The sequence below is a fragment of the Serratia sp. 22278 genome, from assembly GCF_052045405.1.
Lineage (GTDB): Bacteria > Pseudomonadota > Gammaproteobacteria > Enterobacterales > Enterobacteriaceae > Serratia > Serratia marcescens.
Genome location: NZ_JBQEOW010000003.1, coordinates 1 through 450,792 on the forward strand (window position 1 = coordinate 1; position 450,792 = coordinate 450,792).

The following is a 450,792-nucleotide window of genomic DNA, read 5'->3' on the forward strand; positions in this document are numbered from 1 at the left end:
GTCGAGAAAATAAAGCCCCCGCATTAGACGGGGGCGATCAATAAATCAACTCAGTGTTTGATGATATACATCGTTTGGATGAACCGCCGAACAGCGCCAGCGGATCCAACTCCTGCTCCGGTTGCTGCGCATTCCGGGCCGGAGTTGCCGGACGCGGCGGCGCAGCCTGCTCCGCCAGCAGCGCGCTGGGGGTGGTATCGGCCAGAATGTGTTCGCGTTCAAAAGTGGTGTCGGTGTTGAACAGCGCCGCCGGATCGGTTTGTTGCTGTTGCAGCTGGCGCAGATCGACCTCGCCCGCCAGCTGCGCCAGCGGATCGGCCGGGTTCAGCTCGCGAGCGGGGGTGTCCAACAGCGGATGGCTGTCTGGATTGGCGGCCGGCGGCGGCGTGACGGCGGCCGGCGCATTCGGCGTAAATTCTTCCACCAGGCTGTCCCAGATTTCGTTGGGGATTGGCGCGGCGGATTTTTCTTTGGCGGTGGCAGCAGGGGTCGCAGCAGCGGCAACAGCCTTGGCCACCGGTTGAGCCTGCGGCGCGGCGTGCTGTTGCAGCGCGCTGACTTCAATCTGGTAATCGTCGATACCGAGCACGTCGCCATCCTGCAGTTCAACCTGGCGGCCACGTTCCAGCGGAATGTCATTCAGCAGCACGCGGGTAACGTTGCCGCGGTTGGTGATGCGGCATTCGCCGTCAGCGGAAATATGCACAATCGCCTGCAGGCGGGAAATGGCGCGCTCTTCGTCCGGCAGCACCAGGTTGTTGTCCACGCTGCGGCCGATGGTGCCGCCCGGCGGCAGAAAATCGCAACTGCTCTGCGGCGGAACCTGGCCGCTTTTGTTTTTTACAATGGAAAATCGCATAAGGCATTCCTGCTGATGGGGATTGTAGACTGCTTTGGGCGTATGTTGATTTAGTCATCTAATCTGATGGCTAACTTCTATTCTTTTCTTTTTTGTAATAGGTGTTTTTTGGTAGTTGAGTTAAGTAGATAAAGGTAAATATCAAACTGCCATAATGTATAGAGTCATAGTCATTGTTGCCTAGTGGGTAGAAGAGATTAAGGAAATCATTCCCGTATGCAAAAATTGAGAGCTGTATGACACCCATAAAAACCACAATGAGACAGTTGAAAACAAAAAATGGATAATTGTGTTTGCGAGCCGATAATTTTTTTAAGTAATATAATGCCACTAACGTGATGAGTGACAATGAAAAATAGGAAAGTAAGAATCCATATGAGTAAGTTGATAGCGTGACGTCTGGAGTCATGTTAATAATCAATAAGTTTTAATTCTCTTGAGTTGATAACTTTATGAAATTGGATTCAACAATCCTGACTATTACTTAGAGTAACGTTCAAAAATGGTTTCAGCTTCACTGGCGTTCTGCAGTGAAAGACAATCTAAAGTATGGTAAGTCCCTTGAACTGAGCCTTGGCTATTTTTATTTGCGTACTGTTCAGCCAGTTTTTCACCTTGTTCAAATGCATCCATCGGCAGTTTACTCAATTCTAAATAGGCGGAAGCGGAACGGAAGGCGTCTTGCTTGGTTCTTTCTGAGTCAGTGGACTTCCCAATGCAGCGGCTGGTTAACCAATTTTTATAAAGTGCCTCTTGCGATAAAGCATTGAGCGAGTTTTCAGCAAGGACTACATGGCTTCCGAGCAGCAGAGACATTAAAAAGTACGTGTATCTTCTCATCCGAGATAACCTTTGATATGAGCCGTCGTTTGAGCAACTCTGATATCAGTTGTCGTCTTTTCCTTGGTATTTCTTGATGATGGCTTGCAGCTCTTGGCTGTGTACAAGATCGATGCACTTGGCCATCGTCATCGGCTCCCCTGACATACTGTCATAGGGCTTTGCCAGAAATTCTTTTGCCAGCGCCCTGACGGCGGTATGCGCTTCCAGAGAATAATCGCCGAATTCCGTGTAACCCCGAGCGGCGGCGGCGGCATCGTTTTTGACTTCTTTTGCTGAGTACCCCTCGGCGATGCAAACGCTAAGCGCGTAGTTTTTTAGGTACTCTTCGGGGGTATAGGTTTCTTTGGCTTGAGCCGATTGAATACATCCCAAAAATATCATGCTTGCAACACACAGGGATTTTATTTTAGTAACCATATAGATGCCTCGCTGGATTTTGGAAAGTAACAATGATCTGAGCAGGTTGTACCGTTCCATAATGTTGCGTGTCCGCTGGCATCATTCCATCCTGGAACAGTGAAAACCAATATCCCTTTGTCTTTTGAAAAATCACTAGGGGTAGGGTTTTTAATCGTTTTATCAGGTTTGCCGAACTTATAATTCAAAAAGTTAATAATATCTCTGACGCGATAAATGTACCAATTTTTATCTTTGCCTGAAACGGTCTTCCACGCTCCTCGTTCAACTTTAAAACCAGAATAATTGAGCGTGTAACTCATGCGTATTGCGCAGGCATTGGTGAATCCTTGCAATGGGTCATTGACGCCAAGCTCAATGTTAAGACCTACATTTCCACCTATCTTTTTGCCAACGTCAGTAATATCTACGTTGATTTCGCTAAATCGTTGCCACGCTTGCTGGAATGAAGGGCGACTCATTATAACGTCCTCTGTTGATAGATGCCCCTAATCAGGGGCATCTGTGCGGGAAGATTAAGCTTCGCGGTTTTCCTTGATGTTCCAACCTGCGCTGCTTTCGGCGCCTTTGCCGCCTTTGTCGCTCTGCTCCCAGTATTGCTGTTTCACTTTCGCCGCCTGGAAGGAGTAGGTGACGCCCACGGTGTCTTCGCCGCCTGCACCAGTGTACTGCACGGCGGTGACCAGCACGTCGTCCAGGGTGATTTTAACGTACTCAACCTGAGTACCGCCCGCCTTGCAGACAGACAACTCAACCTTGGTCAGGTGCTTACCGCTGGAGCAGTGCTTCAGCAGCGCCGGGGTTGACTTGTCGACCAGCGCGTTGACGTGCAGATCGTTGAAGCACACTTTACCGGCGCCGCCGCCGCCGCCAACGCCCATATTGCCCGGTTGAGAAGCGCCCCAGGAGAAAGAAGTAATGTCGGTCCAGCCTTTGTGATTCGAATCTTTAGATTCGCCGCTGGCACCTTCAACTTTCAGGAACATATCAATAGCCATAGTTTCTTCACTCTTTATTAAGGGTTAACAGTAGTATTAACGTTACGTTGAAAAACTCAGGTAATAGCAGCAGGAATTGCAAGTGTGGTAATGCATTACCAATTTATATCCTTGTGCCATGCACCTTCTTAAATACCGAAAACTATCGGTACGGGTTACCGAGCCACTATTAAGTGCTAATGGCTCAATGCTTAATTATTTCGCGTTATCTTGATTCCACGTGCGATCCGGGTTTTCTGCGATAGGCTGACGATGAGGTTGATGTATCAGCCAGGCCGCACTACCGCGGCCTGACTTCAGCCCATCAGGACGCGTCGTTTTGTTTCAGCGAAGGCAGCTTCGACACCAGGCGCAGGGAGACGGTCAGACCTTCCAGCTGGTAGTGCGGGCGCAGGAAGAACTTGGCGCTGTAATAGCCTGGGTTGTCTTCGATCTCTTCCACCTGCACTTCCGCCGCGGCCAGCGGTTTGCGCGACTTGGTTTCCTGCGAGGAGTTGGCCGGATCGCCGTCCACGTAGTTCATGATCCAGTCGTTCAGCCAGCGCTCCATGTCGTCGCGCTCGCGGAAGGAACCAATTTTGTCGCGCACGATGCACTTCAGGTAATGAGCAAAGCGGCAGCAGGCGAACAGATACGGCAGGCGCGCGGAAAGCTGGGCGTTGGCGGAGGCGTCGGCGTCGTAGTATTCCGCCGGCTTCTGCAGCGACTGCGCGCCGATAAAGGCGGCGAAGTCGGAGTTTTTGCGGTGCACCAGCGGCATAAAGCCGTTTTTGGCCAGCTCGGCTTCGCGGCGGTCGCTGATGGCGATCTCGGTCGGGCACTTCATGTCCACGCCGCCGTCGTCGCTCGGGAAGGTGTGGCACGGCAGGTTTTCCACCGCGCCGCCGGACTCCACCCCGCGAATGGCGGTGCACCAGCCGAACTCTTTGAACGAACGGTTGATGTTGGCGGCCATGGCGTAGGCGGCGTTGGTCCAGGTGTAGTTGCCGTGGGTCGCGCCGTCGGTGTCTTCTTCGAAGTCAAACTCGTCCACCGGGTTGGTGCGGATGCCGTACGGCAGGCGCGCCAGGAAGCGCGGCATCACCAGCCCCAGGTAGCGCGCGTCTTCCGACTCACGCAGGCTGCGCCAGGCGGCGTACTCGGTGTTCTGGAAAATCTTGGTCAGATCGCGCGGGTTGGAGAGCTCCTGCCAGGACTCCATCTGCATCACGCTCGGCGCGGTGCCGGCGATGAACGGGCAGTGCGAGGCGGCGCCGATCTTGGCCATTTCGCCCAGCAGCTCCACGTCCTGCGGGCTGTGATCGAAGTAGTAGTCGCCCACCAGGCAGCCGAACGGTTCGCCGCCGAACTGGCCATACTCTTCTTCGTAGACTTTCTTGAAGATCGGGCTCTGATCCCAGCCCACACCTTTATAGCGCTTCAGCGTGCGGCCCAGCTCCTGCTTGGAAATGCTCATGAAGCGGATCTTCAGCATCTCGTCGGTTTCAGAGTTGTTGACCAGGTAGTGCAGGCCGTGCCACGCGCCTTCCAGCTTCTGGAAATCGTCGTGGTGAATGATCTGGTTGATCTGCTGCGACAGCTTTTCGTCGATTTCCGCGATCAGCGCCTGGATGGTGCGGTAGGCGTCGGAAGAAACGGTGACGGTATTTTCCAGCGCCTGCTGCGCCAGGGTTTTCACCGCGTTCTCAACTGCTTCTTTGGCCTGATCGGTCTTTGGCCGGAACTCTTTGTTCAACAGCGCGCTGAATTCATCGCTGGAAAAAGTCTCGGTGGTTTGCAACGCATTCTGTTGCTGAGGCGAGTTGCTCATCGATTAATCCTCACGCTCGTTGTTGTCATCGTTAACCGCCGGCTTCGGCGCGTCGGTCAGGGATTGCAGCAGCGCCGGGTTTTGCAGGATCTTGGAGATCAGCTCTTCGGCGCCGTTCTTGCCGTCCATGTAGGACAGCAGGTTGGAAAGCTGGGTGCGCGCATCCAGCAGATTGTCCAGCGCGTCGACCTTGCGGGCGATAGCGGCGGGGGAGAAGTCTTCCATGCTTTCGAAGGTCAGATCGATGTTCAGCTTGCCTTCGCCGGTCAGGGTGTTGTCAACCTGGTAAGCGACGCGCGGTTTCAGCGACTTCATACGCTCGTCGAAGTTGTCGACGTCGATTTCCATGAATTTGCGTTCTTCCACGCTGGCTTGCGGATCGACCGCTTTCCCCACCAGATCCGCCATCACGCCCATTACGAACGGCAGCTGGATTTTGCGCTCTGCGCCATAAATTTCGACATCGTATTCAATCTGTACGCGCGGCGCGCGGTTGCGGGCGATGAATTTCTGCCCGCTGCGGGATTTCGAGTTTGACATGATTTACTCCATCTAATGGCGATTGGGAACGCGCCTCGTCCGGCTGGGAGAGTCAGGTTCTGATTCGGGTCTGCGCAGGGGCAGACGGTATCGGATGCGTCAAGAGAACAAAGGTCGGCGGCTAGCTGTTCTCCTCGTTGTCGGGGCGACCGAGAATGGTCTCCAGTTGGTTAAGCCCATCGGGCGCCAAATCGCGGACGATTTGCATAAAGTCCAGCGTAATCAACCGCTGGACCCGATCGATCATCAGCGGCGCCGGGTGGCTCGGCTCATGAAGACGAAAATAATTTTTCACCTTATCCAGCATCAACTGGGCATCGTCGCGCGACTGGATCTGCGCGCTGCGCCAGTTGAGCGGGGCAGTGGCGCTCTGTACGGCGGCAGGTTGCTGCATGGCCGCCGTTTCAGGCGTCGCGTCCGCTTCGGCGGCGGCGGGCACCTCGCTCTGGCCGGCGAGCGCCACCAGAGAAAACACCTTGGTCAGCGCGCTCATTTCCGGCAGCGCGCTTTCCCCCAGATGGCGGGTGACTTCGCTGCGGATGGCGGCCAGGGTGTTGGCGATGTGCATCACCAGCGCGCCTTCGGGGCGATCCTGCTGCGCCAGTTCATCCTGCAGCCGCGCGCGGCCGCCGGGAAAGTTGGGGCACTCCTGCTTGCTGCCGTCGAGCAGGGCGCCGGCATCGCGCAGCGAGATTTCTCCGGCGGCGCTTTTCAGCAGCGGGGCGGCGCGCACGCTGGCGGCCAGCGCGGCCTTGTCGCCAAGGTCGGCCAGCGCGTTGATGCGAAACAGCGGGTCGGCTTCCCCATCGAACTCCAGCGGCGGCTGCAGGGTGTCCCAGTAACGGGTCATCGACTGATGGACCAGCGTCAGCCCGTCGGCGTAGCCCGGCAACCCGCGCAGCTGGGTCCAGGCGCGGGTGAGATACAGCATGACGCGCAGGTCTTTGGTGCGCGTCAGCAGCGAGGTCGCGAGGCGCTCGACCTGCACCCAGTCCGGCGCTTCTTCCGGAATGATGGTGCTGCCGAACTGTTGTTCGGCCTTGCCGGTGGCGGCTTGTTCCATCGCCAGAAAGTCGGCGTCGTATTCCAGGTTGTCGCCGCAGGGATTGTCCGCGTCAACCGGGGCCAGCAGGGTATCGGTATCGATAGCCATAAAATTTCCTTCAACGAACGATGTTAATCAAACATTTGCGGGTACTGGCCGCCGCGGCCGGGGCGCGCCCAGCCGTTGGGCTCGAACAGCAGTGAAAACAGCTGCACGGTGAGGTTGCCGCTGTGCACGTGGGTGTAGAGCGGGTGTCCGTCTGCCTGATTGGTCCACCAGAAGCTGGTGTACTGCGCCGGATCGAAGCAGTCGGCGGCCTGTTGCCAGCCGAGGCCCGGCACGTCCGGATGCTGGAAACCGATAATCGACAATATTTCGGAATCCGCTTCCGCCGGCGGGCTGGGTAGCGCCGGGATCGCCTGCAACGCGCGGTCAATTTGCTCGGCGGAGAAACCGTTGCGCACGCCGTTCAGCAGGGTATGACCGAGCTGTTGGTACCAACTCGCCGCCATGTTCAACTGTTGCGATCGCCAATCCTGCTGGCTGAACAGGCGCAGCGCGCAGATCGGGTAGCGCCGCCCGACGCGGTCGCGCGCCGGCAGCAGGCAGCCCATCTGCACGTACTGGCTGCCGAGCGTGGCGGGGATCACGAAGTTCCACACCGGCGCGTTGCTGAATGGGTGATCGTTAGGCCCTTGCGCATCGCGCTGCAAATTCACCAGCCCGTTATGGAACCAGTGGGCCCAGTTGTTGACCACCGGATCGGGCAAGCGGCGTTGCAGGAAATCGCCGGCGGAGGGGAGTTTGCCGTACCAGCCAATGCTCGTCGGGGCGCTTGAATCAGTGCTCATGGTCATGTCCTTTCGGGGCTACGGGCACGAGAAGGCCGGCAGTTGGAACGGATTGCGGATGCTGTTGGGCGTAAACTCCAGCGTGACGCGGTGGCCGTCGAGATTGAAGGTCGCCTGACGGCCGAGGCCGGCGGTGCCCGACGATTGCGCCATGTCCACCAGACGGTTCAGCGCCCACGGCCCGCTGGTCACCAGACTGGCCGTGGTGCCGTTGGCCAGCGCCAGCTGCAGATGCACCTGGTTGGTATTGCGGGTGCCCGGCCAACTGACCACCAGCGGCACCTGCGGGCCGTGGCTGTATTTGAACAGCTGCCCGTCGATATCCAGCGTCAGGTTGAGGATGTCGTTATCCATCCGCACCGGCCGCACGGTCACGCGGTAAGAGGGCGTCGCGGTGCCGTTGGCGAAAAAGGCGTCGCGGATGCGCTGCGCCTGCTGGAACGAGCGCAGGATGCCTTCGCCGCCGGGCAGTGTCTTGCCGTCCACGCCGGGGGTGAAACGCCAGTTGGCGCGGGTGGTGTCGACCTTGCCCTGCAGGTTGTCGCGGAAGAAGCTGTCCATCAGCCCGCTGTTCGGCGCGAACATGCGCGCCAAATCGTCCGGCGTCACTTCCTGGCGCGCCCGGGCCACCAGCGGATAACGCCCGGCGATCGCCTGGCGACAGAAGCTGCCGACCTCGAAGCTGATGCGTTTTTTCACGTTCTCCATCTCTTTGCGCTGGGTGTCGCTGCTGGCGCCGATCGCCAGCGACAGCAGCATCTGTTTGAACGGCACCGGCAAGCGGCCGGACTCGGCCTGCAGGCGTGGGATGATGTCGCTCGGCGGCGCCGACATGCCGCTGTTGGCCGCGCCTTGCACCGCCGTCAGGTAGCTGTACAGCTCATCGACCTGTTTCAGCACGCTGTCGAAAGGGATCGCCTTATTGCCTTCGCCCTGGCTTTGCGCCAGCTCCAGCAGCGGCGCGAAGTGCGCCATCACCAGCTGTTCCGGTTGGGCCGACACGTCGCCGTCGGCGTTGGCCGGCCGGTTGGTGAACAGCGCCTCCAGCGTGCGGTTGGCGTTTTGATTCAGCCTGTCTTCGGTTTTGGCCAGCAGCGAGCGGGAATCGGCGTCGCTTTTCTCGTCGCGCAGGGTGACGTTTTTGCTGACGTTGACCAGCAGGTTGCGCATCGGCGACGGATTGCCGGACAACAGGCGCGCGCTGCTGATGCGCTGGGTCAGGTTGCCGATGTTGGCCAGTTGGATATCCCCCAGCAGCTCATCCCAGGCGCTGATGAAATCCTGCATGTACAGCTGGCGGATGGTCTTGGTCAAATCGGCGCTCTTCTGCTCCGGCGTCTGGCTGTTCAACACCCAGACGTCTTCCTTGCGCAGGGTGTCGGTCACCGGGTCGATGTTGTCGTTGAACGCTTTCCAGTACCCTTGTGAGGTGAACAGGCCCGGCACGCCGTCGGTGACCGGTTTGCCGCTTTTGCGGCTGAACGCCAGCTCGGTTTGCGGGCCGGCCAAATCGACCAGGCTGACCGGCTTGATGTCGGTCTGTTTCAGCAGCAGGCGCTTGAGGCGGCCATAGACGCGCTGCGACAGCGGCGCCCGGTTGATGGCGGCCTGCGCCTGCGCCACCAGCTGTTCGTCTTTGGCGTAGGGCGAGGCCTGGATCTGCGCATCCAGCAGTTGGCTCAGGTGCCATTCGATCTGTTGCAGCTGTTTTTGGGTGCTGCCCTGCGGCAGGTTGCGCTGCAGGTTGAGCATCACCCAGGCGCGCAGGAATTTGCCGTCGTACTGCTTCGGCAGATACAGCATCTGGTAGGCCTTCAATGCTTCATAGCTGAAGTCCGCGTCGCCGTGGTTATCGTTGCGCAGCGTGGTGGCGATCTGTTGCGCCACCTGCGGCAGCAGCAGCTCTTTCAGCGCTTTTTGGTACAGGGCATTGCCGGCGTCACCGACCTGATCGCCGCGGAACAGCCCCATGCGGTAGGTGAACGGCGGATCGTCCAGCGAAAAGTTCTGGCTGTCCGGCAGGTGCAGCAGGCTGTTGAGGAACGGCAGCAGCGAGAACATGTCGCCGTTGCCCACCTGCGTCAGGTTTTGTCCCTGGCGCTCGACGCCGGGCACCTTGGCGGCCACTTCCGCCAGATAGGCCTTGTTGTTGCCATAGCTGGTGAACCAGAGCATCGCCAGCACCGCCAGGACCACCGCCAGCGCGATGTAACCCGCCCAGTGCAGGGCGCGGTTGCGGTATTCCCACCAGCGGTTGCTGCCCGCCAGCCCGGACTCCTGGAAGACCACCGATTCCAGCGTCTCTTTCAGGAAGAAGCTCTGGCCCTTGGCCGCCGGGATTGGCGTTTCTTGGCCCACGCTGTCCCAGGCGGTGTTGGCCTGCGCCCCTGAGTTTGCCGTTGGCAGCTGCAGGTAGCGGTTCAGCTCGCCCATCACTCGGTCGAACGGCAGGCCTTCCTGGGTGCCGCTGGTGAAATAGATGCCGCGCGGGGTAAAGCGGGTTTCAAAACTGGAGGTAACGAACACCTGATCCAGATAGTGGCTCAGCAGCGGGCGCAGCGCGGCGAATTCTTGCGGGAACAGGTAGCTTTCGGCGCGCTGGCGCGCGTCGTGTTCCATCAGCAGCGTATCCGGCAGCGCCGCGTCCAACCGCTGTTGCAACAGGGCGTAGTGCTGTTCGAAGGCGGCGTTCAGGTTGAAGTCCGGCTGCCGCGAGCGCTCGTAAGGGAAGGTGAACCCCCAGATCTGGTCGCGCTGCGCTTTGTCGAAGCTGCCGAAATAGGCCATAAAGCCGTTGAGCAGGTCGGTTTTGGTCACCAGCACATAGACCGGGAAGTGAATGCCCAGCTGTTCATGCAGTTCGATCAGGCGTTTGCGCAGCGCGCTGGCCTGGGCGGCGCGCGCTTCGGCGCTGTCGCTCAGCAGATCGGCGACGCTGATGGTGACCATCACGCCGTTGATTGGCTGGCGGGTGCGATATTTTTTCAGCAGCGCGACGAAGCTTTGCCATTCGCCGGCGTCTTCTTCGCGCTGGCTTTCCTGGGTGGTGTAGCGGCCAGCGGTGTCGAGCAGCACGGCGTCGTTGGTAAACCACCAGTCGCAGTTGCGGGTGCCGCCCACGCCGCGCAGCGCGGATTTGCCGAAGCGATCCGCCAGCGGGAAGTGCAGGCCGGAATTGACCAGCGCGGTGGTTTTGCCGGCGCCGGGCGCGCCGATGATCACATACCACGGCAGCTGGTAGAGGTATTGGCGGCTAAAGCGGGTCATCCAGCGGTGTTTGCCGTCGCCCTGGCCCGGTGCGAAGCGCGCCTTTTTCAGCAGCTGCGCCGCTTCGTCGAAGCGCTGCGCTAGCTGATCGTCTTGTTTAACCTCGGGCTTGCCGTCTTCCGCCGGCACCGTTTCGGCGGCGCGCAGGTTGCTCAGCAGGCGGCTGTTGAACCAGGCGCTGTAGAGGCGCGGGATCAGGCGGCACAGGAACCAGATCAGGTAGATGACGCCAATGGCGATCTGGCGGTTGAGTTCCGGCTCCAGCGGGCGATAGTCGCCGATGGCCACCAGCGGGCCGATCATCCAGATGATGAACGCCAGCGCGGTAATGCCGACAAAGCCCCACAGCAGGCGGCTGGTGATGATGGAGAATAACGTACTGAGCATTACTTTCCGGTTCCTTGCGGCAAGCCGTTGATTTCCGCCTGGGTGTTTTCCGGGGCGACCAACAGCGTAATTTCTACCCGGCGGTTCAACGCGCGGTTCACTTTGTTATCGTTCGGCGCGACGGGGTTGCTCTCGCCGCGGCCCTCGGCCTTGACCCGCTGCGGGTTGGCGAGGTGTTTTTGCAAGCGGGCGCTGACCGCTTCGGCGCGCGCCAGCGACAGCTCCCAGTTGGAGGCGAAACGGGCGCTGCGGATCGGCACGTTGTCGCTGTAGCCGGTGACCAGGATCTTGCCGCTGACGCCGTTCATGGCGGCGGCGATGCGGTCGATGACCGGGATATAGTTGGCGCGCACCGTGGTGGCGGCGGAGTCGAACAGCCCGTCGCCTTTCAGGATCACCACGCTTTGCTGCGCTTCGTCGCGCACCACCACCAACCCTTCGGCGATCTCTTTGCGCAGGAAGCTTTTCAGGCTCAGCGTCGGCGGCGCGGCCGGCGCCGGGTTACCGATCGCCACCTGCGGCAGATTGGTTTGGTAAATCGCCGCCAGCACCGGGCTGGTGTTGTCGCCCAGCCGCCAGTTGAGGGCGATAAACAGCAGCGAAGCCAGGAAGCCGGTCAGCGCCACGCAGGCCCACAGCGGCACCAGCGGGCGCCACAGTTTTTGCTGTACCGGCAGATCCAGTGCATGAGGCGACAGGGGAGGGGCGTAGCCGCCGCGCACCGTCCGGATCAGCTGCAGCAGACGCTGTTTCATGGTTTCCAGCTGAGAACGGCCGTTTTCCATGACCCGATAGCGGCCTTCAAAGCCCAGCAGCAGGCAATAATTGATCAGCTCCAGCAGGTTGATGTGCTCACGCGGGCTCTGCGACAGCTTGGCCAGCAGCTGGAAAAACTTTTCGCCGCCCCAGGTTTCGTTATGGAAGGTCACCAGCAGCCCGCTGCCGGACCACACGCTGTTGCTGCCCCACGGGGTCAGCGCCGCCGCTTCATCCAGCGCGGTGCACAGGCAATAACGCGCGCCGATGATCACTTCGTACGGCAGATTGGCGCGTTGGCCGCGGATCTCGAAGCGGCGCATTTCGTCGATCAGCTGTTGGCGCAGCTGCGCCGGGTTGGCGTGCGTAGCCGACTGGCGGATCTGCGAAATGGCGTTCAGCAGCGGGTTGGCGGCGTCCACCAGCGGATTGGCCGCCGGCGCCATGCTATTTTCCTGAGTCATAGGTTACCGGTCCGTATGGCTGCGAATCGCCCAAAATTCCATGTCCAGCCCCGGGAACTCGCCGGCCAGGTGCAGGGCGAAGGCGCTGGATTTTTCCATCTGTTTCCACAGGTCGCCGCCTTTTTCCAGCTCGAAATAGGTGTAGCCGGCGTGATAGGGGATCTGACGCGGCGCGGCGGGCATGGTGCGCAGGCCGATGCCCGGCAGCTGCAGCTGCACCAGATCGCGGATGCGCGTGACCGGGGCGATCTTCATCTGCGCCGGGAAGTGGGTCAGCAACACCTCGGCGGCAACGTCGGCGCGCACCGCCAACACGAAGCCGAAGTCGCGCATCATTTTGGCGTCCTGCACGGTGGCGACGTTCAGCCCGTGGGATCGTTCGACCAGGGTCAGCTGAATGGCGTTGTCTTCCAGCACCACCGACAATCCTTGACGCAGCAACAGCATCAGCTTGCCGAAGCACAGCGCCAGGTTGTCGTGGTCGTACACCGGCAGGCGGCCTTCCGGGGTGCGCTGCGCCGAGAAGCTGGCGAGCTCGGTGGCGAACTGCAGCCAATCGGCGAACAGGCGCTCCGGGTGCAGATGGTCGAGGTGATAGGCGTGACTCACCTGGCCGAGATGGCGGTTGATCAGCTGCAGCAGCATGAAATCGACCATTTCGGAACTGCCGCCGCGCCCCGGCTGCAGCAGGCGCTGGCTCATCTGCTGGCTGCGCTGTTGCAGCAGGCCCTGCAGATCGTTGATGAAGGTCTTCAGTACCGGGTTGCCCTGGCAGTTCAGCATCGGCGGGATCTGTGCGGTATCGAGACGCAGGCTGTTGTCGCCGCGCTTTTCCAGCACGCGGGTAACGCCGAGCGCCGTCCATTCGGCGTTGAGTTCACTCTCCAGCATCAGCCGCAGGCGCAGGCGGCCAAATTGCAGCGCCGCGCTGCCCACCGAGACGGCATTAAGATCGTCGACTTCGTTCTCGTAAGCCAGATAGCGCGCCAGCGCCTCCGGGCTTTCCTGAAAGATCACGTCTTCACGCCCTGCGCGGTAAGTCGGCAGGGCCAGCACCACGTTTTCACCGGTCTTGTTTTCGGCGATGCTCAGCGGCGCGGGCGCCTGCTGGGCGCCGGCAAAGCGAAACGGCGTGCCGTCCGGCATGATGCCGCTGGCGGCGTTGAGCGCAATCTTGCCCTGGCGCAGCAGCGTTTGGTCCAGATCCAGGGTGAGGAACCCCCAGAAACAGCCGCTGTGGGCCTGACCCCAGTTGCGCATATAGCCTTCGAGATAGTTTTCCGCCTGCTGGAAATGGTGAGGGCGCAAAAACATCCCCTCAGTCCAGACAACCTTATGAGCATCTTTCATCATCACACCTATAGTTACTTCGCTTCAGCGCAGCGGTAGGTCAGTCGACCTTTTTTACGGGACGCAGGCCATTCACGCCCGCGACGATATGCGCTTCCAGCTCATCCGGCGAGAATTGCCATACCTTGTAGAAATTGGTTTCGGTGGGCTCCGGCAGCGGCAGCGAAATGCGCCAGGTCTTGCCGTCCAGGTTTTGATACTCGGCGATTACGCCGATGTAACGTGCGTCCAACGCGCTTTGCCCGCCGAGCGTCTTGCCGGTCTGGCCCGGCGTCAGGAAGAACTGATCGCTGTCCAGCAGGCTATTGCCGAGCACGCTTTTGGCGTCGTTTTGCAGACTGAAGAAGTCGGCATCCATGAATTCCGCATCCGAACGCAGCAGCAGCACGCGAATTTTTATCGGCGCCGGTTGCGCGCCGGCGGCGGCGTTGACCTGGCGATCGGCATCGAACACCAGGCTGTAGCGCGACGGCACGCTTTTGGCGGAAGACATGCAGCCGCCGAGCGCCAACGCGCCCAGCAGCAGAAACAGCATCCCGCACCAGCGGGAAGCGATAGGGGTCGTCATCATGGGAATCTCGTCGCCCGCAGGCGTACTGACTACTGGAGGATCCAGGTGGCTGAGCCGGCGTTTTTACACGCCTTGCTGTCGCCGCCGACTTTGACGCAGTCCTGTTTGGCGGCGCGCGCGCGGCGCGGCAGATCTTTGCGCAGCGTCGATTTGTAGCGCGCTTCCGGCACGCCGGCGTTGGCCTGGATATAACCCACCAGATCGCCGCCGCGGATGGCGGAGATCGCCAGCCAATTGTTTTCCACTTCGCCCAGCGCGTAGAACGCGGCGGCGTTGTCCAGGCTGCCGACGGCGGTGCCGGTATAATCGGGGCTGCTCATGATGCTGGCGGCGTACAGACTGCGGTATTCCTCACCGATCGGTTTGAACTGTTTCGGCGCGCTCACCGCGGCGCGGTGCTTTAGCGTGACGCCATTGACTTCACTGCTGACGATGGCGTCGTTATTGAGCGCCGGCGGCGGTGGCGGCGGGGTGGAGCAACCGGCAAGCGTCAGGGCGGTCAGCAGCGTCAGGGTAATCCGTGTTTTCACAATGTCCTCTTCTTCTTGATTGAATGGCTGTGTAATAAGGCGCCGTCATCAGGGCGCAAGCAGCAACACTTTTAATTGGCTCGGCACGATGCGCATGCCGAGCGCGTTGGTGGAATTCTGCAGGCTGAGGCTGGTCAGCCGGGTGGCCGGGGTGCCTTTGAGCAGCACGGTAAAGGCGCCGGTCAGGTGGCGGGACGGCCCCATCACCGTCCCGGAAGCGACCCCGGTGGCCACGCCGGGGTTGTCGCCGTTGGTCAGCGGCGTCACCGTCGCCATGTTGTGCGCCGGGGTGCCGACGAACAGAATATTGAATGCGTTCGGGATGGCGGTCGGCGCGAGGGCGATATCCGGGTAGGGCACGGGCACCGGCGCCGGGCTTGGCGTCAGACAGACGTCGGGAAACGCCAGGTCCACGCCGATCATTTGGCTGTTGGCAAACATAAAAGGCCTCCGCAGGTTATCCGACGTGGATTTGTTCCGAATCCAGCTTGGTGATGTCTTTCGAGGTAATCAGCGTGTTGCGGGCATGAATGCGGGCGTAATCTTCCGCCTGGTAATCCAGCTGCCCGGCGCGCACGTGCTCGGTTTGGCGCACTTTGCGGAACAGCGAATGGCTGATCTGGCTGACTGAATGCCACAGCGACTCGCAGCGTTTGCCGACCAGGCGGCTGAGGCTGACGAAGGCCGACAGCTCTTCGCCGCTGTATTTCATCTTGTCGACGTGGCAGTCGCCGCTGTTCGCCTGCAGCGTCATGGCGTCGCCGCTCAGGTTCAGCGCCTGCGCGCCGTGCAGCGACAGCGAACCGTTCGGCGTTTCAATCTGCAGATCGCCTGCGACGCAGAGCCGCGCCGCGTTTTGCGGTTCCGCACGTTCGAGGACGGCGATCGCCCACAGCTGGTGGCCGCAGCCGGCGACCAGCACGTTATCGCCGAGGGCCGGCGTCAGCAGGCAGCTCGCCGCCCGGCGGCAATGCCAGCCGCGGCCTTCGCACTCCACCACCAGGCTGCCGTCCGGCAATAGATTGACGATCTGGCCGGCGGCCTGCTGGGGCGGTGCGATGTTGACGGCGCGAGTTGTGTTGGCAACGCTCATGGTGATCCCCTCGTGAAGTGGTCAATGCATTCAGATTCGGCTCTGGCGCTGTGCGCTCCAGGTTTCAGCGGCGTACAGCTCTTCGTCGCTCTCGAGGATCCCGCTGCGATCGCCCCAGCGTGTTTGCTGCTGGTGGGCGCGGTGCATGCGGGTGCGCATAAAACGCGCGCGCCGGAAATCGGCGGCGCCGATGTCGGCGTAACAGAAGTCGGCGTAGGTCAGGTCGCTGTCGCTGAAATCACAGCGCGCCGCGCGGCTGCGCTGGAACACGCATTGATACAGGCGCGCCTGGCTAAAGTTGGCGGCGTCCAGTGTCGCTTCGCTGAAGATCGCCTGATCGAACTGCCCGCTGCGGCACTGCGCGTGGGTCAGATTGGCCTCCAGCCACAGTGACTGCTGCGCTTGCACACCCGTCAGGTTGGCGCGCCGCAGTGAAGCGCCCTTGAAATTGCTCTGGCGCAACGTCGCCTGGCTGAAATCGACGTCGTCCAGTTGGTTATCGGTAAACTGGCAGGCGATGAGGCGCTGCCCGGCGTAACTTTTGCCACGGTGGTCACATTCGAAAAACGTGACGCGGTCGAAATCAACCCCTTCAAACCTTGTTTCACAGAGATTTAATCGAAAGAATGTGACAAGTGACAGCCTCGTATGGCTTAAATCTGCGCCGTCGAGCGGGCTTTCGTAAAAGGTGGTGCGATCGTGCTGAGTGGCGGAAAAATTCGCGCCGGCCAATTGGCATGACATCCAGTGGCTTTGGTTGAGCGACAGCCGGCTAAAGTCGCTCTGTTCAAGCCGGCAGTCGTTGAACATCGTCAGTTCGATATGGCTCTCGCTGAAGCGGCCGCCCGCCATGGCGCACTGATTGAAGGCCGTTTGCTTCAGGTTCGCCCGCGCAAATTGAGCGTGTTCGAGCCGGCAATCGCTGAAGACGCTGTCGCGCAGATCGCAATCGGAGAAGTTCACGCCGTTCAGGTTCAGTTCGTTGAACATGCCGCCGGCCAAATCCATACCGGCGAATGACAGGCCGTGCAAATCCTCACCGGCAATCAGCTCGCCGCGTTTCACGCGCTGGCGTATCTGCTCAGGTTTTGACGTCATACTTCCTTCCCGTTGTGGCGAGGCAATGTTTTCACCCTGGCGGTATAGGCACCGTCGAGTCGGGTCGCCTGATCCACTTGCGACTGCGACAAATCGGCCCGGAACAGATTGGTGCCCTGCAGGTCGGCGCCTGACAGCACGCATTTTTGCAGGATCGCCGCGATGAAATTGGCGTCGCGCAGGTTGGCCTGGGACAGATCGCAGCGAATGAACAGGCTGCCGCTGCCGTTGGCCTGACGGAAATCGGCCTCGTTCAGCCGGGCTTCCGACAGGTCGCAGTTGTCGAGGCGCGCGCGGTTGAAATTCGCCCGCTGCAACGGCATCTGGCGCAAATTGCACTGGTTCAGCGTCGCGTCGCTGAAATCCGCCTGCGGCAACAGCGTCTTGGCCGCGAAGGCGCAGGCGGTGAGGCGTGCGGCGCGGAAGCTGAGGCTTTGCGTCTCGGTATCAACCCAGGCGCAGCTCTCTAGCCGCGCCCGATCGAAGTTCACCGCCAGCAGCCGGCATTTGACGAAGCTGACTTTGTCGAGCCGGGCGTGGCTGAATGTCAGCTGCTCCAGTTGCAGCTCCATCAGCGTAATGTTGGCCAGCGTGGCGCGGTTGAAGTCACACTGCCCGAGCAGGGTTTCGTATCCCAGCAAGTCGCGTAACGACGCCATCGTGAAATCGCAGCGTTGAAACAACGTTTGCTGAATGTTGGTTTCGTGCAACCGCGCGCCGCCGAAATCCGTCGCTTCGCATTTCGCCAGGGCCAAGGAGGCGTGGCTCAAATCGGCCTGCTGTAAGACGGCGCCGCTGAGATCGGCGCGCGCCAACATCGCCTCGCGAAGATCGCAACCCACCAATTGGGTTTGGCGCAGATCGGCGTTTTCCAGCAAAGCGCCGCGCAAGTTAGCCTGGCAGAGCTCCATGCCGGACAGATCGGCGCCGGTGAGATCAAGACCGCTGAGATCTTTATCGCGCAGCATGGCGGCGGCGACGCGTTGGCGAATGATTTGCGCCAGATCGCCACGCAAACGCAGTGCAGGGCTTTGCGCCTGCGCCGACATTAAATACATTTGATGCAGCGCGCGCTCGCTTTCCCCACGCTGTTTAGCGCTAAACGCGTCGGGATGGCGGCGCGCCTCCTGGAACAGCAGATCGCGTTGCTGCTGGTAGCTTTCCGCACCGGATGGCGGCACGTGATCCCCACCGGGGTTGAGCGGGTCGATGCCCTCGGCTTGCGTCAGCTTGAGCATGTCCTGATACTGCGCCTCGGCCTGGTTTTCCAGACGCTCGACGAATTCGGCGAGCTGGTCAAGCTTCGGCGGCGCCTCTTGCGACGGGCGCGGGAAAAGTTCATCGATGTCTTGCCCCTCGCGCAGCAGACGCTGGCGATGCTCTTCGCGTTGCTGGTGCTCGTAGGCGGCGATATTTTCCGCCATCGGGCTTTGCTGCGTCGGCGTTTCCGTATCCAGCCAGGCGCCGATGCACGCCTCCGGCAGCAACTCTTGTTCACGAAAAGCGTGCAGAGCACCCCGTTCTTTATCCAGCCGCTGGGCCAACACCTGCCGATAATGCGCGGCGGAGCGGGGCTCGCCTTCGGTTTCCAGGGCCGGCATCAGCTGCATCACGTCGGCGGCATCGTCTTCATTGATGCGTGTGCTGCCCTGATAAATCAGCAGCATCTGTTCCCGATGTGGGAAGAACCAGACGGTGGTGTGGCGCATCGCGATCTCTTCGAAATGCGTTTCGCCGCCGCGCAGCCGGTTGATGAAGCAGCGCGCGCGCCACGGCGGCAAATGCCCTTGCTGCACCGGTTCTGAAGGGTGCATGTTCCAAATCCGATAGGCGGCCCGGGGCGGCAAGCTGTCGCGTTGAGGAAACTGCTGATCGCTTTCCGCCATGTTGAACAGGCGCCAGTCGATATCGTTGGCGAAGCCGGGAAAGCCGTTTTTCAACCAGTCGGCGTCGTAGTTTTTGCCGATGCGGGAGAAGCGGCGCGGCCAGGTGATATCCAACGCGTCAAAGCTTGCCGGTTGCGCGCTTTGCCGAGAAGACGCAAGGCGCCCCTGCAGGGGTTCAACATTGGGTAGGCGATGGATGCGGCCTTGCGGAAATGTTTCTGGGGTGGCGCCGATGCCGTGCGGATTATCGGCGAACTGTGCGCCGCCGTAAGCCCGGCGCCAGTCCAGACGCATCTCTGCAAAAGGGAGGGGAGTAGAGGGGCGATCGTTGATCCAATGGCGATCGCCGAAAACCACCAGCGTTTTTTCCAGCGAATCAAGCTGGATCTTCACGGCGCAAGCGGTTTTGTCTTGTTGATGATGGGTGTAGGCGTTGCCGGTGGCGAGAAACTCCGCGCAGGCTTTTGGGATAGCCAAATCGAGCACGCCGCCGCTCAACGTGAGTTCGTCGGCGGCCAACTGCCACAACTCCGGTTCGGGACGCAGGCGCGGGGCTGCCCCCATGTCGGCCAAGGCCAAAACGGAAACGCCCAGATGGTTTTGCCCTTGCCAAGAGAAGGGTCGATGAAGCGCGCTGAGGCGCAGAGGTTTTACGACTTTCATTGTGTGTGTAAAGCTTCCTGTGGATATCAGCCGGCAGCCAGGCTGCTTGCTCAAAAACAATCCGTTTTTCGGTTTAATAGATATCAGGCTATGTCACAACAGATGAAGAAAACGATACGGCGTTCAGAGCCGATCGCCAATGCGGGGAGCGCCCCGCTTCGAAATGGATGATCAAGAGGACAGTGCGTTGTCCTTTCCGCTTATTCCACGAGCCAGCAGCACGGCCGCCACGGACAACGCCGCGGCGATCGCCTTGGCGATCAATTGGCCGGCGCTCTCCAGGTGATAGGGCGCAAAGAAGCCGACGTCGGCGGTGCCCAGGATCAGCAGCGCGGCGAGCGCCGCAAAACAGGGCAGCTCTATCGCCAGCGCCAGGCGGCCGGTGGGCGCCGCACCCAGGTAACTCATCAAAAAGCCGGGAAAAATCAGCAATCCGATCAGTTCTGCGGGGGCATTCACCGCAGACATCACCTGCTGGTTGTATTTCAGGAGCGCCAGCATCAGCGCGACAAAGATCAGCAGCCGCAAAGGCAACGTGACCGCTCGGTTGGCCGACAAGAAGGTTTTGCCGATCGCAGCGAGCAATACGCAGCCAACCAGGATGCCAAAGAAGGTAAACAGGATTTGTCCCCAGAGGCTGTCCTGCGTCGAAAAGGCAATGAACGTGCCCATCGTGACACTTCCTTATGCAAGGTGATTTCGCGAACTGATGAACGATAAGCCGTTTCGGATCGCGTGATTGAAGGGATGCTTTTCGCTCAAAGCCGGGAAAGCTCTTCGATCACCGCTTTTTTGGGATTCTTCGGATCGTACTTTATCGCGATGAAATGGCCCGGCTGATAACGCGGCAGATCCACGACGCTGATCGGGCCTTTCGCCACGGCCGTACGGTTTTTCCCGTCTTGGGCGATGTACTTGACTTCGACTTCGCAGACCGGCCGATTCCCGTCCCACAGGTTGGTCTGGCGAATGCTGACGATTTGCCCTGAGGCGGAAATACCGTTCTCCATCACGCTGAGGGAAGAACCGATATGTTTGAAATAACCCCAGATATCGACCGTGATGAATTTGAAAAAGCCCACCAGGCTGAGAATGGGAGCCAATAAAATCAAACCGATAACGGTGAAAACATTTTTGGCCTTCGACATGGGTGTCCCTTTACAAGAAGATCGCCAGCGCCTTGGTGCTCAATCGTAAGGCACCGTTGGTCACCAGCGCGCCAAGCTGTGTGAACGTCATGGGATCATTACTGAGCTTGAAATTGGTTTTGCTGATCGACAGCGGGTTGTGCGAAATATCGAGCATCGTGTGTTTCAGGCTGGCCCCTGTCAACGCAAGATTTGAACCGTAAAAGGCGAAGTTGGCCCCGGTCGCCACCCATTTCAAGCCGTGGCAGTTGTCTTTCCAGCTCGGTGTTTGCACCGATACGCCGTCGCTGCTGGTGATATTGATCGTTTTCGCTTTGATGGTCAGCGTGCCGGTGATCGTTGTGCTCTGATCGTTTTTGTAGGTCTCGGTGACATTCCCGGTTACGGTGGCGGTTTGGCCGCCGCCTTTAATCGTCAATTCCTGCCCGCCGGCGGAGATGGTGGTGTGCTGCCCGCCGGAAGTGATGTTGACCGTTTGCCCTTGTTTGATGGTGCTGGTTTGTTGCCCCTCGGTAATGTCGAGGGTCTGGTTGCCTTTGACCGTGACATGCTGGGTTTGCGTAATGTTTTGCGTCTGCGCGCCGTCGAGCTTGAAGGACTGATTGCCGGTGATGTCGATTTTATCGCCGCCGTCGATAATCGTCAGGTCGCGGCCGCCTTTGATGTTCACCGTCTGATGAGCGTTCAGGTTAGCGGTTTCCAGCCCATTGACCGTCGTGGTGCGTTTCGCTTTGTACAGGAACGTGGCGTCGCCGGTGACGGTGTCGTCCTGCTGGCGACCGATGATGGTGGTGCGACTGCCGTCAATATTGACGTTCTTGTCGTTTTCCACCGTCATGTTCATGTTGCGTTCGGCGTGCATGTCGAAAGATTCGTTGCCGGGCGCATCTTCCAGGAACAGGAAGCTGGCATTGTCGGCGCCGCCGCCTTTACTGCGGCTCATAAAGCCCATTTTGGTGGCGTCGCCGGGCAGATCCCACGGCGGCATGCTGTCTTCGTTGTAAACGCGGCCGGTGATGATGGGGCGATCCGGATCGCCGTTGATAAAGTCGACCACCACTTCTTCACCGACGCGCGGGATCTGGATCCCGCCGTATTTCCAGCCGGCCCAGGCGCTGGAGACGCGCACCCAGCAGGAGCTGGTTTCGTTGCCGCTGCCGTGGCGATCCCAACGGAACTTGAGTTTCACCCGGCCATATTTATCGGTCCAGATGCTTTCGCCTTCCGGGCCCACCACTTCGGCAGTTTGCGGGCCATGGGTTTTCGGCCAGGGCGTGGTGCGCGCCGGGCGCCAATTGATGTCCGCCGGAACGACCTGAAATTCGGTTCGCTGCTCGCCGACGTCGTTATCGTTGCTGGCGTAGCTGTTTTCCTGCATGAAGTAATGCGCGCTGACCACCAGGTAGGCGCGGTTGTCTTCCATACGCGGCGCCTGGGTCAGTTGAAAACGGTAGCCGGGCGCAATGCCCTGCGAATTGCCTTCGCCGCTCATCTGCTCATGCTGCGCTTCGAACTCCTGTTGGCGAACCTTGACGTAAAACTGGCCATGGGCGTGATCGGTATAACGGCCGGGCCAGTCGAACACCTCGGCTTTGTCCTGCGCGAACGAGGCGGGATTTTGCCGGGCTTCCAGCAACCGCGCGCGCGGCTTGCGAAAATCGTAGTCATCCAGGCTATACAGGCTGGGCGTGATGGCGTCAGAAACGCTCCAGCTATTGATGCTGTCTTTGTTTTCCACCAGGCCGCCTTCCGCGAGCTGATAGGGAATGCTGGCGTAGCCGGCGAGTTCCTGATGCGCCGCCGGCGCGTCAGCCAGCACCAGCGTATGGCCGTCTTGCTGGTGCGTGAAATAGTAATAGATGCCTTCGTGTTCCATCAGACGGCTGATGAAATCGAAATCGCTCTCCTGGTACTGCACGCAGTACCCCCAGATGCGGTAGTCGTAACTCAGGCGGTTATCGATTTTCACCTGATACTGCCCCAGCACCTGAGTCAGGATGTCGGGAACGGTCTTTTCCTGGTAGATGCGAAAATCGCGGTTTTGCGTCAGATACCACAGCGTGGGGCGCAGCACGGCGCGGTAGATATAGTAACGGTTGCCGCCGGCTTCTCGTCCAGAGAGGGTCATGCGCGTGATATTGCCGTTGAGATAACGCGGCGCCAACGGATTGCCCCGCAGCTCCAGCGTGATTTTTTGTCCCAGCAGCGCTTTCAGATCGAGCCGATTGTCGGGGCTGAGCAGCTCGACGTCGAATTCGAACAGGCCGGCCAGTTTTTCCTCACCGGAAAGGCTTCTGAACAACAGCTGATGGGCGGGCAAAGGCGTGTGCGCAATGATAAGACGATCCATACTATTCCCCGGTTTAGGCATAGCTACCGCACGAGAATTGACGCGCGATCCCGATGGCGTATCTGTCACGAATGGAGACAGGAACTGACGAAAGATTTAACAAAGTTTACACAAAGGCACGATTTGTGCAGTCTACAATAGAGCACTGCATTTGCAAAATAGCCTTGTGGATCAATGCTCAATTCGTTAACTTGCTCACGATCTTGTTTTTTATCATTTAAAACATATGGATGCGGGTAGATCATTTTTTATCTCAAATTATTGGGTAATTGGTCATACCAAAAAATAAATGTGTAACACATAAGTCAACGTGCTTATAAAACAACTCTTTTTTTACGTAAAAAAAGTCACTGACTGTTTTTTATCCTTACCATTTGCCAGTTAAAGATGATCAAATATATAAATTTGGCGAATGTTAATTCGGATGATTCCTATTTGGTGGGCGTCCCAGGGCCCGCCGACGGGCCTGGGAACATGCGTTTGAACGGTTGAAAATGCAGCGAATGCCGCCGTTAGCGTGGAGAGGAGGCGAAGGAGAGTTGACCGATCAGCTCGCAGAGCCAGATTAAAGCCGGGTCGCGTTGCGCCTGCCGGCCGGCGATCAGCTCAATGGGGAAAGGCGCGATGGCCAACTCGTCAGGCAGCGGGAGAATGCGTACGCGTTGCGGATCGGAAAAATGCCGGGCCGCGCTGGCGGCCAGCGTGGCGATCAGATCGCTGTCGGCGACCACGGCCGGCAGAGCGGCAATGTGTGAAAAGGTCACGGCAACGCGCCGTTGACCGCCGATTTCCGCCAGACGCCGGTCGACCAATCCTCTGGCAGAGCCGTCGTCTGCCGGTGCGTACAGCCCATGCGGCAGGCTGAGGTAGCGCGCCAGATCCCAGCGGCCGTCCGCCAGCTGTGGGTGTGAACGGCTGGCGATACACACCAGATGTTCTTCAAACAACGTGCGCACATAGTGGCTTTCCGCACCGGAAAGGTGCCCTCCCAGCGCGATATCCACCTCGCCGCGATCCAGCTGCCGGTAAATATTGTGGCGATCCAGGCGCGAAACGCGAATATCGATGCCGGGTGCAGTCTGACGCAATCGACTGATGATGGCGGGCAGCAGCAAGATATCGGCATAGTCGCCGGCCGCCAGCGTAAAACGCCGCTGCCCGGCGGTGGCCGGGTCGAAACGGGCAGGGGGCGCCAACGCCAGATGGATCTGTTCAAGCACCCGCTGTATTTGCGGCATCAGCTGGTGGGCGCGCGGCGTGGGCGCCATGGCGCCGCCGCTGCGAATAAACAGCGGATCGTTCAGAAGAATGCGCAGCCGCGCCAATGCATTGCTGACGGAAGGTTGCGCGCGGTTAAGACGCCGGCCTGCGGCGGTGACGTTGCGCGTCTGATACAACGCCTCAAACACCACCAGCAAGTTGAGATCGACGCTGGATAAATTCATTTCATGAATACCATATATAAAGATAATCCATTTCCAGAATCATACTGCGTTCTTTAGGCTGGAAGTACACGAATTTAGCCTTCAATCAGGGGAAATGATGAACAAAGTCTTGATCACCGGCATTGAGCCGTTCGATGGTGATGCGGTGAATCCTTCCTGGCAGATTGCGCAGGCGTTGGCCGGTGAACATATTGCCGGCGCGGAGATCGTGGTGCTCGAGCTGCCCTGCGTATTGGGCGTGGCCAATCAGCAGTTGATCGCGGCGATTGAGGCATTGCAGCCGCTGGCGGTGATTTGTCTGGGGCTGGCCGGCGGCCGGGCCGAGATATCCCTGGAACGGGTGGCCATCAATCTGATCGATGCCCGCATTCCCGACAATGCCGGTAAACAGCCGATTGACGTGCCGGTGGTGGCCGGCGGGCCGGTGGGCTATTTCAGTACGCTGCCCGTCAAGGCCGCGGTGCAGCAACTGCGCCGGCAGGGGATCCCCGCGGCGGTCTCTTATACGGCAGGCACCTACAACTGCAACCATATTTTTTATGGTCTGCGTCACTATCTGGAGACGCATCATTCGCGGGTCAGGGGCGGGTTCGTGCATATTCCGTACAGCCATGAACTGGCGGCAGCGCACCCGGGCAAGCCGAGCATGGCGCTGGCGACGATGGTGGAAGCGGTGCGCACTGTCGTGCAGGTGACGCTGACGGTAGAGGAAGATGTGCGATTCGGCGATGGCGCCGTACATTAGCCGTACATTAAAAGCAGGGCGTGGCGTACCACGCCCTGCTGCGGGTTATTCGTCGGCGACGCGGATCACCAGTTTGCCGAAATTTTTGCCCTGTAGCAGGCCGATAAACGCCTGCGGCGCCTGCTCCAGCCCGTCGACGATGTCTTCGCGGAACTTGATTTTCCCCTGTTCGACCCAACTGCTCATTTGTTGCAAGAACTCGTCAAAGCGAGCGCCGTAGTCGTCAAAGATGATAAAGCCCTGCATGCGGATGCGTTTGCGCAGGATCAGTCCCTCCAGCAGCGGCAAGCGGTCCGGCCCCGCGGGTAATCCGGTGGCATTGTAATGGGCGATGATGCCGCATACCGGAATGCGCGCTTTGGTGTTCAACAGCGGCAGTACGGCGTCGAACACCGCCCCGCCGACATTCTCGTAATAGATGTCGATACCCTGTGGGCAGACAGCGGCCAACCGTTCGGCAAAGTCTGGGGCGCGGTGATCGATACAGGCGTCGAAACCCAACTCTTCCACCACATAGCGGCATTTTTCCGCACCGCCGGCGACGCCGACGACGCGGCAGCCTTTCAGTTTGCCGATTTGGCCGACCACCGAACCAACCGCACCGCTGGCGGCGGCCACCACCAGCGTTTCACCCGACTGCGGTTGGCCGATGTCGAGCAGCCCCATGTATGCGGTAAATCCTGGCATGCCGAGCACGCCCAGCAGGCGGGAAGGGTGCGGCAAATGCGGGCCGAGGTTGCGCAGGCCGCTGCCGTCGGACAGCGCATATTCCTGCCAGCCGTCATATCCCAACACCCAATCGCCGACGTTGAAATCGGGATGCTGTGAGGCCGCCACGCGCGATACCGTACCGCCCACCATCACCTGACCGATCTCCACCGGTGGCGCATAGGAGGGGGCATCGCTCATGCGTCCGCGCATATAAGGATCCAACGACAGATAGACGGTGCGCAGCAGCAGTTGGCCGGCACCGGGTTGCGGTGCGGGGACGGTATCGAGACGGAAGTTCGCCGCCGTCGGTTCGCCGTGCGGACGCGCGGCCAGCAGGAAGCGGCGGTTCTGTTGAGAAGGGGACATCGAAAGCTCCTTTGTGTTGCGGCAAACAAGGTCCGTTAAGCCTAGTCCAGGGGCGCTAAGGGGACGTGACCGAATGTGCTTAGCTCAGAGCGGAACGATCAGCACGTCGATATGACTGATATTGATAAAGCGGGCGGCGGAACAGGAGACTTTGTTCATCATGCTGTCGCGGTGATTGCCGCAGAGCAGCAGGTCGAACGGCTGACGGCGGCTGGCGAATGCCAGGCTGTCACCCAGCTCGCCATGCACGATCAGCGTATCGGCGATAGGGTAGCCGGCGCGTTGGCGCAGTTCTTCCATAAACAGCCGGGTTTCCTCTTCCATCAGCGAGCGCAAATCGCCCAGCATCGGCCCGGCGAAATTATTGTACATTTCCGGATTGGCGAGGGTGCTTAACAGGGTGATGCTGCCGCCGTAAGGGCGAACGATGGAGACGGCCTTTTCCACCAGGCGGTGGCTGTCAGGGGCAACGGCGACGGTGACCAGAACGTTTTGATACCCCATATCCGACTCCTTGTTGTATCCATCGTGTTTCAGGCTGCCGCATCGGCGGCCTTGGTGGAAGCACTGCGTCGGATAAAGGGTAGAACCTGGTGAGCCTAATAAATGTGTTTCATATCACGCGCGGCAATAAAAGCTGAATTTGCCCCGGTTATATAGCAATAAAAGATAAAACCGTTGCCGCACGTAATTTCACTGAATTAAAGCACCTGTGCCCACAGCGTTTTCGGCACCTTGCCCAGATCGAACAATTTACCGGCAACCAGCTCGGCGCGACGGTGGTCGGCGGCACGGTACATATTGCTCATTTCCGTATCGTTTTCAATGGAGTAGTTCAGTTTGTCGTACACCTTCTCCAGGCTGTCCAAAGAGGAGCATTTACGAAATGTCAGCAGATATTCGAGCGTATCGGTCATGATTAAAATATAGCCTGTTAATAGTTAAAGCCGGGTGAATAACACATGGCGACTCACGGCGACGCCGTCGAGGCAGCGATGTACGACCTGACAAAAATCATTTCAATTAGATAAATTGCACTGGGTAATGATGTCACGCCGCCCGTAGCGGCGCTTTGATAAATCATAATATGCCAGTGCGCCGTCAGCAATCTCAGCCTGCTGATTAATGGAGAAATAGGGAAAGTCTCAGGGCGGTTGACGGCCGACGCGTCGTCATTCGTGCTGTGCACCAGCGCGCGGTGCCGTGCCGGCCTCTTTTGCGGTGATTTTTTCACCCGGCCGTGGCGCCGTCGCGGCATTGGGCGGTGTTTGTCGCCGCTGCCTGCGTTGAAAAACCGTTTTTTCGATGACGAAATATCAACAGTAAAACAAAACTGCGTTTTATTTTATGACAATGAAGTGATGAAAGCCAAAGCCATGTAAATAATCTGTGGGGTGAGGGGGAATTATCTCGGCGTCAGAGAAAGAAATAAAAAGCATTAAAGTTTTATGAATCGCCGCCGATATAACGTTTTGGGGAAATTTAACTCAAAAAAAGCATTCTTGCATCGTGCTAATACGGAAACATATCGTTACGTCTGTTAGCTTGTTCACTACGCCTGCGAATCATTGATAAGCCATAATCACCTGATGTTGAAAATTAGAACAGCCTCAGGCGGAGGGCTTAAGTCAAATCCGATAGCTAATAACCTTATAGTTTACATTGGTTATTTTTCAGCTTGGATATTTTTTAGTAACTCAAATGGTTATTTATACTGAGTTTGTTGCCTATATGCAGATTTTTGTTCTGTTATTTTGGTTTGGTGATGCTTTTGTTCGAATTGATCTAAAAAAGATAATTTTTTGGCGGATAAACATTGTTTTTAAGACGTTTTTTTACCTATGGCTGTTTTATGAGCAAATTGGCGGTCAATAAGTGAACGTATTTGGGTGTATTTGGCTTAATTATTTTTTATTTTTGTGATCTATGTCACATTGTATTTAAAATTGCCTCTCACTTACATTGTGTGTGCTAATGGTTCAGGGGTAGAGTTGCGCTGCTTTAGGAATAATCTTATTAAATTTGTAAAAATAGTTTCATGGTGACTAAACACTATCGAAGCAGAATGCTGTACATCCATACACGTTGGTTTACGCTCGTAGCAAATACTGAACAGTGGTCGAATTTAGCGATTGTCGAAAATTATAGCAGTCGTTTTTGAGAGATTAATTTGCCAACTTTGGGAAACAACCCAAGTCACGGGCGATAAAATTTATCACCCAGCGTATGTTTTTAAACATAGTCTGTCGGGATGGGGAATATGGGTACGTCTGAATTACTTAAGCATATTTATGACATCAATCTGTCATATTTACTTTTAGCACAGCGTTTGATCAACGATGAAAAAGCGTCCGCAATGTTTCGCCTGGGTATTGATGAAACCATGGCCGATGCGCTGGCGCAGCTGACTTTGCCGCAAATGGTTAAACTGGCCGAGACCAACCAGCTGGTTTGCCACTTCCGCTTTAACGAAAGCCAGACCATCGAGCGCCTGACCAAAGAGTCGCGCGTCGACGATCTGCAACAAATCCATACCGGCATTTTGCTATCAAGCCATTTACTGCAAGAGCTATCGAGTAAAGACGCTAGCCCGACGAAGAAAAGAGCCTGATGATGGTTGAGAAAAGTATCGTTCAAGAAGCCAAGGACATTCAGCTCGCCATGGAGCTGATTTCGCTGGGAGCCCGATTGCAGATGCTGGAGAGTGAAACCCAGCTTAGCCGCGGGCGCTTGATTAAACTTTACAAGGAGTTACGCGGCAGCCCGCCGCCAAAAGGAATGTTACCGTTCTCAACCGACTGGTTTATGACCTGGGAACAAAATATTCACTCGTCGATGTTTTACAACGCTTACCTGTTTTTGATGAAAAGCGGGCAGTGCAGCGGAGTGGAGGCGGTGATCAAAGCCTATCGCCTCTATCTCGAGCAGTGTCCGCAGCAGGCCGGCGAGGCGCCGTTGCTGGCGCTGACCCGTGCCTGGACGCTGGTGCGCTTCGTCGATAGCGGCATGTTGCAGCTTTCCGCCTGCAGCTGCTGCGGCGGCGCATTTATCACCCACGCGCACCAGCCGCTGAATGGTTTCATCTGCAGTTTATGCCAACCCCCATCCCGCGCCGTAAAAAGACGTAAACTTTCGCCGCAACTGGCCGATATTATTCCTCAACTGCTGGACGAGCAGGTCAAACGCGCCATTTGAGCCGCCACATTGCCGGCTCTCGGCAATGAATACCGACGTGTGATACGCAGGGGCGGCATGCCGCCCCCAGACATGCAGCCTGGTCTGTCGCGCCAGGGCGCGTTTGCCCCACCTTCCATCCACATTGTTAATTTAAGGAATGCGTGTGCTAGTTATTTTGGGTTATCTCGTGGTATTGGGCGCGGTGTTTGGCGGCTACCTGATCGTGGGCGGTCATCTCGGTGCGCTCTATCAGCCGGCGGAGTTTCTGATTATCGGCGGGGCGGGGGTCGGCGCTTTCATCGTCGGCAACAACGGCAAAGCGATCAAAGCCACGCTGCGCGCCCTGCCGCGCCTGATGCGCCGTTCCAAATACAACAAAGATCTGTATATGGATCTGATGGCGTTGCTGTTCCGTCTGCTGGCCAAATCGCGTCAGCAGGGCATGCTGTCACTCGAGTTCGATATCGATAATCCGCAAGAAAGTGAAATTTTCTCTAATTATCCGCGCATCCTTGCCGATAACACCCTGGTGGAGTTCATTACCGACTATTTACGGCTGATGGTGAGCGGCAATATGAATGCGTTCGAGATCGAAGCGCTGATGGACGAAGAGATCGAAACCTACGAGCAGGAAAGCGAAGTGCCCGCCGGCAGTCTGGCGATGGTGGGCGACTCCTTGCCGGCGTTCGGCATCGTCGCGGCGGTGATGGGGGTGGTGCACGCCCTGGCTTCGGCTGACCGTCCGGCCGCTGAACTGGGCGCGCTGATCGCTAACGCCATGGTCGGTACTTTCCTCGGCATTTTGTTGGCCTACGGCTTCATCTCGCCGCTGGCGACGTTGCTGCGCCAGAAGAGCGCCGAAAACGTCAAGATGATGCAATGCATCAAGGTCACGCTGTTGTCGAGTCTGAACGGTTACGCGCCGCAGATCGCAGTCGAGTTTGGCCGCAAAACGCTGTATACCACCGAACGTCCTTCTTTCGTTGAGCTGGAAGAACACGTGCGCCGCGTGAAAGCGCCGGCGCAGCAGGCGACGGAAGAAGAAGAAGCATGAAACAGAATCATCCGGTCGTTCTGGTCAGAAAGCGCAAATCGCATCATGCCGCTCATCACGGCGGCTCCTGGAAGATCGCTTATGCCGACTTTATGACGGCGATGATGGCGTTCTTCCTGGTGATGTGGCTGCTGGCGATCGCCAGCCCGCAGGAGCTGACGCAAATCGCCGAATATTTCCGTACGCCGCTCAAGGTCGCCCTGACCAGCGGCGACAAGAGCAGCTCCGAGAGCAGCCCAATCCCGGGCGGCGGCGACGATCCCACGCAGCAGCACGGCCTGGTGAGAAAACAGGTCGATTCGCCGGACGCGCGCGCCGAAGAGCTGCGCCTGAACAAGCTGCGCGAAAAGCTGGATGAGTTGATTGAGTCCGATCCGCGCCTGAAGGCGCTGCGCCCGCATCTGCTGATCAACATGATGGACGAGGGGTTGCGCATTCAGATTATCGATAGCCAAAACCGGCCGATGTTCAAAACCGGCAGCGCGCAGGTCGAGAGCTATATGCGCGATATTCTGCGGGCGATAGCGCCGATCCTCAACGACTTGCCGAACAAGATCAGCCTGTCCGGCCACACCGATGATATCCCTTACGCCACCGGCGAGCGCGGCTACAGCAACTGGGAACTGTCGGCCGATCGCGCCAACGCCTCCCGACGCGAGCTGATCGCCGGCGGCCTGGCGGAAGGCAAGGTGCTGCGGGTGGTGGGCATGGCGGCCACCATGAGCCTGAAACAGCATGGCGCCGATGACGCGATTAACCGACGCATCACCGTGTTGGTGCTGAACAAGCAAACGCAAGAGGGCATTGAGCACGAAAATGCCGAAAGCAACGCGCTGGATATCGCCCAACCGGACAGTCTGAAGCAGCTGGCGCCGTCGGCGACCGCACCGGCCAGCCAAACGCCGGAACCCTCGGCGACAGCCCCGGAACCGGTGGCGCCAACGCCAAGCGCTCCACCGCAGGCATCCCCGGCGATAGCACCGGCCGATCAGGCGCCGGAACAACCGGCTTCCGCACCCGCACCGACTAACCGCGACTCACAGCCAGAGGTGACCCCGTGAGCATGGACATTAGCGATTTTTATCAGACCTTCTTTGATGAGGCAGACGAGTTGCTGGCCGACATGGAGCAACACCTGCTGGAGCTGGATCCGCTGGCCCCCGATATCGAGCCGTTGAACGCCATCTTCCGCGCGGCGCATTCGATCAAGGGCGGCGCGGCGACCTTTGGTTTTTCGGTGCTGCAGGAAACCACCCACCTGCTGGAGAACCTGCTGGACGGTGCAAGACGCCAGGAAATGAGCCTGAGCACCGAGATTATCAACCTGTTTCTGGAAACCAAAGACATTATGCAGGAGCAACTGGACGCCTATAAAACCTCGCAACAGCCTGACGCTGAAAGCTTTGAATACATTTGTCAGGCGCTGCGCCAGCTGGCGTTGGAAGCGCAACAGCAGCAGGGGGCGCCTGCGGCTCAACCGGCCGTTCAGCAGCCTGTCGTTAAGCCATCGGCCGCGCCGGCGGCGATCGAGGGCGGCATGCGCATCAGCCTGAACGGGCTGAAAGCCAGTGAAATCCCCTTGATGTTGGAAGAGCTGGGCAACCTCGGCGAGGTTAAAGATCCGCATCAAACGGAACACAGTCTGGACGTGACGTTGCTCACCTCCGCCAGCGAAGACGACATCAGCGCCGTGTTGTGCTTCGTGCTGGAACCGGAACAAATCAGCTTCTCGACGCCGCCCCAGAGCGAACCGGCCATCGCAGAAGCGAGCTTACCGGAAGCGGTCGACGTGCCGGAGCCTGCGCCTGCGGCGGTCGCGAACGCCGCGCCGCCTGCCGCCAAACCGGCCGCCGCAGCGGCCGAAGCGCCAAAAGCGCGCGCCAAGGCGAGCGAGTCCACCAGCATTCGCGTGGCGGTGGAAAAGGTGGATCAGCTGATCAACCTGGTGGGCGAGCTGGTGATCACCCAGTCGATGCTGGCGCAACGCTCCGGCACGCTCGATCCGGTGAACCACGGCGATCTGCTGAACAGCATGAGCCAGCTGGAGCGTAACGCGCGCGATCTTCAGGAGTCGGTGATGTCGATCCGCATGATGCCGATGGAATACGTCTTCAGCCGCTATCCGCGCCTGGTGCGCGATCTGGCCGGCAAGCTGAACAAGCAGGTGGAGTTGACGCTGCAAGGCAGTTCCACCGAACTGGACAAGAGCCTGATCGAACGCATTATCGATCCGTTGACCCACCTGGTGCGCAACAGCCTCGATCACGGCATCGAAGAGCCGGCCACCCGCATCGCCGCCGGCAAGTCGGCGGTGGGCAATCTGGTGCTGTCGGCCGAACACCAGGGCGGCAACATTTGTATTGAAGTCATCGACGACGGCGCCGGCCTGAACCGCGAAAAAATTCTCGCCAAGGCGGCTTCGCAAGGGCTGGCGGTCAGCGACAGCATGAGCGACGAAGAGGTCGGCATGCTGATCTTTGCGCCGGGCTTCTCTACCGCCGAACAGGTGACCGACGTTTCCGGCCGCGGCGTCGGCATGGACGTGGTGAAAAGGAATATTCAGGAGATGGGGGGCCACGTCGAGATCCGTTCGCAGGCCGGTAAAGGCACCACCATCCGCATCCTGTTGCCGCTGACGCTGGCGATCCTCGACGGCATGTCGGTCAAGGTGAACGACGAAGTCTTTATCCTGCCGCTGAACGCGGTGATGGAATCGCTGCAGCCGCAGGCGGAAGATCTGCATCCGTTGGCCGGGGGCGAACGCGTGCTGCAGGTGCGCGGCGAATACCTGCCGCTGGTGGAGCTGTATCGGGTATTCGAAGTGGACGGCGCCAAAACCGACGCCACGCAGGGCATCGTGGTGATCCTGCAAAGCGCCGGCCGCCGCTATGCGTTGCTGGTAGATCAACTGATTGGCCAGCATCAGGTGGTGGTGAAGAATCTGGAAAGCAACTACCGCAAAGTGCCGGGCATCTCCGCCGCGACCATTCTGGGCGACGGCAGCGTGGCCTTGATCGTCGATGTCTCGGCGTTGCAAACCTTGAACCGTGAAAAGCGTCTGACGGACGCCGCCGCATAATAATGAGTTTATTGATTTAAAAGGTGAATGATATGGCAGGATTGGCAGCCGTCAGCAAATTGGCTGGCGAAACGGTAGGGCAAGAGTTTCTGATTTTTACCCTGGGCAACGAGGAGTATGGCATCGATATCCTCAAGGTGCAGGAAATTCGCGGCTACGATCAGGTGACCCGCATCGCCAACACCCCGGCGTTCATCAAGGGCGTCACCAACCTGCGCGGCGTGATTGTTCCCATCATCGATCTGCGGGTGAAGTTTTCGCAGCAGAGTGTTTCCTACGATGAGAACACCGTGGTGATCGTGTTGAACTTTGGCCAGCGCGTGGTGGGCATCGTGGTTGACGGCGTCTCCGACGTGCTGTCGCTCACCGCCGATCAGATCCGTCCGGCGCCGGAGTTCGCGGTGACGCTGGCGACCGAATATCTCACCGGCCTCGGTTCGCTGGGCGAGCGCATGCTGATCCTGGTGGATATCGAAAAGCTGCTGAGCAGCGAAGAGATGTCGCTGGTCGACAGCGTGGCGAAAAGCGTCTGATTTCAGACTCAAGGGGCGGGGCGCCGCCCCCTTTAACCTTCACTTTCCCTGATCTGTCGCGATGGCCTCAGCCGCGCCCGGAACCCCCACTAAAAATAGTTACTTTCCCGCATAAAGTTTTGCCGCACGGCGCCGATAACTCTCACATTCAACGTCATCAGAGCCTGTCTGCGCGGGCTTCAACAAGGGAAATCATGTTAAATCGTATGAAGGTGGTCACCAGCCTGTTGCTGGTGTTGGTGCTGTTTGGCGCCTTGCAGTTGATTTCGGGCGGACTCTTTTTCTCCTCGCTGAAAAGCGATAAGGAAAACTTTACCGTCCTGCAAACGATCCGCCAGCAGCAGCTGCAGCTGAGTGAAAGCCGCGTTGACCTGCTGCAGGCGCGTAACTCCCTGAACCGCGCCGGTATTCGCTACATGATGGATACCAACAAGATCGGCAGCGGCGCCACCATTGATGAACTGCTGGCCAAAGCGAAGGAAGAGCTGGGTGAAGCGGAAAGACACTACGCCGCGTACGAGAAAATTCCTCAGGACCCGCGCCAGGATCCTCAGTCGGCGGAACGCCTCAAGCAGCAGTACGATGTGCTGTACGGCGCGCTCTCCGAGCTGATCCAACTGCTGGGCGAAGGCAAAATCAACGCTTTCTTCGATCAGCCTACGCAGAGTTACCAGGACAACTTTGAGCAGAGCTACAACGTTTATCTGGAGCAAAACGGCAAGCTGTACCAAATCGCGGTCGACGGCAGCAACAGCTCCTACAACTCGGCCATTTGGACGCTGATCGTGGTGCTGGTGGTGGTGCTGGCGGTGATCGTACTGGTCTGGACCGGTATCCATCACATCCTGGTGCGCCCGCTGAACCGCATGATCGATCACATCAAACAGATCGCCGCCGGCGACCTGACTCAGCAGATCGTCGTCAACAGCCGCAACGAAATGGGCGTGCTGGCGGCCAGCCTGAAACATATGCAAAGCGAACTGATCGAAACCGTCAGCGGCGTGCGTCAGGGCGCGGACGCCATCTACAGCGGCGCGTCAGAAATCGCCGCGGGCAACAACGATCTCTCCTCCCGCACCGAGCAGCAGGCCGCGTCGTTGGAAGAGACCGCCGCCAGCATGGAACAGCTGACCGCGACGGTGAAACAGAACGCCGAAAACGCCCGTCAGGCTTCACAGCTGGCGCTGAGCGCCTCCGAAACCGCGCAGAAAGGCGGCAAGGTGGTGGCCAACGTGGTGCAGACCATGCACGACATCGCCGGCAGTTCGCAGAAGATCGCCGATATTACCGGCGTGATCGACGGCATCGCCTTCCAGACCAACATCCTGGCGTTGAACGCCGCAGTGGAAGCGGCGCGCGCCGGCGAACAGGGCCGCGGCTTCGCGGTGGTGGCCGGTGAAGTGCGCAACCTGGCGCAGCGCAGCGCACAGGCGGCGAAAGAGATCAAAGGCCTGATCGAAGACTCGGTCAGCCGCGTCGATATGGGCTCCGTGCTGGTGGAAAGCGCCGGGGAAACCATGGGCGACATCGTCAACGCCGTCACCCGCGTGACCGATATCATGGGCGAAATCGCCTCGGCTTCGGACGAGCAGAGCCGCGGCATCGATCAGGTTGGCCAGGCGGTAGCGGAAATGGACCGCGTCACCCAGCAGAACGCCTCGTTGGTGGAAGAATCCGCCTCGGCGGCGGCGGCGCTGGAAGAACAGGCCAGCATGCTGACCCAGTCGGTAGCGGTATTCCGTTTGAGGTCGGAAGGCCAGGAAGAGTTTAAGGCGCCTGTCACCAGCAAGGCGCCGGTAACACCGGTAATCAATCATAAGAAAATGAACGCCAGCGATCTGCAGGATAACTGGGAAACGTTCTGACCGGTATCGGGCCTCTCTCGCAGAGGCCCTTTTCCCTACGTAGGCCGGTCGCCGGCCGGCTGCAAGGAGGTTCACAGTGTTTAACCGAATCCGTATCTCTACCAGCTTGTTCCTGTTGTTGATGACCTTCTGCGTTCTGCAGTTGGCCAGCAGCGGCCTGTCGTATTCCGCGTTTCGCTCCGATAACCACAACCTCGACATCATCACCCTCGGCAGCCAGCAGCGCGATTCGCTCAGCCTGAGCTGGGTGTCGCTGTTGCAGGCCCGCAATACGCTGAACCGCGCCGGCACCCGCGCGGCGCTGAAACTGCCGCAGGAGCAGGTGAACGAATTGATGAGCAGCGCCCGCAGTTCGCTGCAGAAGGCCGACCTCTATTTCAATCAGTTCATGGCGGTTGAACGCAGCAGTGAACAGCAGAACCAGCAGACGGCCACCACCAAGGCCAGCTACGAGCGGCTGCGCGGCGCGCTGCGTGAACTGATCGGTTTCCTGGAAAAGGGCGAGCTGCAGGCGTTTATGGATCAGCCGACGCAGAAAACCCAGGACCTGTTTGAGGCTGACTTCGTGCAGTATTTGCAGTTGGTCAATGGCGACATCAGCGAGGCTCGAGACGCCAACCAATTCTCCTTCACGCTGGCGGGCCTGATGCTGGCGGGGGCGGTCTTGATGCTGATCGTGGTGACCGGTAGCGCCATGTGGTGGTTGCGCACCATGTTGGTACAGCCGCTGAATCAAATCCGCAGCCACTTTGAACGCATCGCCGCCGGCGATTTGGCGACGCCGATTCAAGTGTATGGCCGCAATGAAATCAGCATGTTGTTCGCCAGCCTGCAACGCACGCAGCAGTCGCTGATCGGTACCGTCGGCGCGGTGCGCGACGGTGCGGAGTCGATTCTGATCGGCCTGCAGGAGATCGCCGAAGGCAATAACGATCTCTCTTCCCGTACCGAGCAGCAGGCCGCTTCGCTGGAAGAAACCGCCGCCAGCATGGAACAGCTGACCGCGACGGTGAAGCAGAACGCCGACAATGCGCGGCAGGCCTCTCAGCTGGCGCGCGACGCTTCGGCCACCGCGGCCAAGGGCGGCGAACTGGCCGGGGACGTGGTCACCACCATGCACGATATCGCCAACAGTTCGCAGAAAATCGGCGCCATCACCAGCGTGATCGACGGCATCGCCTTCCAGACCAACATTCTGGCGCTCAATGCGGCGGTGGAAGCGGCGCGCGCCGGCGAACAGGGGCGGGGTTTCGCCGTGGTCGCCGGCGAGGTGCGCAACCTGGCGAGCCGCAGCGCGCAGGCGGCGAAAGAGATCAAGGTGCTGATCGACGAATCGGTCAGCCGCGTCAAACACGGCTCGGTGCTGGTGGAAAATTCCGGCGCCACCATGCAGGACATCGTGCGTTCGGTGACGCGCGTAACCGACATCATGGGCGAGATCGCCTCGGCATCGGATGAACAGAGCCGCGGCATCGAGCAGGTGACGCAGGCGGTGACCCAGATGGATCAGGTCACCCAGCAGAACGCCGCGCTGGTGGAAGAATCCGCTTCTGCCGCCACCGCGCTGGAAGAGCAGGCCATTACCCTGGCCGACGCGGTCGCGGTATTCCGTCTGGCGGACGATAACGTCGTCGCGTCAGGTAACAGCAGCAACGCAGTTTCACCCGTGGTAAAGGAAGCCCAAGATTGTTAAACCGCATAAGCAGCACGTTTTTCTCCGGTGAGGTGGCATGAAACAGGCGCCGTCAACTTCTAACCGGGATACAGCGTCGATGTTGACGCAAATGGTGCAGCGTCTGCCGCTGTCGGACGTGCATTTTCGCCGTATCAGCCAGTTGATTTATCAACGCGCCGGCATCGTGCTGGCGGAGCATAAGCGCGAGATGGTTTACAACCGCCTGGTGCGCCGGCTGCGGCTGTTGGGATTGCACGATTTCGGCGACTACCTGGCGCTGCTGGAAAGCGATCCGAACAGCGCGGAATGGCAGGCGTTCATCAACGCGCTGACCACCAACCTGACGGCATTTTTCCGCGAGGCGCATCACTTCCCGATCCTGGCGGAACATGCGCGCGCGCGGCCGAACGGCTACAGCGTATGGAGCACCGCGGCCTCGACCGGCGAAGAGCCGTATTCGATCGCCATCACGCTGAGCGATGCCCTGGGGCAACGCGCCGGCAGTTGCCAGGTCTGGGCCAGCGACATCGATACGCAGGTGCTGGAAAAAGCGGAGGCGGGCGTTTACCGCCAGGAAGATCTGCGCACCCTGACGCCGACCCAAATGCAGCGCTATTTTCTGCGCGGCACCGGGCCGCATCAGGGGTTGGTGCGCGTGCGGCCGGAGTTGGCGGCGCGAGTGAACTTTCAGCCGCTGAATCTGCTGGCGCCGGAGTGGGCGCTGCCGGGGCAATTCGACGCCATTTTTTGCCGCAACGTCATGATCTATTTCGATAAGGCGACGCAGGAGCGCATCCTGCGCCGCTTCGTTCCCTTGCTTAAGCCGGGGGGGCTGATGTTCGCCGGCCACTCCGAGAATTTCAGCCAGATCAGCCGGGATTTCTACTTGCGTGGGCAGACCGTGTATGGGCTGACCAAGGAGAGGTAATGAGTAAAATCAGAGTGTTATGCGTAGACGATTCGGCACTGATGCGCCAGCTGATGACGGAAATCGTGAACGGCCATGCCGACATGGAAATGGTGGCGACCGCGCCGGATCCGCTGGTGGCGCGCGATCTGATCAAAAAATTTAATCCTCAGGTGCTGACGCTGGACGTCGAGATGCCGCGCATGGATGGGCTGGATTTCCTCGAGAAGCTGATGCGCCTGCGGCCGATGCCGGTGGTGATGGTCTCTTCGCTGACCGGCAAAGGCTCGGAAATCACGCTGCGCGCGCTGGAGCTGGGCGCGGTGGACTTCGTCACCAAACCGCAGCTCGGCATTCGCGAGGGCATGTTGGCCTACAGCGAGCTGATTGCCGAGAAGATCCGCACCGCCGCCAGAGCGCGCCTGCCGCAGCGCTCCAGCAGCCCGGCGCCGGCGATCCTCAGCCATGCGCCGCTGCTGAGCAGTGAAAAACTGATCGCCATCGGCGCTTCCACCGGCGGCACCGAAGCGATTCGCCAAGTGCTGCAGCCGCTGCCGGCCACCAGCCCGGCGCTGTTGATCACTCAACACATGCCGCCGGGATTCACCCGTTCGTTCGCCGAGCGGCTGAACAAGCTGTGCCAGATCACGGTGAAAGAAGCGGAGGACGGCGAGCGCGTGCTGCCGGGCCACGCCTACATCGCACCGGGGGATCGCCACCTGGAGCTGACGCGCAGCGGCGCCAACTATCAGGTGAAGCTGCATGACGGCCCGGCGGTCAACCGTCATCGCCCGTCGGTCGACGTGCTGTTCCGCTCGGTGGCGCAATACGCCGGCCGCAATGCGGTGGGGGTGATCCTCACCGGCATGGGCAACGACGGGGCGGCGGGGATGCTGGAGATGCACCGCGCCGGGGCCTATACCCTGGCGCAGAACGAGGCGAGCTGCGTGGTGTTCGGCATGCCGCGCGAGGCGATCGCCAGCGGCGGCGTCAGCGAAGTGGTCGAGCTGGACAGAATGAGCCAGCGCATGCTGGCGCAGATCGCCGGCGGCCAGGCATTGCGCATTTGATTTTAGTCCGCAGGGTCTACCCGGCGGCGATATGACCCAGGTTCGCCGCGCGGTGGCCTGCGGTGTTGCATCATTAAACGGTTAACTATTTCAGGAGTAATAATGGCAGACAAAAACCTCAGATTTCTGGTTGTGGACGACTTCTCCACCATGCGCCGCATCGTCAGAAATCTGCTCAAAGAGTTGGGCTTCAACAACGTCGAAGAGGCTGAAGACGGCGCGGATGCGCTGAACAAGCTGCGCGCCGGCGGTTTCGACTTCGTGGTGTCCGATTGGAACATGCCGAACATGGACGGACTTGAGCTGTTGCAAACCATCCGCGCCGACAGCGCGCTGGCCGCGATGCCGGTACTGATGGTGACGGCGGAAGCCAAGAAAGAAAATATCATCGCGGCGGCGCAGGCCGGCGCCAGCGGTTATGTAGTGAAACCATTTACGGCGGCGACGCTGGAAGAAAAGCTCAACAAGATTTTTGAAAAATTGGGCATGTAAGGAGAGGGCGATGAGAGACATTCCAATGCCTGCCAGCGATGCAGCGACCGCGGGAGAGATCATCTCCCGCATCGGCCAACTGACCCGAATGCTGCGCGACAGCATGCGCGAACTGGGGCTCGATCAGGCGATCGCCCAGGCGGCAGAGGCGATCCCGGATGCGCGCGACCGTCTTGACTATGTCGTAACCATGACGGCGCAGGCGGCGGAACGGGCGTTGAACTGCGTGGAGGCGGCGCAACCGCGCCAGGCGGAGCTGGAATCCGGCGCCAACGCGTTGAAAGGGCGCTGGGACGAGTGGTTCGCCAATCCCATCGAACTGGACGACGCGCGTTCTCTGGTCAACGACACGCGTCAGTATCTGGATCAGGTGCCGGGCCATACGGCCTTCACCAACGCCCAGCTGCTGGAAATCATGATGGCGCAGGACTTCCAGGATCTGACCGGTCAGGTGATCAAGCGCATGATGGACGTGGTGCAGGAGATCGAAAAGCAGCTGCTGATGGTGCTGATGGAAAACATGCCGGAGCAGCCGGTGAAGGAAAAACGGCCGAACGACAGCCTGCTGAACGGCCCGCAGCTCGACCAGAACGGCGTCGGCGTGATCGCCAACCAGGCGCAGGTCGACGATCTGCTCGACAGCCTCGGTTTCTGAGGCCTTTCGGGGCGCGCGACGGCGCGCCCCGACAACAAGCCACGCAGTTTTCGTCTCATCCCCTAAATAACCCGCCTTTTTCCCCGTTGTTCCGCCAATGACATCGCCAATTTTTTGGCATGCTGACCGCCATTCTTTACCCTCCCGATACAGGAACGGCGTTTCGTGGCTGAAGACAGCGATCTGGAAAAAAGCGAGGCCCCCACGCCCCACAGGCTGGAGAAGGCGCGTGAAGACGGCCAGATCCCGCGCTCCCGCGAGCTGACCTCGGTACTGATGCTGCTCTCGGGCCTTGCGATTATCCTGATGTCCGGCAGCAACATGGCGCAACAGCTGGCGGCGATGCTCACGCAAGGGCTGAACTTTGACCACGGCATGGTCAGTAACGACAAGCAGATGCTTCGCCAGCTCGGCATGCTGTTGCGACAGGCGGTGCTGGCGCTGCTGCCGATCATGGCGGGGCTGGTGCTGGTGGCGCTCGCCGCGCCAATGCTGTTGGGGGGCATTCTGTTCAGCGGCAAGTCGATTAAATTCGACGTGAAGCGGCTGAACCCGCTGTCCGGGTTGAAGCGCATCTTTTCCAGCCAGGTGTTGGCCGAGCTGCTGAAAGGGATCCTGAAAGCGACGTTGGTCGGCTGGGTGACCGGCCTCTATCTGTGGCACAACTGGGCGGTGATGCTGCATCTGATGACCCAGCAGCCGCTCGATGCGTTGGGCAATGCGCTGCAGATGATCCTGTTCTGCGGTTTTCTGGTGGTGCTGGGGCTGACGCCGATGGTGGCGTTCGACGTGTTCTATCAGCTGTGGAGCCACTTCAAAAAGCTGAAGATGACCAAGCAGGATATCCGCGACGAATTCAAGGATCAGGAAGGGGACCCGCACGTCAAGGGACGCATTCGCCAGCAGCAGCGGGCGATCGCCCGGCGCCGCATGATGGCCGACGTGCCCAAGGCGGACGTGATCGTCACCAACCCGACGCACTACGCCGTCGCGTTGCAGTACAACGACAAGAAAATGAGTGCGCCGAAGGTGCTGGCCAAGGGGGCCGGCGAAATCGCCTTGCGCATTCGTGAGCTCGGTGCGGAGCACCGCATCCCGATGCTGGAAGCGCCGCCGCTGGCGCGTGCGCTGTATCGGCACAGCGAGATCGGCCAGCATATTCCGGCCACCCTGTATGCCGCGGTCGCCGAAGTGTTGGCCTGGGTATACCAGCTGCGCCGCTGGCGGCGCGAGGGCGGCCTGATCCCGAAAAAACCTGAACGTTTACCGGTGCCGGAAGCACTGGATTTTGCAAGAGAGAGTGACTCTGATGGCTAATTTGGCCTCCCTGCTTCGTTTGCCGGGCAATTTTAAAGATACGCAGTGGCAGGTGCTGGCCGGCCCGGTGCTGATCCTGCTGATTCTGTCGATGATGGTGTTGCCGTTGCCGGCGTTTATCCTCGACCTGCTGTTTACCTTCAACATTGCGCTGTCGATCATGGTGCTGCTGGTGGCGATGTTCACCCAGCGCACGCTCGAATTCGCCGCTTTCCCGACCATCCTGCTGTTCTCCACGTTGTTGCGTTTGTCGCTCAACGTCGCGTCGACGCGCATCATCTTGCTGGAGGGGCATACCGGTTCCGCCGCCGCCGGCCGCGTGGTGGAAGCCTTCGGCCACTTCCTGGTGGGCGGCAACTTCGCCATCGGCATCGTGGTGTTCATCATCCTGGTGTTAATCAACTTCATGGTGATCACCAAGGGGGCGGGGCGTATCGCCGAAGTGGGCGCGCGCTTCGTGCTGGACGGCATGCCGGGTAAACAGATGGCGATCGACGCCGATTTGAACGCCGGATTGATTGGCGAAGACGAAGCGAAGAAACGCCGCGCCGAAGTGACCCAGGAGGCCGATTTTTACGGCTCGATGGACGGTGCCAGTAAATTCGTGCGCGGCGACGCCATCGCCGGCCTGATGATCATGGTGCTGAACGTGGTCGGCGGCCTGTTGGTCGGCGTGGTGCAACACGGCATGGAACTGGGGGCGGCGGCGGAAAGCTATACGCTGCTGACCATTGGTGACGGCCTGGTGGCGCAGATCCCGGCATTGGTGATCTCCACCGCCGCCGGTGTCATCGTCACCCGCGTCGCGACCGATCAGGATGTCGGCGAGCAGATGGTGGGCCAGCTGTTCAACAATCCGCGCGTGATGCTGCTGAGCGCCGGGGTGCTGGGCCTGCTGGGCCTGGTGCCGGGCATGCCGAACCTGGTGTTCCTGCTGTTTACCGCGGCTCTGCTGGGCCTCGCCTGGTGGCTGCGCGGCCGTGAACAGCAGGCGCCGAAAACGGTGGAGGATCCGGTGATGCCTGAGAATCCGCAGGCCGCCGAGGCCAGCTGGGCCGACGTGCAGTTGGAAGATCCGCTGGGGATGGAAGTGGGCTACCGGTTGATTCCGATGGTCGACTTTCAACAGAACGGCGAGCTGCTGGGGCGTATCCGTGGGATCCGCAAGAAATTCGCCCAGGACATGGGTTATCTGCCGCCGGTGGTGCACATTCGCGACAACCTGGAACTGCCGCCAGCCAGCTATCGCATCCTGATGAAAGGCGTCGAGATCGGCAGCGGTGAAGCGCAGCCGGGCCGCTGGCTGGCGATCAACCCCGGCAATGCCGTTGGGGAGCTGGCGGGAGACAAAACCGTCGATCCGGCCTTTGGGCTCGAGGCGGTGTGGATCGACAGCGCCTTGCGCGAGCAGGCGCAGATCCAGGGCTTTACCGTGGTGGAGGCCAGCACCGTGGTGGCGACGCACCTCAATCACCTGATCGGCCAGTTCGCCAGCGAGCTGTTCGGCCGCCAGGAGACCCAGCAGTTGCTGGATCGCGTGTCGCAGGAGATGCCTAAACTGACCGAAGACTTCGTGCCGGGCGTGGTGTCACTGACGACGCTGCACAAGGTGCTGCAAAATCTGCTCGCCGAGCGCGTGTCCATCCGCGATATGCGCACCATCGTCGAAACGCTGGCGGAACATGCCCCGGCGCAGAGCGATCCTTATGAGCTGACGACCGTGGTGCGGGTGGCGCTGGGCCGGGCGATCACGCAGCAGTGGTTCCCGGGCAACGGCGAGATTCAGGTTATCGGGCTGGATACCCAGTTGGAGCGCTTGTTGTTGCAGGCGTTGCAGGGCGGCGGCGGCCTGGAGCCGGGGCTGGCCGATCGCTTGCTGGATCAGGCGCGCCAGGCGCTGCAGCGGCAAGAGATGCTCAGCGCGCCACCGGTGCTGTTGGTTAACCATGCGTTGCGTCCTTTACTGGCGCGCTTCCTGCGTCGCAGCCTGCCGCAGCTCGTGGTGCTGTCCAACCTGGAGATTAACGACGATCGCCAGATTCGCATGACCTCGACCATTGGAGCCGCCTGATGAAACGCTGTCTGTTCGTATTTTGTTTGCTGGCGCCGCTCGCCGCCTATGCGGTGTCCGGCTCCTGGGTGGCCGAAGGGGCGGGCGTGACGCTGGAACAGGGCGGCATGCGTGATGAATCCGCCGCTTTGCGGCCGCCGAACGCGCTGCCGGATGCCCATGCGCGCATCACCCGCGTCAGCTGGCGCTACCGTTTGCTGGGGCCGGAGCCAGTGGGGCTGCAGGCGCAGCTCTGCACGGTGAACCGCTGCATTCCACTGGGCGGCGGCAGCGGCAGCAGTGACGGTCTGCAGGGCGAGCCGGCCAATGCGGAATTGCGCTTTATCTATTACGTGCAGTCGCAAGGCGGGTTGAACCCGCCGCTGCGGGTGATTGGCAATCAGGTGATCGTCAATTATCAGTAACATCAGGCCAGAATTTGCAGGCCGTTGCGTTCCACCAGCGTCAGCAGTTTCATCGCGGCGGAGTTCGGTTGCGCTTCGCCGCGCTCCCATTTCTGCACCGCCTTTTTGCTGACGTTGAGATACAGCGCAAACACCGGCTGACTGACGTTTTCCCGTTCGCGCAGCGCGCGGATCTCGGCCGGCCCGAACTGCTTCACCGGCCGCAGGCACAGCATGTCGAAGGTGCGCATGGTCACGTCGTCGACGAAACCGGCGCGGTGCAGGCCCTGAACTTCCTGGTGGATCTCGGCAAGAATTTTACTCATCGCTTAGCCTCCGTAACTCCCTGTTGTTGACCAGCTGGTAGAGTCTGAATGGCGAATAATCCAGATACAGCGCAGCCAGATGTTTCAATCCCTGTAACTCATCCGTACTGATGTTTTCTCTCTCACTTTTGGCAAAGTCGCGCATAAAAAACAGGCGTTCTTCATCGCGAAAAACGATCAGTACCCGATAGCCGCCACGTTTGCCCGCACCAGCCCGAGCGATGCGCTTTTTGTATACGCAACCGCCAAGATTGGCGTCGTACAGCTGATGTTGCATCTCTCGCGCCGCTTTCACTATCCTGGCGTCGCTAATGCGCTCGCGTGCGGCAAAACCCTGAAAGGTTTTGGTGAGATAAATGTCGACCATTCGCTCTCCCTGCGAATCTATACCCGTTAAGGGTATATTTCAAGTGGTTTAAAAATAACCACAGGGTGACAAGCGGCCAAAGGGAAAGAAACAGCCAAATTCACGCCATGCGCAGCCTGGCGCAAAGTCTTAAGTGAATTCAAAGAGTGATAGGGAGAAAATGCGACGGGATGCGCAGAAGCCGGTTAACGCATGCCCGGTGATAGGCTCACCGGGCAAATGAGTCAGGTCAGACGCCGATTTTTCTGCCGAGCAGGCTGCCGGCGTGCGACTGGCCATCTGGGCCATACAGCGATTTGTTGTTTTTGCTGAGGATGGCCAGCGCCTGCGCGTTATGGTCGATCTGCTGATTGAGCAGCAGACCGTTGTGCTGGTTCTTTTCGCGCAGCGTTTGGCTCAGCAACTGAACGCGCTGCCAACGATCGGCCAGGGGCGCTTGGCTGGCATAGGGGGCGCGTTGCCCGCAGGTTTTTTCCTGCCCCAGGCGCTGTTGCTCGAGGTAAGCGACCGTCGCCAGCAGTTGGCTTTTGGCATCGGTGACGCGCTGCAAGGCCACGCCCGGCAACTGGCCGGAACACAGCAAGTCGTGCTCTTCCTCCAGCACGCCGTTGAGCGCCTGCAGCGTTTCCAACAGTTTGTCCAGCAGTTGTGCCAGGTTTTCCATAGTAATGACTTATCCTTTACCGCTACTCGCCGCGCGCTGTCAGTCGCGTCCGGCGATCCATTGAACATCGCTCTGCGCGTCTTGCAGCAGCGCATCGGCGATTTTGCCGGCGTCCATCTTCAGTTCGCCGTTGCGGATCGCCTGCTTGATGGCCTCGACCCGACCCATATCGATATCCTGGGTGCCCGGCTGCATCAGGCGCGCCTGCGCCTCGCTCAGTTTGACCTGCGTGCCGCTGACGGCGGTTTCCGCCACGGCGGCCTTGCGCGATTGGAGCGGGTTGTCGGCCGGGGTTTCTCGCGGTTGCACAGTGGAAACCGGCTGTAACCGCTGGGTGCGATCGATACTCATGGTCCATCTCCGTTTACGCCGTGACCGCTCGCGGGCGACGACGCTGCAATGAAAGTTTTGCGGCCCTGGTGGCCAATAAAATGCTGCTTGATTTGTCTTATCGGCAAGGTTTGCGGAACCTTTACTTTTTTATAACGTAATGCGGATCGCGCCGTCGTCCCCGACCACGCCGCTGACGATCTGCCCGGAGGCCATGCGCACCCGCACGCTGTCTTCGGCGGCGGCGTTGTTCATCGCCTTGCCCGCACCGCTGATGCTGAATCCTTCGCCCTGTGCGTTGACCTGCACCGGTTGCCCTGCCTTGATAATCCAGGCGCGGCGCAGCATGGCGAGGGTCAGCGGCTGACCGGGGCTGATGTTGCGCAGGCTGACGGCGCCCACCGCTTTGCCCGCTTCGGTCAGCGCGCGCGGCGGCAGGGTATCGAGCCGGCCTGCTTTCAACGCCAGATCCGCCGCCGTCAACCGGCTGCCGGCGCTGATGCCGCGCGCCGAAACGAGATAGCGGCCGAACACCTGCACCTGCGTCTGGATAAAACGCCGCTCCTGGCCACAGCGCGCCGAAATGCTGACGTTGCCGCCGATCCGCGCGTTGGGTGGCAGCGACAGCTGCGGCAGTTCGCAAGCGGGCCATTGGTTCGGCGGCGTGCGCACCCGCACTTTTACCTGTACCGGTTCACCGCTGAACTTGCCCTGGATGAAGCTTTCGATTTGCGTCGCCAGATCGTCGGCGCGCGCGTTCAGACTGCACAGCAGGCCGATAAGCAGCAGCATTTTACCTTTCATCGTCATCTTCTCAAGCTTCATCGGGATACGCGTAAGTGTACCCGCAGCGCGCGCAGGCTAAGCAGATAAATAGCGCCCCATTTTGCGTTTATTCCCGCGATAGGGTGGCGCAGGGGGCGTTTATGCTGTCGACTCCAAATTCTAACCTCGCGGAGGGAGCATGCTCGACAAACTGGACGCGGCTCTGCGCTTTGGCCAAGAGGCGCTGAACTTGCGCGCCCAGCGGCAGGAAATTCTGGCCGCCAACATCGCCAACGCAGACACGCCGGGTTATCAGGCGCGGGATATCGATTTCGCCAGCCAATTGAACAAGGTGCTGGAGCAGGGGCGCGTCAGCGGCAACGGCATGGCGCTCAACCTGACGGCGGCGCGCCACATCCCGGCGCAGACCCTGCAGCCGCCACAGCTCGATCTGCTGTTCCGAGTGCCGGACCAGCCGTCGATGGACGGCAACACGGTGGACATGGATCGCGAACGCACCAACTTTGCCGATAACAGCCTGAAATATCAGACCGACCTGACGCTGCTCAATGGGCAGATCAAAGGGATGATGTCCGTGCTGCAACAAGGATAAGGCGCATGTCTTTACTGAATATTTTTGATATCTCCGGCTCGGCGTTATCGGCGCAATCCCAGCGCATGAACGTCAGCGCCAGCAACATGGCCAATGCCGACAGCGTGACCGGCCCGGACGGCGAACCTTACCGCGCCAAGCAGGTGGTGTTCCAGGTCGCGGCGGCGCCGGGGCAACCGACCGGCGGCGTGCGCGTCGCCCAAGTGGTGGACGATCCGGCGCCCGAGCGTCTGGTGTATCAGCCGGGCAACCCGCTGGCGGACGCCAAGGGGTATGTGCGCATGCCGAATGTCGACGTGGTAGGGGAAATGGTCAACACCATCTCCGCTTCCCGCAGCTACCAGGCCAACGTCGAGGTGCTCAACACCACCAAGTCGATGATGATGAAGACCCTGACGCTGGGTCAGTAACCGGAGCTTCCCATGGCTATTGCCGCAACCACCAACGAGTCGTTGGATAACACCGTCATCGGTAACAACAGCAAAAATACCAACAGCCAGGATCTGCACAACAGCTTCCTGACGCTGCTGGTGGCGCAGTTGAAAAACCAGGATCCGACCAATCCGATGCAGAACAACGAGCTGACGTCGCAGCTGGCGCAGATCAACACCGTTCAGGGTATCGAAAAGCTTAACACCACGCTGGGGTCGATCTCCGGCCAGATCAACAGCAACCAGTCGCTGCAGGCCACCGCGCTGATCGGTCATGGCGTGATGGTGCCAGGCAACAACATTCTGGTCGGCAGCAAGGATGGCAAGGTCAGCACCACGCCGTTCGGCGTGGAACTGGAGCGCGCCGCCGATCAGGTGACCGCCACCATCACCAACGCCAGCGGGCAGGTGGTGCGCACCATTGAAATCGGCGGCCTGACCGCCGGCGTGCACGCCTTCACCTGGGACGGCTCGCTGGATGACGGCTCCACCGCGCCCGACGGCGCCTACAAAGTGGCGATTAACGCCAAAGGCAACGGCGAGCAACTGGTGGCGCGCAGCCTGCACTTCGGGCTGGTGAACGGCGTGATCCGCGACGGCAACGGCGCCAAGCTGGATCTCGGCCTGGCGGGCAACGCCACCCTGGAAGACGTGCGACAGATCTTATAACCCCAAGCATCAGGCTCAATCGGACGATAGCCTGACCACTATTCGGAGAATAACATGGCCTTTTCTCAGGCAGTCAGCGGCTTGAACGCGGCAGCAACCAACCTGGACGTGATCGGTAACAACATCGCCAACTCCGCGACTGCGGGCTTCAAATCCGGCAGCGTCTCCTTCGCCGACATGTTCGCCGGTTCGCAGGTCGGGCTGGGCGTCAAAGTGTCCGGCATCACCCAGAACTTCAAGGGCGGCACCACCACCGGCACCAGCCGCGCGCTGGATGTGGCCATCAACGGCAACGGCTTTTTCCGCATGCAGGATAAAGATGGCGGCATCTTCTATACCCGCAATGGCCAGTTCAAGCTGGACGAGAACCGCAACCTGACCAACATGCAGGGCCTGCAGCTGACCGGCTACCCGGCGGCCGGTTCCCCGCCGACCATCCAGCAGGGCGCCAACCCGGTGCCGCTGAGCATTCCCGAAGGCATGATGAACGCCAAGGCGTCCACCTCCGGCGAGATGGTGGCCAACCTGAAGTCCACCCATAAGGTGCCGGATGATCATAAGTTCGATCCGGCCAAGCAGGACAGCTACAACTACGTCAACACCATCACCGCTTACGACTCGCTGGGCAACGCGCACAATATCAACGCCTACTTCGTCAAGACAGAAGACAACAAGTGGCAGGTGTACACCCAGGACGGCAGCGCAGCTCCGGTGGATGCCGGCACCATGGAGTTCAGCACCAGCGGCAACCTGGTGAAAACCACCAGCACCAACGGCGCGCCGGGCGAGTTCAGCATGGTGATCCCGATGGCCGCCAAAGACGGCGCGCCGGCGCAAAACTTCACCCTGAGCTTCGCCGGCAGCATGCAGCAGAACGTGGGCAGCGACTCGGTGAGCAAAGTGGCGCAGGACGGCTATGCCGCCGGCGAATACACCAACTTCCAGATCAACAACGACGGCACGGTGGTGGGCATCTACTCCAACCAACAGACCCAGGTGCTGGGCCAGATCGTCATGGCCAACTTCTCCAACCCGGAAGGGCTGGCGTCGCAGGGTGATAACGTGTGGCAGGAAACCGGCGCGTCCGGCCAGCCGCGCGTCGGTCTGTCGGGCGGTGGCGGCTTCGGTAAGCTGACCAGCGGCGCGCTGGAATCTTCCAACGTCGATCTGAGCCAGGAGCTGGTGAACATGATCGTCGCGCAGCGTAACTACCAGTCCAACGCCCAGACCATCAAGACGCAGGACTCCATCCTGCAGACGCTGGTTAGCCTGCGCTGATAGGGCCGAGTTATGGATCACGCGATTTATACCGCGATGGGCGCGGCGCGCCAAACGCTGGAACAGCAATCCATTACCGCCAACAACCTGGCCAACGCGTCGACGCCGGGCTTTCGCGCCCAGCTTGCCGCGTTGCGCGCGGTGCCGGTCGACGGGCCGAGTATGGCGACCCGCACCTTGGTGACTGCCTCGACGCCGGGCGCCGACATGAGCCAGGGGGCGCTGAACTACACGGCGCGCCCGCTGGACGTGGCGCTGCAGCAGGACGGTTTCCTGGCGGTGAGCCTGCCGGGCGGCGGTGAGGCCTATACCCGCAACGGCAACATTCAGATTTCCTCCACCGGGCAGTTGACGGTGCAGGGGATGCCGGTGATGGGCGACGGCGGCCCAATCGAGGTGCCGCCGTCGGCGGAGATCACCATCGCGGCCGACGGCACCATTTCGGCGCTGAACGCCGGCGATCCGCCGAACACCATCGCGCAGATCGGCCGCCTGAAGCTGGTGAAGGCCGATGCACGCGAAGTGATGCGCGGTGACGACGGGCTGTTCCGCCTGACGCCGGAAACCCAACAGCAGCGCGGCAATCAGTTGCAAAACGATCCGCAGGTGCGGGTGATGCCCGGGGTGCTGGAAGGCAGCAACGTCAAGCCGATGGAGACCATGGTCGACATGATCGCCAACGCCCGCCGTTTTGAAATGCAAATGAAGGTCATCCACAGCGTGGATGAAAACGAACAGCGTGCCAACTCACTGCTCTCAGTGAGCTAAGCAGCAAGGAAATAACCGATGATTCCATCCTTATGGATTGCCAAAACCGGTCTGGACGCGCAGCAGACCAACATGGACGTGATCGCCAACAACCTGGCGAACGTCAGCACTAACGGCTTCAAGCGCCAGCGTGCGGTATTTGAAGATCTGCTGTACCAGACCATGCGTCAGCCGGGGGCGCAGTCCTCCGAGCAGACCACGCTGCCTTCCGGTCTGCAGATCGGCACCGGCGTGCGTCCGGTGGCGACCGAGCGGCTGCACAGCCAGGGCAACCTGTCGCAGACCAATAACAGCAAAGACGTCGCCATCAAGGGGCAGGGGTTCTTCCAGGTGATGTTGCCGGACGGCACCCAGGCCTACACGCGCGACGGCTCGTTCCAGATCGATCAGAACGGCCAGTTGGTCACTTCCAGCGGTTTCCAGGTGCAGCCGGCGATCACCATTCCGGCTAACGCGCTGTCCATCACCGTCGGCCGCGACGGCATCGTCAGCGTCACCCAGCAGGGGCAAACCGCCGCCCAGCAGGTGGGTCAACTGACGCTGACGACCTTTGTCAACGACAGCGGTCTGGAGAGCGTGGGCGAGAACCTGTATCAGGAAACCGAAAGCTCGGGCGCGCCGAACGAGAGCACGCCGGGGCTGAACGGCGCCGGTCTGCTGTATCAGGGCTACGTGGAGACCTCCAACGTTAACGTGGCGGAAGAGCTGGTCAACATGATCCAGACTCAGCGCGCTTACGAGATCAACAGCAAAGCGGTATCGACTTCCGATCAGATGCTGCAAAAGCTGACGCAACTGTAATCTGTCATTGACGGGCCCGGCTTGCCGCGCCCGTCATTCTCTTTCGTGAAACAAAGGCGATACCCGTGGTAACCACATATTCGATGGCAATCCTGCCGCGGCAGGGACAACGCTGGCTGGCGGGAATGGTGATGCTGACGCTGAGCGGCTGCGCTTATATTCCGCATAAACCGCTGGTGGACGGTGCGACCACGGCGCAGCCCGCGCCGGCCAGCGCGCCGATGCCGAACGGCTCGATCTTCCAGACGGTGCAGCCGATGAACTACGGCTATCAGCCGCTGTTCGAAGACCGCCGTCCGCGCAACGTCGGCGACACCCTGACCATCGTGCTGCAGGAAAACGTCAGCGCCAGCAAGAGCTCCTCCGCCAATGCCAGCCGCAACGGCGCCAGCAAGTTCGGCGTCGCCACCTCGCCGCGTTACCTTGACGGCCTGTTGGGCAATGCGCGTGCCGATATGGACATTTCCGGCGACAGCACCTTCGGCGGCAAGGGCGGCGCCAACGCCAACAACACCTTCAACGGCACCATCACGGTGACGGTCAACCAGGTGCTGGCCAACGGCAACCTGCACGTGGTGGGGGAAAAGCAGATCGCCATCAACCAGGGCACCGAATTCATCCGCTTCTCCGGCGTCGTCAACCCGCGCACCATCAGCGGCAACAACTCGGTGACCTCGACGCAGGTGGCGGACGCGCGTATCGAATACGTCGGCAATGGCTATATCAACGAAGCGCAGACCATGGGCTGGCTGCAGCGCTTCTTCTTAAATGTTTCACCGTTCTAAGGATTGACTGATGCTGAAAAAATGGTTTATCGCGCTGTGCGTCGGGCTGGTGTGCTTGCCGGCGGCGGCGGAGCGCATCCGCGATCTGGTGACGGTGCAGGGCGTGCGAGACAACGCCCTGATCGGCTACGGCCTGGTGGTGGGGCTGGACGGCTCCGGCGACCAGACCATGCAGACGCCGTTCACCACCCAAAGCTTGAGCAACATGCTGTCGCAGCTGGGCATCACCGTGCCGCCGGGCACCAACATGCAGCTGAAAAACGTGGCGGCGGTGATGGTGACCGCCAAACTGCCGCCGTTCTCACGCGCCGGGCAGAATATCGACGTGGTGGTTTCTTCGATGGGCAACGCCAAGAGCCTGCGCGGCGGCACTTTGCTGATGACGCCGCTCAAAGGCGTGGATAATCAGGTCTATGCCCTGGCGCAGGGCAACGTGCTGGTCGGCGGCGCGGGCGCGGCGGCCGGCGGCAGCAGCGTGCAGGTCAACCAGCTGGCGGGCGGGCGCATCAGCAACGGCGCCACCATCGAACGCGAGCTGCCGACCACCTTCGGCAGCGGCGGCGTTCTCAACCTTCAGCTGAACGACGAGGATTTCACGCTGGCGCAGCAGATCAGCGACGCCATCAACCGCCAACGCGGCGGCGGCACCGCGACGCCGCTCGACGCCCGCACGATCCAGGTGCTGGTGCCGCAGGGCAACAGCTCTCAGGTGCGCTTCCTGGCGGAGATTCAAAACATCACCGTCAACGTCGGGGCGATGGACGCCAAAGTGATCATCAACTCGCGCACCGGGTCGGTCGTGATGAACCGCGATGTGATCCTCGATTCTTGCGCCGTCGCCCAGGGCAACCTGTCGGTGGTGGTCGATCGGCAGAACACCGTCAGCCAACCGACGACGCCGTTCGGCGGCGGCCAGACGGTGGTGACGCCTAACACCCAGATCTCGGTGCAACAGCAGGGCGGATCGCTGCAGAAAGTGAACGCCAGCGCCAACCTGAACAACGTGATCCGGGCGCTGAACGCGCTGGGCGCCACGCCGATCGATCTGATGTCGATCTTGCAGGCGATGCAGAGCGCCGGCTGCCTGCGCGCCAAGCTGGAAATCATCTGATGGCCGGCGATCTGATGGCGATGTCGGGCGCGGCCTATGACGCCCAGGCGCTGAACGGCCTGAAGCGCGACGCGGCGGCCGACCCGCAGGGCAACCTCAAGCAGGTGGCGCAGCAGGTAGAAGGCATGTTCGTGCAGATGATGCTGAAAAGCATGCGTTCCGCCTTGCCGCAGGACGGGGTGTTGAGCAGCGACCAAACGCGGCTGTATACCTCGATGTACGACCAGCAAATCGCCCAGCAGATGTCGCAAAAAGGGCTGGGGCTGGCCGACATGATGGTCAAGCAGATGAGCAACGCCAACGCGGTGCCGAGCGAAACGGCGGGCCTGTCGCCGATGGCGCTGGACAACGAGGTGCTGCAAACGCTGCCGAACCAGGCGCTGGAGCAAATGGTGCGCCGGGCGATGCCGAAGGCCCCGCCGGCCGCCGCGCCGCTGTCGCTCAACAACGGCAACTTCGTCGCTCGCCTGTCGATACCGGCGAAGGTCGCCAGCCAGCAGAGCGGCATTCCGCATCAGCTGATCGTCGCGCAGGCGGCGCTGGAGTCCGGTTGGGGGCAGCGCGAGATCCCGACATCAGACGGCACGCCGAGCTACAACCTGTTCGGCATCAAGGCCGGCGGCAGCTGGAGCGGACCGGTGACGGAGATCACCACCACCGAGTTCGAACAGGGTGCGGCGAAGAAGGTGAAGGCGAAGTTCCGCGTCTACGGTTCCTATGTGGAAGCGATCGCCGATTACGTCAAGCTGTTGACCAACAACCCGCGCTACGCCGATGTGGCCGCTGCGCGCAGCCCGGAGCAGGCGGCGCATGCGCTGCAACGCGCCGGGTACGCCACCGACCCGCAGTACGCCAGCAAACTGGTCAGCGTGATTCAGCAGATGAAGAACGCGGGGGAGCAGGCGGTGAAAGCCTATACCCACGATCTGAACGATTTGTTCTAAATCCCCCGTCATTCTTGATGCTGCAGCGGCGTTGATTGCACAAGCTCGCCCCGGTCACTTGGCTTAATCAAGCTCCCGGGGTCTCCCTTGCTTGTCGTCTTGCTGCGGCGCCAATTATTTAGGGGATAGGCGGTAATGGAGGCTCGCTGGATGCTGACCGCATTGCCGCTTTTTTTCCTCAAGTTCTTCTCATTTTTGCCGATAACCGAAACAGGCTGAGCGAACAGGCTCAGCAGCTCAATTAAGAACCCTGTGGGCCACCGGCGCCGCAGCATAAGGAATTCCGATGTCCAATAGCTTAATCAATACCGCGATGAGCGGGCTGAATGCGGCTCAGGTGGCGCTCAGTACCGTCAGCAACAACATCTCCAACTACAACGTGGCGGGCTACAACCGTCAGACCGCGATCCTGGCGCAGAACGGCGGCATGGCCACCATGAGCGGCTTTATCGGCAACGGCGTGACCGTCACCAGCGTCAACCGCGAATACAACCAGTTCATCACCAACCAGCTGCGCGGCGCGCAAAGCGCGTTCGGGGCGCAAAACGCCTATTACGAGAAGATTTCGCAGATCGACAACCTGTTGGCGAGCAAGACCAACCCGCTGTCGACCAACATGCAGGACTTCTTCACCAACCTGCAGAACCTGGTGAGCAACGCCGGTGACGACGCCGCGCGCCAGACGGTGCTGGGCAAGGCTAACGGCCTGGTGAACCAGTTCAACAACACCGATAAATTCCTGCGCGATATGGATAACGGCGTTAATCAGCAGATCAGCGATACGGCGCAGCAGATCAACAGCTACGGCCAACAGATCGCCAAGCTGAACGACGAGATCACCCGTTTGCGCGGCAGCGCCGCCGGCGAGCCGAATGCGTTGCTGGATCAGCGCGATCAGCTGGTCACAGAATTGAACCAGCTGGTGGGCGTACAGGTCACGCAGCAGGACGGCGACGCTTATACCGTCTCCTTCGCCAACGGCTTGACGCTGGTGCAGGGCAGCAACACCTATCAGGTGGAAGCCGTGCCTTCCAGCAGCGATCCTTCCCGTCTGACCATCGGCTATAACCGCGGCAACGGCGCCAGCGAAGTGCCGGAAGGCCAGATCACCAGCGGCACGCTGAGCGGCGTGCTGAAATTCCGCAGCGAAACGCTGGACGGCGTGCGCAATCAACTGGGCCAGTTGGCGCTGGCGATGGCGGACAGCTTTAACCAACAGCATCGCGCCGGCTTCGATCTGAACGGCGATGCGGGCGGCGACTTCTTCAGCTTCAGCGGCGGCCGGGTGGTGGATAACACCCGCAACACCGGCGACGCGTCGCTGTCGGTCGCTTACACCGATACCGGCAAGGTGAAAGCCAACGATTATCGCGTCGAGTTCGACGGCAGCAACTGGCAGGTCAGCCGCCTGCCGGACAACGTGAAAGTCAACGCGACGCCGGGCACCAGCGCTGACGGCAAACCGACGCTGAACTTCGACGGGTTGGAAGTGAGCATCGACGGCAATGCGCAAGCCAAAGACAGCTTCACCGTGAAGCCGGTCAGCGACGTGGCGGGCAACCTGAAAGTGGCCATCACCGATTCGTCCAAGATCGCCGCCGCCGGTAAAGACGACAGCGGGCGCGGCGATAATGAAAACGCCAAGAAGCTGCTGGATCTGCAGACCAAAAACCTGGTGGACGGCAAGGCGACCCTGAGCGGCGCTTACGCCGGCATCGTCAGCGGCGTCGGCAACCAGACCGCTGCCGCCAAGGCCATCGCCACGTCGCAGGCCAAGATCGTCACGCAACTGGGCGCGCAACAGCAGTCGATGTCCGGCGTCAACCTTGACGAAGAGTATGGCGAGCTGCTGCGTTTCCAGCAGTACTACATGGCCAACGCGCAGGTGATTCAGACCGCCAGCTCGCTGTTCGACGCGCTGCTGAATATTCGTTGATTTCATTGTTAATCGGCGCCGATAACGGCGCCGGTCGCTCAGAGTAAGGAACCCACAGCATGCGCATGAGCACCAGCATGATGTACCAACAGAACATGAACGGCATCACGGGCAACCAGTCGCTGTTCATGAAGGCGGCCGAGCAGCTTTCTTCGGGCAAGCGGGTGATCAACCCGTCCGACGATCCGCTGGCGGCGTCGCGCGCGGTGATGTTGTCGCAATCGCAGGCGGAAAACAGCCAGTACACGCTGGCGCGCACCTTCGCTCGTCAGAACGTGTCGATGGAAGAAACGGTATTGGCCGGCGCGACCTCCACCATCGCGGACATGAAGGCGCTGATCGTCAACGCTGGCGGCACCGAAAGCGATAACGATCGCCAGTCGCTGGCCACCCAGCTGCAGGGGCTGAAAGATCAGCTGCTGAATCAGGCCAACAGCACCGACGGCAACGGCCGCTATATGTTCGGCGGGTATGTGAACGACAAGGCGCCGTTCGTCGATAACGGCGGCACCGTCAGCTATCAGGGCGGCGACAAGACGGTTCAGCAGAAAGTGGACGCCAACCGCACCATGACCATCGGCCATACCGGCAACGCGGTGTTCATGTCGTTGACCAGCAACCCTAAGCCCGAGCCGGACGGCAGCGCGCCGGTCAGCAACGTATTCGAGAGCATCGATATCGCGCTGAACGCGCTGAAAACTCCGCTGCAGGGCGCCGACGAGGCCACCAAGCAGCAGGTGAACGATGCGCTGGCGAAAGCCAACCGCGGCCTGGACAACTCCTACAACAACGTGCTGAGCGTGCGCGCCGAGCTGGGCAGCCAGCTGCAGGAGATGGATCAGCTGGACAGCATCGGTAAAGAGCGTGACATGACCAACCAGATCCAGATGAGCGCGTTGACGGATGCCGACCTGGCCGAGTCTATCTCGTCTTATTTCATGCAGCAGGCGGCGCTGCAGGCGTCGTATAAAACCTTCAGCGATATGCAGGGCATGTCGCTGTTCCAGATGAATCGTTGAGAGCAATACCCCGTTGCCTGACCGCGACGGGTTTCCCTTTAGTGCGCTTAGAAAACGCCTTCTCCGCCCCGCGGGGAGGGAGGCTTCTTGAAACCGGGCGCACTCGTTTGGCGCGTCACTCGTTCTCCCACTACTGACTGAGTGACGCGCCTTTTTTTCATCAGGAAAGTAATAATAAGATTGTCACCCCTGTTTAATGCGTAACGGCATTATTGAAATCAGTGGCGGAAAAATCGCGATAGATATTATTTCCCTGACGATAAATAGCGCTGCTATTTCTTTTTCTTCTCCACTTTCCATTTTCCGCCGTCGGCCGTCTCGGTAAACGAAACTCTAAACTTGTTGCTTTTCCAGTGGGTCAAACCGAATAACCGGCGTGCTTTTCGGTTGCTTTTCGCTTTAATCATGAATTCGCTCCTGTGGTTAGCAAAGGTCGATGCTGCGCCCTGCAGCCGGCGGGCGCCGGACGCATTTATTCAGGGTGTAAGTTATCTGTCGCGCATTTAACCCTGCGTGACTGCGTTATTTTTTATTTTCACTTGGGAGTCAACGTTTTTATCGCCGCTGATGGCTAGCGTGGTACAAGCGATATTTCTGTTGCCGGGTCTATTCTAGGTCGGGGTTTTATTTATTCAAGCCGCCGGAGACATTTGAACCTTAATCCGGATAAAAGCCGTTTCTCAGGCTTTTGTCCCAAGAAAGCGTTTTTATTGCCATTTTGTCTTAGGCGGAAGAGGGGGAAGGAAGGGACCGCCGGATTCAGAAGGTCATGCCGCCGATCACCGCCGCCAATCGATCGAACACTTCGCCGAACAGGTGTTCGCAGAACGGCGCCAGCATCGGCATCATCATGCCCAGCGTCATGATGCCGAAGGTCATGGTGACCGGGAAGCCGATCACGAAGACCGACAGCTGCGGCGTCATGCGGTTGAGCAGGCCGAGCGCCATGTTGAGCGTCAGCAGCAGGCAGATCAGCGGCAGCGCCAGCATCATGCCGTTGATGAAGATCAGCGAGCCGACCTGAGTCAGCACCAGGAAGCCGTTGCCGTTCAGCGGCTGCGTTTGGATAGGTAGGGTGTGGAAGCTGTCCGCCAGCAGCGAAATCAGCCACAGATGGCCGTCAAAGCTGAGGAACAGCAGCATCGCCAGCAGGTTGAGCAGGCGCGCCAGCACCGGCATGTTCGGGCCGCCGCTGGGATCGAAGAAGGTGGCGAACGACAGGCCCATCTGCATGCCGATCACTTCGCCCGCCAGGCGCACCGCCGCGAAGGCGAACTGCATGGTCAATCCCAGCGCCACGCCGATCAGAATCTGTTGGATCGCCAGCCACAGGCCGGCGGCGGAGAAGATAGGGATATTGCTGGCGGGCAGCGTCGGCGCGATCAGGATGACGATCAGCCCGCCAAGGCCGATTTTGACCTTTTTGCTGATCTGCTTTTCGCTGAATATCGGCGCGGTGCCGATCAGCGCCAGAATGCGCAGCAGCGGCCAAAAATAGTGGCTGAGCCAAACGGTGAGTTGGGCGCTGTCGAAGGCGAGCACGGTCAGCCGATCAGGGTTGGCAGGTTGCTGAACAGGGTGCGCATGTAGTCCAGCAGCAGGTTCAACATCCAGGGGCCGGCGATGATGATGGTGGCCACCACCGCCAGAATTTTAGGGATGAACGACAGCGTCATTTCGTTGATCTGGGTGGCGGCCTGCAGCAGGCTGACGACCAGGCCGCTGATCAGCGCCGCCAGCAGCAGCGGGGCGGCCAGCGCCAGCGCGACTTTCATCGCCTCGGTGCCGAGCGCCATAACCGATTCAGGTGTCATCTCGCTTTCTCCGGTCAGGGGTTACGAATAGAAGCTCTGCGCCAGCGAGCCGAGCAGCAGCTGCCAGCCATCGACCAGCACGAACAGCATCAGCTTGAACGGCAGCGAGATGGTGGCGGGCGGCACCATCATCATCCCCAGCGCCATCAGCACGCTGGCGACCACCAGGTCGATGATCAAGAACGGAATAAACACCGTAAAGCCGATCTGGAAGGCGGTTTTCAGTTCACTGGTGACGTAGGCGGGCAGCAGGATGCGCATCGGCACCGCTTCCGGGCCGGCCAGCGGCGGCTGATTGGCCAGTCTGGCGTACAGCGCGAGATCGGTTTCGCGCGTTTGCCGCAACATGAATTCGCGCAGCGGCTGCGCGCCTTTATCCAGTGCGACCTCCAGCCCGATCTTGTCCTGGCTGAACGGCAGATAGGCGTCCTGATAAACCTTGTCGAACACCGGCGACATGATGAAGAAGGTCAGGAACAGCGCCAGCCCCAGCATCACCTGGTTCGGCGGCGCCGAAGGCGTGCCCAGCGCGTTGCGCAGCAGGCCGAGCACGATGATGATGCGGGTGAAGCTGGTCATCATCAGCAGCATGGCCGGCAGGAAGGTCAGTGAAGTCAACAGCACCAGCGTCTGCACCGGCAGCGACCAGCTTTGGCCGCCATTGGCCAGCGGTTGGCTGATCAGCCCCGGCAGTTGTGCAAAAGCCGCCGGGCTGATCAGCAGCAGGGCGGCGGGGAGCCAAACCGCCGGGCGGCGGACGAGGGTATGAAGAGTCGAGGTCATGCCGATTTTTCCGGGCGTTTCATAACTTTTTGCATCAGTTGACGGAAGTCCGCCGGTGTCGCCGCGTCGGCCGCGCCCTCGTCTTTCGGCGGGGCGGGCAGGGTGTGCAGCGGGGTGATCTGCTGGGCGGTGACGCCCAATACCAGCAAGGTGTCGTCGACTTCCACCACCACCACGCGTTCGCGCTGCCCGACCTGGCAACTGGCGCGCAGGTTGAGCAGTTTGTTGTTGCGCGCCTGCGGGGCGAAACCCAGTCGACGGAACAGCCAACCGGCCAGCAGGATCAGCAGCAGAATGCCGCCGAGCGCGCTGCTGACCTGCATCAACACCGAACCGGCCGGCAAGGCCGGCGCGGCGGGGGGTTGGGTGCTTTGGACGGTAACGGGCGCCGCGGCGGTCATCAGCGGCTCAGTCGACGCATGCGTTCGGAGGGGGTGATGATGTCGGTGATGCGCACGCCGAACTTGTCGGCCACCACCACCACTTCACCTTGCGCGATCAGGTAACCGTTGATCAGGATATCCAGCGGTTCGCCGGCCAGGCCGTCCAGCGCCACCACCGAGCCTTGCGACAGGCGCAGCAGCTCTTTGATGGTCATCTTGGTGCGCCCCAGTTCCACGGTCAGCTTGACCGGAATATCCAGGATCAGGTCGATATCCTGCAGGCTGCCGAGCGCATCCTGAGCTTCCAGCGACTTGAACACCCCTTCGGTGCTCGCGCCGGATTTCTCTGAAGACTGCTGCTCGTTAAACGCATCAGCCCACAGATCGTCTACGGATTCCTTTCCTTCGCCAGACGGTTGCTTAGGATCACTCATTGGGCTGTTCCTCACTCAGAGCATTCAAAATAGGGTTAATCAAATGTTCAACACGCAGGGCGTATTGCCCGTTCAACGTGCCGTATTGGCTGGTCAGAACCGGTACGCCGTCCACATGGGCGATCAGGCGTTCCGGCTTGTCTATCGGTAATACATCGCCCGGTTGCAGCTTCAGGACTTTCGACAGCCGCATCGGGATATCGACGAAGTTGGCGATCAGTTCCAGTTCGGAATGCTGCACCTGCTTCACCAGGGTTTCGCGCCAGTGGCTGTCTTCCTGCCGCGAGTTTTCCAGCGGCGGGTTGGTCAACAGCTCGCGCAGCGGTTCGATCATCGCGAACGGAATGCAGATGTTGAACTCGCCGGTCAGCGCGCCGATCTCCACCTGGAACGGCGTGGTGACCACGATGTCGTTCGGCGAGGTGGTGATGTTGGTGAACTTCACCTGCATTTCGGCGCGCACGTATTCCACGTCGATTTTGTAGATGGCGCTCCAGGCGTCGCCATAGGCGTCCAGCGCCAGGCGCAGCATGCGTTTGATCACCCGCTGTTCGGTCGGAGTGAATTCGCGGCCTTCGACCTTGGTCGGGAAGCGGCCGTCGCCGCCGAACAGGTTGTCGACGGCGATGAACACCAGACTCGGCGCGAACACGAACAGGGCAGTGCCGCGCAGCGGATTCAGATGCACCAGGTTCAGGTTGGTCGGCACCGGCAGGTTGCGGGCGAACTCGTGATACGGCTGGATTTTGATCGGGCCGACGGTAATGTCCGGGCTGCGGCGCAGCAGGTTGAACAACCCCATGCGGAACTGCCGGGCAAAACGTTCGTTGATGATTTCCAGCGCGTGCAGACGCTCGCGCACCACGCGGCGCTGGGTGTTCGGATCGTAAGGCTTGACCTCGCTCTCTTTGCCGACCACCGCCTCGGGTTCATCACCCGCGCTGTCGCCGTTGAGCAAGGCGTCGATCTCTGCCTGTGAAAGAATGCTATCGCCCATAGTGATTACCGCAGTATGAAGGCGGTGAACAGCACGTCGCTGACCACCTGCTTCGGTTGTCCCTTAACCAGCGGCGGGCTGAGCACGTCCTTAATCTGCGCCACCAGCTGTTGCTTCCCTTGTTCATTGGCCAACTGGCTCGCTTCCTGGCGGGAGAGCAGCATCAGCAAGCGGCTGCGCACTTCCGGCAGAAAATCGTTCAGCTGACGGCGGGTACTTTCGTCCGGCAGACGCAGCGTGAGGCCGATGTACAGCACGCGATCCGGGTTGTTGTCCGGCGTCACCAGGTTGACGGTAAAGGTGTCGAGCGGCATGAACACCGGCGCGGCCGGCGGTTGCTGTTTGGCGGCGGCCGGTTCGGCGCCGTTTTTATGCTGTTGCAGCAGCCACCAGCTGTAGCCCGCGGCGCCACAGGCGACGACGCTGATCAACACCAGCAGGATGACCAGAAGGGAGCGTTTCGGTGCTGCCGGAAGGGTGTTCTGAGACATAGCCAAATCTAATTCCTGTTGTTCCACCCGCGGCCGGCGAGGCGGCGGGCATGGCGCGCGGCAAAGCCGCACGCATGACATGTAAAGGTATTATCGCGTCTATCGCGGCGTGCAATAGCCTGAATAGACGCGCAAATGGGTGCCAGCTTGGGCGTTTGCGGCGGCTCAGGCGAAAATATCGACGCCGTTGACCGCGCTGGCCATGCGCTGCAGCGCCATCGGCGCGCTGACGCCATCGGCGGCCGCAGCCTCATCGCCAGGGTGTTCAGCATAGCTGGAACGCCCCTGGCTGTTGGAGGCCTGCTGCTGCGCCTGTTGCCATTGTGGCGTGGACTCGCCGCCCACGCTGCTCTGCCCCAGGTTGATGCCGCTCTCCGCCAGCGCGTGGCGCAGCTGCGGCATCGCCGCTTCCACCGCCGCGCGCACCTGGCCGTGAGCGGAGGCGATGTGCAGTTGCGCCTGCTGATCGTCCAGTTTCAACGTGATCTGCAAGGCGCCCAGCTCCTGCGGATGCAGACGCAGCTCGGCGCTTTGCTGGCCGTTGCGATGGAACATCAGCACCTGTTGGTTCAACGCCTGCTGCCATTCCGGGCTACCCAACTGCGCGTTTAACTGCGGCGTAGGCGGCGCCGTCACCAGTGAGCCGGCCGGGGCGGCCGTTTGCGTTGGGCTGGCGGCGGCCAGGGCGACGGCGTGATTGAGCGTCGGCTGCTGCTGGGTATCGCCCGCCGGCAGCGGCTGTGCGGCACTTGCGCGCTCGCCGCTGGTCGATTGCGGGAGCGCCGCCGTGGCATTATCGCCATCGGCTGCAGGCGTTTTCGTGCCTGTTCCTGTCGGAGCAGGGGATGCCGATGAACGCGCGGCGGTGTTATCACCGGCCGCCGCAATGTTCAGCAGGCCATTGCCGGTCTGCAGCGCGGCCGCATCGTCAGCGTTTTCCACCGGCAGCGGCCGTTGGCCATCGGCTGGCTGAGGCTGGGCGACGATCGCGGCCGGCAGCATGGCATACAGCGCCTGCAGCGTCGCGGCATCCAGCTCTTTGGCGGCGGCGATCGGCGGCTGCGCCGGTTTATCGCCGGCCACGAGCGTTTCGCTCTCGGCGCCTTCAGGTGAAAGCGCGTCGGCTGGGGTTGCCAGACCCGGCAGCAGGCCGCCGCGCTCGCCGAAGGTGGCCAGCAGTTGATTGAGCTGATTGCGGCTCAGGGCCGGGGCGCGTTCATCGTCCGCGCTCAGCGCGACCGGCGGCTGTTTGCCGTCGGCGGCGGGCGCAAAACGTGCGCCGAGCAGTTGGGCGAAAGCGGATGACAGCTGGCTCTCATCCAGCGCCGACGTCAGTTCGGCCAGACCGCCGGCATCGCCGGGTAAGGCCAGGCCGGGCAGGGCGTTCAGATTCATGGGTTGATATTCCTTTGTGCACTGCGTTGAGCGAACTCATCCATCAGTTTTTGATCCCGTTTATTCTCCTGCTGCTGCTCCGCATTTATGGCGCGGGTATGCAGAGTCTCGAAAGCATTCAGCCGCTGTTGTTTGTCTTGCCATTGCTTCACCGCATGATCCACTTTCTGCCCCCACTGCAGCAGCTGCTGGCGGTGCTGGTCGATGGCCTGTTCCAGCGTGCCGATAAACTGCTGGTAGTTTTGCCAGCGAGAGCTGTCCATGCCGTCGCAAAGCGTATGATTCAGCTTCTGGCGATATTCGTCCTGATAGTTGAGCAGCATCGACAGCTGTTGCTCCGCCGCCTGCTGCGCCTGCCGCACCTGGCCAAGCTGTTGCGCGGCCTGTTCCACCGCATCCTGCGCCAGATCGCGCAGGGTAATCAGGGGGGATTGTGATTTCATCGCTGTACGCCTCTGGTGACGTTAAACAATCAACTGCTGCAGCTGTTGACAGGCTTCATCGTAGCCGCTGCGTTCAAAGATGCCCTGTTGCAGGTACGCTTCCATCTGCGGGTACAGCGTCATCGCTTTGTCCAGCAACGGATCGCTGCCCGCCGCGTAGGCGCCGACGCTGATCAGATCGCGGTTGCGCTGATAGCTGGCCAGCATCTGCTTGAAGGTGCGTACCCGGCGGTAATGCTCTTCGTCGATCAGCGATGTCATGGCGCGGCTGATTGACGCTTCGATGTCGATCGCCGGGTAGTGGCCGGCCTCCGCCAGCCGCCGCGACAGCACCACGTGGCCGTCGAGGATGGCGCGCGCCGAGTCGGCGATCGGATCTTGCTGATCGTCCCCTTCGGTCAACACGGTGTAGAAGGCGGTGATGGAGCCGCCGCCGCTGATGCCGTTGCCCGCGCGTTCCACCAGCGCAGGCAGCTTGGCGAAGACTGAAGGCGGATAGCCTTTGGTCGCCGGCGGTTCGCCGATGGCCAGGGCGATCTCACGCTGCGCCATGGCGTAGCGGGTAAGGGAGTCCATGATCAGCAACACGTGCTGCCCGCGATCGCGGAAATCTTCGGCGATGCGGGTGGCGTAGGCCGCCCCCTGCATGCGCAGCAGCGGCGACACGTCCGCCGGCGCAGCGATCACCACCGAGCGCGCCCGGCCTTCGGCGCCGAGAATGTTCTCGATAAAGTCTTTGACCTCGCGGCCGCGCTCGCCGATCAGGCCAACGACGATCACATCCGCCTGGGTATAACGGGCCATCATGCCGAGCAACACGCTCTTGCCGACGCCGGAGCCGGCGAACAGGCCCATGCGCTGGCCGCGACCGACGGTCAGCAGACCGTTGATGGTGCGCACCCCCACGTCCAGCACCTGCTCGATCGGCGTGCGCTGCAAGGGGTTGAACGGCGCGGTGATCAGCGGCGCGCGGTAACCGGTTTCCGGCGAAGGCAGGCCGTCGAGCGGTTTGGCGCTGCCGTCCAGCACGCGCCCCAGCAGCGCCGGGCCGAGCGGCAGCTGTTTGCCGGCGCTTTGGCCTTCCGGCGCGATGCGGGCGTAAACCCGCGCGCCCGGCACGATGCCTTCGACTTCTTCCAGCGGCATCAGGAACAGCCGTTGGCCGTTGAAGCCGACTACTTCGCTTTCCACTTCCTGCACCTCACCGGCGTCGTGCCGTTCGATGAGGCAGGTCGCCCCGAGCGGCAGCTGCAGGCCGGTAGCCTCCAGCACCAACCCGGTGGCGCGGGTCAGGCGACCGTAGCGGCGCACCGTCGGCGCGCGGGCGATGCGTTTTTCCAGCGTATCCAGAGAACTCAGCCAGCGGCCGAGACGCGCGGTCATCAGACTTCTCCCGGTGCCGCCAGGCGGCACAGTTCATGCCAGCGCGTCGCCAGGCTGGCGTCGAGATCGCCTTCCTCGGCGCTGACCTTGCAGCCGCCCGGATGCAGTTCGCCGTCCGCCAACAGGCGCCAGCCGTGCAGGCTGAGGGTAACCCCCAACTGCTGCTCGACGCGTGGATAGTCGTCCGGGTGGACCCGCAGCTGCGGCTTGCCGTTGAACATCGGCTCCTGTTGAATCAGCTGTTGGATCTGCGCGAGCAGGGCGGTGCCGTCGCACACCGGCGGCTGGCCCAGCACCTGTTTGGCGGCGGTCAACGCCAGTTGCATCAGCCGCGAAGCGATCACGCTGTCGAGCGCGTCCAGCGTGTGCTGGAATTCGGTAACCAACTGCTGCCAGTGGGCGGTCAGCGGCTGTTGCTGCTGCTGCGCTTCCAGCAGCCCTTGCTGACGGCCTTCTTCCAGACCGGACTGAAAACCGGCTTCATAGCCTTTTTGCTGGCCGTCGGCATAGCCCAACTGCTGGCCCTGTTGCTCGGCCTGCAGCCGCAGCGTCGCCAACTGCTGCTGCAATTCGGCCTGCGCGTCCGGCGACGGATCGCTTTGTTCGAGATCCGGCAGCGGCGGCAGTTCGAACGCCGGTTTCTGTTCGCCCAAATCGTTGAGCGACCAGGGCTGCCAGGGCAGGGTGTTAATGCGATCAGACATAGGTGTCCTCGCCGCCGCCGATGATCATTTCGCCGGTTTCCGCCAGACGTCTTACCACCAACAGGATGGCTTTCTGCTCGTTCTCCACCTGCGACATGCGCACCGGCCCACGGTTGGCCAGATCGTCGCGCAGGATGTCGGCGGCGCGTTGCGACATGTTCTTGAGGAACTTCTCGCGCAGCGGCTGTTCGGCGCCTTTCAACGCGATCAGCAGCGACTCGCCTTCCACTTCCTGCAGCAGGCGCTGGATGCTGCGATCGTCGACTTCCACCAGGTTTTCGAACAGGAACATCTCGTCGATGATCTTCTGCGCCAGCTCGCCGTCGTATTCGCGCATCGCGTCGATGACCGCTTCTTCCTGCTGGGTTTTCATCAGGTTGATGATCTCGGCGGCGGTGCGCACCCCGCCCATTTTGCTGCGCTTGAGGTTCTGGCCGTCGAGCAGGTTGTTCAGCACTTCGGTCAGCTCCGCCAACGCCGCCGGCTGCACGCCGCCGAAGGTGGCGATACGCAGCATCACGTCGTTGCGCAGGCGTTCGTCGAACAGGGCCAGGATGTCCGCCGCCTGGCCGCGTTTGAGGTGCACCAAAATAGTGGCGATGATCTGCGGGTGTTCGTCGCGGATCAGATCGGCGGCGCTCTGCGGCTCCATAAAGTTGAGCGTTTCCATGCCGGTGGTGGTCTCGCGCGATTCGAGAATGTCTTCCAGCAGGCTGGCGGCGCGCTCTTCGCCCAGCGCCTTGACCAGCACCGAGCGCAGGTAGTCGCTGGCGTTGACGCTCAGCGCCGCGTATTGCTCGGCGTCGTCTTCAAACTCGGTCAGTATTTCGCCGAGCTGTTTGTGTGAAACCTGGCTCATGCCGGCCATGGTGCCGCTCAGCAGCTGTACTTCGCGCGAGGAGAGGTGTTTGAACACCTCCGCCGCGCGATCTTCACCCAGCGTCATCAGCAAGATGGCGCTTTTGTCGGTTCCGGTCAGGCTCATATCTCGTTACTCATCCATTGGCGGATTACCAGAGCGACCACGCGCGGGTCTTTGTCAGCCAGATCGCGGATCCGCTGGCTCTGGACTTCTGCGCTGACGCGCTGCTGCGATTTGCGACGCTGCGCCAGCTCCTCGTTGCTCGGTTTGTTGCTGTCGACCGCTTTGGCGGCAGGGGCGTTGGCGGCGGCGATGGCGGCCTGTTGCGCAGCCTGGCGCTGTTGCAGCTGCGGCCGCACCAGTTTGCGCCACAGCAGCCAGGCCACCAGCAGCACCAGCAGATAGCGGCCCGCGTCGATCAGGCGATCGATAAACGACTGGCTTTGCCAGAACGGCAGTTCGCCACCGGTCACCTGAGTGTCGGTAAACGGCGTATTGACCACGTTCAGGGTATCGCCACGGCTGCTGGAGTAGCCCATCGCTTCACGCACCAGCGCTTCGATCTGCGCCAACTGCTCTTTGCCCATCGGCTGCGGTTTGCCGTCTTTACCGGTGCCCAGGTAGTTGACCACCACGGCGACCGACAGACGCTGCACGGTGCCGGCTTTGTGCTGGGTATGGCGGATGGTGCGATCGAGCTCGTAGTTGGTGGTCGCGTCGCGTCGGGTATTTTGCGGCACGCCGCTGGCCGCCGCGCTGCGGGTGGTTGCGGCGTTTTGCGCGGTGGCGTTGGCATTGGCATTGTTGCCTGCCGCGGGCTTGGCGGTTTCAATCGGCGCGGTGGCCGGCGCGCTCGGTTGGTTGGACAGCGCGCCTGGCACGCCACCCACCTGCGGCCCGCCGATCTGTTCGCTCAGGCTGGTTTGCTGGGAGCGGATAGCGGCTTTGTCCGGCTGCTGGTTCGGCTGGTATTGTTCATCGGTTTGCTCGCGCGTGGCGAAGTCGATCTGCGCTGTGACCTGCGCACGCACGTTGGCGCTGCCGACCACCGGAGCGAGGATCGCTTCGATGCGGCGCTGGAAGCCGTTTTCCACTTCGTTGGCGTATTTCAGCTGCGAAGCGTTAAGATCACGCCCGGTGCCGTCGGACTGGGTCAGCAGGCGGCCGGCCTGATCGACCACGGTCACGTTGCCCGGCGGCAGGCCGGCGACGCTGCTCGACACCATATAAACGATGGCGTTGATCTGGCCGTCGTCCAGCGCACGGCCGGGTTGCAGGGTGAGCGTTACCGAGGCGGAAGGGGATTTCTGTTCGCGCACGAACAGCGAAGGTTTAGGCAGCGCCAAGTGAACGCGGGCGTTTTGCACCGGCCCCAGCGATTCGATGGTGCGCGACAGCTCGCCCTCGAGGGCGCGCTGATAGTTAATCTGCTCGCTGAACTGGCTGATGCCGAATTTTTCCTGGTCCAGCAGTTCGAAGCCGACGGCGCCGCCTTTCGGCAGCCCTTGCTGCGCCAGACGCAGACGGGTTTCATGCACCTTTTCCGCCGGGATCAGCAGCGCCGCGCCATTCTCGGCAAAGCGGTAAGGGATGTTCATCTGCGTCAGTTGGGTGACGATGGCGCCGCCGTCGCGGTCGTTCAGATTGCTGTACAGCACGCGGTAGTCGGGGCTTTTCACCCACAACAGCAGCGCGACGACGATCGCGATCGCGGCGGAAGCAGCGACCAGCAACGGAATTTTCGGGTTGGCGCGCAGACGGTTCCAGATGGCTTGCAGGCCGTTGTCGCGGCTTTCGCCGGCGGTTATCGAAGCACTCATTTTAGGTCTCGTCCTTCAATGGCGCTCACGATCCCGTACGGGCCGCTGAGCAGCTCCCTGCCAGGCTGATGAACGGTATGGTTAGCGTTGTGTGACAAAACAGACTCCCTGATACACATATCTTCTAAATAGCGGCGCTCCCATTTCTGGGCAGGCCATTATTCGCCTTATCAGACAATTCCGATTGCCCGATAAGCCGGGTTTTTTGCAGTTAATTAACCGCTTTAGGTCCGAAAACGCTGTGCTAGGGTGTGCATCATTGGAGAAGTGCAGGGTGAAAACGTCACCCGGCGAGACGAGATGATTGAGGACCAGATGGCGATTCAGGGCATTGAAGGGGTGCTGCAGCAGATGCAGACCATGGCGGTTCAGGCCGGCAAGATGGGGCAGAATGCGGCGCCTCAGGGCGTCAGCTTCGCCAGCGAACTGACTGCGGCGCTCGGCAAGATCAGCGAGACCCAGCAAACGGCGCGCAAGCAGGCGCAGGATTTCGAGCTGGGCGCGCCAGGCATCAGCCTGAACGATGTGATGGTCGATCTGCAGAAATCGTCGGTGTCTTTGCAGCTGGGCGTGCAGGTGCGCAACAAGCTGGTGGCGGCCTACCAGGATATTATGAATATGCCGGTGTGATACTACGCGACATCAGCGTGGTTTCACCTGCTGAAAGCGGCCTGCCTGGGAGGTGGTAGGCCGCTTTATGGCTTTAACCCTTTCTTATCTGTGCTTACACCTCTCTGTATATAGCGATATAGCGCTCCCCATTTTTATCGTAAACACCCATTATTCGGTCAATAGCGGATTTCCCCGTTTGGCAGCGGTCCTGTAGTACCTGAAACAGCGGTTATAACTCTGTGACTCTGAGAATTCTTGATACGTTCATAATACGGCACGCTGCCGTAGTCTGCGCTCGTTATTTCCATTCTTCTGAATCTACACCGAGGTGTTAATGAATAATTTAAGTGCCGCTGCCACCGTAATTAATGATACTGATGTAACTTCGCAATTAGGCAGCATTAATAATGGCTATACCAATGTGCATGCGCAACTTGGCGTGACGCTATCGCGATTCGGAGCCGATCCTACGGGCAATACCGATTGTCGTGAAATATTTCAGCAGGCATTGGATTATGCGGCGACAACGCAGCATAAAACCGTCTGGATCGATGGAACCTTTCTTATTACCGGCGATGTTTCGTTAAAAGTGCCTGTTGGGGTCACCGTCAGAGGTTATCGAACTGGGCGAAATCAAAGCATAATGACAGCTGGTTTTAATCCTAAAGATGAACCTTCGGTGTTGTTAGTGCGTACAAAGCCAGCAACACAGGGGGAACCAGGAACTAATCTATTCGAATGTACAATCAGTCCTTCATTTGATGGCTTCGTGATCTATTACGATGAACAGCCAAAGAATATCACCGATCCGGCAATGTTTATTCAGTATGGTTATACTTTTCACACCGTAGGGCGTTCATGTTCAGTTACTAACATTCTATATGCTGGTGCCTGGAATTTTTTCTCGCAGCAAGGTGAGGCGCCGTTCTGCCAAAACATTTATGGTTTTGCTTATGGCATCGATTTTCATGTGGAGAAGTGCGCCGATGTAGGGGTTTTTGATAATATACATTGCAATCCGAATGTTGTTCGGCCTAATTTTAGTACTATCACCGCAGCGGCTAAGCTGGAAACAAGCATTATGTTTGATTTTTCAGAGCATGACGGCATGATGCTGAGCAATATTCATGGTTTTGGTAAAGGAGTTGTGTTCAATAATGATCAAAAAGGGACCACGCGGCTAATGACCCTGTCAGGTAGCAATTTTCTTTTTGATAAATGTGGCACTCTCGTGAATTCGAATGCTTCTGGTGCAAGAATTGTGGACTTCTTTGGCGGAACATTCATTCATGACTATGCACGCTTAAAGGGCATGATGACGCTAAGTAACTCGACCCAAACACAGATAGCGCAATATTATCTCAATGGATGGAAATTCCAACTGGGTTCTCCCTTACTGGGGGAAAGCACTGACACCTTCTTTTACTTTGCTGACCCTGCGGGTTGCAGCTTGATTCTGAACTCAGCGATTTTGCCATCAAAGGGAACATTAGAATTAAATAACCCATTAAAAAGCAATATGATGAATGGTGACATTACCATCGGAAGTCGGCGGATTAACCTTGAAAGAACCTATGGTAATTATATTCCCAACTCCCGCTTGCTGACTGTTGACCAGAATAACGGGATGCCTGTGGGTTTTAATATTTCCGGTAACGGTGTTAAGGTTGTTGCGCAAGAGGTGACAAGCAGTAATACTGCGACGTCCTATTATTCCGGATTATTAAATAGGACCTTTGATGTCAACCAGACCGGTACGATGACCGTTATGGCTTATGCAACTGCTATCGGCGATTCTCCGGGTATCCGGGTGACGGCAACCGATGATAACTATACTGAGGCGACAAAAATAGAGAAGAAAATCCCGTGGACGATTGAAGGTGGCTATTATGTGGCGCGTATTACCATTGAAAGCACCCCTCTTTATTCTATTTGGGATATCTGCTGTGCAGCGCCATCGATATCGGGCGGCGCATTGCGGATGCATAGTGTGTCGTTGATACCTTCACCGGTATTTAACTACTCGTCTGAATTGAGAGAGCCGCCTTTATTAAAGTCACAGGTGGGTAGTATGGCAACAACGATGTTGCTTCAAGCGAACACGCCTACGATGCTTCAACGTTCAGTGTGGGGGAAAACAAGTGGAGTAGCCAGAGTTTATTTAAAAACTGACACCACGGTTGCGATATTTACATTATATAAATTGAAAGATAGTGAACCTGTCACTGTCGTTAAAGATGTTTACTATCAAGATGGTGATGATGTTTTAAATCTTACGTGGCCCACTGGCGGCCGCTTAACACTTTCAAGCAGCGCCGGTGGGAATATACAAATACGCATTGATGGCGCTTAGAAAAATAAATTAGGCAATGGACTGCCTTTCCTTCTATTGATATTTTTGCGTCAGCCCACTAACTCCACGATCCGCTGGTGGGCATTCGCCAGCCCCTGCGCGAGGCCGTGCGGTCTCATATCCAGCCCTTCGGCATAGATAAATTGCACGTCGCCGATCCCCATCAACCCCAGCACCGAACGCAGGTAGGGCGTTACGGCATCGGTCGGATGCCCGGCGTGCATGCCGCCGCGTGAACTGAATACCAGCGCATTGACGCCTTCCACCAGCCCCACCGGGTAGGTGGCGGTATAGTTGAAGGTCATCCGGGCGCGGGCCACCAGATCGAACCAGTTTTTCAGCTGGGTCGGGACGTTGAGGTTGTACATTGGCGCGCCGAGCAGCAGCAGATCGCTCTCTTTCAGTTCGGCAATCAGCCGGTCGGAGAGCGCCACCGCCGCTTTGGCGCGTGGGCTGATGTTTTCCGCGCCGCGCAGCGCACCGAACAGCTCGCCGTCCAATACCGGCAGATCCAACGCCGTCAGATCGTGTTCGACGATCCGATCTTCGTGTCCTTTCGCCTTACGCGCCGCCAGATAGCGGTCAATCAGGTTATTGGTCTGCGAGTCATTTCCCATAATGCTGGATTTGAGTACCAGTATTTTTTTCATGCTGTTGTCCTCTGACGGTCATCTGTGGTTTTCACCGGGGATTCGGAATGACTGCAGGTTATCATTGCTTGATGTTCACCAGTGGTGATAGGTTTTCACTAAATTGATTCCAATTTGGAAGCATTAAGATGAAAAGCGATCTCAGCGCACTGCCGGCGTTTGTCGCCGTGGCGGAAGGCGGCAGTTTCGCCGCCGCCGCAGAGAAACTGCATCTGACGCGCTCTGCGGTCAGCAAAATCGTATCGCGTCTCGAGGCTCGGCTTGGCGTGATGTTGTTTATGCGCACCACGCGCAGCCTGAGCCTGACGGATGAAGGGGCGCTGTACTATGAGCACTGCCGGCAGGCGTTGGCAAACGTTCAGGCGGCGGAAAACCAGCTCGACAGCGGCAAGATGCAGGTCAGCGGCCGGCTCAGAGTCTCGGTGCCGGTGCTGTTCGGCCATTTGTGCATTGCGCCCGTGTTGACGGCGCTGGCGAATGAACATCCCTTGCTGACGCTGGAAATTTCATTCAGCGACCGCAGGATCGATCTGATCGACGAGGGGTTCGATCTGGCGGTTCGCATTGGCGAGCTGGCGGACAGCGGCAGCCTGGTTGCCCGGCGCTTGGGCGAACACGGCATGCTGCTGTGCGCCTCGCCCGATTATCTGCAGCGCTGCGGCGAGCCGAGAACGGTAGAGACGTTAAGCCGACATCAGGCGGTGGGGTATCTGCACGCCGGCGCCGTGCTGCCCTGGCAGCTTCGCGGCGAAAACGGCGAGCTGCAGCCGTTCAGGCCACCGGCCAAGATGATGATGGATGACATGCAGGGGATTGTCGATGCGGTGTCCGCCGGCGCCGGTATTGCCTGGCTGCCAGAGTGGCTGGTGCGCGAGCGCTTGATGGCGGGGACGTTGGTGGAGATCATGCGCGGTGGGTCCAGCCTCAGTTTCCCGGTGAACGTCGTGTGGCCCTATATGCCTTACCAGCCGCTCAAGGTGCGGCTGGCGGTAGACAAACTGGTGGCGGAGCTGCCTGGCAGGCTGACGCGGTTCGCGTCGGCCTGAGCGTGTATGTGGTGGCAAGCGGTCCAAGGGACGCTTGCCGATGTCAGAGCGCGCGCTGTTGCGTTGATCGTGGCAGTGACGGCTGTGTTTTCCCTGTCAACAGGCAACTGAAAATAAGAACCCAAATGAACCCGTAAGAGTAATCGGGGTTGGCGGCGCAGGAGCCCAAAAATGCGGAGAAAAGCATAAATTTAAGCATGGAATGGGCTTCGTTGCCGGCGACGTTATATTGCGAACGAATAAGCTTGGATACGATAAAACCGACTAACAGTATCGTCCCCAATATTCCGAAGTTAGCAAGTAGGGACAGAGGCAGAGAAGATATTCTTGCGCTACCGATACCGACGCCCAAGCCAAAGGTATTATACATAATTTCAAGGGCATTGTAGTTGGAGGCGGAGCGCACGAGGTGAGAGATCGTTTGCGCTTTTTTATCCGCGTAATCGGTTATTTTCTCCAGGAAAAAGATAAATGTGAGCTTTGATACGATGACCAAAGCCAGAGAAAATAGAGCTTTCTGTATCAGGCTAAAACGCGTACTGAAAATGAATGTGCCGCACAGCGACGTAAGCAGGGTGAAATAGCCCGATGTAGAGCCGTTTTTAACCAAGAGCAGCACCATCAATAGGGCCACTAGCTTCAGTCGCAACCCCTTGGCAACCAAAAGAGGCACGATGGTTGCGCCAATAAAGATACCGGCGAATGACGGTTCACCGAAGGTACCGCTCAGTCTGGATTCAAAAATGGCATTGGCGTTATGCATGCTGTTATACATCAAAATCTGAATCGCATTCGCCAGCGGCCTGGCAAGGAGCCAAATCAGACAGTAAGCGGAGAAAACCAGCGTCGTGAAAATGATGGTTTTCAGTGCATATTCAGGCGTGATTTCACGCCGCTTGACGTAAATGACATACAGCGTTATCAGGTTCAGCGTGATTAGAATCAGTTGCTTGATGTTGTTATTGCCCCACACAAGCGAGATACCTTTTTTGGCGTAATTATTTTCAAAGCTATAAGCCGGTGAATAAACTCTTACCCCTTCAAATAGGTGGGTTAACGCATAGGTGAAGAACCAAAAAAGAACAATTATTACCAGCGATTGCAGAAATACCCGGTGTTTTAAGTTCCAGACGGATGTGCTGTTTTTTGAAGTGAAAAAAAACCGGGTTATTAAAACCAGCTCGATAAAGTAAAATATAGGTAGGCTATTACTCCCTGTGTTAATAATAGCGCTTGATTGAAAGATGGATGCGAGAATCAACAGGGCGAAAATGGTTCTGTGGTGTAGGAAAAAAGTGGCGAAAGCGAGAGCTAGCCAAACAAAACTTAATATATTCACATTATATTCCCTAAGTTACTTATCCTATATGGCATCGTCTGGCTTCAGATTAAAGTAGTTATAAAAAACCAGCGCATTTCCGCGCGCTATCATACAATAAGAAGGTGGGATGGTCTAGCTGCAAGGGTAGTATATTCATGGGGTTATAGAATTAGACTGCAAGTATATGCCATTCTTATAATTAACGAGCTAATTAAGTCGCGCGGGTTTTGCGTTTGGGATAGTGACGATTGGCCCTCGGAATTTGCCGTGGCAGCAGGAAACAGGCCACCGGTGCAATTAATTCAGCAATAAAATAAATAAATAAAATTAATTAAAAATCACCGAGGAGCAACGACCATTGCAATGCGTAATAAAGCAGCAACAAGAGACAGCTGGCAAGCACCAGCTTTTCACCAGCTTGCTTAAGCTTGGCTTTAACGTTGTTTCTTTGCCGCATTTTTACGTTCTCGCTTTAGACAGTCAGATAGAAAAGCAGTATAGCAAGCAAATTTTAGGCGTCGGTCAAAATAGGAAAATACTTAATGCTTTGGTGGAGAACCGAGCAGTGGGTTGTGCGGGATAAATAGCCAGCGGCAGGAAGAGAACAACCAGGAAAAGGTGCCAGCGGTCGCTGGCGGATACGTCAAGATAGGTTGCTCGGCACGCCCACATCATTGCGATGCCATCGTTTATCCGGGCTAAATTGCCGTGTTTGCCGCCATTGATTAGCCGGAACCGTAATGCTGTTCAAAGGCAGGTTCCATTATTCTCTGATGACCGCGAATGGCGGTAGGGGCGAAACCGAAGCGTTTGCGAAAACGTTCGGCGAAACGCGAGGCGCTTTCATAACCCACATGTTGCGCGATGGCGGAGATCGGCCAGTCGGTCGACTGCAGCAGGGCCAGCGCGCTGCTCATGCGCACGTCAATCATCAGGTTGCGCAACGCGGTGTTTTCCATCGACAGTTTGCGGCGCAACATCACTTCACTCATCGACAGGCTCTCCGCGACTTTGGCCGCCGTCCAAATGCTGTGCGGATCGGTCGCCAGGCAGCGGCGCACGCGCTGCGTCAGATCCTTGGCTTCGTTGTGAATAAAGCGAATGCCGAATTGGGCCAGCCACAACAGAATTTCCAGCATTTTGTGCCGCACGATGATGGTGGGAAAGCGTTGCCGCAGCGTCAGCGCCAGGCCGGTGGTTTCAAAACTGTGCTTTAGGGCGCAGGGCAGGTTGCGCAGCGCCAGGACGGCATCGAACGGCATCGGCGCCGGCGTTTCCTCGGCCGGAGGTTGGACGGTGAGCAACAGGGGATCGCAGGTTAGCAGCTGGCAACTGAATACGCCGTCTTCGGACGGGCCGTTAATAATGTCCACCGTTTGCCCGCCGTCGATAATCAACAGCTCGCCGGGATGAGCGACCACTTCGTGTTGTTGCCAGCGTACGCGCTTATGGCCTTGTTGTATCAGATACAGATGTGGTTGCTCAAAATAGACTGAAGGGAATAATAATTCAGTATACTGAATGATGTGCGCTGAGGCGCCAATTCCAGGACAGAGATTAATTGTACGTTCCATCGATATTCATTTCGCAGCCATTATCTGGGAATATCTTTACGCTTTGATCCGCGCTGGAGCAACATTTTTCCATGGGCCGTGAAACACAGCGGCGAGTTTTATCTATCAAAAATCAATTTCCTGCTGAACAGAAAACGTCCGTGTCGGGATGATGTTTATCCATTAAAGTGAGAGCCAGGCTCGAAGCGCGCATTTTACCAATTACCCATAAGCTGAATAATTCAAATGCCATAGATTAATATCCTAACGTAACCCGAGAGTAATAGCGCATAGTGCTATTTAATCCATTTTCGTCAGTATTGTCGATCTTATCGGACCTGTGGTTCCCCCAGCAACAGCGCACGATCATGAAACTGGCCGTAGGCATTGTTGACCACGTTCTGGCGCGTGGACTGTTCGATCAACATTTTCAGCTCATCCATACGCTGCTGTAACAGACGTTTGAGTTCGGTTTCGTTGTCGAGGATCTGTTGCAGCTTATTGCGCAACATCTCCTGCAGCGCCATGGACGGGCCGGCTTGCCCGGTAAAGGCGGCGGTTTTTTCCACCGCCGTCACGTAAGCGAATTCGAGCTCGACGAGCTCCTCCCAGCGCCCGGTTTGCGCCAGCGCGATCATCTGGCTGCTCAGGCTGTAAATTTGTTGATAAGCGGCTAACAGCTGCTGTTGACGTTCCATTACACGGCGTCCTGCGAAGGTTGGTAGTTAGGGCCGATCTGGCGCCAGGCGTCGGCGATGTTTTCCAGCAGTTTAACCACTTCGGCGATCGCCGCTTCGTCGTTGTGCAGATTGGCCTGCATCAGCCGACGCTTCATGTAGTCGTACAATGCCGCCAGATTTTCGGCGATCTCGCCGCCCTGTTGAGGGTCGAGGCCGCTTTTCAGGCCGTTGTCGATGATATTGATGGCTTTGGACAGCGCCATGCCTTTGCCGGCGATATCGCCCTGGTTCATCAGGATGCGTGCGCGAAGCAGGGCGCTGAGCGCCCCGTCGAACAACATCACGATTAACTGGTGCGGGCTGGCGCTCATGGCGCCGCTTTCCAGACTGACCTGTGCATAGGCCTGAGTGCCGCTACGGTTATACATGCTGTTTTCTTTACCTTGTTAAAGGGTTACTTGAACTGTTGAGCCAAATAGTTACTGGTGCCGTTCATTTTCGACATCATGGTATCCAGCTGAACGAACTGTTGTTTATAACGATCGATAGTGTTCTGAATGCTGGCGGTGACCGTCGTGATCTGGCTGTTCAGGCGATCGAGGTTGGTGTTGATGCTTTTGGTCGAGTTTTCGATGATGCCGCCGGATTTGATGTAGCTCTGGATCTCGTTGTGGATCTCGGTGGCCATGCCGGTGTCTTTGCCGTTACCGACGAAGAAGTTGCTGACTTGATCTGGCTTCTCATCCATCGCTTTCTTCAGCTTGGCGCTGTCGATTTCCAACTTGCCGGTTTTGGTGTTGGTGGAAATGCCGAGGTTGCCCAGGCCTTTCAACTCCGGGTTGTCCTGGGCTGCGCTCAGCGCGCTTTTGATCGACGACTGAACGCCGCGCAGGGTGTTGTCGCCCAGCAGCGGACCGTTGCTGGGATTTGGCGCTTCGCCGGTTTTAACCGGGGTGAACTTGGACAATGCGTTGAAGGTGTCCAGCAGGGAGTTATAGCTGTCGACCCACTCTTTGATCTTGTCGGTGGTGCCGGCGGTGTTGGTGCTGATTACCAGATGCTGCGGTTCATCGGTTTTGGTTTTGGTTTTCAAATCGATGGTGACGCCCTGCAGGGCATCGCTGATCGAGTTGGTGCTGCGTTTGATAGCGGTGCCGTTCACCATCAGCTCCGCATCCTGCGGCGCGACCGTCTGCTTCATGGCGGTGGAGGTGCCGCGCGTGGCGTTGTAGTTCAGGATATCGCCCAGTTTGTCGTCATTGTCGACCTGGAGGGAAATCTTGTTGTTTTCGCCGGTGGTGGAGGAACTGACCGCCAATTGATAATCGTTGTCGCCAACGCGCATGATGCTGGCGGTGACGCCGGCTTTGGCGCCGTTGATGGCGTCACGCAGCTCAACCAGTGAGGTTTGATCGTCGCTGAGCGGGATTTTGGTTTCTTTCGGCGGGTTGCCGGCGGTGATGGTCAGGGAGCGGTCGGTGACGCCTTCAGCGCCTAATTTAGCGCCTTGATCGCTGACTTTCGCCTGCGTGGTCAGCGTTTGCGCCTGCGCCAGGTTTTTCACTTCCACCACGTAGTTGCCCGGCACCGCCTTGGCGTTGGTGGTGATCTTGAAGGCGTCGTGTTCGGTGGCGGTGGTGGCCTTGAAGAAATCTTCTTTCGCCATCTCTTTGCTGAGATTGTCGAATTTTTCCAGCGCGCCTTTCAACGTGCCGTAACCGGTCAGCTGGGCGTTGTAGCTGGATTGCTTGGTGGTGTAAGGGGTCAGACGCTGTTGTTCCGCTTTGGTCAGCTTATCCAGCAAGCCATTGAGGTCAAGCCCTGAGCCGAGACCTAATGAACTGATCGTTGCCATGAGTAATTCTCCTTGATGATGACTTTATTCGCTTTACGCGTTATCGGCCCAGTGGTGAAAAAGTTTACCGAAAAAAACAAAAAAACGATGGCGCAATAGAGGAGGGAAAAACCGCGTTATTTCCGCCATTGCAGCGGGCGCAAAAAATTTTAAAAAATTGCTAAAGGTTGTTAGGGGAGGGCCGATACCTGAGGGGACGGTGGTTGACGCCGTGGGCAAACAAGCCCGAACCTTTTAACCGTGTTGCGAAGAACGCAACTGACTCGTAAGGAAAGCAAACAATGGCACAAGTAATCAACACTAACAGCCTGTCTCTGATGGCGCAGAACAACCTGAACAAATCTCAGTCTTCTCTGGGCACTGCGATTGAGCGTCTGTCTTCCGGTCTGCGTATCAACAGCGCGAAAGACGATGCTGCGGGTCAGGCGATCTCCAACCGTTTCACCGCTAACATCAAAGGCCTGACTCAGGCTTCCCGCAACGCCAACGACGGTATCTCTCTGGCGCAGACCACTGAAGGCGCACTGAACGAAGTTAACGACAACCTGCAGAACATCCGTCGTCTGACCGTACAGGCGCAGAACGGTTCTAACTCCACCAGCGACCTGAACTCCATCCAGGACGAAATCACTCAGCGCCTGAAAGAGATCAACCGTATCTCCGAACAAACTGACTTCAACGGCGTGAAAGTGCTGAGCAGCGATCAGAAACTGACCATTCAGGTTGGCGCTAACGACGGTGAAACCATCGATATCGACCTGAAAAAAATCGACGCTAAGCAACTGGGTCTGGAAAAATTTGATGTAACTGCAAAACCAGTGGCTATCGCTGACGGCGCTACAATCAATAACGGTACTAAAGACATCACTTACGATTCTAAAACATCGGGTCTGAAAGATGGCGAAGCTTTAGTAACTGCCAAAGATAAAGACGGCAAGGAAGCTTTCTATGTCCAAACCACCGCTTCAGATGGTGCTAAAACTTATAAAGCCGCAACCATCGCTGATGATGGTAAAGTGACTGCTGGTGCAGATGCCGATCTGAAACAAACGCCACTGGACACTCTGGACAAAGCGCTGGCACAGGTTGACGGCCTGCGTTCTTCCCTGGGTGCGGTACAGAACCGTTTCGATTCTGTTATCAACAACCTGAACAGCACCGTGAACAACCTGTCCGCTTCTCAGTCCCGTATCCAGGATGCTGACTACGCGACCGAAGTGTCCAACATGAGCCGTGCCAACATCCTGCAACAGGCTGGCACCTCTGTTCTGGCACAGGCTAACCAGTCTACTCAGAACGTTCTGTCCCTGCTGCGTTAATCGTCTCTCCCGATTAACTGTCGCAAAGAAACCCCGCTTCGGCGGGGTTTTTTTATGCTCGCGCACCGCGCGGTTATTACATGGCGCAAATAAAGCCCGTTTTGTGCGACTGTTCTGCCGATTGGCATTTCGCCCCCTACGCATAATAGCGCTGACTCTCTTATCCGCAGGTTTAAGACATAGTGAGCGATCTGTATACCGCCGAAGGCGTGATGGACAAAAATTCTCTCTGGTTGCGCTACGTGCCGTTAGTGCGCCACGAGGCGTTGCGCCTGCAGGTCAGGCTGCCCGCCAGCGTGGAGCTTGACGACCTGCTGCAGGCCGGGGGAATCGGGCTATTAAACGCCGTTGAGCGTTATGACGCCCTACAGGGAACCGCCTTTACCACCTATGCGGTGCAGCGCATTCGCGGCGCGATGCTCGACGAGTTGCGCAGCCGCGACTGGGTGCCGCGCAGCGTGCGGCGCCACGCGCGCGAGGTCGCGCAGGTGATGCGGCAACTGGAACAGCGTTACGGCCGCCCGGCGAGCGAAACGGAAGTGGCGCAGACGCTGAACATCTCGCTGGATGAGTACCGTCAAATTCTGTTGGACACCAATAACAGCCAGCTTTTCTCCTACGACGAATGGCGCGAGGAGCATGGCGAGAGCGCGGAACCGATGCTGGAAGGGCATGAGGAGGCCAACCCGCTGCATCACCTGTTGGAAGGCAGCCTGCGCCAGCGGGTGATCGACGCCATCGAGGCGTTGCCGGAGCGCGAAAAAATGGTGCTGACGCTGTATTACCAGGAAGAGTTGAATCTCAAAGAGATCGGCGCCGTGCTGGACGTCGGGGAATCCCGCGTCAGCCAACTGCACAGTCAGGCGATCAAACGGCTGCGTGCGCGGCTGGCGAACGATACCTGACGGCGGAGCGCCGCCCCCAACTCGATGACTCATGCGACAATCGGACTGCCCCTTATGCCAGGAATACTGTTGAAGAAACGGCCGCTTAGCCGTTACCTGAAAGATTACAAGCACAGCCAGACCCATTGCTCCCAGTGCGGCAAACTGTTGGACCGCATGGCGCTGGTGTTTCGCGGCAAGATAATCAATAAAGAAGCCATCGCGCGCATGGATCAGCCGATCGACGATGCGGTCTGGCAAAACGTGCAGCACGAACTGACCGCGCTGTGCCGCTTTTGCAGTGAGATTTCCTGCAACAGCCACCCGAGTTATTTCGACATTATGGCGTTCAAGCAGTATCTGTTCGAACAGACCGAGATGAGCCACAGCACCATTCGCGAGTACGTGGTGCGGTTGCGCCGGCTGGATGAAATGCTGGTGGCGCGGAATTACCCGGCGGACAAATTCGCCAACAGCGCCAGTCATCAGCGCATCATCGACGATCTGCCTACCGCGGCGCACAACAACTACCGCATTGCGCTGCGCAAGTACGATCAGTATCTCGCCTGGCAGCGCAGCTACTGAGATTTTCCCCGGCCGCTGGGCCGGGGTCTGCCGTATCCCCCCGTGATAAAGGATGATTATTCAGTTCACATCTGCTAAATCTATCGGTTATCAGATGTTGATATTCGATTCCCTGGGGGGAAGTAGTGAACCTGCAACAACAACTGGCGCAATTTCCGCGTCTGGATCTGGTTGGCGTCGCCACACCGCTGGAAAAACTGTCCCGTCTCTCCGATTACCTCGGCCGTGAAATTTACCTTAAACGTGACGATGTCACGCCTATGGCGATGGGCGGCAACAAGCTGAGAAAGCTTGAGTTTTTGGCCGCCGATGCGCTGCGACAAGGCGCCGATACGCTGGTCACCGCCGGCGCCATTCAATCCAACCACGTGCGCCAGACGGCGGCGGTGGCGGCGAAACTGGGCCTGCACTGCGTCGCGCTGCTGGAAAACCCCATCGATACCCGTGCGGAAAACTACCTGACCAACGGCAACCGCCTGTTGCTCGGCCTGTTCAACGCCGAGGTGGTGATGTGCGAAGCGCTGCACGATCCGCAGCAGCAACTGGCGGAACTGGCGACGCGCCTCGAGGCGCAGGGCTTCCGGCCTTACGTGGTGCCGGTGGGCGGCTCCAATGCCCTGGGCGCGCTGGGATACGTGCAGTGCGCATTGGAAATCGCCGAACAGAGCCGGCGCAGCAACGTGGCGTTCAGTTCGGTGGTGGTGGCGTCCGGCAGCGCCGGCACTCACGCTGGGCTGGCGGTGGGGCTGCAACAGCTGCTGCCGGAAACCGAGCTGATTGGCGTGACGGTCTCGCGCACCGTGATCGATCAACTGCCGAAGGTGGAGCAGATCCAGAAAGCCCTAGCCTGTTCGCTGAATATCGACGAACTGGCGCCGATCGCGCTGTGGGACGATTATTTCGCGCCGCAGTACGGCATGCCGAACGAAGAGGGCATGGCGGCGGTGCAACTGCTGGCGCAGCAGGAGGGCGTGTTGCTGGATCCGGTATACACCGGCAAAGCGATGGCCGGTTTGATCGACGGCATTGCCCAGCGGCGTTTCCGCGACGAAGGGCCCATCCTGTTCGTTCACACCGGCGGTGCGCCGGCGCTGTTCGCCTACCATCCGCAGGTGTAAATACCGCTTGTTATTCCATTTTGAACTATATTTATAAGGTTATATTCCTTTATGCGGGCGGTTGCACTGTTAAAGTGCTGATATCAAAAAAGATAAACAACATACAGGGGTGTTTATGATGTTTGCAAAAGTTCGTCGCCAATGGTTGTTGGGCGTGGTGGGCGTTGCGTTGGCCGCCGGTTTGACGACTCAAACCTACGCCGCCGACAATCTGCTGCAGCAGGTGAAGCAGCGCGGCACGCTGATCGTCGGGCTGGAAGGCACCTATCCGCCGTTCAGTTTCCAGGGGGAAGACGGTAAATTGACCGGTTTCGAAGTGGATTTCGCCAACGCGCTGGCGGAACATCTGGGCGTGAAAGCCAAGCTGAACCCGACCAAGTGGGACGGTATGCTGGCTTCGCTGGATTCGAAGCGCATCGACGTGGTCATCAATCAGGTGACGCTCTCCGATGAGCGCAAGAAGAAATATGACTTCTCCACCCCTTACACCGTTTCCGGTATTCAGGCGCTGGTGAAAAAAGGCAACGAAGGCACCATTACCAAGCCGGAAGACCTGAAGGGCAAAAAGGTCGGCGTTGGCCTGGGCACCAACTATGAGCAATGGCTGCGCGAGAATGTGCAGGGCGTGGACGTGCGTACCTACGACGACGACCCGACAAAGTATCAGGATCTGCGCGTCGGCCGCATCAACGCCATCCTGGTGGATCGCCTGGCGGCGTTGGATCTGGTGAAGAAAACCGGCGATACGCTGGCGGTGGCCGGCCCGGCATTCTCCCGCCAGGAGTCCGGTGTGGCGCTGCGCAAAAATAACCCAGAACTGCTGGCCGCGATTGACCAGGCGATCGCCGAGATGCAAAAAGACGGCACGCTGGCGAAGATCTCCGAAAAATGGTTTGGCGCGGACGTAACTAAATAATGCACGAAAGTATTCAACTGGCGCTGGATTCAGCGCCATTTTTATTGAGGGGCGCCATACTGACGCTGCAGCTTAGCCTGGGCGGTATGGCGCTAGGCTTGTTGCTCGGTTTTCTGTTGGCGCTGATGCGCCTTTCGCCGCTGTGGCCGCTGTCGTGGCTGTCGCGCATTTACGTGTCGCTGTTCCGCGGCACGCCGTTGATCGCCCAGCTGTTTATGATCTACTACGGTCTGCCGCAGTTTGGCGTTGAATTCGATCCCTTCCCGGCGGCGCTGATTGGCCTGTCGCTCAATACCGCCGCCTACACCTCAGAAACGCTGCGCGCGGCGATTTCGTCGATCGACAAAGGGCAGTGGGAAGCCGCCGCCAGCATCGGCATGACCCGTTGGCAAACCCTGCGCCGGGTGATCCTGCCGCAGGCGGCGCGCACCGCCTTGCCGCCGCTGGGCAACAGTTTTATCGGCCTGGTGAAGGACACCTCGCTGGCCGCCACCATTCAGGTGCCGGAACTGTTCCGCCAGGCGCAGCTCATCACCTCGCGCACGCTGGAAGTGTTCACCATGTACCTGGCGGCATCGCTGATTTACTGGGTGATGGCGACCCTGCTTTCCGCACTGCAAAACCGTCTGGAAGCCCACGTTAATCGCCAGGATCAGGAGTAACGCATGAGTGCCATTGAAGTTAAGCAATTGACCAAGCAGTTCAAAGGTCAGACGGTGCTGCATGGGATCGATCTGGCGGTGGACGCCGGTGAAGTGGTGGCGATCATCGGCCCGAGCGGTTCCGGGAAAACCACCTTGTTGCGCTGCATCAACCTGCTGGAGGAGCCGGATTCCGGCACCATTCGCGTTGGCGATATCCTGATCGACGGCAGCAAGCCGCTGAGCAAACAGAAAAGTCAGGTGCGCGCGCTGCGCCAGCAGGTCGGTTTCGTGTTCCAGAACTTCAACCTGTTTCCGCACCGTTCGGTGCTGGAAAACATCATCGAAGGGCCGGTTATCGTTAAAGGCGAGGCGAAAGCCAGCGCCGAACAGCGCGCTCGTGCGTTGCTGGCCAAGGTGGGGCTGAGCGGCAAAGAGGCGGCTTATCCGCGTCGGCTGTCCGGCGGGCAGCAGCAGCGGGTGGCGATCGCGCGCGCGCTGGCGATGCAGCCGGAGGTGATTTTGTTCGATGAGCCGACGTCGGCGCTCGATCCCGAGCTGGTGGGGGAAGTGCTCAATACCATGCGTTCACTGGCGGAAGAGAAACGCACCATGGTGATCGTCACCCATGAGATGAGCTTCGCTCGCGACGTGGCCGATCGGGTTATCTTTATGGATCACGGCCGCATCGTCGAACAGGGCCCGGCCAAAGCGCTGTTCGCCAATCCGCAGCATCAGCGTACCCAGCAATTCCTCGATAAGTTCCGGAATCAATAAGGCGTCGGGGGCGTTTCCCCCGACCGCATTCACTGCGCTTTCAACAATTCATTGCGCGCGGCGGCGGCGAGAAATCCGCTGCGGCTGCCGTATCCCGGATATTACCGAACCCGAAAGTCAATGCGTCTCGTAGCGCTCTGACGCGGCTTTCAAGCAGAGTAATCCGTCTATGATGTCATCGTCCATGAGCGACGCCCCACCCTGTAAGGATAATAAGGCGCTAACGGCAGGTCGGCCTGCGGACAATAAAAAAACCCTGCACTCGTGCAGGGTTTGCGTAGCGGCGAGCAAATCAGGCGGCAATGGATTGCCGCCTTGAGGATGCGTTAACCGATGGTCATCAGGCTGGCGTTACCGCCGGCGGCGGCGGTGTTGACGCTCAGCGAACGTTCGATCAGCAGGCGTTCCAACAGGATGTTGGTTTCACCGTGGGCGAAGCCCTGCACCGAGACGATGGCGCCGCCGCGCTGCGCGATCTGCTCGCACAGGGTGCGCAACTGGTCGGCATCGCCGTGGTAGATGGCGGCGTCGAACTCGACCTTGTCCTGCTGCCAGTCTTTGCTGAAGGCGATGCGCGCCTGCACATCGTTCGGCAAGCGGCGGAACAGATTGCGTTGCAGTTCCGCTTCCGGCCACAGCGCGCAGCTGCCAACCGCCAGCACGGCGGCCAGCTGGATCAGCGCGTCGGTTTCGTTATCCGCCAGGCACAGCACGCGTTCACGCGGCAGCAGGGCATAGGTGTTGCGCTCGCCGGTCGGGCCCGGCAGCGGACGTACGGTGCCGCCCTGGCCCAGTTCCGCATAACGTTGCGCCAATGCCGCCAGTTCGCCGTGCTGGCTGGTGACCGCCCACTTCTCCAGCGATTGCAACGCGCCCAGCAGCTGCGGCCGCGCGGTGGCTTCCATCGGGCGCTCTTCGTCCTGGCGGTGCAGCGTACGTTGCAGCGCGTCGTCCGGACGGTTGGCCAGCAGACGGTACAGGTACAGCGGGCCGCCGGCTTTCGGGCCGGTGCCCGACAGGCCTTCGCCGCCGAACGGCTGCACGCCGACCACTGCGCCGACCATGTTGCGGTTGACGTACAGGTTGCCGACCTTGGCGCGTTCGGTCACCCGGGCGATGGTTTCATCGATACGGGTGTGAATGCCCAGCGTCAGGCCGTAACCGGCGGCGTTGATCTGATCGACCAGCGCGTCCAGATTGTTGCGCTGGAAGCGCACCACGTGCAGCACCGGCCCGAAGATCTCTTTCTGCAGCTCGTCGAAGCTGTCGAGCTCGATCAGCGTCGGCTTGATGAAGGTGCCGCGCGCCCACTCTTTTTCATCCTGCGCGCTGCCTTTGGCGGCCTGGTACACCTTGCGGCCTTTGGCGCGCATTGCCTGGATGTGGCGTTCGATGCCGGTTTTGGCTTCGGCGTCGATCACCGGGCCCACGTCGGTGGACAGGCGCTCCGGGTTGCCCATGCGGCATTCGGCCATCGCGCCGCGCAGCATTTGCAGCGTGTGCTCGGCCACGTCTTCCTGAATGCACAGGATACGCAGCGCGGAGCAACGCTGCCCGGCGCTGTCGAAGGCGGAAGCCACCACATCGGTCACCACCTGTTCGGTCAGGGCGGAAGAGTCGACGATCATGGCGTTCAGGCCGCCGGTTTCGGCGATCAGCGGCGTCGGCCGGCCTTGCGGATCGAGACGACCGGCGATGCTGCGCTGCAGAATGCCGGCGACGTCGGTGGAGCCGGTGAACATCACGCCGCGGACGCGGGCGTCGTTGACCAGCGTCGAGCCGACGGTTTCACCCTGGCCCGGCAGCAGCTGCAGCACGCCTTGCGGAATGCCGGCCTCCAGCAGGATGCGCACCGCCTGCGCGGCCACCAGCGGCGTTTGCTCGGCCGGTTTGGCCAGCACGCTGTTGCCCGCCGCCAGCGCGGCGGCGATTTGGCCGGTGAAGATCGCCAGCGGGAAGTTCCACGGGCTGATGCAGACCACCGGGCCCAGCGGGCGGTGGCTGTCGTTGGCGAAGTCGTCGCGCACCTGGCCGGCGTAGTAGTGCAGGAAGTCGACCGCTTCACGCACTTCGGCGATGGCGTTGTTGAAGGTTTTACCCGCTTCACGCACCAGAATGCCCAGCAGGCTTTGCAGCTGGCTTTCCATCAGTTCGGCGGCGCGTTCGAGGATCGCGGCGCGTTCCGTCGGCGGCGTAGCGAACCAAATTGGGCCGGCGGCCGCGGCGGCGTCGAGCGCGCGGCTGACTTCGCCTTCGGTGGCTTCACGCACGTAGCCGACCACATCGCCCGGCTCGGCCGGGTTGATCACCGGCTGCTCCACGCCCTGATCCAATTCGGCGTCGATAATCGGTTCCGCGCGCCACGGATGGCTGGCGCTGGTGAGCAGGGCGCTGGAGAGCGAGGCCAGACGCTGTTCGTTGGACAGATCCAGACCGCTGGAGTTAACGCGTTTCTCGCCGTACAGCTCGCGCGGCAGCGGGATGCGCGGATGCGGCAGGCCAATCTGGCCTTCGTTGGCCGCCAGCGCTTCCACGGCGCTGACCGGATCGGCCACCAGTTCGTCGAGCGGCAGGGTGGCGTCGGCGATGCGGTTGACGAACGAGGTGTTGGCGCCGTTTTCCAGCAGGCGGCGCACCAGGTAAGCCAGCAGCGTTTCATGGGTGCCGACCGGTGCGTAGATGCGGCAAGGGCGGTTCAGTTTGCCGTCGGCCACTTTACCCACCACCTGTTCGTACAACGGCTCACCCATGCCGTGCAGGCACTGGAATTCATACTGGCCAGGGTAGTAGTTGTTGCCGGCCAGGTGATAGATGGCGCTCAGGGTATGGGCGTTGTGGGTCGCGAACTGCGGATAGATCAGGTTCGGCACCGACAGCAGTTTGCGGGCGCAGGCCAGGTAGGAAACGTCGGTGTACACCTTGCGGGTGTAAACCGGATAACCTTCCAGGCCGTCCATCTGGGCGCGTTTGATTTCGCTGTCCCAGTAGGCGCCTTTCACCAGACGGATCATCAGGCGGCGGCGGCTGCGTTGCGCCATGTCGATCACCGCGTCGATGGCGAACGGGCAACGTTTCTGATAGGCCTGGATCACGAAGCCGATGCCGTTCCAGCCGGCCAACTGCGGCTCGAAGCACAGCTTCTCCAGCAGATCGAGCGAGATTTCCAGGCGGTCGGCCTCTTCGGCGTCGATGTTGATGCCGATATCATACTGGCGTGCTTGCAGGGTCAGCGACAGCAGGCGCGGATAAAGCTCTTCCATCACGCGTTCGTACTGCGCGCGGCTGTAGCGCGGGTGCAGGGCGGACAGCTTGATGGAGATGCCGGGGCCTTCATAGATGCCGCGGCCGTTGGAGGCTTTGCCGATGGCGTGGATCGCCTGCTGGTAGGAAACCAGGTAGGCCTGCGCGTCGGCTTCGGTCAGGGCGGCTTCGCCCAGCATGTCGTAGGAATAGCGGAACCCTTTTTCTTCCAGCTTGCGCGCGTTGGCCAGCGCTTCGGCGATGGTTTCGCCGGTCACGAACTGCTCACCCATCAGGCGCATCGCCATGTCCACGCCTTTGCGGATCAGCGGTTCGCCGCTCTTGCTGATAATGCGGTTCAGCGAACGGGACAGATTGGCTTCGTTATGCGTGGACACCAGCTTGCCGGTAAACAGCAGACCCCAGGTCGCGGCGTTGACGAACAGCGACGGGCTGCGCCCCAGGTGCGAATGCCAGTTGCCGTTGCTGATCTTGTCGCGGATCAGGGCATCGCGGGTCGGTTTGTCCGGAATGCGCAGCAGCGCTTCCGCCAGGCACATCAGCGCCACGCCTTCCTGCGAGGAGAGGGAGAACTCTTGCAGCAGGCCTTGCACCATGCCGGCGCGGCCGTTTGCACTTTTTTGGTTACGCAATTTCTCGGCGATGCCATAGGCCATTTTGTGAGTGGCCTGCGCAAGATCGGCGGGTAATCGCGCCTGTTCGAGCAACATCGGCACCGCTTCGGTCTCTGGGCGGCGATAGGCGGCGGTGATGGCGGCGCGGGTCACCGACTGAGGCAGAATTTGTTCGGCGAAATCGAGGAATGGCTGGTGTGACTCTTCCTGCGCTTGCGGCATAATGTCGTCCGCTTCAGGCTGGCCCGCTGCGGCCAGCGCTGGAATTTCAGGAATATCGGTACCGCTCTCGAGACGCTCGAGGTAATTAAAGATGGCCTGCTTGATGAGCCAGTGCGGCGTGCGATCGATGCGCTGCGCGGCGCTCTTGATCCGGTCGCGTGTTGCCTCGTCGAGTTTCACGCCCATTGTGGTAGTGCCCATGCCTGTCCAACTCCTGTGTTTAGAACCTATCCCATCAGGCTAGACAAACAGCAGGCCGGAAAGCCTGTTGGGATAGGTTCGTGAGATGTGTGGGTTAAGAATGCAGACAATATCCTGCATGTTGCAACTTTGTGCAACCTTGTTAAATCAGGCTGATGAGCGAAGTGTGAGTTTCATCGATTTTTTAACACGGGCAGTTGGCATGAATGTTGCGTTATTGAGCGAATGCGGCGGGGTTTATGATGCCGCAGGCGCTTTACCTTGCGGTATATAAGGGTAATAGCAAGGTGCAACTCATTTTGCTTGTCGTGAGTGCAACCTTTGAGCCCGGTAAATGTGACGCAGGGTAAACTTTGTGTAACTTTGTTGTTAAATATCTTGTTGGTTGATGAAAGGCTCATCTAGGATAACCGACGGTCAACAATTACGGGCAGAAACTATTTTACCTGCACTCGCTAGCAGGCTGCGCCACGTTCCGGCGCGGCGGCCAGTGAAATGCATTGCGCGTGGGTTTACCGGCGCCGGCATGGCCGGAGCGAAACGCGAATAATAATGAAAGTGGAGAATTAAATGACAATGAGCACACCTATGCTGGTGACCTTCCTGGTGTACATTTTCGGGATGGTGCTGATCGGCCTGCTTGCCTACCGGGCAACCAATAACTTTGATGACTATATTCTCGGCGGCCGCAGTTTGGGCAGCGTGGTGACCGCGCTGTCCGCCGGCGCTTCCGACATGAGCGGCTGGTTGCTGATGGGCCTTCCGGGCGCCATCTTCCTCTCCGGCATCTCTGAAAGCTGGATCGCCATCGGCCTGACCATCGGCGCTTACCTGAACTGGAAGCTGGTGGCAGGAAGGCTGCGCGTGCATACCGAAGCCAACAATAACGCCCTGACGCTGCCGGACTATTTCACCAGCCGTTTTGAAGACAACAGCAAGCTGCTGCGGGTGATCTCGGCCATCGTCATTCTGGTGTTCTTCACCATTTACTGCGCCTCCGGCATCGTGGCCGGCGCGCGCCTGTTCGAAAGCACCTTCGGCATGAGCTACGAAACCGCCCTGTGGGCCGGCGCCGCGGCGACCATCCTGTATACCTTTATCGGCGGTTTCCTGGCGGTGAGCTGGACCGACACCGTACAGGCCAGCCTGATGATTTTCGCGCTGATCCTGACGCCGGTGATCGTGATCTTCGCCGTCGGCGGCATCGATACGTCGATGCTGGTGATCCAGGCGAAGAACCCGGCCAACCTCGATATGCTGAAGGGGCTGAACTTCGTCGCCATCCTGTCGCTGCTGGGTTGGGGCCTGGGCTACTTCGGCCAGCCGCACATCCTGGCGCGCTTCATGGCGGCGGATTCTCACCGCACCATCCGCAGCGCGCGCCGCATCAGCATGACCTGGATGATCCTGTGTCTGGCCGGGACCATCGCCGTCGGTTTCTTCGGCATCGCTTACTTCGCCAATAACCCGGATCAGGCCGGCAACGTATCGCAGAACGGCGAGCGCGTGTTCATCGAACTGGCGATGTTGCTGTTCAACCCATGGGTGGCGGGCGTGCTGCTGTCGGCGATTCTGGCGGCGGTCATGAGCACCCTGAGCTGCCAACTGCTGGTGTGCTCCAGCGCGATCACCGAAGACCTGTACAAGGCGTTCCTGCGCAAGGGCGCCAGCCAGCGTGAGCTGGTGTGGGTCGGCCGCGTGATGGTGCTGGTGGTGGCGTTGATCGCCATCGCCTTGGCGGCCAACCCGGAGAACCGCGTACTGGGCCTGGTGAGCTATGCCTGGGCCGGTTTCGGCGCCGCCTTCGGCCCGGTTGTGCTGATCTCGGTAATGTGGTCGCGCATGACCCGCAACGGCGCGTTGGCCGGTATGCTGGTCGGTGCGGTGACGGTGATCGTCTGGAAACAGTACGAATGGTTGGGCCTGTACGAAATCATCCCTGGCTTCATCCTGGGTTGCCTGGCTATCGTGGTGGTGAGCCTGATGGGCCGCCAGCCATCCTCAACCATGACCGAACGTTTCGATCAGGCGGAAGCCGAATACAAAACGGTATAACGCCGTTCGATGTCAGTCGGCAAGGGGCGCGCAGAGCGCCCCTTCTTTTTGCCTGTTTGCCCGTCATTCGGCTGTAACACCTGGCGACATTTGATTAGAAAAAATCACGCTTGCGCCTCTTGTATTTCTTTTTGCCAGAATGATAATCACTCTCGTTGTATTTTACGTTTCTTTACATACTCGCCGCGGCTCATTTCGAGCCGGTTTGCTCTGCCGCCGCGGTCTTTTCAGGGGTGATTAGTTATGTTCGTTCCCTTTCTTATCATGTTCCGTGAGGGGTTGGAGGCCGCGCTGATCGTCAGCCTGATCGCCAGCTACCTGAAGCGCACGCAGCGCAGCCAATGGCTGGGCGCGGTGTGGATCGGCGTAATTGTCGCTGCGGCGCTGTGTCTGGCGCTCGGCATCTTCATCAATGAAACCACCGGCGAGTTCCCGCAGAAGCAGCAGGAGCTGTTCGAAGGCATCGTGGCGGTGGTGGCGGTGCTGATCCTCACCTATATGGTGTTCTGGATGCGTAAGGTGTCCAAATCGGTCAAGGTGCATCTGGAAGGGGCTATCGATCAGGCGCTCAGCGCCGGTAAAGGGCAGGGATGGGCGCTGGTGGCGATGGTGTTCTTCGCCGTGGCGCGCGAAGGGCTGGAGTCGGTGTTCTTCCTGCTGGCGGCGTTTCAGCAAGACGTGGGCGCCGCGGCGCCGATCGGCGCGGTGCTCGGCCTGGTGGCCGCCATCGTGCTGGGCATGATGATTTACTGGGGCGGGGTGAAGCTGCACCTGGCCAAATTCTTCAAATGGACCAGCCTGTTCATTCTGTTCGTCGCCGCCGGCCTGGCCGCCGGGGCGATCCGCGCCTTCCACGAAGCCGGTCTATGGAACCACTTCCAGGACATCGCCTTCGATTTCAGCAGCACCCTGTCGACCCATTCGCTGTTCGGCACCCTGCTGGAAGGCATTCTCGGTTACCAGGAAGCGCCGACGGTCAGCGAAGTGGCGGTCTACTTCCTGTATCTGATCCCGGCGCTGATTTTCTTTTTCCTGCCGCAGCGCGCGGAGCCGGCAGCGGCCCCGGCGCAACGTAAAATCAATCATTAATGTTTAATAGGGAATCTCGTATGTCTACTCCGTTATTTCGCCGCAAGGCGTTGCACGCAGCATTACTGGCTATCCCGGCGTTTGCGCTGAGCCTCGACGCCTTGGCGGCGGACGTGCCGCAGGTCAAGGTTACGGTTAACGACAAGCAGTGCGAACCGATGCACCTGACGGTCCCGGCCGGCAAGACGCAGTTTGTGGTGCACAACACCAGCCAGAAAAACGTCGAATGGGAAATCCTGAAAGGGGTGATGGTGGTGGAAGAGCGCGAGAACATCGCGCCGGGCTTTACCCAGAAAATGACCGCCACGCTGGAAGCGGGCGAATATGACATGACCTGCGGGCTGCTGAGCAATCCGAAAGGCAAACTGATCGTCACCGCAGCGGCCAACGGCGCCACCGACGGCAAGCCGAACGCGCTGGACTTGGTTGGCCCGATCGCCGAATACAAGGTTTACGTCACCAAAGAAGTCGATGGGTTGGTGAAACAGACCAAGCTGTTTACCGACGCGGTGAAGGCCGGCAACGTGGAGCAGGCGCGCAAGCTGTATGCGCCGACCCGCCAGCACTATGAGCGCATCGAGCCGATCGCCGAGCTGTTCTCCGATCTGGACGGCAGCATCGACGCCCGCGAAGACGACTACGAGAAGAAAGCGGCGGACCCGAACTTCACCGGCTTCCACCGTCTGGAGAAGGCGCTGTTTGCCGACAACTCGACCAAAGACATGGGCAAATATGTCGATCGTCTGTATCACGACACCGTTGAGCTGCAAAAACGCGTGAGTGAACTGACCTTCCCGCCGAGCAAGGTGGTGGGCGGCGCAGCCGGGCTGATCGAAGAAGTGGCGGCCAGCAAGATCAGCGGTGAAGAAGACCGTTACAGCCGCACCGATTTGTGGGACTTCCAGGCCAACGTCGACGGCGCGCAAAAGATAATCAATCTGCTGCGCCCGCTGCTGGTTAAGGCCAATAAGCCGCTGCTGGACAAGATCGACGCCAACTTCAAAACCGTGGACACCATTTTGGCGAAGTACCAAACCAAAGAGGGTTATGAGTCCTATGAGAAGCTGACCGATGCCGATCGCAATGCGTTGAAAGGGCCGATCACCACGCTGGCGGAAGATCTTTCCCAGCTGCGCGGCGTATTGGGTCTGGACTGAGGCATACGGTTATGAGCAACAAGGCAGGCCCGCATAACGGGCCGCATCCGCAATCGCAGGGGGCGGCATCGCCTTCGCGACGCCGTTTGCTGCAAGGGCTGGGGCTGGGCGCGCTGGCGCTGGGCGGCAGCCGCCTGGCGCAGGCGGCGGGCAACGCGGCGGAGCCGTTGGCGACGCCGCAGGATGAGCGCTGGCAGAAACAGCCGTTTTATGGCCGCCATCAGGCTGGGGTGCTGACGCCGCAACAGGCGGCGATGATGCTGGTGGCGTTCGATGTGCTGGCGACCGACAAAGCGGGGCTGGAGCGCCTGTTCCGGCTGCTGACCGATCGCATCGCCTTCCTGACTCACGGTGGCAAGGCGCCGGAGGTGGACGCCAAGCTGCCGCCGCTCGATTCCGGCATCATGGGGCCGGAGATTTACCCGGACAACCTGACCATCACCGTCTCGGTCGGCGCATCGCTGTTCGATGAACGCTTTGGTCTGCAGGCGCAAAAACCGCTGCGGTTGCAGAAAATGACCCGCTTCCCCAACGATGCGTTGGACGCCGCGCTTTGCCACGGCGACCTGCTGTTGCAGATCTGCGCCAACACCAACGAAACGGTGATTCACGCGCTGCGCGACATCATTAAGCATTCGCCGGATCTGCTCAGCGTGCGCTGGAAGCGGGAGGGGTTCATCTCCGCGCACGCGGCGCGCAGCAAAGGCAAAGAGACGCCGATCAACCTGTTGGGTTTCAAAGACGGCACCGCCAACCCGAAAACCGACGACAAACCGCTGATGGATAAGGTGGTGTGGGTCGGCGACAACGTCGGCGAGCCGGCGTGGACGGCCGGCGGCAGCTATCAGGCGGCGCGCATTATTCGTTTTCGCGTCGAGTTTTGGGATCGCACGCCGCTGCAGGAGCAGGAAACCATCTTCGGCCGCGAGAAGCACAGCGGGGCGCCGCTGGGCATGAAGCATGAACATGACGAGCCGGACTACGCGAACGATCCCGACGGCAAGGTGATCCCGATGGATGCGCACATCCGGCTGGCTAACCCTCGCACGCCGGAAAGCCAAAGCAACCTGATGCTGCGGCGCGGCTACAGTTATTCCCTTGGCGTCTCCAATGCCGGGCAGCTGGAAATGGGGCTGCTGTTCGTCTGCTATCAGGCCGATCTGGAGAAAGGCTTCCTGACGGTGCAAAAAAGGCTGAACGGCGAAGCGCTGGAGGAATACATCAAGCCGATTGGCGGCGGGTATTTCTTCGTGTTGCCGGGCGTGAAAGAGGGCGGCGATTATCTGGCCAGCGGCCTGCTCAAGGCCTGAAGCAGGAATGACGAGGCGGGATCTTCCGCCTCGTTTTACGTTTGTCTTACCCGCTGCAGGGGGCAGTGAACGATGAAACGCAATTCAATGCTTTGCCGGCAGATTAAAAAACACGCAGTCATGCTGTTTTTGATTGCGCAAAATTTAATCGGGAAACCAAAGTGTCATTCGCGGGTTTTAATTGTAATGCATTGATATTTATTGATTATAATTTTCTATGGAATGACGTCTTGGGCGTGATATAGTGTTTTTGCGTTAACTGAAAACAAAAAATATTAAATTTTTTTACATTTTAGTAACGCCGTGGGATTGAATGTCATTATACTGTAATCATCTGGCGGTAGTTTTCACACGGTGCACAGCTTGAAGCTGTAAATATCACTGCGGGGATCGCTAATGGTAAAGTCCTTGGTTGGGCTGGAAAGAAAAAATAACATATCTCCCCTGATTTCTCGTTGTAACGAGGGTTCTCTCTCCGACTCTCTTTTACCGGCAACTCCGCACTCTTATCGCTACCGAATCTCATCGCTTTTTACTCCACGTTTATTGATGCAGTCCGCGTTGTCCCGTGAAGACACGGCGCTTAAGCGTTGCCGTCGATTCACTTTGTCCCTTGGCTCTTATTGGCTCGGAGGAGGCCAAAACCTAATACGTGTGTGAAACATAATCGCGCGGCCTGGCCGTTGCGGTAGGTGAAACAAACTGTAAGGTGCCACTATGGGTAGACAGAAAGCAGTGATCAAAGCACGTCGTGAAGCGAAACGCGTTATTCGTCGTGACGCTCGTAGTCATCGCCAGCTGGAAGAAGAGTCTGTGACCTCGCTGGTGCAAATGGGGGGAGTCGAGTCTATCGGCATGGCGCGAGACAAGCGCGATAGCTCACCCATCGAGGCTAGAACCGAAGCTCAGGGTCATTACTTATCAGCCATAGAGAATAAGCAGCTGATCTTCGCCACTGGCGAAGCCGGCTGCGGCAAAACATTTATCAGCGCCGCCAAGGCGGCGGAGGCGCTGATCCATAAAGAGGTGGATCGGATTATCGTTACCCGTCCTGTTTTGCAGGCGGATGAAGACCTCGGTTTCTTGCCGGGGGATATCTCCGAGAAGTTCGCGCCTTATTTCCGCCCGGTGTATGACATTCTGGTGCGCCGTTTAGGATCTTCCTTTATGCAGTACTGCCTGCGCCCGGAAATCGGCAAGGTAGAGATTGCGCCGTTCGCTTATATGCGCGGGCGCACCTTCGAAAATGCGGTCGTTATCCTGGATGAAGCCCAGAACGTGACCGCCAGCCAGATGAAAATGTTCCTGACCCGCCTGGGGGAAAACGTGACGGTTATCGTTAACGGCGACGTGACCCAGTGCGACCTGCCGCGCGGCGTGAAATCCGGCCTCAGCGATGCCCTGGAACGCTTCGAAGAGGACGAGATGATCGGCGTTATCCGCTTTGAAAAACAGGACTGCGTGCGTTCCGCTCTGTGCCAGCGCACGCTCAACGCTTACAGTTAACCTATCCGCTAATGGAAAGGCCGCTTCGGCGGCCTTTTTTATCTCCGCAATTTCCCCTCTCGTTTAACCTTTGTGTAAATTATTGTGGTTTTCTGTATAGATTTTCGTTGAGTTAGCGTTAATGATTAATGGGTTCCAGATTGGCGCGCAATTTGCCTGTGCCGCCAAAAGGACATTCTCTGGGGTGTGCGCCGCGCGGCGCATAGCGTGTGGGTTCCTTGATGCGATTCAAACATGAAATACATCATTCTGCTTTTGCTTATTTTATGCGTCGTCTATGTGCATTACCGCGGGCGGGTGCGCTACAACGTGTGGCGTCAGCTGTCTGACCATTCCACCTTTACCGCACCGCTGAACGTCTTCATGTATCTGTTTTCCCGTGTGCCAACCACGCCGTACCTGAAGCCGGAGCAGTTTCCTGAGCTGGCGGTACTGCGGGAGAACTGGGAAACCATCCGCGACGAAGGACAGAAGCTGATGGAGATCCAGCAGATCAAGGCGTCCGATCAATTCAACGACGCCGGCTTCAACTCGTTTTTCAAGACCGGTTGGAAACGCTTTTATCTGAAATGGTATGAGGACAGCCATCCCTCCGCCATGACCCTGTGCCCGCAGACCACGGAACTGCTGCGCAGCTTGCCTTCGGTCAAGGCGGCGATGTTCGCCGAACTGCCGGACGGCAGCCGGTTGCCGCGCCACCGTGACCCTTACGCCGGTTCGCTGCGTTATCACCTGGGGCTGATTACCCCCAATGATGACCGCTGCTTCATTGAGGTGGACGGTGAGCGCTACAGCTGGCGTGATGGTGAAGGCGTGATGTTCGATGAAACCTATCTGCACTACGCGGAAAATCAGAGCGGGCAGAATCGTCTGATCCTGTTCTGCGACATCGAACGGCCGATGCGCTACCGCTGGGCGCAGGCGGTTAACCACTGGCTGGGGCGCAATCTGATGAGCGCCGCCACCGCGCCGAACGAAGAGGGCGATCGCACCGGCGGCGTCAACAAGATGTTCAAATACATCTATGCGATACGCCGGGTGGGGAAACGCCTGAAGGCCTGGAATCGCACCGGCTATTACATCATCAAGTGGATTTTGTTCGGGGGGATCGCCGCGGCGATATTCTTCTCGGTATAACGCAGGCAGGGGCGCACAGAGTGCGCCCCTTTTTGATCAGGCGAAGATCGTCATCATGTAGGCGGCGAACAGCGCCAGGTGAGCGGTGCCGTTCAGCACGTTGGTGCGGCCGGTCGAGAACGACAGCTGGCACAGCAGCAACACCGTCAGCATCACCACGATATGCGGCGTTTGCAGGCCGAAGATCAGCGTCTGCCCGGTCAGGGTAGCGATGATGGTGACCGCCGGCACCGTCAGGGAGATGGTCGCCAGCACCGAACCGAAGAACAGGTTCATGGCGCGTTGCACCTGGTTGTTCAACACGGCGCGCAGCGCGCCCAGGCCTTCCGGCGACAGGATCAGCAGCGCCACCAGGAAGCCGGTGAACTGCGCCGGCGCATTCATCTTGGTCAGCAGGCCTTCCAGCGGATTGGCATTGAACTTGGTGACGGCGATAACCGCGATCAGGTGCACGATGAGCCAGGCGGCGTGCCAGGCGCTGCTGTGCGAAGAAGGCTTGCCGTGGTGCGGGTCGCCATCGTCGTCTTCATGCTCGTACACGAACAGGCTCTGGTGGGTTTTGGTCTGGATCACCAGGAACACGCCATACATGGCGGCGGAAATCAGCGCCACCAGCAGTGCTTGCCCGGTGCTGAAGTTGCCGCCTGGCAGCGCGCTCGGGAACACCAGCACGATCACCGCCAGCGGGAAAATCGCCATCAGATACTGTTTGATGCCGCCCAGGTTGACGTACTGGGTGGCGAACTTGCGCCCGCCGAGCAGCAGCGCGAAGCCGACCAGGCCGGCGGAAACGATCATGATGATGGAGTACAGCGTGTCGCGCATCAGCGCCGGCGCGGCGTCGCCGGTGGCCATCAACGCCGAGATCAGGCTGACTTCGAGGATCACCACCGACAGGCTGAGGATCAGCGAGCCGTAGGGTTCGCCCAATCGGTGGGCCAGCACGTCGGCGTGGCGCACCACGCTGAAGGCGCTGCTGAGGATCCCCACCAGCGCGAGAATATTGATGCCGACAATCAGCGGAAAGTTAGCGGTGCTGCCCCATAAATTCAACACCACCAGCGCGGCGATGGGGAAGATCAGCGAGTATTCGGTGTGGCGAGACTTGGTGGATCGGCCAGGATCGTGTTGCGACTTCATGAGGGTGGCACTCCTTCTCAAACAGCGTAGCCCGTCAGCGCCGGTCGCCGTGATGCGGCAACTCTGCGTTTCCAGTAGGTATTTTATATTAGGATACACCCGCGGCGCCGGTGTGATGTTGTTTTTATCTGAGAAAGCAATTGCTTGCTTTATGTGATCAGGGTAACAAAAAAACCGCACGGGGTGCGGTTTTATTTACTTACTTTTACGCAATAACGCTAATTTTTAACGTTAGGTTTGAGAAAAGTCGTGTTTACTTGTTTACTGCTCGGTTAATCAAGGAGAATGAGACGGTCAGTCGTCAATATTATCCATGATTTCATGCCGTTTATTGTGGTAACCCTCTTCATTTAGCCCCTCACGCCAGTAAGGCACGGCATAAAGACGATTACGATCGCATTGACGTTCGCGCCGCAGGTAACGGCGCAACTCTACTACCAGGCGATCTTCACCGGCGAGCCAGAAATGCGCTTCACCCTGCGGCACGGACTGCGCGCGGAACCGAGCGACCAATTCGTCGGTTTTCTCTGTGCCGCCGACGACCCAATTCACCTCAACGCCGGCAGGCTTTTTCAGGTCAATCACGTCGGCAGTGCTATCGACGCGGACGAAAGCGCGCCCGGCGCCGTGCGGCGGCAGGTTTTCCAGCAGCGCGGCCAACGCCGGCAGCGAAGAAGGATCGCCCGCCAGGCAGTAGAAGTCGGCGGCCGGCAGCATCGGTTTGGGGCCGCCTGGATTGCTGATGCCGATTTTATCGCCGATTTTCGCCTGGCGCGCGAAGTCGACCGCCGGTCCCTGGTGATCGTGAATGGCGAATTCGATGTCCACTTCCGCCTGTTCCGGGCGCACGGCGCGAATGGAATAGGTGCGCACGATCGGGCGCACGGCATCGGCAGCCCAGCGCGGGCCGTTTTCGGTCAGCGTCGGCAGATCCGGCTGCGTTTGGCCGGCGAGCGGCAAAAAGACCTTGATGTGCGCGGCGGCGGCGTTGGCCGGGTAGTAGCGCAGATCGGGCGCGGTAAAGGTGATGCGGCGCAGGTGCGGCGTAATGTCCTGTACGGCGCTGACGGCGATCAGGTAGGGGGCGCGTGAGCGAGGGGCTTCGGTAGTCACGGGGATCTCCTTATAGGTCGTTTGGCGGTGAGTATACCATGCCGTTTGATAATGAGAATTGTTTGCTCATTGAGGCGTAACCGCGTGTGGGCTAGGCTTAAGGTTCACGCAATACGCACGGGAGGATGTGATGCCATACCAAGACACGAACGACTTGCCGGACAATGTGAAGCATGTGCTGCCGGAACATGCGCAGGCGATCTATAAAGAAGCGTTTAACAGCGCCTGGCAACAATACCGGGATCCCGACGATCGGCGTGGTGACGACAGCCGGGAGGAGACGGCGCACAAAGTGGCCTGGGCGGCGGTCAAGCAAAGCTATCGCAAGGGCGACGACGAACGCTGGCATAAAAAGTAACGCCTCTATGCCCCGGTAAGAATCGCGCAGACGTTATGCTGACCTCGGCAATTAATATTGTTGCTGCTCAGTACAAATACTTTTCCACGTTAACGCCGCTTTGCAACTTGATTGCGCGGCGGGAAAAGAATATGGTCATTATTAATCGGCGCGGTTATTGAATTAATAAAATTCCGCACCAAAAAATAAAATTGCAAAGGTTCAGTAGTGGCGAGGGAGGACGAGAAATCGTATTCCCGGGAGGTTGTAACAGTGTTAACGCGAGATTTTCTGCAAAAAGCGGATTGCAAAACCGCCTTTGGCGCTATTGAGGAGTCGCTGTTGCTGACGCCTGAACAGCGCGCAGCCTCGTTGGAATGCACGCTATCGCGCCGGCCGGATCACAGCCCGGTATGGGTATTCGGTTACGGTTCGCTGATGTGGAATCCGGTTTTCGAATCTGAAGAAGTGCGGCCCGCCATGCTGCAGGGCTGGCATCGGGCGTTCTGCATGCGTTTGACCGCCGGGCGCGGCACGCTGCATCAGCCGGGGCGCATGCTGGCGCTGAAAGAGGGCGGCCAGACCACCGGATTGGCGTTTCGTCTGCCGGAAGGCAAGCTGCGAGAAGAGCTGGAGCTGCTTTGGAAGCGCGAAATGGTGACCGATTGCTACGTGCCGACCTGGTGTGAACTGCAGTTGGATGGCGGAGAGACCGTCACGGCGCTGGTGTTCGTGATGAACGCGCAGCACCCGCTGTTTGAAGCAGACACCAGCCACCAGGTGATCGCGCCATTGATCGCCAGCGCCAGCGGCCCGCTGGGCACCAACGCGCAATACCTGTTTGCGCTGGATAACGAGCTGAAGCACCACGGCATGCAGGATGATTGCATCGGCGATCTGGTGCGCTATGTACAGCAATGGTTGCAGCAGAACCGCACCGGCGGCATCGGCAGCGAGGCCACCGCCTGAGGCTGCTGTGGGAATGCGAACGGTGAGGGGCTCAGCATGCTGGGCCCTTTTTTATATCTAATGCCTCTATTTAATAACTTTATTCTGCATGATGACTTAAGTTGCTTTATTTGTGTGGTTATTTATCTCTTTATTTTTAAAGCCATTCATCATTTTCCCCCGTCCTCATCCCCCGAGAGCCACGATAAATAATTCACTTAGTATTAAATTGCATAAGTAAAGGTTATTTCTTATTTGTTCAGCCCCGCAGGACTCCGTATCAATATGGCAGACGCTACTGCAAGAAACAGGGAGACGGGGATGAACTTTCAACAATTAAAAATTATTCGCGAATCGGCGCGCTGCAACTACAACCTGACCGAGGTCGCCAATACCTTATTTACTTCGCAGTCCGGCGTTAGCCGGCATATTCGCGAGCTGGAAGAAGAGCTGGGCATCGAAATATTCATTCGCCGCGGCAAACGGCTGCTGGGCATGACCGAGCCCGGCAAAGAGCTGCTGGTGGTGGCGGAGCGCATTCTTAACGACGCGAACAACATCCGTCGCCTGGCGGATGTCTTCAGCAGCAACGATTCGGGGCAGCTGCATATCGCGACGACGCATACCCAGGCGCGCTATAGCCTGCCGGGGGTGATCAAAGAGTTTCGCGCGCTTTACCCACGGGTGCGGGTGGTGCTCAATCAGGGTAGCCCGGAGGAGATCGTCTCGATGCTGGCCGCCGGTGAAGCCGATATCGGCATTGCCAGCGAACGGCTGATGAGCGACGAGTCGCTGGCGGCGTTCCCTTACTACCGCTGGCATCACACCATTCTGGTGCCGGAAGGGCACGAGTTGACGCGGCAGCCGCAGGTGACGCTGGAGATGCTCAGCACCTTGCCGCTGATCACTTACCGCCAGGGCATTACCGGCCGCGCGAAGCTGGATGCGGCGTTCAAATCGGCGGGCCTGACGCCGGACATCGCGCTCAGCGCGCAAGATTCCGACGTGATTAAAACCTATGTCGAGCTGGGGTTGGGCGTGGGCGTGCTGGCGGACATGTCGTATGAAAAAGAGCGTGATCGCGGGTTGGTCAGCCTCAACGCCGAGCATTTGTTTGAACCCAATACGGTCTGGCTGGGCCTGAAACGCAGCCAGCTGCAGCGCAACTATGCCTGGCGCTTTATTCAGCTGTGCAACCCGACGTTGTCGCTGACCGAAATCAAAGACAAGGTCTTCTCGTCGCAGCTGGATGCGGTGATTGACTACCAGATTTAATCGATAGCGGCAGGCAATGCCTGCCGCACATGCTGCATCGCCTGCCTAATAATCAAAATCCCATCTATATACATAAAAAGAATATCTATAGTGATTTAAGTACCTTCAGCTGCCGATCGTGCTCGCATACACTCGCAAAATTATTATAAATTCCATCCGCTTGGAGAGTTTCAGATGAAAGCGCTCGTTCCTTCTTTGCTGTTTTTGGCCGTGGCGGCCAGCGTAAACGCACAGGCGGCGACGCCGGCCAACACGCTGGTGATCGCGCAATCTATCGATGACGTGGTCAGCTTTGACCCGGCCCAGGGATTTGAGTTAACCACGGTGCAGTCGTTCAACAGCCTGTATCAACGTCTGATCCAGTCAGATCCGCACAATCCCATCGATCTTAAACCAACCCTGGCCAGCAGCTGGCAGGCCGGCGCCGACGACCGCAGCCTGACTTTCAGCCTGCGCCCGGACGCCACGTTCGCCAGCGGCAATCCGCTGCGGCCGGAAGACGTGATCTTCTCGCTTTCACGGGTGGTTAAACTCAATCTCGAACCGTCGTTTATCCTGACGCAGCTGGGCTGGAACGCGAAGAACGTGGAGCAACACCTGAGCAAGGTGGACGAGCACACGGTAAAAATCAGCTGGAGTGAGAACGTCAGCCCGGCCTTCGTGCTCAGCCTGCTGTCGGCGCCGGTATCCTCGATCGTCGACGCCAAAGAGGCGCTGGCGCACCAGCAGGGCGACGATCTGGGGCATCAATGGTTGAACAGCCACTCCGCCGGCAGCGGCCCTTACAAAATCCGCACCTATGTGCCGCATGAAGTGGTGGTGCTGGACGCCAATCCCGGCTCGCCGGAAGGGGCGCCGACGCTGAAAACCATCCTGATCAAAAACGTGCCCGATCCGGCGGCGCGGCGTTTGCTGATCGAGCAGGGCGATGCCGATATCGCCCGCAACCTGGGGGCGGACCAGATGGCGGCCCTGAAGGGCAAGCCGGGCGTCAAACCGTTGGCCATTCCTTACGCCTCGCTTTATTTCCTGCAGTTCAACGCCAAGGCGTCGCCGGCGCTCGGCAATCCGGCGTTCTGGGAGGCGGCGCGCTGGCTGTTCGATTACCAAGGCATCGCCGACGATCTGCTGAAAGGGCAATTCCAGAGCCATCAGGCATTCCTGCCGGACGGTTATCTGGGCGCGCTCAAGGATCAGCCGTACAGCTTCAATCCGCAGAAAGCCAAAGAAATACTGGCCAAAGCGGGGCTGAGCAACGTCAGTTTCCGCCTGGACGTCAACAACCAGCCGCCGTATCTGGATATCGCCCAGGCGCTGCAGGCCAGTTTTGCCCAGGGCGGCGTGAAGGTCGAACTGGTGCCGGGCATCAGTTCGCAGGTCTCCACCAAGGTGAAAGCGCTTAACTACGATGCGACGCTGACCTCCTGGGGGCCGGATTACTTCGACCCTAACACCAACGCCGCCGCCTTCGCCTACAACCCGGAAGACGGCAGCAAGACGCTGGCCTGGCGCGCCAACTGGCAGATCCCGGCGCTGAGCAAGCTGACGCTGGCCGCCACCGCGGAAAATGACACCGCCAAACGGGTGGCAGACTACCAGCAACTGCAAAAACAGGTGCAGCAAAGCTCGCCGTTTGTCATCGGCCTGCAGGCGCGCAGCCTGATTGCGGTGCGTGACAACCTCAAGGGCTATGTGCAGGGCATCAACCCTGACATGGTGTTCTACAGCAAGGTCAGCAAGTAATGGCCGCTGACCTGTCCGCCGGCGCCGGGGCGGCCCGGCGGTATTGGCGCTGGGGCGGGCGGCTGCTCGGCGGCGCGCTGTCTCTGGCGCTGACGTTGCTTGGCTTGCTGCTGTTCACCTTCATGCTGTCGCACCTGGCGCCGATCGATCCGGCGCTGCAGGTGGCGGGCGATCACGCCAGCGAAGCCACCTATGCGCAGGTGCGGCACGAGCTGGGGTTGGATCAGCCGCTGCCGGTGCAATTTTGGCGTTACCTGGTGCACCTGGCGCACGGCGATTTGGGCATTTCGCGTATTACCGCGCAGCCGGTGTTGAGCGATCTGTTGCGCACCTTCCCGGCGACGGTGGAGCTGGCCACCTGCGCCATTATCCTCGGCGCCCTCGGCGGCATTACGCTGGCGTTTCTGGCGGTGCTCAAACCGGGCAGCTGGCTGGATAACGCGGCGCGTCTGCTGTCGCTGATCGGTTATTCGGTGCCGATTTTCTGGCTGAGCCTGCTCGGGCTGTTGCTGTTCTACGCCACGCTGCATTGGTCGGCGGGGCCGGGGCGGCTGGACGACATTTACTTGTACAGCATGGAGCCGCGCAGCGGTTTCGTGTTGATCGACAGCTGGCTGTCCGGCGATCGTGAAATGTTCTACAACGCCATCGGCCACCTGTGGCTGCCGGTGGTGGCGTTGGCGCTGCTGTCGATGGCGGGCATCACCCGGCTGCTGCGGGCGGCGATGCTGGAAGAGTGCAACAAGGAATACGTGACGCTGGCGCGTTCCAAGGGCGCCGGCCGCCTGCGCATTCTGCTGCGCCATGTGTTCCCCAACGTGTTGGGCACGCTGATCACCGTACTGTCTCTCTCCTACGCCAGCCTGCTGGAGGGCGCGGTATTGACCGAAACGGTGTTCGCCTGGCCCGGCGTCGGGCGTTACCTGACCTCGGCGCTGTTTGCCGCCGACACGCCGGCGATCCTCGGCGCCACGCTGCTGATCGGCACCTGTTTCGTGCTGTTGAATGCGCTGGCCGACGCCTTGACCTATTTAGTGGATCCGCGAACCCGATGAGCCAATATCTCTCTGAACACGAACCGCAAAGCGAGCCGGCCGTCGGTTACCGCCGCGGTCGACGTCTGACCACGCTGACGCTGGGCGCGGCGCTGGTGGCGATCCTGATCGTCACCGCGCTGCTGGCTCCGTGGCTGGCGCCTTTCGATCCCAATCTGCAGCATATCGAGCTGCGGTTACTGCCGCCTTCGGCTGCACATTGGCTGGGCACCGACGGCTTTGGCCGCGATTTGCTCTCCCGCGTGATTTACGGCGCGCGGCCGACGCTGATCCTGGTGTCGCTGATTCTGGTGTTGACCATTCCCATCGGCCTGCTGGTCGGCATTTGCGCCGGTTACCTCGGCGGCTGGGTCGAGCGCATTTTGATGCGTCTGACCGACATTTTCCTGTCGCTGCCGAGTCTGGTGATCGCGCTGGCGTTCGTGGCGGTCATGGGACCGGGGCTGATGAACGGCGCGCTGGCGCTGGCATTGACCAGCTGGCCGGCCTTTGCCCGCCAGGCGCGGGCCGAAACCCTGGCGCTGCGCCGCAGTGACTACCTGGCGGCGGCGCGCATGCAGGGCATCAACGGGTTGCGGCTGATGGTCGGCCACATTTTGCCTTTATGCCTGCCGAGCGCGGTGGTGCGTGCGGCGCTGAGCCTGGGCGGCATCATCCTGTCCGCCGCCGGTCTGGGGTTCCTCGGCATGGGCGTCGCGCCGCCGACCGCCGAATGGGGGTCGATGGTGGCCGAAGGCAGTAAAGTGATTTTCGACCAATGGTGGGTCGCCGCCGCACCAGGCGGGGCGATCCTGTTCGCCAGCCTGGCGTTTAACCTGCTGGGCGATGGCCTGCGCGACAAAATGGATCCTCGTCATGGGCACTGATAACACGTTATTGACCGTTGAACGGCTGGCGATCGGCGTGCCGGGGCCGCAGCCGGCGGCGCTGGTGAAGAATATCTCGTTCAGCATGGGGCGGGAGCGGCTGGCGCTGGTCGGCGAGTCCGGCTCCGGCAAATCGTTGACCGCGCGCGCGCTGATGGGGCTATTGCCGCCGCCGTTGCAGCTGCAGGCGCAGCGCCTGACGCTGGGCGACGAAGACTTGACGCGCCTGAGCGAGCGCCAGTGGAGCCGCCTGCGCGGCGACCGGGTGGCGATGGTGATGCAAGATCCCAAGCATGCGTTGAATCCCAATCAGCCGATCGGCCGTCAGGTGGAGGAACCGCTGGTGTTGCATGCCAAGCTGAGCCGCGCCGAGCGGCGTGAAAAAGTGCTGGAGATGCTGGCGGCGGTGGGATTGCCCGATCCGGCGGCGCTGTGCGGCCGTTATCCGCATCAGCTCTCCGGCGGCATGGGGCAGCGGGTGATGCTGGCCATTGCGTTGATCAACGATCCGCAGCTGTTGATTGCCGATGAACCGACTTCGGCGCTGGATCACCAAATGCGCGATCAGGTGCTGCAACTGATAGACAATCTGGTGGCGCAACGCAACATGGGGCTGATCCTGATCAGCCACGATTTGCAGCAGGTGGCGCACCACTGCGAGCGGGTGCTGGTGATGTACAAAGGCGAGCTGTTGGATCAACTGCCGGCAGCAGAGCTGGCGCAGGCCACGCATCCTTATACTCGTACGCTGTGGGCGTGCCGGCCGAGCCGCGAGACGCGCGGCAAACCGCTGCCGGTGCTGGACCGCGCGCTGTTGGAGACGTTGAAATGAGCGTAATTGCACTGGAGAACCTGAGCGTCAGTCACCGCCAGGGCTACGAGCTGCGCACCGTGGTGCATGAGGTTAACCTGCACATCGAACCGGGTGAGTGTTTCGGGCTGGTGGGGCCTTCCGGCTGCGGCAAGTCCTCCTTGCTGTGGGTGCTGGCCGGGCTGAATGGCAGCTGGCAGGGCGGTTTTGAGCTGCTGGGGCGGCGGCTGCAACCGGGGCAGGCATTTACCGGCGAGCTGCGGCGCGAGGTGCAGATGGTGTTTCAGGATCCCTATGCTTCGCTACACCCCAAGCACCGGCTGTTGCGTACGCTGTCGGAACCGCTCAAATTGATGCAGGAAAGCGACATCGAACGCAAGATCAGCGCGGGCTTTCGCCAGGTGGGGTTGGATCCGCGCCTGCTGGATCGCTACCCGCATCAGCTGTCGGGCGGCCAGCGGCAGCGCGTGGCGATCGTGCGCGCATTGTTGCTGCGGCCGAAGTTGCTGCTGCTGGATGAACCGACTTCGGCGTTGGACATGTCGGTGCAGGCGGAGATCCTCAATCTGCTCAACGAGCTGAAACAGGCGGGCGATCTGACTATGGTGCTGGTCAGCCACGATGCGGACGTGATTGACCACATGTGCGATCGTTCGGTGGCAATGGCGCACGGCCGCATCATCGTTTGACCCAATGCCCGTCAATGCGGCGGGCATATCCATCTTGGTAATAAATAAAGCAATTTATCGTCGTTCTTCTGTTAATTCTTACCCCCTACACTCGAAAAACAACGCAACCGCGTGATTGTGGAGAGTGTATCGATGAAACGGTTAATCCCAACCTTATTGTATGGCGCGCTGGCGGCCGCTTTCGGTGCGCAGGCTGCCACCCCGCAGGATACCTTGGTGGTGGTCAGTTCGTTGGAGGGCATTATCAGCCTCGATCCGGCGGAGAGCTTTGAAACCGTCAGCTCGGCCAATCTGGTCAACCTCTATCAGCGCCTGGTGGCGCCGGATCGCGCCGCGCCGCAAAAGCTGGCGCCGGACGCCGCAGGCAGTTGGCAAGCGGGCGCCGATGGCCGCAGCCTGACCTTTACCCTGAAACCGCAGCAACGTTTCGCTTCCGGCAATCCGCTGCGGCCAGAAGATGTGATTTTTTCGCTGGTTCGCGCGGTGAAGCTGAACAAGGCGCCGTCGTTTATTCTCGGCGAGTTTGGCTGGACGCCGGATAACGTTGAGCAGCAGTTGAAGAAGGTGGGAGATAACCAGGTGCAACTCAGTTGGCCCGCCAACATCGGCAGCGAATTGGCGCTGCGGCTGCTGACGGCGAATGTGGCTTCGATCGTGGATGAAAAGCTGTTGAACGAGCACGCGCAGCAGGGGGACTACGGTAACGCCTGGCTGCGCAGCCATTCCGCCGGCGGCGGCCCGTATCGGGTGAATAACTATGTGCCGCATGAAGCGCTGCTGTTTGGCCGCAATGAGTACGCCCCGTCGCCGGCAAGGTTGAAAACGGTGTTGTTCAAGAACGTCAGCGACGCCGGCACCCGCCGTTTGCTGTTGCTGAAAGGCGATGCCGACGTGGCCTACGATCTGGGCGCCGACCAGTTCGACTCACTGCGCAACGCGTCTGGCGTGCGCATCGAGCAGGCCGATGCGCCCCGGATCTATTACCTCGGTTTCAACACCGGCAGCAAAGACAATCCGGCGCTGGGCAATCCGGCGTTGTGGCAGGCGGCGCGCTGGCTGGTCGATTATCAGAGCATCGCCGAGCAACTGCTGAAAGGGCAATATCGCGTGCATCAGGCCTTCTTGCCACAGGGATTGGACGGGGCACTCGACGATCGGCCGTTTAAGCTCGACGTGGACAAAGCCAAACAGATCCTGCGCGATGCCGGCATCGCTGAAGGTACGCGCATCGATCTTATCGTCATCAACCAACCGCCGTATACCGACATCGCGCAGGCGCTGCAGGCCAGTTTTGCGCAGGCCGGGCTGCGGTTGGATATCCATCCGGTGGTAGAAAGCGATCTGTGGGGCAAGATGCGCGGCCGCGATTTTCAGGCGATCTTCACCTACTGGGGCGCCGACTACCTGGATCCGAACACCAACGCCAGCGCCTTTGCCTATAACGTGCCCGGTGGGCCGAAAACCCTGGCCTGGCGCACCCAGTGGGGCATTCCCGCCATCAGCGCGGAAACGCGCGCCGCGGCTGCGGAGGGGAACAGCGCCGCGCGCAGCGCACGTTACGTCACGTTGCAACGGGAATTGCAGGCCAGCTCGCCCTATGTGGTGGCGCTGCAGGGGCAAACGCTGGTGGCATTGCGGGACAACGTCGAAGGTGCCCGGCTGGATATCGCCAACAGCATGCTGTATCTGGATCGGGTCAGCAAGTAGCGGCAACGCCGCGCGCCAGGCCGAGCTTTCTGTCGCACCAAAGGCCAACAGCGAGTGAAATCGCTGGCTGTTGCCACCTCGAATCGCGAGATGTTGTGTCAGGGTGAAATAAAATGAAATTTCATAACGCGCTCATATGACGGTGATAGATTGGCACTGAAAGGCGGCGTTGTTTACGCCTTTCACCGCGGCCGTCCGCAATGATGCGGACACATCACGTCAGGAGATATTATGGACAATAACGAAAACGCTTCAGGAGCGCGCGCAGCAACCTTGCTCGCCACCGGTGAGGTTGTTACGCCGGAACAGTTTTATCAGGACAGCGACGGAAGCAACTGGGGGCCGGCGATCAACAAAGCGGCGGCAGCGGCGCTGCAAGCCGGCGGTACGCTGTCCCTTGGGAAGCGGGTGTATACGGTCGCCGGACACGTAGTCATTCAGACGACAACGGACATCTACGGCGGCATCGGGTTGCGGGTGGTCGGATTGGGACGGGCGACCAAAATTGTCAAGACGACGGACAGCAGTTACACCAACGAACAGGGCGAAACGAAGAAAGCGGTGATCGTGGTGAAAGGCTTCGCCAATCTGACGCTGCACGGCTTGACGTTGCGGGATGATACCGGCGTAGACGACACTCACGGCGTGTGGTTCAGCGATCGCAATATGACGAAGTTTGATATTCGCGACATCTACACCAAGGTCGGCGGTTATTCGCTGTTTGTCTCGGGCGATATGTTCATTAACTGGCTGGTGAATGTGCAGATGGAGGCAAACGCCAATCGGCCGGGCGATGGGGTGCTGTGGATGGACAAGTCCGGCACCACCAATTTTATAGACGGCCTCTACGCCGCTCGCGCCAAGGGGACTGCGTGCAGAATTTCAGGGTTTTACTCTACTATCGGCTCGTTGGCTGCGGATGACTGTATCGGCGATATCTACTCGTTCAAAGATTTTAACGGCACGATCAATTCGTTGGGTTGCGAGAACCGCAATACGCAACGCGCCGCCAATGTCAGCGTGTTGTCCACCAACTTTGCCCAAGGCACGATAGGCAATATCAATATCCAGGACGCGCAGAATGTGGAGAGCGGGGGCGTGTTGTGCCGATTCATCAACGAATCTCGTTGGGACATCGGTCAGTTGACTCTTTACAGCGGTTCTAAGACGCCGTTCCCGGCGGCGATCGCCGCCTGCAGCAACAATACCGAGGTAACCTTCAGTAACGTATACAACGGCGGCGTTCCGGTGGCCGGCAAAAGCACCGTCGACGTTACGTCGTTTTTAAGCGGGGTCGAAGCGATGTACAGTCTGGGCGAGCGGGGAATTGCCCCTTCCGCCACCAGCAACCATTTGCCGCGCAATATCTCGAAACAGCAATCGTGGACTTTTTTAGGCACCCTGACCGCGCCGGATCGGCAACCTACAACGCGCATTACTCTTCAACAGGGCGTAAGCACCAAGGTGCTGGCGTGCGATTTATATATCACGTTCGATCTGTCTTCGCAGGCAACCGCCTTTGTCGTCAATAAAGGCAGCTATAGTGCGAAAGGCGCCTTTATGTTGCGGCGCACCGGGCCGTTAAGCTGCGAAATATATTACCGCGTCGAGAAAGATTTCGGCTTTGGCAGTTATCAGGTGCAGACTACGCGCGGCAGCTACTGGCGGCCGGACGGCGTTTCATTGAGCACGCCACCCGCCGATGCGTTGGAAATCCGCAGCGATGAGGTGTTATCCACCACCAGGCTCGCCGTGATCCAGCCACTGGCCAATCCGACAACGGCCAGCACTGCGGAAGTGGCAGGATTGCTCAATCGGCTGATCGAGACACTGAAGAACTAACCGAATAACGCCGGCGCGTTTTGGCCGGCGTCCATCAAGAGCAACAGCCAGCCGGCGGCCGCCAAGGCGATGCCGAAAGGTTGCCGCGTTCGCCAGGCGCGGCGGTTGCGGCGGCCGCGCGTCAATGCCATGCCTAATCCGAACATGGCCGCCAGACAGACCAGCAGCGGCAGCATCGTCCAACCGAGCCAGGCGCCCAGCGCCGCCAGCAGTTTGAAATCACCCTGGCCGATGCCGTTACGCCGCCGCACCTGCCGATAAAGCGCGTTGAGCAGCCACAACCCCCCGTAGCCGGCGGCGGCGCCGATAACCGCGTCGCCCAGCGTCGCCCAGCGAGCGTCAAGATTGCACAGCATCCCGCCCCACAGCAGCGGCTGGGTTAACCGGTCCGGCAACCACCGGTGGCGCCAGTCTAGCCAGGCCAGGGCGATCAGCAGCGCCGCGGCCGGCGGCAACCACAGCCGGTGTGCTGCCGGCAGGTCGAAGGGTAGCGCCGTCAACGCCAAACCGAAGGCCGTCAGCAGCAGGCTACGGCGGCGCAATTTCGGTGGGCTGGCGCGCACGGCCGCCGTTCGCTCCAATCGGGTGATGAGCGTGAAGGCGACCGCACCTGCCGACAGCAGCGCGGTGAAAAACAGCGCAGGCCACAGTAAGGAAAGAAACATCGGGGCTCCGTCAGTCGTGAAATAGATGTTTAAAATAACGGCAAAATGCGTATTTCATCGGGGTGAAATGCGGTGGGCTGTGAGGAATGCGCAGTTGTACGCATCGCCACTTCACGTATTGCAGAGTGAGGCAATGTCATGCGCGGAGGCGCGCAGCAGTGGGGTGTTGCGCTTTTTATCGGCAAAACCGGTGCTGAAATGGTGTGAATTCACCTGGCGGCCGGAATGGATCGGTAAAGGGCGTAAGTGACGGCGTCACTTGGGAGTGATTGGGGTTTATCCTATTGTTTCTGTTCGTCAAGCCGTTAGACTTTAAGGGAGAGGCGCCCCGGCCTGGACGGGGCGTAGGGTTTCCAGATCTGCCGCGGGAAAGGCGACAGCAAAGCAGTGGGTTGGCCCGCTCCAGGAGGGAGGGGGGCCAACGGTGCCATGAAAGACGAAATTCAGGCGGGACTCATCAAAACCAAAAAACGACGCTGGCACAGCCGCCAGGCGGTGTGGCTGGCCGGGGCGCTGGTGTGGCTGGCCGGCGCGGCGCCCGCCTGCGCCGAATCCCCGCCGGCGCCGGAGAGCGTTGTCTCTTCCGCACAGGCCGTCGCAGATCCGGCCGCGAATTTGCCCGAACTGGGCGGCGCGCCCGATGACGCCGCGCGCGAGAAGCAGTGGGCCGAGATGGCCAAGCAGTTCGGCGAAAAAGATCTGAATAACGTTTCCCGTCAGCAGATGCGCAGCCGCGCCGAGGATTATCTGCTGGGCCAGGCGACCGGCGCGCTGCAACAGCAGGCGCAGGAACTGTTGTCGCCGCTGGGCACCGCCCGATTATCGCTGGAGATGACCGGTGAGGGGGACTTTACCGGCAGCAACGGGCAGTTATTCAGCCCGCTGTACGACGTCGACGGATTGCTGACCTACAGCCAGATCGGCTGGCTACAGCAAAGCGCCGGGGCGCTCGGTAATTTCGCGCTGGGGCAGCGCTGGATCGCCGGTGACTGGCTGCTGGGGTACAACACGGCGCTCGACAGCGATTTCGCCCGGCAGCGCAATCGCGGCAGCGTCGGCGCGGAGGCCTGGGGAGACTACCTGCGTTTCTCCACCAACTATTACTACCCGCTGTCGGCGCTGGCGCAACAGCCTGGCGATGGCGTGTTTTTCAGCCGCCCGGCGCGCGGTTACGACATTACGACGCAAGGCTATCTGCCGTTTTATCGCCAGATCGGCGGTTCGCTCAGCTATGAGCAGTATCTCGGCGATAATGTCGATCTGTTCGGCAGCGGCAAAAAACAAAACGATCCGCGCGCGATGCAGCTGGGGCTCAATTACACCCCGGTGCCGCTGGTGACGATGAAGGCGCTGCATAAGATTGGCGCGGGCGGGCAGAGCCAGGATCAGATCGAGCTGGCGCTGAGCTATCGGCTCGGGGTGCCGTTGGTGAAGCAGATTTCGCCGGAGTATGTGGCGCAGGCCAAGTCGCTGCGCGGCAGCCGCTACGATCCTATCGAACGCAAGAACGTGCCGGTGCTGGAGTTCCGCCAGCGCAAAACGCTGCAGGTGTTCCTGGCCACGCCGCCGTGGAGCCTGCAGGCGGGGGAAACCGTGCCGCTGGTGCTGGAAATCAAGGCGCTCAACGGCATCGCTCACGTCAGTTGGCAGGGGGATACCCAGGCGCTGAGCCTGACGCCGCCGCACAACGCCAACGATCCGCAGGGCTGGACGGCGATCGTGCCGCCGTGGGACGATGCGCCGGGCGCCGCCAACAGCTACCGGCTATCGGTCACGCTGGAGGACGATAAACAGCAGCGCGTGACGTCCAACTGGATAGAGCTGAAAGTGGCGCCGCCGCTGACGGCGACCGCCGGTGATGACGCGGGCCTGCCGCCGATCAAAACCCTGACGCCGCCGCCGATCCCGGCGCAAACCGGGCCGCTGTACGGCGGCGACTAACCGTTTTTACCCTGCAGCACCCACACGGCGGCCTCGACGCGGGATTTTAGCTTCATCTTTTTCAGCAGGTGTTTGACGTGTACCTTGACGGTGCTTTCGGTGATGGTCAGGCGGCGGGCGATCAGCTTGTTCGGCAGCCCCTGGGCGATCAGCTTCAGAATATCCCGTTCGCGCGGCGTCAATTGCTGAATATCGCGATCGGCGCTGGGGCGGTTTTCCCGCAGGCTGGCGGCGAGGATCGGCGTCAGCGTTTCGCTGAGCACCATCTGCCCGGCCGCCGCCTGATGCAGCGCCTTCAGCAGATCCTCCGGCTCCATGTCTTTCAACAAATAACCGTCGGCGCCGCGTTTGAGCGCGCTGACGACGTCGTCTTCATGGTTGGACACGCTGAACACTACAACGCGCCCCGACAGGTCGGTCTGGCGCAGGCGATCCAGCGTTTCCAGCCCGTTGATGCCAGGCATGTTGAGGTCGAGCAGGATCAGATCCGGATCGTGCTGCTCCGCCAGCGCGACCCCTTGTTCTCCGTTGCTGGCTTCGGCGATGACCTGCAGGCGAGCGTCCATGCCAATCAGCTGTTTTACGCCGTTGCGCAGCATCGGGTGGTCGTCGATCAGTAAGATGGTGGCGGCGGTTTCTGTCGTCATGGTGTCTCCGTTAGTCGATGGCGTGGTTATCCGGCGTGAAGCTGACTCGCACCTCGGTGCCGCCGCCGCTGCGCGGTAAAATGTCGCAACAGCCGTGCAGGCTCTTGGCGCGATCGCGCATGATGATCAAGCCGTAATGGTCGGGGCGGGATGTTTCGGCCGGCAGGCCGCGTCCGTTGTCGCATACGCTCAGGGTCACTTCGCCCCGTTTGTTGATGACCTGAATGCTCACCTCGCTGGCGGCGGCATGCTTAAGGATGTTGCTGAGCGCCTCGCGGGCGATCTGCAGCAGATGAATGGCCTGGTAGGCGGGCACCGTGCGCGGCCCCAGTTGGTAATCGAGGCTGATGTTCAGGCCCAGTTTGGGATTGAACTCCGCTACCGTCGATTGCAGCGCCGCCAGCAGGCCCGGTTCGGTCAGCTGCAGGCGGAAGGTGGTCAGCAGCTCGCGCAGCTGGCGATAGGCGCCGTTCAGCTCTTCGCGCATCTGCTGCACCAGCGCCTTGCTGGCGGACGAGAGCGTTTCGCCTTGCATCTGCAGGCAGGCGATCTGCATTTTCAGGCAGGAGAGCGATTGGGCGATGGAGTCGTGCAGCTCGCGGGCGATCGCCGCCCGTTCTTCCATCAGCATCAGCTGCTGCTGGTGGTCTACCTGACGTTCGATGGCCAGCACGCTGGTCAGTTGCTCCACCAGAGTGTTGACCAGCTGGCGGTGCTCATCGTTCAGCGGCTGTTGCGGCGCATGTTGCGCCACGATCACGCCGTAGTCGCCAAGCTTGTCGCTCAGGCTCCAGCTCAGCGACGGGTTGTCAGGATGCTGGCGGTCGCTGTCGTGCAGGCAGGCGCTGCACACCGGATTATGGCAATGCTCCGGCCGCAACGGCTGGTTGCCGCTCAGCTGCAGCAGCGGCTCCCGGCTGTCGTTTTCATACAGCCGCACCTGAATGGCGCGCAGCGGCGTCAGGATTTGCAGTTGGTTGAGCAGCGGCGTCAGGCGGCTGCACAATGGCTCGCTGGCGTGCAGCAGGCGGCTGGCGCGATAGAGGAAGCTCAGCATCTGATTTTTTTGCTGCAGGTCCGCGGTCTTCTCGGCTACGCGCTGCTCCAGCCCGCTGTAGGTGGCCGACAGTTCGTCGGACATGGTGTTCAACGCGCCGCCGAGCGACGCCATTTCATCCTGATGGCCGCGCTGCGCGAAGCGGCGGCTAAAGTCGCCGCGGCCCACCGCCAACGCCATTTCCACCAGCTGCCGCCACGGATGCAGCAACCGGCGGCGCAGGTAGCAGGTGGTGCCGATCAGCAGCAGCAGGGTCAGCGCGATAAAGCCGGCCTGCACCAGCGTCACCATCAGCAGGCGGCGCTCGGTTTGCCTGTCGATATCCGAGACCAGCTTATCCAACAGCTGCACGAAGTGCGCCACCTGCGGCGCGGCGTCGGCCGGGCGCTGCGCGCTACGCAGGCGAGGTTGCAGGGTCTGTTGCCAGTAGTCGCGCAAGGCGTCGAAAGGTTGCGTCAACCCTTCCTGTTCCACCGAACGCTGCAGGTCGGGGCTGTTTTCGTCGCGCTCCAGTTCGCGGATCAACGCTTCATGCCGTTCATCCAGCGGCACCTGCGCCAGCAGACGGTAGCTTTGCATACGCAGCGAGCCGGCCTTGTTGATGGCATGCGCGTTGCCCTGAATGCTTTGCGACATCCAGGCGGAAATCCCCATGCCGGCCACGCCCAGAATGCCCGACAGCAACATCAGCAGGGCGACCTGATTCACGATCGAAAGCGGGGCCAACAGGCGTTTCATAAGCGCGGGTTCCTGGCATTTGGCGCCGCTGAAGCTCAGGGGCGAAGGCGGCGACGGGGTAAACAAGTAACGATTCAGCCGTATTTTTGATTATCCCTGAGCATAACCCCATACCTCGAATGAAGTACCCATTAGTTTCCAAGGGGGCGGCGAAGCGGTGAGGATGACGAAGTGCTTTATTCTAATTCATTGATTGTAAATGATTTAATTTTTATCCAGAACGTACCCCTAAGGGGATGAAGGCGCTATTTGTGCCGCCAACTACTTGCATTCGGGTTGATATACATCAACTTTGCCGCCGGAGCCGCCCCCTAGGGTGTCGGAATAATCCCCCGTGTCTGAGGTTTTTATGTCGCAACTTGCAACGCCTTCATCAAAGAAAACCGGTGCGCTGATTCAGGATTGGCATCCTGAAGACAGCGCCTTTTGGCTGCAGCGTGGCCATCGCATCGCCACCCGCAACCTGTGGATTTCCATTCCCTGTCTGCTGCTGGCCTTCTGCGTCTGGATGCTGTTCAGCGCCGTGGCGGTCAACCTGAACAAGGTTGGCTTCAACTTTTCCACTGACCAATTGTTCCTGTTGACAGCGCTGCCGTCGGTCTCGGGCGCTATTTTACGCGTGCCGTATTCCTTCGTGATCCCGCTGTTTGGCGGCCGCCGCTGGACCGCTATCAGCACCTGCTTCCTGCTGGTGCCGTGCCTGTGGCTGGGATTCGCGGTGCAGGACAGCAGCACGCCGTACAGTGTATTCGTCATCATTTCCCTGCTATGCGGTTTTGCGGGCGCCAACTTTGCCTCCAGCATGGCCAATATCAGCTTCTTCTTCCCGAAAGCGCGTCAGGGTGGCGCGTTGGGTCTCAACGGCGGGTTGGGGAATCTGGGCGTCAGCGTCATGCAACTGGTCGCGCCGTTGGCGATCTCTTTCAGCCTGTTTGGTCTGTTTGGCGGCACGGCGCAAGATCAGGCAGAAGGGGGACAGCTGTGGCTGGAAAATGCCGCCTGGATCTGGGTACCGTTCCTGCTGGTCGCCACCTTGGCGGCCTGGTTCGGCATGAACGATCTGGCGGCGGCCAAGGCATCGCTGCGCCAGCAACTGCCAGTGCTCAAACGTGGGCATTTGTGGATGCTGAGTTTGCTGTACCTCGCGACCTTCGGTTCTTTCATCGGTTTCTCCGCCGGTTTCGCCATGCTGTCGAAGACGCAATTTCCGGAGGTCGTGATCCTGCATTACGCTTTCTTCGGGCCGTTCCTCGGTGCGCTGGCACGGCCGGTCGGCGGCGCGCTGTCTGACCGTTTCGGCGGCGTGCGGGTGACGTTGATCAACTTTGTGGTGATGGCCGTGTTCGCCGCGCTGTTGTTCCTGACCTTGCCGGCAGCGGGCGAGGGCGGTTCGTTTATCGCCTTCTACGGCATCTTTATGGTGTTGTTCCTCACGGCGGGGCTGGGCAGCGGATCGACTTTCCAAATGATCGCCGTCATTTTCCGTAAAATCACTGTCGATCGCGTGAAAGCGGCCGGCGGCAGTGACGAGAGCGCACAGCGTGAAGCGGTGACGGACTCCGCCGCCGCATTGGGCTTTATCTCGGCGATCGGCGCCGCAGGCGGTTTCTTTATTCCCCAGGCATTCGGCACCTCGCTGGCGCTGACCGGTTCGCCGGCGGGGGCAATGAAAGTATTCTTGGTGTTCTATATCTTGTGTGTGGTCATCACCTGGGCGGTGTATGGCCGCAAGAAAAAGGCCTGAGTATCAAACCGCTTTCTCAATCCCTCCCGACAGGGGAGGGATATTTCTCTCATTCCGAGTCATCTCTCCTCGCCTCCTCAGTGAAATTTTCTGCCTTTAGGTAAAATTCTCATCTTCGCTTGCCGTTTTTTTCTTTTTTTATAGCACTATCTCTCAATGTGGGAATATTTTCGCCAAAACGGATTATATTATTTGCACGTTTTTTTCGTTTTATTGAGAGTATTCTTACATTAAGGCGTTAATGTCTTTTCGCAGATTAAATGAAATTTCCGGGAGGGGAAGGCATAATTAGTGCGATTGTTATAAAATCAGTAATAGGGTTTTGTCTTAGATGCTGCACACGCCGAGTGGAATGTGTGACGGGGTTAAATCAGATAACTCTCATTCTGTTTTTTTCGGCTTTTTGTAGTCTATCTGACAATCAGATTAGGTGGGAAAACACAATGAATTCACGGATAGGAATGAAATTTCACAATTTCATTCGATTAACAATCGAACAACATGGTTAGTTTTTCCTTTTTAAATCAATGAGGTGTTCATTTGAATTTTACGGTGACCATGAAAGAAATCCATGTTGCCAGCAGGGAAAAAGAGTCATTTGGATAAACGGAACATCCTTAATATGGCCTAATGTAAAAAATGAAATCAGAAAATTTTTATAAAGGCCAATATCCGATGAATGCAACCTGTTGAGTTTACATTTAATTTCTTGAACATTTTTTGATATTTCTATACAAAGTGTGCAGGACAGGCACGCTAAGGAAATTAAAAGTGAATCTTGATAAAAGAATAAAGATTAGGAATCTCGATGTTCTGACTCCTGCCGGGGAGAAATTTCGTCTGCGTTGGAAGGAGTATCAAATTCTTTCGCTGCTTGTCGCCAGATCACCAGAACTGGTTACCCGAACGGAAATTATAGAAAATATCTGGAAAGGAACCTATTGCTCAGATTCAACGATAAATCAAACAATTAAATCTATTCGCCAAAAGATTAGCGACACGGAACACACGCTTATCAGAACCATTCCTCGTTTGGGTTACAAGGTGGAAAATCAAGCGGCTTTTCACTTTATATCCGAGGATGAAGACTACGCTGATGATGATATATTAAATGGCGGTGAAGATATTGGTGTTGATATTCAAGCGGAACTTTCTGAAAGTGAAAGTGAGTCGTCTGAAACAAACGATGAAAAAATAGATAAGCCGCATAAATCGACGCTGGTTGCTGCGCCTGTTGCAACGGTGGAGTCATCCAAAGAACCGGTGCGTGAAAAAAAGTCGGCGGCGGTGCGTCGCTTTTTCAGCATACCCGCCAGCCGTGTAGTGAAATACCTGACGGTATTCGCCTCTTTGCTGGTTATTTCACATTTTTCATATGTGCTCGGCAACCAAACCCGCCCCCCGGTGATCAATGATATTCAGAACAACACGCGCGTGGTGTTGACGCTGACGCTGAATAACCCCCATACCAACAGCCCGCAAACTCTGCTCTGCCTTTACCAGGGAGAGAACATGGATCAAGCCACCATCGAATGTGTCGATCCTAAGCAAGGGCAGCTTAAATTGCCGGTAAAATATGAGACCTCTTCGACGCCCGGCAAAGGTCGGATTAATCTCATATTGCCGAATAAAACCTTGCAATATCAAGTTGCTTACGATGTTAAAAATTAGCGCTGAATGAGGTTTTATCTTTAGCGATAATTTTACATTTGATGAAATCTTTTATTTCATTATTTGTTATTTGAAAGCCAGGTTCGATTTGTCCAGTCTGGAACTCATTACCTAACGCGTATTAGCGTCCTGTCCCAATGGGGCGACAGGAATAATGAGAACCTGCTGAGTGACAAATTATGGATAAGCGTAAAGTAGCTATTATCGGGGGTTCCGGTTTTATCGGAACACGCCTGGCGAAACGTCTCAGTGCGCGCGATGATCTGACGTTGGTCATCGTGGATAAGCAACCCAGCGCACATTTTCCCGCGCTCTATCAGTATGGCGATGTGACGCAACCTCAGACTTTGCAAGAACCGCTGACGGGCTGCGACGCCATCATTAATCTGGCGGCGGAACATCAGGACAACGTCGATCCCATTTCGCTCTATTATCAGGTCAATGTCGAAGGCGCGCGGCATGTCTGCATGACCGCCTCCGCTCTGAATATCCGCCAAATCATTTTCACCTCCTCCGTCGCTGTTTACGGCTTCGTTAAACAGGAAACCGGCGAAGAAGGAAGTTTCGAGCCTTTCAACCATTACGGCAAGTCCAAGCTCGAGGCGGAATACGTTTATGAAGCCTGGCGCAAGGCCGATGTGGAAAATCGGTTGACTATCATTCGTCCAACGGTGGTATTCGGCGAAGGCAACCGCGGCAACGTGTATAACCTGTTCCGTCAGATCGCCAGCGGACGTTTCGTGATGATTGGCAGCGGCAATAATATGAAGTCGATGGCCTACGTTGAAAATATTGCCGCGCGGCTGGAACATGCGCTGGATCAACAGTCAAGTTATCAGGTCAGCAACTACGTCGATAAACCGGATTTTACGATGAATCAATTGGTCGACGTCATTTCCTCTTCATTGGGGAGAAAAAATAAGACAATTCGCATTCCTTATGCCGTAGGCATATGCGGCGCAACCGCATTGGATGTTGTGAGTAAAATAAGTCGAAAGAAATTCCCAATAAGCCGCGTCAGAGTACAGAAATTCTGCGCCAGAACGCAGTTTAAAAGTAATGTGCAAAATAATTTCGTGGCGCCTGTTGAACTTGATTCGGCAATCGAAAGAACCATTAAACATGAGTTTTCTGATAGATAACTTAACCGCACGCTGACGTTATTTACTTATTTCCGCCGACAAGCGGATAAATCTGTATTTTTCAGGATTAATTCATGCTGACTTATATCCTGGCAGGATCAATTTTGTTTTTGTTAATAGCGCATTGGGAGCTGTAACTCAAGGGCGGTAGCGTGCTTATTCGCTGGAGGAACGATGTTATATCAACTGAGCGTGATATTTGTGCTGGCGGTCGCGTGGATCCTTATTGCCCGCCGGGTCGCCTTGACGGTGGGATTAGTGGATAAGCCCAATGCGCGCAAGCAACATCTGGGACATATTCCGTTGGTCGGCGGCATCGCCGTGTACCTGACGCTGATGCTGATGGCGCTGTGGCAACCCGCCTGGCTGCCCGACAGCACCGTCTATCTGCTGTGCATTACGGCGCTGGTGGTGTTGGGCGTGCTGGATGACCGCTTTGATCTGCCCGTGGCGCCGCGCGTCATGGTGCAGGGAGGGATCGCGCTGGCGATGATGCTGGCGGCAGGGATGCAGCTTTCCTCATTGGGCCATGCCTGGGGCCATCAGGAAGTGATGCTCGGTTATGGCGCGTTGCTGCTCACGCCGCTGGCGGTATGGGGGGCGATCAACGCCTACAACATGGTGGATGGCATCGACGGGCAACTGGGCGCCTTGTCCTGCGTGACCTTCGTTGCGCTGGCCATCGTGTTCGGACTGGGTGGCCGGGGAGATCTGGCGCTGTGGTGCCTGGGCGTGATCGTCGCGCTGGCGGCTTATCTGCTGTTCAACCTGAGCCTGTTCGGCGCGCGTAACAAAATCTTTATGGGGGACGCCGGCAGCATGGTGATCGGCTTCAGCGTGCTGTGGCTGGTGTTACTGGCGACGCAGGGGCAGCAGGCGGTAATGCGCCCGGTCACCGCGCTGTGGCTGATCGCCATTCCGCTGATGGACATGGTGACCGTGATGGTGCGCCGCCTGTTGCGCCGCCAAAGCCCCTTCAAAGCGGGCCGCGATCATTTGCACCATATTCTGATGCGTCGCGGACTCAATGCGCGCCAGGCACTGGCGATGAGCACCATGCTGGCGGTGACGCTGGCCTGCATCGGCATTTGCAGTGAAGTGTTGCAACTGCAGGAAAGCCTGATGCTGGTGGCGTTTCTGTTCTGTTTTTGCGGTTATTTCGCCATGTTGCGCGAACCGCGTCAGGCGACGATGCTCAGCGATAATCCAACCGTCGGGCGTTAATCCTCTCACGGGCTGCGGCAGCAGCCCGTTTATCACGGTACTTCCATGAATTTTCATTTGCCTCTTTTGATGCCGTTGGCCTTCACCTCCGCGTTATTGAGCGGTTGTACGGTGGTTCCCGGCTCACATTTACCGACCAGCGGAAAAGCCATCGTCGTGCAACAAGACGACGATTTCGATTTGAACAGCCAGGTACAGGTCTACCGCATGTCACCGATGCTGCTGCAGAAAATGCGGCGCGTTGAACCGGTCGCCCAGCCGAATCCGGCGCTGGACCAGCGGTTGCAGAGCTACCAATACCGTATCGGCGTCGGCGACGTGTTGAACGTCACCGTCTGGGATCACCCCGAGTTGACCACGCCGGCCGGGCAATATCGCAGCGCCAGCGACACCGGTAACTGGGTGCATGCGGATGGCACGATCTTTTACCCCTATATCGGGCGCGTGGCGGTGGTGGGTAAAACCGTCACCGAAGTGCGCAGCCTGATCGCCGGCCGTCTGGCGCAGTATGTGGAAAGCCCGCAGGTGGATGTCAGCATCGCCGCGTTCCGCTCGCAGAAGGCTTATGTGACCGGTGAGGTGAAAACCTCCGGTCAGCAGGCGATCACCAACGTACCGCTGACCATTCTGGATGCGATCAACGCCGCCGGCGGCCTGACGGACAATGCCGACTGGCGCAACGTGGTGCTGACGCATCAGGGCAAAGAGCGGGCCATCTCGCTGCAGGCGCTGATGCAGCGTGGCGACATCAGCCAGAACGCGCTGCTGCAGCCGGGCGACATCCTCTACATTCCGCGCAATGACAACTTGAAAGTGTTCGTGATGGGCGAGGTGGGCAAGCAAGCGACGCTGAAGATGGATCGCAGCGGCATGACCCTGACCGAAGCCCTCGGATCTTCCGAAGGGATCAGCCAGACGGTGGCGGATGCGACCGGGGTGTTTGTGATCCGGCCGAGCGGCGGCAACCCCCCGCAGCGGCTGGCGACGCTGTATCAGTTCGATCTCTCCGACGCCAGCGCGCTGGCGATGGGCGCTGAATTTCAGCTGCACCCTTACGACGTCGTGTACGTCACCGCGGCGCCTATCGCGCGCTGGAACCGTTTGATCAGCCAGCTGGTGCCGACCATCAGCAGTTTTAACGATCTCAGCGAGGCTACCTTGCGCGTGCGCAACTGGTAACTCCGCAGGGTGAATAAGGAACAGAAGATGAAAAACAATGCGCTGTCCGTGATGGTGGCCGAACAAGATGAAAAGCTGGAGTGGGAGCGTCTGGTAGGGCCGCTGTGGGATAACCGCTGGCGGATCGCCGTCGTGACCGGCGTGGCCGGTGCGCTGGGCGTCGCCTACGCCCTGTTGGCTACCCCGGTGTATCAGGCCACGGCGGTGGTGCAGGTGGAGAATCAGCTGTCCGGCGATTCGCTGCTGCGTGAAACGCTGGACAGTTCGCTGGGGCAAAATTCGACGACGCAGGATGAGGTGACGCTGGTCAAGTCGCGCTACGTGCTCGGCAAAACGGTGGATGCCCTCGGCCTGACGGTGCGCGTCGAACCGGACTATTTCCCGGTGTTCGGTAAAGGTTTCGCCCGACTGAGCGGTGAAAAGACGCCGGTATTGGACATCGGTACGCTGACAACGCCGGCGGACATGCAGGGCGAAGCGCTGACGCTGACGGTGCGCGATGGGCAACATTACGAGCTGAGCCATGACGGCGCCAAATTGTTCAGCGGCGTGGTTGGGCAACCGGTGGCGCAGGGCGAGTGGAGCATGACCGTTTCGGCGCTGGATGCGGCGCCGGGCACCAGTTTCACCGTGGTTAAAGTCGCGCGTCAAGAAGCGGTGGACGATCTGCGTAAATACCTGGGCGTAGTGCCGAGCGGCAAGGACAGCGGCATCATGACGTTTACGCTGCCGAGTGAAGATCCGCAGCGTGCCGAGGCGGTGCTGAAGAACATCACCGATAACTATCTGCAGCAGAACGTGGATCGCAAAACGGAAGAGGCGCAGAGAATGCTGGCCTTCCTGCAGGAGCAGCTGCCGCAAACGCAAACCTCGTTGAACAACGCCGAAAACCAGCTCAACCAGTTCCGCCAGCAAAACGATTCGGTGGATCTGTCGCTGGAAGCCAAGTCGGTGCTGGACACTCAGGTGCAGCTCGAAGCCCAGCTCAACGAGCTGACCTTCAAGGAGGCGGAGATTTCCAAGCTTTATACCCGCGTGCACCCGGCTTACCGGGCGCTGATGGAAAAGCGCGCCACGCTGGAGGCGGAAAAGGCGCGGCTCGGCAAACAGGTACAGACGCTGCCGAAAATGCAGCAGGAGATCCTGCGTCTCACCCGCGACGTGCAGGTGGATCAGCAGGTTTACATGCAACTGATGAACAAACAGCAGGAGCTGAGCATCAGCAAGGCCGGCACGGTGGGCAATATTCGCATCGTCGACGAGGCGGAAACCGCTATCCGACCGATTCAGCCGCAAAAGATGCTAATCGTGTTGTTGGCGTTGATACTGGGCGCTGCGGGCACCGCGGCCGTGGTGCTGCTGCGCACGGCCTTCCATCGCGGCATCAATGATATCGATACGCTGGAGAAGCGAGGCATCAACGTCTACGCCACCGTGCCGCTGTCGCCATGGCAGGCGAAACGCAATCGCGAACAACGCCTGCTGTTGCCCAAATCCGGCGGTCGTCGCCTGCCGATCCTGGCGGTGGTCGAGCCGGCGGATCTGTCGGTGGAGGCCATTCGCAGCCTGCGCACCAGCCTGCATTTCGCCATGCTGGAGGCCAAAAACAACATTTTGATGGTCTCCGGTGCCAGTCCGGAAAGCGGCAAGAGTTTTACCAGCACCAACCTGGCGGTGGTGGTGGCGCAGGCCGGGCAGCGGGTGCTGTTGATCGACGCGGATATGCGTAAAGGATTTTTGCATCGTTGGTTATCGGACGACGCTCATCAAGGGCTGTCCGACATGCTGGTGGGCAAAGTGATGACGGAACAGGCGGTGCGGAAAACCGCCATCGCCAATCTGGACTTCGTGCCACGTGGTCAGGTGCCGCCGAACCCGTCCGAGCTGCTGATGCATCGCCGTTTCGCCGATTTCCTGCGCTGGGCCGGGCAAAACTACGATCTGGTGCTGATCGATACGCCGCCGATTCTGGCGGTGACGGACGCGGCCATCGTCGGCAATCACGCCGGTACGTCACTGTTGGTGGTGCGTTTTGAGGTGAACACCGTCAAGCAGATCGAAACCAGCATGCGCCGTTTCGAACAGAATGGCGTGGCGATCAGAGGCGTAATCCTCAACGGCATCGTGAAAAGGGCGGCGACCGACATGAGCTATTACAACTTCGCCTATCCAAGCCATCGGGAAGATCAGCGGCAGGCAGAGGAATAAGCGGGTGAAGGCCATTATCACCAATGCCCTGTGGCTGATGCTGGAACGCGTTTCGCTTAGCCTGTCCGGCATCTTCGTCTCCATTTACGTTGCGCGCTATCTGGGGCCCGCCCAGTTTGGCGCTCTCAACTATCTGTTGGCGACGATCGCCATCGTGGTGCCGCTGGTGCAGCTGGGCGCCGACAGCATCATTTTCAACCGCGTCGCCCGCCGCCCGCCGAGCGGCATTCGCCTGATGTTGGCTTCGATGCGTTTGCGCCGCCGGCTGTTCCTGGTGGTGGCGCTGCCGATGCTGATATGGAGCTATTTCAGCCAGCCGCCAGCCGGTCAACTGATGACGCTGTTGCTGCTTATCAGCGCCTATTTCTCGATTCAGGACGTGTACAAAATTTATTACGATGCCCGCCTGCAGTCGAAACGCAATACGCTGATCAACAACCTGGCGCTGCTGTTGTCGATCGGACTGCGGCTGGCGCTGGTGAGCGCCGCGCTGCCGCTGGTGTGGTTCGCGGTACCCTACATCCTCAGCAGCGCCGTACCTTATCTGGTGCGCCTCTGGCTATTTTGTGGGGAAGCTGCGGCCTCGCCGCGGGTTACGCCGCGCCAGGCCGGGCGCTATGGCCGTTATTTGCTGAGAGTGGGCCTGCCGTTGGCCATCTCCAGTCTGGCGATAGTGATTTATACCCGCATCGATCAAATCATGCTGGGCAATCTGGTCGGCGAGCAGGCGGTGGGCTGGTTCAGCGCCGCGACCACCCTCAGCCAGGGGTGGGTTTTTGTGCCGATGGCGCTGATCACCTCGTTGATGCCGGGTATTGCCAACTGTCGCGACCCGTTGGAGCAGGAGTACCGCATCCGGGTGCTTTATCTGGTGGTATTGGGCCTGTCGTTGCCGGTGCTGCTGGGTCTGTGGTGGTTCGCCCACCCGGCTATTGCGCTGCTGTATGGCGCCGCTTTTCAACCGGCCGCCGACATCCTGGCTATTTGTACGCTGACCTCGCTGTTCTCAGTGATGGGGACGGTTTCGTATCGCAGCATCGTGCTGTTCGCCGGTTATCGCTTTATCGCCATCAAGATGCCGTTGGTGGCTCTGCTGAACGTGGCGATGAATCTGCTGCTGATCCCGCGTTACGGCCTGACCGGCGCTGCGGTGTCTACGCTACTGGCGGAATTCATTTCGTTCTTCGTTCTGAACAGTTTATTCCGTGGCGGGAAAATTACCCGACTGCAGCTGACCTGTTTTTACTGCCTGCCGCGTCTTGTCAGCAAATTAAGGAGAGAGCATGTTAAACACCCTGGTTAAAAGCATTTCCAAGCGCCTGCCCGATGCCTGGCACCATCAGGTTAAATACGCGCTCTATTTCAAAAAATTGCCGCACCTGTCAAAACCGACCGGCTTCAGCGAAAAGATCATGCGCCGCAAAATTTATCCGCGCAGCATCTACACCACCTTGTCGGACAAATACAAGGTCCGCGAATTTATTGCCGGCCTGTGGGGCGAAGAGTATCTGGTGGAGCTGTATGCGCATGGCACTGAACTCAGCTACGACACGTTCAGGCAGTTGCCAGACGCCTTCGTGCTGAAGGCCAACCATGGCAGCGGCTATAACCGGTTGGTGTTCGACAAGCAACAGGTTAGCTACGCGGAATTGTACGATCTCAGCAGTTCGTGGATGCGCAGCAACTTTTACGAGCAGAGTCGCGAAAAGCATTATCTGGACATCGAACCCTGCATCATGGTGGAACGCATGTTGCTGGATGGTGAGCAGGTGCCGAACGATATCAAATTTCATTGTTTCAACGACAACCATGAAATTCGCATGTTTATCCAGGTGGATTACCAGCGTTTCGGCACCCATCGGCGCGATATTTTTGATCTCGACTGGAACCGCACCGAAATCCGCATCAACTTGCCGAATGCCGACGAACCGATGCCGCGACCTACGCGGCTGGAAGAAATGACGCGTTTGGCTCGCCAGGTTGCGCAGCAGTTCTCTTATGTCCGCGTGGATTTCTACCAGGTCGGTGAGAAGGTCTATTTCGGTGAATTGACGTTTACGCCTGGTGCGGGATTAAGCAAGCTTAAGCCGGAAAACATCGAGCAGGAATGGGGCAGTTATTTTACTGAGTAAACGCTTATGCAGAGAGTCGCCTCCAATTTTCACATGCATGCCAATGTTGGTTATAATCAGTCGCGGGATTTGGTCAATCAATCAATCATATTGACCTTCCTGTTGATCTTTTTCGTGAAAACTTTCCTGACCTCGGGATCGTTCAACAGCGAGCTGATTAATAAAACTGTGATGGGGCTCAATGCCCTGATGTTGCTCTATGTCGGCTATGCATTTTTCATCGCTACGATGGCGGAAAAAGCGGTTGCGGGTTTTTTGGTTCTGCTGTTTCTGGTTAATATCGCCACCGGACATGGCGATTACCTTTTTGGCGCGGTATTCAGCTCTGCGGTGATAATTTTATTCCGCCGCATCGAGATGGTGCGCGGCGCTGAAATGTTCGCTATCGCTTTTGTGGTTGCCGGGCTGTTGATGGTTATCCCTTATACCTTTTACACCAATGGATTTGTTTACCTTGATGAGCGCTATGGCAACAGATTAACGCTGGGTTTCGATAACCCGAATACCTTGGCGTATTATTCTTTTGCCTTGTTCGCTATGCTGCTGTGCCTGATCGACCATGCGAAATTAACGCGTGGAATGAAAAATATCGCCTCACTGGCGGTGTCGGCGTTAATTATCCCGGTGCTGATGTATTCCTATTCCCGCACCTGTTTTATGTTGGCACTGTTGATGTTGTTGCTGTTTTGGCTGGCGCCGCTGTTGCGTTTTACCCCCAATAGAAAAGTCTGCATTGCGCTGACGTTGGCCATCGTAGGCTTCCAGTTCGCCAGCGTTATACGCTGGGGGAGCAATCCGGCATTGGATGCGCTGTTGAACCAAGCGTTGACCGGGCGCATCTGGTTCTCCTGGCAGATGTTTCAGGCGGTGGGGCTACCCAATCCGCTGTTCGGCATGAATATCGAACCCTATAAGCCGGTCGATTTCTTCTTCATCGCCATGTTTTATTCGGCTGGTGGGATCGCCTCTGTTGTCATGCTTTTTTGTTATTTTCACCTGTTGGGTAATATGCGCAGGCTGAGTCGATTCATGCGCTGGGTGGTGGTTGTTTTTCTGCTGACAACTTTTACGGAAACCTATTTTTTGGTCCCGGTATTTAACGTGTCGTTATTGCTGCTTTGCCGTGGAAAAGAAATGATAAATTCTAAGTTGGAGGGTTAAGAAATGGATTTCTCGATCGTGATCCCTATTTATAATAGTGCGCGTTACCTGCCTAAAACTCTGAAGCGGATTTTCAGCGCTTGCCAAGGGTTCGACTATCAGGTGATTTTGGTTGATGATTGCTCTGACGAGGATGATATCAAATATATTCGCCAGATGGCGGCGACTAATAGCAACGTGATGCTACATGAGAAAAAACAGAAGAGCAATGCGGCGGTATCGCGCAACCTGGGCGCCAATTTAGCGCAATCGGAGATCGTGTTTTTTCTCGATTCGGATGATTACTTTACTACCAACTATATTATTCGCCGCATGAAGAAGCATGAAGATCGCCATATTGATATTATCTTCGGTAATTATGCAGAGGTGAGCGGCGATTCGGTACGCGACTTCAACTTTCACTACAAATCCGGTTCTTCCGGCGAGGATTTTCTTTTTCTGGAAATGGGCGATATTCGGTCATCCACCATCAGCATGCGTAAAAAAAGCGATCGCCGCTTTTTATTTCCCGAGTTTCTCAACAAGCATCAGGATTGGGGCTTTCTGGTCAACGCCACCAATTTGGGCGCGCAAGTGGCGTATGACGCCGGTGGCGGGGTGTTTCTCGACGTGGGGCGTTACGGACGCATGACGGCGAAGCTTAATCTGGAGGCCAGCGACCGCTTTATCAATACCTTCCTCAGCCCCAGCGATCGCCATATCAGCGGATTCGCCTGCAAGCACCTGCTGGCCTCGCTGTATTCGGAAAACGCCCAGGCGTTCAATTATTACTCGTCGCGCATCGTGCGGCACAGCCTGAGCGGCAAGTTCAAGATGATTAAATGGTATGGCGATTGTCTGACGCGGCTGGGGTTGTTCTCGGTTGGCGGCCGACTGTTGCGCAATGTGCGCCAGGGATTCAGGAGATGATATGCAAGCACGCAAGGTAATCATCGTCATCGAAAATATGGCGGGCAAGGGCGGCACTGAACGGGTCGCCAGCGGTTTGGCCAATGCGCTGGCGCGTCTGCCGAATTACGAGGTGGCGGTGTTTTCGCTGTGTGGCGAGCGGAGCTTCTTTCCGCTGGCGAGCGACGTCCGGCTACGCTGTGGCGGCGGCGATTCGCTGTTCTGGCCATGGCGGCTGGCGTTCGCACTGCGGCGTGAACGCGCGGACGCGATCATTACCGTTTCCATGGGAAAACTGTCGGTGGTGATGACGCCTTTTCTACGTTTGTTCTGTGCCCGCAGCCGGCTGTTATTGAGCGAGCACGTCAGCTTTCACCAGTATCCGCGCGTATTTAAATGGCTGAAGTTGTTGGTTTACCGGTTGGGCGATCGCGTGATTTTCCTGACGCGGCAAGATCGCGACGCCATCGCTCGCTGGGTGGGCGCCGGGAAATGCCGGGTGATCGAGAACGTTTCGCCGTTCGGCGCACAGGCGCCGACGCCGGCGCTGCAGGAAAAGGTGGCGCTGGCGGTGGGGCGGTTGAGCAATCAGAAAGGCTTCGATCGTCTGATCGCGCTGTGGCGCGGGGTGGCGGCGCAAATGCCGGATTGGCGGCTGTTGATTATTGGCGACGGCCCTGAGCGTGACGCACTGCGGCGGCAGATTAAAGGCGCCGGGCTGGAGCGGCAGGTGAGCCTGCTGCCGGCCACCGCCGACGTGGCGGCCTATTATCGCCAGGCCAGTCTGTATTTGATGACGTCGCGCTATGAGGGGTTGCCGATGGTGCTGATCGAAGCCATGAGTTTCGGCCTGCCGTTGGTGGCCTACGATTGCAAGACCGGCCCGGCCGAGCTGATAGACAACGGCGTCAACGGCTATCTGGTGCCCGATGACGATGCCGCCGCCTTCAGCGAAGGCGTGCTCGAACTGATGCGCGACCCGGACCTGCGCGATCGCTTTTCTGTCGCCGCGCTAGATAAGTCTCGCCGTTTTTCTCCCGAACGTATTTATCCCCAGTGGCAACAGCTCATTGAGTGAGGACAGAATGGAAAAGATATCCGTGATAATGCCCGCCTACAACGCGGCAAACTCTATCAAAGAATCGATCCTTGGCGTGCTGAATCAGCAATTTACCGACTATCACCTGTATGTGATCGATGATGCGTCCACCGACAACACCGCCGAGGTGGTGCGGCCGTTTATCCACGATCGCCTCACCTATATACGCAATGAGCATAACCAGGGCGTGGCGGAAACGCGCAACATCGGCATTGAGGCGGCGAGCGGGGACTATATCGCCTTCTGCGACAGTGATGACGTATGGCTCCCCAACAAGCTGTCGCGCCAGGCGAGCATTTTGCAAACCCGCCGCTATGACGTGGTGTGTTCCCATTATTACACCTTCGAAGACGACCTGAAATTGATCAAAAACACCCGTGGTGCGGATGAGCTTATCGGCTATCAGGACATGTTGAAAAGCAACTGGATCGGCAATCTCACCGGCATCTATAACCAGAAGCGCATCGGTAAGGTATATCAGCAAAAAGTGGGGCATGAGGACTACTTGATGTGGCTGGCGGTGCTGCAGAAGGCGCGTAACGGCCTGGCCTACTGCATTCCCGAACCGCTGGCCTGTTACCGGTTGTCTACCCATTCGCTGTCGGGCAACAAAATCCGCGCTGCGGACTGGCAATGGCGGATTTACCGTCAGCATTTGGGGCTGTCTTACCAGAAATCCTGCTATTTGTTCGCCACCTATCTGTTCAATGCCGTGGTGAAAAGGAAATGACCATAAGGGGGATGTATCAGCGGGCGGCTCTGGGCTGTTGCGCCTTGTGGGGCGCAGCGGCTCTGGCGCAGAACTGCCAACCCAATCTGTTGACCAACCCCGGCTTTGAGCAGGGGCTCAGCGGCTGGCGAGCGCAGGGCGCGCAGGCCGACGGCGATACGCACAGTGGCAGGGGGAGTCTGCGTTATGACAATGCAGATATAGCGCGATACCGTACCTTCAACCAGGCGCTGCAGGTTGAGCCCGGACAGACGATAGATTTCGGCGTCTGGCTCAAGACCCGCGGCGTGCGCGGGCAAAGCCGCGACGGCGGGGCTGGGGTTTATCTGCAGAGCTTTGATGCGCAGGGGCGCTTTCTGGAAGGCAGTTATCCGGCTGGGGTGACCGGCGACAGCGGCTGGCGGCAGGTGAACGCCAGCTATACCGTGCCGCCGCAGGCGGCGCGAATCACTTTTGGCGTTTATCTGCGTAAGGGGAGCACCGGTACCGCCTGGTTTGACGACGCCTATGCGTGTGCTCGCGCGTCTATGCCGGCGTTGTATCAGCTCGGCGCGTCGGCGCAGGGAAAGGTCGACACGTTGGTCGTCACTGCGCAGCCGCAGCATTTGCAGGTCGACAGCGAATTGCTCAATGCCGAGGGGCAGGTTGTTCACCGTAGCCGCGACCGTTATCAGGTTGAAGGGCAGCGCCGTATCGAATACCAACCGCCGGCCGGCCTGGCACAGGGGGAATACCGCCTGCGTCAGCAGGTCACCGGTCAGCAATCCCAGCCGGCACAGGGCAGCGAGCTGTCTTTTCGCGTCGGGCAGCCTGCGGCCAAAGTCGCGATCGACAGCGAAGGCTTTACCCTGCGCGATGGTCAACGGCTTTTCCCGTTGGGCATTTACGCCAACGTGGCTACCGATGAGCATTTGGCGCGCATCGCCTCGGCGGGATTCAACACGGTGCTGAATTATGATTATGGGGAAAAGAAAGATCCTTACGCCTTTTTCCGCAACGCAGGCAAGCGCGGGCTGCTGGTCATTTACTCCGTCAAAGATCAGTACCGCGGCAGCCGCTTCGCGCCGGCCGCGCGCGGTGGCGACTACGCGGCGATGACGGCCTGGTACGTGCAGCGCTTGCGCTCTCAGCCCAACCTGCTCGCCTGGTACATCAACGATGAACTGGGGCCGGAATATCTCGATAAGATCGAGGAAAAAAACCTGCAAATAAAGCGGCTTGACGGCGATCATCCCACCTTCCAGGTGTTGAACAAAACCGGGGAGTTGGACGCCTACTTTAACAGCAGCGACATTTTGGCGACCGACCCTTACCCTGTGGGGAACGATCGCGATCTGACGCGCACGACGCGTTATACCGAACTGACGGTGCAGGCCGCCCGCCAGGCACGCGGAGCCTGGGTGGTGATGCAAATCATGGATCACGCCGCTTATGACGCCAGCCGCAAGCCACATCCGCCGTCAGAGGCGGAAATTCGCAATCAGGCCTGGCAGGCGCTGATCGGCGGCGCCAAGGGGCTGTTGTTTTATTCTTATACCGATCTGTTTTATAAGCGTAAAACCGGCCGCTTCGACCAACGGGAGTTTGACGCCACCTGGCGTGGCGTGGCTGCCGTGTCGCAGCAAATCGCCGCCTTCACCCCTTATCTGCTGACGGGAAAATCGACGCCGCTGGCGGGAAGCGACCCGCAAATGCCGGCGCGGATGTTTATTCTGGGCGATCGCGCCTTGCTGTTGGTAGCCAATCCTTACTATCGAGAGGGAAGCACCCGCTTGCGCCTTCCGGCGGGTTGGCGGCAGCAGGGAGAGGGCACGGAGGTCAAGCTGACGTTGCCCGCCGTGGGTACCGCGACGCTGTGGCTTCAACGCTGAAAGCGACGAGTCAGCATCACGCGGGAGGTTTCTCCCGCGTCCTACCCCCAAATACCCCGCCTTGCCTCCCAGCTGTCCGCCTTCATCTTGATATTCTCCTTTATTCATTTTAATTCAATTAATTAACCTAATTTATCGCACCTATACTTTGGTGGTATTTCACCCCCGACGCGCGCGTCGCCTCCCGCTTTCTCTTGATCGCAATCAATTTGCCGCCGGTTGGCCGTCAGTAGGCTGGCGGCAGATTGAGCATGTCTTCTTATAACGACAAGAGCCTTCAGGAGCATTCCGGATGAGCAAATTTTTAGACCGTTTCCGCTATTTCAAGCAGTTGGCGGAGCCTTTTTCTGGCGAGCACGGCCAGACCTTGAACACTAACCGCGACTGGGAAGACGGCTACCGCAGCCGTTGGCAGCACGACAAAGTGGTGCGTTCCACCCACGGCGTGAACTGCACCGGTTCCTGCAGTTGGAAAATCTACGTGAAGAATGGTCTGGTGACCTGGGAAACCCAGCAAACCGACTATCCGCGCACCCGTCCCGATCTGCCCAACCATGAACCGCGCGGCTGCCCGCGCGGCGCCAGTTACTCCTGGTACCTGTACAGCGCTAACCGGCTGAAATACCCGCTGATGCGCAAGCGTCTGCTCAAACTGTGGCGCGAAGCGAAAGCGCAGCACAGCGATCCGGTCGCGGCCTGGGGCTCTATCGTCGGCGATGCGGAAAAAGCCAAAAGTTACAAGGTGGCGCGCGGCCGCGGCGGTTTCGTCCGCTCCAGCTGGCAAGAGGTCAATGAACTGATCGCCGCCGCCAACGTCTATACCGCCAAAACCTTCGGCCCTGACCGCATTATCGGCTTCTCGCCGATCCCGGCGATGTCGATGGTGTCCTACGCCGCCGGCGCCCGCTACCTGTCGCTGATCGGCGGTGCCTGCCTGAGCTTCTACGACTGGTATTGCGATCTTCCGCCGGCCTCGCCGATGACCTGGGGCGAGCAGACCGACGTGCCGGAATCCGCCGACTGGTACAACTCCTCTTACATTATCGCCTGGGGCTCCAACGTGCCGCAGACGCGCACCCCGGACGCCCACTTCTTTACCGAAGTGCGTTACAAGGGCACCAAAACCGTGGCGGTGACGCCGGACTATGCCGAAGTCGCCAAGCTGTGCGACCACTGGCTGAATCCGAAGCAGGGCACCGACAGCGCGATGGCGCTGGCGATGGGTCACGTGATGCTGAAAGAGTTCCATCTCGATCGCGAAGTCGGCTACTTCCGCGACTATGTGCGCCGTTATACCGACATGCCGATGCTGGTGCTGCTGGAGCCGCGTGAAGGCGGCCACTACGCCGCCGGCCGCCTGCTGCGCGCCGCCGATCTGGTGGACGGATTGGGCCAGGAAAACAACCCCGAGTGGAAAACCGTCGCTATCGACAGCCGCAGCGGCGATCTGGTGGCGCCGCAGGGCTCCATCGGTTTCCGCTGGGGCGAGAAGGGCAAGTGGAACCTGGAACAGCGTGAAGGCAAGGCGCAACAGGAAGTCGAGTTGCAGCTCAGCCTGTTGGGCATGCATGACGACGTCGCCGAGGTGGGTTTCCCGTACTTCGGCGGCGCCGACAGCGAGCATTTCAACAGCGTGGCGCTGGACGAGATCCTGCTGCACAAGCTGCCGGTGAAACGCCTGCGGCTGGCGGACGGCAGCGAAGCGCTGGTGACCAGCGTGTACGATCTGACGCTGGCCAATTACGGCCTGGAGCGCGGGTTGGGCGACGCCAACTGCGCCGCCGACTATGACGAGGTCAAGGCTTACAGCCCGGCCTGGGCCGAGCAGATCACCGGCGTATCGCGCCACAACATCATCCGCATTGCCCGCGAGTTCGCGGAAAACGCCGAGAAGACCCACGGCCGTTCGATGATCATCGTCGGCGCCGGCGTCAACCACTGGTATCACATGGACATGACCTACCGCGGCCTGATCAATATGCTGATCTTCTGCGGTTGCGTCGGCCAGAGCGGCGGCGGCTGGGCGCACTACGTCGGCCAGGAAAAACTGCGGCCGCAAACCGGCTGGCTGCCGCTGGCGTTCGGCCTCGACTGGCAGCGCCCGCCGCGCCACATGAACAGCACCTCGTTCTTCTACAACCATTCCAGTCAATGGCGCTATGAAACCGTCGGCACCGACGAGCTGCTGTCGCCGCTGGCGGACAAGTCGCGCTTCGGCGGCAGCCTGATCGACTTTAACGTGCGCGCCGAACGAATGGGCTGGCTGCCGTCTGCGCCGCAGCTGGGCGCTAACCCGCTGCGCCTGGCGGAGCAGGCACGCGCGGCCGGCCAATCGCCGGTCGAATTTACCGTCGACAGCCTGAAGAACGGCTCGCTGGGCTTCGCCGCCGAGCAGCCGGACAATCCGCAGAACTTCCCGCGTAACCTGTTCGTCTGGCGATCCAACCTGCTGGGCTCCTCCGGCAAGGGCCATGAGTACATGCTCAAATACCTGTTGGGCACCGAAAATGGCATCCAGGGGAAAGATCTCGGCCAGCAGGGCGGCGTGATGCCGCAGGAAGTGGAATGGCGCGAGCAGGGCGGCGAAGGCAAGCTGGATCTGGTGGTGACGCTCGATTTCCGCATGTCGAGCACCTGCCTGTACTCCGACGTGGTGCTGCCGACCGCCACCTGGTACGAAAAAGACGACATGAACACCTCCGACATGCACCCGTTCATTCATCCGCTGTCGGCGGCGGTCGATCCGGCCTGGGACTCGAAGAGCGACTGGGAAATCTACAAGGGCATCGCCAAGGCCTTCTCCGAGGTGTGCGTCGGCCATCTGGGCCAGGAAACCGACGTGGTGACCCTGCCTATCCAGCACGACTCCGCCGCCGAGCTGGCGCAGCCTTACGGCGTACAGGACTGGAGGAAGGGCGAATGCGATCTGATCCCCGGTAAAACCGCGCCGCACATCATCGCGGTGGAGCGTGATTACCCGGCCACCTACGAGCGCTTTACCTCACTGGGGCCGCTGCTGGACAAACTGGGCAACGGCGGCAAGGGCATCAGTTGGAACACCCAAACCGAGGTCGACTTCCTCAAGCAGCTTAACTACGTCAAGGCCGACGGCCCGGCGGCGGGGCGGCCGAAGATCGAGAGCGCGATAGACGCGGCGGAAGTGATCCTGTCGCTGGCGCCGGAAACCAACGGCCAGGTGGCGGTGAAAGCCTGGGAAGCCCTGAGCAACGTCACCGGCCGCGATCACCGGCATCTGGCGCTGAACAAGGAAGACGAGAAAATTCGCTTCCGCGACATTCAGGCGCAGCCGCGCAAAATCATCTCCAGCCCGACCTGGTCCGGTCTGGAGGACGAACACGTTTCCTATAACGCCTGCTACACCAACGTGCACGAGCTGATCCCGTGGCGCACCCTCAGCGGCCGTCAACAGCTGTATCAGGACCATGAGTGGATGCGTGCCTTCGGTGAAAGCCTGCTGGTATACCGGCCGCCGATCGACACCCGCGCCGCGCAGCCGCTGCTGAACAGCAAGCCGAACGGCAACAAGGAGAAGGCGCTGAACTTCCTGACGCCGCACCAGAAGTGGGGCATTCACTCCACCTACAGCGACAACCTGCTGATGCTGACGCTGTCGCGCGGCGGCCCGATCGTCTGGCTGAGCGAAGACGACGCCAAAGATCTGGGCATTGCGGACAACGACTGGATCGAGGCCTTCAACGCCAACGGCGCGCTGACGGCGCGCGCGGTGGTGAGCCAGCGTATCCCGGCCGGCATGACCATGATGTACCACGCACAGGAGCGCATTGTGAATCTGCCGGGCTCGGAGATCACTTGCCAACGCGGCGGCATCCACAACTCGGTGACCCGCGCCTGTCCGAAGCCGACCCACATGATCGGCGGCTATGCGCAGTTGGCCTACGGCTTCAACTACTACGGCACCGTCGGTTCCAACCGCGACGAGTTCGTGGTGGTGCGCAAGATGAACCGCATTGATTGGTTGGACGACGAAGGCAACGACTACGCGCAGGGCAGTCAGCAGGAGAACAGCAAATGAAAATTCGTTCGCAAGTCGGCATGGTGCTGAATCTGGACAAGTGCATCGGTTGCCACACCTGTTCGGTCACCTGCAAAAACGTCTGGACCAGCCGCGAGGGTATGGAGTACGCCTGGTTCAATAACGTGGAAAGCAAGCCCGGCGTCGGGTATCCGCACGCCTGGGAAGATCAGGAAAAATGGAAGGGCGGCTGGATCCGTAAAATCAACGGCAAGCTGGAGCCGCGCATGGGCAGCCGCGTCGGCGTATTGTCGAAAATCTTCGCCAACCCGGACGTGCCGGCGCTGGACGACTACTACGAGCCGTTCGATTACGACTACCAGCATCTGCACACCGCCAAACAGGGCAAGCACCAGCCGGTGGCGCGCCCGCGCTCGCTGATCACCGGGCAGCGCATGAACAAGATCGAAAGCGGCCCGAACTGGGAAGAGATCCTCGGCGGGGAGTTCGAAAAACGTTCGCAGGACAAGAACTTCGACAACCTGCAGAAGGCGATGTACGGCCAGTTCGAAAACACCTTCATGATGTATCTGCCGCGCCTGTGCGAACACTGCCTCAACCCGGCCTGCGTCGCCACCTGCCCGAGCGGGGCGATCTACAAGCGCGGCGAAGACGGCATCGTGCTGATCGACCAGGACAAGTGCCGCGGCTGGCGCATGTGCCTGACTGGCTGCCCGTACAAGAAAATCTATTTCAACTGGAAAAGCGGCAAGTCCGAGAAGTGCATCTTCTGTTACCCGCGTATCGAAGCCGGCCAGCCGACGGTTTGTTCGGAGACCTGCGTGGGCCGCATCCGCTATCTCGGCGTGCTGCTGTACGACGCCGATCGCATCGAGCAGGCGGCGGCGGTGGAGAACGACAAGGATCTGTACCAGAGTCAGCTCGATATTTTCCTCGATCCGCATGATCCGAAGGTGATTGCTCAGGCGCTGGCGGACGGCGTGCCGCAGGGCGTCATTGAAGCCGCTCAGCAGTCGCCGGTGTACAAAATGGCGATGGACTGGAAGCTGGCGCTGCCGCTGCACCCGGAATACCGCACGTTGCCGATGGTGTGGTACGTGCCGCCGTTGTCACCGATTCAATCGGCCGCCGACGCCGGCGAGCTGGCGCACAGCGGCGTATTGCCGGACGTCGAGAGCCTGCGCATCCCGGTGCAGTATCTGGCGAACCTATTGACCGCCGGCGATACCGAGCCGGTGCTGCTGGCGCTGAAACGCATGCTGGCGATGCGCCACTACAAGCGGGCGGAAACCGTCGACGGCGTGGTGGACACCAGCGCGCTGGAGCAGGTCGGTCTGAGTGAAGCGCAGGCGCAGGAGATGTATCGCTACCTGGCGATCGCCAACTATGAAGATCGCTTCGTGGTGCCGTCGAGCCACCGTGAGCTGGCGCGCGAAGCCTTCCCGGAAAGCAAGGGGTGCGGCTTCAGCTTCGGCGACGGCTGCCACGGCAGCGATGGCAAGTTCAATCTGTTCAACAGCCGCCGTATCGATGCCATCGACGTGACCGCGAAAACCGCGCGGCCGGAGGATGCCTCATGATCAGCCTGAAAGTGATCGCCCGCCTGCTGGATTACCCGGAGCAGGCGCTGTTTGACCATCAGCAGGCGCTGATCGAAGCGCTGGAGCCGGCCAGCGAGCTGGATCTGCACCACAGCGCGCAGCTGATTCTGTTTATCCGCCGCCTGTGCGCGCGCCCGTTGCTGGACGCGCAGGCTGACTATTGCGAACTGTTCGATCGCGGCCGCGCCACCTCGCTGCTGCTGTTTGAGCATGTGCACGGCGAGTCGCGCGATCGCGGCCAGGCGATGGTTGACCTGATGGCGCAGTACCACGCCGCCGGGCTGGAGATCGACAGCCGTGAGCTGCCGGACTTCCTGCCGCTGTACCTGGAGTATTTGGCCAGCCGCAGCGCGGCGCAGGCGCGGGAAGGGCTGCGGGACATCGCGCCGATCCTGGCGCTGCTGGGCGCGCGTTTGCAGCAGCGCGAAAGCCCGTACGCGGTGCTGTTTGATCTGCTGCTGGCGCTGTCCGGCAGCGAGGTGCAGGCCCAGGCGCTGGAGACGCAGGTGGCGCAAGAGGCGCGCGACGATACGCCGCAGGCGCTGGATGCGGTGTGGGAAGAGGAGCAGATCAAGTTTCTCGGCGAACAAGGCTGCGCCTCCGCCCAGCAGACGGCGCACCAGCGCCGCTTCGCCGGCGCGGTGGCGCCACAGTATCTGGACCTGACGGATGCGTTAACCGGAACCAAAGGACGCTAATCATGCAATTTTTGAATCAGTTCTTCTTCGATATCTACCCTTATCTGGCCGGCGCGGTGTTCCTGATCGGCAGCTGGCTGCGTTACGACTACGGGCAGTACAGCTGGCGCGCCGGCTCCAGCCAGATGCTGGATAAAAAGGGCATGAGGCTGGCGTCCAACCTGTTCCACATCGGCATTATCGGCATCTTCGCGGGCCACTTCCTCGGCATGCTGACGCCGCACTGGATGTATGAGGCCTTCCTGCCGATCGACGTGAAGCAGAAGCTGGCGATGATCGCCGGCGGCGCCTGCGGCCTGATGACGCTGATCGGCGGCGCGCTGTTGCTGAAGCGCCGGTTGACCAACCCGCGGGTACGCGTCACCAGCAGCTTCGCCGACATCATGATCCTGACGTTGTTGGTGGTGCAGGTGTGTCTGGGGCTGCTGACCATTCCGTTCTCCGCCCAGCATATGGACGGCAGCGAAATGATGAAGCTGGTGGCCTGGGCGCAGGCGGTAGTGACCTTCCACGCCGGCGCCTCTGCGCACCTGGCAGGGGTGGCGCTGATCTTCAAACTGCACATGGTGCTGGGGATGACGCTGTTCGTGCTGTTCCCGTTCTGCCGCCTGGTGCATATCTGGAGCGCGCCGGTAGAGTACCTGACCCGCCGTTATCAGCTGGTGCGCAACCGCCGCTGAGCCTGACCCCGCCGCCGCCGATCGCCAGCGGCGGCGCTATTCCGATAATTCCCCCGCCGTCTGCCCATTCTCGCCGCCTTGTCGTAAACTCACTATCTCAGTTATGTTACGCTTATGCTTCCGCCGACGGACGTCGGCCCGTGGTAGTCGATAACAAGAGATACCGCCTTGATGAAAGGCATTTTGGGACATAAAAACCGGGGATGATCCGCGTGGCCTTCGTGCCGTGCGGGAGAATCGCTTTATGGATAGTCAGGTTAATCAATAACAATAATGACCACACAATGTCGCTCACCCGAGCTGTTGCCTCTGAAAATCATCGCCACCGGGGCCGCATTGCCGCCCAACCGTGTGGCCTCCTCTACGCTCGACGCTCGCCTGGGGAAACCGGCCGGTTACGTTGAAAAACGCTCGGGCATCGTTTACCGCTATCACGCCGCCGACGACGCCAGCCAGGCCGAGCTCGCCGCCGCTGCGCTGCAAGATGCGCTGGCTCGCCGCGCCATTCCGGCAGACTCGATCGATCTGCTGATCTCCGCCTCGGCGATTTCGGTGCAGGCATTGCCGTGCACCGCCGCGCATATTCTCAAGGTGGCGGGGCTGGCGGCGGGCACGCCAGGCTTCGACATCAACAGCAGCTGCGTCAGCTTTATCTCTGCGCTGCAGGTGGCGGCGGGGCTGCTGAACGCCGGAACGTATCGGCGTATTGCCATCGTCTCAGCGGATCTCGCTTCACGCGGCATCGACTGGCAGCATGAAGAGTCGTCGCTGATCTTCGGCGACGGCGCCGCCTGCGCTATCGTAGAGCGCGGCGACGGCGCCAGCGGCATCCTCGCCAGCCTGGTGGAAACCTACCCCGGCGGCAGCGAACTTTGCGAGATCCGCGCCGGCGGCACGCGCCGCAACCCGCGCGCCGGCATGTGCGAGCAAGACTTCCTGTTTCATATGCAGGGCAAGCCGCTGTTCCGTCAGGCGTCGGCGCTGATTGAGGGCTACCTCGATCGGCTGCTGAGCGCCAGCGGCTTGACCCTGGCGCAGATCGCCACCGTGGTGCCACACCAGGCCAGCCATTTGTCGCTCGAACACATGCGCAAGCGGCTGCACGTTTCGAGCGAGGCGCTGGTAGATATCTACCGCCACCACGGCAACCAGGTGGCGGCGTCCATCCCGACGGCGCTGCATGCCGCCGTGACCACCGGGCGCTTCAACCCCGGCCAGCCGGTGATGCTGATCGGCACCGCCGCGGGGCTGGCGTTGGCCGGCATGGTGTTGCTGCCATGAGGGTGCTGGTCACCGGGGCGACCAGCGGGCTGGGGCGCAACGCGGCGCAGTGGCTGCTGGAAGCCGGACATCAGGTGCGCGCCACCGGCCGCGATGAACGGGCCGGCGAAGCGTTGCGTCAGCTGGGCGCCGAGTTTTGTGCGCTCGATCTGGCGCAGGCGACGCCGCAGCAGTGCCGGCAGTTGGTGACCGACTGCGAGTGGGTGTGGCACTGCGCGGCCAAGTCTTCCCCCTGGGGTGGCAAAGCGGAGTTTCACCGCATCAACGCCGCGGCGACGGAGAAGCTGGCGGAGGCGGCGGGGCGCAGCGGCGTGCGGCGCTTCGTGCATATCTCCACGCCGGCAATCTACTTCGATTTTCAGCCGCATTACGATCTTGACGAGGGTTACCGCGCCCGGCGCTTCGCCAATCACTATGCCGCCAGCAAGCACGCCGCCGAACAACGCCTGTTGGCGCAGGCGAAGATCTATCCGCAAACCACCTACATTATGCTGCGGCCACGCGGCCTGTTTGGCCCACACGATCGGGTGATCGTGCCGCGGCTGTTGCAGCAGCTTGAACGCGATCGCGGCGTATTGCGATTGCCCGGCGGCGGACAAGCGCTGCTGGATCTGACCTTTGCCCCCAACGTGGTGCACGCGATGGATCTGGCCAGTCGGCAGCGCGGATTGCCGTCCGGCGCCGTGTACAACATCACCAACCACCAACCGCAGCGGCTGGCGGAGATGCTGGATGCGCTGCTGCGTCAGGAGCTGGGGCTGAGTTACCGGCTGCAGGCCGTGCCCTATCCGCTGCTGCATACGCTGGCCGGCGGCATGGAGCTGTGGGCGACGTTGAGCGGCAAGGAACCGCTGCTGACGCGCTACAGCGTGGCGGCGGTGCATTTTGACATGACGCTGAACCAGACTCGTGCGATCGAAGAGTTGGGCTATCGGCCACGTTATTCGATGGAAGAGGGCATTCGTCTGACCGGCGAGTGGCTGCGGCGGCAAGGAGGCGGACAGCATGGCTAAGGTCACCGTTTTTGAAGTGGGCTATTGCACGCATATCGGCTGCATGGCGCTGCGCGGCGCCGGGTTCCGGGTATGCAAATTCCCGGCGCGCGCCTATCTGCTGGAGGTGGGGGAGCGCCGCTGGCTGTGGGATACCGGCTACGCGCGTTATTTTCAGCAGCAAACGCAGTCGGGGGTGTTCAGCCTTTATCGCCGCATGACGCCGGTCTATTTCGATCCCGCCGAGTCGCTGGCGCATCAACTGCGCGAAGCCGGTTACGCCGAGGGCGATATTCAGGCGCTGATCGTCTCGCATTTTCACGCGGACCACATCGCCGGGCTGCAGGATTTCAGCCAACTCGACTTTATTTGCTCCGGCGAAGGCTGGCGGCAAACCCGTGGATTGCGCGGTTTCGCGGCGCTGAAGCGCGCCTTTATTCCCGGCCTGATCCCGGCGGATTTCGAGAGCCGCCTGCAGTTTATGGAGGCTTTTCCCTCGGTGGCGTTGCCCGCGCTGCTGGCGCCGTTCGATCGCGGTTACGCGCTGCCGGGCAGCGAAGGGCAGATCGTGTTGGTGCCGCTGCCGGGGCATGCGGCCGGCCATATCGGCGCCTTTATTCTCACCGATGCCGGCTGGACGCTGCTGGCCAGCGACGCGGCCTGGTCGCCGCAGAGTTACCAGACGCTGCGCGGGCCTTCGCGCCTGGCCAATCTGGTGATGGACGATGCGGCGGCGTACACCCGCACGCTGGAGCGGCTCAACCAGCTGTGGGCGGGCGGGCAGGTCAACATTTTGCTGTGCCACGAGGGGGATCTGTGATCCCTTTCATGACCCTTTGGCACTATTTCCGCGCCCGGCGCCTGCGCTTTGGCGATCGTGCGGCGCTGGAGGCGCATCAGGCCCGGCAGCTTGAGAGCTTTGCCCGCCGGGTGCTGAGCAAGAGCCCCTATTTTCAGCGTTTCAGCCGCCGGCCGTTCGCCGAATGGCCGCAGATGGACAAGGCGCTGATGATGGCGCAGTTCGACCGGATGAACACCGCCGGGCTGCAGCGCGATGCGGTGCTGGCCTGCGCGCAGCGCAGCGAGGCGGATCGCGATTTCACGCCGAAGATCGGGCGCTACAGCGTCGGATTATCGTCCGGCACCTCCGGGCAGCGCGGCGTGTTTGTCGTTAGCCCGCGCGAGCAGCAGGTGTGGGCCGGCGGCATGCTGGCGAAGATGCTGCCGGACGGGCTGTTGGCCGGCGAGCGCGTTGCGCTGTTTCTGCGGGCGGACAATAATCTCTATCACAGCGTGAACAACCGTTGGCTGAGCCTGGCGTTTTACGATCTGCTTGCGCCGTTCAGCGAGCATTTGCCCGCATTGGAACGGCAGGCGCCCAGCATCATCGTGGCCCCGGCGCAGGTGCTGCGCGCCTTGGCGCTGGCGGTGCTGGCCGGGCAGGTGAAATTGCCGGTCAAAAAAGCGATCTCGGTGGCCGAGGTGTTGGAAGAGCAGGACCGCCGCCTGCTGCTGCAGGTATTTCCGGCGGTCGGCGAAGTGTATCAGGCCACCGAAGGATTTCTTGCCGCGACCTGCGCGCACGGTACGCTGCATCTGAACGAAGAGTTTTTGCATATCGAACCGCAGTGGATCGACGAACGGCGTTTTACGCCGTTGATCACCGACTTTACCCGCAGCACGCAGCCGATCGTGCGTTATCGGCTGGACGATGTACTGGTGCTGCGCAAGGAACCCTGCCCGTGCGGGCAACCGACGCGGGCGATCGCCCGTATCGAGGGGCGGCGCGACGATCAGCTGATGCTGCCCGATGCGCAGCGGCAACCGCAGGCGGTGTTCGCCGATGCCTGCAGCCGAACGATCGCCAATGCGCTGCCGCTGACCAGCGATTACCGCCTGATCCAGCGCGGCGAACGGCGGTTGGAATTGATTGCCGATTGCAGCCCGGCGGCGTTGGCGCATTGTCAGGCGCAGCTGATCGCGCTGTTCGCTCGCCAGGGCATCGCCACTGAGCGCCTCGAATGGCGGCTGACGGCGCAGACGGTACTGCCGCAGTTCGATCGCAAGCGGCGGCGCATCGTTCGCCAGGCGGAGGAAACATGAAGAATACGCTGTTCAGACTAGGGCACATGTTGCTCGGCTGGGGCACGGTCGGGGTGGTGTATAGCCTGACCGATCGCTTGCAGGGAGCGGGAACCTTGCTGCCGCCGTCGGCGCTTGACCGGGCGATCCCGTTCAGCCCCACGGCCATCTGGCTCTATCTCTCTTTCTTCCTCATCGTTCCGGCGGGCTATCTGCTGGCGCCGCTGCAGCGGGTCACATGGCTGACGCGGGCGATGCAGCTCACCGCGCTGGGCGCCGGGGCGGTTTATCTGCTGTGGCCGACCACCATGGCTTATCCGCCGAACGATGGCGTCGGGATCAGCGCGCAACTGCTGGCGGCGTTAACCCAGGTGGACTCGCCGCAGAACTGCCTGCCTTCGCTGCATATGGCGCTGACGGTGCTGGCGGTGTGGGCGCTGAGCGACGGCGAGCGCAAAGTGCGCACGGCGCTGTGGATGCTGTGGGGCGTGGCGATCGCGTTCTCGATTCTGCAACTGCGCCGGCATTTGTTTGTCGATTTGGCCGGCGGTGCGCTGCTGGCGCTGTTCGCCGGCTGGCTGGCCCTGCGCATGAACACCCTGCGCCGGCGCGCGGTTAAAGGAGAAGTGGGATGAGCGATCTGGCATTGCCGATAGTGTTCATGCTGTTCATCGTGGTGGCCGAGGCGGTGGCGCTGCAGTGGGGGCGTCGCGAGCCGGTCAACTGGCACGATCTGGTGTTCAACCTGAACTCCGGCCATATCATGCTGTGGCTGTTCCGCGGGCTGGAGATCACCTGCTACGGCTACGTGGCCGCGCATTTCAGCCTGGGGCTGCTGGACGCCTGGCCGCCGCTGTTGATGTGGCTGTTTGCTTTGCTGGCGTGGGACTTCGGTTTCTACTGGCTGCACCGTCTGCATCATCGTTTCCGCCTGCTGTGGGCGGTGCATGTGGTGCACCATCAGGGCGAGCATTTCAATCTGTCGCTGGGGGTGCGCAACTCCTGGTATTCGTCACTGACGTCGATCCCGTTCTTTTTGCTGCTGGCGCTGGCGGGCGTGCCATTGCCGGTGTTCGTTGCGGTCTCGATTTTTCACTACAGCATTCAGCTGTTCAATCACAACGCGCTGACGCCGAAGCTTGGCGTGCTGGAGAAAGTCCTGGTCACGCCGGCGCATCACCGAGTGCATCACGTCAAGGACATGGCGTATTCCAATAAGAATTTCGGCGGCAGCTTTATCTTCTGGGACAAGCTGTTCGGCACCTTCTGCCCGGCATTGCCGACCACGCCGTTCAGCTACGGCGTCAGCGGCGACAGGCCATCCGCCAACCCGTTCTGGGCGAGCAATCTGCCGTTCCTGCGCTATTTCCGTATGGCATGGCGCCCGGCGCCGGGCCGGCTACGCGACCGCCGTTCGGCGCTCAGCGTATTCAGCGGCGCCATGCTGCTGTTCTCGCTGGTGGTCGGTTACGTCTACCAATACGGTTACGGCTACGGCGACATCAGCTGGCCGCAAATGGCGCTGCTGGTGCTGCTGGCGTTGGGCTCGGTGGCGCTGGGCGGCATGACGGAAGGGCGATCTTGGGCGAGCGCCGTCTGGTTGCTGGTCGCGTTGGGCATGCCGCTGCTGTTTATCGGCTACCTCGGCTGGCCGCAGCGTTATTGGCATATCGCCATGGCCGCCGTGGCGTTGCATGCCCTGTGCGTCGCGCTGGGCTGGGGACGGGGGGCCGCACCGGCCGCCGTGGAGGAACCGCATGGCTGAAACATTGCCGCCGCTGCGTTTTCCCGCCGATGGCGAACAGGCATTCCACCGCGATCTCAAGCGCGCGGCGCACGCCTGCCTGGCGGGCGATCATCGCTATGCCGATGCCGCGCGATTGGCCAAGGCTGCGCTGTTGCTGGCGCTGTGTGCCGGGTTTTACGCGCTGAGCCTGCTGCAGCATCAGCCCTGGGCGTTTTTCCTCTGCTATTTCCTGTTCGTGGCCATGGGCATGCTGCTCAACGTCAACGTCAACCACGATGCTTCGCATAACGCCTTCTTGCGCGCGCCCTGGGCGAATCGCCTGGTGGGGCGACTGGTGACGCTGCCGCTGGGCGTCGATCCGGACTATTGGCGCACGCGGCACGTGGATTACCACCACGTCTACGCCAACGTCGAACACTACGATCTGGACACCGAAGAGAATGGCTTTTTCCGCCAGACGCCGTTCCAGCGCTGGCGACCGCATATGCGCTATCAGCATCTGTACTGGCCGCTGATCGCCGCGCTCTCTTTGCCTTACATCGCGTGGATTTTCGATTGGTCCGATCGGCTCGATAAAACGCCGCTGCGGGAAAAACGCGTGCTGGCGGGACGCGGCGGTTGGGCGTTGTTCGTGCTGAGCAAGTTGCTTCATGTGGCGCTGGTGCTGGTGGTGCCGCTGATCGTGGGCCACCAGCACGGCATCGGTTGGGGCTGGGTGTTGCTGGCCTATGCGGTCGGCCAGATGTGCGCCTCGCTGCTGGTGGTGTTCCTGCTGCTGGGCACCCACTGGGCGCAGGCCGAGTTTTACCCGGCGCCGACGGGTGACAGCATGCCGCAAGGCTGGTACCGGCACAATTTCGCCACCGCCTGCGACTGGCAACCCGAGCCGCACTGGCTGGAGCACCTGACCGGCGGGCTGAACTATCACCTGACGCATCACCTGTTCCCCGGCTGGAATCACCGCCACTACCCGGCGTTGGCCGCGGCGCTGGCGGAGGTGGCGCAGCGGCACGGCATGGCGTATCGCTGCATCGGCTATCGTGAATTGCTGGCGCAACAACAGCGCTTTTTGCGCCGGATGGGGCAGCCGTGAAACCGCTGCGTCCGTTAGCCTATCGGCGCGACGACAGCGGGTTGCACCGCGCGCTGATGCAGGCCGCCCAGCACTATCTGGCGGCCAACGGCGATCACCGTTTCGCCGACGGCGGCATGTTGGCGAAGGTGGCGCTGCTGCTGGCGCTGTGTGGCCTGTGTTACGGGCTGGGCCTGCAACAGCAGAACGGCTGGGCATTTTTCGCCTGCTATTTCGGTTTTATCTTTATCGGCATGTTCCTGACGGTGAACGTGGTGCACGACGCCTCGCACAACGCGTTTTTCCGTCGGCCCTGGGCCAACCGCGGGCTGAATGCCCTGGTGAGCGTGCCGCTGGGGCTGGATCCCGACTGCTGGCGCGTGCGGCACGTGCTGTTCCATCATGCCCATAACAACATCGAACATTACGATCCCGACATCGACGCCAATGGCGTGCTGCGGCAAACGCCGTTCCAGCGCTGGCGGCCCTTTATGCGCGCGCAGCGTTATTATTGGCCGCTGGTGGCGGCGCTGACGTTCCCGTACTACATCTGGCTGTTCGATTGGCTGGACAGGGCGGGCCGCACCCGCGTGGCGGCGCGCATGGCGCAGCAGGGCGCGCGCGGCTGGTGCGCGTTTCTGGCGGGTAAGGCGGCGCACCTGCTGCTGGCGCTGGCGATCCCGTGCTGGCTGCTGCCGCCGGCTATCGGCATCGGGCAAATTCTGCTGGTCTACTTGCTGAGCCAGATGCTTTCTTCCTTGCTGTTCGTGATGTTGATCATCGGCACCCACTGGGCCAAGGCCAACTTTTATCAGGCGCCGGCGCAGGGCGCGATGCCGCACGGCTGGTATCACCACGTGTTCGCCACCACCTTCGACTGGCTGACCCGGCCGCGCTGGCTGGGATACTGGCTCGGCGGGGCGAACCTGCATTTGACGCATCATCTGTTTCCGCACTGGAGCCACCGCCATTACCCGGCGCTGAGCCGCATCATCGGCGAGGTGGCGCCGCGTTTCGGCATCGACTACCGCCTGCTGGAACTGGAGGAGCTGCTGCGCCTGCAGCAACGTTTCCTCAGCGCGATGGGGCGTAAGCCGCAATAGCGTTGCATGCGGATTGTGCGAGGCGTTACGCAGTTCACTAATTGAACGATATTTGGCGTTCCAGTAGACTTTCCCTCGGTGAATCAACGACCACAGGAGGTGGAGTATGCGCAGCTTGCCGATTCGGTTATCGAATAAAATTGATGATGATCTGAACGATATTGCCCGGCGTCACGGGATGGAAAAAACCGAGGTAATTAAAATGGCGTTTGCACTGATCGCCATTGCCGATAAGTACTGGATGAAACAGGATGGCACTTCTCTTGGCATTGTACGGGAGAATGGTGAACAGCTTGAAGCGGTGGGGCGGGTCGTGGAGATCTTCCCATGAACATCGAAAGCCGTAATCTGCGCGATGAGGCCAGCCAGGTTTATCTGGAGCAGGTCTTGGTCTTCGACGAAATGGAGCGGCTGCGCCTGGCGCGCCAGGTACTGTGCGGGATATTCGCCGTCAGCGTGGGCGTATTCGCCGCCCACGCCTATTGGGACAAAAACGAAGCGCTCGGTCAAGTGTTCGAACTGGTCAAGATCGGCGCCTTGCCGCTGGTCACGCTGGTGGTCTCTTTTTACTTTCCCAACAGCGCGTCCAGATAAGGCGCCGCGTCAATGCGACTTCATGCCCGCCGCGGTCATCAGCAGGCGGAACAGCGAGGCGACCACGAACAGCCCCAGCACGCTGGCGCTCCAGATGATCACCAGCCAACCGATGCGTTTCCACCAGGGCGCCGGAGCGGTTGCCGCCGTTTTATCTTGCATAGCGTCCTCCCTCCTCAGTGATAGCCGTGTTCATGGCTGATCTTGCCGCGGAACACGTAGTAGCTCCAGAAGGTGTAGACCAGAATGATCGGGATGATGAACAGCGCGCCCACCAGCATAAAACCGAGGCTCTGCGGCGGCGCGGCGGCGTCCCACAGGCTGATGGCCGGCGGGATCAGGTGCGGCCAGATGCTGATGCCAAGCCCGCTCAGGCCGAGGAACACCAGCAGCAGCGTCAGCATGAACGGCGAGTAGTGCGCGCCGCGTTTCACCCCGCGGTGAATGCCCCAGGCGCTGAGCAGCACCAGCAGCGGCACCGGCAGCAGCCAGAACAGGTTCGGCAGCGTAAACCAGCGGGCGGCGATTTCCGGATGGGCGATCGGCGTCCAGACACTGACCGCAGCCAGTACCAGCAACAGGATCGCCAGCAGCGGCGTCGCCAGGTGATACATGCGCGCCTGCAGATCACCGGCGGTTTTCATCACCAGCCAGGTGCAACCGAGCAGGGCGTAGGTCACCACCAGCCCCAGCCCGCAGAACAGCGCGAACGGCGTCAGCCAGTCCAGCGCGCCGCCGGCGTAGGTGCGGCCTTCGACCGGGAAGCCGTTGATCACGGCGCCCACCACCACACCCTGGCTGAAGGTGGCGAACAGTGAGCCCCAGATAAACGCCTTGTCCCAGATATGGCGCTTCTCCGGCGTCGCCTTGAAGCGAAACTCGAAGGCTACGCCGCGGAAAATCAGCCCGATCAGCATCAGCGTCAGCGGGATCGCCAGCGCGTCGAGGATCACCGAATAGGCCAGCGGGAAGGCGCCGAACAGCGCCGCGCCGCCCAGCACCAGCCAGGTCTCATTGCCGTCCCACACCGGGGCGACGGTGTTCATCATCAGATCGCGGTCGCCGCTCTCTTTCACCCACGGAAACAGAATGCCGATGCCCAGGTCGAAACCGTCCATCACCACGTACATCATGGTGCTGAACACGATGATGACAAACCAAATCAGCGGAAGATCGATACCCATGTTCAGCTCCTGTCGTCCAGAGTGTCGTTGACCGCGGACAGCGGACGCGCCGGGCGGCCCTCGGTATTGTCTTCTTGGTGTTCATGCGGCTGCGGCCCTTTGCGGATCAGGCGCATCATGTAGGAATACCCCACGCCGAACACCGAGCAGTAGACGATAATGAACGCCAGCAGGCTGATGCTCATGTGCAGATCGCCGTGCGCGGAGACCGCATCCTTGGTGCGCAGCAGGCCATACACCACCCACGGCTGGCGGCCTATCTCGGTGGTGAACCAGCCCGCCAGCAGCGCCAGCAGTCCGGATGGACCCATCCACAGAATGAAGTACAGGAACGGGCGCGACTGATACAGCCCGCCGCGCCAGCGCAGCCACAGGCTCCACACCCCGGCCAGAATCATCAGCATGCCCAGCCCGACCATGATGCGGAACGACCAGAACACCACGGTGGAGTTGGGGCGGTCCTCCGGCGGGAACGATTTGAGAGCCGGCACCTGCTCGGTCAGGCTGTGCGTCAGGATCAGGCTGCCGAGGTAGGGCACCTCCAGCTTGAAGCGGGTCTCTTCACGCTGCATGTCCGGCCAACCGACCAGGATCAGCGGCGTGGCTTCGCCCGGCGGGTTTTCCCAGTGGCCTTCGATGGCGGCGATCTTCGCCGGCTGATGTTTCAGCGTATTCAGGCCGTGCGCATCGCCGATCATCGCCTGCACCGGCGCGACGATCAGCGCCATCCACATCGCCATCGACAGCATTTTGCGCATCGCCGGGGTATCGCGGCCGCGCAGCAGATGCCAGGCGGCAGAGGCGCCGACGAAGAACGCCGAGGAGAGGAAGGCGGCGGTGGACATGTGCAACAGGCGGTACGGAAAGGACGGGTTGAAGATCACCTTCAGCCAGTCGACCGGCACCACCTGGCCATTGATGATTTCATGCCCCTGCGGCGTCTGCATCCAGCTGTTGGAGGCCAGGATCCAGAAGGTGGAGATCAGTGTGCCGAGCGCGACCATGCAGGTGGCGAAGAAGTGCAGCCCTGGGCCGACGCGGTTCCAGCCGAACAACATCACGCCGAGGAAACCGGCTTCGAGGAAGAAGGCGGTCAGCACTTCATAAGTCAGCAGCGGCCCGGTAATGCTGCCGGCAAACTCGGAGAAGAAGCTCCAGTTGGTGCCGAACTGATAGGCCATCACCAGCCCGGACACCACGCCCATGCCGAAGTTAACGGCGAAAATCTTTGACCAGAAATGGTAAAGCTCACGGTAGGCTTCATTGTGCGTTTTCAACCATAACCCTTCCAGCACCGCCAGATAGCTGGCTAAACCGATGGTGATGGCGGGGAAGATGATATGGAAAGACACGGTGAAGGCGAACTGTATTCTGGCGAGTTCCAGTGCATCAAGACCCAGCATGGCGCCTCCTAGGGTTGAACATAAATTAACCTCTTGAGTATAGCTGTCATTTTTATGTGAAAAGCTTGGCGTTAAGTTAATCACGAAGTACAGTGACTATAATAGTGACAGTTATTTTACTTTTTCATATAACAGTTAATGGTTATGACCCGATACGAGCAGCTTGCGCAGCAGATTAGAGAACAGATCCAGAACCGGGTGTGGCGGGCGGGCGACAAGCTGCCTTCGCTGCGCGAGAGCGGCAAACGCGCCGGATTAAGCCTGATGACGGTGGTGCAGTCTTACCAACTGCTGGAGAGCCAGGGGTGGATCGTCGCCCGGCCGCAGTCGGGCTACTATGTGGCGGCGCGTCCGCAGCCGCTGCCTCAGCCTTCGCGCGGCGAGAAACTGCTGCTGAGTGAGCAGGTGGACATCAACGCCTTTATTTTCGACGTGTTGCAGGCCTGCAAGGATCCGGACATCGTGCCTTTCGGTTCGGCGTTTCCCGACGCCACGCTGTTCGCCCAGCCGAAGCTGGCGCGGGCGCTGAGCAGCGTAGCGCGCAAGTTCACGCCGCACAGTTCGCTGGCCAACCTGCCGCCGGGCAACGACGCGCTGCGGCGGCACATTGCCCAACGTTATGCGCTGAGCGGCATGCAGGTTGCGCCGGACGAAATTGTCATCACCGCCGGGGCGATGGAGTCGCTCAGCCTCAGCCTGCAGGCGGTGACCCAACCGGGCGACTATGTGGCGATCGAGTCGCCGGCGTTTTACGGCGCGTTGCAGGCGCTGGAACGGCTGCGGTTGAAGGCGGTGGCGATCGCCACCCATCCGCAGGACGGCATCGATCTGGACGCGCTGCAGCAGGCGGTGGAACAGTATCCGATCAAAGCCTGCTGGTTGATGACCCACTTCCAGAACCCGCAGGGCGCCACCCTGCCGGAAGCCAACAAACAGCGTCTGGTGGCGCTGCTGCGCGAACGGCAGATCTCGTTGATCGAAGACGATGTCTACGGCGAGCTGTACTTCAGCGCCGAACGGCCATTGCCGGCCAAGGCGCTCGACAGCGGCGGCCAAATTCTGCACTGTTCGTCGTTTTCCAAATGCCTGGCGCCGGGCTTTCGCGTCGGCTGGGTGGCGGCGGGGCGTTATGCGCAGCAGATCCAGCGTTTGCAGCTGATGAGCACCGTTTCCACCAGCGTGCCGACCCAAATGGCGCTGGCGGATTATCTGCTGCACGGCGGCTACGACACCCACCTGCGGCGGTTGCGCCGCCTGCTGGCCCAGCGCCAAAGCGCGATGCGTCAGGCGATCGCCCACCATTTCCCGCCGACGGTGAAGGTCAGCCAGCCCGACGGCGGTTACTTCCTGTGGCTGGAGCTCGATCCGGCGCTGTCGTCGATGGAGCTGTACCGGCGGGCCCTTTCCCGGGGCATCAGCATCGCGCCGGGGCGCATGTTCACCACCGGCGACCATTTCAACCACTGCTTCCGTCTCAACGCCTCTTTTGAATGGAATGACCGCTTTGAAGAGGCGATAAAAACCTTAGCCAAACTTATTCGGGGGCTGGCGGCGGCCGGCTGAACCGCATTTTCCCCGCCGCTTCGCCCCAGAAAAATTCATAATGCTTTTTTCGGCAATGGAATGCCGGTTTCGTTGTTAGACAGCCCTCCAGCCGCCCATTACTCTGCGATAAATTTTGTCACATTTTTATCAACGGGTAGACGAGGGGCAGTGGGTGAGTAGAATAAAAAACAAGCTAAACAAACTGTTGCGTTATCGGTTGACGCCGCTGGCGTTGATCTGCGCGCTGGGATTGAGCGCCGGCGCGCAGGCGGAAACGCTGGCCGAAGGCATCACGCCGGCCAGCGACGTCAGCCGGGTGCCGGCCGCCGCCAAGCTGCGCAAAGACACCGTGGTGGCGGGCATCTCGGAACCGCAGGGGATTTTCAACCCGTATCTGTTCACCAACGGCTGGGACGAGAACGTGACCGACGTGATCTTCAGCCGCCTGATCGGCCTGGACAGCCAGGGCAAGCCGGAAGGGCGCCTGGCGGAATCCTGGCAGGTCAGCCCCGATAATCTGACCTATACCATCAAGCTGCGGCCGAATCTGGTCTACAGCGACGGCTCGCCGCTGAAAGCCGACGATATCGCCTTTACCCTGACGCTGCTGCACGATCCGGCCTATGACGGCGACACCGATATCACGCCGGCGCACATCCAGGGCGGCGCCGAGTATAAAAACGGTACCGCCGCCGGCATCAGCGGGCTGAAGGTGATCGACGATCGCACCATTCAGATCGTCACCACCCAACCGGGCGCGACCACGTTGCAACTGATTGGCGGGCCGGTATTGTCGCGGGCTTACTACGGCAAAGACTATCAGCGCGGCAAGCTCGACAGCGTGCGCGCTTTCAACGGCAAGCCGCTCGGCAACGGCCCCTATATTTACGACAAGTACGTGCCGGGGCAGGAGATCCGCTTCCACGCCAACCCGAACTTCTACCTCGGCCCGCCGCCGATGGCGCGCTTTATCTACCGCGTCACCAACCCGGCCACCAACTTCCAGTTGTTCCAGACCGGTGAGACCGACTACGACGCCTTTACCGCCAAGCCGGACGATATCGAACAGCTCAAGCTGCTCGGCTTCGCCAATATCAACCTTTACAGCTCAAGCGATTACAGCCGCATCGACTTCAACCTCAAGCGCCCGGCGCTGCAGGACAAACGGGTGCGCCAGGCGCTGATTTACGGCCTGGATCGGCAAAAATTGATCGCCGTGGTGTACCAAGGGTATGGCAAGGTCGCCAACCAGCCGATTTCGCCGATCTCCTGGGCTTACGACGCCAACGGCATCAATCCTTACGCTTACGATCTCGATAAGGCCAAAAAGCTGTTGGACGAGGCTGGCTGGCAGGTGGGCGCTGACGGTATCCGGCAGAAAGACGGTAAAAAGCTGGAGCTGACGCTGCTGGTGACCAAAAAGCTGATCAACGACGCGCTGGTGCCGATCGCCAAGGATAACTACCGCCGGCTCGGCGTGGTGCTGAAACCGCAGGTATTGGATTTCAACGCGCTGCTGGCGCAGCGCAAGGCGGGCAATTACGACCTGGCGTCCCTCAGCACCAGTACGCTGAACGATCCGCACGACGGCGTGCGCGATTTCATCAGCCGCGAGAGCGAGACCGGCTACCATAACCCACAGGTGGATGCGCTGATCGCCAGGGCCAACGCCACGCTGGATATCGCCCAGCGCAAGCCGCTGTACCACCAGCTGTATCAGGCGCTGTCGGACGATCCGCCGGTGATCCTGCTCGGCAACCGCGAGATTTTGAGCGCCAGCAGCGCGCGCGTCACCGGCTTTAAACCGGATATCTATAACGGATTGGTCGGCAGCCTGCCGAACGTCAAACCGGCGCTGTAACGCCCTGACGCCGCCGCGCTATTCCGGGCGGCGGCGATGGAACCCGCGATGAGAAACTTTATCTTGCGCCGTCTGTTGCAGACTATCCCGATGCTGCTGTTGGCTTCCTTGCTGATTTTTTGCATTTTCGCCCTGGCGCCCGGCGACTTTATCGACGGCAACATCAACCTGACCGCGCAACGCGCCGCCGAGCTGCGGGCGCTGTACGGGCTGGATCAGCCGCTGTTCAGCCGCTATCTGCACTGGCTTGGCCGGCTGCTGCAGGGCGACCTCGGCTTTTCACTGCAGTACCAGATCCCGGTCAGCACGCTGCTGAACCAATACATCTGGAACTCGTTCCTGCTGGCGGCGGTGGCGATGGTGTTGTATTGGGGCATCGCGCTGGCGGTGGGGGTGATCTCGGCGATGAAACCCTATTCGCTGTTCGATCATCTGATCACCGTGGCGGTGTTCGCCGCCATGTCGTTTCCGACGTTCTTCCTGTGCCTGTTGCTGATCAAATGGTTCGCCGTCGATCTGCACTGGCTGCCGGCGGGCGGCATGCTGCGCACCGGTAGCGAGGCGAGCGGGCTGGCCTGGGCGCTGGAGGTGGCGGCGCACCTGCTGTTGCCGGTGCTGGCGCTGGTGATGCTGCAGGCCGGCAGCCTGACGCGCTATTTCCGCGCCAGCATGCTGGAGGTGATCCGCATGGACTATATTCGCACCGCGCGCGCCAAAGGGCTCAGGGAGAAAACGGTGATCCTCAAACACGCGCTGCGCAATGCGCTGTTGCCGATCATCACCCTGCTGGGGTTCGAGCTGCCGGGATTGTTCTCCGGCGCGCTGATCACCGAAAAAATCTTCAACTGGCCGGGCGCCGGACATATCCATATCGATTCGCTGGCGGCGCGTGATTACCCGGTATTGATGGGGTTCACGCTGTTTCTGGCCGCCTTGACCATTCTCGGCAATCTGCTGGCGGACATTCTGTACGCCTACGCCGATCCACGCATTCGCTTGAGGTAACACGATGTTGGCTACGTTGTTTTTCGGCCGCCGTCGCCGCTGGCGCCAGGCGCAACTGCCGGCGCTGGCGCAACTGTCGCCACCGCCCGCGGCGCAGGCCTGGCGACGGCTGCGCCGCCACCGGCCGGCGATGATTTCGCTGGCGTTGCTGGTGCTGTTGGCGTTGCTGTGCCTGATTGGGCCGTCGTTGTCGCCGTGGCGCGACGATGCCGGCGATGTGCTGAATATCAATCAGGCGCCCAGCGGCGCGCACTGGTTGGGCACCGACTTTCTCGGCCGCGATATCTGCACCCGGCTGCTGCTGGCGGGGCGGATATCGCTGACCATCGGCCTGGTGTCGATGCTGCTGTCGGTGACGCTGGGCTACGTGCTGGGGGCGCTTTCCGGTTATCTGGGCGGCGTGGCGGATCGGCTGATCATGCGCTTCGCCGATCTGCTGATGACCATTCCCGGCCTGCCGCTGTTGATCATCATGGGCGCGATGCTGACCGAACTCGATGTGTCGCCGGACTACCGCATCTACATGGTGATGATCATGCTGAGCCTGCTGGGCTGGCCGTCACTGGCGCGGCTGGTGCGCGGCCAGATCCTGTCGCTGCGCGAGCGGGATTTCATGTTGGCCACCGAAGTGCTGGGGCTCTCCACCCGGCGGCGCCTCTTCGGCCATCTGTTGCCCAATACCGTGCCGATTTTGGTGGTGGTCGCCACCATGGCGGTGGCCAACGCCATCCTCAGCGAGTCGGCGTTGAGCTACCTTGGGCTGGGCGTGGTGCCGCCGACGCCGTCGTGGGGCAACATGATGGACGCCGCCAACAGCCTGATCGACTTTCAGCGCCGCCCTTGGCTGTGGATGCCGCCGGGGCTGGCGATCTTCGTCACCGTGGTGGCGATCAATATCTTGGGCGACGGCCTGCGGGACGCGCTCGATCCGAAAATGAGCGGGGTAAAACGATGAGTCAACCGCTGGTGGCGTTCGACCGACTGTCGGTGTCGTTTCAGGGCGAGCAGGGGCCGGTGCGGGCGGTGCAGCAGGTCAGCCTGGAACTGCAGGCCGGGCAAACGCTGGGGATCGTCGGCGAATCGGGCTGCGGCAAAAGCGTGACCGCCATGGCGCTGATGGGGCTGTTGCCGCAGCCGCTGGCGCAGGTAGACGGCGGTGAGATTCGCTTTGAAGGGCAAAACCTGCTGTCGCTACGGGCATCCAAGATGGCGGATCTGCGCGGCAACCGGCTGGCGATGATTTTTCAAGAGCCGATGAGCGCGCTTAATCCGGTGTTGACCCTCGGCGAACAACTGGTGGAGCCGCTGATCAGGCACTTGCTTCTGTCGCCGAAAGCGGCCTGGCGTCAGGCGGTGCAACGGCTGGAGGAGGTGGGGTTGGCGCGCGCGGAGGCGCTGATGCGCTGCTACCCGCACCAGCTTTCCGGCGGCATGCTGCAGCGCGTGATGATCGCCATGGCGATAGGGTGCCGGCCGGCGCTGCTGATCGCCGATGAACCGACCACGGCGCTCGACGTCACGGTACAGGCGCAAATCCTGGCGTTGCTGCGCGAGCAGAGCCGGCGACACAATATGGCGATGATCTTGATCACCCACGATCTTGGGGTGATCGCACAAATGGCGGATCGGCTGGCGGTGATGTACGCCGGGCGCGTCGTCGAGCAGGGCACGACGCGGGAAGTGCTGGCCGAACCGCGGCACCCTTATACTCAAGGGCTGATCGCCTCGCGGCCGGTGCCGGGACAGCGGCGTCGCCGTTTGTACTCCATTCCCGGCCAGGTGCCGGATCTGGCGCGGCTGCCTGAACACTGCGCGTTTGCCGAGCGCTGCGCGCAGGCCACCGCGCGCTGCCGCGATGGCATTCCGCCGCTGTACGGGACTCAGCAGCGCCAATCCGCCTGCTTCCTCAACGCCGGAGGGCGCCCGCATGTCGACTGAACCCTTGGTGGAAGTGAAAGGGTTAAAGAAATATTTCCCGCTGCGCGACGGGCTGTTCGGGCGCACCACCGGCCAACTGAAGGCGGTGGACGACGTCAGCTTCAGCATCCGCAAGGGCCGCGTTTTCGGACTGGTGGGCGAGTCCGGCAGCGGCAAAACCACCGTCGGCCGCACGCTGCTCGGCCTGCACGATAAAACCGCCGGCGAGGTGCTGTTCAAAGGGCAGGCGCTGGATAGCCTCAACAAAGACGCGCTGCGCGCCCTGCGGCCGAAAATGCAGCTGGTGTTTCAGGATCCGTACAGCTCGCTGAACCCGCGTCTGCGCGTGGGCGACGCCATCGGCGAAGCGCTGTTGCAGCACGGCCTGGCAAGCAAGGCGGAACTGCGCGAACGGGTGCTCGATACCCTGGCGATCTGCGGGCTGTCGCCGCAGCATTACGGGCGGTTTCCACATGAGTTTTCCGGCGGCCAGCGGCAGCGCATCGGCATCGCGCGCGCGCTGATCCTGCAACCGGAATTTATCGTCGCCGATGAACCGATATCGGCGCTCGACGTGTCGATCCAGGCGCAGATCATCAATCTGTTTTCCGATTTGCAGGAACGGCAGGGGGTGACGCTGCTGTTTATTTCGCACGATCTCGGCGTGGTGGAGCATCTGTGCCAGGACGTGGCGGTGATGTATCTGGGGCAGATCGTCGAGAGCGCCGACCGCGATTCGCTGTTTCGCCAGCCGCTGCATCCCTACACGCAGGCCTTGTTGGCGGCGGTGCCGACGTTGGATGCGCAACGTTCGCCGGCGTGGGCGGCCGGCGGCGAGCCGCCGAACCCCGCCAACCCGCCGCGCGGCTGCCGTTTCCATCCCCGCTGCCCGCTGGCCACGGCGCAATGCCGTGAACAGGCGCCGCATCTGCGCAGCGTGGCTCCCGGCCATCAGGTGGCTTGCCACGTGGTTGGCTAGCGTCAGGACAGATAGTGCTTCAACGCGCGCCCGGCCTGGTGGATCGCCGAATGCACCGCCGGGACGTGGGCGAGCGGATTCAACAGGCCGTAATCGTGGATCAGGCCGTTGTAGCGGGTGGCGGTGACCTCGACGCCGGCGGCGTCAAGCAGACGCGCGTAAGCTTCCCCTTCATCGCGCAACACGTCCAGCTCGGCGGTTTGCACCAGCGCCGGCGGCAAGCCCCGCAGCTGTTCCGACGTGGCGTTGAGCGGCGAGGCGTAGATGTTTTTGCGCTGCGCCTTATCGGGCGCATAGCTGTCCCAAAACCACTTCATCATGTTGCGGGTCAGGAAATGGCCTTCGGCGAACTGATGATAGGAATCGGTATCAAAATGGGCGTGCGTGACGGGCCACAGCAGGATCTGGCAACGCAGCGCCGGTATGCCTTTCTCTTTGGCCATCAGGCTGACCACCGCCGCCATATTGCCGCCGACGCTGTTGCCGACCACCGCCAGCCGTGACCCATCGACGTTGATTTTTTCGCCGTACTCGGCCACCCATTCCGTGGCGGCATAGGCCAGATTGATCGCCTGTGGGTAATGCGCTTCCGGGGAACGGGGGTAGTTGACGAACACCGCCGCCGCGCCGGAGCTGTAAACCAGATCGCGCACCAGCCGTTCATGGGTGGGAAAATCGCCCAGCACCCAGCCGCCGCCGTGAAAGAACATGAATACCGGCAACGCCTCCTTGACCCTGGCCGGTCGCACCAGATGCAGCAGAATATCCTGGCCCTCAACGTGGATGGTTTTCTCGCTGATTTCCACCTCGCGCAGCGGCACCTCGACGCTGCGTTGCGCGTCCTCCAAAACCCTGCGCGCCTCTTTGGGCTTCATCTGCTCCATGGGTTTACCGCCGGCGGCATTCAGCGCGTCGAGAAACGCGCGGATGTCGTGTTGGGCGTGCGGCTGGCTGAGATCGACGGTTTTCTTGGGCATGGTGGCTCCTTGTGCGCAGAAGAGAAGGGGCGGTCAGGATCACAGTGTAGCCGCTGGCGTACAAAGCAGGAACCGCGGTCAACGCGGCTCCTTTATCGGGTGGCGTCGCTGCCGCGTTGCACCATGCTGGCGCGCCGCCGCACCCGATGGGGGCAAAAAGTGTGATAGCGAGCAAATTGGGTGAAATTATTTTTGCGAGCCCGATCAGAAATCCTGAAGTTTTTCGTAATTGAATAGGATTTCGCACGCAATGATGATTTTAGGCCTTATTTTTTAATTTATGCATTACCAATGCATAGAAAATGAATAAATATTCACTATAAGCCGTTGTTTTAACGTAAAAAATAGCAAAATCCGGCAAAAATCCCGTTTTGGCACGATAGCTGCTCTACACTCTTTATCAAACGACATGTATTTTAACTGCTCGTTAACATTTACTCCCCGCTCAGGGACCGGATATACGCCATAAATAGTGAAAAACCGATTTTATGTAACAGATTTGTTTCTAAATCAGCGGTGAGGGACAGCATTTTCTCCGCCGCGAAAGTCGGTTTTGAACAACGGTTTTTTTGCATTGTGGCGGTCTAACCGGGCTTGAGCGGCCCTTACAGTCAAAATTCAGCCTTTGCTGAGATTATGAGGTCACTATGGAACAGCCAATCGCAGTTACCCGCCAGTCTTTCGACGACTGGATGGTCCCGGTTTATGCCCCTGCCGATTTTATTCTGGTGCGTGGCGAAGGATCGCAGGTGTGGGATCAGCAGGGTAAGTCTTACATCGATTTCGCCGGCGGCATCGCGGTTAACGCGTTGGGCCATGCGCACCCGGCGGTCAAGGCGGCGCTGGTGGAGCAGGCGGGCAAACTGTGGCATCTGGGCAATGGTTATACCAACGAACCGGTACTGCGTCTGGCCAAAAAACTGATCGACGCCACGTTCGCCGACAAGGTGTTTTTCTGTAATTCGGGTGCAGAAGCCAACGAAGCGGCGCTGAAACTGGCGCGCAAGCATGCGCACGACCAGCACGGCGCCGGTAAAGATCAGATTGTGGCGTTCAACAACGCGTTCCACGGCCGTACGCTGTTCACCGTTTCCGCCGGCGGCCAGCCGAAATATTCGCAGGATTTTGCGCCGCTGCCGGGCGGCATCACCCATACGCCGTATAACGATCTGGCCGCAGCGGCCGAGCTTATCAACGATCGCACCTGCGCGGTGATCGTCGAGCCGATCCAGGGCGAGGGCGGCGTGCTGCCGGCGGAGGCCAGTTTCCTGCAGGGGCTGCGTGAACTGTGCGATCGTCATAACGCGCTGCTGATCTTCGACGAAGTGCAGACCGGCGTCGGCCGCACCGGCCACCTGTATGCCTACATGCAGTACGGCGTGGTGCCGGACGTGCTGACGACCGCCAAAGCGCTGGGCGGCGGCTTCCCGATCGGCGCGATGCTGACCACCGATGCGCTGGCGAAAACGCTGGGCGTCGGCACCCACGGCACCACCTACGGCGGCAACCCGCTGGCGACGGCGGTGGCGGGGGAAGTGTTCTCCATCATCAACACGCCGGAAGTGCTGGAAGGCGTCAAGCAACGTCACCAGTGGTTCATCGACGGGTTGAACGACATCAACCGCCAGTACCCGATCTTCGCCGAGATCCGCGGGGGCGGTTTGCTGATCGGCTGCCAATTGAAGAAAGATTATGCCGGCAAAGCGAAGCAGATCACCCAACTGGCCAACGAAGAAGGCGTTATCGCGCTGATCGCCGGCCCGGACGTGGTGCGTTTCACGCCGTCGCTGATCATCCCTGAGCAGGATGTGAAAGAGGGGCTGGCGCGATTCGCGCGCGCCGTGGCGCGCATTTGCAGCTAATCAGCGGGCTGCGCCTTCACCGGCGCAGCCTGATTCAGAAGAGGTTCGCATTATGATGATTATTCGCCCTATAGAGCGTCGCGATCTGGCGGATTTACTGACGCTTGCCGGTAAATCCGGCATCGGTCTCACTTCACTGCCGCAGAATGAAGATACCTTGTCGGCACGCATTGAGCGGGCGTTAAAAACCTGGCAAGGCGAACTTCCGCAAAGTGACCAGTGTTATTTGTTCGTGTTGGAAGACAGCGAGCGCCGGCAGGCGGTGGGGGTCTGCGCGATCGAAGTGGCCGTCGGCCTGGCGGAACCCTGGTACAGCTTCCGCGTCGGCACGCAGGTGCACGCTTCCAAACAGCTGAACGTCTATAAGTCGGTGCCGACGCTGTTCCTGAGCAACGACCATACCGGGCATTCGGAACTGTGCACGCTGTTCCTCGATCCGGATTATCGCCACGGCGAGAACGGCAAACTGCTGTCGAAGGTGCGTTTCCTGTTTATCGCCGCGTTCCGTGAACGCTTCTCCCGCCGTCTGATCGCCGAGATGCGCGGTTTCTCCGATGAAAACGGCCGTTCGCCGTTCTGGGAGAGCGTCGGCCACCGTTTCTTCTCCATCGAGTTCGCCAAGGCGGACTACCTGAGCGGCACCGGGCAAAAGGCGTTTATCGCCGAGCTGATGCCGAAACACCCGTTGTATGTCGATTTTCTGGCCGAAGATGCGCAGAAAGTGATTGGCGAAGTGCACCCGCAAACCCTGCCGGCGCGCCGGTTGCTGGAGGCGGAAGGCCTGAGCTATCAGGGCTACGTCGATATCTTCGACGGCGGTCCGACGCTGGAAGCGGAGATCGACCATATCCGCGCGGTCAAGCAGAGCCGCCTGGTGAAAGTGGTGCTGGATGACACGCCGATGCGCGCCGATGCGCCGGTGCATCTGGTGGCCAACGACAACTATCAGAATTACCGCGCACTGTTGGTCAATGCCGATCTGTATGACGACCGCCTGCATATCAACGCCGCCACCGCTGCGGCGCTGGGCGTCGAACAGGGCAGCCCGGTGCGGGTGCTCCCCCTTATTGCACAGGAGAAAGCATGATGTCCCATCCTGCTCTGTTGATTAACGGCGTCTGGCGGCAGGGCCGCGGCGCCGAGTTCGGCAAGGCCGATCCGGTCGGCAACCAGCCGCTGTGGCGCGCTAACGCCGCCGACGCCGACGACGTCGCCGCCGCCTGCGAAGCCGCGCGCGCCGCGTTCCCCGCTTGGGCGCGCACGCCGTTCGAGCAGCGCGAACAGCTGGTGAAACGCTTCGCCGCCTTGCTGGAAGAACACAAGCAGTCGCTGGCGGAAACCATCAGCCGCGAGACAGGCAAGCCGCGTTGGGAAACGCTGACTGAAATTCAGGCGATGATCGGCAAAGTGGGCATTTCGCTGCAGGCCTATCAGACGCGCACCGGTTTTAGCCAGACGGCGATGGCCGACGGCGCTTCGGTGCTGCGCCACCGTCCGCACGGCGTGCTGGCGGTGTTTGGGCCTTACAATTTCCCCGGCCATCTGCCGAACGGCCATATCGTGCCGGCGCTGTTGGCCGGTAACTGCGTGGTATTCAAACCGAGCGAGCTGACGCCGTTGACCGCCGAGGAGACCCTGAAACTGTGGCTGCGGGCCGGTCTGCCGGACGGGGTGATCAATCTGGTGCAAGGCGGCCGCGAAACCGGCGAAGCGTTGGCGGCCAGTGCGGATATCGACGGTCTGCTGTTCACCGGCAGCGCCGGCACCGGCTATCACCTGCATCGCCAATTGGCGGGGCAGCCGGAGAAGATCCTGGCGCTGGAGATGGGCGGCAACAATGCGCTGATCGTCGACGGCTTCGAGGATCGCGACGCGGCGGTCAACCTGGCTATCCAGTCGGCGTTTATCTCCGCCGGCCAACGCTGCACCTGTTCGCGTCGGATTCTGGTGAAGCAAGGGGCGGAAGGCGACGCTTTTATCGCGCGTTTGGTTCAGGTGGCGGGCGAACTGCGCGTCGGCCGTTGGGATGCCGAACCGCAGCCGTTCATGGGCGGGGTGGTGTCGGCGGCCGCGGCGGAAAACATGCTGAAAGCGCAGCAACGTTTGCTGGCGCTGGGCGGCAAATCGCTGCTGAGCATGCGTCTGCTGGAGCCGGGCAGTTCGCTGCTCAGCCCGGGCATCGTCGATCTGACCGGCGTGGCCGGCGTACCGGACGAAGAGTATTTCGGGCCGTTGACCACCATCGTGCGTTATCGCGATTTTGACGAGGCGCTGCAGCTCGCCAACCGGACGCGCTACGGCCTGTCGGTGGGGCTGGTATCGCCGCAGCGCGAGCTGTTCGAGCGGCTGTTGCTGGAAGCGCGCGCCGGCATCGTCAACTGGAACAAGCCGCTGACCGGGGCGTCTAGCGCGGCGCCGTTCGGTGGCGTGGGGGCCTCCGGCAACCATCGCCCAAGCGCCTTCTATGCGGCGGACTATTGCGCCTGGCCGATGGCTTCGCTGGAAAGCGAAAGCCTGTCGCTGCCGGCCACGCTCTCGCCGGGCTTGTCGTTCCGTTAATCGTCTGCGGCGGCGCGATGGCGCTGCCGCACGCTATCCCCAGGGGATAAACATGTCAGGATATGAAGTCAATTTCGACGGTTTGGTGGGGCCGACGCACCACTATGCCGGGCTGTCGTTCGGCAACGAGGCGTCAACGCTGCATCAAAACAGCGTATCGAACCCGAAGCTGGCGGCGAAACAAGGTTTGCTGAAAATGAAGGCGCTGGCCGATCTCGGTTTCCAGCAAGGGGTCTTGCCGCCGCAGGAGCGGCCGCATTTGCCGATGCTGCGTCGCCTGGGTTTCAGCGGCAGCGATGAGGCGGTGCTGGCGCAGGCGATGCGTCAGTCGCCGCGCCTGCTGTCGGCGCTCAGCTCGGCGTCGTGCATGTGGACCGCCAATGCGGCCACCGTGTCGCCTTCGGCGGACAGCGCCGACGGCAAGGTGCACTTCACCGCCGCCAACCTGAACAACAAATTCCACCGCGCCATCGAAGCGGAGACCACCACCGCCGTATTGCGGGCGATGTTCAGCGACGATCGGCATTTCGCCCACCACGAGGCGCTGCCGCAGGTGGCGTTGTTCGGCGACGAAGGGGCGGCCAACCATAACCGTTTGGGCGGTGATTACGCCAAGCGCAGCGTGCAGGTGTTCGTCTATGGTCGTCAGGAATTCGGCGGCGAAACGGCGCCGGCGCGTTATCCGGCGCGCCAGACGCGCGAAGCCGGCGAGGCGATCGCTCGCCTGCACCAGTTGGATGAACAGCATACGGTCTTCGTGCAGCAAAACCCGGCGGTGATCGATCAGGGCGTGTTCCATAACGACGTGATTGCGGTCAGCAACCAGAACGTGCTGTTCCATCATCAGCAGGCGTTCTACCGCCAGCAACAGGCGCTGGATGAAGTGCGCCGCAAGATGGCGACGCTGGACAGCGAGCTGGTGGCGATCGAAGTGCCGACAGAGCGCGTCTCGGTAGCGGACGCGGTGGCGACCTATCTGTTCAACAGCCAAATTCTTACCAAACCGAACGGCAAGATGATGATCGTCGTGCCGGAGGAGTCGCGTCAGCACGCCGGCGTGTGGCGTTACCTCAACGACATGGTCGGCAGCGGCGGCCCGATCGATGAAATCCGCGTGTTCGACCTGCGTGAAAGCATGCGCAACGGCGGCGGCCCTGCCTGCCTGCGGTTGCGGGTGGCGCTCAACGAACAAGAGTTGAGAGCGGTCAATCCGCGCGTGATGATGAACGATCGGCTGTTCGCAACATTGAACGAGTGGGTCGATCGTCATTACCGCGACCGCCTGACGCAGGATGACCTGGCCGATCCGCTGCTGCTGCGCGAAGGGCGCGAGGCGCTGGATGCGTTGACGTCGATCCTCGGTCTCGGCGCCATTTATCCGTTCCAACGCTAAGGGAGGCAGCATGATCGATCTACTGCCCCTGACGCTGGAAGGGAACGAACCCGTCGAATGGCAAGGTGAAACACCGCAGCTGCGGTGGCGCTGGCAGGGGGAAGGGGTGCTGGAGCTTACGCCGCGACAGCCTTACCGCCAGGCGATGGTGATGTCGGCGGGCGTGCACGGCAATGAAACCGCGCCGATTGAACTGCTCAATCAACTGGTCGGCGATCTCCTTGCCGGCCGGTTGCCGCTGACGGCGCGACTGTTGGTGGTGCTGGGCAACCCGGCGGCGATGCGGGCCGGCAAGCGTTATCTGCACAGCGATATGAACCGCATGTTCGGCGGCCGCTACCGCAACTTCGCCGCCAGCGGCGAAACCGTGCGCGCGCAACAGTTGGAGCGTGCGCTCGCCGCCTTTTTCGATGGGGAGCAGGCGGCGCGTTTCCATTACGATTTGCACACCGCCATCCGCGAATCGCGTTTGCCGCATTTCGGCATTCTGCCCTTTCAGAAACGCCCGTACAGTGAGCCGATGTTGAAGCTGCTGGATGCCGCCGATCTGGATGCGTTGGTGGTACACAGTGCGCCGGGCGGGACGTTTAGCCATTACTCCAGCGAACATCTCAATGCGGCGAGCTGTACGCTCGAGCTGGGCAAGGCGCGGCCGTTCGGCAGCAACGATCTGCAGCAGTTCGCCGCCATCGATCGCGCTCTGCGGGCGGCGGTCAGCGAAGGGGCGCTGCCGGTGCGTGCGGGCGCCGAGATTCGGGTTTTCCGTGTGATGCACTCGTTGATCAAGCACAGCGAAGATTTCAAACTGCATCTGGACGATGACACGGCCAACTTCACCGAGCTGGAACCGGGCATGTTGCTGTGCGAGCAGCCGCAGGAGGACTATCGCGTCGGCCAGGAGGGGGCGTGGATACTGTTCCCTAACCCCAGCGTGGCGTTGGGCCTGCGTGCCGGCATGTTGTTGAGCGAAGTTTCCCGCTCTACGCTGTATTGATTTATCCACGGTGGCGCCGTCAGCGCGCCGCCGTTATTCCTTTCATTATTTTAATCTGCTATTTCCCGCTATTTTTATTCCCGTAAGGCGAGTTTTATTCGTCACGAATCCGTGTCTTTATGCGAATGAATAGAAGGCAGTGTCAGGTCGTTATCTGAAAGCCTTAATTGCCTGGTGAGTTTGTTAAGATAAAAATGTGAAATAAGTAACGTTTTTAATAACCATGCTAATTTTGTTGTTACTTTTGAATCGCGCAGAAAGCACGCAAAACGAAACTGAATTGCACTATAATAGTGCATTGCACCGTTTTGGTTATAACTTATGTGATAAAAAATTCTTATATTCAATGAGTTGAGTGATTTCTTTTTTGTAATATTTAGTTACACATAAACATGCTTTCTCCTCGTTGTTTCATGAACTTTTTGATTTTAAGTTTTGATTCATGATGCTAATGTCACATCACCCCAGCATTAGGGGAGCTCATAAAATACCAAAAGATAAAATCACAGCCCAAATTATAAATTGGGCGTGACGGGCAGGGTTCTAATTATAATATCTAGGAAAATAAATGATGAAACGCAGTGTATTAGCCTTAGCTGTCGCCCTCGGGGCGATCACCTCCTTCGCCAACGCGGCTGAAATCTACAATAAGGATGGTAATAAACTCGACCTGTACGGCCGCGTTAACGCCAAGCATTATTTCAGCGACAGTAAGTCCAACGACGGTGATATGACCTATGTTCGCCTGGGCTTCAAAGGCGAAACGCAAATCAATGACCAGTTGACCGGCTACGGCCAGTGGGAATACAACGTCCAGGCCAATCACGACGAAGCGCAAGGCACCGCCGGCACCAAAACGCGTCTGGGCTTCGCGGGGCTGAAATTCGGCAACTACGGTTCTTTCGACTACGGCCGTAACTACGGCGTGGTGTATGACGCCGAGGCTTACACCGACATGCTGCCGGAATTCGGCGGCGACTCCTACAGCTATACCGATAACTTTATGACCGCCCGTTCCAACGGTTTGGCCACCTACCGCAACCGTGATTTCTTCGGTTTGGTGGAAGGCCTGAACCTGGCGGTGCAGTATCAGGGTAAAAACGACGGTGACGGCCGCAGCGTGACCAAGCAAAACGGCGACGGTTACGGCCTGTCTCTGGACTATCAGGACATCGGCGGCACCGGCATCGGCGTAGCGGCGGCGTTCTCTGATTCCAACCGCACCAGCAAGCAAAAAGAGCTGCAGTATGGCAAGGGTGACAGCGCTACCGCCTGGACCACCGCGGTGAAATACGACGCCAACCAGGTTTACCTGGCCGCGATGTATGCCGAAACCCGTAACATGACGCCGATCAGCGTCAACGGCACTTCCGGCTTCGCCAATAAAACGCAAAACTTCGAAGTGGTGGCTCAGTATCAATTTGAGAACGGCCTGCGTCCTTCCGTGGCTTACGTGCAGTCCAAAGGCAAGGATATCGAAGGGATCGGTGATGCCGACCTGGTGAAATACGTGGAAGTGGGGGCGACTTACTACTTCAACAAAAATATGTACACCTACGTCGATTATCAAATCAACCAACTGAGCGACGATAACAAACTGAAACTGGCCAACGATGATATCGTTGCCGTCAGCCTGACGTATCGTTTCTAATTCTGCAATTTCATTACCTTCATCCTGTGTCGGGATTGGTAATCAGGCAGGGCGCAAGCCCTGCCTTTGTTTTATCGGGAACTCAGCCTTTTGGCGCCAACCCGACCAGCTCAATGGCGGAACGCAGCGCGGCGAAACGTTGCTGATCCTGCTCCCGCTCTATTTCGGTCACCAGCTGTGAAAGAATATTGCCGCCGGATACCTTTTTATGGTTTTTGATTAACTGCAACACTGCGTCGCCTAACGCCAGGCTGACGTCGCGCAGCAGAGTTTCATATTGCTCGTTGGAATGAGCCGATGCTGGCATGACCTTTCTCTGTCTCTCTCTTCTTCGGGAGCCGCAATTTAGCAAAACAGCGGCCTTATGCCTCGGAGGAAGACGAAGTTTCCGATGAAATCAGAAATTCCTCAGCATCGCGCGGGGAGGAGGTTAAAAATCGGAATATTCGCTGGCTGGCAACCAGAAGCCGTCGATAAACTCTTCCATGGGATAACAGCCGGCGTGTCGCAAGTTCTGTTCCTTCATCGCGACCAGGCATTGCGGCTCGTCGCGCAATATATCGACCACCATTTCACTGCAGCCGCCATCCAGATAACAGACAAACATCACCAATGCGTACATCGTTGCACGCCTCCTTCGTCGAGTTGCCTTGTCTGCAACAGTGTAGGTAGAAAAGCGCGATTTTTCAGCATCATTGCGCGATTAATCGCCATGGAAACGCCGCTGACGACACTTTCGGAATACTCTACCCGTTTCTGACGCCGTAAGCGGATGGCATATCCTTTTGTCGATGCTAAGCTTAACAAGCCTTACTTAAACGCATTACTGCAACCATCAAAAGGAGTGAATATGGGCTTGTTTAACTTCGTCAAAGAAGCGGGCGAAAAACTGTGGGATACAGTCACCGGCAATGCCTCCGCCGAAGATCAAAGCGCCAAACTCAAGGAACATCTCGATAAGAGCGGCCTGCCGGGCACCGACAAAGTTGATGTGCAGGTGGTCGATGGTAAAGCCGTAGTGACCGGCGACGCCGTCAGCCAGGAGTTAAAAGAGAAGATCCTGGTGGCTATCGGCAACGTGGCGGGGATCAGCGGCGTGGAAGACAAGGTGGCGGTAGCGCAATCCGACGCCGAGAGCCGCTTCTATACCGTGAAGAAGGGCGATACGCTGAGCGCGATCTCTAAAGAGATGTACGGCAACGCCAATCTGTACAACAAGATTTTCGAAGCCAACAAGCCGATGCTGTCGAGCCCGGACAAGATTTATCCGGGGCAGGTGTTGCGTATCCCGCAATAACGCATCGGTCTACCCAGGCCCGGTTACGTACCGGGCTTTTTTTTGTCCTCTGCAATAGGCGTCTCTTATTTCCCTGCGATCTCCATTCCAGTTACATCTCCCCTGTGTACCTGCTCGCTCGCCGGCAGGCGCGGTGTTGACCCTGATGGGGAAAATTGATAGCGTCATCCCCCGGTTGAGGCCGGAGCGACCAAGTCAGCGACGTTGGCGCCTTATTCTGAGGGGATGTTTTGCCCCGTCAAACAGCAATGCAGCAGTTGAACGAGTGAAAACCGATTTAGTGAAACAACAGCGTAACGCCTCAACGGATAAAAATTATCGAGAAACCTTGGGTGATGCGCAATTTGCGATCGTCGTGTTGGCGGTGGCGTCCTGCTCACTGATTATCTTTACGCTGGCGGTCACGCTGTGGGTGACCTGACGCGATTAACTAGGGGAGATAAAATGGAGCCTAATCTCCATGATGAAACCAAACTGCTGGCGATCATCGGCCTGTTGGTGTCCGTGCTGCTGGTGGTATCAATTCTCTTTGGCGTGACCTATTTCTCCGATCTCAGGCACGCGCATGACGATATAGACATCAAGAGCTGCTATATCAAAGCACCCTGAACCGCGCGGACGTGCCTGCACGTCGTCGCTCTGCGGGGGAGCTGTCCTGTGTTAAGCTTGGGCGGTTACCCTTGGCGAATCGGCGCCATTCAGGAGGTCTTTGCGATGAGTCAGCCACGTCCTACGCTCTCTTCACCTTCACGCGAGTGCCCCGTCGTTGACGGCGTGCGCCAGATACAACGTATTGCCGTGCGTAACGCCGAAGTGGGGGGCATTCCGATCAACCGCGCGTTGCCAACCCGGGAGCGGCGCACCGTCGGCGCCTGGTGTTTTCTCGATCACGCCGGGCCGACGGTATTCAACGGCACTTCGCTCGGCATGGATGTGGGGCCGCATCCGCACACCGGGCTGCAAACGTTCACCTGGATGATAGAGGGTGAGGTGCTGCACCGAGACAGCCTCGGCAGTGAGCAGGTAATTCGCCCGGGGCAGGTTAACCTGATGACCGCGGGGCACGGCATTGCGCATACGGAACAGTCGGTGGGCGAGCAGCGGCGGTTGCATGCTGCGCAATTATGGATCGCGCTGCCGGCCGAACATGCCGACATGGCGCCACGCTTCGATCATTATCCTGACTTGCCGCAATGGCAGAATAACGGCGTGAATCATCGTTTGTTGGTCGGGGAATTTGGCGCTTATCGTTCACCGGTGTTTACTCTTTCGCCATTAATCGCCATTGATCTGGAATGGGAAGAAGCGGCAAGAATCGAATTGCCGTTGCGCGATGATTATGAAATCGGCTTTTTGCCCCTTATTGGTGCATTTGAACTTAATGGTGAAATCTTTTCACCTGATGAATTCGCCTATTTGGGCATGAAGAATAACTCTATTGGGTTAAATGCACAGAAGGGGAGCCGGGGATTACTCATCGGTGGGGCGCCATTAAACGAAGAGATCCTTATCTGGTGGAATTTCGTTGGCCATACCAAGGCTGAAATTACTCGGGCTCAGCATGATTGGGAACAAGGCGCGCCGCGTTTCCCGACGGTTAGCGGTTATTCTGGTGAGCGCATGGCCGCACCACGCCTGCCTTGGAACGATGTTTGATAGCGTTAGGATATAATCGCCGCGATTATTCGACTTATTTCGCTCTAATAAGGCGTAATTAATGTGATCGCGGCTCCAGCTTTACGACAATATAAGGGTTCTCGGCGGAAAAGTGATCTGGCGCATATAACGACAGTGGGAAGAAGTTTAGGATAATCCTCAGGAAGTCAGGTTGTCTCCCGTTAGTCAGATGTCAGTGAGGTCATTATGAGCCAAGTACTTTATCGTGCAAGATTGTCCCATGTCGTGGTTGCCACGGCGCTGTTTTGGGTCTCTGTCGCGGCATTGTTGGTCGCCGTATTAAACTAACCTCAAAAAATGACTCCTGCATAAACCCGCTTCGGCGGGTTTTTTTATCTCCGCCGATGGGATGGTGAGCGAAGGAGTTTATAATTGATGACATCTTCAATAAACGACTGGAACCACCATGAAGTTCTTTGCCGATATTTTGCTGCTGCTCATCGCAGCGCTCCATCTTTATATCCTGGTGCTGGAAATGTTCCTGTGGCGTACGCCACTCGGCAGGCGCGCATTCGGCACAACGGCGGATTTCGCCGCAGCCACGCGGGTGTTAGCCGCCAATCAGGGGCTGTACAACGGCTTTCTGGCCTTGGGGTTGGCATGGAGCTACTGGCGTGAGGATATGGCACTGCAGCTGTTCTTTCTCGGGTGTGTGCTGGCGGCCGGGGTGTTCGGCGGGTTGAGCGCCAGCCGCAAAATTCTGTGGGTGCAGGCGCTGCCGGCCGCGATCGCGATGCTGGCGGTCTGGGGGGCGCGTTAACCCGCCGATTTGCGGCGGGCTTCAGGCGGATTTTTGGTGAATGACGTGCAGCGGCGGATCGATGTGCAGATCAACGCTCAAATCCTGGCGGAAATCATAGGGTGTGATATTAAAACGCTTTCTGAACATGTAGGTGAAGTGGGACTGAGAACCGAAGCCAAAGTCCAGGGCGATGTCGAAGATCGACGCTTCACTGCTGCGCAGTTGATAGACCGCGCCGGCCAGACGGCGTTCGCGAATGTATTTACCGAGCGAAATCCCTGTCGCTTCTTTGAACAGCTTCTGCATGTGCCACAGCGAGTAGCCGGAGTACTCGGCCAGCTCTTCGAGATGGATCACTCGTCCGAGGTGAGTTTCGACCCATTTGCTGAGGGCGCAGACCAACGAGAGGTGGTGTTCTTGTATCATCAGTGCGTCAGTGTGAGACCTACATAGCGGTGAAGTATACACAACTTGCCGCCGTGGACAAAAATGCCGCCCGTGACGGGGGGCAATTATTCGGAAAAACCGTTTGACCGCCGCTTGTCAGCCGAAAGGAAAAACGGCTAATCTGGGACTGTCGCCGCCGCGGTGGGGGACGCAAAGAAAGCCGCAGCAAGAACCGCCAAAACAGAGTCAGCCGTAACAACTCAACGTTGATGGGGTGATCGCATGTTAATGACAGTGATTATTACTCTGGTTGTAATCGTGGGCGTCGGCGCTTTTATGGCGACGCCGGTGATGAGCATGAAAAATGCGGAAGGTGTGGGAGGTGAAGAACCGTGAGAGCAAGAGACATGCACGCCGCTGAGCGGGGCGAGCGCTAATCGGGAAAGCCTGGGTCAGAAACCCGGGCTTTTTGTTGCGTAACCGCTCAAACGTTTTTCCGCTCGACGGTTTCCTCTCCCCAATAAAGCTGGTCGGCGGTGGTTTTGGCAAAGGCCTTCACCAGCGCTTCATCACTGCCTTCTTCCCAGATTTTCTGCGCCAACACTTCATCGTTCCCTGCCAGCTCAAAAATGGCTTCGGCGATTTCCACCGAAGTTTCACGCACTGTCGCCCAGGATTTCACATTGTGATTCGCCATAACTTTCTCCTGTTGGTTGTGGCTTGCGAGTGGTTTTTACCACCGCCATGCAGCAAGTATAGGCCAATCCGCCGCAGGCTTTTGCCCGCCGGTGCGCAGAATGGGGAAAAAGACGGGGAGAGCGGGCAATGGCGCGGACGCCATGCTATTCTGTGCGGCGTTTGAATCAAGAAGGAAATTTATTATGTCTGACATGCTGAGCAACGAGCAGGAACTGGCTTCCGATCTGGTCGCTTGCCAACTGGTCATCAAACAGATTCTGGACGTTATCGACGTGATTGCGCCGACCGAAGTGCGCGACAAGATGGCAGGTCAGCTCAAAAGCATCGATTTCTCCACGCATCCTGCCGGCGCCGATCCGGTGACCCGCCGAGCGATTGACAAGGCGATTGCGCTGATCGAGATGAAGTTTACCCGCAACTGAGGCGGGGCCGCCGCAGAGCGGCGGCGTCGGGCGGTGGCGGTTAATCCACCACCGTTTCGATTTTCTTGAACAGCGGGCAGTCGGCTACGCCGATGAAACCGTTGTCGCCATTCACGTACTGGGCGATCGCCACGTTGCGCGCCGTCAGGTATTTGCACTGCAATCCCAACCCGCCAACGTTTTTGTTGCTGCCGATCAGCACGCCGTAGCCCGAGATCAAAAAGCCGCCGTAAATGACCGCCAACACCAATACCCACTTAATCAATTTGCTCATCGTATTTCCTCGTTATCCCTGAGGGTTCATCTAGCCACGGCGCCTATGCGAGGGCAAGGGTAACAGTCTGAAAACCGGGCGATAGCCAGAAATCTAAACGGAAAGTTAAACTTCGTTTAACTTCGCTGTGATAACATGCGCGATAGATTACCAAGATAACAATGAGGCTGCTAAATTTGTTGCGAAAAAAAATCCTCGTGATAATGACGGCCGTCGCTGCCTGCCTGTTTTTCTACCTGCTGGCGCTGGACAGCTATTGCGACGATGGTGGAAATTTTGCGTTGGGCATCTGTTCGGTGACCCGCTTCGTGCCCTGGTAAGCAATTTTTGGCAGGGATGTTCGCACGGCCGCCGCGAGTGTTAAGATGGCGGCCTGAATTTCGCAGTAGATAGGGTTGTCCATGTACGATTTAGGTTTTGGCCAGAACGGCCTGTTGTCGCTGGCCCTCGCCGCCGTGGCGTTGCTGGCCGGGCTGTGGGTCTGGTTCCTGGTGAACCGCGCCAGCGTGCGCGCCAACGAGCAGATTCGCCTGTTGCAGGAGATTGCCGAGCAACAACGCCAGCAAACGGCGCTGTTGAAGCGTATGGCGCACCGCGCCGGCGCAGACGGCGCCGCTGCTGCTGACGACGATCTCAACCCCGCGCTGGATTTCAAAGGTTTCATCCCCGAACGTTGAGCATGATGCCCCGGCCGACGGCTGCGTCGCCGGGGCGCCTCAGTAAAACACCATGCCCTGATACGGCTTTTTCCGGCATGCCGCCAGGCGGCTGGCCAAATCGCCGGCATGGATCTCCAATTGATGCCCATCGGGATCGAGAAAATAGAGTGATTCGCCTTCGCTGCGATTGCTTTTCCACTCTTCGACGCCGGCCTGGCGCAACCGCTCGCTGACCTGCTCAATGTGTTCCGGCGCGACGCTGAAGGCGTAATGGGTGTAATCGCGCTCGCGTTGTTGCATGCGCGTTTCATCCAGCGACAGGCATAGCCACAACGGCCCTAACGAAAGATAGGCGCCGCCTTGCCAGCGGGCGTGCGGGATAAATCCCAACAGATGACGATAAAAATCGAAGCTGCGATCGAGATTGCTGACGGCGAGCGTCAGATGGTTAAGGCCGGTCAACATGCATGCGTTCTCTGGGCGCTGAACAGGGAGAAAAGTTTACGCAGGCGCTAAGGAAAGATAAAGGGGACAAAGCATTAGTAGAGATAATGTGAAAACCGGCGGCGCTGTCATAAAACTGTCGTACAGACATCGTAATGTAGCGCGAACCTTACGAAAGATGGATGAAGCCGATGATTAAATGGTACGAAGAAAGCGATGCCGAAGTGAACCGCAGCATTGCGCTGCTGACCGGCGAGAACCCGGACAAGTGGTATCCCTACGGTGGTGTGAAAGGTAAAGATTACTGCAAGAATCCCTCCGATGCCTGGCCGATCATTTGCGCCAACAAAATCAGTCTGAACCCCGACAACCAAAGCGACAGCCCGCAGTGGCAGGCGCGCATGAGCACTCAGGGCGGTGAATGGCAGGCGGACAGCGCCAGCCCGCTGCGCGCGGCGATGATCTGCTTCCTGATGAGCCGACAGGTTAACTGAGTCGAACAATACCGGTGATTGGTAAGAGTTTCTCCTTTTTCTAATAACAGAGCTGTCGTTGGCGGAGGCTGTTTATGAAGCGCATTATCAAAGGTGATAAAAACTTGTCTCATCTGGTGATTGCCCATGCGGCGATCGATCGTCATGCCGAAAGCTTCGGCCAGCGCCGTCAGGGCTGGCCCTCGACCTACCTGATAAAATATCAAAACGATCGCGTGGCGGTGGAAGTGGTCACGCGTAGCCAATCTTATGTCGCCACGCTGATGATCGGCGCGCGCAATCTGACCAAACTGTGCGGTATGCCTGGCTGAACGCTGCCGTTATCCGCTTTCTCGCGGTAAAAAAATCGCGCTCCGGCCTGCCGTCTCGGGGCGCTTCTCCTTGATGCTCACGGGGTTAAGTGTTAAAAAGCCGCCCGCAGATACATTTATTGATTGGTGAAATCTTGGCCGATAGCGGCAAGGGTATACGCCATATGAGGATAAGATGGGCGGTCAGCATCAGGATACTCCGCTAAAACGCGGTTTAAAAAACAGACACATACAGCTTATTGCCCTCGGGGGCGCCATTGGTACCGGTTTATTTCTCGGCATTGCGCAAACCATTAAAATGGCCGGCCCCGCCGTGCTGCTGGGCTACGCCATCGGCGGTTTTATCGCATTTTTGATCATGCGCCAGCTGGGCGAAATGGTGGTGGAGGAGCCGGTCGCCGGCTCTTTCAGTCACTTTGCCTATAAATACTGGGGCGATTTCGCCGGCTTCCTTTCCGGCTGGAACTACTGGGCAATGTTCATTCTGGTCGGCATGGCGGAATTGACCGCCGTCGGCATCTACATTCAGTACTGGTGGCCGGAGATCCCCACCTGGGCCTCCGCCGCGCTGTTTTTCGTGCTGATCAATCTGATTAACCTGGTGAACGTGCGCCTGTACGGCGAAACCGAGTTCTGGTTCGCCATCATCAAGGTGGTGGCGATTGTCGGCATGATCGTCTTCGGCGCCTGGCTGTTGGCCAGCGGTAACGGCGGGCCGCAGGCCAGCATCACCAACCTGTGGCAGCAGGGCGGCTTTATGCCGCACGGCTTCTCGGGGCTGGTGATGGCGATGGCGGTGATCATGTTCTCGTTTGGCGGCCTGGAAATGGTCGGCATCACCGCGGCGGAAGCCGCCGATCCGCGTCGCAGCATTCCCAAAGCCACCAATCAGGTGGTGTACCGCATCCTGATCTTCTATATCGGCTCGCTGACCGTGCTGCTGTCGCTCTATCCGTGGGGGCAAGTGGTGGAGGGCGGCAGCCCGTTCGTGCTGATCTTCCATGCGCTGAACAGCAATCTGGTGGCAACGGTGCTCAACGTAGTGGTATTGACCGCCGCGCTGTCGGTCTACAACAGCGGCGTTTATGCCAACAGCCGCATGCTGTTCGGGCTGGCCAGCCAGGGCAATGCGCCGAAGGCGCTGACGCGCGTGAATAAACGCGGCGTGCCGGTGCTGTCCATCGCGCTGTCGGCGTTGATTACTTCGATCGGCGTGCTGATCAACTACCTGATGCCCGGCAAGGCGTTTGAGCTGCTGATGGCGCTGGTGGTTTCAACGTTGGTGATCAACTGGGTGATGATCTGCCTAGCGCACCTGAAATTCCGCGCCGCCAAGAACCGCCAGGGCGTCATTCCCAGCTTTAAGGCGCTGTGGTATCCGTTCGGCAACTACCTGTGTCTGGCGTTCCTCGGCCTGATTCTGGTGATCATGTATTTCAGCGAGGGGATCCGCATTTCGGTGTTGCTGATGCCGGTGTGGGTTGCGGTGCTGTGGTGCGGGTTTATGCTGACGCGCCGCAAAGGCGGCAAGCGTTAATCCGTGTGCTGCGGAGGCGTATGGCACGCCTCCGCTCCTTTTCTCGTTAGCCGCGCGGCATAAAGGCGCGGCCCTCACCGTGACCCCGCCCCAGCAGTTTCCGGCACAGCAGCAGTAGAGTGCTGATCACGTCGATGGCGACTACGCTGAGCATCAGCAGAGTCAACATGAAGAATCCAAGCAGCGAACCGCCCAGCAGCACCAACGGTGCAGGCACGCGCAGCCGGCGGAACTTCATGGCGAAATACATTTTCCAGTATTGCTTCTGCGCCAGCAGCGCGCTGCGAATACGGCGCCCCAGGCTTGAGCCTGATTTGCGGGATGTAGAACGACTCATAACTTCTCCTTTTCTGTATGCCCTACAAGTCAATCACAAAGATCTTAAGAGAGTCTTAACGGGCTCTTGGCGGCCCTGGCTTTCCATCGGAGTGAGACAACAGCATACGGCAAAAGGTCCCGAGATGCAGCGCACGGCTGACAAAGTGCGAGCTTCATCGGGTTTGTTACACTGAAAGCCATGCCCGCGCAGGGCGCAGTGGTCGGGAGAAAAGGCAGGATGAAAAGAATCAACCGTTATTACGACGCGGCCAAGGCGCATCATACGCCGGAGGGATTTCGCAACCTGGAACCTTCGCGGCGTCAGGAGGGCGATCTTCAGCGTTGGCAAGATGAACGCAAGCGGCAGGGGCTGCCCAGACCGCCGCAGCAGGGCTACGCACAATTTACCGAACGCTGGTGGCAACCTGCCGATCTCAGCGGCAGCGACGACTGCGTTTGGTGGTTGGGGCATGCCTCGATGCTGCTGCGGTTGAGCGGGCGTTATATCCTGATCGATCCGGTGTTGTCCGAACGCGCATCGCCACTGAGCTTTTACGGCCCGAAGCGCAGAACGCCGCCGCCGCTGACGGTGGAGCAGCTGCCGGCGGTGGATGCGGTGCTGATCTCCCATAACCATTATGATCACCTTGACAGGCGCACGGTGCGGCAATTGGCGCGGCGTTTCCCTCAGGCCGAGTTCATCGTGCCGCTTGGCTTGAAGCGCTGGTTCCGCCGTTATCGGCTGAAGGCGCATGAGCTGGACTGGTGGCAGAGTCTGCCGTTGGGCGAGCTGACGGTCTACGCCACGCCGGCGCGGCACTGGAGCATGCGCACGCTGTGGGATCGCAATCGCTCGCTGTGGTGCGGGTGGGTGATCCACCATCCGGCGCTGCGGTTTTATTTTTCCGGCGACAGCGGTTATTCGGAACGGCTGGCGGAGATCGGTCAACGGCTGGGGCCGTTCGACGTGGCTGCGCTGCCGATTGGCGCCTATGCGCCGCGCTGGTTTATGCAGGAGCAGCATATGGATCCGCAGCAGTCGGTGGCGCTGTATCGCGAGCTGAATCAGCCGCGCGCCATTCCCATCCATTGGGGGGTATTCGAACTGGCGGATGAATCGCTGGACGAACCGCCGCAGCAGTTGAACCTGGCCCTGAGCGAGGCGGGGTTGGAGCAGCATCAATTCCTCCCGCTGAAGATTGGCGAGCGCATCGCGTTGCAGGATGCTCAGCAAGCGTTGTCTCTTCGCCCTGCGGTACAGAGGAAAGAATAAGAGCAACGGTTTGAAAGCGCGGCAGTAATTAGCAAAATTGATAAGATCGGGTGGTGATTCAAATAACCACCCGATCTTCAGGATTTAATTCAACGCCACACTTTTGCTATTCATAAGATTATTCCGGCTATTGGGGATAATGACCTTCGGATTATTTATGATAGAACCACAGGCAAGCGGGATATGTGCCGGCGCTTTGCATGCTTATGCATCCGTTGCGCAGGGCGGAGACGTCGCCGCCGACCCGCGCGCCGTTGTCGCCCGCGCCGTTTGGCGGCAGGGCTGAAAGCCGATGATGAATGGGCTTTCCGGCGGTAAATGGTCGGAGGAGCGATGAATAAATTGGCCCCCGTTCATCGATATTCAGATGTTGCATATCAAATTCCATAAAGATTCAAATTTTTTAACGCTATAAGCGGCCAAAAAGCGGAAATGATGAGACGGAAAGGCGTCAATACGATGAAAGTTTTGTTAAAACTCCAGCAGAATGCGGGGTCTGGCGCAGTGATTTTGGCAAGCAGAAAATAGCCGATGCTTCAACATCTTTTGGCCTATTTAAGCAAATGTGGCGCTCGACCGTTTCAAATATGTGCGACATGTCGTTCAGTGATTAAAAATGGCTTGCCATCGCATACAGAGTATGTGATAACGCATCTGGGTAAAACGAGGTACAGTTCTGTATATGTGTGGCATTTTCAGTAAAGAAGTTCTGAGTAAAGACGTTAGCGTTGAATACCGCTTCTCTGCCGATCCTTATCTTAGTGCCTCAAGCAGTAACGACTCTAGTTTGTCTATGTAACGCCCTCGGGCGGTTTAAACAATCCAAAGGAAATACTCAAGATGGCAAAGATCAAAGGTCAAGTTAAGTGGTTCAACGAGTCTAAAGGTTTCGGTTTCATCACCCCGGCTGACGGCAGCAAAGACGTGTTCGTACACTTCTCTGCAATCCAGGGTAACGGCTTCAAAACCCTGGCTGAAGGCCAGAACGTTGAGTTCGAAATCCAAGATGGCCAGAAAGGCCCATCTGCAGTAAACGTTACTGCTATCTAATCAGCGTCAGCTGTACAAAAAGCCCGCCTTCGCGCGGGCTTTTTCGTTTCCGTCATCCGGCGGCGATGATGATGCCGGCGTACTGGTTGCGGCCTTTGATCCCCGGATGCGTCGGATCCTGCGCGCGCCGGTGGCTGTTGCGGCGATAGCTGGTGTATTTGAAGCGCTGCGGCCGCTGCGGGTCGACGTCCGGCGTGCAGATGGTGCAACTGCCGGCGCGGTCAACGGCGGCGAAGCCGAGCGCCGCCAGCTTGTATTCGGCAATTGCGGCCAGATCCAGATGCCGGTAATGCGGGCTGATCAGCGTGGCGGGCAGCGGCAGGCGCTGTTTAAAACTCTCCACCAGCGCTTCATCGACTTCGTAGCAGCACGGGCCGGCGGCAGGGCCGATGGAGACGACCCAATCGGCGGTGTCGCCGTCCTGGCGAATGCGCGCTGCCATCTGTTCCAGAATGCCGTCAAGCAGTCCGCGCCAGCCGGCGTGAACCGCTGCGATGGCGCCGCCGTCACGGCGGCTGAACAGCACCGGCAGGCAATCCGCCGTCAGTACGCTGAGCAGAATGCCGGGCTGGCGAGTGTAGAAACCATCGGCCTCGCCGCACGCCTGCGCCGGCTGCAGCACGTCGACGATGCGGGTGCCGTGCACCTGTTTTTTTTCCGGCAGCGTGGCGCTGTAGGGCAGCAGGTGCCCGGGCAGCAGCGCGAGTTTGCTGCCGAAGCCGTGCTGAATATGGGGCACCGCATCGAGCAGCGCGGAACGATCGCTCATAAGTTATGTTCACCTGCGTGAGAAAACAGACTCTCAGTGTAGCCAGCTTTTTCCCCGCTTGGCCAGGTGTTGTTGGCGGCGAAAGCGAGCGGGGATGCGCCTTGCATCAAGCCGACGCCTTCTTTAGACTAGCCGCGCCCTGTCTTTCTGGAAGCCCATTCATGTCTTATCAATGCCCTCTGTGTCATCAACCGCTGTATTTTTCATCACAACACTGGCGTTGTGACGGCAATCATCAGTTCGATCAAGCCAAAGAAGGCTACGTGAATCTGCTGCCGGTGCAGCACAAACGATCGAAGCAGCCGGGAGACAGCGCGGAAATGATGCAGGCGCGGCGCGCGTTTCTCGACGGTGGATATTATCAGCCGTTGCAAGCGCAGGTGGCCGAGTGGCTGGATTTGGCGCTGGCGGCCGATGCAGGCACGTTATTGGACATCGGCTGTGGGGAAGGGTATTACACCGCCGCCGTGGCCGCCAGGCTGGCGCAGGAGCGCACTATGGCGGTCTATGGGCTGGATGTCGCCAAGGTGGCGATCCGCTATGCCGCTAAACGTTATCCGGCGGTCTCGTTCTGCGTTGCCTCCAGTCACCGTTTGCCGTTCGCCGACGGGGCGCTGGATGCGGTCTTGCGCATTTATGCACCCTGCAAGGCGGAGGAGCTGGCGCGAGTAGTGAAGCCGGGCGGCGTGGTGCTGACGGTGTCGCCGGGCCCGCGTCATTTGTACCAGCTGAAAGAGCAGGTGTACCAGCAGGTGCAGCTGCATGCCGAACAGGATGAACAGTTCGACGGATTCGACTGCGAGCGCAAAGAGGCGCTGGCCTATACGATGACCCTACCGGGCGCGCAGGCCGCCAATCTGCTGCAGATGACGCCGTTCGCCTGGCGCGCTACGCCGGAGGTGCAACAGCGGTTGACCGAGGGCGGCGAGTTTGTGTGCGAGACGGATTTCGTGCTGGCGTTGTACCGACGTCGCGCTTAAGGGGCCTTGAACTCAGAAACAAAAAAACCTGCCGCGGCAGGTTTTTTTGCAGTTCGGTCACCTCAGGCCAGGTAGCCGAGGTGCTCCAGCAGGATGTTGACGCCGATACCGATCAACACCACGCCGCCGAGGATTTCGGCGCGTTTGCCCAGCAGCGGGCCGATAAAGCGGCCGATCATCATGCCCAGGGTCGCCATGATCATGGTGGCGCAGCCGATGGCCATCGCGGTGTGCACGATGTTCACCTGCAGGAAGGCCAGACCGACGCCGATCGCCATGGCGTCGAGGCTGGTGGCGATGGCGGTGGCCACCAGCAACCAGAAACCATGACGTTTGACCTTCTCTTCTTCGTCGGGCCTGTTGCGCACCCCTTCGACGATCATGCGCATGCCGAGAATAAACAGCAGCGAGAAGGCGACCCAGTGATCCCATTCCATGATGTACTGGCTGGCGAACAGGCCGATGGCCCAACCGATGAGCGGGGTGATCGCTTCGACCACGCCGAAGATCAGGCCGGTGCGGATCGCTTCGCGAAAGCGCGGTTGATGCAGACTGGCACCTTTGCCGATCGAAGCGGCGAAAGCATCCATGGACATGCCGAAAGCGAGAATAAGCGTTGCTGAAAGGTTCATGTGAAATAGCCTCGGCCGGGTGGCTCCATATACACGTAACCCACCCCCAACCAAACGACGGAGTTACGTGTCTATGGTCTCGCCAACCTTACCTGGCTGCCCGCACCACGTTTCATACGGCGAAACGAGTATGTTGATACGGGCGTTTCTGGTTTTTATTCTCCAGAAACCGGCTACTCCCCAATGACGGCGCAACCATACCATATTATTTCCGGTGCCGACAACTTTATTCTGGCGTGATTTTTGTTCTTAATTGAGACTCGTTTTCATTAATCTGAGTTCATGTGGGAATATAATGTAGACGCGGGTAACAATGTTGCGGAAATAATAGTCAGAAAGGAAATGGCGCTGCCGATTAATTATCCACAAGCAGCGCAAGGTTTGAGCGAAAGTAAAATGAGTTTTCTTTATTTATTGATTATCAATGAAAAAGTGGTAAATCTTCTCCAGGTCGTCCAAGTGCGTCACCTGAACCAACAGCCGGCGATGTTCCAGGTCGACGGCCAGAATGCCGTCCTCCGATAAATTCATGGCTTTAATGCGGTTATATTCGACAAACACATTGGCGAAGAAAAATCCGTGCGCTTTAAACACCATCTTGGGCGCGCGAATATAAGAAACATAGATAGCGAGCAGCGCCAAAGAAATAAGCAGATAGGTGGTTAATACCGCGCCGTTGTCGGTGACATTGCGGTAAATCAGAATGGCGATCAGGCCGACGAAAATCAGGCTGTCGAGGCGGTTACGGCGTTTGAGCGGCACTTTGAGCCGCGTTTTGCCTTTCAGCAGATCCATGCCGAATTCGTCATACAGCGAATACAGCAACAGCAGGGCGATAAACAGCATCAGTACGGCGTCGGTCAGTGACATCTCTTGCTCCACACATAAAAAAGCCGGGGGTTGCCCCCCGGCCGTTTCGAACGATTACAGGCCCAGCAGGCCAATCCAATAGCCAAAGATGCCAATGACGAAGAAGCCGATAATGATCCACAGCGCGTTGACTTTCTTGCGCAGCAGCCACATACAGGCGAAGGTCAGCAGCAACGGCACCAGGCCCGGCATCAGCTGGTCGAGGATGGTCTGCACCGTGGTGACATTGGTATGCCCGGTCTGGTCGGTTATCTTGGACACCACCAGCGGGATATTCACGTGCGTCCACTTGTTGACCAGCGCCCCCATGACAAACAGGCCGAGAATGGACGCTCCTTCCGTCAGTTTCTGCAGGAAGCCGCCGCCCATGTCGTTGACGATATCGACCCCTTTGCGGTAACCGTAGGCCACGCCGTAGTAGCGGGTCAGCAGGCGCACCAGGTTGAACAGCACGAAGAACAGGATCGGTCCAAGCAGGCTGCCGCTCATGGCGATGCCCGCCCCAAGCGCGGCGAATACCGGCCGCACGGTGCCCCAGAAGATCGGGTCACCGACGCCCGCTAGAGGCCCCATCAAACCGACCTTGATGCCGTTGATTGCGGCGTCGTCGATCGGCGCGCCGTTGGCGCGTTGTTCTTCCATCGCCATGGTCACGCCGAGCACCGGCGCCGCCACGTAAGGGTGGGTGTTGAAGAACTCCAGGTGACGCTTGATCGCCTGTTTGCGATCGTCATTGTTTTCCGGATACAGGCGACGGATCACCGGCACCATCGAGAAACAAAAACCCAGCGCCTGCATGCGTTCGAAGTTCCATGAACCCTGGAACAGGTTCGAACGCAGGAATACGCCGCGAATATCGGCCGGCGTGAGTTTCTTTTGAGCAGTTGTATCAACCATTTCTCTCACCTATTCCTAGTCGAGTTCGTTATCGAGATCGTTCGCGTTAGCCGGGCCGGCCTGGACAACCTGAGACTTGTTGTATTTCGGGCTGAGCTGGATATACAGCACGGCCATCACCACGCCGATGACGCCGAGCGCCACCAGGTTGAAGTTGGTGAAGGCGGCGGTAACGAAACCGAGATAGAAGAACGGCATCAGGTAGCCGGCGCGCATCATGTTAATCACCATTGCGTAACCGACCACCACGATCATGCCGCCGGCGATGTTCAGGCCGCTGGTGACCACTTCCGGGATCGAGTTGAGCAGGGCGTGCACCCCGGCGGTGCCCACCGAGATGGCGACGATGACCGCCGGGATGGCGATACGCATCGCCTGCAGCAGCAGGGCACCGACATGGATCCAGCTAATGGCGCGCAGGCTGCCGCGCTCCGCCGCGCTGTCGGCTGCGTGCTGGAAGGCCACGGTGAGGGTTCGCACGATGATGGTTAACACCTGGCCGGCCGCCGCCAGCGGAATGGCCAGGGCGATACCGGCGCCGACGCTTTGCCCACCGGCAATGACCAGGATGGTCGAGATGATGGACGCCAGGGCGGCATCCGGCGCGACCGCCGCGCCGATGTTCATCCAGCCGAGCGCGATCATTTCCAGCGTACCGCCGATGATGATGCCGGTTTTCATATCGCCGAGAATGAAGCCGATCAGGGTACAGGCGACCAGCGGACGGTGGAACTGGAACTCGTCGAGGACGGAACCCATCCCGGCGATACAGGCAACGATAAATATCAGCACAATCTGAAGAGTGGTGATCTCCATTGCACTTCTCCTATGACCAAAAAAGCTCTGAGTAAAATAATCAGCGGCTGGCGCCACTAATTGAGTTTGTTAATCAGGTCCATCATTTTTAGCCGGCTGTCGGACGAGACCTTACGCACCTCCAGCTCGATACCGCGATCGTTCAGTTTCTTAAACGCTTCGATATCTTTTTCATCGACGGAAACGGCGTTGTTCACCTGGGTTTTCCCCTGGCGGAACGCCATGCCGCCGATATTGACGGATTGAATATCCACGCCGCCCTCCACCAGACGCCAGACGTCGGTCGGATTGGTAAACAACAGCATCACGCGGTCGTTGGCGTATTTGGGGTTGTTCCAGACGCGGATAGCCTTCGCCACGTCCACCACGTGGGCGGTGACGCCCGGCGGGGCAACCTGAGTCAGCAGGGTTTTGCGCACATGGTCGGCGGCGACTTCATCGCTGACGACGATAATACGGCTGACGTTGGTCTCTTTGGTCCAGCGGGTAGCGACCTGGCCGTGGATTAAGCGATCATCGATGCGCGCCAGGCCGATTTTCATGTGGTCGTTCGGCCCCAACGGCGCCTGAGGGGCAGCGGCTTTGGCGACGGGCGCTGCGGGTTTTGCGGGTTCTTCCTGCGGTTTTTTCAGCGCTTTCACGCCTTCTCGGCCGGTTTCCAACGCCAGCGCCACCAGTTCATCGAAAGCGGGGTTGTCGTCCCGCGCCATGAAGGTTTCCACCAGCATCGGGATGTTGACCCCGGTGACGACCTCATAGTTTTCTTTGTCGACCGCAATGCGGCTGGCGGCGTTGAACGGGCTGCCGCCCCAGGTATCCACCAGGAACAGCACGCCGCCGCTGGTATCCAATCCACTGATTTTCTCGTTGTACTTGACGATTAACGTTTCGGCATTCTCACCGGGAACGAAGTCTATAAAGGCGACGTTGTCCTGCTCGCCCAATAGCATCTCCGCCGTTTTCAGCAGTTGTTCCGCTGCAGCCCCGTGTGTGCCGATGATAATAGCTATTGCCACTCGCTACCTCCTCGTTGAACTCCAGACGCGGTTTGTGTCGTTTCTCCGCGCCGTCTTGGCAGTCACTTCCGCGGTTCAGATACATTATGGTAGAAAAAAAGAAACGCACGCCTAACATTTCTCACGCAGTTTCAAATGCCTGTGCGTGATACTTCACGAACGCGAGATTTATTTTAGTGAGTGAAAAAATATTTTTTGTGACGCTGCTCCGCTATTGAATGCTCGGAGAAATCTTAGCTGTCGCAGACGATATGGCGTGGCGTCACCCTAAACCGCCGTTGAAAAAGCCGCTTTGTCCCCCAGAAAAATCCTGATACAGTAATTTCCTCTTTCATCACTAAGGAGTGAAGGGCCTCAGCCCTCCCTATGGACTGTCACCGAAGTAACTGTTTTTCCAGGTTTCACCCGCCACCTGCTGGCGTTGCATATGCTGTTCGGCCCTTCGGCCATCTCCCGGTAATCCCATCCCGTCACTTTGCTATTGTCGACTGCGCCCATGCAGCGGCGGCATCGTCACGTTTGAGCGGCGTGCGCTCATTCCCACTTTTCTCTGGAGTCTGATATGGAATTTTTAATGGACCCCTCTATTTGGGCGGGGTTGCTTACGCTGGTGGTGCTGGAAATCGTGTTGGGCATCGACAACCTGGTGTTCATCGCCATTTTGGCCGACAAACTGCCGCCTAAGCAGCGCGATAAGGCGCGCGTCATCGGCCTGTCGCTGGCATTGCTGATGCGTTTGGGCCTGCTGTCGGTGATCTCCTGGATGGTAACCCTGACCACGCCGCTGTTCAGCGTCGGCGATTTCAGCTTCTCCGGCCGCGATCTTATCCTGCTGTTCGGCGGGGTATTCCTGCTGTTCAAGGCCACCATGGAGCTGCATGAACGGCTGGAAGGGCAGACGCACCAGGATGGCGCCAACCGCGGTTACGCCAAGTTCTGGGCGGTGGTGGTGCAAATCGTGATCCTTGACGCGGTGTTTTCGCTCGATGCGGTGATTACCGCCGTGGGCATGGTGAACGATCTGCCGGTGATGATGGCGGCGGTGGTGATCGCGATGGCGGTGATGCTGCTGGCGTCCAAACCGTTGACCAACTTCGTCAACGCGCACCCGACCATTGTGGTGCTGTGCCTGAGCTTCCTGTTGATGATCGGTCTGAGCCTGATCGCCGAAGGCTTTGGCTTGCATATTCCTAAAGGCTATCTGTACGCCGCGATCGGCTTCTCGATCCTGATTGAATTGTTCAATCAGATCGCGCGTCGCAACTTCATCAAGCATCAGGCGCGTCGCCCGATGCGCGAGCGCACCGCGGAAGCGATCATGCGCCTGATGGGGCAGCAGCGCGCGCAGCAGGCGGACGATGAGGTCGCCTTGCCGCGGGATGAAACCTTTGCGGCGGAAGAGCGTTATATGATCAGCGGCGTGCTGACGCTGGCCTCGCGCTCATTGCGCAGCGTGATGACGCCGCGCACGGATATCTCCTGGGTCGACTGCGAGCGCTCCCGTGAGGAGGTGCGCGCACAGTTGCTGGATACGCCGCACAGCCTGTTCCCGGTGTGTCGCGACTCTGTGGATGAGATCGTCGGCGTGGTACGCGCCAAGGATCTGCTGGTGGCGCTGGAGCAAGGGGAAGATATCGCCGAGTTTGCCGCGCGCACGCCGCCGATCGTGGTGCCGGAAACCATGGATGTCATCAAGCTGCTGGCGGTGCTGCGCCGCGCCAAAGGGCGCCTGGTGGTGGTCACCAACGAGTTCGGCGTGGTGCAGGGGCTGGTGACGCCGCTGGACGTGCTGGAAGCGATCGCCGGCGAGTTTCCGGACGAAGATGAAACGCCGGACATCGTGGCGGAAGGCGACGGCTGGCTGGTCAAGGGCGGGACCGACCTGCACTCGCTGGAACAGGCGCTGGCCTGTGACGACCTGGTCAGCCCAACCGCAGACTACGCCACTCTGGCGGGGCTGCTGTTAGCCCACTACGGCCAGATGCCGGTGGTGGGGGACACCATTGAACTGAACCACCTGCGCTTCGATATTGTCGAGGTCTCCGACTATCGCATCGAGTTGGTGCGTGTCACCCGCGCCGTCTTCGACGAACCGGCGCATTCGTAACCCACCCGCCGGAGGCTCAGGCCTCCGGCGGATGATCTTCCGCTTTCCTGACGCGCGATTCGTACTGCTGCAACCACAGCGGGAAAACGTGGATCGGCATCGGCTTGGCGAAATAATACCCCTGCAGGGCATTGACCTCGCGTGAGCGCAGATAGTCGGCCTGTTCCGCCGTTTCTACCCCCTCAGCCACCAGCTTCAGTTTCAGCCGCTGCGCCAGCGTAATGATGGTATCGGTCACCGTGGCGTTGACCGCGTCGGTGCCGATGGCCGCGGTAAACCCGCGGTCGATCTTTAACACGTCCGGGCTAAGGTTCTTCAGGTAGCTCAGCGAGCTGTGGCCGGTGCCGAAATCGTCGATGGCCAGCATGATCCCCATGTCTTTCAGCGTCCGGATCTGGTCATGCTGGATCGCCGACAGCGCGGTGCGCTCGGTCAGCTCCAGCATCAGTGACGGCATCGGATGCGCCGGCAGCCAAATCCGGCGGATATCGTCGATGATGTTGAGCGTTTTAAAGTGTTCGGCGGCGACGTTGATGCTGATGTAGAACGACGGTCGCGGCGGGAACAGCTGCAGATTTTCCGTCACGGTGTTCATCAGATAACGGGTCAGCGGAATGATCAGCTCATGCTGCTCGGCCAGCGGAATAAACACGTCGGGGGAGATCCACCCTTGACGCTTCTTTTTCCAGCGCAGCAGCATCTCGACGCCGGCGCAGCGCCCGGTGTCGCTATGAATGATGGGCTGGCAATAGACGCGGAACTCACGATGGGTGATGGCATGGCCGATGTGATAAGACAGGCTCATACGGTTAGCGGTGAGCAGATAGACCACATAGGCGGCCAACAGGCTGATCAGCAGCGCCAGCGGGATATGGCGCGGCAGTGCGGAAAGCGCCAGCATGCCGATCTGCGGGCCGAACAGCGAAATCGAGAACGGGTATAGCGCAGAGCCGGCGGTGTAGCGCAGATCGTTGGTCAGGGTGTCGCGGCTCAGGATTTCGCGTCGGCCGTATTCCAGGCTGCTGTCAGCCACGTTCAGCACCACGCGCTGAACGTAAGGCTCCTGCGGCTCGAGTAAAAAGTTAGACAACAGCTCGATATTAAACACGTGCAGCACGCCACTGGTTTTATCGCGTGGGGATGGCGTCCACATCACCAGCGTGGGCAGGCCTTTGCTCACCGCCAGCGAGGGGCGCAGCGCCAGCCTGGCGTTGCTGTTGACGAAGGTAGGCATGACCGCGGCCAGCTGATAATGACGGGAACCAAACAGGCTGGAGCAGTAAATAATGCCGTTTTTTACCAGCAACATGGCGCGTAGCGCCTGATTCTGCGCGGCGCGAAAGCGCAGGGTCGACGAAACGTTCTCGCAGGGCTGGTCCAGCATGTCCATGCTGCGCTCCGCCTGCAGCTGAGCCGGTGTCAGCAACTGGTTGAGCTTGCCGACGGTGCGGGTGGCCAATGTCTGTTGGCTCAGCTCGATACTTTTGACCTCTTGATAATAACGGGTATACAGCGATACCAACAGAATAGCCGCGCCCACCGCTCCGGCCAGCAGCCAACGGTAATAACGATATCGGGACGCGGCGAGGTGGGTCATCAACATCCGGTAAATCCTTGTTCGGTAATCCAGCCCCGAGTCACGGTCAGGTCATAGATCCTTAAGTTGCGCTCGGCTAATTCTAGCCTGAGGTTATACAAGATTGATGGTAACTCAGTAAATTATTTCGATTTGGCAAAACAGAAGGTCAATTTGCAGGCTAACCGCCGGATCGATGAGAGAAATGCAGGATTTTTTCTGGTGACATTGTCACAAAAAGCGGCCAATGAATTGATTACCCATAAAAAACCCCGCCGGATGGCGGGGTTGTCTGTCAGTCGCATTGCACCTTGATTGCCAGGCCGCCGCGTGACGTTTCGCGGTACTTGGCGTTCATGTCTTTGCCGGTTTCGTACATGGTCTCGATCACCTTATCCAGCGAAACGCGCGGCTCGCTGGTGCGGCGCAGGGCCATGCGGGCGGCGTTGATCGCCTTGACCGAGGCGATGGCGTTGCGCTCGATGCACGGCACCTGCACCTGGCCGGCGACCGGGTCACAGGTCAGACCCAGGTTGTGTTCCATGCCGATCTCCGCCGCCACACAGACCTGCTCAGGGCTGCCGCCCAGCAGTTCGGCCAGACCGGCCGCCGCCATGGAGCAGGCAACGCCGACTTCACCCTGGCAACCGACTTCGGCGCCGGAAATGGAGGCGTTCATCTTGTACAACGCGCCGATGGCGCCCGCCGCCATAAAGTAGCGGATGTAGATATCCGGGCTGACGGACTCGATGAAGTGATCGTAGTAAGCCAGCACCGCAGGCACGATGCCGCAGGCGCCGTTGGTCGGCGCAGTGACCACGCGGCCGCCGGCGGCGTTTTCTTCGTTAACCGCCAGCGCGAACATATTGACCCAGTCGATCACGTTCATCGGATCGCTGGACAGTTTGTCCGACGCCACCAGCATGCGGCGCAGCGCGGAGGCACGGCGCGGTACGCGCAGCGGCCCCGGCAGTACGCCTTCGGTGTTCAGACCGCGATCGATACAGGCGCGCATGGTTTGCCACACGTTGCCGAAGTAGGTCTCGATCTCTTGCTTGCTGTGCAGCGCCAGTTCGTTCTGCATCACCATGCCGGACAGCGACAGGCCGGTCTCGCGGCAGTGGTCGAGCATTTCGCGCGCGGAGTTGAACGGATATGGCATTTGCAGTTCTTGCTCGGCGGCCTTGCCGAAATTCTCCTCGTCGACGATGAAACCGCCGCCGATAGAGTAATAGGTCTTGCTGTACACTTCTTTATCGCCGGCGAAGGCGTGGATCTGCATGCCGTTTTCGTGCAGCGGCAGGTTGTCGCTGCGGAAGACCATGCCGCCGTCGCGAGGGAAATCGACTTCATGCAGGCCGTTGGCCAGCATCAGGCGTTGACGTTGTTCTACATCGCGAATAAAACCCGGAATGCTATCGATATCGACGGTGTCCGGCATGTTGCCGGCCAGGCCGAGAATGATGGCGATATCGGTATGGTGACCTTTGCCGGTCAATGAGAGTGAGCCGTAAACGTCTACGGCAACACGCGTGATAGAAGGCATCAGGCCTTTATTTACCAGATCGTCGACAAACTGTTTGCCGGCTTTCATCGGTCCAACCGTATGAGAGCTGGACGGGCCGATGCCGATCTTAAACATGTCGAAAACGCTAATCACGCTAAAACTCCTTAAAGAGACGTATTGTTATGGCTGCGGCGGTCAAAAACCGCGCAGGGAACAGCGATATTGTAAAAGGGCCGTGCGGGTTCAGCTGCCTTTTTCGCATGAAATTAAATAATCCTTGGTGTCGCTTTTTTTACTGATTACCCGGGGCGAACCCTTGTGCGGGGTATCCGCTTTCGCCCAAGCTCCATTAACGGTAATCGCGCCAGCTTTCCGTGCTGAACGCCGCCGGCTTAATCCCTGTTTCTACAGTGGTTTATCTCGGACGGTGGTATTTTACAGGTATTTCGTAAGGTTTAAGAGAGGGTTTACAGTTTTTTTAAAACCATTCAAACGGAACGGTAGTTGAAAAAGCGATCAAATGAAGTGATATCGATCGCTTTACCCGCCGCGGAGGCCGGCAACCGTGCCAGATTGCGAGTCAGATCACGTAATGCGGGCTAAATACTGACCTGTTGCGCCAGGCGCCGAATGATGGCGGCGGTCAGCCCCCAGATAAACTGGCTGTGATACCAGGAGAGGTAGATGCGGTGGGTATGGCCGGCGCGATGAATATCCAGCGGATAGTAACGCGACAGGGTCAGCGCTTCCCGCAGGGGCATCTCGAACACATCCGCCACTTCGCCTTCATTGGCGTGGAACTGCACGTCCGGCGGGATGAGGCCGACGATAGGGGTAACCTGAAATCCGGTGCTGCTGTCGAGCGGCGCCATTTGGCCGAGGACAGTCACCGCTTGCGGCGGTATCGCCACTTCTTCCTGCGCTTCTCGCAGCGCCGTGACGATCGCCGATCCGTCTTCGGCGTCGGTTTTTCCGCCGGGGAAGGCCACTTGACCGGCATGTTTGCGCAGCGAGTCGGCACGGCGGGTCAACAGCAGCGTCGGCTCGGCGCGGCAGACGATCGGGATCAGCACCGCCGCCGGGCGCACATTGTGCGAAATCTGCGTCGCCTGCGGCAGCTGCAGTTGAAAGCGGCTGATAAAGGCGCGCAGTGAGGCCGGTGAGTTCGATGGGATCACGACAGGGCATACTCCCCTAGCTGCGGCAAAATGCGGCCAACCTTGTCGAAGGTCTCCTGGTATTCCGCCTGCTCCTGGCTGTCCGCCACGATGCCGCCGCCGGCGGAGCAGTGGATGCGACCGTTTTCGGTGACGAGCGTGCGAATGGTGATATTGGTGTCCATGGTGCCGCAGGCGCTCAGGTAACCGATGCTGCCGCAATAGGCGTTGCGGCGCTGCGGCTCCAGCTCTTCGATGATTTCCATCGCTCGCACCTTGGGCGCGCCGGTGATCGAACCGCCGGGGAAGCAGGCGCGCAGCAGTTCGGCCGCCGAGGTATGGTTTGGCAGGGTCGCGGTGATGGTGCTCACCAGGTGATGCACAGCGGGGAATGGCTCCACGGCGAACAGTTCCGGCACCCGTACGCTGCCTGGTTGGGCGACGCGGCCGATATCGTTGCGCAGCAGATCGACGATCATCAGATTTTCAGCGCGATCCTTGGGTGAATCGGCCAAACGGCGAGCCTGCGCGGCGTCCTGTTCCGCGTCCGCCAACCGCGGCAGCGTGCCCTTGATCGGGCGGGTTTGGATGCGTTGCTGCTCCAGCCACAGGAAGCGCTCGGGAGAGACGCTCAGTACGCTGTTGTGCGGCAAGCGCAGGAAGGCCGAGAATGGCGCGCGGTTGCAGGCGCTCAGGCGGCAGAACGCCTGCCATTCATCCCCCAGATAGTCGGCGGAGAACCGTTGTGCCAGATTAATTTGGTAACAGTCGCCGCTGCGCAGGTAGTGCTGAATACGTTGGAACTTCTCGCCGTATTGCCGCCGGCTCATATTGGCGCGCCAGTCGCTCAGCAGCGTGAAAGGGCGTTCTGTAGGCGCAGTTTGGCTATTGAGCCAGCGCCAGCGCTGCTCGACATCGCCATAGCTGAGCAGCGTCAGGGTTTGCAATTGGTGGTCGGCGATCACTGCCCAGTCATAAATGCCCACTGCCATATCCGGCAAGGCGAGGTCGGCTTCGGCCAACTGCGGCAGGGTTTCCACCCGGCGCCCGAGATCGTAGCCGAACAGCCCCAGAGCTCCGCCCTGAAACGGCAGGTCCGGATTAAACGCCGGCTGCCAGCCTTGCGCCGCCAGTTGCTGCTGCAGCAGGGAGAACGGATCTTCCTGGGACTGAATAGTGACGCTGTCACTTTCAATTGTCGTGCCGGCACCGTGGGTGGTGAGTGTAACGCGCGGTTGTGCGACCAGGATATCGAAACGGTTATGCGAATGGTCGGCGAAGCCCGAATGCAGCAGCATCGCCCAAGGTTGCGATGAAAGCGGGGCGAAAAGCGTCATCAGGGCACGGCGGCTGTAGGGCAAAGATTTTATGTTTGGGGCGGTTACGCTCATGAACGTCAATAAACCTGGCTGTGAGGACGGCGATATCTGGCGGCTAGTGTGCCATAGACGGTCACGTCATGCATGTTTTGCCATGCGCGACATGCAGCACAGTTCACATAAACGGCAGTTCAATAAACCTGAAATAAGGCATTTTTTGCGCCATTGATTATACTTCGATATGTTAAAAATTTAACATCAAATGCACTGGAAGCCTATTTATCGAGGGCGCAATACCCGAGAAATATAAAAAAAGATTCGTTAATTTCATAAATTTATTATTTCTGCTTGTTATTAGAAGCGGGAGGGATGTTGTTATGCCCGATTTTAGCCAACGTCGCCGCCCTTTGGAATTAATGGCTTAATTACTCAGCGCTTTTCTGGCGCTGGTTTGAGAAAGAAAGGCCGGTTCGGTCCCATTAGTCACCGCGGGAATTTGCAGGTTTCACGCCTATCCCAAGCGTACGCTGACCGAATGAGTCTTTTAGAAAAATAAAATTATTATTTTGTTACATTATCATTGAAGAGCTGACTATGTCGTTAATGCTGAGCGTGATCGTCCCGATGCACAATGCGGGGGAGTTATTGGAGCCTTTCCTGGCCTCGCTGCTGGCCCAGCGTGAGCAACGGTTGGAGGTGATCATCGTCAATGATGGTTCCACTGACGGTTCGGGAGAGATCGCACACCGTTACGCGGCGGTACATCCGCATATTCGTGTGATCGATCAGGCCAATGCCGGTGTTTCTAACGCGCGTAATGCCGGGCTTGCCGTTGCCCAAGGCAAATATGTGGCGTTTCCCGATGCCGACGACTTGCTGGCGCCGGAGATGTATTCCACGCTGCTGGAACAGGCGGAACAACATCAATTAGACGTGATGCAATGTAATGGCGAACGCTATTTTACCAGCCAAGATGAATTGCAGCTGATTTTTCCTGAGGCGCGTTTGCGCACCACCGACGTTATCACCGGCGTGCAGTGGTTTGAACGTGCGCTGAAATCGCGAAAGTTTATTCACGTTGTATGGCTGGCAATATATCGCCTCGACTTTATTCGCCAGCATCGGCTTTATTTCGAGCCGGGATTACATCACCAGGATATTCCCTGGACGACGGAAGTCATGTTTAATGCCAAACGGGTCAAATATTTAAGTACGCCGCTGTACCGTCAACGGGTGCACGACAAGTCGATCAGTAACCGTCGCCGCATCGGTAAGGCGAACGTGGAGTATCAACGCCACTATATGAAAATCGTCGAAATGCTGGAGCGGCTCAACCAGCGCTATGCGGGCACTGTCGCCATTCGTCCGGCTTTCCATTGGCAAATCACACGCGAAGCGCTGGGCATTTGCCACAGCATTCGTCGTGAGCCGGAACCGGCCGCTCAGAGTCAGATCACCGAAGAGTTCTATCAGCGCGGCATCGACAGAGCGATGTTCGCCAACGCGCGCGGCCTGAAGCAGGGGTGGCATGTCATGCTGTGGCGGCATCGCCTAAAGCAGTGGCGCAACGATAACGGCTGTTCGCAACCGGCCTGAGGCACCAGACGTTGGGATCCGCCGCGTTAGCGCGTATACTCCTTCTCCCTTTTGCCGGAGAGAACGACACATGCATGCAGGTATGCCATTACTGAATCACGCGGAGCAGCAGGAAGCGGCGGATCGCATCCATCAACTGATGGAGCAGGGCATGAGCAGCGGTGAGGCCATTGCTCGCGTTGCGCAGGAAATTCGCGAGAAGCATCAGGGCGCTCAGGTTGCGGTACTGTTCGATGATGAAGACGAGCAGCATGAGGCCGCACCGGAGGCGTCACAGGATGACGATGCTGAAGAAGACGAAGACTATTGACGTTATCGGGGCCGCGCAAGCGGCCCCGTGAGTATCAGCCGTTGACCGCCACGGCGGCGGCGGCTTGTTTCGCTTGCTCCACCGCCAGTTCCGTCGTGCTCGCCGTCGCCAGCGCCACGCCCAGGCGACGCTGCCCGGCGATCTCCGGTTTGCCGAACAGGCGCAGCTGGTTGTGCCCGCGCAGCGCATTTTCCAGGCTGCTGAAACGTACATCGCTGCTGGTGAGCTGCGGCAGGATCACCGCTGAAGCGGAAGGGCCGAACTGGCGGATGGCGCCAATCGGCAACCCGAGAAACGCGCGAACGTGCAGGGCGAACTCGGACAGATCCTGTGAGATCAACGTAACCATGCCGGTATCGTGCGGCCGCGGAGACACTTCGCTGAAGATCACGTCGTCGCCGCAGACGAACAGCTCCACGCCGAACAGTCCGAACCCGCCCAGGGCTTTCACCACCTTCTCCGCGATAGCCTGAGCACGGCTCAACGCCGTGGCTGACATGCGCTGCGGTTGCCAGGATTCGCGATAATCTCCGTCTTCCTGACGATGGCCGATCGGCTCGCAGAAATGTACGCCGTCCACGGCGCTGATGGTCAGCAACGTAATTTCAAAATCAAATCTTACCAACCCTTCGACGATCACCCGGCCGCCGCCGGCGCGTCCGCCCTGTTGCGCGTAATCCCAGGCGCTTTGCAGCTGCTCAGGCGTGCGGATCAGGCTTTGTCCTTTGCCGGAAGAACTCATCACCGGTTTGACGATGCACGGGTAGCCGATGTGTTCGACCGCTTGCCGGAAAGTCGCTTCGCTGTCGGCAAAGCGGTAGCTGGAGGTGGGCAGGCCAAGTTCTTCCGCCGCCAGACGGCGGATGCCTTCGCGGTTCATGGTCAGGCGCGTGGCTTCGGCGCAGGGCACCACGCGGTGGCCCTGACGTTCAAGTTCGACCAGCATGGCGGTGGCGATCGCTTCGATTTCGGGAACGATATAGTCCGGCCGCTCTTGTTCGATAACGGCTTTCAGCGCGTCACCGTCCAGCATATTGATGACGTGACTGCGGTGCGCCACATGCATGGCGGGGGCGTCGGCATAGCGATCGACGGCGATCACTTCCAGACCGAGGCGCTGGCATTCAATGGCGACTTCTTTACCCAGCTCCCCGGAGCCGAGCAACATGACGCGGGTGGCGGAAGGACGCAGGGCGGTTCCAATCGTTAACATAGTTTCGTACCTGGATCGGTGAAAGTAAGCGGATTGATGATCGGCGGGCAGTATATACGAAAACGATTGCGTTCACAGCCGCCACGCCAGGTTTGTTGCTAACTTACTGTTTTTATAACAAGCAGAAATATTTGCCCTGCCTGGGCGATTGTGCGTTAATAAGCGACGGCGAAAGAAGGCCTATATATAGCAAGGTTTTCGCGTCTCGTGCCGTCAAGGCAGGTTTATCAAGTAAAGGAAACACAAATGAGCAAGATCACTGGTCACGTTAAATGGTTCAACGAAAGCAAAGGCTTCGGCTTCATTACGCCTGCCGACGGTTCTAAAGACGTTTTCGTTCATTTTTCCGCTATCGTTAGCGATGGTTTCAAGACCCTGGCTGAAGGCCAGCAGGTTGAATTCTCCATCCAGGACAGCCAACGTGGCCCTGCCGCAGCCAACGTCGTTGCGATTTAACGACTGCGTTGCCAAGAAACCCGCCGCCGGCGGGTTTTTTTATGCCCGCAGCCCGTAACGCTGTCCATCTCTGTTATCATTTACCGCTGATTCGGCGCCAACCTGCGGGCGCGCCGCCATTCCATTCGTCATATAAGAGTTATCGCCGTGAGCACAGTTTCTTTTTCTTCCCTGCCGCTGCCAGCCGAACAGTTGGCCAACCTCAACGAACTGGGGTACGCCGAAATGACGCCGGTGCAGGCCGCCGCGTTGCCCGCTATCCTGCAAGGGCGAGACGTGCGCGCCAAGGCGAAAACCGGCAGCGGCAAAACGGCGGCATTTGGCATTGGCTTGCTGAATAACATCGTCGTTACTCAGGTTGCCACACAGGCGCTGGTGCTCTGTCCCACCCGCGAGTTGGCCGATCAGGTGAGCAAAGAGCTGCGTCGCTTGGCGCGTTTCACGCAAAACATCAAAATTCTGACGCTGTGCGGCGGCCAACCGATGGGGCCGCAGCTCGATTCGCTGGTGCATGCGCCGCACATCGTGGTGGGGACGCCGGGCCGTATCCAGGAACACCTGCGCAAGAAAACGCTGCAGCTGGACGAGCTGAAGGTGCTGGTGCTGGATGAGGCCGATCGCATGCTGGACATGGGGTTCGCCGACGACATCGACGATGTGATCAGCTATACGCCGCCGCAACGTCAGACGTTGCTGTTTTCCGCCACGTACCCGGCAGGCATCGAGCGCATCAGCGCGCGCGTTCAACGCCAGCCGCTAAGCGTCGAGGTGGACGATGGCGAAGCGCAGACCTCCATTGAACAACGCTTTTATGAGACTACGCGCGATCAGCGCCCAGCGCTGCTGGTGTCGGCCATTCGCTATCATCAACCTGCGTCCTGCGTGGTGTTCTGCAATACCAAACGCGACTGTCAGACGGTGTTTGAGGCCCTGGAGGCCCGCGGCATCAGTGCGCTGGCGCTGCATGGCGATCTGGAACAGCGCGACCGCGACCAGGTGTTGGTGCGTTTCGCCAACCGCAGTTGCCGGGTATTGGTGGCGACCGACGTCGCCGCACGCGGGCTGGATATTAAAGAGCTGGAGCTGGTGGTCAACTACGAACTGGCGTTCGATCCCGAAGTGCATGTGCACCGTATCGGCCGCACCGGCCGCGCCGGCATGAGCGGGCTGGCGATCAGCCTGTGCACGCCGCAGGAAATGGCGCGTGCGCACGCGATTGAAGACTATCTGCAGATGAGCGTCGACTGGTCGCCGGTGTCCGAGCTGAGCGGGGCGGCCAACGGCTCGCTGGAGGCGGAAATGGTGACGCTGTGCATCGACGGTGGCCGCAAGGCGAAGATTCGTCCCGGCGATATCCTTGGCGCGCTGACCGGCGACGCCGGGCTGACGGCGGCGGAAGTGGGCAAGATAGACATGTTCCCGGTGCATGCCTACGTCGCGATCCGCAAAGCCAGCGCGCGCAAGGCGCTGCAACAGTTGCAGCAGGGCAAAATCAAAGGCAAAAGCTGCAAGGTGCGGCTGCTGAAATAAGCCGAAGGCGGGCAGCGGTTTGCCTTCCCGCCACGATCTATTTATACTGTATATAATTACAGTAATTTGAGTATTTGAGGACGCACGCATGGCGGTTGAAGTTAAATATGTGGTGGTGAGAAACGGTGAGGAAAAAATGACTTTCGCGAGCAAGAAAGAAGCCGACGCCTACGACAAAATGCTGGATCTGGCGGACAACCTTGGGGAGTGGCTGCTGCAGGCGCCGCTGAACCTGGATGACGAACAGCGCGAAGGGCTGAGCTTCTTCCTGGCGGAAAATAAAGATGCGCTGGGTCTGATTCTGCGCGGCGCATCGCCGGCGGAAACCCTCAAGAAACCGGCGGAAAGCAAAGCGAAAAAAGCGGCCTCTAACCCAAAAGAGGGATCTGCGTCAGAAAAGCAGGCGGCATAATGACTTATGTTGCGGTGTTGTGATGAAAAAGGATCTAAAATGAGCCGTGAAATAACTTTCTTCAGCCGCTTTGAGCAAGACATTCTGGCCGGGCGCAAAACCATCACCATTCGGGATGCCAGTGAGTCGTACTTCGAACCGGGCGAGGTATTGCGCGTCAGTCGCAATGAGGACGGCGTATTTTTCTGCTTTATCGAAGTGCTGTCGGTAACGCCGGTGCGCCTGGATGCGCTGACCGAACGCCACGCGCAGCAGGAGAACATGTCGCTCGGCGAACTGAAGCAGGTGATCAAGGAAATCTATCCGGGCCTGGATGCGCTGTTTGTCATTGAGTTCGTCAAACGGTAACCCTTTGCCGACGCCCTGTTGTGAGCCAGGGATGGGCGCCCGGATAGCGCTAATCACAACGGGAGGACATATGAAAAAAACGGGTTTGGCTATCGCCTTGTTGGCCATGATGGGAGCATCGACGGCGGTGTGGGCGCAGGATCACGAACAGCGCGCCGCCAAGGTAGGCCAGTGTGCGGGTCTGCAACCGGCGGATATCGCCGCCCAGGTCAAGCGCGACTTCTTGCAGAACCGCATTACGCGCTGGGAGTCGGACAAAAAGCTGCTGGGCACCGCAACGCCGATCGCCTGGGTTAGCCCGGATGCCATCAGCGGCAAGGATCAGATATGGCAGGTGCCGTTGACGGTGCGTGGCACCAAGGCAGATAAAACCTACAACGTGACGCTCAACTGCAACACCGGTGAAATCGCCTACAGCGCCCCGCAGTAACGCTTTCCCGGCAATAAAAAGCCCGCCGAGCGGCGGGCTTAATGTCCTCAGACGGTGTCAGTCGCTGAATGGGATCACCAATTCACCCGGTTTCACTTCCAACCCTTTCGCCAGTTTTTTCGCCAGCGCTTCGGTTTTGCTGTTGTCAGGATTCAGCACATAAGCCGGCTTTTGGTCGAAGTAGGATTTCAGCGACTGGTTCAGATACGGCGTCAGCGCTTTCATTACCGTCTGCATTTTTTCCGGCTGCACGCTGTAATCGGTCAGCTCCATGTCCTTCAGGAAAATGGCGCCCTGCGCCCGGTCGTAGACCGGCTGCGCCTTCAGCGTCAGCTTCAGATCCGCGGTCTGCGGGCCGAGAATCGACGTGATGTTGACCTTGGCGTCACCGGAAAGGGTGACTTTACCCGGTTCGCTGCGGCCGATTTGGCTTTGCAACTGAGTCAGCACGATGTTGGCGTCCACCAGGCCGGGCACGCCGATCTGCTTCTGATAGTCGTTATGTTTCTGCAGGTAATCATTCACTTCCTGCTCGCTCAGGGTGTACTGGGTCAGTTGATTGCAACCGGCCAATACGCCGGCGAACAGCAGGGCGGCTGCGCCCATCAGGATCTTCTTCATTAATGCCTCATTGCGACTGCTGGCGAAAAGTGCTGCAGATAATTGATTAATCATTATAAACGTTCCGCCTGCGCGTGAAAACGGCAGGCGGCGATGTGCAGAGGATAGTGCGCGCAAAAGCGGGCGACACCTATCGGATAACGCCGAAAGCGTCAGCGCCGCAATCGCAGCGCCAGGAGGATCACGCCGGCCAGGCAGGCCGCGGCCCCCAACAGCGGGAACAGCGGAATGCCCCACAGCTGCAGTGAGGAGTGCATCAGATAAGGCGCCAGGCCCAGGGCAAAAGCGGCGGTGACAATGGCGATAGCCAGGGTGACGGCGGCGCGTTCCAACGCCTTGCTCAACTGGCCGAGATTACTGACGTTGATATCGGCATTGAGCTGCCCGCGTTTTAGGCGGCGCACCAACAGCCGCAGGGTTTGTGGCAGTTCTTCCCCGGCGTCGAGCGCTTCCCCGCCCAGGGCCAACAACCGCTGGCGCACGGCGTCAGGGGCATAGCGTTGCAGCACCGTTTGTTGCAGCATCGGTTTGAGGGTGGCGACGATGTCGAAGGCCGGATCCAATCGGTGCAGCACGCCGTCGGCGGTGATTAACGCCTTGAACAGCAGCACCAGATCGGGCGGCAGCGCCAACTGGTGTTCACGCGCCATCACCAGCAGGTCGGTCAGAGCCTTGCCCAACGTCAGGGTGGTGGCGGCCTGTTTGTCGAGAAAGTTTTGCGCCGCCAGCTCCAGATCCATCAGATCCAGCGGCTCGCTGTCCGACCAGGCGATCAGCGTGTTGACGATGCCTTCGGACTGACGTTCGGCAATGGCCTGCAGCAGCAGGAGCAGCTGGTTGCGCCGCCGTTCGGACAGCTGGCCCACCATGCCGAAGTCGATGAAGCCGACGCGGTCGCCGCTCAGCGCCATCACGTTGCCGGGGTGCGGATCGGCGTGATACAGCCGGTGCTCCAGCACCATGCTCATAAAGGCGCGGGCGCCGCGCTGCGCCAGCAGCGGGCCGTCAAAGCCCGCTTCCGCCAACTGCCGGGGGTTCTCCGGCGCGGTGCCGGGCAAGTACTCCTGCACTAACAGACGTGGGGAAGACCATTGCCAATAGATTTTGGGCACGACCACGTCGGGTTCACGCGCGAACATGCCGGCGACGCGATCGCAGTTATGCCCTTCATGGGTCAAATCCAGTTCATGATTGAGCGCCGTCGCTAGCGCTCTGACCATCTGCCGTGGTCGATAGCGCGCCAGCGCCTGACTCTGCTGCTCTACGGTTTCCGCCAGCGAGGCCAGCAGCCGCAGATCGGCGTGAATGGTTTTCGCCAGGCCGGGCCGCAGCACTTTCACCACCACTTGTTCGCCGCTGTGCAGGCGCGCGCGGTAGATTTGCGCCATCGACGCCGCCGCCAGCGGTGTGCGATCGAATTCAGCAAACAGTTGCTCGGGATCATCGCCGAGATCGGCAACGATCTGCGGCGCCAGCGTTTCCCATGGCAGCACCGCCGCCTGGCTGTGCAGGCGATCCAGTTCGTCGGTCCAGGCCGGATCCAACAGGTCAGAACGCGTGGCCAGGATCTGGCCGAATTTGACGAAGGTTGGGCCTAGCGCCTCGAGCGCTTCGCGCAGCCGCTCGGGCAGGGTTTGTGCGTCCAATTGGGCGGGTTCAGCGCGGGCGCCGCGCAGCAAAGCCCCCAGGCCTAGCAGACGCAGAACGTCTTGCAGGCCGTAACGAATCAGAACGGAGGTAATTTCCTTCAGCCGCGCCCGATCGCGAGCGGTGGCGAGCACCATTTTCAGCATCAGTACGCCATATCCTTTGGGTTATTCAAACGTTATTGTTCCATGTCCAGCAGCAACGGCACTTCGCTGCGTTGCGCCATGCGGTTGCGGTAGGTTTCCACGTTGTCCGGCAGAGCAACCCCGGCGACGATCGACAACGAGCGCAGCAGCGGGAACAGGTGGATATCGTCCTCGGACAGCTCGCCGTTTACCGCTTCGGCGGAGACGATCAGCGGTGACAGGGTTTGCAGATCGGCCTCCAGCTGGGCGATCAGATCGGCGCTGTTGGCGAGATGCTCGGCGAAATCACCGATTGACGCCTGCTTTTTATCGATAAAATAACGGCGGGCGCTGTCGGTGGCGAACTCTTCGAAATCGGCATGCGCAATACGCGGCAACAGCAATTTTGCGCTGTACTCGCCGACCCGCTGCAGCCACTCGGCAATGGCGGGGTTGGTGCGGCCGGTCAGCACCGGCTTGCCGTCCAGGTTATCGACATAGCGTACGATATCCAGGCTTTCCGGCATCGCTTCGCCGTTGTCTTTGACCAGGATAGGCACCATTTTTTGGCCGATCAGGTTGAGCGGGGTCGTCTCATCGTCGTTGAGCAACGTGACCAGGCGAATCGGCAGACGTTTCAGGCCGAAAATCATGCGGGCTTTAACGCAGAATGGGCAATGATCGTAAATGAACAGTTTCATGCTTGCTCCGGGTTGTCAGGTTTTAACAGCAATAGTTACCACAGCTTATCGAGGCTGTCTTGACGTGCGTGTGTTGGATGGTGCGTTATTGCGATATTGCCCGCGCACCGGCGCGGGCTAGGGGGCGTTATTTCTTGGCCGGTACCGAGTTGAGCACATCGATCAGGTGAATGCGAGCTTCTTCCAAGTCGATTTTGTCACGTTCGTTGGTGGCGGTGACGACCTGCAGCTGTTTGATAATATCGTTTTTCAGGCCGGCGTCGCTGGCGAGGATATGGGCCAGAGCCTTTTCCACCAGGGTGGAACGCGCATAAATCATGCGCAAGTTCAGTATCATATGTTCGAGTAGTTGCGGTAATTTTGCTTCTTCGTTCATGCCGACGGGCTCCTGTGGGTGTTTTTACTAACAGGATAGCAGCTGTTGCCGATTCGGCCGGATTTCTATGGCGTTAACCGCCGCGCAGCATCATCGATGCACTGCGCCGCGGGCTGAACTGCCAGTACAGCGCTAGCAACGTAACGAAGCCCACGGCTCCAAGCAGCAACCAGGGTAACTCCGGCATGTTCATCGTCCGTCCGGTATCGTACATCCAGCCGCCGCCGGTGTAACCTAACGCGCCACCCAGCGCCAGACCAAGGCGGCTGAAGCCCATATAGCTGCCACGCGCACGTGGATCGGCCAGCGAAGCGCTCAGCGTCTCGCGCGCCGGTTCGGCGATGATCGATCCCAGATAGAAGCAGCAGATCAGCGTGAACACGCCCTGCAAGCTGGTGGCGAGACCGATCGGCAACAGGCTGAGCGTCATCAGCAACAGGCCCGCCATCAGGCGCTGCTCAAGCCGGAAGTGTTTTTCTCCCCAACGCGCCAGCGGATAGAGTAGCGACAACGACAGCGCCGCTTCAATCGCATACATCCATTTCACCGCCGCCGGTGAGCCGGCGATTTCGTTAACCACGATCGGCATCATCAGCATCACCTGTACCGCCAACATGTAATAACCGGTCAGCGTCAGGACATAGGTGAGGAAGCGGCGATCGCGCACGACCCGCAGCATGCCTTCCTTCATCGGTATACGCACGGTAGAGATGCGGTAAGCCGGCAGTAGCCAAGCGTTCCAGCCAGCGGCGAGCACGAAGATCGCCGCCCCCATCCAGCAGACAAAGTGGAAATCGTACTGCAGCAGCCAACTGCCGAGCAGCGCGCCGACCACCGCACCCGCGCTGTCCTGCATCATCAGCAGCGAGAAAAAACGGCCGCGTTCATGCGGGCGGGTCAACTTGATTACCAAAGCGGTGCGCGGCGGATCGAATAACGTGCCGCCCAGGGCGGACAGCGCGCAGGAGAACCACAGGATCCAAGGCTCATCCGCCATCGCCATGGTAGCGAAACCGGCGGCGCGCAGCAGCATGCCGGTGACGATCATCGGCTTGGCGCCGAAGCGATCGGCGATGGCGCCGCCAAAGATGCCGAGCCCTTGTTGCAGCAGCTGGCGCAAACCCAGCGCGATGCCGACGATCAGCGCCGCCCATCCTAATTGATCGACAAAGCGGATCGAAATAAGCGGGAACACGACAAAGAAGCCTAAAACCACCAGCAGGTTGTCGAGCAACAGAAAATATTTACCCAAGCTGCGCGCTTGCGACACCAGAGACATGCATCACCATGAGCAATTAAGAGAGAGGGGGAAGGCAACCCCACCATTCTCTACCCAATTGCCGGACGGCGACAGGGGCGCAGTAGATAATATTTTTTTATCGTCAAGGTGTTACCTGCGCTGCAAAATAGGCGGAAAAACGCTGTAAAACGCGTATTCGGTGATTTACTGAGCGACCGGGATTTTACCTCGAGGGCGGGCTACGGTTATATTGAATGCAGGGAAGTGCGGTTCTGAGGCGCTATTGGCTAAATAAAGTCATGGCATTAGATCGGCGCCGGATAATTAACCATGCGACTTCCCAATAAATACTTCTTATCGAACCGTTTTGACTGCGGGGGAAATGATGTTCGGCTACCGCTCTGCATCGCCAAAAGTACGTCTTACTACCGACCGGATGGTGGTCCGTTTAGTGCATGAACGGGACGCCTATCGTCTGGCGGATTATTATGCCGAGAACCGAGCCTTTCTCAAACCCTGGGAGCCGGTGCGCGACGAAAGCCACTGTTATCCTTCCGGCTGGCAGGCGCGTCTGGGCATGATCGCTGAAATGCAAAAGCAGGGCAGCGCCTACTATTTTATCCTGCTCGATCCGCAAGAGCAGGAAGTGCGCGGCGTGGCGAACTTCAGCAACGTGCTGCGCGGTTCGTTTCACGCCTGTTTCCTCGGTTATTCGCTGGGGGAGAAATGGCAGGGACAGGGGCTGATGTTCGAAGCCTTGCAGTCCGCCATCCGCTATATGCTGCGCCAACAGCGCATGCACCGCATCATGGCCAACTATATGCCGCACAACCAGCGCAGCGGCGCATTGCTGACGCGTCTGGGATTCGAACGCGAAGGTTACGCCAAGGATTACCTGCTGATCGACGGCCAGTGGCAAGACCACGTTTTGACGGCATACACCAATAAAGAGTGGCTCCCCCCACGTTGAGGCCAAACGATGAAATATGAATTGGACGCCAGAGAGGCTCGGGTTATCGGCTGCCTGTTGGAAAAACAGGTCACGACCCCGGATCAATACCCGCTTTCGCTGAATGCCATTACGCTGGCATGTAACCAAAAAACCAACCGTGAACCGGTGATGGATCTGAGCGAAAGCGAAGTGCAGCAGCTCCTCGATCTGTTGCTGCGCAAACATTTCCTGCGCACCCTCAGCGGGTTCGGCAACCGGGTAGTGAAGTACGAACAGCGGTTTTGCAACTCCGAGTTCGGCCAACTGAAACTTTCGCCCGCCGAACTGGCGGTGATCGCCACCTTACTGCTACGCGGCGCGCAAACGCCCGGCGAGCTGCGCACCCGTACCAATCGGATGCACGAGTTCAGCGATGTCAGCGAAGTCGAACAGGTGTTGCAACAGCTGGCCACGCGAGAAGATGGCCCGTTCGTGGTGCGCCTGGCGCGTGAGCCGGGCAAGCGCGAAAGCCGATTCATGCATCTGTTCAGCGGCCAGATTGATGAAGCGCCGCCCGCGGCGTTCGAACCCGAGGACGACGGCGAACTGAGCGCCAGGGTTAGCGCATTGGAAAGCGAAGTGGCGGAACTGAAACGGCAGTTGCAACACCTGTTGGTGAGGGATGCGAATGACTAAATTGCGTGTAGGCGTGGTGGGATTGGGCAGTATCGCGCAGAAGGCTTACCTGCCAATCCTCGGTCAGGCGGCGGATTGGACTCTGGTGGGCGGTTTTTCGCCCAATCAGCAAAAAGCGCAGCCGCTGTGCGACAGCTACCGCATGGCCTGTTTCTCTCGGTTGGACAGCCTGGCCGAACAGTGCGACGCGGTCTTTGTTCACAGCAGCACCGCCAGCCATTTTTCGGTAATAGGCGAGCTGCTGAACCGCGGCGTGCACGTTTACGTCGATAAACCGCTGGCGGAGACGCTGGAGCAGGGCGAGCAGTTGCTTGAGTTGGCCGAGCGGCGGGGCAAAACGCTGATGGTGGGGTTCAACCGCCGTTTCGCACCGCTTTACCGGCAGCTCAAGCAGCAAATGAATCAGCCGGCCTCCATTCGCATGGATAAACATCGGGCGGACAGCGTCGGCCCGCGCGATCTGCGTTTTACCCTGTTGGATGATTACCTGCATGTGGTGGACACGGCGCTGTGGCTGGCGGGCGGAGGCGAGCAACTGCTGAGCGGCAGCGTGCGCGCCAACGCCGCAGGCGAAATGCTGTACGCCGAGCACCACTTCGCCTGCGGCGACACGCAGGTGACGACCAGCATGCATCGCCGCGGCGGCAGCCAGCGCGAAAGCGTGCAGGCGGTGACCGACGGCGCGCTGTATCAGTTGACCGATATGCGCCACTGGCTGCGTGAAGATGCGCAGGGCGAGTTGGAACAACCTGTGCCGGGCTGGCAAAGTACGCTGGTGCAACGCGGCTTCGACGGTGCGGTGCGGCATTTCCTTGATGCCGTCGCCAATCAGAGCGCGCCGGAAACCGGCGGCGAACAGGCGCTGTTTGCCCAGCGGGTGGTCGAGCGTTTGCTACGGGATAACTCTATGTAACATATGGCGGTAGCTATTCTTTTCCGGATGCGTAAACTGAGCCGATTGTTTCACTGACGCCTGCTGTTGCAGGCGTTGATATTTACGGTACCTATCAGACAACCACATGAACCTACTCAAATCCTTGGCTGCCGTCAGCTCGATGACGATGTTTTCGCGGGTGTTGGGCTTTGCCCGCGATGCGATCGTCGCGCGGGTGTTCGGGGCCGGCATGGCAACGGACGCCTTCTTCGTGGCGTTCAAACTCCCGAATCTGTTACGCCGTATCTTTGCCGAAGGCGCGTTTTCGCAGGCCTTCGTGCCGATCCTGGCCGAATACAAAAGCCAGCAGGGCGACGAGGCGACACGCACGTTTATCGCCTATGTCTCCGGGCTGCTGACGCTGGTGCTGGCGGTGGTGACGGTACTGGGGATGTTGGCCGCGCCCTGGGTTATCTATCTCACCGCGCCGGGCTTTACCGATACGCCCGACAAGTTTGCCCTGACGTCGGCGCTGCTGCGCATCACATTCCCCTATATTCTGTTGATCTCGCTGGCGTCGCTGGTGGGGGCGATCCTCAATACCTGGAACCGCTTCTCGATCCCGGCCTTTGCGCCAACGCTGCTTAACGTCAGCATGATTGGCTTCGCGCTGTTCGCCGCGCCGTATTTCCACCCGCCGGTGCTGGCGCTGGCCTGGGCGGTGGTGGTAGGCGGCGTGCTGCAACTGGGCTACCAACTGCCGCACCTGCGCAAGATCGGCATGCTGGTGCTGCCGCGCCTCAAATTGGGCGATGCCGGAGTCTGGCGGGTAATGCGTCAGATGGGGCCGGCGATCCTTGGGGTGTCGGTCAGCCAAATCTCGCTGATCATCAACACTATCTTCGCATCGTTCCTGGTATCCGGCTCGGTGTCCTGGATGTACTACGCCGACCGCCTGATGGAATTTCCTTCTGGCGTGTTGGGTGTGGCATTAGGCACCATCCTGCTGCCGTCGCTGGCCAAAAGCTTCTCAAGCGGCAACCACGACGAGTATTCGCGCCTGATGGATTGGGGGCTGCGCCTGTGTTTTCTGCTGGCGTTGCCGAGCGCCATCGCGCTGGGCATTTTGGCCAAACCGTTGACCGTCTCGCTGTTCCAGTACGGCAAGTTCAGCGCCTTTGACGCGGCGATGACGCAACGCGCGCTGGTGGCTTACTCGGTGGGGCTGATGGGGCTGATCGTGGTTAAAGTGCTGGCGCCGGGCTTCTATTCGCGGCAGGACATCAAAACGCCGGTCAAGATCGCTATCATCACGCTGATCATGACGCAGGTGATGAACCTGGCGTTTATTGGTCCGCTGAAGCATGCCGGCCTGGCGCTGTCGATCGGCTTGGCGGCTTGCCTGAACGCCTCGCTGCTGTATTGGCAGCTGCGCAAGCAGAAGATTTTCCAGCCACAGCCGGGTTGGGCGCTGTTCCTCACTAAGCTGGTGATCGCCGTGCTGGCGATGTCGGCGGTGCTGATTGGCGTGATGTGGCTGATGCCGGCTTGGGATCAGGGCAATATGCTGGAACGTTTGCTGCGTTTGGCTGCGGTGGTGGTGGCCGGTGTGGTGGCCTACTTTGGCGTGCTGGCCGGGTTGGGCTTCCGCCCGCGTGATTTTGCGCGCCGCGTCGCCTGAGTCGAATGCAAGAACAAAAAAAGGTCGCCTTGGCGACCTTTTTACTTTCCGCGCGGTGCGGCTTACATGCGTTCGACGGTTTCGATGCCCAGCGTATCCAGGCCGGTTTTCAGCGTTTTAGAGGTCAGCAGCGCCAGCTTCAGGCGGCTCTGACGGGTTTCTTCGCTGTCGGCGTTCAGGATCTGGCAGTGCTCGTAGAAGCTGGAGAACAAGCCGGCCAGATCATACAGGTAGCTGCACATGACGTGAGGCGTGCCTTCACGTGCAACGGTGGTGAGCACCTCTTCGAACTGCAGCAAGCGGGTAGCCAGCGCAATTTCACGCTCTTCGGTCAGCGTCAGCGGCAGTGTCAGGCTGCTTTCGTCGATCCCGGCGCGCTTGAATACCGATGCCACACGGGTATAGGCGTATTGCATATAAGGCGCGGTATTGCCCTCGAAGGCCAGCATGTTGTCCCAGTCGAAGACATAGTCGGTGGTGCGGCTTTTCGACAGATCGGCGTATTTCACCGCGCCGATGCCGACCACGCGGGCCACGGTCTTCATTTCATCTTGCGGCATGTCCGGGTTTTTGCCGGCGATCAGCTGTTCGGCGCGTTCGATGGCTTCATCCAGCAGATCGGAGAGCTTCACCGTGCCGCCCGAGCGGGTTTTGAACGGCTTACCGTCTTTGCCCAGCATCATGCCGAACATGTGGTGCTCCAGCGAGACGGACTCCGGCACGTAACCGGCCTTGCGCACGATGGTCCAGGCCTGCATCAGGTGCTGATGCTGGCGGGAGTCGATGTAATACAGAACGCGGTTGGCGCCCAGAGTTTCGTAGCGATACTTGGCGCAGGCGATATCGGTGGTGGTGTAGAGGTAGCCGCCATCCTTTTTCTGGATGATGACGCCCATCGGGTCGCCGTCCTTGTTCTGGTATTCGTCGAGGAACACCACGGTGGCGCCTTCGCTTTCCACCGCCAGCCCTTTGGCTTTCAGATCGGCGACGATGCCCGGCAGCATCGCGTTATACAGGCTTTCGCCCATCACGTCGTCTTCGGTCAGCGTGACGTTCAGGCGGTTATAGGTCAGCTGGTTTTGCGCCATGGTGATGTCGACCAGCTTGCGCCACATTTTCAGGCAGTACTGATCGCCGCCCTGCAGCTTCACGACGTAAGCGCGCGCGCGCTCGGCGAACTCGGCGTCTTCGTCGTAGTGTTTCTTGGCTTCGCGATAGAACTGTTCCAAATCGGACAGACCCATATCGCTGGCATTTTCGTTCTGCATTTTTTCCAGGTAGGCAATCAACATGCCGAACTGAGTGCCCCAGTCGCCGACATGGTTGGCGCGAATCACTTTATGGCCCAAAAACTCCTGGGTACGCGCCGCGGCGTCGCCGATGATGGTGGAGCGCAGGTGGCCGACGTGCATCTCTTTCGCCACGTTCGGCGCGGAATAGTCGATAACGATGGTTTGCGGTTCAACCGGCGCAATGCCCAGCTTCGGTGCGTTCAGCACCTGATCGGCCTGGCGGGCGACCCAATCGCTGTTCAGGAAAATGTTGATAAAGCCGGGACCGGCGATTTCCACTTTACCGGCGACGTCGCCGAGATCCAGCAGTTGCACCACTTTTTCCGCCAGCTGACGGGGCGGCATGCCCAGCTTTTTGGCGACTGACATCACGCCGTTGGCCTGGTAATCGCCAAACTGCGCCTTGGCGGAAGGGCGGACCTGCGCTTCGCAATCGGCTGGCGCGCCAGCGGCGATCAGCGCCTGGCTGACTTTATCTGAAAGAAGAACCTGAATATTCACCGGGTTACCTTAATGACGAACGAGGGGCTGAAGCCAGCCCCTGCGGGATTCAACGGTGGCGGGCGCGATGGGCGACCGCCACAAAACAGCCTGTAATTGTAACCGATCTGACGAAGCCCGTCAGCAGTTGGCGCGGCCGCTGCGATGAAACAGTTGTCGGGTGCGGCGCGTTGATTGCCGGAAGGTGAAAGCAGAATGACCTGAACAGAATGTACGAAGGGGAGAGTTGCGAAGCTAGCGTTTTTTATTGCGGCGACCGGCATCCAGCGTGTTGACGCTGCGTGATTTGAAATGACGGTAGATGGCGTATACGGCGATAATTATCAACACCAAGGATATCGTCAGCAATAACATAATGATCATCTCGAATTTAAATTTCCTCCAAAGTAGCGGAGTTGTCTTGGTGAATCAATTGTCTGGGGGTAAATTAAGATAATCCTTAGCTTCCCATCAATTAATGGGGTTTATTTTCTTTTTTTACAATAGGTTGCGCTTATGGTTTTATGTGACTTCGATAAGTGAATCAGGTTTGATTAAACCAGACTATTCAATCGACTTGACCAATGGAGTGCAGAGAGTTTTGTGCAAAATAACTTAAATCATAACGTCATGAAGAGAAGGTATAATGGCTTGCGAAAAATCTTATTTTTTATTTTTCTGTTGCTTTAATAAGCTGTCATCTTAATAAGAAACTGGTTTTTATTCTCCCCGTCCGCAACCAAAAATCATTCTGAACCGCCGCCGAAAAACGTCGCCACGGTGGCGAGCGCTGCCGCCACCGTGTAAATTACGGCGTTTAACTTTGCGCTCCGTTGTTTTGAGGTTTCTATGACCACTCCCTTGCAGACCGTTGCCGAGCTTGACGATCTGACGCTCGATTTGCCGCGTTTCGAGCAGGCGCTGTATCAATTTGCCGCCAAATTGCGGCTTGATCTGGCCGCGTTCACCGCCGATCACATCTCCCTGCGCTGTCACCAGAATGCCACCGCTGAACGTTGGCGCCAGGGGCTGATGCAGTGCGGGACACTGCTATCCGAATCGATGATCAACGGGCGGCCTATCTGTCTGTTCGATTTGTCTCAGCCGTTGGCCGTAGGGCCGTGGCGGATAGACTGCATCGAGCTGCCGTATCCTGGGGAGAAGCGCTATCCGCACGAAGGCTGGGAACACGTCGAATTAGTGCTCAGTGGCGATCCTCAGACGCTGTACGCTCGGGCGTTGAGCCACCTTGCCGATGAGGCATTGTTGGCGCCGGGGATCAAGCTGAAGCAAAGCTCGCCAAAAGGCGAGGGCGAGCGGCTACCGAACCCGACGCTGGCCATCACCGACGGAACGGTCACGATCAAGTTTCATCCGTATTCCATTCGAGACATCGTCGCCAGCGAACAAGGTTAGCCAGGCAGCGCCGCACAGGCTCGCGCCATGCGATCGAGCGCTTCATCGAGCAGGGCCCATCGGCAACCAAAGTTAAGCCGCACAAAGCGCCGATCGCCGAAATCCAAACCGGCGCTTAATCCAACGCCCGCGCGCTCGAAGAACTGATGCGGATTGTCCACCGGCAACGCGCCGCAGTCGATCCAGGCCAAATAGGTGGCTTCAATCGGCAACAACTTCAATCCCGGCATGGCGTTGATGCGTTCTGTCACCCGATCGCGATTGGCGCGCAGATAAATCAACTGCTCGTCCAGCCAGGGTTGCCCGTATTGATAGGCCGCCTGGGCGGCGACCAGCGCCAGCAGATTGACCTCCGGCACGATGCCGCTGCGCGCGCGTTTCAGCTTTTGTCGCAGCGCCTCATTAGGGACGATCGCCATCGAGGCGCAGAGCCCGGCGAGATTAAACGTCTTTGACGGTGACATCAGCGTCACGCTGCGTTGGGCCGCGTCTTCATTCAGGGTGGCGAAGGGGATATGGCGCGCGCCGGGCTCAAGCAGCAGTTCGCAGTGAATTTCATCCGAACAGACGATTAAATCGTGTTCGCGAGCGAACCGGTGGTGCTGCAACAGCTCCTCTCGGCGATACACGGTGCCACCGGGGTTCTGCGGGTTGCACAGCAACAGGAGTTTTTCGTTGCCGTTGAGCCGATCATGCATCGAGGAAAAATCCAGCCCCCAACGCTGGTTGACCGCTGTTAGCGATACCGAAAGGTGTTTACGCCCGGCGAATTTGGCCGCTTTGCGAAACGGCGGATAAATGAGCGAGGGGGCCAGCGTGCTCTGATGTTCTTCGGTGCAGGCTCGCACGCACAGGTTCAGGCCGCACACCAGGCCAGGCAGGAAAATGATCCATTCAGGCTTGATGTGCCAATCGTAGCGCTCTACCATGCGGCGGGTAAAAACCTCAATAAGATCAGGGGATGGGTGGGTGTAGCCGAATACGCCGTGTGCTACGCGGCGCTGCAAGGCTTCGATCACCGCCGGCGGTGAGGTGAAATCGCTGTCGGCGACCCAAAGCGGGATGATGTCGCTACCGCGATATTTATCCCACTTAACGCTGTCACTGTGACTGCGGTCTACCCATTGATCAAAATTGAATGCCATAGTGATAACCCTGAGCCGGTTTATGCCTATGCATGAGCCTACGTGAGAAATGAAGAAATGAACAATTGCCGCCGTATGTTGGCCGTTATCTGGGGGTGACAATGATAAAACTGGAAGTTTGTTGCTTTAGCGTCGACTGTGCGCTGACGGCCGAACGGGCGGGCGCCGATCGCATCGAGTTGTGCGCCAGCCAGAGCGAAGGGGGATTGACGCCGAGCTATGGCACGCTGCGTCTGGCGCGTGAGCGGGTTTCGATCCCGGTGCATCCGATCGTTCGCCCGCGCGGTGGCGATTTCTGTTACGGCGCGGTGGATTTCGAAGTGATCAAACAAGACATCGGCCAAATTCGCGAGATGGGGTTCCCCGGTGTGGTGGTTGGCATGCTGGACGACGAAGGGCACATCGATCTGCCGCGCATGCGCGAAGTGATGAGGCTGTGCGAAGGCATGGCGGTGACGTTCCATCGCGCGTTCGATATGTGCCAGAATCCGATGGTGGCGCTGGAGCAACTGACCGAGCTGGGTGTGGCGCGCATTCTGACCTCCGGCCAGCAGCAGAGCGCCGAACTTGGCCTGCCGTTGCTGCGCGATTTGCGCCAGGCCAGCCAAGGCCCGGTGATCATGGCGGGTGCCGGCGTGCGCCTCAGCAATCTGCATAAGTTTGTCGATATCGGCCTGCATGAACTGCACAGCTCTTCCGGCCATCTGGTGCCGTCGACCATGCGTTATCGCAAGGCGGGCGTCACCATGTGCTCCGATAACGAGTTTGACGAATTTAGCCATTATTGCGTGGATGGCGAAATGGTGGAGGCGATGAAAAACGCGCTGGCCTTGGTTGATCCTCTGGCGCAAAGCGCATAAACACGCAGTTAGCCGCGTTTGACAACCGGTTTCCGGGCCGTAAGACCCCTTTGCGTGTCACTGAGTCCTCGGCGATCACGCAAGTACCAGGCCCCGGCGTTTTGCCGGGGCTTTTTTTATGTTTTGTAAAGACCATTAGCCTGTTTCAACGCGGTATCTCGGTCGACCAACCCCCCATTTCTTCTTGCGAACGTCATGCCCTGCTGATAAGTTTGTGAATTAAAATCCTTTAAATATCATAATATTAAATGATTTTTGATATGCATTGATGCAGTGAATTATTGGCGCCATGCCTCTCAATGCTGCGTCTGCATTTTCATGTCCGAACACGGCTTGGCTGATGGCCGGAACATCACAGCATCAATGAGGAGAGCCGTCAGCTCGACTGCAGAGCGCGTTGGCGGCGGACTTAACAAGGAGATAATGATAATGACCCGAACGGCACACTGTTGGACCGCTGCGCTTTTACTGACCTTGGCCCTGACCGGCTGCCAGACCGCCAAGCGGCCCGTTTCTACATTGAGTAAGCCGCCCAGCGCAGAAGAAGTTGCGGAGCAGGATAAGCGGCAGCGTGAGGCCGAGCGCATGCAGCAGTGCCAACGCGAACTGGATGCCATGCGCGGCATGGATAACGAGAAATATCAGAAATTCAAACGCGAGTTCGATACCTTGATGAGCGGTGCGGCGCAGTATGCCGGCGTGCGCCAGCGGATCAATACGGGCACGCAGGAAACCGTTGACGCCCTGTATCGTTATCGCACCAGCCGTCTGTGCGCAGACATCAGTTCTGCCATGATGACCGGTCTGGCTGAGCGCGGAGAACGCGCCCAATGATCCCTCGTGCGAGAAAGGCACTGCTGAGCCTGATGATATCGCTGGCGCTTGCGCCAACGCTGGTCGTGGCGGATGACGATGTGCCTGCATTATTGCAGTTTGCCGAGCGCTACCAGCAACAGGATGCACCGGCGGCTGACGCCGCAGTTACCCCGCCCCGGGAAATCCAAAAGCCGGCGTCCCGGCCGGTTCAACTTCGTGAAACGGCTGCGCAGAGAAAGCAACTGACGCAGTTGCAAAAGGCGCTGCGTGAGAAAGAGACTCGGCTGGAACAACAGCAAGCCGCTATTCAATCACTGCAGCAGGAGCTGACCGCGCTGCGCGTTGCGTCATCCCTGACGGTTGCCGATAAACCGGCACCGGCTCCCGATCTGAGCGCGTTGAGCGACTTCGCCAGCGGCGTGCGACAGGCGCTGAACCTGACGCCGCAGGAGCGCAAGGCTCAGGCGCAGATCGCCGAGGCGCAAGCCGCGTTGGCGCGGCAAAAGCAACAAACCGCGGAGCGAGATCGGCGCATTGCCTTGCTGGAACAACGGCTGGCGGCCTTGCCCAAACAGGCGGAAAACGTTCGGCAGCAGGTTTGGGAGGAGAAGCTGGCGGCGGCGCAAACCGCCAATGATAAAGCGCGTCAGCGTTATGAGCAGGACAAAAAAGCGGCCGCCGCTGAGCTGGAACGACAAAAGGTCGAGGCCGCCAAGTTGACGGATGAACTGCAGCGGCAGCTGACGCAGCTGCAGAAAGAACAGGGCGTCCAACGACAGCAGGGGGGGCAACAAGAGAAAAGCCTGAAGAGGGCGCTGGAACAACAAAAAGCCGAAGCCGCCAAGGCGGTGGGCGAGCTTCAACAGCGGCTGGCGCAGCTGCAGAAAGAGCGTGATGACCAACGTCGGCAGGCCGAGCAACAAGAGAAAAGCCTGCAGGCGTCGTTGGCAAAGCAGGCGATAGAAGCCGCCAAAGCGACGGAGGAACTGCAGCGGCAGTTGGCGCAACTGCAGGAAAAAAACAAAGCGCAAACCGAGCAGGCCAAAATGCTGGAACAACGTCTGGCGGCGGTGACGGCGGAAAGCGCGCAGGCAGCGCAGAAGAGGGATGAAGCGACGCAACGGGCGGATAAAACGGCAGCGGAGCTGGCTGCCGCCCATCAGGCTCAGCAAGCTTTGCAAGACGAACTGAGCGGGCTGAGATCGCGGGCCAAATGGTTGCCGGAAGTGAAAACGCTGAAGAAAAAACCGGAGCAACAGAGCTATGCTGCCGGCGTCGCCTTGGGGCGCGATATCCAAACGATGCTGGCTGAGCGTAAAAATTGGGGCATCACACCCGATAAAACCATGTTGCTGGCCGGCGTGATCGATACCTTCAACGGCCATTACCAGTTGAGCGATGCGCAGTTGACCCGCGCGCTGGCGGAGTCGGAAAAAGCGGTGAGTGACGCCAGAAACCAGGCGGCGAAGACGCAGACCAGCAAGGGTGAGGCGTTCGTTGCCGAGTTCAAAAAGAAGAAGGGCACGCAGAAATCGCCTTCCGGCTTCTGGTATCGCATCGATTATACGGGTGATGAAACCATTGCGGAAAACGCGCGGGTAGACATCGTGGTGAAAGAGAGCTTAACCGACGGCAGCGTGATTCAGGATATGGATCGCAGTGGAAAGGTGATGTCTCAGCCGCTCTCCGCCTATCCACCGCTGTTCCGCGAGGCGATCGGTCATCTGAAAAATCACGGTTCGCTGACGATGGTGGTGCCGCCGGCGTTGGCGTACGGTGAAACGGGCTATGCGCCGCAGATCCCGCCGAACGCGACGATGGTCTATGAGCTGCGGATTGTCGATGCCAGCAACGGGTAACTGGGGGCCGGCGCAGGCCGGCCCGATTAAGCGAGCGCTAGGGTTTTTTTGCAGTCAGCACGGCGCGCAGGGGCGCCGGATAGCCTTCCACCGTTTTGCTGCGATCGTTCGGATCGAGGAATTCGGCCAGTGATTCGCTGGTCATCCAGTCGGTGCGGCGCTGCTCTTCGAGACTGGTGACGCACATATCGGCAATCTTCACGTCGACGAAACCGCACTTCTCCAGCCAGCATTTCAGCGCCTCGGCGGAAGGAATGAAATACACGTTGCGCATCTGCGCATAACGATCGCCCGGCACCAGCACCTGGTGGCGATCGCCTTCCACCACCAGCGTTTCCAGCACCAGTTCGCCTTCAGCTACCAGCTGATTTTTCAGTTGATACAGATGATCGAGCGGCGAGCGGCGGTGATACAGCACCCCCATTGAGAACACGGTGTCGAACGCCGCCAAATCCGGCAATTGCTCGATGCCGAGCGGCAGCAGGTGGGCGCGCTGATCGCCGCCCAACAGCTTGCGCACCGCTTCGAACTGGCACAGGAACAGTTGCATCGGATCGATGCCTACGGCGAGATGTGCGCCGGCGCCGATCATGCGCCACAGGTGATAACCGCTACCGCAGCCGACATCGAGAATGGTGCGTCCGGCCAGCGGAGAAATGTGCGGCAGCACGCGATCCCATTTCCAGTCGGAATGCCATTCGGTATCGATATCGATGCCATACAGCGAGAACGGCCCTTTACGCCACGGCATCAGGGTGCGCAGCATTTTCTCGACGCCTTCAAGCTGGCCCGGCGACAGGCCGGGCTCCATCTCAGCGCGCACGCCGTGCAGCAGATCGAGACGGGTGGGGGTCAGCGTCGGCAAATGTTCCACCGAGTTGAACCACTGCTTGAATTTGCCGTGCAGCGATTCGCGTTGCCAGGCGCTCAGCTGTGCGGGCAGCGTATCCAGCCAGTGGCTGAGAGGGCTCTTGGCAATGCGCTGATAGAAATCACCGAATTCGATCATTGCGCATCCCCCGCTTTCAGGGCGATCAGTGAACCGAAGTTGAAGCACTGGAACCACACCTCAGCATGCTCGAATCCGGCATGTTGCAGACGCGCTTTGTGCGCTTCCACTGAATCGGTCAGCATCACGTTTTCCAGCATGCTGCGTTTTTGGCTGATCTCCAGCTCGCTGTATCCGTTGGCGCGTTTGAAATCGTGGTGCATGTTGAACAGCAGCTCGCCGACTTCGGCGTCTTCAAAGCTGAATTTTTCCGACAACACCAGCGCACCGCCCGGGCGCAGGCCACGATAGATTTTCTCCAGCAGGCGCAGGCGATCGGCCGGCTCGAGGAACTGCAGCGTAAAGTTCAGTACCACCATCGAGGCGTCTTCGATGTCGATGTCGCGAATGTCGGCTTCGATGACGTCAACCGGCGTGTCGGCGCGGAAGGCGTCAATATGGCGGCGGCAACGTTCCACCATCGCCGGCGAATTGTCGACGGCGATGATAGTGCAACCGGGCACCTTGATATTTCGCCGCATTGACAGCGTCGCTGCGCCCAGCGAGCAGCCCAGGTCATACACCCGGCTGTCGGGGTGCACAAAGCGTTCGGCCAGCATGCCGATCATCGAGATGATGTTGGAATAGCCGGGAACCGAGCGTTGGATCATGTCGGGAAACACTTCGGCGACGCGTTCGTCGAAGGTCCAGTCGCCCAGTTTGGCGATGGGGGCGGAGAAAAGGGTATCGCGGTTTGGCATAGCGGCAAATCAGTTCAGAATTCGAAGCTGCGTAGTCTAACAGAAAAGCGCAAAAAAGCGGAGCGGAAGCAGGCGGCGCGGCCGCCTGATGATAAAACGGGATCAGTGCAGGCTGAAAATCAGATCCCAAGGCAGATAGAAGATATTTGCCAGAACCATCAACAACAAAGAGATATAGGTCGCGGCCATGCCGGAACGGCGCCAGCGAACCTCACGGTTGCGTAAACCGTAGTAATGCACCAGCCGCCCGGCCATCAGCATCAGGCCGCAGAGGTGAATCATCCAGATTTCCGCGCCGTTCATTTCCATGATCACCAGCAATACGGCAGCGATAGGAATGTATTCAACGGCGTTGCCATGCACGCGTATGGCGGTCTGCAATTCGTAGAAACCGCCGTCGCCGTAGGCTACGCGGTACTGCATCCTTAATCTGACTACGTCATAAGAGAGTTTGATCAACAACAATGCGCCGAGCACCACATAAAGCGCGCTTACCATTTTTAACTCCGTTCCCTAACCAAAACTGGCAGTCAGCATCATAGCCGTCATTGTATTCACTGTCGCGGGGAAATATTTGATGTTATTGGTCAGATTAATAGGTCAAAACAGTGCATCTTGTTCTGGCCAGTCTGGCGGCGCAGGCAAATCAGGGATCGCCAGGCGCAACTGCTGCCAAATTTTTTGCGCCTGCTGGGGCGAATCGCCGTTGTCCGGCGTATGAATAAACAGATAGGGCTGATGCTGTTGCTGCCACTGCGGCAGTTTTTGCTGCCAGGCTTCGAACCAGCGCAGGTTATCGGCCAACTGGTCACCGCCGATAAAGCGCACCAACGGTTGGTCGGCGGTGACCAGCGCGTGTACCGGCAGCTTCGGTTTTTTCTGCTGGGCATCGCGTACGGCAGCGGTGTTGGGGGCGGCGTAATGCACCGGGCGGCTGTCGAGGATCACCCGATTGATGCCGCGCTGGTGCAACCCCTGATTCAACGCGCGCTCTTCCTCGCCCTTGGCGAAAAACGCCGGATGACGCACTTCTACGCCGTAGGTGAATTCCTGCGGCAGGCTTTCGAAGAACTGCCACATGCGCGGCAGCTCATCGGGGCCGAAGGCGGCGGGCAGCTGCAGCCACAACTGGCCGATGCGCTGATGCACCGGGCTCAGACAGTGGTAAAACGCCTGCAGCTCGGCGGCGCAGTTGCGCAGGGCGGCCTTGTGGCTGATGTTCGACGGGAATTTGAAGCAGAAGCGAAAATCGTCGCCGGTCATGTCGCGCCAGCGCTGCACGATGTCCAGTTTCGGCAGCGCGTAGAAGGTGGTGTTGCCTTCCACGCAGTTGAAGTAGCGGCTGTAATCCGCCAAATCACGCAGCCCGATACGGTTCCAGGCTGCATGTTGCCACTGCGGCAGTCCGATGTAGATCACGGCGTCGTCTTCCTTTACTTGTGCTTGGATTATCAGGCTACAACTTAACGTTACCGGTCGAGCGCGGCAAGAATTTCGCCGGTGTCGCGCACCCGCGCCAAACGCGGGAAGATGTGTTCGAACGCGAAACGGTGCATTTCCGCGTTCTGCGCGCTGCAGACGTCTTCGGCGATCACCAGCTCATAACCGTGTTCCCAGGCGGCGCGGGCGGTGGACTCCACGCCGATATTGGTGGATATGCCGCCCAAGACTACGGATTTGATGCCGCGACGGCGCAGCTGCAAGTCCAGATCGGTGCCGTAGAAGGCGCCCCATTGGCGCTTGGTGATCAAAATATCGTTATCGCAGACCGCCAGCGGCGCGGGGAACTCCCACCAGGTGGCCGGCAAACCGCCGGCGGGCGCGGGAGCCGGTTTATCCACCGGTTGTTTCAGCGCCTCGGCGAAGGAGTCTGACCAACCGACGCGCACCAACAGCACCGGCGCGCCCAGCATGCGAAAACGCGCGGCCAGCAGGGCGGCGTTCGCCACCACCTGGTCGGCGCCGTGCGGGCCGCCGGCGTAGGGCAGAATACCGTTTTGCAAATCGATCAGCACCAGAGCGGTGGTTTGGGCGTCAAGTTTCAGCATGGATTTCATCTCGTTGCGAAGTGGATAAAAACTGTTCGGCGCGTCGGACGAGCTGCGTTCGGCGCAAAACCGGGGGAGAATCAGGCTACGTGAAAAAACTGTCGCAGGTTAATGGGAAATTTGTTAACCGATGTGTTGATTCGGACAAAAACGCGCCATTTAGTGCAGTAACAATGCTGTGTTCGCACTTATCGGGCGGATGAATTTCCTTTATAATGACTCCCTTTTTTCAACACTCTTTAATCCAACGACCTATGCCGATTTATGAATATGCATGTGGTGCTTGCAACCATCGGTTAGAGAAATTGCAAAAATTTTCCGATGCGCCGCTGGCAGACTGCCCGGCGTGTGGGCAGCCCGCGTTGACCAAGTTGATCTCATCCTCCGGCTTCCAGCTTAAGGGCACCGGCTGGTATGCGACGGATTTTAAACCGGGTAACAAGTAGAATTTATCAGATAACAGCCGCGCGACAGGGGCGCAGTAGCCCGGCGCGGCATCGGCTGTGTAAAAGGATAGCGTATGCGTACTGAATATTGCGGGCAGTTGAATCTGTCCCACGTGGGCCAGGAAGTCACTCTGTGTGGTTGGGTCAATCGTCGTCGCGATCTGGGCGGCCTGATCTTTATTGATATGCGCGACCGCGAAGGCATCGTGCAGGTGTTCTTCGATCCGGACCAGAAAGTGGCGTTCGACAAGGCCTACGACCTGCGCAATGAGTTCTGCATCCAGATCGTCGGCACCGTGCGTGCGCGTCCGGACAGCCAGATCAATAAAGATATGGCCACCGGCGAAGTGGAAGTGTTTGCCCACGCGCTTGAGATCATCAACCGCTCCGAGCCGCTGCCGCTGGACTCCAACCAGGTCAACAGCGAAGAAGCGCGCCTGAAATACCGTTACCTCGATCTGCGTCGCCCGGAAATGGCCGAGCGTCTGAAGACTCGCGCCAAAATCACCAGCTTCGTGCGTCGCTTCATGGACAGCCACGGCTTCCTCGACATCGAAACGCCGATGCTGACCAAGGCGACGCCGGAAGGCGCCCGCGATTACCTGGTGCCGAGCCGCGTGCACAAGGGCAAATTCTACGCGCTGCCGCAGTCTCCGCAGCTGTTTAAACAGCTGCTGATGATGTCCGGCTTCGATCGTTACTACCAGATCGTCAAATGCTTCCGCGATGAAGATCTGCGTGCGGATCGTCAGCCTGAATTCACCCAGATCGACGTCGAAACCTCCTTCATGACCGCCGAGCAGGTGCGTGAAGTGATGGAGAAACTGGCGCGTGAACTGTGGCTGGACGTGAAGGGCGTGGATCTGGGCGATTTCCCGGTCATGACCTTCGCCGAAGCGATGCGTCGCTTTGGTTCCGACAAGCCGGACCTGCGTAACCCGCTGGAGCTGGTGGACGTGGCCGACCTGGTCAAGGACGTCGAGTTCAAAGTGTTCTCCGGCCCGGCCAACGACGCCAAAGGCCGCGTGGCGGCGATCCGCGTACCGGGCGGCGCACAGCTGACCCGCAAGCAGATCGATGAGTACGGCGCTTTCGTCAACATCTACGGCGCCAAAGGCCTGGCCTGGCTGAAGGTCAACGACCGCGCCGCCGGCATGGAAGGCGTGCAGAGCCCGATCGCCAAATTCCTCAGCGCGGAAGTGCTGGAAGCTGTCCTGGCGCGCACCGACGCGCAGACCGGCGACATCCTGTTCTTCGGCGCAGACAGTTTCAAGATTGTCACCGATGCGATGGGCGCGCTGCGCCTGAAGCTGGGACGCGATCTGGAGCTGACCCAACTCGACAGCTGGGCGCCGCTGTGGGTGGTCGACTTCCCGATGTTCGAAGAAGACGAAGAGGGCGGCCTGGCGGCGATGCACCACCCGTTCACCTCGCCGCGCGACATGAGCCCGGAAGAGCTGGCCGCCGCGCCGGTCAACGCTATCGCCAACGCTTATGACATGGTGATCAACGGTTACGAAGTGGGCGGCGGTTCGGTGCGTATTCACCGCAGCGAAATGCAGCAGACGGTATTCAGCATTCTGGGCATCGACGAACATGAACAGCGCGAGAAGTTCGGCTTCCTGCTGGACGCGCTGAAGTACGGCACGCCGCCGCACGCCGGCCTGGCCTTCGGCCTGGATCGTCTGGTGATGCTGCTGACCGGCACCGACAACATCCGCGACGTCATCGCTTTCCCGAAAACCACCGCGGCGGCCTGTCTGATGACCGACGCACCGAGCTTCGCCAACCCGGCGTCGCTGCAGGAGCTGGCGATCAGTGTGGTAAAGAAAGCCGGTGCGGAACAAGAGAGCGAGTGATGAGTTACAAGCGCCCTGAATCTATCCTGGTAGTGATTTACGCGAAATCCAGTGGTCGGGTGCTGATGTTACAGCGGCGCGACGATACCGAGTTCTGGCAGTCGGTCACCGGCAGCCTGGAACAGGATGAGTCGCCGCCGCATGCCGCACGGCGTGAGGTCATGGAAGAAGTGGGCATCGATATCGAAGCAGAGCACCTGCCGTTGTTCGATTGCCAGCGCTGCGTGGAGTTTGAACTCTTTGTCCATTTGCGACATCGCTATGCGCCGGGAACCACGCGCAATAAAGAGCACTGGTTCTGTCTGGCGTTGCCCGAGGAGCGCGATCCGGTAATTACCGAGCATCACGCTTACCAATGGCTTGAGGCGGCCGAGGCCGTGAAGTTGACCAAGTCGTGGAGCAATCAGCAGGCGATTGAAGAGTTCGTGATCAATTCAGTCCAGTAGTTTTTTTCGGAGATTTTTTATGGCAGGTCATAGTAAGTGGGCCAACACAAAGCACCGTAAAGCGGCGCAGGACGCCAAGCGCGGTAAAATTTTCACCAAGATTATTCGTGAGCTGGTCACCGCCGCGAAGCTGGGCGGCGGCGATCCGGATTCCAACCCGCGTCTGCGCGCGGCGATGGACAAGGCGCTGTCGAACAACATGACGCGCGACACCATGAACCGCGCGATCGCGCGCGGCGTGGGCGGCGATGATGATACCAATATGGAAACCATCATCTATGAAGGTTACGGCCCTGGCGGCACCGCCGTCATGATCGAATGCCTGAGCGACAACCGCAACCGCACCGTGGCGGAAGTGCGTCACGCCTTTACCAAATGCGGCGGTAACCTGGGTACCGACGGTTCCGTGGCTTATCTGTTCACCAAGAAGGGCGTGATCACCTACGCACCGGGCCTGGATGAAGACAGCGTAATGGAAGCGGCGCTGGAAGCCGGTGCGGAAGACATCGTGACCTATGACGATGGCGCCATCGACGTGTTCACCGCCTGGGAAAGCCTGGGCGCGGTGAAAGACGCGCTGACCGCGGCGGGCTTCGAAGCTGAAGCGGCGGAAGTGTCGATGATCCCATCGACCAAGGCCGACATGGACGCGGAAACCGCGCCTAAGCTGCTGCGCCTGATCGATATGCTGGAAGACTGCGACGACGTGCAGGAAGTTTACCATAACGGTGAAATCTCCGACGAAGTGGCGGCGACGCTGTAATCCGGTAAAACGGGCGCCGCCGTTCGGCGGCGCCGTGCATGCAAGGTGGATGTAGATATGGCGATCATACTCGGTATCGATCCCGGCTCGCGCGTCACCGGCTATGGCCTTATCCGCCAGCAGGGGCGTCAGTTGAGCTATATCGCCAGCGGCTGCATCCGCACGGTGGTGGACGACATGCCGACGCGGCTGAAGCTGATTTACGCCGGCGTCAGCGAGATCATCACCCAGTTTCAGCCCGATTTCTTCGCCATCGAACAGGTATTTATGGCCAAGAACCCGGATTCGGCGCTCAAGCTCGGTCAGGCGCGCGGCGTTGCGATTGTCGCGGCGGTGAATCAGAATCTGGAAGTGTTCGAATATGCGGCGCGGCAGGTCAAACAAACCGTGGTCGGCACCGGCGCAGCCGAAAAGGCGCAGGTGCAGCACATGGTGCGTTCGCTGCTCAAACTCTCGGCCAACCCGCAGGCGGATGCCGCGGATGCCCTGGCCATCGCCATCACCCATTGCCATCTCAGCCAGAACGTGCTGCGGATGAGCGAAGGGCGGTTGAACCTGGCGCGCGGGCGTTTGCGCTGACTCGAAGCGATGATTGCTCAGGCTGGATATTCATCCAGCCTTTTTTATGTTATAAGCTTTACCAGCAACGGCATGGCAGGGCGCCATGCCCGGTCATTCTGCAGGAGGGTAAATGATAGGTCGTCTCAGAGGAAATATTCTGGAAAAGCAGCCACCGCTGGTGTTACTGGAGGCGAACGGTGTGGGTTATGAAGTGCACATGCCGATGACCTGCTTTTACGAGCTGCCGGAACTGGGGCAAGAGGCCATCGTGTTTACCCACTTCGTGGTGCGTGAAGATGCGCAGCTGCTGTACGGTTTCAACGACAAGCAGGAGCGCGCGCTGTTCCGCGAGCTGATCAAGGTCAACGGCGTCGGGCCGAAACTGGCGCTCGCCATCCTGTCAGGCATGTCCGCGCAGCAGTTCGTCAGCGCGGTGGAGCGCGAAGAGATCACCGCGCTGGTCAAGCTGCCGGGCGTAGGCAAGAAAACCGCCGAGCGCCTGGTGGTAGAGATGAAAGACCGCTTCAAAGGGCTGAACGGCGATCTGTTCAACAGCAGCAGCGAGATCAGCCTGCCGTCCGCCGCGGAGAAAGCGCCTGAGGCTGACGCGGAGGCCGAAGCGGTCTCGGCGCTGGTAGCGCTGGGCTATAAGCCGCAGGAAGCCAGCCGCATGGTCAGCAAAATTGCCAAGCCGGGTGCCGACTGCGAGACCCTGATCCGTGACGCGTTGCGCGCTGCTTTGTAAGGCCGCTAAGAGGTAGATAATGATTGAAGCCGATCGCCTGATCTCCGCCGAACCGATCAATGAGGAAGAAGTCCTCGATCGCGCCATTCGTCCCAAGCTGCTGACCGAATACGTGGGTCAGCCGCACGTACGCGAGCAGATGGAGATCTTCATCCAGGCGGCCAAGCAGCGCGGCGACGCGCTCGACCACCTGCTGATCTTCGGCCCGCCGGGGCTGGGGAAAACCACCCTGGCCAACATCGTGGCCAACGAAATGGGCGTGAATCTGCGCACCACTTCCGGCCCGGTGCTGGAGAAGGCGGGCGATCTGGCGGCGATGCTGACCAACCTCGAACCGCACGACGTGTTGTTCATCGACGAAATTCACCGTTTGTCACCGGTGGTGGAAGAAGTATTGTATCCGGCGATGGAAGACTATCAGCTGGATATCATGATCGGTGAAGGGCCGGCGGCGCGTTCGATTAAGCTCGATCTGCCGCCGTTCACGTTGGTGGGAGCCACCACCCGTGCCGGTTCGCTGACCTCGCCGTTGCGCGATCGCTTCGGCATTGTCCAGCGGCTGGAGTTTTATCAGGTGGCGGATCTGCAGCACATCGTCTCGCGCAGCGCCGGGTGCCTGGGGCTGGAGCTGTCCGACGAGGGCGCCCATGAAGTGGCCCGCCGCGCGCGCGGCACGCCGCGTATCGCCAACCGCCTGTTGCGCCGGGTGCGTGATTTCGCTGAAGTGCGCGCCAACGGCGTGATCAGCGGTTCGGTGGCGGCGCAGGCGCTTGATATGCTCAACGTCGATGCCGAAGGCTTCGACTATATGGATCGCAAACTGCTGCTGGCGATTATCGACAAGTTTACCGGCGGCCCGGTCGGGTTGGACAACCTGGCGGCGGCGATCGGTGAAGAGCGCGAAACCATCGAAGACGTGATTGAACCGTTCCTGATCCAGCAGGGCTTTATCCAGCGCACGCCGCGCGGCCGCCTGGCGACGCAGCATGCCTACCGGCACTTTGGTCTCGAACGCGAAGAGTAAATTTTTAATCCGCCAATAAGAAAGGGCCGCAGATGCGGCCCTTGTCATATCCCGGCTTTAATCAAGCCTGCTGTTTTTTAAACAGGCTCAGCGTGAACAGCACGGCGGCGCAGAGCACCACCGAAGGGCCGGCAGGCGTATCGTAAAACGCCGAGAAGGTCAGGCCACCGGTAACCGCCACCATCCCGAGCAGCACCGCGACGCCCGCCATCTGCTCCGGCGTGCGCGCGAAGCGGCGAGCGGTGGCCGCCGGAATGATCAGCAGCGAGGTGATGATCAGCGCGCCGACGAATTTCATCGCCAGACCGATGGTCAAGGCGGTGACCAGCATCAGCACGGTGCGTGCCCGCGCCAGATTGACGCCGTCGACGTGCGCCAGCTCAGGGCTGATGGTCATCGACAGCAGATCGCGCCACTGCCACCACAGCACCAACAGCACCACGGCGACGCCGCCGGCGATCATCACGATGTCGCTCAGCGTGACCGACAGCAGATCGCCGAACAGATAGGCCATCAGATCGACCCGCACGTTGGACATCAACGCCACCACCACCAGCCCCAGCGACAGGGCGCTGTGGGCCAGAATGCCGAGCAGCGTATCCACCGAGAGCTGCGGGCGACGTTCCAGCCACACCAGGGCCAAAGACAACAGCAGCGTAATGGCGATCACCGCATAGAAGGGATTGATGTCCAGCAGCAGACCAAAGGCGACGCCGAGCAGCGAGGCGTGCGCCAGGGTGTCGCCGAAGTAGGACATGCGGCGCCAGACCACGAAGGAACCCAGCGGCCCGGCGGCGCTAGCCAACAACACGCCGGCCAGCCAGCCGGGAAGTAACAGTTCAATCATGCTTCGCGGCTCCCGGTTTTCTTCAAGACAATTCTTCCCTGCAGATCGTGGCGGTGATTGTGATGGTGGCGATACACCGCCAGTTGCTCTGCGCCGCGGTTGCCGAACATGGCGATGAATTCAGGATGCATCGACACCACCTCCGGCGCGCCGGAGCAGCAGATGTGCTGATTGAGGCACAGTACTTCGTCGGTTTTCGCCATCACCAGATGCAGATCGTGCGACACCATCAGCACGGCGCAGCCCAGCTCTTTACGCAGCTGATCGATCAGATCGTACAGTGCCAGCTGGCCGTTGACGTCCACCCCTTGCGTGGGTTCGTCCAGCACCAGCAGCTGCGGTTTGTTCAGCAGCGCTCGCGCCAGCAGCACGCGCTGGTTTTCACCGCCGGAGAGCTTTTGCATTGGCTGGTCGAGCAGGTGGGCGGCGTGCACGCGCTTGAGCGCCGGCAAAATGTCGGCTTTCTTTACGCCAGGTTTAAGACGCATAAAACGGCTGACGGTCAGCGGCAGGGTGGCGTCGAGGTGCAGCTTTTGCGGCACATAGCCGATGCGCAGATCGGGCTCACGCTCCAGCGTGCCGGCGGTCGGTTTGACCAATCCCAGCACCACGCGCACCAGCGTGGATTTGCCCGCGCCGTTCGGGCCAAGCAGCGTGAGAATACGGCCGGGTTGCAGGCTGAGGGAAATGTTCGACAGCACCTTGCGGCTGCCGAAGGCGACGGAGATATTTTTTAGCGTTATCAGTGTAGACATCTCGAGATTACAGGTTGCAGAACGAAGCGAATGTTATAATATCACGCCTTGTTGATGAAAACGATGGGATTACTGATGATGGCAAAGAAAAATAAATGGCTGCAGCGTACGCTGTTGGCCAGCGCACTGTTGATGGCCGGCCCGCTGAGCAGCGCTTCCGCTGCGGTGGTGGCCTCGATTCGCCCATTAGGCTTTATCGCTTCGGCCATCGCCGACGGCGTGACGCCGACCGAAGTGTTGCTGCCGGACGGCGCTTCGCCGCACGATTTTGCGTTGCGTCCTTCGGATATCCAACGCTTGCGTTCCGCTGATCTGGTGCTATGGGTTGGGCCGGACATGGAAGCGTTCCTGCACAAGGCGCTGGTGCCTATCTCGGCGACCCGAAAGCTGGCTGTCAGCGAACTGCCGGCGGTGAAGCCGTTGCTGATGAAAGGCGAAGAGGACGACGATCATGATCATGCAGGCGAAGCGCATAACCATGCCGATGACGATCATGGGCATCATCACGGCGAGTACAATATGCACGTTTGGCTGTCGCCGGAGATAGCAAAAGTGACCGCGATCGCGATTCACGACAGATTGTTGGAACTTATGCCGCAAAATAAGGACAAATTAGACGCAAACCTGCGCCAGTTCGAGAATCTGCTGACGCAAACTGACAAAAATGTTGGTAACATGCTTACGCCTGTGCAAGGTAAGGGTTATTTTGTTTTTCATGATGCTTACGGCTACTTTGAGAAACACTACGGTTTGAGTCCACTGGGCCATTTCACCGTCAATCCCGAAATTCAGCCTGGAGCACAGCGCCTACACCAAATTCGAACACAGTTGGTTGAGCAGAAAGCGGTATGCGTTTTTGCTGAGCCACAATTCAGGCCGGCCGTAATCAATGCCGTCGCCAAGGGTACCAAAGTGCGTTCCGGAACGCTGGACCCGCTGGGCACCGGCATCGCGCTGGGGAAGGACAGCTACGGGAAATTCCTGGCTCAGCTGTCAAACCAGTACGTGAGCTGCCTGAAGTAAAGCTTATGAGGATAATATCGAGTGCAGCAGATAGTCCGAACTATCGCTCTGGCGTATAACAACCTGCCACGGCCCCACCGCGTCATGCTGGGGTCGCTGACAGTCGTCACATTGGCCGTCGCTGTTTGGCGGCCTTTTGTTTACCACCCAGAACACAACCCCATCGCCAAGAGCGTCGAGTTAGAATCCAGCCAGATGCGGTCATTGCTCCCCGAAGCCAGTGAACCGATAGATGCCGACCAACCCACCCCCGATGACGAAATCCCGCAGGATGAGCTGGATCAGAAAGATGCCGGCGACGACGGCGTGCATGAATATGTGGTTTCCACCGGTGACACCCTTGGCAGCATTCTGACGCAGTACGGCATCGATATGTCGGATGTCACCTTGCTGGCTTCGCAAAACCGCGATCTGCGTAATCTGAAGATCGGCCAACAGCTGTCGTGGACCGTGAACGATGCGGGCGATCTGCAGCAGTTGACCTGGGAAGTTTCGCGCCGCGAAACCCGCACCTATGACCGCGTCGGCAATAGCTTCAAAGAGTCTAAAGAGGCGCAGCAGGGCGAATGGCGCAACAACGTGATCAGCGGCCGGGTCAACGGCAGCTTCGTCAGCAGCGCCGGCGACGCCGGGCTGAGCCGTAACGAAATCAATGCGGTGATCAAGGCGTTGCAGTGGCAGCTCGATTTCCGCAAGCTGCGCAAAGGCGACCAGTTCTCCGTGCTGATGTCGCGTGAGCATTTCGACGGTAAGAAATCGCAAAGCCAGCTGTTGGGCGTGCGTCTGCGCACCGGCGGCAAGGATTACTATGCGATCCGCGCCGAAGACGGCAAATTCTACGATCGCCAGGGCTCTGGCCTGGCGCGCGGCTTCATGCGTTTCCCGACCATGAAGCAGTTCCGCATCTCCTCCAACTTCAACCCGCGCCGCGTGAACCCGGTGACCGGCCGCGTGGCGCCGCACAAGGGCGTCGATTTCGCCATGCCGGTCGGCACGCCGGTGCTGGCGGTCGGCGACGGTGAAGTGGTGATCGCCAAGCGCAGCGGCGCAGCGGGCAACTATGTGGCGATCCGCCACGGCCGCCAGTACACCACGCGTTATATGCACCTGAAAAAACTGCTGGTGAAACCAGGGCAGAAGGTGAAACGCGGCGATCGCATTGCGCTCTCCGGCAACACCGGCCGCTCCACCGGGCCGCACCTGCACTTTGAACTGTGGACCGGCCAACAGGCGGTGAACCCGCTGACGGCCAAGCTGCCGCGTTCTGAAGGGCTGGGCGGCAAAGACCGCAGCGATTATCTGGCGCAGGTGAAGGAAGTGGTTCCTCAGCTGCAACTGGATTAACGTCCCCCTTTTTCCGGCGCTTCGGCGCCGCTAATTTCATCGGCCTGATTGCGGGCCGATGCTGTTTTATCTGGGCGGTTCGCGGTTGTTAATTGCAAAATCGGTGCTGGCAATTATGATTAGCCGAATCGCTAAGCCAAGAGCATGTGCATGCAAAACGAGAAGAAATCGAACGTAGAGTTCATCCCGCAGTTTCAAAAAGCCTTTTTATACCCGCGCTACTGGGGCGTGTGGTTGGGAACCGGCCTGATGGCCGGCGTTTCGCTGGTGCCTGCGCGTCTGCGCGATCCGGTGCTGGGGGCGGTCGGCAAACTGGCCGGCAAGCTGGCGAAAGGCGCGCGCCGTCGTGCCCGCATCAACCTGCTGTATTGCTTGCCGGAATTGCCGGAAAGCGACCGTGAGCACATCATCGACCAGATGTTTGCCTGCGCGCCGCAGTCGATGGTGCTGATGGCGGAATTGGCCTGTACCAAGCCCGAGAAAGTGCTCAAGCGCGTGCGTTGGCACGGTGAAGAGGTGTTGGACAAGATCCGGGCTGAAGGGCGCAACGTGATTTTTCTGGTGCCTCATGGCTGGGCGGTAGATGTGCCGGCGATGTTGATGGCCGCGCGCGGCCAACCGATGGCGGCGATGTTCCACAACCAGCGCAATCAGCTGATCGACTACCTGTGGAATGCCGTGCGTCGTAAATTCGGCGGCCGCATGCACGCGCGCAATGACGGCATCAAACCGTTTATCAGTTCGGTTCGGCAGGGATATTGGGGTTACTATCTGCCCGATCAGGATCACGGCGCTGAGCACAGTGAGTTTGTCGACTTCTTCGCCACCTATAAGGCGACGTTGCCGGCGGTCGGGCGGCTGATGAAGGTATGCCGTGCGGCGATCGTGCCGCTGTTCCCGGTGTACGACGGCAAAACCAGCATGCTGGATATCTATATTCGCGAGCCGATGGACGATCTGGCCGACGCTGATGACCCACGGATTGCCCGCCGTATGAATGAAGAAGTGGAAAACCTGGTGGGCCCGAATCCGGAGCAGTACACCTGGATCCTCAAACTGCTGAAGACGCGCAAGGAAGGGGAGATTGAACCCTACTCGCGCGACGATCTGTATCGTTAATCCTTTCTACCGCTAACGCCGGTCGGGCTACACCCCGGCCGGCGTCACTTCAGATGTGCACCATACAGCCGCGAGCCCGCAGGATCTCAATGACGTTGGGCGTGTGGGTGAAATCATTCCAGCGCAGATCCAGCTTGCGCAGCCGGCTCAGTTCGCCGAGGCTTTCCGGCAGGTCGCTCAGGCGGTTGGCGCGCAGATCCAGGCTTCTCAGCGCCGTCAGCTCACCGATATTTTTCGGCAGGCGCGTCAGCTGATTGAAACGCAGGTTCAGCTCGCTCAACCGCGGCAGCCGGCAGAAGGCTTCCGGCAGTTCGGCGATGGCGTTGTTGGCCGCGTCGAGTATCTCAAGCTCGCCGAGCAAAGCCATTTCCGCCGGCAGCGTGGTCAGGGCATTTTTCATGATATGCAACTCGCGCAGCGCGCGCAGTTGCCCGATTTCGTCGGGCAGGCTGCGGATGCGATTGTTGTATAAACGCAGCTCCTGCAATGCCGCCAGCCTCGGTATTGCCTGCGGCAAGGCGGTCAGCTGGTTATCGGTCGCGTTGAGGTAAACCAACTGCTGTAGCTGCGCCAGCGAGTGCGGCAGATCGCTAAAGCCGTTGTCGCTCAGATAGAGGTATTTCAACCGGTGCAACTGCCCCAGTTCCTCGGGGAGTTCGCTTGCGCGATTGTGGCCAAAGTCGAACATCTCAAGCTGTTGCAACTGGCCAATCTCCGGCGGCAGGCGGTCGAGCTGATTGCAGGAGATGTTCAACACCTGTAGATTGCGGTGCCGGAAGAGGGGGGCGGGGATGGCCGCCAACTGATTATCATACAGGCTTACCTTGCGCAGCGCGTGGCCGGCTAACTGTGACGCGTCGAGCTGTGTCAGGCCGTGGCCATCGAGATCGAGCTCATCACCGCTCGCTGCGGGATTGCGTTGGTGGAGCATGGTGTTCTCCGTCGTTTATGGCGGTACCGGGGCAAAAAAAATGCCGGCCAACGTGAGCCGGCCGGCATGTCGTCTGCGGTGTGGATTACTCGACGCGCAGAATACGGCTGGTATTGGTGGTGCCGACGGTTTCCATCACGTCGCCCTGGGTGACGATCACCAGATCGCCGGAGACCAGGAAGCCTTTGTCGCGCAGGCGATTGACCGCTTCATTGGCGGCGATCACGCCGTCTTTGTGGCTGTCGAAATACACCGGTGTCACGCCGCGATACAGCGCAGTCAGGTTCAGCGTGTGCTCATGGCGCGACATGGCGAAGATCGGCAGGCCGGAGCTGATGCGCGACATCATCAGCGCAGTGCGGCCGGATTCGGTCATGGCGATCAGCGCGGTGACGCCTTTCAGGTGGTTGGCGGCATACATCGAAGACATGGCTATCGCCTCTTCGATGTTGTCGAACTGTACGTCCAGGCGGTGTTTGGAAACGTTGATGCTCGGGATCTTCTCGGCGCCCAGACAAACGCGCGCCATCGCCGCCACGGTTTCCGCCGGGTATTGGCCAGCGGCGGTTTCCGCCGACAGCATGACGGCGTCGGTGCCGTCCAGCACGGCGTTCGCCACGTCCATGACTTCGGCGCGGGTCGGCATCGGGTTGGTGATCATCGACTCCATCATCTGGGTCGCGGTGATCACCGCGCGGTTCAGAGTGCGGGCGCGGCGGATCAGTTTCTTCTGAATGCCGACCAGTTCCGGATCGCCGATTTCGACGCCCAGGTCGCCACGGGCAACCATCACCACGTCGGAGGCCAGAATAATGTCGTCCATCGCTTCGTCGGTGCAAACCGCTTCGGCGCGCTCAACCTTGGACACGATCTTGGCGTTGCAGCCCGCATCGCGCGCCAGGCGGCGGGCATAGTTAAGGTCTTCACCGGTACGCGGGAAGGAGACCGCCAGGTAGTCGACGCCAATCTTGGCGGCGGTCACGATGTCCGCCTTGTCTTTTTCGGTCAGGGCTTCGGCCGACAGGCCACCTCCGAGTTTGTTGATGCCCTTGTTGTTGGACAGCGGGCCGCCGACGGTCACTTCGGTAAACACTTTCATGCCCTGAACTTCGAGCACTTTCAGCTGAACGCGGCCGTCATCGAGCAGCAGGACGTCGCCCGGCACCACGTCGGCTGGCAGGCCTTTATAGTCGATACCGACTTTTTCTTTATCGCCTTCGCCTTTTGACAGGTTGGCGTCCAGCAGGAATTTATCGCCCACGTTGAGGAAGATTTTGCCTTCCTTGAAAGTGGAAACGCGAATTTTCGGCCCTTGCAGATCGCCGAGGATAGCGACGTGACGCCCCAGTTTGGCAGCGATTTCGCGCACTTTGTCAGCGCGAGCCTGGTGATCTTCCGGGCTGCCGTGGGAGAAGTTAAGCCGAACTACGTTGGCGCCGGCGGCAATGATCTTTTCCAGATTATTGTCGCGGTCTGTAGCCGGACCCAGGGTGGTAACGATTTTGGTTCTTCTGAGCCGTCTGGACATGTATTACTCCGTTGACTGGTGAAGCAAATATTGGTGTTGCGATAACGTCGGATAACGAAACCAGGCGTGAAATGTAATTTTACAACACTGATATTTCACCCGGGTTACCCGCATGAGCATGTTAACAGGGTACCGCCTCTGATGCCGTCATTCAAATGTCTGTTGAACGGCGATTTTTTCTTCGTCGGGTCACGAATCAAAACTGTTGGGAATGACCACGCCTTTATCAAAGCGCGATTCTTTGAGCGCTTCTTTGACCCGCTTCAAGTTATCTCTGAATTTAGCCCCTCGGCGCAAGGTAAATCCGGTGGCGAGCACGTCAATGAGCGTTAATTGCGCGATCCGCGACACCATCGGCATGTAAACGTCGGTGTCTTCGGGCACGTCGAGCAGCAGGGCCAGAGTCGCCGCCTGGGCGAGCGGGGTGTCGCGCGAGGTGATAGCCAGTACCGTGGCGTCGTTCTCCCGCGCCAGGTGGGCCATCTCCACCAGATTCTTGGTGCGGCCGGTGTGTGAGATCAGCACCACCACGTCGCCTTCGCCGGAGTTCATGCAGCTCATGCGCTGCATGACGATGTCATCGAAGTAGACCACCGGAATGTTGAAGCGGAAAAATTTGTTCATCGCATCGTGCGCCACCGCCGCGGAGGCGCCCAGCCCGAAGAAAGAGATCTTTTTTGCCTGGGTGAGCAGGTCAACCGCACGATTGATTGCGGCAATATCCAAATTTGCCTTTACTGTATCCAGGCTGGCCATTACCGATTCGAAGATCTTGCTGGTATAGGAATCGACGCTGTCATCTTCCTCAACGTTACGGTTTACGTAGGGCGTGCCGTTAGCCAGGCTTTGGGCGAGATGCAGTTTGAAATCGGGAAAGCCTTTGGTATCAAGGCGGCGGCAAAAGCGGTTGACGGTAGGTTCGCTGACGTCGGCCATGCGCGCCAGCGTGGCGATGCTGGAGTGAATGGCGGTCTGCGGGGAGGCCAGGATCACCTCGGCGACTTTCCTTTCAGATTTGCTCAGGCGTTCCAGATGGCTCTGGATTTTGTCCAGCGTATTCATATAACGAGAGTCACTCATGGTTTTATCCCTGTGGCTTTCAAGCAACAGCGTCGAATTTCGCCCATGTTCGCCGTGCAAGCAGACGCCAAACGAGCGGCTGTAACCTGGAATCGATAGGGTATGTCGATTTCAAACAAAGGAGAAATCAATGCCGGTTTAGTGAAAATATACTACGTGCTGGTAACCGTTGGCAGTCTCGACACGGCGTATGCAGGGTTTTTTCACCAGAATATGACCTGTGTCTAACTTTCATAATGGTAACAGAGCGTCAAAAAAGACGAAAAATTACAGTTTTGCCCGTGGTGAGGGCGTTGGCGTAGATTGGCGCTTTCCACTGGAATCTTGAGGCCTTTTTTTCTGCTTTGCTCCGGGTTTGCTGGCCGTAGTCAAACAGAGTACATTAGTAATGTAAGAAAATTACAAATATCCTGCAACGAGGAGATGAACATGGCGGTAACCTCTACAGCCCAGGCGTGTGACCTGGTTATTTTCGGCGCGAAAGGTGATTTGGCGCGCCGTAAGCTGCTGCCTTCCCTGTACCAGTTAGAGAAAGCCGGACACATCCACCCGGATACGCGGATCATCGGCGTCGGCCGCGCGGAGTGGGATAAACAAGCCTATACCGAAGTGGTCAAGGAAGCGCTTGGCACCTTCATGAAGGAAAAACTGGATGATGAACTCTGGGCCACGCTAAGCGCGCGCCTGGACTTCTGCAACCTGGACGTCAACGACAGCAAGAACTTTACCAAATTGGGTAAAATGCTGGATCAGAAGCACCGCACCACCATCAACTACTTCGCCATGCCGCCAAGCACCTTTGGCGCCATCTGCAAAGGGCTGGGCGAAGCCAAGCTGAACCATGAGCCGGCGCGCGTGGTGATGGAGAAACCGTTGGGCACCGATCTGGCGTCCTCCCGCGTGATCAACGATCAGGTGGCGGAGTTCTTCAATGAGTCCCAGGTCTACCGCATCGACCACTACCTCGGCAAAGAGACGGTGCTGAACCTGTTGGCGCTGCGTTTTGCCAACTCGCTGTTCGCATCCAACTGGGATAACCGCACCATCGATTCGGTGCAGATCACCGTGGCGGAAGAGGTGGGCATTGAAGGGCGCTGGGGCTATTTCGACCAGGCCGGCCAGATGCGCGACATGATCCAGAACCACCTGCTGCAGATCCTGACCATGATCGCCATGTCGCCGCCGGCGGATCTGACGACCGACCGCATCCGCGACGAGAAGGTCAAGGTGCTGCGCTCACTGCGCCGCATCGATCAGACCAATGTCCGGGAAACCACCGTGCGCGGTCAGTACACCGCCGGCTTCGTCCAGGGCAAGAAAGTGCCGGGTTATCTGGAAGAGGAAGGGGCGAACAAGAGCAGCAGCACCGAAACCTTCGTCTCTATCCGCGTGGATATCGACAACTGGCAGTGGGCCGGAGTGCCGTTCTACCTGCGTACCGGTAAACGTCTGCCGACCAAATGTTCGGAAGTGGTGGTGTACTTCAAAAACCCGCCGCTGAACCTGTTCAGCGATTCTTACCAGCAGTTGCCGCAGAACAAGCTGACCATCCGCCTGCAGCCGGACGAAGGCATCGAAATTCAGGTGCTGAACAAGGTGCCGGGGCTGGATCACAAGCACCGCCTGCAGACCACCAAGCTGGACCTGAGCTTCTCGGAAACCTTCAACCAGGAGCACGTGGCGGACGCCTACGAGCGCCTGCTGCTGGAGACCATGCGCGGCATTCAGGCGCTGTTCGTGCGCCGCGATGAAGTGGAAGAAGCCTGGAAGTGGGTCGACTCCATCATGGACGCATGGAAAGCCGACAACGAAGCGCCTAAGCCTTATCAGGCGGGCACCTGGGGGCCGGTGGCCTCGGTGGCGATGATCACCCGCGATGGCCGTTCCTGGAACGAGTTCGAGTAATGCGCAATGCCGGCAGCCTGTCTGCCGGCTTTTTTTTGCCTGCGATCTGCGCGTGGGCCACATCACTTACGGTACGGCCGGACGTCCGCGCATTTGTGCGGAGCCCTGTGGCAGGGGCGTGCCATTGTTAACCGCGAGTAATGGAGAAATAACGATGAAAAACTGGAAAACCAGCGCCGAGCAGATCCTGACGGCGGGGCCGGTGGTGCCTGTTATCGTGATCAACAAGCTGGAGCAGGCGGTGCCGCTGGCGAAAGCGCTGGTTGCCGGCGGCGTGCGGGTATTGGAGGTGACGTTGCGCACCGCCTGCGGGCTGGAGTCTATCCGCGCTATCGCCAAAGAGGTGCCGGAGGCGATCATTGGCGCCGGTACGGTGATCAACCCGCAGCAACTGCGGCAGGTGACCGAAGCGGGGGCGCAGTTCGCCATCAGCCCGGGGCTGACCGAAGCCTTGCTGCAGGCGGCGACGGCGGGGTCAATCCCGTTGATCCCGGGCATCAGCACCGTATCTGAACTGATGCTGGGCATGGATTACGGCCTGCGCGAATTCAAATTCTTCCCGGCGGAAGCCAACGGCGGCGTGAAGGCGCTGCAGGCGATCGGCGGCCCGTTCCCGCAGGTGCGCTTTTGCCCGACCGGCGGCATTACGCCGAACAATTACCGCGATTATCTGGCGCTGAAAAGCGTGCTTTGCATCGGCGGTTCCTGGCTGGTGCCGGCGGACGCGCTCGAAAAAGGCGACTATGCGCGCATCACTGAACTGGCGCGCAGCGCCGTCAGCGGCGCCGCGTTGTAACCCGCACCAGGCCTGGGGTTGGCGCTTATTTGCGCACCCGCGAATACCGCAAGGCTCAACGCTCCGTTGGGCCTTTTTTAATTTTTATCGTGATTAACTTTCTTATTTTTAACCCGTTTTTTTCTGCTTTTTTATGAAAACGGCAGTTTGCTTTCTTATTTTGGCTGTGGTAAAAATATCTCAGTTGAAAATTTTACTTTTATGAGGATATTGGGCAAATCGCACGGTGTGCGGCTGATAATAGAGAACTATTATGATGACTATTAACGGAACTACCCTCAGAACCTCTACGTGCCAACTCTTCCTGTCTGCGATCCTTGCCAGTGAGCATCACTGGTGCAGCGAACTATAGCGTCTTTCTCCCTTAACCGGTGCTGGTAGCGGGCTTACGCCTTCGCTCTACCGTTCAGCCGGGCAAACATTCTTTTTGCGTTTGGGTCAGTTTATCCCCAGGGATCTCTGCGTCTTGCGCGCCGTACTGCGGCCGTTCGACGAGATAAATCGGGATAAATATGCCTTGGCGCGCGTTATTCGCCGTTTGGGAGAAAAATTATGATTTATTGGATCTTTTTAGGTTTGGCCATCATGACCGAAATCATCGGCACCTTGTCGATGAAATACGCCAGCGTCAATGGCGGCATGATCGGGCATATCGTGATGTACGTGATGATCACCGCGTCTTATGTGTTGCTGTCAGTAGCGGTAAAACGCGTGGCGTTGGGCGTGGCTTATGCGCTGTGGGAAGGCATCGGCATTCTGTTCATTACCCTGTTCAGCGTGCTGTGGTTCGACGAGCCCATTTCGGCGCTGAAGGTACTGGGTCTGGCTACGCTGATCGCCGGTATCATGCTGGTGAAATCCGGTACCCGCAAAGAGCGAAAACAGGTCAGCCCGCGAGGTGACAACCATGCAACAGTTTGAGTTGTACCACATTGGGTTCCTGGGATTGGCCATCGTGCTGGAAATCATCGCCAACATCTTCCTGAAGATGTCGGACGGTTTCCGTAAAATTTGGCTGGGATTGCTGTCGCTGCTGTCGGTGCTCGGTGCGTTCAGCGCCCTGGCGCAGGCGGTGAAGGGCATCGATCTGTCAATCGCTTACGCGTTGTGGGGCGGTTTCGGCATCGCCGCCACCATCGCCGCAGGCTGGATCATGTTCGGCCAGCGGTTGAACGCCAAAGGCTGGATTGGCCTGGCGCTGCTGTTGACGGGGATGGTGATCCTCAAACTGTCCTGATAGCGGGCAATAAAAAACCGCAGGCGTTGCCGTCTGCGGTTTTTTTTCGTCTGCGCGTGGCTTACAGCGCGGCGATGATTTTGATTTCCACCTTGTACTTCGGATTCATCAGCTGCGCCTGCACGGTGCAGCGTACCGGCGCGCTGCCGGCAACGACCCAGGCGTCCCAGGCGGCGTTCATCGCAGCGAAGTCGGCGGTATTGGCCAGGAAAATGGTGGCATCCAGAATACGGCTTTTGTCCGAGCCTACGCGTGCCAGCAGCACGTCGATGGCGGCGAGGGCGTTGGCGGTCTGCGCGGTCGCGTCATCATCCAGGTTCTCCGGCACGCTGGTGTAGTAAACGGTTTCGTTGTGCACCACGGCTTCGGACCAGCGCTGATCGGGATCAATTCTTTCGATATTCATTTGCTTATCTCCATATCATAGTCCCGCTAAGGGTAGCACAGCCGGTGATGAAAAAGCGCGGCGATAAAGTGGGTGGTAGCCGGACGGCAGGCTTGGCATAATCACCGCTGAATGACACCGGCAGAGAGACAGCGTGACAGACGATTTTGCAACAGACGGCGCATTGGCGCAGGCTATCAAGGGATTCAAACCGCGTGAGCCGCAGCGGCAGATGGCGCAAGCCGTCACCGAGGCGATCAATTTCAAGCAGGAGCTGGTGGTGGAAGCCGGCACCGGCACCGGCAAAACCTTCGCTTATCTGGCGCCGGCGCTGCGCGCCGATCGCAAAGTGATCATCTCGACCGGTTCGAAAGCGTTGCAGGATCAGCTGTATGCGCGCGATCTGCCCACCGTCGCCAAGGCGTTGAAGTACAAAGGCAAGCTGGCGCTGCTGAAGGGGCGCTCCAACTACCTGTGCCTGGAGCGGCTGGAGCAGCAGTCGATGGCCGGCGGCGAACTGGCGGGGCAGACGTTGATCGATTTGGTGCAGCTGCGCAAGTGGTCGTCACAGACCAAAGAAGGCGACATCAGCACCTGCAGCGAAGTGGCGGAAGACAGTTTCGTTTGGCCATTGGTGACCAGCACCAATGACAACTGCCTGGGCAGCGATTGCCCGCTGTATCAGGATTGCTTCGTGGTCAAGGCGCGCCGCCGTGCGATGGATGCGGATGTGGTGGTGGTGAACCATCACCTGTTCCTGGCGGATATGGTGGTGAAAGAGGGTGGTTTCGCCGAGCTGATCCCGGAAGCCGAGGTGATGATTTTCGACGAGGCGCACCAAATCCCCGACATTGCCAGCCAGTATTTCGGCCAGCAGCTCACCAGCCGCCAGCTGTTGGATCTGGCGAAGGATATCACCATCGCCTACCGCACCGAGGTGCGCGATGCCGCTCAACTGCAAAAAAGCGCCGACCGTCTCAGCCTGAGTACGCAAGATTTTCGCCTGAATCTGGGAGAGCCGGGGTTCCGCGGCAATCTGCGTGACGTGCTCGGCGAACCCAACGTGCAGCGCGCTCTGTTGCTGCTCGATGATGCGCTGGAGCTGTGTTATGACGTGATGAAGCTGTCGCTGGGGCGTTCGGCGCTGTTGGACGCCGCCTTTGAGCGCGCCACGCTGTACCGCGCGCGCCTCAAACGCCTCAAGGCGGTGACGGAACCGGGCTACAGCTATTGGTATGAGTGCAATTCGCGCCACTTCGTGCTGGCGCTGACGCCGTTGACGGTGGCCGACCGGTTCCGTGAAATGCTGGACGAGAAGCCGGGCAGCTGGATCTTTACCTCGGCCACGCTGTCGGTCAACGATCAGCTGGGCCACTTCACCGAACGGCTGGGGCTGACCAAGGCCAAAACGCTGCTGCTGCCGAGCCCGTTCGACTATGCCAAACAGGCGTTGCTGTGCGTGCCGCGCTTTTTGCCTTCGCCGAATCAGCCCGGCGGGGCGCGCCAGCTGGCGCGCATGCTGCGGCCATTAATCGAAGCCAACAACGGCCGCTGCTTCTTCTTATGCACCTCGCACCAGATGATGCGCGAGTTGGCGGAAGAGTTCCGCGCCACGATGATGCTGCCGGTGCTGTTGCAAGGGGAAACCAGCAAAGGGCAACTGCTCGCGCAGTTCGTCGCCGCCGGTAACGCGCTGCTGGTGGCGACCAGCAGCTTTTGGGAAGGGGTGGACGTGCGCGGCGATGCGCTGTCCTGCGTCATCATCGATAAACTGCCGTTCACTTCACCGGACGATCCGCTGCTGAAGGCGCGCATTGAAGATTGCCGCCTGCGCGGCGGCGACCCGTTCAATGACGTGCAGTTGCCGGATGCGGTCATCACCCTGAAACAGGGCGTCGGCCGTTTGATCCGCGACACCGACGATCGCGGCGTGCTGGTGATTTGCGATAACCGTCTGGTGATGCGTCCTTACGGCGAGGTGTTCCTCAATAGCCTGCCGCCCACGCCGCGTACCCGCGATCTGAAGCAGGCCATCGCCTTCCTGCAGGCCGCCGATGCGTCGGCCACGTGAAAGATGAAGGGCTTACGGGGCTGTGCTACAATGCGCGCCCTGTATGAAAAACCCAGTTTTATTCCCGCCAGAGGTTGGCATGTCCACGCGAATTTTAGCGATCGATACCGCGACGGAAGCCTGTTCCGTCGCCGTCTGGAATCAAGGCGAAACCCACGCCCTGTTTGAGCTGTGCCCACGTGAGCATACGCAACGAATTTTACCTATGGTGCAGCAGGTGCTGGCGGAAACCGGTCTGGCGCTCAACCAGCTCGATGCGCTGGCCTTCGGTCGCGGCCCCGGCAGCTTTACCGGGGTGCGCATCGGTATCGGCATCGCTCAAGGCCTGGCGCTGGGCGCCGATCTGCCGATGATAGGCGTTTCCACGCTGCAAACCATGGCGCAGGGCGCCTGGCGCGTCAGCGGCGCGGAGCGCGTGCTGGCGGCGATCGATGCGCGCATGGGTGAAGTTTACTGGGGGCAGTTCGAGCGCCAGGCGGACGGCAGCTGGTTGGAAAGCGAAGGCGAGGCCGTGCTGTCGCCGGCGCAGGCGCTGGAGCGTGCGCAGCGCCTGCAGGGCGAATGGGCCCATGTTGGCACCGGGTGGCAAACCTACCCCGACTTGGTCAAGGGTTCCGCGTTGAGCCTACGTGACGGCCAAATGCTGTTGCCGCAGGCGCAAGACATGCTGCCGCTGGCGCTGCAAGCCTGGCAAGAAGGGCTGGCGGTAGCGGTGGAAAACGCCGAGCCGACCTATCTGCGCAATGAAGTCACCTGGAAAAAACTGCCGGGCCGCGACTGATCGCGGCGTATTGTGCTGATGTTGATGCCGGGCGATGAGGGGCTGCAACTTGAACGATGAAACGCGGTCAAAGTTACAGCCATTTCAGGAGATTGCGACCATGTTAATCCGCACTGCAAGTAAAAAGCTGTCGCTGCTGGCCGTCGCCTGCGGCGCGCTGGTTTTATCCGGGTGCGTCACCGTACCGGATGCGATCAAAGGCTCCAGCCCTTCGCCGGTGACTCAGCTTTCCTCGGTACAAAATGCACCCAACCTGTTTACCGGCGCGGAAGCCCGTTTCGGCGGCACCGTGGTAAACGTCGCCAACGAACAAGGGCGCACGGTGCTGGAGATTGCGGCGGTGCCGCTCGACAGCGGTGCGCGGCCGATACTGGGCGAACCGTCGCGCGGCCGCTTGCTGGCCACGGTAAACGGCTTCCTCGAACCGGTCGATTTCAAAGGCCAACTGGTGACCGTCGTCGGCGCCATTACCGGCCTGAAAGAGGGGCGAATCGGCATGACGCCGTATCGCTTCGTGACGATGAACGTGACCGGTTTCAAACGCTGGCATCTGGTGCAGCAGGTGGTGATGCCGCCTGCGCCAATGGGCCCCTGGGGCTGGCGCGGAGGTCCGTGGGGACCCGGTTGGGGCGCAGGCTATGGCTGGTATAACCCTGGCCCGGCACAGGTGCAAACCATCGTAACCGAGTAGCATACGCTTGATGTGAACACATTTGACAGGGCGGCTCAGGCCGCCCTTTTGTTTTTTGGGATAAGGAATATCCGACAATTAGTGACGTACATCGCAACCTGAATAATGTTTAAAACCCGAACTGGTCTGCTGAGTTAAAATATTGTTATGGTTAGGCTGCGAGTTTGAGGGCTGCGATGATAATTAGTAATGATTTCAGGAGTAATACCTTGGATAAGGTCTGGTTAAAACGGTATCCGGCAGATGTGCCCGCAGAGATTGATGCCGATCGCTATTCGTCGTTGATCGAAATGTTTGAGCATGCCGTGCAGCGCTATGCCGATCAGCCCGCCTTTATCAATATGGGCGAGGTGATGACCTTCCGCAAACTGGAAGAACGCAGCCGGGCTTTCGCGGCTTACCTGCAAAATGAACTGGGCCTGAAGAAGGGCGACCGCGTCGCGCTGATGATGCCTAACCTGTTGCAATACCCCATCGCCCTGTTCGGCATTCTGCGCGCCGGCATGGTGGTGGTCAACGTCAACCCGTTGTATACCCCGCGAGAGCTGGAACACCAGTTGAACGACAGCGGCGCCAGCGCCATCGTCATCGTCTCCAACTTTGCCCATACGCTGGAAAAAGTGGTGTTCAACACTCAGGTCAAGCACGTGATCCTGACGCGCATGGGCGATCAGCTGTCGGCCGCCAAAGGCACGCTGGTCAACTTCGTGGTTAAATACGTCAAGCGCCTGGTGCCCAAATACAACCTGCCGGATGCCATTTCATTCCGCAGCGCGCTGCAGCGCGGCCGCCGTCTGCAATATGTAAAACCGGACATCATTAATGCCGATTTGGCCTTCCTGCAATACACGGGCGGCACCACCGGGGTGGCGAAGGGCGCGATGCTGACGCACCGCAATATGCAGGCCAACCTCGAGCAGGCCAAAGCCGCCTATTCGCCGCTGTTCCGCGAAGGGCAGGAACTGGTGGTGACGGCGTTGCCGCTGTATCACATTTTCGCGCTGACGGTGAACTGCCTGCTGTTTATCGATCTGGGCGGGCGCAATTTACTGATCACCAACCCGCGCGATATTCCGGGGCTGGTGAAGGAGTTGGGTAAATACCCGTTCACCGCCATGAGCGGGGTGAATACCTTGTTCAATGCGTTGCTGAACAATGAAGAGTTCCACAAGCTCGATTTCTCTACGCTGCGTTTCTCGGTCGGCGGCGGCATGTCGGTGCAAAAAGCGGTGGCCGAGAAGTGGGAAAAAACTACCGGTAAACACCTGCTGGAAGGCTATGGCCTGACGGAGTGCGCGCCGCTGGTGGCCGGTAACCCTTACGATCTGAAACACTACAGCGGCAGCATCGGCCTGCCGGTGCCGTCGACGGACATTCGGTTGGTGGACGACAATGGCCACGATGTGCCGCCGGGCGAACCGGGCGAACTGTGGGTCAAAGGGCCGCAAGTTATGTTAGGCTATTGGCAGCGCCCGGAAGCCACCGACGAAGTGCTGAAAGACGGCTGGTTGGCGACCGGTGATGTGGTGACCGTGGACGAGCAGGGGTTTGTGCGCATCGTCGATCGCAAGAAAGACATGATCCTGGTCTCCGGTTTCAACGTTTACCCGAACGAGATTGAGGATGTGGTCAGCCAGCATCCGAAAGTGCTGGAATGTGCGGCGATCGGCGTGCCCAGCGAGGCCTCTGGCGAAACGGTGAAGATCTGCGTGGTGAAGAAAGACGCCTCGCTGACCAAGGAAGAGCTGTTGACCCATTGCCGTCGGCACCTGACCGGGTATAAAGTGCCTAAAATTGTTGAGTTCCGCGATGAACTGCCGAAGTCTAACGTCGGCAAGATTTTGCGGCGAGAACTGCGCGATGAGCTAAAAACGCCGAAGCCGGCCGATGCCGCCTAGGCGTCGCTCTCGCGCCTGACTATCAACAACGCCGGTGAATGCCGGCGTTGTTGTGTTTGAATCCTACAAGAGAATGATGTTTTGAATTATCAGTTGATCACTACCGATGCCGGATTGCAGCAGGTCTGCGAGCAGGCGAGAAAGCATGCCCAGATTGCGCTGGACACCGAGTTTGTCAGAACGCGCACCTACTATCCGCAGTTGGGCCTGATCCAGCTCTACGACGGTGAACAACTCTCCCTTATCGATCCTCTGCCGATCAAGCAATGGCAGCCGTTTGTCGACCTGCTGGCCGACACCGCCGTGGTGAAGTTCCTGCATGCCGGCAGTGAAGATCTCGAAGTGTTTCTCAACGCCTTTAAAACGCTGCCGACGCCGATGGTCGATACCCAGATCCTGGCGGCCTTTACTGGCCGGCCGCTCTCCTGCGGCTTCGCGACGCTGGTGGCGGAGTACATGAAGGTTGAGCTGGACAAGAGCGAGTCGCGCACCGACTGGCTGGCGCGCCCGCTGACCGAAAGGCAATGCGTGTACGCGGCCGCCGACGTGTTCTATCTGCTGCCGATGGCTAAACAGCTGGTGCAGGAGACCGAAGAGGCCGGTTGGACCGCGGCGGCCAATAACGAGTGCCTGCTGCTGTGTCAACGCCGTAGCGAGGCGCTGGCGCCGGAAGTCGCCTACCGCGAAATCAGCAATGCCTGGCAGCTGCGCCCGCGTCAGCTGGGGTGTTTGCAGAAGTTGGCGGAATGGCGGCTGCGCCAGGCGCGTGAGCGCGATCTGGCGGTGAACTTCGTGGTGCGTGAGGAGAACCTGTGGCAGGTGGCGCGCTATATGCCGTCTTCGCTGGGAGAACTGGATTCTCTGGGGCTGAGCGGGCCGGAGATCCGTTATCACGGCAAAACGCTGCTGGCGCTGGTGGCAGAGGCCGAAGCGCTGGAAGAGTCCGAGTTGCCGGCGCCGTTGGCCAACCTTATCGATCAGCCGGGCTACAAGAAGGTGTTCAAAGACATCAAGGCGGCGATCGCTACCGTCAGCGAGCAAAGCGGGTTGAGCAGCGAGCTGTTGGCATCCCGTCGCCAAATTAACCAATTGCTGAACTGGCATTGGAAACTGAAGGACGGCGAAAGTCGCCCTGAATTAATCAGCGGCTGGCGCGGCGATTTATTAATGGCGCCGTTGCAGGACATCCTGAAAGATTATTAATCGCTGATTATCACCTGGGCAGGGTAGGGAAACTCTGCTCGGGTGAATATAGGCAGGAAATAATGCGTTGAAGGTAAATCTGGCCAGAATTTACTTTAAACGAGGCGGCGGCAAAGTTAATTGGGAATAGTCCCAAAGGGAAAAATCGCTTTTTTGCTACCGATAAAGCTTAATAACTGGATGCACATACAGTTACCCCCTGCATAAAATATACAGGGGGTAATTAATGCGTCGCAATCATTTAGCTGCTTCTTCCGATTCCGGCAATGTCACGTTAAGTTCAAGTACCGAAATATCGTCCCCTTTCTGCTCGAACTGCACGTGCAGCATTTCAGGATCGATCTGAATGTATTTGCAAATAACCGCCAGAATATCGCGTTTCAGATCAGGCAGATACGGGGGCTCACTGTCCCCGCGGCGACGCTCTGCGACGATAATCTGCAGCCGTTCCTTGGCTATATTGGCTGTCTGTTTTTTGCGGGACAGAAAGAAGTCTAATAAGGCCATGGTTTATCCCCCAAAAAGGCGTTTCAGGAAACCCTTCTTCTCTTCTTCAATGAAGCGGAATGGGCGTTCTTCCCCCAACAAGCGGCAAACGGTATCGTCATACGCCTTACCGGCGTCTGACTCGGCATCCAGAATGACAGGCTCACCCTGGTTGGAAGCGCGCAGCACGGACTGGTCTTCCGGGATCACGCCCACCAGCGGAATGCGCAGGATTTCCAGCACGTCTTCCATGCTCAGCATGTCGCCACGGCTGACGCGGCCCGGGTTATAACGGGTCAGCAGCAGGTGTTCCTTGATAGGCGATTCGCCTTTCTCGGCGCGGCGTGATTTGGAAGAGAGAATGCCCAGGATACGGTCGGAGTCGCGTACCGAAGACACTTCCGGGTTGGTGGTGATGATAGCTTCGTCGGCGAAATACAGCGCCATCAGCGCACCGGTTTCGATACCGGCCGGTGAGTCGCAGACCACGAAGTCAAAATCCATCTCGCCGAGATCGTTGAGGATTTTTTCAACGCCTTCGCGGGTCAACGCGTCTTTGTCGCGTGTCTGCGAAGCCGGCAGGATATAGAGGTTTTCAGTGCGTTTGTCTTTGATCAACGCCTGATTCAGCGTGGCATCGCCCTGAATCACGTTCACGAAATCATAAACTACCCGACGTTCGCAGCCCATGATCAGGTCAAGATTACGCAGACCGATATCGAAATCGATCACGACGGTTTTCTTGCCTTTCTGGGCCAGGCCGGTAGCGATGGCCGCGCTCGAAGTGGTCTTGCCAACGCCCCCTTTACCCGATGTAACAACAATAATGCGTGCCATGAAATGGATTCCTTGTCAAAAGGGCTTAATTTAAAGGTTGTATGGTTAAAGCGTTATCCAACAGGCTGAGTCGTACGGCCTGCCCGACGTAATCGGACGGGATTTGGTCGCTCAACCAGTACTGCCCTGCGATAGAGACTAGCTCAGCCGCCAGGTGGGTGCAAAAAATCTGACATTGCGTGTCGCCTGACGCGCCTGCCAGTGCGCGACCGCGCATCATGCCGTAGACATGAATATTGCCGTCGGCAATCAGTTCGGCGCCGGCGCTGACGCTGCTGGTCACGATAAGATCGCTGTTGCGGGCGTAAATCTGTTGGCCGGAACGGACAGGCGTACTGATGATGCGCGTTTTGGCGGGGGCGTTATCCGCCACCACGGGCGCTGGCGTAGGCTCCGGCGCCGCCATTTTCTGGCCTTTGCCTTCGCTCAGCAGCGGCAGCCCGGCGCGGGCTATCGCGCGCTTTTGACGCTCATCTCTGCAACCGCTGATACCCACAACGCGCAGACCTGCCGCCGCGACAGCCTGTTGAAGTTCTTTCCAGTTCGCATCGCCTTCCAGCGTTGCGACGTTGATAACAACAGGAGCGTTTTTCAGAAAAGCGGGCGCTTGCTCAACTTTTTCCTGTAACGCCTGGCGTATTACCTCGGGCTGCGAATTATGCAAATGAACAACCGATAGGGTAAAACTGCTGCCTTTTAGCTCAATTGGCGATTGTGACATCTATCCTGACTCAGTCTCAGCAACTTTAAATCCCCGGAATACCACTCGGGGTGCGATATTCCGATGTACTATAAGCATGTTATAGTCAGAGTTATATCCAGGCAAGACGCTCCCTCAATTAAATAGAGTTAAAAAAATGCTTTGTGTGATCTATAGAAGCCCGAAACGCGATCAAACTTATCTTTATGTCGAAAAAAAAGACGATTTCTCTCGTGTGCCGGAAGAGCTGATGAAAAGTTTCGGCGTGCCGCAATTCGCCATGATGCTGTCGCTCGATGAGCGCAAGAAATTGGCCTCGGCGGATATCGAAAAGGTGAAGCAGGCGTTGAAAGACGAAGGCTATTATCTGCAGTTCCCGCCGCCGGTTGAAAACCTGCTTAATCAGCATCTGGCGGGCGATAAGGCCTGAGACAGTCGCCACGGCCAGGGGAGGCGCGATGACACGTTCGGCGAGAAAGACCGTATTGGCCGCCTGGTTGGCGCTGGGCGGAGTGCTGATGCCCGGCGCATCGCAGGCGGCGCAGGAGACGACGCTGGCGGCGAGCGGCCGCGATCCGGCGCAGTTCCCGGCGTATGTCGATCAACTTAAGCGCCGGGCGCGGGAACAGGGCATCAGTCAGGCGACTCTTGATCGCGCGTTTGCGCAAATCCACTTCGTCGATCGAGTGATCAAGGCCGATCGCAATCAGCCGGAGCAGAAGATCACCCTGGACGATTACCTGCGGCGGGTGATGTCGCCCGCCAAGGTGCGCCAGGGGCGAGAACGGTATCGGCAGCGCCATGCGCAATGGTTGCGGGCCAGCGAGCGCTATCGGGTGCCAGGGCGTTATATCATCGCGCTGTGGGGGATGGAGAGCGCCTACGGCAAGATTCAGGGGCGGGAAGACGTGGTGTCTGCGCTGGCGACCTTGGCGTTTGAAGGGCGCCGTGAAGCTTTTTTCAGCCAGGAACTGATGGCGGCGCTGCAGATAGTCGAGCAGGGGCACGTCGGCGATACGCCGCTGAAAGGCTCCTGGGCCGGCGCGATGGGGCAATGCCAGTTTATGCCGAGCTCCTTCTTGCGCTACGCGGCGGATGGCGACGGCGACGGGCGCATCGATATCTGGAGCAACATTGACGACGTTTTCGCGTCTACAGCCAGCTATCTGTCCAAAGAGGGTTGGCAGCCCGGCATCGGTTGGGGGCGCGAGGTCAAATTGCCCGCCGGTTTCAACCGGGCCGAACTGGGCCTGAAAGACGCGCAGGCGCGCAGCGTCAACGACTGGCAAAAACGCGGCGTGCGCCGCGCGGATGGCAGTGCGTTGCCGCATGCCGTGCAGCGCGGTTGGATTATCGCGCCGGATGATCTGCAGGGGCGGACGTTCCTGGTCTATGATAATTTCCGCACCCTCATGCACTGGAATCGCTCTTACTATTTCGCTCTCGCCGTGGGTATGATGGCAGACGCGATCGGGCATTGATCCGGCACACCAATAATCGGCTTGGCGCGCCAAGCCTCTACAGTTTGGGAGAAGCGGTATGTATCAACATAGAGACTGGCAGGGTTCGCTGCTCGATTTCCCGGTGAACAAGGTGGTCTGCGTCGGCAGCAACTACGCCGATCACATCAAGGAAATGGGCAGCGCGGTGTCCGTCGAACCGGTGGTGTTTATCAAACCGGAAACGGCGTTGTGCGATATCCGCCAGCCGGTGGCTATCCCCAAAGAGTTCGGTTCAGTGCACCATGAGGTCGAGCTGGCGGTGCTGATCGGCACGCCGTTGAAACAGGCTAACGAAGATCGCGTTGCGCGGGCGATCGCCGGTTACGGTGTGGCGCTCGATCTGACGCTGCGCGATCTGCAAGCGGGCTTTAAAAAGGCCGGTCAGCCGTGGGAAAAGGCCAAGGCCTTCGACGGTTCCTGCCCGATGTCGGGATTTATCCCGGTGGCGGAATTCGGCGATCCGCAAAACGCCGAGCTGTCGTTGACCGTCAACGATCAATTGCGCCAGCAGGGCAATACGCGCGACATGATCACGCCAATCCTGCCGCTTATCAGCTACATGAGCCGCTTCTTCACGCTGCGCGCCGGCGACATCATCCTGACCGGCACGCCGCAGGGCGTGGGCCCGATGGCTTCCGGCGACATGCTGAAAATCAGCCTGAACGGCAAAACGCTCAGCACCCGGGTGATCTGATTTCTCCTTGCCGCCGGCATCGTCGGCGGCAAAGCTTGCATCTTGTGGCTAAAATGTCTATATAGTCCCCCCTCGAACCTGCGCGCAGGTGACTTATCCATTTACCGAAACCGGACGCTAACATGTCACAACTCGCTTTTTGGCAACAGAAAACGCTGGCGGAAATGTCAGAACAAGAGTGGGAATCGCTGTGCGACGGGTGCGGGCAATGCTGTTTGAATAAGCTGATCGACGAAGATACCGACGAGATTTATTTTACCAACGTAGCCTGCAACCAGCTCAACATCAAATCCTGCCAATGCCGCAACTACGAGCGGCGCTTCGAGCTGGAAGAAGACTGCATCAAACTGACGCGCGAAAATCTCACCACCTTCGATTGGCTGCCGCCTACCTGCGCCTATCGTCTGATTGGCGAAGGCAAGCCGCTGTTCCCCTGGCACCCGCTGATCAGCGGCTCCAAAGCGGCGATGCACGGCGAGCGCATCACGGTGCGGCATATCGCAGTGCGCGAGAGTGAAGTGGTGGACTGGCAGGATCATATCCTCAACAAGCCGGACTGGGCCAGATAACGCGGATACCTTGACAGATGTTGCTCGGCAACACGAGTTTTAATGCCAGAGGGCGGCGTGTTAAGACATTCCGCCCTCTTGGCTATTGAGCTCACGCGCGTGAGACTCTTGCTTCACGCTTTTTTATCTCGGCGATGCCAGTTGGCCAGATTTTTCAGCGGCTGCTTCACATACGGGCTGGCTTTGATCAGGCTGAACAGCAGTTTATTCACCGCCGTGCCCACTTTGTCCATTGGCCGGTCGATATCGAGAAACAACACCGCGCGCAGCTCGTCGGTATCATTGCGGACCTCGTGTTCATAAGAATCATCAAACAAAATCACCTTGCCTTCATCCCAGTGCAGGATTTGGTCGTCAACGCGGATCCAGAGCTTGTCCCGATCCTTTGGCACGATCAATCCCAGATGCGCGCGCACGACGGCTCGCGTCGGGCCCTTGTGGGGCACGATGTGATAGTGCGGTTTGAGGATTGAAAACATGGCGGTGCGCATGCCCGGGATCTCGCTGACCGCCTCTGCTGTGCGCGGGCAGATGGCGCAGTTTTCATCAACCCGTTGCCCGTAGACAAACAGCCCGAAGGTTTTCCAGTTATCTCCTTTAGAGATGCGTTTCTGATCCGGTGATATTTGATGGAACGCGGGGATGTCCTCCGGGTGCTCCAGTAACCGATCCAACTCCTCGCGAATGGCCGGCCAACGGGCTTCCAGCGCCGTCACCCAATGGAATTCATGATTGCCGATCCGCGGCGTGGTGGAGATGAGCGAATGGCGAGTCTGAAATTCGCCGTTCCAGCGCAGGAATTTTTTCCCGGCTTTGAGCAGCATGCGCCGCAGGAAGGGGCGCTGAGACGAAGGGGGCAATGTGGTATCCGGCATAGTATCGTGTCCTTGATGTCATATGATGTGCTGTAGTCAGCCAAAACCTGGCTCACAGGAAGAAAGGGTGAAAGTCAACACGTCATTTAGCATAGGGAAAGCATCACGAACGATTTTAATCTTTAGTGCGCGAATGGCGTTGATGCTTGCTGCCGGATAGAGGCAAATTCCAACAATTTATTTAAGGATGGTAAGGGTTTGTGCGGGGGAGGAGGGGGAAAAAAGCCCCTGCAAAGATGAGGGGCAAGACACACAACAACACCAGGGAAATCGGTAGTACTCACTTTGCCGATACTATAAGGATTTTATGGGTAAACTTCACCAAAATATTGTGCTCTGAATGTGACAAAGGTGCAGTCGTTCATAAGTAACGGTAATTTATTGATGCTCGAAGGCTGAAAGGAATGAGCCTGAGCGGCCAGTTTTTAGTCGCCGATATCGCAGAAGTTTAATGTTATGTAAATTACGCGCTTAATTGTGCCGGGATGCTTCTTTTTAAACGATAAGTTGGGTAATTTGGCCGCTCTCCCGCAAGTTCGAGAGTATAACAATGAAAATGATCCGCCTGTTTGCCGTAGCTGGAGCGCTGATCGTGCTCGTTTACTTCCTTACACATACCTGAGGTGGCTTTATCTCGGAATGTGGCAGCAATACCTAAAAAAACGGCGCCTTCCGGCGCCGTTTTTTGTTTGTTTGCCGATCAGCGGCCGAACAGGTCGCGGCGGCGTGGGCGAACAAACTGCGCGATCAGCACAATCAGCGCCACCAGCAGATAGGCGCCGAAGATGCCGACCAACCATTGCGGCATTTCCAACGTCAGGAATTGCCATTGACGCACGGAGCAGTCACCGGAAGCGTGGAACACCGCCGGCAGCCATTTGTCCAGCGGCAGCCAGGACGGGAAGCTGACGAAGAAATCGCAGGTATTGAATGGCGAAGGATGCAACTGGATCATGGTGTGCTTCCACGCCAGCTGTACGCCTTCCCAGGCGCTGTAGATCCACAGCAAGATCGCCGCGTAGCGCAGCGGAGTTTTCGGCGCGATGGCGCCCACCAGCGAGGCGCCGAGGATGCCGAACAGCGCGCAACGCTCGTAAATGCACATCACGCACGGCTGCAGCAGCATAACGTGCTGGAAATAGAGCGCGACCAGTTCCAACACCAACGCTGTCAGGGCCATCAGCAGCCAGGCGCCGCGTCCTTGTGAACAGCGGTTAAAGAATTGCAACATATCTAGATTCTTCCATGCAGTAAGCAATTGAACCGGCAGTGTAAACCAATTCCTCTTCGCTGCCAGCCACCTGGGCCGGATTCAGCGTAAAAATAGTCGGTTCACCCTGCCGGCGCCGTCTCAGTGGCCGACGGCGTCGATGGACGGCAGCGTCAGCCAATGCCACTGCGTCAACAGCTCGGTCGCCGGTTCCAAGGTGAACTGGACGCACAGCAGGCCAACTACCGTCAGCACCACCGTATAAGGCAGGGCCATCCATACCATGCGGCCATACGACAAACGCACCAGCGGCGCCAATGCCGACGTCAGCAGGAACAGAAACGCCGCCTGTCCGTTAGGGGTGGCGACCGATGGCAGGTTGGTACCGGTATTGATGGCGACCGCCAGCAGCTCGAACTGCTTCAGCCCGATCGCGCCGGTTTCCAGCGCGGTGCGCGCCTCGTTGATGTAAACCGTGCCGACGAAGACGTTGTCGGAAACCGACGACAGCAGGCCGTTGAACAGGTAGAACAGCGAAAGCTGAGAGGCGGGCTCGGCGCGCAGCACAAACTGGATCACCGGGCTGAACAGGTGCTGCTCGATGATGACCGCGACCACGGTGAAAAACACCGTCAGCAGCGCGGTGAACGGCAGCGCTTCCTGGAACGCTTTGCCGATGGCGTGCTCGTCGTTCACGCCGCACAGGGAGGTGGCGAGGACGATCACCGACAGGCCAATCAGCCCCACTTCAGCCAGGTGGAAGGCCAGCGCCAGCACCAGCCAAACGCCGATCAGCGCCTGCATCACCAGTTTGAGCCGTTCTTGTTTGCTACGGCCCGCAGTGGCCTTGCGGTCATACTCTTTCAGCACGTCGCGCACCGCTTCCGGTAGCTGCGCGCCGTAGCCAAACAGGTGAAAACGTTCTACCAGCCAACACACCAGCAGGCCGCACACCAACACCGGCAGCGTGACCGGCGCCATACGCAGGAAGAAATCGATAAAACCCCAGCCCGCGTTTTTGGCGATGATCAGGTTTTGCGGCTCGCCCACCATGGTCATGACCCCGCCGAGCGCGGTGCCGACGCCGGCGTGCATCAGCAGGCTGCGCAGAAAGGCGCGGAATTGCTCCAGCGTCTGTTTGCGCTCTTCGCCGGTAAAATCGCTGTCATCGCCAATGTCGCCGTCAGGGCGGTTTGACGTCACGTTGTGATAGATGGAATAGAAGCCGGTGGCCACGCTGATCACTACCGCCACGACCGTCAGCGCGTCGAGGAAGGCGGAAAGGAAGGCGGCGGCCAGGCAGAACGCCAGCGACAGCAGGGTTTTCGAACGGATGTTGAGCAGCAGCTTGGTGAACACAAACAGCAGCAGCTGCTTCATAAAGTAGATGCCGGCCACCATAAAGATCAGCAGCAGCAACACGTCCAGATTATGTTCGATTTCCTGCGAAACCTGCACCGGGCTGGTCATGCCGATGGCCACGGCCTCGAGCGCCAGCAGGCCGCCCGGCAGCAGCGGGTAGCATTTCAGCGCCATCGCGAGGGTAAAGATGAACTCGGCCACCAGCAGCCAACCCGCGATAAACGGGCTGGCGAAAAAGAACACCAGGGGGTTGATCGCCAGAAAAATGAGAATGGTCAGTTTGTACCAGTCGGGAGATTGCCCCAGAAAATTTTTGAGCAGGGCGCTACGCAGGGTTGTTTCCATTGTGCTCTATGCATCCTTCAATCAGTCGTAGCACGTACCCTAACAATGCGGTGGGGGCGTGCGCAACCTGAGCTTGTTTTACCATGGGAAAATTCCTCCGACCGGTATTTTTGCTCGTTTTTTGCCACGTTATGCACACTTTCGTTTATTGTTTTTCGCTCACGCTATGTCATGTCAGCACGATCTGGTATGATGAGCTGATTACTTTTACTGATTTTATCGTCGCAACGGAACGTCAAACACATGGTCATAAAGGCGCAGAGTCCTGCCGGTTTCGCGGAAGAGTACATTATTGAGAGTATTTGGAATAATCGCTTCCCCCCTGGCTCTATTTTGCCCGCGGAGCGTGAGCTTTCGGAGTTGATTGGCGTCACGCGCACCACGTTACGTGAAGTGTTGCAACGTCTGGCCCGCGATGGCTGGTTGACCATTCAGCATGGCAAACCGACCAAAGTGAACAATTTTTGGGAAACGTCCGGCCTCAATATCCTTGAGACGGTGGCTCGTCTCGATCACAAAAGCGTCCCTCAGCTGATCGATAACCTGCTGTCCGTGCGCACCAATATCGCGTCGATCTTTATTCGCGCCGCGGTGCGCAATCATCCGGAGCAGGCCCAGGAAGTGTTGGCGAAGGCCGCCGAGGTTGAAGATCAGGCGGACGCTTTCAATCTGCTCGATTACGAGATCTTCCGCGGTCTGGCGTTCGCTTCCGGCAATCCGATCTACGGCCTGATCTTCAACGGTCTGAAAGGGCTGTACACCCGCGTGGGCCGTTACTACTTCTCCAACCCGGAAGCGCGCAAGCTGGCGCTGACCTTCTACAGCAAGCTGTCCACGCTGTGCCATGAGAAGCTGTACGACCAGGTGATGGACACCGTGCGCAACTACGGTAAGGACAGCGGGGCGATTTGGCAGAGCATGCAGGGCACCATGCCGAGCGATCTGACCGAAGCGCGCCGTTAATCGCGAGTCAATGAAAAAGAAAGGGCGCCATTTTGGCGCCCTTTGTCGTTGCGGCGGTTACAGCGGCGTAGGCCGCGGCGGGCAGCGATCGAGCAACTCTACACTGCCGTCTTCATTTTGCTGCTCGAGGATCACGTCGAAGCCCCACAGGCGATGCAGGTGCTTCAACACGTCGCGGCGGCTCTTATCCAGTGGCGCGCGTTCCTGCGGGATGTAACGCAATGTCAGCGAGCGGTCACCGCGCAGATCCACGTTCCAGATCTGAATGTTCGGCTCATGGTTGCTCAGGTTGTATTGCGCCGACAGCTCCTGGCGGATCGCCCGGTAACCGGCTTCGTTATGGATCGCGGCAATCTCCAGATAGTTGTTGCGATCGTCGTCCAGCACGGTGAACAACCGGAAATCACGCATCACTTTGGGTGACAGGAACTGGCTGATAAAGCTCTCGTCCTTGAAGTCGCGCATGGCGAAGTGCAATGTCTCCAGCCAGTCTTTTCCGGCGATGTCCGGGAACCAGTAGCGGTCTTCTTCGGTCGGCGATTGGCAGATGCGCTTGATGTCCTGGAACATGGCGAAGCCCAGCGCATAAGGGTTGATGCCGTTATAGTACGGGCTGTTGTACGGCGGCTGATACACCACGTTGGTGTGGCTGTGCAAAAACTCCAGCATAAACCGCTCTGTCACTCGGCCCTCGTCGTACAGATGGTTGAGGATGGTGTAATGCCAGAAGGTGGCCCAACCCTCGTTCATCACCTGAGTCTGCTTTTGCGGGTAGAAATACTGGCTGACTTTGCGCACGATGCGCAACACCTCACGCTGCCAGGGTTCCAACAGCGGTGCATTCTTTTCGATAAAATAGAGGATATTTTCCTGCGGTTCGCTCGGATACCGGCGCGCCTGCTCCGGCGACTCTTCACGTTCGACGCGTGGCAAGGTCTTCCATAACGTATTCACCTGGCTTTGCAGATACTCTTCGCGGCTTTTCTGGCGCGCTTTCTCTTCCACCAGGGAGATTTTCTGCGGGCGCTTGTACCTGTCGACCCCATAGTTCATCAGCGCGTGGCAGGAGTCCAGCAGTCGCTCCACTTCATCGACGCCGTAGCGCTCTTCGCATTGGCTGATGTAGTGGCGGGCGAACAGCAGATAATCGACGATGGAGCTGGCGTCGGTCCAGCTGCGGAACAGATAGTTATTCTTGAAGAACGAGTTGTGGCCATAGCAGGCGTGCGCCATCACCAGCGCCTGCATGGTGATGGTGTTTTCCTCCATCAGGTAGGCGATGCAGGGATTGGAGTTGATGACGATTTCATACGCCAGCCCTTGCTGGCCCTGTTTGTAGCGCTGTTCGGTTTCGATGAACTTCTTGCCGAAGGACCAATGGGTATAGTTGATCGGCATGCCGACGCTCGAATAGGCGTCCATCATCTGCTCGGAGGTGATCACCTCGATCTGATGGGGGTAAGTGTCGAGTCGGTAATGCTTGGCGACGCGGTCAATCTGCTCCAAATACACCTGCAGCAGTTCGAACGTCCAGTCCGGTCCATCGCTCAGACGTTTATCATCCTTAACCTTTTCATGTGTTGAAGTAGTCATCAGCGCACCCTCATTATTCACGGGTCTTGCTCAAACGGCAGACCCTGTAACAAGCATAGTTCAAGTCATAATTAACCATTGCAAATCAGTGAAATAAAAATGCCGGTACGCAAAGGAGCGAACGGCGGTCGATCCGGCACCCGTCCCGGCAGAAGGCGGCGCGGCACCGCATTCCCTCTTCGAGTATAACCCTGCGGCAGGGGGGCGCAACACAATGCCTGTTGCACGACAAGGATTGAAAATTGTTATGTTATATTGTAACTTTTAATTTTCATGGTAACGGACAAGGAGCGCATTTTGGCGAGGCATTTTGGCAAACTGGCGGTGGCGCTGGCCGCGCTGTTTATCAGCGGGCAGGCGTGCGCCCATGGGCATCATTCACACGGCAAGCCGCTGACGGAGGTGGAAAAAAAGGCGGAGGCGGGTGTATTCGACGATAAGGACGTCAAAGATCGCAACCTGGCGGATTGGGAGGGGGTGTGGCAATCCGTGTATCCCTATCTGCTCAATGGGGATCTTGACCCGGTGTTCAAGAAGAAAGCGGCACAGGACAAGCGCAAGACCTTCGCCGAAGTGAAGGCGTATTACCGCAAAGGGTACGCCACCGATGTAGATACCATCGGCATTGAAAACGGCGTCATGGAATTTCACCGCGGTGACCAATCCAGCGCCTGTCAGTATAAGTACGCCGGGCATAAGATCCTGACGTATGTTTCCGGTAAAAAGGGCGTGCGTTATCTGTTTGAATGCCAGGATGCCGGCAGCCTGGTGCCGAAATTCGTGCAGTTCAGCGATCACATTATCGGCCCGCGCAAATCGGCGCATTTCCATATCTTTATGGGCAACACGTCGCAGGAAGCGTTGCTGAAAGAGATGGATAACTGGCCGACTTACTACCCATTCCAACTGCAAACCAAAGAAGTCGTGGATGAGATGCTGCATCATTGATGCTGCTCGCTCCCGCAACCACAAGCCCGCCTGTGTGGGCTTGTGCTCAGTCAAACGGTCTGATTTGCAGGTAATCGTCCGTCACTTCCATTTCAAATAGCGTTTTATCTGCCAACAAGGTCGCACGCATTCGTTCCCGGGCTTGCCGGTAGCGTTCATCCAATTGAATATCACCGGCGCTTTCCCATGCGACTCGGCTTGGCCATTGCGCATAGCCGATAAACTGCCCGCCCATATCCCGATGCAGGCGCGAGCCGAGGCTGCCGCGCTGCAGATAGATGCCTTGGGTCAACGCTAGCCAAGCCTGGCGAAAGGCGTGTTCGTGTCCGGGTTTGACTGAAAACTGGTAAATGGCGATGAACATAAGGCGTTCTCCACAATAGCGATAGTGTGAACTTTAGGCGCTGCTTCTGGCTTTAACGTTCATATCGTGCTACAGCGTTCAACATAAGCGGGCGGGCTAAGGGCTCGGGTGTTTTATTCCAGTAGTGAAAGCAAGGTTAACGGCAGCTGAAATTTTGCGCGATTTTTCTGCTGCGGAGGGAGGAGGCTCTCTTTGTTTGTTATGTTGGTATTTTTTATTTTATTGGGTTTTTATTCTGTTTAATTGTTGGCTGGTATTTTTATATTCTGTTAAATCAATGTTACTTATCACGCCTTTTTTGAGTGCTATCATTGATAGCGTTGATGTCAATTCAGTGGCGGTATGACGCCATAATCCCCTCTAAACCGCATCTTATCGCTATTTGCAGACGGCTATTGCAAATGCACGGCTCATCGACGATAAATTAATTGTGAATATTGTCACGTTTGATGACGAAGTTGTTGGACGGATTTTTTCACTGAGTTAATTTCCTGTGAGCAGAAGATTATGCTTTGTGAAGCCTTGAGCTGGAGTCAGCGATGCGAGTGGTAATTTTAGGTAGTGGAGTGGTGGGCGTAGCCAGTGCCTGGTATTTGGCGAAGGCGGGGCATGAGGTGACGGTGATCGATCGTCAGCCAGGCCCCGCACTGGAAACCAGCGCGGCGAACGCCGGGCAGATTTCACCGGGTTATGCCGCACCTTGGGCGGCACCGGGCGTGCCGCTGAAGGCCATCAAGTGGATGTTCCAGCGCCATGCGCCGTTGGCCATCCGCCTCGACGGCAGCAGCTTCCAACTGAGCTGGATGTGGCAGATGTTGAAGAACTGCAACACCGAACACTACATGACCAACAAAGGCCGCATGGTGCGTCTGGCGGAATACAGCCGCGATTGTATCAAGGCGCTGCGTCAGGAAACCGGCATCCAGTACGAAGGTCGCCAGGGCGGCACGCTGCAGCTGTTCCGCACTCAACAACAGTTCGAAAACGCCGCGAAAGACATTGCGGTATTGGAAGATGCCGGCGTGCCTTACAGATTGCTGGAAGCCGGCCAACTCGGCAGCGTCGAGCCGGCGCTAGCGCAGGTGGCGCACAAGCTGACCGGCGGCCTGCAGTTGCCGAACGACGAAACCGGCGATTGCCAGCTGTTTACGCAACAGTTGGCGAAGATGGCAGAGCAGGCGGGCGTCACTTTCCTGTTCAACCGCAGCGTCGATCGTCTGCTGGTGGAGGGCGACAAGATCGCCGGCGTGCAGTGCGGCGAGGAAGTGTTCAAGGCCGACAGCTATGTGGTGGCGTTCGGCTCGTACTCCACGGCGCTGCTGCGCGGCCTGGTGTCCATTCCGGTTTACCCGCTGAAGGGCTATTCGTTGACCATTCCTATCACCGACGAAGCGGCGGCGCCGTTCTCTACGGTATTGGATGAGACGTATAAAATCGCCATCACACGCTTCGACCAGCGCATTCGCGTTGGCGGCATGGCGGAGATCGTCGGTTTCAATACGCAGCTGGAGCAAAAACGGCGCGAAACGCTGGAAATGGTGGTGCGCGATCTCTACCCGAACGGCGGCCGAGTGGAAGAGGCGACGTTCTGGACCGGCCTGCGGCCGATGACGCCGGACGGCACGCCAATTGTCGGCCGCACCTCGCTGAAGAACCTGTATCTCAATACCGGACATGGCACGTTGGGCTGGACGATGGCCTGTGGCTCCGGGCAGTTGTTGTCCGATCTGATGTCCGGCATTACGCCGGCGATCCCTTCCGATGACCTGGCGGTGGCGCGTTACAGCGCCGGGTTTCGTCAGCAACACGCGGTTCCGCTGAACGACGTGCATCCCGCACGTTAATCGTCGACGCTGTCATAGACTTTCCCGGCCACGCGCAGGCGCGCGTGGCCGCCGTACGCTGCCCCAAGGAGAAGCGATGCCCCGTCCCATAACCGCCACGATGCATCTCGGCGCGATTGAAAATAACCTGCAGGTGGTGCGCCGTTTCGCCCCCGGCGCCAAAATCTGGGCGGTGGTCAAGGCTAACGCCTATGGCCACGGCATCAAACACGTTTGGCGCAGCATGGCGCAAACCGACGGCTTCGCCATGCTGGATCTGGCCGAAGCGGTGCTGCTGCGCGAGTCGGGTTGGCAAGGGCCTATCCTGTTGTTGGAAGGCTTCTTCCAGCCGCAGGATCTGGCGTTGCTCGACCGTTATCGCCTGACGACGGCGGTGCACAGCGACTGGCAGCTGGCGGCGATCGCCGACGCCACGCTGAACGCGCCGCTCAATGTCTATCTGAAAGTGAACAGTGGCATGAATCGGCTGGGGTTCGCACCCGAGCGGCTGCATGAGGTGTGGCGCAGGGCGCAGGCGGTAGCCAACATTGCCGAGCTTACGCTGATGAGCCACTTCGCCACCGCCGACGGCCCTGAAGGCGTGACCCGGCAAATGGCTACCATCGAGGCGGCGGCTACCGATATACCGCTGCCGCGCTGCCTGGCCAACTCGGCCGCCACGCTGTGGCACCCTTCGACCCACGGCAGCTGGGTCCGTCCTGGGATCGTTCTCTATGGCGCTTCGCCGAGCGGTTGCTGGAATGACGTTGCGGCGACGGGGCTGCAGCCGGCGATGACGCTGAGCAGTGAAATCATCGGCATTCAGCAACTGAAGTCTGGCGATCGTGTGGGTTACGGTGGCCGTTACAGCGCCGCAGGCGCACAGCGTATCGGTGTGGTGGCCTGCGGTTACGCCGACGGCTATCCGCGTCATGCGCCGACCGGTACGCCGGTATGGGTTGACGGCGTGCTGACGCGCACCCTGGGAACGATATCGATGGATATGCTGGCGGTGGATCTGACACCCTGTCCGCAAGTCGAACTGGGCGCCGAAGTGGAGCTGTGGGGGAAACGTCTGCCGGTGGATGAGGTGGCCACGGCGGCAGGGACGTTAGGCTATGAGCTGCTGTCGGCTTTAGCGGCGCGAGTGCCGGTCGCCACCGAAGCCTGAGCCGGGGCTCAGGCGACTTTTCTGATCTGCCCTTTAATCTGCTTGCTGAGCCGCCGCGCGTGCAGCGCCAGCAGGCAGCCCGCCAGCATCACCAGCGCCAGCGACAGCTTGGGTTGCAGCGGCAACGCCATCGCCACCAGACCCAGCGCGGCGCCGCCCGCCATCTGCACGAAACCGACCAGCGCGGACGCGACGCCGGCCTCATTGGAGTAGGGTTCCAACGCGTAGCTGGTGGCCGGGCCCATCACGAATGCCAATCCGGCGCAGGCGCTGGCGACTGGCAGCATATACGCCAGCCAGTGCGCTTGCGCCGTCGCGGGCAGCAGCATGACGCCCAGCAGCAGACCCAGACAGCCCAGCCCCATCAAAATGCCGCCGGTCGCCAGACAAACCGGGCGGCCGACCTTGTGGATGATGCGGTTGGCGAAGAAGCTGACCAGCATGATCCAGAAACCGTTGGCGCCGAACACCAGCGAGAATTGCAGCGGTGTCAGGCCAGCGGTGCCCATCAGCACGTTCGGTGCCAGAGAAACGTAGGTCAGCGCCATGCCCATCGCCCCGGAGTTCACCACCGCAAAGGAGAGAAAACGCCGTTCGCTGAGGATGCGCGCGTATTGACGCACTGGCAACCCCTTGACCGGCACGGTGTCGGCAGGGCGAGTTTCCGGCAGGCGCAGCGCGATGAGCGCCAACACCAGCAGCGCGTAGCCGACCAGGAACCAGAAGGGAGCGCGCCAGCCGAAGGCTTCGGCGAGCAGGCCGCCGAGCAGCGGCGCCAGCGCCGGGATGATGTTCAGCGTGCCGTTAAGAAAGCCGAAAGCGCGGGCGGCGTCGTCGCCATTCAGGCGATCGCGCACGCCGCTGAAGGCGACGACGGCGGTGCAGCAAACCGCCACCCCTTGCAGCAGACGCGAAGCGATGAAAATCGTCGGGCTGGTGGCCAGCGCCGCCATCGCGGCGCCGATCATGTAGAGGATAATGCCGGCCAGCGCCACCGGTTTGCGGCCATAGTTGTCCACCAGTGGGCCGGCAATGACCTGGCCGAGGCCAAGCACCAGAATAAATAGCGATATGGTGGATTGGATCAGCGCTTCGCTGCTGCCCAGACCGACGGCAATAGCGGGAATAGTCGGCAGATAAAGATCGATGCCTAATGGGCCGAGCAGCACCAGGCTGAGAAGCATAAACAGAAACTTTTGCATAACAGGAAAGGCACGTCCGAGTGACAAAGAGGGCTAGAGTAGAGACTCTGGCGGCAAATGAAAAGGGGCAAAGCGGGTCAGCGCTGCGCCCCCTGGCGGTAATAGAGCGCCGAGACGGTATCGGCCACATAACGGGCCTGGTGGCGAGCATCATCCAGCGCCCGATGCGGCATACCTTCGAACGGGCGGGCCTTTTTCGGGTTAAAGCCGTGCAGTTCCGCCAACGTGATCACCGTGCGCACGTCCTGGGTATCCCAGAATTTCCACGGGCAGGGCATTTCCAGCTGCTGGAAGGCGTGTTCGAGGATCGCGCAGTCGAACTCTTTGCCGTTGCCCCAGACTTTCACCGTGTCGGTGCTGTTCATATGGATGAAGCGGCTAAGGCTGCTCAGCACGCGCTTCAGGCTCTCGGTGCCGCCGAAGGCCTGCTTGCGCGCTTCATCGGACTGTTTCGCCCACCAGGCGACCGTGTCAAGGCTGATGGTTCGGCCCGGTTGGTCTTTCTGGCTGCTGACGGCGGCTTCGAATTCGGCGCCCAGTTCCCCGGTTCGGGGATCGAAAAACACCGCCGCAACCACCAGAATGACGGCGCTGGGTTTTATATCCAGGGTTTCAATGTCTAACATCAGATGGTGCATCGGCGTTTCCGGTGGTGGGCGTGGTGGCTTAATGTTACTACAGAACGTGTGCCGATGCGGCCGGTGCGCACATGAAATCCTTTTAAAGCGCCTCGTTCAGGTTATGATGCTCGTGATACTCTTGTCAGGTTGGTCGCTATCGGTGAGAACGCTTATCTTTATTCTGTGCATGGCCGGCTACTTGCTGTTGCTGGGCTACCTTAGCATGTTCGTCACGGACAAGATCTGTGAGAAGGCGGGTAACTACACCAAAATATGCCGTGTCGTAGACATTTCCGAACCTCATATTCCCAAATAGCCCCAGTTTATCCCAGATAGTCGGTGGTAATCAGCGGCGTCAGGATGGCCGCCAGCGCGGTGAGCGCTCCCCATTGCCGCCAGCCCAGCCGCGCCAGCCAGTCATGCCGCTGCGGCGGCGTGGCCAGTTGCCCGACGGCCACGGCGCCGGTCAGCAGCAGCGTCAGAATCAGCAGCACCAGGCAACGGCTCACCAGCGTGAACTCAACATGCAGCACATTGGCGTAATACAGGCGCATCAGAATAAAATAGCTCAGCAAGATCCAGGCGAAAACGACGTTCTTCTTGAGCACCTGCTGCAGCATCAACGCGAGAAACAGGCTGTGAAACAGCGACAACAGCGGAGCCTCGATCGGGTGCCGAACGCAGACGTTGTAGACCGCCATATAAATATTGAAAACCAGCAGGATATAGATCACATAAATGTACCAGCCGTAGATGACCTTGAGCTTTTTCGGGTTCGGCGGCAGGGAGAGTGCGTCCGGTTTCATTAATGCCTCCTGATGATGCCATGTAAACGCTGTGGTTGAAGACGGCGCGGCGACATCGTAATTTAAAATCCACAGGGTATATATCACCCGAGCGCTAAATGACAATTAAACGCGGGATCGGCTTTATTTCCGCGTTGGCCTGGAACTCTTTAGCGCCCGCGGGGTCGATTGGCGTACGAATGCCTGGCGGTTTTTGCACTATGATGATAGATATAATTTATTGATATGAAAGATTATAAAAACACTTCGGGCACAAAAATCCTGCTGCTGTTCAGCCTGGCGTTTTATACGCTGTTGCCACCGTTGCTGACAGCGGCCGTGTTCAACCGTTTCAATCTTAATCCGTTCGCGATCGTCAAATTTTTTCACTTCAACCCGTTTTTGGCCGATCGGGGCATACCCGGTTATCAGACTTTCTTCTACTTGCTGATGCTGTGGTTGGGGTTGAATGCTTTGCTCTGGCTGCTGGTGTGGGGGGCGGGGCGATTGTATCAGCGCTGGCGATCGCCGCGCGGCTGATAGTTTCCCAAAGGGGAAAAGTTGCGTAGGGAAATGACTTTACATTCAATAATGAGACGTATTATCATTTGATTCGCCGGTGAGGGGAAAAGGGTTGTCTCCTTCTGTGCCCCCCGATCCGGCACGACATTGCTCACATTGCTTCCAATTTTCATGCCAGCCTTGCGCTGGCACTTTTTTATCCCACGCCAAAAACCATGACGCCGGTGGTCAGCCTCTTTTCATTAACATGACTGTTTAAAAGCCACCGCGCGACATTGGGGCGTTAGAACAGCGAAAACAGCAACACCACCGGCAGGCTCAACGGCCAGGTTAACCCGATGGTCAGTGCGCTGATGCAGCGAATTTTGACGGTGTCCCGGCTAACCAGGTAGGTGAAAACCATAGAAACTAACAGACCAATAAAATAACAGTATTGCGTTGCAACCCACAGCGGCGACATGAAACCCGATCCCAGTTGTATTTTTACGCGCGAATTCTAGGAGCTTGGCCGGGGATAATCAATGACCAAAGGCCCTTTATTCAAACCTTTATCCATAAGTATGCATAATTTATTTCTATAAAGAACGTAGGGTTATTAGCGGCTTTGCGTTTATTGCCAAAAGAAATCAACAGCATAGTTACCGGTAACATTTTGCGTCAGGCAAGTCTTCCTTCTGGGGTGAACTCCGCTGAGCAGTAAAAGAGTCGGTGAAGGGGGGAAACGCGGTGGGGTTATGACTCATAAAAACTAATGATGTATTTGCGAACAGCAAGTCTAAGGTGAGGTGGCGTCGGGTTTTGACGGTACGTGAACCCTTCAGGTGCCGGTTTTAGCGCATCAGTCGCGATGCGCCGCTTGCCCGCCTGGGAGGGGGATGGTTGTCGTTACGGGGTTAATGAATGTTAAGACCGTAGACGAACAGCCACGAAAACAGCAGCGCCAGCAGGCATGCCATAAAAACGATGGAGATCATTTCCTTCACAACTTCATTCCTTTTCCCGGTGGACCAAATTTACTTCTCTTTGTTTTTGCGCGAAATTTTAGATCGGTATGGGTAAAAATCCTAGTTTTAATCCTTTTTTTTCCCGGCCTTGCGGCGTAAGCCGCTTCGATAAGCCGTGGCGGCGGTGGAAAATCGGGGGCGTTAACTCGTCGTCGCTATTGCTGAACGCCATGAGTCTGACTATATAAAATAGGGACCGCGTGGCGTCGAAGGCAGCCAGGCCCGCCCCTTAAGGGGCCGTTCATCTGCCTGCGGCGCTTTCCTATGAGATGAAGGAGTCGGCAATGAGCACAAAACCAACTATCGTGCTGGTACACGGATTCTGGGGCGGCGCCGCGCACTGGAGTAAGGTCATCATCGAGTTGTCGCGCAGGGGATATACGGCGATTCATGCGGTGGAAATGCCGTTGACGTCGCTGGCTGAGGATGCGGAACGTACGCGCAAGATGGTCGCGCAGCAAGCGGGGCCGGTATTGTTGGTCGGGCACTCTTACGGCGGTGCCGTGATCACGGAAATGGGCAACCAGCCTAACGTGGTTGGCCTGGTCTACATCGCCGCATTTGCGCCGGATGCCGGTGAAAGTGCCGGCGGTATTACGCAAGCGCATCCTCCTGCGGCAGTCGAGAATCTGGCCCCGGACAGCGACGGTTATCTGTGGATTAAAACCGACAAGTTTCACGAAAGCTTTTGCCAGGATCTGACCGGCGACGAGGCGTTGGTGATGGCGGTGGCGCAGAAGGCTCCGCTGGCTGATACCTTTGGCAACACCATCGGCGAACCCGCCTGGAAACATAAGCCGTCATGGTATCAACTTTCCAGCGACGATCGCATGATAGCGCCGGAGAATCAGCGGCGCATGGCGCAGCGGCTGCAGGCTAAGAAAGTGATGGTGCTGAATGCCAGCCATGCCTCGCTGGTTTCCCATGCCGATGAGGTGGCGAGTTTGATTGACGAAGCGGCCGGTTTGAAATAAAGCAGGGGCAGGAAGGTTCTCCGGACTAAAAGGTGACATCCTGCGGCAGATTATCCCTTCGCTGCCTATTACGCCGGACGAAAGCGCCGGCGTAATAGGCGCTAATTAGGGATAGGCGCTGATGTCGCTATAACAGCATCATCAACACGACGGCGGCGGCAATAATGGCGTAGAGGTCTGCCTTACGCATATCGCCTTAGCGCCCGTTAACGCCGATCATTTCTATCGCCGCGCGATGCAGCCGCTGAAAATAATCATCGGGCTGCTTTTCTATCTCCTGGATAAGGCTGGCGAGCAGGTTCTGTTTGGTTATCGGCTTGTTGGCGGTCAACACCAGCAGCACGTTTTTGCCGAGCAGGCAACATATTTGCTTATGGTATTCATCAACATCGTGCTTGTTGAGGCCATAGAGGGTGTAGTCGATCATGATGTCTAACCTGCTGACAGGTAAATGCCCGCCGCAGCGGGCTGAGAAGCCATAGAAAAATAAAATGAGGCAAATTTCGCTTAGGAAGAGACTTAAGCGATGGGGTAACGATAACTGAATGGGAATATTCCTATCAAGCCGTGCGGGGGCAGAGGCGGATGTTTAGGAATAACCTCAGAAGAACAAATAATAGAGAGGACCGTTCTGGGGAATCTGACTTATTATTGTTGTTGTCATTGTTTAAAAAACAAACATGGGTTTTGCAAATATATAATGCGAAAAAGAAACAGCCGGAAAACGGCGCTTTCCGGCTGTGGTGACATTCACGCGGCGTTATTCACACGGTCTGCTTACGGAACAGTTCGCGGAATACCGGATAGATATCGTCCGGTTCGCGGATATGCTGCATGGCGAAGTTGTCGAATTTCGCCTGCAGATCCTCGTATTCGCGCCACAGCGTTTGGTGAGCGCGGCGAGTGATTTCTATGTAGCTGTAATAACGCACCATCGGCAGGATCTTTTTCGCCAACAGCTCATGACACAGCGGTGAATCGTCGGCCCAGTTGTCGCCGTCCGACGCTTGCGCGGCATAGATATTCCATTGCGCCGGGTCATAACGCTCTTCGACTACGTCATTCATTAACTTCAGCGCGCTGGAAACGATGGTGCCACCGGTTTCCTGCGAATAGAAGAACTCCTGTTCGTCCACCTCTTTCGCCTGGGTGTGATGGCGAATGTAGACCACCTCGACGTTTTTGTAGGTTCGGCTCAGGAACAAATAGAGCAGAATGTAAAAACGCTTGGCCATGTCTTTGGTCGCCTGGTCCATCGAGCCGGACACGTCCATCAGGCAGAACATCACCGCCTGGCTGGAGGGCTCCGGCCGGCGCTCATAGTTTTTGTAGCGCAGGTCGAAGGTATCGATAAACGGCACGCTTTCGATTTTCTTGCGCAGTTCGGCAATTTCCTTGCGCAGCCGCTCCTCTTCCAGCAATTGCACCGGCTCGGTATTTTCCAACTGGTTCAGCGCATCTTCCAGCTCGTGCAACGCGCGTCTTTTACCGGCGGTCATGGCGGTACGTCGCGCCAGCGAGTTCTGCAGCGAACGCACGACGCTGATGTTGGCCGGCACGCCATTGGCGGTATAGCCGGCACGATGGGTTTTGAACTCGGTCAACTGCTTGTACTGATTCTTTTTCAGATTGGGCAGGGCGAGATCCTCGAACAAAAGATCGAGGTACTCGTCTTTGGAGATTTGGAAGACGAATTCATCCTGGCCTTCACCATCCTGGCTGGCGTTGCCCTGGCCGCCGCCACCGCCTGCGCCGCCCTGAGGCCGCTCAACGCGATCGTTCTGCACGAAGTGGTCATTGCCAGGGTGAACGCGATGGCGTGTGCCGCCGCGCCCCTGATGAAACATCGGTTCGTTGATATCGTCAGTGGGGATGGAAACCGACTCCCCGCTGTCTACGTCGGTGACCGAACGCTTGTTGATGGCTTCGGCAATCGACTGTTTGATTTGCGACTTGTAACGGCGCAAGAAGCGCTGGCGGTTCACCATGCTCTTGTTTTTGCCGTTCAGCCGCCGGTCAATGAAATAGGCCATACTTCCCCCAAACGACGTTGCCAACTCTTCATGTCCCGGTCGCGACAGCGCAATGTGTTAGCCCCTCCTTGGGCTGCGCTGCAACGTCCATGACTGTGGACATGGCCCTGATAATGCCGCTTACCTGAGGCGTTATGAGGATTTTCTGACCCGCAGATACCATTCACACAACAGGCGCACCTGCTTGCGGGTATAGCCTTTCTCCATCATGCGGTCGACGAAGTCGTCGTGTTTTTTCTGCTCGTCCGTCGACGTTTTGGCGTTAAACGAAATCACCGGCAACAGCTCTTCGGTATTGGAGAACATTTTCTTCTCGATCACGGTGCGCAGCTTCTCGTAGCTGGTCCAGTTCGGATTGCGGCCGTTGTTGTTGGCGCGGGCGCGCAGCACGAAGTTCACGATTTCGTTACGGAAATCTTTCGGGTTGCTGATACCGGCCGGTTTTTCAATTTTCTCCAGTTCGGCGTTCAAAGACTCGCGGTCGAACAGCTGACCGGTGTCGGGGTCTCGATACTCCTGATCCTGGATCCAGAAGTCCGCGTAGGTCACGTAACGGTCAAAAATGTTCTGTCCGTATTCCGAGTAGGATTCCAGATAGGCGGTCTGGATCTCTTTGCCGATAAACTCGGCGTATTTCGGGATCAGATAGCCTTTCAGATGTTCGAGGTATTTCTCGGCCAAATCCTGCGGGAACTGTTCGCGCTCGATCTGTTGCTCCAGCACATAGAACAGGTGTACCGGGTTGGCCGCCACCTCGGCATGATCGAAGTTGAATACCCGCGAGAGGATTTTAAAGGCGAAACGGGTGGAGAGGCCGTTCATGCCTTCGTCAACCCCGGCGTAGTCGCGGTACTCTTGATAGGACTTGGCTTTCGGATCGGTATCCTTGAGGCTTTCGCCGTCATACACGCGCATTTTCGAGTAAATGCTCGAGTTTTCCGGCTCTTTCAGCCGCGACAGCACGCTAAAGCGCGCCAGCGTTTCGAGGGTGCCCGGCGCGCAGGGCGCGTGAGTCAGCTCGCTGTGGTCCAGCAGCTTGTCGTAAATCTTGATCTCTTCCGACACGCGCAGGCAGTAAGGCACCTTGACGATGTACACGCGGTCGAGGAATGCTTCGTTGTTCTTGTTGTTGCGGAAGGTCACCCACTCGGATTCGTTGGAGTGCGCCAGAATAATGCCGCTGAACGGCAGGGCGGAGATGCCTTCGGTGCCGTTGTAGTTGCCTTCCTGGGTTGCGGTCAGCAGCGGATGCAGCACCTTGATCGGCGCTTTGAACATCTCGACGAATTCCATAATCCCCTGGTTGGCGCGGCACAGGGCGCCGGAATAGCCGTAGGCGTCCGGGTCGTTCTGCGCGTGGTTCTCCAGTTTACGGATGTCCACTTTACCGACCAGCGCGGAGATGTCCTGGTTGTTCTCATCGCCCGGCTCGGTTTTGGCGATGGCGATCTGTTCCAGAATGGAAGGGCGCACTTTCACGACTTTAAACTTGGTGATGTCGCCGCCGAACTCATGCAGGCGCTTCGCCGCCCACGGCGACATGATGGTGCCGAGATAGCGACTTGGGATGTTGAACTCTTTTTCCAGGATCGTGGCATCTTCCTGCGGATTAAACAGGCACAGCGGATGGTCGTTGACCGGGCTGCGTTCGCCGTTGGCGCTGAGGGTGTAGATGGGCACGCGCTGCATCAACGCTTTAAGACGTTCTGCCAGCGAGGACTTGCCGCCGCCCACCGGGCCCAGCAGGTAAAGGATCTGTTTCTTCTCTTCCAGGCCCTGCGCGGCGTGTTTCAGGTAAGAGACGATCTGTTCGATGGCCTCTTCCATGCCGTAGAATTCTTCGAAGGCCGGATAGCGTGCGATCACGCGGTTGGAGAACAGGCGCGACAGGCGTGATTCTAGCGCAGTGTCGACCATCACAGGTTCACCGATAGCCATCAGCAGACGTTCGGCCGCGTTGGCATAGGCACTGCGATCTTGCCGGCAAATGGTAAGAAATTCCTGCAGTGTGAACTCTTCGTCCTTGGCAGCTTCGTAGCGCTGGCGATAGTGGTCAAATATGTTCATGATGCCCGTCCTTTCGTTATTAGCACAGGTTAAAGAGAGCGTGTGATAGTGTTCTGGCTCCCGAAAGATGAGAATACGCCTGAGTACAGCAACCCGTATGCCAACTTGGTGCGCTTATTATCGCGAGTTGCGCTGTATGCCACTGGGCCCAGGATAAATTCACCTTCTGATTTAAGCTTAGTTTGCTTGCCGGAAAATTTCCTGCCGCAGAAAAAGCTTTTTTTAAGTCATATCAATGACTCAGTTATCACCGTGGAAGCCAAATGCCTTGTCTGGCGCGGCCTGCGGGATAAAACGTCATCGTTCCGCCATGATTAATTCATAATTCCGCTATAAGTTATTCGATCTTGGTCGTTTTCCTTTGTAAAGATTAGGCACGCAACTAAATTTTCACATAAACTATCGCGGCTATTAACCCTGTAATTTATGGAAAAAGAACCAGTGAAGATTTCAAAACTCAAAACGCTAGCAATTATCGCTTCCGCAATGGTTTGTGCGCAAAGTGCTCAGGCAGGGACCTGGTCACTCGGTGCTGCCGCGCTGGTTAGTCCGGACGCGTATCGCGGTTATCAGGACCGCGTTTATCCGGTGCCCGTCATCGACTATGAAGGTGACGACTTCTACTTCCGTACTCTGACCGCCGGTTACTACCTGTGGAAAGATCAAGAAAACCAGCTGAGCATCATGGGTTACTACACGCCATGGGGCTACCGTCCGGGCGACAGCGACGACGATCGCATGAAGCGCCTCGACAAGCGTCGCGGCACGCTGATGGCCGGCCTGGCCTATTCGCACAACGCGGAATGGGGCACCCTTCGTACCACTTTCACCGGCGACACGCTGAACAACAGCAACGGGCTGGTGGGCGATGTCGCTTATCTGTACAAGTTTGATCTGGACGCGCTGACGCTGGTCCCGGGCGTGGGCGTGATGTGGAACAGCAAGAACCAGAACAAATATTACTACGGCGTCAGCGCCAATGAATCACGCCGCAGCGGCCTGGACAGCTACACTCCTGGCGATAGCTGGGCCCCGTATCTCGAATTGAGCGCCAATTATCAGATCAACAAAAGCTGGAACGCCTTCTTCGTCGGCCGCTATGTGAAGTTGTCGGATGAAGTAAAAGACAGCCCGATGGTGGATAAATCTTACACCGGTTTGTTGATGACGGGTGTGAGCTACACCTTCTAATCACGCATTGCACGGTTATCGTGCATGGCGTGCATCAAAAAGGGGCGATGGCGCCCCTTTTGCACATCAGTGGTGCGCTTCCGCGCACGGTTCCTCAGGCCTTCTTACGGCTGCGGAAGGTGACTCCCAAACGGGCGGGTTGCTCGCCGGCAGCGACCAGCGGTTTGCTGACGCGCCCTGTCTCGATGCAGACCATGGTCTTGTAACCGTCGTTCGGCATATCCCCCATGCTGCAGGAGAGTTCCACGCCGGGGTTCCAGGCGATGACGTCGCTCATATGATGGTGGTGAACCTCGATGGTGCGAGCGAGCGCCGGATCGCGGATCTGGCTGAAAGCTTCCGGGCGGGTATAGACGCGGTCGGTTTGGCCGACGAAGGTCACTTCGCCCGTCTGGTGCGCCTCTGCGCCGCCTGCCACCTTGTCGATATAAGGCTCGCCCAGACCCGCCACGCTGACCCGATCGATGTCGCCGACCTGGAAGTAACTGTGCAGCGCGGCCGTGGCTTGATAATCGCCGTGCGATTCCAGCTCGATTTCGCACTCTTCACCCAGCTTGAAGCGAGCAATCAGCGTGAAGGCGTGCGGCCACAGTTTGCGGGTCTGCTCATTGTCTTTCAGCGTGAAGGTCAGGATGACGCCGTTGTCATCTTCATCGTGCGCCGTCAGACTCCAGGGCTGGTTGCGGGCAAAGCCGTGGGAGGGTTGCGCCACCGGGCCGAACCACGGCCAGCAGATCGGCACGCCGCCGCGGATGGCCTTGCCTTTGGCGAAAGGCGTATTGTTGCTGAGCCAAATCACCGGCTGCTCCCCGCTAGGTTGCCAGGCCAGCAAATGCGCGCCTTGCAGCGCGACCGCCGCGCGCACTTTCGGGTGCGACACCACAACCACGCCCAACTCATCGAGTTGCCGCTGGCTGATATAAGGAGAAATCTGTTCGGAAACGGGCAGGGTGAAAATTTTCTCGTTCATTTCATGACCTATTGTTTGCCGGAGATACAAAGAAACCTATAGCTTTCGGGTCACGGCCAGGCGGCAAGCACAGGAACCCTCAGGAGCTTACCGAAGTAAGTGGCTGGGGTGAGCGTGTGCAGCCAACAACGCGGTGACTCGAAAGATGACGGGTAAAAAAAGGGCGACAAAAATGTCGCCCTCATTATCAGCTTAACATCATGCCATTACTTGGAGATGTGAGCGATCAGATCCAGAACCTTGTTGGAATAGCCGGTTTCGTTGTCGTACCAGGAAACCAGTTTCACGAAGTTGTCGTTCAGTGCGATACCGGCTTTGGCATCGAACACGGAAGTCAGCACTTCGCCGTTGAAATCGGTGGAAACCACGTCGTCTTCAACATAGCCCAGAACGCCTTTCATAGAGCCTTCAGCGGCGTCTTTGATGGCTTTCTTGATTTCTTCGTAGGTAGCCGGTTTTTCCAGACGCACGGTCAGGTCAACAACGGACACGTTAGGCGTCGGTACGCGGAACGCCATGCCGGTCAGTTTGCCTTTCAGCTCTGGCAGAACCACGCCAACCGCTTTCGCTGCGCCGGTAGAAGAAGGGATGATGTTCTGGGATGCGCCGCGGCCGCCGCGCCAGTCTTTGTGAGACGGGCCATCAACGGTTTTCTGAGTCGCGGTGGTGGCGTGAACGGTGGTCATCAGGCCTTCAACGATACCGAAGTTGTCGTTGATGACTTTAGCCAGTGGCGCCAGGCAGTTGGTGGTGCAAGAGGCGTTGGACACGATGTCCTGGCCGGCATATTTGTCAAAGTTGGCGCCGCGAACGAACATTGGGGTCGCATCTTTGGATGGGCCAGTCAGAACCACTTTTTTAGCGCCGGCGGTGATGTGTTTACGTGCGGTTTCGTCGGTCAGGAAGATACCGGTCGCTTCAGCAACCACATCAACGCCCACTTCGTTCCACTTCAGGTTAGCCGGGTCTTTCTCTGCGGTAACACGGATGGTTTTGCCGTTAACAACCAGGTGGCCGTCTTTAACTTCTACCGTACCGTTGAAACGGCCGTGAGTAGAGTCATACTTCAGCATGTAAGCCATGTACTCTGCGTCCAACAGGTCGTTGATTGCAACGATCTCGATGTCAGAACGCTCTTGAGCAGCACGGAAAACAATGCGACCGATACGGCCAAAACCGTTGATACCTACTTTGATAGTCATATATTCCACCAGCTATTTGTTAGTGAATAAAAGGTTGGTTGTAAAATTACAAAAACCTTACCCAGCGTCAAGCGGAATCGTGTCAATACTTGCGGCAAGTCAAACCGGAGGGGTGGTTTTGCACGCTTATTGCACAGTCCATTTGCGCTCGGCCTCATCCGTTATATGGGGACAAGCCGCCAAGTATAAAGTCAGCATACGCAAGATGTGTGATCGTTATCACATATCATCGTGACGTGGCCTTTATGGGCTACAGTTTAGGCCAAAAACCCCTGCAGCGGTGTTAATTTTTTGTTATTATTAATCATTGTTTTCGTTGACATTATCCACATTCAGAGATAAGCACAAATGGCTAAAGAGACAACCCCCGGTCATCCGGTCACGGAACTGAATGAAATCCAACGTTATGTGACGCAACAGCGTGGCACCGAAGCGCCGTTCAGCGGCAAATTGCTGCACAACAAGCGCGAGGGCGTGTACCATTGCCTGTGCTGTAACCAGCCGCTGTTCTATTCCGAAACCAAATACGATTCAGGCTGCGGCTGGCCGAGCTTTTATGAGCCGGTTTCCGCCGATGCAATCCGTTATCTTGATGATAGTTCACATAATATGCATCGTGTTGAAATCCGCTGCGGCCACTGCGACGCTCACCTGGGGCACGTTTTCCCCGATGGCCCGCAGCCGACTGGCGACCGCTACTGCGTCAACTCCGCCTCGCTGAGTTTCACCGATGGCGAAAATGGCGACCAAACGGCCGGTTAAGTGGTAATTTAACCAACAAAATCGATTCAGCTAATTATTCATCCGTAAGCGAGAAAGGCTCTGATGGACGTGAAAGATCTGATTGCGGCGATGACGCCCGAGATATACCAGCGCCTGGTACAGGCGGTTGAGCTGGGCAAATGGCCGGACGGCGTGGCGCTGACGCCGGAGCAGAAAGAAAACAGCCTGCAGGCGGTGATGCTGTGGCAGTCGATGAACAACGTCGATCCGCAGCACATGAGCATTGGCACCGACGGGCAGATCGTGATGAAGAGCAAGCAAGAGCTGAAACAGCAGTTCGTTGCCGAGCCGCTGGTCAAACTCAAACCGCAGTAAAGCTCCTCCCCTAAAGCGGGGCGATGTCGCCATCGCCCCGTCGATTTACCGTTTCTCGCCCTTTATGTTCAGCGATTCCGCCAACTGCTGCGCCAGCCGGTTGTTATCGTCCGCGCCGTATTCCCAGAACATCGCACCGCCCAATCCCTGGCTTTTGATGTACTCGGCCTTGATGGCCACCGAACGCGGGTTCTCGTAGGAGATAGCGAACAGCGGTTTGCCTTCGGCGGATTGCAGCGTCAGGTATGGCACTTTGGCATCGTCATCCCAGTGCTCGCGGAAACGCCGCTGCGGATCGTTGAGCAATTTGTTGACGATATCGTGGTATTTAAAATAAGTGTCTTTGCTGAGATCCAGCCCCAGTGCGTTGAACAGAGCGGTTTCTCGCGCACTGAAATAAGGCTGCGTCACCGGATGTTTGGCGGCGTCCGGCTTGTCCCAGTCGATGCCCGGCTCGGTCGCTCGTTTCGGCACCCGGCCGTAGAAACCGATACCCAGGTTCATCTGCGCCGGTTTTAATCCGGCGGCAAGATAATGTTTTACCACGGAATCGGCGCTGTAGCGGTCGGCGGCCGCCACGGTTGGCCAACGCGTTGAATCGTACAGGTTGGCATTGAAGTACTGCGTGCCGTAAGCCATATCGTAGGTCATCAGATTGATGTAGTTGAGGTAAGGGGCAATACTTTTCACATCGACCCATTCCTGCGGGCTTTTGACGTTGGCCCCGACGGCGATGGTTAACAGCTTGCCTTTACCCAGCGCCTGATGAAGCTCTCTCAGCAGCAGGGTGAAGTTGTCGCGGTCTGCCGGTTGGCTTTCCACCAAACCCCAGGCGCCGTTTACCGGGTATTCCCAGTCCAGATCGATCCCATCCAGCCGGTACTGTGCGATCGCCTGCAGCGCGGAGCGAATGAATATCGCGCGGTTTTCCGCGGTGGCGGCGGCGCCGGAGAAACCGCGTGCACCCCAGCCGCCGACCGACAACAGCACTTTCAGCTCGGGGTTCTGTTTGCGCAGCACCGGCAGCCGTTGCAAATCGGCCGTGACTTTCGGCGACAGGTAGATCTGGTGGCGGCGAGCGGGGTCTTTCAGCGCCGCATTGGTTTCGTCTTTCTCGTCGTTGTAAATCAGGCCGAACGAATAGTTGAGGTGGGTGATTTGCGTCACGTCCAGCTTGTCGATGTCGCCACCGGGGCCGGCTGTGATGTCGCCGCCGCCGTTGAAGTAGCCGACGGAGAGATAGGCCGCCTGGGCCGTGCTTGCGCCGGCCATAGCCAATTGCACCGCCGCCAGCAAAGGCAGCAGTTTTCGGGTTATTTTCATGTCAGTCTCCTTGTGGTCGGCAAGGCCGACCGTACCGCCAGGGGCGGGCACAATAAAGCCGGGCTCAGCGGGCCCCGGATGCGTATAACCGATTGACGCCAAAAGCGTCGCAGTCATAACAGCAAAAGCGCCTGCCGGTCACAAGCCGTTGGGGAAGAAGAAAGGCGGTATTGTGAGCAGCGTCGATAATTTCGCCGCCGCGCAGAGAGGGCGCCGGTGGCGCCCGAGCGGATTTAGTTGGCGAGAAACTGTGACAGGGTAACTAGCTGCGCGCCGGCGCGCGCCATGTCCTGCAGCGCTCGCTCACTGTCGTCCGGTTGCAGATTCACGCCGCGGCAGCCGTCGACGATCACCTGCGTCGGGTAGCCGGCAGCCAGTGCATCCAGCACGCTGAACTTCACGCAGTAGTCGGTCGCCAGGCCCATGATCGCCAGCCGCTGGACGCCCTGCGATTGCAGCCAGCCGTGGAGTTCGGTTTGCGCACGGTGGCCGTTATCGAAGAACGCGCTGTAGCTGTCGATGTTCGTATCTTGCCCTTTGCGAAAGACGGCATTGATGTGTTGCCGCTGTAACTGGGGATGAAAATCGGCGCCGTGGCTCCCTTGCACGCAGTGCACCGGCCACCACACCTGCGGCAGGCCTTCCAGCTCACCGAGGGTGCCGACCTGCGCATCGGAGTTCACCGCAAAGCTGCGGTGATTGGCGGGATGCCAGTCCTGGCTGGCCACCACCGGCTCGCCCCGCGCCAGGCAGGCGGCGATCGCCTGATTGGCGACCGGGATGACGGCGTCGCCCTCCGTGACCGCCAGCGCGCCGCCGGGGCAGAAGTCGTTTTGCAGATCGATCAACAACAGGGCCGTTTTCATCGCCGCTCCAGAGTTCAGTAGGTTAACCGTTGATGCTCAGCTCGCCGCGCAGATCTTGCTGCATCAGGGCGCGGATTTGTTCCGGCGTCAGCGGCTGGCTCAACAGATAGTGCAGCTTGGTCAGGGCGGCTTCCACCGTCATGTCGAAACCGCTGATCACCCCGGCGTGCGCCAGCGCGTTGCCGGTGGCGTAGCCTTCCATATTGACGCGCCCGGAGATGCACTGCGTCAGGTTGACCACCACGATGCCGCGTTCAGAGGCCGCACGCAACTCGTCGATCAGTTCGGCCTTTTGCGGCGCGTTGCCGACGCCGTAGGAGCGCAGGATCAGCGCCTTGACCGGCTGCAGCAGGAAATTGCGCACCACCGCGCCGGAAATGCCCGGATAGATGGTGACCACGCCGATCGGCTGCGGCGTGATGTCATGCACCTGCAACGCGCCGTTGCAAGCCGGGCTGTCGATGCCTTGCTGGCGGCGAATGTGGATGCCGGCTTCCAGCAGCGGCGGCAAATTCGGGGAGGCGAAGGCGTCGAAGCCGTCGGCGTGCGCTTTGGTGGTGCGGTTGCCGCGGAACAGCTTGTTGTTGAAGAACAGGCTGACTTCGTTCACAGGATGGTTGGCCGCCAGATACAGCGCGTTGAGCAGGTTGGTTTGGCCATCGGAGCGCAGCTCCGCCAGCGGAATCTGCGAGCCGGTAACGATCACCGGTTTGGCCAGGTTTTCCAGCATGAAGGAAAGCGCAGAGGCGGTGAACGCCATGGTGTCGGTGCCATGCAGGATCACGAAGCCGTCGTAGCGATCGTAGTTCTGCTTGATGTCGTCGGCGATGTGCTGCCAGTCTTCCGGCGTCATGTCTGAAGAGTCAATCAATGGCGCGTATTCATGAATGGTGAAATCCGGCATCTCCGGCCGATGGAATTCGGGCATCAGCGCCAGCTGGCGCTGCAGGTGGCCGGAAACCGGGATGTAGCCATGATCTGAGCGCTGCATGCCGATGGTGCCGCCGGTGTAGGCGACGTAAATGGATTTCTTTTGCATGGTTATGATTTTAACAAAGATAAGATGGGCTGAATTATAGGGACATGGCGGCAGAAAAAAAGCCCGGCGGTGGCCGGGCTGCAGAATTATTTGTTAGCGGACTTCTCCGCAGGTGAGACAGATCGCATAACGGTTTTGCGGATCGTTCAGGTTATTGAACAAGCCCGGTTGTTCTTTCACCGCGTTGGCGACCGAAGCCAGCGGGGCGGGCAGCATGGCCTGAATCGCGGCCGGCAGCATGGCGTGAATGGAAACGCCAAACTGGCTGAGCACCATATCGCTCAGGCTTGGGGTATCGACGAACCAGTCGAGCTGCCACTGCTGCAGCTTTGCCAGCTCGGCGGCTTTCTTCACCGCGTCGTCGAAATCGCCCAGTTGATCGACCAGGCCGTTGGCCTTGGCGTCGCTGCCGAGCCACACGTGGCCCTGCGCGATTTGGTCAACCTGCTGCGGGGTCATCTTGCGTGATTTGGCGACCAGATCGAGGAAGTTCTTATACCCGTTTTCGATGTTCAGCTGCATCATCTGCGAGAACTCCTGCGGCAGCGCCTTGGTGACCGCGATATCGGCCAGCGGCGAGGTCGCCACGCCGTCGGTGTGCACACCCAGCGTATCCAGGGTTTTCTCGTAGGTATTGATGATGCCGAAAATGCCGATCGAACCGGTCAGGGTGCTCGGGCTGGCGATGATATAGTCGGCCGGCGTCGAGACCCAGTAGCCGCCCGACGCGGCCATGCCGCCCATCGACACCACCACCGGTTTGCCGGCGGCGCGCACGGCGGCCAGCTCGGAGCGGATCACTTCGGACGCGCTGACGCTGCCGCCTGGGCTGTTGACGCGGAACACCACGGCCTTGACGGCCGGATCCAGACGCGCCTGGCGCAGCTCGGCGGCGGTGGTGTCACCCCCGACGTTGCCCGGCGTCTGCGGGCCGTCCATGATGGCGCCGTTGGCGAACACCACGGCGATCTTGCCGCCCTGGTTGGCGTCCGGCTTCGGCTGATAGTCATAGATGCTGATGGCGTTGAAATCGTTCACCTGTTTGTCCCAGCCGAAGGTCTTGACCAGCTGATTTTCGATCGCGGTGCGCGACGCCAGTTCATCCACCAGCTTATTGTCCAGCGCATAGCGGGCGGTGTCGCCACCGGCCGCCTGCAGGCCGCTCAGCACGCCGGCGGCGCCCGGGAACAGCTGCTGCGGCGTCAGTTGGCGGTTGGCGGCCACGGTCTCCAGGTAGTTCTGCCACAGGCCGCCGATCCAACGGCTGTCCGCTTCGCGCGCCGCCGGGGACATATCGTCGCGGATCAGCGGTTCGACCGCCGATTTATAGGTGCCGACGCGGAAGATATTGGTGGTGACCTTGAGCATGTCCAGCAACGACTTGTAGTACAGGTTGTTGGTGGCGAAACCGTGCAGATCGACCGCGCCCTGCGGTGACAGGAAGACCTTGTTGGCGTAGCTGGCCAGGTAGTATTGCGTTTGGTTGTAGCTGTCACCGATGGCGAAGATCGGTTTGCCGCTGTCGCGGAACTCGCGCAGCGCTTTGCCGATATAGCGCAGCGACGGCTGATCGGCGCCGACGAAATCATTTAGCTGCAACACCATGCCGGTAATGTTTTTGTCGTCTTTGGCCTTGCGGATGCTGTCGACTACGTCGAACAGCGAGTTCTCCTGCAGGCGGCTGCTGGAGGCGCCCAACAGTTCACGGCCCCATTGCCGCACCCGGTTGTTTACCGAAGGCTGATCGACCACCACGCCGCTTAAATCGACCAGCAGCGCGCCGCGCGCCGGGGCCGTCGAGGTGGAGGAACTTTGGAAGGACAGATAGATGCCAACCCCAACCAGGATCAGCAGGACCAGGAACAGGTTAAGGATCAGTTCCCTGATAAAATTCAGCAGACGCCATGTCCACCGGAAAATGCCGGCAATAATTTGCCACAATGTGCGCATGTGCTCTCCAACAAGAGTCGAGAATGTTCCGCTATCCTAATGAGCGGCCGGGTAAATGTCAGCTTTAAATCGTGGCACACAGACGCTATCGCCGAGGCTGTAACTCGTCGTTTAGCTATGTTAACGTGGCCGGAATGAAAATTGTTATCAGGAGTTTACGATGGATGCTCTGGATCTTTTATTGAATCGCCGCTCGGCTTCGCGCCTGGCGGAACCGGCGCCGGCGGGGGAAGTGCGCCAAAATATCATCAACGCGGGACTGCGTGCGCCCGATCACGGCGCGCTGCAGCCATGGCGTTTCGTGATGATCGAAAATCAGGGCCTGGAGCGTTTCAGCCAGCTGCTGCAGGCGGCGGCGAAGCAGGATCAACTGGACGAAGCGGCGATTGAAAAAGCCACCAAGGCGCCGTTCCGCGCGCCGCTGATCATCACCGTCATCGCGCATTGCACTGAAGAAACCAAGGTGCCGCGCTGGGAGCAGGTGGTTTCCGCCGGTTGCGCCGTGCAGGCGATGCAGATGGCGGCGTTGGCGCAGGGTTTTAACGGCATCTGGCGCACCGGCGCCTGGACCGAGCATGCGCTGGTGCGCGAAGCCTTCGGCTGCCGCGAGCAGGATGAGATCGTCGGTTTCCTCTACCTGGGCACGCCGCAGTTGAAGGCCGCCACCAAAGTGACGCCGCCAGACAGCACGCCTTTCGTCAGCTATTTCTAAGTTTTTCCAACGGGGCGCGGCGAAAATGCGCCAAACCCCGCAAAATTGCATGGTTTCTGAGCAGGCCGCTCGCTTATCCGCGGCGCGCTCTTATCAATCCCCTCGGCAAGCGCTACCCTATGTTATCTTGAGTGCCGTTACCGAAGGGAGTGGACTATGACATCGCCAGCGATCCGTTTAACCCAGTACAGCCATGGCGCTGGCTGCGGCTGCAAAATCTCACCGAAAGTTCTCGAAACCATCTTGCACAGCGAGCGGGAAAAATTTGTCGATCCGCGTCTGTTGGTCGGCAATGAAACCCGCGACGACGCGGCGGTGTATGACATCGGCAACGGCGTCGGCATCATCAGCACTACCGACTTCTTCATGCCGATCGTCGACGATCCGTTCGATTTCGGCCGCATCGCCGCCGCTAACGCCATCAGCGACGTCTACGCCATGGGCGGTAAACCGATCATGGCGATCGCCATTCTCGGCTGGCCAATCGCCAAACTGCCGCCTGAGGTGGCGCAGCAGGTGATCGACGGCGGGCGTTTCGCCTGCCAACAGGCAGGGATCGCGCTGGCCGGCGGCCATTCCATCGACGCGCCGGAACCTATCTTCGGCCTGGCGGTCACCGGCGTGGTCAATACCGAGCGAGTGAAAAAAAACAGCGCCGCACAGGCCGGCGCGCAACTCTATCTGACCAAGCCGCTGGGTATTGGCGTGCTGACGACAGCCGAGAAGCAAAGCAAGCTGCGCCCTGAGCATCAAGGGCTGGCGACGGACGTGATGTGCCGCCTTAACAAGCCGGGCGCCGACTTTGCCGAGGTGGCGGGCGTCACGGCGATGACCGATATCACCGGCTTCGGCTTGCTGGGTCACTTGAGCGAGGTATGCCAGGGTTCCGGTCTGCAGGCGACGGTCTGGTTCGATCGGGTGCCGAAGCTGCCGCACGTCGAGGCGTATATCGCCGAGGGCTGCGTGCCGGGCGGCACCGGGCGCAACTTCGACAGCTATGGCCATCTGGTGGGCGAGATGAGCGATTTGCAGCGCCAACTGCTGTGCGATCCGCAAACCTCCGGCGGTTTGCTGTTGGCGGTATTGCCGCAGGCGCAGGCGCAGGTGCTGGCGATTGCCGAGCAGCACGGCATCACGCTCAATCCTATCGGTGAGCTGCATGCCGCACAGGCAGGTAAACCGCTGATCGAGGTTGTGTAGTGTCCAAGATGCAAGGCAGGCCGGACAGCGCCGATTATCAACGCATTTTTCTGCAGGACGTGCCGCTGATTGACGTGCGCGCGCCGATCGAGTTTCAGCAAGGCGCCTTCGCTCAGGCGGTGAACCTACCGCTGATGGTCGACAGCGAGCGGCAGGCGGTGGGCACCTGCTATAAGCAGCATGGTCAGCAAGCGGCGATCGCGCTCGGCCACAGCCTGGTGAACGGCAAACTGCGCGAACAGCGCACCGCCGCCTGGCTGGCGGCCTGTGCGCAGCGACCCGAAGGCTATATTTACTGCTTCCGCGGCGGGTTGCGCTCGCAGCTGGTGCAGCAATGGCTGCATGAGGCCGGCGTCGAGTACCCGCGTATCACTGGCGGTTATAAGGCGCTGCGCAATTATCTGCTCGGCGTGTTGGCGCAAAGCGCGGCATTGCCGATGACCCTGGTGGGCGGCAATACCGGCAGCGGCAAGACGTTGCTGGTCAACGAACTGGCCGACGGCGTCGATCTGGAAGGCGCGGCGCGCCATCGTGGTTCATCTTTTGGCCGAACGCTGGCGGGGCAAAGCTCACAGATCGATTTTGAGAATCGTCTGGCTGTGTTATTGCTGAAAAAACAGCATGGTGGCAGCCGCCGTTGGGTGCTGGAAGACGAAGGGCGGATCATCGGCAGCAACAATCTGCCGTTGCCGTTGTTCAACGGCATGCAGCAGGCGCCGGTGGCGGTGATCGACGATCCGTTCGATATTCGTCTGGCGCGCCTGCAGGCCGAATATATCGACGGGATGCGCGAACAGTTCGAACAGGCCTATGGCATGGAAGAGGGCTGGCGACAGTACGACGACTATCTGCACCACGGCCTGTTCGCCATACGCCGCCGCCTGGGGCTGGAACGCTTCCAGCAACTGACGCAGCGGCTGGAAGCGGCGCTGCGGGCTCAGCGGCTCAGCGGCCAGGGCGAGGCGCACCGTGAGTGGTTGGCGCCCCTGTTGCAGCAGTACTACGATCCGATGTATTGCTATCAGTTGGAAAAGAAAGCCCAGCGGATTGTCTTCCGCGGGAACTATGCAGAAGTAAGAGAATTCTTGATGACGTTCAGCCAGAAAAACGGTGATTAATGCGACTGTTCATAGCCGAGAAACCGAGTTTGGCGCGCGCCATTGCCGACGTCTTGCCCAAGCCGCATCGCCGCGGCGACGGGTATATCGCCTGCGGCAACAACGACGTGGTGACCTGGTGCGTCGGCCACCTGTTGGAACAGGCTCAGCCTGACGCTTATGACAGCCGCTATGCGCGCTGGTCGTTGGCGGATCTGCCGATCATCCCCGAAAAATGGCGGTTGCAGCCGCGGCCGTCGGTCAGCAAACAGCTCAACGCCATCAAAAAGTTGCTGCTTGAAGCCGATGAAGTGGTTCACGCCGGCGACCCGGATCGCGAAGGGCAACTGCTGGTGGATGAGGTGCTGGACTACCTGGATTTGACGGCGGAAAAGCGCCAGAAGGTGCGCCGCTGTCTGATCAACGATCTCAACCCGCAGGCGGTGGAGCGCGCGGTTGAACGCCTGCGCGACAACCGTGATTTCATTCCGTTGTGCGTGTCTGCGCTGGCGCGTTCGCGCGCCGACTGGCTGTACGGCATCAATATGACCCGTGCCTACACGCTGCTGGGCCGCAACGCCGGATACGACGGCGTGCTGTCGGTAGGCAGGGTGCAGACGCCGGTGCTCGGATTGGTGGTACGGCGTGATGAAGAGATCGAAAACTTTGTGCCAAAAGACTTCTTTGAGGTCAAGGCGCACATCGTCACGCCGAAAGAAGAACGCTTCGTGGCGCTGTGGCAGCCCAGTGAGTCCTGTGAGCCTTATCAGGACGAAGAGGGGCGTTTGCTGCACCGGCCGTTGGCGGAGCATGTGGTCAAGCGCATCGAAGGCCAGCCGGCACTGGTCACGTCTTATAACGATAAACGGGAATCCGATACTGCGCCGCTGCCGTTTTCGCTCTCCACGCTGCAAATCGAAGCGGCCCGGCGTTATAACCTCAGCGCGCAACAGGTGCTGGACGTTTGCCAGCGGCTGTACGAAACCCACAAGTTGATTACCTATCCGCGTTCCGACTGTCGCTACCTGCCGGAAGAGCATTTCGCCGGCCGCCACGCGGTGCTGAACGCCATCAGCGTGCACCAGCCTGAGCTGTATCCGCAGCCGGTGATCGACAGCGATCGCCGCAACCGTTGCTGGGACGATAAAAAGGTCGATGCGCACCACGCCATCATTCCCACCGCCCGCGCCGGCAAGATTAATCTGACGCAGGATGAACGGAACGTGTATGGGCTGGTGGCGCGCCAGTATCTGATGCAGTTCTGTCCGGATGCGGTATTCCGCAAATGCGTGATCGAGCTGGATATCGCCGGCGGTAAATTTATCGCCAAGGCGCGATTCCTGGCGGAAGCCGGCTGGCGTACGCTGCTGGGCAGCAAGGAGCGCGACGAGGAGAACGAAGGTGCGCCGCTGCCGGTGGTGGCTAAAGATGATGAGTTGTTGTGCGAGCGCGGTGAAGTGGTGGAGCGCCAGACGCAGCCGCCGCGGCCGTTTACTGACGCCAGCCTGTTGTCGGCCATGACCGGCATCGCGCGGTTCGTACAAGATAAAGCGCTAAAGAAAATCCTGCGGGCGACCGATGGTTTAGGAACGGAAGCGACGCGAGCGGGGATCATCGAATTGCTGTTCAAGCGGGCGTTTCTGTACAAGAAGGGACGCTATATTCACTCCAGCGAAACCGGGCGCGCGCTGATTCACTCGCTGCCGGATCTTGCTGCGCGTCCTGATATGACGGCCAACTGGGAAGCTACGCTGACGCAAATCAGCGAGAAATCCTGCCGCTATCAGGACTTTATGCAGCCGTTGGTCGGCACGCTGCAAGAGCTGATTTATCAGGCCAAGCAGAGCCGGGCGAGCATGGCGTTTCGTGGATTGCCGCCGCCGCCCTCCAGCGGGGGCAAAAAACGCAGGAAAAGCGCCGGCAAGGCGCAGGAGAAGAGTGAATGAAGCGTGGACTCACTGGGGTATTGGCTGCCGCTGCCCTGATGTTTTCCGGCCTGGCCGCCGCCAATCGCGGCGATGTGGACGTGGTGTTGCCGGTTTCGCCGGAGATTTGGGGCACGGCAAAAGGCGGCGTCAACCCGCCGCCGGCGCAGCCCTGCAACCGCTGTTGCGTCTACCAGAATCAGAACTATTCCGAAGGTGCGGTGCTTAAAGTGGAAGGGGAAGTGCTACAGTGCGTGCGTGAGCCTAATACTATCGGCACCAACCCCTTGATTTGGGTACGATTAAAGAAGTGACGATGTAACCTGTCACCGCGCTCAGCGCGCCTCGCCTTGCGCGGCGAGATAATCCGCCAGCAGTGGAACGTCAGCGGGCGCCAGGGGGTATTCCTGCGCCTGTTGCGGCGTGACCCAGACCAGCGCCGAATGGCAGCGCTGTTGCAGTTCACCGGAGAACTCCGCGACTTGCCAGGCGTGCAGCCGGATGAGGCGTTCGCCTTGCTGCCACTGATTGCTGCCCACATAGCTGCCGATACGGGCGCAAATCCCCAATTCTTCATCCAGCTCGCGCGCCAGCGCCTCTGGCTGGCTTTCGCCGGCTTCAACCTTGCCGCCGGGAAACTCCCACAGACCGGCCTGATCGCTGCCTGCGCCGCGCTGGGCCAGCAAAATGCGGCCATTTTGTTCCAGAATGGCGGCTACCACGTCGATAATTTTCATTGGCTTCACAGAGTAAAACCCCGGCGAGCGCCGGGGTGATGGGGTTACAGCGTAAATTCCGCCCAGACCGGCGCATGGTCGGAAGGTTTCTCCATGCTGCGGGTTTGGTAATCGATGCCGGTGGCGATGCAGCGCGAAGCCAGCGGGGTGCTGGCCAGCAGCAGATCGATACGCAGGCCGCGGTTGTCATCGAACCCTTTGGAGCGGTAGTCGAACCATGAGAACTCGTCGTTGCGCCCCGGGTTGGCGTGGCGGTAGGTATCGACCAGGCCCCAGTTCAGCAGGCGATCCATCCATTCGCGCTCTTCCGGCAGGAAGGAGCATTTACCGGTGCGCAGCCAGCGTTTGCGGTTGTCTTCGCCGATGCCGATATCGTAATCGCTGGGGCTGATATTCATGTCGCCCATGATCAGCACCGGGGATTCCGCCGATAGCTGCTGCTCCAGGTAGTTTTGCAGATCCTGATAAAAGCGTGTTTTAGCCGGGAATTTGATCGGGTGGTCGCGGCTTTCCCCTTGCGGGAAGTAGCCGTTGATCACCGTCAGCGTGCCCTGCGGCGTAGCCAGATCGGCCATGATGATGCGACGCTGCGCGTCTTCTTCATCGGTTGGGAAACCGCGGCGCACGGCCAGGGGCTCCGCTTTGGTCAGCAGCGCCACGCCGTAATGGCCTTTTTGCCCGTGATAGAACACGTGATAGCCGTGCTGGCTGACTTCTTCCAATGGGAACATGTCATCGTGAACTTTGGTTTCCTGCAGACCGATCACGTCGGGCTGGTGCTGTTCGATAATTGCCGCCAGCTGATGCGGACGCGCGCGCAGTCCATTGATATTAAAAGAGACAAACTTCATGAGCGGTGCCGTTTTCACGAGAAAAATGTGCTGTGATAGTAGCAGAGTTTGGCGGGAAATGTAACGCAGACAGCGGCGGGACCGCTGACTGCGCAGCGGGTTTATTTCGCCCAGCGGTCGTAATTTTTAGGTTGATAGTCGTCAAACTGTTGCAGCAGCGTCTGTGCCGATTCGCTGATGTGCAGGGTGCCGAGATAGTCGTGACGCATAAAGCCCTGATCGGCGACGTGCTCGAGGAACTGGCTCAGCGGGCGGTAGAATCCGTTGACGTTCAGCAGGCCGACCGGCTTGTTGTGATAGCCGATTTGCCCCCAGGTCCAGATTTCAAACAGCTCTTCCAGCGTGCCGATGCCGCCGGGCAGGGCGATAAAACTGTCCGCCAGCGCCGCCATACGGGCTTTGCGCGTATGCATGTCTGGCACCACTTCCAATTCAGTCAGGCCACGATGCGCCGTTTCCGCTTCAACCAGGCGCTCGGGGATAATGCCGACCGCTTCACCGCCTGCGGCCAACACCGCGTCCGCCACGATCCCCATCAATCCTTTTTTGCCGCCGCCGTAGATTAAACGGCGCCCCTGTGCGGCCAGCAGTTGCCCCAGTTGACGAGCCTGCTCGGCATAAGCGGGATTGACGCCTTCGCTGGCGCCACAAAAAACGCAAATATTGTTTCGCATCCACCTGTTCCTTACTGCACTAAAGAAGCCAGTGGTATAGCGAATTGTCGGCCGGAGTTCAAGTTACGGCTGGGAGAGAGGAACAAAACGGCTGGATGAAAGCGGTTAATAAGGGGAGATAACTTGATTTATTGATATGAGAACATTAGATGCAACGTGTTTTAAGTAGGGTTTGGGATTTTCTTCAAGGGATGGTGGTGGGGGAAGGATTCGAACCTTCGAAGTCAGTGACGGCAGATTTACAGTCTGCTCCCTTTGGCCGCTCGGGAACCCCACCATATACATGGCTATTTAACTGGCCTTGCTTGCGAGAGCGCTGTCTCGGTAAGCGGGGCGCATCATATCAAATGAAGCGGATGTGTAAAGTATTGAAATGCAGAAAATGAATCGTTTGCCGTTTTTTTATTCTTGGCGGTGCATCCCTGAACGAAATGCACCGATTTATTGAACGATTACAGAATAACGGTGCGGTTGCCGTAGACGAAGACGCGCTGCGCCAGCACCTGATACAGGGCGCGGCTGAGCACGTTTTTCTCCACGTCGCGGCCGGCGCGCATCATATCCTCGGCGGAATAGGTGTGATCGACGTGGATCACGTCCTGCATGATGATCGGGCCTTCGTCGAGATTGTCGTTAACGTAATGGGCAGTGGCGCCGATGATTTTTACCCCGCGCTCGTAGGCCTGGTGATAAGGCCGTGCGCCGATAAACGCCGGCAGGAACGAATGGTGAATGTTAATTACCTGATTCGGATAATGTTGCACGAAGGCCGGGGTCAGCACGCGCATATATTTGGCCAGCACCACGTAATCCGGCTGATATTGATCGATCTTGGCCGTCATTTCGCGGTCGTGCTGTTCGCGAGTCAAGCCTTCGTGGCTCACCAGATGGAAAGGAATATCGAAACGCTCCACCAGCGATTGCAGCGTGTCGTGGTTGCCGATTACGGCGGCGATCTCAACGTCGAGGCCGCCATAGGCGCTTTTCATCAACAGATCGCCCAGGCAGTGCGCCTCTTTGGTGACCAGCACCACGATGCGCCGGCGCCCGGTGCTGTGCAGTTCTCGCAGCGAACCTTCCGGCAGGGCGCTGTCCAGATCGGCCAGCAGCGTGTTGTCGTTGAAAATGCCTTCCAGCTCGGTGCGCATGAAGAAACGCCCGGTGCGGTGATCGACGAACTCATTGTTCTGGACGATATTGAGTTCGTGCTTGTAACAGATGTTGGTGATCTTGGCGATCAGCCCTTTGGCGTCCGGGCAGATGGTGCGTAACACTTTCCGTTGTACATTTTGGTGCGGCATGGGTTTGAGGATCCTGTCTGATACTGAACGGCCTGTCTGCGCAGGCGTAAACGTGAAGCGCCGGCCGGCTAGCGCCCGCAGCACTTCTTGTATTTTTTCCCTGAGCCACAGGGACACATCGCATTTCGGCCGGGCTGGGGTTTGGTGCCGTCGATATAATACCAACGTTGATCGCGACGAAGGAAGCGCGAGCGCTCATGCATCGCCTGCGGTTCGCCGCTTTCGCCATCGGTGAAACGGGCGATGAATTCGACGAAGCCTTCATCCGGCTCATGACCGGCTTTCTCTTCCACGATCGTCAGGCCCAGCCACTCGGTATTCTTAAAGCTGTCGACGATGGCATTGCGCCACGCTTCGGCGCCACAGTCGGGGTGCCAGGTGGCGATCAAATAGTCGACGTTATGATTCACGTAGGCGGTGAAGCGTGAACGCATCAGTTGGCCGGGCGTCGGCGCCGGCTGACTGCCGCTGATAAAAGGGGCGCAGCACGCGTTATACGCCAGTCCGCTGCCGCATGGGCATGATTCGGGCAAAATGACTCCTGATAAAACGAGGCTGAAAATGAATTTAGCGCATATGTTACCTAACAATATTCGTCAGTGACAATCTACCCTGAAAGCAGGGAACACCGTTTACCGAGAGGATGGCGCTATGCGGCAAATCAAGATCGGACTGGCGCTGGGAGCGGGCTCGGCTAAAGGCTGGGCGCACATCGGCGTGATCAATGCGTTAAAGAAGCTGGGGATTGAGATCGATATCGTTGCCGGCTGCTCTGTCGGCGCGTTGGTGGGCGCCGCGTTCGCCAGCCATCGCCTGCCGGCGATGGAGCAGTGGGTGCGATCGTTCAGCTATTGGGACGTGATTCGCCTGATGGATTTTTCCTGGCAGCGCGGCGGCCTGTTGCGCGGCGAGCGGGTGTTTAACGCTGTCGGACAGCTGCTGAAGATCAATGATATCGCCGATTGTGCGTTGAAGTTCGGTGCCGTGACGACCAATCTCAGCACCGGGCGTGAGCTGTGGCTGACCGAAGGCGATATTCATCAGGCGATACGCGCTTCCTGCAGCATGCCAGGCCTGTTGGCGCCGGTATGGGCCGACGGCTATTGGCTGGTGGATGGCGCGGTGGTCAATCCGGTGCCGGTGTCGCTTTGCCGCGCCATGGGCGCCGATATCGTCATCGCGGTCGATCTGCAGCATGACGCGCACCTGATGCAGCAGGACCTGTTCTCGATACGTATCGAGGAAGAAAGCCCCAACGATGCGCCTGCGGCTACCTGGCGCGGGCGTCTGCGGGAACGCGTCGGCAGAATGCGCAAGCGCAAACCGGCGACGGCGCCGACGGCGATGGAGATTATGAGCACATCGATTCAAATGCTGGAAAATCGCCTCAAGCGCAACCGGATGGCGAGCGATCCGCCGGATGTCTTGATCCAGCCTTTTTGCCCGCAAATCTCAACGCTGGATTTCCACCGCGCCGATGAAGCGATCGAGGCGGGGTTGCTGGCGGTTGAAAAACAACTGGATCGGTTGTTGCCGTTGATAAAAAATAGATAATTCTCGGTTCTTGGTTGGCAATGCGCAGTTGGTCTGTTTCAGACGAGCATAAGTGACCTTTTTGAGCCACTATTACACTATGGAAAGGGACGAGGCTCGGCTGATGGCATTACCACTCACTCACAAGCGCATCTTGATCGTTGAGGACGAACAGGTTTTTCGTTCCGTGCTGGTCGGTTATCTGACCTCGCTGGGCGCTGAAACCGGCGAGGCGACCAACGGTTTACAGGCGCTGAGTGCCGTCGATGACTTCAAGCCGGATCTGATTCTGTGCGATCTCGCGATGCCGGAAATGGGCGGTATCGAATTTGTTGAACATCTGCGTTTGCAGGGGCTGCAGATCCCGGTGCTGGTGATCTCGGCCACCGACAAGATGGCCGACATCGCCAAGGTGCTGCGGTTGGGCGTGCAGGATGTACTGCTCAAACCGCTGACCGATCTCAATCGCCTGCGTGAAGCGGTGCTGGCGTGTTTATACCCCAATATGTTCACCTCCCAGGCGATTGAAGAGGTTGAACTGTTTCAGGATTGGGATGCGTTGAGCAAAAATCCTTCCGAAGCCGTCAAACTGCTTAAGCAACTGCAGCCGCCGGTACAGCAGACCATTGCGCATTGCCGGATCAACTATCGGCAGTTAACCACCGGCGAAAATCCCGGCCTGGTGCTGGATATCGCCGCCTTGTCAGAAAAGGATCTGGCATTCTATTGTCTGGACGTCACGCGCGCCGGCGATAATGGCGTATTGGCGGCATTGCTGTTGCGCGCATTATTTAATGGGCTGCTGCAGGACCATCTGGCTAATCAACAGCATCGTTTGCCGCAAATGTCGGCATTGTTAAAGCAGGTTAATCAATTATTGCGGCAGGGGAAATTAGACGGTCAATTCCCTCTGTTGTTGGGATATTATCACGCCGAAAATAAAAACCTGATTCTGGTTTCCGCCGGGCTGCATGCCAACGTCAATACCGGTGACAATCAAATCCAGCTGAGCAACGGCGTGCCACTGGGGACGCTGGGGGCTACCTACATGAATCAGATCAGCCAGCGTTGTACCGCCTGGCAATGTCAGGTATGGGGCAGCGGTGGCCGATTGCGACTGATGCTCAGCGCTGAATAGCAGGCAGCGATCGGCGCGATCTTAAGCTATTTACTTATCTGTAATTAAACCGTTTATTTATTCTCCGGATTATCCGAACGGGTAATAGTCCTAAATGTTTTCTATTTGTGTTCTGGTTAATGCTCGGCGCGCATAAGCTGGTATACTCCGAAGGTTTTTTTATATCGAGCCCAAGCTCATAAAATGAGCGCTTTAGCTTTAAGAGAGGAAATAATGCCTGCTGTAAATCGCAAAGTCAGAAAAGCCGTGATCCCGGTTGCAGGCTTGGGTACGCGGATGTTGCCGGCCACCAAAGCCATTCCGAAAGAAATGCTGCCGCTGGTTGATAAACCTCTGATCCAATACGTCGTCAATGAGTGCATTGCGGCGGGGATTAACGAGATTGTGCTGGTCACCCACTCCTCCAAGAACTCGATCGAAAACCATTTTGATACCAGTTTCGAACTCGAAGCGATGCTGGAAAAACGCGTCAAGCGCCAATTGCTGGACGAAGTGCAGTCGATCTGCCCGAAAGGCGTTACCGTGATGCAGGTTCGTCAGGGTAATGCCAAAGGCCTGGGGCACGCGATTATGTGTGCCTACCCGATGGTAGGCGATGAACCGGTCGCGGTGGTGCTTCCGGATGTGATCCTCGACGAATACAGCGCCGATCCGAAAAAAGACAATCTGCACGAAATGCTGCAGCGCTTCGAAGCCACCGGCGTCAGCCAGATCATGGTTGAACCCGTGCCGCATAAGGATGTCGGAAACTACGGCGTAGCCGACTGTAAGGGCGTTGATTTGCAACCGGGCGAAAGCGCGCCGATGGTCAGCGTGGTTGAGAAACCGTCGCCGGATAAAGCCCCTTCCAACCTGGCGATTGTCGGTCGTTACGTGTTGTCCGCCGATATTTGGCCGCTGTTGGCGAAAACGCCTCCAGGTGCCGGCGATGAAATTCAGCTGACTGACAGCATCGAAATGCTGATGCAGCAGGAAACGGTGGAAGCGTATCACCTGAAAGGCGTGAGCCATGACTGCGGTAACAAACTGGGTTACATGCAGGCCTTCGTGGAGTACGGCATGCGTCATGCCAGCCTGGGCAAAGAGTTTTCTCAGTGGCTGCAGCAGGTTGTTGCCGCTGACAAGAAGTGATTTGATCTTTCGTCTTAATTTGAAAAACTAGGATTTTCACATGAAAGTAACAGTTTTTGGTATTGGTTATGTGGGGCTGGTACAGGCCGCCGTGCTGGCTGAAGTTGGCCATGACGTTATGTGCATCGATGTTGACGAGCGAAAAGTCGAGAACCTGAAAAAAGGGAATATCCCGATTTTTGAACCGGGCCTGACGCCGCTGGTGCAGCAAAACTATGAGGCCGGGCGCCTGCATTTCACCACCGATGCCAAAGCGGGCGTGGCGCACGGGAATATCCAGTTTATCGCCGTCGGTACGCCGCCGGATGAGGACGGTTCCGCCGATCTGAAATATGTCACCGCGGTGGCGCGCACCATCGCCGAGCACATGACCGATCGCAAAGTGGTGATCGACAAATCTACCGTGCCGGTCGGCACGGCGGACAAAGTGCGTCAGGTGATGGCGGAAACGCTGGCAAAACGCGGCAGCAACGTGCCGTTCGACGTGGTGTCCAACCCTGAATTCCTGAAGGAAGGCGCTGCGGTGGCTGACTGCATGCGCCCTGAGCGCATCGTGATCGGTACCGATAATAAAGAGGTGATCGAGCCTATTCGCGAGCTGTACGAGCCGTTTAACCGCAATCACGATCGTATGATCATGATGGATATCCGCAGCGCGGAGCTGACCAAATATGCCGCCAACTGCATGCTGGCGACCAAAATCAGCTTTATGAACGAAATGTCCAACCTGGCGGAAATGTTGGGCGCGGATATCGAGAAAGTGCGTCAGGGCATCGGTTCCGATTCACGCATCGGTTATCACTTCATCTACCCTGGCTGTGGCTACGGCGGTTCTTGCTTCCCGAAAGATGTTCAGGCGCTGATCCGCACGGCGGAGCAGATCGGTTACCAACCGAAGCTGTTGCAGGCGGTAGAGCAGGTCAACTACCAACAAAAAGACAAGCTGAACAGCTTTATCAAAGACTATTTCGGCAGCGATTTGAAGGGCAAAACCTTCGCACTGTGGGGCCTGGCGTTCAAGCCGAATACCGATGACATGCGTGAAGCGTCCAGCCGTGTGCTGATGGAGCAGCTGTGGGCTGCCGGCGCCACCGTCCAGGCCTACGATCCGGAAGCGATGAACGAAGTTCAGCGCATCTATGGCCAGCGCGAAGACTTGAAGCTGATGGGTACCAAAGAGGCTGCGTTGCATGGCGCCGATGCTCTGGTGATCTGCACCGAATGGCAGAATTTCCGCGCACCGGACTTCGATGTGATCAAGAGTGCGTTGAAACAGCCGGTGATCTTCGATGGACGTAACCTGTACGATCCTGAGCGTTTGGCGAATCGCGGCTTTACCTACTATGCGATTGGCCGCGGTGCCTCGATTAAACCGGTTATTTAAGGAGTGGGCATGAAATTCCTGGTTACAGGCGCCGCAGGGTTTATTGGTTATCACGTTGCAGAGCGTTTGTTGACCGCCGGGCATCAGGTTATCGGCATCGATAACCTGAATGACTATTATGACGTGGGCCTGAAAATGGCCCGTCTGGACAGGCTGGCGGATAAGCCGGGATTCCGCTTCATCAAGCTGGATTTGGCCGATCGTGAGGGCATGGCGGCATTGTTCGCCGAGCATCAGTTCCAACGAGTCATTCATTTGGGTGCCCAAGCCGGCGTGCGTTATTCGCTGGTCAACCCGTTGGCTTATGCGGACGCTAACCTGATCGGTCATTTGAACGTTCTGGAAGGCTGCCGTCATAATAAGGTCGAGCATTTACTTTACGCTTCCTCCAGCTCTGTTTATGGCCTCAATCGCAAGTTGCCGTTTGCTACCGAAGATTCTGTCGACCACCCTGTCTCACTGTATGCGGCAACCAAAAAAGCCAATGAGCTGATGTCACACAGTTACGCTCATTTATACGGTCTCCCGACGACGGGGCTACGCTTCTTTACCGTATATGGTCCCTGGGGGCGTCCGGATATGGCGCTGTTCAAGTTTACCAAGGCCATATTGGCGGGGGAGAGCATCGATGTATATAACCACGGTGAAATGCACCGTGACTTTACTTACATTGATGATATCACCGAGGCGATTGTGCGGCTGCAGGCGGTTATTCCGCAGGCAGATCCGTCATGGACCGTTGAACAGGGATCGCCGGCGACCAGTTCCGCGCCGTATCATGTTTATAATATCGGCAATAACACCCCCGTTAAACTGATGGAATATATCACGGCGTTGGAGCAGGCTTTGGGGGTAACTGCCCGCAAGAATATGCTGCCTATGCAACCTGGCGACGTGATGGATACCAGCGCGGATACCGCAGAGCTTTATCGTGACATTGGTTTTAAGCCGGAAACCAGCGTTGAAGAGGGTGTGAAGCGCTTTGTTGATTGGTATAAGGCATTCTACCAGGTTCAATAATTGAACGAGGGTATATGCGACAAAGGGGCCTTAGGGCCCTTTTTTTTCGCTGGAACCCCATGCAAGGAACAAAATGCGAATTAGGATATTTACTAAAAGGAAAGGGATGAGGCAGGATCACGTCGATAAGCTTTAAAATGAAAAGGCCCCCCGCAGGGAGCCTTTCAGATACGGGCCGAATCGCTATTACAGCAGGAAATCGTCCAGAGATTTACCTTGCTCTTCGATAGCTTTCTTAATCACCGCAGGAGTACGGCCTTGGCCGGTCCAGGTTTTCAATTCGCCGTTTTCGTCTTTATATTGGTATTTAGCAGGACGTGCTGCGCGTTTTGCTTTACCGGCAGCTTTGTTGGCAGCCATGGTTTGCAGCAGTTCATTCGGATCGATACCGTCAGCAATCAGCATTTCGCGGTATTGCTGCAGTTTACGGGTGCGTTCTTCGATTTCTGCTTGAGCCTGGCTGTCTTCTTCGCGACGTTCGTTCACAACAACTTCCAGTTTCTCGAGCATTTCTTCCAGCGTTTCCAGTGTGCATTCTCTTGCCTGGGCGCGCAGAGTGCGGATGTTGTTCAAAATCTTTAATGCTTCGCTCATTGTCCTAGTCTCAAATTATATTGGTGGGGGGCGTCTCGATAATAATAGAGCGCTATTTTCTTTTCTGCAATAGCCAAATTGACTTGAATACTCAAATTTACCTTTTAAAAAACCGTTAATCGGATCTGTCCGACTAATATAGGAAGGGCTGTTAACTATTACCCTTGTCGCACTTAAGTCAAAATTTCAACAGGCATGCTTTAAAAGGCGCGTGTCGCAAGGCTTTCATCGATAAGTTATCGCCGTAATTTATATCAATATTACAATGGGTTCTGTGGGCTTAATCACGTCATGGCTAGGCAGACATTGTAAACAATAGGGGTATATAGGTAAAGATTGCGTCAGGAAACGTCGGGGACAGCGAAGGTGATTAAATGCCCTGTATTGGCCCCGAGTATAATAGACTGGCGCGCCGTTGCGGTTGCGGCACCCGCCGCGGTGAAACCGTGATTATGCATTAATGGGCAAATGATCGCGGTTAACCATTAGCAAGAATTAATAGTGATGACAGGCATACATTATCCTGTAAATAGCTGTAAAAAGAACGGGCCGACAGAACGATATGTTTCGCTTGAAAGCGCATTATTACGGCGAACGCAATATTCGTTCGCTTTGGGCTGAGCCTGGGGGGCGGCTTATGGTACACTTACCGTCCTAATCGACATTTGAATATTTCTTATACCATCGGAGTTGCGGGGCCATGGCTCAACTTTATTTTTATTACTCTGCGATGAATGCCGGCAAGTCCACCGCGCTGCTACAGTCTTCATATAACTATCAAGAACGTGGTATGCGCACGCTGGTGTTCACTGCGGAGATCGATCACCGCTTTGGCGTAGGTAAGGTCAGCTCGCGCATCGGTTTATCCTTGCAGGCCCAGCTCTATAACAACGACTCGATGCTGTACGCCATGATTCAGCAAGAGCATCAACAGCAGCCGGTGCATTGTGTGCTGCTGGATGAAAGCCAGTTCCTGACCAAGGCGCAGGTTGAGCAATTGTGCGATGTGGTGGACCAACTGGACATTCCCGTATTGTGCTACGGCCTGCGTACCGATTTTCTCGGTGAGCTGTTTACCGGCAGCCAATATTTGCTGGCCTGGGCCGATAAGCTGGTGGAATTGAAAACCATCTGTCACTGTGGGCGCAAAGCCAATATGGTGTTGCGTTTGGATGAAAACGGCCAGGCGATGCACGCCGGTGAGCAGGTGGTGATTGGCGGTAACGAGAGCTATGTCTCCGTCTGCCGCAAGCATTATAAAGAGGCGATTCACTCCCTGGAATAGGGGAGAAAACGCCGCCAAAGCCCGCTGAGGCGTTTTGGCGGCGTGAGTCGAAATGCAGCGCCTCCGGCGCAATAAAAAACCCGCCGATTGGCGGGTTTTTTTATCGGTTTACGAAACCGTTATTTCTTGGGCTTTTTTACCGCGGCTTTGGCTGCAGCCGGAGCTGCCGCTTCCTCGTCGACCGCTTCGCTGAATTCGCGGCCGTAGAAGGTATCCAGCATGATTTGCTTCAGTTCGGCAATCAGCGGATAGCGCGGGTTGGCGCCGGTGCATTGGTCGTCGAACGCGTCTTCCGACAGCTTGTCAACTTTCGCCAGGAAGTCCGCCTCCTGCACACCCGCCTCGCGGATGGAAGTCGGGATGCCCAACTCGGTTTTCAACTCGTCCAGCCAGGCCAGCAGTTTCTCAATCTTCTGCGCGGTGCGGTCGCCCGGCGCGCTCAGGCCGAGATGGTCGGCGATTTCAGCGTAGCGGCGGCGCGCCTGAGGGCGATCGTACTGGCTGAAGGCCGTCTGCTTGGTCGGGTTGTCGTTCGCATTGTAGCGAATGACGTTGGAAATCAGCATCGCGTTGGCCAGGCCGTGCGGAATGTGGAACTCCGAACCCAGCTTGTGCGCCATGGAGTGGCAAACCCCGAGGAAGGCGTTGGCGAAAGCGATACCGGCGATGGTGGCGGCGTTGTGCACGCGTTCACGGGCAACCGGGTTTTTCGCGCCTTCTTTATAGCTGGCCGGCAGATACTCTTTCAACAGTTTCAACGCCTGCAGCGCCTGGCCGTCGGAGTATTCGTTCGCCAGCACCGAGACGTAGGCTTCCAGCGCGTGGGTGACCGCATCCAGACCGCCGAAGGCGCACAGGGATTTCGGCATGTTCATCACCAGGTTGGCGTCGACAATCGCCATGTCCGGAGTCAGCGCATAGTCGGCCAGCGGGTATTTCTGCCCGGTAGTGTCGTCGGTGACGACGGCGAACGGCGTGACTTCCGAACCGGTGCCTGAGGTGGTGGTGATGGCGATCATTTTCGCTTTCACGCCCATTTTCGGGAACTTGTAGATACGCTTGCGGATGTCCATGAAGCGCAGCGCCAGATCCTCGAAGTGGGTTTCAGGATGTTCGTACAGCACCCACATGATTTTCGCGGCGTCCATCGGCGAACCGCCGCCCAGCGCGATGATGACGTCCGGTTTGAAGGAGTTCATCTGCTCGGCGCCTTTACGCACGATGCTCAGCGTCGGATCGGCTTCCACTTCAAAGAACACTTCGGTTTCGATGCCGTGAGACTTCAGAACCTTGGTGATCTGGTCGGCATAGCCGTTGTTGAACAGGAAACGGTCGGTCACGATGAAGGCGCGTTTCGCCCCGTCGGTCGCCACTTCTTCCAGCGCGATAGGCAGCGAGCCACGGCGGAAGTAGATCGATTTCGGAAGTTTATGCCACAACATGTTTTCTGCTCGCTTCGCTACAGTTTTCTTGTTGATCAGGTGTTTAGGTCCGACGTTTTCAGAGATGGAGTTACCACCCCAGGAACCGCAACCCAGCGTCAGCGAAGGCGCGAGTTTGAAGTTGTACAGGTCGCCGATACCGCCCTGAGAAGCCGGGGTGTTGATCAGAATGCGAGCCGTTTTCATTTTATCGCCGAAGTAGGCGATGCGAGCCGTTTGGTTATCCTGGTCGGTGTACAGGCAGGATGTGTGGCCGATACCGCCCATGGCGACCAGTTTTTCGGCTTTGGCGACGGCGTCTTCGAAGTCTTTGGCGCGGTACATCGCCAGGGTAGGCGACAGTTTTTCATGCGCGAAAGGTTCGGACTCGTCGACCAGCTTCACTTCACCGATCAGCACTTTGGTGTTGGCCGGCACTTTGATGCCTGCCATTTCGGCGATTTTCGGTGCGGATTGCCCGACGATGGCCGCGTTCAGGCCGCCGTTTTTCAGGATGATGTCCTGCACCGCTTTCAGTTCTTTGCCCTGCAGCAGATAGCCGCCGTGGGAAGCGAAACGTTCGCGTACCGCATCATAGATAGCGTCAACGACGATGACCGACTGTTCGGAAGCGCAGATAACGCCGCTGTCGAAGGTTTTGGACATCAGGATAGAGGCGACCACGCGTTTGATATCTGCGGTTTCGTCTACCACGACCGGCGTATTGCCGGCGCCGACGCCGATAGCCGGTTTGCCGGAGCTGTAGGCGGCTTTCACCATGCCCGGGCCACCGGTGGCGAGGATCAGGTTGATGTCAGGGTGGTGCATCAGCTGGTTGGACAGCTCGACGGTAGGCTGGTCGATCCAACCGATGATGTCTTTTGGCGCGCCGGCGGCGATAGCGGCTTGCAGCACGATATCGGCGGCTTTGTTGGTGGCATTCTTCGCACGCGGGTGCGGCGAGAAGATGATGCCGTTACGGGTTTTCAGGCTGATCAGCGCTTTGAAGATCGCGGTAGAAGTTGGGTTGGTGGTAGGAACGATACCGCAAATCAGGCCGATAGGTTCGGCGATAGTGATGGTACCGAAAGTGTCATCTTCAGACAGGATGCCACAGGTTTTTTCATCTTTATAGGCGTTGTAGATGTACTCGGAAGCGAAGTGGTTTTTGATCACTTTGTCTTCGACGATACCCATTCCGGATTCTTCCACGGCCATTTTGGCCAACGGGATACGGGCATCAGCAGCGGCGAGGGCGGCAGCGCGGAAGATTTTATCCACTTGCTCTTGAGTGAAGTTGGCATATTCGCGCTGGGCTTTTTTGACACGTGCGACAAGCTCGTTCAGTTCAGCGACATTCGTTACAGCCATAATGCTCTCCTGATAATGTTAAACTCTTTCAGTAAATAAGCCGTGCGAGCCACTAGTATAGTCATAACGGGAATAAACGGTGATTCGAATACCGGGGCTTTCCCGCGTTATTTCTTCGCATGCTGCTGATTTGCTTAAAGAGCTTTACCCTACGCCAACCGGAGGGGCAGGCAGTGAAGAGAACGGAACCGGCTGGATTGCCACCGACTTTGTTCTACTCCCTGACTACGACTAAGAGCTTACCCACTGTTGGGTAGTTGATTTGTGATCTAAATCATGAAAAGTGCAAGCTGACACCTTTCAGCTTGGCGGTGTTGAGAGTGATTATCAATAACTGTGATCGATGACTCTTTTTTCAACATAAAAAATCAAAAGGCCATACATCACTTTAACAAAGGGCATTTGTTTTGTTGCCTAACTTGCTGGCAGTTAAAAATGCTGCTTTCGCCGGATGGATTACCCGCGGCAATTCCATTACATTAGCGCGCATAGGCAGCACACCTTTTATAGCACTTAACGCGGAGCCATCTGTGGGCCAATCTCTGTTGGATCTTTCCGGCTTTATCAAGTTCTTTGTCGGTCTGTTTGCGCTGGTCAACCCGGTGGGCATCTTGCCGGTGTTTATCAGCATGACGAGCTACCAGGCGGAAGCAGGGCGCAATAAAACCAACCTGACCGCCAACCTGTCGGTCGCCATTATTCTGTGGACATCGCTGTTCCTGGGCGAAGGGATCTTGCGGATGTTCGGCATCTCCATCGATTCGTTCCGCATCGCCGGCGGTATTCTGGTGGTGACCATCGCCATGTCGATGATCAGCGGCAAGCTGGGAGAAGACAAACAGAACAAACAGGAAAAATCGGAGAGCGCGATCCGCGAGAGCATCGGCGTGGTGCCGTTAGCGCTGCCGCTGATGGCGGGGCCGGGGGCGATCAGTTCCACCATCGTGTGGAGTTCCCGTTATCACAACTGGCAAAGCCTGCTCGGCTTTACGGTCGCGATCGCCTTGTTCGCCTTTTGCTGCTGGTTGTTGTTCCGCGCCGCGCCGCTGTTGGTGCGTTTGCTTGGGCAGACCGGCATCAACGTGATCACCCGTATCATGGGTCTGTTGCTGATGGCGCTCGGGATCGAGTTTATCGTTACCGGTATTAAGGCGATATTCCCCGGCCTGTTGTAATACCCTTTGTTTAGCCGCGCACCTTTCGCCTTGGCGCGGCTAAAATTAATTTTAAAGTTTAAATTATTTATTGGTTCGCATTATTATAGTGCACAGGATGAATAAAATTTATGCGGTTGCACTCTTATGTTGCATAAATCTCATGTTGCTGTGCAAAAAAAACGCTAAGCGTTATTTCAGACACTTTTCCTCCCCCATTTCCGCGCGTTTTGCCCCCACTCAACGGTAAAGCTGTTGTTAAATTAATCACATCATTCTGTGGGGCTTGTCTCACTTTCATCCAGGTGTTATTAGTGATTAACCGACCATAGGCAGGTGTTTGTTCTTTGAATGTCTGGATTGTTAACTGAATGTTTCTTTGTGCGGTAATGAGATTGCGTTGATGGTTTCAAATGAAATGATTTTGTCTTTTTTTTCTTTAAAATCATAGCGATGATTTTGTTTCTCCGCGTCCCCGAGCTTGGGGGCCGGATCGGGCTTCGTGCGATAAAAGAGAATTGCTTAACATTTTCGTAAAATTTATTGGCTATGGAATTTGGCTTCTGCTAATTTCCGAGCAACTTTCCCGTGGTCAATTAACTGAAATGCGCCATAAAAACGGGAATGATTTTTGCTGGTATCCGTTTATTTAGAATTCTTATAAACACTTCACAAACTTCGATAAGCGATGCTTGTCGGTGAAAAGGAGCCTCGATTATGCAGCAAACCCTGAAGCGCACTTCTTTGACCTTGTTGATTAGCGGCGCGCTGAGCGTCGGCGCCATAAATAGCAGTTTGGCGGCGGAAGTGCCGGCCGGCGTTCAGTTGGCGCAGCAGCAGAATATTGTGATCAACAACGGCAGCGAAGTGGCTTCATTGGATCCGCATAAGGTCGAGGGCGTACCGGAAAGCAATATCATTCTTAACCTGCTGGAAGGGCTGGTGAGCACCGACGCCAACGGGCATGTGGTGCCGGCGGCGGCGGCGAGCTGGGAAAACCAGAATTATCAGCAATGGACCTTCCACTTGCGCCCCGGCGCGGTGTGGAGCGACGGCAGTCCGGTGACCGCGCAAGACTTCGTCTACAGCTGGCAGCGTCTGGCCGATCCGAAAATCGCCTCGCCCTATGCCAGCTACCTGCAATACACCAAAGTCGACAATATCGACGACATCCTGACCGGCAAGAAGCCTCCGCAGACCCTCGGCGTCAAGGCGCTGGACGACCAGACGCTGCAGGTGACGCTGAGCGAGCCGGTGCCATATTTCATCAGCATGCTGAGCCACACGTCGCTCAAACCGGTGAAACGCGCGGTAGTGGAGAAATTCGGCGATAAATGGACGTTGCCCGCCAACTACGTCGGCAACGGCGCTTACCGCCTGAAAGAGTGGGTGGTGAACGAGCGCATCGTATTGGAGCGCAGCCCGAGCTACTGGAACAACAAGCAGACGGTGATCAATCAGGCGACCTTCTTGCCGATCGCTTCCGAAGTCAGCGACGTCAACCGCTTCCGCAGCGGCGAGATCGACATCACCAACAGCGCGATCCCGCCGTACCTGTACGTCAAAATGAAGCGCGAAGTGCCCGAGCAACTGCACGTTAACCCTTATCTGTGCACTTTCTATTACGAACTCAATAACCAGCGGGCGCCGTTCACCGATCCGCGGGTGCGTGCGGCGGTGAAGATGACGCTGGATCGCGACATCATCGCCAACAAGATCATGGGCCAGGGGCAGATCCCGGCCTACAGTTTCACGCCGACCTTTACGGAAGGCGCCAACTTTACGCCGCCCGCGTGGGCCGGCTGGAGCCAGGAACAGCGCAACGCCGAAGCCAAGAAACTGCTGGCGGAAGCGGGTTACAGCGACGCCAAGCCGCTGAAGTTCTCGCTGCTGTACAACACCTCCGATCAAAACAAACAGCAGGCGATCGCCGCCGCGTCGATGTGGAAAAAGAACCTCGGCGCCGACGTCACGCTGCGCAATCAGGAGTGGAAGACCTCGCTGGAAAGCCGCCATCAGGGGCAATACGACGTGGCGCGCGCCACCTGGTGCGGGGATTACAACGAGCCCAGCGCGTTCCTGAACCTGGTGCTGTCCAACAGCAGCATCAATACCGTGTTTTATAAGAGCCCGGCGTTCGACGCCATCATGGCCGCCACGCTGAAGGCGCCGGATGAGGCCGCGCGCGCCGCGCTCTATCAGCAGGCAGAAGCGCAGCTGGACAAAGACTCCGCGTTGATCCCGGTGTATTACCGCGTCAGCGCGCGGTTGATTAAGCCGACGGTAGGCGGGTTCACCGGCAAAGATCCGCTGGACTATACCGACGTTAAAAATCTGTACATTATCAAGCAGTAAAAGGGGTATTCCTCCCGCTAGCTCGCGGAGGAATATAGGGAAGGCCGGCCGCCGCATTCGTTCCGCGGCGGCGGGAAACAGAGTCCGCTTACGGGCAACGCAGGTTCCACGAAGAGCCTGTGATAATAAAAACTGGAGTCGATAAGTATGACCAACATCACGAAGAAAACGCTCATTGCCGCCGGCGTCATCGCCGCGCTGGGCATCACAGCAACCACCTCCGCCTTTGCCGCCGACGTTCCTGCAGGCGTGCAACTGGCCGACAAGCAAGAAATCGTCAAAAACAACGGTTCCGAAGTGCAGTCGCTTGACCCGCATAAAATCGAGGGCGTGCCGGAAAACAACGTGACCCGCGATCTGATGGAAGGCCTGGCGAACAACAGCCCGGACGGCTCCATCGTGCCGGGCGTCGCGGAAAGCTGGGATAACAAGGATTTCAAAGTCTGGACCTTCCACCTGCGCAAAGACGCCAAATGGTCCAACGGCAAGCCGGTGACGGCGCAAGATTTCGTCTACAGCTGGCAGCGCGTAGTGGATCCGAAAACCGCGTCGCCTTACGCCAGCTACCTGCAGTACGCCCATGTGGAAAACGTTGATGACATCATCGCCGGCAAAAAAGACAAGTCGACGCTGGGCGTGAAGGCCATCGACGACCACACCTTCCAGGTGACCCTGAGCGAGCCGGTGCCTTATCTGGTTGAAATGACCCCGCACTACGCCATGAAGCCGGTTTACAAAGACGCGGTGGAGAAATTCGGCGAGAAGTGGACGCTGCCGGCCAACTACGTCAGCAACGGCGCTTACAAACTGAAAGACTGGATTGTCAACGAACGCATCGTACTGGAACGCAACCCGGAATATTGGGATAACGCCAAAACCATCATCAATAAAGTGACGTTCCTGCCTATTTCGTCGGAAGTGACCGACGTTAACCGCTACCGCACCGGTGAAATCGACATGACCTACAACAACATGCCGATCGAACTGTTCCAGAAGCTGAAGAAAGAGATCCCGAAAGAGGTGCACGTCGATCCTTATCTGTGCACCTATTACTACGAAATCAACAACCAGAAGGCGCCGTTCACCGATGCGCGCGTGCGTGAAGCGCTGAAGCTGGGCATGGATCGCGACATCATCGTCAACAAGGTGAAAAATCAGGGCGATCTGCCGGCCTACAGCTTTACGCCGCCATACACCGACGGCGCCAAGCTGACCGCGCCGGAGTGGTTCGGCTGGACGCAGGAAAAACGCAACGAAGTGGCGAAGAAACTGCTGGCCGACGCCGGCTACGGCCCGGGTAAACCGCTGACCTTCTCCCTGTTGTACAACACGTCAGACCTGCACAAGAAGCTGGCGATCGCCGCCGCCTCCATCTGGAAGAAAAATCTGGGCGTGGACGTGAAGCTGGTGAACCAGGAGTGGAAAACCTTCCTGGATACCCGCCATCAGGGCACCTATGACGTGGCGCGCGCCGGCTGGTGCGCCGACTACAACGAACCGAGTTCGTTCCTGAACATGATGCTGTCCGACAGCAGCAGTAACACCCCGCACTACAAGAGCGCCGAGTTCGACAAGCTGATGGCCAACGTGTTGACCGCGAAGAGCAAAGACGAGCGCGCCGAACTGTATCAGAAAGCGGAAGTTCAGCTGGATAAAGATTCCGCCATCGTTCCGCTGTATTACTACGTGAACGCCCGTTTGGTGAAACCTTACGTTGGTGGCTACACCGGCAAAGACCCGCTTGATAACGTGTACGACAAAAACCTGTACATCATCAAGCATTGATACGGTAAGAGCCGGCGGCGCAGGCCGCCGGCCCATGTTGAGAATAATAAGCCGTCATCAGGCTGTCGCACAGGGTTAGGGCAATGCTTAAATTTATACTTCGTCGCTTATTGGAAGCGATCCCGACACTATTTATCCTTATTACCATCTCATTCTTCATGATGCGCCTGGCGCCCGGCAGTCCATTTACCGGGGAACGCGCATTGCCGCCGGAAGTCATGGCGAATATCGAAGCCAAATATCATTTGAACGACCCGATCTGGAAACAGTACGGTCATTATCTGGCGCAGCTTGCGCAGGGAGACTTCGGCCCGTCCTTTAAATACAAGGATTATTCGGTCAACGATTTGGTGGCCAGCTCTTTCCCGGTCTCCGCCAAACTCGGTCTGGCCGCGTTTTTGCTGGCGGTGGTGCTGGGCGTGAGCGCCGGCGTGATCGCCGCGCTGAACCAGAACACCAAATGGGACTACACGGTGATGGGGTTCGCCATGACCGGGGTGGTGATACCCAGTTTCGTGGTGGCGCCGCTGTTGGTGCTGATCTTCGCCATCACGTTGAAATGGCTGCCGGGCGGCGGCTGGAACGGCGGCGCGCCTAAGTTCATCATCTTGCCGATGGTGGCGTTGTCGCTGGCCTATATCGCCAGCATCGCCCGTATCACGCGCGGCTCGATGATTGAAGTGCTGCACTCCAACTTCATCCGCACCGCGCGCGCCAAAGGCTTGCCGATGCGTCGCATCATTTTCCGCCACGCGCTGAAGCCGGCGCTGTTGCCGGTGCTGTCATACATGGGCCCGGCGTTCGTCGGGATCATCACCGGTTCGATGGTGATCGAAACCATCTACGGTCTGCCGGGGATCGGCCAGCTGTTCGTTAACGGCGCGCTGAACCGCGACTACTCCCTGGTGTTGAGCCTGACCATTCTGGTGGGCGCTCTGACCATTCTGTTCAACGCGATCGTCGATGTGCTGTATGCGGTCATCGATCCGAAAATCCGTTATTAATCTGGAGCACGCTAATGATGTTGACTAAAAAGAACAGCGAAGCTCTGGAACACTTCAGCGAGAAGCTGGAAGTGGAAGGGCGCAGCCTGTGGCAAGACGCGCGTCGGCGTTTTATGCACAACCGCGCGGCGGTCAGCAGCCTGTTCATACTGGCGCTGATCACGCTGTTTGTGGTGCTGGCGCCGATGCTGTCGCAATTCGCCTACGACGATACCGATTGGGCGATGATGTCCGCCGCACCCAGCGTTGAATCGGGGCACTATTTCGGCACCGATTCCTCCGGGCGCGATCTGCTGGTGCGCGTGGCGATCGGCGGGCGCATCTCGCTGATGGTCGGCGTGGCGGCGGCGCTGGTGGCGGTGATCGTCGGCACCCTGTACGGCGCGATGTCCGGCTATCTGGGCGGCAAGATCGACTCGGTGATGATGCGCCTGCTGGAGATCCTCAACTCCTTCCCGTTCATGTTCTTCGTGATCCTGCTGGTGACCTTCTTCGGCCAGAATATCCTGCTTATCTTCGTGGCGATCGGCATGGTGTCGTGGCTGGACATGGCGCGTATCGTGCGTGGCCAAACCCTTGGTCTGAAGCGCAAGGAGTTCATCGAAGCGGCGCTGGTGTGCGGCGTCTCCACGCGCAACATCGTGCTGCGGCATATCGTGCCGAACGTGCTCGGCGTGGTGGTGGTGTATGCCTCGTTGCTGGTGCCGAGCATGATCCTGTTCGAATCCTTCCTCAGCTTCCTGGGACTGGGCACGCAGGAGCCGCTGAGTAGCTGGGGCGCATTGCTCAGCGACGGCGCCAATTCAATGGAAGTTTCACCGTGGTTGCTGCTGTTCCCGGCGGGTTTCCTGGTAGTCACTCTGTTCTGTTTCAACTTTATCGGCGATGGCCTGCGTGACGCCCTCGACCCGAAAGATCGTTAAGGAGTGCCACCATGAGCACCATTGAACATCCACAACTGCAAACCGCCGTCGGCGTTAAAGCGTCGCCGCTGCTGGACGTGAAAGACCTGCGCGTCACGTTTTCCACCCCGGACGGCGACGTGACGGCGGTGAACGATCTGAACTTCGATCTGCGCGCCGGTGAAACGCTGGGCATCGTCGGCGAATCCGGCTCCGGCAAATCGCAGACCGCGTTCGCCCTGATGGGGTTGCTGGCCAGCAATGGCCGCATCGGCGGCTCGGCCAAATTCAACGGCCGCGAAATCCTCAACCTGCCGGAAAACCAGCTCAACAAGCTGCGGGCCGAAGAGATCTCGATGATCTTCCAGGACCCGATGACCTCGCTCAACCCGTATATGCGCGTTGGCGAACAGCTGATGGAAGTGCTGATGCTGCATAAGAAAATGAGCAAAAGCGAAGCCTTCGAAGAGTCGGTGCGCATGCTCGACGCGGTGAAAATGCCGGAAGCGCGCAAGCGCATGCGCATGTATCCGCATGAGTTTTCCGGCGGCATGCGCCAGCGCGTGATGATCGCCATGGCGCTGCTGTGCCGGCCGAAGCTGCTGATCGCCGACGAGCCGACTACCGCGCTGGACGTGACCGTTCAGGCGCAGATCATGACGCTGCTCAACGAGCTCAAGCGCGAGTTCAACACCGCCATCATCATGATCACCCACGATCTGGGCGTGGTGGCCGGCATCTGCAACAAGGTGCTGGTGATGTACGCCGGCCGCACCATGGAATACGGCAGCGCGCGCGAGGTGTTCTACCAGCCGAGCCACCCGTATTCCATCGGTCTGTTGAACGCGGTGCCGCGCCTCGACGCCGAAGGCGAAGCGTTGCTGACCATTCCCGGCAACCCGCCGAACCTGCTGCGGCTGCCGAAAGGCTGCCCGTTCCAGCCGCGCTGCCCGTACGCCATGGAACAGTGCGCGAGCGCTCCGCCATTGGAGCAATTTGGGGAAGGGCGCCTGCGCGCCTGCTTTAAACCGGTGGAGGCGTTGGTATGACAGCGGTAACCGACAAGAAAGTGCTGCTCGAAGTGGCCGATCTGAAAGTGCACTTCGACATTCATGACGACAAGCAGTGGTTCTGGCAGCCGCCGAAAACCCTGAAGGCGGTCGATGGCGTTACGCTGCGGCTGTTCGAGGGGGAAACCCTGGGCGTGGTCGGCGAATCCGGCTGCGGCAAATCCACCTTCGCGCGCGCCATCATCGGCCTGGTGAAGGCCACCAGCGGGCGCGTCGCTTGGCTGGGTAAAGATCTGCTGGGCATGAACGACGCCGACTGGCGCAAAACCCGCAGCGATATCCAGATGATCTTCCAGGATCCGCTGGCCTCGCTCAACCCGCGCATGACCATCGGCGAAATCATCGCCGAGCCGCTGCGCACCTACTACCCGAAAATGCCGCGTCAGGAAGTGAAGGACAAGGTTAAGGCGATGATGCTGAAGGTCGGCCTGCTGCCTAACCTGATCAACCGTTATCCGCACGAGTTCTCCGGCGGCCAATGCCAGCGCATCGGCATCGCGCGCGCGCTGATCCTCGAACCGAAGCTGGTGATCTGCGACGAGCCGGTTTCCGCGTTGGACGTGTCGATTCAGGCGCAGGTGGTAAACCTGTTGCAGCAGCTGCAGCGCGAAATGGGGCTGTCATTGATCTTTATCGCCCACGATTTGGCGGTGGTGAAGCACATTTCCGATCGCGTGCTGGTGATGTACCTGGGCCATGCGGTAGAGCTGGGCACCTATGACGAGGTGTACCACAATCCGCAGCACCCATACACCAAGGCGCTGATGTCGGCGGTGCCGATCCCGGATCCGGACAAGGAGAAGGAAAAGCAGATCCAGCTGTTGGAAGGGGAGCTGCCTTCGCCGATCAATCCGCCGTCCGGCTGCGTGTTCCGCACTCGCTGCCCGATCGCCGGGCCGGAGTGCGCCAAGACGCGTCCGCTGCTGGAGGGCAGTTTCCGTCATGCGGTTTCGTGCCTGAAGGTCGATCCGCTGTAATGCGCCGCTAGCCGGCAACAAAAAGCCCCGCTGAATAAGCGGGGCTTTTTTTATCCGATGCGCTGGCGGCGAATCACTCTTTCCACAGAATGTGGCACAGCTTGTGGTCTTTCTCGCGGCAGATCAGCACGCGGGCGAACACGTCGTTGATCGGCTCGCCGTCGCTGTCCGCCAGACCGATCACCACTTCGGCGAAGAAGTCCGGGTTCAGGTCGTAATCCACGTGCTCGCTCCAGTCTTCGGAGGGGTCGTACAGTTCTGCGCCGCCGCGCTCTTCAAACTGCAGATTGAACAGCAGAATATCCGCCGGATCCAGATTGTCGCCGGCCAATTCGAGGAAGATGTCGTAGGCCTGTTCCAGCGTTTCGTCTTCGGTAAGGCGGTTATTCAAATCCATAAAAAAATCCTGATAACAAATGATTTGGCGCTATTAAAGCACGCTCGCCGCGGCTTTTACAGCAACGGGCTGAAAAAGTAGAACAGGCGTTCGACCAGGCGATGCCAGAACGGCCGCTTCAGCCACTCTTTGGCGTTCAGCAGCTTGGAGCGGGCGATGTAATCTTCCTGCACGCAGGCCAGATCGCTGCCGAAGCCGTCGTCGTCGATCACCAGGGTGATCTCGAAGTTGAGCCACAGGCTGCGCATATCCAGATTGACGGTGCCGACCAGGCTGAGCTGGCCGTCGACCAGCACGCTTTTGGTGTGCAGCAGGCCGCCTTCGAACTGATAGATTTTCACGCCGGCTTCCAGCAGCTCGGAGAAGAACGCCCGGCTGGCCCAGCGCACCATCATCGAGTCGTTGTCGCGCGGCACGATGATGCTGACCTCAACGCCGCGCAGAGCGGCGGTGCAGATGGCGTGCAGCAGATCGTCGCTCGGCACGAAGTACGGCGTGGTCATGATCAGCTGCTCGCGCGCGGAATAAACGGCGGTCAGCAGCGCCTGGTGGATCATTTCTTCGGGGAAACCGGGGCCGGAGGCGATCACTTGAATGGTGTGGCCGCTTTCCTGCTCGAACGGCATGATGTTGACGTCCGGCGGCGGCGGCAGAATGCGCTTGCCGGTTTCAATCTCCCAGTCGCAGGCATAGACGATGCCCATCGTAGTGGCCACCGGGCCTTCCATGCGCGCCATCAGATCGATCCATTGGCCGACGCCCGCATCCTGTTTGAAGTAGCGCGGATCGACCATGTTCATGCTGCCGGTATAGGCGATGTAGTTGTCGATCAGCACCACCTTGCGGTGCTGGCGCAGATCCATGCGGCGCAGGAATACGCGCAGCAGGTTGACCTTCAGTGCTTCGACCACTTCGATGCCTGCGTTGCGCATCATCGCCGGGTAGGGGCTGCGGAAAAATGGCAGGCTGCCGGCGGAGTCCAGCATCAGGCGGCAGTGTACGCCGCGCCGCGCGGCGGCCATCAGCGATTCGGCCACCTGATCGACCAGGCCGCCGGGCTGCCAGATATAGAACACCATTTCGATGTTGTGGCGCGCCAGCTCGATGTCGCGGATCAGCGCTTTCAACGTGTCGTCGGTAGTGGTGAGCAACTGCAGCTGGTTGCCCTTGACGCCGTCGATGCCCTGGCGGCGGTTGCACAGCTGGAACAACGGTTCGGCGACTTCGCTGTATTCGGTGGCGAAGATGCGGCGGCTCTCTTTCAATTCCTTCAGCCAGCGCGCGGTCGACGGCCACATGGCCTTGGCGCGCTCGGCCCGGCGCTTGCCCAGGTGCAGTTCGCCGAACGATAAATAGGCGACGATGCCGAACAGCGGCAGAATATAGATAACCAGCAGCCAGGCCATGGCAGAGGGAACCGCACGGCGTTTCATCAAAATGCGCATCGTCACGCCGGCGATCAGCAGCCAGTAGCCGAACACCATGAGCCAACTGATTACGGTATAAAATGTTGTCATAAAGGCGAAAAATCCCGTTCGCAAACCACCAATGATGAGTGTACGCACAGATCGGGCAAGGCGAAACCTTTTATCGGCGCTTATGTTACATAAATATGATGAAGTTAAGGCACTTGCCGAAATTGAAAGGGCGGCTTTTGCCCGCGTGGCGTTCGCTGTGCCGCCGATAACGGCGGCTTGGATCGCGGGCGGAAAGGGCTATAATGCCCGCGGTTGGCATTAGACGAACGAGTGACGGAATTATGAGACGCAGTAGAAATGAAGTGGGCCGCTGGCGCATGTTGCGGCAGAGCCAACGTCGGCGGCATCGCTGGCTGGAACGCCAGTCGTGCAGCAATCGCCATATTATCCGGGTGCGGCGGCGCCTGGACGATCAGCATCGGCGCGCGCTGCTGTTTGCGGTATCCTGCGAGTGGTAAAACGAAAACAGTCCCGTGAGGGACTGTTTTGTTATGGCGTCTGAGTTATTTGCCCAAATAGGCGTTGAGCATCCAGACCTGTTTTTCCTGCTCTTTGATGTAATCGCTCATCAACGACGCGGTGCCTTCGTCGCCAGCGTCTGCCGCCACCGTCAGCAGCTCACGCTGCTGTTGCAGCAAGATTGAATACCCTTCCAACAGGCCGCGCAGCGTACCCTTATCATCGGTCACGTTGGTGTGTTCCTTGATGTCGGCGGTTTTCAGATAATCGCTGAAAGCGTGACGCGGCTGCGAGCCCAACGTCAGAATACGTTCCGCCAGCTCATCCACCTTGGTCAGCAGATCGTTATATGTCTCTTCGAATTTCGCGTGCAGTTCAAAGAACTGCGGGCCGGTAATGTTCCAATGATAGCCGCGCACGTTCATATACAGCACCTGATAGTTTGCCAACAGCGCATTCAACGCTTCGGCGAGTTTTGCCGATTGTTTACTGTCAAGGCCGATATGGGTTTTCGCTGCTTTCTTTGCCGTTGCCATAATAATCTTCTCCTGATTATTTGTTCCGATAGTAGACAGAATCAATTTCCATAGCTGTTACAGTAACCGGATTTATCGCAGGGTTAAATACGATAACAGGCATTATTGCCATCGCTCAAACCGATGACGATAAATCCGTCGAGCAAATTGCCGAATCAGTTTACGCAGGTTCCGCAGGCGAAAAAAGTCGCTTTTCTCGGTTACTTGCGCAGCGCCAGTTTTACCACACCCGCACCCAGCGCCATTAACAGCGCGGCGGCGATCAGTACCGAAATAAAGGCGCGATCAAAGGCCAGACGCGCCAGCTGCGTCAACTGCTGCGCGCGATCGGCCGCCATTCCGGCCGCCAGGCGCAACGCTTCGTCGATGCTGTCGTAGGCTAAATCGCTGACCGGCAGCGCCGCCGGCAGCGCCAGGCTGTGACTGTAGACCGCCGTCATCAGCCCGCCGAGCAACGTCACGCCCAGCACGCCGCCCAGCTCGTAGGAGACGTCTTCGATAGATGCCGCCATGCCGGATTTCTCCTCCGGCGCGTTCAGCATGATGGCGGTGGAAGCGGCGGTGATCACGCCGCCGAGGCCGAAGCCCACCAACGCCAGGCTCGCCAGCTGCGGCGCTATGCCGCTCTGATAGAACAGGGCGAGGCCGGCGATGCCGAAGGCGGTCAGGGCGAAACCGCCGAGAATGATGCTGCGCTCACCGTAGCGCGGCAGCAGCAAACCGGCCATTGGCCCCGCCAGCGCCGAGGCCAGCGGGATCGGCAAGATGAACAGCGCCGCCTGCAGCGGACTGAGACCGAGCACCAGTTGCAAGCGTTGGCTGAGCACCAGCTCGACGCCGATCAGCGCCACCATCGACAGCAATGCCACGCCGATGCCGCCGGCGAACAGCCGGTTGCGGAACAGGGAGAAATCGATCATCGGGTGGGCGCTGCGCTGCTGACGACGCACGAACAGCGCCAGGAACAGGGTGCCGATCAGGGCCGCTGCGAGCAAGGCGCTGACGTCAGGCGTCGGCTTGCTCAATTCCTTCAGCGCATAGATAGCGCCGACCAGGCCTATCATGATCTGCACCGAGCCGATGATATCGGCGGGGCGCGGGTTATCGCCGCCGCAGCGGGGGATCAGTTTCCATGCCAGCGGCCAGACCAGCAACACCACCGGCACATTGATCAGGAACACCGAGCCCCACCAGAAATACTCCAACAGCAGGCCGCCGACCACCGGGCCGATGGCCGCGCCGCCGGAGGCCACCGACGCCCAGATGCCGATCGCCAGCGCGCGTTCGCGTTCGTCGGTAAAGACGTGGCGTACGATGGACAGCGTGGCGGGCATCATCATTGCCGCGCCAACGGCGAGGAATACCCGCGCGGCGATCAGCCACTCGGCGGTAGGCGAGAAAGCGGCGCACAGCGACGCGACGGCAAACACCGGCAGCCCGGCGAGAAACAGCCGTTTATGGCCGATGCGATCGCTCAGCATGCCGGCGCCAGGCAACAGACCGGCCACCACCAATGGGTAGGCGTTGACGATCCAGAGTTTTTGCGAGGCGCTGGCATCCAGCGCCTGGGTTAAACGCGGCAGGGCGGTATATAACACCGTCATATCGATGACGATCAGGAACAGGGCGCTGGCGACCATTGTCAGGATTAACCAGCGGTTCTTGGCGTACATAAGTCATAATCCAGTTAACGTGGGCGGCGCGAAGGCGCCGCCATTGTGGTAACCCTCCGGCGATGCCGGGTGGTATACTGGCGATAATATATATCCATACGTTCGTATTGAAAAGAAGGGTTTCTTAATGGGACGTCAACGCAGCATCGATCGCGACAAGGTTTTGGACACCGCCGAAGAGATCGTCGCCACCCAGGGCGCCGCCGGCCTGACCATCGACGCCGTCGCCAAAGCGATGGGGATCTCCAAGGGCGGGGTGCAGTACTGTTTCGGCAGCAAAGACGCCCTGATTGACGCCATGTTCGATCGCTGGGGCAGTGCCTACGAGACGCTGTTCGCCGCTATCGCCGGTGACGATCCTTCGCCGCAGACCGGCGTGCGCGCGCATATGCTGGCGACGCAAAGCTCGGATCAGACCGCCAGCGCCAAGGCCGCCGGGCTGATGGCGACGCTGATTCAAACGCCGGAGCATCTGGCGAGCACGCGCGAATGGTATCGCAGCCGCATCGCCGGTTTGGATTTGACGACGGAAGAAGGCAAGCGCGCGCGCCTGGCGTTTCTCGCCACCGAAGGCGCCTTTATGCTGCGTTACTTTGGTTTGATGGATATCGACCAAGCGGAATGGGAAACGATGTTCACCGATATGCAGGCGTTGATTTTAACTGAGGGTGCCTATCGCACTGATAGCTAGTAAAGCCCGCAGTGAAAGGCGTATGTTTATCGCACAAGATATTCCCTCGAAGAACTTTTTAGCCAGCCACTCCGTGCTGGCTTTTTTTTTGTTCGCAGGCAAGCGCCCCTGCGGGGCCCCCTGAAGGCAGGGGGCGGGAGAATTATTTACGGGCGTCCAACAGCGCTTGGGCGTTCTCTGCGGTAACGACGGTCCACGGAATGTAGTAATGCTTCTGCGTGCCGCCCTCCCATTTCAGATCCTTGGCGTACTGCTTCCAGATGTCCGACTGCGGTTGATAGCTTTCACCTTTCACGGCGCGCAGCGCGACGTCGATGGAACCCTGCATCTGGCCTTTGGCATCTTGCAGAATAGAGACCATTTCACCGGCCTGCACCGCATGAATCGCGTCAGAGACGCCGTCAACGCCGGCAATCGCGAAGTCCTTCACATTCAGGCCGGCGCCTTTGATCGCTTCGATAGCGCCCAGCGCCATCTCGTCGTTCTGGCCAATCACGCCGTTGATTTTACCCCGGTGTTTCTGCAGCCAGTTTTCCATCAGCGGCTGCGCTTCCGCGCGTGACCAGTTGGCCGTTTTGCGCTCAAGTACCGTGACCTGGCCGGCGCCGCACTCGGCAATCGCTTTATCATTGCCTTTGCCGCGCTGGATCTCGCCGCTGCCGCCTTTCGGGCCTTCGATAATCACCACGTTCACCTTCCGGCTCTTGCAGTCGAGTTTGTCCAGGACGGCTTTGGCTTCCAGGTATCCCCCCAACTCGTCATTAGACACCACTTCAGACGTCATCGCGTCCGTGTTCAGGCGCGCGTTGGTGACCACCACCGGGATTTTGGCTTCGTTGGCATTGGTGACGATATCGATATTGGCCTCAAAATCCATCGGGTTGACGATAATGGCATCGGCGCGCGTCTGGATAGCGGTGGCGGCCTGATCGTTTTGCACCGATGCATCATAACGCCCATCGTAGAAAGTCAGTACGGCTTCGCCGCTTTTCACCGCCGGGTGTTCCTTGCCGAACCTTTCCATCAATTGCACGAACTCGGCTTTGTTGCCGTACATCAATACCGCGATTTTTACCGGGGCGGCCTGAGCCGCCGACAGGCTACCGAGCATCATGGCAGAGGCAAACAACGCTATCTTGGTCTTATTCATGGTTTTCTCCTGGTAGAGTTGGGTCTGATGTTATTAATCGCGCTGTTGCTTACGCGATGGGTCGAGCAATACGGCAAGAACGATCAATGCGCCTTTGATAATTTGTTGGTAATACGATTGCACGCCGAGCAGATCGAGGCCGTTATTCATCACCCCGATAATCAGCACGCCGAAGAAAGTGCCGACCAGCGTACCGACGCCGCCGGCCATGCTGGTGCCGCCGATCACCACCGCCGCGATGGCGTCCAGCTCATACCCTGCGCCGGCGTTGGTCTGCGCCGAACCGGTGCGTGCCGTAAGGATCAGGCCGGCGATGCCGGCCAGCGCGCCGCACAGCGTATACACCAGTATTTTGATGCGGGTGACGTTAATCCCCGAGGTGCGCGCGCTTTTCGGGTTGCCGCCGACGGCGTAGATGTAACGCCCGAAGAGGGTTTTATTCAGCACCAGCCAGGCGAGGGCGAACAGCACGATGAAGATGATGACGGGCACCGGAACGCCGCCGACATAGCCATTGCCTAACCAGCGGAAATCGCTGTTCAATTGCGATACCGGATTGCCGTTGGTGGTCAACATGGTTAACCCGCGCGCCGCGGAGAGCATGCCCATGGTGACGATAAACGGCTGCAACCGGTAACGAGCCAGCACGGTGCCGTTCACCAGGCCGCAGACGATGCCGATGCCCAGCGCCACGATCAGCGGCGCCATGACGGCGGTCGCGGTGTCGCCGATAGCCAATCCGCTGTTGTTGGTGGCGAAACGGGCGGCGACGATCCCGCTTAACGCCAGCACCGAGCCGACGGAGAGATCGACGCCGGCCGTAATGATGACGAAGGTCATGCCGATCGCCAGAATACCGTTGATCGAGACCTGACGCAGGACGATCAGGGTGTTTTCATTGCTGAGAAAATAATTGCTGCTCCAGGCCCCCTGGGCGACCTGATATTCGCCAATCAGCGCCACGATCAGGCACAGCGCGAAGAAGGCGATGATAATGCCGTATTTGTGCATACGGCGTTTATTGCGGGTGAAAAATGAAATTCCTGGTGATAAGGAGTGGGCGCTGCTCATTTTTTTTCTCTCTCTGTTAAACCGCAAGTTTCATCAGTGCTGCCTGGCTCGCATCGGCCGCCGAAAGCTCGCCGGCCAACTGCCCGTCACGAAACACCAATATGCGATCGCTCATGCCGATAATTTCCGAAAGCTCGGAGGAAACCATGATGATCCCCTTGTTTTGCAAGGCGAACTCCGACATAAATCGGTAGATCTCTTTCTTGGCGCCGACGTCGATGCCGCGCGTCGGCTCGTCGAGCAACAACACCTCCGGATCCAGCAGCGCCCAGCGGCCCAGCACCACTTTTTGCTGGTTGCCGCCGCTCAGGTTGCCCACGGGTTGTTCGCCATCGTGGGTTTTAACGTTGAAGCGCTGGATCATGTCGCGGGTTCGCGCTTGCTCCCGTTTTTCGCTGACGAACCCCATTCGGCTGATGCCGGCAAAAGAGGCGATATTGATGTTTTCACTGACGGAACGGCACAGCACCAGGCCGGTTTCCTTGCGATCTTCCGTCACGTAGGCAATGCCGCTGTCGATGGCCTCTCGCGGGGAATGGCGGTTAAGCGTCTTGTCGCCCAAGCGGATCGTGCCGCTGTCGGCATGCTGAATGCCGAAGATAAGATCGAGAAACTCGCTGCGGCCCGATCCCACCAGGCCGTAGATGCCCAGGATCTCACCGTGCTTCAGTTGCAGGCTGATATCCTTTATCTTGCTGCGCCAACACAGGCCGTTGACCTCTAGCAAGACCTCTTCGCCGGGCTGGTTGAATTTGGCGAACTCGCTGTCGTACTCGCCGCCTATAATGTGTTCGATCAGCTGCTCACGGGTAATGTCAGCGATATAGCCTTCATGGATATAGGCGCCGTCGCGGAAAATGGTGTAGCTGTCCGCGATTTGGAATATCTCTGACAAACGGTGAGAGACGTAAATAATGCCTTTACCTTTCGCCGCCAGTTGCTGAAGCGTCTGAAAGATTTTTTGCGCATCCTCCTCGCCAATCGCCGAGGTGGGTTCATCCATGATGATGATGTCGGCATTGGCATGCGACAGCGCTTTGGCGATCTCGACCAACTGCTGCTCGGCGACGCTCAGGTTGCGCATTTTCTCTCGGGCGTCGATCTTGAAATCGAGTTCCTTGAGCAAGCTGGTGGTGCGCTGGTTGAGCGTCGCGAAATCGACGAACCCCAGGCGTCTCGGCTCACGGCCCAGCCAAATGTTTTCGGCCACCGTCAGATCCGGGATCGCGCTCAGCTCCTGCTGCACGATGGCGATGCCGGCGTTGAGGGCTTCCCGGGGATGATGAAATTCACAGCGTTGGCCATTGATAAAAATGTCGCCGCCATCGGGTTGAATAAAGCCCATCAGAATGCTGAGAAAGGTGGATTTTCCCGCGCCGTTGCCGCCGCACAGGGCATGGATGGATCCACGCCGCAGGCAAAACTCCGCATTCTTGAGCGCCACGACCGGGCCAAAAGCTTTCCTGACGCCGCTGACCTCCAGCAGGTAGGCGGGCGCTTGCGTCTGGGGATCTCGCGTCACAGTTGCACCTCCGGATAGGTCTGCTGCAAGCGTTGCAGGTACCGTTGATAAAGCGTCTCGTATTGCGCCTCTCTGCCGGCATGTGGCCGTGTGCGCGTGGTTTCATCCAGCGCAACGAAACGCCGGCACAGTTCGGCCAGCAACGCGCCGGCGTTCCGCTGCGGATCGTCGGCCAACGTCGTCGCCCACATCGCCTGAATGGCGCCGCCCAGCGCGGCGGTCTCTTTGGCTTTCAGACAGACTACCGGGCACCCCATCACGTCCGCGACGATTTGTCGCCAGGCGGCGCTGCGGGCGCCGCCGCCGGTGAGGCGGATCTCGCGCGCTTCAATGCCCTGACGGCGAAACAGCTCGATGCCATAGCGCAGGCCATAGGTGGCGCTTTCGACCACCGCCAGGCAGAGATTGGCGCGGGTAAAATTGTCGCTATCGAGGTTATGCAGACTGGCGCGCGCGTGGGGCAACGGCGGAACGCGTTCGCCATTGAAGAACGGCAGCATCTCGACACCGCCTGCGCCGGGCGAGGCCTGCGCCAATAAACCGTTAAAGCCGGCAAGGTCTTCGTCCAGCAGCGTTTGTACTGCAGTGGTGGCCGAGGTGACATTCATTGTGCAAATCAATGGCAGCCACCCATTGGTGCTGGAGCAGAAGCCGGCAATCATGTCCGATTCCGCCGTGACGGGGGCGGCAGACCAGGCGAATAGCGTGCCGGAGGTGCCCAGGCTCAGGGTGAGGGTGCCGGCCTCGATGTTGCCGGAACCGATGGCCGCCATCATGTTGTCGCCGCCGCCGGTCGATACCCGCACCGTTGGGCCGAGGCCGAGTTTTTCCGCGGCGGCGGAGCGCACCGTGCCGATGCAGCATTCCGCGCTTTTGAGCGGCGGCAGGGCCTGCCACAGGCGGCCGCTGTCGTCGATGAGATCGACCGCGGATTTGCTCCAACGACGGGTGCGCACATCGAACAATCCGGTGCCGGAAGCGTCGCCATATTCCGCTACGCGCTCCCCGGTCAGCCAGAAATTCAAGTAGTCATGGGGCAACAACACGGTGTGCAGTTTTGCCCAGAGCGCCGGATGGTGTGTCTTGAACCAAAGGATTTTTGACGCGGTATAACCGGTGGCGATCCGCAGGCCGAGCGTTTCCAGCGAGCCGTTGGCCCCGCCGAGCTGCTGCAGGAGCCGTTCGTTTTCCTCTGCGGTTTCGGTATCGCACCACAGCTTGACGCTGTGCAGCACGTTGCCGTCTGCGTCCAGCGGCACAAACCCATGTTGTTGGCCAGAGACCCCCAGAGCATGAATCTCCCGTGCATCAACGCCGGCGTTAGTCACGGCTTGGCGAAAAGCGATGACCAGCGCCTCAATCCACCAGTCGGCCTCCTGTTCGCGCCGGCCATTGGCTTGGCTGATGAGACGGTGAGGGGCGTTGCCCTCACCGAGGATCACGCCCTGTGTGCTGTCGACAATCACGACTTTCGTGCCTTGCGTACCGCAGTCTATGCCAGCATAGAGCGCCATAGGATCACTCCATTTCCAGCATGATTTTGATGTCCGAGGCATGTCCCGCCGCCGCGCGCTCGAAGGCGGCCACGCTGTCGGAGAACTTGTAGGTTTGGCTTATCAACGGCTGGACGCGCAATTTGCCGCTGCTCAACAGCCGCAGCGTGCGCGGGTACATGTTGGCGTAGCGGAAAATGGTCTTGAAGGTGATTTCCTTGGCCTGCGCGGCGACGATATCCATCGGCGCGGCATCGATCGGCATGCCGACCAGCACGGCGGTCGCTCCTGGCGCCGCATGTTCGGCCAGCGTAGCGATAGCCGGTTTGGCGCCGCTGCATTCAAACACGACATCGGCGCCATTGCCGCTGGTGAGCGCGGCCACTTTCCCCGCCAGGTCGCCGGTTTTGATATTGACGGCGTGCAGCCCCTCATAACTGGCCGCCACGGCGAGTTTTTCGTCAAACAGGTCGCAAATAATGACGTCCGAGCAGCCGCCCGCCAGCGCCGCGAGGGCGGTGACCACGCCGATCGGCCCGGCGCCGATCACCAGCGCGATATCGCCGGGTTTGATCCCGGCTTTGGTGGCCGCTTGCATGCCGATGGCTAAGGGTTCCACCATGGCGCCCTCAGCAAAACTGACGTTGTCCGGCAATTTGAACGTGAAGGCGGCGGGGTGGATGACGGTTTCGCGCAGGCAGCCGTGCACCGGCGGCGTCGCCCAGAAGCGCACGGCCGGATCAAGGTTGTAAATGCCGGCGCGCGTCTGGGCCGAGTTGAGATCCGGAATACCGGGCTCCATGCAAACGCGATCGCCGATGCTGAGATGAGTGACGTTTTTACCTGTCGCGAGCACTACGCCGGAGGCCTCATGGCCGAGCACCATCGGGGCGTTAACCACGAACGGGCCAATGCGGCCATGTTGGTAATAGTGCACATCACTGCCGCAGATGCCCACGGAATGAATTTTTATCTGCACATCATCGGGCCCCAGCGTTTCGGCAAGCTGGACGTCCTCAATAGCGATTTCCCCCGCTTTGGCCAACACTAATGCTTTCATATTGCCTCCTGGTGAATCATTTTTATGGTAACGATATCATTTCAATGCGGCGATAGTGGGCTAAAGCGGGGGGTTAAACTGTGATCGATGTTGGAATTACTCGACGGGAGTTAATTTTGCTGGTGGGTTGTTATTCAATATGGGGATGAAGATCACAAAATCGGCGATGCAATGACGGTTTTAATATCAGCATGCTGATATCGATACCGTTACTTTGCAGGGGAAATGATGAGCAAACAACAACGTGCCATAGCCGCTACGCTGGAATACTTGCGCGAGGCGGACATTATTCTGACCGAAGAAGAGCAGCAACGTATTGAAATTGCGACGTTTGGCTTGGCTGACTATCCCGTCTCAGGGCTGCAACTGCTGACCTATGTCAACTCACCTCGGTATTGTGCGAAAGAGTTGGTGCTGTTTCCTGAGCAGACTTGCCCAGAGCATTTGCATCCTCCTTTCGCCGGCACGCCCGGCAAGCAAGAGACGTTTCGCTGCCGTTGGGGCGAGGTGTTTCTGTTTGTCGACGATGAAAACCTGACGCTTAATGACGCCGGCGGTGAACCGGTATGCCGGGTGCCGGAGGGCGCGGAGCCTTGGTATACCTGCAATCGCTATATCCTCTTGCGGCCTGGCGAACAATACACCATCGCGCCCAATACCCGGCACTGGTTTCAGGCGGGGAAGCGGGGCGCGGTGGTGTCCGAGTTTTCTTCCGAGAGCCGTGACGAGCTGGATATCTTTACCGATCCCCGGATTAACCGCCTGGCAGGCGTAAACCATTAGCGCGACGATGAAAGTTCTGTCATGATGTTGTTAATGGTACAAAATGATAACCTTAAGCTAAGGAGCTGCATTTGGCGGTGGGGCGAGGACGGAAAGCGACGCTGGCTAGCGTGGCCGCACAGGCAAACGTCAGTAAAATCACCGCGTCGCGGGCATTTTCACAGCCGGACAAGGTTCATCCGGAAACGCTGCGCCGCATTCGGGAGACCGCTGCCGAACTCGGTTATGTGGTCAATGCTGCGGCGCGCAATCTGCGGGCGAAAAGCAGCAGAACCATCGGCATCGTCAACCCTGATATGGCCAACCCGTTCTTTGGCGGCCTGACGCGGTTGATGACGCTTGAAGCGCAAAAAATGGGATATGACACTCTGGTGTTCGATTCCTATGAGTCACAGGAAAGCGAAGACAGAATCATCGACAAACTGATTGGCTACAACGTCGATGCGATCATTCTCTCGGTCATTTCCAACGATCATCTGTACCAGCCTTCCTATCTAAAGCGGTTGGAAACATTGAATATCCCGGTGGTATTGATCGACCGTGAGCTGGACAATCGCCACTGCAGCGGAGTGTATATCGATAACCTGGACTGCGGCCTTCAGGCGGGGCGCTGGCTTCTGGAACAGAAAGCGCAGCGGGTGGTGGTGGTGTCCGGGCCGGAGAACTCCAACGTTGCACGGGACAGGGTTACAGGGCTGCAGGCGGCGCTGCAAGGGAAAGTGGCGTCGTTTGAAGTGCTGTATGCCGATTTCTTTATGGATATCGCCTGGCAAGAGACGAGCCGTTGGCTGGCCAACAACCGCGCCCCGGACTTTTTCGTTGGCTGCAATAACCAGATCTCCCTGGGCATTATCAAAGCCTGCATCGAACATCGGCTGCCGTTGATGCAGGACGTGTCGTTGTTCAGCATCGATGAGGTTTCACATGCTGAGATCTACGGTTTTCATTTCCCGTGCGTGTCACACGACTTGCAAGAGATCGCCTGGCAAGCGTTGAATCTGGCGATCCGTCGTATTGCCGACCCCGAGATCAAGCCGGGCAAGGTGGTGGTACGGGGGAAACTCGTCGCGTAACGGCGCCACCATTCGCTTATCCGTCATTTTTCAGCGTGTTGCGCTGTTTTGGGCTCATCACGCCCGGCGGGACGGATGAGCAGCCACAAACCACTTCCTGCCGCCGCCGCGCCTAGCAACATGGGCCAGGAAAGAGGTTCATTGAACATTAACCCTGCCCAGCAGAAGGTGACGAAGGGGCTGAGAAACAGCAGGCTCGTCACGCGCAGCGCAGAAGTGCGCCTTAGACAAAACCAGTACAGACCGTAGCCGGCCAGGGTCGCCAGTAGCGCGGTCCAAAGCACGCCGATCACAAACCCCGTCGTTACCGTTGGCAGTAGCGGGCCTTCCGCGCCGGCCATGGCGGCGAAAGCCAGCGCGGAAACCGCGCTTTGTATCCCCAGCGCGGCTGGCAAACTCATTGCTTGCGTTCGCGGCAGCCGTTCCTGCCACAGCGTTGCCAGCGCCAGCGACAGCATCCCCGCCAGCGGCAACAGGTAGCTCCACAATGGGGCGTCTCCCCATGAGATGGCGCTGCCGGTCGCCAGCGCTACCCCGCTAACTCCCAAGGCTAACCCGGACCAAACGCGGCCATCGGGCAAGCGGCGTTGTAACAGCATGCTCAGCAGCGCGGTGCCGAGCGGGAGCAAATCGGCGATGAGCGCGGCCAACCCGGCCGGCACGCCATATTCGATGCCTTTGCTGACGCCGGTCAGGTAACCGGTCATGGCGAGCAACCCAATCCCGGCGTGAACAGCTATCGTCAGCGGAGATGCGCGCCTGATGGCGCGCAGACTAAGCGGCAGCAACACGAACGCGACCACCACGCAGCGCCAGAACGCCACCAGCAACACCGGCGCGTAATCGGCGGCGAAGCGGATGCCGACGAAGCCGGAGCTCCAGGCCACGATCAGCAGGATCTCGGCCGCAGCCAGCCAGAGGGCGGCTCTGCCGCGATGTTTGCCGCAGCGGGAAGAGGGGCGAAATGGTGCCAGGGACATGATGGTCACCTCCTTTCCGCCCGATGGTAGTGAGTGGCTATAATTTAATAAATCGAATAATTTTCGCCCAGTTGTTTAATGAGGTTAAATCATGCGGCCGACATTGGATATCGATCTCTTACGCACTTTTCACGCTATTGCGCGTTTGGGGCAATTTCGCGCGGCGGCGGCATTTGTCAATCGCAGCCCCGCCGCCGTGAGCGTGCATATCCGGCGTCTGGAACAGGTGGCGGGCGGCCGTCTGCTGGAGCGTGACAATCAGTCCGTGGCGTTGACGCCGTTGGGAAACAAGCTGCTGGCCTCGACGCTCGGGCTGCTGAGCGCCCATGACGATATTCTGCGGGAACTGCAGGGCGCGCCGCTAAGCGGCCATATCAAATTGGGCTTGCCTGATGAGTACGCTTCTCATGTGATACGCCATATTTTGCCGCGGTTTACCGACAGTTTCCCCGCGGTGGAGCTGGAGGTCTCTACCGCTGCCAGTCAGGCGCTGGCGGAGCAAGTTGGCCGTAATCGGCTGCATCTCGCGCTGGTGGTTCAACCTTCGGGGAAACAGTGCCAGACACCGCTCGCGGTGACTGCGCCAGTGTGGGCCGGAGGCCGTTCGCTGGCGCTGCAGGCTAACCGGCCACTGCCGCTGGCGTTGCATGCCGCCGATTGCCCTTATCGTGAGGCTATGATCGATGCATTGACCAGGGCGGGAAGGCACTGGCGAGTGGTTGTGAGCAGCCCGTCGGCCAGCGTGGTGGCGGCTGCCATCGAGGCGGGATTGGCCGTCACGCTGCTTGACCGCGCACGGGTTTCGGCGGCGATGCGGATACTCGACGAATTGCCGTCGGTCGCACCACATGAAGTGCAACTGCTCCGTTCTGCCACGGCCGCCAGCCAACCGGCGGTGGCGATGCTGGAAAGCGTCATCGGTGAGTATTTACGGGGGGGAACATGAATATCGGTCGCGTGGGGAAGACGAATCGAGCACGACGGTGACGCAGAGATGTGGCTAGCGCCGGGAACGCTGTATCGCGGGGCGTTCCCGGTATTCGGAGGGCTGGAGATCAGAACACCTGTTTGAACGGTTTCACCGTCACGTCGGCATAGACGCCGGCGGCGACGTACGGATCCTGCTGCGCCCAGGCCTGGGCTTCCGCCAGCGAGGCGAATTCGGCGATCACCGTCGAACCGGTAAAGCCGGCGGCGCCGGGATCGTTGCTGTCGATGGCCGGGTTAGGGCCGGCGACCACCAGGCGGCCGGCGTCGCGCAGCGCCTGCAGGCGCGCCAGGTGCGCCGGCCGCACCGCCAGACGGTTTTCCAGCGAGTTGGGGACGTCTTGCGCGTAGATCAGATAAAGCATGTTTCACCTTTAAAATCATGGCTATAAAACGGTGCTACCAAGGTAGCGCAAAAGGCGCGGCAGGGGAACGGCATCGGGCGAATTTCCCGGCGGATTGGCGCTTATGCCTTGAAGCCGCTACTTTTTATTCGTATAGTGCGGCGCGCTTAAACTGATATGCCATTGAGGTGAGGACATGACGGAACTGGTAAGGGAAAAACTCGATTTGCCGGCGGGCAAAAAAAAACTGCTGCTGCATTCATGCTGCGCGCCCTGTTCCGGCGAGGTGATGGAAGCGATTCAGGCCTCCGGGATCGAGTACGCCATTTTCTTCTATAACCCCAACATTCACCCGCAAAAAGAGTATCTGCTGCGTAAAGAAGAGAACATCCGTTTCGCCGAGCAGCACGGGGTGCCGATTATCGATGCCGATTACGACACCGACAACTGGTTCGCCCGCGCCAAGGGGATGGAGAATGAGCCGGAGCGCGGCATTCGTTGCACCATGTGTTTTGACATGCGTTTCGAGCGCACGGCGCTGTATGCGCATGAGCATGGTTACGACACTATCTCCAGCTCGCTGGGCATCTCGCGTTGGAAGAACATGCAGCAGATCACCGACTGCGGCATCCGCGCGGCGGAAAAGTATCCCGATCTGGTGTACTGGGATTACAACTGGCGCAAGAAGGGCGGTTCGTCGCGCATGATAGAGATCAGCAAGCGCGAACGCTTCTATCAGCAGGAATACTGCGGCTGCGTCTATTCGCTGCGTGACACCAACCTGCACCGTAAGGCGCAAGGGCGGCCGCTGATCAAGCTGGGCGTGCTTTACTATGGCGATGAAGAATAACGCTGACTCACCGCAATTAACCCGCTCCGGCGGGTTTTTTACTTTTTGACGCCTGGCCAAACGTTAATGAAGCGTGTCGCCCCGGCGGTAAAAAAGCAACGGCCAGGTTAATATCCTTATGAGTTTGCTGGTTTTAGCCGCGCATACTGACGATTAAAGCGATAGTTTGCCTTTCGTTATTGAATATGATTGCTATTTGCATTTAAACTTGGCGAACCAGAGGAAACAGAATCATTATGCCGCTAAAAAAGATGTTCCTTAATCGCCGTATATCCGTGCCTTTCGTCTTATCCGTAGGCTTGCACAGCGCCCTGGTGGCGGGATTGCTTTACGCTTCGGTAAAAGAAGTGGTGGAGCTGCCGAAGCCAGAGGACGCGCCGATCAGCGTCATGATGGTCAACACCGCCGCGATGGCCGAACCGCCACCGCCGGCGCCGGCCGAGCCGGAGCCGCCGCAGGTCGAACCTGAGCCGGAGCCAGAACCGGAACCTATCGTGGAGCCGCCGCCAAAGGCGATCGTGAAGCCGGAGCCGGTCAAGCCGAAACCAAAACCTAAGCCGAAGCCGAAGATCGAAAAACAGGTCAAACCGGAGCCGAAAAAAGTCGAGCCGCGCGAACCGTCGCCGTTCAACAACGATTCGCCGGCCAAGCCGATCGACAAAGCGCCGGTGAAACAGGCGCCTGCCGCGCCGGTGCAGGGCAACTCGCGCGAGGTCGGGCCGAGGCCGATCAGCCGCGCCAATCCGCTCTATCCACCGCGGGCTCAGGCTTTGCAGATCGAAGGCAACGTGCGGGTACAGTTCGATATCGACAGCGACGGGCGCGTCAGCAACGTGCGTATCTTGTCGGCCGAACCGCGCAATATGTTCGAGCGTGAAGTGAAGCAGGCGATGCGTAAATGGCGCTATGAAGCCAAAGAAGCGAAAGATCGCACCGTCACTATCCGCTTCAAGCTGAACGGCACCACCGAATTGAACTGAGTTCGGTCACACCAAAAAGAAAGGGTCGCCGAGGCGACCCTTGTTGCATTTGCGGCGCAGCCGCAGGCTTACTCTTCGAAGCCGACGCGGAAGTTCATTTTGCCCTCGGGCAGCGCGCGCGAGTTGCCTTCCGCATCGACCGCCACATAGGTGAACACCGCTTCGGTCGCCCGGTAACGCTGGCCGATCGGGGCGGAAGAAACTTTCTTTACCCACACTTCGATATTAATGGTGATCGAGCTGCGCCCGGTGCGGATGCAATGCGCATAGCAGCAAACCACGTCGCCTACCGCCACCGGTTTCAGGAAGGTCATGCCGTCTACGCGCACCGTCACCACGCGCCCTTCGGCGATCTCTTTGGCCTGGATGGCGCCGCCGATATCCATTTGCGACATCAGCCAGCCGCCGAAGATATCACCGTTGGCATTGGTATCGGCCGGCATCGCCAGCGTGCGCAGCACCAGCTCGCCGCTGGGTAAAGGTCGTTGTTGTGTCATAGCAGTCTGCTTTTAAAAGGAGGGAATAACATCATACTGCCCGCGGCAAGCGCCGCAGGCATTAACAATTTTGTAACTATTTTTTCTGTTCTTCCGGCATGTGCCGGTAAATATAGATACCGCTGAGGAGGGTGAAGACCAGCGTCAGTACCGTCAGGCCAAAGACTTTGAAATTGACCCAGACGCTTTGCGGCAGCCAGAAGGCGACATAGATGTTCGCCAGGCCGCAGGCCAGGAAGAAGATCGCCCAGGCCAGGTTAAGGTTGCTCCACACTTTGTCCGGCAGCGTCAGCTCTTTGCCCAGCATGCGCTGAACCAGCGGTTTTTTGAGCACCCATTGGCTGATCAGCAGCGCCAGCGCGAACAGCGCGTAAATCACCGTGACCTTCCATTTGATGAACAAATCGTTGTGGAACACCAGCGTCAGGGTGCCGAACACCAGCACCATCAGGAAGGTGATCAGCGTCATCTTCTCGACCTTGCGGTATTTCACCCAGGTGAACACCAGCGCCAGCGCGGTGGCGACAATTAACGCGCCGGAAGCGACGTAAATGTCGTACAGCTTGTAAAAAGCGAAAAAGACAATTAGCGGGAGGAAATCAAGAAACTGCTTCATAAATCAATCCATCATCTGTTCATCGGCCGACTATACCGGATTCGGCGAGCTCTGTGTACCGCCGGGCGTTGCCGATTATCGGCGTTTGGCCGGCGGATTTCTGCCGCGAAAGCAGGAATTTGCATAAACTTACGCAAGAAAGCGCCGGCAGATTGCCAGCGCGGGCCGCAGGCCGCATAGTAAGCGTCATAATAACCAGATAATTTACCGCGGAAAACAACATGCAGTGGAAATCTCTCCAGGCCCTGACGCCTGGTTTGACGCATTTATTGGGCTATCAACGCAGCTGGCTCAAGCCGGATATTCGCGCCGGCCTTTCCGTCGCCGCCGTCGCCCTCCCGGTGGCTATCGCCTACGCCGAACTGGCCGGGGTCAGCCCGGTAGTGGGGCTCTACTCCTGTATCTTGCCGATGATGGCCTACGCGCTGTTCGGCTCGTCGCGCCAGCTGATCGTCGGGCCCGACGCCGCCACCTGCGCGGTGATCGCCGCAGTGGTGACGCCGCTGGCAGCGGGCAATATGGAACGCCATTGGCAACTGACCATTATGATGACCGCCATGATGGGCGGCTGGTGCCTGCTGGCCAGCCGGTTCAAGCTGGGGGCGCTGGCGGATTTGCTGTCGCGGCCGATCCTCAGCGGGCTGCTGAACGGGGTGGCGATCACCATTATTGTCGATCAGATCGGCAAGGTGTTGGGGTTCACGGTGCGCCCGGCACAGCTGATCGAGCGCATCTATGCGCTGCCCGGTAACTTGCTGCACAGCGACTGGCTGACGATGGCGGTGTCGTTGCTGACGCTGGTGACGCTGCTTGGATTTAAAAAATGGCGGCCTAACTGGCCGGCGCCGCTGTTCGCTATCGTGCTGGCGGCGTTCGTGACCTGGGCGGGCGGCCTGCAGCAGCATGGCGTGGTGACGGTGGGCGGTTTCAGCGGCGTGCTGCCGATCGTCCAGTGGCCGGACTTCCAGCCCGGTTTGCTGCGCGACATGGTGATCCCGGCGCTTAACCTGGCGGTGGTGAGCTTTGTCAGCATGATGCTCACCGCCCGCAGCTTCGCCGCCAAAAACGGTTATGAGGTGAACGCCGACGCCGAGTTTCGCGCGCTGGGGCTGGTGAATATCGTCTCTGCGCTGTCGCAAGGTTTCGCCATCAGCGGCGCGGATTCGCGCACCGCGGTGAATGATGCCAACGGCGGCAAGAGCCAACTGGTGTCGATCATCGCCGCCGCGGTCATCGCCTTTGTCTTGCTGTTCCTGATGGCGCCGCTGCAGTTTATTCCGGTGGCGGGATTGGGTGTGGTGCTGATGTATGCGGCCTGGTCGCTGCTGGACATCCGTGGCATCTGGATCTTGCGCCGTCGCAACGCGCAGGCGTTCCGTCTGGCGCTGTTTACCTTCCTCAGCGTGCTGCTGGTGGGAGTGATCAGCGGCATCGGGCTGGCGGTGTTGCTGGGGCTGATGCAGTTTCTGCGCACCGTCTTCCGGCCGACGGAACAGCTGCTGGGCGTCAACGATGAAGGCATGATCCATTCCATGGGCAATAACAATGGGGTGAAGGCGGTACCTGGCGTCATGATGTATCGCTTCAATTCGCCGCTGACCTATTTCAACGTGGCGTATTTCAAACGCCGTATCCTCAATTTGGTCGACGGCACACCGTTCCAGCCACGTTGGGTGGTGGTGGATGCGGTGGCCAGTTTCACCCATGCCGATATCAGCGTGCTGGCGGCCATCGACGAACTGAAACGCGACCTGTTACAGCGTAACGTAAAGCTGGTGCTGGCGGGGCGCCGCACCGAGCTGACGCGTTGGTTCCGCATCAACCGCTTAGGGCGCGATAAAGAGTTGATTTTGGTGCCGGATCTGTATCTGGCGCTGAAGCTGATTCAGAGTAAGGAGCAGGCGGAAGCCGCCGTGGTGGGGTAAACAAAAAAAGGGGCGCGCCGAAGCGCGCCCCTTGGTTTTTGCTGACGCCGGCGTTAGCCGCGCAGCAGCATATACAGCCGGAACAGGTAGATCAGCAGCAGAGCGGAGACCAGATTGCTCAACGCGGTCAGCACCACGCTGGCGACGTTCGGCGTCAGCACCGACAGATGGCTCACCAGGAACAGCACCAGCAGCTTGGCCGCCAGCCACAGCATCATCGCCGGCACCAGCACGCGCGCATTGGCGAAGGCCAATTTGCTGCTCAGCTTGAGCGAAGCGAACACGCCTTTTTTATCGACGGAGGCGATCACCGGTGCCAGCGCGAAGGCGATCGCCATCAGCACGCCCGGCACCACAAACAGCGTCAGGCCGAGCTGGATCAGCAGGGTGCAGATAAACAGCAGCAGCAGCAGGCGCGGCAAGTCGGGCGCCGAGGCGCCGAGCGCGCGCAGGGCGCTGGTGCGTTGCCCTTGCGACACCAGACGGATCAGCGTCAGCATCCCGCCGACCAGCAGCACGTTGCCGACCAGCGCAGAGAAGGTGGCGGCCGCCGACACTTTCAGCAACACCATCTGCTGTTCCGGCGTCATCTGCTGGATCACTTCCTGAATGCCCATGCCGGTAGACGAAGCAAAATCGCTGGTGGTGGCAGCGAGCGTCGCCAACTGTTCGGCATCAGGGCTGAAGGCCTGATTCAGCAGCACGGAGATAAACGCCGTCAACAAAGCCAGCATCAGGATGCTGGCCAGTTGGTTGCGTAAAAAGTTAAAACTGTCACGGTACAAAGCGTTGGCCGTGATAGGCATGCAGACTCCTTGGCGTCGGGAAAACAGAGATAAATCAGTGGGTGATTGTACCCTGTTCCACGCCGCTGTGGCACCCCGCGAATTGCACTACGCCTATTTCTTCAACGATCGTCGCGTCAGACAGCGATAGCGGCAAGGGCACCGGCAAGGGCGGCAGGCCGTAGCGTTCCCGGGCGCGATCGCAGGCTTCGTTGCGCAGGCCGTTTTCACCGGACTGATCGAACTCCCTGCACGGGCTGGGCCGATTAAGGTAGATCGAGCAGGAAACGGCTTTACCTATTTCACCGTCCAGCGCGCTGCAGCGGGGGGACTTGCTGTTGGTCCCCTGCATGCAGCGCAGGAACGGGGTCAAAGGCTCTGTTAAGGAAAGGGGAACGGTGCCGCCGCCGTCTTCGGCTTCGGCCCAATAGAATGACACTCGAAAATAACCGCAGCATGCGCCGCAGCTGACACAGGGATTAAGGATTTCGCTCATCTTGATTGCCCACCGACTCCTCACGGCACCAACCAAAACCAACACGGAAAATGAAATTACCTCAGCCGCATTTTTCTCCGCAACAGAAATTTGAACATGTAGATAATTTGCAACAAAATCGTTTTTTTGATGCAGATCAATCCTTGATTTATTAGACGGTTAGGTAACCTTGTTTTTGGTGGGATTTTAAATTTTTACACATAAGATGTGATCTCGATGGGATCACAAATACCCGAAAGTAGGTATATTCCCCCTCGAGCGATTAACCACACAAATGGAATGGATAATGAAAAAGACAACTCTGATGGTATTGGCGACGATGATGGCGCCTATGTTGGCAAGTGCGCATCAGGCCGGTGATTTCCTGTTCCGCGCGGGCACCGCGACGGTGCGTCCAAATGCAGGTTCGGACAACGTACTGGGGTTGGGTTCGCTGGATGCGAAAAACAACACTCAGCTCGGTCTGACCTTCGGTTACATGGTGACGGACAACATCGGTGTTGAGTTGTTGGCCGCAACGCCATTCCGCCACAAGGTGACGCTGGGCGGCACTGATTTGGCGACCGTTCACCAACTGCCGCCTACGCTGATGGCGCAATACTATTTCGGCGACAAGCAGGACAAACTGCGTCCTTACCTGGGCGTCGGCGTTAACTACACCACCTTCTTCGACGAGAAGTTCAACGACTACGGCAAAAGCGCCGGGTTGAGCGACCTCGATCTGAAAGATTCCTGGGGCGTGGCGGCGCAGGCTGGCCTGGATTACAACCTGGATGAGCACTGGATGCTGAACATGTCGGTGTGGTGGATGAACATCGAAACCAAAACTCGCTTCAACGATGCGAACGGTGGGCACCACAGCTTCGATACGCGTCTGGATCCGTGGGTGTTCATGTTCGGGGCGGGTTACCGCTTCTGATGAAGGCCGCAAGCAGGGAGGCGTTGCGCCTCCCTGTGTCGGTATTATTTAACCTGCATCACGTTTTCAACCGATTTCACGCCGGCCACGCCGCGTGTGACCTGCACCGCACGGTTGGCGTCATCGCTGGAGGTCACGAAGCCGCTCAGCTGTACGCGCCCTTTAAAGGTTTCTACGCTGATCTCGCGTGACTTGATGTTTTTATCCGCCAGCAACGCCGATTTCACTTTGGTGGTGACCACGGTGTCATCGATATAACCGCCTGTTCCCTCTGATTTTGCCGTCGGCGCGCAAGCGCTCACCGCGACCGCCACAACGGCTGCCATGCACAAGGCTGAAAGGGTTTTAAACAGCTTCATAAATTACTCTCCATGCAATGTTATGGTTGAAATTCGCTACGGTTTTTCGCCGCAGCGAGCGCATTCCCCAAATCAAACGAAGAAATGCATAGCGAACAACGTTCATTGTGAGACAAGACCTGGGTTTGTTCAAATTTTTGATGTAAATAAATGGAACAAACTTTGAGGGGAAACAAGCTGTTAAAGCGAGCGCCGACAGGGCGCTCGCTAAAGAGGATCACGCCCGGGTGGCGCGCTTCATATTGCTGACGAAGGCCGCCAGCCTGGTCAGCATCTCCGCCGGGTCGGCATGGTGCTGTTCGATGATTTTGACGATTGCCGAGCCGGAGATCGCGCCGGCGGCGCCGGCCTGCAGCGCCGCCTTCACCTGCTCGGGTTCGGAGATGCCGAAGCCCTGCAGCGGCGGCGCGGCGTGATACTCGCGCAGCGTGTTCACCAGGTGATGCAACGGCAACTGCGCCCGGCTTTCGGTGCCGGTCACCCCGGCGCGCGACAGCAGGTAGGTGTAACCGCGGCCGTGCGACGCGATTTCACGCAGCAGATCGTCATCGGCGTTCGGCGGGCAGATAAAGATCGGTGCGATACCGTGGCGAGCGGCGGCGGCGCGGAACGGCGCAGACTCTTCAAACGGCACGTCGGCGACCAGCACCGAATCCACGCCCACTTCGGCGCAGCGTTGGTAAAACGCATCGATGCCTTTATGGAACACCAGATTGGCGTACATCAGCAGGCCGATGGGAATGGTCGGGTGCTTCTGGCGGATGGCCGCCAGCATCTCGAAGCACTGGGTCGGCGTGACGCCGGCGGCGAAAGCGCGCAGCGTCGCGCTCTGGATGGTTGGGCCATCCGCCAGCGGATCGGAGAAGGGGATGCCCAGCTCCAGCGCGTCCGCGCCGGCTTCGATCAGGGTATCGATAATCTGCAGCGACAGCGTCGGATTAGGATCGCCCAGCGTCACGAACGGGACGAAGGCGCCTTCCTTGTTGCTTTCCAGGCGTTTGAACAGTTGCTGATAACGTTCCATCAGATTTCTCCCCGTGCTTTCAAAATGTCGTGAACGGTAAATATGTCTTTGTCGCCGCGGCCGGACAGGTTGACCACCAGGATCTGTTCTTTCTGCGGCGTTTCACGGATCATTTTCAGCGCGTGCGCCAGGGCGTGCGAGGATTCCAGCGCCGGGATGATGCCTTCATGGCGCGATAGCGCCTTGAACGCTTCCAGCGCTTCGTCGTCGGTGATCGACACGTATTCGGCGCGGCCGATGCTGTTCAGGAAGGCGTGTTGCGGCCCGACGGACGGGAAGTCCAACCCGGCGGAGATTGAATAGGATTCTTCAATCTGGCCTTCGGCGGTCTGCATCATCGGCGCTTTCATACCGAAGTAGATGCCGACGTGGCCGTGCTTCAGCGGCGCGCCGTGCTGGCCGGTCTCGATGCCCAGACCGGCGGGTTCCACGCCGATCAGCCCGACATCGGCATCATCGATAAAGTCGGCGAACATACCGATGGCGTTGGAGCCGCCGCCGACGCAGGCGATGACCGCATCCGGCAGACGACCTTCGCGCTCCAGCACCTGCGCTTTGGTTTCTTCGCCGATCATGCGCTGGAATTCACGCACGATAGTCGGGTACGGATGCGGGCCGGCGGCGGTGCCGAGCATGTAGTGCGCGGTTTCATAGCTGCCGGACCAGTCGCGCAACGCTTCGTTGCAGGCGTCTTTCAGGGTGGCGGAGCCGCTGTGCACCGGGATCACTTCCGCGCCCATCAGCCGCATGCGGAACACGTTCGGCGACTGGCGCTCGACGTCTTTGGCGCCCATATAGATGCGGCATTTGAGGCCGAGCAGCGCGCAGGCCAGCGCCGACGCGACGCCGTGTTGGCCGGCGCCGGTTTCCGCGATGATCTCGGTTTTGCCCATGCGCTTGGCCAGCAATGCCTGGCCCAGCACCTGGTTGGTCTTGTGCGCGCCGCCGTGCAGCAGGTCTTCACGCTTCAGATAAAGCTTGGTGTTGCTGCCGGCGGTGAGGTTTTTGCACAGCGTCAGCGCCGTCGGGCGGCCCGCGTAGTTCTTCAACAGATCGATAAATTCCGCTTGAAACGCCGGATCGCGCTGGGCGCTGACAAAGGCTTCTTCCAGTTGTTTCAGGGCCGGCATCAGAATTTGCGGCACGTATTGGCCACCAAATTCGCCGAAGTAGGGGTTAAGCAGCGTCATGAGAGTTCCCGTTATTATCCGTTATTAATATAGAGCCGTATTCAGTAGGCGCGCAGGGTCTGGAAGACCGAGGCCAGGCGCGCGGGATCTTTGATGCCCGGTTCGCTTTCCACGCCGGAGTTGAAGTCCAGCCCGGCGCAGCCGAGCTTGGCCGCTTCGACGCAGTTGTCGGCGCGCAGGCCGCCCGCCAGCATCACGTTAGTCAGATCTTCGCCTTGCAATACCGACCAGTCGAAGCGTTGGCCGGTGCCGCCGGCGCCGTTGTCGAGCAGGTAGCGATCGACATGCTGCAGATCGCGCGCCGGCACCCGATCTTTCACGCTCAGCGCTTTCCAGATGCGGCAATCAGCCGGCAAGCGGGCGCGCAGGGCGTTGATATAAGCCTGGTCTTCCGCGCCGTGCAATTGCACCGCATGCAGGCCGAGGCGCTCAACGGTCAACGCCACGGTATCGACCTGGGCGTCGCAGAACACGCCGACATACTTCAGCGGCGCGCCGGAGATCACTTCGCGGGCGCGGGTGATATCCACATAGCGCGGTGAACGGCCGACGAAAATCAGCCCGCCGTAGATGGCGCCGGCCTGATACGCGGCGGCGGCGTCCTGCGGACGGGTCAGGCCGCACACTTTGTTGTCGCCCAGGATCACGCGGCGCACGGCGGCGCGCAGATCGGGTTCAGACATCAGCGCGCTACCGATCAGGAAACCGTTGGCGTAATGGCTCAGCTCGCGGATCTGCCCATAGTTGTTGATGCCTGACTCGCTGATCACCGTCACGCCATGCGGCACGCGCGGCGCCAGTTGGCGAGTGCGGTCCAGATCGATGCTCAGATCGCGCAGATCGCGATTATTGATGCCGACCACGCGCGCTTCCAGCGCGATCGCGCGCTGCAGCTCTTCTTCACTGATCACTTCGGTCAGCACGCCCATATTCAGGCTGTGAGCCACCGCCGCCAGCTGGCGATACTGGTCGTCGGTCAACACCGACAGCATCAGCAGGATGGCATCGGCCTGATAGTAGCGCGCCAGGTAAATCTGATACGGATCGATGATAAAGTCTTTGCACAACACCGGTTGGCTGACGGTTTTACTGACCAGCGGCAGGAAATCGAAGCTGCCCTGGAAGTATTTCTCGTCGGTCAGCACCGAGATCGCCGAGGCGAAATCTTTATACACCGTGGCGATCTCTACCGGATCAAAGTTTTCGCGAATCAGCCCTTTGGAAGGCGAGGCCTTCTTGCATTCGAGAATGAAAGCCGTCCGGGTGCCCTGCAGCGCGTGATAGAAGCTGCGTTCGCTCGGTACGATGTCGTTCTGAAAGCCGGCCAGGGGCTGTTGCTGTTGTCGCGCCGCGATCCATTGCGCTTTGTCGCGGACAATCTTGTGTAGCACGGTTTCCTGCATCATTTATCCTCTTGCCGCCAGTGCGATGACACGCTCATAGGCCTGCCCGCTGTTGATCATATCCAGTGCCTGCCGCGCATTTTGGCGCAGGTCTTCATGTCCGAATAACTTCAGAAGCAACGCGACGTTGGCCGCGACCGCCGCGGCGTGCGCCGGCTCGCCTTTACCTTGTAACAGCCGCGCCAAAATGTCACGGTTTTCTTCCGGCGTGCCGCCCAGCAAGGCTTCCAGCGGATAGGTTTCCAATCCGAAGGACTGCGGCGTGAGCTGGTAGCTGCTGATTTCGCCGTTGTTCAATTCCGCTACGTGCGTCGGAGCGTGGATCGCCACCTCGTCCATGCCGCCGCCGTGAACCACCGCCGCACGCTGATAACCCAGCACGCGCAGGGTTTCGGCAATCGGCAGCACCAGTTCCGGGCTGTAAACGCCGATCAGCGCCAGCGGCGGGCGCGCCGGGTTGATCAGCGGGCCCAGCACGTTGAACAGCGTGCGGGTCTTCAACTGCTGGCGCACCGGCATGGCGTGACGAAAACCGGTATGGTACTGCGGCGCGAACAGGAAGCACACGCCGAGATCGTCCAGCGCCTTGCGCGCTTCTTCCGCCGGCAGATCCAGGCGGATGCCGAACGCCGCCAGCAGATCCGAAGAGCCGGAACGGCTGGAGACGCTGCGGTTGCCGTGTTTGGCGATCTTCGCGCCGCACGCCGCCGCCACGAAGGCGCTGGCGGTGGAAATATTGATGCTGTTGGTGCCGTCGCCGCCGGTGCCGACGATATCGGCGAACAGATAGTCAGGGCGCGGGAACGGCTGAGCGTCGTCCAGCAGCGCTTTGGCGGCGCCGGCGATCTCTTCCGGGCGCTCGCCGCGGACTTTCATGCTGATCAACGCCGCCGCCAGTTGGCTCGGCTCCAGCTCGCCGCGCACGATGGCGCTGAACAGCTGTTGGCTTTCCTGCTGGCTCATCGACTCGGCGCGGTACAGTTTCTCAAGAATAGGTTGCATCGTCGTGTTCCTTATATTACTTCGCCAGCGCCCAGGCCAGGGTCTGCTCAAGCAGGCGCGCGCCGTGGGTGGTCAGAATCGATTCCGGGTGGAACTGGAAGCCGCACACGCGGCGGCGGTCGTCGCGCACCGCCATCACCATTTCGCCGAAACGGGCGTTGACGGTGAGATCGGCCGGGATATTGCTGCCGACCAGCGAGTGGTAGCGCGCCACCGGCAGCGGATTGGCCATACCGGCGAACATGCCTTCGCCATCGTGAGCGATCGCCGAGGCTTTGCCGTGCAGGATCTCGCCCGCCTGGCCGACCTGGCCGCCATAGGCTTCGACGATCGCCTGGTGGCCGAGGCAGATGCCGATGATCGGCAGTTGGCCGCGCAGACGCTGCAGCAGTTCCGGCATACAGCCCGCTTCGGACGGCGTGCCGGGACCGGGCGACAGCATCAGCACCGGCTGTTCCATCTGTTGCAGACGCTCGATGATCACCTCGGCGGCGATCTGATTACGGTAAATCACCACCTGGTGGCCGCTGGCGCGCAGCTGATCGACCAGGTTGTAGGTAAAGGAATCGACGTTGTCGAGCAGCAGGATATCGGCCATCAGAACACCTCCTTGGCATGGTGCGCAGTGGCGATGGCGCGCAGCACGGCACGGGCTTTATTACGGGTTTCGTCGGCTTCCGCCTGCGGGACGGAATCCAGCACCACGCCGGCACCGGCCTGCACGGTGGCGATGCCGTCTTCAACGTAGGCGGAGCGAATGACGATGCAGGTATCCAGATCGCCGGTGGCGGTGAAGTAGCCCACCGCGCCGCCGTAGCTGCCGCGGCGCGTGCCTTCGGAGGCGGCGATCAGCTGCATCGCCCGCACTTTCGGCGCGCCGCTGAGGGTGCCCATGTTCATGCAGGCCTGGTAGGCGTGCAGCACGTCGAGATCGGCGCGCAGGGTGCCCACCACCCGGGAAACCAGGTGCATGACGAATGAATAGCGGTCCACCTTGGTCAGGTCGGCCACGTAGCGGCTGCCGGCCTGGCAGATACGCGCCAGATCGTTGCGCGCCAGATCGACCAGCATCAGGTGCTCGGCCAGCTCTTTGTGGTCGGTGCGCATTTCCAGCTCAATGCGGCTGTCGAGATCCAGATCCAGCGAACCATCGGCGCGGCGGCCGCGTGGGCGAGTGCCGGCGATCGGGTAGATTTCGATTTGGCGATTGCCCGCGTCGTATTTCAGCGCGCTCTCCGGCGAAGCGCCGAACAGGGTGAAGTCATCATCCTGCATGAAGAACATGTACGGGCTGGGGTTGTTGTCTTTTAAGGTTTGGTAGGCCGCCAGCGGCGCCGGGCACGGCAGGGTGAAGCGGCGCGACGGCACCACCTGGAAAATCTCGCCCTGGCGGATCGCTTCCTGCAGCTCGCTGACCACCGCGCCGTACTCTTCGTCGCTCTGGTTACAGCTCAGCTGCATGTTTTCCAGCGTTTGGTGCGGGATCGGCTGCGGGGGTTGTTGCAACTCAGCCTGCAGCTGTTCCAGGCGATGCTGCAAACGCTGCGCTTCACTCGCCTGCTCACTGAAGACGCTGGCCTGCAGACGGGCCGATCCGCGTTGATGATCAAGCACCAGCAGGGTTTCCGCCAGATAGAAGCAGAAATCCGGGCAGCGTTGATCCTGGCGCAGTGCCGGCAGGTCCTCGAACCCGGCGACCAAATCGTAGGCGAACAGGCCGCCCAGCATCACGGCTTCGCGCTCGTCCGCCGGGGAGTCCACCAGGGTCAGCAGCGTGCGCAGCGCGTCGAACACCGACAGTGAACGCAGGCGGGCGTCTTCGTCCTGCACCGCGTCGATCGCCGGGAAGGTCAGTTCGCGGCCGTTGGGGCGCGCCTGATTGCGCACCTCGGGCGGCAGCGCTTCGTCCAGCAGCGGCAGCAGCGCCGCGCCGTTGGCGGTCAGCGCCTGCACGCTGACGGTGTGGCCCAGTGCGGTAATGCGCAGCGCGCTGTCGATGACCAGCAGGCTCTGCAGATTCTGTTTGCTGTTGATTTCCGCCGACTCCAGCAGCAGGGTGGCCGGACGGGCGCCGCACAGCTGGTGGAAAAGGGTGGTGGGATCGCCCCGGTAGCTGGCTTGCGCCTTCAGCAATGTCAGTTGTGGTTTGGTGTTCATCATCGGTGGTTCCAGTGAATTCTGTCCATAAAAAAGCCCGCATCAGGTGCGGGCTCAGGAAATCTGCATTGTCAGATGACAGCTATGCGCGATTACACCGCCCGCAAGAGGGAGGTACGCCACCAACCGTGAAGAGAAATGTATGTGTTCATTTGCAGACTCTCTTTGTTAACTCTCATCCGACACGGCCGTTGCCGTGAACTTGTGTACTAGTTAACTGGTTCGCGAGGGCAAAGTCAACCCTCTTTTTGCACAATGTTTTAGCGGTCAGCGTGAATTCTATTCATCGTCTGCCTGGCGCAGAATAGATTTCCGTCCGGCCGCCGATCGCGGGTATGATAGAAAACCAAGCCATTGCCGGATAGCCGTTTTGACAGACAGTAACCCCCCATCCATCGCCTTTACTCTGTACGACCTCCACAGCCACACGACCGCCTCCGACGGCTACCTGACGCCGACGCAGCTGGTGCTGCGGGCGGTAGAGATGCGCGTGGGCGTGCTGGCGATCACCGATCACGACACCACCGCAGGCTTGGCTGAGGCCGCCGCCGCTATTGCGGAGCAGGCGTTGCCGCTGCGGCTGGTCAACGGGGTGGAAATCTCGACGCTATGGGAAAATCATGAAATTCATATCGTTGGGTTGGGCGTGGACGTCGCGCACCCGGCGCTGGTGGCGCTATTGGCGGAACAAACCGAACGTCGCCATCGGCGCGCGCAGGAGATCGGCGCACGTCTGGGTAAAGCGCGCATTCCCGACGCCTATGCCGGCGCCCAGCGGTTAGCGGGGGCCGGTGCGGTGACCCGCGGCCATTTCGCCCGTTACCTGGTGGAGATTGGCGTGGCGGACAACATGGCGCAGGTGTTCAAGAAATATCTGGCCAAAGGCAAAACCGGCTACGTGCCGCCGCAGTGGTGTACAATAGAACAAGCCATTGATGCGATTCATCAATCGGGCGGCCAGGCGGTGATAGCGCACCCCGGCCGTTATGATCTGACCGCGAAGTGGTTGAAACGTTTGCTGGCGCATTTCGCCGAACACGGCGGCGACGCCATGGAAGTGGCGCAGTGTCAGCAGGCGCCGCATGAGCGCGCGCAGCTGGCGAAGTACGCGCAGGACTACCACCTGTTGGCCTCGCAAGGCTCTGATTTCCATCAACCTTGTTCGTGGATCGAACTGGGGCGCAAGCTGTGGCTGCCGGGCGGCGTCGAGCCAGTGTGGCGCGATTGGCCGCAACCGGGCCAGGCGGTCTGATTTTACGCGCGTGGCAACGCGCGCGGGCATTATTTTAGGAGCAAGTCATGAGTCAGCTTTTTTATATTCATCCGGACAACCCACAGCCGCGTTTGATTAACCAGGCGGTCGAGGTGCTGCGCAAGGGCGGAGTGATCGTTTATCCCACCGATTCCGGCTACGCGCTGGGTTGCATGCTGGAAGAGAAGGCGGCGATGGAGCGCATTTGCCGCATCCGTCAACTGGACGGCAACCACAACTTTACCCTGATGTGCCGCGATCTGTCCGAATTGTCGACCTATGCGCACGTCGATAATACGGCCTTCCGCCTGATCAAAAACAATACGCCGGGCCACTACACGTTCATTCTGAAGGCGACCAAAGAAGTGCCGCGCCGCCTGATGAATGAAAAGCGCAAAACCATCGGCCTGCGCGTGCCGTCGAACCCGATCGCATTGGCGCTGCTGGAGGCGCTGAACGAACCGATGATGTCCACCACCCTGATGCTGCCGGGCAATGATTTTGCCGAGTCCGATCCGGAAGAGATCAGCGATCATTTGGGCAAGGTGGTCGATCTGGTGATCCACGGCGGCTTCCTCGGCCAACAGCCGACCACGGTTATCGATCTGACCGAATCCACGCCGGAAGTGGTGCGCGAAGGGGCGGGTGACGCGGCGCCTTTCCGCTGATGTAAAAGGTTGCCACCTTGCCCATTGTCTGAAAATCGGCTGAAGCGAGGCTATTTCGCGTGAAAGCCGCTATTCTTGACTACTTCAGAATTGATAATGGGCAGGATGCGCAGCAATGATTAAACAGGTTTCTTTTTTAGCGGCCTTATTATTTTCCTCAATGGCAAATGCGGGGTTTTATTCAGGCAGCGGTTTGCTGGCGGAATCCGGCGGTTACGTAAAAAATAAAAGCGGTGAAGCCACCGTGGCCGAAGCGCTGAATGGCGGCATGTTCATGGGATACGTCGCCGGCGTATTCGATACTTATTCCATGCAGGGCAATCGCAATATCTGCCCGGAAGCCGGGATGAGCATCGGCGTAGCCGCCGACGCGGTGATGCAGTATTTGAACGAGCATCCTGAGCAACTGCATTATTCCGCACCGTCGGTGATCATGCTGGCGTTAAGCGCCGCCTATCCCTGCGTGCGCCATTAAGTTCCCATTCCAATTAGTGCGCATTTTTTCATAAGGTGCGCCCAGGGGACTTTCCGCACGAACTTCAATAGATCAATACCTGCTGCGCTGTCACCTTATCCCCGTCGGTATTCCCCGAACGGGTCGGGGAGAGACGCGCAGGAGGTAATATGACCGCATTTCACAGTGCCAACATGATGCTCGATTATCAGGATATCGGCTCAGGGCCGCTCACGTTGGTGTTGCTGCCCGGCTGGTGCGAACCGAAAACCGTGTTTGAGCCGTTCATCGCTCTGGCGGCCGAACGCTATCGGGTGATCAGCATCGACTGGCGCGGCCATGGCCTGTCGTCAAAAGCCACGGAGATGTCGCTGACGGCGGACGACTTGCTGGAGGATGTGCGCCAACTGCTGACGGCGCTGCGTTTGGATAACGCGGTCACTCTGTCGGTGGCGCACGCCAGCTGGCTGGCGGTGGCGTTGGCCGAAGCGTTGCCGCAGCGGGTGCGGGGCATGGTGTTTCTCGACTGGATCATGACGCAGCCGGAGCCGGCGTTCTTTACGGCGGTGAGCCGCATGCAGCAGCCGCAGCAGTGGCTGGCGGCGCGCGACGCCTTGTTCGACTTCTGGCAGGGCGGCATCCGTCACGATCGGGTCAAACGCCATCTGGAGGTCGAGATGGCGCAGGAAGATTACCGGCTCTGGCGTGCCGCCGGCGTGGCCATCGAACAGGCCTATCGGCAATACGGCTCGCCGCTGCAACGCCTGGCGGGCATGAGCGCGCCGCCGCCGTGTCGGCACATCTACTCGTTGGATCGCCGCGACGACTACCTGCGGCAACAGCAGGCGTTTGCCGCCGAACAGCCGTTTTTCTCCGTGGTGCGTCTAGGCGAGGCTCGCACTCACCTCGGCATTTTGGAACGGCCCGACGCGGTGCTGTGGGCGGTGGAGGATTTTTTGGCGCCGTGAACGCTGTCTGAAGGGGGCCACCGCCGATAAAGTGGGTTTCAACACCTTAGAAAGCCTGTATAATACGCGGTTCGATCCTGATAAGCGTATTATGACCGTCGTGGCGCTTGGCCGCGGCGGTATCCCCCCGACGCCTGTGAAGGCGACATTAGAGGTTGCTCAATGAGCGAAAAGTTACAGAAAGTTTTAGCGCGCGCCGGGCATGGCTCGCGTCGTGAAATCGAAACCATGATTGAAGCCGGGCGCGTCAGCGTCGACGGCAAGGTTGCCAAGCTCGGCGATCGCGTTGAAGTGACGCCGGCGATGAAAATCCGTCTGGATGGCCATGTCCTGTCGATCAAAGAATCCGAAGAGGTGGTTTGCCGGGTGCTGGCTTACTACAAACCGGAAGGCGAGCTGTGTACCCGCAGCGATCCTGAAGGCCGCCCGACGGTGTTCGATCGCCTGCCGAAGCTGCGCGGTTCGCGCTGGGTGGCGGTAGGGCGCCTGGACGTCAACACCTCCGGTCTGCTGCTGTTCACCACCGATGGCGAACTGGCCAACCGTCTGATGCACCCGAGCCGTGAAGTGGAGCGCGAGTACGCGGTGCGCGTGTTCGGCCAGGTTGACGATGCGAAAGTGAAGCAGCTGAGCAAAGGCGTGCAATTGGAAGACGGCCCGGCCGCCTTCCGCACCATCAGCTTCCAGGGCGGTGAAGGCCTCAACCAGTGGTACAACGTGACCCTGACCGAAGGCCGCAACCGTGAAGTGCGTCGCCTGTGGGAAGCGGTGGGCGTGCAGGTGAGCCGCCTGATCCGCGTGCGTTACGGCGACATCGATCTGCCGAAAGGCCTGCCGCGCGGCGGCTGGGCTGAACTGGATCTGCCGGCGATCAACTACCTGCGCGAGCTGGTGGAGTTGAAACCGGAAACGGTCAGCAAAATGCCGGTGGAGCGTGAGCGCCGCCGCGTGAAGGCCAACCAGATCCGCCGTGCGGTCAAGCGCCACTCGCAGGTGGCCGGCAGCGGCCGCCGCAGTGCGCCAGGCAGCAAACCGGGCAAGCCAAGCAAACGCAGCTAATCCCGCCATTCTGGCCCCGTTCGGGGCCAGAACGTTTTGTTACCAATCGATCCCCTGTTGCGCCTTCACGCCCGCGTCGAATGCGTGTTTCACCGGCCGCATCTCCGTGACCGTATCCGCCAGTTCCAGCAGATCGCGATGGCAGCCGCGCCCGGTCAGGATCACCGTTTGATGCGCAGGGCGTTGCAGGAGCGCTTCCTTCAGCTCTTCCAGTTCCAGATAGCCGTAGGTCAGCATGTAGGTCACTTCATCCAGCAGAACCAGATCCAGGCCGCTGTCGGCCAGCATGCGTTTGCCGTGCTGCCACACCGCCTGGCAGGCGGCGGTGTCGCCGGCCTTGTTTTGCGTTTCCCAGGTGAAACCGGTGGCCATCACCTGAAATTCAACGCCGTGTTGCTGCAGCAGATTCTTTTCGCCATTGGGCCATTCGCCCTTGATGAACTGGATCACCCCGGCGCGCATGCCGTGGCCGACCGCGCGGGTGACGGTGCCGAAGGCGGCGGTGGTTTTACCCTTGCCGTTGCCGGTAAACACCAGCAGCAGGCCGCGGGTGTCCTGCGCCGCGGCGATGCGCGCATCGACCTGTTCTTTCAGGCGCTGCTGGCGCTGTTGATGACGATCTTCCGCCATGAAACGCTCCTGATTATTCGGCTGCGCCGGGTTTGCGGTTCGGCTGCGCGTCGAAGCTCATGCCGGTTTTGCGGCGGCTGTCTTCGCCCATCAAATACAGATACAGCGGCATGATATCGGCCGGGGTTTTCAGCTTGTTCTTGTCTTCGTGCGGGAAGGCAGATGCGCGCATTTTGGTGCGGGTGCCACCCGGATTGATGCAGTTCACCCGCAGATTGCGGTTTTTATACTCGTCGGCCAACACCTGCATCATGCCCTCGGTGGCGAACTTTGACACCGCATAGGCACCCCAGTCTGCGCGGCCGGTACGCCCGACGCTGGAGCTGGTGAACACCAGTGAACCGGCGTGGGATTTCAGCAGCAGCGGCAGCAGCGCCTGAGTCAGCATAAAGGTGGCGTTGACGTTAACCTGCATCACTTCTTGCCACATGGTTATCGACAGGTCGGCCATCGGCGCGATGTCGCCGAGCAGGCCGGCGTTGTGCAACACGCCGTCAAGGCGGGGGATCTGACGCGCCAGATCGTCGGCTATCTGCCGGCATTGCTCCTGAGTGGCGTGCAGCAAGTCCAGCGTGACCACCAGGGCCGGGGCGCCGCCCAGGGCTGCGATCTCTTGTTGTACCGCCAGCAGTTTGCTCTCGGTGCGCCCCAGCAGCACCAACTGAGCGCCGAAGCGCGCGTAGGTCAGCGCCGCTTCGCGGCCGATGCCGTCGCCGGCGCCGGTGACCAAAATGATACGTTGTTCGAGCAGATCTTGTTTGGGTTGGTAATGCACGATAAATCCTCGCCTGGGTGGCTGTTCTCCCGCGGATATCGGGGAGCAAGGGTGAAACGCGCGGCCGGGGCGGGAGCGAAGGCTCGACCGTCTGCGGGCCGCGCAGCGAATCCGTCTCATCATATTGATGAATAATGGGTGTTATATGCCTTAATCCGCAGGCATTTTCAATGCGTAGCAGGCTGAAATGGCATTCTTTTGTAACAAAAGCGCGGCGGTGGCGGCTTGGTTCGGCCGTAAATCGTCCCCATAGTGATGCTCTGTGCGCAATGAATTTTCATTTAGCCGCGACAGCAGCCGCTGCGGTTGGCTAAAATGGAAATAAGCATACTAACAACCTGTAAATAAAGGCGGAATCTGTGGAGTTTATATCTGTTTATGGCCTGTTTTTGGCCAAGGTCGCCACGGTGGTGCTCGCCATCGCTGCGTTGGCCATCCTGGCGGTCAGTTTGGGGCAACGCAAGAGCCGCCAGAAAGGGGAGCTGCAGCTGACCGATCTCGGCGAACAGTATCGCGAGATGCAGCGCGATATGCGCCTGGCGCGCATGGATGCCGCCGAGCAGAAGGTTTGGCTGAAACAGTTCAAGAAGCAGACCAAATCTGATGACAAATTGAAGAAGCAGCGCGCCAAGTCCGGCGCGGTGGAAGTGGCCAAGCCGTGCCTGTATGTGCTGGATTTCAAGGGCAGCATGGACGCGCACGAGGTCACCTCGCTGCGCGAAGAGATCTCGGCGGTGCTGGCGGTGGCGTCGGCGCAGGATGAAGTTCTGTTGCGCCTGGAAAGCCCTGGCGGGGTGGTGCACGGCTACGGCCTGGCGGCTTCGCAGTTGGAGCGCCTGCGCAAAGGCGGTATTCGTCTGACGGTCGCGGTGGATAAAGTGGCGGCCAGCGGCGGCTACATGATGGCTTGCGTTGCGGATCGCATCGTGGCGGCGCCGTTCGCCATTATCGGTTCCATCGGCGTGGTGGCGCAGATCCCGAACTTCCACCGCCTGTTGAAAAAGAACGATATCGACGTGGAGTTGCATACCGCCGGGCAATTTAAACGCACGCTGACGCTGTTTGGCGAAAACACCGAACAAGGGCGCGAGAAGTTCCGAGAAGATCTGAACGAAACGCACGAGCTGTTCAAGCGCTTTGTGCATGAGCAGCGCCCGTCGCTCGACATCGACAGTGTCGCCACCGGTGAGCACTGGTTCGGTTCACAGGCGAAAGAGAAGGGCCTGATCGACGCCATCGGCACCAGCGATGATTTGCTGATCGCCGAGCTGGATAACCACGAAGTGATCGCCGTGCGCTATACGCGCCGCAAACGCCTGATGGATCGCTTCACCGGCAGCGCGGCGGAAAGCGTCGATCGTTTGCTGCTGCGCTGGTGGCAGCGTGGGGAAAAGCCGTTGTTGTAACGGCAACGAGAGCGTGAATCAACGGGGGCCAGGCGCCCCCGTTTTCTTGTCTTAATCGACCAGGTGGTATTTTTCCGAAAGCAGGTGAGCCAAATGTTTAAACATATTAAATACCGCGGTGGTTTTGGCGGTGGGCAATCCATCGGCATCCAAAAAGTATTCGCCGCGAAAAACTAAAACGCCGCTTTTTTGTTCAACGTCGGTGGCGATCATGCCGTGCAGATAATCTTCGTGTTGGCGGATGATGTTATTTGCTTCCGCCAGCAGGGCCTCGCGGCCGATAGGTGCAGTATTCGTGCGCATTTATTAGACTCCAAACTAAAAACTCTGCGCATATTCTAACGCCGGTTCGCTTTTATCCGCAAACCGACTAAGGTTTATTTGCCGTCTGGATGGCCATGGGCGGCCGCCGGTTGGCGAAATCGGACTTTCCATGCTAATTAGGTTGCGTGACGCTTTTTATCAGGTACAGTGTGGGATTTTGCGGCGTCGGGTGGAAGGTTTTGTTTACGCCATGAATAAAACTCACACAGCCATACTTCTGGGGCATGGGTGAATAGCAGGCAGGATCAACAACTTGCGTTCAGGTTGAGCAGTTGGGCAACCAAAAGAAAAAAATCTGTTGATCTCTTGCCAGACTGCCGCAATATAAAAAAAGAGACACGAATTGCCGCGGCACGGCGAGATAAAAGACTTCTTTTTAGAAGAAATAAATTAGGTAAAGGTAAATATGGGTAAAGCTCTCGTAATAGTTGAGTCCCCGGCAAAAGCCAAAACTATTAATAAATATTTAGGAAGTGACTACGTGGTGAAGTCCAGCGTCGGTCACATCCGTGATTTGCCGACCAGTGGCTCAGCCAGCAAAAAGAGCGCTGACTCAACCGAAGACAAAGCCAAGAAAAAAGTTAAAAAAGATGAGAAGGCGGCGCTGGTAAATCGCATGGGCGTCGACCCTTACCACGGCTGGAAAGCGCATTATGAAATCCTGCCGGGTAAAGAAAAAGTGGTCGCCGAGTTAAAATCGTTGGCGGAAAACGCCGACCACATTTATCTCGCAACCGACCTTGACCGCGAAGGGGAAGCCATCGCCTGGCACCTGCGGGAAGTGATCGGTGGAGATGACAAACGCTTTAGCCGCGTGGTGTTTAACGAAATCACCAAAAACGCGATCCAGCAGGCGTTCAAACAGCCGGGCGAGCTGAACATTGATCGCGTCAACGCGCAGCAGGCGCGCCGGTTTATGGACCGCGTGGTGGGCTATATGGTCTCGCCGCTGCTGTGGAAGAAAATCGCCCGCGGCCTGTCCGCCGGCCGTGTGCAGTCGGTGGCGGTGCGTCTGGTGGTTGAGCGCGAACGCGACATCAAGGCGTTCGTGCCGGAAGAGTACTGGGAACTGCATGCCGATCTGCTGGCGAAGGGTGAAACCGCGCTGCAGATGGAAGTGACCCACGCGCACGACAAACCGTTCAAGCCGGTCAACCGCGAGCAGACTCACGCCGCGGTCAAGTTGCTGGAAAAAGCCCGCTACACGGTGCTGGATCGCGAAGACAAACCGACCAGCAGCAAGCCGGGCGCGCCTTTCATTACCTCCACGCTGCAACAGGCCGCCAGCACCCGCCTGAGCTTCGGCGTGAAGAAAACCATGATGATGGCGCAACGGCTGTATGAAGCCGGCCACATCACCTATATGCGTACCGATTCCACCAACCTGAGCCAGGATGCGCTCAACATGGTGCGTGGCTACATCGGCGACAACTTCGGCGATAAATACCTGCCGAAGGCGCCGAATCAGTACAGCAGCAAAGAGAATTCGCAGGAAGCGCACGAAGCGATCCGTCCTTCGGACGTGAACGTGCTCGCCGAGCAGTTGAAAGACATGGAAGCGGATGCGCAGAAGCTGTATCAGCTGATCTGGCGCCAGTTCGTCGCCTGCCAGATGACGCCGGCGCAGTACGATTCCACCACGCTGACGGTGAAAGCCGGTGATTATCAGCTGCGCGCCAAGGGCCGTACGCTGCGCTTTGACGGTTGGACCAAGGTGATGCCGGCGTTGCGCAAGGGCGATGAAGATCGCACCCTGCCATACGTCGAAATCGGCAGCGAGCTGGATCTGCAGAAACTGATCCCGAGCCAGCACTTCACCAAGCCGCCGGCGCGCTACAGCGAAGCCTCGCTGGTGAAAGAGCTGGAAAAACGCGGCATTGGCCGCCCGTCCACCTACGCCTCCATTATCTCAACCATTCAGGATCGCGGTTATGTGCGGGTGGAAAGCCGCCGCTTCTATGCCGAGAAAATGGGTGAGATCGTCACCGATCGTCTGGAAGAAAACTTCCGCGAGCTGATGAACTATGACTTCACCGCGCGCATGGAAGATGGTCTCGATGAGGTCGCCAACAACCAGGCCGAGTGGAAAGCGGTGCTGGACGAGTTCTTCGTCGACTTCAGCGAGCAGCTGGAAACGGCGGAGAAGGATCCGGAAGAAGGCGGCATGCGGCCTAACCAGATGGTGATGACCAGCATCGACTGCCCGACCTGCGGCCGCAAGATGGGCATCCGTACCGCCAGCACCGGCGTGTTCCTCGGCTGTTCCGGCTACGCGCTGCCGCCGAAGGAGCGTTGCAAAACCACCATCAACCTGGTGCCTGAAGCGGAAGTGCTCAACATCCTCGAAGGTGACGACGCGGAAACCAACGCGCTGCGCGCCCGCCGCCGCTGCCAGAAATGCGGTACGGCGATGGACAGCTATCTGATCGACAACCAGCGCAAGCTGCACGTCTGCGGCAACAACCCGGCGTGTGACGGCTATGAGATCGAAGAGGGCGAGTTCCGCCTGAAAGGTTATGACGGCCCGGTGGTGGAGTGCGACAAGTGCGGTTCGGAAATGCACCTGAAAATGGGGCGTTTCGGCAAGTACATGGGCTGCACCAACGAGAACTGCAAAAATACCCGCAAGATCTTGCGTAACGGCGATGTGGCGCCGCCGAAGGAAGATCCGGTGCCGTTGCCGGAGCTGCCGTGCGAGAAGTCCGACGCCTATTTCGTGCTGCGTGACGGCGCTGCCGGCGTGTTCCTGGCGGCCAACACCTTCCCTAAATCGCGCGAGACCCGCGCGCCGTTGGTGGAGGAGCTGGCTCGCTTCAAGGATCGTCTGCCGGAGAAACTGCGCTACCTGGCCGATGCGCCGGTGGCGGATGCCGAAGGCAACAAAACGCTGGTGCGTTTCAGCCGTAAAACCAAGCAGCAGTACGTCTCCTCTGAAAAAGACGGCAAGGCGACCGGTTGGTCCGCGTTCTACGTGGACGGCAAGTGGGTCGAAGGCAAGAAGTAAGGGCGATGTCCTGCCTGCAAGATGAAAAACCAGCCCTGGCGGCTGGTTTTTTTATTGGTGAAAAGGGGCAAACGGATCTATCCTTTGCTGTTTTTATCCCTCCGACACCGCCGTTTCACGTTGATACCAATGCAAAATAATCGTTATCATAGTGTGACGCGGATCTATACTTGAAGCTGCATCGTGGTATAGTGGTTATATAAAAAGTTTTTTTATTATTAAAGCTTATTAACAACGGTGTTTTCTTCACCATCAGGGTAGAACACGGGGTTTATGGCTTGTGAGTTTCAGCATACCGGGGCGACACCGATATACCTGGCTGCGGGTAAGCCGCAGTGTTTAACCTAGGATGGTATAAGATATGAAATTGCAGCAGCTTCGTTACATTGTGGAAGTGGTTAACCACAACCTGAATGTCTCCTCGACGGCAGAAGGGCTCTATACCTCTCAACCCGGCATCAGTAAACAGGTGCGCATGCTCGAAGATGAGCTGGGCATCCAGATTTTCGCCCGCAGCGGCAAGCATCTGACCCAGGTCACCCCCGCCGGCCAGGAAATCATTCGCATCGCGCGTGAAGTGCTGTCCAAGGTAGACGCCATCAAGGCCGTCGCCGGTGAACACACCTACCCGGACAAAGGCTCGCTGTACGTCGCCACCACGCACACTCAGGCTCGTTACGCATTGCCAAACGTGATCAAAGGCTTCATCGAGCGTTACCCGCGCGTCTCGCTGCACATGCATCAGGGCTCGCCGACGCAGATCGCCGAAGCGGTCTCCAAGGGCACCGCCGATTTTGCCATCGCCACCGAGGCGCTGCACTTGTACGACGACCTCATCATGCTGCCGTGCTACCACTGGAACCGTGCGGTGGTGGTGAAGCCCGATCATCCTTTGGCGGGAAAAAGCAGCATCAGCATCGAAGAACTGGCGGCTTACCCGATTGTCACTTACACCTTCGGCTTTACCGGCCGCTCGGAGCTGGACACCGCCTTCAACCGCGCCGGCCTGACGCCGCGCATCGTCTTTACCGCCACTGACGCCGACGTGATTAAAACCTATGTGCGTTTGGGATTGGGGGTAGGGGTGATCGCCAGCATGGCGGTGGATCCGGTGCAGGATCCGGATCTGGTGACGGTGGATGCGCGCGACATCTTCACCTACAGCACCACTAAAATCGGCTTCCGCCGCAGCACCTTCCTGCGCAGCTACATGTACGACTTCATTCAGCGCTTCGCGCCGCACCTGACGCGCGACGTGGTCGACAGCGCAGTGGCGCTGCGCTCCAACGAAGAAATTGAAGCGATGTTCAAGGACATCAAGCTGCCGATTAAATAATCGTTGACGATATCAAATCAAACCCGGTTAGGCGCCTGCCAAACCGGGTTTTTTTAGCCCGGAAACCCGCACCTTCCTTGTTTCTCAGGATCATCCTGAAAAGCCACCGTCCTCTTTTCAACCCGTTCACCTCTAAGTAGACTGCAAAACGTTCGGATAATTGAATAAGGAAATTCAACGTTATGCAGATATGCAGGCTTAACTACGCTGATTTATCAAGTGATGGCAAGATAGCGAAATTACGGTGCTATGGAGTGGGGACATTCGACGTGTTATCGGGTATCGAGCATTACATTAACAACCCAAACTGTTCGGATCGTGAAAAAGCCGCCATTCCTCCAGGAACATACTGGATCGTCGACAGACCACAGGGCAGTATTGCAAATCAAATTCGTTCTGAGTTGGTTGACCTGTATCATCTCTACAAGAATCGCCATTCTGAGTGGTTTGGTCTCTTCAGCAATGAAACTATGAGTGACTACCTCGCCGTAAATGGCGTCTTTCGAAACAGTTTTAGACTGCATCCACTTAACACAGATGGCACCGGTGTTTCTTGGGGATGTATTACTCTCTATCAGGCATCTGACTTTCAGATCCTTCGGGATGCGCTGCTAAGGCGTAGAAAGGTGAGAGTGCCTGGAGGTCGAGGGCTGATGGCGTACGGTCGTATAGATGTTCAAGGCGAGCCTGATTACAGTAAATGCGTGGTATCACAATGAAAAAAAGTCTCTGGATTGTTCTGTTCTTGTTGCTAACATTTTTGTTGTTGCGCTACCTACCAGACGGAATTTTCGACAGCTTCGTTTCCAACAACATAGAAATTAGCGGTGATGGTGAAATAGGGATGAATAATTTCGACTCGGCTGTCATTGCCATTAAATTGGGTGTCTCTGCTATCATTGCTGCAGTTGTGCTCACAGTATGTCGCCGCCTGGTGCGCAAACCCCGCTAAAGCCGTGAGATTTTCGCTGCCAAAACGCCGCCTCGTTGCGGCGTTTTCGTTGACGCGTGGCCTAACCCCTTGGCTGTGCTCGCACTTCCTTCTTCTTGATTGTTCTCACCTATCGTTGTGATCAAATCGTGTTGTTATCAAAACGTTAACTTGTCTTTGTGGTATCTTTAAACAAGACCTCACTGATTACCCTGTTTTAGTCACAATAAGAAATGGAGGAGCTATGTCGTCCGATCTTCGTGAAACAAGTCTGGATAAGCTGGTTGCGCTGAATAGCGAATATTACTACTACAGTCTGCCGCTGGCGGCGAAGCAGCTGGGTGCTATCGACCGGTTGCCGAAATCGATGAAAGTGCTGTTGGAGAACCTGCTGCGTCATGTGGATGGCGATACCGTGCAGGTTGACGACCTCAAGGCCATCGTCGCCTGGTTGCAAACCGGCCATGCTGACCGTGAGATCGCCTACCGTCCGGCGCGCGTGCTGATGCAGGATTTTACCGGCGTCCCGGCGGTGGTGGATCTGGCGGCGATGCGCGAAGCGGTACGGCGACTGGGCGGCAATGTCGAGCAGGTGAACCCGCTGTCGCCGGTGGATCTGGTGATTGACCACTCGGTTACCGTCGATGAATTTGGCGATAACAACGCCTTCGAAGACAATGTGCGTATCGAAATGCAGCGCAACCACGAGCGCTACACCTTTCTGCGCTGGGGGCAGAAGGCCTTCAACCGCTTCCGCGTGGTGCCGCCGGGCACCGGCATTTGTCACCAGGTTAACCTCGAATACCTTGGCCAAACGGTGTGGCACAGCGACGAAAGTGGCCGCCGCGTGGCCTATCCGGATACGCTGGTGGGCACCGATTCCCACACCACCATGATTAACGGCCTGGGCATCCTGGGCTGGGGCGTGGGCGGCATCGAAGCGGAAGCCGCGATGCTGGGCCAGCCGGTGTCGATGCTGATCCCGGACGTGGTCGGCTTCAAGCTGACCGGCAAGCTCCGCGAGGGCATTACCGCCACCGATCTGGTGCTGACCGTCACCCAAATGCTGCGCAAACACGGCGTGGTCGGCAAGTTCGTCGAGTTTTACGGCGACGGCCTGGCCGATCTGCCGCTGGCCGATCGGGCGACCATCGCCAACATGTCGCCGGAGTTCGGCGCGACCTGCGGCTTCTTCCCGGTGGATGACGTTACGCTCGGCTATATGAAGCTCAGCGGCCGCAGCGCCGAACAAATCGCGCTGGTGGAAGCCTACGCCAAGGCGCAGGGCATGTGGCGCAATCCGGGAGATGAGCCGGTATTCACCAGCTCGCTGGCGCTGGATATGTCGACGGTGGAGGCGAGCCTCGCCGGGCCGAAACGCCCGCAGGATCGCGTGGCGCTGCCGAATGTGCCGCAGGCGTTCAAGGCTGCTACCGAGCTGGATATCGGCGGTCACAAGGCCAAGACAGACAGCAAAACCTTTACGCTGGACGGGCAGCAGCACGAACTGCGCGACGGCGCGGTGGTGATCGCGGCGATCACCTCCTGCACCAACACCTCCAACCCGAGCGTGATGATGGCGGCCGGCCTGCTGGCGAAAAACGCCGTCAAGAAAGGGCTGCGTAGCAAACCCTGGGTAAAAACCTCGCTGGCGCCGGGTTCCAAAGTGGTGACCGACTACTTCGACAGCGCCAAACTCACCGCCTATCTGGAAGAGCTGGGGTTCAACCTGGTGGGATATGGCTGTACCACCTGTATCGGCAACTCCGGGCCGCTGCCGGATCCTATCGAGCAGGCGATCAAAGAGGGCGATCTGACCGTTGGCGCGGTGCTGTCGGGCAACCGTAATTTCGAAGGGCGCATCCACCCGCTGGTGAAAACCAACTGGCTGGCCTCGCCGCCGCTGGTGGTGGCTTATGCGCTGGCGGGCAGCATGAAGATCGATCTGACCAAAGAGCCGCTGGGCGAGGGTAATGACGGTCAGCCGGTCTATTTGAAGGACATCTGGCCGAGCAGCCAGGACATCGCTCAGGCGGTGGAAGAAGTGCGCACCGAGATGTTCCACAAGGAATACGGCGAAGTGTTCGATGGCGACGCCAACTGGCAGGCGATCCAGGTGACCGGTTCGGCGACCTATCAGTGGCAGGAGGATTCTACCTATATCCGCCATCCGCCGTTCTTCAGCACCATGCAGGTGAAGCCGGATCCGGTGCAGGACATCAAAGACGCGCGCATTCTGGCGATTCTGGCCGACTCGGTGACCACCGACCACATCTCGCCGGCGGGTAACATCAAGCGCGACAGCCCGGCGGGGCGTTACCTGAGCGAGCATGGCGTAGCGCCGCAGGATTTCAACTCCTACGGTTCACGCCGCGGCAACCACGAAGTGATGATGCGCGGCACCTTCGCCAACATTCGCATCCGCAACGAAATGGTGCCGGGCGTGGAGGGCGGCTATACCCGCCATATTCCGTCACAACAGCAGCTGTCTATCTACGACGCCGCCATGCAGTACCAGCAGGAGAAAGTGCCGCTGGCGGTGATCGCCGGTAAAGAGTACGGTTCCGGCTCCAGCCGCGACTGGGCGGCGAAGGGGCCGCGCCTGCTGGGCGTGCGGGTGGTGATTGCCGAATCCTTCGAGCGTATTCACCGCTCTAACCTGATCGGCATGGGGATTTTGCCGCTGGAGTTCCCGCAGGGGGTGACGCGCAAAACCCTGGGGCTGACCGGGGATGAGCAAATAAGCGTTGGCGGCCTGCAACAGCTGCAGCCGGGCCAGACGGTGCCGGTGCACATCACCTATGCCGACGGGCGCAAGGAAGTGGTCGACACCCGGTGCCGCATCGATACCGGCAATGAGCTGACTTACTACGAAAACGACGGTATCCTGCACTATGTGATCAGGAAAATGCTGTAATTAATCAATAAAAAGGGCGCCGTAAGGCGCCCTGATTGTTTCCGCGGCGGTGGCGATCACTTCTGGTCGAGCAAATGGCCCATTTTGGCGGCCTTGGTGGCCAGATAGCGTTCGTTCTTCGGGTTGCGACCGACGATCAACGGCACGCGTTCGCTGATGTTGATACCGGCTTCGGTCAGGATCTCGACTTTTTTCGGGTTGTTGGTCAGCAAACGCACCGCGTCGACGCCCAGCAGTTTGAACATGTCGGCACACAGGGTGAAGTCGCGCTCGTCGGCGGCGAAGCCGAGCTGGTGATTGGCTTCCACGGTGTCTGCGCCCTTATCCTGCAGGGCGTAGGCGCGGATCTTGTTCAACAGGCCGATATTGCGGCCCTCCTGGCGATGATAAAGCAGGATGCCGCGGCCTTCTTCCGCAATCTGCTCCAGTGCGGCTTCCAGTTGAAAACCGCAGTCGCAGCGCAGGCTGAACAACGCGTCGCCGGTCAGGCATTCGGAATGCACGCGTGCGAGTACCGGCGCTTCGCCGGAAATATCACCGAATACCAGTGCCAGATGGTCATGTCCGGTCGCCAGTTCTTCGAATCCTACCATCAGGAAATCGCCCCAAGGTGTCGGCAGTTTAGCCTCTGCCACCCGTTTCAGCTGCATGTCACTCTCCACAAAAACCTACGATTCAATCATTGTCGCGCATCCTAAGTCCGGTTCAGTAAATTGACCAAGACTAAAACGTGCTACGCCGATCTCTATTTCGTTAATTATCGGCTATTTTGCCACAACTTCTTGCCGGGCGGTGCTCAGCAAACCAGCAGATGGCGTTTTCTGGCCACCTATTATTGCGATAGGTTTCCTATCTGTTTAATTTTTCGCGTGTTATCAATATTGCACTCTTGTTACACTGCAGCCTGATTCACGCAGAGGAAAACGGGAATGTATGAGATAGCAAAACGTACGGCGGGCGGCGCGCTGCTGCTGCTGTTGATGCCGCTGGTCGTATGGGCATCCGGCTGGCATTGGCAGCCCGGCGGCAATGAACGGCTGCTCAAAGCGCTGTTCTGGGTGACCGAAACCGTGACCTCGCCGTGGGGCATTCTGACCAGCGCTATCCTTTGCGGTTGGTTTTTGTGGTGCCTGCGCTTTCGGCTGAAAGCGGCCATCGGTCTGGCGATCCTGCTTTCCGCCGCGTTGGTGATTGGGCAGGGGGTCAAGTCGTTGATCAAGGATCGGGTGCAAGAACCGCGGCCGTTTGTGGTATGGCTCGAGCAAACCCACGGCGTGGACGGAAAATATTTCTATTCGCTGCATCGTAAAGAGCGCAGCGCGCTGGTGCGCGAGCAACTGCAAGACCAGACGCTGGTGCCGAACTGGCTGCGCAAGCACTGGCAGTTTGAAACCGGCTTCGCTTTCCCGTCGGGGCATACGATGTTCGCCGCCACTTGGGCGCTGCTGGGCGTAGGATTGCTGTGGCCGCGCCGCCATTATAAAACCGTCGCGCTGCTGATGGTGTGGGCAACGGGGGTGATGGGCAGCCGTCTGCTGCTGGGCATGCACTGGCCGCGCGATCTGGCGATGGCTACGCTGATCAGTTGGCTGCTGGTGGTGATCACCTGCTGGCTGGCGCAGCGCTGGTTCGGTCCGCTGACGCCGCCGCCGCAAGAGCAGCAGGAAATCGCGGCGCGCAAGCCGGAGATATGATCGATATGTGACCGCGTCACAAAATAGGCGGCATCGGACCGGTGCCGCATTAACCGCTTACATTTTCCTGCCATTGCAATTCGCCCGGTTGCCCCCATATCCTTATAAATTCGACGTTTTGAGAAGCTTTCTCATCAATTTGTTCGCTAAGACCGTTTACTGCCGAATATGCCAGCAGATATGTGGTTTTATCGTGCGGCAGGGTTTCCCTGCCGCAGCGGGAAATGCTAACTTAAGGGTTAGGGACGCCACATTTTGGCATCGTTCATCCGATTCACTCGGCATCGCGGGAAAGAATGTGAAATATTTGCTGATTTTTTTGTTGGTTCTGGTGATCTTCGTGATTTCCGTCACCTTGGGTGCGCATAACGATCAGGTGGTCAATTTTAACTATCTGGTTGCGCAGGGGGATTATCGCGTATCGACCCTGTTGGCCACGCTGTTTGGCGCCGGTTTCGTTCTCGGCTGGATCATTTGCGGCCTGTTCTACCTGCGTACGCGTATTGCGCTGGGTCGCGCCGAGCGCAAAATCAAAAGGCTGGAGCTGCAGCTTGAGCAGCCCGCAGAACCGGCGGCTCAGCCTGTTGTCAGCAAGGAATAATCCTCTATGTTAGAACTGCTGTTTCTGTTGCTGCCCGTGGCTGCCGCGTACGGTTGGTACATGGGGCGCAGAAGCGCTCAGCAGGATAAACAGCAAGAAGCCAACCGCCTGTCGCGCGAATATGTGGCAGGGGTGAACTTTCTGCTTTCCAACCAGCAGGACAAGGCGGTCGATCTGTTCCTCGACATGTTGAAAGAGGACAGCAACACCGTTGAAGCCCACCTGACCTTGGGTAACCTGTTCCGCTCGCGCGGCGAAGTCGACCGCGCCATCCGCATCCATCAGGCCTTGATGGAAAGCGCCTCTCTGACCTTCGAACAGCGCCTGCTGGCGGTGCAGCAACTGGGCCGCGACTATATGGCGGCCGGGCTGTATGACCGCGCGGAAGACATGTTCAGCCAGTTGACTGACGAAGCGGATTTTCGCGTCTCGGCGCTGCAGCAACTGCTGGTGATCCATCAGGCGACCAGCGACTGGCAGAAAGCGATCGACGTGGCGGAAAAGCTGGTCAAGCTGGGCAAAGAGAAGCAACGCGTCGAGATCGCGCACTTTTACTGTGAGTTGGCGCTGCAGGCGATGGGCAGCGACGATCTCGATCGGGCGATGAGCCTGCTCAAACGGGCGGCCGCCGCCGATAAACAGTGTGCGCGCGTGTCCATCATGTTCGGGCGCATCTACATGGCGCAAAACGACTACGCCAAAGCGGCAGAGTCGCTGCAACGCGTACTGAGCCAGGATAAAGAGTTGGTCAGCGAAACGCTGCCGATGCTGCAGGAATGCTACACGCATCTGCCGGAACAACAGCACAACTGGGCCGATTTTCTTAAGCGCTGCGTGGAAGAGAACACCGGCGCCACCGCCGATCTGATGCTGGCCGAGATCATCGAGCAGCACGAAGGGCGCGACGTGGTGCAGGTCTATATCAACCGTCAGCTGCAGCGTCATCCGACCATGCGGGTGTTTTACCGGCTGATGGATTATCACCTGGCGGACGCTGAAGACGGCCGGGCGAAAGAGAGTCTGCTGCTGTTGCGCGATATGGTCGGCGAGCAAATTCGCACCAAACCGCGTTACCGCTGCCACAAATGTGGCTTCACCGCGCACTCGCTCTATTGGCATTGCCCGTCGTGTCGCGCCTGGTCGTCGGTTAAACCGATCCGCGGTCTGGATGGGCAATAACGCGGCGGCGCGACAAAATAAAACGGGGCGATTTATCGCCCCGTTTTTTTATGTTCATACTTACTTTTTCTTGCCGCCTTTGGCGCCGGTTTTCAACAGCTGGCGGAGTTTCTTCAGCTCTTTCTGGCTCAGCGGCTGTTCAATTTCTTCTTCGGTGCTTTGATTGTCGATCTCGCCGTGGTGCAGGTCATCCGCCTTTTTGGCCGGTTTTTCTGCTTTGGTGGCGGGCGCGCTGAAACTGCTTTCCAGGCGCTGGCACACTTCCACGCTCAACGAAAATTCGTTTTCAGCGGCGGCGGCACGGATTTTTTCCTTGAGTTCCAGAGGAATTTTAATGGTAAGTGTCGATATCTCGCTCATTTTGAAAGCCTTTCTGCAGGAAGATGCCTTCAAGCTAAGCCACTGGCGATCGGGTGTCTAGTGTGTAATAAAAATTTAATATTTATGTAACAAGTGAGGGCGGGGCAAACGCGGGTTTTTTTAGGCGAGAAACAGAGGCAGGGCCCGAGCGTGCGGGCCCTGTACCGGAAACATTATTTGTAGATGATCGCGGTGCCGCTCAGCATGTTGTTACCGCCGGCGGAGATGATGCGGTAGCTGCTGGCGCCCTGAGCGTCGGCTTTAGCGGCCAGCTTTTTTTCCAGGCTGCTGAGGGTGGTCGCGTGGCCTGCGGAAACGATGCCGGTGGCGGTCAGGTTATCGGCCTGCTGGCTATTGATCGGTTCAGCGGCGAAAGTGGCGAAAGAGGTCAGTGCGATAGCGGCAGCGGTTGCAAAATATTTGATGGTTTTCATAGGTGACTCCAGTCTGTTTATTTAGGAAGGAAGCCATTCGCTTCCGATGGGTTGAATAATAAAGCATCTACGTCGATTGAAAATCTGATAATGCTGAGTAATTCATTCAAAATATCTGATCAACAATTTACGCATCTTTACGGCGTTTTACGCTGCGTGGTTTATCGCTAACGCGCTTTCGTTGACGCGCCATGACAAAGGTGAGCGGTAACATGACAGAGCGCCGGTGCGCGCTGCGGCTGGGATTTCTGCCCTCCGGCATGTAGAATGCGGCGGTCAGTTTCGCGGGTGAGTCCCTGATTATGTCTATTTTACAGAAGGTAGAAGAAATGAAGTCTGAAAATAACACTAATAACAATGACTTAAAATCATCTCCAATCGTTGTGGCGTTAGATTACGCCGATAAGAACGCCGCGTTGGCGTTCGCCGACCGTATCGATCCGCAAGACTGCCGGCTGAAAGTGGGCAAAGAAATGTTCACGCTGTTTGGGCCGCAATTGGTGCGCGATCTGCATGGGCGCGGCTTCGACGTATTTCTTGACCTGAAATTCCACGATATTCCCAATACCACCGCGCATGCGGTCGCGGCGGCGGCCGAACTGGGCGTTTGGATGGTCAACGTCCATGCCAGCGGCGGCGCGCGCATGATGACCGCCGCTAAAGAAGCGCTGGCGTCATTCGGGGCGGATGCGCCGCTGTTGATTGCCGTGACGGTGTTGACCAGCATGGAAGCAGAAGACCTGCGCGGCATCGGCATTGAGGCCAGCCCGGCGGAACACGCCGAGCGCTTGGCGCGCCTGACCCGCGACTGCGGGCTGGACGGCGTGGTGTGTTCGGCACACGAAGCGCAGCGGCTGAAGGCGGCCTGCGGGCAGGCTTTCCAACTGGTTACGCCGGGGATCCGCCCAGAAGGCAGCGCGGCGGGCGATCAGCGCCGTATTATGACGCCGGTGCAGGCGCAGGCCGCCGGCGTGGACTACATGGTGATTGGGCGTCCGATCACCCAATCTGCCGATCCGGCCGCGACGCTGCGCGCGATCCGCGCCTCTTTGGCCTGAGGAACCGCCGATGAATGACGATAACAGCCGCCTGGTGTATTCCACGGACACCGGCCGCATCAAGCAGGAAGAGGTTAAACCGCAACGCGCCAAGGGCGACGGCATCGTGCGCATCCAGCGTCAGACCAGCGGCCGCAAGGGTAAGGGCGTATGCCTGATCGCCGGCGTCGATCTGGATGATGCTGCGCTCGACAAACTGGCGGCCGAGCTGAAAAAGAAATGCGGCTGCGGCGGTTCGGTGAAAGACGGGGTCATCGAGATCCAGGGCGATAAACGCGATCTGCTCAAGCAACTGCTGGAAGCCAAAGGCATGAAGGTCAAACTGGCGGGCGGTTGAGGTGAATCGCCATGCCGCGGTGCAATGCCGTGGCATGGCTTGAGGTTGTTGCTGCCGGGGATTAGCCCGTTAACGGCAAAAGAACCATAGACTTAAAGTAAAACAGACCTGAAATCATCGTTATTGGTTAATACGTCAAAGCGCCAAAGCGCTTTTGCCAGCCTGTCGGCCGAGGGCGCTCGGTCAGGTTATTTACCAACCTGGTGACCGATAATGCCCCCTACCGCAGCCCCGCCCAGCGTACCCAACGCGCTGCCGTCTGTCAGCACTGCGCCGCCGACTGCACCTGCGCCGGCACCGATAGCGGTGTTGCGATCGCGTTTGGACATGTTGGAACAGGCACTGAGTGAAAACGCCAGAGTCAGTGCCAGAGCGGCGGTGGCGAAACGTTTATTGATAATCATCATAATGACTTCTCCTTAGCATTGGCTATATGGAAGTGCCCTATAAGTATAGGCGTTAACCATAAATCAGGCCTGCTGTTGATTCCCGTACAGTATCGATATAAAAAATGGCATTTTTTGTTAACGGCCGAATAATTAGCAGGTTACGGCCCAAAAGTCGCCGAAACTGAGTATAGGTTTCTCGGGAAGGATAAACAGGTAAATAGTCTTAAAATCCTGCGGTGCAAGGGGAAAGACGCGCGGCGTGGCCCGCGCGGTGCGGCGGTGATCTGCGTTATTCGTTGACCAATTCCACCTGTACGCCCTGACGTTTCAGCTGATGCTGATACTCCAGCGCCAAACGCGAATCGGTGATCACCCGGCTGATTTGCCCCGGCTGCGCCAGCGGGTTAGGCTGGATCTGGCCGAATTTGCTGGAATCCGTCAGCACGATATTCTCCACGCCCTTGGCCAGCACCGCGCTGACCACGTCGGCGCGCATCATGTCGCGGCCGGTAAAGCCGGTTTCGGCCTGAAAGCCGTCAATGCCGATAAACGCCTTGTTGAAATGCACCTGCTGAATGCACAGCCGCGTGAGCGGGCCGACCACGGTCTCGCTTTTCTTCTGGTACATGCCGCCCAGCACAATCACGTCGCAGTCGGTTTCTTTCAGCAGGTTGGCGATGTAGTGGCTGACGGTGATCAGCGTAATGCGCTTGCGTTCGGCGATGTAGCGCGCCAGCAGGGCGTTGGCGCTGCCGCTCTCGATAAAGATCGTCTCGCCGTCGTTGACCTGCGCGGCGGCGTATTGCGCCAGCCGCTGCTTGAGGGTGAAATTGGACATCATGCGGGCGTCGACGTCATCACTCTCCAACGCCACGGCGGAGCCGTGCACCCGCTTCAGATAACTGCGCTTTTCCAGCAGGTTGAGATCCTGCCGGATGGTGACTTCCGAGACGCCCGAGGCGCGCGCCAGCTCATTGACGCTGATCCGCCGGCGATCGTTAACCAACTGCAATATGGTCTGTTGTCGTAAATTCATATCGGCCTGATGATGCGGCCGCCAAGGCGCGGCCGCTAAGAGTCAAAGGTTTAAAGAGTATGTTCTGTGCGCGCAATAATATCATCCTGCGCCTCAGGGGATAATGCGGTAAAGAAGGCGGAATAGCCAGCTACGCGAACCACTAAATCACGATATTGGTCAGGGTGTTGCTTCGCCGCCAGCAGCGTTTCGCGCGACACGATGTTGTACTGCACATGCCAGCCGCGGTAGCTCTCGAAGAAGGTGCGCAACATCAGCATCAGCTTTTCCCGATCGCGCGGGTTGTCCAGCGTCGCCGGGTTCAGCTTTTGGTTGAGCAGCACGCCGCCGAGGATCGCCTCGGTCGGCAACTTGGCGAGCGAATTGAACACCGCCGTCGGCCCCAGGTGGTCGGTGCCGGACGCCGGACTGGCGCCTTCCGCCAGTGGCGCGTGCGCCTTACGTCCATCGGGCGTGGCCAGAGTGGCGGCGCCGAAGGGCACGTTGGCCGAAATCGACGAGGTGCCGGCGTAGTAACCGCCGCCGATCGGCCCGCGGCCGAAGCGGGTGTTGCGATACTGCTTCAGTTCTTCGATATAGGTTTGGTAGGCGCGCACCAGCAGCCGATCGACCTCGTCCACATCGTTGCCGTATTTGGGCGCGGCGTTGAGCAGCCGCTGGCGCAGCTGCTCGCCATCCAGCCCGGCGAAGTCGTCGGCCAGCGCGGTCGCCAGCTGCTGCTGGCCGATCGCCCCCTGGTCGAACACCAGTTTGCGCACCGCCGCCAGGCTGTTGCCCAGGTTGGCGATGCCGACCTGCAGGCCGGAAACCCAATCGTATTTGGCGCCGCCTTGCTTGATGCTTTTACCGCGTTCGATGCAGTCATCCACCAGCGCGGAACAGAGGATATCGTGGGCATTCTCTTCCAGCACGCTGTCCACCACGCATTCGATCTCGATCGACTTGCGCGTGTAGTAGCGGATTTGCCGATCCCAGGTGGCTAAGACCTGCTCGAAATCGACGAAGTTTCCTTTGGACAGCGCTTGTTCCTGCGGCATGAATATTTGCCCGGAGGTGGCGTCACGGCCCTGTTCCAGCGCTGCCAGCAGCACGCGGGCGAAGTTGATGAAGCTCATGCCGGTGCAACGATAGCCCCATTTGCCGCCGACGGCGGTCTCGATGCAGCCAATGGCGGCGTAGTCGTAGGCGTCTTGCGGCTCAACCCCCAGCTTGATGAATTCGGGAATGACGATTTCGTCGTTGTTGAACGCCGGCATGCCGAAACCGCAGCGGATCACCTGCACGCAGGCGTCGAGGAAGTCGGCGCTCATCCCGGCATGGTAACGCACGCTGAGGTTGGGCTGGGTGGAGCGCAGGCGGCCGCAGGACTCGAGAATGGCGTAGGACAGCGGGTTGACCGCATCGCACGGCCGGCCGTCGATCAGCTTCTGTCCGCCGATGGTGACGTTCTGGTACAGCGGGCTGCCGGCGGAAGCCTTGGAATGCGAGCCGGAGCGGATCTTGTTGACCTCCAGCAGCTTCAGCCAGCAGCTGTGCAACAGCTCGATGGCGTCTTCTCGCGCCAGCTTTTGCTCCAGCTCCACGTCACGCCGATACCAGGGATAGAGGTATTGATCGAGGCGGCCAAAGGAAACCGAATGGCCGTTGGATTCGATCTGCAACGTCAGCTGGATGAAATAGCACAGCTGCAGCGCCTGCCAGAAGGTTTGCGGCGGGCGATGGGCGATCTGTTCACAGTTATCCGCGATGGCCAGCAGCTCGGTACGCCGGCCAGTGCGCGGTTCGTTTTGCGCCATGTCGCGCGCCAGGCGGGCGAAGCGCAGGATGTGTTCGCTCAGCGCCGCCAGCACGATGTCGATAGCGTTGAGAAACTGTGCTTTGTGCAGGTCTTCCCACTCGGTCAGGCGCAGGCGGCTGCGGCGCGCGTTCACTTTTTCACGCAGGCCGTCGAGACCTAGCTCCAGCAACAGCGGGAAGTTGACCGCCAGGTGAGCATCGCCGGAGGTCATGTTGCCCTCGGCCTTGATGATGCCGGTGGCCAGCAGCGCTTTTTGCTCGTCGGTGAACATGCCGTAGCAGCGATCCTGCACCGTTTGGCCGCGCCACCAGGGGCACAGGCGATGCAAAATCGCCTTGTTCTCTTCGCTGACCGAAAAACCGGCGCCCGGCCGGTCGGCCAACTGGTCTATTTCGTTTTCTATCCAGCCGACGGTGTATTCGGGGAAGATCGGCGCGGCGCGCAGTTCGCTGGCCTGGTTGCCGACGATCAACTCGTCGTTGGCGATCCAGATGGTGCGTTTCGCCAGGTGGTTAGCCAGCGCCAGCGCGCGGCGCACCGGCAGCGGCTTGTCCTGATGCTGTTGATAGGCTTCGGTATAGTGCTGTGCTCGTTCGGTGCACACCGGCGGTTTGACGATGTGAATCAGCGCGTTCTTATGCGCCTGAATGCGGGCGCTGAGGGTGGTCAAATCCAACGTGGTCATGGCGTTATCCTCGCAAAATGGCGGTCAGGCCTTTGGCGCCGGCATAGTCTTCGGCGAAGGCCAGCAGATCGGGCGCGTCCAGCGGCGTGCGGGCGGCACGGTAGGGCTCGCCGAGCAGGTGGTACTTGTTGATGCCCAGCGTGTGGTACGGCAGAAAGTGGATCTCCGACACGCCGATCTCGTCGGCGGCGAAGTCGACGATCGCACGGACAGAGCGACGATCGGCGTTGAAATCGGGGATCAGCGGCACGCGCACGGTCATTGGCACGCCGTGCGCCGCCAGCCGGCGGAAATTGTTCATCACCCGGCGGGCGGAGCCGCCGGTCCAGGCTCTAAAGCGCGCTTCGTCGGTGTGTTTGAGATCGGCCAACAGCAGATCCAGCCACGGCAGCGAAGGCGCGATGTAACGCCACGGAACGTGCAGGCAGGATTCGACGGCGGTGTGGATGCCGGCTTCGCGGCCGCGCCGCAGCAGTTCCGCTGCAACCTCCGGCTGCATAAAGGGTTCGCCGCCGGACAGCGTTAAACCGCCGCCGCTGCGCAGGTAGAAAGGCTTATCCCGCATCACCTCGGCCATGATATCGTCGGGGTTGACCGGGCTGCCGCACAGGCTGAGCGCGCCGGTCGGGCAGGCGGCGGCCAGCGCCGCGTAGTCGTTTGCGCTGATGACTTCACGCTGCAGCGTCAACGCCTCTTCGTCACGCTGCAGGCCTTGCGGGCAGCGCTCGGCGCACAGCGTGCAGCCGCTCAGGCACAGGCGTTCGTCAAACAGCAGGTCTGCATGGCGCGAGCGGCTTTCCGGGTTCTGACACCAGCGGCAGCTCAGCGGGCAGCCTTTTAAAAAGACCACGCTGCGGATGCCGGGGCCGTCATGGGTCGAGTAGCGCTGCAGATTGAAGAACATGAGTCACCCGTTTGGCGTTGCTGAATCTTTCGCCATTAAAGGTGTTTCGAATGAAAGTTGAATTGATTTTGATCAAAAGTTAGCGCGGTTTTTGCCCTATGATGATCAGAGTTTGAATCCGCCCACAGAACATGACACAGGAGTCCGTGATGGAGCTTTATCTCGATACCGCCGATGTGACCGCGGTAAAACGCCTGGCGCGCATTCTGCCGCTGCACGGCGTCACCACCAACCCGAGCATCGTGGCGAAGGAAGGCAAGCCGATCTGGGAAGTGCTGCCCGCGCTACGCGACGCCCTCGGCGGCACCGGTAAGCTGTTCGCGCAGGTGATGGCGGCCGATGCGGAGCGCATGGTGGCGGAGGCGGCGCTGCTCAGTCAGCGCGTCCCGGGGCTGGTGGTCAAGATCCCGGCGACCGCCGAAGGGCTGGCGGCGATCAAGAAACTCAAAACGATGTCCATCCCGACGCTGGGAACGGCGGTGTACGGCGCCGGGCAGGGGCTGTTGGCGGCCTTGGCCGGGGCGGAATATGTGGCCCCTTACGTCAATCGGGTGGACGCGCAGGGCGGTGACGGCATCGAAATGGTGCACGAGCTGCAGCAGCTGCTGAGCCTGCACGCGCCGTCGGCGCAGGTGCTGGCCGCCAGCTTCAAAACACCGCGCCAGGCGCTGGAGTGCCTGTTGGCCGGCTGTCAGGCCATCACGCTGCCGGTGGACGTCGCGGAGCAGTTCCTCAGCGCGCCGGCAGTGCAGGCCGCGGTCGAGAAATTCGAACAGGATTGGCAGGGGGTGTTCGGCTCAACGCTCTTAGGCTAAAGCCAGTAAAAAGGGCGCCGCGGCGCCCTTGCTTGATGCTCGGTTCGCTTAGCCGCGGCCGGTCTCCTCTCGCAGTGCGGCGCTGACCTCGTGCACCGTCGGTTGTTCGGAACGCAGCGCCCGGCGGATGGCGAAGAAAGCGGCGATCAGCATGGTCACCGCCACCAGCATAAAGAACCCGCACAGCGCGGCGTTGATCTGGTTGCTGAATACGATGGTTTCCATGTCTTTCAGCGATTTGGCCGGCGCAATAATCGTGCCTTGCTCGATGCCGGTGGAGAATTTCTTCGCCTGCGCCAGGAAGCCGATGCTCGGTTTTTCGTGGAAGATCTTCTGCCAGCCGGCGGTCATGGAGGTCACGAACAGCCAGGCGGTCGGCAGAATTGTCACCCAGGCGTAGCGCTGCTTTTTCATCTTGAACAGCACCACGGTGCCGAGGATCAGCGCCATCGACGCCAGCATCTGGTTGCCGATGCCGAACAGCGGCCACAGAGTATTGATGCCGCCGAGCGGATCGACCACCCCCTGATACACGAAGAAGCCCCAGCCGGCCACCGCCACCGTGGTGCCCGCCAGGTTGCCGAACCAGGAGCGGTTGTTGGCCAGCTGCGGCACCGCCACGCCCACCAGATCCTGCACCATAAAGCGGCAGGCGCGGGTGCCGGCGTCGACGGCGGTCAGGATGAACAGCGCTTCGAACAGAATGGCGAAATGATACCAGAACGCCATCATCGCCCGGCTGTTGAACACCTCACTGATGATGTGCGCCATGCCCACGGCGAAGGTCGGGGCGCCGCCGGCGCGCGACAGAATGGAGTTCTCACCCACCTCTTTGGCGATCAGCGCCAGCGTTTCCGGCGTGACGATAAAGCCCCAACTGTTGATGACCTGCGAAGCATTTTCCACCGTGGTGCCGATCAGCGCCGCCGGCGAGTTCATGGCGAAGTAAACGCCCGGATCCAGCACCGAGGCGCAGATCAACGCCATGATGGCGACGAAAGACTCCATCAGCATGGCGCCGTAACCGATAAAGCGCATGTGGCTTTCGCGCTCCACCAGCTTCGGCGTGGTGCCGCTGGAAACCAGCGCGTGGAAGCCGGAAATGGCGCCGCAGGCGATGGTGATGAACAGGAACGGGAACAGGGCGCCGGCGAACACCGGGCCGCTGCCGTCGATAAAGCGTGAAACCGCCGGCATTTTCATCTCCGGCATGGCGAAGACGATGCCGATGGCCAGGCCGATGATGACGCCGATTTTCATAAAGGTGGAAAGGTAGTCGCGCGGCGCCAGCAGCAGCCACACCGGCAGCACCGAGGCGACGAAGCCATAGATCACCAGCACCCAGGTCAGGGTGGTGCCGTGCAGCGTGAAGAATGGTCCCCAGTAGGGATCTTGCGCCACGTTGCCGCCGTAAACGATCGCCAGCAGCATCAGCACGAAGCCGATCACTGAGATTTCAGCGATTTTGCCCGGCCGGATAAAGCGCATGTAGACGCCCATGAACAGCGCGATCGGGATGGTGGCGGCGATGGTGAACAACCCCCACGGGCTGTCGGCCAGCGCCTTCACCACCACCAGCGCCAGCGCCGACAGGATGATGATCATCACCCCCAGCGCGCCGAGCATGGTAATCACCCCGGCGAACGCCCCCAGCTCTTGCTTGGCCATCTCCCCCAGCGAACGTCCGTCGCGGCGGGTGGAGATGAACAGCACCAGAAAATCCTGCACCGCGCCGGCCAACATAACGCCGACCAGGATCCAGATGGTCCCCGGCAGGAAGCCCATCTGCGCGGCCAGGATGGGCCCCACCAGTGGCCCGGCGCCGGCGATGGCGGCGAAGTGGTGGCCGAACAGCACCCATTTGTTGGTGGGCACGTAGTCCAGGCCGTCGTTGTGGCGTTCGGCCGGGGTAAGACGGCGGTCATCCAGTTCAAAGACCTTGTCGGCGATGAACCGGCTGTAGAAGCGGTAGGCGATGCTGTAGCAGGCGACGGCGGCGACCACCAGCCAGACGGCGTTGACGTGTTCGCCGCGGCTGAGCGCCAGCATGGCGAAGGCGAAAGCGCCGACCAACGCCACCAGCAGCCAGATAAGTCCGGACCTGATGTTTTTCATGAAACAACTCCTTGGCGTACAGAGGTAGAAATTGACGTTGTTATTAGGGATGACGTTTTAACAGTAGAAGTTTTGCCGCTGAACCGCGGCAGGTCGGATGAGAAATGTGAAGCAGGTGGGGTTTTAGTGTAAAAACAACGTGATGAAACGCCGTTGGCGCAGGCTGCCGCCCACGCATTTCCGAACAGATTTTCATTCTGCACTTTTACTGCGCATGCAGCGAATCATCGCCGTTTTTTATCTGGGTGCGGCGTTTGTCGGCTTATTATTTCATCTGTAGAGGTGTGCCGGAATAAAATGGCACGCATCGTGTTATACCTTTATTTTCATCCGCCTGTTTATTCATTCATTAAATAAATAATAGGGAAAGAAAAGGGATTTAATTATGATAAATAAAGTTATTGAAGGGTATTTACCGCAGCTCACGGCGATTCGTCATGATATTCACCAGCACCCGGAGCTTGGCTTCGAGGAGTTTCGTACCAGCGATTTGGTGGCGGATTATCTGAGTTCGTGGGGGTATGAGGTGCACCGCGGATTGGCGGGCACCGGCGTCGTCGGTACGCTGCGAGCGGGCGCCGGTGCGAAGCGTCTCGGGCTGCGCGCCGATATGGATGCGCTGCCGATCGAAGAAAACAACGGCAAATCCTGGAGCAGCAGCGTGCCCAACCGCATGCACGGTTGCGGCCACGACGGCCATACCACCATGTTGCTCGGCGCTGCGCGTTACCTGGCGCAAACCCGCCGTTTCAATGGCACGCTGCATCTGATTTTTCAGCCGGCGGAAGAGACGCTGGGCGGCGGCGCGTTGATGGTGGAGCAAGGGTTATTCGAACGCTTTCCCTGTGACGCCATCTTCGCCATGCACAACATGCCGGGTCTGCCGGTGGGCGAGTTTTTCTTCCGTCACGGCGCCTTTATGGCTTCGACGGACCAATTCGTCGTTACCGTGCAAGGCTGCGGTGGGCACGGCGCTATGCCGCATCTGACCGTCGATCCGGTGCTGGTGGCCTCGCATATCGTCGTCGCGCTGCAAAGCATCGTCTCGCGTAATACCGATCCGCTGGAGGCGGCGGTGATCACCGTCGGCAGCATTAAGGCCGGTGAGGCGGCCAATGTTATCCCGGACAGCGCGGAAATGCGGCTTAGCGTGCGATCGCTGGGGCGCGAGTGGCGAACAACGCTGTTAACGCGCATTCCTGCGCTGATTCAGGCGCAGGCGCAAAGCTTCGGCGCCACGGCAATCGTGAACCACATCAACGGCGCTCCGGTATTGGTTAACGATGAGGCTATGACGCGCTTCGCGCATCAGGTGGCGGAACAGCAGTTTGGTGCCGCGCGCGCGCACTACGGCGCTAAGCCGCTGATGGGCAGCGAAGATTTCACCTTCATGCTTGAGGCGCAGCCGCGGGGGTGCTATCTGCTGATCGGCAATGGCGACGGTGAAGGAAGCTGTATGGTGCATAACCCGGGATATGACTTTAACGATGAATGCCTGGCGGCGGGCAGCCATTATTGGGGCGCGCTGGCGGAAGCGTATTTAAAATAAGTCAGAAAAATAATAACAGGGAAGATAATAATGAGTGAAAATACGGCGGTGACGCAATCAGAAATAAACACGCCGTCGAAGGCGGGCGGCAAGAAAGTGATATTTGCCGCCTCCTTCGGTAATGCGCTGGAATTTTTCGACTTCGGCATTTATAACTTCTTCGTCATTTATATTAGTGTGCTGTTCTTTCCGCCGTCGAGCGATCCTAATCTGGCGTTGCTGCTGGCGTTCGCCACGTTCGGCGTCAGTTTTATTATGCGGCCTCTGGGCGGTATTTTGATCGGCGCCTATGCCGATCGCCGCGGCCGCAAACCGGCGATGATCCTGACGATTTCGTTGATGAGCCTGGGTACGGCGATGATCGGTTTTGCGCCGACCTACGCCAGCGCCGGCTATTGGGGAACCGTCACGCTGGTGGCGGCGCGCCTTATCCAGGGTGTGGCGGCGGGTGGAGAGGTGGGGGCGTCGATGTCGTTGCTGGTGGAGTCGGCGCCGCCTAATCGGCGCGGCTTCTATTCCAGCTGGTCACTGGCGACGCAGGGTATCGCCAGCGTGATTGGCGGTGTGACAGCGCTGGGGTTGAGCGCCGCGCTGCCGCTGCTTTCGGGCGAACCGAACGCGATGGCTGAATGGGGGTGGCGCATTCCTTTCTTTATCGGCGTGGCGCTTGCTCCGCTCGGTTGCTGGCTGCGCCTCGGGCTGGAAAGCGACCGTCCGCCGATGCCGCGCACTCAGGAGCCGCCTGCGCAGCTGCGCCGGCACTCGCGAGCGGTGGTACTCGGCGTGATGTTGACCATCGGCGCCACGGTTGCCACGTACATTTCTATGTATTATCTCGGTACCTTTGCGGTGAAGTATCTGGGCATGGCGCAGACTTACGGCTATGCCGCGATGCTGCTGGCCGGGATCATCACTTTCGGCGGCAGTTTGCTGGTTGGGGGCTGGTGCGATCGCTATGGCCGTCTGCCGCTGATCCGCTGGGCGCGGATCGCCATTTTGCTGCTGGCGTTGCCGGTTTTCTGGTTGCTGACGGTGGCGCCGTATCCGGCGGTGTTGCTGAGCGTGGTTGCGCTGATGGTTGGGCTAACGACGTTGGGGTCTGTTCCTACGCTGTTGGTGATTTCCGAGCTGTTTCCGTAGCGCGTGCGCGCGCTGGGGTTTGCGTTGGTTTATAGCCTTGGCGTCGCAATCTTCGGCGGCTTTGCCCAATACATCGCTTCACAGTCGATCGCACTCAGCGGTTCGCTGCTGGCGCCCGCCGGCTATCTGATGTTGGCGACGCTGATCTCGCTGGCCGCGTTGCCGCTGTTGCGTGAAACCGGCGGCGATCCGCTGCGCTAGCAGACGCGGGGCAAAAAAAGCGCCGGCGGTTTTCACCGCCGGCGCTTGACGCTTGTTACCGCACGCTATCCTACCGTCAGACCGCAGGGCGGGCGATCACGCTGCGGGTTTCCATGCGCACTTCGGCGATGGTGACCTGCAAGGTATCGCTTTGGCGGTAAACCACTTCACCTTTGATCTGCACGGTGCCGGTTTCCTGGCTGCACTGCATTTCGTCACGCACTGCGTGAATGAACGGCGCCGGGATGAAGGCAACCGCGCCGTTGTCCAGCAGGCGCACACGCAGGCCGCCACGGGTTACGTCGATAATCTCGGCGTTGAAGCGGGTATCGGTGCCGGCCTTGTCCTGCAGGAAGCGGGCGTACAGCCAGTCGCCGACGTCGCGTTCCGCCATGCGGTTCAGGCGGCGGCGCTCCGCCAGCTGCACCGTCACGTCATCCTGCGGTTTTTCCGCCGACTGCTGGTTGATGATCGCCTTCAGCAGGCGGTGGTTGACCATATCGCCGTATTTACGGATCGGCGATGTCCAGGTGGCGTAAGCCTCCAGACCCAGACCAAAGTGTGGCCCCGGCGTAGTGCTGATCTCGGCGAAGGTCTGGAAGCGGCGGATGCGGCTGTCGAGGAACTGGGTCGGCTGCGCGTCCAGGTGGCGGCGCAATTCGCAGAAACCGTCGAGGGTCAGCAGCTTCTCGGCTTCGGCTTCGACGCCGTTGGCCTGCAGTACGGTGACCGCTTGCTCAACCAGCGCAGGATCGAAACCGGTGTGCACGTTGTACACGCCGAAGCCCAGGCGATCGCGCAGCACGATGGCGGCGCAGACGTTGGCGGCGATCATGCATTCTTCAACAATACGGTTGGCGCTGCGGCGCTGCTCGGTAACGATCTCCAGCACGTCGCCTTTTTCACCCAACACGAAGCGGTAGTCCGGGCGATCTTTGAATACCAGCGCATGCTGGTGGCGCCAGGCGTTACGCGCGTCGCAAACGCGTTTCAGCAGGGTGATCTGTTGCGCGATGGCGTCGCTCGGCGGTTGCCAGCCGGCAATGCCGTCCAGCCAGTCGGAGACTTCGTCGTACACCAGTTTGGCTTTGGATTCGATCTCGGCGGCGAAGAACTGAATATCTTCGCCCAGCGCGCCGTCGGCGGCGATGGTCACGCGGCAAGCCAGCACCTGACGGCGCTCGTTAGGGCGCAGCGAGCACAGGTTGTCCGACAGATCGCGCGGCAGCATCGGGATGTTGAAGCCCGGCAGATAGTTGGTGAAGGCGCGCACGCGGGCGATATCGTCCAGCTTGCTGCCTTGCTCGACATAAGCGGTCGGATCGGCGATGGCGATGGTCAACTGCAGCGAACCGTCACCGTTGTCGGTCACGTACAGCGCATCGTCCATGTCTTCGGTGCTGGCGCTGTCGATGGTGACGAATTCGAGCGCGGTCAGATCTTCACGCACCAGCGCAGCGTCCGGCTCGCTGAGAGCCTGCATCTCCGGCGCCTCTTTTTCCAGATTGTGACGCGCCAGCGTCACCCACCACGGGGCGAAATGGTCTTCACCGTCGGTGATAAACTGGGTCAGGTCGGCGTTGAAGCCGCGATCGCCTTTCAGCGGATGACGGCGCATTTCCGCCACCGCCCAGTCGCCGGCCTGGAAGTTGTGGGTCAGTTCACGCACCGGGCGGCACGGAATCGCCTCTTTCAGCAACGGATGATCGGGCACGATGGACAGGCGATCGTCGCGCTTTTGCACGCGGCCGACGAAGCGCGACAGGAACGGTTCGACCAGGGTTTCCGGCTCGGCGATTTCGCGCTCTTTCTCGGTGTGCAGGGTGGCGATAATGCGATCCCCGTGCATGACTTTCTTCATGTACGGCGGTGGAATGAAGTAGCTTTTTTGACCGTCTACTTCAAGAAAGCCAAAGCCTTTCTCAGTCCCTTTCACGACGCCTTCAACGCGCGGGGTCTGAGAGTGAAGTTGCTGTTTAAGCTGCGCCAGCAGCGGGTTATCTTGAAACATATCGTCCAGTGAATGGGTTGTGAGTGGCAAGATTTGCGGCTGACAGTTTTACGCGAATCACCCGCTGCGAGCAAGCCTAACGTCACGGAACCCCGCGTTGCCGCGCGATTTTGCGCAAGAATGGTCAATCGAAGGGCGAACGATGAAAAACCCCGGCGCGCAGGCCGGGGTGAAAGGCGTGGGACAATCAGTCCCGCAGCGGCGTCGGCTGCAGGATTTCAATCCAGTAATCGTCCGGATCGCGAATGAACGCCACGTAGTTCATGCGGCCTTCATGCAGGCGTTTCTGGAAGGTGACGCCCAGGCGCTCAAACCGCTCGCAGGCGGCGCGCACGTCCGGCACCGTGACGCACAGGTGGCCAAAGCCGCGCGGCTCGCCGTTGCCGTTGTGGTAATGGAAATCCGCCTGATTTTCGGTGCCGTGGTTATGGGTCAGCTCGAGAATGCCCGGCTGGCTCAGCGCCCAGCGTTTGCGTTCGTCGTCATCCTGCGGGATCTGCTCGCGCGGGCTGCGCGTCAGGTAGCAGATGGTGAAGGCGGCTTCTTTGAACTCTTCCAGATAGACCGGGGTAAAGCCCAGCACGCGCGTATAGAAATCCAACGCTTTGGTCAGGTCTTTCACGCGGATCATGGTGTGGTTGAACACGTAACCGTCGGTTACCGTATCCGGTTGGGCCGCCACGCCGGGCAGCGTCAGTAAGTCATTCAGTGGCATCAGTGATCCTCCTCAGGGTGTCGACAGACTGTAGGTGAAATCGATGCTAATCTAAAGTGATTGTTTTTAAGTAAAACGCTAACTAAAAGTGAAGGATAGATGAAGCTGAGCCAGCTGAAGTTTTTCTGCACCGTGGTGGAATACAAAACCATCGCCGCCGCCGCCCGTGAGCTGCACTGCGTGCCTTCCAACGTCACGCTGCGGCTGCGCGAGCTGGAAGAGTCGCTGGGCGGCGAGCTGTTTTTCCGCGACAAGAACCGGCTGTACGTGAATCCCAAAGGCCGGCTGTTCTACCAGCAGGCGCGCGACATCGTGGCGCAGGCCGAGCGCAGCAAACAGCTGTTCGCCGGCGAGCAACAGCATGGGCTGCTGAACCTCGGGGCGCTGGATTTTTCGCTGGTCAGTCACTTGCCGGCGCGCATCGCCCGGCTGCGCCGTTTACAGCCCCATTTGCACATCAACGTGCTGAGCCGCGACTCGCTGGTGCTGGAACGCATGTTGATCGACAGCGATCTCGATCTGGCGATCACCGACGGCCCGATTGAGCATCCGCTGCTGGCCAGCCAAAAGGCGTTTGACGAACGGCTGGTGCTGCTGATGCCGGCGGATGTCGGGCAACCCGACGCCGCCACGCTGGCGCCGCTGGAGTTTTACACGTTCAGCCGCGAGTGCTCGTTCCGGCTGAAGGTCGATCACTGGCTGGCCTCGCGCGGGCTGAAACCGCGCATGACGCTGGAAATGGAATCTTATGCCGCGATGGCAGCCTGCGTGAAGGATGGTTGCGGCGTCGCCTGCGTGCCCGGCTCGTTGCTGCCGCTGATTTTGCCGGCGCCGGGGCTGAAGGTGGTGGAAATGGGCGAGGAGGGCGTGAGCGATCTCTATTTCGTCTGGCGGCGGCATCAGCTGTCCGAGGAATTGCAGACTATCCTGGAAATATTGGCGCGCCCGGCGTGAACCGGGCGCGCGTTTTCAGGCGATGCGCAGCGACGGTTGCTGCTCGCTGCGGCGAATCGCCACCGGGATCGACTTCGACGTCGGGGTGCCGGTGCCGTCGCCGAAGCTGGCCAGCGGCACCAGCGGGTTGGTTTCCGGGTAGTAGGCCGCCAGGTTGCCACGCGGAATGTCGTAACTCACCAGCTTGAATCCATCCACCTTACGCACCACGCCGTCGTTCCACAGGGTTTCTATCTCTACCCGTTCGCCATCCTGCAGGCCCAGCGCCGCCAGATCTTCCGGATGGATGAACAGCACTTCGCGCTGACCGTAAACGCCGCGGTAGCGGTCATCCAGACCATAGATGGTGGTGTTGTACTGATCGTGCGAGCGCAGCGTCTGCAGGGTAAACGGCGCTTGCTCGCCGCCCAGCTGCGGGAACAGGGTGGTCGGCAGCGCGGCGTCGCTGAATTCCGCCTTGCCGCTTGGCGTGGCGAAGCGCAGTTCGGCGGCGGCATTGCCCAGGTAGAAGCCGCCGGGTTGCTCGCAGCGCCGGTTGAAATCCTCGAAGCCGGGAATGGTGGCGGCGATGTGATCGCGGATCAGCGAGTAGTCGTCGGCCAATTCCAGCCAGTCCAGCTGTTGCGTACCCAGCACGGCGTCGGCGATGCCGCAGACGATCGCTGTCTCCGAACGTTGAGTGTCCGCCAGCGGTTTGCCGATGCCTTCCGAGGCGTGCACCATGCTGAACGAGTCCTCGACCGTGATGTACTGTGAGCCGCTGGCCTGCATGTCCAGTTCGGTGCGGCCGAGCGTCGGCAGGATCAGCGCGTCTTTGCCGGTCACCAGGTGGCTGCGGTTAAGCTTGGTGCTGATATGCACCGTCAAATCGCAGTTGCGCAGGGCGCGGGCGGTGCGCTCGGTGTCCGGCGCCGCGGCGGCCAGGTTGCCGCCCAGCGCGATCAGCACTTTCACTTCGCCGCGCAGCATCGCTTCGATCGCTTCCACCGTGTTGTGGCCCAGCGCGCGATTGGCGGTGAAGTTAAAGTGGCGTTCCAGGCTGTCGAGCAGCGCCTTCGGCGACTTCTCATCGATCCCCATGGTGCGGTTGCCCTGGACGTTGCTGTGGCCGCGTACCGGGCACAGACCGGCGCCCGGTTTGCCCAGTTGCCCGAACAACAACTGCAGGTTGGTGATTTCACGCACCGTTGCAATAGAGTGCTTATGCTGAGTCACGCCCATCGCCCAGGTGCAGATCACCCGTTCGGCGCCCTGGTAGGTGGCCGCCGCCTGGCGCAATTGCGCTTCGCTCAGGCCCGATTGCGCGGTAATGGTCCGCCATTCGGTGGCGTCCACCTGCGCCAGATAAGCCTCTACGCCGACGCTGTGCCGTTCGATAAACGCCAGGTCAAACAGGGCGGGTTCACCGGCGGCGAGGCGCTGACGGTGGGTTTCCAGCAGGGCTTTCACCATGCCGCGCACCGCCGCCATATCGCCGCCCAGATTCGGCTGGTAATAGGAAGAGCTGATCGGCGAGGATTTTGGCGTCAGCATCTGCACCGGATCCTGCGGATCGGCGAACCTTTCCAGCCCACGTTCGCGCAGGGTATTAAAGCTGACGATGCGCGCGCCGCGTCGGGCGGCGTTTTTCAGGCTGTGCAGCATGCGCGGGTGGTTGGTGCCGGGATTTTGACCGAACACGAAGATGGCGTCGGCCTTTTCGAAGTCATCGATGCGAATGGTGCCTTTGCCGACGCCGATGCTCTGCTTCAGCCCAACGCCGCTCGCTTCGTGGCACATATTGGAACAGTCGGGGAAGTTGCTGGTGCCGAGCATGCGGCCAAACAGCTGATAAAGATACGACGCTTCGTTGCTGGCGCGGCCCGAGGTATACAGCTCGATCTGGTTCGGGTTGTCCATGCCGTTGATGTGTTTGGCGATCAGCGCCAGCGCGTCCGGCCAATGGATAGGCTCATAGTGGTCGGTTTCGGCGTTGTAGCGCATCGGATGCGTGAGGCGCCCCTGATACTCGAGGAAATAGTCGCTCTGCTGCTGCAGGGTGCTGACGCTGTGGGCGGCGAAGAACTCAGGCTCCACGGCGCTGCGCGTCGCTTCCCAACTGACCGCTTTGGCGCCGTTTTCGCAAAAGCTGAAGGTGCTGTGATTGTCGTCGCCCCAGGCGCAACCGGGGCAGTCGAAGCCGCGTGCCTTGTTGACGCGCATCAGGTTGCGCATGTTTTTTAGCGTTTGTTTACTGTCGAGGACAAAGCGGGTGGTGGCTTCAAGCGAACCCCAGCCGCCCGCCGGGCCGGTATAAGGCTTGATTGACGGTTTGAATTTCATGGTGACACTTCGCAGGTGGTTGTAGCTAAAAAGTAAACGCTTTTTTATGCGTTTTGCGTATTTATGTCACAAGTTTAGGAGCGCGGCAGGCGGGCGTCTAATCGAATGGTGCAATGGCGGCATAGAGCATATCTATCGCAGATGGATGTTGACCTAAACAAATGGTTGCATAAAGACACCCGCTGCAAAAGAGTAAAGGTTTCGTCTGAAAGTGAATTCATGCAGTCTATCTCGCGGATTATATTGGCATTTTATTTAGCCTGCGGGCCTGAGGAACACAGCGTGAAGCGTTCAGTATCAGTAGTGATCGGCGGTATGTTACTGCCTTTGGCGGCGCAGGCGGCGGAAACGACGCCTCATTTTCCCACCATGACGCCACCGGCGATAGACGCCGCCTCTTACGTTTTGATGGATTACACCACCGGCCAGGTGCTGGCCGCCGGCAATGCCGACGAGCGGCGCAATCCGGCCAGCCTGACCAAACTGATGACCGGCTTGGTGATCGACCACGCGCTCGACCAGCATAAGATTGGCCTCGACGATGTCGTCACCGTGGGGAAAGACGCCTGGGCGCAGGGCAACCCGGTGTTCAAAGGCTCCTCGCTGATGTTCCTGAAGCCAGGTGACAGGGTCACTGTTCGCGATCTCAGTCGCGGCATTATCATCGATTCCGGTAACGATGCCTGCGTGGCGATGGCCGATTATGTGGCGGGTAGCCAGGCCAACTTCGTCAAGCTGATGAACGAGAAGAGCGCCCAGCTGGGATTGCAGAACACCCATTTTGAGACGGTACACGGGCTGGATGCGCCTGGGCAGTTCACCACTGCCGGCGATCTGGCGGTGATCGCGCGCGCCATCATTATGAGCGAGCCGGCGGAATACCACATGTACAGCGAGAAATCGCTGACCTGGAACGGCATCACGCAGCAGAACCGCAACGGCCTGCTGTGGGATAAGACCCTGCACGTCGACGGCCTGAAAACCGGGCACACCGCCGCGGCCGGCTTCAACATCATCGCCTCCGCCACCGAAGGGGATCGCCGCCTGATCGCCGTGGTGATGGGCGGCAAAAGTTCCAAAGGCCGCGAGGAACAGGCGCGTAAGCTGTTGACGTGGGGGCTGCGCGACTTTACCACGGTGCACCTGTTCAGCGCCGGCCAGAGCCTGGGGGACGAACCGGTCTGGTACGGCGAAAGCCACCGCTTGCCGGTCGGCAGCGCGCAAGAACAGTCGCTCAGCCTGCCGAAAAGCGAGGCGGACAAACTGAAGGCGCAGTACGTGATCAATGCCGCGCGGCTGGAAGCGCCGATCAACAAAGGACAAACCGTTGGCGAGATCCGCATCAGCGATAATGGCCAGGTGGTGAAAACCCTGCCGCTGGTGGCGCTGCAGGCGGTGCCGCAGGGCGGCGTGTTCTCGCGCCTGATGGATTACATGAAGCTGAAGCTCTGACTCACCGGGCGAGCGACGACGCCCGGTGGTATACTGAGCGCGAATGCCGATCATTGAGCCGCGCTATGGATATTAAACAACTGATTTATTTGTGTAATTTAGAACGGGAACGCCACTTCGGTCGGGCGGCGGAGGCCAGCTTCGTCAGCCAGCCGACGCTGTCCATGCGATTGAAAAACCTGGAAAAAGAGCTGGGCGTTTCGCTGATTAACCGCGGCAACCATTTCGGCGGTTTTACCGCCGAAGGCGAGCGGGTGCTGGCGTGGGCGCGTGAGATTGTCTCGGTTTACCAGGGGCTGAAGCTGGAGGTGGAGTCGCTCAAGCACGGTTTGCACGGCACGTTGCGCCTTGGCGTGGTGCCGCAGTGCAGCATCTCGGTGGCGGAAATGCTCAAGGCGGTCAGCGAGCGTTATCCGCATCTTGATTACCGGCTGGCGGTGCTGAGCGCCGATCAACTGCTGGAGGCGTTGACGGCGCATACCGTCGACATCGGCATCGGCTTTTTCGAGCTGTCGACGCTGAAGGAACTGCATTTTCAATCACAACCGCTGGTGGAAACCGGCGTTGAGCTGGTATTTCATCCGCAACACTTCCCTAAGCTGGTGGGCGACACACCGTTGCCGCTGGAGGCGGTGGCCGCCTTGCCGCTGTGCCTGGCCGAGCCGACGCGGTATTTTCGCCGCTATCTCGATCAGCACTTCCGCGACGCCGGGTTGACGCTGCACCCGCGGCTGGAAACCGCTTCGATCTTCCAACTGCTGGAAGGGATTTTCGTCGGCCTGGGTTGCGGGTTGTTCCCGCGCGGCCAGTTGCAATCGCCGCTGATGCCGGAACTGCAGCGGCGGCCGGTGGCCATCGCCGCCATGCCGCGCCATGCGGCGGTGGTGGTTGATATGGCGGAGCGCGCCACGCCGTTGGCGCAAAAATTCTTCGATGCCGCCAGCGAGTGGCTGCGTCGGCAAAAGGAATAGAGACGTTTAAGTTTATCCGATGTTCCCCCATGATTATGGCCCCACGGGGCCATAATCATGTTTTCTCTAACGGCCGATGAAATCATGTTAATTACTGATGGTAATGGTCGGATCCCAATAGAAATAACCCAGTAATTTCTGATCGCCGCCGTTTGGCCGATAATAAAGGCCAAATTGGATGCAATAGTTTTCCGTGCCGGTATTGGTAATGTCCGCCTGTATAAACCAATAGGTTTGGTTGGTGAAGCTGACGGGGAATACGGTATTTTGCGCCGGCATCATCGAGCTGCGGGTATACATTTTGAAGGTCGGGTTGGAGAAAACCTGGGTGCCGCTGCCGAACTGCGGCAGCCCGTAGATCAGCACGCTGGCGTCGAAATTGGCGGATTCCGAGGTGCCGGTCCAGCGAATGACGTCGCCGACATTGGCTTTAAAATTCAGGTCCGCCGTACCGGAGCCGCCGATCACCTGTTCGGAGGTGACGACCATATAGGCGTATTGATGGCCAATGCCCGTCGGGTTGCCGGCGTCCTGGCTGGGGTTGTTATTCTCGAATGCTTCTATCAGGGCATCGGTATCGATGACGACAATCACGTTAACGATACTGTTGCTGGATTTAAGTTCTTGTTCAGACATAGGGTTACCTCACAATATTTTTTTGCTGTGATAGAAAATTAAAATAATGGGAATAACGGCGAGCGTTTATCTTTGTTGAATATTTAAAAGGGGGCATCACAACGCCGCTATCGGCTTAATCATAGAAACGAAATAGCAAGACGACCACTGCTGAAAGGTTAGGAGTGTTAATGAGTTCATCTATTAATTAGCAGGGTTAAAACCTTGTTTTACTGCTTATGCGATGAGAACGGTTACAGAATTGAGCGATGGCGCAATCTGCCTATTGCTTTGTTTGCAGACATAATTTTGACGAACCCTGTTTTTCGCCGATGCTAGAACAAAACGAATCATAATCCTGATAAATGAAGTGTGTTTGGATTTTTGCTTTATCAATTTATATTTTGGTGAAGTTTTTCGCCGAAACAGAGAAGGGTGAGTTAACGGCGAAGGACGCTAGCCGTCAACTCAGTGATGACAGATCACGGCGCCGGTTGTGCCGGTTCCGCATCGCCCAGCGTTTGGCGCAGGCGATTTTCCCAGGCGTAGAGCGCGGCGGTGAGGATCACTTCCAGCGCCTGCGCCTGATTCAGGCCGCTGTTGAACAACGGCTGCACGCTCTGCGGGGTGAACTTCTCCGGTGCGCGAGTCAGCTCGGCGGCAGTGCGTATCACCGCGAGTTTTACCGAGTCTTCGGTATACGCCAGTCCCTGAGGCAGCCCGGCGAACAGCGCCTGAACCAATCCCTCATCCTGCAATTCTTGCGCGACGGTGGCCGCGCAGTAATGGCTGCCGTTGATGCGCGAGACCGCCAGCGTCGCCAGCGCCTTCAGGCGGCTCGATAACCCATATCCTTCGGCATTGATGCCGTTGAACACCCCGTTACGCTCGCGCAGTGCGGCGGCATCGTGCGCCAACAGCAGATAATAAGATTCGGCGCGCGCCTGCGGGTGGCTCTGATCCAGCACATCAAGCTGTTCGGCGGCGGCGGCTTCCGTGTCGATTGGCGGCAGACGCGCGGTCCAGCTTAACTCTTCGGCACTGAACGCGACGCCATCGGCGTCTTCGACGTTAGGGAAGCCGGGCACCACCACCGCCGGCCGGCCGGCCAACGCCGCGACACCCGCGACCACGCGCGCCTGATAGCTGACAAAACCGATCACCTGCGAAAAGGTGACGATATCCGCCGGGCTCAGCCCGACGTCGGCGAGCTGTTGCAGCGCCTTGCGGCAAATCAGCGTGGGCTGGCTGGCAAGCTGGCGGGCATATTGGGTGATCTGAGCAAGGCGGATATTGCTTTCCCGGGAGGCGTCCGGGCTGTGCAGAGGGGCGAGGCGAGCGGCGTAGTGGCTACAAAGCGATTGCACGCCCGTCACCTGAGCGACGGTCAACGCGGTGCTGAGGCGATCGTAGGGTGACAATGTCACGTATCGTGACAGCGGCACCTGGTCGGGAAACAGGGCATGGTAGCCGGCCAACGAGGCGCTGAACACGCCGGCGCGAGCGCTGAGCGCATTGTTTAAGGCTTCATCGGCGAAGGCGCCCAGCCCCAGCAGAAAGCGATCGCGAAGGGTGGCCGCCTGCGGTTCCAGCGGCGCATCGCCCCGCACGCTGCTTTGGGTTTCGTGATACCACTGGGCATTATGTTGTCGACGGAGTCGTTCCATAGGGTCAATCCTTAATCATGATCAACAGCCGCCGCTGCGCGCGGCAGCGTCGGCTGGACAAAGAGGCAACATGCCCGCAGGCGGGGCGAAAGGCGGTTTTAGCGCAGCTCATCACAGCAGAGGGCGTGGCCGTAAACAGAAAAACCGGCTGCCAACGTGAGCAGAAACTGCGTAAGGCGGCGATGGTGAATGCTGTTCATCAGTGCGATATCCTGTCGTATGAGAAGTGCAACGTAGGGGATATCCTCACCGATCGCCCTGGCGAGATAAAATAATGTTACGGACTAATCAATAACTGAAAGGAATAAAATATAAGGATATATAACAAGAATGTAATTTGTATGTGCGTTTTCTTGCTAAGCGGCAGGCGCGTACCGCAATAAAAAACCCGCCGCAGCGGGTTTGGCGGTGACGGCGCGACTCAAAAACGGCCGCCGTCGCGCCGCCAGGCGTCGGCGGTCAGCGCCTCGCCGAAGTGGCTGGCGATAAGACGCTTGGTCAATTCGTGCAGCGGCGCCGCCAACACCTCCGCGGTGCTGCCGCGTTCGACGATTTCCCCTTCGTGCATCACCAGCACCTGGTCGCTGATATGCTTCATCATGCCGAGGTGCTGGGTGACGTAGATATAGGAAATACCGTGTTTTTCCTGCAGCTCCAGCATCAGGTTGATGATTTGCGAGCGCATCGACATGTCCAGCGAGGCCAGCGCCTCATCGGCGACGATCACCTTCGGCTGCAGGATCAGCGCACGCGCCAGCGCGACGCGCTGTTTCTGCCCGGAAGCCAGCATGTGCGGATAGTAGTAGGCGTGATCCGGCAGCATGCCGACCTGGCGCAGCGTCTGGTTGATGCGCTGCTCGCGCTCGGCGGGTTCCAGATCGGTGTTCAGCCGCAGCGGCGCATCCAGCAACTGGCCGATGCGTTGGCGCGGGTTGAGCGAGGTGCTCGGATCCTGAAAAATCATGCGAATGCGCTGGCTGCGATAGCGATAATCGCCGAACGCCAGCGGATGATCGTCGATCAACAGCTCGCCGGCGGTCGGCTCCACCATGCCGGAGAGCATCTTCGCCAGCGTGGATTTGCCGGAGCCGTTCTCGCCGATCACCGCCAGCGTCTGGCCTTCGCGCAGGGTAAAGCTGACCGATTTCACCGCCTCGACGTGCTGGCGGCGGAACAGCCCGGTGCGATAGCGGTAGGTTTTGCTCAGGTTGCGCACTTCCAACAGCGTTTCCATGTTATTGCTCCTCCATGTTCAGCGGGAAGTGGCAGGCGAAGAAGTGGTTTTTGACCGGGCGCAGGCGCGGCGTTTCGATGCACTTCTTCTGTGCGTAAGGGCAGCGCGGCCCCAGGCGGCAGCCGATCGGCAGGTGTTCCAGCGAAGGAATGGCGCCCGGCAGCGTGTTTAAACGGCTCTTGTGCGGCAGCGAGCGGCCGAAGTCCGGCATGGCGCGGATCAGCGCCTGGGTGTAAGGGTGGTGCGGCGCCGCCAGCAGTTCTTCGCACTGGGCGCTTTCCACCGTTTGCCCGCAGTACAAGACGTTCACCCGGTCGGCCCACTTGCTCATCATCTGCAGGTCGTGACTGATCAGCAGAATGGTGGTGTTGTTGTTCTGGTTGAGACGCGCCAACAGGCGGAAAATCTGCGCCTGCGTGGTCGGTTCCATGGCGTTGGTCGGTTCATCGGCGATCAGCAGGCGCGGTTGGTTGGCCAGCGCGATGGCGATCATCACTTTCTGGCACTCGCCTTCCGTCAGCTCGTAGGGGAAGCTGCCCATGATGTCGTCGTGATCCTTGATGCCGACGCGGTGCAGCAACTCGATGGCGCGGCGTTTGCGCCAGTTGAAGCGCTGCCACCAGTGGCCCTTGTAGGTCCAGCCCGGGATGGCCTGCGCCAGCTGGCGGCCAATGCTCTCGGAAGGGTCGAGACAGGACTGCGGCTCCTGGAAGATCATTGAGACGTTGTGGCCCACCAGCTTGCGCCGCTCGCGCGGGCTCAGCTGCAGCAGATCGATGTCGTCGAAGCGGAAACGATCGGCGGTGACGCGCCAGTTGTCTTTGGTCACGCCGCAGATGGCCTTGGCGATCAGGCTCTTGCCGGAGCCCGATTCGCCCACCAGGCCGCGCACCTCGCCCTCGGTCAGCGTCATGCTGACGCGATCGACCGCCTTGACCGGCCCTTCGGCGGTCATAAATTCAATCGTCAGATTGCGGATATCGAGTAACGGCATTATTCCACCCCGGCATTGATTGCGCGGCGCATACCGTCGCCCAACAGGTTAACCAGCAGCACGCTGACGAGGATGGCCGCGCCGGGCAACATCACCGTCCAGGGCGCGACGTACACCAGCTCGAGCGAATCGCCGAGCATCGCTCCCCATTCCGGCGAAGGCAACTGCGCGCCGAGATCGAGGAAGCCGAGCGCGGCGATATCCAAAATAGCCATCGACAGCGCGCGGGTGAACTCGGTCACCAGCACCGCCGCGATGTTCGGCATGACTGCATACCACAGGATCTGCAGCGTGGAAGCGCCGTCAAGGCGCGCCGCCACCACGTACTCTTTCTCCAACTCATCGTGCACCGCGCTGTAGATGGTGCGCACCATGCGCGGCAGCAGAGCCAGCCACACCGCCAGCATGGCGTGTTCGAGTTTGGGCCCGATAAACGCCACCACCACGATCGCCAGCAGTAACGACGGAATCGACAGCAGAGTGTCGAGAATGTGGTTAAGCACCGCCGAGCGCAGCCCGTGGGTGACGCCGGCGAACACGCCGAGGATCACCCCGCAGAACGCCGCGGCCAGCGTCACCGCCAGCGCGGAACCGAAGGTGGCGGCGGTGCCGGTCAACAGACGGCTGAGGATGTCGCGCCCGAGATCGTCGGTGCCGAGGAAGAACGACACGTTGCCGTAGCGCGACCAGGACGGCGGCAGCAGCTGATAACCGAGGAACTGCTGATCCAGCGCGTAGGGCGCCAGCAGGCTGCCGAACAGCGACAGCAGCAGCAGGGCGATCACGCCGTAAAAACCGATCATCGCCAGCGCGTCGCCGTAGAAAATCCGCCAGGTGTAGCGCAACGGGCTCGGCATCTTTTTCTCGCGGTATACGTTATCGAAGGGCATACCATTCCTTATGTTTCAGCGGGTTGGTTGCCGCACCCAGAATGTCGGCCAGAACGTTAATGGTGATCACCAGCGTGCCGACCACCATGACGCCGGCGGAGATCGCCGCATAGTCCTGCTGGCGAATGGCGTTGATCAGCCACCGGCCGAGGCCCGGCCAGCTGAACACCACTTCGGTGATCATCGCCAGCGTGAGCATGGTGGAGAACTGCAGCCCCAGCTTGGGCACGATCGGCGGCAGCGCATTGTGCAACACGTGGCGGCGGATGATGGTGAAGCGCGATAGGCCGCGGGTGGCGGCGGCCTTGATGTAGTTTTGGCTCAGCACGTCGTCGGTGCTGATGCGCATCAGGCGCACCACTTCGGTGGTGGGCGCCACCGCCAGCGCGGCGATCGGCAGGATCATGTGGCGCAGGGCGCTGCCGATCATCTCGGCGCGGTACGGCGAATCCGACAGCCAGGCGTCGATCAGCGCGAAACCGGTGATGGGCTTCACCTGATACAGCAGGTCGAAACGGCCGGATACCGGCAGCCAGCCCAGGTGCAGCGAGAAGAACAGCATCAGCAGCAGCGCCAGCCAAAACACCGGCATCGAGAAGCCCAGCAGCGCGAAGGTGCTGATGGCGGTGTCCTGCCACTTGCCGCGCAGCACGCCGGCGATGATGCCCAACGGAATGCCGATGAACAGCGCCATAGCGAAGGCCAGCAGGCACAGTTCCATGGTAGCCGGGAACACTTCGCGCAACTGTTCGCTGATCGCTTGGCCGTTGATGCTGGAGACGCCGAAGTCCCAGTGCAGCAGGCTGACGAAGTAGAACTGATAGGCGTCCAGCAGGGCGGCGCCGTTCAGCGGCGCGCGCGGCGTGAAATAGCTCAGGCTGAAACTGACCAGCGTCAGGAAGAACAGTGTGATCAGCAGCAGCAGAATGCGGCGCAGGGTAAAGATAATCACTTTTTCACCTCCGGCGCGGATTCACGGTACACCCCGGCGAACGAGGCGTTGCCGAACGGGCTCAGCACCAATCCCTTGATGTCGTAACGATAGGCCTGCAGGCGCAGGGAAGACGCCAACGGCAGCACCGGCAATTGCTGCTCAAGGATCTTCTGCGCCTTGCGGTAGTTGTCGATGCGCTGAGACAGCTGCTGCGACAGCAGCGCGTTCTGCAGCACTTCGTCAAAGCCCGGATCACACCAGTGAGCATAGTTGGTTTGCGAACGGATTGCCGCGCAGCTCAGCAGCGGCCGGAAGAAGCTGTCCGGATCGTTGCTGTCGGTGGCCCAGCCGGTCAGGGTCAGATCGTGGTTCATCTCCATCAGGCGCGCTTCCTGGAAACGGCCCTCCACCGGCACGATGGTGACGTTGATGCCCACCTGGCCGAGATCGGCCTGGATCAGTTCGGCGGTTTTCAGCGGGCTCGGGTTGTAAGACTGCGAGGCGGTCGGCACCCACAGCTTCAGGTTCAGCTGGCTGACGCCGGCCTGCCGCAGCATCTCGCGCGATTTGGCCGGATCGTATTCGGTGACGTGCGCATCGTTGTCGTAGGCCCAGGAGGCGCGCGGCAGGATCGAGGCGGCGGTTTCCGCCGTGCCGTAATAGATCGACTGCATCAACCGCTGGTTGTTGATCGCCAGCGAGATCGCCTGGCGCACGTTGAGATTGTCGAGCGGCGGTTTGCGGGTGTTGAACGCCAGGTAGGCGATGTTCATCCCTGGGCGCAGCGTCAGGCGCAGGCGCGGATCGTCGCGCAGGATAGACAGCTGGCTGGCCGCTGGATAGGCCAGCACGTCGCACTCGCCGGTCAGCAGCTTGGAGAGGCGGCCGGTGCCGCCGGCGCCCAGATCGATCACCACCTGCGGCATGCGCGGCAGGCCTTTCCAGTAGGCGGCGTTGCGCGCCAGCCGAATATATTGCCCCGAGCGGTATTCGTTGAGCAGGAATGGGCCGCTGCCGACCGGCTCACGATCGATCAGCTCCTGATGGCCTTCGCGCGTCAGCGTGTCGGCGTATTCGGCGGACAACACCGGCGCATAATGAGTCGCCAGGTGCCACAGGAACGAGGCGTCGGGCGACTGCAGGCGAATTTCCACCGTGTAGTCGTCGAGCTTTCTCACGCTCTGCACCGAATCGCCGAACTGCAGGCTGTCGAAATAGGGGTATTCGCCGCCGTTCACGTCGTGATACGGATGTTTCTGATCGAATACGCGGGCAAAGCTGAACACCACGTCGTCGGCATTCATCTTGCGGGTGGGCGTGAACCAGGCGGTGGTCTGGAACGGCACGTCCTTGCGCAAATGGAAGCGGTAGGTAGCGCCGTTATCCAGCACTTCCCAGCTTTGCGCCAGCTCGGGGATCAGGCGATAGGTGTAGGGATCGACGTCCAGCAGGCGATCGTACAGCTGGGCGGCCAGGGTATCCACCGTCAGGCCGCTGCTGGCCATTTGCGGGTTGAAGGTATTCAGTATGCCGCTGACGCAATAGACAAAGCCGCTCTGGCGAATGTCCGGCAGCGGCGCCGCGGCGGCGGGCGCGGGCGGTGTTGTCGCGGCCAGGGCAGAGCCCGTCAGGCATAACGACAGTATCCAAAAGGGTAAACCACGCATAGAGGCTCATGGGTTAATCAGCAATAGCGTTAGTGTATCGCACTCTGACCGGCAGCCCAATCCATTGAGCAAAATCGCTGAGTTTTCTGCGACTTGATTAATCAGGCCGTTCAGCGGCAAGAAAAAAGTTTTTTATGTTATGTTATAATATAACAAAAACATGTTACCGTTCCCCGGCAAAGTCACAACAACGCAAGGGGATGTATGAACGAAGTTGCACTTCCACCACGCCGTTCGCTGCCGGACGCTCAGGCAGGGCGCGGCGAAATGAGTGATGTCGGGCTCGATTGGGTCGGGATGCAAGGGATCGCGCTGCCGCTGGAGCTGGCCGGCAAGCCATTGATGGCGAAGGTCGACGCCGGTATCAACCTGCGCGCCGAGGCGGCGGGGGAACGCGGCATTCACATGTCGCGGCTGTATCTGGCGCTGGACGAATTGACGCAGGGAGAGCTGACGCCGCAGCGCATCGATCGGACGCTGCAGGCTTTTCTGGATTCGCAGCCGGAACACAGCGATCGCGCCAGCCTGACGCTCAGCGGCGAGCTGTTGCTGTCGCGCCCGGCGCTGCTGTCGCCGCAGCGCGGTTGGAAAGCTTATCCGCTGCGCATCGAGGCCACCCTGGCAGGCACGCTGACGCTGGCGCTGACCGTCGGCGTGCCTTACTCCTCCACCTGCCCGAGTTCGGCGGCGCTCAGCCGCCAGCTGGCGCAGCAACAGTTTCAGTTTGATTTTGAACAGGCGGCGGAGCGCGTCAGCCAGCGGCAGGTGAGCGAGTGGCTGCTGGATCAAGGGATGCCGGCCACCCCCCACAGCCAGCGCAGCTGGGCCTGGATCACCGTAACGCCCGAGAATGAAAGGGCGTTCGAACCGGTGAAACTGATTGACCGCATCGAACACGCATTGGGCACGCCGGTGCAAACGCTGGTGAAACGCCGCGACGAGCAGGCCTTCGCGCTGGCCAACGGTCAGAACCTGATGTTTTGCGAGGACGCGGCGCGGCGTCTGTATCGCATGCTGCGCAGCCAGTGCGACTACCGCGCCTTCTCGCTGCGCGTCGAGCATCAGGAGAGTTTGCATGCCCACAATGCGGTGGCGGAGCTGAGCTGGCGGGGAGAACACCATGCTGCGTAAAAATCCCAGCGGCCATCTGCCGCAGGTTTCGCCGCTGGCCTACATCGATCCCACCGCCATTATTTGCGGCCGGGTGATCGTCGAAGATTTCGTCTACGTCGGCCCGTATGCGGTGATCCGCGCCGACGAGTTGAACGCAACCGGCGACATGGAGCCGATCGTCATCGGCTCGCACTCCAATATTCAGGACGGCGTGGTGATCCATTCCAAGAGCGGGGCGGCGGTCACCATCGGCCGTTACAGCTCGATCGCCCACCGCGCCATCGTGCACGGCCCGTGTCGCATCGACGATCGGGTGTTTATCGGTTTCAACAGCGTGCTGTTCAACTGCCACGTTCAGTCCGGCTGCGTGGTGCGCTACAACGCGGTGGTGGACGGCGTGACGCTGCCGGAAAACCGCTATATCCCCTCGACCGAGCGCGTGGGGCCGGACAGCGATTTGTCGCGTTATCGCCAGGTCGATCGCGGCGCGCTGCAGTTTTCGGAAGAAGTGGCCGCCACCAACGTCGAACTGGTGCGCGGTTATCAGGCATTACGCAATGAATTTTAATGAGGTTTCCATGAAACAACTTCCCGTGACCGTGCTTTCCGGCTTTCTCGGCGCCGGCAAGACCACGGTGCTGAACCATATCCTGAACAACCGGCAGGGCATGCGCGTGGCGGTGATTGTCAACGACATGAGCGAAGTGAACATTGACGCCGCGCTGGTAGAGAATGAAGTGCATCTCGATCGCCAGGAAGAGAAGCTGGTGGAGATGAGCAACGGGTGCATCTGCTGCACGCTGCGCGAAGATCTGCTGGTGTCGGTGCGCGAACTGGCGCAGGAGGGGCGTTTCGATTACCTGTTGATCGAATCGAGCGGCATCTCGGAGCCGCTGCCGGTGGCGGAAACCTTTACCTTTGAGGATGAAGCGGGCGAAAGCCTGTCCCAATTCGCCCGGCTGGATACGCTGGTGACGGTGGTCGACGGGGTGAATTTCATTCAGCAATACCAACAGACGCAAAGCCTGCAGGAGGCCGGCCAAAGCCTGGGCGAGGACGATCTGCGCAGCGTGGCGGACCTGTTGATCGAGCAAATTGAATTTTGCGACGTGATCCTGGTCAGCAAGACCGATCTGTTGACGCCAACGCAGCAGGGCGAAGTGATGGCGCTGCTGGCCAGCCTGAATCCCGACGCCCGCATTGTGCCGATCGCGCCGGGCAAACTGCCGCTGGAGGCGGTGCTGAATACCGGCAGCTTCAGCTTTGAAAAGGCGCAGCAGGCGCCCGGCTGGCTGAAAGAGCTGCGCGGCGAACACGTGCCGGAAACGGAAAGCTACGGCATCAGCAGCTTTGTCTATCAAGCGCGGCGGCCGTTTGCGCCGGACAAGTTCTACCGTGTGATCAACGGCGACTGGGGCGGCGGCAAGCTGCTGCGTTCGAAAGGCTTCTTCTGGCTGGCGACGCGTCCGCGACAGGCCGGGCAGTGGAGCCAGGCCGGCGGCATCGCCCATTACGGCCTGGCGGGCACCTTTTGGCGCGCTATCCCGCAAGATAATTGGCCGCAGGATCCGGAAACGCGGGCACATATTCAGGAGAAATGGGTGGAGCCGTTCGGCGACATGCGCCAGGAGTTGGTGTTTATCGGCCAGCACTTGCAACAGGCGGCGATCGTGCGTTTGCTGGATGACTGCCTGCTGAGCGACGATGAAATGGCCGCCGGCGTGGACTATTGGCTGGAGATGGCGGACCCGTTCCCTGAGTGGTAATTGCGCAATCTTCGTGTGGTAATGAGAAAAATTCTCAACAAAGTGCTTTACAGACGATACTGATAACTATTATCATCGCCTGGCAGTTCACGGAAGGCCACGGTTTGCGGCTCTGATGTGGAAGGCACGACATTGCTCACATTGCTTCCAGTGTTTTTTAAGCCAGCTCGGGTGCTGGCTTTTTTTTGCCCGCTATTCCTCGTCCGCTTCGCCGTTTTGCAGCAGCGCATGTTTTTTCAGCATGCCGCGTAGCTGATGGTAGGTGAGCCCCAGCAGCTGCGCCGCCTTGCGCTGATTGAACCGGCCTTGCTGCAGCGCCGCTTCGAGAAGCGCCTTCTCCTGCTCGAGCTGCCAGTGTTTCAAATCCAACGGCAGCGGCGGCAACGCGGCGGCGTCTTCAGGAATGGGCGCGACCGGCGTGGCCTCGCGCGGCGCAAACGGGTTGATGACGATCTCATCCAGCGGGCTGTCGCTGTCGCCGTGACGATAGACCGAACGTTCCACCACGTTTTTCAGTTCGCGCACGTTGCCCGGCCAGCCATATTCGAGCAACGTCTGCCTGGCGCGTTCGGTAAAGCCGGGAAACAGCGGCAGCCCCAGCTCGCGGCACATTTGAATGGCGAAGTGCTCGGCCAGCAACATGATATCGGGCCGGCGTTGGCGCAGCGGCGGCAGCTGCACCACGTCGAACGCCAGCCGATCCAGCAGATCGGCGCGAAACTTGCCCGCCGCCGCCAGCGCCGGCAGATCGTCGTTGGTGGCGCACACCAACCGCACATCCACCCGCAGCGGCTGGCTGCCGCCCACGCGTTCCAGCTGACCGTATTCGATCACCCGCAGCAATTTCTCCTGCACCAGCATCGGCGCGGTCGCCAGCTCATCGAGGAACAGCGTGCCGCCGTCGGCGCGCTCGAAGCGGCCCAGATGACGTTTCTGCGCGCCGGTAAAGGCGCCGGCCTCGTGGCCGAACAGCTCGGAGTCCAGCAGATTTTCATTCAGCGCCGCGCAGTTGAGCGAGATGAACGGCCCTTGCCACCGGTTGGAGAGGTAGTGCAGGCGGTGGGCGATCAGCTCCTTGCCGGTGCCGCGCTCGCCGATCACCAGCACCGGTTTGTTCAGCTTTGCCACCTGGGAGACTTGCTCCAATACGTCGACGAAGGCGTTTGCTTCGCCCAACAAATTCTCTGGCTGTTCGTTCATGATGAAATTCGCCAATGTTTGGTGAAAATAATCACTCTACAGCAAGCGCTCGGAGAGTCAAAAATAAAGAATTGTTGTTTTTCAATGATATAAAAGTTGGCACGGGTTTTGATTATATCTTTGGGCAAGCTGTACGACTTAACGCGGCGCTTCAGACGCCATCAGAACCAAGAGGAAGTGAATTATGGGTATTTTTTCTCGTTTTGCCGACATCGTGAACGCCAACATCAACACCCTGCTGGACAAGGCGGAAGATCCGCAGAAGCTGGTGCGGTTAATGATCCAAGAGATGGAAGACACGCTGGTTGAAGTCCGCTCTACGTCGGCGCGCGCGCTGGCGGAAAAGAAACAGCTGCTGCGCCGCATCGAGCAGGGTGAAAGCCAGGTAAGCGACTGGCAGGAAAAAGCCGAACTGGCGCTGCGTAAGGATAAAGAAGACTTGGCCCGCGCGGCGCTGATCGAAAAACAAAAGGTGGCCGATCTGATCGCCACGTTGACGCAGGAAGTGGCGACCGTAGAAGAAACGCTGGCGCGCATGAAGAGCGAAATCGGCGAGCTGGAAAACAAGCTGACCGAAACCCGCGCGCGGCAGCAGGCGCTGGCGCTGCGTCATCAGGCCGCGTCTTCTTCCCGTGAAGTGCGCCGTCAGCTCGACAGCGGCAAGCTGGATGAGGCGATGGCGCGTTTCGAACAGTTCGAGCGCCGCATCGACCACATGGAAGCCGAAGCGGAAAGCATCAGCATCGGTAAAAAGAAGTCGCTGGACCAAGAGTTTGCCGAGCTGAAAGCCGACGACGCCATCAGTGAGCAGCTGGCGGCGCTGAAAGCCAAGATGAACCGCTCAGAGTAAGGCGAACCGCGGCCACACGCCGGAGGTGGCCGCCAATCCAGGACCCGAATAAGAAGGAATAACAATGAGTGCTTTATTACTTGCCATTCCGCTGACAATTTTCGTGCTGTTTGTCGCGCCGATTTGGCTTTGGCTGCATTACAGCAATCGGCAACAGACCGGCATCCAGCTGAGTCAGCAAGAAATGCAGCGCCTGGCGCAGCTGGCGGAAGACGCCAAACGCATGCGTGAACGCATTCAGGCGCTGGAAGAGATCCTCGATGCGGAACACCCGAACTGGAGACAGTCCTGATGAGCAATACGCTGGGCAGTAAAAAGCTTTATCGCGTACCCGAAGAAGGCATGGTGAAAGGCGTCTGCGCCGGTTTGGCCCATTATTTCGACGTGCCGGTGCGCCTGATCCGCGTGATGGTGGTGCTGTCGCTGTTCTTTGGGCTGTTCTTCTTCACGCTGGTGGCCTATATCGCGCTGGTCTTCGTGTTGGACGAAGCGCCGGCCAGCCGTTTCGAGGGCGAGCATCAGAAAACGCCGCGCCAGCTGCTCGATCAGCTGGAATATGAGCTGGGCAGCGGCGAACAGCAATTGCGTCAGGTCGAGCGTTACGTGACGTCCGACACCTTCGGCGTACAGAGCCGTTTCCGCAAGCTATAACCCTTCTTGCGATGCCCGGCCTGCGCAGGCCGGGCATCTTCGCCGCCGTTATCCCGTTGAGGGTCATCTTAATCGTCTTGTGCCGGAGGGCATTGTCATGAATAAAATCGATGTCGCGAACACCGCCAGAACGGGTGGATTTAAACGAGGAGCGGCGGCAATGTTGAAGACATTGGCTAAAGTCATCATCATAGCGTTACTGAACTATGGCCCGGCGGGCGCCGCCGGCTGGCTGTTGAAGACCGTCGGCCGCAAACCGGTGCGCTTCGTGCTGGCGCTGGTGTTGGAACCGCTGTTCCGTAAAGGTCTGAACAAGGCATTCGGGCGTTACGTCAAGGAGAGCAATGAAACGACTGCAAAATGAGTTAACCTCGCTGGTCAACCGCGGAATGGATCGCCATCTGCGCCTGGCGGTGACCGGCCTGAGCCGCAGCGGCAAAACCGCCTTTATCACCGCCTTCGTTAACCAACTGCTGCATGTGCACAGCGGCGCGCGCATGCCGCTGTTTTCACCGGTGCGCGAAGAGCGCCTGCTGGGCGTTAAACGCATCCCGCAGCGCGATCTCGGCATCCAGCGTTTCACCTATGATGAAGGGCTGGCGCAGCTGTACGGCACGCCGCCGGCCTGGCCGACGCCGACGCGCGGCGTCAGCGAAATCCGGCTGGCGTTGCGCTACCGTTCCAACGACTCGCTGCTGCGCCACTTCAAAGACACCTCCACGCTGTACCTGGAGATCGTCGATTATCCCGGTGAATGGTTGCTTGATCTGCCGATGCTCGAGCAGGATTACCTGGCCTGGTCGCGCCAGATGACCGGGCTGCTGCAGGGCGAGCGCGCCGAATGGGCCAAGCCCTGGCTTGAGCTGTGCAAAGCCTGCGATCCGCTGGCGCCGGTCGACGAAAACCGCCTGGCGGCGATCGCCCAGGCCTACACCGATTATCTGCTGCGCTGCAAAAGCGAAGGGCTGCACTTCATTCAGCCGGGGCGTTTCGTGCTGCCGGGCGATATGGCCGGCGCGCCGGCGCTGCAGTTTTTCCCGTGGCCTGACGTGGCCACTATCGGCGAATCGAAGCTGGCGCAGGCCGACAAACACACCAACATCGGCATGTTGCGCGCTCGCTTCAACTATTACTGCCAGTCGATCGTCAAAAACTTCTACAAAGAACACTTCGTTCGTTTCGATCGGCAAATCGTGCTGGTTGACTGCCTGCAGCCGCTCAACAGCGGCCCGCAGGCGTTCAACGACATGCGTCTGGCGCTGACCCAGCTGATGCAGAGCTTCCATTACGGCAAGCGCACGCTGTTTCGCCGCTTGTTCTCGCCGACCATCGACAAACTGATGTTCGCCGCCACCAAGGCGGACCATATCACCGCCGATCAGCACGCCAATCTGGTGTCGTTGCTGCAACAGCTGGTGCAAGAGGCGTGGCAGAATGCGGCGTTCGAAGGCATCAGCATGGATTGCGTCGGCCTGGCCTCGGTGCAGGCGACCGAGAGCGGCATCGTCGATCATCAGGGGCAGCGTATCCCGGCGCTGAAGGGCAACCGCTTGAGCGACGGCGCGCCGCTGACGGTGTTCCCCGGCGAGGTGCCCGCCCGTCTGCCGGGGCCGGCGTTCTGGCAGAGCCAGGGGTTCCACTTCGATGAGTTTCGTCCGCGCGCCATGAGCGTGGACAGCCCGTTGCCGCACATCCGTCTGGATGCGGTGATGGAGTTTTTATTGGGAGACAAATTGCGATGAGCGAGCCGATCAAACCGCGTATCGATTTTGACGAGCCGCTGCAGCCGCCGCAGGAGCCGGCGTTGCGCGCCGGCGTCGCTTTCGATGCCGAACAGGCGGAAAGCTTCTTTCCGGCGGCGCCGGAGCTGCAGCAGGAAGAGGAAGAAGGGCGCGCCGAAGGCATCATTAACGCCGCGCTGAAACCTAAACGCAGCCTGTGGCGCAAAATGGTCACCGCCGGCCTGGCGCTGTTCGGCGTCAGCGTAGTGGCGCAGGGCGTGCAGTGGGTGCATACCGCCTGGGTGCAGCAGGACTGGATCGCCATGGGCGGCGGCGTGGCCGGCGGCCTGATCGTGTTCGCCGGCGTCGGTTCGGTGGTCACCGAGTGGCGGCGTTTGTATCGGCTGCGCCAGCGCGCGGAAGAGCGTGACGTGGCGCGCGAGCTGTTGCACAGCCACGGGCTGGGGCAAGGGCGCGAATTCTGCGAGAAGCTGGCGCGCCAGGCCGGTCTGGATCAGGGGCATCCGGCACTGCAGCGCTGGCAGGCGTCGCTGCATGAAACGCAAAACGATCGTGAAGTGGTGGAGCTGTACGCCAAACTGGTGCAGCCGGTGCTCGACAACCAGGCGCGGCGCGAAATCAGCCGTTCCGCCGCCGAGTCGACGCTGATGATCGCCGTCAGCCCGTTGGCGCTGGTGGATATGGCGTTTATTGCCTGGCGCAACATCCGTTTGATTAACCGCATCGCCGCGCTGTACGGCATCGAGTTGGGCTACTTCAGCCGCATTCGTCTGTTCCGGCTGGTGCTGCTCAACATCGCCTTCGCCGGCGCCTCCGAACTGGTGCGCGAAGTGGGCATGGACTGGATGTCGCAGGATCTGGCGGCGCGGCTGTCGGCGCGCGCGGCGCAGGGCATTGGCGCCGGGTTGTTGACCGCGCGGTTGGGCATCAAGGCGATGGAACTGTGCCGCCCGCTGCCGTGGCTGGAAGGGGAAAAACCGAAGCTTGGCGATTTCCGCAGCCAGCTGATCGGCCAGTTGAAAGATACGCTGAAAAAGAGCGACGGCAAGGCCAAATAACCCCGCGACGGCGCTCTCAGGAGCGCCGTTTTCTCAACGGCGCCGACGCCGGACGTAATCGAGACTTGACGACAGTCGATCCCCCTGTGATTACGTGATAAATCTCTGCAAAATTAATTCTGGTTGTGATAACTCTCTGTTTGTAGGCTAAAATGACGCCGATGCTGTTATCCGCTTGCGTTTAAAATCAGCAACCACGGCAATAAATCAGAGTTCTGTCAACTTTTGCTGACAGATCGCTTCTACCGCCCGGTGCGAGGGAGTATCATCATCGTCAACGATCCCCGCACCTGCAGAGATAAGGCCAACACTGATGCGTTTGGAAGTATTTTGCGAAGACCGCCTCGGTCTCACTCGAGAATTACTCGATCTTTTGGTATCGCGCAGCATTGACTTACGTGGCATCGAAATCGATCCCATCGGCCGCATTTACCTCAATTTCTCCCAGCTGGATTTCGATACTTTCCGCGCGTTGATGGCGGAGATCCGCCGCATCGCCGGCGTAACCGACGTGCGCACCGTCAGCTTTATGCCTTCCGAACGCGAGCATCGCGCGCTGCGTGCGCTGCTGGAGTCGATGCCGGAACCGGTGTTCTCGATCGACATGAAAGGCAAGGTCGAGCTGGCCAACCCGGCGGCGCAGGCGCTGTTCAGCCTGAGCGAAGACAAGATCCGCAACCAGACCGCCGGGGCGCTGATCGGCGGCTATAACTTCAGCCGTTGGCTGGAGAGCGAGCATACGGCGCCGCACGCCGAGCGGGTGGTGATCCGCAGCCAGGACTTCCTGATGGACATCACGCCGATTTATCTGGAAGACCAACAGCAGCAGCCGGCCGCGGTTGGCGCGGTGGTGATGCTGAAGTCCACCGCGCGCATGGGCCGCCAACTGCAAAATCTGTCGGTGAACGACGATACCGAATTCGACCACATCGTCGCGGTGAGCGCCAAGATGCGTCATGTGCTGGAGCAGGCGCGCAAGCTGGCGATGCTCGATGCGCCGCTGCTGATCGTCGGCGATACCGGCACCGGCAAGGATATTCTGGCCCGCGCCTGCCATTTACGCAGCCCGCGCGGCAAACAGCCGTTCCTGGCGCTGAACTGCGCCGCGCTGCCGGATGACGTGGTGGAGAGCGAGCTGTTCGGCCATGCGCCGGGCGCTTATCCCAACGCGCTGGAAGGCAAGAAAGGCTTCTTCGAGCAGGCCAACGGCGGTTCGGTGCTGCTGGATGAGATCGGCGAAATGTCGCCGCGCATGCAGACCAAACTGCTGCGTTTCCTCAACGACGGCACGTTCCGTCGCGTCGGTGAGGAGCATGAGGTGCACGTCGACGTGCGCGTGATTTGCGCCACCCAGAAAAACCTCACCGAGCTGGTGCAGCGCGGCGAATTCCGCGAAGACCTCTATTATCGCCTCAACGTGCTGACCATCACCATCCCGCCGCTGCGCGAACGTCCGCAGGACATCATGCCGCTGACCGAACTGTTCGTGGCGCGCTTCGCCGATGAACAGGGCGTAGCGCGGCCCAAGCTGGCGAGCGATCTGGGCGGCTTCCTCAGCAAATACGGCTGGCCGGGCAACGTGCGTCAGCTGAAAAACGCCATCTACCGCGCGCTGACGCAAACCGAAGGCTACGAGCTGCGGCCGCAGGACATCGTGTTGCCGGAGTTCGAGGTGGAGATGTCGTTGGGCGACGAGGTGCTGGACGGCTCGCTGGACGACATCAGCAAGCGTTTCGAGCGCTCGGTGCTGACGCGCCTGTATCGCACCTATCCCAGCACCCGCAAGCTGGCGAAGCGGTTGGGCGTTTCCCATACCGCCATCGCCAACAAGCTGCGCGAGTATGGCCTGAGCAGCCGCAAAGGCGGCGCTGAGGGCGAAGAATAAAAAAGGCGCCTTGCGGCGCCTTTAGCGTGTTTCCAAAGCCGGCGTTCGCCGGCTTTGTTATTTCAGCGCAGCCAGCGCCGCGTCGTAGTCCGGCTCGGTGGTGATTTCGTTCACCAGCTCGCTGTACAGTACGTTGTCCTGGCCATCCAGCACCACGACCGCGCGCGCGGTCAGGCCCGCCAATGGGCCTTCGGTGATTTCGACGCCGTACGCCTGCTTGAACTCGGCGCCGCGCAGGGTGGACAGGGTGACCACGTTGCTCAGGCCTTCCGCGCCGCAGAAACGAGACTGCGCGAACGGGAGATCGGCGGAGATGCACAGCACCACGGTGTTATCCAGGCCGCTGGCCAGCTGGTTGAATTTACGCACCGACGTCGCGCAGACGCCGGTATCGATGCTTGGGAAGATGTTCAGGACTTTGCGTTTACCCGCGAAGCTGCTCAGCGCCACGTCTGACAGGTCTTTGGCAACCAGCGAGAAGGCCTTGGCCTGTTCGCCCTGCTGTGGCAGCTTGCCCGCTACGCCGACCGGATTGCCTTGAAAATGTACTGTCTGAGTCATTGCTAGATTCCTTTTACAGGTGTTTATACAAAGGGTATGAACCTGATGAAACGGCGCGCCGACAACGGCAGTTAACATCAGGTTCACACCCTGGCGCCAGTTTATGACAACCGGGACGGATTGGATATCAAAGTTTGCTAAATAGTTGTATATATTAGACTGTTCTATAAAACATCACCGGCGCATCAGCCTGGCTGAATGCGCAGTTTTCGCTCAGGAGCCGTTATGAGAGACATGCGTTTTTACCCGGAAGCCTGGCCGCTGCATACCGCCTTCGTGATTGCGCGCGGCAGCCGCACCGAAGCCCGGGTGGTGGTGGTCGAAATCGAACAGCAGGGCGTGCGCGGCACCGGTGAATGCACACCGTATCCGCGCTACGGCGAGAGCGAGGAATCGGTGATGGCGCAGCTGGCAGAGATGGCGCCGGCGATCGCGCGGGGCATCACCCGCGAGCAGCTGCTGACGCAGATGCCGGCGGGCGCGGCCCGCAACGCGCTGGATTCGGCGCTGTGGGATCTGGAGTGCAGGCTGCACGGGCAGAGCCTGTGGCAGCGCAGCGGCGTGACGGCGCCGGCGCAGATCCGCATGGCGCAGACCGTCAGCATTGGCACGCCGGAAGCGATGGCCTTCGCCGCGCGCGAGCTGGAGCGGCAGGGCGCCACACTGCTGAAGATCAAACTCGACGATCACTATATCAGCGAGCGGCTGGTGGCGATCCGCGCCGCGGTGCCGCAGACGACGCTGATCGTCGACGCCAATGAGTCATGGCAGGCGGAAGGGCTGGCGGCGCGCTGCCAGCTGCTGGCCGATCTCGGCGTGGCGATGCTGGAGCAACCGTTGCCGGCCGGTGACGACGCCGCGTTGGAGCACTTTATTCATCCGCTGCCGATCTGCGCCGATGAAAGCTGCCACACCCGCGCCGATCTGCCGCAGTTGGCGCAGCGCTATCAGATGGTCAACATCAAATTGGACAAAACCGGCGGCTTGACCGAGGCGTTGGCGCTGGCGCAGGCCGCGCGCGAACAAGGGTTCGCCATCATGCTCGGCTGCATGTTGTGTACGTCGCGGGCGATATCCGCTGCCTTGCCGCTGGCGCCGGCGGCGCGCTTCGTCGATCTGGACGGCCCGACCTGGCTGGCGCGGGACGCCGAACCGGGCCTGGCGTTCGAATGCGGGGCGATCGTCGATATCGCCCCGTAGGGATTAATTCGGGTAGGTCAACAGCTCGGTCATCGCGTCGATGTAACGCTCGCTGGCGGCATCGGCGGAGATCGGCGGGAATTCGGCGGTGATGCACGGCAGCGACAGATCCGCGCACCAGCTGCCGAACGAGCCGGGCGTTTCATAACCGACGCTGGTCACCAGCGGCAGCTCGAACTTGTGCGACAGCCAAACGCCGAGCCGCGAACTGGCGGGATCTTCGATGCAGGCCAGCGGCTCGTGGAACGACACCACCCAGTGCGGCTTCAGGCGATGGATCAGGTGACACAGCGCCTGGGTTTCCGGTTCGGAACCGGGGCGCCCGCCGGTGGAGAGTTTGACGTCGCGCACCGGCGCCGCGCTGTTCCAACGGTAGACGGTGTCGCCGGAGCGCCAGTTGGCGGCCGGGAAGTTGCGGTTCAGATCGACGCCGTTGGCATTGGCGCGCAGCCCCAGCTGGCAGCCGTCGGGGTTGACCGCCAGCACCACGTGGTGGCGCAACTGCTCGGGGGCGATGCTGCGCAGCGCGCAGGACAGGGTCACGATGGCGGCGCTCTCATCGCCGTGGGTGCCGGCGATGATCAGCCCGGTCTGCGGCCCGCCGTTCGCCGCCGGGAAATAGAGCAGCGGCGCGCCCAGCAGCGAGCTGCCGTAGTTCTCTCCTGCGATGGCCAACTGGCCACGTTCACTGCGTGGTCGATGTTCGGTCATGGTGTTGTCCCTGGATGAAAGGTCGAGAGTCATTGTCATTTTATTCAGTGTATTACGCTTTGAGACATCTTTCCCATCGCAATTGTGCGGCGTTTGCGCGATCTGTGAGGCCGCTGCGGTGAAAACGCCAATTAAACCGCACCTGGCCTGACGCTATTGTTATACTAACGGCAGTGCTAAGCCAATCACCCGCAAGAGGATTTAACATGCCAGTAGCCAGAATCATCGCCAGCTATAGCGAAAATGAAAATGACACCATCACGCTGCTGTGCGGCGTGGACGCTGAAAACCAGATCCGCCAGGGGGAATGGTTCGGCGTGGTGAAAAACGACGACGGGCGCGGTGACGAATCGAACTATCCGTTCACCCTGCATATCGATTACCAGAAAGATGCCTTCTACCTCGACTACGGTTATGACGACGCCGACGCGCGCCAGCTGCAAAAAACCGATATCTCGGCTCGTCCGCTGGCCGAGAAAGGCTTTTTCACCGTGTTCGATGAAGAAGAGGGCGAAGAGTTCAGCTACCGCATCAACAGCATCCACCTGTACGACTGACGGTCGCCGCTGCAAACACCGCCCGTGCCGCCCTGCGCCGCACGGGTTTTTTATCGCCTGAATCGCACTTTTTGCAACTTCTCGACCGCGGGCTCTAGGCCGGATGGATCTTGTGCTATATGATAAAAAATTCAGATGGTTAACGGGGGAAAATCATAATGACGGGAAGAAGAATGCAACGGGGTTTTCGTTTGGCGCTTTGCGCGGCGGCGATCGGCGCCTGTATGAGCAGCGCTATGGCGGCGCAGGTTCCCCCGGGCACCGCGTTGGCGGCCAAACAGGAAATCGTGCGCCACATTAAAGACGAACCGGCCTCGCTCGATCCGATCAAAGCGGTAGGCTTGCCGGAGGCTCAGCTGGCGCGCGATTTGTTCGAAGGGCTGGTCAATCAGGACGCCAGCGGTAAAGTGATCCCCGGCGTCGCCACGCGTTGGCAGACCAGCGACAACCAGACTTATATCTTCCATCTGCGCAAAGACGCGCGGTGGTCAAACGGTGCCCCTGTCACGGCGAAGGATTTCGTTTACAGCTGGCAGCGGCTGGTAGAGCCGAAAAACCTGTCGCCGTTCGCCTGGTTCGCGCAGCTGGCGGGGATCCAGAACGCCGAGCAGATCATCAGCGGCAAATTGCCGGCCGATCGTTTAGGCGTGTCGGCGCCGGACGACTACACGCTTAAAGTGCAGCTGGACAAACCGGTGCCGTACTTCGTCAGCCTGACGGCCAACTTCAGCCTGTTCCCGGTCAATAAGACGGTGGTGGAAAAATACGGCAATGATTGGACCAAGGTCGGCAATCTGGTGGGCAACGGCGCGTTCAAACTGCAGGAGCGGGTGGTGAACGAGAAGCTGGTGCTGACGCCTAACGACCATTACTGGGATCATGCGCGTACCGTACTGACTAAAGTGACCTTCGTGCCGATCAACCAGGAATCCAACGCCACCAAGCGTTACCTGGCGGGTGACATCGACATCACCGAATCCTTCCCGAAAAACATGTATCAGAAGCTGCTGAAAGACATTCCGGGGCAGGTGTACACGCCGGATCAACTGGGCACCTATTACTACGCGTTCAACACCCAGCGCGCGCCAACCAACGACGTGCGGGTGCGCCAGGCTTTGTCCTACGCCATCGATCGCAAGATTATCGCGGAAAAAGTGCTGGGCACCGGCGAAAAACCGGCCTATCACTTCACGCCGGACGTGACCGCCGGGTTCAAACCGGAAGCGAGCTTGCTGCAACAGCAATCACAGGCGGAGTTGGATGCACAGGCCAAGGCGTTGCTGCAGGCGGCCGGTTACGGCCCGAACAACCCGCTGAAACTGACGCTGCTGTATAACACCTCGGAAAGCCACCAGAAGATCGCCATCGCCGTGGCCTCGATGTGGAAGAAAAAGCTCGGTATTGACGTCAAGCTGCAGAATCAGGAGTGGAAAACCTATATCGACAGCCGCAACACCGGCAATTTTGATGTGATCCGCGCCTCCTGGGTGGGTGACTATAACGAGGCGTCGACCTTCCTGTCGCTGCTGACCTCCACCCACAGCGGCAACATCGCCAAGTTCAAGAACGCGGACTACGACAAGCTGCTGGCGCAGGCGGGGCGGGAAACCAATCCGGCGGCGGTGACCGCCGATTACAACAAAATGGAACAGATCATTGCCGATCAGGCGCCGATCGCGCCGATTTACCAATACACCAACGGCCGCCTGATCAAACCGTGGGTAAAAGGCTACCCGATCACCAATCCGGAAGACGTGGCCTATAGTCAAACGATGTATATCATCAAACACTGAGTTGATTTATTGATCGCCCCCGTCTAATGCGGGGGCTTTATTTTCTCGACGCTGCAACAACGAAGGTAATTAATTTTTCCACGCGATAAACCCCGTTTAATAATAAACAGGGTTGCCATCATCACATTATTGTTTCGCTATTTCAGCGAGTGGTTACGCTTATAGACAGTCCCGCATGGCATCCACCACCACACGGCCACTCATGTCGGTTTGGGTGATGCGGTAGCTGGTGGGGTAAGAGCGACGAGTGCTGAAACGATCGTGGACGGAGACCTTGCCAATCTGCAGGCCGGCGGCGTTTTTCACCACGAACTCACTGATCTCTTCCTGGCCCTGGTTTTGCAAATGGATATTGCTGATTTTTTCCAGCGTATCGCTGGCGTTTATTTTTAAATGGTCGCGTAACATAACTACCTCCTCGTAGTGAGAAAAGTATATGCCCCTAAAATTTGCGCTGAAACAGCTTTGTGTTGATTTATTATTATCATTTTGAATTAAAATTGATAGCAATATGTTAAGTCATAATAATAACGCTATTGCCAGCGCTTTATCGGCGATATTGTCCGATTTATCGGCAAGGGTTTACTTCATTGCCGTTATTATTAGTCTGCATTAATGGGGAAAAGCGCCTGCCTGGCCGTCGGGGCGGGAAAGACGCAGGCGACATTGTGCCCGCAGCCGGGAACGATCGTTAACCGATGCGGCTTCTGGGGCGCCAGGTAACGCCGATCGTAGTCGGCGTAGGCCAGGGCGCGCTGCAATCGATAGGGGCCCTGCAGCTGGGCGGCGCAGGATTTGTCGAGTATCCGATAGTAGGCACCCGGCGCGGTGCCGGTATCATCGGCGGCGGCCAGATAGGTGATATCGGCCGCAGCATAGCGCCGGCGAGCCGCGTCTGCGGCGCGCTGCAGGTGAGCGGGAAGCGCTTCCAGACCGAATTTCCAGCGATTGGCCTGCGGACAGCGGCCGGCGTCCAGCGTTTGCCAGCGGAAGCGGCAGGTTTTCTCACTGCCGCAGCTTCCCCAGCTTGTGGGCAGAGGGCGCAGACGATCAAAATAGAGCCAGCTGCCGGGATCGGCCACCACATAGCGTAGACGCACTCCGCTGGGCGGTTGAGCAAAGCCGACATAATGTTGCACGAACTGGGCGCCGGCGGAAAAACCGGCCACGGTTATCGACTGCAGCGACGGCCAACGCCGTTTCAGATCGGCCAGCAGGTTATCCATGGCGTTGAACGAGCCGGTTTTCCCGCTATTATCCAAATTGCCTGCGATCCACGAGCCGCAGCGCCAGAGAGCGTCACCGTCTTGCGGCCGGGGTAGACCGGCGGAATGGCAGTGGACGGCGAGTTTTACCGGCACCTGGAACAGCGGGGCGACCAGCAAGCTGTTGCCTCCCGCTCCCTGCGCGGCATCGATCGCCGCTTGCAACGTCTTGGCGGCGTCGCGTGGATGCCCGTGCATCACCACCAGCGCGGTACGCGGCTGGGGGCGGTGCTCATGGGCGACATAGTAAGAAAAATCGCCCGCCGCCGTCGCTACGCGAAACGGAACGGCGATGCGCTCCAGCGTCGGCTGCGCATAGGCCGTTTGCCCGGCGAACAGCAGCGTCGCTATCGCGCGGCGAAACAAGCGGCGCATCCCCATCAGATACGGCACAGAACATCGCGCATTTGTCTTAGGAGTTCCCGACATCGTTGTTCCTCACGCGCCTGTTGATAGTAACGATAAAAGGCGCTTTCCGAGCTGAGATTGCCCGCCAGCATCAACTGTCTGAAAATCATGAATACCAGGCTAAGCATAATGATAGTAAACAATAAGCCGAGGAACAGCAGTTGCCAGCCGTCGCCGATGCGCGCACCGGGCAGATAGGTGATCGACGTGGTGGTGATTTCTACCCCACGCAGCCCCCATTGCGCCAGTGCCAGCAATAGCACCAGCAGCATGACGAACAGCAGGTACAGCAAGAAATAACGGCCGGAAAGCAAAAAACGTTTGAACTTGCTATCGGCGTTTGGCCGCAAAACGAAGCCTGCGGACGTGGCGCGCAGGATTTGCTGGCGGCCACCGGTGAAGCGATAACGTTCCAGCGCGGTCACGCTGTCCGGCAGCGCCAGCAGTAGCCGCAATGCCGTCAGCCTGATGGTTTTATTTCCCATATAGTCTCGAAACTGCAGCAGGCAAATGGGGGCGGCGTGGGGTTTCTCGACAGACTCGAGCAGTTTGAGCAGCTTATCGTGTTTTTCCCGCCGAATGCGAAAAGGGGTTTTGATCACGGCGATAAACAGCGTAATGACGGTCGGTAAGACGACTTTCAAGATATCTGCGGTGCTGATTTGTAACATGCGAGTCTCCTCTCGGGCTGTCTGGCGTTCCTTGCGGCAGAAGTATAGAACACGTTTATGGGACAACGAGAAAACTGGCGTTACAGCTTGGCCTTTGATCTCCAAGACGTTAACGCTAGACTCAGCAACATAAGCAAGACTGAGGGGATAAATGAATGGATGTGATTGAGGGGAGCGAGCTGCAGGTCGCCGATGCGGTTTACGCCTACCAGCTCGACGGCAAGGGGGGCGTCACGCCGATCGAACAGGATGACAAGATCACCTGCGACGCGCCGTGCTGGCTGCATCTTGATTACGCGCACCCGGCCAGCGCTGAATGGCTGAGTACCACGCCGCTGCTGCCGGACTCGGTGCGCGAAGCACTCTCCGGCGAAAGCTCACGGCCGCGCGTCAGCCGCCAGGGCGAAGGCACCATGATCACCCTGCGCAGCATCAACTTTAACGCTAATTCCCGGCCGGATCAGCTGGTCACCATCCGCGTATATATCACCGACAAGCTGATTATCTCCACCCGGCACCGCAAGGTGTATTCCATCGATCAGGTGGTGAACGATTTGCAAAGCGGCGCTGGGCCGACCAACAGCGGCAGCTGGCTGGTGGAAATTTCCGATGCGTTGACCGATCACACCAGCGAATTTATCGAGGATCTGCACGACAAGATTATCGATCTGGAGGACGCCTTGCTGGAGCAGCAGGTGCCGGAGCGCGGCCAGCTGGCGCTGATCCGTAAACAGCTGATCGTGCTGCGCCGTTACATGGCGCCGCAGCGCGACGTCTTCGCGCGGCTGGCCAGCGACCGCCTGCCGTGGATGAGCGACGACGATCGCCGCCGCATGCAGGATATCGCCGATCGCCTGGGACGGGGATTGGACGATCTGGACGGCAGCATTGCACGCACCGCCATCTTGTCCGACGAAATCACCACGGTGATGGCCGACGCGATGAACCGCCGCACTTACACCATGTCATTGTTGGCGATGGTATTTCTGCCCACCACTTTCCTGACCGGGCTGTTCGGGGTCAACCTTGGCGGTATTCCGGGCGGCGGTAATCCTTTCGGTTTCGCGGCATTTTGCCTGATGCTGGTCGGATTGGTGCTTGGCGTCGCCTGGTGGTTGAAGCGCAGCCGCTGGCTGTAGGCAAAAATGACGAAAACCCGGTTAACATTGAGCAATATCAACATTTAGCCGGGGGAAATGGGGCATGATCTCTCTCGCAGGTGAATGCAACGTCAAGCGATGGGCGTTGCGCTCCATAATTGTCTTACTTTCTTATTTTTGAATTACTGCATAGCACATTTGATTCGTACAATGCCGGTTTAATCACCGGCATTTTTTTATTCGGCTTCCTTTCTTCTTCAGGCCGCGCTTTCATCCCAGAAGCTGGCTTCAATCTTGTGCCCATCCAAATCCCGAACAAAGCAGCCGTAGTAAGCCTCGCCGTAATGCGGCCGCGAACCGGGCGCGCCTTCATCGACGGCGCCGGCCAGCAGCGCCTGGCGATGGAATTCATCCACCTGTTGCTTGCTGGTGGCAAAAAAACCGACGTGCGTGCCGTTGCCGGGTGAGGCCGGCCGGCCGTCGATCGGCACCTGTAGCCAAAACTCCGGGTAGTCGCGGCCGTAACCAATGGCGCCGGGATGCTCCAGCACCCGTCGGCAACCCAAAGCGGCCAGCGCACGATCGTAAAAGGCGGCGGCGGCCTCGAAATCGTTGGAGCCCAGCGAGACGTGGGACAGGCAGGGGGTGATATTCATTGCGCGATCTCCATATGACTGTATAAATAAACAGTATAGGGTAAAAACGGCACTGCCCAGCAAATTTTGCGCAAACTGTGAACAGGATCGAGATCGTCGGGAAAGGGAAATGTCGCCGCTCGCAGGATGGCAAGCGGCGAGGGGGCTTATTTGATTTCCAGCACGTTCAAACGCTCTGGCGCAGGCGCTGCGTCGTCCGAGTCTTCCGGCTGCCAGCCGACCGGCTGCATCGGGATGTCTTCGCGATCGAAGGCCAAATCGCCGCCGTCCACCACGGCGCTGCCGTGGTGAATGCCTTTGAAATCGAACAGGTTGATATCGCTCAGGTGCGAAGGCACCACGTTCTGCATGGCGCTGAACATGGTTTCCAACCGGCCTGGGTAACGCTTGTCCCAGTCGCGCAGCATGTCGCCGATCACCTGGCGCTGCAAATTAGGCTGCGAGCCGCACAGGTTGCATGGAATGATCGGGAAGGCTTTGGCGATCGAGAAACGCTCGATGTCTTTCTCGCGGCAATAGGCCAGCGGGCGGATGACCACGTGTTTGCCGTCGTCGCTCATCAGCTTGGGCGGCATGCCTTTCATCTTGCCGCCGTAGAACATGTTGAGGAACAGCGTCTGCAGAATGTCGTCGCGGTGGTGGCCCAATGCGATCTTGGTGGCGCCCAGTTCGGTGGCGGTGCGGTACAGAATGCCGCGGCGCAGGCGCGAACACAGTGAACAAGTGGTTTTCCCTTCCGGGATCTTGTCTTTAACGATGCTGTAGGTGTTTTCTTCGACGATCTTGTATTCCACCCCCAGGCTTTCCAGATAGGCGGGCAGAATATGCTCCGGGAAGCCGGGCTGTTTCTGATCGAGGTTCACCGCCACCAGCGAGAAGTTGACCGGCGCGCTTTGCTGCAGATTGCGCAGGATCTCCAGCATGGTGTAGCTGTCTTTGCCGCCGGACAGACAGACCATGATGCGGTCGCCTTCTTCAATCATATTGAAATCGGCGATCGCTTCGCCCACGTTGCGGCGCAGGCGCTTTTGCAATTTGTTCAGGTTGTACTGCTCTTTTTGGCTAACGGATTGCTTTTCTGACATTTAAATCGTGCTCATTCTCAATGGGGGGCACTAGGGGCATGGGGTTGTAGACCGCGAGTTTACCATTCAACCGGCCAATTTTGATCATTATTCATCATCCTGCTTCCATGCGCCCGACGCGAGGCCTGTATGGTACGGATTGCGCGCCGGAATGCCAGCAGGTTTTGTTGCTGCGATTTACGCCGGCGGTAGTAAAAGAACAGGGCGCGAATCGCTCGCGCCCTGACAGGGGTTACTCAGCGGCGGACTTTTCCGCCTTGCCGGCCAGCAGGCTGAGGAAATCGTATTTCTCCTTCAGCTCTTTCTCGGCGGCCTGATACAGCGCGCTGGCCACCTCCGGCTGCTGCGCGTTCAGGCGACGGAAACGCTGCTCGTTCAGCAAAGTTTCAGCCAGGCTGCTGTTCGGCGGCCGCGAATCCAGCGCCAATGCGGCCTTGCCCTCGGCGCTGCGGCGCGGATCGAAGCGGTACAGCGGCCAGAAGCCGGTGGCGGTCAGCTGTTTCATCTGATCGTGGCTGAGCGCCAGATCGTAGCCGTGCTCTTCGCACGGGCTGTAGGCGATGATCAGCGACGGCCCCGGATAGGCCTCGGCTTCCTGAATCGCTTTCACCGTCTGGTTAAGCTGCGCCCCCAGCGAGATCTGCGCGACGTAGACATGGCCGTACATCATCATGCTGACGCCCAGATCCTTGCGCGCCTTGCGCTTGCCGTGCTCGCCGAACTTGGTCACCGCGCCCAGCGGCGTGGCTTTCGACTGCTGGCCGCCGGTGTTGGAGTAGCACTGAGTGTCGAGCACCAGCACGTTGACGTTCTCCGTCAGGCTGAGCACGTGATCCAAACCGCCGAAGCCGATGTCGTAGGCCCAACCGTCCCCGCCGATCAGCCAGATGGATTTATCCACCAGGTAATCGGCATCGGCCGCCAGCTGGCGTGCGTCTTCACCTTCGAAACTCGCCAACAGCGTGCGCAGTTCGGCGATTTGCTTCCGGCGCGGCTCCGGCGCCACGTCGTCCATCTGCAAGGCATTGACCAACTGCTCCGGCAACTGCGGCGCCAGCGAGTTCAGCAGGCGTAGCACCCGTGCGCGATGTTGATCGACCGTCAGACGGAAGCCCAGGCCGAATTCGGCATTGTCTTCGAACAGCGAGTTGGCCCACGCCGGCCCGCGCCCTTCGGCATTGGTGGTGTAAGGCGTGGTCGGCAGATTGCCGCCGTAGATCGAGGAACAGCCGGTGGCGTTGGCGATCAGCAAACGGTCGCCATAGAGCTGGGTCAGCAGCTTGATGTACGGCGTTTCGCCGCAGCCGGAGCAGGCGCCGGAGTATTCGAACAGCGGCGTGATCAGCTGCGAGGTGCGAATGTCGATGCGCTCCAGCTGCGCCGGATCGATTTCCGGCAGCTGCAGGAAGAAGTCGTAGTTGTCTTTTTCCGCCGTCAGATTATCGAGGCGCGACGCCATGTTGATGGCTTTGATCTCCGGGTTCTGGCGATCTTTCGCCGGGCAGACCTCGACGCACAGGTTACAGCCGGTGCAATCTTCCGGCGCCACTTGCAGTACGTATTTCTGGCCGCGCATATCGCGCGCTTTGACATCCAGAGACTGCAGAGAGGCGGGGGCGTGTTCCATCTCCGCCGGCTGAACCACTTTGGCGCGAATGGCGGAGTGCGGGCAGGCGGCGACGCAGTGGTTGCACTGGGTGCACAGGTCGGGCTGCCAGATCGGGATCGCTTCGGCGATGTTGCGCTTTTCCCACTGGGTGGTGCCCACCGGCCAGGTGCCGTCCGGCGGGAAGGCGGAAACCGGCAGCGCATCGCCCAGCCCGGCCAGCATCGCGGCGGTAACGGTTTTGACGAAGTCCGGCGCGGCGTCCGAGACCACCGGCGGGCGCATCGGGCTGCTGTCGTCGACCGGCTGCAGCGGAATTTCAATCAGTGCACCGCGGGTGGCGCCCAGCGCCTGCCAGTTGCGCTCGACGATCTCTTGGCCCTTGCTGCTGTAGCTGCGGGCGATGGCGTCCTGCAGCTGTTGCAGCGCCACGTCGCTCGGCAGGATCTGCGTCAGGTGGAAGAACGCCATCTGCATCACGGTGTTGATGCGCGCGCCGAGCCGGCATTCGCGCGCCAGCTTGGCGGCGTTGATGATATAGAAACGCGCCTGGCGTTGGTACAACAACGCCTGAACCTCCTGCGGCAGGCGCGACCAGACCTCATCGGCGCCGTAAGGGGTATTGAGCAGGAAGGTGCCGCCGGGCTTCAGGCGTTCAACCATCTGGTACTTATCGATAAACTGCAGCTGGTGGCAGCCGACAAAATCCGCCTGGCTGACCAGATAGGCCGAATTGATCGGCTGCTCGCTGACGCGCAGATGCGACACCGTCAGGCCGCCGGCCTTTTTGGAGTCGTAGACGAAATAGCCCTGCGCATACAGCGGCGTGGCGTTGCCGATGATTTTGATGTTGTTCTTGGTGGCCGAGACCGAACCGTCGCTGCCCAAACCGTAGAACAGCGCTTCCAGCGAGGCGCGCTGCGGCAGGATTTCGTCGCTCAGCGGCAGTGAAAGCCCGGTGACATCATCGAAGATGCCGACGGTAAAGCGCGGGCGCGGCTGCGGCTGGGCCAGCTCACGGAACACCGCCAGCGCACAGTCCGGGCCGAACTCTTTCGATGACAGGCCGTAACGGCCGCCGATCACCCGCGGCAGCGTGGCGCGCTCGCCTCGGCTGTAGGCTTCCGCCAGCGCGGTCATCACGTCCAGATACAGCGGCTCGGCCAGCGCGCCCGGTTCTTTGGTGCGATCGAGCACCGCGACGCTGCGCACGCTGTCCGGCAGCGCGCCGAGCAGATGCTGGGCGGAGAACGGCCGGAACAGCCGCACCTTCAGCACGCCGACTTTCTCGCCGCGGGTCAGCAGGGTGTCGATCACTTCTTCGCAGGTGCCGGCGGCGGAGCCCATCACCACCACCACGCGTTCGGCCTGCGGGTGGCCGTAATAGTCGAACGGCCGATAGTGGCGGCCGGTGAGGGCGGCGAAGGCTTCCATGGCGTCGATCACGTGTTGGCCGGTGGCGTCATACCACGGGTTGGTGGCTTCGCGCGACTGGAAATAGGTGTCCGGGTTGGCGGAAGTGCCGCGCACCACCGGATGATCCGGCGACAGCGCCCGGCTGCGGTGGGCGTCGATCGCCGCCTGCGGCAGCATGTGCCGCAGCGTATCGTCGCTGAGAGGCACAATCTTGTTGATCTCGTGCGAGGTGCGGAAACCGTCGAAGAAATGGATAAACGGCACGCGCGCGTTGAGGGTGGCGGTCTGTGAGATCAGCGCGAAGTCCTGCGCCTCCTGCACGCTGCCGGCGCACAGCATGGCGCAGCCGGTTTGGCGCACCGCCATCACGTCCGAATGGTCGCCGAAGATGGACAGCGCGTGCGTGGCCACGGTGCGCGCGGCGACGTGCAGCACGAACGGCGTCAGCTCGCCGGCCAGTTTGTACAGCGTGGGGATCATCAGCAGCAGACCCTGCGATGAAGTGAACGAGGTCGACAGCGCGCCGGTTTGCAAGGCGCCGTGCACGGTGGCGATCGCGCCGCCTTCCGACTGCATTTCCACCACCCGGGGGATATCGCCCCAGATGTTTTGCCGGCCATCGCCGGACCAGGCGTCCGCCTGCTCCGCCATGGTGGAGCTTGGCGTGATAGGGTAGATGGCAATCACTTCGTTGGTGCGATAGGCCACGGAAGCGACTGCATTATTACCATCTGTAGTTATCATCGGCGTTACCTTTTCATTGCTCACAAAGCCGCGAAAGCGCACTTTCGCAGTAATGGAAAAAAGTCTAACAGAGGGGGCGAACGTGGCTTTATCGTGTTTGTGTGGCGGGTGATAAATCGTCAAAGGCGTATTTCCTCGCCGATTAGGGGCCGGGGCAATAAATTGTTTTCACCGTTTAAAGACAATTTATTTCCGGCGCGTCATAATTGCGCATCGGCAAATTGACAGAAGAAAACCATGAGCGCATTTATGTATTTGACGATGGCGATAGTCGCGGAAGTGATCGCCACCACCATGTTGAAAGCCTCTGAGGGCTTTACCCGCCTGTGGCCGTCGCTGCTGGTGGTGCTGGGCTACGGCGTGGCGTTTTGGGGGCTGTCGATGGTGGTCAAAAGCATGCCGCTGGGCATCGTGTATGCGATTTGGTCGGGCATGGGCATCGTGCTGGTGTCGGTCGCCGCAGTGTTCGTTTATCAGCAAAAATTGGATTGGCCGGCGATCGTCGGCATGGGATTAATTATTGCCGGCGTGCTGGTGATTAATTTACTGTCGAAAGCCTCGGTGCACTGAGTGTTATTTTAATGTAAAAAAAGGCCGGCGTGACAGCAAGTCGCGCCGGTTGAAGAATTCAGTCATCATTCACTGAAAATAGTGGAATGCTAATTACTTAGCGCCGCCAGCATAGACGCAAATATCGTTCTCTCCGGTAGCAAAAAATGCGCCGCCGCAATGAAAGCACGCGAAGATAATTAATACCAATGTCGCGGGAAAAACTTCCTCGATGGCAGCGGTGACGTTATCACTTTTTGCGTGCAGCCAGCGCCTGGCAGCGAGTGGCGCCGTCACGGAAATATTCTGCAAACAAAATAAATGTCCGGCCGGCGCAAAAAAACGACAAATAATGGCTGGAATATATTTTCATTATTTATATATCGAGCTAGATTAAACAAGTTTGCATCAAAGATAGCGAAACGTGTCCGCCAAGTGACGCGCGTTATCAGCAATGGCGATTTTACACAGCGCAGTTCCGGGTTCAGGAGTGGGATAATGACGACATCAAAATGGCTGCTTGCCAGCGCCGTGCTGCTTTTAGCCGCCTGCAGCAGCAATAACGAAGAGCCAGTACAGCAGGGCAACAGTGCCAGAATCAATACGTTGCAGACCAGCACCGGTTGCGCGGCGGTCGGTGGCGTTACCACCATCGCGCACAATTTGAACGGTGAAGCGCTGCGCATGTGCCAGATGCCGAACGGCAAGCAGTGCGAAGAGCGCACGCTGGCCCTGGGCAGCTGCGCCGGGTAAGCCCCGGCGCCTGGCCTGCAGGATCAATACACCCAATCGCGCAGGGTATAAATAAGCGTGTGGCCGCTGCCGTTGAGCGTCAGCTGCTGTGCGTTTAGCGTCACTTCGGCGCCGTTTTCCAGCACGGTGCCGATCACCCGATCCCAGCGGTTGCGCTGCTCATCAGGGCACAGCTTGCGCGTCGTGGCCAGCGATTTCACCGTCAGCACGCCGTCGCGTAATTGCCCCTGACCGAAAAAGCGGTTGCACATCGTGCCGGAGACATGCAGGTTCTCGCCGAACTCCAGATTGAGCAGGCCGCCGCCCGCCGGTGATTTTGCCGTGTCGCCATCCACGCTTTGCAACACGAAGTTGTGATGCAGCAGATCGCCTGGCGTGACGGCCGTGTGTGGTTTCATGCTGCACCCCGCTAAGGCCAGCGCCGCAAGGGCGGCCACCGTGGTTTTTCTCATCGCGTTCTCTCAAATAAACAGGGCGCCGCAAGGGCGCCCCGAGGTTACGCTCAGGCGTTCAACTGGTTCGGGCAGGCTTCGCCGCGATCCAACTGGCTGATGTTCTGCAGCGTGGTTTGGGAAATGCTGGTCAACGCCTCTTCGGTCAGGAAAGCCTGATGGCCGGTGAACAGCACGTTGTGGCAGGCCGACAGGCGGCGGAACACGTCATCCTGAATCACGTCGTTAGACTTGTCCTCAAAGAACAGATCGCGTTCGTTCTCGTAGACGTCCATCCCGAGGGCGCCGATTTTTTGCTGCTTCAGCGCATCGATGGCGGCGGTGGAGTCGATGAGCGCGCCGCGGCTGGTGTTGATCACCATTACGCCGTTTTTCATCATCGCGAAGGCGTCGGCATTCAGCAAATGGTGGTTCTCCGGCGTCAGCGGGCAGTGCAGGGTGATCACGTCGGATTGCGCGTACAGCGTCTTCAGATCGACATACTCCGCGCCCAGTTCCAGCGCCTGTTCGCTCGGGAACGGATCGTAGGCCAGCAGCTTCATGCCGAAGCCTTTCAGAATGCGCATTGTCGCCACGCCGATTTTACCGGTGCCGATCACGCCGGCGGTGCGATTGTGCATGTTAAAACCGATCAGCCCTTCCAGCGAGAAGTTGGCGTCACGGGTACGCTGATAAGCGCGGTGAATACGGCGGTTCAGGCACATCATCATGCCTACCGCGTGTTCCGCCACGGCCTCCGGCGAGTAGGCCGGCACGCGCACCACCTTGATGCCCAGTTCTTTGGCGGCGTCCAGATCGACGTTATTAAAACCGGCGCAGCGCAGGGCGAGAATTTCGACGCCCAGCGCCGCCAGTTCTTCGAGCACTTCACGGCTGCCGTCGTCGTTGACGAAGATACACACCGCCTTGCAACCGGCGGCCGTTTTGGCGGTTTTTTTACTGAGTAAAAAGTCGAAGAATTCCAGCTCATAGCCAAACTGCTGGTTCACCAGTTCGAGGTATTTACGGTCATACTGTTTGGTACTGTATATCGCCAATTTCATCGTGGTTTCTCCACCGTGATTTTGTGATCAATTTAACAGATTTTAGTAAATTCGACAATTGGTTAGCGGTTTGTCCTGCACGGGGTTTGTCCGATGAAACAGGGGGATGAAACCGGCCCGCATTGGGCCGATTCACGCGATGTTAGCGAGCGATTTCCGTGTAATGGTGCTCATCGTAATCATGGGGCAAATACCCGTTGACGGCATCGTTAAAGGCGATCCAATGCGGCGTTTTCTGGTGTGCCGAAAGCGCCGCCTTATCGTCCCAGTTTTCGATCAGCGCATAGCTATTTTCATCGTTCTGGCATTGCCAAAGCTGGTAAAAAGAGCAGCCGGTTTCTTTATTGGATTCCTGCACCATAGTGTTGAGCAGACTGAGAAAAGCTGGGCGTTTGGCCGGGTTGACCTGAAAAAAGACGTTGAGCGTGATCATGGTTTATTTCCTCTGTCGATAATGAAACTGGAATTTCCAGCAGGCAGCAATGTGCTGACTGCGAGCATTCTATGGGCTTGATGGTTGATTAAAAGTGAAATAAAGTTCGGTTATCATTCATTTTTGGTGAAGGTTTGTGGTGTTGAAACGAGCTCAGTTGGTCACCTTTTGCATGGTGGTTGAGTCGGAGAGTCTCACGGCTGCGGCGGAGCGGCTGTTTTGCGTGCCCTCTAACGTGACCAAGAAATTAAAAGAGTTGGAAACGGCGTGTGGCGTTACGCTATTTGAGCGTGAGCGCAATCGGCTGTCGCTCACACCGGAAGGCCGGGCGCTTTACCATAAGGCCAAGCGCTTTTTGGCTATCGAAGAGCGGGCGCGAGCGCAGCTTGAACAGGATCCGGTACAGGGTGAATTGAAGCTTGGCGCGCTGGATATCGCCTTGAGTCATCATCTGCCGCAAAAGTTGGCGCATTACCGTGCGCAGAACCGCCGCGTTCAGTTGAGTGTGGTGCAAGGCTATTCGCTGGATCTGGAGTTTCAATTGCAAAAAGGGACTCTGGACGTGGTGTTTTCAGATGGGCCGATAGAACATCCGCAGCTGCAGAGCCGGCGTGCTTTTCAGGAGCGTTTGGTCTTCATTGGCGGGGCGTATCAGCCAGCGTTGCTGGCAAAAAGCGATCTCTATGTTTATTCGCGTCAATGCCACTATCGCCATCTGGTGGACGCCTGGCTGCAAAAGCAGCAAATCATCCCCGCCGCGCTGCTGGAGGTGGAATGCTACGACGTGATATTCGCCTGCGTAACAGCGGGGTTGGGGTATGCGTTTGTCCCTGAAAGCCTCGCGCGACAGCGGGAGGTGGCGTATATCGAGTGCGGGAATGAAATGCGCAGCGATATTTATGCTATCTGGCGTAAAGCGAGCGACAGCCGCATAGTACAGGCTTTTATTGAGGCCGTGATTTGAAATTAACGGCAAAAAAATCCCCACGGGGGTGTGGGGAATGGCTTCTCTAGTACACAGTTAGCTAGCAGCTAAACTTTTATTAGAATGGTTGCAAGACTATTAATCATCAACGGTAACAACAATAACAAAAGTCTGAAAACTGTCCTGTTAATGTGATGTAGTTGTAACGAAAATCTACAACTCCGCACACGTTTGCGCCAAAAAGGTGCAAATCGCTTCTGCGAGCCCGCTCGGCTTCACCCTATGTCAAATTCGTGCCATCATTATTGTCAATTCAGGCATAGACTTAACCAATGCCTAACTCAGGAACGAAGCAATCATTTAATGACCAGGCGATTGAAAGTATTCATAGGGACGGTGGCGGGCTGCGCAATCCTGGTGCTGGCGTTGTGGCAAACCTTGCCGCGCTGGCTGCCGGGGGTGTTATCGCATTGGTTGCCGGCGGGGAGCCGCCTGGAATTGCAGGGCAAATTGCACTGGCGCCAGGGCGGCCTGGCATTGGCGGGGGCGCGTTTCACTGCGCAAGATTGCCTGTTGGCCAACGTCGGGCCGACGCGGCTGGCTTACCGCCAGGGCCGCTGGCAGCTGTCGAGCGATAAGGTCAGCGTCGATAGCGCCTGTTTGTCAAAACTGCCGAGCGGCGACGCCAACAGCGCGCCGCTGGCGCTCGATCATCTGCAGCAACAGCTGCCGCCGCTGGATCTCACCATTAATGACCTGACGCTCATTCCCTGGCAGCGCTATGCCGGCAAGCTGCAGCTTTCCTCCGGCCCCGACGGGCAACGTCTGCATTATCGGGGGCCGAATCTCAGCGCCGAGGCGCAGCTGGATGAAAAACAGCAGCTGACGTTGCAGAGCCTGACCGTGGTTCCGCCCAACAGCGCACAACCGCTGCACCTCGCCGGCAAGATAACCATTCCGTTGGATCTGGCTAGCCTGCCGACGCAGGGCGCGTTGCAGGGGGAAATGCAGACCGCCTATCTGGAAAAACCGGTATTGCTGGACATGCGCTGGCAACAGCAGCAGGGCGTGTTGACGGTAAGCGAAAAAGGTGACGATCGCCCGCTGGCGGTGTTGCCGTGGGAAGTCGCGCCGCAGCGGGTCAGCATCAAGCAGGGCGAGTGGCGTTGGCCGTACAGCGAGCAGCCGTTGAACGGCGGGCTCAGCATCGCGCTGCACGATTGGAGCAAAGGGCTGGATGAAACGGAGATCAGCGCGCGGCTGAACGTCATCACCGCGGGTCACAACGGCAAGGGCAATGCGGTGCTCACCCTCGGGCCGGGCAAGGTGGGGTTGACCGACAGCGATCTGCGCTTCCAACTGACCGGCCAGGCCAATCTGGCCGACTTTTCCACTACCGCGTCGATCCCGGGCGTGATCGGCGGCAGCATTCTCAACCCGACGCTGGTGCTGCAGCCGGGTTCGCTGCTGCGCCTGTGGGGCAAGGTGACGCCGGAAATGACGCTGGAAGAGGCGCGTTTGCCGCTGGCGGGCGTGAAGGTGACCGCCGCCGGTATCACCGGCCGCCTGCAGGCGATTTTGAGCGCCAGCGACAGTTACTGGGGCCGCTTCAAGCTGCACCTGGACGGCCAGGCGCAGGATTTCTGGCCGGACAAGGGCAACTGGCAATGGCGTTACTGGGGCAATGGCCGCTTGCCGCCGCTGCAGGCCGCCTGGGACGTCGCCGGCAGCGGCCGTTGGCGCGACAGTGAGTTGGTGCTCGACAAACTTTCCACCGGCTTCGATAAGTTGAAGTACGGTCTGGTGACGGTCGCCGCGCCGCGCCTGAGCCTCAATCAGCCGCTGCGCTGGCGGCGTGATGAACAAAGTCCGCAGTTCAACGGCGAGTTGCAGCTGGCGGCGGATAAGGTCAGCTTCAGCGACGGCGGCTATCTGCCGGCGCCGGTGCTGGCGCTGCAGGTAAACGGCCGTTCGCCGGACAGTTTCCAACTGCAGGGCAAACTGCAGGCGCAACAGATTGGGCCGATCGCGCTGCGCGGCCGTTGGGACGGCGAACGTCTGCGCGGCGAAGCCTGGTGGCCGAAACAGTCGCTGAAGGTGTTCCAACCGCTGCTGGCGCCGGATCTCAATCTCACGCTGCGCGACGGCGAGTTTTACGCGCAGTCGGCGTTTTCCGCCGCGCGCGAACAGGGGTTCGAGGCCGGTGGCCACTGGGTGGTGAAAAACGGCGGCATGTGGCTGAAGGACGGCGAGATGAGCGGCCTGGATTTTATCCTGTCGTACCGGTTCAAGCAGCATCACTGGCAATTGGGGGCCAAACAGCCGGTGTCGCTGCGCATCAAGTCTTTCACCAACCTGTTCGAGATGCAGAACATTTCCGCCGATTTGCAGGGCACCTATCCTTATAGCGAAGGGCAGCCGCTGACGTTGAGCAACGTCGGCGTGGACATGCTCAACGGGCATATCAGCCTGTCGGCACTGCGGTTGCCGCAGCATGACGCCGCAGTGCTGAAGCTGGACAAGGTCGATCTCAGCGCGCTGTTTACCGCCCTGAAACCGAAGCAGTTCGCCATGTCCGGCCGCGTCGACGGCGAGTTGCCGCTGTTCCTGAATCACCCGAAATGGCTGGTGCAAAACGGCTGGATCGCCAACGCCGGCACATTGACGCTGCGCCTGGACAAAGACATGGCCGACGCCATCGGCAGCAACAACCTGGCGACCGGCGCGGCGATCGACTGGCTGCGCTACATGGAAATCAACCGTTCGCACGCCCGGGTCGATCTCGACAACCTGGGCGAGCTGACGCTGAGCGCGCGCATCGACGGCATCAACCCGCAGAAAAGCGCCAAGCGCGAGGTGATCCTGAACTATCGCCATCAGGAAAACGTGTTTCAGCTGTGGCGCAGTTTGCGCTTCGGCGACAATTTACAGGAGTGGCTGGAGCAGGCCCTCTCACAACCTGGGGAGCAACAATGAAAATCATGAGTGTGTCGGCGCTGGCAGCGGTGCTGTGCGTTTCGCTGCTGAGCGGCTGCGTGCCGCGCATCGAGGTGGCGACGCCGAAGGATCCGATCACCATCAATATGAACGTCAAGATCGAGCATGAAATTCATATCAAGGTGGATAAGGACGTCGAAAACCTGCTGAAAACCCAAAGCGGTCTGTTCTAGGAGCCGACATGAAAAAACGTTATTTGTGGTTGGCCGGCGCCGCCTGGTTGTTCAGCGGCCTGGCGATGGCGTTGACGCTGGATGAGGCGAAGCAGCAAGGTCGGGTGGGGGAAACCCTGAGCGGTTATATCGCGCCGGTGAAGCAGGACGCGGAAACCCTGGCGCTGGTGAAACGCATCAACGCCGGCCGCGCCGAGAAGTATCAGGAAGTGGCGGACGGCAACCATATCGCCGTCGACGAAGTGGCGCGCATGGCCGGGCAAAAGCTGGTGACGCGCGCGCAAAGCGGCGAGTATGTGCGCGGCATCAACGGGCAGTGGCTGAAGAAATAAAAAAAAGCGCGCCGTCTGGCGCGCCAAAAGATACGGATAGATGATTATTATGAGGGTAGTGCAGGTTTGACAGGACTTGCCTCTTGTCCGGCAGGGGCACGGTGCCCCTGCGCAGGGTCTTAGGCAGCAACCACCTGAGACAGGGCCGCCTTGGCGTCTTCCTGTGCTTTGGTCGCCACTTCCGGGCCATAGGCGATGCCTTCCGCGAAGACGAACTCCACGTCGGTGATGCCGATGAAGCCCAGGAACAGACGCAGGTAAGGTTCTACCAGGTCGGTCGGGGTGCCTTTATGGATGCCGCCGCGGCTGGTCAGGATCACGGCGCGTTTGTTTTTCACCAGGCCTTCCGGACCGTTTTCGGTGTAACGGAAGGTCACGCCGGCGCGGGCAACCAGGTCGAAATAGTTTTTCAGCTGGGTCGGGATGTTGAAGTTGTACATCGGTGCGGCAATCACGATGACGTCATTGGCCTGCAGCTCGGCGATCAGCTCGTCCGACAGCGCCAGCGCTTCTTGTTGACGCGGGGTCAACGGAGCATCGGAAGGACGCAGCGCGCCGACCAGTTCGCCGTCCAGCACCGGGATTGGCTGTGCGGCCAGATCGCGCACGGTGATGGTGTCGCCGCCATGGGCGTTGCTCCATTGCTCTACGAAGAAATCGGCCAGTTGGTTAGACTGAGAGTAGGTCGCCAGGATGCTTGATTTCAGAACCAATACGTTGCTCATCGATAATTCCTTACGTTGTGACAGTGACATCAGGACTCAGCGTCCCTTGCATGAAGTACATGCTATTCACATTCCACACACAGTGATAGCGCAATATTTCGAGATCTTCGTTCGATTTTATTGAATAACATGCCGAGGCTTTACTCGCGAAAGTAGGGAGGAAAAGCCGTTTGTGATAGGCTGTGCGGCTAAAGCAAAAAAATCGCTAAAAAAACATTAAACCGTTGCCAAGCCTGGTCTTGGCCACGATGAAACAAGGAACACCGAACGTGAAATCTCCGCTCGAGGCACTGCCGGCCCAACTGGGCGAGCTGATGCTCCGCGATCAACAACGCCTGCGTCGTCGCCTGCAGGGCGCACGAAAAATCAAAAATCCCGATGCCCAGCTGGCGGTCGCCGCCGAAGTGGAAAGCGACATCGCGGCGGCGCGGCAAAAAGTGCAGGCGCGCGCCGCGTCTTGCCCGCGCATTACCTATCCGGAAAGCCTGCCGGTCAGCCAGAAAAAGCAGGACATTTTAAACGCTGTCCGCGATCACCAGGTGGTGATCGTTGCCGGGGAGACCGGTTCGGGGAAAACCACCCAGTTGCCGAAGATCTGTCTGGAGCTGGGGCGTGGCGTGAAAGGGCTGATCGGCCATACCCAGCCGCGCCGCCTGGCGGCGCGCACCGTCGCCAACCGCATCGCCGACGAGCTGGAAACCCCGCTCGGCGGCAGCGTGGGCTACAAGGTGCGCTTCAACGATCAGGTGGGGGAAAACACCCTGGTCAAGCTGATGACCGACGGTATCTTGCTGGCGGAGATTCAGCAGGATCGCCTGCTGATGCAGTACGACACGCTGATCATCGATGAAGCGCACGAGCGCAGCCTCAACATCGACTTTATTCTCGGCTACCTGCGCGAACTGTTGCCGAAGCGCCCGGATCTCAAGGTGATCATCACCTCGGCGACTATCGATCCGCAGCGCTTCTCGCGCCACTTCAACAATGCGCCGATCATCGAGGTTTCCGGACGCACTTACCCGGTGGAGGTGCGTTACCGTCCGGTGGTCGACGACGGCGACGATACCGATCGCGACCAGCTGCAGGCGATTTTCGATGCGGTGGACGAGCTTGGACGCGAAGGGCCGGGCGACATTCTGATCTTCATGAGCGGCGAGCGCGAGATCCGCGACACCGCCGACGCCCTGAACCGCCTCAATCTGCCGCACACCGAAGTGCTGCCGCTGTATGCGCGCCTGTCGAACAGCGAGCAGAATCGGGTGTTCCAGTCGCACCACGGCCGCCGTATCGTGCTGGCCACCAACGTGGCGGAAACCTCGCTGACGGTGCCGGGCATCAAATACGTCATCGATCCGGGCACCGCGCGCATCAGCCGCTACAGCTTCCGCACCAAGGTGCAGCGCCTGCCGATCGAGCCGGTGTCGCAGGCCTCCGCCAACCAGCGTAAAGGGCGTTGCGGCCGCGTGTCGGAAGGGGTGTGCATTCGTCTGTACTCCGAACAGGATTTCCTGTCGCGGCCGGCGTTTACCGATCCGGAAATTCTGCGCACCAACCTGGCGTCGGTCATTCTGCAGATGACCTCGCTGGGGCTGGGCGACATCGCCGCGTTTCCGTTCGTCGAAGCGCCGGATAAACGCAACATTCAGGATGGCGTGCGCCTGCTGGAAGAGCTGGGGGCGATCGCCACCGCCGACAACGGCCACTATCAGCTGACGCCGCAAGGCCGCCAACTGGCGCAGTTGCCGATCGACCCGCGTCTGGCGCGCATGGTGCTGGAAGCGCAGAAGAGCGGCAGCGTGCGCGAGGTGATGATCATCACCGCCGCGCTGTCGATTCAGGATCCGCGTGAGCGCCCGATGGACAAGCAGCAGGCCTCGGACGAAAAACACCGCCGCTTCGCCGACAAAGACTCGGATTTCCTGGCGTTCGTCAACCTGTGGGATTATCTGCAGGAGCAGCAAAAGGCGAACTCCTCCAGCCAGTTCCGCCGGCTGTGCCGCAACGATTTTCTCAACTACCTGCGGGTGCGCGAGTGGCAGGATATCTACACCCAGCTGCGCCAGGTGGTGAAAGAGCTGGGGTTGCCGATCAACAGCACGCCTTCCGACTACCGCAGCGTGCACACCGCGCTGCTGACCGGCCTGTTGTCGCACATCGGCCAGAAGGATGCGGACAAGCAGGAATACACCGGCGCGCGCAACGCCCGCTTCTCGATCTTCCCCGGCTCCGGCCTGTTCAAGAAGCCGCCGAAGTGGACCATGGTGGCCGAACTGGTGGAAACCAGCCGCCTGTGGGGGCGCATCGCCGCGCGCATCGAACCGGAATGGATCGAGCCGCTGGCTCAGCATCTGGTGAAACACAGCTACAGCGAGCCGCACTGGTCGAAGTCGCAGGGGGCGGTGATGGCCAGCGAAAAGGTCACGCTGTTCGGTTTGCCGATCGTCGCGGCGCGCCAGGTCAATTACGGCGCCATCGATCCATTGCTGTGCCGCGAGCTGTTTATCCGCCATGCGCTGGTGGAGGGGGACTGGCAGACGCGCCACGCCTTCTTCCGCGACAACCAAAAGCTGCGCGCCGAAGTGGAAGAGCTGGAACATAAATCGCGCCGCCGCGATATTCTGGTGGACGACGAAACGCTGTTCGGCTTCTACGATCGCCGGATCCCCAACGACGTGGTGTCCGGCCGTCATTTCGACAGCTGGTGGAAGAACGCGGCCAAACAGCAGCCGGATCTGCTGAACTTCGAAAAAGAGATGCTGATCAAAGACGGCGCCAACAAGATCAGCGCGCTCGACTACCCGAACTTCTGGCATCAGGGCAATCTCAAGCTGCGGCTGAGCTATCAGTTCGAACCGGGCACCGACGCCGACGGCGTGACGGTGCATATTCCGCTGCCGATCCTCAATCAGGTGGAGGAGCAGGGCTTCGAGTGGCAAATCCCCGGCATCCGCCGTGAGCTGGTGATTGCGCTGATCAAGTCGCTGCCGAAACCGGTGCGTCGCAACTTCGTGCCGGCGCCGAACTACGCCGAGGCGTTCCTGGGCCGCGTAACGGCGCTGGAATTGCCGCTGCTGGACGCGCTGGAGCGCGAGCTGCGGCGCATGACTGGTGTGACCGTGTCACGTGATGACTGGCAGTGGGATCAGGTGCCCGATCACCTGAAGATGACTTTCCGCGTGGTGGGAGAGAAAAACCAGACGCTGCGCGAAGGCAAAGACCTGGCCGCGTTGCGCCTGCAGCTGAAAGAGAAGGTGCAGGAGACGCTGTCGGCGGTGGCCGACGACGGGCTGGAGCAGAGCAATCTGCATGTCTGGAGCTTTGGCCAACTGCCGGCGTTTTACGAGCAGAAGCGCGGCGGCTATTCGATGAAGGCGTACCCGGCGCTGGTGGATGAAAAGGACAGCGTGGCGATCCGCCTGTTCGACAGCGAAATCGAGCAGCAACAGGCGATGTGGCAGGGTACGCGCCGCCTGCTGTTGCTGAATATTCCTTCGCCGATCAAATACCTGCATGAAAAGTTGCCGAACAAGGCCAAGCTGGGGCTCTATTTCAACCCGTACGGCAAGGTGCTGGAGCTGATCGACGACTGCATTTCGTGCGGCATCGACAAGCTGATCGCCGAACACGGCGGCCCGGTCTGGCAAGAAGAAGGCTTTGCGCGCCTGCAGGAACAGATCCGCGCCGAGCTGAACGACACGGTCGTCGAGGTGGCCAAGCAGGTTGAACAGATCCTGACGGCGGTCTTCAACATCAACAAACGGCTGAAGGGCCGGGTGGACATGTCGTTGGCGCTGGCGCTGTCGGACATCAAGACCCAGCTCGGCGGGCTGGTCTACCGCGGCTTCGTGACCGGCAACGGGTGGAAACGCCTGCCGGATACGCTGCGTTACCTGCAGGCGATCGAGCGCCGATTGGAAAAATTGGCTATCGATCCGCACCGCGACCGCGCGCAGATGTTGCGGGTGGAGCAGGTGCAGCAGGCGTGGCAGCAGTGGTTGAACAAGCTGCCGCCGAAGCGACAGCAGGAGGAAGAAGTGAAGGCGGTGCGCTGGATGATCGAAGAGCTGCGCGTCAGCCTGTTCGCGCAGCAGTTGGGCACGCCTTACCCGATTTCCGACAAGCGCATTTTGCAAACTATCGAGCAGCTTTCGGGTTAAGCTCGGGCGCACCGGCCGGCAAGCGGCCGGCGCACCACAGGCTCAACAGGCCGCACAGCAGCAGCGTGGCGGCCAAATCCTGCCCGCGCGCCGCGATCGTCAGCCCCAGGGCGATCAACAGATAGTACAGCAGCCCGAATAACGCGCCGGCGGTGCCGAGTTGCTGCCGGTAGCGACTCAGCGCCTGGCTCAGCACATTCGGGATAGCCAACCCGAACGCCAGCATCACCAGCGCACAGGGGAGCAGCATCCACAGGCTGTGTTGCCACCAGAACAATGCCACGCCGCTGGCCACCGCCAGCAAACCGCCCAGCAGGATCTGATGTTTGGCGCTGACGCCGCGCGCCAGCAGGTGGCGGTTCAACAGCGCCCCCGCCAGGCTGCCCAAAGCCAGCATCACGCCCGAGTAGCCAAATTGTTGGCTGTTCAACCCCAGCCTTTCGAACATGAACGGCGCCAGGCTGAAGTAGCTGAACACCATGATATTGAAGCTGGCGACCAGCAGCGCCGAGCACCAGATGTGCCGATCGCGCAGTATTGCCGTCAGGGCAATGCCCGGCGCGGCGGCCGTTGCGGTTTGCCGCCGTCGCGTTTCCGGCAATGTGCCGTAGCTCCACAGCAGCAGCGCCAGCGCCCAGGCCGCCTGCGCGGTGAAAATCGCCGCGCTGCCGCCCCAGGCGACCAGCGCGCCGCCGGCGAACATCCCCAGCAGCGGACTGATGGAGAGCGCGATGCCGACCAGCGCGAACATGCGCCCCAGCGCCGGGCCTTGATAGACATCACGCAGCATGGTTTGCGTGACGATTGAGCCGACCGCGGCGCCGAAGGCGATCAGCGCACGGGCGGCCAGCAACAGCGTGAAACTGCCGCTCAGCAGCGCGAGGCCGGCGCCGACCAGATAGAGCGCCAGGCCGGCCAGCATCGCCGGACGGCGGCCGAACCGATCGCAGAAGGCTCCCCAAAAGGCGACGCCGAGGGCGAAGGCGAAGAAATAGATGGATAACGTCTGCCCGGCCTGCGCGGCGCTGACGCCGAAGTCGCTGCGGATGGCGGTGAGCGCTGGGCTGTACAGCGTTTCCAGGAGCTGCGGCGTCATGATGGCGGTGACGAGCAGCGGCAAAGATAAGCGTTGCATGATGCACATTCTCCCTAAAAGTTAAGGCGGCCAGTATAGGGAGCGGCGTTTTGTTCGATTACAATCATCCGGACAAAAAACAACAGGTATAGGACTGTCTGATGGCGCTGATTCAACAGCATCACCCGTTCGACCCGGATCGGCTGCCGGCACCGGCTCTCGGCATCGCGGCGGCACTGGCGGAGCACGACTCCGGGCTGCATTGGCATCAGCGTTCGCAGCTGCTGTATGCGCCGCAGGGGTGCATGACGGTCACGTTGGCGCAGCAGTGGCTGATTCTGCCGCCGACGCGCAGCGTCTGGATACCGGGCGGCATTGCGCATCGGGTGCAGCTGCGCGGCCGCGTCGCGTATCGCTCGCTGTATTTCGATCCGGCGCTGACGGCCGCCATGCCGCCACAGGCAACGGTGCTGGCGGTAAACCCGCTGTTGGCGGCGATCGTCGAGCGCATCGCGCACTGGCCGCTGGACTATGCGTTGGCACAGCCCCACGCGCGCGATTTGCTGGCGGTGCTGATCAATGAGTTGGGCGAGGCGCAGCGCGAGAATACCCAGTTGCGGCTGCCGCAGGATAAGCGTCTTGCCGCCTGGTTGGCGACGCTGCCGGAGAGCGACGAGTTGCCGGCGTTGGCGGCGTTGGCGCAGCGCTTGCACCTGCACGCCAAAACGCTGACGCGGCTGTTTCAGCGGGAAACCGGCCTGAGCTATCAGCAGTGGTGCCAGCAGTGGCGGCTGATGCGCGCGATCGAACTGCTGGCGTCGTTGCCGTCGGTCAGCGCGGTGGCGCAGCGGTTGGGGTTTTCCAGCGACAGTGCGTTTATCGCGTTTTTCCGTCAGTTCACCGGCACCACGCCGCGGCGCTATATGCAAGGGGGCTGAAAAAGCACAACGGCGCATAATGCGCCGTTGTGAGAGGATTATTTGCCTGCCGCCAGGGCGTCCAGCGCTTCGCGGATGCCGGGCACCGCCAGGGCGCGGTTATCGGCGCGATAGCGATCTTTCGCCGCCGGCGCCGAGCTTTGGATGGCGATCAGTTGCCAGCCGTCGGCGGTTTTCAACAGCAGCGGTGAGCCGCTGTCGCCGGGCAGGGTATCACATTGGTGCGACAGTACGCCTTGCTGAGCCCAGCCGGTGACCTTGCAGTTTTGGTGGCTGTAGAGGTCATCCAGGTGGTCTTCCGGGTAACCCGCCTGAGTTATCAGCCGCTTGGCCTGTTTTAGGGCCTGGGTCAACGCCTTGCTGTCGCCTTGCCACAGCGGCAACGGGGCGATCGGCAGCGGCTTTTTGTCTTTCAGACGGATCAGCGCAAAGTCATAAGCGGCCGCAGCGGGCGGGACGATCCAGCCATCACCGTCCGGCTTCAGCTTTTTGCCCAGCTTGCTGTCGACCAAGGTCTCGATATCGCCGGTTTGATACCGCCAGGATTTATCGCCCGCCACGAAGCGCAGGGCGATGGCTTTATCCAGTTGCCCGGGCGGCGCCAGAACGCAGTGGCCGGCGGTCAACGCCAGGTGCGGAGAGATCAGCGTGGCGGTACACAGATTGCCGCTGGCGGTTTCGACCTGGCCGATGGCTTGCCACGGCTGGGCGGCGGTATCCGTGACCTTGATTCGTTCATCTTTGCCGAAAAACAGACGCGTTTGCTCGGCCTTGGACGGGCCGTCGGCGCGTGCCGCCTGAGCAGCGATAAGCGGGAGTGAGCACAGCAACAGTAAAACGGATATGCGCATAGATCTCTTGCCTGACAAATACGGATCATCCATAAACACACTGAATGCTAACTATAGACTGATTTAGCAGCCATGTGGATGGGCAATAATTGATTTTTCAATAATTTCCCGCCGGCAACGCGGCAGGCTACAGGTAAAAAAAGACGGCGATCAGTCCGCAAAGGATCAGGGCGGTCAGAACGATCTCGAACAGGTAGCGGCGCAGCATCAATGAGAACCCCCCGATGAAAAAACACCCGGCGAACCGGGTGTCGTACACGTCAAGCCTGAAGCGGTGAGGGGACCCTCACGTCATTACGCTTTTTTGTGGCTGGCTTTCTTGTGGTGCTTTTTAGCCGCCTGGGCCTTTTGAGCCGGGGCTTTCTTCGCGGCTTTTTTGTGATGCTTCTTGGCCGCCTGCGCTTTCTGTACCGGTGCTTTCTTGCCGTGGTGTTTCACCTGAGCTTTAGCCGGCGCAGCGGTGGCGGTGGTTGCGGTAGCCGCAGGTGCGGTGGTGGCAGCCTCGGCAGCGAAAGCCACGGAAGACAGACCCATTGCAGCGGCAACAACCAGAGCTAATACTTTTTTCATCGTAGAATCCTCAACATGACTTTTGGGTATCAACCCCACTGCGGGGCCGTTGAAATGATAGTAGGCAAACGGCGCCCGGCTTTCCGTGAGTGATTGGTTTCGGCATGTAACCTAATGTACAGGGCGGCGGCGGCGAGGGGATTGCTGCTATAATGACCGCCAGGCGCGATAAAAGAGATTTAAAATGAACGAGATAGTGATTCGTTGTGGCGTGACCGAACAGGGCGAGGTGCCGCTGGCCTATGAGGACTGGGGCGATGAGGCGCACCCGCCGCTGCTGCTCATCATGGGCATCGGCGCGCAGCTTCTGTTGTGGCCTGACGACTTCTGCCGCGCCCTGGTGGCCCAGGGATTTCGGGTGATCCGTTATGACAACCGCGACGTCGGCCTTTCCGGCAAAACGCAGGCGCAACGCACGCAGCCGTTGTGGCTGCTGATGCTGCGCGCCCAGCTCGGCTGGCAAACGCCGGTGCCTTATACCCTGGCGGACATGGCGACGGACGCGGCGCATCTGCTCGATCATTTACGCATCCCGCAGGCTCACGTACTGGGCGCTTCGATGGGGGGGATGATCGCCCAGGTGCTGGCCGCCGAATACCCGCAGCGCGTCGCCTCGCTATGCATCTTGTTCTCCAGCACCAATCAGCCGCTGTTGCCACCGCCGGCGCCTTCGCTGCTGTGGCTGTTGGCGCGCCGGCCGGCGGCCGATTTGACGCTGCAGCAGCGCCACGAGGGAATGAAGGCCTTCCTGCGCGCGCTCGGTACCCGGTTTTACCCGCCGGAGGAGGCGGAACTGGATGCATTGGTGAATCGGCTGTTGAAGCGGGGCGTGGATCCCGAAGGCGTGCAGCGGCAACTTTCCGCGTTGCTCGGCAGCGGCGATCTGCGTCGCTACAGCCGGCGCATAGCCGCGCCGACGCTGGTCATTCACGGCGATCGCGATCGGCTGGTGCGCAAGGCCGGCGGGGTGGCGATCGCTCGGGCTGTCGTCAACGCCAAATTGCATATTATGCCGGGCATGGGGCATGACCTGCCTGCGCCGTTGAGGCCGCAGCTGGCGGCGATGATCGCCCGTCATGCTCTGGGATGAGAAGCCGGGACGCCGGCGTTTTTTGCCATTTTAGTTACAACATACTAATGATGAGTAGCCACCCGCCACTCTGCGGCCAAGGCGTTGTCAGCAGGGAACGTGCGCTATGAAACATTATCCGGTCATGCAGACGGAAAAAGGGCGCGGCTGGGGCCGCGCCAGGAGAGATTACAGGTAGCGGTTTTCCAAATGCTGGCGGAAGTAGCGTGGGTTGAGCGCTTCGCCGGTCGCATTGACGATCAGCGTCTCGGTCGGGAAGCGGCTGCCGTGGCGCCAGATGTTGTGCTGCAACCAGTGGAACAGCGGCTGCAGGTTGCCGGCGGCGATATCTTCGCTCAGCGAAGGCAGGGCCTGGCGCACGCTGTGGAACAGCTGCGCGGCGTACATCGCGCCGAGGGTGTAAGTCGGGAAGTAGCCGAAGGCACCGTCGGTCCAGTGAATATCCTGCATGCAGCCATTGCGGTAGTTGCCGATGGTGTCGAGGCCGAGGTAAGCACTCATCTTCTCATTCCACAGCGCCGGAATGTCTTCCACTTCGATATCGCCTTCGATCAGCGCTTTTTCAATTTCGTAGCGCAGGATGACGTGAGCAGGATAGCTCACCTCATCGGCGTCGACGCGGATCAGGCCCGGTTTAACGCGCTGGTTGAGGCGAATGAAGTTGGCTTCTTCCAGCGCCGGCTGTTCGCCAAACTGTGCGGTGACTAACGGACGCAATATTTTCAGGAATTCATTGCCGCGCGCCAGCTGCATTTCGAACAGCAGGCTTTGCGATTCGTGGATAGCGGTGGAACGGGCCAGGGCGATCGGCTGGCCGAGCAGATCGCGCGGCAGGTTTTGCTCGTAGCGGGCGTGGCCGGTCTCGTGCACGATGCCGAGCAGCGCGGTCAAAAACTCTTTCTCGTTGTAACGCGTGGTGATGCGTACATCTTCCGGCACGCCGCCGCAGAACGGGTGGGCGCTGACGTCGACGCGGCCGTTGTCGAAGTTGAAACCGAGCAGTTTCATCACGCTCAGGCTCAGCTGACGCTGGGTGTCCACATTGAATGGACCTTGTGGCGCCTGGCAAGGCTCATTAGCCTGTTTGGCCACCACGCGCTGCAACAGATCCGGCAGCCAGGTTTTCAGATCGCCGAAGATGCGGTCGAGATCGCTGCTGCGCATGCCCGGTTCATACAGGTTAAGCAGGGCGTCGTAACGGCTGGTGCCGGCCGCCTGCGCGCGGATCTGCGCCTCTTCCCGACTGAGCTTGACCACCTCGCGCAGATTCTCGGCGAAGCCGTCCCAATCGTTGGCCGGGCGTTGGGCGCGCCAGGCGTGTTCGCAGCGTGCGCCGGCCAGCGACTTGGCTTCGACCAGCGAGGCCGGCAGCAGCACGGCGTCTTCATACTGGCGGCGCATTTCGCGCAGGTTGGCGCGGTCGATCTCGTCCAGCGTCTCTTGCTGCGCGCGATCCAACAGCTCGCCGGTGCTTTGTGCCGTTAAAATCTGGTGCTGCAGCACGCTCAATTCGGCCAGGGCTTCGGAGCGCGCCTTGCTGCCGCCCGGCGGCATCATGGTTTGCATGTCCCAACCGGCGATGGCGGACAGGTGGCCGAAACGCGACAACCGGCTGAACAGGGCGCGCAGGTGATCGTAAGCAGACGTGTTGGAATGTGCAGATGTCATTATTATTCGGCTCCAATGAGAAGGTCTGGCGGCATTACGCCAGATCGGCTTTTAAACTGAATGTCGGCTTTACCGGCCAGCAGAAACGGAAACTGGCGCCGCCGAGCGAACTCCCTTCGACGAACACCTGCCCCTGGTAGGCGACGGCGATGGAATGGACGATGGCCAGGCCCAACCCGCAGCCGCCGGTAGCGCGATCGCGGCTGGGGTCGAGACGGACGAAAGGTTCAAACACCCGCTCGCGCTCTTCCGGCGGGATACCTGGCCCGTCATCCTCGACCTGCAAGCAGGCGAGGTCGCCGTCAAACCACAGGCCGACGCGCAGACGCTGTTCGGAATAGCGCAGCGCGTTGTTGACCAGGTTGTCGAGCACGCGCTCCATCAGGCGCAGATCGACGCCGCCGAAGTCGCCGACGTGCGGGATATCGAGCTGGATGTCGCGTTCCTGATGAATAAGACGGATATCATCGACCTTGTCCTCGAGCCATTTTGGCAGATCGATGGGTTCAATGTTTAACGCAACCTGCGGGCGATCCAAACGGGCATAGGTCAGCAGCTCGTCGATCAGCGACTCCAGCTGGCCGATATCGCGGTTCAACGCCTGCTGCTCGCTTTCGGACAGGTTATCGCTCATTTCGAGCCGGTAACGCAGGCGCACCAGCGGCGTGCGCAGCTCGTGCGCGATGCCGTCGATCAGCTGTTTCTTGCTGGCGATCAGGGTGTTGACGCTGTCGGCCATCTGGTTGAACGCCACGCCGAGCCGGCTCAGGCTGGAGGTGGGATCGAAGTGGGTGCGCTCATCCAGATGCCCGGCGCCGAGCCGCTGGGCGGCGTTTTCCAATTTGAGCAGGTCTTGCCAGTGCGGCCGCATCCACAGAAACACCGGCAGCGCCAGCGACATGCCGATAAACACCAGCAATACCAGATCCAGCAGGCGCATCTGGTGCAGGTAGAACAGATAAGGAATGGGGCCGACCACTAACACGTAGTGGCTGCGCGGAATGCGCTGCATAAAGGTGTACTGATCGTCGAGGGCGATGATTTCCCCCAGCCGCAGCCGTTTTTTCAGATCCTCGCTCAGCTCCTGTTTGCCGAGCGGTTCGATATGCAGTTTGAACGACAGGTTGAGATCCAGCGTGGCGATGGTCTTGTTCCAGTCCTTCAGCGGGATTTCGCGCAGCTCGCTGCGCATCAGGTACAGCGAACTTTTCATCAGATCGTCCATCGACTGGCGGCCGGCGCGCTCGGCGGTCACCTTGTACACCAGGCCAACCAGCATCGCCATCACCAGAAAACAGACGAACAGCAACAGGAAGAACTGGACGAAAAGTTTTCTCATTGTTGCACCGATGCCCAGGCATTAGGGGCGAACAGATAACCTTTATTGCGCACGGTCTTGATGCGGAACGGCTCCAGCGCGTTGTCGTACAGCTTGCGGCGCAGGCGGGAGATCGCCACGTCGATACTGCGATCCATACCGTCGTAGCTCACGCCGCGCAGGTTTTGCAGCAACGCCTCGCGATCCATGATCTGCCCGGCGTGGGTCGCCAGTTCCCACAACAAATCGAAATCCGAGGTGGACAGGGTGATCGTTTCTTCGCCCAGCGTGACCTGCCGGTTGACCGGATCGATGCACAATAGCCCAAAATGCAGCGCGTTATGCTGGGTGAGCGGCTGAACCGACTCTTCTTTCGGCTGCTGGCTGTGTTGGCGCAGGTGCAAACGCAGGCGGGCCAGCAACACCGCCGGCGGCGTGGTTTTCAGGATATAGTCGTTGGCGCCCATCTCCAGCGACAGAATATGGTTCATGTCGCTGTCGAGCGAGGTGAGCAGCACGATCGGGCCGGGGAAGGTAGGGCGCAGATCGCGGCACAGCGTCATGCCGTCTTTGCCGGGCAGCATGATGTCCAGCAGCACTAAATCGGGTTGCTCGCGCTCGATGCGCGCTTGCGCGCTGTCGCCGCGCGGTTCGATCAGCACCTCGATGTCGTGTTTGCCCAGATAGGCGGCGATCAGTTTGCCGACTTCAGGATCGTCTTCCACAAAAACAATTTTATGCATATGCCCGTGTTTTAATAAGAAAAGCGGATTTCAGCATAGCGCGGCCCACAGCGAAGCGCCATGCGGATCTTTGCCTCAGCGCAGCGGCCGCCCGCCGTCGACGCCGTGGGTGCGGCCGGTCACGTAACGGCTCTCCAGCAGGTAGTTCACCAGATTGACCACTTCGCTCTCGCCCGGCGCGACCTTCATCAGCGATTTCGCCAGCGCTTGTTGGCGGTAGGCTTCATCGTCGCCCGGATTGAAGATGATCAGCGCCGGCGCGATGGCGTTGACCTTCACCTCCGGCGCCAGCTTGCGGGCGAACGAGCGGGTCATATTGTCCAGCGCGGCCTTGCTGGCGGCGTAGGCGATATGTTTGTCGCTGCCTTTTTCCACCACGTAGTCGGTCAGATGGATAATGTCCGCGCCTGCCTGGCCCTGGCCGGTCAGGCAAGATTCGAGCAGTTGGTTGAGCAAATAGGGCGTATAGACGTGAATTTGCAGCATCGCCGCCATCACTTGCTCCGGCGGCACTTCCGCCGACTCGGCCTGCCAGGCGCTGGCGTTGTGGATCACTGCGCGCAATTTGGGCGCCACCTGCCGCACCTGGTCGGCGAAACGGTAGATGCCTTCGTGCGTGGAAAAATCGCCCTGAATGCAACTGGCGCCCAAGGCTTTCAACTCGGTCATCGCCGGATATTCGCTGCGATAGGCAATGATGACGGGAACGCCGCGCTGGAGAAACGCTCTGGCGAGCGCCAGCCCGATGCGCCGCGCGCCGCCGGTAATCAGCACCGGGGCAGAGTTGGGGTGTTCCATTGATTAAAGCTCCTGGACAGACTGGCAAACAATAGGGGAATTATGCCATCATACGGCGGAAAGTCGTTAAAGCTTCGCATGATTATCCATTTCTGGATGTAAGATCCCCAATGCGTTTCAGGTTGCCGCCCGGCGGCGGCTTGAAAGACCACGGGTTAACACTGGCCATGAGAGGAATGAGGGGATGAACAGCAATCACCTTGCATCCATCGCGCGCAGTGAGAAAATCTGTTTTGACTATATGGATTTTCTGTCCGCATCGTGCAGGAAGCACTGGCGCTTTGTTGATGCTATTTATGGTGTGATGCCGATCTTCGGCATGGTGTTGAAATCGCGCGTGACCACGTCACAAACGCGCAAAGAGCAGTTGAAAGAGCTGGCGCTGCAAGTGGTGTCGACGCAGGTCAGCGATGAAACCAATATCGTGCGCCTGATTGACCTGGCGCAGCAGCAGGGCCTGACGGTGTTTGATATTCAGTTGCCCTATGCGCTGGAAGCGCAACAGCTGGCGGCCATTCAAAAAGAGTGCGAGGAAGGCATTGCGATCGCCCTGGTGGGTGAGCGCATGACCATCACCATTCCCCCTAAAAGCTGACCGGGTGTATCGACCCGGCCGCCCGTTCATGGTTAGGCAATTGACTTACCGCGATGGCCTAACCATGAATGTGAAATTTCGCGCCGCGTCACGGTCAGCGTCTAACCTTCATCCCATCATTCAATTCATTCATTGGCGGATTACCCTCCTCAGGGCGTTGTGCCGTTTTTAATGCACGGTGGCGGAATGGTTGCCAGCAGGCGCGCAGATGCCGGTTTCCGGCAGCCGATGTTCGCGCAGCACCTGCAGCGTTTCTATTCGAAAGCGCAGCAGGTGCCGCTCGGCGGCCTGCTGCATTTGTTCGCACAGCGAGGTATCGTCCATCACCTGTTCGATGGCGAGCCGAGCCTGATGCACATGCGGCTCAACGCCGCGGAGGGGCGTTTGCCGCAGGCGCAGATGGGTAATGTTGTTGAATGTAACGATCAACGCGGCCAGGGCAGACTCGAAAATATTCAGTGCGTTAACTCTGGCGGCATATTCCACATTCAGCCAGGGTTTCTCGGCGATGATCGCCTGAGCGACGCCCAGCGCCTGCTGATAGTGCATCATCGCCAGGCGATCGCGCCGCTGATTGAATGCCGTGTTGCCCTTGGCGATCAGTGCTTCCCAAGCGGCAAACAAGGGTAATGCGTGCAGCAGTTTTTCAGCCATGAAATGCCTTCCATTTTCAGCCTGTCCAAACCCGCCTCCTGACGCCTCTCAGCGGGGGCACTTGTGTCTTACCGTTAATGCTTGGATGATAATGATAATTAATTGCATTTAAGATCGCAAGCGGAGCCTCTGACGAATCAATAACGGGGAGCGGGGTAAGAGGAAGGGCGAGGAAACGAAATGCGGCTGACGGGCAGCCGCATGGGCAGGCGATTTTAGTGCAACATAAACCAGCCGGCAGGCAGCGTGGCCACCAGCAGCAAGAAGATGCTGCTTTTTTCCAGGCGATTGAGCAGATTGATATCCCGATGGCCGCGGCGGGCATACATGAACACCAACAGCCCTGGCGCATACAGCAGCACCGACATCAGTAGGTGCATCAGCCCGGAAGCATACAGCAGCCACAGGCCATAGACGCAGGCGCCGGAGGCGGCGAAGATCAGGCGCTTGTCGCGACGGCGGTAAGCCACCTTGAACAGAAACGCGCCGACCAGGAAGTAAGGCACCAGGATCATCTCTGACGCGATGGTCAACAGCGAGTTGTAGTTGCTGCCGGTCAGCCAGATAAGCACCAGCGCCAGCTGCACCGCGATGTTGGTCAGCCACAGCGAAGAGGACGGGGCGTGATGGCGGTTCTGCTTGCCGAACACGCGCGGAAACGCGCCGTGCTGCGCGGCCAGCAGCGGCACTTCCGCCGCCATGATGGTCCAGCTCAGGTAGGCGCCGCACACGGAAACGATCAGGCCGGCGGCGATGAGCACGTCTCCCCACGGGCCGATCAGTTCTACCATCAGCACCGCCATCGACGGATTGCGCATCTCGGCCAGTTCGCTGCGCGGCACCACGCCCAGCGACAGCAGCGTGACCATCAGATACACCGCCAGCGCCGACAGCACCGCCAGCATAGTGGCGCGGCCCACGTCTTTCTTATTGCGAGCGCGAGCGGAAACCACCACCGCGCCCTCCACGCCGATAAATACCCATAGGGTGATCAGCATGGTGTCCTTGACCTGTTCCCACACCGGTTTGCCGAGGGCGACGCCGTTGAAATCCAGTGTGAACACGTCCATTTTAAAGGCGATCGCCGCCAGAACGGCGAACATTCCCAGCGGCAACAGCTTGGCGAGGGTGGCCGCCAGATTGATGCTGGCGGCGGTTTGCACGCCGCGCAGCACCAGCGCGTGCACGATCCACAGCAGGGCGGATTCGGCGATCAGCGCCTGCCAGGTATTGCCGTCACCGAGGATAACGTTGCCGCCGCGATCGGTGAAAATGCTCAGCGCCGCGAACACGATCACCAGATACGAGACGTTGGCGATCACGGCGCACAGCCAGTAACCCCAGGCGGAGCAGAAGCCCACCAGTTCGCCGAATCCTTCTTTGGCGTAGGTGAAGATGCCACCGTCCAGATCCGGACGCAAACGCGTAAGCAACAGCATGGCGAATGCTAAGAACAGAATGCCGACGCCGGTGATCCCCCAACCCAGCAGCAGCGCGGCGGGGCTGGCGACCTGCGCCATGTTTTGCGGCAGACTGAACACGCCGGCGCCCAGCATCGAGCTGAGCACCAAAGCGGTTAGCGCGGTAAGACCGAGTTTTTTTTCCAATGACGGATCCTGAACGCAGAATAAACAACTGGAAGGGAACTGCTTGGCTGCAACAATGTATTAACAACCACTGCGCGAATAGACAATAGCCCTAAAAATTGGCGCAAATTCTACGGAGGGATGATTAGAGATGCAATGATTGAATATGCGGAATTTACAAAAAACTATTCAACGCGCGATGGAAAAAGCGGCAATAAAAACGGGCAGCTCAAGGGCTGCCCTATGGTAAACCTAAAAACGGGTTTTATTTGAACAGATCGGCGCTGACGGTCAGGTTGCCGCCGCTCTTGTTCTGCCACTGGCGGGTGACGTGGTAGTACTTGGCGCCTTTCTCAGCCGCGCGTTTCGCCACTTCGGTGGAGACATCGGTCATGCTGTTGAAGTGGCCGGTGAAGGTGACGGAATCGAACGGCACCATCTGCGCGGCGGTCACGTTGTTCACTTCCTGGATCTTGGTGCCGTTAGGCAGCGTGACGGTATAGCGTTGGCCGGTAGAGGACTGGGTTTCGAAGAAACGGCCCACTTCGCGGCTTGGCGAACCGGAAGATGCGACGCCAGGGATTTCGACCTTCGCGGCTGCGGCGCCGCCTGCGGCCAGCGCGGCGCGGCCGGCGTCAGAATCGGCCGGAATGGCGTCCGGGCTCTGCACGCGGCGTTTCGGCGCATCGGCCTTATAGATATAGGCGGTGACGAACTGGTTGCCGCCGGAGTTGGCGTCAACCTGGCGCACGATGAAGAAGGATGCAGCGCCTTTTTTCTTCGCTTCTTTGGAGATGGCGTCGTTGATGTCCGGCTGGCTGCGGTAGAAGCCGCTGACGCTCACGGTATCATAAGGCTCCAGCAGGTAGGCTTCCTCTTTAGGCAGTTCATTCACGCCGTTAAATACGCGGTATTTTGGTGTTTTGCTCACTTCTGGCGCATCTTTATGATAAAGGTCTGCGGTGACGCGCCAGTTGCCGCCGTTGTTGCTGTTGTTGCTGTCCTGGATATAGAAGGAATCGGCACCCAGTTTGTCTGCACGGCGGGATACGGCGTCGACGGCTTCATTGATGGCATTGAAGCGGCCGGTAATCGTGATGCGATCAAACGGCTTCAGCGCCGCTGCTTTCTCAGGAGTTAACTCTTGCGCCGCATGAGCAGACAGCGCGGTGAGTGATAACAAGGCTGACGCGATGATCGTGGTCTTCAGCTTCATAAAAAATCCTTTCGCCTAGCGCATTAACGTTTATAACGTACTGAACTGTTTAAGTGTAATTCAGCCGTCGATTATTACATGTAATTCTGAAAACTGTCTCAGCATTTTATGTTATCCCGTGCGACAAATCGGTGACGGTGACGCGGGTCGCACGGATGGCGCCACCGTCATAAGTTTCCATAATAACGGCTTGGGTGTCATTAATGTTAATTATTCACAAAATGATAACTTTTATGCTTTTCCGCCGCGCATGGCCATAATTCGTTACGCCGGGCGTAAACCTCTTGCCACGCAGAATACGCTGTTCTGTATGGATTTTTTCACAGTAAATTGCGATTTGTCATATCACGCGCGGCGTTTTTATGTAAAAACAGAGCTGAATGCGTAAGCAATTATGGATCATCGACCTTATTTTCAGTAGGTTATAGTTGGCGTCTGAAATCAGTGCGGGCAAGTTAACGCTTCGCCCGCCGGCGGCGCCGTGCTATGGGCAGGAAAATAATAAACATCATCCAAGACAGGTGAGAAGGGAACATTATGCGTATTGGTGTACCAAGAGAGCGGTTGGCCAATGAAGCCCGGGTCGCAGCCACGCCGAAAACGGTGGAACAACTGCTGAAGCTGGGTTTTACCGTCGCGATTGAACGCGGGGCGGGCAAACTGGCCAGTTTTGAGGACGTCGCCTACGAAGCCGCCGGCGCGGCGCTGGTCGACGAAAACGAAGTGTGGCAGTCGGATCTGATCCTGAAAGTCAACGCGCCGCAAGACGACGAGATCGCCTTGATGCGCGAAGGCAGCACGTTGGTCAGCTTTATCTGGCCGGCGCAAAACCCTGAATTGATGGCCAAGCTGGCGGCGCGCAACGTCACCGCGCTGGCGATGGACTCGGTGCCGCGCATCTCGCGCGCCCAGTCGATGGACGCGCTGAGCTCGATGGCCAACATCGCCGGCTACCGCGCGATCGTCGAAGCGGCGCATGAGTTCGGCCGCTTCTTCACCGGCCAGATCACCGCCGCCGGCAAAGTGCCGCCGGCCAAAGTGATGATCATCGGCGCCGGCGTGGCCGGCCTGGCGGCGATCGGCGCTGCGGGCAGCCTCGGCGCCATCGTGCGCGCCTTCGACACCCGCCCGGAGGTGAAAGAGCAGGTGCAGAGCATGGGCGCGGAATTCCTCGAGCTGGATTTTGAAGAGGAAGCGGGCAGCGGCGACGGTTACGCCAAAGTGATGTCCGAAGCCTTTATCAAGGCCGAGATGGCGCTGTTCGCCGCGCAGGCGGCGGAGGTTGACATCATCGTCACCACCGCGCTGATCCCGGGTAAACCGGCGCCGAAGCTGATCACCAAAGAGATGGTGGCGTCGATGAAGCCGGGCAGCGTGATCGTCGATTTGGCGGCGCAAACCGGCGGCAACTGCGAACTGACCGTGGCCGACACCATTACCGTGACCGACAACGGCGTGAAAATCATCGGCTATACCGATCTGCCGAGCCGCTTGCCGACCCAATCTTCGCAGCTGTACGGCACCAACCTGGTCAACCTGCTGAAGCTGCTGTCGAAAGAGAAAAACGGTGAGATTGACATCGATTTCGACGATACGGTGATCCGCGGCGTTACCGTGGTGCGCAGCGGTGAAATCACCTGGCCGGCGCCGCCGATCCAGGTCTCGGCCCAACCGAAAGCGGCGCCCGCCGCCGCACCGGCCGCCAAACCCGAAGCCAAACCGACCTCGCCGGGGCTGAAGTATGGCCTGATGGCCCTAGCGATCCTGCTGTTCGGCTGGCTGGCGGACGCGGCGCCGAAAGAGTTCCTGTCGCACTTTACCGTGTTCGCGCTGGCCTGCGTGGTCGGTTACTACGTGGTCTGGAACGTCAGCCACGCGCTGCATACCCCGCTGATGTCGGTTACCAACGCGATCTCAGGGATTATCGTGGTCGGTGCGCTGCTGCAAATTGGCCACGGCGGCTGGGTGAGTTTCCTCTCCTTTATCGCCGTGCTGATCGCCAGCATCAATATTTTCGGTGGGTTCACCGTCACTCAGCGCATGCTGAAGATGTTCCGCAAGAACTAAGGGGTAACAAATGTCTGGAGGATTGGTTACAGCTGCATACATTGTTGCCGCTATTTTGTTTATTTTCAGCCTGGCGGGCCTGTCGCGTCATGAAACGTCGAAGCAGGGCAACCTGTTCGGCGTCGCCGGCATGGCGATCGCGCTGATCGCCACCATCTTGGGGCCGGATTCCGGCAACGTCGGCTGGATCATCATCGCCATGATCATCGGCGGCTCGATCGGCGTCTATCTGGCCAAGAAGGTCGAGATGACCGAAATGCCGGAGCTGGTGGCGGTGCTGCACAGTTTCGTTGGCCTGGCGGCGGTGCTGGTCGGCTTCAACAGCTACCTGGATCACGGCGCGCCGATGGAGCCGGTGATGGCGAATATCCATCTGACCGAAGTGTTCCTCGGCATCTTTATCGGCGCCGTGACCTTCACCGGGTCGATCGTCGCTTTCGGCAAGCTGCGCGGCATCATTTCTTCCAAACCGCTGATGCTACCGAATCGCCACAAGCTGAACCTGGCGGCGTTGGTGATCTCGTTCCTGTTGCTGGTGGCGTTCGTGCGCACCGACAGCGTGGGCTGGCAGGTGATAGCGCTGCTGCTGATGACGGCGATCGCGCTGGCGTTCGGCTGGCATCTGGTCGCCTCGATCGGCGGCGCCGACATGCCGGTGGTGGTGTCGATGCTCAACTCTTACTCGGGGTGGGCGGCCGCCGCGGCGGGCTTCATGCTGAGCAACGATCTGCTGATCGTCACCGGCGCGCTGGTGGGCTCTTCGGGGGCGATACTGTCTTACATCATGTGCAAGGCGATGAACCGTTCGTTTATCAGCGTGATCGCCGGCGGTTTCGGCAGCGACGGTTCTTCCACCGGTGACGCCGAAGAGATGGGCGAATACCGTGAAACCACGGCGGAAGAGGTGGCCGAGCAGCTGAAGAACTCCACGTCGGTGATCATCACCCCTGGCTACGGCATGGCGGTGGCGCAGGCGCAGTATCCGGTGGCGGAAATCACCGAAAAACTGCGGGCGCGCGGCGTGAAGGTGCGTTTCGGCATTCACCCGGTCGCGGGGCGCTTGCCGGGCCACATGAACGTGCTGCTGGCGGAGGCGAAGGTGCCGTACGACGTGGTGCTGGAGATGGATGAAATCAACGACGATTTCCCGGATACCGACACCGTGCTGGTGATCGGCGCCAACGACACGGTGAACCCGGCGGCGCTGGAAGATCCGCGCAGCCCGATCGCCGGCATGCCGGTATTGGAAGTGTGGAAAGCGCAGAACGTAATCGCGTTCAAACGCTCGATGAACACCGGCTACGCCGGCGTGCAGAACCCGCTGTTCTTCAAGGAGAATACCCAGATGCTGTTCGGCGACGCCAAAGACAGCGTGGAGGCGATTCTGCGGGCGCTGCAGAAGTAAAATTGGGCAACCAAAAAAACGGGCCGCTTAGCGGCCCGTTTTTTATGCGCGAAGGTTAATCTTCGTCGTCATGCTCGTCATCTTCATCCGCCTCGATCGGGCAGTTGAAATTTTCCGGTTTAATCACCAGCAGGTCGCATTTCAGATGATCGATCACATGTTCCGCGGTGTTGCCGATAAAGGCGGCTGAAATGCCGGTGCGGCCCAGGGTGCCCAGCACCACCACGCCGGCCTGCAGATGTTCGGCCAGATCGGGGATGACCTCTTCCGGCAGGCCTTTTTCCACGTGGGTGAACTCTTCCTTAATGCAGAATTTCTGCCGCAGCGCCTTCATGGCGATCAGATGCTGGCCGCGAATGGCGTCGTTGTAGACGCTCGGGTCGAAGTCGGGCAATTCGATGGCGATGTTGATCGGGGTAACGGGATAGGCGCCGACCAGGTGAACCTCGGTCTGGTTGACGTTTTGCGCCAGTTCGACGGTTTCTTGCACCAGTTTGATATTGAGCGGGTCGTGATAGGGTTCCTCGCTGGCCAGGTTGACCGCCACCAGCGCCTTGCCGCCTTCCGGCCAGGGCTGGTCTTTCACCATCCACACCGGGCAAGGGCATTTGCGCAGCAGGTGCCAGTCGGTGGGGGTAAAGATCACCGACTCTAACCGATCGTGTTGGTGCGCCATTTTCAGCAGCAGGTCATGTTGGCCGGAAAGCACTTCCTGAATGATGGCTTCGAAGGGGCGGTTATGCCAAACCACTTTGATTTCGATCGGCACGCCGTCGTTGAGATAGAAGCGGCACTGCTCGTTGATCCAGGCGGCGCGTTGGCTGATCACACCTTGCCGCATCGCCGTTCTTTCATCCGGGGAGAGCAGGGTCGTCATTTCGTAAGAGAAGTCATAGATGGGCAGGAAGGCCTTGATGCGCCCGCCGTTCCGTTTTACCAGGTACACGGCGCGGCGCAATGCCGGCTGATCGTCCTGATTGGGGTCAATAGCCACCAGAAGATTCTGATACTTCGCCATAGGGCCTCCTTACAGCTGAAATCAACAGTCTGTTAATTTACAGAGTAACCCAACATTGAAAAACAGAACAACAACGGAAGCGTGCCGGATCAACAATTTCGGTGAAATGGTGATCCGGCGGGGGAATCAGGCGTTGACGGTCACGTTGATGCGCGGCGTACCGGCCAGCACCGACAGCGCGTCGGCGTTTTCAATGGTGATGTATTTGCCTTTCACGCTGAGGATTTCGCTTTTCTGGAAGCGCCCCAGCAGGCGGCTGATGGTTTCCACCGTCAGCCCAAGGTAGTTGCCGATGTCGCCGCGGGTCATGGTCAAACGGAACTCGCGCGGTGAGAAGCCGCGCTCCGCAAAGCGGCGCGACAGGTTGTAAACGAACGCCGCCAGGCGCTCTTCGGCGTTTTTCTTCGACAGCAGCAGGATCATGTCCTGGTCGCCTTTGATCTCGCCGCTCATCAACCGCATGATCTGCTGACGCAGGTTCGGCATTTTGCCGGACAGATCGTCGAGGGTCTCGAACGGGATCTCGCACACCATCGAGGTTTCCAGAGCCTGAGCGAAGCTCGGGTGCTTCAGGCCACCGATGGCGTCGAAGCCCACCAGGTCGCCCGCCAGGTGGAAGCCGGTGATCTGCTCATCGCCTTGCTCGGTGATGGTGTAGCTTTTAATGGTCCCGGAACGGATCGCGTACAGCGATTTCAGCTCGTCGCCGGCCTTGAACAAGGTCTGGCCTTTCTGGATGGGCTTCTTCCTCTCGATAATGTTGTCGAGCTGGTCCAGCTCGTGAGCATTGAGGGTGAAAGGAATGCACAGCTGGCTGATGCTGCAGTCCTGGCAATGGATCGCACAACCACCAGACTGGATACGACGAATCACGCGTTTTTCCGGGATCATAGATTACGCTCATTCAATAATTGATATGAGTCAATTTTAACATCTTTTGCTGCAGCTGATAAGGGTGGCATTAGCATGAATAGGGGTATTGTGTGCGAATTTTGCGCACACATGCCGCCGATTATTCTGTATCGGACTGAAGTTATGAGTATTATTTGTGACTTATGCGTTTTATTCACACAGGTTATTAATAGTGCCCAGCGGGCACGAGCGCGGCGTTGAGCAATGTGCTTTATTAAGCAGCGCCAAACAATGGCGCTGCTTAAGCCGATCGCAGCGGCTACAGCAAACTTTTCGGCAGGTAGCCTTCATGCTGCAGCAGCCATTGCTTGCGCTGTACGCCGCCGGCATAGCCGGTCAGCGCGCCCTGCGAACCGATCACCCGGTGACAGGGCACCACGATGCTGATCGGATTTGAACCGTTGGCCATGCCGACCGCGCGCGAGGCGGTCGGACGGCCGATACGTTGCGCCAGCTGGCCGTAGGTCAGGATCTCGCCGCAGGGGATTTGGCGCAGCTGTTGCCACACGGTGCGCTGGAACTCGGTGCCGGCGGTCATCACCGGCAACCGATCGATAATGCTCAGTTCCCCGGCGAAATAGCGTTGCATGGCGTCGGTCAGCCCGCTGGGATCGCGCTGCTCGCGCAGAGTGAAGCGATCGGCGCGGTAGTGGGTGTTCAGCAGCTTCATCAGGCGCGCTTCGTGATCGGTCCAGTCGATCGCCCGCAGGCGCCCCTGTTCATCGGCAATCAGCACCAGTTCACCCACCGGCGTAGCGGTACGATCAATCAAAAAAGTCTGCATCTGGATCACTCCTCGGTTTAGTGTGGCGATTATCGCATGAAACGGAGGGAGACGATGGCGGATTTCGGACATGCTGATGGGCAACCGCAGGGTTGCCCGAATAGCCGGCTTACGGTAAGGCGGGGAGTTATTGTGCGATAAATTTATAAAATAAATTTATAATTCATCAAGACGAGTCGTACCTTGCTTGTTATTTAAGCAGGCAGTGCCGCTTTGCGGTTACTTATAGCTGATAGTCACGCGCTTTAAATGGGGGGCGTTATTCACCATCTCACTGCTGACGGCAGAAACTAATTCTTTTGGCATCTCTGTTAACGAAGAGGATATATACCCGTTCTGATATTCCGTCACTTTACCGAAGCAGCTGGAGATAAGCTTTTCATCCTGATGTTTGACGGTGCAGGCCGGCGTGGTAATGGCGCCGGTGAAGCGCACGACGCCGGAGGCGACCTGACTGCCGGAAAGCGGTTTTGCTTGCAGAGCGAAGGGCAGAATGACCAATGCGCTTAATACGGCTAAGTAATGGTTCATATGCTGTTCCTTTCAGAGTAAAAACACTGCCAATTAAAAAACAAGCGCGCTTGTTTTCATCAAATAAGCCATTTCGCCTGGCGAAATAAAAACGAATGGGCAAAAATCCTACTGCCAGCATTCAATGAATTTGATAATAGGGAGGTAGGATGAGTAAAACCATGATTTGGATCATAGTGAAGACTGGTTAATGATTTGAGGCGCGGGCGGGATAGCAGGCTGTGATCGTTCTCTCAGGAAATTCGGGCAATGGCGGCCGTTTTCGCCCCCGTTGCGCGGCCGCAGCAACGGGGGCGAGAGCGGGGTTACAGCATGCCGCTGCTGCCGCAGATGCGGATCTTTTCCGCCACCACTTCTTTCATCGCCAGCTTGCCGGGGACGATGTACTTGCGCGGATCGTTGGCGTCCGGGTGCTGCGAAAAGTAGCTTTTTACCGCATCGGCGAAGGCGATTTTCAATTCGGTGGCGACGTTGACCTTGCAAACGCCGAGCGAGATCGCGCGCTTGACCATCGCTTCCGGAATGCCGGAGGCGCCGTGCAGCACCAACGGCACGTCCACCTGTTCGCGGATCAGCGCCAGGCGCTCGAAGTCCAACTTCGGTTCGCCGTGATACAGGCCGTGGGCGGAACCGATCGCCACCGCCAGCGAATCGATGCCGGTGGCGGCGACAAACTCGCGTGCCGCGGCCGGATCGGTATAAAAGCTGTCCGCCGTATCGACGATCAGATCGTCTTCTTGCCCGCCCAGGCGGCCCAGCTCCGCCTCCACGCTGGCGCCGTAGCGGTGGCACAGGACTACTGCGGCGGCCACCTTGGCGATATTCTGCTCGAACGGCAAATGGGAGCCGTCGATCATCACCGAGCGGATGCCGCTTTTCACCTTATACTCGATGTCGTCCAGCGCTTCGTGATGATCCAGATGCAGCGCCAGCGGCAGATCGTAGCGGTGCGCGGCCGATTGGCAAATGCCGATCAGGTAGTCGGTGCCGGCATAGCTGAAGGTGCCGGGCGTGCCGGCCATGATCACCGGCGAGCGCAGCTCGGCGGCGGTCTCCGCCACCACCTGCACGGTTTCCAGATTGTGGACGTTAAACGCCGGAACGGCGTAACCCTGGCGCTGCGCCTTGAGCAGCATGTCTCGGTTGGCTATCAGATACATGGGATCTCCTTACAGCTCGGGGGAAGGAAAACGGTAAATCGTCACGCCTTTCACCACCCGGTTGACCTCGCCGGTCGGGCAGGGGTTATCCGGGGTCAGCCCCAGCGCCAGCGAACTCTCGAAGGCCAGCATCTGGCTGAACAGCAGATACGGGAACAGCAGCCAGATATCGTCAGCCGCGTCGTGCATATGCAGCAGGGCATCGGACAGAGGTTGGCGTTCGCCGGTCAACCCGACCAGCTGCATCGCCTGCCCATCGCGCTGCAGCTCGTTCCACAGATCGCGGTCATACTGGCGGGCATAGTCGTTGTGGGAGAACATCAGCACCACCAACGTCTGGCCGTCGACCATGAATTTCGGGCCATGGCGCAGGCCGAGCGGCGAGTCGTAGCGCGTAACGATGCGGCCGGCGGTCAACTCCAGCATCTTGAGCGAGGCCTCTTCGGCGAGGCCGGTAAAACAGCTGCCGCCGAGGGTGATATAGCGGCGGAAACCGCTGGCGGCCAGCGCCTTCACCTGCGGCTGCAGCGTTTCGCGCAGTGCGCGGCAGCGCTGCACCATGGCGTTCAACGGCGCCTGGGCGGCCTCGAGCGAAGCCGGGCCGAGCAGCAGCGCGGCGCTCAGCATCATGCAGCTGAAGCTGGAGGTCATGGCGAAGCTCTGATCGTTGGCGCCTTGCGGCATCACCAGCGAACAGACGTTGCCACGCTGATGCGCGTACTGCGCCAGCCGGCTGTCCGGGTTGCACACCAGCATCAGATGATAGCTTTCCGGCAGCAATTGATCGGCCAGCTCCACCGTCGCCACGCTTTCCGGGCTGTTGCCCGAACGGGCGAAGGAAACCAGCAGCGTCGGCCGATCAGGGTCAAGATACTGCAGCGGGTTGGCGACGATATCGGTGGTGCCGTAAGCCACCACGTCGCGGCCGGTGCGTTCGCGCAGCCAGGGGGCCAGGGCGCGGCCGGCAAATGCCGAGCTGCCGGCGCCGCACAAGACGATTTGCAGGCGCGGATTAGCCAGCAACGGCGCCAGGAACGGTTGCCACTGCGCCTGTTGATCCTGCAGTTGGCGGTGCAGCGCCGCCCACAAATCCGGCTGTTGCCAAATTTCTGCGGCGGTATGCCAGGCGTTGCGCTGCTTCAGCCAATTCGCCTCGTAAGAGAAATACGCGTTCATGATGACAGCTCCTTAAAAAGCCTCGGTTAACGGTCGGCGATAATCACGTCGATCCCTAAATGGTGCAGCGCCTGCAGATAGTGTTCCGGAATGCGGCTGTCGGTGACCAGGCGGTGGATCTGGCCGATGTCGCGGATCATGCAAAAGCTGGTGCGGCCGAATTTGCTGGCGTCGGCGAGGGCGATCACTTCGCGCGCCACCTCGCACATGACCCGGTTCAGCTGCGCTTCGCCCGGATCCGGCGTGGTGATGCCGCTCGCGAGATCGAAGCCGTCGACGCCGAGAAAAAGCTTGTCGAACCGATACTGGCGCAGCTGCTGTTCGGCGGCGGGGCCGTACAGCGACCAGGCTTTGCGGCGCACGCTGCCGCCGACCACCATCAGGTCGATCTCCTCGTTGTTGGCCAGTTCGAAGGCGATGTTGAGCGCGTTGGTCATCACCACCAGATCCTTTTTCCCCGCCAGCTGCGGCGCCATTTGGCTGGTGGTGGAGCCGGAGTCGAGGATGACGGCGTCGCCGTCTTCAATCAGCGCCGCGGCCGCGCAGGCGATGGCGTGTTTGACGTCGCGATTGATGCGGCCCTTGTCCTGCAACGGGCGGTCGAAGGCGAACTGTTTGTTCAACATGGCGCCGCCGTAGGCGCGCACCGCGCAGCCGTGTTTTTCCAGCTGGCGCAGATCGCTGCGGATGGTGACGCTGGACACCGAAAACTGCTGGCTGAGCTGCTCCACGCGCACCGTGCCCTCGCGACACAGCTGGTCGATAATTAATTCCCGGCGTTTTGCGGTATTGATCATTAACGCAGACTCCTGATTTACCTGTAGCCGTGCCCGACCGCGGCTTAATAAGCCGCAGCGATACCGACCGGAGCGCTTTCAGTTGTTCGTGGCGAATTACAGCAAACGAAACACTGAAATGCAATCGATTAATTTTAAAATATCTATATCTATCAGTTGGTTATATTTGATTTTGCTTTCGGTTGGGCGGCAACCGAAAGCAGTGTTAACGCAAAGTGAAAACGGCAAATTCGTTATTTTTCAGTCGCCAATTCCCAGCGCTTATTCATTCAGTCCGTCGATGCCGAAAGCCGCAGCGATCGCTCGACAATCTCCGGGCTTTCACTGTTTTTTTATGCCGGCGCGCGTAAAAGCGCTGCGCCGCGCACGCCGCTGCTGTCACCGTGCACCGGCGGGAACACCGCCGCCGGCTCCATGCCCGGCAGCAGCCAGCGCCGCATCGCCGGCGGCAACAGCCGGTAAAGCTCGCCGACGTTGGACAATCCACCGCCCAGCACGAAGGCATCAACGTCCAGCAGCAGCTGTAAGCCGGCCAGCGCGCTGGCCAGGATGTCGACGTAGATGGTCATCAGCCGCTGCGCGAGCGCATCACCGGCACGATAGCAGGCGACCAGCGCCGGCACGTCAGCGGCCGGATGGGCGAAATGGCGGCTCAGCGCCAGCAGCCCGCTGCCGGAGACGTAGCGTTCAAAGCAGCCGGTCAGCCCGCAGTTGCAGCCGAACAGCGGCAGATCGTAACGCTGCGCCAGCTGGGCCGAGATTGGCATATGGCCCCATTCGCCCGCCACGCCGCTGCGCCCCTTGTGCAGTTGCCGGTTCACCACCAGGCCGCCGCCGGCGCCGGTGCCGATGATGGCGCCGAACACCAGCGGCAGGTGCGCGGTTTGCGGCGTGCTGGCTTCCGACAGCGCGAAGCAGCGGCAGTCGTTCTCAATAGCGATCGGTCGCGCCAGCGCCTGCGTCAAATCATCCGCCAGGCAATGGCCGGTCAGGCAGGGCACGTTGACCGCCAACTGGCGGCGGCTGACGGGATCGGTGATCCCCGGCAAACCGATGCCGATGCTGCCGCGCGTGTGCAGTTCGCGATCCGCCTGCTCGACCAGCCCGGCGATGCAGGCCACGAACTCGCCGTAATCGCCGGTTGGGGTGCGCACCCGCTGGAGCAGCACCTGATTGAGCCGGCGATCGTAAGCGGCCATTTCAATTTTGGTGCCGCCGATGTCGAAGCCGTAACGCATCTCTGTCGTGGCCATGCTTTAGGCTCCACTCAGGGCGATCACCGCCGCCTCGCGGCGGGCGCGTTCGGCGGCAAACACCATCAGGTGGCTCTCCAGCGCTTCCGCCGGGCCGGCCAGCACCTGGCTCGGATCGTTGGCGCGAATGGCCGCGATAAAGTGCTGCATCAGGAAGTAGTCGCCGCCGCCGTGGCCGGCCATGGCGTGCAGATCCTGGCCGGCATCGGTGTCGTAATGCGTTTCGCCGTCGTCGAGGAACGAGGTGATGCGGATATGGCGGCCGTCGCCTTCCAGGCAGCCGCGGCTGCCAAAGATACGGGTGTGACGATCTTCGTGGCGGGTAAAGGCCGTCATGGTGAACGACGCGGTGCGGCCGCCGGCGAACTGCATGTTGACCACCTGATGGTCGACCACGTTATTGTCGCAGCGGTAGACGCAGCGGCCGTAAGGCCCGTCGCGCAGCGCCGCCCGCAGCGTCGTCTGGTCGGGTTCCGGCGTCAGCACGCGCAGAAAACCGGGCGTGGCCTTGTGATCGTCGCCCAGATAGATGCGTTTGGCGGAATAGGGGCAGTTTGCCTCTACCGCGCAATCCAGGCAGTTGTCCGCCGCGCCCGCCGGTTGGTTTTCCTGGCGGAAGTGGCGCAGGTTGCCGAAGGAGCTGACCTGTTCACAGGGTTGCTCCATCACGTAGCGGATCCAGTCGATGTCGTGGCAGGATTTCTGCAGCAGCATAAAGGCGGCCTGCCGATCGTTGCGCCAGTTGCCGCGCACGAAGGAGTGCGCCTGATGCCAGTAGCCGACCGGTTCCAAATGTTGCAGGCTGACGATGTCGCCGATCGCGCCGTCGCGCAGCAACTGTTTGAGCTTTTGGGTATAGCGGGTGTAACGCAGCACGTGGCCGACCGAGAAGATCAGCCGTTGGCGCGTCACTTCGGCGACGATGGCGCGGCACTCATCGGCGTCCGGCGACAGCGGTTTTTCCAGCAGCATGGCGTAGCCCTGGCGGGCGAAGGCCAGCGCCGGTTCCAGATGCATCTGATCCTGGGTGCAGATCAGCACCGCGTCGGCCAGCTTGCCGGCGTCGGCGGCCTGACGCCAGTCGGTGAAGACGTTTTCCGGCGCGATGGCATGCTGCGCCACGAACGGCTCGCGGTAGGCGTCGCGCGGTTCCGCTACCGCCACCACTTGCATCAAATCGGGATGCGCCAGCGCATAGCGCGAGTAGATTTCACCGCGCGCCCCGGCGCCGACCACCAGCACCCGCACCGGGCGATGGGCAAAGCTGTTGGGTTGTGTTGACGACATTGCTGGATACTCCGCTGTTGTTATTTGAGGTTTTGGCCGCTGAGCTCGTCGAACAAATGCGCGCGCGTCAGATCGAATGCCAGATGAATGCTTTCGCCGAGGCGCGGCTCCCAGTCCGGCAGCGACGCCATGCGCAGCACGAAGCGCAGATCGGCCAGTTCGCAGTGCAGCAGCTCTTCGTTGCCCATGCGCTCGATAGTGACGATCTGCGCCGGGAAACAGTTGGCGCTGCCGGGCGCGCACAGCCGCAAAGACTCCGGCCGGATGCCGAGACACACCCGCGCATGCGGGTAGTCCGCCAATTGCCGTTGCAGCGCCGGCGGCAGATCGAGCAGGTGCTGCAGGCCGATACGCAGCCGCACCGTTTGGCCGTCGCGCACGATCGCCAGATCGTGCAAATTCATCGACGGGCTGCCGATAAACTCGGCGACGAAACGGTTGGCGGGGTGGTGGTACAGATTGATTGGTTTATCCACCTGCATGATGGCGCCGCGGTTCATCACGCAAATGCGATCGCCCATGGTCATCGCCTCGACCTGATCGTGGGTGACGTACACCATGGTGGCGGCGGCGCCTTCTTGCTTCAGCTGGTTGTGCAGTTCGATCAGCTGCACGCGCATTGACACCCGCAGCTTGGCGTCGAGGTTGGACAGCGGCTCATCGAACAGAAACACCTTGGGTTTGCGAACGATGGCGCGGCCGACCGCCACCCGCTGGCACTGGCCGCCGGAGAGCTGGCCCGGCTTGCGCTGCAGCAGATTGGTGATCTCCAGCTTTTCCGCCGCGTCGCGCACCCGGCGGTCGATCTCCGCCTTGCTCTCTTTGCCGATCAGGCCGAACGCCATGTTCTTGTACACCGTCATGTGCGGGTACAGCGCATAGTTCTGGAACACCATGGCGACGCCGCGATCCTTCGGCATGCTGTCGTTGACGCAGCGATCGTGGATCAGGATCTGCCCCTCGCTGACGCTCTCCAGCCCGGCGATCATCCGCAGCAGGGTGGATTTGGCGCAGCCGGACGGGCCGACGAACACCATAAATTCCCCATCTTCAATGTCCAGATCGACGCCGTGCAGCGCGTGGAAACCGTTGGGGTACACTTTTTTAACGCTGTTTAACTGAATTCCGGCCATGTTGTTTACCTTGTCTGCGCGTTAGCCTTTCACCCCGGCGCTGGCGATGCCCTGGATGAAATAGCGTTGGAAAATAATGAACAGCATCAGCATCGGGATCACTGCCATCAGCGCCCCGGCCATCAGCAGCGGGTATTCCACCCCGGCGCGGCTGGAGAGCGAGGCCAGCCCTACCGGCAGCGTCAGCTTCTCGGTGGTGGTATTGACGATCAGCGGCCACATCAGGTTGTTCCAGCTCCACAGGCCGTTGATGATGACGCAGGCGATAATGCCCGGCCGGATCAGCGGCAGCATGATGCGCCAGAAGATGGCGAAGTAGCTGTAACCGTCGATCAGCGCCGCTTCCTCC

General features: G+C 59.1%; 435 protein-coding genes, 1 tRNA gene, 2 pseudogenes, 1 riboswitch and 1 other annotated feature (1 of these 440 only partly in view). Of the genes and pseudogenes, 235 read left to right on the forward strand and 203 right to left on the reverse strand.

The genetic code is table 11. The features are described from left to right. Positions 1-76 precede the first annotated feature (76 nt). From ACTJJ6_RS07350 to ACTJJ6_RS07455, 22 genes and pseudogenes are all read right to left on the reverse strand, one after another. A pseudogene (locus tag ACTJJ6_RS07350) lies at positions 77-859 on the reverse strand (FHA domain-containing protein); the annotation flags it as partial. Between the two features lie 480 nt (positions 860-1,339). Further along, entirely contained in the window at positions 1,340-1,675 is a 336-nt protein-coding gene (locus ACTJJ6_RS07355; RefSeq protein ID WP_227255704.1) for a T6SS amidase immunity protein Tai4 family protein, read from the reverse strand. Between the two features lie 69 nt (positions 1,676-1,744). Next, on the reverse strand, positions 1,745-2,083 hold the full coding sequence (locus ACTJJ6_RS07360; protein ID WP_227255705.1) for a T6SS amidase immunity protein Tai4 family protein: 339 nt from the start codon (positions 2,081-2,083) through the stop codon (positions 1,745-1,747). Between the two features lie 20 nt (positions 2,084-2,103). Then, positions 2,104-2,583: a type VI secretion system amidase effector protein Tae4 gene (locus tag ACTJJ6_RS07365; RefSeq protein WP_089180537.1), complete on the reverse strand. Its 480-nt coding sequence runs from the start codon at positions 2,581-2,583 to the stop codon at positions 2,104-2,106. 51 nt (positions 2,584-2,634) lie between these two features. After that, on the reverse strand, positions 2,635-3,117 hold the full coding sequence (locus ACTJJ6_RS07370; RefSeq protein WP_004961372.1) for an Hcp family type VI secretion system effector: 483 nt from the start codon (positions 3,115-3,117) through the stop codon (positions 2,635-2,637). Between the two features lie 304 nt (positions 3,118-3,421). Then, a complete protein-coding gene (tssC, locus tag ACTJJ6_RS07375; RefSeq protein WP_016927259.1) occupies positions 3,422-4,927 on the reverse strand; it encodes a type VI secretion system contractile sheath large subunit in 1,506 nt (501 codons plus the stop codon). Between the two features lie 3 nt (positions 4,928-4,930). After that, entirely contained in the window at positions 4,931-5,467 is a 537-nt protein-coding gene (tssB, locus tag ACTJJ6_RS07380; RefSeq protein ID WP_016927260.1) for a type VI secretion system contractile sheath small subunit, read from the reverse strand. Between the two features lie 121 nt (positions 5,468-5,588). After that, the gene (gene tssA, locus ACTJJ6_RS07385) at positions 5,589-6,620 is read right to left on the reverse strand and encodes a type VI secretion system protein TssA (RefSeq protein ID WP_143778249.1); all 1,032 of its coding nucleotides are present in this window, start codon (positions 6,618-6,620) and stop codon (positions 5,589-5,591) included. 23 nt (positions 6,621-6,643) lie between these two features. Then, complete coding sequence (gene tagF / locus ACTJJ6_RS07390; RefSeq protein ID WP_028128112.1) at positions 6,644-7,363, reverse strand: type VI secretion system-associated protein TagF; 720 nt, start codon at positions 7,361-7,363, stop codon at positions 6,644-6,646. 18 nt (positions 7,364-7,381) lie between these two features. Then, the gene (gene tssM / locus ACTJJ6_RS07395) at positions 7,382-11,017 is read right to left on the reverse strand and encodes a type VI secretion system membrane subunit TssM (RefSeq protein WP_440803265.1); all 3,636 of its coding nucleotides are present in this window, start codon (positions 11,015-11,017) and stop codon (positions 7,382-7,384) included. Next, positions 11,017-12,219, reverse strand: a complete 1,203-nt coding sequence (locus ACTJJ6_RS07400; RefSeq protein WP_016927264.1) for a DotU family type VI secretion system protein — start codon at positions 12,217-12,219, stop codon at positions 11,017-11,019. Before ACTJJ6_RS07400 ends, tssM begins: the two co-directional genes overlap by 1 nt. Positions 12,220-12,240: 21 nt before the next feature. Next, positions 12,241-13,587 (reverse strand): type VI secretion system baseplate subunit TssK, encoded by a 1,347-nt coding sequence (gene tssK, locus ACTJJ6_RS07405; RefSeq protein ID WP_028128110.1) that lies wholly within the window; start codon positions 13,585-13,587, stop codon positions 12,241-12,243. Between the two features lie 40 nt (positions 13,588-13,627). Then, the gene (gene tssJ, locus ACTJJ6_RS07410; protein ID WP_042705419.1) at positions 13,628-14,158 is read right to left on the reverse strand and encodes a type VI secretion system lipoprotein TssJ; all 531 of its coding nucleotides are present in this window, start codon (positions 14,156-14,158) and stop codon (positions 13,628-13,630) included. Positions 14,159-14,187: 29 nt separating this feature from the next. Continuing rightward, a complete protein-coding gene (tagV, locus tag ACTJJ6_RS07415) occupies positions 14,188-14,688 on the reverse strand; it encodes a type VI secretion system accessory protein TagV (RefSeq protein ID WP_033632731.1) in 501 nt (166 codons plus the stop codon). 48 nt (positions 14,689-14,736) lie between these two features. Further along, on the reverse strand, positions 14,737-15,129 hold the full coding sequence (locus ACTJJ6_RS07420) for a DUF4150 domain-containing protein (protein ID WP_004934933.1): 393 nt from the start codon (positions 15,127-15,129) through the stop codon (positions 14,737-14,739). Between the two features lie 16 nt (positions 15,130-15,145). Continuing rightward, positions 15,146-15,781 carry a DUF3540 domain-containing protein gene (locus tag ACTJJ6_RS07425; RefSeq protein WP_016927268.1) on the reverse strand — a complete coding sequence of 212 codons (636 nt, stop codon included), beginning with the start codon at positions 15,779-15,781 and terminating at the stop codon, positions 15,146-15,148. 30 nt (positions 15,782-15,811) lie between these two features. Then, the gene (locus ACTJJ6_RS07430; RefSeq protein ID WP_440803261.1) at positions 15,812-16,879 is read right to left on the reverse strand and encodes a pentapeptide repeat-containing protein; all 1,068 of its coding nucleotides are present in this window, start codon (positions 16,877-16,879) and stop codon (positions 15,812-15,814) included. Beyond that, entirely contained in the window at positions 16,876-19,428 is a 2,553-nt protein-coding gene (locus tag ACTJJ6_RS07435) for a DUF2169 domain-containing protein (protein ID WP_440803259.1), read from the reverse strand. The genes ACTJJ6_RS07430 and ACTJJ6_RS07435 overlap by 4 nt, the downstream gene beginning before the upstream one ends. A gap of 171 nt (positions 19,429-19,599) precedes the next feature. Further along, positions 19,600-20,100, reverse strand: coding sequence for a hypothetical protein (locus ACTJJ6_RS07440; RefSeq protein WP_049299109.1), 501 nt, complete (start codon positions 20,098-20,100; stop codon positions 19,600-19,602). Positions 20,101-20,186: 86 nt separating this feature from the next. Beyond that, positions 20,187-20,576 carry a DUF3592 domain-containing protein gene (locus ACTJJ6_RS07445; protein ID WP_016927272.1) on the reverse strand — a complete coding sequence of 130 codons (390 nt, stop codon included), beginning with the start codon at positions 20,574-20,576 and terminating at the stop codon, positions 20,187-20,189. Positions 20,577-20,586: 10 nt separating this feature from the next. Further along, positions 20,587-22,926 carry a type VI secretion system Vgr family protein gene (locus tag ACTJJ6_RS07450; protein WP_016927273.1) on the reverse strand — a complete coding sequence of 780 codons (2,340 nt, stop codon included), beginning with the start codon at positions 22,924-22,926 and terminating at the stop codon, positions 20,587-20,589. A 512-nt stretch (positions 22,927-23,438) separates the two neighbouring features. Continuing rightward, positions 23,439-24,371 (reverse strand): LysR family transcriptional regulator, encoded by a 933-nt coding sequence (locus tag ACTJJ6_RS07455; RefSeq protein ID WP_049299114.1) that lies wholly within the window; start codon positions 24,369-24,371, stop codon positions 23,439-23,441. Positions 24,372-24,468: 97 nt separating this feature from the next. Here ACTJJ6_RS07455 and pcp point away from each other — a divergent pair, with 97 nt between their 5' ends. Continuing rightward, complete coding sequence (gene pcp / locus ACTJJ6_RS07460) at positions 24,469-25,116, forward strand: pyroglutamyl-peptidase I (protein ID WP_033641394.1); 648 nt, start codon at positions 24,469-24,471, stop codon at positions 25,114-25,116. Positions 25,117-25,161: 45 nt separating this feature from the next. Here pcp and ACTJJ6_RS07465 read toward each other — a convergent pair whose 3' ends face one another. The 3 genes from ACTJJ6_RS07465 to ydgT all read right to left on the reverse strand — a co-directional run bounded on the left by ACTJJ6_RS07465 (position 25,162) and on the right by ydgT (position 27,110). Further along, a complete protein-coding gene (locus tag ACTJJ6_RS07465) occupies positions 25,162-26,193 on the reverse strand; it encodes an NADP-dependent oxidoreductase (protein ID WP_440803256.1) in 1,032 nt (343 codons plus the stop codon). A gap of 84 nt (positions 26,194-26,277) precedes the next feature. Beyond that, on the reverse strand, positions 26,278-26,697 hold the full coding sequence (uspC, locus tag ACTJJ6_RS07470) for a universal stress protein UspC (protein ID WP_016927278.1): 420 nt from the start codon (positions 26,695-26,697) through the stop codon (positions 26,278-26,280). Between the two features lie 197 nt (positions 26,698-26,894). Then, positions 26,895-27,110, reverse strand: a complete 216-nt coding sequence (gene ydgT / locus ACTJJ6_RS07475) for a transcription modulator YdgT (RefSeq protein ID WP_004934895.1) — start codon at positions 27,108-27,110, stop codon at positions 26,895-26,897. 1,343 nt (positions 27,111-28,453) lie between these two features. Between ydgT and flhD the strand changes: the two genes are divergently transcribed. The 15 genes from flhD (at position 28,454) to ACTJJ6_RS07550 (ending at position 44,492) form a co-directional block, all read left to right on the forward strand. Further along, a complete protein-coding gene (flhD, locus tag ACTJJ6_RS07480) occupies positions 28,454-28,804 on the forward strand; it encodes a flagellar transcriptional regulator FlhD (RefSeq protein ID WP_004934891.1) in 351 nt (116 codons plus the stop codon). After that, positions 28,804-29,388 carry a flagellar transcriptional regulator FlhC gene (gene flhC / locus ACTJJ6_RS07485; RefSeq protein WP_016927281.1) on the forward strand — a complete coding sequence of 195 codons (585 nt, stop codon included), beginning with the start codon at positions 28,804-28,806 and terminating at the stop codon, positions 29,386-29,388. Before flhD ends, flhC begins: the two co-directional genes overlap by 1 nt. A gap of 145 nt (positions 29,389-29,533) precedes the next feature. After that, complete coding sequence (gene motA / locus ACTJJ6_RS07490; protein WP_015378266.1) at positions 29,534-30,424, forward strand: flagellar motor stator protein MotA; 891 nt, start codon at positions 29,534-29,536, stop codon at positions 30,422-30,424. Continuing rightward, positions 30,421-31,485, forward strand: a complete 1,065-nt coding sequence (gene motB, locus ACTJJ6_RS07495) for a flagellar motor protein MotB (RefSeq protein ID WP_016927283.1) — start codon at positions 30,421-30,423, stop codon at positions 31,483-31,485. The genes motA and motB overlap by 4 nt, the downstream gene beginning before the upstream one ends. Continuing rightward, positions 31,482-33,503 (forward strand): chemotaxis protein CheA, encoded by a 2,022-nt coding sequence (cheA, locus tag ACTJJ6_RS07500; protein ID WP_049299119.1) that lies wholly within the window; start codon positions 31,482-31,484, stop codon positions 33,501-33,503. Before motB ends, cheA begins: the two co-directional genes overlap by 4 nt. Before the next feature lie 32 nt (positions 33,504-33,535). Beyond that, positions 33,536-34,036 (forward strand): chemotaxis protein CheW, encoded by a 501-nt coding sequence (gene cheW, locus ACTJJ6_RS07505; RefSeq protein ID WP_004934876.1) that lies wholly within the window; start codon positions 33,536-33,538, stop codon positions 34,034-34,036. A 194-nt stretch (positions 34,037-34,230) separates the two neighbouring features. Next, positions 34,231-35,901 carry a methyl-accepting chemotaxis protein gene (locus tag ACTJJ6_RS07510; RefSeq protein ID WP_004934873.1) on the forward strand — a complete coding sequence of 557 codons (1,671 nt, stop codon included), beginning with the start codon at positions 34,231-34,233 and terminating at the stop codon, positions 35,899-35,901. A 76-nt stretch (positions 35,902-35,977) separates the two neighbouring features. Further along, positions 35,978-37,594 carry a methyl-accepting chemotaxis protein gene (locus ACTJJ6_RS07515; RefSeq protein ID WP_016927287.1) on the forward strand — a complete coding sequence of 539 codons (1,617 nt, stop codon included), beginning with the start codon at positions 35,978-35,980 and terminating at the stop codon, positions 37,592-37,594. Positions 37,595-37,631: 37 nt separating this feature from the next. Beyond that, complete coding sequence (cheR, locus tag ACTJJ6_RS07520) at positions 37,632-38,504, forward strand: protein-glutamate O-methyltransferase CheR (protein ID WP_143778243.1); 873 nt, start codon at positions 37,632-37,634, stop codon at positions 38,502-38,504. Then, on the forward strand, positions 38,504-39,553 hold the full coding sequence (locus ACTJJ6_RS07525; protein WP_015378262.1) for a protein-glutamate methylesterase/protein-glutamine glutaminase: 1,050 nt from the start codon (positions 38,504-38,506) through the stop codon (positions 39,551-39,553). Before cheR ends, ACTJJ6_RS07525 begins: the two co-directional genes overlap by 1 nt. Before the next feature lie 102 nt (positions 39,554-39,655). Then, positions 39,656-40,045 (forward strand): chemotaxis response regulator CheY, encoded by a 390-nt coding sequence (gene cheY, locus ACTJJ6_RS07530; RefSeq protein ID WP_004934862.1) that lies wholly within the window; start codon positions 39,656-39,658, stop codon positions 40,043-40,045. A gap of 10 nt (positions 40,046-40,055) precedes the next feature. Then, complete coding sequence (cheZ, locus tag ACTJJ6_RS07535; protein ID WP_004934858.1) at positions 40,056-40,700, forward strand: protein phosphatase CheZ; 645 nt, start codon at positions 40,056-40,058, stop codon at positions 40,698-40,700. A 165-nt stretch (positions 40,701-40,865) separates the two neighbouring features. Beyond that, complete coding sequence (gene flhB, locus ACTJJ6_RS07540; RefSeq protein ID WP_143778242.1) at positions 40,866-42,017, forward strand: flagellar biosynthesis protein FlhB; 1,152 nt, start codon at positions 40,866-40,868, stop codon at positions 42,015-42,017. Beyond that, complete coding sequence (gene flhA, locus ACTJJ6_RS07545) at positions 42,010-44,088, forward strand: flagellar biosynthesis protein FlhA (protein ID WP_016927291.1); 2,079 nt, start codon at positions 42,010-42,012, stop codon at positions 44,086-44,088. Before flhB ends, flhA begins: the two co-directional genes overlap by 8 nt. After that, entirely contained in the window at positions 44,088-44,492 is a 405-nt protein-coding gene (locus ACTJJ6_RS07550; protein WP_033640022.1) for a flagellar protein FlhE, read from the forward strand. Before flhA ends, ACTJJ6_RS07550 begins: the two co-directional genes overlap by 1 nt. A 2-nt stretch (positions 44,493-44,494) precedes the next feature. On the opposite strand, the gene ACTJJ6_RS07555 is transcribed toward ACTJJ6_RS07550, so the two are convergent. From ACTJJ6_RS07555 to flgA, 5 genes are all read right to left on the reverse strand, one after another. Further along, positions 44,495-44,797, reverse strand: coding sequence for a helix-turn-helix domain-containing protein (locus ACTJJ6_RS07555; protein WP_015378258.1), 303 nt, complete (start codon positions 44,795-44,797; stop codon positions 44,495-44,497). Then, positions 44,790-45,164, reverse strand: a complete 375-nt coding sequence (locus ACTJJ6_RS07560; protein ID WP_350024231.1) for a type II toxin-antitoxin system RelE/ParE family toxin — start codon at positions 45,162-45,164, stop codon at positions 44,790-44,792. Before ACTJJ6_RS07560 ends, ACTJJ6_RS07555 begins: the two co-directional genes overlap by 8 nt. A gap of 229 nt (positions 45,165-45,393) precedes the next feature. Further along, positions 45,394-45,828: a flagella synthesis protein FlgN gene (locus tag ACTJJ6_RS07565; RefSeq protein WP_016927294.1), complete on the reverse strand. Its 435-nt coding sequence runs from the start codon at positions 45,826-45,828 to the stop codon at positions 45,394-45,396. A gap of 39 nt (positions 45,829-45,867) precedes the next feature. Next, positions 45,868-46,179, reverse strand: coding sequence for a flagellar biosynthesis anti-sigma factor FlgM (gene flgM / locus ACTJJ6_RS07570; protein ID WP_016927295.1), 312 nt, complete (start codon positions 46,177-46,179; stop codon positions 45,868-45,870). A 129-nt stretch (positions 46,180-46,308) separates the two neighbouring features. Then, complete coding sequence (gene flgA / locus ACTJJ6_RS07575; protein WP_049299124.1) at positions 46,309-46,962, reverse strand: flagellar basal body P-ring formation chaperone FlgA; 654 nt, start codon at positions 46,960-46,962, stop codon at positions 46,309-46,311. 160 nt (positions 46,963-47,122) lie between these two features. On the opposite strand from flgA, the gene flgB reads away from it, so the two are divergent. The 11 genes from flgB (at position 47,123) to flgL (ending at position 57,278) form a co-directional block, all read left to right on the forward strand. Beyond that, entirely contained in the window at positions 47,123-47,536 is a 414-nt protein-coding gene (flgB, locus tag ACTJJ6_RS07580) for a flagellar basal body rod protein FlgB (protein WP_015378256.1), read from the forward strand. Between the two features lie 5 nt (positions 47,537-47,541). Next, positions 47,542-47,946: a flagellar basal body rod protein FlgC gene (flgC, locus tag ACTJJ6_RS07585; protein WP_004934826.1), complete on the forward strand. Its 405-nt coding sequence runs from the start codon at positions 47,542-47,544 to the stop codon at positions 47,944-47,946. A gap of 12 nt (positions 47,947-47,958) precedes the next feature. Beyond that, entirely contained in the window at positions 47,959-48,636 is a 678-nt protein-coding gene (gene flgD / locus ACTJJ6_RS07590) for a flagellar hook assembly protein FlgD (RefSeq protein ID WP_016927297.1), read from the forward strand. A gap of 54 nt (positions 48,637-48,690) precedes the next feature. Next, a complete protein-coding gene (gene flgE / locus ACTJJ6_RS07595) occupies positions 48,691-49,914 on the forward strand; it encodes a flagellar hook protein FlgE (protein ID WP_143778241.1) in 1,224 nt (407 codons plus the stop codon). A gap of 12 nt (positions 49,915-49,926) precedes the next feature. Next, entirely contained in the window at positions 49,927-50,682 is a 756-nt protein-coding gene (locus ACTJJ6_RS07600; protein ID WP_143778240.1) for a flagellar basal body rod protein FlgF, read from the forward strand. 18 nt (positions 50,683-50,700) lie between these two features. After that, positions 50,701-51,483, forward strand: coding sequence for a flagellar basal-body rod protein FlgG (gene flgG / locus ACTJJ6_RS07605; RefSeq protein ID WP_004934819.1), 783 nt, complete (start codon positions 50,701-50,703; stop codon positions 51,481-51,483). Between the two features lie 83 nt (positions 51,484-51,566). Further along, positions 51,567-52,268, forward strand: coding sequence for a flagellar basal body L-ring protein FlgH (gene flgH, locus ACTJJ6_RS07610; protein WP_004934817.1), 702 nt, complete (start codon positions 51,567-51,569; stop codon positions 52,266-52,268). Between the two features lie 10 nt (positions 52,269-52,278). Then, a complete protein-coding gene (locus tag ACTJJ6_RS07615; protein WP_004934816.1) occupies positions 52,279-53,379 on the forward strand; it encodes a flagellar basal body P-ring protein FlgI in 1,101 nt (366 codons plus the stop codon). After that, positions 53,379-54,323 carry a flagellar assembly peptidoglycan hydrolase FlgJ gene (gene flgJ / locus ACTJJ6_RS07620; protein WP_049299127.1) on the forward strand — a complete coding sequence of 315 codons (945 nt, stop codon included), beginning with the start codon at positions 53,379-53,381 and terminating at the stop codon, positions 54,321-54,323. The genes ACTJJ6_RS07615 and flgJ overlap by 1 nt, the downstream gene beginning before the upstream one ends. A 286-nt stretch (positions 54,324-54,609) precedes the next feature. Then, a complete protein-coding gene (gene flgK / locus ACTJJ6_RS07625; RefSeq protein WP_016927301.1) occupies positions 54,610-56,259 on the forward strand; it encodes a flagellar hook-associated protein FlgK in 1,650 nt (549 codons plus the stop codon). A gap of 59 nt (positions 56,260-56,318) precedes the next feature. After that, complete coding sequence (gene flgL / locus ACTJJ6_RS07630) at positions 56,319-57,278, forward strand: flagellar hook-associated protein FlgL (protein ID WP_016927302.1); 960 nt, start codon at positions 56,319-56,321, stop codon at positions 57,276-57,278. Positions 57,279-57,550: 272 nt separating this feature from the next. Here flgL and sra read toward each other — a convergent pair whose 3' ends face one another. The 14 genes from sra to fliF all read right to left on the reverse strand — a co-directional run bounded on the left by sra (position 57,551) and on the right by fliF (position 68,787). Beyond that, positions 57,551-57,685 carry a stationary-phase-induced ribosome-associated protein gene (gene sra / locus ACTJJ6_RS07635; RefSeq protein WP_087763075.1) on the reverse strand — a complete coding sequence of 45 codons (135 nt, stop codon included), beginning with the start codon at positions 57,683-57,685 and terminating at the stop codon, positions 57,551-57,553. A 352-nt stretch (positions 57,686-58,037) separates the two neighbouring features. Next, positions 58,038-58,820 carry a flagellar biosynthetic protein FliR gene (gene fliR, locus ACTJJ6_RS07640; protein ID WP_016927304.1) on the reverse strand — a complete coding sequence of 261 codons (783 nt, stop codon included), beginning with the start codon at positions 58,818-58,820 and terminating at the stop codon, positions 58,038-58,040. Between the two features lie 2 nt (positions 58,821-58,822). Continuing rightward, positions 58,823-59,092: a flagellar biosynthesis protein FliQ gene (gene fliQ, locus ACTJJ6_RS07645; protein WP_004934803.1), complete on the reverse strand. Its 270-nt coding sequence runs from the start codon at positions 59,090-59,092 to the stop codon at positions 58,823-58,825. A gap of 21 nt (positions 59,093-59,113) precedes the next feature. Further along, positions 59,114-59,875: a flagellar type III secretion system pore protein FliP gene (fliP, locus tag ACTJJ6_RS07650; RefSeq protein WP_004934802.1), complete on the reverse strand. Its 762-nt coding sequence runs from the start codon at positions 59,873-59,875 to the stop codon at positions 59,114-59,116. Beyond that, the gene (gene fliO / locus ACTJJ6_RS07655) at positions 59,872-60,276 is read right to left on the reverse strand and encodes a flagellar biosynthetic protein FliO (protein ID WP_049299130.1); all 405 of its coding nucleotides are present in this window, start codon (positions 60,274-60,276) and stop codon (positions 59,872-59,874) included. The genes fliP and fliO overlap by 4 nt, the downstream gene beginning before the upstream one ends. Then, positions 60,276-60,692 (reverse strand): flagellar motor switch protein FliN, encoded by a 417-nt coding sequence (gene fliN / locus ACTJJ6_RS07660; protein ID WP_004934799.1) that lies wholly within the window; start codon positions 60,690-60,692, stop codon positions 60,276-60,278. The genes fliO and fliN overlap by 1 nt, the downstream gene beginning before the upstream one ends. Further along, positions 60,685-61,689: a flagellar motor switch protein FliM gene (fliM, locus tag ACTJJ6_RS07665; RefSeq protein ID WP_004934798.1), complete on the reverse strand. Its 1,005-nt coding sequence runs from the start codon at positions 61,687-61,689 to the stop codon at positions 60,685-60,687. Before fliM ends, fliN begins: the two co-directional genes overlap by 8 nt. Before the next feature lie 5 nt (positions 61,690-61,694). Then, positions 61,695-62,180, reverse strand: a complete 486-nt coding sequence (gene fliL / locus ACTJJ6_RS07670) for a flagellar basal body-associated protein FliL (RefSeq protein WP_016927307.1) — start codon at positions 62,178-62,180, stop codon at positions 61,695-61,697. Between the two features lie 165 nt (positions 62,181-62,345). Beyond that, a complete protein-coding gene (locus ACTJJ6_RS07675) occupies positions 62,346-63,575 on the reverse strand; it encodes a flagellar hook-length control protein FliK (protein ID WP_016927308.1) in 1,230 nt (409 codons plus the stop codon). Beyond that, on the reverse strand, positions 63,572-64,018 hold the full coding sequence (fliJ, locus tag ACTJJ6_RS07680; RefSeq protein WP_016927309.1) for a flagellar export protein FliJ: 447 nt from the start codon (positions 64,016-64,018) through the stop codon (positions 63,572-63,574). The genes ACTJJ6_RS07675 and fliJ overlap by 4 nt, the downstream gene beginning before the upstream one ends. Before the next feature lie 21 nt (positions 64,019-64,039). After that, the gene (gene fliI, locus ACTJJ6_RS07685) at positions 64,040-65,401 is read right to left on the reverse strand and encodes a flagellar protein export ATPase FliI (protein WP_004934781.1); all 1,362 of its coding nucleotides are present in this window, start codon (positions 65,399-65,401) and stop codon (positions 64,040-64,042) included. Beyond that, entirely contained in the window at positions 65,401-66,105 is a 705-nt protein-coding gene (gene fliH, locus ACTJJ6_RS07690; protein ID WP_016927310.1) for a flagellar assembly protein FliH, read from the reverse strand. Before fliH ends, fliI begins: the two co-directional genes overlap by 1 nt. Beyond that, complete coding sequence (gene fliG / locus ACTJJ6_RS07695) at positions 66,098-67,090, reverse strand: flagellar motor switch protein FliG (protein WP_004934775.1); 993 nt, start codon at positions 67,088-67,090, stop codon at positions 66,098-66,100. Before fliG ends, fliH begins: the two co-directional genes overlap by 8 nt. Then, complete coding sequence (gene fliF, locus ACTJJ6_RS07700) at positions 67,087-68,787, reverse strand: flagellar basal-body MS-ring/collar protein FliF (protein WP_143778238.1); 1,701 nt, start codon at positions 68,785-68,787, stop codon at positions 67,087-67,089. Before fliF ends, fliG begins: the two co-directional genes overlap by 4 nt. A 315-nt stretch (positions 68,788-69,102) precedes the next feature. Here fliF and fliE point away from each other — a divergent pair, with 315 nt between their 5' ends. Next, on the forward strand, positions 69,103-69,417 hold the full coding sequence (fliE, locus tag ACTJJ6_RS07705; protein WP_004934773.1) for a flagellar hook-basal body complex protein FliE: 315 nt from the start codon (positions 69,103-69,105) through the stop codon (positions 69,415-69,417). A gap of 316 nt (positions 69,418-69,733) precedes the next feature. Continuing rightward, a complete protein-coding gene (locus ACTJJ6_RS07710; RefSeq protein WP_440803243.1) occupies positions 69,734-71,752 on the forward strand; it encodes a hypothetical protein in 2,019 nt (672 codons plus the stop codon). 50 nt (positions 71,753-71,802) lie between these two features. Here the strand turns inward: ACTJJ6_RS07710 and ACTJJ6_RS07715 are convergent, their stop codons facing one another. Next, positions 71,803-72,402 (reverse strand): FMN-dependent NADH-azoreductase, encoded by a 600-nt coding sequence (locus ACTJJ6_RS07715; protein WP_089184733.1) that lies wholly within the window; start codon positions 72,400-72,402, stop codon positions 71,803-71,805. Between the two features lie 128 nt (positions 72,403-72,530). Between ACTJJ6_RS07715 and ACTJJ6_RS07720 the strand changes: the two genes are divergently transcribed. After that, positions 72,531-73,448, forward strand: coding sequence for a LysR family transcriptional regulator (locus ACTJJ6_RS07720; protein WP_164052459.1), 918 nt, complete (start codon positions 72,531-72,533; stop codon positions 73,446-73,448). Between the two features lie 43 nt (positions 73,449-73,491). Here ACTJJ6_RS07720 and ACTJJ6_RS07725 read toward each other — a convergent pair whose 3' ends face one another. The 5 genes from ACTJJ6_RS07725 to fliD all read right to left on the reverse strand — a co-directional run bounded on the left by ACTJJ6_RS07725 (position 73,492) and on the right by fliD (position 78,857). Next, entirely contained in the window at positions 73,492-74,787 is a 1,296-nt protein-coding gene (locus ACTJJ6_RS07725) for a hypothetical protein (RefSeq protein WP_049299135.1), read from the reverse strand. 707 nt (positions 74,788-75,494) lie between these two features. Further along, the gene (locus ACTJJ6_RS07730; RefSeq protein WP_028128106.1) at positions 75,495-76,343 is read right to left on the reverse strand and encodes a helix-turn-helix transcriptional regulator; all 849 of its coding nucleotides are present in this window, start codon (positions 76,341-76,343) and stop codon (positions 75,495-75,497) included. Positions 76,344-76,651: 308 nt separating this feature from the next. Next, on the reverse strand, positions 76,652-77,020 hold the full coding sequence (gene fliT / locus ACTJJ6_RS07735; protein WP_016927319.1) for a flagella biosynthesis regulatory protein FliT: 369 nt from the start codon (positions 77,018-77,020) through the stop codon (positions 76,652-76,654). Beyond that, on the reverse strand, positions 77,020-77,430 hold the full coding sequence (gene fliS, locus ACTJJ6_RS07740) for a flagellar export chaperone FliS (protein WP_004934758.1): 411 nt from the start codon (positions 77,428-77,430) through the stop codon (positions 77,020-77,022). The genes fliT and fliS overlap by 1 nt, the downstream gene beginning before the upstream one ends. A gap of 26 nt (positions 77,431-77,456) precedes the next feature. Then, a complete protein-coding gene (fliD, locus tag ACTJJ6_RS07745; RefSeq protein WP_016927320.1) occupies positions 77,457-78,857 on the reverse strand; it encodes a flagellar filament capping protein FliD in 1,401 nt (466 codons plus the stop codon). Positions 78,858-79,138: 281 nt separating this feature from the next. Between fliD and ACTJJ6_RS07750 the strand changes: the two genes are divergently transcribed. The 7 genes from ACTJJ6_RS07750 to tcyN all read left to right on the forward strand — a co-directional run bounded on the left by ACTJJ6_RS07750 (position 79,139) and on the right by tcyN (position 85,097). Next, on the forward strand, positions 79,139-80,176 hold the full coding sequence (locus ACTJJ6_RS07750; RefSeq protein ID WP_025303241.1) for a flagellin FliC: 1,038 nt from the start codon (positions 79,139-79,141) through the stop codon (positions 80,174-80,176). A 182-nt stretch (positions 80,177-80,358) separates the two neighbouring features. Beyond that, entirely contained in the window at positions 80,359-81,081 is a 723-nt protein-coding gene (locus tag ACTJJ6_RS07755; protein ID WP_016927322.1) for an RNA polymerase sigma factor FliA, read from the forward strand. Between the two features lie 54 nt (positions 81,082-81,135). Continuing rightward, a complete protein-coding gene (fliZ, locus tag ACTJJ6_RS07760) occupies positions 81,136-81,645 on the forward strand; it encodes a flagella biosynthesis regulatory protein FliZ (RefSeq protein ID WP_004934751.1) in 510 nt (169 codons plus the stop codon). Between the two features lie 125 nt (positions 81,646-81,770). Beyond that, entirely contained in the window at positions 81,771-82,763 is a 993-nt protein-coding gene (locus ACTJJ6_RS07765) for a D-cysteine desulfhydrase (RefSeq protein ID WP_016927324.1), read from the forward strand. A gap of 115 nt (positions 82,764-82,878) precedes the next feature. Further along, positions 82,879-83,679 carry a cystine ABC transporter substrate-binding protein gene (tcyJ, locus tag ACTJJ6_RS07770; RefSeq protein WP_016927325.1) on the forward strand — a complete coding sequence of 267 codons (801 nt, stop codon included), beginning with the start codon at positions 82,879-82,881 and terminating at the stop codon, positions 83,677-83,679. Further along, entirely contained in the window at positions 83,679-84,341 is a 663-nt protein-coding gene (gene tcyL, locus ACTJJ6_RS07775; protein WP_143778235.1) for a cystine ABC transporter permease, read from the forward strand. The genes tcyJ and tcyL overlap by 1 nt, the downstream gene beginning before the upstream one ends. Positions 84,342-84,344: 3 nt before the next feature. After that, positions 84,345-85,097 (forward strand): L-cystine ABC transporter ATP-binding protein TcyN, encoded by a 753-nt coding sequence (gene tcyN, locus ACTJJ6_RS07780; RefSeq protein ID WP_049299137.1) that lies wholly within the window; start codon positions 84,345-84,347, stop codon positions 85,095-85,097. 326 nt (positions 85,098-85,423) lie between these two features. On the opposite strand, the gene putA is transcribed toward tcyN, so the two are convergent. Next, positions 85,424-89,395: a trifunctional transcriptional regulator/proline dehydrogenase/L-glutamate gamma-semialdehyde dehydrogenase gene (gene putA, locus ACTJJ6_RS07785; protein ID WP_049299138.1), complete on the reverse strand. Its 3,972-nt coding sequence runs from the start codon at positions 89,393-89,395 to the stop codon at positions 85,424-85,426. Positions 89,396-89,965: 570 nt separating this feature from the next. On the opposite strand from putA, the gene putP reads away from it, so the two are divergent. The 6 genes from putP (at position 89,966) to lpxO (ending at position 97,649) form a co-directional block, all read left to right on the forward strand. Further along, on the forward strand, positions 89,966-91,450 hold the full coding sequence (gene putP / locus ACTJJ6_RS07790) for a sodium/proline symporter PutP (protein WP_015378228.1): 1,485 nt from the start codon (positions 89,966-89,968) through the stop codon (positions 91,448-91,450). A gap of 243 nt (positions 91,451-91,693) precedes the next feature. After that, positions 91,694-92,539 (forward strand): iron uptake transporter permease EfeU, encoded by an 846-nt coding sequence (gene efeU / locus ACTJJ6_RS07795; protein ID WP_016927330.1) that lies wholly within the window; start codon positions 91,694-91,696, stop codon positions 92,537-92,539. Between the two features lie 20 nt (positions 92,540-92,559). After that, entirely contained in the window at positions 92,560-93,696 is a 1,137-nt protein-coding gene (gene efeO, locus ACTJJ6_RS07800) for an iron uptake system protein EfeO (RefSeq protein WP_440803237.1), read from the forward strand. Positions 93,697-93,707: 11 nt separating this feature from the next. After that, entirely contained in the window at positions 93,708-95,006 is a 1,299-nt protein-coding gene (gene efeB, locus ACTJJ6_RS07805) for an iron uptake transporter deferrochelatase/peroxidase subunit (RefSeq protein WP_033640038.1), read from the forward strand. Between the two features lie 717 nt (positions 95,007-95,723). Continuing rightward, entirely contained in the window at positions 95,724-96,512 is a 789-nt protein-coding gene (phoH, locus tag ACTJJ6_RS07810) for a phosphate starvation-inducible protein PhoH (protein WP_015378226.1), read from the forward strand. 234 nt (positions 96,513-96,746) lie between these two features. Beyond that, positions 96,747-97,649 (forward strand): lipid A hydroxylase LpxO, encoded by a 903-nt coding sequence (gene lpxO / locus ACTJJ6_RS07815; RefSeq protein WP_015378219.1) that lies wholly within the window; start codon positions 96,747-96,749, stop codon positions 97,647-97,649. 36 nt (positions 97,650-97,685) lie between these two features. Here the strand turns inward: lpxO and chaA are convergent, their stop codons facing one another. Beyond that, positions 97,686-98,789 carry a sodium-potassium/proton antiporter ChaA gene (gene chaA / locus ACTJJ6_RS07820; protein ID WP_004934723.1) on the reverse strand — a complete coding sequence of 368 codons (1,104 nt, stop codon included), beginning with the start codon at positions 98,787-98,789 and terminating at the stop codon, positions 97,686-97,688. Positions 98,790-99,083: 294 nt separating this feature from the next. Continuing rightward, positions 99,084-99,902, reverse strand: coding sequence for a siderophore-interacting protein (locus ACTJJ6_RS07825; RefSeq protein ID WP_033640040.1), 819 nt, complete (start codon positions 99,900-99,902; stop codon positions 99,084-99,086). 130 nt (positions 99,903-100,032) lie between these two features. Here ACTJJ6_RS07825 and chaB point away from each other — a divergent pair, with 130 nt between their 5' ends. The 10 genes from chaB to ACTJJ6_RS07875 all read left to right on the forward strand — a co-directional run bounded on the left by chaB (position 100,033) and on the right by ACTJJ6_RS07875 (position 111,175). Then, on the forward strand, positions 100,033-100,260 hold the full coding sequence (gene chaB, locus ACTJJ6_RS07830; protein WP_016927335.1) for a putative cation transport regulator ChaB: 228 nt from the start codon (positions 100,033-100,035) through the stop codon (positions 100,258-100,260). Between the two features lie 252 nt (positions 100,261-100,512). After that, positions 100,513-101,208 (forward strand): gamma-glutamylcyclotransferase, encoded by a 696-nt coding sequence (locus ACTJJ6_RS07835; protein ID WP_016927336.1) that lies wholly within the window; start codon positions 100,513-100,515, stop codon positions 101,206-101,208. Between the two features lie 300 nt (positions 101,209-101,508). Next, positions 101,509-102,462, forward strand: a complete 954-nt coding sequence (cbl, locus tag ACTJJ6_RS07840; RefSeq protein ID WP_004934716.1) for an HTH-type transcriptional regulator Cbl — start codon at positions 101,509-101,511, stop codon at positions 102,460-102,462. 174 nt (positions 102,463-102,636) lie between these two features. Further along, positions 102,637-104,205: an ABC transporter substrate-binding protein gene (locus ACTJJ6_RS07845; RefSeq protein ID WP_016927337.1), complete on the forward strand. Its 1,569-nt coding sequence runs from the start codon at positions 102,637-102,639 to the stop codon at positions 104,203-104,205. Continuing rightward, on the forward strand, positions 104,205-105,260 hold the full coding sequence (locus tag ACTJJ6_RS07850) for an ABC transporter permease (protein WP_004934713.1): 1,056 nt from the start codon (positions 104,205-104,207) through the stop codon (positions 105,258-105,260). Before ACTJJ6_RS07845 ends, ACTJJ6_RS07850 begins: the two co-directional genes overlap by 1 nt. Further along, positions 105,257-106,126 carry an ABC transporter permease gene (locus ACTJJ6_RS07855; protein WP_016927339.1) on the forward strand — a complete coding sequence of 290 codons (870 nt, stop codon included), beginning with the start codon at positions 105,257-105,259 and terminating at the stop codon, positions 106,124-106,126. Before ACTJJ6_RS07850 ends, ACTJJ6_RS07855 begins: the two co-directional genes overlap by 4 nt. After that, entirely contained in the window at positions 106,116-106,958 is an 843-nt protein-coding gene (locus ACTJJ6_RS07860; protein ID WP_016927340.1) for an ABC transporter ATP-binding protein, read from the forward strand. Before ACTJJ6_RS07855 ends, ACTJJ6_RS07860 begins: the two co-directional genes overlap by 11 nt. After that, a complete protein-coding gene (locus tag ACTJJ6_RS07865; RefSeq protein ID WP_016927341.1) occupies positions 106,955-107,626 on the forward strand; it encodes an ABC transporter ATP-binding protein in 672 nt (223 codons plus the stop codon). Before ACTJJ6_RS07860 ends, ACTJJ6_RS07865 begins: the two co-directional genes overlap by 4 nt. Positions 107,627-107,758: 132 nt before the next feature. Continuing rightward, positions 107,759-109,333, forward strand: coding sequence for an ABC transporter substrate-binding protein (locus ACTJJ6_RS07870; protein ID WP_079451508.1), 1,575 nt, complete (start codon positions 107,759-107,761; stop codon positions 109,331-109,333). Between the two features lie 231 nt (positions 109,334-109,564). Further along, positions 109,565-111,175, forward strand: coding sequence for a hypothetical protein (locus ACTJJ6_RS07875; protein ID WP_143778232.1), 1,611 nt, complete (start codon positions 109,565-109,567; stop codon positions 111,173-111,175). Here ACTJJ6_RS07875 and ACTJJ6_RS07880 read toward each other — a convergent pair. Then, positions 111,172-111,840 carry a prepilin peptidase gene (locus ACTJJ6_RS07880; RefSeq protein ID WP_164052454.1) on the reverse strand — a complete coding sequence of 223 codons (669 nt, stop codon included), beginning with the start codon at positions 111,838-111,840 and terminating at the stop codon, positions 111,172-111,174. The genes ACTJJ6_RS07875 and ACTJJ6_RS07880 overlap by 4 nt on opposite strands. A gap of 429 nt (positions 111,841-112,269) precedes the next feature. On the opposite strand from ACTJJ6_RS07880, the gene ACTJJ6_RS07885 reads away from it, so the two are divergent. Continuing rightward, positions 112,270-113,781, forward strand: coding sequence for a YchO/YchP family invasin (locus tag ACTJJ6_RS07885; RefSeq protein ID WP_164052452.1), 1,512 nt, complete (start codon positions 112,270-112,272; stop codon positions 113,779-113,781). Here ACTJJ6_RS07885 and narL read toward each other — a convergent pair. Both narL and narX read right to left on the reverse strand, forming a co-directional pair. Continuing rightward, positions 113,778-114,428 (reverse strand): two-component system response regulator NarL, encoded by a 651-nt coding sequence (gene narL / locus ACTJJ6_RS07890; RefSeq protein WP_004934684.1) that lies wholly within the window; start codon positions 114,426-114,428, stop codon positions 113,778-113,780. The two genes, ACTJJ6_RS07885 and narL, sit on opposite strands and share 4 nt — an antisense overlap. 10 nt (positions 114,429-114,438) lie before the next feature. Next, complete coding sequence (gene narX, locus ACTJJ6_RS07895) at positions 114,439-116,223, reverse strand: nitrate/nitrite two-component system sensor histidine kinase NarX (RefSeq protein WP_164052450.1); 1,785 nt, start codon at positions 116,221-116,223, stop codon at positions 114,439-114,441. A gap of 349 nt (positions 116,224-116,572) precedes the next feature. Here narX and ACTJJ6_RS07900 point away from each other — a divergent pair, with 349 nt between their 5' ends. The 27 genes from ACTJJ6_RS07900 (at position 116,573) to ACTJJ6_RS08030 (ending at position 149,137) form a co-directional block, all read left to right on the forward strand. Then, entirely contained in the window at positions 116,573-117,967 is a 1,395-nt protein-coding gene (locus ACTJJ6_RS07900) for a NarK family nitrate/nitrite MFS transporter (RefSeq protein ID WP_016927348.1), read from the forward strand. Positions 117,968-118,738: 771 nt separating this feature from the next. Then, complete coding sequence (locus ACTJJ6_RS07905) at positions 118,739-119,638, forward strand: winged helix-turn-helix domain-containing protein (RefSeq protein ID WP_028127498.1); 900 nt, start codon at positions 118,739-118,741, stop codon at positions 119,636-119,638. Positions 119,639-119,817: 179 nt separating this feature from the next. Next, positions 119,818-120,780: an NAD-dependent epimerase/dehydratase family protein gene (locus ACTJJ6_RS07910; RefSeq protein ID WP_016927350.1), complete on the forward strand. Its 963-nt coding sequence runs from the start codon at positions 119,818-119,820 to the stop codon at positions 120,778-120,780. 174 nt (positions 120,781-120,954) lie between these two features. Next, the gene (wecA, locus tag ACTJJ6_RS07915) at positions 120,955-122,004 is read left to right on the forward strand and encodes a UDP-N-acetylglucosamine--undecaprenyl-phosphate N-acetylglucosaminephosphotransferase (protein WP_049299146.1); all 1,050 of its coding nucleotides are present in this window, start codon (positions 120,955-120,957) and stop codon (positions 122,002-122,004) included. A gap of 45 nt (positions 122,005-122,049) precedes the next feature. Further along, on the forward strand, positions 122,050-123,183 hold the full coding sequence (locus tag ACTJJ6_RS07920; RefSeq protein ID WP_049299147.1) for a polysaccharide export protein: 1,134 nt from the start codon (positions 122,050-122,052) through the stop codon (positions 123,181-123,183). Between the two features lie 27 nt (positions 123,184-123,210). Continuing rightward, on the forward strand, positions 123,211-125,391 hold the full coding sequence (locus ACTJJ6_RS07925) for a polysaccharide biosynthesis tyrosine autokinase (protein ID WP_049299148.1): 2,181 nt from the start codon (positions 123,211-123,213) through the stop codon (positions 125,389-125,391). Between the two features lie 4 nt (positions 125,392-125,395). Then, complete coding sequence (locus tag ACTJJ6_RS07930; RefSeq protein ID WP_440803229.1) at positions 125,396-126,694, forward strand: flippase; 1,299 nt, start codon at positions 125,396-125,398, stop codon at positions 126,692-126,694. Beyond that, positions 126,675-127,523: an ATP-grasp fold amidoligase family protein gene (locus ACTJJ6_RS07935; protein WP_028127496.1), complete on the forward strand. Its 849-nt coding sequence runs from the start codon at positions 126,675-126,677 to the stop codon at positions 127,521-127,523. The genes ACTJJ6_RS07930 and ACTJJ6_RS07935 overlap by 20 nt, the downstream gene beginning before the upstream one ends. Before the next feature lie 6 nt (positions 127,524-127,529). After that, complete coding sequence (locus ACTJJ6_RS07940) at positions 127,530-128,684, forward strand: hypothetical protein (RefSeq protein ID WP_028127495.1); 1,155 nt, start codon at positions 127,530-127,532, stop codon at positions 128,682-128,684. Positions 128,685-128,687: 3 nt separating this feature from the next. Further along, positions 128,688-129,593: a glycosyltransferase family 2 protein gene (locus ACTJJ6_RS07945; protein ID WP_016927357.1), complete on the forward strand. Its 906-nt coding sequence runs from the start codon at positions 128,688-128,690 to the stop codon at positions 129,591-129,593. 1 nt (position 129,594) lies between these two features. Then, entirely contained in the window at positions 129,595-130,650 is a 1,056-nt protein-coding gene (locus ACTJJ6_RS07950; RefSeq protein ID WP_079449830.1) for a glycosyltransferase family 4 protein, read from the forward strand. A gap of 7 nt (positions 130,651-130,657) precedes the next feature. After that, the gene (locus ACTJJ6_RS07955; protein ID WP_015378195.1) at positions 130,658-131,401 is read left to right on the forward strand and encodes a glycosyltransferase family 2 protein; all 744 of its coding nucleotides are present in this window, start codon (positions 130,658-130,660) and stop codon (positions 131,399-131,401) included. A gap of 11 nt (positions 131,402-131,412) precedes the next feature. After that, positions 131,413-133,272 carry a carbohydrate-binding protein CenC gene (locus ACTJJ6_RS07960; protein ID WP_053090353.1) on the forward strand — a complete coding sequence of 620 codons (1,860 nt, stop codon included), beginning with the start codon at positions 131,413-131,415 and terminating at the stop codon, positions 133,270-133,272. A 292-nt stretch (positions 133,273-133,564) separates the two neighbouring features. Then, positions 133,565-137,326 (forward strand): nitrate reductase subunit alpha, encoded by a 3,762-nt coding sequence (locus ACTJJ6_RS07965; protein ID WP_197834836.1) that lies wholly within the window; start codon positions 133,565-133,567, stop codon positions 137,324-137,326. Next, entirely contained in the window at positions 137,323-138,867 is a 1,545-nt protein-coding gene (gene narH / locus ACTJJ6_RS07970; RefSeq protein ID WP_016927361.1) for a nitrate reductase subunit beta, read from the forward strand. The genes ACTJJ6_RS07965 and narH overlap by 4 nt, the downstream gene beginning before the upstream one ends. Next, complete coding sequence (gene narJ, locus ACTJJ6_RS07975; RefSeq protein ID WP_049299151.1) at positions 138,864-139,586, forward strand: nitrate reductase molybdenum cofactor assembly chaperone; 723 nt, start codon at positions 138,864-138,866, stop codon at positions 139,584-139,586. Before narH ends, narJ begins: the two co-directional genes overlap by 4 nt. A gap of 2 nt (positions 139,587-139,588) precedes the next feature. After that, entirely contained in the window at positions 139,589-140,266 is a 678-nt protein-coding gene (gene narI / locus ACTJJ6_RS07980; RefSeq protein ID WP_440803224.1) for a respiratory nitrate reductase subunit gamma, read from the forward strand. 273 nt (positions 140,267-140,539) lie between these two features. Next, entirely contained in the window at positions 140,540-141,547 is a 1,008-nt protein-coding gene (locus tag ACTJJ6_RS07985; protein ID WP_016927364.1) for a 3-oxoacyl-[acyl-carrier-protein] synthase III C-terminal domain-containing protein, read from the forward strand. Beyond that, a complete protein-coding gene (locus ACTJJ6_RS07990) occupies positions 141,544-142,560 on the forward strand; it encodes an NAD-dependent epimerase/dehydratase family protein (protein ID WP_440803222.1) in 1,017 nt (338 codons plus the stop codon). The genes ACTJJ6_RS07985 and ACTJJ6_RS07990 overlap by 4 nt, the downstream gene beginning before the upstream one ends. Then, on the forward strand, positions 142,553-143,359 hold the full coding sequence (locus tag ACTJJ6_RS07995; RefSeq protein ID WP_440803220.1) for an MBL fold metallo-hydrolase: 807 nt from the start codon (positions 142,553-142,555) through the stop codon (positions 143,357-143,359). Before ACTJJ6_RS07990 ends, ACTJJ6_RS07995 begins: the two co-directional genes overlap by 8 nt. Then, positions 143,356-144,642, forward strand: coding sequence for a F390 synthetase-related protein (locus ACTJJ6_RS08000; protein WP_033640061.1), 1,287 nt, complete (start codon positions 143,356-143,358; stop codon positions 144,640-144,642). The genes ACTJJ6_RS07995 and ACTJJ6_RS08000 overlap by 4 nt, the downstream gene beginning before the upstream one ends. After that, positions 144,639-145,256, forward strand: a complete 618-nt coding sequence (locus ACTJJ6_RS08005; protein WP_110147094.1) for a phosphatase PAP2 family protein — start codon at positions 144,639-144,641, stop codon at positions 145,254-145,256. The genes ACTJJ6_RS08000 and ACTJJ6_RS08005 overlap by 4 nt, the downstream gene beginning before the upstream one ends. After that, positions 145,253-146,386, forward strand: a complete 1,134-nt coding sequence (locus ACTJJ6_RS08010; RefSeq protein ID WP_016927369.1) for a sterol desaturase family protein — start codon at positions 145,253-145,255, stop codon at positions 146,384-146,386. The genes ACTJJ6_RS08005 and ACTJJ6_RS08010 overlap by 4 nt, the downstream gene beginning before the upstream one ends. Further along, positions 146,379-147,461: a fatty acid desaturase family protein gene (locus ACTJJ6_RS08015; protein WP_016927370.1), complete on the forward strand. Its 1,083-nt coding sequence runs from the start codon at positions 146,379-146,381 to the stop codon at positions 147,459-147,461. Before ACTJJ6_RS08010 ends, ACTJJ6_RS08015 begins: the two co-directional genes overlap by 8 nt. Next, entirely contained in the window at positions 147,458-148,543 is a 1,086-nt protein-coding gene (locus ACTJJ6_RS08020; protein ID WP_049299155.1) for an acyl-CoA desaturase, read from the forward strand. Before ACTJJ6_RS08015 ends, ACTJJ6_RS08020 begins: the two co-directional genes overlap by 4 nt. 106 nt (positions 148,544-148,649) lie before the next feature. Next, positions 148,650-148,874: a hypothetical protein gene (locus ACTJJ6_RS08025; RefSeq protein WP_016927372.1), complete on the forward strand. Its 225-nt coding sequence runs from the start codon at positions 148,650-148,652 to the stop codon at positions 148,872-148,874. Further along, the gene (locus ACTJJ6_RS08030; RefSeq protein ID WP_033650914.1) at positions 148,871-149,137 is read left to right on the forward strand and encodes a hypothetical protein; all 267 of its coding nucleotides are present in this window, start codon (positions 148,871-148,873) and stop codon (positions 149,135-149,137) included. Before ACTJJ6_RS08025 ends, ACTJJ6_RS08030 begins: the two co-directional genes overlap by 4 nt. 9 nt (positions 149,138-149,146) lie before the next feature. Here the strand turns inward: ACTJJ6_RS08030 and ACTJJ6_RS08035 are convergent, their stop codons facing one another. Genes ACTJJ6_RS08035 through ACTJJ6_RS08045 form a run of 3 tightly spaced genes read right to left on the reverse strand, consistent with a single transcriptional unit; the run spans position 149,147 to position 151,724 of the window. Continuing rightward, the gene (locus tag ACTJJ6_RS08035; RefSeq protein ID WP_016927374.1) at positions 149,147-149,299 is read right to left on the reverse strand and encodes a DUF2474 domain-containing protein; all 153 of its coding nucleotides are present in this window, start codon (positions 149,297-149,299) and stop codon (positions 149,147-149,149) included. A 14-nt stretch (positions 149,300-149,313) separates the two neighbouring features. Beyond that, a complete protein-coding gene (gene cydB / locus ACTJJ6_RS08040) occupies positions 149,314-150,321 on the reverse strand; it encodes a cytochrome d ubiquinol oxidase subunit II (RefSeq protein WP_016927375.1) in 1,008 nt (335 codons plus the stop codon). Positions 150,322-150,323: 2 nt separating this feature from the next. Further along, positions 150,324-151,724, reverse strand: a complete 1,401-nt coding sequence (locus ACTJJ6_RS08045) for a cytochrome ubiquinol oxidase subunit I (protein WP_016927376.1) — start codon at positions 151,722-151,724, stop codon at positions 150,324-150,326. Positions 151,725-151,868: 144 nt separating this feature from the next. On the opposite strand from ACTJJ6_RS08045, the gene ACTJJ6_RS08050 reads away from it, so the two are divergent. The 6 genes from ACTJJ6_RS08050 (at position 151,869) to ACTJJ6_RS08075 (ending at position 159,031) form a co-directional block, all read left to right on the forward strand. Then, positions 151,869-153,287 carry an aminotransferase-like domain-containing protein gene (locus ACTJJ6_RS08050; protein WP_004934613.1) on the forward strand — a complete coding sequence of 473 codons (1,419 nt, stop codon included), beginning with the start codon at positions 151,869-151,871 and terminating at the stop codon, positions 153,285-153,287. A 187-nt stretch (positions 153,288-153,474) separates the two neighbouring features. Beyond that, positions 153,475-155,130 carry an ABC transporter substrate-binding protein gene (locus tag ACTJJ6_RS08055; RefSeq protein WP_433916023.1) on the forward strand — a complete coding sequence of 552 codons (1,656 nt, stop codon included), beginning with the start codon at positions 153,475-153,477 and terminating at the stop codon, positions 155,128-155,130. A gap of 48 nt (positions 155,131-155,178) precedes the next feature. Continuing rightward, complete coding sequence (locus ACTJJ6_RS08060) at positions 155,179-156,135, forward strand: ABC transporter permease (RefSeq protein WP_004934604.1); 957 nt, start codon at positions 155,179-155,181, stop codon at positions 156,133-156,135. 4 nt (positions 156,136-156,139) lie between these two features. Further along, complete coding sequence (opp4C, locus tag ACTJJ6_RS08065; protein WP_016927379.1) at positions 156,140-157,090, forward strand: oligopeptide ABC transporter permease; 951 nt, start codon at positions 156,140-156,142, stop codon at positions 157,088-157,090. Further along, the gene (locus ACTJJ6_RS08070) at positions 157,087-158,073 is read left to right on the forward strand and encodes an ABC transporter ATP-binding protein (RefSeq protein ID WP_033640070.1); all 987 of its coding nucleotides are present in this window, start codon (positions 157,087-157,089) and stop codon (positions 158,071-158,073) included. The genes opp4C and ACTJJ6_RS08070 overlap by 4 nt, the downstream gene beginning before the upstream one ends. After that, on the forward strand, positions 158,063-159,031 hold the full coding sequence (locus tag ACTJJ6_RS08075; protein WP_016927381.1) for an ABC transporter ATP-binding protein: 969 nt from the start codon (positions 158,063-158,065) through the stop codon (positions 159,029-159,031). Before ACTJJ6_RS08070 ends, ACTJJ6_RS08075 begins: the two co-directional genes overlap by 11 nt. 2 nt (positions 159,032-159,033) lie before the next feature. Here ACTJJ6_RS08075 and ACTJJ6_RS08080 read toward each other — a convergent pair whose 3' ends face one another. Beyond that, the gene (locus tag ACTJJ6_RS08080) at positions 159,034-160,008 is read right to left on the reverse strand and encodes an alpha/beta hydrolase (RefSeq protein WP_016927382.1); all 975 of its coding nucleotides are present in this window, start codon (positions 160,006-160,008) and stop codon (positions 159,034-159,036) included. A 647-nt stretch (positions 160,009-160,655) separates the two neighbouring features. Here ACTJJ6_RS08080 and ACTJJ6_RS08085 point away from each other — a divergent pair. From ACTJJ6_RS08085 to ompC, 6 genes are all read left to right on the forward strand, one after another. After that, positions 160,656-161,870, forward strand: coding sequence for an aspartate aminotransferase family protein (locus ACTJJ6_RS08085; RefSeq protein ID WP_015378175.1), 1,215 nt, complete (start codon positions 160,656-160,658; stop codon positions 161,868-161,870). A 52-nt stretch (positions 161,871-161,922) separates the two neighbouring features. After that, positions 161,923-162,957, forward strand: a complete 1,035-nt coding sequence (astA, locus tag ACTJJ6_RS08090) for an arginine N-succinyltransferase (RefSeq protein ID WP_004934585.1) — start codon at positions 161,923-161,925, stop codon at positions 162,955-162,957. After that, a complete protein-coding gene (gene astD / locus ACTJJ6_RS08095) occupies positions 162,957-164,429 on the forward strand; it encodes a succinylglutamate-semialdehyde dehydrogenase (protein ID WP_049299188.1) in 1,473 nt (490 codons plus the stop codon). Before astA ends, astD begins: the two co-directional genes overlap by 1 nt. A gap of 52 nt (positions 164,430-164,481) precedes the next feature. Next, positions 164,482-165,822, forward strand: a complete 1,341-nt coding sequence (gene astB / locus ACTJJ6_RS08100; RefSeq protein ID WP_049299161.1) for an N-succinylarginine dihydrolase — start codon at positions 164,482-164,484, stop codon at positions 165,820-165,822. A gap of 10 nt (positions 165,823-165,832) precedes the next feature. Beyond that, positions 165,833-166,816 (forward strand): succinylglutamate desuccinylase, encoded by a 984-nt coding sequence (astE, locus tag ACTJJ6_RS08105; RefSeq protein WP_440802605.1) that lies wholly within the window; start codon positions 165,833-165,835, stop codon positions 166,814-166,816. A gap of 568 nt (positions 166,817-167,384) precedes the next feature. Beyond that, on the forward strand, positions 167,385-168,467 hold the full coding sequence (gene ompC / locus ACTJJ6_RS08110; protein ID WP_016927387.1) for a porin OmpC: 1,083 nt from the start codon (positions 167,385-167,387) through the stop codon (positions 168,465-168,467). 82 nt (positions 168,468-168,549) lie between these two features. Here the strand turns inward: ompC and ACTJJ6_RS08115 are convergent, their stop codons facing one another. Beyond that, positions 168,550-168,774, reverse strand: a complete 225-nt coding sequence (locus ACTJJ6_RS08115) for a biofilm development regulator YmgB/AriR family protein (RefSeq protein ID WP_016927388.1) — start codon at positions 168,772-168,774, stop codon at positions 168,550-168,552. A 123-nt stretch (positions 168,775-168,897) separates the two neighbouring features. Beyond that, a complete protein-coding gene (locus ACTJJ6_RS08120; protein ID WP_004934567.1) occupies positions 168,898-169,089 on the reverse strand; it encodes a YebW family protein in 192 nt (63 codons plus the stop codon). Positions 169,090-169,317: 228 nt separating this feature from the next. Here ACTJJ6_RS08120 and lysM point away from each other — a divergent pair, with 228 nt between their 5' ends. The 5 genes from lysM (at position 169,318) to ACTJJ6_RS08145 (ending at position 172,201) form a co-directional block, all read left to right on the forward strand. After that, complete coding sequence (gene lysM / locus ACTJJ6_RS08125; RefSeq protein WP_016927389.1) at positions 169,318-169,764, forward strand: peptidoglycan-binding protein LysM; 447 nt, start codon at positions 169,318-169,320, stop codon at positions 169,762-169,764. A gap of 265 nt (positions 169,765-170,029) precedes the next feature. Beyond that, on the forward strand, positions 170,030-170,185 hold the full coding sequence (locus tag ACTJJ6_RS08130; protein WP_016927390.1) for a hypothetical protein: 156 nt from the start codon (positions 170,030-170,032) through the stop codon (positions 170,183-170,185). 23 nt (positions 170,186-170,208) lie between these two features. Continuing rightward, complete coding sequence (locus tag ACTJJ6_RS08135) at positions 170,209-170,373, forward strand: hypothetical protein (RefSeq protein ID WP_004934557.1); 165 nt, start codon at positions 170,209-170,211, stop codon at positions 170,371-170,373. 105 nt (positions 170,374-170,478) lie between these two features. Beyond that, on the forward strand, positions 170,479-171,420 hold the full coding sequence (locus ACTJJ6_RS08140) for a pirin family protein (protein WP_049299163.1): 942 nt from the start codon (positions 170,479-170,481) through the stop codon (positions 171,418-171,420). 427 nt (positions 171,421-171,847) lie between these two features. Continuing rightward, the gene (locus ACTJJ6_RS08145) at positions 171,848-172,201 is read left to right on the forward strand and encodes a DUF1304 domain-containing protein (RefSeq protein ID WP_016927392.1); all 354 of its coding nucleotides are present in this window, start codon (positions 171,848-171,850) and stop codon (positions 172,199-172,201) included. Positions 172,202-172,222: 21 nt separating this feature from the next. Here the strand turns inward: ACTJJ6_RS08145 and ACTJJ6_RS08150 are convergent, their stop codons facing one another. Together ACTJJ6_RS08150 and ACTJJ6_RS08155 are read right to left on the reverse strand one after the other, a co-directional pair. Next, positions 172,223-172,609 carry a helix-turn-helix domain-containing protein gene (locus ACTJJ6_RS08150; protein ID WP_004927697.1) on the reverse strand — a complete coding sequence of 129 codons (387 nt, stop codon included), beginning with the start codon at positions 172,607-172,609 and terminating at the stop codon, positions 172,223-172,225. 445 nt (positions 172,610-173,054) lie between these two features. Continuing rightward, entirely contained in the window at positions 173,055-173,267 is a 213-nt protein-coding gene (locus tag ACTJJ6_RS08155; RefSeq protein ID WP_049299165.1) for a YccJ family protein, read from the reverse strand. Between the two features lie 184 nt (positions 173,268-173,451). Between ACTJJ6_RS08155 and ACTJJ6_RS08160 the strand changes: the two genes are divergently transcribed. Next, entirely contained in the window at positions 173,452-173,691 is a 240-nt protein-coding gene (locus tag ACTJJ6_RS08160; RefSeq protein ID WP_004927692.1) for a DUF2766 family protein, read from the forward strand. 40 nt (positions 173,692-173,731) lie between these two features. Here the strand turns inward: ACTJJ6_RS08160 and ACTJJ6_RS08165 are convergent, their stop codons facing one another. Next, positions 173,732-173,965, reverse strand: a complete 234-nt coding sequence (locus ACTJJ6_RS08165; RefSeq protein WP_004927690.1) for a YobH family protein — start codon at positions 173,963-173,965, stop codon at positions 173,732-173,734. 161 nt (positions 173,966-174,126) lie between these two features. Between ACTJJ6_RS08165 and ACTJJ6_RS08170 the strand changes: the two genes are divergently transcribed. Then, positions 174,127-174,285 carry a PhoP/PhoQ regulator MgrB gene (locus tag ACTJJ6_RS08170; protein WP_004927688.1) on the forward strand — a complete coding sequence of 53 codons (159 nt, stop codon included), beginning with the start codon at positions 174,127-174,129 and terminating at the stop codon, positions 174,283-174,285. Positions 174,286-174,366: 81 nt separating this feature from the next. Further along, positions 174,367-174,642, forward strand: a complete 276-nt coding sequence (locus ACTJJ6_RS08175) for a YebO family protein (protein WP_033640075.1) — start codon at positions 174,367-174,369, stop codon at positions 174,640-174,642. A gap of 39 nt (positions 174,643-174,681) precedes the next feature. On the opposite strand, the gene fos is transcribed toward ACTJJ6_RS08175, so the two are convergent. Continuing rightward, positions 174,682-175,089 carry a fosfomycin resistance glutathione transferase gene (gene fos / locus ACTJJ6_RS08180; RefSeq protein ID WP_049299166.1) on the reverse strand — a complete coding sequence of 136 codons (408 nt, stop codon included), beginning with the start codon at positions 175,087-175,089 and terminating at the stop codon, positions 174,682-174,684. A 170-nt stretch (positions 175,090-175,259) separates the two neighbouring features. Here fos and ACTJJ6_RS08185 point away from each other — a divergent pair, with 170 nt between their 5' ends. From ACTJJ6_RS08185 to ACTJJ6_RS08195, 3 genes are all read left to right on the forward strand, one after another. After that, entirely contained in the window at positions 175,260-175,562 is a 303-nt protein-coding gene (locus tag ACTJJ6_RS08185; RefSeq protein WP_016927397.1) for a phage protein NinX family protein, read from the forward strand. A gap of 74 nt (positions 175,563-175,636) precedes the next feature. Then, positions 175,637-175,873: a DUF4060 family protein gene (locus ACTJJ6_RS08190; protein WP_004927680.1), complete on the forward strand. Its 237-nt coding sequence runs from the start codon at positions 175,637-175,639 to the stop codon at positions 175,871-175,873. Positions 175,874-176,048: 175 nt separating this feature from the next. Continuing rightward, a complete protein-coding gene (locus tag ACTJJ6_RS08195; RefSeq protein WP_016927398.1) occupies positions 176,049-177,410 on the forward strand; it encodes an amino acid permease in 1,362 nt (453 codons plus the stop codon). A gap of 46 nt (positions 177,411-177,456) precedes the next feature. On the opposite strand, the gene ACTJJ6_RS08200 is transcribed toward ACTJJ6_RS08195, so the two are convergent. Further along, positions 177,457-177,747 carry a hypothetical protein gene (locus ACTJJ6_RS08200; protein ID WP_016927399.1) on the reverse strand — a complete coding sequence of 97 codons (291 nt, stop codon included), beginning with the start codon at positions 177,745-177,747 and terminating at the stop codon, positions 177,457-177,459. Positions 177,748-177,966: 219 nt separating this feature from the next. Here ACTJJ6_RS08200 and ACTJJ6_RS08205 point away from each other — a divergent pair, with 219 nt between their 5' ends. Next, positions 177,967-179,001: an MBL fold metallo-hydrolase gene (locus tag ACTJJ6_RS08205; protein WP_016927400.1), complete on the forward strand. Its 1,035-nt coding sequence runs from the start codon at positions 177,967-177,969 to the stop codon at positions 178,999-179,001. Positions 179,002-179,152: 151 nt separating this feature from the next. Here ACTJJ6_RS08205 and ACTJJ6_RS08210 read toward each other — a convergent pair whose 3' ends face one another. Next, positions 179,153-179,377 carry a hypothetical protein gene (locus ACTJJ6_RS08210; protein WP_143778219.1) on the reverse strand — a complete coding sequence of 75 codons (225 nt, stop codon included), beginning with the start codon at positions 179,375-179,377 and terminating at the stop codon, positions 179,153-179,155. 306 nt (positions 179,378-179,683) lie between these two features. On the opposite strand from ACTJJ6_RS08210, the gene ACTJJ6_RS08215 reads away from it, so the two are divergent. Continuing rightward, positions 179,684-179,800: a DUF2627 domain-containing protein gene (locus tag ACTJJ6_RS08215; RefSeq protein ID WP_002211058.1), complete on the forward strand. Its 117-nt coding sequence runs from the start codon at positions 179,684-179,686 to the stop codon at positions 179,798-179,800. A gap of 41 nt (positions 179,801-179,841) precedes the next feature. Further along, complete coding sequence (gene cspE / locus ACTJJ6_RS08220) at positions 179,842-180,051, forward strand: transcription antiterminator/RNA stability regulator CspE (protein WP_002221949.1); 210 nt, start codon at positions 179,842-179,844, stop codon at positions 180,049-180,051. A gap of 52 nt (positions 180,052-180,103) precedes the next feature. On the opposite strand, the gene pgeF is transcribed toward cspE (ACTJJ6_RS08220), so the two are convergent. After that, positions 180,104-180,820, reverse strand: a complete 717-nt coding sequence (gene pgeF / locus ACTJJ6_RS08225) for a peptidoglycan editing factor PgeF (RefSeq protein WP_004927619.1) — start codon at positions 180,818-180,820, stop codon at positions 180,104-180,106. A gap of 161 nt (positions 180,821-180,981) precedes the next feature. On the opposite strand from pgeF, the gene rlmA reads away from it, so the two are divergent. Continuing rightward, the gene (gene rlmA / locus ACTJJ6_RS08230) at positions 180,982-181,800 is read left to right on the forward strand and encodes a 23S rRNA (guanine(745)-N(1))-methyltransferase (protein ID WP_440802592.1); all 819 of its coding nucleotides are present in this window, start codon (positions 180,982-180,984) and stop codon (positions 181,798-181,800) included. 62 nt (positions 181,801-181,862) lie between these two features. Here the strand turns inward: rlmA and mntP are convergent, their stop codons facing one another. From mntP to manX, 5 genes are all read right to left on the reverse strand, one after another. Then, positions 181,863-182,432: a manganese efflux pump MntP gene (gene mntP / locus ACTJJ6_RS08235; RefSeq protein ID WP_025159822.1), complete on the reverse strand. Its 570-nt coding sequence runs from the start codon at positions 182,430-182,432 to the stop codon at positions 181,863-181,865. Between the two features lie 11 nt (positions 182,433-182,443). After that, positions 182,444-182,626: riboswitch (yybP-ykoY riboswitch) on the reverse strand. A 217-nt stretch (positions 182,627-182,843) separates the two neighbouring features. Next, positions 182,844-183,302, reverse strand: coding sequence for a DUF986 family protein (locus ACTJJ6_RS08240; protein WP_440802590.1), 459 nt, complete (start codon positions 183,300-183,302; stop codon positions 182,844-182,846). Positions 183,303-183,356: 54 nt separating this feature from the next. Continuing rightward, positions 183,357-184,199: a PTS mannose transporter subunit IID gene (locus tag ACTJJ6_RS08245; protein ID WP_015378157.1), complete on the reverse strand. Its 843-nt coding sequence runs from the start codon at positions 184,197-184,199 to the stop codon at positions 183,357-183,359. A 15-nt stretch (positions 184,200-184,214) separates the two neighbouring features. Next, a complete protein-coding gene (locus ACTJJ6_RS08250) occupies positions 184,215-185,015 on the reverse strand; it encodes a PTS mannose/fructose/sorbose transporter subunit IIC (protein WP_015378156.1) in 801 nt (266 codons plus the stop codon). 56 nt (positions 185,016-185,071) lie between these two features. Further along, positions 185,072-186,031 (reverse strand): PTS mannose transporter subunit IIAB, encoded by a 960-nt coding sequence (gene manX / locus ACTJJ6_RS08255; RefSeq protein ID WP_004927601.1) that lies wholly within the window; start codon positions 186,029-186,031, stop codon positions 185,072-185,074. A gap of 562 nt (positions 186,032-186,593) precedes the next feature. Between manX and ACTJJ6_RS08260 the strand changes: the two genes are divergently transcribed. Further along, a complete protein-coding gene (locus tag ACTJJ6_RS08260) occupies positions 186,594-188,138 on the forward strand; it encodes a TerC family protein (RefSeq protein WP_016927405.1) in 1,545 nt (514 codons plus the stop codon). Between the two features lie 16 nt (positions 188,139-188,154). On the opposite strand, the gene ACTJJ6_RS08265 is transcribed toward ACTJJ6_RS08260, so the two are convergent. The 4 genes from ACTJJ6_RS08265 to pabB form a co-directional block, all read right to left on the reverse strand. Continuing rightward, complete coding sequence (locus tag ACTJJ6_RS08265) at positions 188,155-189,741, reverse strand: EAL domain-containing protein (protein WP_049299168.1); 1,587 nt, start codon at positions 189,739-189,741, stop codon at positions 188,155-188,157. A 268-nt stretch (positions 189,742-190,009) separates the two neighbouring features. Then, positions 190,010-191,374: an L-serine ammonia-lyase gene (gene sdaA / locus ACTJJ6_RS08270; protein ID WP_004927589.1), complete on the reverse strand. Its 1,365-nt coding sequence runs from the start codon at positions 191,372-191,374 to the stop codon at positions 190,010-190,012. A gap of 446 nt (positions 191,375-191,820) precedes the next feature. Continuing rightward, positions 191,821-192,399 (reverse strand): CoA pyrophosphatase, encoded by a 579-nt coding sequence (locus ACTJJ6_RS08275; RefSeq protein WP_049299169.1) that lies wholly within the window; start codon positions 192,397-192,399, stop codon positions 191,821-191,823. Continuing rightward, entirely contained in the window at positions 192,396-193,769 is a 1,374-nt protein-coding gene (gene pabB, locus ACTJJ6_RS08280) for an aminodeoxychorismate synthase component 1 (protein WP_049299170.1), read from the reverse strand. The genes ACTJJ6_RS08275 and pabB overlap by 4 nt, the downstream gene beginning before the upstream one ends. 522 nt (positions 193,770-194,291) lie before the next feature. Between pabB and ACTJJ6_RS08285 the strand changes: the two genes are divergently transcribed. Beyond that, the gene (locus ACTJJ6_RS08285; protein WP_028127489.1) at positions 194,292-195,293 is read left to right on the forward strand and encodes a glycosyltransferase; all 1,002 of its coding nucleotides are present in this window, start codon (positions 194,292-194,294) and stop codon (positions 195,291-195,293) included. A 70-nt stretch (positions 195,294-195,363) separates the two neighbouring features. Next, on the forward strand, positions 195,364-195,603 hold the full coding sequence (locus ACTJJ6_RS08290) for a YoaH family protein (RefSeq protein WP_028127488.1): 240 nt from the start codon (positions 195,364-195,366) through the stop codon (positions 195,601-195,603). Positions 195,604-195,637: 34 nt separating this feature from the next. Here ACTJJ6_RS08290 and purT read toward each other — a convergent pair whose 3' ends face one another. Further along, positions 195,638-196,816 carry a formate-dependent phosphoribosylglycinamide formyltransferase gene (gene purT, locus ACTJJ6_RS08295; RefSeq protein WP_049299172.1) on the reverse strand — a complete coding sequence of 393 codons (1,179 nt, stop codon included), beginning with the start codon at positions 196,814-196,816 and terminating at the stop codon, positions 195,638-195,640. Positions 196,817-197,062: 246 nt separating this feature from the next. Between purT and cspE (ACTJJ6_RS08300) the strand changes: the two genes are divergently transcribed. The 5 genes from cspE (ACTJJ6_RS08300) (at position 197,063) to yebF (ending at position 199,992) form a co-directional block, all read left to right on the forward strand. Beyond that, complete coding sequence (cspE, locus tag ACTJJ6_RS08300) at positions 197,063-197,272, forward strand: transcription antiterminator/RNA stability regulator CspE (protein WP_004927572.1); 210 nt, start codon at positions 197,063-197,065, stop codon at positions 197,270-197,272. Positions 197,273-197,419: 147 nt separating this feature from the next. Then, on the forward strand, positions 197,420-198,802 hold the full coding sequence (gene dbpA / locus ACTJJ6_RS08305) for an ATP-dependent RNA helicase DbpA (protein WP_440802583.1): 1,383 nt from the start codon (positions 197,420-197,422) through the stop codon (positions 198,800-198,802). Between the two features lie 88 nt (positions 198,803-198,890). Then, positions 198,891-199,214 carry a YebG family protein gene (locus tag ACTJJ6_RS08310; protein ID WP_016927414.1) on the forward strand — a complete coding sequence of 108 codons (324 nt, stop codon included), beginning with the start codon at positions 198,891-198,893 and terminating at the stop codon, positions 199,212-199,214. Positions 199,215-199,253: 39 nt separating this feature from the next. After that, positions 199,254-199,562: a N(4)-acetylcytidine aminohydrolase gene (gene yqfB, locus ACTJJ6_RS08315; protein ID WP_440802580.1), complete on the forward strand. Its 309-nt coding sequence runs from the start codon at positions 199,254-199,256 to the stop codon at positions 199,560-199,562. Between the two features lie 70 nt (positions 199,563-199,632). Further along, on the forward strand, positions 199,633-199,992 hold the full coding sequence (yebF, locus tag ACTJJ6_RS08320) for a protein YebF (RefSeq protein ID WP_016927415.1): 360 nt from the start codon (positions 199,633-199,635) through the stop codon (positions 199,990-199,992). 57 nt (positions 199,993-200,049) lie between these two features. Here yebF and ACTJJ6_RS08325 read toward each other — a convergent pair whose 3' ends face one another. From ACTJJ6_RS08325 to mdtH, 5 genes are all read right to left on the reverse strand, one after another. Beyond that, on the reverse strand, positions 200,050-200,613 hold the full coding sequence (locus ACTJJ6_RS08325; RefSeq protein WP_025303147.1) for a lipoprotein: 564 nt from the start codon (positions 200,611-200,613) through the stop codon (positions 200,050-200,052). 152 nt (positions 200,614-200,765) lie between these two features. Next, positions 200,766-202,406: an ABC1 kinase family protein gene (locus ACTJJ6_RS08330; protein WP_440802576.1), complete on the reverse strand. Its 1,641-nt coding sequence runs from the start codon at positions 202,404-202,406 to the stop codon at positions 200,766-200,768. 32 nt (positions 202,407-202,438) lie between these two features. After that, entirely contained in the window at positions 202,439-203,086 is a 648-nt protein-coding gene (grxB, locus tag ACTJJ6_RS08335) for a glutaredoxin 2 (protein WP_049299174.1), read from the reverse strand. A 127-nt stretch (positions 203,087-203,213) separates the two neighbouring features. Next, positions 203,214-203,462 carry a hypothetical protein gene (locus tag ACTJJ6_RS08340; protein WP_016927419.1) on the reverse strand — a complete coding sequence of 83 codons (249 nt, stop codon included), beginning with the start codon at positions 203,460-203,462 and terminating at the stop codon, positions 203,214-203,216. A gap of 73 nt (positions 203,463-203,535) precedes the next feature. After that, positions 203,536-204,741 carry a multidrug efflux MFS transporter MdtH gene (gene mdtH / locus ACTJJ6_RS08345; protein WP_440802573.1) on the reverse strand — a complete coding sequence of 402 codons (1,206 nt, stop codon included), beginning with the start codon at positions 204,739-204,741 and terminating at the stop codon, positions 203,536-203,538. A 346-nt stretch (positions 204,742-205,087) separates the two neighbouring features. Between mdtH and rimJ the strand changes: the two genes are divergently transcribed. The 4 genes from rimJ to murJ all read left to right on the forward strand — a co-directional run bounded on the left by rimJ (position 205,088) and on the right by murJ (position 208,884). After that, on the forward strand, positions 205,088-205,672 hold the full coding sequence (gene rimJ / locus ACTJJ6_RS08350; protein ID WP_028127485.1) for a ribosomal protein S5-alanine N-acetyltransferase: 585 nt from the start codon (positions 205,088-205,090) through the stop codon (positions 205,670-205,672). A 9-nt stretch (positions 205,673-205,681) separates the two neighbouring features. Further along, positions 205,682-206,329: a YceH family protein gene (locus ACTJJ6_RS08355; RefSeq protein WP_440802571.1), complete on the forward strand. Its 648-nt coding sequence runs from the start codon at positions 205,682-205,684 to the stop codon at positions 206,327-206,329. Further along, on the forward strand, positions 206,322-207,242 hold the full coding sequence (locus tag ACTJJ6_RS08360; RefSeq protein WP_028127484.1) for a Gfo/Idh/MocA family protein: 921 nt from the start codon (positions 206,322-206,324) through the stop codon (positions 207,240-207,242). Before ACTJJ6_RS08355 ends, ACTJJ6_RS08360 begins: the two co-directional genes overlap by 8 nt. A 106-nt stretch (positions 207,243-207,348) precedes the next feature. After that, positions 207,349-208,884 carry a murein biosynthesis integral membrane protein MurJ gene (murJ, locus tag ACTJJ6_RS08365; RefSeq protein WP_028127483.1) on the forward strand — a complete coding sequence of 512 codons (1,536 nt, stop codon included), beginning with the start codon at positions 207,349-207,351 and terminating at the stop codon, positions 208,882-208,884. 62 nt (positions 208,885-208,946) lie between these two features. On the opposite strand, the gene argS is transcribed toward murJ, so the two are convergent. Further along, positions 208,947-210,677 (reverse strand): arginine--tRNA ligase, encoded by a 1,731-nt coding sequence (gene argS, locus ACTJJ6_RS08370; protein WP_016927425.1) that lies wholly within the window; start codon positions 210,675-210,677, stop codon positions 208,947-208,949. 828 nt (positions 210,678-211,505) lie between these two features. On the opposite strand from argS, the gene ACTJJ6_RS08375 reads away from it, so the two are divergent. Next, on the forward strand, positions 211,506-212,072 hold the full coding sequence (locus tag ACTJJ6_RS08375; RefSeq protein WP_016927427.1) for a VOC family protein: 567 nt from the start codon (positions 211,506-211,508) through the stop codon (positions 212,070-212,072). On the opposite strand, the gene ACTJJ6_RS08380 is transcribed toward ACTJJ6_RS08375, so the two are convergent. Further along, positions 212,069-213,217: a MalY/PatB family protein gene (locus ACTJJ6_RS08380; RefSeq protein WP_440802566.1), complete on the reverse strand. Its 1,149-nt coding sequence runs from the start codon at positions 213,215-213,217 to the stop codon at positions 212,069-212,071. The genes ACTJJ6_RS08375 and ACTJJ6_RS08380 overlap by 4 nt on opposite strands. Before the next feature lie 101 nt (positions 213,218-213,318). Between ACTJJ6_RS08380 and cutC the strand changes: the two genes are divergently transcribed. The 3 genes from cutC (at position 213,319) to ACTJJ6_RS08395 (ending at position 216,752) form a co-directional block, all read left to right on the forward strand. Beyond that, complete coding sequence (gene cutC / locus ACTJJ6_RS08385; protein ID WP_049299189.1) at positions 213,319-214,077, forward strand: copper homeostasis protein CutC; 759 nt, start codon at positions 213,319-213,321, stop codon at positions 214,075-214,077. A 429-nt stretch (positions 214,078-214,506) separates the two neighbouring features. Then, the gene (locus ACTJJ6_RS08390) at positions 214,507-214,911 is read left to right on the forward strand and encodes a hypothetical protein (protein WP_028127482.1); all 405 of its coding nucleotides are present in this window, start codon (positions 214,507-214,509) and stop codon (positions 214,909-214,911) included. Then, positions 214,908-216,752 carry an FKBP-type peptidyl-prolyl cis-trans isomerase N-terminal domain-containing protein gene (locus tag ACTJJ6_RS08395; RefSeq protein ID WP_440802563.1) on the forward strand — a complete coding sequence of 615 codons (1,845 nt, stop codon included), beginning with the start codon at positions 214,908-214,910 and terminating at the stop codon, positions 216,750-216,752. The genes ACTJJ6_RS08390 and ACTJJ6_RS08395 overlap by 4 nt, the downstream gene beginning before the upstream one ends. Positions 216,753-216,789: 37 nt before the next feature. Here ACTJJ6_RS08395 and cmoB read toward each other — a convergent pair whose 3' ends face one another. The 5 genes from cmoB to ACTJJ6_RS08420 form a co-directional block, all read right to left on the reverse strand. Beyond that, the gene (gene cmoB, locus ACTJJ6_RS08400) at positions 216,790-217,761 is read right to left on the reverse strand and encodes a tRNA 5-methoxyuridine(34)/uridine 5-oxyacetic acid(34) synthase CmoB (protein WP_033640100.1); all 972 of its coding nucleotides are present in this window, start codon (positions 217,759-217,761) and stop codon (positions 216,790-216,792) included. Further along, positions 217,758-218,501 (reverse strand): carboxy-S-adenosyl-L-methionine synthase CmoA, encoded by a 744-nt coding sequence (gene cmoA / locus ACTJJ6_RS08405; protein WP_440802560.1) that lies wholly within the window; start codon positions 218,499-218,501, stop codon positions 217,758-217,760. Before cmoA ends, cmoB begins: the two co-directional genes overlap by 4 nt. 102 nt (positions 218,502-218,603) lie before the next feature. Continuing rightward, positions 218,604-218,999 carry an MAPEG family protein gene (locus ACTJJ6_RS08410; RefSeq protein ID WP_004932387.1) on the reverse strand — a complete coding sequence of 132 codons (396 nt, stop codon included), beginning with the start codon at positions 218,997-218,999 and terminating at the stop codon, positions 218,604-218,606. Between the two features lie 102 nt (positions 219,000-219,101). Continuing rightward, complete coding sequence (locus tag ACTJJ6_RS08415) at positions 219,102-219,917, reverse strand: DUF72 domain-containing protein (RefSeq protein ID WP_440802623.1); 816 nt, start codon at positions 219,915-219,917, stop codon at positions 219,102-219,104. 53 nt (positions 219,918-219,970) lie between these two features. Beyond that, positions 219,971-220,549 (reverse strand): hydrolase, encoded by a 579-nt coding sequence (locus ACTJJ6_RS08420; protein ID WP_033634190.1) that lies wholly within the window; start codon positions 220,547-220,549, stop codon positions 219,971-219,973. Between the two features lie 254 nt (positions 220,550-220,803). On the opposite strand from ACTJJ6_RS08420, the gene ACTJJ6_RS08425 reads away from it, so the two are divergent. From ACTJJ6_RS08425 to ruvB, 7 genes are all read left to right on the forward strand, one after another. Then, on the forward strand, positions 220,804-220,995 hold the full coding sequence (locus ACTJJ6_RS08425; protein ID WP_033632845.1) for an FmdB family zinc ribbon protein: 192 nt from the start codon (positions 220,804-220,806) through the stop codon (positions 220,993-220,995). Between the two features lie 74 nt (positions 220,996-221,069). Beyond that, the gene (gene aspS, locus ACTJJ6_RS08430) at positions 221,070-222,854 is read left to right on the forward strand and encodes an aspartate--tRNA ligase (RefSeq protein WP_440802556.1); all 1,785 of its coding nucleotides are present in this window, start codon (positions 221,070-221,072) and stop codon (positions 222,852-222,854) included. Further along, a complete protein-coding gene (gene nudB / locus ACTJJ6_RS08435) occupies positions 222,854-223,300 on the forward strand; it encodes a dihydroneopterin triphosphate diphosphatase (RefSeq protein ID WP_004932373.1) in 447 nt (148 codons plus the stop codon). Before aspS ends, nudB begins: the two co-directional genes overlap by 1 nt. A 19-nt stretch (positions 223,301-223,319) precedes the next feature. Beyond that, complete coding sequence (locus tag ACTJJ6_RS08440) at positions 223,320-224,063, forward strand: YebC/PmpR family DNA-binding transcriptional regulator (RefSeq protein ID WP_004932370.1); 744 nt, start codon at positions 223,320-223,322, stop codon at positions 224,061-224,063. Between the two features lie 57 nt (positions 224,064-224,120). Next, a complete protein-coding gene (ruvC, locus tag ACTJJ6_RS08445) occupies positions 224,121-224,642 on the forward strand; it encodes a crossover junction endodeoxyribonuclease RuvC (RefSeq protein ID WP_004932367.1) in 522 nt (173 codons plus the stop codon). 112 nt (positions 224,643-224,754) lie between these two features. Then, positions 224,755-225,369 carry a Holliday junction branch migration protein RuvA gene (gene ruvA / locus ACTJJ6_RS08450; protein WP_016927436.1) on the forward strand — a complete coding sequence of 205 codons (615 nt, stop codon included), beginning with the start codon at positions 224,755-224,757 and terminating at the stop codon, positions 225,367-225,369. Between the two features lie 19 nt (positions 225,370-225,388). Then, positions 225,389-226,393 carry a Holliday junction branch migration DNA helicase RuvB gene (ruvB, locus tag ACTJJ6_RS08455; protein ID WP_016927437.1) on the forward strand — a complete coding sequence of 335 codons (1,005 nt, stop codon included), beginning with the start codon at positions 225,389-225,391 and terminating at the stop codon, positions 226,391-226,393. Between the two features lie 61 nt (positions 226,394-226,454). On the opposite strand, the gene znuB is transcribed toward ruvB, so the two are convergent. Together znuB and znuC are read right to left on the reverse strand one after the other, a co-directional pair. After that, complete coding sequence (gene znuB, locus ACTJJ6_RS08460) at positions 226,455-227,240, reverse strand: zinc ABC transporter permease subunit ZnuB (RefSeq protein ID WP_049299179.1); 786 nt, start codon at positions 227,238-227,240, stop codon at positions 226,455-226,457. After that, complete coding sequence (znuC, locus tag ACTJJ6_RS08465) at positions 227,237-227,995, reverse strand: zinc ABC transporter ATP-binding protein ZnuC (RefSeq protein WP_004932357.1); 759 nt, start codon at positions 227,993-227,995, stop codon at positions 227,237-227,239. The genes znuB and znuC overlap by 4 nt, the downstream gene beginning before the upstream one ends. A gap of 78 nt (positions 227,996-228,073) precedes the next feature. Between znuC and znuA the strand changes: the two genes are divergently transcribed. From znuA to lpxM, 3 genes are all read left to right on the forward strand, one after another. Continuing rightward, complete coding sequence (gene znuA / locus ACTJJ6_RS08470) at positions 228,074-229,018, forward strand: zinc ABC transporter substrate-binding protein ZnuA (RefSeq protein WP_440802621.1); 945 nt, start codon at positions 228,074-228,076, stop codon at positions 229,016-229,018. 21 nt (positions 229,019-229,039) lie between these two features. Continuing rightward, positions 229,040-230,362: a murein DD-endopeptidase MepM gene (gene mepM, locus ACTJJ6_RS08475; RefSeq protein WP_028127477.1), complete on the forward strand. Its 1,323-nt coding sequence runs from the start codon at positions 229,040-229,042 to the stop codon at positions 230,360-230,362. Positions 230,363-230,512: 150 nt separating this feature from the next. Further along, on the forward strand, positions 230,513-231,481 hold the full coding sequence (gene lpxM / locus ACTJJ6_RS08480; protein WP_016927441.1) for a lauroyl-Kdo(2)-lipid IV(A) myristoyltransferase: 969 nt from the start codon (positions 230,513-230,515) through the stop codon (positions 231,479-231,481). A 49-nt stretch (positions 231,482-231,530) separates the two neighbouring features. On the opposite strand, the gene ACTJJ6_RS08485 is transcribed toward lpxM, so the two are convergent. The 3 genes from ACTJJ6_RS08485 to ACTJJ6_RS08495 form a co-directional block, all read right to left on the reverse strand. Then, positions 231,531-232,412: a leucine-rich repeat domain-containing protein gene (locus tag ACTJJ6_RS08485; RefSeq protein ID WP_049299180.1), complete on the reverse strand. Its 882-nt coding sequence runs from the start codon at positions 232,410-232,412 to the stop codon at positions 231,531-231,533. Between the two features lie 85 nt (positions 232,413-232,497). Then, positions 232,498-233,940: a pyruvate kinase gene (pyk, locus tag ACTJJ6_RS08490; RefSeq protein WP_004932339.1), complete on the reverse strand. Its 1,443-nt coding sequence runs from the start codon at positions 233,938-233,940 to the stop codon at positions 232,498-232,500. A gap of 189 nt (positions 233,941-234,129) precedes the next feature. Further along, on the reverse strand, positions 234,130-235,002 hold the full coding sequence (locus tag ACTJJ6_RS08495) for a MurR/RpiR family transcriptional regulator (RefSeq protein WP_016927443.1): 873 nt from the start codon (positions 235,000-235,002) through the stop codon (positions 234,130-234,132). Positions 235,003-235,449: 447 nt separating this feature from the next. Here ACTJJ6_RS08495 and zwf point away from each other — a divergent pair, with 447 nt between their 5' ends. The 4 genes from zwf (at position 235,450) to mdtI (ending at position 238,958) form a co-directional block, all read left to right on the forward strand. Beyond that, entirely contained in the window at positions 235,450-236,925 is a 1,476-nt protein-coding gene (gene zwf / locus ACTJJ6_RS08500; protein WP_028127476.1) for a glucose-6-phosphate dehydrogenase, read from the forward strand. A gap of 154 nt (positions 236,926-237,079) precedes the next feature. Continuing rightward, on the forward strand, positions 237,080-237,721 hold the full coding sequence (locus ACTJJ6_RS08505) for a bifunctional 4-hydroxy-2-oxoglutarate aldolase/2-dehydro-3-deoxy-phosphogluconate aldolase (RefSeq protein WP_197789173.1): 642 nt from the start codon (positions 237,080-237,082) through the stop codon (positions 237,719-237,721). A 552-nt stretch (positions 237,722-238,273) separates the two neighbouring features. Next, positions 238,274-238,642: a multidrug/spermidine efflux SMR transporter subunit MdtJ gene (gene mdtJ, locus ACTJJ6_RS08510; RefSeq protein WP_004932327.1), complete on the forward strand. Its 369-nt coding sequence runs from the start codon at positions 238,274-238,276 to the stop codon at positions 238,640-238,642. After that, the gene (mdtI, locus tag ACTJJ6_RS08515) at positions 238,629-238,958 is read left to right on the forward strand and encodes a multidrug/spermidine efflux SMR transporter subunit MdtI (RefSeq protein WP_016927446.1); all 330 of its coding nucleotides are present in this window, start codon (positions 238,629-238,631) and stop codon (positions 238,956-238,958) included. The genes mdtJ and mdtI overlap by 14 nt, the downstream gene beginning before the upstream one ends. A gap of 61 nt (positions 238,959-239,019) precedes the next feature. On the opposite strand, the gene ACTJJ6_RS08520 is transcribed toward mdtI, so the two are convergent. Then, positions 239,020-239,364: a RidA family protein gene (locus ACTJJ6_RS08520; protein WP_015378124.1), complete on the reverse strand. Its 345-nt coding sequence runs from the start codon at positions 239,362-239,364 to the stop codon at positions 239,020-239,022. 133 nt (positions 239,365-239,497) lie between these two features. On the opposite strand from ACTJJ6_RS08520, the gene ACTJJ6_RS08525 reads away from it, so the two are divergent. The 5 genes from ACTJJ6_RS08525 to rnd all read left to right on the forward strand — a co-directional run bounded on the left by ACTJJ6_RS08525 (position 239,498) and on the right by rnd (position 245,987). After that, positions 239,498-241,414: an ATP-dependent DNA helicase gene (locus ACTJJ6_RS08525; RefSeq protein ID WP_350024213.1), complete on the forward strand. Its 1,917-nt coding sequence runs from the start codon at positions 239,498-239,500 to the stop codon at positions 241,412-241,414. A 79-nt stretch (positions 241,415-241,493) separates the two neighbouring features. Further along, complete coding sequence (gene tsaB / locus ACTJJ6_RS08530; RefSeq protein ID WP_049299182.1) at positions 241,494-242,195, forward strand: tRNA (adenosine(37)-N6)-threonylcarbamoyltransferase complex dimerization subunit type 1 TsaB; 702 nt, start codon at positions 241,494-241,496, stop codon at positions 242,193-242,195. 100 nt (positions 242,196-242,295) lie between these two features. Beyond that, positions 242,296-242,886 (forward strand): Slp family lipoprotein, encoded by a 591-nt coding sequence (locus tag ACTJJ6_RS08535; protein ID WP_016927449.1) that lies wholly within the window; start codon positions 242,296-242,298, stop codon positions 242,884-242,886. A 209-nt stretch (positions 242,887-243,095) separates the two neighbouring features. Then, positions 243,096-244,784: a long-chain-fatty-acid--CoA ligase FadD gene (gene fadD, locus ACTJJ6_RS08540; RefSeq protein WP_016927450.1), complete on the forward strand. Its 1,689-nt coding sequence runs from the start codon at positions 243,096-243,098 to the stop codon at positions 244,782-244,784. Between the two features lie 81 nt (positions 244,785-244,865). Further along, positions 244,866-245,987 carry a ribonuclease D gene (rnd, locus tag ACTJJ6_RS08545; protein ID WP_016927451.1) on the forward strand — a complete coding sequence of 374 codons (1,122 nt, stop codon included), beginning with the start codon at positions 244,866-244,868 and terminating at the stop codon, positions 245,985-245,987. Positions 245,988-246,224: 237 nt separating this feature from the next. Here the strand turns inward: rnd and minE are convergent, their stop codons facing one another. From minE to minC, 3 genes are read right to left on the reverse strand one after another with little or no spacing between them, the layout of a single operon-like run. Continuing rightward, positions 246,225-246,494 (reverse strand): cell division topological specificity factor MinE, encoded by a 270-nt coding sequence (minE, locus tag ACTJJ6_RS08550; RefSeq protein ID WP_004932303.1) that lies wholly within the window; start codon positions 246,492-246,494, stop codon positions 246,225-246,227. Positions 246,495-246,497: 3 nt separating this feature from the next. Further along, positions 246,498-247,310, reverse strand: coding sequence for a septum site-determining protein MinD (minD, locus tag ACTJJ6_RS08555; protein ID WP_016927452.1), 813 nt, complete (start codon positions 247,308-247,310; stop codon positions 246,498-246,500). A gap of 25 nt (positions 247,311-247,335) precedes the next feature. Beyond that, positions 247,336-248,031, reverse strand: a complete 696-nt coding sequence (minC, locus tag ACTJJ6_RS08560) for a septum site-determining protein MinC (RefSeq protein WP_337055265.1) — start codon at positions 248,029-248,031, stop codon at positions 247,336-247,338. 136 nt (positions 248,032-248,167) lie between these two features. On the opposite strand from minC, the gene ACTJJ6_RS08565 reads away from it, so the two are divergent. From ACTJJ6_RS08565 to ACTJJ6_RS08580, 4 genes are all read left to right on the forward strand, one after another. Further along, positions 248,168-248,440, forward strand: coding sequence for a YcgL domain-containing protein (locus ACTJJ6_RS08565; protein ID WP_004932294.1), 273 nt, complete (start codon positions 248,168-248,170; stop codon positions 248,438-248,440). 88 nt (positions 248,441-248,528) lie between these two features. Then, positions 248,529-249,491 carry a lytic murein transglycosylase gene (locus tag ACTJJ6_RS08570; RefSeq protein WP_440802618.1) on the forward strand — a complete coding sequence of 321 codons (963 nt, stop codon included), beginning with the start codon at positions 248,529-248,531 and terminating at the stop codon, positions 249,489-249,491. Positions 249,492-249,549: 58 nt separating this feature from the next. Next, complete coding sequence (locus tag ACTJJ6_RS08575) at positions 249,550-250,206, forward strand: fumarylacetoacetate hydrolase family protein (protein ID WP_025159804.1); 657 nt, start codon at positions 249,550-249,552, stop codon at positions 250,204-250,206. 122 nt (positions 250,207-250,328) lie between these two features. Further along, positions 250,329-250,775, forward strand: coding sequence for a YcgN family cysteine cluster protein (locus ACTJJ6_RS08580; RefSeq protein WP_004932284.1), 447 nt, complete (start codon positions 250,329-250,331; stop codon positions 250,773-250,775). 113 nt (positions 250,776-250,888) lie between these two features. Here the strand turns inward: ACTJJ6_RS08580 and ACTJJ6_RS08585 are convergent, their stop codons facing one another. The 3 genes from ACTJJ6_RS08585 to nhaB form a co-directional block, all read right to left on the reverse strand. Next, positions 250,889-251,650 carry an aspartyl/asparaginyl beta-hydroxylase domain-containing protein gene (locus ACTJJ6_RS08585; protein ID WP_015378119.1) on the reverse strand — a complete coding sequence of 254 codons (762 nt, stop codon included), beginning with the start codon at positions 251,648-251,650 and terminating at the stop codon, positions 250,889-250,891. Between the two features lie 700 nt (positions 251,651-252,350). After that, positions 252,351-252,881: a disulfide bond formation protein DsbB gene (gene dsbB, locus ACTJJ6_RS08590; RefSeq protein ID WP_004932277.1), complete on the reverse strand. Its 531-nt coding sequence runs from the start codon at positions 252,879-252,881 to the stop codon at positions 252,351-252,353. Between the two features lie 120 nt (positions 252,882-253,001). Then, the gene (gene nhaB / locus ACTJJ6_RS08595) at positions 253,002-254,567 is read right to left on the reverse strand and encodes a sodium/proton antiporter NhaB (RefSeq protein WP_049298923.1); all 1,566 of its coding nucleotides are present in this window, start codon (positions 254,565-254,567) and stop codon (positions 253,002-253,004) included. A 243-nt stretch (positions 254,568-254,810) separates the two neighbouring features. On the opposite strand from nhaB, the gene fadR reads away from it, so the two are divergent. Beyond that, positions 254,811-255,530 carry a fatty acid metabolism transcriptional regulator FadR gene (fadR, locus tag ACTJJ6_RS08600; RefSeq protein WP_025303107.1) on the forward strand — a complete coding sequence of 240 codons (720 nt, stop codon included), beginning with the start codon at positions 254,811-254,813 and terminating at the stop codon, positions 255,528-255,530. A gap of 57 nt (positions 255,531-255,587) precedes the next feature. On the opposite strand, the gene ACTJJ6_RS08605 is transcribed toward fadR, so the two are convergent. Then, positions 255,588-257,123, reverse strand: coding sequence for a SpoVR family protein (locus ACTJJ6_RS08605; RefSeq protein WP_016927460.1), 1,536 nt, complete (start codon positions 257,121-257,123; stop codon positions 255,588-255,590). Positions 257,124-257,420: 297 nt separating this feature from the next. On the opposite strand from ACTJJ6_RS08605, the gene zinT reads away from it, so the two are divergent. Next, positions 257,421-258,071 (forward strand): metal-binding protein ZinT, encoded by a 651-nt coding sequence (gene zinT / locus ACTJJ6_RS08610; RefSeq protein ID WP_440802540.1) that lies wholly within the window; start codon positions 257,421-257,423, stop codon positions 258,069-258,071. Positions 258,072-258,117: 46 nt separating this feature from the next. Here zinT and ACTJJ6_RS08615 read toward each other — a convergent pair whose 3' ends face one another. Continuing rightward, a complete protein-coding gene (locus ACTJJ6_RS08615; protein WP_016927462.1) occupies positions 258,118-258,435 on the reverse strand; it encodes an antibiotic biosynthesis monooxygenase family protein in 318 nt (105 codons plus the stop codon). 539 nt (positions 258,436-258,974) lie between these two features. Between ACTJJ6_RS08615 and ACTJJ6_RS08620 the strand changes: the two genes are divergently transcribed. Together ACTJJ6_RS08620 and dadX are read left to right on the forward strand one after the other, a co-directional pair. After that, on the forward strand, positions 258,975-260,279 hold the full coding sequence (locus tag ACTJJ6_RS08620) for a D-amino acid dehydrogenase (protein WP_028127472.1): 1,305 nt from the start codon (positions 258,975-258,977) through the stop codon (positions 260,277-260,279). 76 nt (positions 260,280-260,355) lie between these two features. Further along, positions 260,356-261,429 carry a catabolic alanine racemase DadX gene (gene dadX / locus ACTJJ6_RS08625; RefSeq protein ID WP_240429956.1) on the forward strand — a complete coding sequence of 358 codons (1,074 nt, stop codon included), beginning with the start codon at positions 260,356-260,358 and terminating at the stop codon, positions 261,427-261,429. Positions 261,430-261,437: 8 nt separating this feature from the next. Here dadX and ACTJJ6_RS08630 read toward each other — a convergent pair whose 3' ends face one another. The 3 genes from ACTJJ6_RS08630 to ACTJJ6_RS08640 form a co-directional block, all read right to left on the reverse strand. Further along, on the reverse strand, positions 261,438-262,631 hold the full coding sequence (locus ACTJJ6_RS08630) for a multidrug effflux MFS transporter (RefSeq protein ID WP_016927465.1): 1,194 nt from the start codon (positions 262,629-262,631) through the stop codon (positions 261,438-261,440). 77 nt (positions 262,632-262,708) lie between these two features. After that, positions 262,709-263,269, reverse strand: a complete 561-nt coding sequence (locus ACTJJ6_RS08635; protein WP_004932251.1) for a 3'-5' exonuclease — start codon at positions 263,267-263,269, stop codon at positions 262,709-262,711. A 305-nt stretch (positions 263,270-263,574) separates the two neighbouring features. Then, entirely contained in the window at positions 263,575-264,057 is a 483-nt protein-coding gene (locus ACTJJ6_RS08640; RefSeq protein WP_033640110.1) for a hypothetical protein, read from the reverse strand. A 225-nt stretch (positions 264,058-264,282) separates the two neighbouring features. Between ACTJJ6_RS08640 and ACTJJ6_RS08645 the strand changes: the two genes are divergently transcribed. After that, positions 264,283-264,576, forward strand: coding sequence for a hypothetical protein (locus ACTJJ6_RS08645; protein ID WP_016927468.1), 294 nt, complete (start codon positions 264,283-264,285; stop codon positions 264,574-264,576). Positions 264,577-264,841: 265 nt separating this feature from the next. Here the strand turns inward: ACTJJ6_RS08645 and ACTJJ6_RS08650 are convergent, their stop codons facing one another. Further along, positions 264,842-265,018, reverse strand: coding sequence for a GhoT/OrtT family toxin (locus tag ACTJJ6_RS08650; protein WP_015378105.1), 177 nt, complete (start codon positions 265,016-265,018; stop codon positions 264,842-264,844). 828 nt (positions 265,019-265,846) lie between these two features. Between ACTJJ6_RS08650 and ACTJJ6_RS08655 the strand changes: the two genes are divergently transcribed. Further along, positions 265,847-266,536 (forward strand): alpha/beta hydrolase, encoded by a 690-nt coding sequence (locus ACTJJ6_RS08655; protein ID WP_016927470.1) that lies wholly within the window; start codon positions 265,847-265,849, stop codon positions 266,534-266,536. A 196-nt stretch (positions 266,537-266,732) separates the two neighbouring features. Here ACTJJ6_RS08655 and ACTJJ6_RS08660 read toward each other — a convergent pair whose 3' ends face one another. From ACTJJ6_RS08660 to yeaG, 3 genes are all read right to left on the reverse strand, one after another. Continuing rightward, positions 266,733-266,963: a hypothetical protein gene (locus tag ACTJJ6_RS08660; protein WP_004932237.1), complete on the reverse strand. Its 231-nt coding sequence runs from the start codon at positions 266,961-266,963 to the stop codon at positions 266,733-266,735. Between the two features lie 337 nt (positions 266,964-267,300). Continuing rightward, positions 267,301-268,569: a YeaH/YhbH family protein gene (locus tag ACTJJ6_RS08665; protein ID WP_016927471.1), complete on the reverse strand. Its 1,269-nt coding sequence runs from the start codon at positions 268,567-268,569 to the stop codon at positions 267,301-267,303. Positions 268,570-268,701: 132 nt separating this feature from the next. After that, entirely contained in the window at positions 268,702-270,636 is a 1,935-nt protein-coding gene (gene yeaG / locus ACTJJ6_RS08670) for a protein kinase YeaG (RefSeq protein ID WP_016927472.1), read from the reverse strand. Positions 270,637-270,678: 42 nt separating this feature from the next. On the opposite strand from yeaG, the gene ACTJJ6_RS08675 reads away from it, so the two are divergent. Together ACTJJ6_RS08675 and ACTJJ6_RS08680 are read left to right on the forward strand one after the other, a co-directional pair. Then, the gene (locus tag ACTJJ6_RS08675) at positions 270,679-270,954 is read left to right on the forward strand and encodes a hypothetical protein (RefSeq protein ID WP_153297016.1); all 276 of its coding nucleotides are present in this window, start codon (positions 270,679-270,681) and stop codon (positions 270,952-270,954) included. Positions 270,955-271,062: 108 nt separating this feature from the next. After that, positions 271,063-271,827 carry a MipA/OmpV family protein gene (locus ACTJJ6_RS08680; protein ID WP_015378103.1) on the forward strand — a complete coding sequence of 255 codons (765 nt, stop codon included), beginning with the start codon at positions 271,063-271,065 and terminating at the stop codon, positions 271,825-271,827. 94 nt (positions 271,828-271,921) lie between these two features. Here ACTJJ6_RS08680 and ACTJJ6_RS08685 read toward each other — a convergent pair whose 3' ends face one another. Next, on the reverse strand, positions 271,922-272,797 hold the full coding sequence (locus ACTJJ6_RS08685; RefSeq protein ID WP_016927473.1) for a D-hexose-6-phosphate mutarotase: 876 nt from the start codon (positions 272,795-272,797) through the stop codon (positions 271,922-271,924). A gap of 206 nt (positions 272,798-273,003) precedes the next feature. Further along, positions 273,004-273,999 (reverse strand): glyceraldehyde-3-phosphate dehydrogenase, encoded by a 996-nt coding sequence (gene gapA / locus ACTJJ6_RS08690; protein ID WP_016927474.1) that lies wholly within the window; start codon positions 273,997-273,999, stop codon positions 273,004-273,006. A 348-nt stretch (positions 274,000-274,347) separates the two neighbouring features. Here gapA and msrB point away from each other — a divergent pair, with 348 nt between their 5' ends. Both msrB and ACTJJ6_RS08700 read left to right on the forward strand, forming a co-directional pair. Next, positions 274,348-274,761: a peptide-methionine (R)-S-oxide reductase MsrB gene (gene msrB, locus ACTJJ6_RS08695; protein WP_440802535.1), complete on the forward strand. Its 414-nt coding sequence runs from the start codon at positions 274,348-274,350 to the stop codon at positions 274,759-274,761. 63 nt (positions 274,762-274,824) lie between these two features. Next, positions 274,825-275,097 carry a YeaC family protein gene (locus tag ACTJJ6_RS08700; protein ID WP_004932218.1) on the forward strand — a complete coding sequence of 91 codons (273 nt, stop codon included), beginning with the start codon at positions 274,825-274,827 and terminating at the stop codon, positions 275,095-275,097. A gap of 45 nt (positions 275,098-275,142) precedes the next feature. On the opposite strand, the gene ACTJJ6_RS08705 is transcribed toward ACTJJ6_RS08700, so the two are convergent. From ACTJJ6_RS08705 to sppA, 4 genes are all read right to left on the reverse strand, one after another. Then, positions 275,143-276,420 carry a glycoside hydrolase family 18 protein gene (locus ACTJJ6_RS08705; protein WP_016927475.1) on the reverse strand — a complete coding sequence of 426 codons (1,278 nt, stop codon included), beginning with the start codon at positions 276,418-276,420 and terminating at the stop codon, positions 275,143-275,145. Positions 276,421-276,653: 233 nt separating this feature from the next. Then, positions 276,654-277,286 (reverse strand): bifunctional nicotinamidase/pyrazinamidase, encoded by a 633-nt coding sequence (gene pncA, locus ACTJJ6_RS08710; RefSeq protein ID WP_060444678.1) that lies wholly within the window; start codon positions 277,284-277,286, stop codon positions 276,654-276,656. Positions 277,287-277,308: 22 nt separating this feature from the next. Beyond that, the gene (gene ansA / locus ACTJJ6_RS08715) at positions 277,309-278,325 is read right to left on the reverse strand and encodes an asparaginase (RefSeq protein WP_016927477.1); all 1,017 of its coding nucleotides are present in this window, start codon (positions 278,323-278,325) and stop codon (positions 277,309-277,311) included. Between the two features lie 93 nt (positions 278,326-278,418). After that, complete coding sequence (gene sppA, locus ACTJJ6_RS08720) at positions 278,419-280,275, reverse strand: signal peptide peptidase SppA (protein ID WP_274864065.1); 1,857 nt, start codon at positions 280,273-280,275, stop codon at positions 278,419-278,421. A 160-nt stretch (positions 280,276-280,435) separates the two neighbouring features. Between sppA and ACTJJ6_RS08725 the strand changes: the two genes are divergently transcribed. The 5 genes from ACTJJ6_RS08725 to ACTJJ6_RS08745 all read left to right on the forward strand — a co-directional run bounded on the left by ACTJJ6_RS08725 (position 280,436) and on the right by ACTJJ6_RS08745 (position 285,523). Beyond that, positions 280,436-280,987 (forward strand): NAD(P)H nitroreductase, encoded by a 552-nt coding sequence (locus tag ACTJJ6_RS08725; protein ID WP_004932204.1) that lies wholly within the window; start codon positions 280,436-280,438, stop codon positions 280,985-280,987. A 156-nt stretch (positions 280,988-281,143) separates the two neighbouring features. Then, on the forward strand, positions 281,144-282,187 hold the full coding sequence (selD, locus tag ACTJJ6_RS08730; protein ID WP_049298911.1) for a selenide, water dikinase SelD: 1,044 nt from the start codon (positions 281,144-281,146) through the stop codon (positions 282,185-282,187). Positions 282,188-282,195: 8 nt separating this feature from the next. Next, positions 282,196-283,305, forward strand: a complete 1,110-nt coding sequence (gene mnmH, locus ACTJJ6_RS08735) for a tRNA 2-selenouridine(34) synthase MnmH (RefSeq protein WP_049298924.1) — start codon at positions 282,196-282,198, stop codon at positions 283,303-283,305. After that, entirely contained in the window at positions 283,305-285,230 is a 1,926-nt protein-coding gene (locus ACTJJ6_RS08740) for a DNA topoisomerase III (RefSeq protein WP_016927481.1), read from the forward strand. The genes mnmH and ACTJJ6_RS08740 overlap by 1 nt, the downstream gene beginning before the upstream one ends. Further along, positions 285,227-285,523, forward strand: a complete 297-nt coding sequence (locus ACTJJ6_RS08745; RefSeq protein ID WP_206194765.1) for a YnjH family protein — start codon at positions 285,227-285,229, stop codon at positions 285,521-285,523. The genes ACTJJ6_RS08740 and ACTJJ6_RS08745 overlap by 4 nt, the downstream gene beginning before the upstream one ends. Positions 285,524-285,544: 21 nt before the next feature. On the opposite strand, the gene ACTJJ6_RS08750 is transcribed toward ACTJJ6_RS08745, so the two are convergent. From ACTJJ6_RS08750 to ACTJJ6_RS08775, 6 genes are all read right to left on the reverse strand, one after another. Next, positions 285,545-285,946: a pyrimidine (deoxy)nucleoside triphosphate diphosphatase gene (locus tag ACTJJ6_RS08750; RefSeq protein ID WP_440802615.1), complete on the reverse strand. Its 402-nt coding sequence runs from the start codon at positions 285,944-285,946 to the stop codon at positions 285,545-285,547. 44 nt (positions 285,947-285,990) lie between these two features. Beyond that, on the reverse strand, positions 285,991-286,797 hold the full coding sequence (xthA, locus tag ACTJJ6_RS08755; protein WP_016927484.1) for an exodeoxyribonuclease III: 807 nt from the start codon (positions 286,795-286,797) through the stop codon (positions 285,991-285,993). A gap of 101 nt (positions 286,798-286,898) precedes the next feature. Then, positions 286,899-287,471: a TIGR00730 family Rossman fold protein gene (locus ACTJJ6_RS08760; protein WP_004932190.1), complete on the reverse strand. Its 573-nt coding sequence runs from the start codon at positions 287,469-287,471 to the stop codon at positions 286,899-286,901. Between the two features lie 192 nt (positions 287,472-287,663). Next, positions 287,664-287,748: transfer RNA gene (locus tag ACTJJ6_RS08765), tRNA-Tyr, on the reverse strand. 175 nt (positions 287,749-287,923) lie between these two features. Beyond that, positions 287,924-288,772, reverse strand: a complete 849-nt coding sequence (purU, locus tag ACTJJ6_RS08770) for a formyltetrahydrofolate deformylase (protein ID WP_016927485.1) — start codon at positions 288,770-288,772, stop codon at positions 287,924-287,926. 68 nt (positions 288,773-288,840) lie between these two features. Continuing rightward, complete coding sequence (locus ACTJJ6_RS08775; protein ID WP_016927486.1) at positions 288,841-289,305, reverse strand: YchJ family protein; 465 nt, start codon at positions 289,303-289,305, stop codon at positions 288,841-288,843. 118 nt (positions 289,306-289,423) lie between these two features. Here ACTJJ6_RS08775 and rssA point away from each other — a divergent pair, with 118 nt between their 5' ends. The 5 genes from rssA (at position 289,424) to ACTJJ6_RS08800 (ending at position 294,978) form a co-directional block, all read left to right on the forward strand. Next, entirely contained in the window at positions 289,424-290,326 is a 903-nt protein-coding gene (gene rssA, locus ACTJJ6_RS08780; RefSeq protein ID WP_049299422.1) for a patatin-like phospholipase RssA, read from the forward strand. Between the two features lie 103 nt (positions 290,327-290,429). Next, positions 290,430-291,443 carry a two-component system response regulator RssB gene (rssB, locus tag ACTJJ6_RS08785; protein ID WP_004932178.1) on the forward strand — a complete coding sequence of 338 codons (1,014 nt, stop codon included), beginning with the start codon at positions 290,430-290,432 and terminating at the stop codon, positions 291,441-291,443. Between the two features lie 213 nt (positions 291,444-291,656). After that, positions 291,657-292,574, forward strand: coding sequence for a UTP--glucose-1-phosphate uridylyltransferase GalU (galU, locus tag ACTJJ6_RS08790; protein WP_015378094.1), 918 nt, complete (start codon positions 291,657-291,659; stop codon positions 292,572-292,574). 40 nt (positions 292,575-292,614) lie between these two features. Then, positions 292,615-293,958: a UDP-glucose dehydrogenase family protein gene (locus ACTJJ6_RS08795; RefSeq protein ID WP_206194764.1), complete on the forward strand. Its 1,344-nt coding sequence runs from the start codon at positions 292,615-292,617 to the stop codon at positions 293,956-293,958. Positions 293,959-293,967: 9 nt separating this feature from the next. Beyond that, a complete protein-coding gene (locus ACTJJ6_RS08800) occupies positions 293,968-294,978 on the forward strand; it encodes an NAD-dependent epimerase (protein WP_016927491.1) in 1,011 nt (336 codons plus the stop codon). Between the two features lie 186 nt (positions 294,979-295,164). Here the strand turns inward: ACTJJ6_RS08800 and hns are convergent, their stop codons facing one another. Continuing rightward, entirely contained in the window at positions 295,165-295,572 is a 408-nt protein-coding gene (hns, locus tag ACTJJ6_RS08805; RefSeq protein ID WP_004932170.1) for a histone-like nucleoid-structuring protein H-NS, read from the reverse strand. Between the two features lie 700 nt (positions 295,573-296,272). On the opposite strand from hns, the gene ACTJJ6_RS08810 reads away from it, so the two are divergent. Then, positions 296,273-296,857 (forward strand): thymidine kinase, encoded by a 585-nt coding sequence (locus ACTJJ6_RS08810; RefSeq protein ID WP_440802526.1) that lies wholly within the window; start codon positions 296,273-296,275, stop codon positions 296,855-296,857. A gap of 119 nt (positions 296,858-296,976) precedes the next feature. On the opposite strand, the gene adhE is transcribed toward ACTJJ6_RS08810, so the two are convergent. Further along, positions 296,977-299,649: a bifunctional acetaldehyde-CoA/alcohol dehydrogenase gene (gene adhE, locus ACTJJ6_RS08815; protein ID WP_016927492.1), complete on the reverse strand. Its 2,673-nt coding sequence runs from the start codon at positions 299,647-299,649 to the stop codon at positions 296,977-296,979. A gap of 530 nt (positions 299,650-300,179) precedes the next feature. Between adhE and ACTJJ6_RS08820 the strand changes: the two genes are divergently transcribed. From ACTJJ6_RS08820 to oppF, 7 genes are all read left to right on the forward strand, one after another. Then, positions 300,180-300,824: a YchE family NAAT transporter gene (locus ACTJJ6_RS08820; protein WP_015378089.1), complete on the forward strand. Its 645-nt coding sequence runs from the start codon at positions 300,180-300,182 to the stop codon at positions 300,822-300,824. A 696-nt stretch (positions 300,825-301,520) separates the two neighbouring features. After that, positions 301,521-303,158 (forward strand): ABC transporter substrate-binding protein, encoded by a 1,638-nt coding sequence (locus ACTJJ6_RS08825; protein ID WP_016927493.1) that lies wholly within the window; start codon positions 301,521-301,523, stop codon positions 303,156-303,158. A gap of 147 nt (positions 303,159-303,305) precedes the next feature. Further along, the gene (gene oppA, locus ACTJJ6_RS08830) at positions 303,306-304,943 is read left to right on the forward strand and encodes an oligopeptide ABC transporter substrate-binding protein OppA (RefSeq protein WP_016927494.1); all 1,638 of its coding nucleotides are present in this window, start codon (positions 303,306-303,308) and stop codon (positions 304,941-304,943) included. Between the two features lie 83 nt (positions 304,944-305,026). Next, on the forward strand, positions 305,027-305,947 hold the full coding sequence (gene oppB, locus ACTJJ6_RS08835; RefSeq protein WP_004932150.1) for an oligopeptide ABC transporter permease OppB: 921 nt from the start codon (positions 305,027-305,029) through the stop codon (positions 305,945-305,947). 14 nt (positions 305,948-305,961) lie between these two features. Further along, positions 305,962-306,870 carry an oligopeptide ABC transporter permease OppC gene (oppC, locus tag ACTJJ6_RS08840; protein ID WP_004932149.1) on the forward strand — a complete coding sequence of 303 codons (909 nt, stop codon included), beginning with the start codon at positions 305,962-305,964 and terminating at the stop codon, positions 306,868-306,870. Positions 306,871-306,881: 11 nt separating this feature from the next. Beyond that, on the forward strand, positions 306,882-307,898 hold the full coding sequence (locus ACTJJ6_RS08845) for an ABC transporter ATP-binding protein (protein WP_016927496.1): 1,017 nt from the start codon (positions 306,882-306,884) through the stop codon (positions 307,896-307,898). Beyond that, positions 307,895-308,896: a murein tripeptide/oligopeptide ABC transporter ATP binding protein OppF gene (gene oppF, locus ACTJJ6_RS08850; protein WP_004932143.1), complete on the forward strand. Its 1,002-nt coding sequence runs from the start codon at positions 307,895-307,897 to the stop codon at positions 308,894-308,896. The genes ACTJJ6_RS08845 and oppF overlap by 4 nt, the downstream gene beginning before the upstream one ends. A 73-nt stretch (positions 308,897-308,969) precedes the next feature. On the opposite strand, the gene ACTJJ6_RS08855 is transcribed toward oppF, so the two are convergent. Beyond that, complete coding sequence (locus tag ACTJJ6_RS08855; RefSeq protein WP_004932139.1) at positions 308,970-309,293, reverse strand: HI1450 family dsDNA-mimic protein; 324 nt, start codon at positions 309,291-309,293, stop codon at positions 308,970-308,972. A gap of 56 nt (positions 309,294-309,349) precedes the next feature. Beyond that, a complete protein-coding gene (gene cls, locus ACTJJ6_RS08860) occupies positions 309,350-310,810 on the reverse strand; it encodes a cardiolipin synthase (RefSeq protein ID WP_004932137.1) in 1,461 nt (486 codons plus the stop codon). A gap of 242 nt (positions 310,811-311,052) precedes the next feature. On the opposite strand from cls, the gene ACTJJ6_RS08865 reads away from it, so the two are divergent. Next, positions 311,053-311,229, forward strand: coding sequence for a YciY family protein (locus tag ACTJJ6_RS08865; protein ID WP_025159792.1), 177 nt, complete (start codon positions 311,053-311,055; stop codon positions 311,227-311,229). A gap of 45 nt (positions 311,230-311,274) precedes the next feature. Here the strand turns inward: ACTJJ6_RS08865 and ACTJJ6_RS08870 are convergent, their stop codons facing one another. Both ACTJJ6_RS08870 and smfY read right to left on the reverse strand, forming a co-directional pair. Next, the gene (locus tag ACTJJ6_RS08870; RefSeq protein WP_004932132.1) at positions 311,275-311,766 is read right to left on the reverse strand and encodes a Dps family protein; all 492 of its coding nucleotides are present in this window, start codon (positions 311,764-311,766) and stop codon (positions 311,275-311,277) included. 200 nt (positions 311,767-311,966) lie between these two features. Next, the gene (gene smfY, locus ACTJJ6_RS08875; RefSeq protein ID WP_016927498.1) at positions 311,967-313,439 is read right to left on the reverse strand and encodes a multidrug efflux MFS transporter SmfY; all 1,473 of its coding nucleotides are present in this window, start codon (positions 313,437-313,439) and stop codon (positions 311,967-311,969) included. Positions 313,440-313,566: 127 nt separating this feature from the next. On the opposite strand from smfY, the gene ACTJJ6_RS08880 reads away from it, so the two are divergent. Beyond that, positions 313,567-314,130, forward strand: a complete 564-nt coding sequence (locus ACTJJ6_RS08880) for a TetR/AcrR family transcriptional regulator (protein ID WP_025303067.1) — start codon at positions 313,567-313,569, stop codon at positions 314,128-314,130. A 142-nt stretch (positions 314,131-314,272) separates the two neighbouring features. On the opposite strand, the gene ACTJJ6_RS08885 is transcribed toward ACTJJ6_RS08880, so the two are convergent. The 5 genes from ACTJJ6_RS08885 to ACTJJ6_RS08905 form a co-directional block, all read right to left on the reverse strand. Then, entirely contained in the window at positions 314,273-315,280 is a 1,008-nt protein-coding gene (locus ACTJJ6_RS08885) for a substrate-binding domain-containing protein (RefSeq protein ID WP_016927500.1), read from the reverse strand. Between the two features lie 33 nt (positions 315,281-315,313). After that, positions 315,314-316,291, reverse strand: coding sequence for an ABC transporter permease (locus tag ACTJJ6_RS08890; RefSeq protein ID WP_016927501.1), 978 nt, complete (start codon positions 316,289-316,291; stop codon positions 315,314-315,316). Positions 316,292-316,367: 76 nt separating this feature from the next. Next, positions 316,368-317,873, reverse strand: coding sequence for a sugar ABC transporter ATP-binding protein (locus tag ACTJJ6_RS08895; protein ID WP_016927502.1), 1,506 nt, complete (start codon positions 317,871-317,873; stop codon positions 316,368-316,370). After that, the gene (gene xylB, locus ACTJJ6_RS08900; RefSeq protein WP_143779061.1) at positions 317,870-319,387 is read right to left on the reverse strand and encodes a xylulokinase; all 1,518 of its coding nucleotides are present in this window, start codon (positions 319,385-319,387) and stop codon (positions 317,870-317,872) included. The genes ACTJJ6_RS08895 and xylB overlap by 4 nt, the downstream gene beginning before the upstream one ends. A 4-nt stretch (positions 319,388-319,391) precedes the next feature. Continuing rightward, positions 319,392-320,426, reverse strand: coding sequence for an NAD(P)-dependent alcohol dehydrogenase (locus tag ACTJJ6_RS08905; protein WP_004932112.1), 1,035 nt, complete (start codon positions 320,424-320,426; stop codon positions 319,392-319,394). A 228-nt stretch (positions 320,427-320,654) separates the two neighbouring features. On the opposite strand from ACTJJ6_RS08905, the gene ACTJJ6_RS08910 reads away from it, so the two are divergent. Both ACTJJ6_RS08910 and ACTJJ6_RS08915 read left to right on the forward strand, forming a co-directional pair. Continuing rightward, positions 320,655-321,209 (forward strand): D-lyxose/D-mannose family sugar isomerase, encoded by a 555-nt coding sequence (locus ACTJJ6_RS08910; protein WP_143779060.1) that lies wholly within the window; start codon positions 320,655-320,657, stop codon positions 321,207-321,209. 71 nt (positions 321,210-321,280) lie between these two features. After that, entirely contained in the window at positions 321,281-322,282 is a 1,002-nt protein-coding gene (locus ACTJJ6_RS08915; protein ID WP_049299419.1) for a LacI family DNA-binding transcriptional regulator, read from the forward strand. A 23-nt stretch (positions 322,283-322,305) separates the two neighbouring features. Here ACTJJ6_RS08915 and ACTJJ6_RS08920 read toward each other — a convergent pair whose 3' ends face one another. After that, the gene (locus tag ACTJJ6_RS08920; protein WP_049299417.1) at positions 322,306-323,262 is read right to left on the reverse strand and encodes a DMT family transporter; all 957 of its coding nucleotides are present in this window, start codon (positions 323,260-323,262) and stop codon (positions 322,306-322,308) included. 91 nt (positions 323,263-323,353) lie between these two features. On the opposite strand from ACTJJ6_RS08920, the gene ACTJJ6_RS08925 reads away from it, so the two are divergent. Next, positions 323,354-324,208, forward strand: coding sequence for a LysR substrate-binding domain-containing protein (locus tag ACTJJ6_RS08925; RefSeq protein WP_049299414.1), 855 nt, complete (start codon positions 323,354-323,356; stop codon positions 324,206-324,208). Between the two features lie 109 nt (positions 324,209-324,317). Here ACTJJ6_RS08925 and ACTJJ6_RS08930 read toward each other — a convergent pair whose 3' ends face one another. Beyond that, entirely contained in the window at positions 324,318-324,614 is a 297-nt protein-coding gene (locus ACTJJ6_RS08930; RefSeq protein WP_016927508.1) for a YciI family protein, read from the reverse strand. 175 nt (positions 324,615-324,789) lie between these two features. On the opposite strand from ACTJJ6_RS08930, the gene ACTJJ6_RS08935 reads away from it, so the two are divergent. Together ACTJJ6_RS08935 and tonB are read left to right on the forward strand one after the other, a co-directional pair. Next, positions 324,790-325,443 carry an epoxyqueuosine reductase QueH gene (locus ACTJJ6_RS08935; protein WP_016927509.1) on the forward strand — a complete coding sequence of 218 codons (654 nt, stop codon included), beginning with the start codon at positions 324,790-324,792 and terminating at the stop codon, positions 325,441-325,443. A 236-nt stretch (positions 325,444-325,679) separates the two neighbouring features. Then, positions 325,680-326,423, forward strand: coding sequence for a TonB system transport protein TonB (gene tonB, locus ACTJJ6_RS08940; RefSeq protein WP_193842833.1), 744 nt, complete (start codon positions 325,680-325,682; stop codon positions 326,421-326,423). A gap of 68 nt (positions 326,424-326,491) precedes the next feature. On the opposite strand, the gene yciA is transcribed toward tonB, so the two are convergent. Both yciA and ACTJJ6_RS08950 read right to left on the reverse strand, forming a co-directional pair. Beyond that, positions 326,492-326,920 carry an acyl-CoA thioester hydrolase YciA gene (gene yciA / locus ACTJJ6_RS08945; RefSeq protein ID WP_004932085.1) on the reverse strand — a complete coding sequence of 143 codons (429 nt, stop codon included), beginning with the start codon at positions 326,918-326,920 and terminating at the stop codon, positions 326,492-326,494. A gap of 76 nt (positions 326,921-326,996) precedes the next feature. Next, the gene (locus tag ACTJJ6_RS08950) at positions 326,997-327,536 is read right to left on the reverse strand and encodes a septation protein A (RefSeq protein ID WP_016927511.1); all 540 of its coding nucleotides are present in this window, start codon (positions 327,534-327,536) and stop codon (positions 326,997-326,999) included. A 221-nt stretch (positions 327,537-327,757) separates the two neighbouring features. Here ACTJJ6_RS08950 and ACTJJ6_RS08955 point away from each other — a divergent pair, with 221 nt between their 5' ends. Further along, positions 327,758-329,461 (forward strand): SulP family inorganic anion transporter, encoded by a 1,704-nt coding sequence (locus ACTJJ6_RS08955; RefSeq protein ID WP_016927512.1) that lies wholly within the window; start codon positions 327,758-327,760, stop codon positions 329,459-329,461. Between the two features lie 53 nt (positions 329,462-329,514). On the opposite strand, the gene ACTJJ6_RS08960 is transcribed toward ACTJJ6_RS08955, so the two are convergent. Together ACTJJ6_RS08960 and ACTJJ6_RS08965 are read right to left on the reverse strand one after the other, a co-directional pair. Next, a complete protein-coding gene (locus ACTJJ6_RS08960; protein WP_016927513.1) occupies positions 329,515-330,267 on the reverse strand; it encodes a YciC family protein in 753 nt (250 codons plus the stop codon). A 34-nt stretch (positions 330,268-330,301) separates the two neighbouring features. Beyond that, the gene (locus ACTJJ6_RS08965; RefSeq protein WP_049299411.1) at positions 330,302-330,742 is read right to left on the reverse strand and encodes a YkgJ family cysteine cluster protein; all 441 of its coding nucleotides are present in this window, start codon (positions 330,740-330,742) and stop codon (positions 330,302-330,304) included. A gap of 286 nt (positions 330,743-331,028) precedes the next feature. Between ACTJJ6_RS08965 and ompW the strand changes: the two genes are divergently transcribed. Further along, the gene (gene ompW, locus ACTJJ6_RS08970; RefSeq protein WP_016927514.1) at positions 331,029-331,661 is read left to right on the forward strand and encodes an outer membrane protein OmpW; all 633 of its coding nucleotides are present in this window, start codon (positions 331,029-331,031) and stop codon (positions 331,659-331,661) included. A 44-nt stretch (positions 331,662-331,705) separates the two neighbouring features. Here the strand turns inward: ompW and ACTJJ6_RS08975 are convergent, their stop codons facing one another. From ACTJJ6_RS08975 to ACTJJ6_RS09000, 6 genes and pseudogenes are all read right to left on the reverse strand, one after another. After that, the gene (locus tag ACTJJ6_RS08975; protein ID WP_016927515.1) at positions 331,706-332,020 is read right to left on the reverse strand and encodes a BON domain-containing protein; all 315 of its coding nucleotides are present in this window, start codon (positions 332,018-332,020) and stop codon (positions 331,706-331,708) included. Between the two features lie 217 nt (positions 332,021-332,237). Beyond that, positions 332,238-333,044: a tryptophan synthase subunit alpha gene (trpA, locus tag ACTJJ6_RS08980; protein ID WP_016927516.1), complete on the reverse strand. Its 807-nt coding sequence runs from the start codon at positions 333,042-333,044 to the stop codon at positions 332,238-332,240. After that, positions 333,044-334,234 (reverse strand): tryptophan synthase subunit beta, encoded by a 1,191-nt coding sequence (trpB, locus tag ACTJJ6_RS08985; protein WP_016927517.1) that lies wholly within the window; start codon positions 334,232-334,234, stop codon positions 333,044-333,046. The genes trpA and trpB overlap by 1 nt, the downstream gene beginning before the upstream one ends. 41 nt (positions 334,235-334,275) lie before the next feature. Next, positions 334,276-335,637 (reverse strand): bifunctional indole-3-glycerol-phosphate synthase TrpC/phosphoribosylanthranilate isomerase TrpF, encoded by a 1,362-nt coding sequence (trpCF, locus tag ACTJJ6_RS08990; RefSeq protein WP_172962824.1) that lies wholly within the window; start codon positions 335,635-335,637, stop codon positions 334,276-334,278. 3 nt (positions 335,638-335,640) lie between these two features. Further along, a pseudogene (gene trpD, locus ACTJJ6_RS08995) lies at positions 335,641-337,237 on the reverse strand (bifunctional anthranilate synthase glutamate amidotransferase component TrpG/anthranilate phosphoribosyltransferase TrpD). Next, on the reverse strand, positions 337,237-338,799 hold the full coding sequence (locus ACTJJ6_RS09000) for an anthranilate synthase component 1 (protein WP_049190685.1): 1,563 nt from the start codon (positions 338,797-338,799) through the stop codon (positions 337,237-337,239). The pseudogene trpD and the gene ACTJJ6_RS09000 overlap by 1 nt, the downstream one beginning before the upstream one ends. A gap of 24 nt (positions 338,800-338,823) precedes the next feature. Continuing rightward, positions 338,824-338,927: a sequence feature (Trp leader region), on the reverse strand. A 239-nt stretch (positions 338,928-339,166) separates the two neighbouring features. Here ACTJJ6_RS09000 and rnm point away from each other — a divergent pair. From rnm to rluB, 5 genes are all read left to right on the forward strand, one after another. Beyond that, positions 339,167-340,048, forward strand: coding sequence for an RNase RNM (gene rnm / locus ACTJJ6_RS09005; RefSeq protein ID WP_016927521.1), 882 nt, complete (start codon positions 339,167-339,169; stop codon positions 340,046-340,048). Positions 340,049-340,095: 47 nt separating this feature from the next. After that, positions 340,096-340,716 carry an L-threonylcarbamoyladenylate synthase gene (locus ACTJJ6_RS09010; RefSeq protein WP_016927522.1) on the forward strand — a complete coding sequence of 207 codons (621 nt, stop codon included), beginning with the start codon at positions 340,096-340,098 and terminating at the stop codon, positions 340,714-340,716. Positions 340,717-340,831: 115 nt separating this feature from the next. Beyond that, positions 340,832-341,191: a Rap1a/Tai family immunity protein gene (locus tag ACTJJ6_RS09015; RefSeq protein WP_016927523.1), complete on the forward strand. Its 360-nt coding sequence runs from the start codon at positions 340,832-340,834 to the stop codon at positions 341,189-341,191. A 149-nt stretch (positions 341,192-341,340) separates the two neighbouring features. Beyond that, entirely contained in the window at positions 341,341-342,138 is a 798-nt protein-coding gene (locus ACTJJ6_RS09020; RefSeq protein WP_033640137.1) for an alpha/beta fold hydrolase, read from the forward strand. 162 nt (positions 342,139-342,300) lie between these two features. Continuing rightward, complete coding sequence (rluB, locus tag ACTJJ6_RS09025; protein ID WP_015378049.1) at positions 342,301-343,197, forward strand: 23S rRNA pseudouridine(2605) synthase RluB; 897 nt, start codon at positions 342,301-342,303, stop codon at positions 343,195-343,197. A gap of 39 nt (positions 343,198-343,236) precedes the next feature. Here the strand turns inward: rluB and cobO are convergent, their stop codons facing one another. Continuing rightward, positions 343,237-343,827: a cob(I)yrinic acid a,c-diamide adenosyltransferase gene (cobO, locus tag ACTJJ6_RS09030; protein ID WP_016927525.1), complete on the reverse strand. Its 591-nt coding sequence runs from the start codon at positions 343,825-343,827 to the stop codon at positions 343,237-343,239. A gap of 13 nt (positions 343,828-343,840) precedes the next feature. Continuing rightward, on the reverse strand, positions 343,841-344,602 hold the full coding sequence (locus ACTJJ6_RS09035) for a YciK family oxidoreductase (RefSeq protein ID WP_016927526.1): 762 nt from the start codon (positions 344,600-344,602) through the stop codon (positions 343,841-343,843). A 359-nt stretch (positions 344,603-344,961) separates the two neighbouring features. Between ACTJJ6_RS09035 and sohB the strand changes: the two genes are divergently transcribed. Continuing rightward, positions 344,962-346,008, forward strand: coding sequence for a protease SohB (gene sohB, locus ACTJJ6_RS09040; RefSeq protein ID WP_004930703.1), 1,047 nt, complete (start codon positions 344,962-344,964; stop codon positions 346,006-346,008). A 51-nt stretch (positions 346,009-346,059) separates the two neighbouring features. Here the strand turns inward: sohB and ACTJJ6_RS09045 are convergent, their stop codons facing one another. Continuing rightward, entirely contained in the window at positions 346,060-346,311 is a 252-nt protein-coding gene (locus ACTJJ6_RS09045; RefSeq protein WP_004930700.1) for a YciN family protein, read from the reverse strand. Positions 346,312-346,738: 427 nt separating this feature from the next. Between ACTJJ6_RS09045 and topA the strand changes: the two genes are divergently transcribed. The 6 genes from topA (at position 346,739) to acnA (ending at position 354,520) form a co-directional block, all read left to right on the forward strand. Continuing rightward, complete coding sequence (gene topA, locus ACTJJ6_RS09050) at positions 346,739-349,336, forward strand: type I DNA topoisomerase (protein WP_004930691.1); 2,598 nt, start codon at positions 346,739-346,741, stop codon at positions 349,334-349,336. A 5-nt stretch (positions 349,337-349,341) separates the two neighbouring features. Next, positions 349,342-349,476, forward strand: a complete 135-nt coding sequence (locus ACTJJ6_RS09055; RefSeq protein ID WP_255253503.1) for a hypothetical protein — start codon at positions 349,342-349,344, stop codon at positions 349,474-349,476. Between the two features lie 221 nt (positions 349,477-349,697). Next, on the forward strand, positions 349,698-350,672 hold the full coding sequence (gene cysB, locus ACTJJ6_RS09060) for an HTH-type transcriptional regulator CysB (RefSeq protein ID WP_004930690.1): 975 nt from the start codon (positions 349,698-349,700) through the stop codon (positions 350,670-350,672). 254 nt (positions 350,673-350,926) lie between these two features. Further along, complete coding sequence (locus tag ACTJJ6_RS09065; protein ID WP_313958302.1) at positions 350,927-351,391, forward strand: DUF2778 domain-containing protein; 465 nt, start codon at positions 350,927-350,929, stop codon at positions 351,389-351,391. Continuing rightward, positions 351,388-351,624 (forward strand): hypothetical protein, encoded by a 237-nt coding sequence (locus ACTJJ6_RS09070; RefSeq protein ID WP_079449787.1) that lies wholly within the window; start codon positions 351,388-351,390, stop codon positions 351,622-351,624. The genes ACTJJ6_RS09065 and ACTJJ6_RS09070 overlap by 4 nt, the downstream gene beginning before the upstream one ends. Positions 351,625-351,847: 223 nt before the next feature. Then, the gene (gene acnA / locus ACTJJ6_RS09075) at positions 351,848-354,520 is read left to right on the forward strand and encodes an aconitate hydratase AcnA (RefSeq protein WP_049299400.1); all 2,673 of its coding nucleotides are present in this window, start codon (positions 351,848-351,850) and stop codon (positions 354,518-354,520) included. A 56-nt stretch (positions 354,521-354,576) separates the two neighbouring features. Here the strand turns inward: acnA and ribA are convergent, their stop codons facing one another. Continuing rightward, the gene (gene ribA / locus ACTJJ6_RS09080) at positions 354,577-355,170 is read right to left on the reverse strand and encodes a GTP cyclohydrolase II (RefSeq protein ID WP_004930678.1); all 594 of its coding nucleotides are present in this window, start codon (positions 355,168-355,170) and stop codon (positions 354,577-354,579) included. A 279-nt stretch (positions 355,171-355,449) separates the two neighbouring features. Here ribA and pgpB point away from each other — a divergent pair, with 279 nt between their 5' ends. The 3 genes from pgpB (at position 355,450) to lapB (ending at position 357,994) form a co-directional block, all read left to right on the forward strand. Next, positions 355,450-356,214, forward strand: coding sequence for a phosphatidylglycerophosphatase B (gene pgpB, locus ACTJJ6_RS09085; RefSeq protein ID WP_049299398.1), 765 nt, complete (start codon positions 355,450-355,452; stop codon positions 356,212-356,214). Between the two features lie 298 nt (positions 356,215-356,512). After that, a complete protein-coding gene (locus ACTJJ6_RS09090) occupies positions 356,513-356,815 on the forward strand; it encodes a LapA family protein (RefSeq protein ID WP_004930650.1) in 303 nt (100 codons plus the stop codon). A 6-nt stretch (positions 356,816-356,821) separates the two neighbouring features. Beyond that, entirely contained in the window at positions 356,822-357,994 is a 1,173-nt protein-coding gene (gene lapB, locus ACTJJ6_RS09095; RefSeq protein WP_143779055.1) for a lipopolysaccharide assembly protein LapB, read from the forward strand. A gap of 60 nt (positions 357,995-358,054) precedes the next feature. Here the strand turns inward: lapB and ACTJJ6_RS09100 are convergent, their stop codons facing one another. Together ACTJJ6_RS09100 and bhsA are read right to left on the reverse strand one after the other, a co-directional pair. After that, on the reverse strand, positions 358,055-358,354 hold the full coding sequence (locus ACTJJ6_RS09100; protein ID WP_004930644.1) for an Arc family DNA-binding protein: 300 nt from the start codon (positions 358,352-358,354) through the stop codon (positions 358,055-358,057). Between the two features lie 173 nt (positions 358,355-358,527). Beyond that, positions 358,528-358,788 carry a multiple stress resistance protein BhsA gene (bhsA, locus tag ACTJJ6_RS09105; RefSeq protein ID WP_016927533.1) on the reverse strand — a complete coding sequence of 87 codons (261 nt, stop codon included), beginning with the start codon at positions 358,786-358,788 and terminating at the stop codon, positions 358,528-358,530. A 329-nt stretch (positions 358,789-359,117) separates the two neighbouring features. Here bhsA and pyrF point away from each other — a divergent pair, with 329 nt between their 5' ends. Beyond that, the gene (gene pyrF, locus ACTJJ6_RS09110) at positions 359,118-359,846 is read left to right on the forward strand and encodes an orotidine-5'-phosphate decarboxylase (RefSeq protein WP_028127463.1); all 729 of its coding nucleotides are present in this window, start codon (positions 359,118-359,120) and stop codon (positions 359,844-359,846) included. 10 nt (positions 359,847-359,856) lie between these two features. After that, the gene (gene yciH / locus ACTJJ6_RS09115) at positions 359,857-360,183 is read left to right on the forward strand and encodes a stress response translation initiation inhibitor YciH (RefSeq protein WP_016927535.1); all 327 of its coding nucleotides are present in this window, start codon (positions 359,857-359,859) and stop codon (positions 360,181-360,183) included. Between the two features lie 188 nt (positions 360,184-360,371). Here yciH and osmB read toward each other — a convergent pair whose 3' ends face one another. The 4 genes from osmB to ACTJJ6_RS09135 all read right to left on the reverse strand — a co-directional run bounded on the left by osmB (position 360,372) and on the right by ACTJJ6_RS09135 (position 364,995). Beyond that, entirely contained in the window at positions 360,372-360,590 is a 219-nt protein-coding gene (osmB, locus tag ACTJJ6_RS09120) for an osmotically-inducible lipoprotein OsmB (protein WP_004945176.1), read from the reverse strand. A gap of 271 nt (positions 360,591-360,861) precedes the next feature. After that, positions 360,862-361,608: a DeoR/GlpR family DNA-binding transcription regulator gene (locus ACTJJ6_RS09125; protein WP_004930631.1), complete on the reverse strand. Its 747-nt coding sequence runs from the start codon at positions 361,606-361,608 to the stop codon at positions 360,862-360,864. Positions 361,609-361,658: 50 nt separating this feature from the next. After that, on the reverse strand, positions 361,659-364,091 hold the full coding sequence (locus ACTJJ6_RS09130) for a formate C-acetyltransferase/glycerol dehydratase family glycyl radical enzyme (protein WP_440802486.1): 2,433 nt from the start codon (positions 364,089-364,091) through the stop codon (positions 361,659-361,661). Between the two features lie 4 nt (positions 364,092-364,095). Continuing rightward, positions 364,096-364,995: a glycyl-radical enzyme activating protein gene (locus ACTJJ6_RS09135; RefSeq protein WP_049299393.1), complete on the reverse strand. Its 900-nt coding sequence runs from the start codon at positions 364,993-364,995 to the stop codon at positions 364,096-364,098. Positions 364,996-365,144: 149 nt separating this feature from the next. On the opposite strand from ACTJJ6_RS09135, the gene fsa reads away from it, so the two are divergent. After that, positions 365,145-365,810: a fructose-6-phosphate aldolase gene (gene fsa / locus ACTJJ6_RS09140; RefSeq protein WP_164053762.1), complete on the forward strand. Its 666-nt coding sequence runs from the start codon at positions 365,145-365,147 to the stop codon at positions 365,808-365,810. A gap of 48 nt (positions 365,811-365,858) precedes the next feature. On the opposite strand, the gene ACTJJ6_RS09145 is transcribed toward fsa, so the two are convergent. After that, on the reverse strand, positions 365,859-367,925 hold the full coding sequence (locus ACTJJ6_RS09145) for a carbon starvation CstA family protein (RefSeq protein ID WP_440802481.1): 2,067 nt from the start codon (positions 367,923-367,925) through the stop codon (positions 365,859-365,861). 385 nt (positions 367,926-368,310) lie between these two features. On the opposite strand from ACTJJ6_RS09145, the gene ACTJJ6_RS09150 reads away from it, so the two are divergent. From ACTJJ6_RS09150 to ACTJJ6_RS09160, 3 genes are read left to right on the forward strand one after another with little or no spacing between them, the layout of a single operon-like run. Continuing rightward, positions 368,311-369,474: a M20 aminoacylase family protein gene (locus ACTJJ6_RS09150; protein WP_049299388.1), complete on the forward strand. Its 1,164-nt coding sequence runs from the start codon at positions 368,311-368,313 to the stop codon at positions 369,472-369,474. A 30-nt stretch (positions 369,475-369,504) separates the two neighbouring features. Continuing rightward, entirely contained in the window at positions 369,505-370,614 is a 1,110-nt protein-coding gene (locus ACTJJ6_RS09155) for an MFS transporter (protein ID WP_440802479.1), read from the forward strand. Positions 370,615-370,638: 24 nt separating this feature from the next. Beyond that, entirely contained in the window at positions 370,639-370,815 is a 177-nt protein-coding gene (locus tag ACTJJ6_RS09160; protein WP_440802477.1) for a hypothetical protein, read from the forward strand. 76 nt (positions 370,816-370,891) lie between these two features. On the opposite strand, the gene ACTJJ6_RS09165 is transcribed toward ACTJJ6_RS09160, so the two are convergent. Both ACTJJ6_RS09165 and gloA read right to left on the reverse strand, forming a co-directional pair. Continuing rightward, positions 370,892-372,826, reverse strand: a complete 1,935-nt coding sequence (locus tag ACTJJ6_RS09165; RefSeq protein ID WP_143779052.1) for an exoribonuclease II — start codon at positions 372,824-372,826, stop codon at positions 370,892-370,894. A 187-nt stretch (positions 372,827-373,013) separates the two neighbouring features. Then, positions 373,014-373,541, reverse strand: coding sequence for a lactoylglutathione lyase (gene gloA / locus ACTJJ6_RS09170; RefSeq protein ID WP_016927543.1), 528 nt, complete (start codon positions 373,539-373,541; stop codon positions 373,014-373,016). A gap of 99 nt (positions 373,542-373,640) precedes the next feature. On the opposite strand from gloA, the gene ACTJJ6_RS09175 reads away from it, so the two are divergent. Next, positions 373,641-374,495 (forward strand): LysR family transcriptional regulator, encoded by an 855-nt coding sequence (locus ACTJJ6_RS09175; RefSeq protein WP_143779051.1) that lies wholly within the window; start codon positions 373,641-373,643, stop codon positions 374,493-374,495. Between the two features lie 15 nt (positions 374,496-374,510). Here the strand turns inward: ACTJJ6_RS09175 and ACTJJ6_RS09180 are convergent, their stop codons facing one another. After that, a complete protein-coding gene (locus ACTJJ6_RS09180; RefSeq protein WP_016927545.1) occupies positions 374,511-376,817 on the reverse strand; it encodes an FdhF/YdeP family oxidoreductase in 2,307 nt (768 codons plus the stop codon). A gap of 282 nt (positions 376,818-377,099) precedes the next feature. Here ACTJJ6_RS09180 and dacD point away from each other — a divergent pair, with 282 nt between their 5' ends. Together dacD and ACTJJ6_RS09190 are read left to right on the forward strand one after the other, a co-directional pair. Next, positions 377,100-378,269 (forward strand): serine-type D-Ala-D-Ala carboxypeptidase DacD, encoded by a 1,170-nt coding sequence (gene dacD, locus ACTJJ6_RS09185; RefSeq protein WP_049299385.1) that lies wholly within the window; start codon positions 377,100-377,102, stop codon positions 378,267-378,269. A 65-nt stretch (positions 378,270-378,334) separates the two neighbouring features. Further along, positions 378,335-379,240: a LysR family transcriptional regulator gene (locus ACTJJ6_RS09190; RefSeq protein ID WP_004930593.1), complete on the forward strand. Its 906-nt coding sequence runs from the start codon at positions 378,335-378,337 to the stop codon at positions 379,238-379,240. 87 nt (positions 379,241-379,327) lie between these two features. On the opposite strand, the gene ACTJJ6_RS09195 is transcribed toward ACTJJ6_RS09190, so the two are convergent. Further along, on the reverse strand, positions 379,328-379,876 hold the full coding sequence (locus ACTJJ6_RS09195; protein ID WP_015378018.1) for an inclusion body family protein: 549 nt from the start codon (positions 379,874-379,876) through the stop codon (positions 379,328-379,330). Between the two features lie 461 nt (positions 379,877-380,337). After that, positions 380,338-381,522, reverse strand: a complete 1,185-nt coding sequence (locus tag ACTJJ6_RS09200) for a CMD domain-containing protein (RefSeq protein WP_176063073.1) — start codon at positions 381,520-381,522, stop codon at positions 380,338-380,340. Between the two features lie 17 nt (positions 381,523-381,539). Here ACTJJ6_RS09200 and ACTJJ6_RS09205 point away from each other — a divergent pair, with 17 nt between their 5' ends. Further along, entirely contained in the window at positions 381,540-381,797 is a 258-nt protein-coding gene (locus tag ACTJJ6_RS09205) for a hypothetical protein (protein WP_049299383.1), read from the forward strand. Positions 381,798-381,943: 146 nt separating this feature from the next. Here ACTJJ6_RS09205 and sapF read toward each other — a convergent pair whose 3' ends face one another. The 5 genes from sapF to sapA are packed head-to-tail and all read right to left on the reverse strand — an operon-like array spanning position 381,944 to position 387,241. Beyond that, positions 381,944-382,756 carry a putrescine export ABC transporter ATP-binding protein SapF gene (sapF, locus tag ACTJJ6_RS09210; protein ID WP_016927550.1) on the reverse strand — a complete coding sequence of 271 codons (813 nt, stop codon included), beginning with the start codon at positions 382,754-382,756 and terminating at the stop codon, positions 381,944-381,946. A 1-nt stretch (position 382,757) separates the two neighbouring features. Then, entirely contained in the window at positions 382,758-383,750 is a 993-nt protein-coding gene (gene sapD, locus ACTJJ6_RS09215) for a putrescine export ABC transporter ATP-binding protein SapD (RefSeq protein WP_016927551.1), read from the reverse strand. Further along, a complete protein-coding gene (gene sapC, locus ACTJJ6_RS09220) occupies positions 383,750-384,640 on the reverse strand; it encodes a putrescine export ABC transporter permease SapC (RefSeq protein ID WP_004930580.1) in 891 nt (296 codons plus the stop codon). Before sapC ends, sapD begins: the two co-directional genes overlap by 1 nt. After that, entirely contained in the window at positions 384,627-385,592 is a 966-nt protein-coding gene (gene sapB, locus ACTJJ6_RS09225; protein WP_016927552.1) for a putrescine export ABC transporter permease SapB, read from the reverse strand. The genes sapC and sapB overlap by 14 nt, the downstream gene beginning before the upstream one ends. Further along, positions 385,589-387,241 carry an ABC transporter substrate-binding protein SapA gene (gene sapA / locus ACTJJ6_RS09230; protein ID WP_016927553.1) on the reverse strand — a complete coding sequence of 551 codons (1,653 nt, stop codon included), beginning with the start codon at positions 387,239-387,241 and terminating at the stop codon, positions 385,589-385,591. The genes sapB and sapA overlap by 4 nt, the downstream gene beginning before the upstream one ends. 204 nt (positions 387,242-387,445) lie before the next feature. On the opposite strand from sapA, the gene folE2 reads away from it, so the two are divergent. Genes folE2 through zigA form a run of 3 tightly spaced genes read left to right on the forward strand, consistent with a single transcriptional unit; the run spans position 387,446 to position 390,120 of the window. Further along, on the forward strand, positions 387,446-388,372 hold the full coding sequence (gene folE2 / locus ACTJJ6_RS09235) for a GTP cyclohydrolase FolE2 (RefSeq protein ID WP_049299382.1): 927 nt from the start codon (positions 387,446-387,448) through the stop codon (positions 388,370-388,372). After that, positions 388,362-388,922 carry a carbonate dehydratase gene (locus tag ACTJJ6_RS09240; RefSeq protein WP_016927555.1) on the forward strand — a complete coding sequence of 187 codons (561 nt, stop codon included), beginning with the start codon at positions 388,362-388,364 and terminating at the stop codon, positions 388,920-388,922. The genes folE2 and ACTJJ6_RS09240 overlap by 11 nt, the downstream gene beginning before the upstream one ends. Before the next feature lie 10 nt (positions 388,923-388,932). Beyond that, positions 388,933-390,120: a zinc metallochaperone GTPase ZigA gene (gene zigA / locus ACTJJ6_RS09245; RefSeq protein ID WP_440802469.1), complete on the forward strand. Its 1,188-nt coding sequence runs from the start codon at positions 388,933-388,935 to the stop codon at positions 390,118-390,120. A 192-nt stretch (positions 390,121-390,312) separates the two neighbouring features. On the opposite strand, the gene pspF is transcribed toward zigA, so the two are convergent. Next, on the reverse strand, positions 390,313-391,320 hold the full coding sequence (pspF, locus tag ACTJJ6_RS09250; RefSeq protein WP_049299379.1) for a phage shock protein operon transcriptional activator: 1,008 nt from the start codon (positions 391,318-391,320) through the stop codon (positions 390,313-390,315). Between the two features lie 184 nt (positions 391,321-391,504). On the opposite strand from pspF, the gene pspA reads away from it, so the two are divergent. The 7 genes from pspA to tyrR all read left to right on the forward strand — a co-directional run bounded on the left by pspA (position 391,505) and on the right by tyrR (position 397,506). Next, entirely contained in the window at positions 391,505-392,170 is a 666-nt protein-coding gene (gene pspA / locus ACTJJ6_RS09255; protein WP_004930555.1) for a phage shock protein PspA, read from the forward strand. 64 nt (positions 392,171-392,234) lie between these two features. Continuing rightward, the gene (gene pspB, locus ACTJJ6_RS09260; protein ID WP_004930553.1) at positions 392,235-392,462 is read left to right on the forward strand and encodes an envelope stress response membrane protein PspB; all 228 of its coding nucleotides are present in this window, start codon (positions 392,235-392,237) and stop codon (positions 392,460-392,462) included. After that, positions 392,462-392,821, forward strand: coding sequence for an envelope stress response membrane protein PspC (pspC, locus tag ACTJJ6_RS09265; RefSeq protein WP_015378011.1), 360 nt, complete (start codon positions 392,462-392,464; stop codon positions 392,819-392,821). The genes pspB and pspC overlap by 1 nt, the downstream gene beginning before the upstream one ends. A 97-nt stretch (positions 392,822-392,918) precedes the next feature. Then, positions 392,919-393,185, forward strand: coding sequence for a phage shock protein PspD (gene pspD / locus ACTJJ6_RS09270; protein WP_031299672.1), 267 nt, complete (start codon positions 392,919-392,921; stop codon positions 393,183-393,185). Then, positions 393,166-394,563: a YcjX family protein gene (locus ACTJJ6_RS09275; protein ID WP_016927559.1), complete on the forward strand. Its 1,398-nt coding sequence runs from the start codon at positions 393,166-393,168 to the stop codon at positions 394,561-394,563. Before pspD ends, ACTJJ6_RS09275 begins: the two co-directional genes overlap by 20 nt. After that, the gene (locus tag ACTJJ6_RS09280; RefSeq protein WP_004930545.1) at positions 394,560-395,621 is read left to right on the forward strand and encodes a YcjF family protein; all 1,062 of its coding nucleotides are present in this window, start codon (positions 394,560-394,562) and stop codon (positions 395,619-395,621) included. The genes ACTJJ6_RS09275 and ACTJJ6_RS09280 overlap by 4 nt, the downstream gene beginning before the upstream one ends. A 313-nt stretch (positions 395,622-395,934) precedes the next feature. Beyond that, positions 395,935-397,506 carry a transcriptional regulator TyrR gene (tyrR, locus tag ACTJJ6_RS09285; RefSeq protein WP_033634193.1) on the forward strand — a complete coding sequence of 524 codons (1,572 nt, stop codon included), beginning with the start codon at positions 395,935-395,937 and terminating at the stop codon, positions 397,504-397,506. A 57-nt stretch (positions 397,507-397,563) separates the two neighbouring features. On the opposite strand, the gene tpx is transcribed toward tyrR, so the two are convergent. After that, complete coding sequence (tpx, locus tag ACTJJ6_RS09290) at positions 397,564-398,067, reverse strand: thiol peroxidase (protein WP_016927561.1); 504 nt, start codon at positions 398,065-398,067, stop codon at positions 397,564-397,566. Positions 398,068-398,292: 225 nt separating this feature from the next. On the opposite strand from tpx, the gene ycjG reads away from it, so the two are divergent. Next, complete coding sequence (gene ycjG / locus ACTJJ6_RS09295; RefSeq protein WP_033640164.1) at positions 398,293-399,267, forward strand: L-Ala-D/L-Glu epimerase; 975 nt, start codon at positions 398,293-398,295, stop codon at positions 399,265-399,267. A gap of 3 nt (positions 399,268-399,270) precedes the next feature. On the opposite strand, the gene mpaA is transcribed toward ycjG, so the two are convergent. Then, entirely contained in the window at positions 399,271-399,978 is a 708-nt protein-coding gene (mpaA, locus tag ACTJJ6_RS09300) for a murein tripeptide amidase MpaA (protein WP_028128339.1), read from the reverse strand. A 206-nt stretch (positions 399,979-400,184) separates the two neighbouring features. On the opposite strand from mpaA, the gene ACTJJ6_RS09305 reads away from it, so the two are divergent. Further along, entirely contained in the window at positions 400,185-400,535 is a 351-nt protein-coding gene (locus ACTJJ6_RS09305; RefSeq protein WP_015378006.1) for a hypothetical protein, read from the forward strand. Positions 400,536-400,693: 158 nt separating this feature from the next. Next, positions 400,694-402,328, forward strand: coding sequence for a peptide ABC transporter substrate-binding protein (locus ACTJJ6_RS09310; protein WP_049299377.1), 1,635 nt, complete (start codon positions 400,694-400,696; stop codon positions 402,326-402,328). Positions 402,329-402,487: 159 nt separating this feature from the next. On the opposite strand, the gene ACTJJ6_RS09315 is transcribed toward ACTJJ6_RS09310, so the two are convergent. The 3 genes from ACTJJ6_RS09315 to ACTJJ6_RS09325 all read right to left on the reverse strand — a co-directional run bounded on the left by ACTJJ6_RS09315 (position 402,488) and on the right by ACTJJ6_RS09325 (position 404,777). After that, on the reverse strand, positions 402,488-402,736 hold the full coding sequence (locus ACTJJ6_RS09315; protein WP_004930507.1) for a hypothetical protein: 249 nt from the start codon (positions 402,734-402,736) through the stop codon (positions 402,488-402,490). A gap of 194 nt (positions 402,737-402,930) precedes the next feature. Continuing rightward, positions 402,931-404,022 (reverse strand): hypothetical protein, encoded by a 1,092-nt coding sequence (locus ACTJJ6_RS09320; RefSeq protein ID WP_053090356.1) that lies wholly within the window; start codon positions 404,020-404,022, stop codon positions 402,931-402,933. Continuing rightward, positions 403,974-404,777, reverse strand: coding sequence for a hypothetical protein (locus tag ACTJJ6_RS09325; protein WP_229597655.1), 804 nt, complete (start codon positions 404,775-404,777; stop codon positions 403,974-403,976). The genes ACTJJ6_RS09320 and ACTJJ6_RS09325 overlap by 49 nt, the downstream gene beginning before the upstream one ends. Before the next feature lie 50 nt (positions 404,778-404,827). On the opposite strand from ACTJJ6_RS09325, the gene zntB reads away from it, so the two are divergent. Continuing rightward, complete coding sequence (gene zntB / locus ACTJJ6_RS09330; RefSeq protein ID WP_016927567.1) at positions 404,828-405,811, forward strand: zinc transporter ZntB; 984 nt, start codon at positions 404,828-404,830, stop codon at positions 405,809-405,811. A 218-nt stretch (positions 405,812-406,029) separates the two neighbouring features. Here the strand turns inward: zntB and ACTJJ6_RS09335 are convergent, their stop codons facing one another. The 3 genes from ACTJJ6_RS09335 to nifJ form a co-directional block, all read right to left on the reverse strand. After that, positions 406,030-406,428, reverse strand: a complete 399-nt coding sequence (locus tag ACTJJ6_RS09335; RefSeq protein WP_004930496.1) for a VOC family protein — start codon at positions 406,426-406,428, stop codon at positions 406,030-406,032. A gap of 146 nt (positions 406,429-406,574) precedes the next feature. Further along, entirely contained in the window at positions 406,575-407,513 is a 939-nt protein-coding gene (gene ttcA, locus ACTJJ6_RS09340; protein ID WP_004930494.1) for a tRNA 2-thiocytidine(32) synthetase TtcA, read from the reverse strand. Positions 407,514-407,745: 232 nt separating this feature from the next. Then, the gene (gene nifJ / locus ACTJJ6_RS09345; RefSeq protein ID WP_049299375.1) at positions 407,746-411,279 is read right to left on the reverse strand and encodes a pyruvate:ferredoxin (flavodoxin) oxidoreductase; all 3,534 of its coding nucleotides are present in this window, start codon (positions 411,277-411,279) and stop codon (positions 407,746-407,748) included. Positions 411,280-411,516: 237 nt separating this feature from the next. On the opposite strand from nifJ, the gene ssmE reads away from it, so the two are divergent. Then, on the forward strand, positions 411,517-411,849 hold the full coding sequence (gene ssmE / locus ACTJJ6_RS09350; RefSeq protein ID WP_004930487.1) for a multidrug efflux SMR transporter SsmE: 333 nt from the start codon (positions 411,517-411,519) through the stop codon (positions 411,847-411,849). 93 nt (positions 411,850-411,942) lie between these two features. Here the strand turns inward: ssmE and ACTJJ6_RS09355 are convergent, their stop codons facing one another. Further along, entirely contained in the window at positions 411,943-412,140 is a 198-nt protein-coding gene (locus ACTJJ6_RS09355; protein ID WP_143779040.1) for a hypothetical protein, read from the reverse strand. Between the two features lie 186 nt (positions 412,141-412,326). On the opposite strand from ACTJJ6_RS09355, the gene ACTJJ6_RS09360 reads away from it, so the two are divergent. Beyond that, positions 412,327-412,581 carry a DUF333 domain-containing protein gene (locus ACTJJ6_RS09360; protein WP_016927569.1) on the forward strand — a complete coding sequence of 85 codons (255 nt, stop codon included), beginning with the start codon at positions 412,327-412,329 and terminating at the stop codon, positions 412,579-412,581. 23 nt (positions 412,582-412,604) lie between these two features. Here ACTJJ6_RS09360 and hslJ read toward each other — a convergent pair whose 3' ends face one another. From hslJ to ACTJJ6_RS09375, 3 genes are all read right to left on the reverse strand, one after another. Then, entirely contained in the window at positions 412,605-413,033 is a 429-nt protein-coding gene (gene hslJ, locus ACTJJ6_RS09365) for a heat shock protein HslJ (protein WP_049299374.1), read from the reverse strand. A gap of 50 nt (positions 413,034-413,083) precedes the next feature. Beyond that, positions 413,084-414,076 (reverse strand): 2-hydroxyacid dehydrogenase, encoded by a 993-nt coding sequence (locus tag ACTJJ6_RS09370; protein ID WP_016927571.1) that lies wholly within the window; start codon positions 414,074-414,076, stop codon positions 413,084-413,086. A gap of 142 nt (positions 414,077-414,218) precedes the next feature. Beyond that, on the reverse strand, positions 414,219-414,509 hold the full coding sequence (locus tag ACTJJ6_RS09375) for a putative quinol monooxygenase (RefSeq protein ID WP_440802452.1): 291 nt from the start codon (positions 414,507-414,509) through the stop codon (positions 414,219-414,221). 139 nt (positions 414,510-414,648) lie between these two features. Between ACTJJ6_RS09375 and ACTJJ6_RS09380 the strand changes: the two genes are divergently transcribed. From ACTJJ6_RS09380 to ACTJJ6_RS09395, 4 genes are all read left to right on the forward strand, one after another. Then, positions 414,649-415,473, forward strand: coding sequence for a LysR family transcriptional regulator (locus ACTJJ6_RS09380; RefSeq protein ID WP_197758311.1), 825 nt, complete (start codon positions 414,649-414,651; stop codon positions 415,471-415,473). A 324-nt stretch (positions 415,474-415,797) separates the two neighbouring features. Continuing rightward, on the forward strand, positions 415,798-418,410 hold the full coding sequence (locus ACTJJ6_RS09385) for a YdbH family protein (RefSeq protein WP_049299370.1): 2,613 nt from the start codon (positions 415,798-415,800) through the stop codon (positions 418,408-418,410). Then, a complete protein-coding gene (locus ACTJJ6_RS09390) occupies positions 418,407-418,604 on the forward strand; it encodes a YnbE family lipoprotein (protein WP_004930472.1) in 198 nt (65 codons plus the stop codon). Before ACTJJ6_RS09385 ends, ACTJJ6_RS09390 begins: the two co-directional genes overlap by 4 nt. A gap of 8 nt (positions 418,605-418,612) precedes the next feature. Continuing rightward, positions 418,613-418,936 (forward strand): YdbL family protein, encoded by a 324-nt coding sequence (locus ACTJJ6_RS09395; protein WP_049299369.1) that lies wholly within the window; start codon positions 418,613-418,615, stop codon positions 418,934-418,936. A 119-nt stretch (positions 418,937-419,055) separates the two neighbouring features. On the opposite strand, the gene azoR is transcribed toward ACTJJ6_RS09395, so the two are convergent. Further along, entirely contained in the window at positions 419,056-419,661 is a 606-nt protein-coding gene (gene azoR, locus ACTJJ6_RS09400) for an FMN-dependent NADH-azoreductase (RefSeq protein ID WP_016927576.1), read from the reverse strand. Between the two features lie 269 nt (positions 419,662-419,930). On the opposite strand from azoR, the gene hrpA reads away from it, so the two are divergent. Continuing rightward, positions 419,931-423,818 carry an ATP-dependent RNA helicase HrpA gene (hrpA, locus tag ACTJJ6_RS09405; RefSeq protein WP_075205894.1) on the forward strand — a complete coding sequence of 1,296 codons (3,888 nt, stop codon included), beginning with the start codon at positions 419,931-419,933 and terminating at the stop codon, positions 423,816-423,818. Here hrpA and ACTJJ6_RS09410 read toward each other — a convergent pair. Then, entirely contained in the window at positions 423,796-424,953 is a 1,158-nt protein-coding gene (locus tag ACTJJ6_RS09410; protein ID WP_164052336.1) for an MFS transporter, read from the reverse strand. The two genes, hrpA and ACTJJ6_RS09410, sit on opposite strands and share 23 nt — an antisense overlap. Positions 424,954-425,054: 101 nt before the next feature. Between ACTJJ6_RS09410 and ACTJJ6_RS09415 the strand changes: the two genes are divergently transcribed. After that, positions 425,055-425,831: an AraC family transcriptional regulator gene (locus ACTJJ6_RS09415; RefSeq protein WP_016927579.1), complete on the forward strand. Its 777-nt coding sequence runs from the start codon at positions 425,055-425,057 to the stop codon at positions 425,829-425,831. Between the two features lie 38 nt (positions 425,832-425,869). Here the strand turns inward: ACTJJ6_RS09415 and ACTJJ6_RS09420 are convergent, their stop codons facing one another. After that, complete coding sequence (locus tag ACTJJ6_RS09420) at positions 425,870-426,682, reverse strand: trypsin-like serine peptidase (RefSeq protein WP_016927580.1); 813 nt, start codon at positions 426,680-426,682, stop codon at positions 425,870-425,872. A gap of 294 nt (positions 426,683-426,976) precedes the next feature. Further along, entirely contained in the window at positions 426,977-427,252 is a 276-nt protein-coding gene (asr, locus tag ACTJJ6_RS09425; RefSeq protein ID WP_028127450.1) for an acid resistance repetitive basic protein Asr, read from the reverse strand. Between the two features lie 184 nt (positions 427,253-427,436). On the opposite strand from asr, the gene ACTJJ6_RS09430 reads away from it, so the two are divergent. Continuing rightward, positions 427,437-428,342, forward strand: coding sequence for an alpha/beta fold hydrolase (locus ACTJJ6_RS09430; protein WP_049299368.1), 906 nt, complete (start codon positions 427,437-427,439; stop codon positions 428,340-428,342). 168 nt (positions 428,343-428,510) lie between these two features. Here the strand turns inward: ACTJJ6_RS09430 and ACTJJ6_RS09435 are convergent, their stop codons facing one another. From ACTJJ6_RS09435 to folM, 4 genes are all read right to left on the reverse strand, one after another. Further along, positions 428,511-430,010, reverse strand: coding sequence for a carboxypeptidase M32 (locus tag ACTJJ6_RS09435; RefSeq protein WP_440802443.1), 1,500 nt, complete (start codon positions 430,008-430,010; stop codon positions 428,511-428,513). A 34-nt stretch (positions 430,011-430,044) separates the two neighbouring features. Then, complete coding sequence (gene rstB / locus ACTJJ6_RS09440) at positions 430,045-431,349, reverse strand: two-component system sensor histidine kinase RstB (protein ID WP_033640178.1); 1,305 nt, start codon at positions 431,347-431,349, stop codon at positions 430,045-430,047. Continuing rightward, on the reverse strand, positions 431,346-432,071 hold the full coding sequence (rstA, locus tag ACTJJ6_RS09445; protein ID WP_004938307.1) for a two-component system response regulator RstA: 726 nt from the start codon (positions 432,069-432,071) through the stop codon (positions 431,346-431,348). Before rstA ends, rstB begins: the two co-directional genes overlap by 4 nt. 75 nt (positions 432,072-432,146) lie before the next feature. Further along, the gene (gene folM, locus ACTJJ6_RS09450) at positions 432,147-432,869 is read right to left on the reverse strand and encodes a dihydromonapterin reductase (protein ID WP_016927586.1); all 723 of its coding nucleotides are present in this window, start codon (positions 432,867-432,869) and stop codon (positions 432,147-432,149) included. A 184-nt stretch (positions 432,870-433,053) separates the two neighbouring features. On the opposite strand from folM, the gene ACTJJ6_RS09455 reads away from it, so the two are divergent. Next, positions 433,054-433,464 carry a hypothetical protein gene (locus ACTJJ6_RS09455; RefSeq protein WP_004938301.1) on the forward strand — a complete coding sequence of 137 codons (411 nt, stop codon included), beginning with the start codon at positions 433,054-433,056 and terminating at the stop codon, positions 433,462-433,464. 168 nt (positions 433,465-433,632) lie between these two features. On the opposite strand, the gene ACTJJ6_RS09460 is transcribed toward ACTJJ6_RS09455, so the two are convergent. The 3 genes from ACTJJ6_RS09460 to ydgH form a co-directional block, all read right to left on the reverse strand. Continuing rightward, the gene (locus ACTJJ6_RS09460) at positions 433,633-434,118 is read right to left on the reverse strand and encodes a hypothetical protein (protein ID WP_033640179.1); all 486 of its coding nucleotides are present in this window, start codon (positions 434,116-434,118) and stop codon (positions 433,633-433,635) included. A gap of 215 nt (positions 434,119-434,333) precedes the next feature. After that, positions 434,334-435,725, reverse strand: coding sequence for an amino acid permease (locus ACTJJ6_RS09465; protein WP_049299367.1), 1,392 nt, complete (start codon positions 435,723-435,725; stop codon positions 434,334-434,336). 244 nt (positions 435,726-435,969) lie between these two features. After that, positions 435,970-436,920, reverse strand: a complete 951-nt coding sequence (gene ydgH, locus ACTJJ6_RS09470; RefSeq protein WP_004938291.1) for a DUF1471 family protein YdgH — start codon at positions 436,918-436,920, stop codon at positions 435,970-435,972. A 537-nt stretch (positions 436,921-437,457) separates the two neighbouring features. Between ydgH and pntA the strand changes: the two genes are divergently transcribed. Continuing rightward, on the forward strand, positions 437,458-438,987 hold the full coding sequence (gene pntA, locus ACTJJ6_RS09475) for a Re/Si-specific NAD(P)(+) transhydrogenase subunit alpha (RefSeq protein ID WP_049299365.1): 1,530 nt from the start codon (positions 437,458-437,460) through the stop codon (positions 438,985-438,987). A gap of 10 nt (positions 438,988-438,997) precedes the next feature. After that, complete coding sequence (gene pntB / locus ACTJJ6_RS09480) at positions 438,998-440,392, forward strand: Re/Si-specific NAD(P)(+) transhydrogenase subunit beta (RefSeq protein ID WP_004938285.1); 1,395 nt, start codon at positions 438,998-439,000, stop codon at positions 440,390-440,392. A gap of 55 nt (positions 440,393-440,447) precedes the next feature. Here pntB and uspE read toward each other — a convergent pair whose 3' ends face one another. The 11 genes from uspE to ACTJJ6_RS09535 all read right to left on the reverse strand — a co-directional run. Then, the gene (gene uspE / locus ACTJJ6_RS09485) at positions 440,448-441,410 is read right to left on the reverse strand and encodes a universal stress protein UspE (RefSeq protein WP_004938281.1); all 963 of its coding nucleotides are present in this window, start codon (positions 441,408-441,410) and stop codon (positions 440,448-440,450) included. 126 nt (positions 441,411-441,536) lie between these two features. Next, the gene (locus ACTJJ6_RS09490) at positions 441,537-442,301 is read right to left on the reverse strand and encodes an FNR family transcription factor (protein WP_004938278.1); all 765 of its coding nucleotides are present in this window, start codon (positions 442,299-442,301) and stop codon (positions 441,537-441,539) included. Between the two features lie 280 nt (positions 442,302-442,581). After that, positions 442,582-443,106 (reverse strand): methylated-DNA--[protein]-cysteine S-methyltransferase, encoded by a 525-nt coding sequence (gene ogt / locus ACTJJ6_RS09495; RefSeq protein ID WP_004938274.1) that lies wholly within the window; start codon positions 443,104-443,106, stop codon positions 442,582-442,584. Positions 443,107-443,325: 219 nt separating this feature from the next. Then, positions 443,326-443,637: a hypothetical protein gene (locus ACTJJ6_RS09500; RefSeq protein WP_337055287.1), complete on the reverse strand. Its 312-nt coding sequence runs from the start codon at positions 443,635-443,637 to the stop codon at positions 443,326-443,328. A gap of 305 nt (positions 443,638-443,942) precedes the next feature. Next, a complete protein-coding gene (locus tag ACTJJ6_RS09505) occupies positions 443,943-444,797 on the reverse strand; it encodes a tagatose bisphosphate family class II aldolase (protein ID WP_016927594.1) in 855 nt (284 codons plus the stop codon). Positions 444,798-444,806: 9 nt separating this feature from the next. Then, positions 444,807-445,973, reverse strand: coding sequence for an SIS domain-containing protein (locus ACTJJ6_RS09510; RefSeq protein WP_048795609.1), 1,167 nt, complete (start codon positions 445,971-445,973; stop codon positions 444,807-444,809). A 26-nt stretch (positions 445,974-445,999) separates the two neighbouring features. Further along, positions 446,000-446,770, reverse strand: coding sequence for a transcriptional repressor AgaR (agaR, locus tag ACTJJ6_RS09515; protein WP_016927596.1), 771 nt, complete (start codon positions 446,768-446,770; stop codon positions 446,000-446,002). Between the two features lie 332 nt (positions 446,771-447,102). Beyond that, the gene (locus tag ACTJJ6_RS09520) at positions 447,103-448,008 is read right to left on the reverse strand and encodes an ROK family protein (protein WP_049299361.1); all 906 of its coding nucleotides are present in this window, start codon (positions 448,006-448,008) and stop codon (positions 447,103-447,105) included. An 18-nt stretch (positions 448,009-448,026) separates the two neighbouring features. After that, on the reverse strand, positions 448,027-449,310 hold the full coding sequence (locus ACTJJ6_RS09525; protein WP_016927598.1) for a Gfo/Idh/MocA family protein: 1,284 nt from the start codon (positions 449,308-449,310) through the stop codon (positions 448,027-448,029). Between the two features lie 20 nt (positions 449,311-449,330). Further along, positions 449,331-450,443 carry an ABC transporter ATP-binding protein gene (locus tag ACTJJ6_RS09530; RefSeq protein WP_016927599.1) on the reverse strand — a complete coding sequence of 371 codons (1,113 nt, stop codon included), beginning with the start codon at positions 450,441-450,443 and terminating at the stop codon, positions 449,331-449,333. 21 nt (positions 450,444-450,464) lie between these two features. Beyond that, positions 450,465-450,792 carry the 3' end of a carbohydrate ABC transporter permease gene (locus tag ACTJJ6_RS09535; RefSeq protein ID WP_049299359.1) on the reverse strand. Its footprint extends 491 nt past the window's final position, so the window shows 328 of its 819 coding nt (coding positions 492-819); its start codon lies beyond the right edge, outside the window; the stop codon is at positions 450,465-450,467.

What these genes read in the sequence shown, in the direction of transcription:
- ACTJJ6_RS07355 (WP_227255704.1), bottom strand. Translation starts at nt 1,675, where the DNA reads ATGTCTCTGCTGCTCGGAAGCCATGTAGTCCTTGCTGAAAACTCGCTC.
- ACTJJ6_RS07360 (WP_227255705.1), bottom strand. Translation starts at nt 2,083, where the DNA reads ATGATATTTTTGGGATGTATTCAATCGGCTCAAGCCAAAGAAACCTAT.
- ACTJJ6_RS07370 (WP_004961372.1), bottom strand. Translation starts at nt 3,117, where the DNA reads ATGGCTATTGATATGTTCCTGAAAGTTGAAGGTGCCAGCGGCGAATCT.
- tssC (WP_016927259.1), bottom strand. Translation starts at nt 4,927, where the DNA reads ATGAGCAACTCGCCTCAGCAACAGAATGCGTTGCAAACCACCGAGACT.
- tssB (WP_016927260.1), bottom strand. Translation starts at nt 5,467, where the DNA reads ATGTCAAACTCGAAATCCCGCAGCGGGCAGAAATTCATCGCCCGCAAC.
- tssA (WP_143778249.1), bottom strand. Translation starts at nt 6,620, where the DNA reads ATGGCTATCGATACCGATACCCTGCTGGCCCCGGTTGACGCGGACAAT.
- tagF (WP_028128112.1), bottom strand. Translation starts at nt 7,363, where the DNA reads ATGAGCACTGATTCAAGCGCCCCGACGAGCATTGGCTGGTACGGCAAA.
- tssM (WP_440803265.1), bottom strand. Translation starts at nt 11,017, where the DNA reads ATGCTCAGTACGTTATTCTCCATCATCACCAGCCGCCTGCTGTGGGGC.
- ACTJJ6_RS07400 (WP_016927264.1), bottom strand. Translation starts at nt 12,219, where the DNA reads ATGGCGCCGGCGGCCAATCCGCTGGTGGACGCCGCCAACCCGCTGCTG.
- tssK (WP_028128110.1), bottom strand. Translation starts at nt 13,587, where the DNA reads ATGAAAGATGCTCATAAGGTTGTCTGGACTGAGGGGATGTTTTTGCGC.
- tssJ (WP_042705419.1), bottom strand. Translation starts at nt 14,158, where the DNA reads ATGATGACGACCCCTATCGCTTCCCGCTGGTGCGGGATGCTGTTTCTG.
- ACTJJ6_RS07420 (WP_004934933.1), bottom strand. Translation starts at nt 15,129, where the DNA reads ATGTTTGCCAACAGCCAAATGATCGGCGTGGACCTGGCGTTTCCCGAC.
- ACTJJ6_RS07425 (WP_016927268.1), bottom strand. Translation starts at nt 15,781, where the DNA reads ATGAGCGTTGCCAACACAACTCGCGCCGTCAACATCGCACCGCCCCAG.
- ACTJJ6_RS07430 (WP_440803261.1), bottom strand. Translation starts at nt 16,879, where the DNA reads ATGACGTCAAAACCTGAGCAGATACGCCAGCGCGTGAAACGCGGCGAG.
- ACTJJ6_RS07435 (WP_440803259.1), bottom strand. Translation starts at nt 19,428, where the DNA reads ATGAAAGTCGTAAAACCTCTGCGCCTCAGCGCGCTTCATCGACCCTTC.
- ACTJJ6_RS07440 (WP_049299109.1), bottom strand. Translation starts at nt 20,100, where the DNA reads ATGGGCACGTTCATTGCCTTTTCGACGCAGGACAGCCTCTGGGGACAA.
- ACTJJ6_RS07445 (WP_016927272.1), bottom strand. Translation starts at nt 20,576, where the DNA reads ATGTCGAAGGCCAAAAATGTTTTCACCGTTATCGGTTTGATTTTATTG.
- ACTJJ6_RS07450 (WP_016927273.1), bottom strand. Translation starts at nt 22,926, where the DNA reads ATGGATCGTCTTATCATTGCGCACACGCCTTTGCCCGCCCATCAGCTG.
- ACTJJ6_RS07455 (WP_049299114.1), bottom strand. Translation starts at nt 24,371, where the DNA reads ATGAATTTATCCAGCGTCGATCTCAACTTGCTGGTGGTGTTTGAGGCG.
- pcp (WP_033641394.1), top strand. Translation starts at nt 24,469, where the DNA reads ATGAACAAAGTCTTGATCACCGGCATTGAGCCGTTCGATGGTGATGCG.
- ACTJJ6_RS07465 (WP_440803256.1), bottom strand. Translation starts at nt 26,193, where the DNA reads ATGTCCCCTTCTCAACAGAACCGCCGCTTCCTGCTGGCCGCGCGTCCG.
- uspC (WP_016927278.1), bottom strand. Translation starts at nt 26,697, where the DNA reads ATGGGGTATCAAAACGTTCTGGTCACCGTCGCCGTTGCCCCTGACAGC.
- ydgT (WP_004934895.1), bottom strand. Translation starts at nt 27,110, where the DNA reads ATGACCGATACGCTCGAATATCTGCTGACATTTCGTAAATGCTCCTCT.
- flhD (WP_004934891.1), top strand. Translation starts at nt 28,454, where the DNA reads ATGGGTACGTCTGAATTACTTAAGCATATTTATGACATCAATCTGTCA.
- flhC (WP_016927281.1), top strand. Translation starts at nt 28,804, where the DNA reads ATGATGGTTGAGAAAAGTATCGTTCAAGAAGCCAAGGACATTCAGCTC.
- motB (WP_016927283.1), top strand. Translation starts at nt 30,421, where the DNA reads ATGAAACAGAATCATCCGGTCGTTCTGGTCAGAAAGCGCAAATCGCAT.
- cheW (WP_004934876.1), top strand. Translation starts at nt 33,536, where the DNA reads ATGGCAGGATTGGCAGCCGTCAGCAAATTGGCTGGCGAAACGGTAGGG.
- ACTJJ6_RS07510 (WP_004934873.1), top strand. Translation starts at nt 34,231, where the DNA reads ATGTTAAATCGTATGAAGGTGGTCACCAGCCTGTTGCTGGTGTTGGTG.
- cheR (WP_143778243.1), top strand. Translation starts at nt 37,632, where the DNA reads ATGAAACAGGCGCCGTCAACTTCTAACCGGGATACAGCGTCGATGTTG.
- ACTJJ6_RS07525 (WP_015378262.1), top strand. Translation starts at nt 38,504, where the DNA reads ATGAGTAAAATCAGAGTGTTATGCGTAGACGATTCGGCACTGATGCGC.
- cheY (WP_004934862.1), top strand. Translation starts at nt 39,656, where the DNA reads ATGGCAGACAAAAACCTCAGATTTCTGGTTGTGGACGACTTCTCCACC.
- cheZ (WP_004934858.1), top strand. Translation starts at nt 40,056, where the DNA reads ATGAGAGACATTCCAATGCCTGCCAGCGATGCAGCGACCGCGGGAGAG.
- flhA (WP_016927291.1), top strand. Translation starts at nt 42,010, where the DNA reads ATGGCTAATTTGGCCTCCCTGCTTCGTTTGCCGGGCAATTTTAAAGAT.
- ACTJJ6_RS07550 (WP_033640022.1), top strand. Translation starts at nt 44,088, where the DNA reads ATGAAACGCTGTCTGTTCGTATTTTGTTTGCTGGCGCCGCTCGCCGCC.
- ACTJJ6_RS07555 (WP_015378258.1), bottom strand. Translation starts at nt 44,797, where the DNA reads ATGAGTAAAATTCTTGCCGAGATCCACCAGGAAGTTCAGGGCCTGCAC.
- ACTJJ6_RS07560 (WP_350024231.1), bottom strand. Translation starts at nt 45,164, where the DNA reads ATGGTCGACATTTATCTCACCAAAACCTTTCAGGGTTTTGCCGCACGC.
- ACTJJ6_RS07565 (WP_016927294.1), bottom strand. Translation starts at nt 45,828, where the DNA reads ATGGAAAACCTGGCACAACTGCTGGACAAACTGTTGGAAACGCTGCAG.
- flgM (WP_016927295.1), bottom strand. Translation starts at nt 46,179, where the DNA reads ATGAGTATCGATCGCACCCAGCGGTTACAGCCGGTTTCCACTGTGCAA.
- flgA (WP_049299124.1), bottom strand. Translation starts at nt 46,962, where the DNA reads ATGAAAGGTAAAATGCTGCTGCTTATCGGCCTGCTGTGCAGTCTGAAC.
- flgB (WP_015378256.1), top strand. Translation starts at nt 47,123, where the DNA reads ATGCTCGACAAACTGGACGCGGCTCTGCGCTTTGGCCAAGAGGCGCTG.
- flgC (WP_004934826.1), top strand. Translation starts at nt 47,542, where the DNA reads ATGTCTTTACTGAATATTTTTGATATCTCCGGCTCGGCGTTATCGGCG.
- flgD (WP_016927297.1), top strand. Translation starts at nt 47,959, where the DNA reads ATGGCTATTGCCGCAACCACCAACGAGTCGTTGGATAACACCGTCATC.
- flgE (WP_143778241.1), top strand. Translation starts at nt 48,691, where the DNA reads ATGGCCTTTTCTCAGGCAGTCAGCGGCTTGAACGCGGCAGCAACCAAC.
- ACTJJ6_RS07600 (WP_143778240.1), top strand. Translation starts at nt 49,927, where the DNA reads ATGGATCACGCGATTTATACCGCGATGGGCGCGGCGCGCCAAACGCTG.
- flgG (WP_004934819.1), top strand. Translation starts at nt 50,701, where the DNA reads ATGATTCCATCCTTATGGATTGCCAAAACCGGTCTGGACGCGCAGCAG.
- flgH (WP_004934817.1), top strand. Translation starts at nt 51,567, where the DNA reads ATGGCAATCCTGCCGCGGCAGGGACAACGCTGGCTGGCGGGAATGGTG.
- ACTJJ6_RS07615 (WP_004934816.1), top strand. Translation starts at nt 52,279, where the DNA reads ATGCTGAAAAAATGGTTTATCGCGCTGTGCGTCGGGCTGGTGTGCTTG.
- flgJ (WP_049299127.1), top strand. Translation starts at nt 53,379, where the DNA reads ATGGCCGGCGATCTGATGGCGATGTCGGGCGCGGCCTATGACGCCCAG.
- flgK (WP_016927301.1), top strand. Translation starts at nt 54,610, where the DNA reads ATGTCCAATAGCTTAATCAATACCGCGATGAGCGGGCTGAATGCGGCT.
- flgL (WP_016927302.1), top strand. Translation starts at nt 56,319, where the DNA reads ATGCGCATGAGCACCAGCATGATGTACCAACAGAACATGAACGGCATC.
- sra (WP_087763075.1), bottom strand. Translation starts at nt 57,685, where the DNA reads ATGATTAAAGCGAAAAGCAACCGAAAAGCACGCCGGTTATTCGGTTTG.
- fliQ (WP_004934803.1), bottom strand. Translation starts at nt 59,092, where the DNA reads ATGACACCTGAATCGGTTATGGCGCTCGGCACCGAGGCGATGAAAGTC.
- fliP (WP_004934802.1), bottom strand. Translation starts at nt 59,875, where the DNA reads ATGACCTCGACTCTTCATACCCTCGTCCGCCGCCCGGCGGTTTGGCTC.
- fliO (WP_049299130.1), bottom strand. Translation starts at nt 60,276, where the DNA reads ATGACCGCCGCGGCGCCCGTTACCGTCCAAAGCACCCAACCCCCCGCC.
- fliN (WP_004934799.1), bottom strand. Translation starts at nt 60,692, where the DNA reads ATGAGTGATCCTAAGCAACCGTCTGGCGAAGGAAAGGAATCCGTAGAC.
- fliM (WP_004934798.1), bottom strand. Translation starts at nt 61,689, where the DNA reads ATGGGCGATAGCATTCTTTCACAGGCAGAGATCGACGCCTTGCTCAAC.
- fliL (WP_016927307.1), bottom strand. Translation starts at nt 62,180, where the DNA reads ATGTCTCAGAACACCCTTCCGGCAGCACCGAAACGCTCCCTTCTGGTC.
- ACTJJ6_RS07675 (WP_016927308.1), bottom strand. Translation starts at nt 63,575, where the DNA reads ATGAATCTGAACGCCCTGCCCGGCCTGGCCTTACCCGGCGATGCCGGC.
- fliJ (WP_016927309.1), bottom strand. Translation starts at nt 64,018, where the DNA reads ATGAAATCACAATCCCCCCTGATTACCCTGCGCGATCTGGCGCAGGAT.
- fliI (WP_004934781.1), bottom strand. Translation starts at nt 65,401, where the DNA reads ATGACCGCGCGTCTCGGCCGCTGGCTGAGTTCTCTGGATACGCTGGAA.
- fliH (WP_016927310.1), bottom strand. Translation starts at nt 66,105, where the DNA reads ATGTCTGATCGCATTAACACCCTGCCCTGGCAGCCCTGGTCGCTCAAC.
- fliG (WP_004934775.1), bottom strand. Translation starts at nt 67,090, where the DNA reads ATGAGCCTGACCGGAACCGACAAAAGCGCCATCTTGCTGATGACGCTG.
- fliF (WP_143778238.1), bottom strand. Translation starts at nt 68,787, where the DNA reads ATGAGTGCTTCGATAACCGCCGGCGAAAGCCGCGACAACGGCCTGCAA.
- fliE (WP_004934773.1), top strand. Translation starts at nt 69,103, where the DNA reads ATGGCGATTCAGGGCATTGAAGGGGTGCTGCAGCAGATGCAGACCATG.
- ACTJJ6_RS07710 (WP_440803243.1), top strand. Translation starts at nt 69,734, where the DNA reads ATGAATAATTTAAGTGCCGCTGCCACCGTAATTAATGATACTGATGTA.
- ACTJJ6_RS07715 (WP_089184733.1), bottom strand. Translation starts at nt 72,402, where the DNA reads ATGAAAAAAATACTGGTACTCAAATCCAGCATTATGGGAAATGACTCG.
- ACTJJ6_RS07720 (WP_164052459.1), top strand. Translation starts at nt 72,531, where the DNA reads ATGAAAAGCGATCTCAGCGCACTGCCGGCGTTTGTCGCCGTGGCGGAA.
- ACTJJ6_RS07730 (WP_028128106.1), bottom strand. Translation starts at nt 76,343, where the DNA reads ATGGAACGTACAATTAATCTCTGTCCTGGAATTGGCGCCTCAGCGCAC.
- fliT (WP_016927319.1), bottom strand. Translation starts at nt 77,020, where the DNA reads ATGGAACGTCAACAGCAGCTGTTAGCCGCTTATCAACAAATTTACAGC.
- fliS (WP_004934758.1), bottom strand. Translation starts at nt 77,430, where the DNA reads ATGTATAACCGTAGCGGCACTCAGGCCTATGCACAGGTCAGTCTGGAA.
- fliD (WP_016927320.1), bottom strand. Translation starts at nt 78,857, where the DNA reads ATGGCAACGATCAGTTCATTAGGTCTCGGCTCAGGGCTTGACCTCAAT.
- ACTJJ6_RS07750 (WP_025303241.1), top strand. Translation starts at nt 79,139, where the DNA reads ATGGCACAAGTAATCAACACTAACAGCCTGTCTCTGATGGCGCAGAAC.
- fliZ (WP_004934751.1), top strand. Translation starts at nt 81,136, where the DNA reads ATGCCAGGAATACTGTTGAAGAAACGGCCGCTTAGCCGTTACCTGAAA.
- tcyJ (WP_016927325.1), top strand. Translation starts at nt 82,879, where the DNA reads ATGATGTTTGCAAAAGTTCGTCGCCAATGGTTGTTGGGCGTGGTGGGC.
- tcyL (WP_143778235.1), top strand. Translation starts at nt 83,679, where the DNA reads ATGCACGAAAGTATTCAACTGGCGCTGGATTCAGCGCCATTTTTATTG.
- tcyN (WP_049299137.1), top strand. Translation starts at nt 84,345, where the DNA reads ATGAGTGCCATTGAAGTTAAGCAATTGACCAAGCAGTTCAAAGGTCAG.
- putA (WP_049299138.1), bottom strand. Translation starts at nt 89,395, where the DNA reads ATGGGCACTACCACAATGGGCGTGAAACTCGACGAGGCAACACGCGAC.
- putP (WP_015378228.1), top strand. Translation starts at nt 89,966, where the DNA reads ATGACAATGAGCACACCTATGCTGGTGACCTTCCTGGTGTACATTTTC.
- efeU (WP_016927330.1), top strand. Translation starts at nt 91,694, where the DNA reads ATGTTCGTTCCCTTTCTTATCATGTTCCGTGAGGGGTTGGAGGCCGCG.
- efeO (WP_440803237.1), top strand. Translation starts at nt 92,560, where the DNA reads ATGTCTACTCCGTTATTTCGCCGCAAGGCGTTGCACGCAGCATTACTG.
- efeB (WP_033640038.1), top strand. Translation starts at nt 93,708, where the DNA reads ATGAGCAACAAGGCAGGCCCGCATAACGGGCCGCATCCGCAATCGCAG.
- phoH (WP_015378226.1), top strand. Translation starts at nt 95,724, where the DNA reads ATGGGTAGACAGAAAGCAGTGATCAAAGCACGTCGTGAAGCGAAACGC.
- lpxO (WP_015378219.1), top strand. Translation starts at nt 96,747, where the DNA reads ATGAAATACATCATTCTGCTTTTGCTTATTTTATGCGTCGTCTATGTG.
- chaA (WP_004934723.1), bottom strand. Translation starts at nt 98,789, where the DNA reads ATGAAGTCGCAACACGATCCTGGCCGATCCACCAAGTCTCGCCACACC.
- chaB (WP_016927335.1), top strand. Translation starts at nt 100,033, where the DNA reads ATGCCATACCAAGACACGAACGACTTGCCGGACAATGTGAAGCATGTG.
- cbl (WP_004934716.1), top strand. Translation starts at nt 101,509, where the DNA reads ATGAACTTTCAACAATTAAAAATTATTCGCGAATCGGCGCGCTGCAAC.
- ACTJJ6_RS07845 (WP_016927337.1), top strand. Translation starts at nt 102,637, where the DNA reads ATGAAAGCGCTCGTTCCTTCTTTGCTGTTTTTGGCCGTGGCGGCCAGC.
- ACTJJ6_RS07850 (WP_004934713.1), top strand. Translation starts at nt 104,205, where the DNA reads ATGGCCGCTGACCTGTCCGCCGGCGCCGGGGCGGCCCGGCGGTATTGG.
- ACTJJ6_RS07855 (WP_016927339.1), top strand. Translation starts at nt 105,257, where the DNA reads ATGAGCCAATATCTCTCTGAACACGAACCGCAAAGCGAGCCGGCCGTC.
- ACTJJ6_RS07860 (WP_016927340.1), top strand. Translation starts at nt 106,116, where the DNA reads ATGGGCACTGATAACACGTTATTGACCGTTGAACGGCTGGCGATCGGC.
- ACTJJ6_RS07865 (WP_016927341.1), top strand. Translation starts at nt 106,955, where the DNA reads ATGAGCGTAATTGCACTGGAGAACCTGAGCGTCAGTCACCGCCAGGGC.
- ACTJJ6_RS07870 (WP_079451508.1), top strand. Translation starts at nt 107,759, where the DNA reads ATGAAACGGTTAATCCCAACCTTATTGTATGGCGCGCTGGCGGCCGCT.
- ACTJJ6_RS07875 (WP_143778232.1), top strand. Translation starts at nt 109,565, where the DNA reads ATGGACAATAACGAAAACGCTTCAGGAGCGCGCGCAGCAACCTTGCTC.
- ACTJJ6_RS07880 (WP_164052454.1), bottom strand. Translation starts at nt 111,840, where the DNA reads ATGTTTCTTTCCTTACTGTGGCCTGCGCTGTTTTTCACCGCGCTGCTG.
- ACTJJ6_RS07885 (WP_164052452.1), top strand. Translation starts at nt 112,270, where the DNA reads ATGAAAGACGAAATTCAGGCGGGACTCATCAAAACCAAAAAACGACGC.
- narL (WP_004934684.1), bottom strand. Translation starts at nt 114,428, where the DNA reads ATGACGACAGAAACCGCCGCCACCATCTTACTGATCGACGACCACCCG.
- narX (WP_164052450.1), bottom strand. Translation starts at nt 116,223, where the DNA reads ATGAAACGCCTGTTGGCCCCGCTTTCGATCGTGAATCAGGTCGCCCTG.
- ACTJJ6_RS07900 (WP_016927348.1), top strand. Translation starts at nt 116,573, where the DNA reads ATGTCGCAACTTGCAACGCCTTCATCAAAGAAAACCGGTGCGCTGATT.
- ACTJJ6_RS07910 (WP_016927350.1), top strand. Translation starts at nt 119,818, where the DNA reads ATGGATAAGCGTAAAGTAGCTATTATCGGGGGTTCCGGTTTTATCGGA.
- wecA (WP_049299146.1), top strand. Translation starts at nt 120,955, where the DNA reads ATGTTATATCAACTGAGCGTGATATTTGTGCTGGCGGTCGCGTGGATC.
- ACTJJ6_RS07920 (WP_049299147.1), top strand. Translation starts at nt 122,050, where the DNA reads ATGAATTTTCATTTGCCTCTTTTGATGCCGTTGGCCTTCACCTCCGCG.
- ACTJJ6_RS07925 (WP_049299148.1), top strand. Translation starts at nt 123,211, where the DNA reads ATGAAAAACAATGCGCTGTCCGTGATGGTGGCCGAACAAGATGAAAAG.
- ACTJJ6_RS07935 (WP_028127496.1), top strand. Translation starts at nt 126,675, where the DNA reads ATGTTAAACACCCTGGTTAAAAGCATTTCCAAGCGCCTGCCCGATGCC.
- ACTJJ6_RS07940 (WP_028127495.1), top strand. Translation starts at nt 127,530, where the DNA reads ATGCAGAGAGTCGCCTCCAATTTTCACATGCATGCCAATGTTGGTTAT.
- ACTJJ6_RS07945 (WP_016927357.1), top strand. Translation starts at nt 128,688, where the DNA reads ATGGATTTCTCGATCGTGATCCCTATTTATAATAGTGCGCGTTACCTG.
- ACTJJ6_RS07950 (WP_079449830.1), top strand. Translation starts at nt 129,595, where the DNA reads ATGCAAGCACGCAAGGTAATCATCGTCATCGAAAATATGGCGGGCAAG.
- ACTJJ6_RS07955 (WP_015378195.1), top strand. Translation starts at nt 130,658, where the DNA reads ATGGAAAAGATATCCGTGATAATGCCCGCCTACAACGCGGCAAACTCT.
- ACTJJ6_RS07960 (WP_053090353.1), top strand. Translation starts at nt 131,413, where the DNA reads ATGTATCAGCGGGCGGCTCTGGGCTGTTGCGCCTTGTGGGGCGCAGCG.
- ACTJJ6_RS07965 (WP_197834836.1), top strand. Translation starts at nt 133,565, where the DNA reads ATGAGCAAATTTTTAGACCGTTTCCGCTATTTCAAGCAGTTGGCGGAG.
- narH (WP_016927361.1), top strand. Translation starts at nt 137,323, where the DNA reads ATGAAAATTCGTTCGCAAGTCGGCATGGTGCTGAATCTGGACAAGTGC.
- narJ (WP_049299151.1), top strand. Translation starts at nt 138,864, where the DNA reads ATGATCAGCCTGAAAGTGATCGCCCGCCTGCTGGATTACCCGGAGCAG.
- narI (WP_440803224.1), top strand. Translation starts at nt 139,589, where the DNA reads ATGCAATTTTTGAATCAGTTCTTCTTCGATATCTACCCTTATCTGGCC.
- ACTJJ6_RS07985 (WP_016927364.1), top strand. Translation starts at nt 140,540, where the DNA reads ATGACCACACAATGTCGCTCACCCGAGCTGTTGCCTCTGAAAATCATC.
- ACTJJ6_RS07990 (WP_440803222.1), top strand. Translation starts at nt 141,544, where the DNA reads ATGAGGGTGCTGGTCACCGGGGCGACCAGCGGGCTGGGGCGCAACGCG.
- ACTJJ6_RS07995 (WP_440803220.1), top strand. Translation starts at nt 142,553, where the DNA reads ATGGCTAAGGTCACCGTTTTTGAAGTGGGCTATTGCACGCATATCGGC.
- ACTJJ6_RS08005 (WP_110147094.1), top strand. Translation starts at nt 144,639, where the DNA reads ATGAAGAATACGCTGTTCAGACTAGGGCACATGTTGCTCGGCTGGGGC.
- ACTJJ6_RS08010 (WP_016927369.1), top strand. Translation starts at nt 145,253, where the DNA reads ATGAGCGATCTGGCATTGCCGATAGTGTTCATGCTGTTCATCGTGGTG.
- ACTJJ6_RS08015 (WP_016927370.1), top strand. Translation starts at nt 146,379, where the DNA reads ATGGCTGAAACATTGCCGCCGCTGCGTTTTCCCGCCGATGGCGAACAG.
- ACTJJ6_RS08025 (WP_016927372.1), top strand. Translation starts at nt 148,650, where the DNA reads ATGCGCAGCTTGCCGATTCGGTTATCGAATAAAATTGATGATGATCTG.
- ACTJJ6_RS08030 (WP_033650914.1), top strand. Translation starts at nt 148,871, where the DNA reads ATGAACATCGAAAGCCGTAATCTGCGCGATGAGGCCAGCCAGGTTTAT.
- ACTJJ6_RS08035 (WP_016927374.1), bottom strand. Translation starts at nt 149,299, where the DNA reads ATGCAAGATAAAACGGCGGCAACCGCTCCGGCGCCCTGGTGGAAACGC.
- cydB (WP_016927375.1), bottom strand. Translation starts at nt 150,321, where the DNA reads ATGGGTATCGATCTTCCGCTGATTTGGTTTGTCATCATCGTGTTCAGC.
- ACTJJ6_RS08045 (WP_016927376.1), bottom strand. Translation starts at nt 151,724, where the DNA reads ATGCTGGGTCTTGATGCACTGGAACTCGCCAGAATACAGTTCGCCTTC.
- ACTJJ6_RS08050 (WP_004934613.1), top strand. Translation starts at nt 151,869, where the DNA reads ATGACCCGATACGAGCAGCTTGCGCAGCAGATTAGAGAACAGATCCAG.
- ACTJJ6_RS08060 (WP_004934604.1), top strand. Translation starts at nt 155,179, where the DNA reads ATGAGAAACTTTATCTTGCGCCGTCTGTTGCAGACTATCCCGATGCTG.
- opp4C (WP_016927379.1), top strand. Translation starts at nt 156,140, where the DNA reads ATGTTGGCTACGTTGTTTTTCGGCCGCCGTCGCCGCTGGCGCCAGGCG.
- ACTJJ6_RS08070 (WP_033640070.1), top strand. Translation starts at nt 157,087, where the DNA reads ATGAGTCAACCGCTGGTGGCGTTCGACCGACTGTCGGTGTCGTTTCAG.
- ACTJJ6_RS08075 (WP_016927381.1), top strand. Translation starts at nt 158,063, where the DNA reads ATGTCGACTGAACCCTTGGTGGAAGTGAAAGGGTTAAAGAAATATTTC.
- ACTJJ6_RS08080 (WP_016927382.1), bottom strand. Translation starts at nt 160,008, where the DNA reads ATGCCCAAGAAAACCGTCGATCTCAGCCAGCCGCACGCCCAACACGAC.
- ACTJJ6_RS08085 (WP_015378175.1), top strand. Translation starts at nt 160,656, where the DNA reads ATGGAACAGCCAATCGCAGTTACCCGCCAGTCTTTCGACGACTGGATG.
- astA (WP_004934585.1), top strand. Translation starts at nt 161,923, where the DNA reads ATGATGATTATTCGCCCTATAGAGCGTCGCGATCTGGCGGATTTACTG.
- astD (WP_049299188.1), top strand. Translation starts at nt 162,957, where the DNA reads ATGTCCCATCCTGCTCTGTTGATTAACGGCGTCTGGCGGCAGGGCCGC.
- astB (WP_049299161.1), top strand. Translation starts at nt 164,482, where the DNA reads ATGTCAGGATATGAAGTCAATTTCGACGGTTTGGTGGGGCCGACGCAC.
- astE (WP_440802605.1), top strand. Translation starts at nt 165,833, where the DNA reads ATGATCGATCTACTGCCCCTGACGCTGGAAGGGAACGAACCCGTCGAA.
- ompC (WP_016927387.1), top strand. Translation starts at nt 167,385, where the DNA reads ATGATGAAACGCAGTGTATTAGCCTTAGCTGTCGCCCTCGGGGCGATC.
- ACTJJ6_RS08115 (WP_016927388.1), bottom strand. Translation starts at nt 168,774, where the DNA reads ATGCCAGCATCGGCTCATTCCAACGAGCAATATGAAACTCTGCTGCGC.
- ACTJJ6_RS08120 (WP_004934567.1), bottom strand. Translation starts at nt 169,089, where the DNA reads ATGTACGCATTGGTGATGTTTGTCTGTTATCTGGATGGCGGCTGCAGT.
- lysM (WP_016927389.1), top strand. Translation starts at nt 169,318, where the DNA reads ATGGGCTTGTTTAACTTCGTCAAAGAAGCGGGCGAAAAACTGTGGGAT.
- ACTJJ6_RS08135 (WP_004934557.1), top strand. Translation starts at nt 170,209, where the DNA reads ATGGAGCCTAATCTCCATGATGAAACCAAACTGCTGGCGATCATCGGC.
- ACTJJ6_RS08140 (WP_049299163.1), top strand. Translation starts at nt 170,479, where the DNA reads ATGAGTCAGCCACGTCCTACGCTCTCTTCACCTTCACGCGAGTGCCCC.
- ACTJJ6_RS08145 (WP_016927392.1), top strand. Translation starts at nt 171,848, where the DNA reads ATGAAGTTCTTTGCCGATATTTTGCTGCTGCTCATCGCAGCGCTCCAT.
- ACTJJ6_RS08150 (WP_004927697.1), bottom strand. Translation starts at nt 172,609, where the DNA reads ATGATACAAGAACACCACCTCTCGTTGGTCTGCGCCCTCAGCAAATGG.
- ACTJJ6_RS08155 (WP_049299165.1), bottom strand. Translation starts at nt 173,267, where the DNA reads ATGGCGAATCACAATGTGAAATCCTGGGCGACAGTGCGTGAAACTTCG.
- ACTJJ6_RS08160 (WP_004927692.1), top strand. Translation starts at nt 173,452, where the DNA reads ATGTCTGACATGCTGAGCAACGAGCAGGAACTGGCTTCCGATCTGGTC.
- ACTJJ6_RS08165 (WP_004927690.1), bottom strand. Translation starts at nt 173,965, where the DNA reads ATGAGCAAATTGATTAAGTGGGTATTGGTGTTGGCGGTCATTTACGGC.
- ACTJJ6_RS08170 (WP_004927688.1), top strand. Translation starts at nt 174,127, where the DNA reads ATGAGGCTGCTAAATTTGTTGCGAAAAAAAATCCTCGTGATAATGACG.
- ACTJJ6_RS08175 (WP_033640075.1), top strand. Translation starts at nt 174,367, where the DNA reads ATGTACGATTTAGGTTTTGGCCAGAACGGCCTGTTGTCGCTGGCCCTC.
- fos (WP_049299166.1), bottom strand. Translation starts at nt 175,089, where the DNA reads ATGTTGACCGGCCTTAACCATCTGACGCTCGCCGTCAGCAATCTCGAT.
- ACTJJ6_RS08185 (WP_016927397.1), top strand. Translation starts at nt 175,260, where the DNA reads ATGATTAAATGGTACGAAGAAAGCGATGCCGAAGTGAACCGCAGCATT.
- ACTJJ6_RS08190 (WP_004927680.1), top strand. Translation starts at nt 175,637, where the DNA reads ATGAAGCGCATTATCAAAGGTGATAAAAACTTGTCTCATCTGGTGATT.
- ACTJJ6_RS08195 (WP_016927398.1), top strand. Translation starts at nt 176,049, where the DNA reads ATGGGCGGTCAGCATCAGGATACTCCGCTAAAACGCGGTTTAAAAAAC.
- ACTJJ6_RS08200 (WP_016927399.1), bottom strand. Translation starts at nt 177,747, where the DNA reads ATGAGTCGTTCTACATCCCGCAAATCAGGCTCAAGCCTGGGGCGCCGT.
- ACTJJ6_RS08205 (WP_016927400.1), top strand. Translation starts at nt 177,967, where the DNA reads ATGAAAAGAATCAACCGTTATTACGACGCGGCCAAGGCGCATCATACG.
- ACTJJ6_RS08210 (WP_143778219.1), bottom strand. Translation starts at nt 179,377, where the DNA reads ATGCAACATCTGAATATCGATGAACGGGGGCCAATTTATTCATCGCTC.
- ACTJJ6_RS08215 (WP_002211058.1), top strand. Translation starts at nt 179,684, where the DNA reads ATGTGTGGCATTTTCAGTAAAGAAGTTCTGAGTAAAGACGTTAGCGTT.
- cspE (WP_002221949.1), top strand. Translation starts at nt 179,842, where the DNA reads ATGGCAAAGATCAAAGGTCAAGTTAAGTGGTTCAACGAGTCTAAAGGT.
- pgeF (WP_004927619.1), bottom strand. Translation starts at nt 180,820, where the DNA reads ATGAGCGATCGTTCCGCGCTGCTCGATGCGGTGCCCCATATTCAGCAC.
- rlmA (WP_440802592.1), top strand. Translation starts at nt 180,982, where the DNA reads ATGTCTTATCAATGCCCTCTGTGTCATCAACCGCTGTATTTTTCATCA.
- mntP (WP_025159822.1), bottom strand. Translation starts at nt 182,432, where the DNA reads ATGAACCTTTCAGCAACGCTTATTCTCGCTTTCGGCATGTCCATGGAT.
- ACTJJ6_RS08240 (WP_440802590.1), bottom strand. Translation starts at nt 183,302, where the DNA reads ATGTCACTGACCGACGCCGTACTGATGCTGTTTATCGCCCTGCTGTTG.
- ACTJJ6_RS08245 (WP_015378157.1), bottom strand. Translation starts at nt 184,199, where the DNA reads ATGGTTGATACAACTGCTCAAAAGAAACTCACGCCGGCCGATATTCGC.
- ACTJJ6_RS08250 (WP_015378156.1), bottom strand. Translation starts at nt 185,015, where the DNA reads ATGGAGATCACCACTCTTCAGATTGTGCTGATATTTATCGTTGCCTGT.
- ACTJJ6_RS08260 (WP_016927405.1), top strand. Translation starts at nt 186,594, where the DNA reads ATGGAATTTTTAATGGACCCCTCTATTTGGGCGGGGTTGCTTACGCTG.
- ACTJJ6_RS08265 (WP_049299168.1), bottom strand. Translation starts at nt 189,741, where the DNA reads ATGTTGATGACCCACCTCGCCGCGTCCCGATATCGTTATTACCGTTGG.
- pabB (WP_049299170.1), bottom strand. Translation starts at nt 193,769, where the DNA reads ATGAGCGTAACCGCCCCAAACATAAAATCTTTGCCCTACAGCCGCCGT.
- ACTJJ6_RS08285 (WP_028127489.1), top strand. Translation starts at nt 194,292, where the DNA reads ATGTCGTTAATGCTGAGCGTGATCGTCCCGATGCACAATGCGGGGGAG.
- ACTJJ6_RS08290 (WP_028127488.1), top strand. Translation starts at nt 195,364, where the DNA reads ATGCATGCAGGTATGCCATTACTGAATCACGCGGAGCAGCAGGAAGCG.
- purT (WP_049299172.1), bottom strand. Translation starts at nt 196,816, where the DNA reads ATGTTAACGATTGGAACCGCCCTGCGTCCTTCCGCCACCCGCGTCATG.
- cspE (WP_004927572.1), top strand. Translation starts at nt 197,063, where the DNA reads ATGAGCAAGATCACTGGTCACGTTAAATGGTTCAACGAAAGCAAAGGC.
- ACTJJ6_RS08310 (WP_016927414.1), top strand. Translation starts at nt 198,891, where the DNA reads ATGGCGGTTGAAGTTAAATATGTGGTGGTGAGAAACGGTGAGGAAAAA.
- yqfB (WP_440802580.1), top strand. Translation starts at nt 199,254, where the DNA reads ATGAGCCGTGAAATAACTTTCTTCAGCCGCTTTGAGCAAGACATTCTG.
- yebF (WP_016927415.1), top strand. Translation starts at nt 199,633, where the DNA reads ATGAAAAAAACGGGTTTGGCTATCGCCTTGTTGGCCATGATGGGAGCA.
- ACTJJ6_RS08325 (WP_025303147.1), bottom strand. Translation starts at nt 200,613, where the DNA reads ATGAAGAAGATCCTGATGGGCGCAGCCGCCCTGCTGTTCGCCGGCGTA.
- ACTJJ6_RS08330 (WP_440802576.1), bottom strand. Translation starts at nt 202,406, where the DNA reads ATGCTGAAAATGGTGCTCGCCACCGCTCGCGATCGGGCGCGGCTGAAG.
- grxB (WP_049299174.1), bottom strand. Translation starts at nt 203,086, where the DNA reads ATGAAACTGTTCATTTACGATCATTGCCCATTCTGCGTTAAAGCCCGC.
- ACTJJ6_RS08340 (WP_016927419.1), bottom strand. Translation starts at nt 203,462, where the DNA reads ATGAACGAAGAAGCAAAATTACCGCAACTACTCGAACATATGATACTG.
- mdtH (WP_440802573.1), bottom strand. Translation starts at nt 204,741, where the DNA reads ATGTCTCTGGTGTCGCAAGCGCGCAGCTTGGGTAAATATTTTCTGTTG.
- rimJ (WP_028127485.1), top strand. Translation starts at nt 205,088, where the DNA reads ATGTTCGGCTACCGCTCTGCATCGCCAAAAGTACGTCTTACTACCGAC.
- ACTJJ6_RS08355 (WP_440802571.1), top strand. Translation starts at nt 205,682, where the DNA reads ATGAAATATGAATTGGACGCCAGAGAGGCTCGGGTTATCGGCTGCCTG.
- ACTJJ6_RS08360 (WP_028127484.1), top strand. Translation starts at nt 206,322, where the DNA reads ATGACTAAATTGCGTGTAGGCGTGGTGGGATTGGGCAGTATCGCGCAG.
- murJ (WP_028127483.1), top strand. Translation starts at nt 207,349, where the DNA reads ATGAACCTACTCAAATCCTTGGCTGCCGTCAGCTCGATGACGATGTTT.
- ACTJJ6_RS08375 (WP_016927427.1), top strand. Translation starts at nt 211,506, where the DNA reads ATGACCACTCCCTTGCAGACCGTTGCCGAGCTTGACGATCTGACGCTC.
- ACTJJ6_RS08380 (WP_440802566.1), bottom strand. Translation starts at nt 213,217, where the DNA reads ATGGCATTCAATTTTGATCAATGGGTAGACCGCAGTCACAGTGACAGC.
- cutC (WP_049299189.1), top strand. Translation starts at nt 213,319, where the DNA reads ATGATAAAACTGGAAGTTTGTTGCTTTAGCGTCGACTGTGCGCTGACG.
- ACTJJ6_RS08390 (WP_028127482.1), top strand. Translation starts at nt 214,507, where the DNA reads ATGACCCGAACGGCACACTGTTGGACCGCTGCGCTTTTACTGACCTTG.
- ACTJJ6_RS08395 (WP_440802563.1), top strand. Translation starts at nt 214,908, where the DNA reads ATGATCCCTCGTGCGAGAAAGGCACTGCTGAGCCTGATGATATCGCTG.
- cmoB (WP_033640100.1), bottom strand. Translation starts at nt 217,761, where the DNA reads ATGATCGAATTCGGTGATTTCTATCAGCGCATTGCCAAGAGCCCTCTC.
- cmoA (WP_440802560.1), bottom strand. Translation starts at nt 218,501, where the DNA reads ATGCCAAACCGCGATACCCTTTTCTCCGCCCCCATCGCCAAACTGGGC.
- ACTJJ6_RS08410 (WP_004932387.1), bottom strand. Translation starts at nt 218,999, where the DNA reads ATGGTAAGCGCGCTTTATGTGGTGCTCGGCGCATTGTTGTTGATCAAA.
- ACTJJ6_RS08420 (WP_033634190.1), bottom strand. Translation starts at nt 220,549, where the DNA reads ATGCTGAAACTTGACGCCCAAACCACCGCTCTGGTGCTGATCGATTTG.
- ACTJJ6_RS08425 (WP_033632845.1), top strand. Translation starts at nt 220,804, where the DNA reads ATGCCGATTTATGAATATGCATGTGGTGCTTGCAACCATCGGTTAGAG.
- aspS (WP_440802556.1), top strand. Translation starts at nt 221,070, where the DNA reads ATGCGTACTGAATATTGCGGGCAGTTGAATCTGTCCCACGTGGGCCAG.
- nudB (WP_004932373.1), top strand. Translation starts at nt 222,854, where the DNA reads ATGAGTTACAAGCGCCCTGAATCTATCCTGGTAGTGATTTACGCGAAA.
- ACTJJ6_RS08440 (WP_004932370.1), top strand. Translation starts at nt 223,320, where the DNA reads ATGGCAGGTCATAGTAAGTGGGCCAACACAAAGCACCGTAAAGCGGCG.
- ruvC (WP_004932367.1), top strand. Translation starts at nt 224,121, where the DNA reads ATGGCGATCATACTCGGTATCGATCCCGGCTCGCGCGTCACCGGCTAT.
- ruvA (WP_016927436.1), top strand. Translation starts at nt 224,755, where the DNA reads ATGATAGGTCGTCTCAGAGGAAATATTCTGGAAAAGCAGCCACCGCTG.
- ruvB (WP_016927437.1), top strand. Translation starts at nt 225,389, where the DNA reads ATGATTGAAGCCGATCGCCTGATCTCCGCCGAACCGATCAATGAGGAA.
- znuB (WP_049299179.1), bottom strand. Translation starts at nt 227,240, where the DNA reads ATGATTGAACTGTTACTTCCCGGCTGGCTGGCCGGCGTGTTGTTGGCT.
- znuC (WP_004932357.1), bottom strand. Translation starts at nt 227,995, where the DNA reads ATGTCTACACTGATAACGCTAAAAAATATCTCCGTCGCCTTCGGCAGC.
- znuA (WP_440802621.1), top strand. Translation starts at nt 228,074, where the DNA reads ATGGCAAAGAAAAATAAATGGCTGCAGCGTACGCTGTTGGCCAGCGCA.
- lpxM (WP_016927441.1), top strand. Translation starts at nt 230,513, where the DNA reads ATGCAAAACGAGAAGAAATCGAACGTAGAGTTCATCCCGCAGTTTCAA.
- ACTJJ6_RS08485 (WP_049299180.1), bottom strand. Translation starts at nt 232,412, where the DNA reads ATGCTCCACCAACGCAATCCCGCAGCGAGCGGTGATGAGCTCGATCTC.
- pyk (WP_004932339.1), bottom strand. Translation starts at nt 233,940, where the DNA reads ATGTCCAGACGGCTCAGAAGAACCAAAATCGTTACCACCCTGGGTCCG.
- ACTJJ6_RS08495 (WP_016927443.1), bottom strand. Translation starts at nt 235,002, where the DNA reads ATGAATACGCTGGACAAAATCCAGAGCCATCTGGAACGCCTGAGCAAA.
- zwf (WP_028127476.1), top strand. Translation starts at nt 235,450, where the DNA reads ATGGCGGTAACCTCTACAGCCCAGGCGTGTGACCTGGTTATTTTCGGC.
- ACTJJ6_RS08505 (WP_197789173.1), top strand. Translation starts at nt 237,080, where the DNA reads ATGAAAAACTGGAAAACCAGCGCCGAGCAGATCCTGACGGCGGGGCCG.
- mdtJ (WP_004932327.1), top strand. Translation starts at nt 238,274, where the DNA reads ATGATTTATTGGATCTTTTTAGGTTTGGCCATCATGACCGAAATCATC.
- mdtI (WP_016927446.1), top strand. Translation starts at nt 238,629, where the DNA reads ATGCAACAGTTTGAGTTGTACCACATTGGGTTCCTGGGATTGGCCATC.
- ACTJJ6_RS08520 (WP_015378124.1), bottom strand. Translation starts at nt 239,364, where the DNA reads ATGAATATCGAAAGAATTGATCCCGATCAGCGCTGGTCCGAAGCCGTG.
- tsaB (WP_049299182.1), top strand. Translation starts at nt 241,494, where the DNA reads ATGTCCACGCGAATTTTAGCGATCGATACCGCGACGGAAGCCTGTTCC.
- ACTJJ6_RS08535 (WP_016927449.1), top strand. Translation starts at nt 242,296, where the DNA reads ATGTTAATCCGCACTGCAAGTAAAAAGCTGTCGCTGCTGGCCGTCGCC.
- minE (WP_004932303.1), bottom strand. Translation starts at nt 246,494, where the DNA reads ATGGCCTTATTAGACTTCTTTCTGTCCCGCAAAAAACAGACAGCCAAT.
- minD (WP_016927452.1), bottom strand. Translation starts at nt 247,310, where the DNA reads ATGGCACGCATTATTGTTGTTACATCGGGTAAAGGGGGCGTTGGCAAG.
- minC (WP_337055265.1), bottom strand. Translation starts at nt 248,031, where the DNA reads ATGTCACAATCGCCAATTGAGCTAAAAGGCAGCAGTTTTACCCTATCG.
- ACTJJ6_RS08565 (WP_004932294.1), top strand. Translation starts at nt 248,168, where the DNA reads ATGCTTTGTGTGATCTATAGAAGCCCGAAACGCGATCAAACTTATCTT.
- ACTJJ6_RS08570 (WP_440802618.1), top strand. Translation starts at nt 248,529, where the DNA reads ATGCCCGGCGCATCGCAGGCGGCGCAGGAGACGACGCTGGCGGCGAGC.
- ACTJJ6_RS08575 (WP_025159804.1), top strand. Translation starts at nt 249,550, where the DNA reads ATGTATCAACATAGAGACTGGCAGGGTTCGCTGCTCGATTTCCCGGTG.
- ACTJJ6_RS08580 (WP_004932284.1), top strand. Translation starts at nt 250,329, where the DNA reads ATGTCACAACTCGCTTTTTGGCAACAGAAAACGCTGGCGGAAATGTCA.
- ACTJJ6_RS08585 (WP_015378119.1), bottom strand. Translation starts at nt 251,650, where the DNA reads ATGCCGGATACCACATTGCCCCCTTCGTCTCAGCGCCCCTTCCTGCGG.
- dsbB (WP_004932277.1), bottom strand. Translation starts at nt 252,881, where the DNA reads ATGTTGCAATTCTTTAACCGCTGTTCACAAGGACGCGGCGCCTGGCTG.
- nhaB (WP_049298923.1), bottom strand. Translation starts at nt 254,567, where the DNA reads ATGGAAACAACCCTGCGTAGCGCCCTGCTCAAAAATTTTCTGGGGCAA.
- fadR (WP_025303107.1), top strand. Translation starts at nt 254,811, where the DNA reads ATGGTCATAAAGGCGCAGAGTCCTGCCGGTTTCGCGGAAGAGTACATT.
- ACTJJ6_RS08605 (WP_016927460.1), bottom strand. Translation starts at nt 257,123, where the DNA reads ATGACTACTTCAACACATGAAAAGGTTAAGGATGATAAACGTCTGAGC.
- ACTJJ6_RS08615 (WP_016927462.1), bottom strand. Translation starts at nt 258,435, where the DNA reads ATGTTCATCGCCATTTACCAGTTTTCAGTCAAACCCGGACACGAACAC.
- ACTJJ6_RS08620 (WP_028127472.1), top strand. Translation starts at nt 258,975, where the DNA reads ATGCGAGTGGTAATTTTAGGTAGTGGAGTGGTGGGCGTAGCCAGTGCC.
- dadX (WP_240429956.1), top strand. Translation starts at nt 260,356, where the DNA reads ATGCCCCGTCCCATAACCGCCACGATGCATCTCGGCGCGATTGAAAAT.
- ACTJJ6_RS08630 (WP_016927465.1), bottom strand. Translation starts at nt 262,631, where the DNA reads ATGCAAAAGTTTCTGTTTATGCTTCTCAGCCTGGTGCTGCTCGGCCCA.
- ACTJJ6_RS08635 (WP_004932251.1), bottom strand. Translation starts at nt 263,269, where the DNA reads ATGCACCATCTGATGTTAGACATTGAAACCCTGGATATAAAACCCAGC.
- ACTJJ6_RS08640 (WP_033640110.1), bottom strand. Translation starts at nt 264,057, where the DNA reads ATGAAACCGGACGCACTCTCCCTGCCGCCGAACCCGAAAAAGCTCAAG.
- ACTJJ6_RS08645 (WP_016927468.1), top strand. Translation starts at nt 264,283, where the DNA reads ATGAAAGATTATAAAAACACTTCGGGCACAAAAATCCTGCTGCTGTTC.
- ACTJJ6_RS08650 (WP_015378105.1), bottom strand. Translation starts at nt 265,018, where the DNA reads ATGTCGCCGCTGTGGGTTGCAACGCAATACTGTTATTTTATTGGTCTG.
- ACTJJ6_RS08655 (WP_016927470.1), top strand. Translation starts at nt 265,847, where the DNA reads ATGAGCACAAAACCAACTATCGTGCTGGTACACGGATTCTGGGGCGGC.
- ACTJJ6_RS08660 (WP_004932237.1), bottom strand. Translation starts at nt 266,963, where the DNA reads ATGATCGACTACACCCTCTATGGCCTCAACAAGCACGATGTTGATGAA.
- ACTJJ6_RS08665 (WP_016927471.1), bottom strand. Translation starts at nt 268,569, where the DNA reads ATGGCCTATTTCATTGACCGGCGGCTGAACGGCAAAAACAAGAGCATG.
- yeaG (WP_016927472.1), bottom strand. Translation starts at nt 270,636, where the DNA reads ATGAACATATTTGACCACTATCGCCAGCGCTACGAAGCTGCCAAGGAC.
- ACTJJ6_RS08680 (WP_015378103.1), top strand. Translation starts at nt 271,063, where the DNA reads ATGGAAAAAGAACCAGTGAAGATTTCAAAACTCAAAACGCTAGCAATT.
- ACTJJ6_RS08685 (WP_016927473.1), bottom strand. Translation starts at nt 272,797, where the DNA reads ATGAACGAGAAAATTTTCACCCTGCCCGTTTCCGAACAGATTTCTCCT.
- gapA (WP_016927474.1), bottom strand. Translation starts at nt 273,999, where the DNA reads ATGACTATCAAAGTAGGTATCAACGGTTTTGGCCGTATCGGTCGCATT.
- msrB (WP_440802535.1), top strand. Translation starts at nt 274,348, where the DNA reads ATGGCTAAAGAGACAACCCCCGGTCATCCGGTCACGGAACTGAATGAA.
- ACTJJ6_RS08700 (WP_004932218.1), top strand. Translation starts at nt 274,825, where the DNA reads ATGGACGTGAAAGATCTGATTGCGGCGATGACGCCCGAGATATACCAG.
- ACTJJ6_RS08705 (WP_016927475.1), bottom strand. Translation starts at nt 276,420, where the DNA reads ATGAAAATAACCCGAAAACTGCTGCCTTTGCTGGCGGCGGTGCAATTG.
- pncA (WP_060444678.1), bottom strand. Translation starts at nt 277,286, where the DNA reads ATGAAAACGGCCCTGTTGTTGATCGATCTGCAAAACGACTTCTGCCCC.
- ansA (WP_016927477.1), bottom strand. Translation starts at nt 278,325, where the DNA reads ATGCAAAAGAAATCCATTTACGTCGCCTACACCGGCGGCACCATCGGC.
- sppA (WP_274864065.1), bottom strand. Translation starts at nt 280,275, where the DNA reads ATGCGCACATTGTGGCAAATTATTGCCGGCATTTTCCGGTGGACATGG.
- ACTJJ6_RS08725 (WP_004932204.1), top strand. Translation starts at nt 280,436, where the DNA reads ATGGATGCTCTGGATCTTTTATTGAATCGCCGCTCGGCTTCGCGCCTG.
- selD (WP_049298911.1), top strand. Translation starts at nt 281,144, where the DNA reads ATGACATCGCCAGCGATCCGTTTAACCCAGTACAGCCATGGCGCTGGC.
- mnmH (WP_049298924.1), top strand. Translation starts at nt 282,196, where the DNA reads ATGCAAGGCAGGCCGGACAGCGCCGATTATCAACGCATTTTTCTGCAG.
- ACTJJ6_RS08740 (WP_016927481.1), top strand. Translation starts at nt 283,305, where the DNA reads ATGCGACTGTTCATAGCCGAGAAACCGAGTTTGGCGCGCGCCATTGCC.
- ACTJJ6_RS08745 (WP_206194765.1), top strand. Translation starts at nt 285,227, where the DNA reads ATGAAGCGTGGACTCACTGGGGTATTGGCTGCCGCTGCCCTGATGTTT.
- ACTJJ6_RS08750 (WP_440802615.1), bottom strand. Translation starts at nt 285,946, where the DNA reads ATGAAAATTATCGACGTGGTAGCCGCCATTCTGGAACAAAATGGCCGC.
- xthA (WP_016927484.1), bottom strand. Translation starts at nt 286,797, where the DNA reads ATGAAGTTTGTCTCTTTTAATATCAATGGACTGCGCGCGCGTCCGCAT.
- ACTJJ6_RS08760 (WP_004932190.1), bottom strand. Translation starts at nt 287,471, where the DNA reads ATGCGAAACAATATTTGCGTTTTTTGTGGCGCCAGCGAAGGCGTCAAT.
- purU (WP_016927485.1), bottom strand. Translation starts at nt 288,772, where the DNA reads ATGCCGCACCAAAATGTACAACGGAAAGTGTTACGCACCATCTGCCCG.
- rssA (WP_049299422.1), top strand. Translation starts at nt 289,424, where the DNA reads ATGCGGCAAATCAAGATCGGACTGGCGCTGGGAGCGGGCTCGGCTAAA.
- rssB (WP_004932178.1), top strand. Translation starts at nt 290,430, where the DNA reads ATGGCATTACCACTCACTCACAAGCGCATCTTGATCGTTGAGGACGAA.
- galU (WP_015378094.1), top strand. Translation starts at nt 291,657, where the DNA reads ATGCCTGCTGTAAATCGCAAAGTCAGAAAAGCCGTGATCCCGGTTGCA.
- ACTJJ6_RS08795 (WP_206194764.1), top strand. Translation starts at nt 292,615, where the DNA reads ATGAAAGTAACAGTTTTTGGTATTGGTTATGTGGGGCTGGTACAGGCC.
- ACTJJ6_RS08800 (WP_016927491.1), top strand. Translation starts at nt 293,968, where the DNA reads ATGAAATTCCTGGTTACAGGCGCCGCAGGGTTTATTGGTTATCACGTT.
- hns (WP_004932170.1), bottom strand. Translation starts at nt 295,572, where the DNA reads ATGAGCGAAGCATTAAAGATTTTGAACAACATCCGCACTCTGCGCGCC.
- ACTJJ6_RS08810 (WP_440802526.1), top strand. Translation starts at nt 296,273, where the DNA reads ATGGCTCAACTTTATTTTTATTACTCTGCGATGAATGCCGGCAAGTCC.
- adhE (WP_016927492.1), bottom strand. Translation starts at nt 299,649, where the DNA reads ATGGCTGTAACGAATGTCGCTGAACTGAACGAGCTTGTCGCACGTGTC.
- ACTJJ6_RS08825 (WP_016927493.1), top strand. Translation starts at nt 301,521, where the DNA reads ATGCAGCAAACCCTGAAGCGCACTTCTTTGACCTTGTTGATTAGCGGC.
- oppA (WP_016927494.1), top strand. Translation starts at nt 303,306, where the DNA reads ATGACCAACATCACGAAGAAAACGCTCATTGCCGCCGGCGTCATCGCC.
- oppB (WP_004932150.1), top strand. Translation starts at nt 305,027, where the DNA reads ATGCTTAAATTTATACTTCGTCGCTTATTGGAAGCGATCCCGACACTA.
- oppC (WP_004932149.1), top strand. Translation starts at nt 305,962, where the DNA reads ATGATGTTGACTAAAAAGAACAGCGAAGCTCTGGAACACTTCAGCGAG.
- ACTJJ6_RS08845 (WP_016927496.1), top strand. Translation starts at nt 306,882, where the DNA reads ATGAGCACCATTGAACATCCACAACTGCAAACCGCCGTCGGCGTTAAA.
- oppF (WP_004932143.1), top strand. Translation starts at nt 307,895, where the DNA reads ATGACAGCGGTAACCGACAAGAAAGTGCTGCTCGAAGTGGCCGATCTG.
- ACTJJ6_RS08855 (WP_004932139.1), bottom strand. Translation starts at nt 309,293, where the DNA reads ATGGATTTGAATAACCGCCTTACCGAAGACGAAACGCTGGAACAGGCC.
- cls (WP_004932137.1), bottom strand. Translation starts at nt 310,810, where the DNA reads ATGACAACATTTTATACCGTAATCAGTTGGCTCATGGTGTTCGGCTAC.
- ACTJJ6_RS08865 (WP_025159792.1), top strand. Translation starts at nt 311,053, where the DNA reads ATGAGACGCAGTAGAAATGAAGTGGGCCGCTGGCGCATGTTGCGGCAG.
- ACTJJ6_RS08870 (WP_004932132.1), bottom strand. Translation starts at nt 311,766, where the DNA reads ATGGCAACGGCAAAGAAAGCAGCGAAAACCCATATCGGCCTTGACAGT.
- smfY (WP_016927498.1), bottom strand. Translation starts at nt 313,439, where the DNA reads ATGTACGCCAAGAACCGCTGGTTAATCCTGACAATGGTCGCCAGCGCC.
- ACTJJ6_RS08880 (WP_025303067.1), top strand. Translation starts at nt 313,567, where the DNA reads ATGGGACGTCAACGCAGCATCGATCGCGACAAGGTTTTGGACACCGCC.
- ACTJJ6_RS08885 (WP_016927500.1), bottom strand. Translation starts at nt 315,280, where the DNA reads ATGAATAAGACCAAGATAGCGTTGTTTGCCTCTGCCATGATGCTCGGT.
- ACTJJ6_RS08890 (WP_016927501.1), bottom strand. Translation starts at nt 316,291, where the DNA reads ATGCACAAATACGGCATTATCATCGCCTTCTTCGCGCTGTGCCTGATC.
- xylB (WP_143779061.1), bottom strand. Translation starts at nt 319,387, where the DNA reads ATGGCGCTCTATGCTGGCATAGACTGCGGTACGCAAGGCACGAAAGTC.
- ACTJJ6_RS08905 (WP_004932112.1), bottom strand. Translation starts at nt 320,426, where the DNA reads ATGAAAGCATTAGTGTTGGCCAAAGCGGGGGAAATCGCTATTGAGGAC.
- ACTJJ6_RS08910 (WP_143779060.1), top strand. Translation starts at nt 320,655, where the DNA reads ATGAGCAAACAACAACGTGCCATAGCCGCTACGCTGGAATACTTGCGC.
- ACTJJ6_RS08920 (WP_049299417.1), bottom strand. Translation starts at nt 323,262, where the DNA reads ATGTCCCTGGCACCATTTCGCCCCTCTTCCCGCTGCGGCAAACATCGC.
- ACTJJ6_RS08925 (WP_049299414.1), top strand. Translation starts at nt 323,354, where the DNA reads ATGCGGCCGACATTGGATATCGATCTCTTACGCACTTTTCACGCTATT.
- ACTJJ6_RS08930 (WP_016927508.1), bottom strand. Translation starts at nt 324,614, where the DNA reads ATGCTTTATCTGATCTACGCGCAAGACGTCCCCAACTCGCTGGAAAAC.
- ACTJJ6_RS08935 (WP_016927509.1), top strand. Translation starts at nt 324,790, where the DNA reads ATGACGGAACTGGTAAGGGAAAAACTCGATTTGCCGGCGGGCAAAAAA.
- tonB (WP_193842833.1), top strand. Translation starts at nt 325,680, where the DNA reads ATGCCGCTAAAAAAGATGTTCCTTAATCGCCGTATATCCGTGCCTTTC.
- yciA (WP_004932085.1), bottom strand. Translation starts at nt 326,920, where the DNA reads ATGACACAACAACGACCTTTACCCAGCGGCGAGCTGGTGCTGCGCACG.
- ACTJJ6_RS08950 (WP_016927511.1), bottom strand. Translation starts at nt 327,536, where the DNA reads ATGAAGCAGTTTCTTGATTTCCTCCCGCTAATTGTCTTTTTCGCTTTT.
- ACTJJ6_RS08955 (WP_016927512.1), top strand. Translation starts at nt 327,758, where the DNA reads ATGCAGTGGAAATCTCTCCAGGCCCTGACGCCTGGTTTGACGCATTTA.
- ACTJJ6_RS08960 (WP_016927513.1), bottom strand. Translation starts at nt 330,267, where the DNA reads ATGCCTATCACGGCCAACGCTTTGTACCGTGACAGTTTTAACTTTTTA.
- ACTJJ6_RS08965 (WP_049299411.1), bottom strand. Translation starts at nt 330,742, where the DNA reads ATGAGCGAAATCCTTAATCCCTGTGTCAGCTGCGGCGCATGCTGCGGT.
- ompW (WP_016927514.1), top strand. Translation starts at nt 331,029, where the DNA reads ATGAAAAAGACAACTCTGATGGTATTGGCGACGATGATGGCGCCTATG.
- ACTJJ6_RS08975 (WP_016927515.1), bottom strand. Translation starts at nt 332,020, where the DNA reads ATGAAGCTGTTTAAAACCCTTTCAGCCTTGTGCATGGCAGCCGTTGTG.
- trpA (WP_016927516.1), bottom strand. Translation starts at nt 333,044, where the DNA reads ATGGAACGTTATCAGCAACTGTTCAAACGCCTGGAAAGCAACAAGGAA.
- trpB (WP_016927517.1), bottom strand. Translation starts at nt 334,234, where the DNA reads ATGACGCTGCTTAACCCCTACTTCGGCGAATTTGGTGGCCAATACGTG.
- trpCF (WP_172962824.1), bottom strand. Translation starts at nt 335,637, where the DNA reads ATGCAGGAAACCGTGCTACACAAGATTGTCCGCGACAAAGCGCAATGG.
- ACTJJ6_RS09000 (WP_049190685.1), bottom strand. Translation starts at nt 338,799, where the DNA reads ATGATGAACACCAAACCACAACTGACATTGCTGAAGGCGCAAGCCAGC.
- ACTJJ6_RS09010 (WP_016927522.1), top strand. Translation starts at nt 340,096, where the DNA reads ATGAGTCAGCTTTTTTATATTCATCCGGACAACCCACAGCCGCGTTTG.
- ACTJJ6_RS09015 (WP_016927523.1), top strand. Translation starts at nt 340,832, where the DNA reads ATGATTAAACAGGTTTCTTTTTTAGCGGCCTTATTATTTTCCTCAATG.
- ACTJJ6_RS09020 (WP_033640137.1), top strand. Translation starts at nt 341,341, where the DNA reads ATGACCGCATTTCACAGTGCCAACATGATGCTCGATTATCAGGATATC.
- rluB (WP_015378049.1), top strand. Translation starts at nt 342,301, where the DNA reads ATGAGCGAAAAGTTACAGAAAGTTTTAGCGCGCGCCGGGCATGGCTCG.
- cobO (WP_016927525.1), bottom strand. Translation starts at nt 343,827, where the DNA reads ATGGCGGAAGATCGTCATCAACAGCGCCAGCAGCGCCTGAAAGAACAG.
- ACTJJ6_RS09045 (WP_004930700.1), bottom strand. Translation starts at nt 346,311, where the DNA reads ATGCGCACGAATACTGCACCTATCGGCCGCGAGGCCCTGCTGGCGGAA.
- topA (WP_004930691.1), top strand. Translation starts at nt 346,739, where the DNA reads ATGGGTAAAGCTCTCGTAATAGTTGAGTCCCCGGCAAAAGCCAAAACT.
- ACTJJ6_RS09055 (WP_255253503.1), top strand. Translation starts at nt 349,342, where the DNA reads ATGTCCTGCCTGCAAGATGAAAAACCAGCCCTGGCGGCTGGTTTTTTT.
- cysB (WP_004930690.1), top strand. Translation starts at nt 349,698, where the DNA reads ATGAAATTGCAGCAGCTTCGTTACATTGTGGAAGTGGTTAACCACAAC.
- ACTJJ6_RS09070 (WP_079449787.1), top strand. Translation starts at nt 351,388, where the DNA reads ATGAAAAAAAGTCTCTGGATTGTTCTGTTCTTGTTGCTAACATTTTTG.
- acnA (WP_049299400.1), top strand. Translation starts at nt 351,848, where the DNA reads ATGTCGTCCGATCTTCGTGAAACAAGTCTGGATAAGCTGGTTGCGCTG.
- ribA (WP_004930678.1), bottom strand. Translation starts at nt 355,170, where the DNA reads ATGCAGCTGAAACGGGTGGCAGAGGCTAAACTGCCGACACCTTGGGGC.
- pgpB (WP_049299398.1), top strand. Translation starts at nt 355,450, where the DNA reads ATGTATGAGATAGCAAAACGTACGGCGGGCGGCGCGCTGCTGCTGCTG.
- lapB (WP_143779055.1), top strand. Translation starts at nt 356,822, where the DNA reads ATGTTAGAACTGCTGTTTCTGTTGCTGCCCGTGGCTGCCGCGTACGGT.
- ACTJJ6_RS09100 (WP_004930644.1), bottom strand. Translation starts at nt 358,354, where the DNA reads ATGAGCGAGATATCGACACTTACCATTAAAATTCCTCTGGAACTCAAG.
- bhsA (WP_016927533.1), bottom strand. Translation starts at nt 358,788, where the DNA reads ATGAAAACCATCAAATATTTTGCAACCGCTGCCGCTATCGCACTGACC.
- pyrF (WP_028127463.1), top strand. Translation starts at nt 359,118, where the DNA reads ATGAAGTCTGAAAATAACACTAATAACAATGACTTAAAATCATCTCCA.
- yciH (WP_016927535.1), top strand. Translation starts at nt 359,857, where the DNA reads ATGAATGACGATAACAGCCGCCTGGTGTATTCCACGGACACCGGCCGC.
- osmB (WP_004945176.1), bottom strand. Translation starts at nt 360,590, where the DNA reads ATGATGATTATCAATAAACGTTTCGCCACCGCCGCTCTGGCACTGACT.
- ACTJJ6_RS09125 (WP_004930631.1), bottom strand. Translation starts at nt 361,608, where the DNA reads ATGAATTTACGACAACAGACCATATTGCAGTTGGTTAACGATCGCCGG.
- ACTJJ6_RS09130 (WP_440802486.1), bottom strand. Translation starts at nt 364,091, where the DNA reads ATGACCACGTTGGATTTGACCACCCTCAGCGCCCGCATTCAGGCGCAT.
- ACTJJ6_RS09135 (WP_049299393.1), bottom strand. Translation starts at nt 364,995, where the DNA reads ATGTTCTTCAATCTGCAGCGCTACTCGACCCATGACGGCCCCGGCATC.
- fsa (WP_164053762.1), top strand. Translation starts at nt 365,145, where the DNA reads ATGGAGCTTTATCTCGATACCGCCGATGTGACCGCGGTAAAACGCCTG.
- ACTJJ6_RS09145 (WP_440802481.1), bottom strand. Translation starts at nt 367,925, where the DNA reads ATGAAAAACATCAGGTCCGGACTTATCTGGCTGCTGGTGGCGTTGGTC.
- ACTJJ6_RS09150 (WP_049299388.1), top strand. Translation starts at nt 368,311, where the DNA reads ATGATAAATAAAGTTATTGAAGGGTATTTACCGCAGCTCACGGCGATT.
- ACTJJ6_RS09155 (WP_440802479.1), top strand. Translation starts at nt 369,505, where the DNA reads ATGAGTGAAAATACGGCGGTGACGCAATCAGAAATAAACACGCCGTCG.
- ACTJJ6_RS09165 (WP_143779052.1), bottom strand. Translation starts at nt 372,826, where the DNA reads ATGTTTCAAGATAACCCGCTGCTGGCGCAGCTTAAACAGCAACTTCAC.
- gloA (WP_016927543.1), bottom strand. Translation starts at nt 373,541, where the DNA reads ATGCCACTGAATGACTTACTGACGCTGCCCGGCGTGGCGGCCCAACCG.
- ACTJJ6_RS09175 (WP_143779051.1), top strand. Translation starts at nt 373,641, where the DNA reads ATGAAGCTGAGCCAGCTGAAGTTTTTCTGCACCGTGGTGGAATACAAA.
- ACTJJ6_RS09180 (WP_016927545.1), bottom strand. Translation starts at nt 376,817, where the DNA reads ATGAAATTCAAACCGTCAATCAAGCCTTATACCGGCCCGGCGGGCGGC.
- ACTJJ6_RS09190 (WP_004930593.1), top strand. Translation starts at nt 378,335, where the DNA reads ATGGATATTAAACAACTGATTTATTTGTGTAATTTAGAACGGGAACGC.
- ACTJJ6_RS09195 (WP_015378018.1), bottom strand. Translation starts at nt 379,876, where the DNA reads ATGTCTGAACAAGAACTTAAATCCAGCAACAGTATCGTTAACGTGATT.
- ACTJJ6_RS09200 (WP_176063073.1), bottom strand. Translation starts at nt 381,522, where the DNA reads ATGGAACGACTCCGTCGACAACATAATGCCCAGTGGTATCACGAAACC.
- ACTJJ6_RS09205 (WP_049299383.1), top strand. Translation starts at nt 381,540, where the DNA reads ATGATCAACAGCCGCCGCTGCGCGCGGCAGCGTCGGCTGGACAAAGAG.
- sapF (WP_016927550.1), bottom strand. Translation starts at nt 382,756, where the DNA reads ATGGAAACGCTGTTGGAAGTGCGCAACCTGAGCAAAACCTACCGCTAT.
- sapD (WP_016927551.1), bottom strand. Translation starts at nt 383,750, where the DNA reads ATGCCGTTACTCGATATCCGCAATCTGACGATTGAATTTATGACCGCC.
- sapC (WP_004930580.1), bottom strand. Translation starts at nt 384,640, where the DNA reads ATGCCCTTCGATAACGTATACCGCGAGAAAAAGATGCCGAGCCCGTTG.
- sapA (WP_016927553.1), bottom strand. Translation starts at nt 387,241, where the DNA reads ATGCGTGGTTTACCCTTTTGGATACTGTCGTTATGCCTGACGGGCTCT.
- folE2 (WP_049299382.1), top strand. Translation starts at nt 387,446, where the DNA reads ATGAACGAAGTTGCACTTCCACCACGCCGTTCGCTGCCGGACGCTCAG.
- ACTJJ6_RS09240 (WP_016927555.1), top strand. Translation starts at nt 388,362, where the DNA reads ATGCTGCGTAAAAATCCCAGCGGCCATCTGCCGCAGGTTTCGCCGCTG.
- zigA (WP_440802469.1), top strand. Translation starts at nt 388,933, where the DNA reads ATGAAACAACTTCCCGTGACCGTGCTTTCCGGCTTTCTCGGCGCCGGC.
- pspF (WP_049299379.1), bottom strand. Translation starts at nt 391,320, where the DNA reads ATGAACGAACAGCCAGAGAATTTGTTGGGCGAAGCAAACGCCTTCGTC.
- pspA (WP_004930555.1), top strand. Translation starts at nt 391,505, where the DNA reads ATGGGTATTTTTTCTCGTTTTGCCGACATCGTGAACGCCAACATCAAC.
- pspB (WP_004930553.1), top strand. Translation starts at nt 392,235, where the DNA reads ATGAGTGCTTTATTACTTGCCATTCCGCTGACAATTTTCGTGCTGTTT.
- pspC (WP_015378011.1), top strand. Translation starts at nt 392,462, where the DNA reads ATGAGCAATACGCTGGGCAGTAAAAAGCTTTATCGCGTACCCGAAGAA.
- pspD (WP_031299672.1), top strand. Translation starts at nt 392,919, where the DNA reads ATGAATAAAATCGATGTCGCGAACACCGCCAGAACGGGTGGATTTAAA.
- ACTJJ6_RS09275 (WP_016927559.1), top strand. Translation starts at nt 393,166, where the DNA reads ATGAAACGACTGCAAAATGAGTTAACCTCGCTGGTCAACCGCGGAATG.
- ACTJJ6_RS09280 (WP_004930545.1), top strand. Translation starts at nt 394,560, where the DNA reads ATGAGCGAGCCGATCAAACCGCGTATCGATTTTGACGAGCCGCTGCAG.
- tyrR (WP_033634193.1), top strand. Translation starts at nt 395,935, where the DNA reads ATGCGTTTGGAAGTATTTTGCGAAGACCGCCTCGGTCTCACTCGAGAA.
- tpx (WP_016927561.1), bottom strand. Translation starts at nt 398,067, where the DNA reads ATGACTCAGACAGTACATTTTCAAGGCAATCCGGTCGGCGTAGCGGGC.
- ycjG (WP_033640164.1), top strand. Translation starts at nt 398,293, where the DNA reads ATGAGAGACATGCGTTTTTACCCGGAAGCCTGGCCGCTGCATACCGCC.
- mpaA (WP_028128339.1), bottom strand. Translation starts at nt 399,978, where the DNA reads ATGACCGAACATCGACCACGCAGTGAACGTGGCCAGTTGGCCATCGCA.
- ACTJJ6_RS09305 (WP_015378006.1), top strand. Translation starts at nt 400,185, where the DNA reads ATGCCAGTAGCCAGAATCATCGCCAGCTATAGCGAAAATGAAAATGAC.
- ACTJJ6_RS09310 (WP_049299377.1), top strand. Translation starts at nt 400,694, where the DNA reads ATGACGGGAAGAAGAATGCAACGGGGTTTTCGTTTGGCGCTTTGCGCG.
- ACTJJ6_RS09315 (WP_004930507.1), bottom strand. Translation starts at nt 402,736, where the DNA reads ATGTTACGCGACCATTTAAAAATAAACGCCAGCGATACGCTGGAAAAA.
- ACTJJ6_RS09320 (WP_053090356.1), bottom strand. Translation starts at nt 404,022, where the DNA reads ATGTCGGGAACTCCTAAGACAAATGCGCGATGTTCTGTGCCGTATCTG.
- zntB (WP_016927567.1), top strand. Translation starts at nt 404,828, where the DNA reads ATGGATGTGATTGAGGGGAGCGAGCTGCAGGTCGCCGATGCGGTTTAC.
- ACTJJ6_RS09335 (WP_004930496.1), bottom strand. Translation starts at nt 406,428, where the DNA reads ATGAATATCACCCCCTGCCTGTCCCACGTCTCGCTGGGCTCCAACGAT.
- ttcA (WP_004930494.1), bottom strand. Translation starts at nt 407,513, where the DNA reads ATGTCAGAAAAGCAATCCGTTAGCCAAAAAGAGCAGTACAACCTGAAC.
- nifJ (WP_049299375.1), bottom strand. Translation starts at nt 411,279, where the DNA reads ATGATAACTACAGATGGTAATAATGCAGTCGCTTCCGTGGCCTATCGC.
- ssmE (WP_004930487.1), top strand. Translation starts at nt 411,517, where the DNA reads ATGAGCGCATTTATGTATTTGACGATGGCGATAGTCGCGGAAGTGATC.
- ACTJJ6_RS09360 (WP_016927569.1), top strand. Translation starts at nt 412,327, where the DNA reads ATGACGACATCAAAATGGCTGCTTGCCAGCGCCGTGCTGCTTTTAGCC.
- hslJ (WP_049299374.1), bottom strand. Translation starts at nt 413,033, where the DNA reads ATGAGAAAAACCACGGTGGCCGCCCTTGCGGCGCTGGCCTTAGCGGGG.
- ACTJJ6_RS09370 (WP_016927571.1), bottom strand. Translation starts at nt 414,076, where the DNA reads ATGAAATTGGCGATATACAGTACCAAACAGTATGACCGTAAATACCTC.
- ACTJJ6_RS09375 (WP_440802452.1), bottom strand. Translation starts at nt 414,509, where the DNA reads ATGATCACGCTCAACGTCTTTTTTCAGGTCAACCCGGCCAAACGCCCA.
- ACTJJ6_RS09385 (WP_049299370.1), top strand. Translation starts at nt 415,798, where the DNA reads ATGACCAGGCGATTGAAAGTATTCATAGGGACGGTGGCGGGCTGCGCA.
- ACTJJ6_RS09390 (WP_004930472.1), top strand. Translation starts at nt 418,407, where the DNA reads ATGAAAATCATGAGTGTGTCGGCGCTGGCAGCGGTGCTGTGCGTTTCG.
- ACTJJ6_RS09395 (WP_049299369.1), top strand. Translation starts at nt 418,613, where the DNA reads ATGAAAAAACGTTATTTGTGGTTGGCCGGCGCCGCCTGGTTGTTCAGC.
- azoR (WP_016927576.1), bottom strand. Translation starts at nt 419,661, where the DNA reads ATGAGCAACGTATTGGTTCTGAAATCAAGCATCCTGGCGACCTACTCT.
- ACTJJ6_RS09410 (WP_164052336.1), bottom strand. Translation starts at nt 424,953, where the DNA reads ATGCAACGCTTATCTTTGCCGCTGCTCGTCACCGCCATCATGACGCCG.
- ACTJJ6_RS09415 (WP_016927579.1), top strand. Translation starts at nt 425,055, where the DNA reads ATGGCGCTGATTCAACAGCATCACCCGTTCGACCCGGATCGGCTGCCG.
- ACTJJ6_RS09420 (WP_016927580.1), bottom strand. Translation starts at nt 426,682, where the DNA reads ATGCGCATATCCGTTTTACTGTTGCTGTGCTCACTCCCGCTTATCGCT.
- asr (WP_028127450.1), bottom strand. Translation starts at nt 427,252, where the DNA reads ATGAAAAAAGTATTAGCTCTGGTTGTTGCCGCTGCAATGGGTCTGTCT.
- ACTJJ6_RS09430 (WP_049299368.1), top strand. Translation starts at nt 427,437, where the DNA reads ATGAACGAGATAGTGATTCGTTGTGGCGTGACCGAACAGGGCGAGGTG.
- ACTJJ6_RS09435 (WP_440802443.1), bottom strand. Translation starts at nt 430,010, where the DNA reads ATGACATCTGCACATTCCAACACGTCTGCTTACGATCACCTGCGCGCC.
- rstB (WP_033640178.1), bottom strand. Translation starts at nt 431,349, where the DNA reads ATGAGAAAACTTTTCGTCCAGTTCTTCCTGTTGCTGTTCGTCTGTTTT.
- rstA (WP_004938307.1), bottom strand. Translation starts at nt 432,071, where the DNA reads ATGCATAAAATTGTTTTTGTGGAAGACGATCCTGAAGTCGGCAAACTG.
- folM (WP_016927586.1), bottom strand. Translation starts at nt 432,869, where the DNA reads ATGGAACACCCCAACTCTGCCCCGGTGCTGATTACCGGCGGCGCGCGG.
- ACTJJ6_RS09455 (WP_004938301.1), top strand. Translation starts at nt 433,054, where the DNA reads ATGAACAGCAATCACCTTGCATCCATCGCGCGCAGTGAGAAAATCTGT.
- ACTJJ6_RS09460 (WP_033640179.1), bottom strand. Translation starts at nt 434,118, where the DNA reads ATGGCTGAAAAACTGCTGCACGCATTACCCTTGTTTGCCGCTTGGGAA.
- ydgH (WP_004938291.1), bottom strand. Translation starts at nt 436,920, where the DNA reads ATGAAGCTGAAGACCACGATCATCGCGTCAGCCTTGTTATCACTCACC.
- pntA (WP_049299365.1), top strand. Translation starts at nt 437,458, where the DNA reads ATGCGTATTGGTGTACCAAGAGAGCGGTTGGCCAATGAAGCCCGGGTC.
- pntB (WP_004938285.1), top strand. Translation starts at nt 438,998, where the DNA reads ATGTCTGGAGGATTGGTTACAGCTGCATACATTGTTGCCGCTATTTTG.
- uspE (WP_004938281.1), bottom strand. Translation starts at nt 441,410, where the DNA reads ATGGCGAAGTATCAGAATCTTCTGGTGGCTATTGACCCCAATCAGGAC.
- ACTJJ6_RS09490 (WP_004938278.1), bottom strand. Translation starts at nt 442,301, where the DNA reads ATGATCCCGGAAAAACGCGTGATTCGTCGTATCCAGTCTGGTGGTTGT.
- ogt (WP_004938274.1), bottom strand. Translation starts at nt 443,106, where the DNA reads ATGCAGACTTTTTTGATTGATCGTACCGCTACGCCGGTGGGTGAACTG.
- ACTJJ6_RS09500 (WP_337055287.1), bottom strand. Translation starts at nt 443,637, where the DNA reads ATGAACCATTACTTAGCCGTATTAAGCGCATTGGTCATTCTGCCCTTC.
- ACTJJ6_RS09505 (WP_016927594.1), bottom strand. Translation starts at nt 444,797, where the DNA reads ATGTATCTGATAGCCAACCGAGACATGCTGCTCAAGGCGCAGCGCCAG.
- ACTJJ6_RS09510 (WP_048795609.1), bottom strand. Translation starts at nt 445,973, where the DNA reads ATGAACGCGTATTTCTCTTACGAGGCGAATTGGCTGAAGCAGCGCAAC.
- agaR (WP_016927596.1), bottom strand. Translation starts at nt 446,770, where the DNA reads ATGATCAATACCGCAAAACGCCGGGAATTAATTATCGACCAGCTGTGT.
- ACTJJ6_RS09520 (WP_049299361.1), bottom strand. Translation starts at nt 448,008, where the DNA reads ATGCGTTACGGCTTCGACATCGGCGGCACCAAAATTGAAATGGCCGCT.
- ACTJJ6_RS09525 (WP_016927598.1), bottom strand. Translation starts at nt 449,310, where the DNA reads ATGTCGTCAACACAACCCAACAGCTTTGCCCATCGCCCGGTGCGGGTG.
- ACTJJ6_RS09530 (WP_016927599.1), bottom strand. Translation starts at nt 450,443, where the DNA reads ATGGCCGGAATTCAGTTAAACAGCGTTAAAAAAGTGTACCCCAACGGT.